Source organism: Tenggerimyces flavus (assembly GCF_016907715.1).
Taxonomy (GTDB): Bacteria; Actinomycetota; Actinomycetes; order Propionibacteriales; family Actinopolymorphaceae; genus Tenggerimyces; species Tenggerimyces flavus.
The window spans coordinates 3,979,221-4,435,786 of sequence record NZ_JAFBCM010000001.1 but is presented as its reverse complement, the minus strand read 5'-3'; the positions used below and the strand labels follow the sequence as shown (position 1 = coordinate 4,435,786).

Sequence of the window (456,566 nt, the reverse complement as noted above, 5' to 3'; positions counted from 1 at the left end):
GGTCGCGGGCGAACTCGCGGAACTCCTCCAGCGTCGGCGTGATCTGACCGAGCGGGCTCATGACGCGCTCCCCATCACGGCCGAGAGATCGTCGGCGTCGAAGCAGGTGCGGTCGCCGGTGTGGCAGGCCGGACCTTCCTGGTCGACCTTGACCAACAGCGTGTCGCCGTCGCAGTCGAGGCGAACGTCCTTCACCCATTGCCGGTTGCCCGAGGTTTCGCCCTTCACCCAGTAGTCCTGCCGGCTCCGGCTCCAGAACGTCGAGCGCCCGGTGGTCAGCGTGCGATGGAGTGCCTCGTCGTCCATCCAACCGACCATGAGGACTTCTCCGCTGTCGTACTGCTGGACCACGGCCACGACGAGGCCGTTCGCGTCGCGCTTCAGGCGCGCCGCGATGGCCGGGTCGAGCCCGCTCTTCGTGATGGGCATGTCACCCATTCTCCCCGCCGGACATGATGGTGCGGTGACGAGGGCGACCCTGGGGTCCTATATCGAGCTGGCGCGGCGGCCGTACGACGGGCTGATCGGGCTCTACCGGCGGCACGGACCCGTGGTCGAGGTGGGCGGCGGGCCGTTCCGCTACACGTACCTGCTGGGGCCGGAGGCGAACCAGTTCGTGTTCGCGAACTCCGACCTGTTCCGGTGGCGGGAGGCGTTCGAGTTCCTCGTTCCGGTCGACGGCGAGACGGCGCTGATCGTGTCCGACGGACCTGAGCACAAGCGCCGGCGGCGGCTGGTGCAGCCCGCTTTCCACGGCCGGCAGATCGCCTCGTACGTGGACACGTTCCACCGGAACGCCGACCTCACGATCTCCGCGTGGCGGCCCGGCTCGGTGATCAACGTGTACGACGAGCTCCGGCGGACCATCCGGCGCGGCACGATCGAACTGCTCTTCGGCTCCCGGCTCGCTGCCGACGAGGTCTATCTCGGGCAGCGGCTGCAGGTCGTTCTCGCGCTGCTCGACCAGTCGCCCGTGCAGCGCGCGTTCACCGAGCGCTTGGGCCTGCCGTCCTGGCGCCGGTCGCTGGCGGCGAAGGCGGAGGTGGACGCGCGGGTCTATGAGGAGATCGAGTACCGCCGTTCGCATCCCTCCTCCGCCGCATCCGACGTTCTGTCCACGCTGATCGAGGCTGTCGACGAGGACGGCTCCGGGCTGAGTGACGAGGAGATCCGGGACCAGGTGATCAGCCTGATCGCGGCGGGCTACGAGACCACGAGCGCGGCGATGGCGTGGCTCGTCGCCGAGGTCGTGCGCAACCCGGGGCTGTGGGACGACGCCGCGGGACTGCCGTACGACGTGCCGCCGATCGCGCACCTGGTCTCCGAGGCGCTGCGCCTGCATCCGCCGGCGGCGCTGTCGGCACGGTACGCGGCTGCCGACTTCGAGCTCGACGGCCAGCTCGTCCGCGCGGGGACGTTGGTGCTGATCAGCCCGTACGTGACGCACCGGCTCGCGGAGATCTGGCCAGACCCGGTGCCGTACGACCCTTCGCGGTGGGACCCCGCTGCCGCTGGGTACCGGAAGTCGGCGCCGCACGAGTTCCTGCCGTTCGGCGGCGGCCCGCATCGGTGCATCGGGGCGACGTTCGCGATGACCGAGCTGCAGGTGATTCTCGCCGCTCTGCTGCGCCGGACCGTGCTCGTTCCGGAGCCGCAGGAGGTGCGGCCGGTGTCGTACGCGGCGATGCGCCCGCGCGGCGGCGTCCGGGTCAGGGTGCAGTCCGTCGGCGGCGACTCGTAGGCCGTGTCTGCCAAAGATCGCCTGCCGCGCGACACCTCGCATCCCGCCTGGCCGCGGTCCAGTTCGTCACCCATAGGACCAACTATGAATTCCTCCTGCACCACGCCCAGCCGGGCGCGCTCTGTGAATTTCCTTGGGGCCGCGCGCCATCGCGCGGAGCGCGATGACCGGCGCTATTTGCCAGACACGGCCTAGTCTGCAGGTCGTGACGTCGGAGCCGGTGCCTCGCCGGGTGATCACGTGGCCGCGGGCTGTCTTCGTCGCGGGCGCTGTGGCGTTGGCGTACATCGGGTCGGGGCTGCCGTCGCACGACTGGACGTCGCTGGTGGCCGTGGCACTCCCGGCGGTCGGCATCCTGGTGCTGGCTCTGCTGCGGCCGGTCCCGGTGAAGCCGGTGCGCGAGCCGCGCGTCCGGCGTGCGGTGCTGGCCTGGGCGCTGCTGCTCGTCGTCGCGGTGATCTGGGAGGCGTGGGCCTTCTTCGGACAGTCGGCCTGGAACGCCGCGAACCCGGCACATCCGACGTTGTCCACCCTGATCGACCCGCTGCTGGAGTACCGCGCGGTGCGCTTCGCCGGCTGGCTCGCGTGGCTGTGGGTGGGGCGGAAGCTGGTGGGGCGATGACGTTGCGCACGCTGACCGTCGTGGTGTTCATCCTGATGGGAACGATTGCAGTCGTGCTCGTCGTCCTGCCCTACCTCCGCCGCGGCGCCCTCGCCCCCGCGGGCGAGACCTTCACCCGCCTCACCCGCACCCGCCCAGCCCGCTTGGCCTTCGTCCTCGTCTGGGCCTGGCTCGGCTGGCACTTCCTCGCCCGCTAAGCCGCGGTCTGACGTCGTTCAGTCGTTCTGATCGTTCACGACGCAGAAGTGATTGCCGTCGGGATCGGTGAGCACGACATGGGTGGCGTCCTCGGGGAGGTCCCAGTCGACCGGGCTGGCACCCAGCGCGATGAGCCGCTCGACCGCTGCGCGCTGGTCGGCGCTGTTGGTGACGTTCAGGTCGAGATGGGACCTGTCACCGTCGTCGAGGTTGAGCCGAGGGCGTCGGCCATCCTTCGACGCCAGCACAGCCAGGCCGTCGTCGAGTTGAAGCAGCTCATACCCCAACGCTTGGCCCCAGAACTCCGCAGCACGCTCACAGTCCGAGACATGCAGCACGACGTTCTGGAGCGCCACCACAGGGCTGACAGATTCGGTCATCGACTGCCTCCGAGCATTGGTCGAGCAAAACGGTTGGCCCCGACGATAAGTCGCACCACCGACAGCCCACCGAGCTCCCGTCCGGGTGCAGCCTCAGCTCGGTTCGGCAAGTCGCGCTCGAACAGGAACCCGACCGCTGACCTCGTCGTCAGGACGGTGGGTTCAGAGGTGGTGCTCGACCCAGAGGTTCTCCTCCTCGTAGACCACCGAGTCGTTCTCGCGGTCCACGCGGACCAGGTTGAGCGCCTCCGGTACGACGTAGTCGCCGCTCTCTGGGAACGGCAGGTCCGCCCAGGTCTCCCACTCGGCCACGGTCCCCGTGATCACCATCGACCGGGGCGCCGTGCCGACGATGCGCGCACCCATGCGCTGGTGGGTGCGGATCCAGGGGTCGATGCTCAACCCGTCCGTGCGCTGCCAGGTGGCGTAGCGCGCCATCGGGACCGTCGGGTACCGGCTCTTCCAGGTGGGCCGGATCGGGGCGAAGACGGCGGTCAGACCGGCGTCGCGGGCGCGGTTCGTGAGGTGCCTCAGCACCTCCTCGGCGAGTCCGCGCTTGTCGTAGTCGCGGTGGACCGCTGCCGCCATGAAGCTGAACGCCGTCGGTGGGGTGCCCGCCTCGTGGCCGTCGATCGCGCGCACCAGCGCACCGTCGTACCCGTCGGGCAGGTCGTCGGTGCGACCGTCGTACGCGAACGGCACGCCCCACCCGCCGGCCGCGACGCGGCCGTCGTCGAGGACGAGGATCTGGTACTCCGGGAAGTACTGCTCCGCCCGATCGACGTAGGCGCGCGAGATCGGGTCGTGGAAGATGAACTCCGGCCACCGCTCCCGAAAGGCCGCAGAGGCTTCCTCGTCCAGATCGGCCCGCGTGCTCGCCGTCACGCACCCCAGCGCCATGCCGAAATCCTGTCATCCGGCTGACCGAGCCAGGCAACCATGACTGAGCAAAGGTGAGCTGGCCGGAGCCGGACTTCACACTGTGAACGCTCAGCAATACTTGACGTGACCACCCCGCTGACGCTTTCGTGAGGCCGTTCGGCCCACAAGGCCGCGAGTGGGGAGGGGTTTCGACAATGAGGTCACCCGGTAAGGCAGTCTGGATCACCGCACTCGTGTCAGCCATGGCAGTCTCATCGGTCATGGCGTTCCCCACCGCTGATGCGGCCACCTCGGTCACCACGTTCGCGACCTCGTTCGAGCCCTCCGAGACTCAACCCACGTGGGTGGACAGCGTCGAGGAGCTGCCGGACGGCAGCAAGAAGGCGCTCGGCGTCGACGGCCAGTTCCGTACGGGCATCCCCGGCAACATCATGGAGCAGGTCACCGAGATCAAGGCGAGCGGCGAGTTCGCCGAGGCTGGTGAGGTCAAGGAGAACCTCGCGGACGGTGACGTCAACAGCAAGTGGCTCGTGTTCGCCAGCACCGGCTGGGTCTCGTTCAAGCTGACCGAGCCCGTTGCCGTCGTACACTACGCGCTGTCGTCGGCGAACGACGCTCCCGAGCGCGATCCGCGGGACTGGAGCCTGCAGGGCTCGCAGGACGGAACGACGTGGACCACGCTCGACTCCCAGACCGACCAGGCATTCCCCGAACGATTCCAGACCAAGGAGTACCGCTTCACCAACACCACCGCGTACCTCTACTACCGCATCGACATCACCCGGAACGGCGGCACCGACATCGTGCAGCTCGCCGAGCTGCAGTTGTCGAACGGTGACACCACTCCTCCGCCGCCGTCCGACATGCGCACCCGCGTCGGCAAGGGCCCGAAGAGCTCGCCGACCGCGAAGGGCAGCGTCGGCTACACCGGACTGCGCGCGCTGGAGTACGCCGGCAGCCACAAGACGACCGGCCGCGGCTACTCCTACAACCGGCTGTTCGACGTCGACATCGCCGTCACCCCGACGACCGAGCTGTCCTACCTGCTGTTCCCGGAGATGCCCGGCGGCGACCTCAGCTACCGCACGACGTACGCCGCGGTGGACCTGGCGTTCAGCGACGGTACGTACCTCAGCGAGCTGAACGCCGCCGACCATCATGGCGCGACGCTCAGCCCCACGGGGCAAGGGGATTCGAAGACCGTCTACGTCAACCAGTGGAACCACAAGGTCTCGAACATCGGCGCGGTCGCGGCCGGCAAGACCATCGAGCGGATCCTGCTGGCGTACGACAATCCCCAGGGCACCGGCGTCTTCCGCGGCTGGGTCGACGACCTCACCATCACCGACGCGCCCCCGACGAGGACGTTCGCGAAGAAGAGCGACTATGCCCTCACCACGCGCGGCACCCAGTCGACCGGCAGCTTCTCGCGCGGCAACAACTTCCCCGCGACCGCCGTTCCGCACGGCTTCAACTTCTGGACGCCGATGACGAACGCCGGCTCGCAGAGCTGGTTGTACGAGTACCACAAGGCCAACAACGCGGACAATCTGCCGACCCTGCAGGCGTTCGCAATCAGCCACGAGCCGAGCCCGTGGATGGGCGACCGGCAGACGTTCCAGGTGATGCCGTCCGTCGCCACCGGCGCGCCGGACCCGAGCCGGGCTGCCCGCGCACTGCCGTTCAAGCACAGCAACGAGATCGCGAAGCCGCACCACTACGGCGTGACGTTCGAGAACGGTCTCCGCACCGACATCGCGCCAACCGACCACGCGGCGCTGATGCGCTTCACGTTCCCCGGCGCCGACAGCAGCCTGATCTTCGACAACGTCAACAACAACGGCGGTCTGACGATCGACGCGGCCAACCGCGCGATCTCTGGCTACTCCGATGTCAAGAGCGGCTTGTCAACGGGCGCGACGCGCATGTTCGTGTACGCGACGTTCGACGCGCCTGTCACCGCGAGCGGCATGCTGCCCGGCAGCGGGCGGCCGAACACCGGCTACGTCCGGCTCGACGCCGGCGCCGACCGCACGGTCAACCTGCGCATCGCGACCTCGCTGCTCAGCGTCGCGCAGGCGAAGAAGAACCTCGAGCTGGAGATCGCGGCGAACGACACCTTCGAAGCCGTACGCGACCGCGCGCAGGCGCTCTGGGAGATGAAGCTCGGCATCATCGAGGTCGAGGGCGCGACGCCGGACCAGCTGACGACGCTGTACTCGAACCTCTACCGACTGTTCCTCTACCCCAACTCCGGCTTCGAGAACACCGGCACCGCGGCGAGCCCCGTCTACAAGTACGCCAGCCCGGTGTCGCCGCCGGCGGGCGCGGACACTCCGACGCAGACGGGCGCGAAGATCGTTGCTGGCAAGGTGTTCGTCAACAATGGCTTCTGGGACACGTACCGGACGACCTGGCCGGCGTACGCCTTGCTGACGCCGAAGGAAGCCGGCGAGATGGTCGACGGCTTCGTCGAGCAGTACCGCGAGGGCGGCTGGGTCGCACGCTGGTCGTCTCCGGGCTACGCGAACCTGATGACCGGCACCTCGTCCGACGTGGCGTTCGCCGACGCGTACCTCAAGGGCGTACCAGGCCTGGACGTGCCGTCGACGTACGCGGCGGCCATCCGCAACGCGACGGTCGCGCCGCCGAACGACAACGTCGGCCGGAAGGGCCTGTCGAGCTCGATCTTCCTCGGCTACACGCCGACGTCGACCGGCGAGGGCATGTCGTGGGCGCTGGAGGGCTACTTCAACGACTACGGCATCGCGAACATGGCGCAGCGGCTGTACGAGCAGGCCAAGCCGAACGACCCGAACCGTCAACGCTACAAGGAAGAAGCAGAGTACTTCCGCAACCGTTCGCAGAACTACGTGCACATGTTCGACCCGCGGATCGACTTCTTCCAGGGTCGCAACGCCGACGGCACCTGGCGGCACGCGCCGGCCGAGTTCGAGCCGCGCGACTGGGGCGGCGACTACACCGAGACCAACGCGTGGAACATGGCGTTCACCGTTCCACACGATGGCCAAGGTCTCGCGAATCTCTATGGTGGCAAGGACAAACTCGCCAAGAAGTTGGACACGTTCTTCTCGACGCCGGAGACCGGGCTGTTCCCGGGCGAGTACGGCGGCGTGATCCACGAGATGACCGAGGCGCGCGACGTCCGGATGGGCCAGTACGGGCACAGCAACCAGCCGTCGCACCACATCATCTCGATGTACAACTACGTCGGCCAACCGTGGAAGACGCAGGCGAAGACGCGCGAGGCGGTGTCGCGGCTCTATCTCGGCAGCGAGATCGGACAGGGCTACGCGGGCGACGAGGACAACGGAGAGATGTCGGCGTGGCAGCTCTTCGGAGCCCTGGGGTTCTACCCGCTGCAGATGGGCAACCCGACGTGCGCGATCGGCTCGCCGCTGTTCACCAAGGCGACCGTGCACCTGCAGAACGGCAAGAAGGTCGTCGTCAACGCGCCGAAGAACTCCGCGAAGAACGTCTACGTCCAGGGCCTCTCGGTGAACGGGAAGGCCTGGAACAAGTCGTACCTGACGCACGACCAGCTCGCCGACGGGGCGGTGCTCGACTTCGATCTGGGGCCGAAGCCGTCGACGTGGGCGTCCGCGCCTGACGCGGCGCCGCCGTCGGTGACGTCCGGCTCGCAGCCGGCGCGGCCCCTCGCCGACCTCACCGGTGTGGGGCGCGGGACGGCTTCGGGGCCGACAGGGGTGAACGTGGCGCCGCTGTTCGACAACTCCTCGGCGACGCGCGTGACGTTCCCGAACGCGACCGCGTGGGTGCAGTACTCACTGCAGGCGGCCGACTCGGCGCTGTTCTACACATTGACGTCGGGGTCGGCGGCGGGCGATCCGAAGAGTTGGGTGCTGAAGGGCTCGCACGACGGGTCGACCTGGTCGGTGCTGGACCGGCGTTCGAACGAGACGTTCCCGTGGCGGTTGCAGACGCGGGCGTTCAAGATCGACAAGCCCGGCCGCTATGCCCACTACCGACTGGACGTGACGGCGAACTCCGGCACTCCGACCACGACGCTCGCCGAGGTGGAGCTGCTGGGCAAGCCCAAGGCCGTACCGCCCCGGTAGGTTGGGGCAGGTGACGAACTACGCGCAGACCGAGCGGGCTGCCCTGTGCGACCTGCTCGGGTCCATCGGGCCGGACGCTCCGACGTTGTGTGACGGCTGGACGACGTCGGAGCTGGCCGCGCATCTGGTCGTGCGGGAGAGCACGCCGCAGGCGGCGGGGATCATGCTGCCGCGGTTCGCGGAGCAGACGAACCTCGCGATGACCAACCTGCTGACGCGGTACGGGTACGCCGAGGTGGTCAACCGGCTGCGGGGCGGTCCGCCGAAGTGGTCGCCGACACGGCTGCGGTTCGTCGACGAGGCGATCAACACCGCCGAGTTCTTCGTGCACCACGAGGACGTCCGGCGCGCGCAGGACGAGTGGGAGCCGCGGAAGCTGCCGACCGGCCTGGAGGACCTGCTCTGGAAGCGGGCCTCGCTCGCGGGCAAGTTCATGTTCCGCAAGGTGGCGGTCGGCCTGCTGCTGGCCCGCAACAACGGCCAGGTCCACCGCGTCCGCGACGGCGACCCGACCGCCGTGCTGTCGGGCAAGCCGAGCGAGATCACGTTGTACGCGTTCGGCCGCAAGAACGTCGCCCGCGTCGAGGTCACCGGCCCCGACGCCGCCGTCGAGGCCCTCGCCCAGACCCCACTCGGCGTCTGAGCGCGACTTCACCCACCAAGGGGGCGTTCCCACCCCCTCGAAGCGCGCTCGGAACGCCCCTCTCGTGGGTAAGCGCACGAAGATCAACTGTGGGGTTCTGGCCCAGCCGAGCTCCGCGGTAGCCGGGCAAGGGCGAAGTCGGTCAGGTTCGCGGCGCGCGCTGCGTGCTAGCCTCCAAGCAACAACTGAACACCGCAGACGACAGGGGAGCGCACGCTGAGAGTGCGAGCCGCCGTCGCGGCTCTGGGTAGCACATGTCCGCCAAGAACGCGGACATCGTCGCCTCTCCTGTATCACCCGGGGGGCGACCCCCGGACCCCGCGGCATCACCACTGGCTCGCAGACCCTCGAACCTGATCTGGGTAATTCCAGCGCAGGGAGTTCGATCTGGCCGACGGCAGCGACCTTGCCGTCCGGCAGAAGGCGCCAACCCCCCTCGTCCACTTCCAGGACCAGGGAGGCTCCACCATGAACCAACCCACACCGGTACGCCAAGGCTGGCGGACCGTCGACATCATCGTCGCGGCCGTCGTCGGGGTCGCGTTCGGCGTGGTCTTCGCCGGCTGGAACCTGCTGTGGGCCGCGCTCGGCCCGGCGTTCACCGCGTTCCCGCCGTTGCAGGCCTTCATGTACGGCGTCTGGCTGCTGCCGGGCGTCCTCGGCGGGCTGCTCATCCGCAAGCCCGGCGCCGCCACGTTCACCGAGCTCGTCGCCGCCACCGTCTCGGTGTTCTTCGGCGCGGCCTCACCGCTCGTCATCATCCTCTACGGACTGTTCGAGGGCCTCGGTGCCGAGGCCGTCTACGCCGGATTCCGCTATCGCAGTTGGCGATTGCCGGTCGTCCTGCTCGCCGCGTTCGGCGCCGGCCTCGTTCCCGCGGTCGCCGACAACGTGCTCTACAACGCCGCCTGGGCGCCGCTGTGGATCCTCACGTACGGCGTTCTCGTCCTCGCCAGCTCCACCGTCATCGCCGGTTTCGGCAGCCACGGTCTGGTCCGTTCGCTCGCCAAGACCGGCGTGCTCGCGCCGTTCGCGTCCGGCCGGGAGCAGACCGTCGCATGACGATCCGCGCGAACGGGTGGGGGTTTCGGCACGCGGGCCGCGGCTCGTGGGCGGTCCGCGGCCTCGACCTCGAGATTGGGCACGGCGAGCGGGTGCTGCTCGCCGGCCCGTCCGGCGCGGGCAAGTCCACGTTGCTCACCGCTCTCGCGGGACTGCTCGACCCCGATCACAGCGGCGAGACCGAGGGCACACTGACCGTGGATGGTCAAGCGGGGTTGGTGTTCCAGGATCCCGAGACGCAGTTGGTGATGGCGCGCGCCGGCGACGACGTCGCGTTCGGGCTGGAGAACCACGCCGTCTCCACCGACCAGATCTGGCCACGCGTCGACGCCGCGCTGGAGGCAGTCGGCTTCCCGTACGGGCGCGACCATCCGGTCGGCCGGCTGTCCGGCGGTGAGAAGCAACGCCTCGTGCTGGCGGGGATCCTCGCGCTGAGGCCGTCGATCCTGCTGCTCGACGAGCCGACCGCGAACCTCGACCCCGACGGCGCCCTGCTCGTGCGCGAGGCGGTGTCGAACGTGCTCGCCGAGACCGGCGCGACGCTCGTGCTGGTGGAGCATCGCGTGGACGACTGGCGCCACCTCGTCGACCGTGTGGTCGTGCTCGGCGACGAGAACGGCAGCGCGCTCTGGACACCCGGGTGGCGGCCCGAGATCAGCCGTCCCTCCCCCGCAGTCGGTGCGCCGCGGCTCGTGGGCGACGGCCTCGGATTCGCATACCCGCGGGCCGAAAGCCCGGCCGTCAACGCGGCCGACGTCGTGCTGCACGCCGGCGAGGCGGTCTCGATCAGCGGGCCGAACGGGTCGGGCAAGTCCACGCTCGCGATGCTGCTCGCCGGTCTGCTCGCACCGACCCGAGGCGCCGCACGGATCGAAGGCCACGACAAGCCGCTGCACAAATGGCGGGCCGCCAAGCTCGCCACCACGGTCGGCACCGTGTTCCAGGACCCCGAGCACCAGTTCCTCGCCGCGCGCGTCGACGACGAGCTCGCGCTCGGCCCGCGCCGCACCGGCGTGCCCGAGGCCGAGGTCGCGCGGCGCGTGAAAGAGCTGCTCGAACGACTGCGGCTCAACCACCTCGCGGCAGCGAACCCGTTCACCCTGTCCGGTGGCGAGAAACGCCGCCTCTCCGTCGCGACCGCGCTCGCCACCCAGCCCCGCGCGGTGATCCTCGACGAGCCGACGTTCGGGCAGGACCGCCGTACCTGGCTCGAGCTCGTCGACCTGCTCGCGGCCCTCCGTGACGACGGCCACGCCGTCCTCTGCGTCAGCCACGACGACCTGTTCATCGACGCCATCGCCGACCGCGAGCTCGTCATGCGCAAGGGCGCCTTGACACCCGCGCAGGTGGCGGCCTGATGACGACGATCGCCCTCCCCCTCGTCACCCGCGCGAACGCGCCACTGGCGAGGCTCAACCCGGTCACCAAGCTCGGCGCCGCGCTCGTCGTCATGGCCGCGCTCCTCGTCACCGGCGACCTGCTGACCCCGGCGCTCGTCCTCGCCGTCGAGCTCGTCGTGATCGCCGCGTCCGGCATCGGGTTGCGTACGTTCGTCCTCCGGCTCTGGCTGCTGCTCGTCGCCGCGGCCGGGCTCGGCGTCAGCACGTTCTTGCTCACCGCGGCGACCGACCGGTACACGGTCGCGGCGGCGATGGCCGTACGCATCCTCGCGATCTCGCTGCCCGGCGTCTGGGTGTTCGCGACGACCGACCCGACCGAGTTCGCCGACGCGCTCGTCCAACACCTGAAAGCCCCAGCCCGCTTCACGTTCGGCGCGCTCGCCGCGTTCCGGCTGGTGCCGTTGCTCGGCGACGAGTGGCACACGCTGCTGCTCGCTCGTCGCGCGCGAGGCATCGACGCGGGCTGGTCGCCCATCAGGCGGCTGCGGCTGTTCGGCTCCGCCACGTTCGCGCTGCTCGTCGCCGCGATCCGCCGCGGCGTCCGGCTCGCGACCGCGATGGAGGCCCGCGGCTTCGGAAGGAACCCCGACCGAACGGTCGCCCGCCCGCAACGCATCGGCCCCGGCAACTGGGCGTTCCTTGGGGGAACGGTCCTCGTCGTCGCCGGGGCGATCGCGGTCAGCCTCGCGGTCGGAAGCTGGCGGTTCCTCTTCTAGAGGGCAGACCAGAACGAGCAGTTGTGCTCGGCGGCCAGGTCGACCGACCGGATCCCGCGCCGGCCGGTCGCCAGGGCCTGCACGTGGTCGCTCGTGGCCCGGTAGCGCGGCCAGTACGGCGTGCGCGGGCCGTTCGGATCACCGTCGTGGGCGAACGCGGTCCAGTACGAGATCATCGCGTCGGACAGCTTGGTCTGCGTAGGCGACAGCGGAGCACCCGCGTACGCGCCGCCGAACAGGTACTGCAGCTCCCCCGCGTGGAACGCGCCGGTCGGGTAGACCGGAGCGGCCGTGTCGCCGAACCACGGCGCCGTACGGTCGGCGAACTCGAACGCGAACGTCTTCGTGTGCTTGGCCAGCAGCTTGTTCGTCTGCACTGTCGGGCAGGCCCACGCCCAGTCGGTCAACACGGCCGACATCGCGGCACCGGTGGAGCCGGCGTACGCGCTCAGCGGGTACTTCGCCACGACCTTCGCGAACGCGGCGTCGCCGAGCCCGGTGAACTGCCCGAGCACCGCGGGGTGGGCCCCCGGCGGGATCGCGCCGCCGGTCATGATCTCCATGCCGACCTGGAACGTCACGTGCTCGTCCCTGGTGATGCCGTGCATCACGGGCACCTTCGCGATCCGACCAGCCGCGAGCTGCTTCGCCGGGTCGTTCGGGATCACTCCGCCGCCCCAGGCAGGTCCGTGCCCGTGTTCGTTGTTGTCCGCCTTCAGCAGCTCGGCCGGAGTCTTCGAGCGCAGGCAGGCCGCCGCGGTCGCCGGGTCGTCGCAGCCGGCCTTCTTCGCAACCTCGAGCCCGATCTTCTCCGCCTCGGGCCGAGACTTCGCCCGCCACCAGTCGCCGTACGGCCAGTTCATCGTGCACGGGCCACTCTGCATGATCACCCGGTCGAACAGGCCTCGCGAGCCAGGAGCGGTCAGGTGCGTACACGACACCTGCGCACCGGCGGACTCGCCGAAGATCGTCACGTTGCGTGGGTCGCCGCCGAACGAGGCCGCGTTGCTCCGGACCCACCGCAGCAGCGCCTGCTGGTCCTCGACGCCGAGGTTGCCGGACTTGTGCTTCGCCACCCCACCGTCGAGCGCGGGGTGGGAGAGGAAGCCGAACACGTTCAGCCGGTAGTTGAACGTCACAACGACGACATCGCCCTTGCTGGCAAGGCGATCCGCGTTGTAGATCGCGCCGGATCCCCACTGGAACCCGCCGCCGTGGATCCACACCATCACCGGCTTCTTGCGCTTCGGCGAGGCGTCGAAAGGCGTGGTGACGTTGGCGTAAAGGCAGTCCTCGACGACGCTCGGCTTGTCGCCGATGAAGTCGCCGGCCTGCGCACAGGCGGGGCTGGGCTTGGTGGCGTCGCGGACGCCCTTCCAGTCGGAGGCGGGCCGGGGAGAGCCGAACCGCAGCGCACCGACGGGCGGCGCGGCGTACGGGACGCCCTGGAACACGCGCACGTCGTCGGTCACGGTGCCGCGGAGGAGACCGTTCTCGGTCCGAACAACAGAGGGGTCGGGTCGCGGGGAGGCGAGGGCTGGGCCGGCCACTGCGACGCCGGCGGTCGCCAGCGCGGTGGCGGCGACAACGAACGTCCGGAGCAGTCTGTTCTTCATGCCCTCAACCCTCACAGCGCGGGCACTACCGCGGACATGGAGCGATCCGCCGAGTCCGCCCTGGGGCTAGCCCTACCCGCCATCTTCAACATATAGCGGCGGCGGGACGGGTCCGGCCCACGCCTGAGCAGGTGCGGCAGCAGGTCGCCGAGTCCGTCGCGACCCAGTTCGAGTCCGTCGGCGTCGCAGCGCGGGACCGCGACGTCGTGGTCGGGTGCCGGGCCTTTGCAGCTCGCGGCTCGTTCGGTCGCCGAGCGGGCGGCGATCCCGTACACGCTGCCTTCTCCGCACCATCGGCCCGCTCCCGTACCCGGACGGGACCGGAGCTCGCGGCTGACGTCGAGACCCTGTGGGCAGAGGAAGCCCACCGCTGGAACGGGCTTTTCGGCGAGCCGCTCAACGCGCACGCAGGCGTACGACCGGCACTACTTCTCCGCGCGCACCGATGCCGCTTTACCTGGCGAGTGGGTGCTCTACGCGGGGTGTATCCCACGTGAAGCGGCGAATGATCATGTAAACATGATCAGTCGCCGCCACTCGGGGAGCCACACGTGCCCGGCGAACCGGGCGCAGCGGACCATGGTAAGCGGTCGAAAGGGGACAGCTCTATCCTTGTGCCCGTACCCGCGTCCACGATCGGTCATCCGGCGGGTAATCCATCGCGGCGAAGGGAATCCCGGGGGCTATGGGCGACACGGTTGTCATCACCGGCGGTGCCGGCTTTCTCGGCTCACATCTGAGCGAACGGCTGCTGGCCGATGGCTGCACGGTGATCGCCGTAGACAACTTCTGCACCGGGACGCCAGAAAACGTCGCACACCTGATCGAACACCCCGAATTCCGGCTGATCCGCTACGACGTGACGGAGTACCTGCACGTCGGCGGCCCGGTCGACGCCGTTCTGCACTTCGCGTCGCCGGCGAGCCCGATCGACTACCTCGACCTGCCGATCGAGACGCTCAAGGTCGGCTCGATCGGCACGATCCACGCGCTCGGGCTGGCCCGGCACAAGAAGGCGCGGTTCCTGCTCGCCTCCACCTCGGAGGTGTACGGCGACCCGCTGGTGCACCCACAGCCCGAGGACTACTGGGGCAACGTCAACCCGGTCGGCCCGCGCGGGGTGTACGACGAGGCGAAGCGGTTCGGCGAGGCGCTGACGATGGCGTACCGGCAGAGCCACAGCGTCGACACCAAGATCGTCCGGATCTTCAACACGTACGGTCCGCGGATGCGACCCCGCGACGGCCGGGCGATCCCCACGTTCATCAGCCAGGCGCTGAAGGGCGAGCCGCTCACCGTCGCCGGCGACGGGATGCAGACCCGTTCGGTCTGCTACGTCGACGACCTCGTCGAGGGCATCCTGCGGCTGCTGCGCTCGGAGCACTCCGGCCCGATGAACATCGGCACGCCGAACGAGATGACCATGCTCGACCTGGCGAAGCGGATCATCCGGCTGACCGATTCGACCTCGGAGATCCAGTTCGTCCCGCGTCCGCAGGACGACCCGGCCGTCCGCCGGCCGCGGATCGAGCTCGCCGAGGAGGTCCTCGGCTGGAAGCCCGAGGTCGACGTCGAAGAGGGGCTGCGGCGCACGATCGCCTGGTTCCGTACCGTGCCGGACTTGCTCTAGGGCGCAGGTCTAGCGGAAACTAACGAGTTCACCACGTCCCGCACGCTGACGAGAGAGCACATAGAGATCGTGAAGCTTTCCATCCTGATGCCGGTCTACAACGAAGTCGAGACCGTCGACACCGTGATCAAGCGGGTGTTGGACGTGCAGTACCCCTGCGAGATCGAGCTCGTCGTCGTCGACGACGCGAGCATCGACGGCACCGCGGAGGTACTCGACCGCATCACCGACCCGCGCGTGCAGCTGCTCCGCCACCCGGTCAACCGCGGCAAGGGCGCGGCGATCCGTACGGCGGCCGACGCCGCGAGCGGTGACTACGTGATCCCGTGTGACGCCGACCTGGAGTACCGGCCGGAGGAGATCCCCTCGCTGCTGCAGCCCGTTCTGGAGGGCGAGGCCGAGGTCGTCTACGGGAGCCGCACCTTCGGGAGCCATTCCGCGTACTCGTTCTGGTACGTGATGGGCAACAAGGGCGTGACGACGGTCGCGAACGTGCTGTTCAACGCGTACATCGGCGACCTCGAGACCTGCTTCAAGCTGCTGCCGCTGAAGCTGTACCGGGAGCTCGCGATCGAGTCGAACGGCTTCGGCATGGAGGCCGAGATCACCGGCAAGCTGCTGGCGCGCAAGATCCGCCCGTACGAGGTGCCGATCAGCTACAAGGCGCGCACCCGCGAGGACGGCAAGAAGATCACCTGGAAGGACGGCGTCGAGGCGGTCTGGATCCTGTCCAAGATCCGCGCCCGCGCACCACGTCGCCGCCCGGCGATCGGTCGCTAGCCGCGCCGACACTCGTGATCGCGGAGGTGGACCAGCTCGCCCGAGACACCGACTTCTCGGGCGTGGTGTGGATCGACCGTGCCGGCCAGGTCGAGCTCTCCAACGCGTACGGGTTCGCCAACCGCGCCTACCGCGTCCCCAACACCGTGGACACCAGGTTCGGCATCGCCAGTGGGAGCAAGGGTTTCACTGCTCTGGCCGTGTTCTCGCTGGTAGGCGACGGCGCACTGGCGCTGGACACGACGGCCCGTTCCCTGCTCGGCAAGGATCTTCCGCTGATCGCGGACGACGTGACCGTCGAGCATCTCCTCACGCACTCCTCCGGCATCGGCGACTATCTGGACGAGGAAGCCGACCTCGAGATCACCGACTACCTCATGGGCGCGGCACACGAGCTGACCACGACCGAGGCGTTCCTGCCGCTGCTGGACGGGCACCCCACCAAGTTCCGCGCCGGTGAGCGTTTCGGCTACTGCAACGGCGGATTCGTGGTCCTCGCCCTGCTCGCCGAACGGGCCAGCGGGGTCGGCTACCACGACCTCGTGCGCGAACGAGTGCTTCGCCCTGCCGGCATGACCAGGACCGACTTCCTCCGTTCCGACGAGCTCCCCGCCGACGCGGCCGTGGGCTACCTGCCCTTGGACGGAACGGACCGCTCCAACGTCTTCCATCTCCCCGTGCTGGCCACCGGCGACGGCGGCATCCACACCACCGCTGCGGACATGTCGACGTTCTGGCGTGCGTTCTTCGCCGGGGACATCGTGGGTCCGGTCGAGGAGGTCGTACGGCCACGCCGGGACGTGCCCGATCAGTCCAGGCGCTACGGCCTCGGCTTCTGGCTGCACCCGACCACCGACACGGTGATGCTGACCGGGTACGACGCCGGCGCTTCGTTCAAGTCGACCCACGACCCGCAGACCGGCACCACCTGGACCGTGGTCTCCAACACCTCCCCCGGCGCCTGGCCGATCGCCCGAGCACTCACCACAGGGTGAGCGACTCCCGGAACACCGCCCCGAGCACGTCGGCGTCGACCGGCATGGGTGCGATCGTCAACAGGCGTTGCTGTTTCAGGGCACCGTCGACGAAGTCGTCGATGTCGGACTCGGTGTAGCCGACGGCGGCGAGGCCGTTCGGAGAGTTCGTGTCCCTCATCAGCCGGCGGATCGCCTCGGGCAGCCGGTCCTCCTCCGGTCCGTCCACCGACGGGTCGAGCAGCTGGGCGGCGCGCAGGTGGCGGGAGGGGTTGCTGGCGTACGTGTGCCTGAACGCCGCGGGCGCGGTCAGCACGACGGCCTGGCCGTGCGGGACCATCGCCTCGTCCGCCGGGTAGTCCGCCGGGTGGTAGCCCGACGGGACGCGGCCCGCGATCGGGTAGGCGCAGGCGTGCGGGATGTGCACACCGGCGTTGCCGAAGCCCATGCCGGCGAACAGCGCGGCCTGCAGCATGTCCGTCCGCGCGGCGACGTCGTCACCCTTGCTGTACGCCGTGCGGAACGAGCGGGCGAGCATCGGGAGCGTGTTCTCGATCCAGATGTCGGAGATCGGGTTGGCGCCGCAGTAGGCGACGCGTTCCTCCGGCTTCTTCCGGTCGTAGTCGTCGTACGGCCGGGCGGTGTACGACTCGAGTGCGTGGCAGAGGATGTCGAACCCGGTCGCGGCGGTCACGCCGGGCGGCAGGGAGAGCGTCACCTGCGGGTCGACGACGGCGAGGACCGGGCGCAGCCGCGGGTGGCTGATGCCCGTCTTCACCTTGAGGTCGAGGAAGTCCATGATGCAGACGGCGGTGCACTCCGCACCCGTGCCAGCGGTCGTGGGGACGGCGACGAGGGGCTTGACCGGGCCTTGCGGGGCGAGGCCCTTGCCGATCGGCTTGTTGACGTAGTCGAGCAGGTCGGCCGGGTAGCTCGTGAGCAGGTTGACCGCCTTGGCGGTGTCGATCGACGAGCCGCCGCCGACCGCGACGAAGCCGTCCCAGTCGCTCTCCTGGGCGTACGCGATCGCGGCCTTGACGCTGACGTCGGTCGGCTCGACGTGCACGTCGGCGAAGAGGCCAGCCTCCAGCCCGGCGCTCCGCAGCGTCTCGACGACCCGCTCCGGAAGCCCGGTCGCCGCGACACCCGGGTCGGTGAGAACGAGGACGCGGCGTACACCCAGCTGCGCGACGTCGTACCCGATCTCGTCGACGGCACCCGGTCCGAACTTGATCGGCGGCGCTGCCCAGGTGAAGACCGACTCGGCTGCCATACGACCCCTCCGTCGTTCAACATGGCGGAAATAGAGCTTTGGATCCGAAGGAATCCTAGCTTCCCCTCTCAGCAGCTCTGGCTCAACGCAGCAAGCGTCAAGTCACGATCGCCCTCGGCGCCGCGGTCGGACTCGCCACGCTCGTTGGTGAACTGCTCTGGCGCGTTCCCGTGCAGCCGTCCGACCAGATCAACTACCTGGACGCGGCGCAGGCGTTCCCCGAGCCGCCGTCGAGCTTCTACCACACGATCACCATGCGGATGGGCATCGTCCTGCCGATGCGCCTGCTGCTCATGCTGTTCGGCTTCAACGAGGCGTCGTACTACCGTCGGCAACTCGGTCGTCTTCCCCGACCTCACCCAGCCGCTGGTCGACCCGCTCGCGACCGCCTTGTTCTGTTGGGCTCTCGTCCTCGCCGTCGCGCTCCGCCAGCACCGCCAGCACCGCCCGCAGACCTCGTCGACGCTGCTGCTGAGCATCGCCCGCTTCTGGCTCCCGATCATCCCGGCCGTCTGCCTGGGCGGCGTCGGCGCGCTCTACCTGCTCGCCCGCCAGGAGGCGCGCCGCTATCCGTTCCTGATCACCCGGGCCGCCGGGATCGCCGCCTGCCTGGTGCTGCTCGGCACCTTCGGCAACACACCTGTGCTGCCGCCCAGGTGGGAACGCGTCTTCGAGAGCTCTCATCGCGGCATCCAGGTCTTCCGCGTGCCCTGAGCCGGGCAACTTCAGTAGTCGCTACGGAGGACGGCCCCGCCGCGGCCCTGGTCTGCTGGGGTCAGCCGGAGCCGCCTGGCCGGCCATGACCCCCAACCGTGCGGCGGTCATGCGGCTCTCGGCCCTCCCTCGGATCACCTGGGTCACCCGGTACCGTCGTAAGACGTGACAGCCGAGCGCACCGAGTTCCACGTCGACGCCGTCCTGCTGGACCTCGACGGCACCCTGATCGACTCGACCCCGATCATCGTCCGGTCCTGGTCACGGTGGGCGGAGGAGTTCGGCGTCACCACCGCCCAGTTCGAGGCGCTCGGCTCGCTGCACGGACGGACGTCGGGCGCCATCGTCCGCGCCCTCGTCCCGCCGGACCGCGTCGCGGCGGGCGAACGGCGCATCGACGAGCTCGAGACCACCGACGTCGACGGCCTCGTACCGCTCCCCGGCGTCACCGCGTTCCTCGCCAAGATCCCGGCCGGCAGGTGGGCGATCGTCACCTCCGGCAACGACGCCATCGCGGGCGTCCGTACGAAGGCGGCCGGCCTCGAGCCCACCGTGCTCATCACCGCCGACGATGTCACGTACGGCAAGCCGCACCCCGAGCCGTTCCTGCTCGGCGCCGAGCGCCTCGGCGTCGCGCCGGAGCGCTGCCTCGTGATCGAGGACGCCCCCGCCGGCCTCGAAGCCGCCCGCAAGGCCGGCATGCGGACGATCGCCGTCACCACCTCGCACCGCGCCGCGGACCTCGACGCCGATCTCGTCGTCTCGGGCATCCACGAGCTCGACCTGCACGTATCCGGCGGGCCGCTGATCGTCCGGGCCGCCGGCGCGGCATCATCTGAGGACTGACTCGACAGTTCCAGGAGGTCGCGGTGCCCAGCAGGCTTCAGGGCGTCATCGCCACATCGATCGTCGCGCTGCTCGTGACGGCGGGGTGCTCCGCTGGCAGCGGCACGTCCAACCCTCCCGAACAGGAGGCAAAGGAGCTCACGGTCGGGCTCATCGCGGAGCCCGCCAGCCTCGACTTCACCCGCAACGACGGCGCCGCGATCCCCCAGGCACTGCTGCTCAACGTGTACGAGGGCCTGGTCAAGCTCGACGCGAACGGGAAGATCGTTCCGCTGCTCGCCAAGGGCTACACGGTGAGCGACGACCGCCGTACGTACACGTTCACGCTGCGAGAGGGCGCGAAGTTCAGCAACGACGCTCCGTTCACGGCTGAGGACGCCGCGTTCAGCATCAACCGCGTCAAGACGGACTGGACGGTCTCACTCAAGGCCGGCATGGACGTCGTCGACACCGCGGTCGCGACCAACCCGACCACGCTGCAGGTCACGCTCAAGCAGCCGAGCAACTCCTGGCTGTTCCGCATGACGACCCGCATCGGCGCGATGTTCTCGCGTACGGGCATCAACGACCTCGCGACCAAGCCCATCGGCACCGGCCCGTACACCATGAAGAGCTGGAAGCGCGGCGACGTGATGACGCTCGCCGCCAACCCGGACTACTGGGGCACGAAGCCGCCGACCGAGACGGTGTCGTTGAAGTACTTCAAGGACCCGACCGCGATGAACAACGCCCTGCTCACGGGCAGCATCGACGTGGTCAGCTCGGTGCAGGCGCCGGACAGCCTGGGCCAGTTCAAGGACACCTCGAAGTTCCAGATCATCGAGGGCACGACGAACGGCGAGGTCGTGATGTCGTTCAACGACGGGAAGGCCCCGTTCACCGACAAGCGCGTCCGCCAGGCCATCTGTTACGCGATCGACCGGCAAGCCGTGATTGACACCGCATGGGCAGGGCACGGCGAGCTGATCGGCTCGATGGTCCCGCCGACCGACCCCTGGTACGAGGACCTGTCCAAGCTCTACCCGTACGACCCGGAGAAGGCGAAGACGCTGCTCGCGCAGGCGGGCACACCGAAGCTCACGCTGCGGTTCCGGATCCCCAACCTGCCGTACGCCGTGGCGGCGGCTCAGGTGGTGAAGTCGCAGCTCGCGGACGTCGGCATCACCGCGCAGATCGATGTCCTCGAGTTCCCGGCGCGCTGGCTCAGCGAGGTCTTCACCAACGCCGACTACGACATGTCGATGATCGCGCACGTCGAGCCGCGCGACATCGCGAGCTGGGCGAACCCCAAGTACTACTGGCGCTACGACAACAAGCAGGTACAGAAGCTGCTCGCCGAGGCGGACAGCGGCACCGAGGAGGAGCAGGTCGCGAAGACCAAGCAGGCCGCCCGGATCCTCGCCGAGGACGCGGCCGCGGACTGGCTGTTCCTGTTCCCGAACCTGATCGCGGCGAAGGTCGGGGTGAAGGGGCTCCCGAAGAACGTGATCTCCGAGGCGTTCGACCTGACCGCGGTGTCGAAGAGCTAGGTCCCTCCCCATGGTCCTACGGCTGCTGAAGCGTACGGCGGTGTTCGTGGCCAGCATCGCGGCCGCGACCATCGTCGTGTTCGCGTTCATGGCCGTACTCCCGGGCGACCCGGCAGAGGTCGCGCTGGGCGTCAACGCGACTCCCGAGGCGGTCGCCGCGCTGCGGGCCGAGTTCGGCACCGACCGGCCGCCGGTCGTGCAGTACCTCGACTGGGTGGGTAGTCTGGTCACCGGCGACTTCGGGATCTCGTACGTCACCCGCGACCTGATCGGCCCGCAGGTGGTCGACCGGCTGCTGGTGACGTTGTGGCTCGTCGTCACCTCGATGGTGCTCGCGGTGCTGATCGCGGTGCCGGTCGGGACCGTGATGGCCGTACGGCATCGCGGCCTGTCCGGGCTGGCACTGTCGGCGTTGAGCCAGCTGGGCATCGCCGTGCCTGCGTTCCTGGCGGGCATCCTCGCGGTCGCGTTCTTCGCCGTTCGCCTTGGCTGGTTGCCTTCTGGCGGTTGGACGCCACCGAACCAGGACCCCGTCTCTTTCGTCCAGCACCTGATCCTGCCGGCGGCCGCGCTGGGCATCGCGCAGGCGGCGGTGCTGGCACGGTACGTCCGCACCGCCGTGCTCGACGTGCTGCGCGAGGACTATCTGCGCACGGCGCGGGCGAAGGGACTGACGCCGTACCGCGCGCTGCTGCGGCACGGGCTGCGGAACGCCGCGATCCCGGTGAGCACGGTGCTGGGGCTGCAGCTCGCGACGCTGCTCGTCGGCGCGATCGTGGTCGAGCGGGTGTTCGTGATCCCCGGGCTCGGCTCGCTGCTCCTCGACGGCGTCGCCAACCGCGACCTGCTGCTCGTGCAGGGCGTCGTGATGGTGCTGGTGGTCGCGGTGCTGCTGGTCAACTATCTGGTCGACGTGCTCTACACCGCGCTCGATCCTCGGTTGCGGACCTCATGAGCGCGCGGCTGACCTACCTGCGTCCGCGCAGCCCGAGCCTGATCGCGGGCGGCGTGCTGATCGGCGTGGTCGTGCTGATCGCGCTGGTCTCGTTCGTCTGGACGCCGCACGACCCGTACCGCGTCGAGGCGACTTCGCGGTTGCTCGGTCCAGGGTCGGAGTTCTGGCTGGGGACGGACAAGTTCGGCCGGGATCTGCTGAGCCGGTTGATGGTCGGCGCGCGGACGACGCTGTTCGTCGGCATCGTGGCGGTCGGCGTGGCAGCCGTGCTCGGCACCCCGCTGGGCATCCTGGCCGGGATGAGCCGGGGCTGGCTGGGCTCGTTCGTGATGCGCGGGAACGACCTCGTGCTCGCGTTTCCCGCACTCTTGTTGGCGATCATGTTCGGCGCGGTGTTCGGCGCGAGCACGTTGACGGCGATGGTCGCGATCGGTGTCGCGACCGTGCCGGCGTTCGCGCGGATCGTGCGAGCGGGCACGCTGCAGGTGATGTCCACGGAGTACGTCCTGGCCGCGCGCGCCGCCGGTCGGCGCCGGCTGGGGATCGCCGTACGACACGTGCTGCCGAACGTCGTCGGGCTGATCATCGTGCAGGCGTCGGTGGCCTTCGCGATCGCGATCCTCGCCGAGGCGGGGTTGTCGTTCCTCGGCTTCGGTACCGCTCCCCCGGTGCCGTCGTGGGGTCGGATGCTGCAGGAGTCGCAGGAGCTGCTCACCTCGAACCCGCTGCTCGCGGTCTGGCCGGGAACGGCAATCGCCCTTGCGGTGTTGGGTTTCAACCTGTTCGGCGACGGTCTGCGAGATGCGTACGACCCGAAGCTGGTGCAGCGATGAGTGTGCTGTCCGTCTCCGGGTTGTCCGTGCACGCGGGGTCGTCCGCGCTGGTCGACGACGTGTCGTTCGCGCTCGAGCCGGGCGAACGGGTCGGGCTGATCGGCGAGTCCGGCTCGGGCAAGTCGATGACCGCGCTCGCGGTGATGGGACTGCTACCGGAGGGGCTGCGGGCCTCCGGGTCCGTCGGGCTGGCGGGCGAGTCCGCCAACCTGCTGACTCTTCGCGAGCGTCAGCTGTCGGCGTTGCGCGGAAGCCGGCTGGGCATGGTGTTCCAGGAGCCGATGTCGGCGCTGAACCCGACCATGCGGGTCGGCGACCAGCTCGCCGAGGTGCTGCGGATCCACGGCGCGTCGCGGCAGGCGGCCGCCGCGCGTGCGGTCGAGTTGCTGACGCAGGTGCGGTTGCCGGACCCGGCGGGAGCGGTCCGCGCGTACCCGCACCAATTGTCCGGCGGGCAGCGGCAGCGCGTGATGATCGCGATGGCGTTGGCGAACGACCCGCTGGTGCTGATCTGCGACGAGCCGACGAGCGCTCTCGACGTGACCGTGCAGGCCAAGATCCTGGAGCTGGTCGTCGAGGCGACCGCGGACCTGGACACGTCGGTGCTGTTCATCACGCACGATCTGCCGGTGGTCGCGACCGTGTGCGAACGCGTGCTGGTGATGAAGGACGGCGCGATCGTCGAGTCGGGTCCGGTGGCCTCGGTGTTCACGACGCCGGAGCACCCGTACACGCGGCTGTTGCTCGACGCGGCGACGTTCGGGCGTCCGACCTCGTCGTCGCACAATGCGGTCGACCCAATCGTCGACCTGTCCGGGGTGAGCCGTACGTACCGGCGCCCGCGCCGGAGCCTGTTCGGCCCGCGCCCAGAGGTGCGGGCGTTGCGCGACGTACGCATGTCGATCGCGGCCGGGCAGCGGTTCGGGGTGGTCGGCGAGTCGGGGTCGGGCAAGTCGACACTCGTGCGCCTGATCGCTGGATTGGACAAGCCTTCCGTTGGCTCGATTCGGTTTGCTGGCAGGCGAATAGAGGCACTGCCGGAGCGGCGGCTGCGGTTCCTGCGCGAGGACCTGCAGATGGTGTTCCAGGACCCGGCCGGCTCGTTGGACCCGCGGATGCGCGTGCGGGACATCGTGGCGGAACCGCTCGTGTCCCTGCAGCGCACCACCGAACGCGACGTCGACGCCCGCGTGGCCGAGCTGTTGACGGCGGTCGGGCTGCCCACGGACTCGGCGGATCGGTATCCGCACCAGTTCTCCGGTGGGCAGCGGCAGCGGATCTCGATCGCGCGGGCGCTGGCGCCGCGGCCGCGCGTGCTGGTCGCGGACGAGCCGGTGTCGGCCCTGGACGCGCCGATCCGCGCGCAGATCCTGGAGCTGCTGGCACGGTTGGTCGACGAGTACGACCTGACGATGGTGTTCGTGTCGCACGACCTCACCGTCGTGCGGCAGGTGTGCGACATGGTCGCGGTGTTGCACGACGGCGAGCTGGTGGAGCTCGGGCCGACCGAGCAGGTGTACACCGAGCCGCAGCACCCGTACACGCGGGAGCTGCTGGCTGCCGTACCGACGCTCGAGAAGGCCCTTGCCTCGAAGGGAGTTCGGTGACTGTCGCCGTGGACGCCGAGGGCGTCGTCGCGTTCACCCAGGAGCTGGTGCGGATCCGGAGCGTGCACGACCCCGCCGCCGGCTCGGCGGAGTCCGCGGCCGCCGCGGCCGTGGTCGAGAAGATGCGGTCGTTCGGATGGTCGCCGGTCGTGACGGAAGTCGCACCGGGTCGGCCGAACGTCGTGGCCGTTGTGCCAGGTGGCGGGGGTCCGGGAGCGACTTTGTTGTTCGAAGGCCATACGGACGTCGTGACCGAGGGGGATCTTTCGGACTGGACCGTCGATCCTTTTGGCGGGTCGATCGTGGACGGGCGCCTCTTTGGTCGTGGGTCGGCGGACATGAAGTCGGGGCTGGCGGCCTGCTTGTACGCCGTTCGGGCCCTCCAGCTGGCGGGGCCGTTCCCCGGACGGATCGTCGTGTGCGCACTGGTGGACGAGGAAGGCATGATGCTCGGCGCGAAGGCGTTCGCCTCTTCGCCGTTGGCGCGCGAGGTGGACGGCGCGGTCATCGCCGAACCCGAGGCGGGCGAGATCTGCCTGGTCGCGAAGGGCGCGATCCGGCTGCGCGTCTCGTTCGCCGGGGCGATGGCGCACGGGGCGATGCCGCAGCACGGGCGGAACCCGATCCTCGCCGCCGGCCGGCTGTTGGGGTCGCTCGCCGACCTGCAGGCCGAGCTGCAGAAGGCGCATCCTTCGCACGAGCATCTGGGCGAGGTGTATCTGACACCGACTGTGCTGGCTGCCGGGTCGGTCGAGCAGATCAACGTGATCCCGTCGCACTGCACGGTGTGCGTGGACGTACGGACCATTCCCGGGGTCTCGCATGCCTCGGTGGTCTCGCTGGTCGAGTCGCTGGCCGCGTCGGCTGGTGCGCCGGAGGGTGTGCGTTCGTCGGTGTCGGTGGTCGACGACCGGCCGCCGGTGGACACGCCGTCGTCGCATCCGTTGGTAGGCGCGCTCGCCGCCGCGCACTCGTCTGTCTATGGCACGCCCGCGGAGTACGGCGGCGTGCCGGGCGCGACGGACGGGACGATCCTGACGCGCGATGCGGGGATGGTGACGATCGTGTACGGACCGGGCGGCAAGTGGATCGCGCACCAGGCCGACGAGTTCGTCGAGGTGGACGAGATCGTCAACTGCACAAGGGTTTTCGCCGAGACCGCTCGACTCTTTCTAGGGGGCTGACCCATGGACTACTCGCAGTTGTTCCGGCTCGACGGTCGTCGTGCGGTGGTGGTCGGTGCCGGCAGCGGCATCGGCCGGGAGGCCGCTCTCGCGTTGGCCGCGCACGGCGCCTCGGTGGTGTGCGCGGACCGCGACGGCGACACCGCCGCGGCGACGGCGGAGGCCTGCGGCGGGTCGGCGTCCTCGTACGTCCTGGACGTCCTCGACAGCGCTGCTGTCCTGGCCTCCGCTGCCGCTCTGGGCGACGTGGACGTGCTGGTGTTCACGGCGGCGGTGAACGTACGCAAGCGGCTGCTGGACTACACGGTCGAGGAGTACGACCGCGTCCTCAACCTGAACTTGCGCGCCTCCTTCGAGCTGGTGCGAGCGTTCGGGCGCGGGATGGTCGACCGCGGTCGGGGCAGCATCATCGGCTTCTCCTCGATCCGCGGCCAGACGGTCGAGCCCGGCCAGGGCGTCTACGCGGCGACGAAGGCGGGCCTGATCCAGCTGCTGCGGACGGCCGCGGCGGAGTTCGGCCCCGCTGGCGTCCGTGCCAACGCCATCGCCCCGGGCGTGGTCGAGACGCCGCTGACAGCGCAGATCAAGCAGCAGCCGGAGTGGTACGCCGCGTACGCCAACAAGAGCGCCCTGGCCCGCTGGGCAACCCCCTCCGAGATCGCCGGCGCCGTGGTCTTCCTGGCCTCCGACGCAGCCTCGTACGTGACCGGCTCGGTCCTGACCGTCGACGGCGGCTGGACCGCCATCGACGGCCGTTTCGACCCGCCCGCTTAGGCACTCCGTGGGTGAAGCGTCGTGGTCGCCTTACCCGGCCAGTGACCCCTCTACCTGGCGTCCACCCCACGTAAAGCGGCAAATGATCATGTAAACATGATCATTTGCCCCAGGGCGGGGTGGGGCGGGCCGGTCGAACCCACCGCCAGACGAAGGCTCGAGGCTGGCTACCTGTCGAGCGCCAGGCCGTAGCGCGCTGGCTGGTCGCCGATGCCGGTGTTCTTCGCCGTGTAGGTCTGCGAGAACTGCCCCGACAGCCCGTCGGTGGTCCCATCGAGGATCGTCACGGAGCCCTGCAGCGCGTTCTCGAAGAGCGCGCCAATCTGGAGCTCGTTCCGTCCGTCTCCGTCGAAGTCCCGGAACGCGAGGCTGCCGCCGAAGAAGTCGTGCGTCTCCGGGTCGTCCTGGACTCCGGACGAGTTCTGCGTGAACGTCTCGATCCGGGCGGTCGAGGTCACGATGCCCTTCGCGTCGCCGTAGATGACGACGACCATGCCGGCTTCCCGCTTCGACGCCACGACCTCGCCGGTGATGCCGATGGCGAGCTCGGCCCGCCCGTTGCCGTTCACGTCACCGATGGCGACGTCGAACCCGAAGTAGTCCAGCTCCTCCGGGTCGTCGGGGATGCGGGCACTGGCCTGGGTGATCTTGGTCATCCCACGGGTCGCGTTGAGGCCGGTCTTCGAGCCGTACCAGATCTTCACCTGACCGGCCTGCTCCTGACCATTGATCTCGACGCTGATGTCGCCGAACGCCACGTCGTCAAATCCGTCGTTGTCCAGGTCGCCCAACGCGGAGCTTCCTCCGCTACCCGCCAGCCGCTGAGACCGTTGCTGGGGCAAGCCACCGGAACCGCCGAGGAACAGCAGCACCTCGGACCGGGTGCCCAAGGACCGAGGCAGGACGAGGTCGTCGTACCCATCGCCGTTGACGTCACCCGCTCCCGGCTCTCCGATGCTCCCTCCGAACCGTCATCGGCGATCGGCTGGAGGACGGCATCGTTGGGCTCGCTCAGCGTCGCGTCCCCGTAGATCACGTAGCCGAGGGCTGCCTCGGTGGCGTGGTCGATGTAGATGTCGGCGAAGCCGTCCTTGTTGAAGTCGCCAACCGTCTGCTCGTACCCGAACAGCCGGCCCTCGTCGGTTTCCGGCGCTGGAACCTCGACGGACTTCGTGAAGCCGGTCGCGCTGCCGAACAGCAGGAAGACCGCTCCTTCTACGTCCCCGTGCATCTCCCCGGTCGCGCCGACGGACAGGTCTGCGAACCCGTCGCCGTCGAAGTCTCCGGACTCGATGCTGTTGGCGAAGGATTCAGTGTCGTTGGGCTCGCCCGGGATGAACGGGAGCGCCTGCTGCCACCAACCCCACCGCCGCGGCCAGACCGAGCGCGGCCACGACCGCACTGACTCTCGTTGTGCTGTTCACGATTCCCTCCCCTTGTTTGTTACTTGTTCAACCCCTCGCCGAAGGACGGGACCCTCGACTCGATGCCGGTGTTCTTCGCCGTGTACATCTGCGACCCAACCCCGGTCAGACCTCCGGCCGACGCGTTGAGGACGGTGACGGATCCGGAGAAGTCGCCCGCCTTGACGAGGAGCTCGCTCCGCCCGTCGCCGGTGTAGTCGCCGAACGCGAGCTTGCTGCCGAAGAACTTGCCGTTCGCGTAGTCGCTCTGGACACCGGGCGAGTTCTGGGTGAAGCTCTCGATCCGCGCGGTCGCGGGGACGATGCCCTTGGCGTCGCCGTAGAGGACGATCGCCCGGCCCGTGGCGGACTGGGTGCCGATGTCCTCGAACGGGACGCCGATCGCGAGCTCGGCTCGGCCGTTCCCGTTCACGTCGCCGATCGCGACGTCGTCGCCGAACCTGCTCTCGACGCCTGGTTCGCCGGGGATCCGCGCGGTCGCCGCGGTGATCTTGGTCATGCCGCGCTTCGCGTCCATACCGGTCTTCGCGCCGTACCAGACCTTCACCTGGCCGGCGTGGAACTTGCCGTTCACGCCGACGTTGGAGTCGCCGAACGCCACGTCGTCGTGGCCGTCGTTGTCCAGATCGCCCACGGCGGTACGCATTCCGCCGCCCGCGAGCCGTTGGCTGCGTCGCTCCGGCAGCCCGTTGGGCCCGCCGCGGAACAGCAGCACCTCCGAGCGGGTGCCGTTCACGCGAGGGACGACCAGGTCGTCGTAGCCGTCGCCGTCCACATCGCCGGCACCGGGATCCCAGGCCGTGAAGCCCGCCGCATCGGCATGGACAGCGGCGAAGTCCGCCTGCCCCGGTTCGCTCAGCTCGGCGTTGCCGTAGATCACGTACCCCAGCGGCAGATTGGTCCCGGACATCGAGGCGAAGATGTCCGCGAAGCCGTCGTTGTCGAAGTCCCCGACGGTCTGTCGTCTCCCGAACTTTCCCTCTCCCGGCGAGGGGAGCTCGACCGCCTCGGCCAACCCGGCCGGACTGCCGAACAGCAGGAACAGCGATCCGCTCCGAGGATAGGTGAACGACTCCTGCGAGGAGACGGACAGGTCGGCGTACCCGTCGCCGTTGAAGTCGCCGGACCCGATCGTGCGGCCGAACTCCTCCCAGATCCTCGGTTCCTCGGACATGAACTCCGAGGACTGGTTGATCACCGTGGTCTTGCGCGGGTCGAGCCGGCCTTGCGATCCGTCGATCACGACAACGGTGCCGGCCATCTCCATCCACCCGACCCAGGTACCGAATCCGCCGACCGCGAGGTCGGAATGCCCGTCCCCGTTGAAGTCCGACGCCTTCGCCGGAGTCGCCGCTGGCTCGGCCGATGCGACGCCCGTCGTCGCGGCCAACCCGAGCGCTGCAATGGCCGCGCCGACTCTCGCGGCCGTTCTCACTTGTTCAACCCTTCGCCATAGGCGTTGCGGGTGGAGGTGGTGATGCCGGTGTTCTTCGCCGTGTACATCTGCGAACCCTTGCCGGTCAGGCCACCGGTCGACGCGATGAGCACGGTGATCGATCCGCCGAAGTCGTTGGCCCGAACGAGGAGCTCGTTCCGCTTGTCTCCGGTGAAGTCGCCGAACGCCAGCTTGCTGCCGAAGCCGCCGCCGTTCGCGTAGTCGCTCTGCACCCCGGCGGAGTTCTGCGTGAAGCTCTCGATCCGCGCGGTGCTGGTGACGATGCCCTTCGCATCGCCGTAGATCACCACCGTTCTTCCGGTGTCGGCCTGCTTGCCGAGGTCCGCGCCGGGTACGCCGATCGCGAGCTCGGCGCGGCCGTTGCCGTTCACGTCGCCGATCGCGACGTCGTCGCCGAACCTGTCGTTCACTCCCGGATCGCCGGGCACCCTCGCGCTCGCCGTGGTGAGCTTGGTCATGCCGCGCTTCGCATCAAGGCCGGTCTTCGATCCGTACCAGAGCTTCACCTGGCCGGTGTGGAACGCGCCGGGCAGGCTGACGTTCGCGTCGCCGAACGCGACGTCGTCGTACCCGTCGTTGTCCAGATCGCCAACGGCGGTGCGCATTCCGCTGCCCGCGAGCCGCTGGCTTCGCTGTGCGGGGAGTCCGTTCGGTCCGCCGCGGTACAGCAGGACCTCGGACTGGGTGTCCCTGACCCGCGGGAGGATCAGGTCGTCGTAGCCGTCGCCGTCCACGTCGCCGGCGCCCGGATCCCACAGCCCGAAGGACGAGAGGTCCCCGGGGAGCTCGACGAGCTCGGCCTGGCCTGGTTCGCTCAGCTGGGCGTTCCCGTAGATCACGTAGCCCAGCGGCTGATACTCGCCGTACATCGAGGCGAAGAGGTCGGCGAACCCGTCCTTGTCGAAGTCTCCGACCGTCTGCCGGATGCCCAGGCTGCCAGGATCCGGCGAGGTGAGCTCGACCGTCTTGGCGAATCCCGTGGGGCTGCCGAACAGCAGGAAGAACGACCCGCTGCGCGGATAGCCGTGCTCTTCGCCCGCGGAGACGGACAGGTCGGCGTACCCGTCGGCGTTGAAGTCCCCCGACTTGACCGTACGGCCGAACTCCTCCCAGTCCTGCGGATCCCCGGAGATGAGCGCCGACGTCTCGTCGATCGCCCTGGTCTTCTTCGGGTCGAGCCTGCCCGCCGACCCGTAGACGACGGAGATCGCGCCGGCGTTGACGATGTCGCCGAGCTTGGTGCCGTACGCGCCGGCGGCGAGGTCGGAGTGCCCGTCCCCGTTGAAGTCCGACGGTTTGGCCGGTGTCGCTTTCGGTTCTCCTGTCGCCGTTCCCAGGATGCCGAACACGGCCACCGCGGCCATGCCCATGACAGCGATCCCCCGTGTGGTTCTCATCTCTGCTCTTCCTCTACTTGTCGAGCCCGATGCCGAAGCCAGCTTCGGTCTTGCCGATTCCGGTGTTGGCGGGTGTGTACGTCTGGGAGCCGATGCCCGTGAGGCCGCTCTTGGCGCCCTTGAGGATCGTGACCGAGCCTTCGAACCCGTTCTCGCCGGGCGCGGAAACCTGCAGCTCGGCCAGGCCGTCGCCGTTGAAGTCGCGGAACGCGAGGCCGGTGCCGAAGGTGTCGTGGTCCTCGACGGAGTCCTGGACGCCGGGCGAGTCCTGCGTGAACGTGTCGATCCGCGCCGTCGCCGGCACGATGCCCTTGGCGTCGCCGTAGATCAGGAACACCTTGCCCGCTTGGAGGATCTTGCCGATGGACTCGTTCTCGGTGCCGATCGCGAGGTCGGCCCGGCCGTTGCCGTTCACGTCGCCGATCGCGACCGCGGCGCCGAAGCCGTCGGGCTCCTCGGGGTCGTCGGGGATGCGCGGCGTCAGCTGGGTGAGCTTGAGCACGCCGCGCTTGGTGTCGAGGCCGTTCTTCGAGCCGTACCAGACCCGGACCAGCCCATTGCTGTCGCTCACGATGCGCGCCGACGGGTCGCCGAACGCGATGTCGTCGTACCCGTCGTTGTCGAGGTCCCCCGTGGCCGTGTAGTAGCCACTGCCTGGCTGGCGTTGCGGCGTCTTACCGAGCCCGGAGGCACCGCCGAAGTAGACGAGTGCCTCCGTACGCTGGCCGTACCGGCGCGGGACCACGAGGTCGTCATAGCTGTCGCCGTTGATGTCGCCCGCTGCCGGATCACCGATCGACCATGGCGGGTTCGGGGTGACGACAGGGACGAACGTGGCGGCGCCGGGCTTGCGCAGGTCCGCCTTGCCCTTGATGAGATAGGCCGGGTTGTCGATGTCGTTGAGCATCCCGACGACGAGGTCGTCGAAGCCGTCCTTGTCGTAGTCGCCGACGGTCAGCGTGCCGGCGAACCAGCCGAGGTAGTCGTCGTCCGGCGGTGGGTCGAGGCGGATCGCGGACGTGAGCCCGGTGGGGCTGCCGAACACCAGGAACAGCGCACCTGGTGGGACCTCGTCTCCCCTGTCCTCCTGCGGCGTACTCACCGCCAGGTCGGCATAGCCGTCGCCGTCGAAGTCGCCGGACCGGAGCGCCCAGCCGAACATCTCGTACTCGCCCGGCTCCCCCGGAATCGCCGCCTGCGACTGCTTGATCGTGCCGACCTTCTTGGCGTTGAGCCCCTTCGCGGAACCCCACACGAGACCGACGGCGCCAGCATCGGCCTGCTTGCTCACCGTGGCGTACGGACCGCCGACCGCGAGATCGGGATGTCCGTCGCCGTTGAAGTCTGCTTCCTTGGCCGGCTCAGCCGCCGCCGTACCCGCAGCTCCGAGTACGAGCGCCGCGACCACACCGACAGCCATGCCCCGTAGGTGTCTCATCTGTCTCCCCGATCTACCGCTCGAGTGCCGCGCCGAAGGACGAGTACGGCGCCGGAACGCCCAAGCCCTTCGGGAAGAATCCCTTGGTGGACGTCACCTTGAGGCCGGTCGTCGTGCCAGGGACGACGGCCACATAGCCGGTGTAGTTGTTGTACCGCGGCGAGCCGACGACGAGCTCGGATCGCCCATCCCTGTTGAAGTCGCGGGCCGACAGGGACTCGGCGAACGCCGAGGTGCCGTTCGCCCCGGGCAGACCGACGGTCTTCTCGCTGAACACCTGCGACTTCCCCGTCGCTGGCGAGATCCCCGACGTCGTGCCGTACAGCACGTTCACAGTGCTGTCGAAGCCATTCCGGAAGCTCCGCTGCGCGGTGATCGCAAGGTCGGCCCGCCCGTCCCCGTTGTAGTCGCCGGCGGCCAACGCCCAGCCGAAGCCGCCCATCCGCTCCACCGACCCCGGCACCCCAGGACTGTCCTGCGTAAGCGTCTGCGACCCCCGAGCGGTGTCGATCCCGTTCGCGCTGCCGTGATAGATGCGCACGGTCCCCGCACTGCCGAACGTGTTGACCGTGATCAACGGGTTCCCGATGGCGATGTCCGCATACTTGTCCCCGTTGAAGTTCCCCACCACGACGTGAGGCCCCCCGTTGGTGAGCAGCTGCCACTCCACCGGATCAAGTCCCTGCGCGCCACCGAGATGGAGCGTCGTCCGCCACAGTCCCTCGGTCTTGTGCGACAGCACGAGATCGGGATAGCTGTCCCCGTTGACATCGCCCACAGCCGGCCTCGCATAGCGCGTCAGGTCGTGGCTCACCGGGTCGAACAGTCTGGCGTCATGGCCCTTGCCCTGGGCGAACTGAGGACCGCCCGAGATCCAGAACGCGTTCCCGACCTCACCTGGTGTGGTGAGAACGAGGTCGTCGTATCCGTTGCGGTCGAAGTCAGCCGCCGCTAACCCGCTCCAGGTCAGCATGCCGCAGGTGAACCCGTCCTGCTCCTTGATCCGGAGACCCGTCGTCAACTGGGACTTGCCACCGAACATGACGGTGACCATGCCGCAGTACTTACCGCCGCTCGAAGACGGTCCGTCGGAGGCGGTGTTGATCGCCAGGTCCGCGTAGCCGTCGCCGTTGAAGTCGCCCGAGGCGACCTCGGTGCCGAACTCGTCCCATTCGCGGGAGACACCTGGAACCGCGGCCTGGTTGCGGCTCAGGTACTGCCGCTTGCTGACCTGTGGCCCAGACGCCGAAGAGAAGACCACAGACAGCGCCCCGGCGTTCCGCATCCCTCCGACGGTTGCCCAGGGCGCTCCGACAACGAGATCGGGATAGCCGTCGCCGTTGAAGTCCGACGGCCGCGCCTTCGTCGCACTCGAGGCCGTCGACGACGGTAGGCCCAGCAGCAGACCGCTCAGGAGCAGGAGGGCGGCCGCGGTGACGAGACGAGATCGCTTAGCCATCGAGCTCTCCCCACCGTGCTTCCAGCGACATCATCCGTACGGTCGTCGGCGTGATCAGCTTGGCGCCAGTCGTACTCACACCGGCAGCTGTGCCGCGGAAGACGGTGACCGTACCGACGTCCGACCGCACGAACGGTTTGCTGCCCACGTCGTCGTACGGTGCCGCCACCACGAGCTCCGCCCGGCCGTCGCTGTCGAAGTCGCGCAACAGCAGGTTTCGACCGAAGTAGTCGTTGGTCTCGGCCTCCTCAGGGACGCCGGGAGAGCCCTGGCTGAGATAGGGAGCCGGCTTGGACAGATCCCAGCCGGTCTTCGAGCCGCGGACCACGGTGACCGTTCCCGCGTCCACTTGGTTACTCACGTTCTCTCCAGCCGCGACGGCGAGGTCGGCATGGCCGTCACCATCGGTGTCGCCGAGGTCGACCGACGCGCCGAAACCGTCGCCCGCTCCCACGTCACCGGGCACTCCGGGGACATCCTGCGCGAGAACGGCCTTGGACCGGCTGGTGTCGATGCCCGACGCGGCACCCCACCAGAGGGTGACGAGTCCCGCGCCGGCCTTGCCGGCGCGGGTGGCTCCGGGCTGCGCCGCGGCCAGGTCCGCGTAGCCGTCGTCGTCGACGTCGCCGTACACCCCCGGCGGGAGGACCTGGTCGGCCTCGGCGCGTAGTCCCTCGGTCCTGCCCTTGTACAGGCGGATCGACCGGTCCCAACCTTCGGCGTTCGCGCCGGCGCCCGTCACGAGGTCGTCCATGCCGTCCCCGTTGACGTCGCCTACCGCGGGCGCACCTCTCCACAGGTAAGGCCCCAGCCGCTCGAGATCGTCGTACGACGCCTCGTTGATCCAGGCCTTCCCGTAGAGGACGGCTACCCACCTGCCAACGATGGCGAGGTCGGCATAGCTGTCACCGTTGAAGTCGCCTGCCGCCAGGGAGTTGCACTCGAGGCGCGTAAGGTCAGGGACATAGAGGTCGAGCCCACGCCACAACCCGTTGCTCCCGCCGAATCCCAGGGTGACGCGATCCTCCAGGTAGCCCGCATCCGAGCAGATGGCGATGTCGCTGTAGCCGTCGCCGTTGAAGTCCCCCGCCGTCACGGCCTTGCCGAACCACTGATTGACCGACTGCGGCCCGGGTACCCAGGACGCCCCGCGGTGCAGCAGCTGGGTCTTCGTTCCCAGAACGGACTTGCTCCCGTAGACGAGGCCTACGCCACCGGCGTCCCTCCGCAGCGTGAACGGCTTGGGGCGGGCGAACATGGCGCCGATGGCGAGGTCGGGGTAGCCGTCGCCGTTGTAGTCGGACGGCTTGGCGGGCTGGACGGCGGCCTGGGAGCTCGTGGAGCCCACCAGGACGGCGCAGAACAGCGTAGTCGCGGCTAAAAGTGCCCATATTGAACGCCTTCGCGGCATTCGGCCCCTCCCCAAAGTCAATGAGCAGGCAAACCATGGCACAAATTCGGTCAACCGCGCCCGTTTTTCGCAGCCCCGATAGGGTCCTGGGCGTGGAGCGATTTCACCTGGTGATCTGGGACAACGACGGCGTGCTCGTGGACAGCGAGCCGATCGCGAACCGCATTCTCGCCGAGCTCCTGACCGAGAGTGGTTGGCCGACGACGTACGAGGACAGCCTCCGCGAGTACATGGGCGGCAGCATGAAGCTGGTCCGCGAGGTCGTCGAGCCCAAGCTGGGCAGGCCTCTCCCGGCCGATCTCGAGGACCGCTATCACGAGCAGCTGTTCCTCCGGATGCGCACCGAGCTCCTCGCGGTGGAGGGCGTACGCGAGGCCCTCGACGAGCTCGATCTCCCCGTCTGCGTGGCCTCGAGCGGCGCGCACGCGAGGATCGAGCTGGCGCTGAAGAAGACCGGCCTCTACGAAAAGTTCGCCGGGCACATCTTCTCCGCCGACGACGTCGAGCGCGGCAAGCCGAACCCCGACCTCTTCCTCCACGCCGCAAGGGAGATGGGCGTCGCACCAGAGCACTGCGTCGTCGTCGAGGACAGCCCGCTCGGCGTCACGGCAGCGAGGGCCGCAGGCATGAAGGTCATCGGCTACGCGGGCATGACGCCAGCCGAACGACTGAAGGACGCCGACGTCGTCATCACGGCGATGTCCCAACTCACCCAGCAGATCCGGCGCCTCGACGCCAGCTAGCCTCGATCTTTCGTCCAGCGGTTGGTGCGACCGGTCCGGCCCGGCCCTTGGGGCCAATGATCATGTTTACATGATCATTTGCCGCTTTACGTGGGGTGGACGCCAGGTAGAGCGGCCACTGGCCGGGTAAGGCGACCACGACGCTTCACCCACGGAGAGCGTTCCCGCTTGGATCACTCGAGATGTCGCCGTCCCAAGTTTCCCCAGCATGACAGGCACTTCCGTCTTCCCGGGCCAAAGTCGCCCACCAACACCTGAAATCCCGAGGCTAGGTCGTGTTGCGAAAGTAGCGTCGGTCATCGCGCGTAGCGCGATGGCGCGCGGCGCTCCGCGCCCGGCTGGGTGTGGTGCAGGTCAAGGTTGTACTCGTCTGTACGTCCGCCGGCCTGCAACGCAGCCAGGCGGGATGCGGAGTGTCGCGCGCCAGGCGATCCTTTCGCAGCACGGCCTAGCGAACGGCGTGCCCCGCGGCGCGCAAGGCGCCCTTGACATCGCCGATCCGCAAGTCACCAAAGTGAAACACGCTCGCGGCGAGCACGGCGTCCGCGCCGGCGCCGATCGCCGGTGAGAAGTGCTCGAGGGCCCCCGCGCCACCGCTGGCGATCAACGGAACGTCGACGACCTTGCGTACGGCCTGGATGATCTCCAGGTCGTACCCGTCCTTGGTGCCGTCCGCGTCCATCGAGTTCAGCAGGATCTCCCCCGCCCCGAGCGAAGCCCCGCGTTCGGCCCACTCCACCGCATCGATCCCGGTCCCGCGGCGCCCGCCGTGCGTCGTCACCTCGAACCCGGACGGCGTTCCCTCGGCGCGCCGAGCGTCCACCGACAGCACGAGGACCTGCGACCCGAAGCGCTGCGCGATCTCCCCCACCAGCTCGGGTCGGGCGATCGCCGCCGTGTTGACCCCGACCTTGTCCGCCCCCGACCGCAACAGCCGGTCCACGTCGGAGACCGCCCGCACTCCCCCGCCCACGGTCAGCGGGATGAACACCTGCTCAGCGGTCCTCCGTACGACGTCGTACATCGTCTCGCGCTCTTGCAACGAGGCCGAGACATCGAGGAAAGTAAGCTCGTCGGCGCCCTCGGCGTCGTAGACCTGCGCCATCTCGACCGGGTCGCCGGCATCCTTGAGGTCGGCGAACTTGACGCCCTTCACCACCCGACCGGCGTGGACGTCCAAACACGGGATGACGCGTACGGCAATGCTCACAGCCCCAAACCCTAACGTGCGACGAACGGCGCGACCGGCGGCGGCCAGGTCCATTGAGGGTTCGGCGTCCGACCGCCAGGGTGTACGGCATGACCAAGCTCACGCGTCTCGCCCGGTCCGGCATCGCGCTCGCCTCCGTAGCCGCGACGCTCGCCGCGCCGCTCGCCGTCACGACAGCCTCCAGCCACGGGGGTGACGACGTACGCATGAACCAGATCCAGGTTATGGGTGCGCACAACGCGTTCCACCGCGAGATGCAGGGCGCGGAGCTCGCCGAGTCCATCAAGATCGACCCGGGCTACCCAACCTGGGGCTTCTACTCGCACGCCTCCGTCCCGGACCTGCTGGAACGGCAGAGCGTCCGCGCGCTGGAGTTCGACCTGCTCCCCGACCCGGCCGGCGGCCTGTACAGCAACCCGCTCGCCCGGCAGCGCGCCGGGCTCGGACCCGATCCGGACCCCGACATGGCCGCACCGGGCATGAAGGTGATCCACGTCGCCGACCAGGACTACAACTCCAGCTGCCGAACGTTGGTGCGCTGCCTGGAGCAGGTACGGACGTGGTCCCGCGCGAACCGCGGCCACGTCCCGCTCATCCTGCAGCTGGAGCTCAAGCAGACCGACGACCGCTGGGAGCAGCAGGGCGGCGCGGTGAGCCCGCCGTGGACCACGCCGCTGCTCGACGACATCGACCAGGAGATCCGCTCGGTCTTCACCGAGAAGGAGCTGATCACCGCCGACGACCTGCGCCGCCCCGGCCTGACTCTTGAGCAGTCGATCCTCAAGCAGGGTTGGCCGAAGCTGTCCTGGGCGCGCGGCAAGGTGATGTTCTTCTTCGACAACGGCGGCCCCGGCGCGATCCGGGACATGTACATCGCCGGGCGGCCGAACCTCGAGGGCCGCGCCGTCTTCACCCGCGGCAACCCGGGCAGCCCGGACGCCGCGATCACGATGGTGAACGACCCGCGCGGGGCCGCCAACACCGCCGCCATCCAGGACCTGGTGCGGCGCGGCTACATCGTCCGGACCCGTTCGGACGAGCCGCTGCGCACGATTCGTGAGAACGACTACAGCCGCGTCGGCGTCGCGCTTGACAGCGGCGCCCAGATGGTCACGACCGACTTCCCGACGATCGGCATGACCGCGCGGTACGACAGCGAGTTCGTGGCCGAGCTGCCCGGCGGCAAGGCCGTTCGCTGTAACCCGCTCGTCGCTCCCCGCGGCTGCCGAGACAGCTCCCTCGAGCACTGAGCGCTAGAGCCAGCCACGTTCGAGGGCCGTACGGGCTGCCTCCTGCCGGTTTCGCGCGGCACACTTGGCGATAGCGGACGAGAGGTAGTTCCGTACGGTCCCCTTGGACAACGACAGCCGCTCGGCGATCTCCGCCGTGGTGTGGCCGTCGGCGCTCGCGCGCAGCACGTCGCCCTCGCGCGACGTGAGCGGGTTCGGGCCGCGGGACAGGGACGCGACGGCGAGGGCGGGGTCCAGCACCACCTCGCCGTTGTGCACCCGGCGTACGGACGTCGCCAGCTCCGGCGCCCGCGCGTCCTTCACGACGAACCCCTGCACGCCGGAGTCCATCGCCCGCCGCAGGTACCCAGGCCGGCCGAACGTCGTGAGGATCAGCACCCGTGTCGACGGTGCGAGCTCGCGGATCTTCGCCGCCACGGTGATGCCGTCCATGTCCGGCATCTCGATGTCCAGCAAGGCGATGTCGGGTAGGTGCTCGGCCACCGCGGCGACGGCTGCCACGCCGTTCTCGGCCTCCGCCACGACCTCCAGGTCGGGCTCGAGCGACAGCAGCGCGGCGAGCGCGCCGCGCACCATGTGCTGGTCGTCGGCGACCACGATGCGGATCATGCGGCACTCTCCCCCGGGATCGTCGCGCGGAGCTCGAAGCGCCCACCATGCTCGGCGGTGACCAGCTCGCCGCCGTGCGGTTCGAGCCGTTCCGCCAACCCGGTAAGGCCATTCCCCCAGCCGGAGTCGGCACCGCCGCCGTCGTCCGAGACGGTCACGGTGTACGGAGACGTGCCCGTGACCGTGATCCAGCAGCGCTCGGCGTGCGCGTGCCGGGCCACGTTCGTCGCGCCCTCACGGACGACCCAGCCGGCGAGCTCGTCGACGCCCTCCGGCAGCGGCTCCGACGGCACCTTCGCGACCACGTCGACCCCGGTCGCGTTCAGCAGCACCGTCGCCGTCTCCACCTCGTCGGCCAGCGTCGTACGGCGATAGCCGGTGACCGCCTGCCGAACGTCGGCCAACGCCTCCCGTGCCAGCTCCGACGCGGCGAACGCCTCCCGCGCGGAACGTTCCGGGTCGCTCGCGGCCGTCCGACCCGCGAGCTCGGCGCGCAACGCCGCCGCGGACAGGCGCTGGCCCAGGATGTCGTGCAGGTCGCGCGCGAACCGCACCCGTTCGTCGGTCACCGCGACGAGGATCCAGGTGCCCGGTGCGAGGCGCTGGGAGTTGATCACGGTGCCGATCGCCAGCACCAGCAGCACGATCGGGATCATCACGATGGCGGCCGCGAAGACCTTCGCCGCCAGGTAGGCCGGCGACGTCAACGGGGTCACGGCGAGCTGGTCGGTCCACTTGTTCGCCCGTTCCATCGCGATCCGCGCGCCGAGGCCGGAGACGCCCGCGCCGAACGCGCCGAAGAACGCCATCGACACCATCATGTGCGTGCCGAAGTCGAGCCCGCCGACGCTCTTGGTGTCGAAGATCGTCGTGAACAGCAGGTAGAACATCACCGGGAAGGCGATGTGATACGCGAGGTAAGTGACGCTGCGCAACGTACGCAGGATCTCCAGGCGCGAGTAGGCGAGCATCTACTGGTCCCCCTCGTTGTCCGCGGTGAGCTGCAGGATCGCCTCGGCGAGCGGCGCCGCGCGGACCTCGAGGTCGCGCGCGTCCGGGAACTGGTCGAGCAGCTCGCGGACGGCTCGGTCCGCGTCCGTGCACCGCAGCGTCACGACGTGGCCGTGCACCTCGGCGGACTGCACGCCGGGCAGCAGGAGCAGGTCGTGGCTCGCGGGCGCGTCGAGCGTGGCCCGGACCATCCGGGCGCTCGCCACGGCCTTGATCTGCGTCACCGGCCCGTCGGCGACGACCCGGCCGGCCGCGATCAGCACGATCCGGTCGGCGTTCTCGTCCGCCCCTTCGAGGTAGTGGGTGGAGAACAGGACCGTCCCGCCGGTCTCGGTGTACGCGCGGACGGCGGTCCAGAACGTACGCCGGGCTGCGACGTCCATCGCCGAGGTGGGCTCGTCGAGGACGAGCAGGTCGGGGTTGGCGACGAGCGCGAGCGCGAACCGTACGCGCTGCTTCTGCCCGCCGGAGAGCTTCTCGGTGCGCCTGCCGGCCAGGTCGGCGATGCCGGCGGCCTCGAGAACGTCTTCGACAGTCCTGCTGTGGGTGTAGAGGTCGCCAACGGCGCGGACGAGCTCGGCGACGGTGACGCCGTCGAGCGGCTCGGCGTACTGCAGGACGGCGCCGACTCTCCCCGCGGAGATGGCGTGTTTGGGCGGCTTGCCGAACAGCGCCGCCGAGCCGGTCGTCGGCTGCAACAGGCCGAGCAGGATGGAGATCGTGGTGGTCTTGCCGGCCCCGTTGGGACCGAGGAGGGCGACGACCTCGCCGCGCTGGACCGACAGGTCGATGCCCTTGACCGCCTCGATCGCTCCGTAGCTCTTGCGGAGCTCGATGAGGCGGACGGCTTCGCCCACGGCCTGGTGGCGGGGAGGTGACGCGGTGGTGGTGTCTGCTCCCTCAGTCATGCCTACGAGGGTCGCTTGGCCGCTCGGCTGGCGGCAGTGTGCGGGCGCCACCTGAACGGCATGACAGGTGTCATGCCGTTCAGGTGGGGTGGGTTAGCCTCGGGATTTCAGGCGTGGGTGGGCGACAGTGGCCTGGGAAAGCCGGACGTGCCTGTCCTGCTGGGGAGCCTTGGGAGCGCGACGTCTCGAGTGATCTGAGCGAGAAGGTACTCCCTGAGGTGAGGCGTCGTGGTCGCCTTACCCGGCCAGTAGCCGCTCTACCTGGCGTCCACCCCACGTAAAGCGGCAAATGATCATGTCAACATGATCGTTGGCCCCAGGCACGGCCTAGCCCAGGTTCTCGTAGACCCCGACGAGGGTGCCGCGGGCCAGCGTGTGCTGGTAGAGGTTGAAGCCCAGGATCGCCGGCCGGGCGCCCTCGGGCAGGTCCAGCGCGGGTACGTCGACCGCGTGCACCACGAAGAAGTACCGGTGCTCACGGTGGTTCGGCGGCGGGGCGGCGCCGAGGTACTGCTTCAGGCCGGCCTCGTTCCCCAGCGTCACCGCGCCCTCGGGCAGCTGCGCGCCGTCGGGGCTGCCGGCGTTCGTGGCGAGCTCGGTCGTCGAGGCGGGCAGGTTGTAGACTGCCCAGTGCCAGAAGCCGCTCGCGGTCGGGGCGTCCGGGTCGTAGCACGTCACCGCGAAGCTCTGCGTCTCCTCGGGGAAGCCCGACCAGGACAGCTGCGGCGACACGTCCTCGCCGCCTGCGCCGAAGATGCCGGACAGCTGCGGCTTCTGCAGCGTCGCGCCCTCGGCGAAGTCCGTACTGGTCACCGTGAACGACGGCACCTCGGGCAGGAAGTCGTACGGGCTAGGCGGTTGCCCGGTCATCGTTAGCCTCCAAAGCTTGCGGAATCTCAGCCACCGGCGAGACTAGCGCCCATGGCACAGCTACTGACGCGGCGTCGCGCCCAGCCGGCCTCTTCGCCCAGCCTCCCTGCACGTTCGGGCAGCTAGCGCGGATGGCACGGCTACCGACGCAGCGCTGGAGCCTGGCGCGCCAGTTGTATCTGCTGCAGGTGCTGGTCGTCCTGTTCGTCGTGGGCGGCGGCACCGTGGTCGTCACGTACGACGCGCTCAACTCGACCACCGACGTCGCCGAGGAGCGCGTGACGGCGATCGCCCGGACGCTCGCCGAGACGCCGAGCGTCGGCGAGGCGCTGTACGCCGTCAACCCGTCGACGACGCTGCAACCGCTCGCCGAACGGGTCCGCAAGGACACCGGCGTCGACTTCATCACGATCATGAGCCCAAGTGGCACCCGCTTCACCCACCCCACCGCGAGCCTGATCGGGCAGCAGTTCATCGGGCACACCGAGCCGGCCCTGCGCGGCGAAACTTTCACCGAGACGTACACCGGAACTCTCGGCCCGTCGATCCGCGTCGTCACGCCGGTCCAGGTCGACGGCGAGATCCGCGGGCTGATCAGCGTCGGCATCACGTTGGAGACGATCGGGAACGAGCTGCGCGAGCGGGTCGCCGTGCTGGTGGGCGTCGCGACGCTCACGTTGCTGCTCGGCGGGTTCGGCACGTGGCTGATCAGCCGGCGGCTGCGGCGGCACACGCACGACCTGCGCGGCAGCGACCTGACGCGGATGTACGAGTACTACGAGGCGGTGTTGCACGGCGTACGCGAGGGGATTCTGCTGATCGACGGGGAGAAACGGCTGACGCTCGCGAACGACGGCGCGCATCGGCTGCTCGATCTTCCAACAGGGGCTGGCGGAACACCCGTCGCGTCGCTCGGACTGCCGGAGGAGCTCACGGCGACGCTGCTCGACGACGAGCCGCGGCACGACGAGCTGCACCTCACCGCCAATCGACTGCTGCTGGTCAACACGTCGCTCGTACGTTCGGGAAACCGCGTTCTCGGCACTGCCGTCACGTTGCGGGACCAGACCGAGCTGCAGACTCTCACGGGCGCGTTGGACGCCGAACGTGGCTTCACCGAGTCGTTGCGCTCGCAGGCGCACGAGTCGGCCAATCGGCTGCACACCGTGGTGTCGTTGATCGAGCTGGGGCGGCCGGAGGAGGCGGTGGCCTTCGCTACCGCGGAATTGGAGACGTCGCAGCGGCTGACGGACCAAGTTATCGGAGCTGTTTCGGAGCCCGTTCTCGCCGCGTTGTTGCTCGGTAAGGCCGCTTCGGCGAGCGAGCGCGGAGTGGAGCTCGTCGTGACTTCGGACCCGGAAGTTTCGGAGAATTTGCCGTCGGGGTTGGATTCTCGGGATCTCGTCACCGTTCTCGGAAACTTGATCGACAACGCGATCGACGCTTCCGCGGGGAGTGAGCCGGCGAAAGTTTCGGTGACCGTTCGGCGAGCTTCCGACGAGCTGTGGTTGAGCGTGGCCGACTCGGGGCCGGGCCTCGACGAGGAGGCGACGGAGAACGCGTTCCGGCGCGGATGGTCAACGAAGAAGGGCGATCCGGTGGTCGGACGTGGGCTCGGCTTGGCGCTCGTCGGGCAGGCCGTGCGGCGGGCGCGCGGGTCGATCGAGGTCGCGAACTCCGGCGGCGCGGTCTTCACGGTGCGGTTACCCGTTCCTCGGCCACTGCCGGTGGCGTTGGATCCGATGCTGTTGCCTGGTGGGTCGTCGTGATCCGCGTGCTGGTGGTCGAGGACGACCAGGTCGCGGCCGAGGCGCACCGGATGTACGTCTCGCGGGTGCAGGGTTTCGAGGTCGCCGGAGTCGTGCACTCGGGGCGAGATGCCCTTCGTACGTTGGAGAACACGCCCGTCGACCTCGTGCTGCTCGACCTCTACCTGCCGGACGGGCACGGCCTCGACGTGTGCCGGGCGTTGCGCGCCGCGGGTCACCGCGCGGACGTGATCGCGGTGACGTCGGCCCGCGACCTCGCGCTGGTGCGGGCGGCGGTGTCGGTGGGTGTGGTGCAGTATCTGCTGAAGCCGTTCACGTTCGCCGGGTTGCGGGATCGGCTGCAGGCGTACGCGCGCTACCACGCCCAGCTGGTGGAGGGTGCGGGGCCGCCGAGCCAGGACGACATCGACCAGGCGTTCGCGGTGCTCCGTTCGCCGGACACGCCGTTGCCGAAGGGGCTCAGCCAGGAGTCGCTGGACGCGGTGGCGGCCGCCGTACGTTCGTCGTCGGACGGGGCGTCGGCGAGCACGATCGCCAGCCAGGTCGGGATGTCCCGTGTGACGGCACGGCGCTACCTCGAGTACCTCGCCGATCTGGGCACGGTGGCGCGGCGGCCGTCGTACGGGCGAGTCGGCCGGCCCGAGGTGGGTTACCACTGGGTGACCGCCGAAACACAATGACCACAACCTTCCGGCGAGATGTGAGCTGAGCCACGCTCGGGCCACTCCATCCGATCCGACCCGGGAGTTCTTATGGCCGGAACGTCGCCCTCCACTACGCCGCCGAGGCGGCGGGACCGAACGCATTGGCTCTATCCCGCGGTGATCGTCGCCGTCCTGCTCGGCATCTTCGTCGGGTTGGTGTTTCCCGACGTCGGCGTTGCCCTGAAGCCGATCGGGACCGGCTTCGTCAACCTGATCAAGATGATGATCAGCCCGATCATCTTCTGCACGATCGTGCTCGGTGTGGGTTCCGTGCGCCAGGCCGCGAAGGTCGGCAAGGTCGGCGGCCTCGCGCTCGGGTACTTCATCCTGATGTCCACGGTGGCGCTGGCGATTGGTCTGGTCGTCGGCAACCTCATCCATCCAGGGTCCGGGCTCGAGCTGTCCGACAAGCTGCGTGAGGCCGGGCAGGACGCGGCCGGCGCGGAGCACGAGTCGACGTCGGACTTCATCCTCGGGATCATCCCGTCGTCGCTGCTGTCGTCGTTGACGTCCGGCGAGGTGTTGCAGACACTGTTGGTCGCTTTGCTGGTGGGCTTCGCGGTGCAGTTCATGGGGGCGACCGGCGAGAAGGTGCTGTCGGCGATCTCGGTGATCCAGCGCCTGGTGTTCCGGATCCTGACGATGGTCATGTGGCTCGCGCCGATCGGCGCGTTCGGCGCGATCGCGGCCGTGGTCGGGGCGACGGGTGTGTCGGCGTTGATCAGCCTCGGGCAGATCATGCTCGGGTTCTACGTGACGTGCATCTTGTTCGTGTTCGTCGTGCTGGGCATGCTGTTGCGGCTCGTGGCGGGGCTGTCGATCTTCTCGTTGTTCCGGTATCTGGCCCGAGAGTTTCTGCTGATCGTGTCGACGTCTTCTTCGGAGACGGCGTTGCCACGGCTGATCGCGAAGATGGAACACCTCGGGGTCTCGCGACCGGTGGTGGGCATCACGGTGCCGACGGGGTACTCGTTCAACCTCGACGGAACGGCGATCTACCTGACGATGGCCTCGCTGTTCGTGGCCGACGCGATGGGAACGCCGCTGGCGATCGGCGAGCAGATCTCGTTGCTGCTGTTCATGATCATCGCCTCGAAGGGCGCCGCCGGGGTGACCGGCGCCGGGCTGGCGACGTTGGCTGGCGGCTTGCAGTCGCACCGGCCCGATCTCGTCGATGGCGTGGGCCTGATCGTGGGCATCGACCGGTTCATGTCCGAGGCGCGAGCGTTGACGAACTTCGCCGGCAACTCGGTGGCGACGGTGCTCGTGGGGACGTGGACGGGCGAGTTCGATCGCGAACAGGCGAAGCTGGTGCTGTCGGGCGAGTATCCGTTCGACGAGACGGACATGTTGGACGACGAGGAGGACAAGCCGAAGGCTTTGCAGTCACACTGAGCGCTGTGACTGAGCGGGGGAACTCTCCGAACGTGCTGTTCGGCTTGCCGGTGGCCGTCGTCCTCGCGGGCGGCGGCCTCCTCTTCTGGTCGTCCCGGCAGCCGCCGCCGGGCGATCCGAACGTGGTGGACCCTTCGCGGGTGTATCCGGTGTCCTTACCGGCCGGGTACGCGCCACCGATCGAGCTGGACGAGAAGGGTCAGTTCGCGAGCATGCCCGGCGGTCCAGGTCGAGACCCGCTACAAGGACACCCGCGTGCTGATCACGCCGGTCGACCCGCAAGTCACCAACCTCGACGAGTGGCGGAAGGTCGCGTTCACGAGCGACTACAGCGAGATGACGTGGCTGATGTCGCAGGTTCCGCCGAAGTGACGCTCAGAGCTCGACGGTGTCGAGGAGGGTGCCGAGCTCATGGTGGGTGAGCGGGCGGAGCACGCCGGGTCTGAGATCTCCCAGGCGGACCGGGCCGATCGCCGTACGTACCAGCTTCTGGACGGGGTGGCCGACCTCGGCGAGCAGGCGGCGGACGATGTGCTTGCGGCCTTCGTGTAGGACGATCTCGACGAGGGCTTTGTCGTTGTTCTGTTGGAGAATCTTGAACGCGTCCGCCTTCGCGGGGCCGTCCTCGAGCTCGACGCCGCCGACGAGGCGGCGGCCGACGTTCTTCGCGACGGGACCGTCGACCTCGGCGACGTAGGTCTTGGAGACGCCGTAGGACGGGTGGGTCAGGCGGTGCGCGAACTCGCCGTCGTTTACCAGCAGGATCAGGCCTTCGGTGTCGGTGTCGAGTCTGCCGACGTGGTACAGGCGTTCCTCGCGGTCTTGAACGAAGTCGGCGAGCGTGCGGCGGCCTTCGGGGTCGCTCATCGTGCTGACGACGCCGCGGGGCTTGTTGAGCGCGAGGTAGACCTTGCCGACGTCGACGGGGACGCGTTCGCCGTCGACGCGGATGACGTCGCGTTCGGGATCGACGCGGGAGCCGAGCAGGGTGACGATCGCGCCGTTGACCTCGACGCGGCCGTCGGTGATCAGCTGCTCGGACGCCCGCCGGCTGGCGACGCCGGCCTGGGCGAGGACCTTCTGCAGCCGGATGCCCTCGTCGTCGGTCATGGCTGTTCGGCGCCTACGGGCTCTTGGGCGTGGTCGTGCTGTGGCTCTGGCTCGGGCTCTGGCTCGGCGTCGAGGCGGTGGGCGTGCTCGGCCTCCATCTCCTCGATCTCGGGGAGGTAGGGGGCGAGGTCGGGCAGGTCGCCGAGGGAGTCGAGGCCGAGGCGTTCGAGGAAGTACGAGGTGGTGCGGTACAGGTGGGCGCCGCTCTCGTCGTCGGTGCCGGCTTCCTGGACCAGGCCGCGGCTGAGCAACGTACGCATGACGCCGTCGCAGTTGACGCCGCGGATGGCGGAGACGCGGGTCCGGCTGACGGGCTGCTTGTAGGCGACGACGGCGAGGGTCTCGAGGGCCGCCTGAGTGAGCCGCGCCTGCTGGCCGTCGAGCACGAACCGCTCGACCACCTCGGCGTACTCCTCGCGCGTGTAGAGCCGCCACCCACCGGCGATCTCGCGCAGGTCGAAGCCGCGGCCCTCGTCGGTGTAGGACTTCGAGAGGCTGGCGAGTTCCTCAGCCACCTCGGGCTGGGGTCGGCCGAGAACCTGGGCGAGCGTGACGGTGGGGATGGGCTCGTCGGTGACGAGCAGGATGGCCTCGATCGACGGGCGGAGGGGGAGCAGATGAACGGGCTCCTCGATATCGGTGGCGTCGGTGCCATCCACGAACCCACCAGCCCCAGCCGCCACGAGCTCGTCCGCGCCGAGCAACGAACCGGTGACCTCGATGGACTCAGCCACCTCGCCCACCGTGGCAGCCCCACCCCCGCCGGACACACCCACCGGGGCGGACGAGCCATCGCCTGATTCGGCTGACTCGCCATCGGCGAGTCCATCCGGCGAGGTCTCGTCGAGGTCGAGGTCATCGACCTCGATGGAGTCGGCGGACTCATCCGCTGAGGCGGATGAGCGATCGCCGGGCGCGCTGTCCGACTCGGGTGACAGTGAGGCGCTCTCCTCGACCACGGAGCCGGCGTCAGGTGGCGATGACTCGCCATCGGCGGATGCATCCGCACGCGCGGCGTCCTCGACGTCGGAGTCGTCGATCGATTCGACCGGCTCGCTGGCGAGATCGCCCCGCGACGTCTCGTCGAGGTCGAGGTCATCGACCTCGATCGCATCAGTGGAGTCATCCGCCAAGGCGGATGCGTCATCGTCGGCCACGGGGGCATCGTCCGACGGCGACGATTCGCCCTCGGCGGTGTCCCCCACCTCGGAGCGATCGCTCGATGCGGGCGCCTCGTCGGTGGCGAGATCGTCTTGCGATGACTCGTCGAGGTCTGAGAGCTCGGCGGAGTCATCCGGCATGGCTGGGGTGTCGAGCGCGTTCGCTTCCTCGTGGTTGCTGGCGGTGAGGCCGAGATCCCGTTCGTCGTCAGGCGTTGTCACTGGGTTCTCCACTCTCATCGACCACGTCTAGCTCGTCGGGCTCAGCGCCGGAGTCAAGATCGTCCACTGGCCGCAACGTCACGTCGCCCTCGTCGAACTCGTCGCCAACGGCGACGTCGCCCTCGTCGGCGCCGGACCAGCGGATGGTGAGCTCGGACAGCGCCTCCGCTTGCTCGAAGGCCACCGCGCCCTCCCGGTACAGCTCCAGCAACGCCAGAAACCGTGCCACCGTTGTCACGAGGTTCGGCGAGTCGGCGATCAACGAACGGAACGTCGTCGACCGCACCCGGCGCAGCCGATCGACCAGCACCGCTGCCTGGTCGCGTACCGACACGCGCGGGGCATGGATGTGCGCCAGGGACAGCACTGGCTCGGGCTTGGGCCGCAGGGCGTGGGCCGCCAGCTTCGCGAACTCCTCGACGCCCAGCCCGATCAGCACCTCGGGCAGCAGCTCTCCGAACCGCGGCTCCATCCCCACCGCTCGCGGGAAACGCTTCGCCTCCGCCGCCATCGACGCGCCCAGCACAGAAGCCATCTGCTTGTACGCCCGGTACTGCAGCAGCCGCGCGAACAAAAGATCCCGCGCCTCCAACAGCGCGAGGTCCTCCTCGTCCTCGACCTCGCCCTGCGGCAGCAGCCGCGCTGCCTTCAGGTCCAGCAGGGTCGACGCGACCAGCAGGAACTCCGTCGTCTGGTCCAGATCCCACTCCGGCCCCTTGGCCCGGATGAAGTCGATGAACTCGTCCGTCACCACCGACAGCGCGATCTCCGTCACGTCCAGCTTGTGCTTGGAGATCAACCCCAGCAGCAGGTCGAACGGCCCCTCGAAGTTGTCCAGGCGCACGGTAAAGGCGTCGCCCGACGACGGGGCGACGTGCTCGAGAGACTCAGGGGCGGGAAGCGCCTCGGTGTCCAGGGTGGTCATCTGCTCCAGTTACATCCGCGCCAGCAGCTCACGGGCGAGCTGACGGTACGCGTCCGCCGCAAGGCTGGAAGGAGCGTACGTGGTGATCGGCTCGCCGGCCTTGTTGGTCTCCGGGAACCGTACGGTGCGCGAGATGATCGTGTGGAACACGGTCTCCCCGAAGTCCACCACGACCTGCTCGAGGATCTCCCGCGCGTGGGTCGTCCGCATGTCGAACATCGTCGCGAGAATGCCGTCGATCTTGAGCTTCGGGTTGATCCGCTCCTGCACGGTCCGGATGGTCTTGTCGACGAGCATCCGCAACCCCCGCAGCGCGAAGTACTCGCACTCCAGCGGGATGATCACGCCGTCGGCGGCCGTCAGAGCGTTGACGGTCAGCAGCCCCAACGAGGGCTGGCAGTCGATCAGCACCACGTCGTACTCGGGCACGATCGGTGCCAGCATCCGCGACAACGTCTGCTCGCGCGCGACCTCGGTGACCAGCTGCACCTCCGCGCCCGACAGCTCGATGTCCGACGGCAGGATGTCCATCCCGTCGACGCGGGTCTTGAGCAGCAGGTCGTGCGCCTGCACGTCGCTGTCCATGACCAGGTCGTACGTGGACAGGTCGAGCTCGTTCGGGTCGATGCCGAGACCGATCGTCAACGAGGCCTGCGGGTCGAAGTCGACGAGCAGCACCTTGCGGCCGAGCTCGGCGAGCGACGCACCGAGGTTGATCGTGGTCGTCGTCTTGCCGACGCCACCCTTCTGGTTGCAGATCGCGATGACCCGCCCCGGTCCGTGCCGTTCGATCGGCGGCGGGTCGGGGAACGCGACGGCCGGACCCGTCGGCAGCTCGTCGACGGCTCCGGGCAGGGCGGGCTGGATATCGGCCGACGTCGAGGCAGGCTCGACCCCGGAACCGCGTGTCGAATCGTTCACGGCTCGCGTGACCTCCTGCCCTCGCTCATCGGTGACGACCGCGCACCCCTTTCCACCTCGCGTTGATCAGGATCGGCGGGCCGGCGTCTCCTTGGCTTCAAAGTCCAATCGGATGACGATATCGAAACACGCTCCGCGCACCGCACGGTGGAGGCACGCGGGCGCCGAACGGGCCAGGAAGTCAACCTCAACTGAAGGTTGAGACATCGCCGAATGGCCACTTCTGCCCTCTAGCGAGTTCAGCCGAGGCCGCGTTACAACGTCGTAGAAGCGCGCCACGGGAGGCAGCCATGCGGGTAGCCAAGGCAATCCTCGTCCTCGCCCTGTCCGCCGTCCTCGCGGCGGCGGTCCTCGCCTCGCCGCCGAACGCCGAGGCCGCGCAGAGCGGTGGCAGCCTGCTGTGGAACGGCTACAGCCACTATCCGCGGGTGATCCGGCTCGAGCACAACGGCACCAACAACGGGCTGGTCGTCGCGACCGTGGTCACGAACCTCAACGGCTGGGTCGGCGCGACGTTCCACAGCAACGACGACGGGCGTACGTACACCCACGTCGGCGAGGCACGCAACGAGGCCAACGCCGGCGGCATGTGCTGCCACACGCTGTACGAGCTCCCCACCCAGGTCGGCGACCTGCCGGCCGGCACGCTGCTCTGGGCCGCCTCGTACGGCCTGAACGCGACCAACCGAAGGATGTCCGTCCGCGTGCTGAAGAGCACCGACCTCGGCCGTACCTGGTCGCTGCTGTCGATCGTCACCACGTCGACGACCACCCAGGGCCTTTGGGAGCCGGAGTTCACGGTCGCGAACGACGGTCGCCTCGTCGTCTTCTACTCCGACGAGACCGACCCCGCGCACAGCCAGAAGCTGGTCGCCGCGCGCTCAACAGACGGCGTGACCTGGACCGACTTCAAGAACGTCGTCGCGATCGGCACCGCCGAGCGGCCCGGCATGGCGGTGGTCCGCAAGCTGCAGAACGGCCAGTTCATCATGAGCTACGAGGTCTGCGGCACCGGGCACAACTGCGAGGCGTACGTCCGCCGCTCCCCCGACGGCTGGGACTGGGGCAACCCCGCCAGCATCGGCGAGGCCGTACGGACGGCCGACGGCCGCTACCCCGGTTCGACGCCGACGATCACGGTGAGCGGCAACACCGTGTTCCTCACCTCGATGCGGCTGCGGACCGCCAGCAACGGCTTCGCGCCCGGCGACGGTCGGACCATCCTCGGCAACGCGAACAACGGCTCCGGCGCCTGGTTCGACGTCGACGCGCCGATCGCCGTCAGCGACCCGGGCAGCCTCGTCGACGGCGTGCCGTGCGCGACGTACAGCAACCCGCTCCTCGCCTCGCGGGACGGCAAGTCGATCCTGCTCATCGCCACCGACTGGGACGCGGCGAACGTCTGCCGGGCGTACGTCGCGTCCGGCGCGGCGCTCCCGGCGGGCAGCAACGGCCCGTCGTACACCGCGGAGGGCAGTCAGGTCTTCACGTCCGGCGCGCAGCAACACCACTACGACCGCGCGCCGAACGGTGACCTGAGACATCGCTTCAACGACGGCGGCGTGATCCGCCGGGACACCTGGGGTTCCGGCGTCGCGGGACGGCCGGTGACGTTCACCTACAGCGCACAGCAACACGTGTTCGCCCGGCGAACGGACGGCGCGCTCGGGCACTGGTTCTGGGACCCGTCGCTCGGCGTCGGCGCCGACACGTGGGCGACCGGGATCGCCGGCGACCCGGCCGCGACCACGGTCGGGAACGCGCAGCACGTCTGGGCGGTCGACGCGAGCGGCGCGCTCAAGCACTGGTGGTGGGCGCCCGGCCAGGGCACGCAGAACGACACGTGGGGCACCGGCCTCGCCGGACGGCCCGCGCTGATGGTGGTCGGGACTGCGCAGCACACGTTCACGCGGACGACGACGGGCGAGCTCGAGCACAGCTGGTGGAACCCGTTCATGGGCATGCGCCGCGAACGCTTCGGCTGCGGCGTGACCGGCGACCCGGTCGTGGTGCAGTACGGCGACGCCCAGCACGTCTGGGTCACCGGTACGGGCGGCACACTCAAGCACTGGTGGTGGAACGCCAACCAGGGTTGGCAGAACGACACCTGGGCTAGCTCCGGTGTGACGGGCCGGCCGGCGGCGTTCGTCTACGACGGCGAGCAGCACGTGTTCGCGCGCGGCACGAACGGAACCCTCGACCACTGGTGGTGGCGCACCGGCGTCGGCGTACGCCACGACACCTGGATGACGGGCATCACGACCGACCCGGAAGCACGCGTGATCGGGACCGAGCAGCACGCCTGGGCCCAGGACAGCACCGGCACCCTCAAGCACAACTGGTGGAACCCCTCGACCGGCAGCCACGCCGACGACTGGGGCCTGTGATCATGTACGTGATCATGAAGCCCAACTGGTCGTATACGCCGGTTGGCCTTCATGATCACGCTCATGATCACGGACGGGTAGCCGTTTCGAATGAGGGCGTCCCTCTATCGAATAGCCCGGCCCATCCACCATGTCCCATCAAACTGTGGGGTTCTGGTCGCGACACGCTGGCGTGTCGCGACCAGAACCCCACACTTTCGCGAAGGGCGGAGGGGTCCCCTCGCTCGAGGAGATCGCTACAGGGACGCCCTCATGCGAAACGTCAGGCGCGGGCTCGGGGGTGGGCGGCGGCGTAGACCTCGCGGAGCTTGTCGACGGTGACCAGCGTGTACACCTGGGTCGTCGTCACCGAGGCGTGGCCGAGAAGCTCCTGCACCACCCTCACATCGGCCCCGCCATCCAGCAGATGCGTCGCGAACGAGTGCCGCATCGTGTGCGGCGACACCTCGGCCGAGATGTGCGCCTTCTCCGCCGCGCTCCGCAGCACCGTCCACGCGCTCTGCCGCGACAACCGGCCGCCGCGCGCGTTCAGGAACAGCGCCGGTGTCCCCCGCCCAGAAGCAGCAAGCCCAGGCCGCGCGCGCACCTGGTAGGCCGACACCGCTTCCCGCGCGTACGTCCCCACCGGAACGATCCGTTCCTTGCTCCCCTTGCCCCGCAGCAAAACGGCCCCGGCGGACAGGTCGACGTCGTCCACGTCCAAGCCCACCGCCTCGGAGATCCGCGCGCCCGTCCCGTACAGCAGCTCCAACAGCGCACGGTCCCGCAAGGACAACGGCGTCCCCGGAGCCGACGACGCCGCGAGCAACGCCTCGATCGAGTCCAGCGGCAACGCCTTCGGCAGCCTTCGCGGCGGCGAGGGAGGCCGAACGGCGCGCGCCGGATCCGACGGCGTCATGCCCTCCCGATGCGCGAACTTGTGAAACCCGCGCACCGCCACGACAGTCCGGGCAGCAGACGACGCCCCCAACGGCGGATGAGCCTCCGAGCCCTCCCGCAATGAGGCGAGGAACGAGGTGATGTCCTGCTCCCCCACCGCGTCTGGCCGCCGCACCCCGCGCACAGCGAGAAACGCCACGTACCGCCGGAGATCCCGCTCGTAGGACTGCAACGTGTTCGAAGCCAGCCCGCGCTCGACCGCGAGGTGGTCGAGGTAGCCCCGCACGGCGCGGTCCACCGCCGACGCGGCGGGCGCGGCCGGAGCGGGAGCCGTTGCAGTAGTCAGGCGAGCACCTCGGCGAGGTCGACGTGCGGGAGCTGGTGGGCGTCTGCGACCGGACCGTACACCACCTGGCCCTCGTGCGTGTTCAACCCGAGCGCGAGCGCCGGGTCGGACTGCAGCGCCGAGCGCCAGCCTCGGTTAGCGAGCTCGAGCGAGTACGGGATCGTCATGTTCGTCAGGGCGTACGTCGACGTGTGCGGCACCGCGCCGGGCATGTTCGCGACGCAGTAGAAGACCGAGTTGTGCACCTTGTACGTCGGATCGTCGTGCGTCGTCGGCCGCGAGTCCTCGAAGCAGCCGCCCTGGTCGATCGAGATGTCGACGAGCACCGAGCCCGGCAGCATCCGCGAGACCTGCTCGTTCGTGATCAGCGTCGGCGCCTTGGCACCCGGCACCAGAACGGCGCCGATCACCATGTCGGCGTCCATGATCGCCCGCTCGACCTCGTACGCGTTCGACGCGACGGTCTGCACGTGCCCGCGGTAGACGCGGTCCGCCGAACGCAGCCGCTCGATGTTCTTGTCCAGCAACAGCACCTCGGCCTGCATGCCGAGCGCGATCGCCGCCGCGTTCATGCCCGAGACGCCGGCGCCGATCACCACGACCTTCGCCGCGTACACACCGGAGACGCCGCCCATCAGCACGCCGCGGCCGCCGCCCTGGCGCATCAGCTGGTAGGCGCCGACCTGCGGCGCGAGCCGGCCCGCTACCTCCGACATCGGCGCGAGCAGCGGCAGCGAGCCATCGGTCAGCTGCACGGTCTCGTACGCGATGCCGGTCACGCCCGCGTCGAGCAGCGCGTCGGTGCAAGCCTTCGACGCCGCGAGGTGCAGGTACGTGAACAGCACCTGGCCCTTGCGCATCCGGTCGTACTCGACCGCGATCGGCTCCTTGACCTTGAGGATCAGGTCGCCCTCGGCCCACACGTCGTCGGCGGTCTCGAGGATCCGCGCACCGGCCTGCTCGAACTGCTCGTCGGGGATCGACGAACCCTCGCCCGCATGGCGTTCGACGAACACGTCGTGCCCGTTGCGCACCAGCTCGTGCACTCCCGCGGGAGTGATCGCGACGCGGTACTCGTGGTTCTTGATTTCTTTCGGGACGCCGATCTTCACCTGAGTCACGCCTTCCGGGCACGTTCGAACACCAGCGTCGTTGCCGGCTCGCCGAGTGTAATCCGGCGGATCGGTACGAAGCTCCTTCACGACGTGGACACTCCGCCGCTGCTTCCGCGCGTGAGTGAACAAGGTGTCCACTCCGACGGCAACTGGCTCTGCAGATCTCCTAGCGCCCCGTGCCAGGCTGGTGTCATGGAGATCGTCGACGCGCAACCACTCTGGGACCCCCGTCCCGGCTACCTCAACACGTCCAGCTACGGGCTGCCCCCGCGGCCTGCCTTCTCTGCCCTGGAGGTCGCGCTGGACGACTGGCGGCACGGGCGGACCAGTTGGGAGGGCTGGGACGAGTCGACGAAGGCGTCGCGGACGTCGTTCGCCACGATGCTCGGCGTCCCCGCGACCGACGTCGCGGTGGCCTCGACGGTGTCCGGCCTGCTCGGTCCGGTCGGCGCCGCACTCCCGGACGGCGCGCGTGTCCTCGTGCCCGACATCGAGTTCACGTCGAACGTGTTCCCCTGGGCCGTCCACGCCGACCGCGGCGTCGAGGTGGTGGCGGTGTCGCCGGACAAGCTGGCGGGCGCGATCGACGAGCGCACGACGCTGGTGGCGTTCAGCGCCGTGCAGTCCTCGACCGGTGAGGTCGCGGCGTACGACGAGATCGTCGCGGCCGCACGAGCGGTCGGCGCGATGGTCGTCGTCGACGCGACGCAGGCGATCGGGTGGCTGCACCGCGACTGGGCGGCGGCCGACGTGGTCGTGGTGGGCGCGTACAAGTGGCTGATGGCGCCGCGCGGCGTGGCGTACGCGTACCTCTCACCCGCCGTCCGGGATGGCTTCCGCCCGCTGCAGGCCGGCTGGTACGCGGGCGACGACCCGCACACCTCGTACTACGGGCTGCCGCTGCGGCTCGCGGAGGACGCGCGGCGCTTCGACGTCTCGCCGGCCTGGTTCTGCTTCGTCGGCCAGGCGCCGGCCCTGCAGATCCTGCTGGACGTCGGCGTGGACCGCGTCAACGCGCACAACGTCGGCCTGGCGAACCGGTTCCGCGCCGGGCTCGGGCTGGCGCCGAGCGACTCCGCGATCGTGTCGACCGACGTGGCGGACGCCGAGGCGAAGCTGAAGGCGGCGGGCATCCGGGCGGCCGTACGCGGCGGCAAGGTGCGCGTGTCGTTCCACCTCTACTCCACGACCGCCGACGTCGACAGCGCGTTGGCCGCACTGACCCGCTAGTTCCTACTACGGTCCCCTCATGAACAAGGACCGCTTGGCGCGGGCGTTCTTCGGGCTGACCGCGTTCGCCGTGCTGGTCGGCATGGTGGTGCAGCTGTACGTGTCGGCGGGGCTGACCGGTACGCAGTTCACCTCGCTCGGCGCGCGGATCTTCAACGTGTTCTGTTACTTCACCATCCAGTCGAACCTGCTCGTCGGCGTCACGACGTTGCTGCTGGCGATCCGGCTGGACCGGCCGTCCACCTGGTTCCGCGGCTTCCGGCTGTCCGGGCTGATCGCGATCACCGTGACGTTCCTGGTCTTCCACCTGGTCCTCGCGGGCGACGCCCAGTTCACCGGAGCGGCGGCGGTCGCGGACACGATCCTGCACACGATCGTGCCGCTGCTGGCGGTCCTCGGCTGGCTGGTCTTCGGTCCGCGCGGCCGCGTCGAGTGGCGGGTTGTCCTTGTGGCATTGGTGTTTCCGCTCTGGTGGATCGCGCTCGCGCTGATCCGCGGGCCGATCGTGGACTTCTACGCGTACCCGTTCATGGACGTCCGCGTACTCGGCTACCCGCGCGTGTTCGTCAACCTGCTGCTGGTCGCGGTCCTGTTCGTCGGCCTCGCGGCGGTGGTCAAGCTGGTCGAGTCAGTCCGGTCGCGAGGCTCTCGATCGTCAGAGCAAGAACGTCCCGATACGTCGGCCCGTACTCCTCCTGGTGCGTGACGACCAGGCCGACGGTCCGGAGGACGCCGACAACGGTGAACGGGTCCGCGCGGACGAGGTCGCCGGCCGCCTGGGCGCGGGTGACGAACTCCACCAGCGGGTCGAGCACGTACGGGCGGACCCGGTCCAGCTCGTCGGCGCCCAACCTCCGACCGACCGAGGCGAGCTCGTCCGGGTGGGTCACCAGCCGGCGGTAGAGCGGATCGTGCTCGAGCAGGTCGGCGGTCGTCCGCATCAGCTCGACCAGCGCGGCCCGAGTCGTCGGCTGGTCCAGCGCCTGGCGCATCCGGTCGGCGAGGGCGGGCGCGTGCCGGACCATCAGCTCCAGATAGAGCGACTCCTTGGCCGGGAAGAACGAGTAGAAGCTGCTCTTCGCGATGCCCAGCGGCTCGGTCAGCTCGGCGAGCGACGTCTTGCGCAGCCCTTGCGTGGTGAACAGCTTCTCGCCGAGTCGCAACAGCTCACCGGTGAGCCGTTCCCGTTCCCGCGGCTCGAACGCGACCGCCACGCGCGCCCTCCTGTGAACGACTTGGTTTGTCGTTCACAGGTTAGCGCGACCTTGTGCAACTCCACGGTTGCGTGCAACTATGCGGTAGCACGTTTCGAGACGAGGAGACCTGAAGAGATGACTAGTCCTGTACCGACCCAGATCGAGCGCGAGGTAGTCGTCGCGGCGCCCGTCGAGCGGGTCTGGGAGGTGATCACCCAGGCCGAGCACCTCGGGACCTGGTTCGGCGACGCTGGCACCGAGATCGACCTGCGGCCGGGTGGCCGGCTGACGATCCACTGGCGGGAGTACGGCACGACGTTCGGCGAGGTCGTCGCGGTCGAGCCGACGTCGCGGTTCGCCTACCGTTGGGCGCTCGCGCACGACGTGGAGATGACCGACGGCAACTCGACGCTGGTCGAGTTCCTGCTCGTTCCCGACGGCGAGTCGACCCGCGTCCGCGTGGTGGAGAGCGGCTTCACCGACCTCGCGGCCGACGTCGCGCAGCAGGCGAAGCACGCGCGGGAGAACACCGAGGGCTGGGCCGCGGAGCTCGCCGAGCTGGCCGAGTACGCGCGGACGTACGTGCCGAACCGGGTCGAGCGCGAGACCACGGTCTCGGCGCCGATCGAACGGGTCTGGGCGGTGCTCACCGAGCCGCGGCACGTAGGTGCCTGGTTCGGCGACGGCGTGAACCCGATGGAGGTCGACCTGCGGCCCGGCGGCACCATGCAGGTCGAGGACGGCACGTACCCGGCCACGTTCGAGACCATCGAGCCGCCGCGCCGGCTGGCCTACCGCTGGGCGCCGAGCTTCCCCGGCGAGGCCGTACGCGACGACAACTCGACGCTGGTGGAGTTCACGCTGACCCCGGTCGACTCGGGCACGCTGGTGCGTGTCGTCGAGACCGGTTTCGCGCGGGTGACCGCGACACTGGACACCCGGCAGCGGCAGGTCCGCGACAACGAGGAGGGCTGGACGACGATGATCGGCCGGCTCGAGAAGTACCTCGCCGCATGACGATCAACGACGACGTCGTCGACGAGGTGCTGGTCGCGCTCGCGGACTCCACGCGGCGGCGGGTGCTGGACGTGTTGGCGGCACAGGGGGAAGCCACGGCGACGACGATCGCCCAGCACGTACCGGTCTCGCGGCAGGCGATCGTCAAGCACCTCTCCGTTCTGGACCGCGCGGGGCTGGTGGCCGGCCACAAGACCGGGCGCGAGGTGCGCTACGCCGTCCAGCCGGAACGACTCGACACGGCCGCGCGCTGGCTGGCGAAGGTGGCGTCCGACTGGGACCGCCGGCTCGCGACGATCAAGCGGCTGGCCGAGGGCGCCTAGCTCGCCGGACCTTACCTGGCGTGTGGGTGCTCTACCTGGCGTCTACCCCGCGTAAGGCGGCCAATGATCATGTAAACATGATCATTGGGCCTCGGCGGCGGAGGGTCAGCTCGCTGGGGCAAGGTGTTGCTCGAGGTCGTCGAGCACCTGATTCGCCGCGGTGATCCCGATGCCGGTCATCCAGGTCTCGTCCGGGACCTCGTACGCCTTGCCGGCCTTGACCGCGCCGAGCCCGCGCCAGAGCGCGCCGCCGGTCACCTGGGTCTGCGCCTTGGCGGCCTCCGTACCGAACGCGGTCACGAAGATCACGTCGCCGTCGGCCTCGCCGATGCGTTCGGGGCTGATCGCGGTGAACCTGCGGTCCTTCGCGCCCTCGAGCCGCTGCAGCTTGGGGCGGCCGAGGCCGACGTCGCCGATCACGATCCCCACGAACGAGGTCGGGCCGTACAGCCTGATCTCGGTCGGCCGGAACCGCACGATCGACACCTCCGTCTGGCTCGGGTCGCCGAGACTCGTGCCGACCTCCTTGGCGCGAGCCTCGTACTTCGCCAGCAGGTCCTTCGCCTCCTGCTCCTTGCCGAGCGCCTGGCCGTCGAGCAGGAAGTTCTCCTTCCACGGGGTGCCGACCAGCTCGGTGTAGACGGTCGGGGCGATCGCGGCGAGCTTGTCGTAGAAGTCCTTCTGCCGGAACGCCGAGCCGAGGATGAGATCCGGGTTCAGCTTGGCGATCGCCTCGAGGTTCGGCTCCTGCAGGGTGCCGACCTGCGGGATGTCCTTGACCGCGGCGCCGAGGTACTTCGGCCAGCCGTCGGTCTCGTCGGCGTTCGCCGCGCCGACCGGGATCACGCCGAGCGTGACCGCGGTGTCGAGCTTGTCGGTGTCGAGGACGATCACGCGCTTCGGCTGGACCGGCACGTCGGTCTTGCCCATCGCGTGGACGATCGTCCTGGTCTCCGTTTCGGTGCTGCTTTGGGCGTCGGCGTCGCCGCCGTTCGAACCGCAGGCGGTGGCTGCGAGCAGGAGGGCGGCGGCTGGGGCCAGCCAGCGAAGCTTGGTCACGTCCTTAGGTTAGGCGGTCCTTACTTCTTGACCAAGAGCCGGGGGACGGCGATCAGACCGGAGCTGACGCCGTCCATCGCGTTCTCCAGGCGCTGGAGCGTGAAGCGGCGGCCGTACCGCTCTCGTGCGGCCTGCGCCCAGGCGGGCACGGTCACGTCGGCGGCGAGGCCGTTCGCGCCGGTGTTGGAGACCCTGATCGTTAGCTCGTTCGCGCCTTTTCGGAGGTATAGGCGGACGCGGTACGGCGGTGCCCAGAGCACGCCGGCTTTCTCGCCGTTGAGCGAGACCTCGGCGACGACGCCGACGGGCGGCTCGGCCGCGGCTTGGTACGCGGGGCCGGCGAGGTGCCAGAGCAGGCCGAGCTCGGCCGGCTCCCCCGGTGTCGTGTCGCCGAGGTCGAGCCAGACCTCGCCTTCTCCGTGCTCGACCGTGGTCGCGTACGTCGCGCTGCCCGAGTAGTGCTCGAGGACGGGATCGTCCTCCCAGCGGTGCGGGAGCGTGACGGGCGTCGGGTCGGCGCCGAAGCGGACCGTCCAGTCGCCGTCGAGCTCGTGCACGGCCTGCGGGGCGGTCGGCTCCGTCGGGGTCGCGTCGCCGTCGAACGCGACGAGTACGGCGGCCTCGTACGCCTCCAGCCGGAGCGGGATGGAGGTTGCGCCGCGGCTCAGCACGTCGCCGGTGTGCGGGTCCCAGCGTTCGATCCACTGGTGCGTGTCGCGCGGGGTGAGCTGGAACTCCTCGACGTTCGGGCCGGTGTTCGCGACGAGGTAGGCGTCGACATCGCCGATCTTCCTGTGCACGAAGCCCACCGCGGGGCGTGGCGGGGCGATCGTGACGTCCGGCGTCCTTGCCTGCAAGCGTTCTGCGACGTCGTTCGCCCCGGGGACGACGACGATCGGGAAGCGACCGTCGTCGAGCACCCCGATCGCGTCGTCGTCGAACAGGTCGAAGTCGAAGCCCGCTTCACGAATCGACCTGGTGAGCTCGAAGCCGATCGCGTCCCTGGTCCTGCGCCAGAGATCGATGCCCTTCGGCTGGCTCGGCTGCATCTTCGCGTAGACGTCGCGCGCGGGAACGTAGATGCCGACGTCGCTGACCCGTTCGCCCTGGCGGAGCAGCCAGCACAGGCGTTGGACGTACGCGGCGAACGGCCGCATCGCCGGCCACCACGGGTTGCGGTCGTCCAGCGCGCCGGCGGCGTAGAAGATCCAGCCGAGTCCGTTGGCGTTGGACGGCGAGTAGGGCCAGCCGTGGCCGATGACGTGGTTGACGCCGCAGAGCAGGTGTTCGTGCAGCTCTGCTTGGAGATCGAGCGGCGTGGCCCGCATCGACGGCGCGTGCACGAACGTCCAGACCTCCGACGAGACGATCTGCTTGCCGTACAACTGCGCGGCCGACGACGCCCAGCGCGTCGGAGGTAGGTCCTTCCAGCCCCAGCCTTCGCCCTCGACAATGTCGGCGAAGCGGTAGCTGCTCACCGTAGCAGGCGGTTCGCCGTAGCCTTGCAAGCGGAACTTGACACCCTTCTTGGCTGCCCAACTCTGCAACGGGGCAAGGAAGTTCTCTTCGAGCAGCTCGGTGAGCGTGCGGTAGAAGTCGGCGCGTAGTTTGGGCGCTTCGGGGTTGTCAACGTGGACTTGCCAGAGTCTCGGTCGCGGGTCGTAGCCGCGGCGTTCCTCGAACTCCGCCAGCGCGTTCGGCGTCCAGTCGGCGTCGTACACTTCGAGGCTGTCGCAGAAGACCGAGCCGAGCCGTTCGGGGCCGACGGCGTTCACCAGGGGCTCGCAGACCGCCTCGATGTGGTTGGCGGTCGCGGCTGCCGAGTAGTGGTCGAGCGCCAGGCCTTCGGCGCCGGCGGCGGCGCGCTTGACGTGCTGGCCGGTGAGCCTCGACACGGCGGTGAGGACGACGCGCGGACCTGTTCCCGCGGGGACGCGGATCGTCCCGTCGACGATGGGCAGCTGGTCGAACGACGTGGGGGTCTCCTTCGCGGTGCCCTCCCCCACGTACGCGGCGACGAGCTCGTCGTCCGGCCAGGTTTGGGGGGCAGGGAGATCGGCGGCTTCCAGGCCGACTTCCTGGCGGTCCCAGTGCAGCTTGCGCGCGGCCAGGTCAGGCGTGACGTGCGGGCCGCCGAACGGCCAACCGCTGCCGAGCGTGACGTCGAAACGGAGCCCGAGCCGCTGTGCCTCGTCGGCTGCGTGGCGCAGGTCGGCGAGGAACTCCTTGGAGAGATAGCGGTCGGTTGACTCGCTCAGCGGGTAGACGACGGCGACCTCGGCGCCGCCGAGCCCGGCGTCGTGCATGGCCTCGAGCTCGCGGGTGAGCTCGTCGCGTTCGACTGACGGGCCGAACCACCACCAGCGCATCATCGGGCGGCAGTCGGCGGGCGGGTCCTGGAACGTTTTCCGCAGCTCGTCGATCACTCTTCCAACCTAGCCGCAGTCCGGCTCGTCGAAGCAGCCCAGACTGAACGCCGGGACGTCGCGGGGCAGACGGTGGCGTGCGGCGAAACTGAGCGAGCCGGAGCTGCGACAATGAAGGTCAAGGGGGTTGAAGCTTCAAGCTCGGAGCTAGGCTGGCCAGTATGAGTCAGAACGACGAGCCTCGCTGGCTGTCCGAGGCAGAGCAGGACTCCTGGCGCCCGTTCGCCGCGGTGATGATGAAGCTGCCCGCGGCCCTCGACGCGCAGCTGTTGCGGGACTCGGGGATGACGCACTTCGAGTACCTCGTGCTGGGGCGGCTCGCGGAGGCTCCGGACGAGACCGTACGGATGAGCGAACTCGCGTCGTTCGTCGCCGCCTCGCTGTCGCGGCTGTCACATGTCGTCAAGCGGCTCGAGGACCGCGGCTGGGTGCGGCGCCGGCCGTGCCCGGAGGACGGGCGGTACACGAACGCGGTCCTCACCAAGCCCGGCCGCGCCAAGGTCGTGGCTGCGGCACCGGGTCACGTGGCCGCCGTCCGCGAGCTCGTCGTCGACGCGCTCAGTGCCACGCAGTACCGCCAGCTCGGGAGCGCCGCCAAGCGGATCCTCCACCAGATCGAGCCGACCTCGCGCTAACCGACCTATGTAGATCAAGGCGTGGGCGGGCGCGGCTTGGGTCGGGGGCACCCTCGTCCGAACCTATGGGACCAGGGTGCCCCTCACCCAAACCGCCGCCGCCGTCGCCTGGAGTTGGGTCGGGGGCACCCTCGTCCGAACCTATGGGACCAGGGTGCCCCCGACCCAGTCAGCGGCGGCGACTTGATCTACATAGGTCGATCAAGATCCGTCAGTTGAAGCTTCAACTGAAGTGGCGTATGCTCCGAGATGACTTGAAGCGTCAACTTACTTCGACTGAGGAGATTCGCCATGCGGGTAAGCATTGTCGGTGCGGGCAACATGGCCGGTGGGATCGCGACACGCGCGGCATTGGGTGGTCACAGTGTGCGGATCGTGGCTCGCGACGCGACCAAGGGGACGGCTCTGGCGGACGAGGTGCGCGGCCGCGTGGCCGGTGCGGACGTCGCGGTCGGCGAGGGTGTGGCCGGCGCGGACGTCGTCGTCCTGGCCGTTCCGTACGGCGCGCTCAAGGACGTCCTGGCCACGTACGGGGACGCGCTCAACGGCAAGACGGTGGTCGACATCTCCAACCCGGTCGACTTCTCGACGTTCGACGCGCTGGTCGTACCCGCCGACTCCTCGGCCGCCGAGGAGCTCGCCACGGTGGCGCCCGGCGTGAACGTGGTGAAGGCGTTCAACACGACGTTCGCCGGAACGTTGCTCGGCGACGAGAAGCTCGACGTGTTCATCGCCGGCGACGACGAGACCGCGCGCCAGCAGGTCGCGCAGCTCGCCAGCGACGGCGGCCTCAGGCCCGTCGACGTCGGCGCGCTCAGGCACTCCCGCGCGCTCGAGGGCTTCCAGCTCCTGCACATGAAGGCCCAGCAGAGCCTCGGCACCAACTGGCAGTCCGCCCTGCGGATCGCCTAGCTCCCCACCTGAGGTTTGGATGAAGTGCACCTTCATCCAAACCTATTGGATGAAGGTGCCCTTCATCCAAGACGGTCGCGGGCGGGCCAGGGGGCGGAGGGGTCGCGGAGGGCGTTGTAGCCGGCGCCGTTCCGCGCGGCCCAGGCGGCGAGGCAGCCCATCACCAGTGTGGGGTTGTGCAGCTCCCCCGCCAGGATCTGCTCCACCAACAAGGAAAGCGGCGCCCAGACGATTGGCATGTCGGCCTCTTCGTGCTCGCCGGCGTACCGCTCCTGCTCCGGCTCCGACAGGTCCCGCGCCAGGTAGATCCGCAGCGCCTCGGTCGTCATCCCCGGCGAGGTGAACGCGTCCACGAGCACCCGCCAGGACGAGGCGCGGACGTGGCCCTCCTCGTACAGCTCCCGCTGCGCCCCCACGAGGTAGTCCTCACCGGAGACGTCGAGCAGGCCAGCCGGCGGCTCGTACAGCCGGTGCCCGACCGGGTGCCGGTACTGCCGAACGAGCAGCACCCGCTCCTCGTCGTCGAGCGCGATCACGCCGACCGCGCCCGGGTGCACCACCACGTCCCGGACGAACCCGGGGCCGAGCGTGTCCTCGCGCACGGAGATCACCCGCCCCGTCGCCAAGGACACCGCAGACGACGAGACCGGCCACTGCTCAGGCGAGTCGCGCAACACGTCGGAGGTCACGTACGCGCCGCCTGCGCCCAGGACTCGGCGACGGCGCCGAGCTGGGCGGAGTTCTCGTCGTCCTCGACCTCAGCAACCGCCTCGACCGGCTCGTCCGCTCGCGCCAGGTGCAGCTCCCCCACCGGCAGCTGCATCTCGCGCTGCCGCGTCAACGCCGCCGCGACCAGCCCCGCGAAGAGAGGGTGCGGCCGGGTTGGGCGCGACCGGAGCTCCGGGTGCCCCTGGGTGGCGACGAAGTACGGGTGCACCGAACGGTCCAGCTCGATGAACTCCACCAGCCGCCCGTCCGGCGACGTGCCGGAGAAGACGAGCCCGGACGCCTCGAGCTGCGAGCGGAACGAGTTGTTGACCTCGTACCGGTGCCGGTGCCGTTCCTCGATGTACGGCTCGCCGTACGCCTCGCGCACCAACGACCCGTCAAGCAGCTTCGCCGGGTACAGGCCGAGCCGCATCGTGCCGCCCATGTCACCGGTGCCCGCGACGATCTCGCGCTGCTCCTCCATCGTCGCGATCACCGGCTGCGGCGACGACCCGTCGAACTCCGTCGAGTTCGCGTCCGCGAGCCCGCCGAGGTCACGCGCGACCTCGATCACCATGCACTGCAGGCCAAGGCAGAGTCCCAACGTGGGCAGCGAGTGCTCGCGGGCGTACCGGATCGCGCCGATCTTGCCCTCGATCCCGCGCACGCCGAAGCCGCCCGGGATGCAGACCGCGTCGACGTCCGCCAGGTGCTTGGCCGCGCCCTCCGGCGTGAGGCACTCGTCGGACGGCACCCAACGCAGATGCACCTTCGTGTCGTGCTCGAACCCGCCAGCACGCAAGGCCTCGGAGACCGAGAGGTACGCGTCGGGCAGGTCGACGTACTTGCCGACGAGCGCGACCGTCACCTCGTCCGCCGGGTGGTGCACGCGGCGGAGCAGCTGGTCCCACCGGGTCCAGTCGACATCGCGGAACGGCAGGTTGAGCCGGCGGACGACGTACGCGTCCAACGCCTCGCCGTGCAGCACCTTCGGGATGTCGTAGATGCTCGGCGCGTCCGGGCAGGAGACCACGGCCTCCTCGTCCACGTCGCACATCAGCGCGATCTTGCGCTTCACCGACGCCGGCAGCTGGCGGTCCGAGCGGCAGACGAGCGCGTCGGGCTGGATACCGATGTTGCGCAGCGCCGCGACCGAGTGCTGGGTCGGCTTGGTCTTGAGCTCGCCGGACGGCGCCAGGTACGGCACCAGCGAGACGTGCAGGAAGAACACGTTGTCCCGGCCGACGTCGCGGCGGACCTGACGGGCCGCCTCGATGAACGGCAGCGACTCGATGTCGCCGATCGTGCCGCCGATCTCGGTGATCACCACGTCGACCTCGGGCCCGGCCATCGCGCGGATGCGGGCCTTGATCTCGTTCGTGATGTGCGGGATCACCTGAACGGTGTCGCCGAGGTAGTCGCCGCGGCGCTCCTTGGCGATCACGCTCGAGTAGACCTGGCCGGTCGTGACGTTCGCGATCCGGTTGAGGTCGACGTCGAGGAACCGTTCGTAGTGCCCGATGTCGAGGTCGGTCTCGGCGCCGTCGTCGGTGACGAAGACCTCGCCGTGCTGGAACGGGTTCATCGTTCCGGGATCGACGTTGAGGTACGGGTCGAGCTTCTGCATCGTCACCCGTAAGCCTCGGGCCTTCAACAGGTTGCCGAGACTCGAGGCGGTGAGCCCCTTGCCTAGGGAGGAGGCGACGCCCCCGGTGACGAAAATATGCCTGGTCGGCTGCGCAGCTGCCAAGAGTTACTCCCCGTGGTGAGGGCGAGGGGCTGGCATCCGGGTTCGGACCCAGCAAGTCCACGGGCTTCAAGCTTAACAACCCCTCGCCGGGACCCGACGCACCACGCCGGTGCCTAGGGTTTTGTCCCCGATGTCAGCTCGTCGTAGAGCTCCTTCAAGGCGTCCGCCGCGTCGTCCTCGTCGGGCCAGGTGGCAGCCTGCTTCTGGCCGGAGGTACGGAGCGTGTCGGCCAGCGCCGGGTCGTCCAGCACGCGGGCGACCGCGGCCGCGAAGGCGGCGTCGTCGCCTGGGGGGACGAGCAGCGCCGCGTCGCCGACGAGCTCGGGGATGCCGCCGGCGTCGGTCGCCACCAGCGGGACGCCGGTACGGAGCGCCTCCTGCGCGACCAGCGCCCGGGCCTCCCAGCGGCTGGACAGCACGAAGACGTCGGCCGCCGCGAGCAGGTCGGGGACGTCCGTACGGTGCCCGAGCAGCGTCACCGGCAGCCCCTCCGCCTCGATGCGGGCGGTGAGACCGGCGCGTTCCGTGCCCTCACCCGCGATCACCAGCGCGGGACGCGGGGAACGGTCGGTGAGCCGGGCCACCGCGCCGAGCAGCACCTCGTACGACTTCTGCGGCGCCAGCCGCCCGACCGCGAGCAGCAGCGGGCCGTCGCCGACGCCGAGCTCGGCGCGTACGTCCGCCCGCGTGCGGGTCGCCTCCTTCAGCGCCGGGGCGGCCACCGGGGCGAGCCGTGCCGACTCCGCGCCCAGCGCCTTGGCCTCGGCGACCAGGTCGGAGGACGCGCCGAGCACCACATCCGCCCGGCGGACCACGAATCGCTGCATCGAGCTGAGCACCCCGTGCTTGAGGCCACCGGCGAGAACGTCGTTGTGCCACGTCACGACCAGCGGCACGCCGCGTGGCGCGGCGGCGGCCGCCACGACGCCGGCGGTGTGCCCGTGCGCGTGGATCAGGTCGGTCTCGGCGAAGATCGCGCGTCCCCGTCTGACCGCGGCGAGGCTGGGTACCCGCAACGGGACGAACTCGACGTCGGCATCGAAGTGGAACAAGTCGTTGGTCGCGGCCGGGCCGACGACCTGGATGGAGCAGTCCTTCGTGGACAGCCGCCTGGCGACCGACGCGACGTGCCGGCCGATGCCACCGGTGCTCGGCCCGAGGAGCAGCGTCAGGTTCATTGTTCTGGCCTCCTTCGCAGTCGAGCGAGCGCCAGGCGCGCGTCCGACCGGTCCAGCACCGCCACGATGCCAGCGAACACTGTCGTCACCACCATGGCAGAAGCGAGGGCTCCCGCACAGGCTGTGAGCAGTCCACTACCGCCGAAGAATTGCCCGATCAGCTGCCCGGCCGTCGCCGCGACGACCGCGGCGAGCAGGCCCGCGCCGAGAGCTCGGGGCAAACCATCCAAAGCGGTACGGCCGGCCTCGACGCCGACGAACGAGAGCAGAACGAGCGCGCCGACCAGCAGTCCGGCGGACATCGACCCACCGAGCGCGGCCGCGACGCCGCGCTCCCCCACGGCAGCCGTCAGCGGAACCGCGACGCCGGCCACAACGACCCAGCCGAGCACGGTGCCGATCGCCGCGAGCCCGCCCCGACCCCGCGCGTAGAGCAGCCGGCCGGCCAGGATCAACAGCCCGTACGAGGGAACGGCGACCGCGAACGCCACTAACGCGGTCGCGAGCGTGTCCGTACTGCCACCACCGGGCCCGAGCACGAACACCCGCGCCATCGGCACGGCCGTCCCCGCGAGCAGCGCGCCGCCGAGCAGGCCGAGCAGCGCGACGGCGCGGACGGCGAGGGCCGAGGTCCGTTCGAAGCCCTCGACCTGCGCCGAGACCTTCGGGAACACGGTCGTCGCGACCGGAGCGGCGAGGACGGCGTACGGGAGCATGAAGATCGCGAACGCCCAAGTGTAGAGCGTCAGCGTGCCGGAATCGCCACGGTGGTTGGCCAACCAGGTGATCACCAGCGTGACGAGCTGCTGCGCGACGAGCGCGGCGATCCCCGCCGTCGCGAGCACGCGAGCCTGCCGGCCGACCCCTTCGGGAAAGCGCAGCGACGGCCGGAACGACAGCCCCGACCGCGCCAGCGGGACCACGACGGTCAGCGCGAGCGCGACGACACCAGCCGTCGTCCCCACAGCGAGCGTCCACACCGCGGCCGGCGGGACCTGGCTCACGTCGAGCTGGCCGCCGGCGAGGACGCCGAACGCGACGTACGCACTGGCCACGATCAGGCTGCTCGCCAGTGGAGCCAGCGCGGCGGCGAGGAACCGATTCTGTGCCTGCAACGTGCCCGAGGCGACGACCGCGAGGCCGTAGAACCACAGCTGCGGCACGAAGACGAGCAACATCCGCGCCGTGACCGCCACCGTCTCGTCGGGGCAGCCGGGATGGGTACCGAGCATCAGCTGCGCGTACGGACCGGCCGCGAGCGCCGCGAGGACGGCGACCGGGGTGAGCGCCAGCAGCGTCCAGGTGAGCAGCGCGGAGAACGAACGGGACGCCTCGGCCTTGTCGTCGCGGGCGAAGGCGCGGGCGAGGACGGGGACGACGACGGACGCGAGCGCGCCGCCGGCGACGATCTCGAAGACGACGTTCGGCAGCTGGTTCGCGGTGTTGTACGCGTCGCCGAGGCAGGTGTCGCCGACGGTCTTGGAGAAGACGAGCCAGCGGCCGAAGCCCGCGGCGCGGGCGATGATCGTGACGACGCCGACGACCAGGGCAGCGCCGGCTAGGCCGGCGCCGAGCCGTCTCATGGGGTGGGGCGGCGACCGAGCTGGTCGAGCTTGTCGAGCACCTCGTTGCCGGCGATCACCTTGGTGAACGAGATCTTCTCGCTCGCCGCGGTCAGCCCGACCAGACCGGCGAGCACCGCCCACCGGACACCGCGCGGCGCGTTCGCGACGACAGCTGTACCGACGGCAGCGCCGAGCGCGTTCGCCCCGCTGTCGCCGAGCATGCCGGTCTCGCCGAGGTCCTCGTCGATCACGCCGGCGGCGGACCCTACCGGCGCGGCGAGCAGCGGACCAACGACCGCGGTGAACGGGGTCTGCGCGAGCACGACCTTGAGCGTGCGGCCCGGACGCAGGTCGAACAGGTTGGCGACGTTCGCCGCGGCGGCGATCAGCGCACCGTCGGCGACGGTCTGGATCACGTTGCCACGCTTGAGAATCGCCGCGACCGCGATGCCGGTGAGGCCGATGCCGGCGATCTTCACCAACCCGCTGGTGACCTGCCCCTCGGAGAGCGCGGTGAGGTGGCCGCGGAACCCCTTGGCCTTGGTGTCGCCGGCGAGATCGTCGTACGCGCCGAGCGCGCCGGCGCCGACCGTGGCCACGATGCCGGCGACCCGTTCGCGTGCCGTCAGGCCGGGCGCGACGGCGGTCGCGGCCGCGGCGCCCGCGACCGTGGCCGGGCCGAGCAGCAGCGTGAGCTCCTCGCCACGGTGGTTCTTGCGGTTCCAGAGCTCGGCGCCGCCGGGCGGGTTGTCACGCAGCAGCCGGTACGCGGCGCGCGCCGTTCCCGCGGCGACCGCGGCCGACACGACCGTGCCGGCGAGCCGCTTCAGCACGCTCACGACGCGTCCGAGAGCTTGGGCAGGGCGCCGTCCGTCGTTCCCACGGCGCCATACTGCCCGGCCTTCCCCTGGGTCTGTTCGAGCAGGGCCCACACGACGGCGATCTGACCGCTCGGCAGGTCGGCCACGTCGACCGACGACACCACCGAGCTCGCCTTCGCGTCCGCGCGCAGCCTGTTCAGCGCGCCGAGGTCGGAGGAGGCCGCGGACGTGTCGCCGGCGAGCACCGCGCCGAGGCTCTGGCTGTCCATCGCCTTGGCGAGCGCGACCCACGCGTCGTTCACGTCGTCGCCCTCCTGCGGCTTGGTGTCCGGCGTGATGTGCGGCGCGACGACGACCGCGAGGTCGCCCCGGCGCAGGTCGCCCGGCGCGTTCACGAGGTCGCCCTCGCCGAACGCGCCCATGATCGTCGGCGTCGCGGAGTCCGCCTGACCGACGGCCTTCGGGTCCTTCGTCACGAGCGCGCGGGCGAGCAGCGCACCGGCACGGTCGTACGTCGTGCTGTCGTTCGGCACCGTCACGTCGCCGGTGACGAGCTGCGTGGCGAGGTCCTCGAGGAACTGCCGGTTGGTCGCGTCGCCCCACTTGGCAGTGACCTGGACCGTGCCGGTGACCGTGCCGCCGGACGCCTTGACCGTGTCGGCGAGGTTCTTCACGACCCCCTTGTCGGCGCCGGGCAGCGCGACGACGACGACCTGGTGGTTGTTCAGCTTGTCGGTGAGCAGGCCCGGGGCGATCGTCGACGCGAACGTGTCGCGGTAGCGATCGGACTGCTCCAGCGCCTCCATCTGGTCGCGCAGCTGGTCCTTCTCCTTGCCGAGCTGCTCGACGTTCGCGCGGAGCTGCTGGTCGAACTCGCCCTTCAACGGCCCGGCGCCAAGGGCGACACCAACGGCCAGGGCGAGGAAGACGGCAGCGATCGAGACGAGGAAGAAGCGGAAGTCGATCACGTGAAGAGACCTCGAGCCCAGTAGATGAAGTCGTTCAGCCGGATCCCGACGACCTCGAGCCAGGCCTGGCCGGCGGGAGTGGCGGCGAGCGCGACGAAGACGGCGAGCAGGCCGGCGATCAGCAGCAGCACGATGTGCCAGGTCTGGATCCTGGCGGTGTAGAGCCGGCTCACGCCCTTGGCGTCGACGAGCTTGCCGCCGACGCGCAGCCTGGTGAGGAACGTACTCGCGGCGCCGTCGCGACCTTTGTCGAGGAACTCCACGACGGAGAATCTCGTGCCCACAGCCACGATCAGGTCGGCGCCCTTGGTGTCGGCGAGCAGCATCGCGACGTCGTCACTCATGCCGGTCGCCGGGAAGATCACGCTGTCCAGGCCGAGGCGTTCGAGCCGGTCCAGTCCGGGCGCCTTGCCGTTGCGGTACGCGTGCACGACGAGCTCGGCGCCGCTGCGGAGCGCGGTGTCGGACACGGAGTCCATGTCGCCGAGGATCAGGTCCGGCTTGTAGTGCGCCTCGAGCAGCGCGTCCGCGCCGCCGTCGACGCCGATCAGCACCGGGCGGTACTCGCGGATGTACGGGCGGAGCGCGGTGAGGTCGTCGCGGTAGTCGTACCCGCGGACGACGACGAGCACGTGCCGGCCCTCGAGCTTCGTCTCGATCTCGGGCATGCCGACGCCGTCGAGCAGCAGGTCGCGCTCGCGGCGTACGTACTCCATCGTGTTCGCCGCGAACGCCTCGAGCTGCGTGGCGAGGCCGGCGCGGGCCTCCTCCATCGCGGCCTCGATGGAGTTGACGGTCTGGTCGGCGCCGACGCAGATCTGCTCTTCGCCCTTGTAGAGGACCTTGCCGTCGACCCGGACCTTGTCGCCCTCGGCGACCTGGCTGAACACCTCGCCGCCGACGCCGTCGAGCAGCGGGATGCCGGCCTCGACGAGGATGCTCGGACCGAGGTTCGGATAGCGTCCGCTGACGCTGGGGGCGACGTTCACGACGGCGGCGACCTTGGCGGAGACGAGTGACTCGGCACTGACCCGATCGAGGTCGATGTGGTCGATGATCGCGATGTCCCCGGGACGGAGTCGCTTGGTGAGGTTCTTCGTACGCCGGTCCAGCCGCGCGACGCCAGTGACACCGGGCAGCGGGGCCGGTCGGTTACGACGCAAGGTGGGAAGTTTCATCGCGTTCGTATCTTCCCATGCGGGATGAACTACCGGAGGAACCCTGGTCGACTCCGGCGTGGCGCGATATCGGGCAAAGCACGCGTACCGCACATAGCGGCGCGCTGCGGCGATGAGAAGTACCTAACTGGGAACGGATTCGGGTCAGGTGCTGGCCGACCTAGCGTGGCTGGGCATGAGATCACTCATCGTTTCGTGCAACCTGACCGTCGACGGCTTCATGTCCGGAGCGGGCGACACCCTCGCCTCGCTGGAGTTCATCACCCCCGACCGGCAGCAGGAGAACGAGCTGGCCGCGCGGTTCCGGTCGACGGCCGACACCTGGGTCGCCGGGCGCCAGACGTTCCTCGACATGCACGCCTTCTGGTCGACCGCGGAAGGCGACATGGCGAAGTGGCTGAACGAGACACCGAAGGTCGTGCTGTCCACCGATCCCGGCTTCGACGTCTCGATCTGGGAGGGCACGACCCTGCTCGCCGGCGATGGGGTGGAGAACGTGCGGCAGCTGAAGGAGTCGTCCGGCCAGGCGCTGGTGGCGTTCGGCGGCGTGAAGACGCTGCGGTCGCTGGTGGCGGCGGAGCTCGTCGACGAGTACTGGCTGAAGGTCAGCCCGACCGTGGTCGGTCGTGGCGGGTCGATGTTCGCTGACCTCGCCGAACGCCGTCCGCTGACGCTGCGGGACGCGAAGCCGTACCCGTCCGGTCTGGTCGAGCTGTCGTACTCAGCGCCCTCAGCGACGGCGTGACTTCTTGCGCGACTTCGCTGCCGTCGCGAGCAGCTCTTCGGCGTGCGCCCGGGCGCTCGCGGAGTCCTCGAGGCCCGCGAGCATCCGGGCCAGCTCCTCGACCCGGCTCTGGTCGTCCAGCCTCACGAGCCCGCTGCGCGTGACCGAGCCGTCGTCGGCCTTGCGTACGACGTAGTGCCGGTCGGCGAACGCGGCGACCTGCGGCAGGTGCGTGACCACGACGACCTGCGCGGCCTTGGCGAGCATCGCGAGGCGGCGGCCGATCTCGACCGCGGCCTTGCCGCCGACGCCGGCGTCGACCTCGTCGAAGACGAACGTGGGAACGCCGTCCGTGCCGGCGAACACCACCTCGACCGCGAGCATCACCCGCGACAGCTCACCGCCGGACGCGCCGCGCTGGACCGGCCTCGCCGGGGCGCCGCGGTGCGGGGTGAGCAGTAGCTCGATGTCGTCGACGCCGTGCGGGCCGTAGGAGAGCTGGCGGCCGTCGACGTCCAGCCCGTTGTCGGTCGCGTCGGTCTGCGTGACCGACGCGGTCAGGACGGCGTGCGGCATCGCGAGCGCGGTGAGCTCCTCGGAGACCGCCTCGCCGAGGCGTTCGGCGGCGATCTGGCGTTCGTTGGAGATCGTGGTCGCGAGCTCGCCGAGCTCGGCGAACTGCGCGGCGCGTTCGGACCTCAGCGTGTCGATGCGGTCGTCGGAGCCGTCCAGGTCGGCGAGCCGTTCGGCGGCCTTGGCGGACCAGGCGAGGACCTCGTCGACGGTGTCGCCGTACTTCCTCGTCAGCGCCGCCAGGGCGGCGCGGCGCTCCCCCACGGCCTGCAGTCGGGCGGGGTCGGTGTCGACGCCCGCGGCGTACGACGCGAGGTCGGCGCCGGCGTCGGCGACGAGCATCGACGCCTCCGCGACCCGGTCCGACAGCGCCGCGAGCTGCGGGTCGTGCTCGCGGACGCCGTCGAGCGACTTGCGCGCAGAGGCGAGCAGGGTGAGAACGTCGGTCGCGCTCGCGCTGGGGTCCTCGTCGCCGACGAGCGCGAGGTGGGCCTCCTCGGCGCTGCGCCGCAACGCGTCGGCATGGCCGAGCCTTCCCGACTCGGTGGAGAGCTCGTCGTCCTCGCCGGGCTGCGGGTCGACGGCCTCGATCTCGCCGAGGCCGAACCTCAGCAGATCGGCCTCTTGGGCGCGGTCCCGCGCGCGGGCGACCAGGTCGGCCAGCTCGGCATCGACGGCGGCGAGGCGCTGGTACTTCTCGCGATAGATGGCCAGCGGCTTGGCGACGGGGTCGCCGGCGTAGCGGTCCAGGATCAGCCGCTGCCGCGCCGGGCGGAGCAGCTGGATCTGGTCGTTCTGGCCGTGCAGCGCGACGAGGTCCTCGGCGAGGTCGCCGAGCACGCTGTTGGGCACGCTCGTCCCGCCGGCGAACGCGCGGGAGCGGCCCTCGCGGGAAACCGTACGGACGATGATCAGCGTGTCGTCCTCGAGCGTCGCGCCGGCTTCTTGGGCGCGCTCGGCCGCGGGCGACTTCGGGTCCAGCCGTACGCGGCCCTCGACGATCGCCCGGTCGACGCTCGGTCGGACCAGCCCCGGGTCGGCGCGGCCGCCGAGCAGCAGGGACAGGCCGGTGACCACCATGGTCTTGCCCGCGCCTGTCTCCCCGGTCACGACGGTGAGTCCCGGGTCGAGCTCCAACTCGGCGTCCTCGATCACGCCGAGACCTTGGATGCGAATCTCTTCCAGCATCGCTGCCGAGCCTAGCCCCGGCGAGCGACACTGCTGCGGCCCCACGCTGCGGCTGTGGAGAACCTCCCAGTCAGCGCTGAGGCCCGTACCGCCGGTAGCACCAGGCCTCGTTCCAGTTGTGCGGGTAGACGCCGTCGAGGAAGTACGCGCGCACGTTCTTGATCGGGTACCTCGCGTGGTCGTGGTACAGCAGCCAGAACGGCAGCACGGTGGCGATCACCCAGTTCGCGGCGACGGCCGGCAGATAGAGCGGACCGAAGATGCGTGCCTGCAGGATGTGGCCGTGCTCGTGGGCGTGCACGTTCTCGCTGACGCCGGCGATCACCGGGCCGATCGTGGTGAGGTAGCCGGGGAACGTGCCCTTGCCGAGATGCACGCACCGCTTGCCTTCGGTGTAGGTCGGCTCGACCTTGTTGCCGCGGGCGAGGTTGATGGCCAGGAACATGGCGCCGGCGATCGTGTTCGGCAGGCTCCAGGTGAAGTCGACGACGTACGCGAGCAGGCCGCGCGGCGTGCGGAGGTCGTACGCCCGCGTCGAGCCGATCGCCCACCCGAACGCGGCGCCGAGCGGCAGGCCGACGAGCGCGCCGAGCACCAGGCCGACCGGCCCGGCGAGGAGGCCGATGAACGTCGTCGCCCCGGCCAGGAACACGGCGGCGATCACACCGGCGACCATGGCCAAGGAGAATAGATGTAACGCGGACTTCACACGTTCGATACAGCACTTGTCGCTCGCGTTGGCACCGTCGAGCTGGTGACTTACAAGGCTGAATACATCTGGATCGACGGCACCCAACCCACCGCGCGACTCCGGTCGAAGACCAAGGTGCTGCCCGACGGCGCCGAGCTGCCCATCTGGGGGTTCGACGGATCGAGCACCAACCAGGCGCCCGGCGACAAGTCCGACTGCGTACTGCGTCCGGTGTTCTCCTGCCCGGACCCGATCCGCGGCGGCGCCCACGTGCTGGTGCTCGCCGAGGTCGAGCTGGTGGACGGGACACCGCACCCGAGCAACACGCGCGCGGCGCTGACCCCGATCGCGACCGAGTACGCCTCTGCCGAGCCGCTGTTCGGGCTCGAGCAGGAGTACACGTTCTTCAAGGACGGCCGGCCGCTGGGCTTCCCGTCGGGTGGCTTCCCGGCGCCGCAGGGGTTCTACTACTGCGGTGTCGGCGCGGACGAGGTGTACGGGCGGGACGTCGTCGAGGCGCATCTGGACGCCTGCCTCGAGGCGGGGCTGTCGATCTCCGGCATCAACGCCGAGGTCATGCCCGGGCAGTGGGAGTTCCAGGTCGGACCGCTGTCGCCGCTGGACGTGGCGGACCAGCTGTGGGTCGCGCGCTGGCTGCTGTACCGGATCGCGGAGAACTTCGGCGTCACCGCGACGCTCGACCCGAAGCCGGTGCAGGGCGACTGGAACGGGGCGGGCTGCCACACGAACTTCTCCACGAAGGCAATGCGTTCCTCGTACGACCCGATCATCTCCGCGTGCGAGGCGCTGGGGAAGAACGCCGAGGAGCACGTCCGCAACTACGGTGCCGGGATCGAGAACCGGTTGACCGGTTCACACGAGACCGCGCCGTGGACGGAGTACTCGTACGGCGTGTCCGACCGGGGCGCGTCGGTGCGGATCCCGTGGCAGGTCGCGCAGGACCAGAAGGGCTACATCGAGGACCGGCGGCCGAACGCGAACGTGGACCCGTACGTGGTGACGCGGCTGATCACCGACACGGTCTGTAGCGCGGCTCACTAAGCCGGGCCGTGTCTGCGCCGCGACCCGGCGCGAGTTAGGGTCGCGGCGTGGACGAACAGCAGGACGTACCGTTCGACGAGCCGGTGGACACGTTCGACGACTCCGACGTCTCTGACGACGTTGTGGACGAGGTGCCTGACGAGGCTGCCGCGCCTGTGCCTGTCCCGGCAGCACAGAGCGGCGGGTTGGAGCCGACCGGCAACAGCGAGGTCGACGACGTCCTCGAGAGCGTCGGGCAGGTCGCCGACCTGGAGACCGCCGAGCACGTCGAGATCTACGAGGACGCCCACCGCCGGCTGCACGAGACGCTGGTGACCGCGGTCGACGAGCAAGAACGGCCGCACGGTAGGTGAGGCACGGTGAGCCGGGTACGGGTGGACGCTGAGCTGGTCCGCCGCGGGCTGGCGCGCTCTCGGGAGCACGCCGCCGAACTGGTGGCCGCCGGCCGCGTTCGGATCGGTCGACGTGCCGTGAGCAAGCCGGCGACGGCTGTGCCCGACGGTGCTGTGGTGTCCGTCGCCAAGAGCGGTGTCGGGAACTACGTGTCGCGCGGCGGAGACAAGCTGGTCGGCGCCTTGGCGGCGTTCCCTTCCCTGATGGTCGCGGGTCGGCGGTGTCTCGACGCTGGTGCTTCGACCGGCGGGTTCACCGAGGTGCTGTTGGATCGCGGGGCCTCGATGGTCGTCGCCGTCGACGTCGGGCACGACCAGCTCGTGCCGCAGTTGCGGGCGGATCCGCGGGTCGCTGTGTACGAGCGGATGAACGTTCGCGACCTGACCGCCGAGCAGATCGGCGGCGTTGTGGAACTCGTGGTCGCCGATCTGTCGTTCATCTCGCTGACGCTCGTACTTCCGGCGCTGCGAGCTTCCGCGACCGAGGAGGCCGACTTCGTGCTGCTCGTCAAGCCTCAGTTCGAGGTCGGTCGCGCCCGGATCAGCAAGGGCGGCGTGGTGAAGGATCCCGAGCTGCACGCCGAGTCGATCCGTACGGTCGCGTCGGCGGCCGCCTCGTTGGGGCTGGGCGTTTGCGGGCTGAGCCGGAGTCCGCTGCCCGGCCCGGCGGGCAACGTGGAGTACTTCTTGTGGCTTCGTGCCGGCGCTGGGCCGCTCGATCTCGGAGGCTTGAGTGAAGACTGATCGGCGCGTACTCCTGGTCGTCCACACCGGCCGGCCGGGCGCGGTGCATCTGGCCCGCGAGGCCGCGGCTCGGCTGGGTCGCGCCGGCGTGGGCGTGTGCGTACTGGACCCCGACTTCGCCGACCTCGCGATCGACGGCGCGGGGGCGGTTGCCGCGACCGAGTCGGCCGCGAACAAGTGCGAGATCGTCATGGTGCTCGGCGGCGACGGCACGATCCTGCGCGGCGCGGAGATGGCGCGCGGGTCCGACGTACCGCTGCTGGGCGTGAACCTCGGGCACGTCGGCTTCCTGGCCGAGTCCGAGCGGGACGACCTCGACGTGACGATCGACCACGTGGTGCACCACAAGTACACGGTCGAGGAGCGGATGACGATCGATGTCACCGTCACGCTCGACGGGTCTGTCGTGAGCCGGCAGTGGGCTTTGAACGAGGCGAGCGTGGAGAAGTCCGCGCGGGAACGGATGCTCGAGGTCGTCGTCGAGATCGACGGCCGGCCGCTGTCCTCGTGGGGTGGGGACGGGATCGTGGCCGCGACGCCGACGGGCTCGACGGCGTACGCGTTCTCGGCTGGTGGGCCGATCGTGTGGCCTTCGGTGGAGGCTTTGCTGGTCGTTCCGTTGTCGGCGCATGCCCTGTTCGCGCGGCCTCTGGTGGTGGCTCCGTCGTCGGTGATCGCGGTGGAGTTGCAGCATCGCAACCCTGGTCCTGGGGTGCTGTGGTGCGACGGTCGGCGTACGGAGGACCTGGCGCCTGGCGCGCGGATCGAGGTGCGGCGCGGGGCGAAGCCGGTGCGGTTGGCGCGGCTGCATTTGGGGCCGTTCACCGACCGGTTGGTGGCGAAGTTCGACCTGCCCGTCGAGGGGTGGCGGGGGCGGCGGAACGTCTCGGAGGCTGTGGGACGGGCTGCGGCGAACCAGCGGGTTTCTGGGTCTTAGAGGTCGCGTTCTGTCCACAGCTGCGGTGGGTGGCTGGTTGTCCACAGATGCTGCTTGGGCGCCTGCGTTGATGTTTGCTTCGCGGGAGAGTGATCGCCTTCCTAGTTTCTCGACGGATGAAGGTGACCTGCGATGAGCGCCGAGACGAGCCCTCTCGACGACAAGAACGAGGTGACGCTGGTCGGCAAGGTGTCGGCCACGCCTCAGGTACGCGAACTGCCGAGCGGCGACTCGATCGTCTCGGTACGCGTGATCGTGAAGCGCAAGGGCGCGCGACCACGACCGAACTCGCCGACCATCGACACGATCGACTGCGGCGCCTGGACCGGTCGTGCGAAGAAGACACTGGAACGCTTCCAACCCGGCGACGTCGTGGAGGTCACCGGCGCTCTGCGCCGCCGCTTCCAACGCATCGACGGCGGCGCCATCAGCCGCTACGAGGTCGAGGTGTCCGGCGCCAAGCGCCTCCTCAAAGCCGCCTAGCTGTCCGCGTCCTCGTGGAAGGCGCGCATGACGAAGCCGGTGCGGGGTTTGGGGCCGAAGGAGGTCGACTTGCGGGGCATCCGGCCACCGCTCTGGGCCACCCGCTGCACCGTCGCGACGTCCACCGGGTTCACCAGGATGGCCACGCCGCCGCCTCGGTGGGCGGCTCGGAGCGCGGAGGGTTCGTCGTGGGCGTAGCCGACCTGGGCGTCGTCCAGGCCGAGCCGCCGCTCGAGCGTGAGCCGGAGGACCTCGATGTCGAGCTCCGGTTCCGGCCCCACGTACGCGCCGCCGCGCAGCAGCACCCACGACGACCCGTCGGTGCACAGGAAGCCGGGCTCGCGACCACAACTCGCCGCCAGGGCCGAGCGGGCGGCGGAAGTGTCGGAGCCGAAGTCGACAGCAGCGAAGTCGACCGACAGCGCTGACACCGCCTTGTCCAGGGGCAGCCCCGCCACAGTGCGGTGGATCGCGCTGACCCGCAGCGGGTACGCGGTCTGGTCGACGAGCAGCGCCAGCCCGGAGTCCCACGGCCCCATGCCCGCACCAGCCTTCCGATGCTCGTCCCGCAACTTCCGATAGGTCGCGTACCTGTGGTGCCCATCGGCGATCAACGCCTGCCGAGGCAACAGATCGGCGGCGATCGCGGCCAAAGACGACGGTGAGGTCACGGGCCACAGCCGGTGCTCGATGCCGTCGTCCGTCCGCACCGTGAACAGCGGCTCGTCAGCTGCCGTCAGCTCCACCACCTCGCTCGCCGCTCCCCCGCCGTCGTAGACGAGCAGGATCGGCTCGAGGTTCGCCTCGCACGCCTGCATCAGTGCCAGCCGGTCCGCCACCGGACCCGGCTGCACGTCCTCGTGCGGCAGCACGATCCGCTCCTCCGGCTCGCGCAACCCGAGCGCGCCGATCAGCCCGCGCTGGCGGACGGCACCGGCCTGCTCGTACACGTAGAGCCCCGGCCGCGAGTCCGTCACCAGCACGCCATCGCGCCGCCATCCGCGGAAGGTCGTGCCTGCCTGGCGGTACCGACCTGTCTGATCTAGGCCAGCGCCAGGGTTGGTGTCGCGTGGGAGGATGAGACGGACCACGTTGTGCTGCGCGGTGGCTCGCAACGCCGCGACTGTCTCAGCGTCGAGCATGTCGTACGGAGGCGAGGTCACGGCAGCCAGATCGCCGACCCGGTCAGCGGCGAACCGCAGGCCGCGGAACGGGTGGAGAGCCAAGCCTCGCGGTCCGGAGTCGGCTCGAGCAGCGGCGTCGGTCGCGGAACTGGTCACGAGGGGAGCCTAGGTGGAGCAGCAGCGGACCGGCACCGGAAGCCCCAGCACCGGGCAGCCCGGCGGCGACGTCTACGACTGGTACCGACGTGGGCTGGACCTGTTGTCCCGCGGCGAGGCGGCGGCCGCCGCCCAGGTTCTCGCGCACGCGCGCGCGGCCGAGCCGGCGTCGCACTCCATCCGCGAGGCGCTCGCGCGGGCGCTGTTCAACTGCCGGCAGTTCGCCGAGTCGGCGCAGACTTTCGAGGGACTCGTCGAGGAGAACCCGGCCGACGACTACGCGCACTTCGGCCTCGGCCTCGCGCTGAGCCGGATGGGCCAGCACCAGACCGCGGTCGGCCACCTGGCCATCGCGGCCGCGATGCGCCCTGGCGCGAAGCCCTACTCGACGGCACTTCGCCAGGTACGAGCCACGCTCAAGGCCCGCGAGGCAGCCGAGTGACCTGGTTGCAGGGGGCCGACCAACCGCTGTCCGAGCTGTATGACGTCGCGCTGTTCGATCTTGACGGCGTCGTCTATCTCGGGCCGTCTGCGGTGCCGGGCGCGCCGGAGCACATGGCCGAGCTGCGGTCCCGTTCGGTGCGGATCCTGTACGTGACCAACAACGCCTCCCGCCCGCCGGAGGCCGTCGTCGAACACCTGGACCGGCTCGGCATCCCGTCGGTGGTCGAGGACGTCGTGACCTCCGCGCAGGCAGCGGCCAGCATGGTCGCCGATCGCGTGCCGAAGGGGTCGTCGGTGCTCGTCGTCGGCGGCGAGGGCCTGAACGCAGCCTTGCGTGAACGCGGGCTGGTGCCGGTGGCGAAGGCCACGGACGCGCCGGTGGCCGTGGTTCAGGGATTCCATCCGGACCTCAGCTGGAGGCAGCTCGCCGAGGGCGCGTACGCGCTCGCGACCGGCATCCCGTGGGTGGCGTCGAACGCCGACCTCACGCTGCCGACCGAGGGCGGCGTCGCACCCGGCAATGGCGCTTTGATCGAGACGCTGCGGATCGCGACCAGCCGGAGCCCGGTGGTGGCGGGCAAACCCGAGCCGCCGCTGTTCTTCGAGGCGCTCTCTCGGTCGGGTGGGTCGCGGCCGTTGGTCGTCGGCGACCGGCTGGACACCGACATCGAGGGCGCGAACGCGTCGGACATGCCGAGCCTGCTCGTGCTCACCGGCGTGACGGACCTGGCCCTGCTGGTGACAGCGCCGCCGAAGCAGCGGCCGACGTACGTCTCGGCCGATCTGGGCGGTCTGTTCGTTCCGCATCCGGCAGCTGAACTGGACGGCTCGGTGGCTCGATGCGGTGGCTGGGAGGCGTCGGTCGAGGACAAGACCGTACGGCTGTCGGGCGAGGGCGACCGGCTGGACGGCGCGCGGGCGATGCTGGCGGCCGCGTGGGCCATACCCGAGCCGGGCGACCTCGACGCCGCGGCGGCACTGGATCAGCTCGGCTAGTTCACCTTGCGCAGCAGGAAGATCCTGGGCTGCGGACCCTTCTGGTAGACGCTGAGCGAGCTCTCCTGGCGCCAGGACTTGGTGTCCTGGAGGCAGCGTTCGAGCAGCTTGATCTCGTGGGTGAGGACGGCGAACCGCGCGTTCGGCGCGGCGACGTCGGCGGCCCGGTCGAGCAGCAGCGGGTAGAGCTCGTCGTTCGTGGCGTGGTCGCCGACGAGTCCGCCCCAGGGCGGGTCGGCGAGCAGCAGGTCGAACGGACCATATTGCGCCCAGCCGTCGCCGGCGAGGTCCTCCTCGACCAGTTGGACGCGGTCGCGGAGGCCGGCGGCCCGCAGGTTCGCGGTGCAGTCGGCGACCGCCGCCGGGTCGTTGTCGACGCCGAGCGCGAACTTGGCGGGAGCGACCTGCAGACGTTCGATCAACAGCGTGCCGGAGCCGCACATGAGATTGGCGACGCGATCGCCCGGTTGCGGCTTCGTCGCGCGAACGATCGCGGCAGCGATGGTGGCATTGACGGCGCCGGGAAGGTCGCGTACCCGCCAGGTCCGTTGCGAAAGCGGACGGGTGGAGAGCCGGACGAGGACGTCCCAGCCCTCCTTGATGACGGCGGACGGACGGAACCGGAGAACGACGTCCCCATCGGTCTCGTCGTACTCGAGCCCCGTCTCGGTGGCGACCAGCTCGGCGATCCGCTGGAACGTCGGCGAATCGTGGCCGGCCGCGTCGATGCGGAACGAGGTGGGCGGGGTGGCTTGGTTGAGCTTGCCGACGATGCCCACCGTCCGGGCGATCGTGCCGAGGTGGTCCGGGCTGGTGAGCGAACGGGGCCGCGGAACGGGGAACGTGAGGACGGCGAACGGGGCAACCACCGTGCGGAGCCCGAGCAGGCGCCCCCAGGCGTCGGGGTACTCGATCCACACGGCGTCGTCTCGCCCGGGCACGACTTTGACGTCGCGGAGCGTGGGGAGGTGTTCGCGCACCTCGGCCTCGACGGTCTGTTTGAGACCAGGCAGGAAGGTGAGCTCGATCCGCCTCGTGGGAGTAGCGGCCCGCACGGACCGCTCCCCCACCCGCGTCTCAGCACGGCGGACAGGAGGAGCGGCCTTGCCCTTGCCGCTGCGTCGTCTCATGAGGATTCGGCGTCAGGTCGGAGTGGATCGGGATCAGGGTGGCTGAAGAGGGCGATCGGCGGCACCGCTCGGTCCTGCTCGTCAGTGGACGCGTCATCGGCACCGTCACCGTCGTCGACAGCGTCGGCCTTGTCGATGGACTCCGCCTCAGCGCCAGCTGAAGTGCTCGCCGCGGGGCTGCCTTCGGCAGCGCCATCGTCGGCAACGTCAGTGCGATCGTCGGCGATGGTGTCGTCTGCACTGCTCGCTGCGCTCGCGGGGTCAGCCACGTCATCGACGCTCTCGGGTGCGGGCGTCGTGGTGGTGAGGGCGGCGTGGCGGTCGGCGGCGTCGGTGAGGTCGTCCTCGTCGGCTACTGCTGCTCGAGCGAACCAGGCGGCTGCTTCTTCGGTGCGGCCCAGGGACTCGAGCGTGTCGGCGTACGTGTAGCGGAGGCGGGCAACCCACTCGGCGGTGGACTTGCTCTCCAGGTCCGGGATCGTCAGGGCGCGCAATGCTGCTTCCGGCTCTCCCAGGTCGCGGCGGGCTCCCGCTTCGACGATGCGGAGCTCGATTTGGCCGGCCTTGTCGAGCGTCTTTCCTTCCTTGCTCGACGCCAGCTCCAACGCACGCTCCGGACGACCCAGGCCTCGTTCGCAGTCGGCCAGGACGGGGAGGTACTCGTTCGAACCGTTCAGCCGGCGCGCTGCCCGCAGCTCGCCCAGGGCTTGCTCGTAGTTGCCGGCGGCATAGGCCGCGTACCCGATCGTCTCGCGCACGACAGCCAGCCGGGCCCCGTGCTTGCGGGCCGCGTTCGCGTGCGCCAGCGCTCGCTCGGGATCCTCCTCGAGGAACTCCGCCGCGGCCACCAGGTGCTTCGCCACGTGCTCCGAGGCCCGCTTGGACAACGTGGAGAGCTCGCGGCGGACGTCGGGGTCCAGCTCCTCGCCGGTGATCTCCTCGGGTACGAGCGGCTCGTCCGGCTCGAGGTGATCGCGCGTCGGTGGCCGGTCCTCGCGATCGCGGCGCGGTCCGTTGTCGCGTGGCCGGTCGCGGAACCCGCCACCACGCGGGCTGTCGCCGCGCGGGGCACCGCGGCCACGGTCGCCGCCTCGAGGCGCGTCGCGGTCGAACGAGCGGCGCGGACGGTCGGAGCCACCGGACCGGTCGTCGCGGGGAGCTCCACGGCCCTGGTCGCGCGAGCCACCCGTCGGACGGCCGCCGCTGCGAGGGGCGTCACGGTCGAAGGACCGGCGTGGACGGTCGGAGCTACCAGAACCACCAGAGCCGCCGGCGCGGTCGTCGCGTCGGGGTCCGCCGGAACGGTCGTCACGGGATCTGTCGCGGGGATTGTCTGTGGGGCGCCCGCGGAAGCCGCCGCCGCTGCGAGGCGCACCGCTGCGCGGAGCTCCGCCGCGGTCGCTGCGTGGCGCGTCGCGGTCGAAGGATCTGCGTGGACGCTCACCACCGGCACTACGGTCTCGGTCGCCACGAGGGGCACCACGAGGGGCGTCGCGATCGAAGGTACGACGCGGACGGTCGCTGCCGGCGTTACCGCCACGGTCGCTGCGAGGCGCGTCACGGTCGAAGGATCTGCGTGGACGGTCAGCACCACCCGAACCACCAGAACCACGTTGGCCACCGGCGCGGTCATCGCGTCGGGGTCCACCGGAACGGTCGTCACGGGGCTTGTCACCGCGGTAGCCACCACGATCACCGCCACGACCAGCAGAGCGGTCGTTGCCGCCTCGAGTGGGGCGGCCGCGATCGCTGCGGTCATTGCGGTCGTTACGGCGGTTGTCATTGCCGCGGTCGCGACCTCGGCCATCGTTGCGCCGGTCGTCGTCGCGGGGTCGTTCCTTGTCGTCGCCAGCTTGGCCGGCCATAGCGTCGCCCTACTCCTCGGACAGCGGCTAGTCCCATTGTCGCAGCCCCGGCACGCTCAGTTTCGCCGCCCGCTACCGCCGCCAGGCGGCTCGAGGTCCTCTGTTAGGGCTTCTTCGACGAGCCGGACTGCGAATTCTTCCACCAACAACTCTAAAGGCCACCCGAAGGTGGCCTTTAGAGGAAGATGTCCGGCGGCGTCCTACTCTCCCACAGACCCTCGTCTGCAGTACCATCGGCGCTGAAGAGCTTAACTTCCGGGTTCGGAATGGGACCGGGTGTTTCCCCTTCGCCATGACCGCCGTAACTCTATTGAGATATCGGGCCAGGATGATTCACCGACCGTATCTCGGGAACCGCATAGTGGACGCAAGCGCATAAAAAGCAAATTGTGTGTAAGGGACAAGTCCTCGGCCTATTAGTACCGGTCAGCTACATGAGTCTTTAGTCCTCACTTACACTTCCGGCCTATCAACCCAGTCGTCTACTGGGGGCCTTACCTGGTTACCCAGTGGGAGACCTCATCTTGAAGCGTGCTTCCCGCTTAGATGCCTTCAGCGGTTATCACTTCCGAACGTAGCAAATCAGCGGTGCTCTTGGCAGAACAACTGACACACCAGAGGTTCGTCCATCCCGGTCCTCTCGTACTAGGGATAGCCCTTCTCAAGTCTCCTGCGCGCACAGCGGATAGGGACCGAACTGTCTCACGACGTTCTAAACCCAGCTCGCGTACCGCTTTAATGGGCGAACAGCCCAACCCTTGGGACCTACTCCGGCCCCAGGATGCGACGAGCCGACATCGAGGTGCCAAACCATGCCGTCGATATGGACTCTTGGGCAAGATCAGCCTGTTATCCCCGGGGTACCTTTTATCCGTTGAACACCGGCGCTTCCACAAGCCACCGCTGGTTCACTAGTCCCGACTTTCGTCCCTGCTTGACCCGTCGGTCTCACAGTCAAGCTCCCTTGTGCACTTACACTCAACACCTGATTGCCAACCAGGCTGAGGGAACCTTTGGGCGCCTCCGTTACCTTTTGGGAGGCAACCGCCCCAGTTAAACTACCCACCAGGCACTGTCCCTGATCCGGATAACGGACCTAGGTTAGACATCCAATTCGACCAGAGTGGTATTTCAACGTTGACTCCACCGCCACTGGCGTGACGACTTCAAAGTCTCCCACCTATCCTACACAAGCCGAACCGAACACCAATACCAAGCTATAGTAAAGGTCCCGGGGTCTTTCCGTCCTGCTGCGCGTAACGAGCATCTTTACTCGTAGTGCAATTTCGCCGGGTCCATGGTTGAGACAGCGCCCAAGTCGTTACGCCATTCGTGCAGGTCGGAACTTACCCGACAAGGAATTTCGCTACCTTAGGATGGTTATAGTTACCACCGCCGTTTACTGGCGCTTAAGTTCTCAGCTTCGTTCCGAAGAACTAACCGGTCCCCTTAACGTTCCAGCACCGGGCAGGCGTCAGTCCATATACATCGTCTTGCGACTTAGCATGGACCTGTGTTTTTAGTAAACAGTCGCTTGGGCCTGGTCTCTGCGACCTTCATCGCTGCGGGGAGCAAGTCCCCTTACGAATCCGGTCCCCCTTCTCCCGAAGTTACGGGGGCATTTTGCCGAGTTCCTTAACCATGGTTCGCCCGATCGCCTTGGTATTCTCTACCTGACCACCTGTGTCGGTTTGGGGTACGGGCCGCCTTATCACTCACTAGAGGTTTTTCTTGGCAGCATAGGATCACTCACTTCGCCTCAATCGGCTCGGCGTCAGGTCTCAGGCTATGTGAGCTGCGGATTTGCCTACAGCTCGCCCTACACCCTTGCTCGCGGACTACCATCGCCGCGTAGAGCTACCTTCCTGCGTCACCCCATCGTTTGCCTACTACTAGTTCGGGTCGCGCGCTCCACTCAGATTGTCCCGAAGGACGCACCGAGCTTTGGGCACTTAGCATCACTAGATTCAGCATGGGCGCGATAAAGCGGGTACGGGAATATCAACCCGTTGTCCATCGACTACGCCTGTCGGCCTCGCCTTAGGTCCCGACTTACCCAGGGCGGATTAGCCTGGCCCTGGAACCCTTGGTCATTCGGCGGAGGGGTTTCTCACCCCTCTTTCGCTACTCATGCCTGCATTCTCACTCGTGTAGCATCCACGGCTAGGTTCCCCTGCCGCTTCCCGCGCCACACGACGCTCCCCTACCCATCCACACGTCTGGACCGAGCCCCGAAGGATTCGGCCGAACTAATATGTGAATGCCACAGCTTCGGCGGATTGCTTGAGCCCCGCTACATTGTCGGCGCAGAATCACTTGACCAGTGAGCTATTACGCACTCTTTCAAGGGTGGCTGCTTCTAAGCCAACCTCCTGGTTGTCTCTGCGACTCCACATCCTTTTCCACTTAGCAATCGCTTAGGGGCCTTAGCTGGTGATCTGGGCTGTTTCCCTCTCGACTATGAAGCTTATCCCCCACAGTCTCACTGCCGCGCTCTCACCTACCGGCATTCGGAGTTTGGCTGAATTCGGTAAGCTTGTAGGCCCCCTAGTCCATCCAGTGCTCTACCTCCGGCAGGAAACACGCGACGCTGCACCTATATGCATTTCGGGGAGAACCAGCTATCACGGAGTTTGATTGGCCTTTCACCCCTATCCACAGCTCATCCCCCGGCTTTTCAACGCCGGTGGGTTCGGGCCTCCACGCGGTCTTACCCGCGCTTCACCCTGGCCATGGATAGATCACTCCGCTTCGGGTCTAGAGCATGCGACTGGACGCCCTATTCGGACTCGCTTTCGCTACGGCTTCCCCACACGGGTTAACCTCGCCACATACCACTAACTCGCAGGCTCATTCTTCAAAAGGCACGCTGTCACAGTTCCGAAGAACCGCTCCAACGGTTTGTAGGCACACGGTTTCAGGTACTATTTCACTCCCCTCCCGGGGTACTTTTCACCTTTCCCTCACGGTACTGGTTCGCTATCGGTCACCAGAGAGTATTTAGGCTTAGCGGGTGGTCCCGCCAGATTCGCACGGAATTTCAGGGGTTCCGTGCTACTTGGGATGACACTCGAGAGTCATTGCGTTACGACTACGGGGGTTTCACCCTCTGTGCCGTACATTTCCAGATACTTCGTCTTCCGCAATGATTTCTTACTCTCTGTCGGGTCAGCAGCCCCAACTGAATGGTCCCACAACCCCGCGCACGCAACGCCTGCCAGCTATTACACGTACGCGGTTTGGCCTCTTCCGCTTTCGCTCGCCACTACTCACGGAATCACTGTTGTTTTCTCTTCCTGTGGGTACTGAGATGTTTCACTTCCCCACGTTCCCTCCGAACGCCCTATGTGTTCAGGCGTCGGTGACAGGGCATGACCCCTGCCGGGTTTCCCCATTCGGACATCCCCGGATCACAGCTCGGTTGCCAACTCCCCGGGGCTTTTCGCAGGCTCCTACGTCCTTCATCGGCTTCTGGTGCCAAGGCATCCACCGTGTGCCCTTAGTAACTTGTCTCGGCTTACACACAAAGATTAGATGCTCGCGTCCACTATGCAGTTCTCAAGGTACGGGCGGTATCCATTCCCGAGCTCGTCGCGTACCGCGGATTCGCGGCCGTTCGACGCGGGATGGCCCACTGAGGTTCGTCTCTGCCCTCAAAGAGGGCAAGGCCCGATCCCTCAGGACCCAACAGCGTGCCTGGGCGCCCTCTCGCTCTCCTCCGCAGGTTCCACCCTCACCGAGGTGAGGAGTACTGAGCGGGATCGATCGATCGGACGCCTACTGGTCAATGTTCCATTAGTGAGCAAGTACTGCTCCAAGACAGTCGCTTGGAAAGCAGTGCCCTGGACACCTCGAGGGTGCCAGTAATGCTCCTTAGAAAGGAGGTGATCCAGCCGCACCTTCCGGTACGGCTACCTTGTTACGACTTAGTCCTAATCGCCAGCCCCACCTTAGACAGCTCCTCCCCTTGCGGGTTAGGCCACTGGCTTCGGGTGTTGCCAACTTTCATGACTTGACGGGCGGTGTGTACAAGGCCCGGGAACGTATTCACCGCAGCGTTGCTGATCTGCGATTACTAGCGACTCCAACTTCACGGGGTCGAGTTGCAGACCCCGATCCGAACTGAGGCCGGCTTTTTGGGATTCGCTCCACCTTGCGGTTTAGCAGCCCTTTGTACCGACCATTGTAGCATGTTTGCAGCCCTGGACATAAGGGGCATGAAGACTTGACGTCGTCCCCACCTTCCTCCGAGTTGACCCCGGCAGTCTCCCATGAGTCCCCACCATTACGTGCTGGCAACATGGAACGAGGGTTGCGCTCGTTGCGGGACTTAACCCAACATCTCACGACACGAGCTGACGACAGCCATGCACCACCTGTGTGTGGCCCTTACGGACCCGACATCTCTGCCGGATTTCCACACATGTCAAACCCAGGTAAGGTTCTTCGCGTCGCATCGAATTAAGCAACATGCTCCGCCGCTTGTGCGGGCCCCCGTCAATTCCTTTGAGTTTTAGTCTTGCGACCGTACTCCCCAGGCGGGGCGCTTAATGCGTTAGCTGCGGCACGGAGGGCATGGAAAACCCCCCACACCTAGCGCCCAACGTTTACGGCGTGGACTACCAGGGTATCTAATCCTGTTCGCTCCCCACGCTTTCGCTCCTCAGCGTCAGGTAAGGCCCAGAGAACCGCCTTCGCCACCGGTGTTCCACCTGATATCTGCGCATTCCACCGCTACACCAGGTATTCCATTCTCCCCTGCCTACCTCTAGTCTGCCCGTATCGAAAGCAGGCCCGATGTTGAGCATCGGGATTTCACTTTCGACGCAACAGACCGCCTACGAGCCCTTTACGCCCAATAATTCCGGACAACGCTCGCACCCTACGTGTTACCGCGGCTGCTGGCACGTAGTTGGCCGGTGCTTCTTCTGCAGGTACCGTCTGTTTTCGTCCCTGCTGAAAGAGGTTTACAACCCGAAGGCCGTCATCCCTCACGCGGCGTTGCTGCGTCAGGCTTTCGCCCATTGCGCAATATTCCCCACTGCTGCCTCCCGTAGGAGTCTGGGCCGTGTCTCAGTCCCAGTGTGGCCGGTCGCCCTCTCAGGCCGGCTACCCGTAGAAGCCTTGGTGGGCCATTACCCCACCAACAAGCTGATAGGCCGCGAGCCCATCCTTCACCGATAAATCTTTCCACCTCAATCGATGCCGATCGAAGTCGTATCCGGTATTAGACCCAGTTTCCCGGGCTTATCCCAGAGTGAAGGGCAGGTTGCTCACGTGTTACTCACCCGTTCGCCGCTCGAGTACCCCCGAAGGGGCCTTTCCGCTCGACTTGCATGTGTTAAGCACGCCGCCAGCGTTCGTCCTGAGCCAGGATCAAACTCTCCGTAGAAGTTCATATGGACACTACACACGAGGTGCAGTTGACCGACAAACTCAGATGGAGCTTTTTGCTGGCAATTTTGGAGCTGGAAGTAATAGCTCCGTGTTACCAAAGGAATCGTTCAAGACGTCCGACGAACGGCGTGTTGCCGTCCGCCTCGCGACTTGGACGAGGCGTTAAAGTGCATTGACTTTCGGCACGCTGTTGAGTTCTCAAGGATCGGGCGCGCACCAGTCTGGATCTTACGATCCGGATCCGGGGCAACTCCTCTACGTTACCGGTTCCTCACTGAGCCGTCAAATCCGCTCGTTTTGGATCCGATCCCGCTCCCCACCTTCACTTCCCCGTGCTGAGAGCGCGAAGCACTCAACTCGAAGATCGTTCTGGAGGAGGTTCTCACCAGGCCGGCCACCCTTCGGTGTCCCGCGCTCTCGGCGAGGTTTGGAACGCTACCAGGTGATCCGCTCCCCGACCAAATCGGGGGTCTTGCTCTCCTGGCCCCTCTCTTCGCGATCCTGATCGAGGGCGTAAAACGCTCTTGATCAGGTCCGTTCGGAGTGGGTTCCTCACCGTCCGGCCATCTTGCGATGTCCTGCGTTTCGGTGAGGTTTGGAACCTTAGCGGGTGATCCGTTCCCCGATCAAATCGGGGTCTGTCTCGGCCCGCCCCCCTCTTCGCGATCCTGATCCAGGGCGCAAAACGCTCTTGATCGAGTCTCGTTCGGATGGGGTTCCTCACCGGTCCGGCCACCTTGCGGTGTCCCGCGCTCTCGGCGAGGCGTAGAGAACCATACGTACGGGGTTCGGCAGAGTCAAATCGAAAACGACACGGATGTGGCTCGCAGGCCGCCGACGAGCGAACTAGACGACGTTCGCCCAGGTCAGCGGCCTGCGGATCGCAACAGAATTTCAAAAAGACGCGCCGGCGACGTTGCGTCGCCCACAGCTCAGCACGAGCCACTTGCCGCGCAGGATGTTCACCGCGCTCTCCGTCTGGCGCGGGCTCACGCCGGTGATCCTTATTCCAGAGAGATGCCAGCGACGTTGCGTCGCCCGCGGCGCAGCACGAGCCACTTGCCGTGCAGGAGATCGTCCGACGTCGGTGTCGCATCCGGGTCCGTTACCCGTTCGTTGTTCACGTACGCACCGCCCTCGTCGATCGTTCGGCGCGCCGCGGACTTGCTGGCGACGAGCTCGGTCGCCGCGAACAGGTCCACGTACGACGCGAGCGACGGAAGTGACGCGTGTGGCGTTTCTCGCAACGCCGCGTCCAACGTCGCCGGATCGATCTCCGCCAACGTCCCGCGCCCGAACAACGCCGCCGAAGCGGCCACGACTTTCGCGGTCTCGTCAGCCCCGTGAACGAGTGTCGTGAGCTCTTCGGCCAACAGGCGTTGGGCTTCTCGGGCCTGTGGACGTTCGACGGTAGCCTTCTCCAGCTCCTCGAGCTCCTCGCGCGACCTGAACGAGAACACCCGCAGGTAGTGCGCGACGTCAGCGTCGAGAGTGTTGAACCAGAACTGGTAGAACGCGTACGGCGACATCAGCGCGGGACTCAGCCAGACGGTCAACCCGCCCTCGCTCTTGCCGAACTTCTTCCCGTCAGCACGGGTCAGAAGCGGCGTCGCCATGGCGTGTACGACATCCCCGTCCGAACGCCGGATCAGCTCGACCCCTGCGGTGATGTTGCCCCACTGGTCGCTGCCGCCGAACTGCAGCACGCAGTCGTACCGCCTGTGCAGCTCGAGGTAGTCGAACGCCTGCAGGATCTGGTAGCTGAACTCGGTGTAGCCGATCCCGATCTCGGACTCGAGCCGCGCCTTCACGGCCTCCTTCTGGATCATCTTGTTGACCCGGAAGAACTTGCCGATGTCCCGCAGCCACTCGATCGCGGTGACCGGCGCGGTCCAGTCGAGGTTGTTGACGACCGTCGCCGCGTTAGGACCGTCGAACGACACGAACCGGGAGACCTGGGTCTTGATCTTCTCGACCCATCCGGCCACGACTTCTGGCGGATGCAGCTGCCTCTCCCGGTCCGGGTTCGGGTCGCCGACCAGTCCGGTCGAACCCCCCACCAGGATCAAAGGTCGGTGGCCGGCCAGCTGGAACCGCCGCGCGGTGACGAGCTGCACGAGGTTGCCGTGGTGCAGGCTCTCCGCGGTGGGGTCGAAGCCGACGTAATAGGTGAGCGTTCCCGACGCGAGTGCGGAACGAAGCGCGGCCTCGTCGGTCGACTCCGCGACCAGGCCACGCCAGTGCAGCTCGTCCAGGATGTCGTTCACCAGATGTCCTCTCGGTTCCTACGTACGGACTGTGTAGGCCCAAGCCTGCCCGAGACCTCGGTCACATGCGAAACGGGTTCTCCCTGGTCAGTCCGCGACGCGGTTCCGGAGCAGGCAGAACAGGTTGCCGTCCGGGTCGGTGAGCACGCGCCACGGCTCCTCCCCCGTCTGGCCGACGTCCGCCGGGGCCGCGCCGAGCGCGAGCAGCCGTTCCAGCTCGGCGTCCTGGTCGCGGTCGACCGGGCTGAGGTCGGGGTGCGTCGGATCGGTACGGCTGAAGATCAACCGAAGGCCCTGGGATCCGTCGGGCGGTCCGATCACGGTGTCGCCGTCCGCCCGGCCCACGACGACGTACCCCAGGACCTCGCACCAGAACGCGGCCAGCCGCTCGGGTTCCCGGCTGCCGACGATGAGCTCGGTGATCCTGCTCGCCATGACCCCAACCTAGGCGGTAGCCGAGCGCCGCTTCGGGACGTGCGGCCGGTACGGCGAGACCGACGGTTCGCCGTCGACGTAGAACCGCCACGGCCGGTCGGCCGCGGCGGCGAGCCCGACCCGCCCAGACGTACGGATCCGCGCCTTCGGGACCCGCCGGCCAGGCAGCAACAGGAGCGGCGACGCCACGTCGCACGCGTCCAACCCGTTCTGCTCCTTCGCCACCCCGAGCGCCTGCGCCAGGCGCGCGGGACCGCGGGCCAGGTCGCGCGCCGCCTTCGCCGAGGTACGGCGGGTACGGGCGAGCGCCTCCCCCTCCACCACCTCGCCGGCGCGGACGAGTACCGCGGACGGCGTGCCGGGCGGACCGCAGACGAGGTTCATGCACCAATGCATGCCGTAGGTGAAGTAGACGTACACGAAGCCCGGCGGCCCGAACATCACCTCGTTCCGCGGTGTCTGCCCGCGGTAGGCGTGCGAGCCCGGGTCGTTCGGCCCGTCGTACGCCTCAACCTCGGTCAGCCGTACGGCGACTCTGCCCTCGGGCGTCGAGTGCTCGAGCACGCATCCCAACAACGCGGGCGCCACCCGCAGGACCGGGCGGTCCAGCACCGCGCGGTCGACGGTCACAGCTGGGCGATCCAGGTCCGTGCCTCGACCAGGTCGCCGCGCAGGTCGCCGAGCTGGCCGGCCACGCGTTCCGGCGCCGTCCCGCCCAGCGCCGACCGCGAGTGCATCGAGCCGGCGACGGTGAGCACCTCGCGTACGTCCGGTGTCAGGTGCGGCGAGATCGCCGCCAGCTCCGCGTCGGTGAGGTCGGGCAGGTCCTTGCCCTGCTTCTCGCACTCCTGCACGCACGCGCCGGCGATCTCGTGCGCGTCGCGGAACACCACGCCCTGCCGCACGAGCCACTCCGCGATGTCGGTCGCGAGCGCGAAGCCCGTCGTCGCCGCGGCGCCCATCCGTTCGGCGTCGAACGTGCTCGTCGCCACCATCCCGGTCAGCGCGGGCAGCACGAGCAGCAGCTGGTCGACGGTGTCGAAGACCGGCTCCTTGTCCTCCTGCAGGTCGCGGTTGTACGCGAACGGCAGCCCCTTGAGCATCGCCAGCACGCCGGTGAGGTGCCCGATCAGCCGGCCGGCCTTGCCGCGGGCCAGCTCCGCGATGTCCGGGTTCTTCTTCTGCGGCATGATCGACGACCCGGTGGAGTACGCGTCGTCGAGCCGTACCCAGCCGAACTCCGTCGACGCCCAGAGGCAGTACTCCTCCCCCAGCCGCGACAGGTGCACGCCGAGCATCGCGGTGCAGAACAGGAACTCCGCGACGAAGTCCCGGTCGGACACCGCGTCGATCGAGTTCGCGGCCGCGCTGTGGAAGCCGAGGTCCTTGGCGACGGACTCGGGATCGAGCGGCAGCGAGGAGCCCGCGAGCGCGCCCGAGCCGAGCGGCGAGACGGCGTTCCGTTCGACCCAGTCGTGCAGCCGGTCGACGTCGCGGGCGAGCGACTGGACGTGCTTGCCGAGCTCGTGGCCGAACGAGACCGGCTGCGCGTGCTGCAGGTGGGTGAAGCCCGGCGCGGCCGTGCTGGCGTGCCGTTCGGCCTGGTCGAGCAGCGCCTCCTGCAGCGCGACGACCTCGGTGGCGATCGCGGCCACCTGGTCGCGCAGGTAGAGCCGGAAGTCGGTCGCGACCTGGTCGTTGCGGCTCCGGCCGGCGCGCAGCTTGCCGCCGAGCGGGCCGAGCCGTTCGATCAGCTCGCGCTCGACCGCGGTGTGCACGTCCTCGTCGTCCGGCGACGGCTGGACGGCGCCGGACGCGATGCCCTCGCCGAGCTCGGCGAGGGCCGCCTCGACGCTGGCCAGCTCGTCGTCGGTGAGCAGGCCGGCGTTCCGCAGGACGCGGGCGTGCGCGCCGGTCTGGCGGAGGTCGTACGGCGCCAGCCGCCAGTCGAAGTGCACCGACCTCGACAACCTGGCCAGCGCCTCCGACGGACCGCCGGCGAACCGGCCGCCCCACAGCCTGGTCGGCTCCTGCTGCTCAGTCACGTCACTCCATGGTGTCGCCAATGATCATGTTTACACGGCCTGCGCGTACGTCACGTGGCGTCTACACCACGTAGAGCGGCCAATGACCATGTAAACATGATCATTGGCCCACCCTGGCGGCGGCTAGCTGTCGGACTGGTCGCGCTTGGCGGCGATCTTGCTCGGCAGCCCCCAGAGCTCGACGAAGCCCTTCGCCAAGGACTGGTCGAACGAGTCGCCCTCGTCGTACGTCGCGAGGTTGAAGTCGTACAGCGACTTCTCGCTGCGGCGCCCGTTGACGACCGCGTTCCCGCCGTGCAGTTCGAGGCGGATGTCGCCGGACACGTGCTGCTGCGACTCGGCGAGGAACGCGTCCAACGCGTACTTCAGCGGCGAGAACCACAGCCCGTCGTAGACCAGCTCGGTCCAGCGCTGCCCCACCTGGCGCTTGAAGCGGGCGAGGTCGCGCTCGACCGTGACGTTCTCCAGCTCGTGGTGCGCGGTGATCAGCGTCATCGCGCCCGGTGCCTCGTACACCTCGCGGCTCTTGATGCCGACGAGACGGTCCTCGACCATGTCGATCCGGCCGACGCCGTGCGCGCCGGCGCGCTTGTTCAGGAGCTGGATCGCCTGCAGCGGCGTCACCGCGTCGCCGTCGATCGCCACGGGAAGGCCGCGGTCGAACGTGACGATGACCTCGTCCGGCGCCTTCCACTGCGTCGGGTCCTCGGTGTAGTCGTAGACGTCCTTGGTCGGCGCGTTCCACAGGTCCTCGAGGAAGCCGGTCTCGACCGCGCGGCCCCACACGTTCTGGTCGACTGAGAACGGCGACTTCCTCGTCACGTCGATCGGCAGCGAACGCTTCTCGGCGTACTCGATCGCCTTCTCCCGCGTCCACGCGAAGTCGCGGACCGGGGCGATCACCTTCAGGTCGGGCGCGAGCGCGCCGACGCCGACCTCGAACCGGACCTGGTCGTTGCCCTTGCCCGTGCAGCCGTGCGCGACCGTCGACGCGCCGTGCTGGCGGGCCGCGGCCACGAGGTGCTTGACGATCAGCGGCCGCGACAGTGCCGACACGATCGGGTAACGATCCATGTAGAGCGCGTTCGCCTGCATGGCGGGCATGCAGAACTGCTCGGCGAACTCGTCCTTGGCGTCGACGACGGACACCTCGACCGCGCCGCAGGCCTTGGCCCGCGCGGCGATCGTGTCGAGGTCCTCGCCGCCCTGGCCGACGTCGACCGCGCACGCGATCACTTCGGCACCGGTCTCTTCGGCGATCCAGCCGATCGCCACGGAGGTGTCGAGCCCACCGGAATAGGCGAGCACGATGCGCTCGGTCACTTGTCTTGCTCCTTCGGTCGGTTCTTGCGCGCTAGGGACAGCAGGCGTTCGGCGACGGCCTTGCCGCCGTCGGGGTCGCGGCTGACGACGAGAACGGTGTCGTCGCCGGCGATCGTGCCGAGTACGGCGTTGACCTCGGCGTGGTCGAGCGCGGACGCGTAGAACTGCGCCGCGCCCGGCGGCGTCCGCAGCACCACGAGGTTGGCCGACGCGACCGCGGAGACCAGCAGCTCGCCGGACACTCGCGCCAGCCGGGACTCGGCCTGGTTCGGCTGGTTGGGGACGGCCCGCGGCCGCCGGTCGCCGCCCTCGCCGGGGAGGGCGTAGACGAGCACGCCGTCGGGGTTGCGCACGCGGACCGCGCCGAGCTCGTCGAGGTCGCGGGACAGCGTCGCCTGGGTCACGGCGATGCTCGCCTCCGCGAGCTTGTCGGCGAGCTCGGGCTGCGAACGGACCGAGTACCGCGACAGCACCTCGACGATGTACTGCTGCCGCGCGGTCTTCGTGGCGGGATGCGTACTCACCTGAGCAACCACGTCAGCAGGGCCTTCTGCGCGTGCAGGCGGTTCTCGGCCTCGTCCCACACGACGCTCTGCTCGCCGTCGAGGACCTCGGCGGCGATCTCCTTGCCGCGGTACGCGGGCAGACAGTGCAGCACGATCGCGTCCGGCTTCGCGCGTCCGAGCAACTTCGCGGAGAGCGAGAACGGGAGGAACGGCCGGGCGCGTTGCTCAGACTCGCCTTCCTGCCCCATCGAGACCCAGGTGTCGGTCGCGACCGCATCGGCGCCGGCGACCGCGCCGACGGGGTCGTCGGCGACCTGCACGGATCCGCCGGTCTGCTCGGCGATCTCCTTCGCCTTGGCGAAGATCGCTTTGTCGGGCTGGAACGCGCTCGGGGTGCCGATCCGCACGTGCATGCCGGCGGTCGCGCCGCCGAGCAGGTACGAGTGCGCCATGTTGTTGGCGCCGTCGCCGAGGTAGGTGAACGTGAGACCGCTCAGCGTTCCCTTGTGCTCCTTGACCGTCTGCAGGTCGGCGAGGATCTGGCACGGGTGGAACTGGTCGGTGAGCGCGTTCACCACCGGCACGCCGGCGTACTCCGCCATTTCGTCGATGCGTTCCTGCCCGTACGTACGCCACACGATCGCCGCGACCTGCGGGCCGAGCACGCGTGCGGTGTCGGCGACGGACTCCCTGACGCCGATCTGGGCGAGCCTGGAGTCGACCACCATCGGATAGCCGCCGAGCTCGGAGACGCCGACGGTGAACGAGACCTGCGTACGCAAGGTCGGCTTGTCGAAGAGGATCGCGACCGTCTTCGGGCCCTCGAGCGGGCGCTCGGCGAACCGGTCCTTCTTCAACGCCGCCGCGAGGTCGAGCACCTCGGCCTGTTGCTCCGGGGTGAGGTCGTCGTCGCGGAGGAAGTGCTTCGGCATCGCTCTCACTCCCCTGCCTGGTCGAGGATGCCCGGCAGCGCGTCGAGCAGCGCCTGGATCTGCTCCGGCGTGACGACGAAGGGCGGGGCGAGGCGGACGGCGTCGGGCTGGAGCGCGTTGACGAGGAAGCCGGCCTGCTGCGCCGCGGCCTGTACCTGCGGTGCCTTCGCGTCGGTCAGCACGATCGCGCGCCAGAGGCCGCGGCCTCGTACGCCCTTCTTCAGCGGGTGGTCGATCGCGTCGATGCCGCTGGTGAGCTGGTCGCCTCGCTCGACGACCTTCGCGAGCAGGCCTTCGTTCTCGATCGTGTCCAGCACGGCGAGCGCGGCGGCGCAGGACACCGGGTTGCCGCCGAACGTCGAGCCGTGGTCGCCCTTCGCGAACGCGTCGCCGAACGGTCCGACGCCGATGCACGCGCCGATCGGCATGCCGCCGCCGAGCCCCTTCGCGAGCGTGAGCACGTCCGGCTTGACGTTCTCGTGCTGGTGGGCGAACCACGTTCCGGTACGGCCGATGCCGCTCTGGATCTCGTCGAGCACGAGCGTGGTGCCGGTCGCGTCGCAGATCTCGCGCGACGCGGTGAGGTAGCCCGCGGGCGGCGGGACGACGCCTGCTTCGCCCTGGGTGGGTTCGAGAAAGACGCCGGCGCACTCGTCGGTGACCGCCGACTTGAGCGCGTCGGTGTCGCCGTACGGGACGAACCGCACGTCGATGCCGTACGGCCCGAACGGCTCGCGGATCGACGCCTTGCCGGTCAGTGCGAGCGCGCCCATCGTGCGGCCGTGGAAGGAGTTCTCGGTCGAGACCAGAAAGTTTCGGCCGTTCGCCTTGCCGTGCTTCCAGACCAGCTTGAACGCGGCCTCGTTCGCCTCGGTGCCGCTGCTGACGAGGAACACCTTGCCCTCGTAGCCCAACAGGGACTTGAGCTTCTCGGCGAGCTCGATCTCGCGCTCGTGCAGGAACAGGTTCGAGGTGTGCGCGATCGTCGCGACCTGCTTCGAGACTGCCTCGACGATCGCGGGATGCGCGTGGCCGAGCGACGTCACGGCGATGCCACCGATGAAGTCGAGGTACTGGTTGCCGTCGGCGTCCCACACCGTCGCGCCCTCGCCGCGGACGAGCGCGGCGGGCGGCGTGCCGTAGTTCGGCATCAGCGCCGCGTCGAAGCGCTGCGCCAGCTCGTCGTACGCGGTCACGATGCCTCCTTCTTGGATGGGTGGACCTGGGTGCCGATGCCCTCATCGGTGAAGATCTCCAGCAGCAGTGCGTGGGGTACGCGGCCGTCGATCACGGTCGCGCGCGAGACTCCCCCACGGACGGCGCGCAGGCAGGCCTCCATCTTGGGCACCATGCCCGACGCGAGTGACGGGAGCATTTCGGCGAGCTCGTTCGCCTCGATCTCGGTGATGATCTCGTCGCTCGCCGGCCAGTCGCGGTAGAGGCCCTCGACGTCGGTGAGCACGACCAACTTTTCTGCTTCCAGGGCGACCGCCAGCGCGGACGCCGCGGTGTCGGCGTTCACGTTGTGGACCAGGCCGTCCTCGTCGGGCGCGACGCTCGACACGACCGGGATGCGGCCGTTGTCGATCAGGTCGACGACGGCCTCGGGACGAACCTTGACGACATCGCCGACCAGGCCGATGTCGACGGTCTCGCCGTCGACCAGCGCGCCACGGCGCTCGGCGGTGAACAGGCCGGCGTCGTCACCGGACAGCCCGACCGCGAACGGGCCGTGCCCGTTGACCAAACCGACCAGCTCCTGCCCCACCTGGCCGACGAGCACCATACGGACGATCTCCATCGCCTCGGGCGTGGTGACGCGGAGGCCGCCGCGGAACTCGCTCTCGATGCCGAGCCGGTCGAGCATCGAGCTGATCTGCGGGCCGCCGCCGTGCACGATCACCGGGCGCAGGCCGGCGTAGCGGAGGAACACGATGTCCTCGGCGAACGCCTTCTTCAGCTTGTCGTCGGTCATCGCGTTGCCGCCGTACTTGACGACGACCGTCTTACCGTGGAAGCGCTCGAGCCACGGCAATGCCTCGGTGAGGATCGCGGCCTTGTGTAGCGCGGCTTCGTAGGCGCTCATGTGGAGTAGGCCGAGTTCTCGTGAACGTACGCGTGGGTGAGGTCGTTGGTCCAGATCGTCGCGGTCTCGTTGCCCGCTTTGAGATCGACGGTCACGGTGACCTCGCGGTCTGTCAAGTCGACCTTGTCGCGGGACTCGCCGGGCTCGCCGTTCTTGCAGATCCAGACGCCGTTGAACGCGACGTCCAACGTGGCCGGGTCGAACGCGGCGTTGGTGGTGCCGACGGCGGCGAGGATCCTGCCCCAGTTGGGGTCCTTGCCGAACACCGCACACTTGAACAGGTTGTTGCGGGCGATCGAACGGCCGACCTCGACCGCGTCGTCCTCGCTGGCGGCGTGTACGACCTCGATCGCGATGTCGTGGTCGGAACCCTCGGCGTCGGACATCAGCTGCTGGGCGAGACCGTGGCAGACTTCCTTGACAGCTTGGGCGAACGCGTCGTACGGCGGCTTGACGCCGCTGGCGCCGCTGGCCATCAGCAGGACCGTGTCGTTGGTGGACATGCAGCCGTCGGAGTCGAGCCTGTCGAACGTCTGCTTGGTGGCTGCTCTCAGCGCGAGGTCGACGGTGACCGGGTCGACGTCGGCGTCGGTCGTGATGACGACGAGCATGGTGGCCAGGGACGGCGCGAGCATGCCCGCGCCCTTGGCCATGCCGCCGATCGACCAGCCTTCGCCCACGTACGTGGACTGTTTGGAGACGGTGTCGGTGGTCATGATCGCGGTCGCCGCATCTTGCCCGCCGGTCGTCGCGAGCTTGTCGGCGGACTCGGCGATGCCGTTCAGGAGCTTCTCGGTGTGCAACTGCTCGCCGATCAGGCCGGTGGAGCAGACGACGACGTCGATCGCGCCGATGCCCAGCTTCTCGGCGACGAGCTCGGCGGAGGCGTGGGTGTTCTGGAAGCCGGCCGGGCCGGTGTAGCAGTTGGCGCCGCCGGAGTTGAGCACGACGGCCTTGACCGTTCCGTCCTTGACGGCGGTCTCGCTCCACAGCACGGGGTTGGCCTTGCAGCGGTTGAGGGTGAAGACGGCGGCGGCCGCGTACGACGGGCCGTCGTTGACGACGAGGGCGACGTCGGGCTTGCCGCTCGGCTTCAGCCCGGCGGTGACGCCGGCGGCGCGGAAACCCTTCGGATCGGTGACGCTCACGGTGGTGATTCCCTTTCGGGGTTGGTCTCTTCAGGCGGGGATGTGGTCGAGCACCGTGTGACGCCGTCGTCGCCAGGCGGTGTCGGCGGCGTCGGCTTGGCGTTCGGGGACCAGGACCCAGTCGGTGTCGAAGGTGGAGACCGTGAGGACGCTGATGCTCGCCTCGGCGAGGGGTTCGAGGAGCTCGGCGAGCACCCCGACGAGGTCGGGGTCGAGCAGGCCGGCGATCTCGTACGCGACGTACGGGCCGAGCATGCGTTCCTGGCTCGGCACGGCGTCGGCGGCACAGACGAGGGAGAGCTCGTTCGCCGTACGGACGATCGCTGAGAGCGGCGTCGGCGCATTGGCCCACTGGGGGACGTCGGCGTCGGGGGCGAGCCTGCAGACCGCGACGGGCGTGGCGTAGCGGCGGAGGGACCAGCTGCGCTCTTGGGTCATGGCGCGAGCCCGGTCGTGGGGAGGCCGGTGGTCTCGGGGAGGCCGAGTGCGAGGTTCATGCACTGGATCGCGCCGCCGGCCGTGCCCTTGGTGAGGTTGTCGATCACGGCGACGGCGACGAGTCTTTGCGCTCGCTCGTCGACGGTGACCTGTGCGTGCAGGGTGTTGGCGCCGAGGGTGGCCGCGGTGGTGGGCCAGGTGCCTTCTGGGAGCAGGTGCAGGAACGGCTCGCCGGCCCAGGCCGCGGCGTAGGCGGCTCTCGCTCTGCCTTGATCGATGCCCCTTTTCACCTTGGCCGTGCAGGTGGCGAGGATGCCTCGCGGCATGGGAGCGAGGGTGGGGGTGAAGCTCACTGTGACGGCTTCGTCGGTGAGCTTGCCGAGGTTCTGGATGATCTCGGGGGTGTGGCGGTGGGTGCCGCCGACGCCGTACGCGGACACCGCGCCCATGACCTCGCTGCCGAGCAGGTTCGGCTTGAGGCTCTTGCCGGCGCCAGACGTACCGCTCGCGGCGACGATCACCACGTCGTCGGCGTCGGCGATGCCGGCTTGGATGGCCGGGGCGAGGGCGAGTGTGGCGACGGTGGGATAGCACCCGGGGACGGCGATTCTCTTTGCCTGCTTGAGCTTCTCGCGCTGGCCTTGGAGCTCTGGGAGACCGTACGGCCAGGTGCCGGCGTGGTCGCTCTGGTACCAGTGCTGCCAGTCTTCCTCGTTCTCCAGGCGGTGGTCCGCGCCGCAGTCGATGACGATCGTGTCGTCCGGCAGCTGGGCCGCGATGGCCGCGGACTGCCCGTGCGGGAGGGCGAGGAAGACGATGTCGTGGCCCTGCAGCGTGTCCGCGGTGGTGTCTTCGAGGACCTTGTCGGCGAGCGGGAGGAGGTGCGGCTGGTGCTGACCGAGCTTGCTGCCGGCGTTGCTGCCCGCGGTGAGGGTGCCGATCTCGATCTCGGGGTGCTGGAGCAGCAGCCTCAGCAGCTCGCCTCCCGCGTAGCCGCTGGCGCCGGCGATCGCGGCCCTCATACCCATGTGCATGAGTATTCCCGATGATGGATTGTCATGCAAGGCGATATACGTGCGGTGATCATTCGTGTGCCCAGGATGAAGATCGTCTTCGACATGTGGCTGGTCGTGGACATGAGATTGACCCCGGCCTACCCTGACGCCCGGGAATGGGTTGGGAAAGTACGGCCGGATCAGGGCACTGTCCTGCTCCGGCCGTATCCGTTGTTGGGGGATGTGGTGACTGAATCGACTCACTGCGCCTCGAGGTCGCGCCCGTGTCCGCCGACTCGGGTGGCGGGTTCGAGGTGCGGGTCTATGTGAACGACGTGGAGCTGACGTCCGCGGGCGCGGGTCTCGGCATGGATCCGTACGACCTCCTCATCCCGGTGAACCGTCTGGAGGCGACGCCTGAGCCGCTCCGTTCGCCGATCGCCCGGTGTTACGTCGTGGGAGACGCCGGAGCGGACCGCGGGTCGGCTCGTTCTGGAGAACGTGGACCGGCTACACCTGCTCACCCACGGGTTCACAGTGGGCTGGGCTGGCAACAGCTTTGAAGATCCAGCGTTCCTCCGCGTGGCTCTCCACCTCGACGGCTATCAGATCTTCGTCGACACGCCGTGGCTCGGTCGCGGACCCGAGGAGCTTGCCCGCGACGTGTGTACGACCCTGGCGCGTCCGCCGGGTGAGTGGCGGGCGTCGTGGCACGCGATCAGGCCCGAGATCGACACGCCACCCGTGATCGCCGGGGCTTCGTGGGAGCGCTATCGCCCCTGACGCGCCGGGACGACCGGATGCGGGACCGTGACGCACACCTGGAGCTGAGCCTGGTCGGCACCCTCGAGGATGCCGGTGAGCTGGGCGCCTACCGCCTTGGGGTCGGCGGAGTCGACCACCGTGACCTCCAGGTACGGGGACGTGTCCTCGGGCGTCAGGACCTTCTCAAGATCGGGTTGGTCGCGGAAGAGTTCCTTGGCACGTTCGAACGCCTCCGCCCGCGACACCACGGCGACCTTCTGGACGCGTGCGTTGTTCCGAGCGACCTCGAGCGCCGGTCGCAGGTCCTCGTCGCGCGCGAACCGGATGCTCACCGTCTGCCCGCACAGCAGCTTCTCGCCGAACTCGACCAGCTGGCGTCCGCGTTCCTCGTCCTTCTGGTCACAGTCGGCCCGGCGGGCGACTCCCACGCCGCGCAGCATGGCGTTGAGTCCCTCGACACGGTCCTGGCGGCGATCCGGATCGGTCACCGCGAGGTGCACCGCGGCAGCCGTGCGACCTTGCGCGACAGGCGCCATGGCCGGGTACCAGGTGGCGAGCCGCTTCGCCGCCCGGGCGCTGGTCTCGGTGTGGAGGTCGGTGAAGCGGTCGTCGGCGCGAAGCCGCTCCACGACTCTCGGCACGTCCTCGTCCGCGCCGAGGTACGCCGACACCGCGTTCTGGCAGGTCGCGACGGTCGAGTCGGGTCCCGTGCACCCGACCAGGAGGCCGGCGACCAGGCCGAGCAGGATCGCGAGCTTCATGGGGCGAGCGGGTCGTCGGCGCCATACGGGCGGAGTCGCAGTGTGCGGGCGTCGGCGGCGGTCATCGCGTCGGCATTCGCCAACAGGGACTCGAGGTCGTCGGCGCCGGAGCGGAAGTATCGGCCGGTCAACGCGTCCGCGCGGCCCGCGGCGATCGCGTCGACGAGGTCGGTCACCGCCGCTGGTGGGGTCCACGACGTCCGGCCGTGGTGCATCGCCATCGACGTGGTCATGGACGTCTCGACGTGGCCGGGCGAGAGGTCGTACGCGGTCACGCCGTACTCCCCCGCGGCCGCGACGATCGAGCCGGTGAGCCTGACCAGCGCGGTCTTCGCCGCGGCGTACCCGCTGTAGATGTCGCTGTCGCGGATCGCGATTCCGCTGGTGAGGTTGACGATGCGGCCGCGGCGGCGTGCGACCATCCCGGGCAGGACGGCGTGGCAGCACAGGAACGGGCCGCGCAGATCCGTCTCGACCACCGCCCACCACTCGGCCGGGTCGGTCTCCCACAGCGACTGCTCGCTGGACTCGATCCGGCCCGCGTTGTTGACCAGCAGGTCGATCGGCCCGAGCACCTGCTCGACCGAGGCGACGGCGGAACGCACGGCAGCCTCGTCGGTCACGTCGGCGACCGCGACGCTCGCAGTAGGCCCGCACTCGTCGCGTACCGCCTCCAACGCCGCGACGTCCCGCCCGAGCAGCCCGACGGCGAGGCCGCGGCGGGTGAGGGAGAGCGCGATCTCGCGCCCGATCCCGCGGCTGGCTCCGGTGACGAGGGCGACCTTGCTGGCTTCGACCATGATCGAAGAGTCTGCACCCGCGCGGTCCGGGTCGTCGAAGCAGCCCACCACGCACGTCGCCCACCACGTGGCAGTGCTTGGCATTGCCGGCCCCGTGTCAGACGCAGCGAAACTGAGCGACTCGGACCGCGCCAAAGAGGGCTGTCGAAATCCAACTGGCCGCTCCGACTCTTAGGTATGAGCGATCCAGTGGTGCACTTCGAGATCATCGGCCGCGAGCCGGAGAAGCTGCGCGCGTTCTTCGGCGAGCTGTTCGGCTGGCAGTACGACACCGGCGGGCAGCCGGTGAAGGAGGTGGCGGAGAGCTACGGGTTCACCGAGGCCGGCATCTACGGCGGGGTCGGTGGCGGCGCGGCGTACGAGCCGCACGTCGTCTTCTACGTCGGCGTGCCGAACGTCGGTGACGCACTCGACGCGGCGGAACGGCTCGGCGGCACCCGCCGGTTCGGGCCGGTGACCTCGGGCAACGGGCTGGTCGTCGGCCAGTTCACCGACCCGGAGGGAAACCTGATCGGTGTCGCCGGCTCGCAGTAGCCTCTGAATCCGGACGAGTCACTTCCGGATCCGTGGAGGCTGTCGTGAGGGCCGAGACCAGCCCGACCGCGCGGGCGTTGCTGGCGCTGGAGCTGCTGCAGAGCAGCCCGGGCATCACCGCGGACCGGCTCGCGGACAAGCTCGGCGTCACCGAGCGGGCTGCGCGGCGGTACGTCGGGATCCTGCGCGAGGCGGGCATCCCGATCGAGTCGGTGCGTGGCCCGTACGGCGGCTATCGCGTCGGTCGTGGGCTGAGGCTGCCGCCGCTGATGTTCGGCGCCGCCGAGGCGTTGGGCCTGGTGATGGCCGTCCTCGACGGGCACCACGACGCGAGCGACCCTTCGACGCTGGTCGGCCGGGCGCTGGACAAGATCGTGCGGGCGCTGCCGGAGCCGGTCGCGGCCCAGGCCGAGGCCGTACGCCGGAACACCGCCGCCGCGCCCGACTACTCCGCAGCCCGACCCGATCCGGAGACGACGATCGCGCTTGTCCAGGCCTGCTCCAACCACCGCTGCGTCCGCCTGGACTACAAGTCGGAGGCCGGCTCGGAGTGGGTGATGGACGTCGAGCCGTGGGCGGTCGTCGTTCGGCACGGGCGTTGGTACGTGTTGTGCCGCAACCGCCGTTCGGACGCGACGCGGGCGTACCGGGTCGACCGGATCCGTTCGATCGACCCGCTCGACCACACGTTTCTCCCGCCGGCCGAGCTCGATCCGGTCGCGATGCTCGAGGAGCATCTGTCGGTCGGGTGGGAGTACGAGGTCGAGGTCGTGATCTCCATCCCGTTGGCGAAAGTGCGACGCTGGCTGCCGCGGACGCTCGGGACGTTGACGGCGGTCGACGAGGAGACGACGCGGCTGGTGGGGACGACGGGCAACCCGTACTACTGCGCGGAGATGCTCGCGAAGCTTCCCGCGCCGTACCGGATCCTGGGCTGCCCCGAGATCCGCGCCGCCGCCCGCGAGCTCGGCGAACGCGCGCTGGCGGCCGTGGCCGACGTCGACTAGGTCATGCGCGACTCGGCGACGTCGAGGCGGTCCTCGACGTTGGCCGGCGAGTAATGCCGGATCACCCAGTCGACGCTGCGCAGGCTCATGCTCGCCCAGTAGAGGCGGAGGACGGCGGGGTCGATGCGTTCGTCGAGGAGGCCGTCGAGCCATCGGATCACGTCTGGTGGGAACCCGGCCGGGGCGGCCTCGTAGCGCAGGTTGACCAGGCCGAACCAGCGGTCGCCGCGGCCGATGCCGTCCCAGTCGACGACGCCGGTGACCTGTCCGGCGGCGTCGACCAGCACGTTCGCCGGGTGGTAGTCCATGTGGACCAGATCGGTGCCGGTCATCGTCGATGGCGTGCCCGCGCCGACCTCGCGGACCCAGGCGAGCAGCCGGCGGGTTCGTGGACTGAACGCCTCGAGCGACTCGTGCACGCAGTAGCCCGGGCCGCTGCGCAGCAGGTAGAGCTCCGGTGCTGGGACGTCCGGCCTTTCGGCCAGCACGCCTTCGAACGAGTCGAGCGTCGCCAGCATCGCCTCGGCCAGCGTCTTGTCGCGAACGGCTGGCACCGATCCGGGCAGCCGCTGCTGCACGATCGCGACGCCACCACCGGGTACGTCGACGACCAGGTCGTACGTGGGCACGAGCACGCCTTGGTCGCGCGCGAGCTCGAGCAGCGACGCGTTCCGCCGAGTCTCGCCGGCGAGCGGTCCGCCGGGGATTCCGGTGAGCACGCCCTCCCGGCCGTCCGGCCAGCGGACGAACGCCGCGCCGACCTCTCCCTCGGCAGCGCGTCCGGTCACCTCGAGCTCCACGCCGGCGGAGTGGACCGCGGCGAGGAGCTGGTCGACGTCGAGCTTGGCAACGGGCGCGAGGGGATCGGCGTCAGGCACGAGGGACGACCTTAGTGAGCGGCCCTGGGTGAGGCCACCCAGTTACGCGCCGCGCCGGCTGCTGTCCTGGTTGGATGAAGGGCACCTTCATCCAAACCTATTGGATGAAGGTGCCCTTCATCCAAGACGTGGCGGGGTGGCTGGTGCGGGTGGTGGCCGGTGGTGCTGGTGTGGCGAGGTCTGGCTGGGTCGGGGGCACCCTGGTCCGAACCTATGGGACCAGGGTGCCCCCGACCCAAACCCCCGCCACCTGCCACCGGTCCGTGATCATGAACGTGATCATGAAGGCGAACCCGGCGTATACGACCAGTTCGGCTTCATGATCACGTTCATGATCACGGGCGTTGAGGGCGCGTGGAGGAGGCTGGCCTGTTTGGATGAAGGTGCCCTTCATCCAAACGGCGGTGGCCTCGGTTAGGCGCCGCGCTGGACGGCGCCGGTTCGGCGGGCGGCCGAGTCGACGGCGGACTGCTTCGCGGCCGAGACGTCGGTGTCGGTCAGCGTGCGGTCCGGTGCGCGGAACCGCAGTGCGAACGCCAGCGACCGCGTGCCGTCGGGGATCTGGGTGCCGACGTACACGTCGAACAGCCGCACCGACTCCAGCAGCGGGCCCGCTCCCGAGCGCAGTGCCGCTTCGACGTCCGCGACGGGAACTGACGCCGGAACGATCAGCGCCACGTCCTCCTTCGCCGGCGGGAACGTCGACACAGCGGGAGCAGGAACGGTCGAGTCCAACACCCCGAGCAGATCCGGCTGCAGCTCCATCGCGACCGTCCGAGCAGGCAACCCGTAGGCCTCGACCACCTTCGGGTGCAGCTCCCCCGCGTGCCCGACGACACGACCGTCGACGAGCAGTACGGCGCAGCGACCCGGGTGCCATGGCGCGTGGTCGTCGGCACGTACGTCGACCGTCACGCCCAACGCCGACGCGACGATCCGGCCGGCCTGGATCGCGTCGGCCCAGGTCGACGGGCGGCCGGCACCCCACCAGCCGGTGGCGTACCGCTCCCCCGCCGCCACGATCGCGACGCGGTCCGGCTGCGCGGGGAGAACGGCGTCGAGCGAAGCCAGCTCGGCGTCGGTCGGCCGCTGGTCGACGCGCAGCCGCGGCGCGACCTGCTGCGCACCCGGCGAGGGCCGGAACACCCGTCCGGTCTCGAACAACGCGACATCCGTCGCGCCTCGCCCGACGTTCCGGCGGAGCGTCGCCAGCAGGCCCGGCAGTAGTGAGGTACGCAGCAGCGGCGCCTCCTCCGACAGCGGGTTGGCCAGCCGGAGCGCGTGCCGCCGCGCGTCGTCGGCGGGGAGGCCGAGCTTGTCGAAGTCGGACTCGCCGATGAACGGGGGGTACGCGAGGATCTCCACGTACCCGGCTCCCGCGAGCCGCCGCCCGATCAGCCGGTGCTGGCGCTGCTCGGCGGTCAGCCCGCGGCCGGGAGGCGCGACCGGCAGCACGCTGGGCACGGCCTCGTACCCCTCGAGCCGGATCACCTCCTCGGCGAAGTCGTTCGGGTCGGTGAGGTCGGGCCGCCACGACGGCGGCGTCACCTGCAACGTCGAGCCCTGCTCGACGACCGTGCAGCCGACGTCGCGCAGCCGCTTGACCGAGACGTCGGTCGCGATCGGGTACCCGGCGACCTTCGCGGCGTGGTCGGCGGCGATCGGAACGGTCGGGGGTACGAGGCTGGTCCCGAACACCGACTCGGACTCGATCCGCCCGCCGCCCAGCTCGACCAACAGCGAGGCGACCCGGCGCGCGGCGTGGGCCTGGACGGAGGAGTCGACGCCTCGTTCGAACCGCTTGGACGCCTCGCTCGGCAGCCTGTGCCGGCGGGCGGTGCGGGCGATCGTGACCGGGTCCCAGTACGCCGCCTCGACCAGGATCTCGGTCGTCGACGGGTCGAGCTCGGTCGAGTCGCCGCCCATCACCCCGCCGAGCCCGATCGGGCCGGAGTCGTCGGTGACGACGAGGTCCTCGGGGTCGAGCTCGCGCGTCACGCCGTCGAGCGTGAGCAGCTTCTCCCCCGGCTGCGAGCGACGGACGACGATGCCGCCGCGCAGCTTCGAGCTGTCCCAACCGTGGATCGGCTGGCCGAACTCGTACATCACGTAGTTGGTCACGTCGACGCCGAGCGAGATCGGCCGGGTGCCGGCGAGCTGCAGCCGCCGCTGCAGCCAGCGCGGGCTGCGCACGGTCGGGTCGAAACCGGTGACGCCGACCGCCGCGAAGACCGGGCAGCCGTCGAGGTCCTCCGAGCGCACCGGGTAGCCGGCGTCGGTGGGCGCGTTGATGGCGCCGGCAGCGGGATCGCGCAGCGGCAGGTCGTACGCGGTCGCCGCCTCGCGCGCGACGCCGCGGACCGACATCGTGTAGCCGCGGTCGGGCGTGACGGCGATGTCGAGCACGTCCTCGCGCAGCAGCAGGATCGGCGCGGCCTCGGCGCCCGGATCGGCCTCGCCGGGCGGCAGCACGATGATCCCGGTGTGGTCGTCGCCGAGGCCGAGCTCGCGCTGCGAGCAGATCATGCCGTCGGAGACATGGCCGTACGTCTTGCGCGCGGTGATCGCGAAGCCGCCCGGCAGCACCGCGCCGGGAAGCGCGACGACCACGAGGTCGTCCTGAGCGAAGTTGTGCGCGCCGCAGATGATGCCGCGCGGCTCGTCCTCGCCGACGTCGATCGAGCACCAGCGGATGGTCTTGCCGTTGGAGTGCGTCTCGTCCTCGTACGACACGACGCGGCCGACCACGAGCGGCCCGGTGACGTCGGCGCCGACCTCGTCGACGCCCTCCACCTCCAGGCCGGCGCGGATCAGCCGGTCCGCCACAGCGCGGGCGGTCTCGGACTCCGGCAGCTCGACGAACTCCCGCAGCCAGGAGATCGGGACCCGCATCAGCTCTCCCATCCAAACGGCCGGGTGAACCGGACGTCACCTTCGACCATGTCGCGCATGTCCTCGACGCCGTTGCGGAACATCAGCGTCCGTTCGATCCCCATCCCGAACGCGAACCCGGAGTACCGCTCGGGGTCGATGCCGCAGGCGGTGAGTACGCGCGGGTTGACGACGCCGCAGCCGCCCCACTCGATCCAGCCCTCGCTGGAGCAGGTGCGGCAGGGGCGGTCCGGGTTGCCGACCGACTCGCCGCGGCACACGAAGCACTGCAGGTCGAGCTCGGCGCTCGGCTCGGTGAACGGGAAGTAGTACGGGCGCAGTCGGGTCGTGAGGCCGGCGCCGAACATCGCCTGCGCGAAGTGGTCGAGCGTGCCCTTGAGGTGGGCCATCGTGATGCCCTCGTCGACGACGAGGCCCTCGACCTGGTGGAAGACCGGCGTGTGCGTCGCGTCGAGCTCGTCGGTGCGGTACGTACGGCCGGGGCACACCACGTAGATCGGCGGCTGCTTGGACAGCATCGTCCGCGCCTGCCCGGGGCTCGTGTGGGTGCGGAGGACGAGACCGGCCTCGGGCGGGTCGATGAAGAACGTGTCCATCGTCGTCCGCGCGGGGTGGTCGGGCGCGATGTTGAGCGCGTCGAAGTTCAGCCACTCGGCTTCGACCTCGGGCCCGTTGAAGACTTCCCAGCCCATGGCGACGAAGACGTCGGCGATGCGTTCTTGCAGCGTGGTCAGCGGGTGTCGTGCGCCCAGCGGCTCGCCGTCCCACGGGAGCGTGACGTCGACGGACTCGTCGATGAGGATGCGCTCGTCGCGTTCGTGCTCGAGCTCTTGTTGGCGCGTGGCGAGCGCGTCGTTGACGGCGCGGCGGGCGCCGCCGAGGCGCATGCCGGCGTCCTTGCGGGCCTGCGGCGGCAGCGCGCCGATCTCCCGGTTGGCGAGGCCGAGCGGGCTCCGGTCACCGGCGTGCCCGAGGCGTACGTCGCGCAGCTCGTCGAGGTCGGCGGCCTTCGCGATCGCGGCCAGCGCCTCGTCGCGCATCCGCTCCACCTCGTCGGCATGCAGCGGCGTGACCTCGACGGGGTCGTAGTTCTTGTTCGGGCCCGACATCGATCTCCTCGGCACAGGGGGTTCCCCGGAGAGTCTAGGTAGGCGTGCCGGGAGCCCTGTCGGTGGTGGTCGCTAGCTGTGGACGAGCGTCGCCACGGAGTTACGCTGAGTGCTGTGCGGAGGGTGCTCGGTCTGGCGGTGGCCGGCTTGCTGCTGACGAGCCTGGCGGGTTGCGCCACGTCGGGAACGGTGACGAGCAAGCGGTTCGAAGAGGGTGGCTACCGGTACTCGCCCGGGACGACCACGTGGACCACGGAGTGCACGACCTCGGGTGGCTTCCCGCCGACCACGACCTGCCGCCAGGTCCCTGGCGGCACCACGTCCGACTTCCGACACGAGCCCGAGTGCTACCGCCTCACGTTCAAGAACGAGAACGGCAGAACAGGCCAGGACTGCGTGACGCAGCAGGTGTACGCCGAGCTCGAGGTCGGCGACCACTACGAGCGGGGGCGCTAGGACCTGTGGCGTAAGTCGGCAGTGCTCGCGATGCCGCTCTACCTGGCGAATGGGTGCTTGACGCGGCGTACACCCCACGTAAAGGGGCAAATGATCATGTAAACATGATCATTTGCCGTCCCTCGGGCGCGTTAGTCGGTGAGCCCCTCGGGGATGTCGTTCGGCAGCTCCACCACGAAGCGGGCACCACCGGCCGGCGACTGCTCGACGCGGACCGAGCCGCCGTGGGCTTCGACGAGGCCGCGCACGATGTACAGCCCGAGGCCCGAGCCGCCGCGGCTGCCGCCGGTGCCGCGCCAGAAGCGGCCGAACACCCGCTCCCGCTCGGACTCCGGGATCCCCCGGCCCTCGTCGTCGACCACGATCCGCACGCCGTCCTGCCAGCGGCTCAGCCGGACTGTCACCGTGCCGGCGCCGTGGCGCAAGGCGTTGTCGAGCAGGTTCGCGAGCACCTGGTCGAGCTTGTCGAGGTCGAGCCACATCGTCGGCACCGGGCCGTCGACGAGCAGGATCAGGTTGTCCTTCACCCGTTCGGCGCCCTGCATCGACGCGACGGTCTTCTCCAGGTGCTCGCCGAGGTCGATCGGCTGACGGCGCAGCGACAACCGGTTCGACTCGATCCGCGCCACGTCCAGCAGGTCGGTGATCAGCCGGGCCAGCCGGTCCGCGTCCGCCTCGACGGTCTCCAGCATCAGCCGGCGCTGCTCGTCGGTGAACCGGTCCCACTTGCGCAACAGAGTCGCGGTGAAGCCCTTGACGCTGGTGAGTGGCGACCGCAGCTCGTGCGCGACGGTGGCGATCAGGTTGGAACGTTCGCCGTCCTCGTAGATCCGCAGCCGCGCGCTCCGCAACGTGATGACGACGCGCTCGACCTTGCCGGACGGCCCGTTCGGGCGGATGAACTTGGACGCGACCAGCAGTTCCCGCCCATCGGGAAGGAACAGGCTGCACTCGGGATGGCCGGTCCGGATGTTCAGCCCGTCGTACGGCCGCGCGGACGCCCACCAGTCACGTCCGTCCCGGTCCTGCAGGGCCAGCGCGTCGGACAGGTGCTTGCCGACGAGGTCCTCGGCGGGCACGCGAAGGAGCCGGGTCGCTACCCGGTTCACGACCGTGACGCACGCACGATCGTCAGCGACGATGAGCCCATCAGGCACATCGTCGAGATCGACGACGGGCACCGCACGCCCGTCCTCGGGGTCAGCCACGGCGAAGCCCCCCTGCCGCTGCGTTGCCCATTCCCATTCCCTGAGCGCCGTGTTCTCGACGCTTCCTGCGGAGACTACCTCTGTTTGCTGGGTGTCCGGCACCCACCACGCTGGCGTTGGGCACGAGCGGAGGCATACAGACACACGGCCGCGGCGGTCGCGAGGTTCAGACTCTCGGCCCGGCCGTGGACGGGAACGCGTACGACGGCGTCCGCCAGTGCCCTGGTCTCCGGCGGCAAGCCCCATGCCTCGTTGCCGAAGATCCACGCGGTCGGGCCGCTCAGCAGGCCATCGTCGGCCGCGGTGTCGAGGTCGAGCTCGCCCGCTCCGTCGGCGGCGAGGATGCGCAGCCCGTGCTCGCGGAGGCCGGCCGCGCCGGCGGTCGCGTCCACACCGACCGCGACCGGCAGGTGGAACAGGCTTCCCGCGGAGGCACGTACGCACTTGGGGTTGTAGACGTCGACGGAGGCGTCGGTGAGCACGACCGCCTCGGCTCCGGCCGCGTCGGCGCAGCGAACGACGGTGCCGGCGTTGCCGGGATCGCGGACCTGGGCCAGCACGGCGACCAGCAGTGGGTCGGTGGCGACGACGTCGGCGAATGGGGTGTCGACGAACGCGCAGACCGCGATCAGCCCCTGCGGCGTCACGGTCTGGGAGAGCGCGGCGAAGACCTCGCCGGACACCAGCCGTACGGGGATGTCGGCGGCGTTGGCAGCGACGACCAGGTCGGCGTGCCGGTCGGCCGCCGCGCCGGTGGCGTACAGCTCGAGTACGACGCCGGGAACGCCGAGCGCCTCCTGGACGGCCTGCGGTCCCTCAGCGAGGAATCGCCGGCCCCGGACGCGAAACGCGCGCTTGGCAAGTCGGCGAGCCGCCGCGACCCTGCTGTTGCGCGGGTCGGTGAGCTCGGGACCTGCCAGGCGCGCGGACTTCGCGTTCGTGGCCTGGGCCGGGACGGTCAGGCGGCCGCCTCGGTCTCGGCGGGAACGGCCTGCTTCGCGACCTCGACGAGGGCGGCGAACGCCGGGGCGTCGGTCACGGCCAGCTCGGCGAGGATCTTGCGGTCGACCTCGACGCCGGCGGCCTTGAGGCCCTGGATGAACCGGTTGTACGTGACGCCGTTCAGACGAGCGGCGGCGTTGATCCGGGTGATCCACAGGCGGCGGAAGTCGCCCTTCTTCGCGCGGCGGTCACGGTAGGCGTAGACCAGCGAGTGGGTGACCTGCTCCTTGGCCTTGCGGTACAGGCGCGAGCGCTGGCCGCGGTAGCCCTTGGCCCGTTCGAGGACGACGCGACGCTTCTTCTGGGCGTTGACTGCCCGCTTCACGCGTGCCATGAGTGGTGACTCCTATCGGGAACGGCCTTGGCGGGATGCCCGCCTAGCCGGTGGGTTTCTGGACTAACGACCGAGCAACTTCTTGGCCCGCTTCTTGTCGGCCGGGTTGACCTCGACCTCGCCGGCGAGCCGACGGGCACGGGTGGAGGGCTTGACCTCCATCAGGTGACCGCGGTTGGTACGGCCGTGGACCAGCTTGCCGGTCCCGGTGATCTTGAAGCGCTTCTTTGCGCCGCTATGCGTCTTGTTCTTCGGCATGATTCAGCTCCTCGGTCGGCCAGTCGGTAGGTCCGGTCGGCCTGGTGCGGGGCGGTTCACTTCTTATGCTGTTTCGTTCTCGGGTACTGCGGTCACATCGTCCGCGGCCTCATCGACCGTGTCGGCCGGCTCGCCCTCGGCCTCGGCCGCCGGGGCGCTCGAGCCGTTCGAGCCGACGGGGTGGTTTCCGGAGACGCGTTCGAGGCGCTCGGCCTCGCGGTCGGCCTCACGTTCGGCCGCCTTCTTCGCCTTCTCGGCCTGCACCTCGGCTCGCGCCTCGGACTTACGCTTGTGGGGGGTCAGCACCATGATCATGTTGCGGCCGTCCTGGCGCGGGTTCGACTCGACGAAGCCGAGGTCGGCGACGTCCTCGGAGAGTCGCTGCAGCAGCCGGAAGCCGAGCTCGGGTCGGGACTGCTCCCGTCCGCGGAACATGATCGTGATCTTGACCTTGTCGCCCTGGCGAAGGAACCGTACGACGTGACCCTTCTTGGTGTCGTAGTCGTGCGGGTCGATCTTCGGCCGGAGCTTCATTTCCTTGATCACCGTCTGGGCCTGGTTGCGGCGTGCTTCCCGGGCCTTCTGAGCGGTCTCGTACTTGAACTTGCCGTAGTCCATGAGCTTGCAGACCGGCGGGCGCGCGGTGGGCGCGACCTCGACAAGGTCGAGATCAGCCTCCTGCGCCAGGCGCAACGCATCTTCGATGCGCACGATGCCGACCTGTTCACCGTTCGGTCCGACGAGCCGAACCTCGGGAACCCGGATCCGGTCGTTGACGCGAAGCTCTGTGGTTATGTCTCCTCCTGTGTAGTGCGGTGATCTGGGGCGGTGAGAACGCGAAAAAGGGCTCCCGCGTTCTCGTATGCGGAAGCCCACCTTGATCGTTCCTGCCCCAGCGCAGGTACGAAAAGCTGATCGCCATCCGCGATACCGCGCGGGTGTGGCGATCGGCCTGGACCCGACAACCCTGAGGTCGATGCGGGTGGGAGGTGGTCCTCCGCTTGTGCTGACCCAGTTGCCCGAGTCGGCCGACCGCCTAGGTTACCAGGCGGGTGGCCGCAACCGGAACCCGGAGGGGTTCACCGGCCGAAGAAGTCCAACGCCAGGCCGAGCCCGTCTGTTCCGCAGGACGCGAGCGTGGGCCAGACGTGACCGCAGTCGTGGGTGACCAGCTTGACGGTCGAGCCCTTCGCCTGCTGCTTGATCCGCTTCGGGAGGTCGCGTACGGGCGCGAACGTGGTGCCGAGCCAGTCGACCCGGCCACCCTCGAACGGCACGATGTTGTCGGCGCGGCCGTGCAGGTGGAGATAGCGAACAGGGCTGTCGCTGTGGCAGCTGGCGACCAGGTTGCCGGCGGCACCGGCGGCGGCCCGGAACACGTCGGGCCGGGCGCAGAGGGCGCGGATCGCCATCATGTCGCCGGCGGAGAAGCCGAGCAGGTAGACGTCGCCGAGTTGGACGCGCCGGTGGGCGTCGTGGGCGAGCTGGACGAGGTAGCCGACGTCGTCGAGCTTGCGTTGTTTCGCCGTACCGCAGCAGCCGCCGGCGTTCCAGGACTGGTCGACGCCCTGGGCGAACGCGACGACGTACCCCTCGGCGCGAGCGCGGGTGAGGATGCTGGCGGCCTTGTCGAGGCGTTCCCAGGTGCCCTGGTAGGAGTGCAGGACGATGAGCAACGGTCGGGGCTTGCCTGGTGCGGGGTTGGCGAGCACGTACGACCGGCCCTGCGGCAACGTGACCCGCGTGGGACCGGTGGGTACGGGCGTCGGTGTCGGCGTCGCGCTGGCGGTGGGGGTCGAGGTGAAAATCGGTGCGCTGAAGCTCGTACCGGACGAGCAGCCGGCGAGCGCGAGGATCGCGCACCCGGCCAGCAGGCGTCGAACGATCGGCACCGGGCGGTGCTCCCCTCCATGGCACACCAGCGTGGGATCCGCTCGACCTTATCGTCCGCGCTGTAGGTTGCGGCCATGGCGATGGACGGCGCCGTGACGGCGTCTCGGCGGTCCGCGGTCGTACGGCTTGCCGACGTCGCGCGCGAGGTGCTCGCCGGTCCCCCACGACTCGGCGCGGTCCGGCTCGTCTGCATCGACGGCCGCGCGGGCGCGGGCAAGAGCACGCTCGCCGGGCGGCTGGCGTCGTTCCTCGGGGACGCGCAGATCGTGCATCTGGACGACCTGTACGAGGGGTGGTCCGGGCTGCCGCGGGTCTGGGATCGGCTCGACTCCTGGGTGCTGCAGCCGTTGCGCGCGAACTTCCGCGGCCGGTACCAGCGCTACGACTGGGAGTCGGGCTCGTACGCGGAATGGCACGACGTCCCCGTCCGCCCGGCACTGATCGTGGAGGGCGTCGGGTCGGCCGACCGCGCGATCGATCACCTTTCTACGTTGAAGATGTGGGTCGATGCCCCACTGGACGTCCGCTACCGGCGCGCCATCGAGCGCGACGGCGAAGGATTCCGCCCGTACTGGGACGCGTGGGCGGCGGACGAGGACCTGCACTTCGCGCGGGAACGTACGGCCGAGCGCGCCGACGTCGTCGTGGACGGCGACTCAGCGCTGGCGTACGACGAGGAGACGGAGATCGTCATCCTCGGCTGATCGCACCCCTAGGCTGGCGGTCGTGCCTACGTTTGGACAGCTCAACTACGAGGACTCCGGCCAGGGCGACGCGCTGCTTCTCATGCCCGGCTAGGCCGGGAGCATCGTCGACCTCGACCGGCTCCGCTCCCGCCTCGTGGACGGGTTCCGCGTCATAGCCGCCGACCTCCCGGGCTCAGGGCGGTCGCTGCCGCAACCCCGCGAGTACCACGCGGACTACTACCAGGAAGACGCTCCCGTCCTCCTCGGTCTGCTCGACCACCTCGGCATCACCCAGGCGCACCTCGTCGGGTTCAGCGACGGCGGCGAGGAGGCTCTTCTCATGGCCGCGCTGTGGCCGGACCGCGCCCTGTCCGTCGCCACCTGGGGCGCGGTCGGGCAGATCTTCGCCAGCCCCGAGGAGCTCACGGCGCTCGCCACGATCGTGGACAAGCCGGTCGACCCGTTCGTTCCCCTCGTCGCGTACCTCGTCGAGGCGTACGGCGTCGACGGTGCTCGGGTGATGACGAGCAGCCTGGCGCGGGCGATGGGCGACATCGTGGCCAGAGGCGGCGACCTCAGCCGGTCCCGCGCGGCGGACATCAGCTGCCCCGTCCTCCTGGTCAATGGGACGCACGACTTCCTGGCCCCGCCCGAACCCGCCCAGGAGTTCGCGAACGCCATCCCGCGCGGAGAGTTCCGCGAGGCCGTGGGTGCCGGGCACGACGTCCACCACTCGCACGGCGACTGGCTGGAGGACACGTTGCTCGGCTGGCTGGCCGAGCACTGACGGCCCCTATGCTCGCGGGGTGACCAACGAGACCCTCGAACCGACGTTGCCCAAGACGTGGCGACCGAGGTTCATGCCGATCACCGCGGTCATCCTCGGCGCCGTGCTGGTCGGCGCCTCGCTGGGCATGTGGTTCGGCATGCCGTCCGACACCCGAGACGCGTTCACCTGGCCGCAGACCCTGACGATCGCCGCCGTCCTGCTGATCATCGTCGGAGCCCTTTACCTGCTTGGGCATTCTCGACTTCGGGCAGACGAGAACGGGCTCACGGTCGTCAACCTCGTCGGCATCCACCACCTCGCCTGGGCGCAGGTCGTCAGCGTGCGGTTCCGTTCGGGGGACCCGTGGGCGCGGCTCGACATCGACGACGGTACGTCGGTGCCGGTCATGGGCATCCAGTCGTCCGACGGTCCCCGCGCCCGGGCGGCGGCGAAGGAGCTCGCCCGCCTCATCGCCGCCCGCACCCGCACCGTTCGCAACGACTAGTCGATGTCATGGTCGCGCTGGCGCGCTCCGAGCCGGTTGCTTGAACGTGGCCCCTTCCCTCTGGCCGAAGGGCCACGTGGGCGGTCACCTGCAGACCGTCCGACCAGAGGGAAAGGACCACGGCACCCGGCTAGCCGAACTGCTGCATGCCGTACCGGGTGAACCAGCCGCGGATCGTCGCGACGTCGTTCGTCTTCGCCAACGACAGCAGCAACAACAGCCGCGCCTTCTGCGGCAGCAGGTCCTCGCCGCCGATCGCGGTGCCGCCGCCGTCGTACACCGCGCCCGAGCCGGTACGGGTCGTCGACACGAACGTGACGCCCTTCTTCGCCGCCGCGGCCAGCGCCGCGCTCTGCGCCGGTGAGATCCCGCCGGCGCCCGTTCCCGCCGTCACGATCCCCTTCACGCCGGCGTCCGCGAACGCCGTGATCGCCTCGCCGCCCGCGCCCTGGTAGCCGTACACGATCTCGGTCCGCGGCAGCTTCGCCCGGTCGACCTTGCCCAGGTCGAACGGCGTGGCCCACTTCGACGTACGGCACTCCTCCACCCGCGCCGGAGCCCGGAGCAGCCGGACCCGCTTCTCGTCGACGAAGCCCAGCGCGCCGTACTCCCGCGTCTGGAACGTGTCCATCCGCAGCCCGCTCGTCTTGGTCGCGTCGCGCGCCGGGTAGATCTCGTCGTTCAGCATCAGCACGGTGCCGAAGCACGACGTCCGCTGGCTCGCGGCCAGCGTGATCGCGTTGTAGAGGTTCGCCGGGCCGTCCGTGCCGATCACGTTCCACGGCCGCATCGCGCCGGTGAGCACGACCGGCTTCTTGCTGCGAACGGTGAGGTCGAGCCAGTACGCGAACTCCTCCATCGTGTCCGTGCCCGTCGTCACCACCACCGCGTCCGCGCGGGCGAGCTGCTGGTCGACGACCTTGGTGAGGTCGTAGTACTCCGGGATCGTGTAGCTGCCCGAGCCCTTGTTGCCGAACTGCACCGTCGAGACGTCCGCGACAGAAGCCAGCTCGGGCTGCAGGAACTTCACCAGGTCGGCGATCGAGATCTGGCCGGAGCGGTACGTCTGCAGCGCGACCCGGCTGTCCGCGACGCCGGCGATCGTGCCGCCCGTACCGATCACCACGACCTTCGGCACGCGCGTCTTCGGCGGAGCGGCGGCCGCGACGCTCCCTCCGAACAGGACGACGAGCGAGAGCAGCGCGACGAGCCAACGGCTTCGTTTCCAGAGCATGGCGGACCTCCAACTTCGACAAGTGGTCGACAACCTGGCCGAGCCGTGTGTCGATCTCGTATCGCCCGGTAACGGCGGACCGCATCGTGGCACGGTTGGCCGAACTCGGCCGGGAGCCGCGCCAGGCCGTCTATAGGCTGACAAGACTGTTCGCCCACCGAAGGGAAACCGTGGCCGGCCCGCTTTCCGACGTCCTCGTCATCGACCTGTCCCGAGCGCTCGCCGGTCCACATGCCGCGATGCTGCTCGGCGACCTCGGCGCCCGGGTGATCAAGATCGAGCACCCCGAGGGCGGTGACGACTCGCGCGGGTGGGGGCCGCCGTTCGTCGGTCCGGAGGGCGCGAAGGAGGCGACGTACTTCCTGTCCTGCAACCGGAACAAGGAGTCCGTCGTCCTCGACCTGAAGAGCGAGGCGGGAAAGCGCGACCTCGGGCGGCTGCTGGCGCGGGCGGACGTGCTGGTGGAGAACTTCCGGCCAGGCGTGCTGGACCGTCTGGGTTTCAGCATGGCCGCGCTGCGTGAGCTCAACCCGCGGCTCGTCGTGCTGTCGATCACCGGCTTCGGACACGACGGCCCCGAGGGCGACCGGGCGGGGTACGACCAGATCGCGCAGGGCGAGGGCGGGCTGATGTCGATCACCGGGCCGTCGCCGGGTGTGCCGATCCGGGTGGGCGTGCCGATCGCCGACCTGCTGGCGGGGATGTATGGGGCGTACGGCGCGGTGGCGGCGCTGCACGAGCGCGCCGTGACCGGGGTCGGGCGGGTCGTCCGTACGTCGCTGCTGGCCGCGATCGTCGGTGTGCACGCGTACCAGGGCACGCGGTACACGGTGGCCGGCGAGGTGCCGCAGGCGTTGGGCAACCACCATCCGTCGATCTGTCCGTACGGGTTGTTCGCCTGCCAGGACGGGCTGGTGCAGATCTCGGTCGGCTCGGAGGGCCTCTGGCGGCGCTTCGCCCCCGCGTTCGCCCTGCCTGTCGATGCGGCGGGCTTCTCGACGAACGCCGAACGCGTCGGCCAGCGCGACGTCGTGATCACGGCCGTGGAGGAGGCGTTCTCGTCCTGGCCGGTCGCCGACCTGCTGCCGAAGCTGGCGGAGCTGGGCATCCCGGCGGGTGAGGTGAAGGACCTCGAGCAGGTCTACACGTGGGAGCAGACCCTGTCGCAGGGGCTGCTGGTGGACGTGGAGCACGCGACGTTGGGGAAGATCCAGATCCCGGGTCCGGTGATCCGGCTGGACGACAACCCGTTCGCCGGCGGTCAGGAGACGAACGCCGCACCGCCGACGCTGGGCCAGCACACCGAGGACGTGCTCGCCTGGTTGGACGCCACGGACCGTTGACAACTATCTCTATCTAGGTAGAGATGAGGATCGTGAAGCGGAGGGACGTCGCCCGGCGCCTTCTCGAGGCCGCCGGCGGTGCTGGCGGATGGGCGCCGATGCCGCTTTACCTGGCGAGTGGGTGCTCTACGCGGGGTGTATCCCACGTAGAGCGGCCAATGATCATGTAAACATGATCATTGGCCCTCACTGCGGAGTCACTCGGGAGCCTCCGCAGAGCCGCCACTGTGTCGCTCCAGCCACGTTCGTCAGAGGCGCTAGCGGCTGAGCGCGAGCGGGCGGCCGTACGACTCGGTCTCGTGCGCCTGCGCGAGTGGACGGGTGCGCACGGGTTCGGGCCAGGCCAGGGGGACGCCGAAGCGGTCGGTGAGCAGGCGTTGGTAGTCCGCGAGCGCCACCGCGTCGGCCCGCACGCTTCTCGGCGTGTGGTTGCCAGCCAGGCAGAAGGCGATCAGGGCGCCCACGGCTTCGCCGATAGCCCATTCGACGGGGTGCAGGCGGTAGCAGCCGTTGGTGATGTGGGTCGTGCCGATGTTCTTGTTCGCCGGCAGCAGGTTGTCGACCCGTTGGGGAAGGAGCGCGCCCAGAGGGATCTGGAACGGATGGCTGTCGACGTCCACGAACGTCCGGCCCGCCGTGCTCGGGTGCAGGTCGATCCGGTAGGCCCCGATGCCGACGCTGTCGGGGAACTGCACAGGCCCATCGAGGCCCGCCCGGGCGTCGACGCCGATGTGCTGCTCGGTCACCGTCAGGTCCGCCAGAATGCGGCGACTTTCGCGTACGTACACGTACTTGGCGAGCCCATCCGCGGTGCCCATCACCTCGGGGCACAACCGCAGGGACGGATCGCCCGTGCCGCCGTCGGGGCGCGGGAGCTCGGTCTGTAGCCAGTAGAGGTACGACAGGCTGAGCTCGCGGCTGCCGTCAAGCGCACGTTGACGGGTCGCCGCGTCGACGCCGAGCAGGGGTTCGAGCCAGTAGTCGGTCTGCGGCCAGTTCACGAGCGTGACATCGGTCGCGATCGGGTCGGTGAACTGGTCCGCGCTGCGGATGCGGCGATAGCACCACCGGCTGCGCGGAATCGCTTCGCCGACAGGGTCGACGAACAACGGCAGCTCCCGCCGGACCAATGTCGCGGGGTCGACGTCGGCCAGACTGAGCTGCGGATCGGGCAGGAAGTCGGCCTGGTAGCCCCGCCAGAAGTCGTAGCTGGCGGGCCGGTCGATGGTGTGGTCCTCCCCCGGACGGTGCTCGAGCGCTAAGCACCAGGTGATGGCCTGCTGGTCGAGCGGGTTCGGCGCGCCGGGAAGCGCGTGCAGCTCACCGGTGTCGTCCTGGGACTCCGCGCCGACGATGTGCTCCACCGCGCCGAGCTCCAGCAGGTCGCCGAGCTCGGTCGCGTCCACGACGTACGCGCCCAGCAGCGTCGTCGCCACGCCGGTGCCGAGACCGCGTACCTCCACACCCGAAACCCGGTCGCCGTCGCTGTGCACGGCGACCGGTTCGTGCCGTAGGAACAGGCGAATCCGGCCACTGGACAGGTACGGCGCGAGCAGCTCGGTGAGGACCGCGACCGCGACTGTCGGCTCGTGGCAGAGCCTGCTGACCAGTCCGCGCCCGGGATTCAGCAGTTCCTCGGCCCGAGCCGTTGCCGTGAGCGGATAGGCGCGCCGGTAGTAGTCGCGGATCCCGTTCCGCAGCCGCCGGTAGCTGTCGGAGCTCCACGGGCCCTCGATCCAGGCGTGCTCGTCCGGCGGCACGCCCTGCGCGGTGAGCTGCCCGCCGAGCCAGTCGGTCTCCTCGGTGAGCGCGACGGACCGGCCCAGGCTCGCGGCCGCGAGCGCGGCAGCGACACCTCCCAGCCCGCCGCCCACGATGACGACGTCGGTACGTAGCTCGGGCATCGTTTTCGCATCCTCTACTGCTAGTCCGTGTCTCTTAACTATCGCCTGGCGCGCGACACCTCGCATCCCGCCTGGCCGCGGTCCAGTTCGTCACCCAGAGGACAAACTATGAATTCCTCCTGCACCACGCCCAGCCGGGCGCGAGGCGCCGCGCGCCATCGCGCGGAGCGCGATGACCGACGCTACTTAAGAGACACGGCCTAGTTGGTCGGTCCGGACTGGGTACTCGTCCGCACGGCGTTGGACGTCGTGTCGGTCGTCCGGAAGTAGTACGAGTGGTTTCCCTTGGCCAGCAAGGTCGTGTACGCGTAGGTCTTGCCGTCGGTGTACGTGACGTCCGCTGGGTTCGTCCCCGTCAGGTGGTGAACGACGCCGTCGACCACGACGTCGACGACGTGCGGCGCCTGGTTGTCCACGTCGGTGTAGGTCACCGAGAACGTGAACGGCGTCGTCGACGTCCCGCTCGCCGGGCTCACCGCGCCGGCGGTCAGCGTCGGCGCCGTGCCGGTCGCGTCGACGGTCGTCTTGATCTCGTCGATCAGCAGCTCGCCGTATGTTCCGCCGGTCTGTTGTAACCACAGCGAGAGGTGGACGTGGCTCTTGTCGACGAGCGGGCACAGGTTCAGGTCGTACCGGTACTCCGTCCAGTTCGTCGCCACGGGCACGGAGACACCGTTGGTCAGGCTGCAGTTGTCGGTTCCGTCGCCGATGCTGACCCGGTAGCGGGCGTTCGGGTAGCCAGGGTTCTTCATCGTGAGGCTGAGGTACCGGAAGCCGGCGAAGTCGCCATAGTCGTGCCAGGGCTCGAACTTCGCCAACGAGCTCGCCGAGCTCGGCGTCTGGGTGAACTTGCCGATGTCGCGACCGTCGACGACGGCCGCCGCGTACGTCCCGGTCCCACCGGACTGGTTGAACCAGTTGACCCAGCCGAACGCGGTCGACCCGAACGTGCCGCCCTTGGAGAAGTTGTCGTACAGCAAGGGATGTGCGGGATCCGGCAGCGGCGGCGCCACCTGGACGTGGGTGGTGCTGTAGGTGTACTTGCCGGCCGACTGCGTGCCGCGGACGTTGAGCTGGCGGTTGGCGTACGGCGCGAACGAGTCGACGTTCACCGATCCGCTCCAGATGCCGTTCTGGAGCGTCATCGGCGTGGTCCCGAGCTCCACGGCGGACAGCGCAGAGCCCGGCTGGACCAGGACCGTCACGTCACCGGTGACGACGTCGCCGATGAGCGGCGTCGTGACCGGCAGCTTGAACGGCAGCACTCCCCCGCTGCTCGAGGCGTCGTTGAGGTCGCTCAACGCCATCACCGTGTAGAGCAGCCCAGCCTGGATGCTGATGCTGTACTCGTTGTATCTCCACTGCTGGATGTCGTCCTGCCACAGCGGACGGTCCTCGTACCAGGGGCTCACGCTGTTGGCGTCGGTCGGACTCTTGATGTTGGGACCGCTGACCAGTGCGCCGGGGATGACGATCCCGGTGTTGGCATGGTCGTAGGACTGCTCGTCCAGTCGCGTGTGCAGGAAGTCGACGTGGTCGGCACCGATGCCCGAGACCCAGCTGAGGTTCCACGGGTTGTCGCCGAAGATCCAGTTGACTCCCCGCAGCGCCCCACGCAAGGCGATCGGATCGCCGAACAGCTCGTAGTAGCGGATCAGGTCGCCGACGTACGACATGTGCGGCTCGTTGACCCCGAACCCGCTGAACACGTCGAGGACGCCGTACGGCGTGTCGTCGGAGCTCGACAGGAAGTACTCGACCTGCTGCCGAAGCAGGGTGCGGATCTGCGTCTGCGTCGCCGCGTTCGCCACCGGGTAGAACTCGGCCATCGAGATCGGCCGCTGGTCCCAGTAGTTGGTGGACCTGAGGTCGGCGAACGTCAGCCCGTTGATCTTCGACGTGGCAGCGGTCGCGTAGCTGGTGGTGCCGGTCAACAGGTACAGCTGCACCTCGGCCCACAGCATGGAGTTGGGGATCCCGCCGAGCGCGGGATACGAACCGACCGGGCCGGCCGGGTTCGCTGCCGCGTAGGTGTAGAACGTGACCGCCGCGGTCTCGCAGGCGGCGGCGAACGAGGTGAGCTCCGCGACCGCCGCGGGCGCGATGTTCCCGCCGGCGATCGCCGCCTCGATCGCCCTCGCGGTCGCGGCGAGCGAACCCGCGGCCTTGGCCGATCCACCCACGCTGAGGTTGCGGATCCGCCGGTCGTCCGCCGTGCCGACGACGTTGTCGGTCGCGAACTCCGGATGCTGGAAGCCGGAGTCGTTCGCGAGGTCGTAGAGGGCGCCACCGAACTGGTTCGCGGACTTGATCAGGTAGGAGCTTCCGACCCGGGCCTCGTCGAGGAGGTCGGGAACGCCGTTCGCGTCGTTGTCGTACTGGACGTTCGGAGAGTCTGCGTGCCGTACGTACGCCAGCGCGATCTCGCCGGTCACCCACTGGTTGCCGGCGAACTTGCCGTAGTCGCCGGCGTCGTACCAGCCGCCGGTGAGGTCGTGGTGCTGGGTCCCGTCCGCGGACGCGGCGTCATCGAGATGCCCGGCGGCGTGGAAGACCTTCGCTGACGGGGCGACGCTGCTGTAGCCGGTCGGATAGCCCGCGCTGGTGGCGACGTTCGCGCGTTGGAGGCGGTAGAACGCCGTCATCTCGTCCTTGTAGGAGTCCCAGATGTTGGCGCTGATCCTGAACGGGTACGAGGAGACGCCGTTCGACCGGACCGTGAACGCGGTCCCCGTCTGGGTGACGGTACTGAAGTCGAGGTCGTAGACGCGCGCGCCCCAGGTCGAGCCTCGGTCGACGAGGCTGCCGGACGCGATCACCGTTGCCCCGTTGAGGATCTGGTACGTGGTGTCGGTGAGGACGCCGGTGGCGAGAACGTGGGCGGACTTGTGGGCACCCGCGCTGAAACCGGCCTGGTTGACCACCACCTCGGTCACGGTGCCGGCCGCCTTCGCGGGCGTTCCGTACATGAGCGACGAGACCAACAGCGCTGCGACGACTGCGATGCGCATGACCGTGCTCCCTCCCTTGGGGGATTAGCCCTTGAGGCCGGTGAAGCCGATGCCGCGGACGATGTGCCGTTGATAGATGACGAAGATCAGGAGCGGTGGAACGATCGCCATGAACATGCCGGCCAGGAGCAAAGCCTGGTCAGCGGAGTTGGCCAGTCGCGGAAGCGCGACGCCGATGGGTTGCTTCGTCGGGTCGGTGAGAACGATGAGCGGCCAGAGGAAGTCCTTCCACGCCGTCATGATCGTCAGCAACGAGACGACCGCGACGAGTGGTTTCGACAACGGCAGGACGATGCGACGGAACACCGTCCACGGTCCGGCTCCGTCGACCTGAGCGGCTTCGAAGAGCTCCCGAGGGATGGCGTCGAAGAACTGCTTGGCCAGCAGGACGTTGAACGCGTGCGCGCCGGCGGGAAGCCAGACCGCCCAGGGTGAGTCGGTTAGGGAGATGCCGAGCCCGGGCAGGTCCACGACGGTGACGTACAGCGCGACCATAGACACCGTGCCGGGCACGAACAACGTCGCGAGGATCGCGCCGTAGACGTACCGGCCGAACCTCGGCCGCAGCACCGACAGGGCGAAGCCCGCCGTGGTCGCCACGACGAGCTGGGTCAGCCACGAGCCGGCCACCAGGACGACGGTGTTGAGCAGGTACCTGTCGATCTCCAGGATCGTCCAGGCGTCGACGAGGTTGTGCCACTCCACCGGAGACGGCCACAGGGCCAACGGGTTGCGGAGCAGGTCCTGGGTGGAGGAGACCGCGCTCTTCGCCGCCCAGTAGAGCGGTCCCGCGCCGGCGAGCAAAACCAGTCCCATCAGAACGGTCTGGGCACCGCCCCACCCCAGCCGTACCGGGGTTCTGCGCCGGTCGGCGTGGGAGAGCAGCCCGCGACCGCGCACGGTGTCGATGCTCACTGGCTCCCCCATCGCTTGGTCAGGCGCAGATAGATCGCGGACAGGACGGCGAGGACCAGCGCGAGAAGCACACTCAGCGCCGCCGCCGTGCCGTAGTCGCCGAAGAGGAAGGCGTACCGGTAGATCAGCAGCAGGACCGTGACGGTGGCGTTGCTGGGACCGCCGTCGGTCATGACGAACGGTTCGGTGAAGACCTGGAACACGCCGATGACCTGCAACAGCAGCATCAGCAACAGCACGCCGCGGATCTGCGGCAGCATCACGTGCCAGACCCGGCGCCAGACCGAGGCGCCGTCGATCTCGGCAGCCTCGTACAACTCCGTCGACACCCCGGAAAGTGCTGCCAGGTAGATGAGAACGGCACCGCCGGCACCCGCCCAGGTGGCCTCGAGGACGAGGCTCGGCATCGCCCACCCGCTGTCCTGGAGCCAGGGGAACGGGCCGAGTCCGACGAGGCCGAGCACCTGGTTGAACAGGCCTGCGTCGGGGTTGTAGAACCACTTCCACAACAGCACCGACACGACCGGCGGCACCACGACGGGCAGGTAGACCAGAACCCTGAACAGGCCGCCGAAGCGCCGGACCTCCGACATGAAGACCGCCAGCAGCACGGGCACCGGGAAGCCGATCGCGAGCGACAGTGCCGCGAACCAGAGGGTGTTGCGTACGGCGATGGGCAGCACGGGATCGGCGAACAGGCGTTGGAAGTTCTCCCAACCCACCCAGATCGCGGGCTCGACGAGGTTGGTCTGCTGGAAGCCGAGGATGACGCTGCTGAGGATCGGCCACCACGAGAAGTAGCCGAACAACACCAACGCTGGAAGGAGGAACACCAGAGCGGCGAGGTTCGTCTGCCACCCACCGATCCCGCGCCTCGGTCCGCGGGGAGCCTTCGCCCCGCCGGTGCGGTCGGCCGTGACGTCCCGGCCGGCGGGCATGACGTCGCCGGCCGGGACGGTGCTCGTGGTGGTCCGCACTACTGTCGCCGCAGGATCGCGTTGACCTGGTCTTCGGCGGCGGCGAGGAGCGCCGCGGGATCGGCGTCCTTGTTCGTCAGGACCGCTTGCACGACGGGATCCAGTGCGGCGTACAGGTCCTGCGCCGCGATGGCCGGTTCCGGTACGAAGGCGAGGTCCTTGGTGCGTTCGACGTACGGCGCGAACTGCTCGGTCGGCACGTTGACGTACGGCTTGATGGCGGCGTCGACCTTGTCGACGGTCGCCTGGTCGAAGACCGGGAGCACCGGCACGCCGACCGGGAGCTTGTCCGCGGCTCGCGCCTTCGCGACCGTGACGGCTGCTGCCGTGTCGTACGACGGCAGGATCGACGAGTACTCGATCCACTTGACCGCGGCGGCGCGCTCCGCGTCGGACGCCTTGGCGGTCACCATCAACACGGTGCCGCCCGCGAGGGTCCCGTCGCCGCCTCCCTGCGGCAGGCTCGCGGCCCCGAAGTCGGCGGGATCGCCCTTGAACAAGGTGATGTAGCTGTTGTACGCCTGCGGCGCGTTGATCCACATCCCGATCTCGCCGGCAGCGAACGCGGGAGACGCGTCCTCGCCCTTGCGGAGCTGCTGGGTGCCCATCGAGTCGTCCACGAACCGCATGTCATGAAGGAGCTTGAGCGCCTCGAGGGTCGGGGCGTTGTTGAACGTGGCGGTCGGCTTGCCGTCGACCAGATCCTGCATCGTTCCGCCGTTGGCGTACGTCATCGCGGTGAGGTGCCATCCGCCGCTGTTGTTCGTGGTCAGCGCGCCGTACCCGATCTTGCCGGTCTTCTCCGCGATCTGGTCGGCCGCGTGCCGGAACTCCTCCCAGGTGTCCGGCGGATCGTCAGGATCCAAGCCCGCTTGGGTGAACAGCTTCCGGTTGTAGACCAGGCCGAGCGCGTAGATCGACTCCGGAAGGCCGTACACCTTGCCTTCGCTGCTGAGGATCTCCATCACCTTGGGGTCGAACGACGCGAACTCCGGAAGCTTCTTCGCCTCCACGGTGATGTCCGCGACCTGCTTGCGCTCGATCAGGCCGGGCGGCTCGGTGAGCGGGATCTTGAGAACGGTCTCCGCCCGACCGCCGGCCATCTTCGCGGCGAACGTCTTCACGTCCCACGGCGCGTCCGACGGCTTGATCTTGATGTCGGGGTTGGCCTTCTCGAAGGCTGCCACCTGGTCGAGGAACGCCTGGCGGGACTCGGCGTTCGTGGCTGGCGGCAGGCCCATCACGCTGATCGTGACCTGCCCGTCGGTCTGGTCCGACGTGCTCGGCGGATCGCCGTTCGACCCGCAAGCCGCGGTTGACACGCCCAGCGCAAGGGCCAGTCCGCAGGCGATCAGCCCACGACGGAGAACAGTCATCGCTACCTCCATGGAAGATGTGAGCTTGCCGGCGGGCCGGTCGACTCGCTGTACACGAGCTCGCAGGGAATCGTCAGTTGGCGGGGCTGGTCGGGATCGTCGCCGTCCAGCAGGTCGACGAGCAGGCCGACGGCCATGCCGCCGAGCTCGCGCTGCGGAATCCGCAACCCGGTCACCGCCACGCCGGGTTGCCCTTCGGGCGGCACGATCTGCGTGACCACGGAGAAGTCCCGAGGCGCTCGCAGGCCGAGGGAGTCGGTGATCGCCAGGAACCGCCGCAGGATCCGGTCGTCCTCGGTCACGAACGCGGTGGCTCCGGCGTCGAACAGGTCGCGGACGTCGTCGGCCCGCAGCGCCGCGGCGGAGGTGATCAGCCGGAGGCGAGGATCGGAGTCCAGCCCGTACCTCTCCCGCCCGCGCAGGAAGCCGTCGACACGATCGACGCACGGCTCGAAGCTGGAGCCGGAGCCGACGTGCGCGACCTTGCGGTGCCCGAGCTCGGCCAGGTGGGCGACCGCCTCGACGGTGGGAGCGACGTAGTCGGGCGAGACGTACGCGATCTGGCGGCCGGGCACCTCGCGCCGACCGATGAACACGAACGGGAAGTCCTCCTGGGCGAGCCGGTCGAGCTCGGAGCGGTCGGTGTCGTTGCCCAGCAGGACGCACCCGTCGGCCATCCGCAGCCGGTTGACGTTGTCGCGGAAGATCCGGCGGCTCCCGTCCGAGCCCGTCGAGCTCGTGAACAGCACGAGGTCGTACCCCCGGACCTCGGCCTCGCGTTCCACCCCGACGAGGAACGGGTGGTAGAAGTCGGCGCTCTCGGCCGGGAAGATCGACTCGAAGGTGTAGACGCCGAGCAGCTGGTTGCGGCCGCCGGCGAGGCTCCGCGCGGCGGGGTTGCCCGCGTAGCCCAGCTCGGCCGCCGCCCGCAGCACCCGGTCCCTGGTGTCCGGACTGATCGCGGCGCCCTTGCCGGTCCGGCCGTTGAGCACCATCGACACGGTCGCCTGCGACACGCCCGCCGTCCGGGCGATGTCGCTCTGCCGCCGCCGCGCGGGGATCCGGCTGTCTGCCATCGTGCTGGTGCTCCTGTGCTTATGCGCATCAGTAGGTGATGCTTCGCGAAGGTACTGATGCGCATAAGCGCCGTCAATGCTTTGTTGCGAACGTGTTTACGGCGCGCTCGTACTCCACGATGTGTTGCAGAGACTTTCCGGCGGCTATGCGGCGCGGTTCGTTCCCGCTACAGGCGGCAGGCGTGGATGTCGGTGACGAGGATGGCGCGGGCGCCGATCTCCCAGAGGTCGTCCATCAGGCGCTGGGCCTCGCGGCGGGGCACCATGACCCGGACCGCGACCCAGTTCGCTCGATGAAGGGGCGACACGGTCAGCCCCTCCAGGCCTGAGTTGATCTTCGCGGCATCGTCGACCTTGTCCTCTGGCAGGTCGTAGTCCATCAGCACGTAGTTGCGCGCGACGAGCACGCCCTGGAGGCGACGCATCATCAGGTCGAGGCCCTCCACCGGCGCCGCGGTCGAACGGCGGACGAGCACGGCCTCGGACTCGAGCAGCGGCTCGCCGAACAGCTCCAGCCCCGCCTGCCGCAGCGTCGCGCCGGTCTCCACGACGTCCGCGATCACGTCGGCGACGCCGAGCCGGATCGCGGTCTCCACGGCGCCGTCGAGGCGGATCACCTGGGCGGAGATCCCCTGCTCGGCGAGGTACTTCCCGACCAGGCCCGCGTATGAGGTCGCGACCCGGAGGTTGGCGATCTCCGACAACGACGTGGCCGTGCCGGGCTTGGCGGCCAGCCAGAACGTGGACTTGCCGAAGCCGAGCGACAGGATCTCGTCCGCGGGCGACCCCGAGTCGAGCAGCATGTCCCGGCCGGTGATGCCGAGGTCGAGCGTCCCTTCGCCCACGTACACGGCGATGTCCTTGGGGCGCAGGTAGTAGAACTCGATCCCGTTGTCCGGGTCGAGCGTGACCAGCTCCTTGGAGTCGGAGCGTTGGCGATAGCCGGCCTCGCGGAGCATCGCCGCAGCCGGTTCGGACAGAACTCCCTTGTTGGGAAGGGCAACACGAAGCATGAGAGTGAACCTTCGTCCTCAGAGGTGGGCGTAGACGTCTTTGAGCTCGAGCCCGCAGGCGAGCATCAGGACCTGCGCGTGGTACAGCAGCTGCGAGATCTCCTCGGCGGCACGTTCCGGCGTCTCATGCTCGGCGGCCATCCAGGACTCCGCTGCCTCCTCTACGAGCTTCTTGCCGATCGTATGGACGCCCGCGTCGAGGGCAGCGACAGTGCCCGAGCCCTCGGGCCGGTCGACGGCTTTGGCGGACAGCTCGGCGAAGAGTTCGTCGAAGGTCTTCATCCCACTGGGTTCTCTTAGGCGACAGATGGTCGCCCCCAGCGTACGGGCTGCGCTAGACGACCAGCACCAGCTTTCCCCGCACGCGGCCGGTCTGGCTGTGCGCGTGCGCCTTCGCGGCGTCGGCCAGGGCGTACGCGGTGTCGATCTCCACGCGTAGCTTGCCGGCGTCGACCAGCGCGTTCAGCTGGTCCAGGCCGTGCCCGTCCGGCTCGGCCAACACCAGGTGAACGTTCACTCCCTTCGCTTTCGCGGCCTCCACCGACTCCGGTGAGGCGCCGCCGCCGATCGGGATGAAGTGGCCGCCCGGCTTCATCGCGGGAACGAGCCCGAGCGTGTAGTCCGGCCCGACCATGTCGAGCACCACGTCCGCGTCCTTGACGGTCTGGCCGACATCGGTCGTCGTGTAGTCGATCACCTCGTCGGCGCCGAGGCTCCTGACGAAGTCGAGCTTGCCGGTGCTCGCGGTGCCGATCACGTACGCGCCTCGCGCCTTCGCGACCTGGACGGCGACGTGACCCACTCCCCCGGCGGCCGCGGTGACGAGAACTCGCTGCCCTGGTTGAAGATTCGCGGTGTCAACGAGCGCTTGCCAGGCAGTGAGCCCGACGAGAGCGAGGGATCCGGCCTCCTCGTGGCTGAGCGAGGCGGGCTTACGCGCGAACTGCCGCGAGGGCGCCGCGACGTACTCCGCGTACGCTCCGGCCTCCTTCGGGAACCACACCAGCCCGTAGACCTCGTCACCGGGCGCGAACCTCGTCACGCCGACGCCGAGCTCCTCGACCACGCCGGACAGCTCCCAGCCGACCGTGTACGGCAGCGGCGTGTCCGGGTCGTAGCCGGAACGGATCTTCCAGTCGACCGGGTTGACGCCGGCCGCGCGGACGCGGACCAGCACGTGGGTCCCGTCGGGTACCGGGCGGTCGACCTCGACCAGCTCCAGGACCTCGGGTCCGCCGAACGACTGCTGCTTGATCGCCTTCATGCGCTCGCTCACGCTGAGCCCAACCACCCGATCGGCGAATCCCTTCCCGGCTGGTCAGGGCAGGAGCAGGTTGAGGTCGCCGAACTCGTGCCAGAGGTAGCGGCGTTCCAGGGCCGCCTCGTACGAGCGCCGCACCAGGTCTGGGCCGGCGATCGCCTCGAGCATCAGCAGGTGGGAGGCCTTCGGCTCGTGGAAACCGGTCAGCAGCCCGGACGCCACGCAGACGCCGCGCTCCGGGGTGATCACCAGGTCGGTCCAGCCCGAGGCCGGCTCGACCCAGCAGCCCGAGGTCGTCGTCGACTCCAGCGCCCGGACGGCGGTCGTCCCCACCGCGACGACGCGCGCGCCGCGGAGCTTGGCGTCGTTCACGACCCGCGCCGTCACCTCGGGTACCGAGAACCACTCCGCGTACGGCGGCTCGTGGAACTCCGGCGACGCCACGCCCGTATGCAGCGTCAGCGGCACGATCAGCACGCCGCGCGAGACCAGCCGGGTCACCAGCTCGGGCGTGAACGGACGGCCCGCGCTCGGCATCTCCGCGCTGCCGGGCGCCGTCGCGAAGGCCGTCTGGTACGACTCGATCGGCCACCGCTCCGCCACGTAGCCGTAGCGAATCGGCCGCCCGAACCGCGCGAGGTACGAGGGAACGTCGGGTGAAGACAGCGACGCGTGCCACAGCCGCCGCGACGCGTGCCGCCGAAGCAAGACCAGGTTGACACGACCCGGCAGCGCGATCCGCTCCCCTTCCACACCAGCGGAATCCGGCGACGCCCCGCGGCGGAGCTCGACGATCCAGGTCCCGTCCGGCGCGAGCGTCGAGAAGTGCACCGTCCGATCGCCATCGTCCAGGTCCACCGCGGCCGGCATCGTCGCCGACGTGTTCACCACGAGAACGTCGCCGGGCTCGAGCTGCTCGGGCAGGTCGGTGAACCGACCGTGGTCGAGGCTGGAGGGCCGGCTCGTCAACAACCGTACGCCGTCGCGCGCGAGGCCGCGCGCCTCGGGCGGCTCGTGGGCCTCCAGCTCCGGCGGCAGCTCGAAGTCGAGCGACGGTTCCGTCGCCATCGTCATGCCACGGCTCCGGTCGGCAGCTCGGCGGCCTTGTAGCGGCCGCTCGGGGGCCGCGTCTCGACGAGCGACACGAACGCGGGCACCACGGTGTCGGGCAGCGGCCGGTCCGAGATGTCCTCACCGGGGAAGGCGTCCTGGTGCATCTGGGTGCGCAGGTCGCCGGGGTCGACCCACCAGACCCGAACGGCCTTCTCCTCCTCGGCGAGCACGTGCGACCACTGCTCGAGCGCGGCCTTCGCCGAGCCGTACCCGCCCCAGCCCTCGTACGCCTCGACCGCCGCGTCACTGGTGATGTTGAGCACCGCGCCGCCGTTCTCGCGCAGGATCGGCAGCGCCTGTTGGGTGAGGGCGAGTGGCGCGACCGTGCCGACCTCGAGGATGTCGCGGTACGCCGAAACGTTCAGCGCGCCGAGCGCCGGCAGCGGGCTCGGGCCCAGCGTGCCCGCGTTGTTGACGAGCAGATCGAGCCCGCCGAGCGAGCGCGCCGCCTCGAGCAGGTCGGCGCGGTGTTGCGGGTCGGCGACCGAGCCGGTCAGCGGGATCACGTTCGTACATCCCTTCAGCTCGCGCGCGGCGTCGGTGAGCGGCCCGGCGTTGCGGGCGTCGACGACCAGCGACCAGCCGCGTTCGGCCAGTCCGTGGGCGAGGGCGAGGCCGAGGCCCCGGGACGCGCCGGTGACGATGGCGACAGGCATCGGTGTCTCCTTCGAACGGGAAGAGTGCCTCTGCCGCCGACGCTAGGCGCGTTCGCCGCGCGTTCCATCGGGCCGCGGGTGCGACCGGGGTCGGCCGTTGGACCTAGGACCTCAGGAGTGGCAGTCGAACGCCACGGCCAGGCAGTCGCCGTGCTCGGCCAGCAACGCGTGCGCCGTGTCGTTCCAGGTGTCGTCGGCCCACTCGTGCCAGGCGCCGTCCGGCGTCACGATGGCGCCGACGCGCATGTCCTCGACCGGGACGAGTTGGCCGACGGGTCGGATGTTGTCGTCGTCGGTGACCACGTCGAAGCCGTACCTCGCCTGGAACTCGTGCGGCGCGAGGTCGTAGTTCTGCGGCTTGCCCCAGATGATCCCGTCGTACCGGCCGCCGATCGTGAAGCCGTCGCACGTCGCCTCGGGGTTGAGGTCGTACTTGTCGGCGAGGTCGCTGATCCAGTACCGCTTCAGCATCGCCGTCGCCCGGCCGGCCGGATCGGGCTCGCCGGCGGGAACGAGGACGAGCGCGAGAGTGTGCGACACGGCTCCGGACGATACCGGGAGGTACGGTTTCGGCGTGGGAAGGTCAGCCGAGGTGAGCCGCGACGACCTCGACGCCTTGTCGCGGGCGGTGCTCGCCGTGACCGAGCAGACGTCGACGCGCGAGGTGTTGCAGATGATCGTCGAGTCGGCACGTTCGCTCGTCGGCTCGGACTACGCGGCGCTGGGTGTGCCGGACGAGGTCGGCCGGTTCGCGGAGTTCTACACCGCGGGCGTGTCGGACGAGGAATGGCAGGCGATCGGGCCGGTGCCGCGGGCGCACGGGCTGCTGGGCGCGATGATGAGCGAGGCGACGACGCACCGGGCGGTCGACGTTCAGGACGATCCGCGCTTCTCGGGGTGGCCGTCGGCGCATCCGGACATGCGGGCGTTCGTCGGCGTACCCGTCGTCGACCAGGGCGAGATCCTCGGCGCGGTCTGGGTCGCGAACAAGGGCCGCGATCGGGAGTTCACCTCCGATGACGAACGGCTGTTGGGGATTCTCGCCGCGCACGCGGCGATCGCGCTGACCCGCGCGCGGATGTTCGAACGGGATCGCGAGCTCACGCTGATCGAGGAACGCGCTCGCATCGCGCGAGACCTGCACGACGCCGTGGCGCAGAAGCTGTTCTCGTTGCGGCTCACCGTGGGTGCGGCGGAAGCCCTTGTGCACAAGGCGAATCCGGAACGTGTCGGCGAGGAGCTGCGGCGGGCGAAGGAGCTGGCGGGCTCGGCGTTGGACGAGCTGCGCGCCGTGGTCACCGAGCTCCGGCCGCCGGCGTTGGAGGAGGACGGGCTCGTTCCCGCGCTCCGCAAGCACATCGCGGTGACCAGCCGAGCGCAGCAGGTGCCGGTCACGTTCACCTCCGACTGCGACGGGCAGTGCGCGTTGCCGGCGTCGGTGGAAGACGTGATCTTCCGGGTGGCGCAGGAGGCGTTGCACAACGCGCTGCGGCACGGGAAGCCGTCGAAGGTGAGCGTGGACCTGGACACGTCCTCGCCATTCGTGGTGCTCACGGTGTCCGACGACGGGACCGGTTTCCAGTCGGATCCGGTGCTCGCGGGCAGCCACCACCTGGGCCTCGCGTCGATGCGCGAACGCGCGCGCCGCGCCGGCGGGCGGTTGCGGGTCACTTCGGAGCTCGGACAGGGAACGATCGTGCGCCTGGAGGTGCCGAATGACTGAAGGCCCGATTCGGGTCGTGGTGGTGGACGACCACCAGGTCGTCCGGCACGGGCTGCGGACGTTCCTCGACATCCAGGACGACATCGAGGTGATCGGCGAGGCCGGCGACGGCAACGAGGCGGTCGAACAGATCTGCGCGCTGTCGCCCGACGTCGTGCTGCTGGATCTGAAGCTGCCGACGGTCGACGGGGTCGAGACGTTGCGGATGCTGCGTGATCGCGGGAACACGGCGAAGGTGCTGATCCTGACGTCGTTCACCGAGCCGACGTCGGTCGTGCCGGCGTTGCGGGCGGGGGCTTCGGGGTATCTGTTCAAGGACGTCGATCCGGAGGCGTTGGCGCAGGCCGTTCGCGCGGTGCACGCGGGCCAGGTGTTGCTGGAGCCGGAGGTCGCGGCGGCCCTGGTGTCCGGTGACGGGAGGAGCGACCGTTCGACCTCGTTGACCGAACGGGAGCGCGAGGTGCTGGCGGAGATCGCTCGCGGGCGGTCGAACCGAGAGATCGCGAGGGCGTTGGTGTTGTCGGAGAAGACGGTGAAGACGCACGTGTCGTCGATCCTGGCGAAGCTGGGGTTGGCCGACCGTACGCAGGCCGCCCTCTACGCCGTCCGGTCGGGGATCGTCTAGTGGCGGGGCAGATCGTCATCCTGAACGGTCCGCCGCGGGCGGGGAAGTCCTCGATCGTCGCGGCGATCCAGGAGTCGTTCGACGGGGTGTGGCTGAACCTCGGGGTGGACGGGTTCATGGCGATGACGCCGGCCCGGTTCATGCCGGGGATCGGGTTGCGGCCTGGCGGTGAGCGGCCGGATCTGGAGCCTGTGGTCGCCGTGCTGTATCGCGGGCTGTACGAGTCGATCGCGGCGCACAGCCGGCTCGGGGTGAACGTGGTGGTGGACGTCGGACACCACGACCGGTACTCCTCGCCGCTGGGCATCCTGCGTTCCTGCGCTGCCGTGTTGGCCGGGCTGCCGGTGCTCTTCGTCGGCGTGGACTGCCCGGTCTCCGTGGCGTTGGAGCGCCGCCGCGCGACCTGGGGTGGCGAGGGCTTCGCGACGAGCACCCAGCTGGCCGACCCCGTGGCGCTGTGGCACGAGGCCGTGCACGACGGGGTGACGTACGACCTGAAGGTGGACACCTCGGTGGTGACCCCCGAGGAGAGCGCGGCTCTGATCCGTTCCCGCCTCGCCACCGATCCCCCGCCGTCCGCCTTCCATGCGCTCGCTATTGGATGAAGGGCACCTTCATCCAAACGGCCCGCCCCTGCCCATCCGCCAGGCCTCCTCAACGCCCGTGATCATGATGGTGATCGTGAAGCCGAACTGGTCATTTACGAAGGGTTTGCCTTCATGATCACGCTCATGATCATGGGCAGGTGGCGGCGAGCCCCCGGCGCGTTTGTATGAAGGGCACCTTCATCCCATAGGTTTGTATGAAGGTGCCCTTCATCCAAACCAGGAGGGTCAGTGGCGCGCTACAAGCGGGTCTTGATCAAGCTCAGCGGGCAGGCGGTGGCTGGGGCGCAGAGCTCGGGGTTCAGCGCGGCGGCGCTCGACCATCTGGCGCGCGAGGTGCTCGCCGCGCGTGAGCTCGGCGTCGAAGTCGGCATCGTGATCGGCGGCGGGAACGTGTTCCGCGGGCGGTCTGCCGACGACTGGGGCATCGACCGGGTCGAGGCGGACAACATCGGCATGCTCGGCACGGTGATCAACGCGATCCTGCTGCGCGGGAGGCTGACCGCCTTGAGCGAGTACGACATCCGCGTGATGACCGCGTTCCCGATCACGTCGATCGCCGAGCCGTTCATCCGGCTGCGGGCGACGCACCACCTCGAGAAGGGCAAGATCGTCATCCTCGCCGGCGGCATCGGCCAGCCGTTCGTCACGACGGACTACCCGTCGGTGCAGCGGGCCGCCGAGATCGACGCCGAGGCGATCCTCGTGGCCAAGCACGGGGCGGACGGCGTCTTCGACAGCGACCCGAACGTCAATCCGGACGCCCGGCGCTTCCGGACGATCAGCTACGACGAGGTCCTCAGCCGCGGCCTGCGCGTGATGGACCAGGCCGCGTTCATCCTCGCCCGCGACGAGAAGCTCCCGCTGCACGTGTTCGACATCGACGCCACGGGCACGATCGCCGCGCTCTGCAACGGCGAGGAGCACGGCACGCTGATCGCCGCGAACGTCGAGACGGTGTACGCGGACTGACGTAGCCGAAGTCGGCACGCTGGACGTACGCGCGACCGTGACAGGTCCGCGAGGCTCAGCCACATGCCGATTCGAGCACTCGCCGTCGCCGCAGCCGCGGCCATCGCCCTCACGACGCTCGCCGCCAGCCCCGCCTCCGCCACGACCGACCCCGGAGTCGTCAAGGTCGGAGACGGCTGGCTCCGCGGCAGCGTCGCCGCCGACCACGTGACCTACTCCTCCATCCCGTACGCCGCGCCACCCGTCGGCGAACGACGCTGGAAACCGCCCGCCGCGGCGAAATCCTGGCGCGGCATCCGCGACGCCACCCAGCCGAGCCCGCTCTGTCCACAGGGCTCGATGACGGGGGCGACCGGAACGGAGGACTGCCTCTACCTCGACGTCACCGTTCCCCGGAAGGCGGGCAAGCGCCTCCCCGTGGTGGTCTGGCTGTACGGAGGCGGCTTCACCTCCGGTGGCGCGCAGCAGTACGACGCCACCCGGTTCGCCACCGCGGGCGAGCTGATCGTCGTCACGCCGAACTACCGGCTCGGCGCGCTCGGCTTCCTTGCCGCGCCGGCGCTCGGCGGTGGCGGGAACTACGGCCTGATGGACCAGACCGCCGCGCTCCGCTGGGTGCGCGAGAACGTCGCGCGCTTCGGCGGCGACCCGCGCAACGTCACGCTGGCTGGCCAGTCGGCGGGTGCCCGTTCGGTCTGCGCCCACCTCGCGGCGCCAAGCTCCCGCGGCCTGTTCCAACGGGCGATCACGCAGAGCGGCGCCTGCGAGAACAAGGTTTTGACGCCGGCCAAGGCTCAGGACTTCGGCGCACGGGCGACCGCGGACCTCGGCTGCACCACCGCGGCCTGTCTGCGGTCGGTCGCTCCCGAGCGGCTGCTCCCCCTGCTGAACGGCGGTCGGGTGCCAGTGCACAGCCGGGCCGACGACCGCCCGTGGGGACCGGTCGCCGGGACGACGTTCCTGCCGCGCCAGCCGGGCGAGGCGATCCGCATCGGCCGCGCCGCCCGCGTGCCGCTGCTGCTGGGCGGGACCCGCGACGAGATGCGCGGGTTCGTCTCGAACGACGCCGCGCTGACCGAAGCGGGCTACCGCACGATGATGGTCGAGACGTTCGGCGCCCAGGCGGACGTGGTGCTGGCGAAGTACCCGGCGGCCGCGTACGACTCCCCCGCCCTCGCGCTGGCGACCGTGCTCGGCGACTGGGGCGGCTTCGTCGGCGCCTGCCCGGTCCTGCGCACGGCTCAGGCGGCGGCGAGGCACCAGCGGGTGTACGCGTACGAGTTCGCCGAGGACAGCCGCCAGACCGAGCCCTATCCGCTGGGCGCGTACCACAGCCTGGACCTGCCGTACCTGTGGGACGTCAGCTTCCCGAACAACTTCCCACCGCTCACCGCCGAGCAGCAGGAACTGTCCGCGCAGATCATCGACAGGTGGGCGGCGTTCGCCCACACCGGCAGCCCGAACTGGCCGTCGTTCAACCGGACCAGCACGGTAACCGGCCTGTCCGCCGAAGGTCTGACCCCGACCCCCTACGGACGGACCCACCACTGCGACTTCTGGGCGGGTCTCCCCCGCTAGAAGTCGCCGGAAGTACTAGGCCCCCATCGCGTGGTAGCCACCATCGACGTGGACGATCTCGCCGGTCGTCTTGGGGAAGAAGTCCGAAAGGAGTGCGACGACCGCGAGGCCGGTGGCCTCGCGGTCCTCCACGTCCCAGCCCAACGGCGCGCGCTCGCCCCAGATCGTGCCCATCACGTCGGCGCCCGGGATCGCGCCGGCAGCGAGCGTCTTGGTGTAGCCGGCCGACACCAGGTTGACCCGGATGCCCTTCGGCCCGAGGTCGCGGGCCAGGTAGCGCGCGCACGACTCGAGGCCGGCCTTCGCCACGCCCATCCAGTCGTACGACGGCCACGCCACCGAGGCGTCGAACGTCAGCCCGACGATCGACGCGCCCTCCTTCAGCAGCGGCATCGCGGCCATCGACAGGCCCTTGAGCGAGTACGCCGACACGTGCACGGCCGTCGCGACGTCTGGCCACTGGGTGTTGAGGAAGTTGCCGCCGAGCGCATCCTGCGGCGCGAACGCGATCGAGTGCACGACGCCGTCGAGGCCGTCGACGTGCTCGCGTACCGCCGACTCGAGCCCGGCGAGGTGCTCCTCGTTCGTCACGTCCAGCTCGAGCACGGGAGGCTCGACCGGGAGGCGCTTCGCGATGCGCTTGGTGATGTTGAGTGCCCGGCCGAAGTTCGTGATCAGGACGGTCGCGCCCTGCTCCTGCGCGACCTTCGCCGCGGCGAAGCCGAGCGAGTTGTCCATGGTCACGCCCGCGACGAGGATCCGCTTGCCCTCGAGGATGCCGCCCATCGTCAGTACCCCATTCCGAGTCCGCCGTCGATCGGGATGACGGCACCGGTGATGTACGAAGCCTCGTCGCTCGCCACCCAACGGATCACCTTCGCGACCTCTTCGGTCGTGGTGAAGCGTCCCAGCGGGATCGACTCGAGGTACTGCTTCTGCTGCGCCTCCGGCAGCACGTCGGTCAGCCGCGTCTCCACGAAGCCCGGGGTGACGACGTTCGCCGTGATCGAACGCGAGCCCAGCTCGCGAGCGATCGAACGGGCCATGCCGATCATCCCGGCCTTGCTCGCCGCGTAGTTGACCTGTCCGGCGGAGCCCATCGTCCCGACGACCGAGGACACGAACACGATCCGCCCGCGCCGCAGCCGCAGCATGCCCTTGGCGGCGCGTTTCGCGACCCGGAACGCTCCGGTGAGATTGGTCTCGATCACGTCGGCCCAGTCCTCCTCGGACATCCGGAGCAGCAACGTGTCGCGGGTGATGCCGGCGTTCGCGACCAGGACCTCGACCGGGCCCTGCTTCTCCTCGATGTCCTTGAACGCCTGCTCGACCTGTTCGGGGTTGGTGACGTCGCACTGCACGCCGAGGAGTCCCTCCGGCGGGTCTCCGGAACGGTAGGTCACCGCGACGTCGTCGCCGGCCTCGGCGAACGCCTTCGCGGTCGCCAGACCGATGCCACGGTTGCCTCCGGTCACGAGCACGGAACGGCCCACGAACCCTCCCTCACTGTCGGTTCAGCCTGCGACGCTACCAATCGCGCCTGGTCAGAGCGCCCCGCCCCGGTGACAATCTTCCGGCGCGCCCCCTAGAGGAACCGGCCAACTGGTCTACCCGACTTTCTGGGCTCCCAGGCGCCCCGGTGGACATAGTGGTGCCCCCGCCGCCCTGTGAAGGAGCCGCCATGCGTCGCGCGTTGGTTCTGTCGCTGCTCGCCTCGGCCCTCGCCGTGATCGTCCCCAGCGGACCGACTCAGGCGGCCATCGGGCAGCCCACCGACTATTGGACCGAGCCGTCCTCGACGAACGTCTTCAAGGACACCCTCCCAACGAGGGAGTCGGGCCGGTCGATCGGACTGGACACCGCGACGAACGAATGGGAGGGCGCGCAGATCGTCGTCCGTTCGGCGGTGGCGTTCCGAGTCGACGGAGTCACCTTCTCCGCCCTGGCCCGGTCCAGCGGCGGCTCGATCGCGGCGAGCAACCTCGAGTACAAGTTCGTCACGTACCAGACCTTGAACGCGAACTCGATGTTCGACAGCTGCTGCAGCAAGCAGCCCGTCTACCCGGTGACCCGGACCGCGCCGGGCGAGTTCCCCGACAACCTGTCCAACGCGCTCGCGTACGACGTCCCAGCCCGGACCACGCAGTCGATCTGGGTGAATCTCTATGTACCGAAGGGCACTGCCGCCGGCATCTACACCGGGACAGCCACGGTCCGGACCAGCCGCGGCGATCTCGCGGTGCCGGTCTCGGTCGACGTCCGCGCGGTGGAGCTGCCGGACTCCAAGGACGGGACGTTCGACAACTCGCTGTGGAACACGTTCAACGGCGAGCTGTCCTGGGATCCGGGCGGCGACAACATGGCGGCGTCGTACGGGCTCACCCGGTTCTCGCCGAAGTGGTGGGAGCTGATGGAGAACGTCGTCGAGCAGATGAAGCGGCACCGGCACAACCAGCTCACGATCCCGCTCGTCGGGCAGCTGATGGACGCCGGTTCGACGCGGAACGCCAACGGGACCTACACGTTCAACTGGTCGCGGTTCGACGAGGTCGTGCAGTTCTTCCTCGATCGCGATGCGGTGAAGCGGATCGAGGGCTTCTGGGTCGCGGCGGACACGTACAACTACCGCGTCAACCACCAGGACGGCGTCCGCGAGGTCGAGCTGATCAACCGGCGGGCGAACGGTACCCAGTTCCGCGACTACGCGCCGTGGAACACCGCGGAGGCGGACAGCTACATCGACCAGTTCGTCACCTCGTTGCGTGGGCATCTGGAGGCGAAGGGCTGGGACGACCTGTTCTGGATGCACATCGGCGACGAGCCACACTCCGACGCGGAGGAGACGGCGTACCGGCACATCCTCGGCCGGGTGAAGCAGAACTGGCCGAGCGTGAAGGTTGGCGACGCGATGTTCGCCGAGCCATGGGCGACGCGGCTGTCGCCGCTCGTCGACGTGGTCGTGCCGAACCTGCTGAACTACGGCCCGAACGCCGCGCACTACGACCAGCTGCGCCAGGACGGCAAGGACGTGTGGATCTACAACTGCAACATCCCGGTCGGGAACTACCTCAACCGCTTCATCGACCAACCGCAATGGCATCAGCGGATGACGATCTGGTACGCGTACTCGCGCGGGCTGAACGGCTACCTGCACTATTCGATGTCGGGCTGGCTGGCTCCGTTGGCGCAGGACGAGGTCAAGGGCGACCACTACATCGTGTGGCCGGACAAGCCGAACAACACGATCGAGTCGTCGATCCGATGGGAGTCGTTGCGGGACGGGATCGAGGACTACGAGGCTTTGGCTCTGCTGGGGCGTACCAATCCGGGGCTGGCGCACGATCTGGCTTACGCGCTGGTGCAGTCGGGTGAGAAGTACTCGCCGGACACCGGGTATCAGGCACGGATCCGGCGGCTGATGCTGGACGCGGCGGGTGGGCGGCCGGTGGTCGCTTCGGACCTGGCGCTGGGTCGGTCCGCTTCAGCGTCCAGTGCCGTGGCGGGGTCGGAGGCTTCGAAGGCGTTCGACGGTTCTGCTTCGACCGCGTGGCAGCCCTCGTCGACTGGCGCGCAGTGGCTGCAGGTGGATCTCGGTCGTCAAGTCCAGCTTGACGGGGTGCGGCTGGCTTGGGCCGGGGCCGGCGCTTCGTCGTACAAGCTGCAGATCTCGTACGACGGCGTGCGCTGGACGGACGCGTTCTCCACGTCGTCGGGCGGCGGGGGCGACGACTTCGTCGGGGTCAACGGGAAGGCGCGGTACCTGCGGCTGGAAGTGGGCGCGGCGGGCGCCGCGTACGGGCTGAGCTCGTTCGAGGTCGCGGGCTTCGCGCTGGCGAAGGTGAACCTGGCCGGCGGACGGGACTACAGCAAACCGGCGCCGGTGTCGGACCATCTCGACAGCGGCTTCGAGTCGTCGGACGGGTTGCTGGCGGACGACTGGGGCGACAAGCGGCAGTACGGGTACCGCAGCTCGCCGGTGTCGGTGACGTTCGACCTCGGTTCTGCGCAGACGGTGGACAGCGCTCGGGTGCACGCGTACGAGGAGTACCCGGCGTACCGGCCGGACACGGTGGTGGTCTCGACGAGTACGGACGGCTCGACGTTCACGCAGAAGGGCTGGCTGCCGCGGACGAACGACCGGTCGGGGCTCTGGTACGACTTCGAGTTCCCGCCAACGTCCGCGCGATGGGTGCGGGTGACGTTCACCAAGACGTACGGCGGCAACGCGTCGGCCCTGTTCGTGGACGAGATCGAGATCTACCAGAGCCTGCGTTCGGTCGCGTCGAACCTCGCCGCTGGGGTGTCGTACGCGAAGACGCCCGCGCCGAGCGGCGCCTACCAGGACACGCTGAACGGTGGGCGCGAGTCGACCGACGGGGTGATCGCGGGGCACCACCAGGACGCGATCGGGTGGGGCGTGAACATCCCGGTGGGCACGACCGGCGTGGTGAAGGTCGACCTCGACCTGGGCGCGTCGAAGAGGTTCGAGCTGGTGTCGGTGCGGGAGAACTTCGACCTGTCCGCGAAGTACTTCCCGGACACGGTGCGCGTCCTGACCGGCGACTCGCTGGGTGCGTTGACCCTGCGAGCCTCGGCGGACGTGTCGTCGGGCTCGCAGTGGTACCACCTGCCGACCGGGGCGGTGACGGCCCGGTTCGTGCGGGTGGAAATGGAGAAGTTCTCGGTCGGCTCCCTGCAGGACTGGATCTTCGTCGACGACATCGCGATCTACCCCTCCGGCTAGCCCTCCCCCTGACCGCGCAGCCCGCGGATCGCCCGTGATCATGAACGTGATCATGAAGCCGAACTGGTCGTATACGCCGGGTTTACCTTCATGATCACGTTCATGATCACGAGGGTTGGCGCCGAACGGTGGTGCACGAACTCGCGTGCGGCCGGGGCTCGAGCCGGGGCAGACTGCGGGACGTGATCTCCCATCTCGATCTCGTCGAGGAGGCCCGCGCGATCCTGCCGGAGGGCGTCTTCCAGTACGTGGCCACCGGCGCGGGCGTCGAGGAGACGCTGACCGCGGCCGCGCCCGCCTGGCAGCAGTACTACCTCCGCCCGCGGCTCCCGCGCGACGTCACCGCTGTCGACACCTCGACGACGCTGCTCGGCACGAAGGTCAGCGGACCCGTGCACGTCGCCCCCACCGGCTTCCAGCGCATCGTCCACCCCGACGGCGAGACAGCGACGGCGAAGGCGGCGAACGAGACAGGCTCGCTGCTCGTTCTCTCCAGCCGCTCCACCTCGTCGCTCGAGGAGGTCAGCGCCGTCGCCGGGCCGTGGTGGCTGCAGGCGTACGTTCTCCGCGACCGCGACCTGACCGCCGAGATCGTCCGCCGCGCCGCCGCGGCCGGCGCCCAAGCGGTCGTCCTCACCGTCCACACCCCGCACGTCGCGCGCAAGGCCAGGTCGTACGAGTTCGACACCAGCGTCGGTTCGCCGATCATCCCCGAGCTCGCGACCCGCGACGACCTCGGCGTCTGGCAAGCGCCCGACGTCACGCTCGAGGACATCCAGTGGCTCGCCGGCCTGTCCGGCGGCGTCCCCGTCGTTGTCAAGGGCATCCTGCGCGGCGACGACGCCCGCGCCTGCATCGATGCCGGCGCGCAGGCCGTCTGGGTGTCGAACCACGGCGGCAGACAGCTCGACGGCGCCATCCCCAGCGCGATCGCCCTCTCCGAGGTCGTCGAGGCCATAGACGAAGAGGTGTACGTGGACGGCGGCATCCGTACCGGCCGCGACGTCGTGAGAGCGCTCGCCCTCGGTGCGCGCGCCGCGTTCGTCGGCAGACCGGTCGTCTGGGCCCTCGCGGTCGGCGGCGCCGACGGCGTCCGCGACCTGCTGAACGGCTTCCGCGAGGACGTCGAGGAGACGATGGCCTTAACCGGCTGCACCAGCATCGACGAGATCGGTCCGGACCTCGTCACCAGGTCGTAGGGTCGCAGCATGACCGCGCCGAAGATCGTCGTCAACGACACCGTTGTCACCACGCCGGACGGCGTGGAGCTCGCGACCGATGTGACGGTCGCCGACGATGGCGAGCGCCATCCCGTTCTGCTCATCCGCACGCCGTACAGCCGCGCCGCCGTGCGCGGGATGTACGACGCGATCGGCCTCGCGCGGATCGGCTGGGCCGTCGTCACCCAGGACGTTCGCGGCCGGTGGGACTCGACCGGCGACTTCGTCCCGTTCGCGAACGAGCGGGCCGACGGCTTCCACACCGTCGAGTGGTGCGCGGACCAGCCGTGGTCGAACGGTTCGGTCGCGATGACCGGCGGCTCGTACATGGGCGGCACCCAGTGGCTCGCCGCGGCCGACAGCCCGCGCGGGCTCAAGGCGATCTCGCCGGCGGTCATCGGCCCGAGCATCCGCGACGACGTGACGTACGAGAACGGTGTCGCCCAGCTCGGCCTCTACACCTCGTGGGCGCTCGGCGTGACCTCGGCGGGATCGAGGCTCGACGCGGACATCGTCAAGGCCGCGACCGCCGAGCTCGACGCGTGGCCCGCGATGGTCGGCCAGCCCATCGACGAGTCCGTCCTCACCCAGGCGACCCCGCTCGGTCTGCGCTGGCTGACGCACGCCGACGACGACGGGTTCTGGTCCGGGCAGGACGTCTCCAAGGTGATCGACTCGGTGAACGTCGCCGGCTACCACCTCGCCGGCTGGCACGACATCTTCTGCGAGGGCAACCTCCGCGCGTACCAGGCGATGACCGCGCCCTCGAAGCCCGAAGCGGTCCGTGCGTCGCAGCGGCTCGTGGTCGGACCGTGGGCACACGCGACGATGCTCCGGCGGCTCACCGGCGAGCTCGACTTCGGCGTCGCCGCCGACGGGATCGTGAGCGGGTTGGTCGAGGAGCAGGTGCGCTTCCTGATGGCCGCCGTCGCCGGGCAGCCCGTGCCGAGCGGCGCGCGGGTGTACGTGATGGGCCGGAACGAGTGGATCGACCTGCCCTCCTGGCCACCGGCCGCGACCTCCACCGCGCTGCATCTCGGTGCCGACGGCGCGCTCAGCTTCGACGGGCCCGGCGAGGGCGGCGCGGACTCGTACGTGCACGACCCCGCCTCGCCGGTGCCCACCAGCGGCGGGCGGACGCTGCACCCCGTGCTGCCCGAGCCCGGGCCGCGGGACCAGCGCGAGGTCGAGGAACGTGCCGACCTGCTCGTCTACACGAGCGACGTCCTGGCGTCCGACCTCACCGTGATGGGCGCGGTGCGCGCGCACCTCACGTTCGCCTCGACCGCGGACGAGGCCGACGTGACGGTGAAGCTCGTCGACGTCCACCCCGACGGTCGCGCGATGCTCGTCGTGGACTCGATCCAGCACGTGTCCTCGACGCCCGGCACGCCGTCGGAGGTCACGATCGAGGTTGGCTCGACGGCCCTGACGTTCCTCGCGGGGCACCGGGTCCGGATCGAGGTCGCCTCGTCGAACTACCCGCGCTTCGGCCTCAGCCCCGCCGGCACGCAGACCGTCCACCACGGCGGGCGGACCGAGTCGCGCGTGGAGCTGCCGGTCTACGCGGGCTGAGCGTTCTCGACGTACGCCTTGAGCTCGTCGCCGAGCTCGCTCAACCGCCGGCGCATGATCGCCGGCGTGAACGGGCTCATCAGCAGACCGACGAGATTCGGCTCGACGACCGTGATCTCCTGGGTGAGCCTGGTGTGGTCGCCGGCGGGTTCGAACATGAACGTGTGGACCACGCGGCCCACGCTCGTCGCGGCGTCGTGCTGGAAGCGGCGCGGCGGGTCGTACTCGGCGACGATGTAGTCGATCACGCCGAACCGCCTCCAGGTGCCGCGGTAGCGCGAGCCCCGCGCCAGCGGACCGGCGGAGAGCTTCTCGACGCCGACCATGGCCGCCTCGTCCCAGCGCGGCTGGTTCTCCGGATCCGCGGCCACCGCGAACACCTCCGCCGGAGCACGGTCGATCTCCGTCAGATGCGTTGCCCTCGCCATGGCTACTCCCCAGCGGACTCCCACCCGGCGCCCTCAGTGTCGCGGAACGCCCGCCGGCTCGCGGTGGAATGCGAGGCCGTGTCTGGCAAATAGCGCCGGTCATCGCGCGTAGCGCGATGGCGCGCGGCGCCCCGCGCCCGGCTGGGCGTGGTGCAGGAGGAACTCATATTGGTTATATGGGTGACGAGGTGCACCGCGGCCAGGCGGGATGTGGGGTGTCGCGCGCCAGGCGATCTTTGGCAGACACGGCCTAGAGCCAGCCGTTGGACTCCGCTATGCGGACGGCCTCGGCCCGGGTCCGGGCGCCGGTCTTGCCGATCGCCGCCGACAGGTGGTTGCGTACTGTGCCCTCCGACAGCACCAGCGCCCGCGCGATGTCCGCCACGGTCCCGCCGGTCCTGGCCTCCTCGAGAACGTCCCGCTCCCGCGGCGTCAACGGGGACGAGCCCGCGGCCAGCGACTCGATCGCCAACGACGGATCCACGACGCGCAGCCCCTGGTACACACGGCGGATGCTGTCGGCCAGCTCCGAGGCCGGGGTGTCCTTGACCACGAACCCACTCGCCCCGGCGTCCAGCGCTCGCCGGACGTAGCCCGGTCGCCCGAACGTCGTCACCACCAGCACCCGACAGGACGGCAGGGCGCGGCGCAGCTCGCGCGTCGCCGCGATCCCGTCCAGGCCGGGCATCTCCACGTCGAGCAACGCGACGTCGGGACGTTCCGCCAAGGCCGCCTTGACAACCTCGTCGCCGCGCTCGACCTCGGCCACCACCGACAGGTCGTTCTCCAACGACAGCAGGGCAGCGAGCGCTCCGCGGACCAGGGCCTGATCGTCGGCCAGCAGGATCCGGATCACGCCGGCACCTCCGCGAACAACCGGAAGCCGCCGCCCGAAGCAGGTCCGGCGACGAGCGTGCCGCCGGCCGCGACGACGCGTTCTCTCAACCCCGCAAGGCCACTTCCCTCAGCGACCGATGCCGCGAGCGAGCCGTCGTCCACGACCTCGACGCTGGACGGCGTGATCCGCACCGTGCAGGTCCGGGCGTGGCTGTGGCGCACCACGTTCGTCACACCCTCACGGACGATCCAGCCGAACAACTCCCGCTGCGGTCCCGTCACCCCGTCGACCGCGTGCGGAAGGACGGCGTCGATCCCCGCGGCCTCCAGCGAACGCCGCGCCTGGGTGATCTCCGCCGCCAGGCTGGTTCCCCGGTAGCCCGCGACCGTCGAACGGACGTCCGCCAACGCCTCCCGCGCGAGCCGCTCGACGTCGGCGATCTCCGCGCCGGCCTGCTCCGGAGCGCGCGAGACGAGCTTGCCCGCCAGCTCCGCCTTCACCGTGATCACGGTGAGACTGTGCCCGAGGATGTCGTGCAGGTCGCGGGAGAACCGCAGGCGTTCCTCGTTCACCGCGAGCCGCGCGATCTCCTCCTGCGCCGCGACCAGCTCCCAGTTGCGCCGGAGCAGCTGCATGAAGCCGAACGAGGCCAGCGCGCTCATCCCCACCGCGAACGGGATCGACGGCTCGAACTCCCAGCTCGGGATCGCCAGTGGGATGGCCGAGGCGACCGCGATGAGCCCCGTCGTCCAGAGCAGCGCGACGTACGGCGTCAACATCATCGCGCCACCGGCCGCCAGATAGACGAACGTGAACATCCCGCCCTCGCCCGCGACGACGCAGAAGACGACGGCCATCGCGACCATCCCGGCGAAGGCGAGCCAGCCGAGCCGCTTGTCCTCCTTGCTGGCGTTCCCCAGCACGGCGAGATAGCTGAACGCGAACGCCACCGTCACCGCAGCGGTCAGGACCGCGCCCCACGGACCGGGGTGCTTGTGCAGCGCCTCGGTGACGGGACTGACCAGGAACAGCAGCCACAGGCCGCCGATGATCAGCCCACGTCCCCGGCGGCTGGTGCCGGGGACGAGTGGACTGCTCGCGATAACCATCAATGAGAAGTTACTAGGCGCGGGCGGTGTCGACGCGGTACCGACGCGACACGATCAGGCCGAGGACGAGGGTCCAGCCGAGCAGGACGGGGATCGCCACCCAGTCGAACCCGTGGCTGGTCAACGGGCCGCGGGCGATCAGGCCGAGCCAGTACGACGGCAACACCTGAGCGATCTCCCCCATCACTTTCGGCATCACCTCGACCGGCACCCAGATCCCGCCGAACAGCGAGAGCGCCATGAAGCACAGCGAGAAGATCGCCTGCGCGGACTCGGGATTCGCGACGTACCCGATCACCAGCCCGATCGCGGCGAACGGCAGGATCGCGACCCACGTACCCAGGCCGGACTCCAGCCACTGCGCCGCGGTCAGGTGCACGTGCGACACGATGCCGCCGGCCGCGTAGACGATGAGGATGCCCGGTGCGGCGATCAGCATCGCGACCGCGCCCTTGCCGAGCAGGTACGCCAGCGGCGTCAACGGGGTGAGCCGGAGCTGGCGGTTCCAGCCGGTCTGCCGTTCGACCGCGATGCGGGTGCCAGCCGACATCGCGCCGACCATGGCACCGAACGCGGCCATGCTCGTCATCAGGTACGCGGTGGTGGAGACACCGCCGAGGCCGCCGCTCTTGCCGTACAGCTGTACGTACACGAGGAACAGCAGCACCGGCATCCCGACCGTGAAGATCAGGAAGCGCTTGTTGCGGAAGGCCCGCCGCGCCTCGAGCAGAAGGTACTTGCCGATCATGACGTGCTCCCTACGGAGGTCAGGGCGAGGAACGCCTCCTCGAGATCGACGCTCTCGACCTCGATGTCGACGGCGTCCGGATAGGTGGCGAGCAGCGCGCGCAGCGCGAGGTCGGAGTCGGCGCAGCGCAGTACGACGCGGCCCTGCCGTCCGTGTCGCGCTTCGTCGACGCCCGGAAGCTCGGCGAGCCGGCGCAGGTCCGCGTGCTCGAGCGTCATGCTGATCGAACGGCCGGCGACGCGACTCTTGATCTGCGCGGCGGTGCCGTCGGCGACGATCTCGCCCTCGCGCATGAGCACGACGCGGTCGGCATACTCGTCCGCCTCGGCGAGGTAGTGCGTCGCGAACAGCACGGTCCGCCCGGTGGCGGTGAGCTCGTGCATCGTGGTCCAGAACGACCGCCTGGCTTCGACGTCCATCGCGACCGTGGGCTCGTCGAGCACGAGCAGCTCGGGGTCGGTGACGACCGCGAGCGCGAACCTTACGCGCTGGATCTGGCCACCGGACAGCTTGTTCGTCGGGCGCTTGGCGAGGTCGGCGATGCCGGCCCGTTCCAACGCCTCCTCGACCGGGATCGGCTTCTTGTGCAACGAGCCAAAGAGGTCAACCAGTTCACCAACGGTCACGTCGGGGAGGATCGTGCCCGCCTGCAGCATCGCGCCGACGAGGCCCTCGGCCACCGCCGCCTGGGGCTCGCGCCCGAAGATCCGCGCGCTGCCGTGGTCGGGTCGGGCGAGCCCGAGCAGCATGTCGATGGTCGTGGACTTGCCGGCTCCGTTGGGACCCAGCAGCGCCACGACCTCGCCGGGCGCGATGTCGAGATCGACGCCGCGCACGGCACGTACGGCTCCAAAGCTCTTGGTCAGGCCGTCGAGCCGCACGGCCATACCGGAGGTGTTCGTCATGGCGTCGAGACTGCCGCCTGGACCCGGCTGGGAACGATGTCGTGAGTCCTGGTCTGGGGGTGACATCCGTCATGCCGGCCGGATGTCACATCGAGGCGCCCTGCGGCGTCAGCTCAGGTAAAGACGCGGCGTACGGTGGAGTGCAGGACGAGGGAGGGCCCGATGCAGGTCAAGCCGAAGAGGCAGGTGTTCCGGATCACCGGGGCGCCGCGCGCTCTCAAGGAAGACGTGCGCTCCCGCGAGGTGCGTTATCTGCTGTCGATGGGCTTCCGGACCGCATGTTTCGTCGCGGCGATTGTTACTCACGGCATTCTTCGTTGGCTGCTCGTCGTAGCCGCTTTCGTCCTTCCGTACGTCGCTGTCGTTCTCGCGAATGCCGGTCGAGAGCGTCGAGAAGCCGGTCCGGCGGCCTTCGTTCCCCCAACGGGACGGGAACTTCCGGCGGGTCCGGAAAGCCCGCCCGACACGCCGAAACAAAATCCCGGGCATGCCGTCTAGACCTGAAACAGCGTTCGTGCCAAACTTTTCGTGCGCGCTCCGCTTCCCCCGTCGGAGTGCGACGTGATGCGGTGCCGGGCGGCTTCCCCCGTGGCTGCCCGGCACCGCTTCTCGTTGTTTTCACATCGCGGGATGCATTCACTCTTCGCGGTCACAACTCGGCCCCTTCCACGTTTACCGGCTACTCTTCGTGAAATGTCACGCCTTGCAGCCGACTTCCCTATCAGCCGAGTAGGTCATGGACGAGCCTGAAGAGCCCCTCTGTTCCGCCCGCGGCTGCTCGTCTCCTGCATTGTGGAAAGTGCTGTGGAACAACCCGCGCATCCACACTCCCGAGCGGCGCAAGACGTGGTTGGCGTGCTCGGAGCACCGTTCCTCGTTGGCCAGTTTTCTCGAAGCGCGGGGCTTTCTGCGCGAGATCGAGCCGTTCGAAGATCACGACTTGAACTAAGTGGCTTGGCTTTCCGCCGTTTTCCCAACGGCGGAAACAGGACAGACCCACCCCAGCCACACCTCCTTGCGACTTCACCCACCCAACCGGGGCGCGGAAGGCCGTTACCACGTGGCAGAACCCCGGCCCAGTGGGTGAAGTCGCTCAGGTTGTGGGCAAGTGGCGGTTCGGTGGGTGAAGTCGCGCGGCGCAACGCGATGCGTGCGGGCGCGGCATGCGCGGGCGCGGGGCCTGGTTGGGTGGGTGACGTGGTGGCTGAGCACGCGCGACGCGATACGTGGCTGCGCACGACGCGGCGCGATGGGGCTGAGCGCGGGGCGCGGTCCGCGGTCCGCGGATGAGCACACACCGCGCCCATCCACTCAGCGCTGTCCACAGTCCTTGCCACTTTGCCCACCGAAGTGGGGTACGGACGGCCGTTGCCACGTGGCAGAACCCCAGCTGAGTGGGTGAAGTCGCACCAGGCTGTGGGGAAGTCGCTGTTCAGTGGGTGAAGGTGCAGCGCGCGGGTGAGCGCGCGAGCGGGGCGCGGTCCGCAGCTGAGCACGCACCGCACGCTCAGCCACTCGCCGCTGTCCACAATCCTTGCCACTTTGCCCACCGAAGTGGGGTACGGACGGCCGTTGCCACGTGGCAGAACCCCGGTTCCGTGGGTGAAGTCGCGGGTCAGCCGCCGATGGCGGACATGGGGCGGGTGGGTTGCAGGAACGTTGGGTCGTCGATTCCGTGCCCTGCTTGCTTTCCCGCCACCGCGGCGCGCCAGCGGACGGCTAGTTCAGCGTCGGATGCGCCAGCCCGCAAGGCCGTTCGCAGGTCCGACTCGTCCCGGGCGAACAGGCAGTTGCGCACCTGGCCGTCCGCCGTGAGCCGCACCCGGTCGCAGTCGCCGCAGAACGGGCGGGTCACTGACGCGATGATCCCCACCGTTCCGGGACCGCCGTTCACCACGAACCGTTCGGCCGGCGCACTCCCCCGCGAAGACGAAGGCTCCGGCGTCAAAGAGAACTTCTCGCTCAACCGCTCCAGGATCTCGTCCGCGGTGATCATCGTGTCGCGCCGCCAGCCGTGCTGGGCGTCCAGCGGCATCTGCTCGATGAAGCGCAGCTCGTAACCACGCTCCAGGCACCACGACAACAGCGACGCCGCCTCGTCCTCGTTGACCCCGCGCATCAGCACCGCGTTCACCTTCACCGGCGTCAGCCCCGCCGAAGCCGCGGCGGCCATGCCTGCGAGAACGTCGGGCAGCCGGTCGCGACGCGCCAGCGTGACGAAGCGATCCGGGCGCAACGTGTCCAACGACACATTGATCCGGTCCAACCCAGCCGAGCGCAACGGGCCAGCCAGCCGGGCCAGCCCGATCCCGTTCGTCGTCATCGCGATCTTCGGCCGCGGCTCCAGGGCCGCGACGCCCGCGACGATCTCGACCAGTCCGCGCCGGACGATCGGCTCGCCACCGGTGAAGCGGACGCCGTCCACGCCGAGCAGCCGGACCGCGACCGAGACCAGGCGCACGATCTCGTCGTTGGTCAACAGCTCCTCGGACGGCAGCCAGTCCAGACCTTCCGCGGGCATGCAGTACGTGCAGCGCAGGTTGCACCGATCGGTCAGTGAAACCCGCAGGTCGGTCGCGACCCGGCCGTAGCGGTCGGCGAGCTTTCCGTTCTCCTGCACTCCACCACCCTACGGGGCCCCTGTAGCGTCGTCGGCGTGTATCGGGTCCTGCTTCGGCCGCGCTGGCTGCTCATGCTCCTGGTCGTCGCACTGCTCGTCACCTTGTTCATCGGGCTCGGCAACTGGCAGCTGAGCCGGTTGGAGACCCGGCGGGCGCACAACGCGATCATCGAGGCCAACATCGACGGCCCGCCGCGTCCGGTCGCCGACGCCCTCACGCCGGACCAGCCGGTCGAGGCCAAGGCCGAGTGGCAGCCGATCACGGCCACTGGCCAGTACGACACCGAGCACCAGCTGCTGGTGCGCTACCGCCCGCTCGAGGGCGAGCCCGGGTTCGAGATCCTCACGCCCCTGGTCACGACCGACGGCTCGACGCTGCTCGTCGACCGCGGCTGGGTGCCGTCCGGCGGCAGCGCGAACGAGCCGTCCGACGTTCCCGAGCCGCCCGCCGGCGACGTCACGGTCACCGGGCGGCTCCGGCTGAGCGAACGCGGCTCCGCCAACCAGGTCCACCCGGAGACCGGGCAGGTGCGGTTCATCGTCGTACCGCGAATCGCCGGCTGGCTGGGGACGCCCACGTACGGCGGCTTCCTCGAGCTCACCGAGCAGGTGCCCGCGGCGGGCGACAGCCCGCACCTGCTGCCGGCGCCCGAGCTCGACGAGGGACCGCACATGGGGTACGCGCTCCAGTGGTTCCTGTTCGCGCTGATCGCGGCCGTCGGGGTGGTCCTGCTCGCGTTCGACGAGGCGAACGGCGGCAAGCTCCGGGAGCGCATCCGGCACAACCGGTAGGTCGCAGTCCGACTCGTCGAAGAAGCCCCAACGGCACATCCGGATGACTCCGACGGGCGGTGGCGTGCGGCGAGACTGAGCGAGGCGGGGCTGCGACAATCGGGGCTAGCGTCAGTAACACTGGGCTGATGGGAGAGCGCATCGCCCGCCGGATCGAGGACTACGCCCTCATCGGCGACCTGCAGACCGCGGCACTGGTGAGCAACGTCGGTTCGATCGACTGGCTGTGCCTGCCGCGGTTCGACTCCGGCGCCTGCTTCGCCGCGCTGCTCGGCACGACGGACAACGGGCACTGGCAGCTCGCGCCGGTCGACGCGACCGGTCCGGCGACGCGGCGCGAGTACCGGGGCGACACGCTTATCCTGCACACCGAGTGGGACACGCCCACGGGCTCGGTGCGGGTCATAGACCTGATGCCGCCGCGCGACGAGGCGCCGGACGTCGTCCGGATCGTCGAGGGCGTGTCCGGTCGCGTCGAGATGCGGAGCTGCCTGCGGCTGCGGTTCGACTACGGCGAGATCGTGCCGTGGGTGCGGCGCATCGACGGCCAGGTCGCGGGCGTCGCGGGGCCGGACTCGGCGTGGCTGCGTTCGGACGTTCCGACGTACGGGCGGGACTTCACGACGTACTCCGACTTCGCCGTGTCGGAGGGCGAACGCGTCGGCTTCGTGCTCACCTGGCACCCGTCGCACCTCCCGCCGCCGGCGCCGGTCTCGGCCGAGGAGGAACTCGCGGCGACCGAGAAGCTCTGGGCGGAGTGGGCCTCGCGCGGGACGTACACCGGCGAGTGGCGCGAGGCCGTTGTCAGGTCGCTGTTGACACTGAAGGCGCTGACGTACGAGCCGACCGGCGGCATCGTCGCGGCGGCGACGACCTCGCTGCCGGAGTCGTTGGGCGGCGAACGCAACTGGGACTACCGCTACTGCTGGCTGCGCGACGCCACGATGACGCTGTCGGCCTTGCTGCGCGGCGGATTCACCGAGGAGGCGGCCGCGTGGCGGCAGTGGCTGCTGCGCGCGATCGCCGGCTCGCCGGACGACCTGCAGATCATGTACGGCGTCGCCGGCGAGCGGCGGCTGCTCGAGTACGAGGTGAAGTGGCTCGACGGGTACGAGGACTCGAGGCCGGTCCGGGTCGGGAACGCCGCGGTCGACCAGCTGCAGCTCGACGTCTACGGCGAGGTGATGGACGCGCTGAGCCTGGTCCGCGCCCACGGGATACCGCCGGACGCCGAGAGCTGGTCGCTGCAGTCCTTGCTGATCGACCACCTGGAGACAATCTGGCGCGAGCCCGACATGGGCATCTGGGAGGTCCGCGGCGGCCGGCGCCACTTCACGCACTCCAAGGTGATGGCGTGGGTGGCTTTCGACCGCGCGATCGAGGGCGTCGAGCGGTACGGCCTGGCAGGGCCGGTCGAGAGCTGGCGAACGATCCGCGACGAGATCCACGCCGAGGTCTGCGCGAAGGGCTTCGACGCCGCGCGGAACACGTTCACCCAGTCGTACGGCTCGCCCGCACTCGACGCGTCGCTGCTCCTGATCCCGCAGGTCGGCTTCCTGCCGCCTTCGGATCCGCGGGTGGTGGGGACGATCGAGGCTGTCCAGCGTGAGTTGACGCACGACGGGATGGTCCTGCGGTACCTCGACGACGGGTCGGACGTCGACGGGCTCGCGGGGCAGGAGGGCACGTTCCTCGCCTGCTCGTTCTGGCTCGCCGACGGCCTGCATCTGATCGGCCGTCAGGACGAGGCGCGGGCTTTGTTCGAGCGGTTGCTGTCGCGGCGGAACGCTGTCGGGCTGCTCGCGGAGGAGTACTCGCCTGCGCAGGAGCGGATGCTGGGCAACTTCCCGCAGGCGTACAGCCACATCTCGTTAGTCAACACCGCGTTCCGGCTGTCCGCCGACTCCTAGGGTCGGCGGTTCGGCACCAGGTTGGCGAGGACGTCGTCCAGCGCGACGATGCCGCGCGGGGTGGCGTCGGCGTCGAGCACCTGGGCGATGTGCGTTCCCGTACGTCGCAACGTCGACAGCACCGCGACCAGCGTGGTGTCGAGGCTGACCTCGGGGAGATCGCGGATCAGCTCCCGCCGCACCGGCGCCGCGCGGACGCCCTGGTCGTCGAGCAGCACGTCCTTGAGGTGCACGTACCCATGGAACGCCGACCCGTCCCACACCGGGAAGCGCGTGTAGCCGGACGCCCCGGCGTGCTGCTCGATCTGTTCCGGCGTGACTTCCGGGGCGACCACGACGACCTGGTCGACGTCGATCAGCACGGTCTCGACGCGACGGTCGCTGAACGCGAGCGCCTCCTGCACGATCTCGTGCTCGTCGGGGTCCATCAGTCCCTCGCGGTGGGACTCCGCGACGAGTCCCTCCACGTCGTCTTCGCCGATCGTGCTCTCGACGTCGTCGCGCGGCTCGACCCGCAGCAGCCGCAAGGTGCCGTTGGCGATCGCGTTCAGAACGACCACGAGCGGGTTGAGGATCCGCGCCAACCCGATCAGCGGCGGACCGAGAATGAGCGCGGCACGTTCGGGGCCGGCGAGGGTGAGGTTCTTCGGCACCATCTCGCCGAGGACGACGTGCAGCCACGTCACCACGAGCAGGGCGAGCGCGAACGAGACGAAGCCCGTCGCCTCGTCGGGGAGGTGCGCGGCCTCGAACGGCTTCTCCAACAGGTGCGCGATCGTCGGCTCGCCCACGACGCCGAGCGCGACCGAGCAGACCGTGACGCCGAGCTGTGCCGCGGCGATCAGCAGCGAGACGCGCTTGAGCGCCCACAGGACCATCCGGGCCGAGCCGTACCCCTCCTCGGCGAGCGACTGGATCCGTTCGCGGCGTACGGACACCAGCGCGAACTCGGCGCCGACGAAGAACGCGTTCGCCAACAGCAGCAGGCCGATCAGCAGCAGGCCGGTTCCGAGGCTCATGCGTCGTCGCTCTCGTCGTCGGCGCCGTCGTCGTCCTGGAAGAGGCGTACCCACTCGACCCGGTGGCGGTCCATCTTCTCCACGACGAGGTGGACGCCGTCGATCACGACCTCGTCTCCGACGGCCGGGATGCGGCCGAGCTGTTCGAGCAGCAGGCCGGCGATCGTCTCGTGGCCGAGGCGCGACTCGCGCAGCCGGATCCCGGTGGCGTCGGCGATCTCGTCCGGGCGGAGCAGGCCGGACACCTGCCAGCCGCCGTCCTCGGTGCGTCGTACGTCGACGGTCCGCTGGTCGTGCTCGTCCTCGATGCTGCCGACGATCTCCTCGACGAGGTCCTCGAACGTGACGAGCCCGGCCGTGCCGCCGTACTCGTCCACAACGACGGCGAGCTCGGTGTTCTCTTCGCGCAACCGCCAGAGCAGCTCGTCGAGCGGGAGGCTGGCCGGAACGAGCACGGGGTCGCCCATGATCTCGCGGATCCGTACCCGGCCGCGGTCGTCGTACGGTGCCTTCATCGCCTGCGCGAGCTCGACCATGCCGACGACGTCGTCGACGCTGTCGGCGACGACCGGGAAGCGCGAGAAGCCATGCTGGCGGGACATCTCGACGATGTGCTGCAGGCTGGCGCGCGCGGGGACGGTGACCATCTTGGTGCGCGGGGTGAGGACGTCGGAGGCGAACTTGTCGTCGAACCGCAGCGTGCGTTCGACGAGCGTGGCGGTGCGTTCGGGGAGCGTGCCGGACTCGGCGGACCGCCTGACCAGGCTGGCGAGTTCTTCAGGCAGGCGGGCGGTCTTGAGCTCCTCCTGCGGTTCGATGCCGAACAGCCGGACGATCGCGTTCGCGACCGCGTTGCAGGAGACGGTGAGCGGCCTGGTGATGCTGGTGAACATGCGCTGCGGGCGTTGGACGAACTTCGCGACGTCGAACGGTCTGGCGATCGCGAGGTTCTTCGGCACGAGCTCGCCGAACACCATCGTGACGCCGTTCGCCACCACGAGGGCGATGGCGAACGCTACCGTCCTGGTGGTGCCCTCGCTGAGCCCCGTTGCTTCTAGAGGGCCGTCGATGAGCTGGGCGACGGAGGGCTCGGCGAGGTAGCCGATGGTGATGTTCGTGACCGTGATACCGACCTGGGCGCCGGAGAGCTGGGTGGACAGGCTCTGCAGCGCTTTGAGCACCCCCTGCGCCTGCCGATCCCCTTGGCTGGCGGCCCGTTCGACCGTGGCCCGGTTGACCGTGACCATCGCGAACTCCGCCGCCACGAAGAGGGCGCAGGCCAACACCATCGCGAGGCCGAGGAGAACGAGGAGCCACTGGGTCACCCGGACAATCTAGGGCTTAGCCGCCGCTCGACCTTCGCTGCGCATGCTCGCGGATCCGCCCGCTTCAGGAACGGGGCAAACGCCCGGCCCAGATCGCGGCCTGAGCGAGCAGACCGGACGTCCGTCCTGGCGCGGTGGCTCGCCTTCCCCGCCTGGTCATCCGGCGCGGCTCACCTCCGTGCTCGCCTCCAGCCGGCGACGGGATGGTCGGCGGTGGACCGCCGCCGTCGAATCGGGTGGTGGCGCGTAGCAGGAGGCACGGCCAGACGAGGGCACTCATGGCGATCAGAGGGCGTCGAGCAACGTCTGGCAGGCGTCCCGGATCGCATCCGGCTGGACCACGACGCGGCGGTTACCGTCCTGGCTGACCAACTGCGCTTTCCGCAACGCACCGACCTGCCGGGAGATCGTCGTCTGGTGGACGCGGAGCACGTCGGTCAGCTCCTGCATGGTCATCGGCCCCTGGTCGAGCAGCTGCAGCACGATCGCCAGCCGAGTCTGGTCGCCGAGCGCTTGCAGGACCGGCGTGAGCCGCGCCCCGACCGGGAGCCCGGCACGCTTCCGGGGGCCTGACTGCGGCGAGAACAGTACGTACGCCGTCTCGCCGCCGTCGACGCCGAACATCGTCAGGCTGCGCTCCAACCCCGGGCACGGCACCAGCGTCAGGCGTGGTGCGCGGTCCGCCGCTGCCGCGTACACCGGATCCGGCAAGAGCCCCGACACCGCCTTGATCCATTGCGTGCCGGTCGCCGCCGTGTACGGCGGGGGCGCCGCGGCGACCGCGGCATCCATGGCGGGCAGCTGCTCCGTCCAGGCCAGCCCAAGCCAGCGTTCCCAGATCTCGTCCAACAGGGCGAGCAGGGTCGACCGGATCGGCTCGGAGGCGAGCACCTCGTCCACCCTCGCCGCAGGATCGGGCACGCCCCAGATCCCAAGCACGGTGGTGGCGTCTCGGCGAAGCTCGTCGAGGGTGCCCAGCAGACCGGCGACCTCACTGTCCAGAACCCGCGGTGGGTCGGCAGTGTCGAGCACGAGCACCTGATTGACCCCGGACTCGACCAGTCCGAGCATCCAGTCGTCGGCGCGCTCGTCGAGCCAGGCACGGAGTGCCGGCCAGTCCCGGTGGCCGGGGTGATCAGCGGGAAGTTGCCCGAGCAGTACCGCGCGCAGATGGGAGCCGTGGGCGAGCGCGGCGCGGAGCGGATGGCTCGCCTCGACCAGGTCGCGGGGCAGCTCCTGGGCGAGTTGCTGAAACTCGAACGTCGGCGTGGTGAGCCCGCCGAGCGCGTAGTCGACGAACAGCATCGTGGTCGGCACGACGGCCGCGAGGCTCGCCGGTGCGGCGACGAACTCGGGCGCGACACTTGCCGGCGCGAACGGCGGGATCGAGTCGGTCATGCATGCAGTATGCGCGTTGCGCATGTCGCATGCAAGGGTCGGTGGATGGACGACGTGCTGGAGCTCAAACGGACAGACCCCTTCCATCCTGGACGTGACGATTGCCTCGCCGTCGTGACGGCAAATGATCATGTTTACATGATCATTTGCCGCTCTACGTGGGATACACCCCGCGTAGAGCACCCACACGCCAGGTAAAGCGGCATCGATGCCCATCCGTCGGCACCGCCGACTTACGCACCAGGTCCTAGGCCTTCACGATCACGTACATGATCACGGGGCGGGGGTCACCGCGGCGGTGAGGCGTGGGAGTACGTCGCCGATCGGGTCTCTCAGTACGGCGTCCGCTACCTCGTCGTACGGGGTCGGCTGGGCGTTCACCACCACCAGCCGCGCTCCCTTCGCCAGGGCCACGTCGCACAGCCCGGCCGCGGGGAAGACCTGCAGCGTCGTCCCGATCGCGAAGAAGAGGTCACACGACGCCGCGGCGAGTTCCGCCGCGCGGAGCACCGAGACGTCCAGGGACTGGCCGAACGAGATCGTCGCCGACTTCTGAATCCCGCCGCACTGCAGGCACGCGGGATCGGCCTCGCCCAGAGCGACGCGTTCGAGCACCTCAGGCATCGGCGTGCGCACTCCACACGACAGGCATACCGCCCACCAGACCGTGCCGTGGATCTCGATCACGTCGGACGAGCCCGCCGACTGGTGCAGGCCGTCGATGTTCTGCGTGACGATCGTGCCCAGCCTCCCCGCCTGCTCCAGCGAGGCGAGCGCGCGGTGGCCGGAGTTCGGCTTGGCGGTCCAGGCGGGGTGGGTACGGCGGCCCTGCCACGCACGTTCGCGGACCGACGGGTCGGCCAGGTTGTCCTGCAGGCTCGACAGCCGCTCGGCGCCCGGGTTCTTCGTCCACACCCCGTTCGGGCCGCGGAAGTCGGGGATGCCGGAGTCGGTCGAGATGCCCGCTCCGGTCAGCGCGGCGGTCTTCCGGGAGGCCCGGAGCCACTCCGCGACCGTCGCTTCGTCGCTCACGGAGTCGACGGTACCCGGGGCGATCGCACGTCGCGGAGGCACGTCCTTTACGCTTCGTCGTCGGTGACGTTCGGTCCGTAAGGAACCGACTGATCTGCCCGTGATGCCTGAAATGCCAGATTCGGTAGCGCCCTGTGATCGATTTTCGGGATCTGGGGTAGGGGATGCCCGATATTTCCGTAAGTTTTTCTGTCTCGCGCATGCACAGCGTGACCATGATGCGGCAGGATGAGGAACCGTGGATCTTGGAGTGCGGGACCGAGTGTTCCTACTCAGCGGCGCGAGTCGTGGGCTGGGCCGAGCGACGGCCGAAGTGCTCGTCGCTGAGGGTGCCTATGTCGTGATCTCGGCCCGAGGCGAGGAAGGCGTGCAGCGCGCTGCCAGCAGTCTCGGCACCGCGCGCGCCGTCGGTGTCGCCGCGGACAATGCCGACCCGGCGTCGGCCGAACGGCTGGTCGCCACCGCGATGGCGAAGTGGGGACGGCTCGACGGCGCGCTGGTGAGCGTGGGCGGTCCGCGGCCGGGTACGGCACTCGACTCCGAGGAAGCGGACTGGCGCTCGGCGTTCGAGTCGGTCTTCCTCGGCGGCATCCGCCTCGCCCGCGCGGTCGCGGCGGCCTGCCGCGACGGCGGCTCGATCGCGTTCGTGCTGTCCAGCTCGGTGCGGTCGCCGATCGCGGGCCTCGCGATCTCGAACGGACTCCGCCCCGGCCTCGCCGGTGTGGCCAAGACCCTGGCCGACGAGCTCGGCCCGGCGGGCGTACGGGTCAACGGCCTCATGCCCGGCTCGTTCGACACCGAACGGCAGCGCGAGATCGCCGCGGCGTCCGGTGACCCCGATGCCGCGAGGCGGCGCACCGAGGCGACGATCCCCTTGCGCAGGTACGGTTCGCCGCCGGAGTTCGGCCGCGTCGCCGCGTTCCTGCTGTCACCGGTCTCCTCGTACATCACCGGCAGCATGATCGCCGTCGACGGTGGTTCGCTCCGTACGATCTAGGTCGTGTTGCGGGGCTTGGCAGCTGCCGATCCGGGGTAGCTCACCGCCACAGGCGTCCTTCTGACGGGAGCCACGATGGCTGTGACGATCCGCGCCGAGCCACTGGGCGGCCGGGCGGTCGTGATCCACCTCGAAGGCGACGTCGACATCGTCACCGCGCGCGAGGTCCGCGACTGGGTGTTCGACCTGCTCGACAACAGTCCCGGCGAGGTCGAGCTGATCGTGGTCGACCTGTCGGAGTCCGACTTCCTGGACTCGTCCGGTCTCGGCGCGCTCGTCGCGGTCTACCGCCGCGTGCACGCGCAGGAACGCAGCTTCTGTGTGGCCAGTCCCGCGCCGATGGTCGCGCGCATCCTCGAGGTCTCGGGGCTCGACCAGGCGTGGCGGGTCTACCCGTCCGCGGCGGAAGCCATCGCCGCCCTCCCGCCGCAGGAGCAGAACTGACTAGCGCGGCTTGCGGAACTCGCGCTTGTTCGCCTTGACCTGGGTGAGGTCGACGACGTGCGTCGCGGTCGCCTTCGCGCCGCTGACCGTGGCCCGCACGCCGACGCTGTCGCCGACCTTGACCGCGTCGATGCCGTCGCGTTCGGCGCGCACCATCGTCGTGGCGGTGACGGCGTACGTACGACTGAAGCCGTCGTCGCTCTTCACCGTGATCGAGCTCGTGGAGACCGCGGTGACCTTGCCGCGCTGGGTGGCGAGCGTCTCGTAGCCGCCGCCTTGCTTGGGCACGGTGAACTCGCCGTGCAGGGCGCCGAACGGAGCGCCGACGCGGTGCTTGCCGGGCCAGCCCCGGTGCCCCTTCCGGACCTCGTCGGGCGCCTTCGGCTGCGCGGAGGGCGAGCTGGTCGTGTCGGCTGCGGGAGCGGCGAGCGGGCCGGCGTTCGGCGTGTTCGACGCGGCCGTCGCCACGCCGACGCCCGCGGTGACGACGAGGGCTGCCGCGCCCAGGATCACCAGCGGTCGACGCAGGCGCGATCGGATGCGGTCATCGGAGTCGAGGACATCAGGCATGCCGACAGCATGGGCGCGAAGCCTGAGACAGCCCTGAACGCAGGCTGAGAATCCTCAGTCCGCAAGAGCGTCGGCGGCGGCGTTGCTATCTCGGCCCCGGTGCACCGACGGCTCTTCCCCCGGCGGAAACTCGACTGACCAGGTGTCGCCGTCGGTGCCACCCGCCGAGATGGCGACGCCTCATGCCGCCGACCGGTGCGGAGTCCAGGGGGCTAGTCGGCGGCGACGACTTGAAGGTAACCCGGGGCGCCGTCGCGGGTACGGACCTGGATCGGCAGCACCACGTGCTGAACGTCGCGGTACGGCTCGCCGCTCGTCATCCGGCGCCGCAGCAGCTCCCCCGCCTGCTCGCCGAGCTCCCGCGACGGGAGGCGCGCGGCCACCGCGGTGAGCGGCAGGATGTCGAACGGTCCGGCGTCGTCCATCCCCGCCACGTCGATGTCGCCGGGAACGTGCAGACCCAGTGCCACCAGGTCCTCGATCGCCTGCGCCAGCGCGTACCCGTTCCCACACAGCAACACCGTCGGCGGCTCGGTCAGCCCGAGCAGCCGCTCCACCACACCGGCCTCGTAGCGGCGCAGCACGTTGAGCTCCGGCCGCACCGGGATCTGGTGGTCCCGCAACGCCTTGAGATGTCCGGCCAACCGATCCCGCACGCTCGTGGCGTCGGTCTCGTGCCACAGCGTCGCGATCCGCGTGTGCCCGAGCGCGATCAGCCGTTCGGTCACCTCGTAGCCGATCGCGAGGTTGTCCGGCATCACCACGTCGGTGGGAACGTCGGGGCGGTAGCGGTCGACCAGAACGATCGGCACCCCCTGCCGGCGGACCTCGTCGAACACCGCGGGGTCGGTCGCACCCTCGGCGGAGTAGAGCACGATGCCGCTCACGTTCGCGGCGAGAGCCTCCCGGATCGCGCGGGCCTCGCGCTCGGCGGAGTTGTCGGAGTACTTCAGGTACATCCGGTAACCGTGCTCGGACAGTGCCGCCTCGAGCCCGGCGAGCAGCTTCCCGACGTGTCCACCGCCTCCGGTCTGCAGGATGCACGCCACGGTGTGGTCGCGCGGCGGAACGGGAGGCGAGGCCGAAACCCCCACAGGTACGGGCGAATCGGCGACGAACGTGCCACTCCCCTGCCGTCGGACGAGCAGCCTCTCGGCGACGAGCTCGTTCAACGCGCGGACCGCCGTCGTGGTGCTGACGCCGAAGCGTTCACACACTTCCCGTTCGGTGACAAACCGTGCGCCAGGGGCGTAACCGTCCTGCCCCACCAGCTCGGCAAGCGCTTGCTTCACCTGCAGGTAGAGCGGACCTCGGCCCACACCACGTTCCACGGACATGGAGCCTGCACCACCTCGCTCTCGCGGCAATCAATACATCAACTCTGCCAGGCTCGGCGACGGACCTGGCCAAGTTTGGTCGGATTAATTGACATGTTGACACATTAAATTTACGTTGCGGTCACCCCGTCAGCCCCGCAGTCGCGAGGGAGTGACCCATGGTTAGTCGGCGTTCGTTCCTCACTGGCGCTCTGGCCGCCACCACGTCCTTGGCCCTCGCCAGCTGCAGTAGCGGCGGAGGCAACGGCGGTGGCAGCAGCGGCAGTGGGCCCTACAAGTTCAGCTACCTGCGCCCCACCTGGGGCCCCGCCACGTTCACCAAGGCCGGTCCTTACCAACAGGCGTTGGAGAAGGGCGGCAACGTCGCGATCGACGTGCAGATCATCCCGGTGATCGACTACGACACGAAGGTCAACACGATCCTCGCCTCCGGCGACATCCCGGACGTGATCTGGGGCTCCGGCCCGGCGAACTCGATCTGGCGCGACGCCCAGGACCAGGGCGCGTTTCTCCCGATCGACGAGTACCTGGAGAAGTACGAGGCCGTCCGCAAGGCCGTTCCGGACAACATCTGGAACATGCTGAAGTCCAAGGACGGCGAGTCGTTCTTCATCCCGAACCTGATCTGGCCGCAGGTCCCGTTCATGATGTTCTACCGCAAGGACCTGTTCGACCAAGCCAAGTTGGAAGAACCGAAGACCGTCGACGACTTCGTCGAGACGTTGCGCGCGGCGAAGAAGGCGTTCCCGAAACACGTGCCGCTGTCGCTCGGGTACGAGTGGAGCACGAAGGATCTCGCGACCTCGTTCGACTTCTGCCTGTCCGGTTGGGAACCGACGCCGGACGACCCGAACAAGATCGTGCCGTGGCACGTCAAGGAGTCCGAGATCGACTTCTACTTCTGGCTGCAGTCGCTGCACAAGGAAGGGCTGATCGACCCGGAGTTCAAGGTGAACAAGGAGCCGAACTTCTCCGGCGACAAGTTCATCGCGGGCAAGGTCGCGATGATCCCCAGCCACTGGGGCGGATTCGCCGACACGATCACCAAGCTGCGGCAGGTCGAGCCGAAGGCCGAGGTACGGATCATGGATCCGTTCAACGCGACCGGCGGCAACCGCATGGTGATCCCGATCGACCGCGGCTTCTACGTCTCGTCGAAGATGAAGGACCCCGACCGGTTCTTCGAGTTCCTCAACTGGAGCCTCACCGACGGTGGCACGCTGCGCCGGTACGGCGTCGAGGGCAAGATGTTCAAGAAGGTCAGCGGCGCGAACATCCCGATCCCCGACACCGAGCGCGAGGAGAAGTTCAAGGGACCGCAGGTCGAGCCCGTGCAGTTCTTCGGCCCGTTCAGCGAGAAGCTCGACTGGGACGGCATGAAGATCGGGTACGAGGCGAACAAGCTGCCCGAGGAGTTCGCCTACATCGAGCAGAAGTTCGCCACGTACACGGCGAAGTACCACACGGACTACCGCGACATCACCGCGCTCTCCGAGACCGAGAACAAGCTGGGCGCGCAGATCTACGAGGACTACATGAAGCAGGTCGTGGACGCGTCCATCATCGACCACAAGACCACCAAGCAGAACTGGCTGAACGCCGCCGACAAGTGGCGCAAGGCCGGCGGTGACGCGATCATCGACGAGGTCAACGCGGCCCAGAAGGACAAGTCCAAGCCCAACTACGTCGAGAGCTGACGGCCCTCGTCGTGGGTCTGCTCGAGGAGAACCGGCGGCGGCAGCGGCAGCGGTTCGTCGAACCGCAGGCCGCTGTCGTCGGCGGCAAACGGTCGCTCGGTGCCGAGATCTGGCGGCACCGCTGGATCTACGTGCTGATCCTGCCGACGATCGCGTACTTCATCGTGTTCGCGTACCTGCCGTTGGTCGGACTGCAGATCGCGTTCAAGGACTTCCAGGTCTTCCGCGGGATGTGGGAGAGCCCGTGGGTCGGCTTCGAGCACTTCCAGACCGTGTTCTCCTCGGAGAAGTTCCCGCAGCTGATCCGGAACACGGTCGTGATCAGCCTGTACCGGTTGGTGTTCGGCTTCCCCGTTCCGGTGCTGTTCGCCCTGCTGCTGAACGAGGTTCGGCACCTGATGTTCAAGCGGGGCGTGCAGACCGTCACGTACTTCCCGCACTTCCTGTCCTGGGTGATCTTCGCCGGCATCGTGATCAACATCCTCGGCCCGTCCGGCATCGTGAACACGCTGATCATGGGCGCCGGCGGCGACCGGGTGAACTTCCTCACCAACCCCGACACGTTCCAGGCAGTGGTGGTCGGGACCGGCATCCTGAAGGAGTTCGGCTGGGCCGCGATCATCTACCTGGCAGCGCTTTCCAGCATCGACCCGCAGCTGTACGAGGCGGCGCGCGTGGACGGCGCCCGCAAGCTGCGACAGATCTGGCACGTCACGCTGCCCGGGCTGCGTCCAGTGATGGCGGTGCTGCTCGTATTGTCGCTGGGCACGATCCTGGACGCCGGCTTCGACCAGATCTTCCAACTACAGAACGGCGCGGTGCTCGAGGTCGGCGACATCATCGACACCTACGTCTATCGGATCGGCCTGCTGGAAGCGCAGTACGAGGTGGCGACCGCGGTCGGTTTGTTCAAGGGCATCGTGGGGTTGGTCCTCATCGTGACGGCGAACTACATCCTCCGCAGGTTGGGGCAGCGATCGATATGGTGATGCGAACCGGTGACGCGGGCTCGGACTTCGTCGAGGCCGCGGAGGTGACGAAGCGGCGCAGCCGGCTCGACCGCAATCCCCTGTACGCCGACATCGTCATCTACGTCATCCTCGTGCTGCTTGGGCTGATCACGTTGCTGCCAATGGTGAACGTGCTCGCGAAGTCGTTGAGCGAGAGCGGAGCGATCTCGGCGAACCCGTTGATGCTGATCCCCTCCTCGTTCACCCTCGACGCGTACCAGTACATCTTCGAGACGCCGGTGCTGATGCGCTCGTTCGGCGTCACGGTGTTCGCGACCGTGGTCGGTACGGGGCTGAACCTGCTGCTCACGACGACGGCGGCGTACGGGCTGTCGAAGACGTCGATCCCCGGCTACCGGTTGCTGATGTGGATCGTGATCCTGCCGATGCTGATCGGCGCGGGGCTGATTCCCACGTACCTGTTGCTGAAGAGCCTCGGGCTGATCAACAGCATATGGGTGCTGGTGTTCATGGGGCTGGTGTCACCGTTCAACCTGATCCTGATGCGGAACTTCTTCTGGAGCATCCCGAACGAGCTCGAGGAGTCGGCGCGCATCGACGGGGCGTCGGACCTGAAGATCCTGTGGCACGTGGTGCTTCCGCTGTCCAAGCCGGTGATCGCGACGATCGGGCTGTTCTACGGCGTCGGGCACTGGAACGACTTCTTCACCGGGCTTTTCTTCATCAACGACAACTCGAAGTGGCCGTTGCAGGTGGTCCTGCGTTCGATCATCATCGACCAGTCGATGCTCGGCATGGGCGGTCAGGGCGCGGCACCGACCGTCGACCTGCAACGGCTCGTCGTCTCGGCCGACAACATCCGCGCCGCGACGATCATCTTCGCGACGATCCCGATCCTGCTCGCGTACCCGTTCCTCCAACGCTACTTCGTGAAGGGCATCATCCTCGGCGCCGTCAAGGGCTAGCCTCGAGCTTTCGTCCGTCCGTTGGTTCGACCGGCCCGACCCCGCCCTGGGGCCAACGATCATGTTTACATGATCATTTGCCCCTTTACGTGGGGTGGACGCCAGGTAGAGGGGTCACTGGCCGGGTAAGGCGACCGCGACGCTTCACCTACGGAGTGCCTTCCCTTACCGGGAAGTCAACAGAGGTTGGAGAAACCGCGAGTCGACTGTCGTCTTCGCGGGGCCGTTTGCGCGCTCCTCGTCTGGTGCGGCGTCCGGAGGGGACCCCATTTGGGCAAACCTTTACTGGCCCGAGTAAGAGAGTTTACGGTCAAACAATTCGTCGACGAACTTTCTCGGAATCGCACGCACGTCGTTATCCGGTACGGGTTACCGTCAGCTGGTCGAGCTTGGGAAGGCTTTCCTGGAGGGGACCCGTCATGAGGCGTCGTGCCCACGTGGTGCTGGCGGTCGTCGCAGTTCTGGTTGGCCTGTGCGGGCCGGCGGCCGTGGCCGCGCCCGCGAGCTGCGTTCCCTCGGGCACGCAGGCGGCTATCAACAAGGCGTTGGTCGGCGCAGGGAAGAAAGTCTTCCTCTGCGCGGGCGCGGTGTTCAAGCTGAGCGCGCCGGTGAAGTTCACGGCGCCGCGGCAGGAGCTCGCGACCAAGGGGTTGCCGACCGGGTCGACGCGGGCGACGTTGCGTCTCAACGCCGCGGGGATCACGACGGCCGTGGACGGCAACGGGCAGAGCGGGATCGTGCTGCAGAACGTCCAAGTGGACGGCAACCGCGCGGCGCTCGGCCGGAAGGCTGGCAACGCCCTCGTTCAGCTGGGCGGAAACGTCGCCGACCAGGTCGTACGCAAGAGCCTGATCCGGGAGCCACGGAGCTGGTCGGCGCTGCACCTGTTCGAGGGCACGGTGACCTCGTCGGTGCCGGGCTGCCAGCGCGCGCAGGTGGTCGACAACGAGATCGGGCCCGCGGGTCTGGACTCGCCGAGCGGCCAGTGGGCGGACGGAATCTCGTTGGCCTGCGGGTCGTCGACCGTACGCGGCAACACGATCACGGACGCGACGGACGGCGGCATCGTCGTATTCGGTGCGCCGGGCTCGGTGATCGAGCAGAACACGATCGTCGCGGTGTCGCGGGTGCTGCTCGGCGGGATCAGCATGGTCGACGTCGCGCCGGTGAACGGCAACTACACCGGAACAATCGTGCGGAACAACGTGATCGAGGCGCGGAGCGCGTTCGTCAAGGTCGGCTTGGCGCAGGGCTGGCAGGTGTGGACGTGCGGCACCGGGACCGTCTACGGCGGAACGGTGACGGGCAACACGCTGCGCGGGCAACACCTGGGCTACGGGTACGCGGTCAACGGTGTGCGGGACTGGACCGTGTCGGGGAACGTCGACCAGGCGCGGCACGTGGGCGTTCCGTCCGCCGGCTGCGGCGGCCTGCCTTCCGCGCCGGCCGGGTATCAGGTGGCGGCCGCGACTTCGAGCACGTTGCAGTCGGAGTTCCAGCCGGCGTCGTTGACGTACGTCCTCGGCGTCACCGAGCCGACGCCACCGCCCACCGGCACGCCACCTGCCCTGTGTCGGTGGATCCGGCCGGGCGAGGCCGTGTTCACCGGCGCGACCGCGCGGTCCTGCGATGGGCGTACGCATTTGACGCTGCAGAACGACGGCAACCTGGTGTTGACGTTCGGTCCCAGCAACCAGGTCCTCTGGTCCGCGAACACCGCCGGCCAGCCCAGCGCCCTGGCGTTGATGCAGGCGGACGGCAACTTCGTGCTCTACGGCACCTCCGGCCAAGTGCTGTGGTCGACCAACACCGCCGGCAACCCGGGCGCGATCCTGGTCATCCAGGACGACGGCAACCTCGTCCTCTTTGCCAGCAACGGCGTCACCAAGCTCTGGTCCACCAACACCGGCGGCCACTGACCGCGGGGACGTTTCGAATGAGGGCGTCCCTGTAGCGAAGAGGCCATCCCGCATCGTGACTTTACCCACCGAGGGGGCGTTCCGAGCTCCCGCGAGACCCTTCCGAACGCCCCCTTCGTAGGCAAAGTGACGGCCACTTCCGCCGGCTGAGAATTGCAGGCCTTCCCGGGTGGCGACTACTCAGTTCCTCTTGGCGAAGCTCCCCTGCCAGGTCGCTCTCTTGGTGCGGTGTTGCGATGAGAGCGGGTCTGGGGTTGGTGCTCTTCGGGGCTGTCGCGGCGGTCGATTGTGGTGGCCAGTTTCAAAGCCGCCGCCCCACCCCCGGAACCGTTGCCCGGGCCAGGCCCCCCTTCGGTGCCGGTCTGCTGCCGTGCTGAGGTCGCTTGTCGGTTTGGGTCGGGGGCACCCTGGTCCGAACCTATGGGACCAGGGTGCCCCCGACCCAACCAGACCACGCCACACCAGCACCACCGGCCACCTCGACCCCCTCCACCCCGCCACCGTTTGTATGAAGGGCACCTTCATTCAATAGCCCAGCCCATCCTCCATGTCCCATCAAACAGTGGGGTTCTGGTCGCGACACGCCGGCGTGTCGCGACCAGAACCCCACACTTTCGCGAAGGGCGGAGGGTCCCCTCGCTCGAGGAGGTTCATATGAAGGTGCCCTTCATCCAATAGATCGCTACGGGGACGCCCTCATTCGAAACGGTCAGGGGTGGGCGGCCTCGGCGGCGTAGGAGAGGACCCGCTCGGCGTCGAGGCGGATCCAGACGTCGACCCACTTCCACACGTACGCGAACGCCTCGTCGACCAGCGTGCGCACCTCATCGGGCAGGTCGTCCCGCCCGACGACGGTGGCCGGGCCTTCGGTGATGACGGCGATGTGGGTGTCGTCGTCGTTCTCCGCGATCACCAACGTCAACCAGGGTTGCTCGCCCAGGTTGCGGACCCGGATCGAGCCGCTGACGGTCGGCAGCCAGAACGTGGTGCCGCTCCGCAGATACAGCGACATCGACGCGTGCGGCCGACCGTCCGGCCGCGCCGTCCCCACCACCGCATACTCGCGGCGGCCGAGGTACGCCGTCAGCTGCTCGGCGGTCAGCCGGCGCTCCGGCGGATACGACTTGTTCGTCGCCGCCGTCGCGTGCTCGAACGTGCGATTCTGCAGCTCCACCAGCGGATCAGCCATGGCACACAGCCTAAGGCGACGCCCCCTACGCGACCGGTGTCTCGGCCTGGGTACGGAACTGCGTGTGGTATAGCTCGGCATACAGCCCGTCGGCCGCGAGCAGCTCGTCGTGCGTGCCGCGTTCGACGATGCGCCCGCCGTCCAACACGAGGATCTGGTCGGCGTCGCGTACGGTCGACAGCCGGTGCGCGATCACCAACGACGTACGGCCCTTCAACGCGGTCGCCAACGCCTTCTGCACCGCGGCCTCGGACTCGGAGTCCAGGTGCGCGGTCGCCTCGTCCAGCACCACGAACTTCGGCGCCTTCAACAGCAGCCGCGCGATCGCCAACCGCTGCTTCTCCCCGCCCGACAGCCGGTAGCCGCGCTCCCCCACCACGGTGTCCAGACCATCCGGCAGCGACGACACCAGACCCCAGATTCGCGCGCCCTCCAAGGCAGAAGTCAGCTCGTCGTCCGTCGCGGTGGGCTTCGCGTACAGCAGGTTGGTACGGATCGTGTCGTGGAACATGTGCGGGTCCTGCGTGACCACGCCGATCTCCGAGCGCAGCGACTCGAGCGTCAGGTCGCGTACGTCGACGCTACCCACGCGCACGGCACCGCCCTGGACGTCGTACATCCGCGTCACCAGGTGCGTCGTGGTCGTCTTGCCCGCACCCGACGGTCCGACCAGCGCGACCAGCTGACCGGGCAGCGCCTTGAACGACATGCCGTGCAGCACCTCGGTCGGCGTGCTCTGGTCCAGCGTCGCCACGGTCTCCAGCGACGCGAGCGAGACCTCGTCCGCGCGCGGGTAGCGGAACTCGACGTCGTCGAACTCGATCGTCCCCGGCGCCGAAGGCGACAGCTCGCGGGCGCCCGGCTTGTCCTTCACCAGCGGCTCGAGGTCGAGCACCTCGAAGACCCGCTCGAACGACACCAGCGCGGTCATGATGTCGACGTGCACGTTGGACAGCGCGGTCAGCGGTCCGTACAGCCGGGTCAGGTACGCGGTCATCGCGACCAGCGTGCCGACGTCGAGGATCCCGTTCACCGCCTGCACGCCGCCCCAGCCGTACACGACCGCGACCGACAACGACGCGACGAGCATCAGCGCGGTGAAGAACACCCGCGCGTACATCGCCTGCGTGATGCCGATGTCGCGCACCCGCGCCGCCCGGTCCTGATAGGCGCGGTCCTCGAGCTCGTGCCGGCCGAACAGCTTCACCAGCAGGGCGCCGGCGACGCCGAGGCGCTCGGTCACCATCGCGTTCATCTGCGCGTCGAGGTTGTACGACTCGCGCGTGATCGCCTGCAGCTTGCGGCCCAACCACCGCGCCGGCAGCAGGAACAACGGCAGCATGACCAGCGCGACGAGCGTGATCTGCCAGGACAGGATGAACATCGCGGTCAGCGTGATCGCGGCGGTGAGGATGTTGCTGACGACGTTCGACAGCGTCGAGGTGAACGCCTGCTGCGCTCCCATCACGTCGTTGTTCAGCCGGGAGACGAGCGCGCCGGTCTGCGTACGGGTGAAGAACGCGATCGGCTGCCGCTGGACGTGCGCGAACACCTTCGAGCGCATGTCGAAGATCAGGCCCTCGCCGATCCGCGCGCCGAAGTAGCGCTGGATCAGTCCGAGCCCGGCACCGACGACCGCGATCGCCGCGATGACGAGCGCGAGCGTGACGATCAGGCCCGAGTCCTTCCCGAGCACGCCCTTGTTGATGATCTCGCGGAAGATCAGCGGGTTGGCGGCGGACAGCGCGGCGTCGATCGCGAGCAGGATCATCAGGCCGACGATGAACTTGGAGTACGGCTGCGCGAAGCGCACGATCCGCTTGAACGTCCCGGGCGCGAGCTTCCGCCGGGCCATGTCGGGGTCGTTCTTGCGGAACGACCGCATCATCGCCCAGGGTCCGCCCCCGCCACCACCGCCGCCCATCATTGACACGAGGCGCCGCCCTCCTGGCTGATTACACGATTACATCCAGACGTGACAACACGTCGGATGTCCACCATCTTCCCGCTAGCGGGTATCGGTTGCGGAAAGAAGCGCGCGCAGCCGGCCGAGCTGGGCGGTCCGTTCGGCGAGCAGCTGGTCCTCGTACGTACGACTTTCGGCGCTGGCCAGCAGTGCTTTCGTCGCGGCAGCCGCGCCGGACGGCACGGCCAAAAGTGCGGCCACCAGGTCGGAAGTAGCACTGTCGAGCTCGGCCCGCGGCACCACGACGTTCCCCAGCCCGAGCGCGTACGCCTCCTCGGCGCCGATCCAGCGCCCGGTCAGGCAGATCTCGAGCGCGCGCGAGTAGCCGACGGCCTGAACCAGCGGCTGGGTGCCGCCGAGGTCGGGTACGAGCCCGAGGCTCGGCTCGCGCATCGCGAACTGGACGTCGTCGGCGAGCACGCGCAGGTCCGTCGCGAGCGCGAGCTGGAAGCCCGCGCCCACCGCGTGGCCCTGGACGACGGCGATCGACACCAGGGACGGGCGCCGCCACCAGCTGAACGCGCGCTGGAAGTCGGCGATGATCGCGAGCGCGGTCTCGTCAGCCGCGGTCGCGATCGTCGGGAACAGGTCGTCCGGCGACTGGGGTGCGAGCAACGCACGATCGAGGCCGGCGGAGAACGACGGCCCTTCCGCGCGCAGCACGACCACCCGGATGTCGGCGGGAAGCGTCTCGCCGATCGTGGCCAGCGCGGCCCACAGCTCTGGCGTCTGGGCGTTTCGCTTGTCGAAACGGATCAGGGTCACCGTCGCGACAGCGCCGTCCAGCTCCAAGCGCAACCCTGCCGCCTCGTAGGCGGCATGGTCGGGCGGTGTGGTGTGCTCCGTCAGGAGGCGACCTTCTTCTTCGAACGGGTAGCGCCACCGCGGCTGCGGAGACTCACCCCCGACTCGCTGAGCAGACGATGCACGAACCCGTACGAGCGACCGGTCTCTTCCGCGATCGACCGGATGCTCCTGCCGCCGTCGTACTTCTTCCTCAAGTCCGCGGCGAGCTTGTTGCGCTGCGGCCCAGTGACTCGGGCGCCCTTCTTGAGCGGCTCTGCCACGCCTACCTCCCGCTGACGAGACCGGAAGCGATCTGAAGATCACCTACTCAATGCCCCATGATCCGCCAGCCCAAGCATTCTGAGAAGCCATCTGATCAAGAAACCCGTGGACACCAACCTGCCAAGGCGGTTATGCGAGGGAAATGAGGTCCGCGTAGTCGGGATTCCAGAGGTCTTCGACCCCATCGGGCAACAGGAGCACGCGTTCTGGCTCCAGCGCCTCGACCGCGCCCTCGTCGTGGGTGACGAGGACGATTGCTCCCTTATAGCTCCGGATTGCCCCGAGAATCTCCTGTCTGGACACCGGATCCAGGTTGTTCGTCGGCTCGTCGAGCAGCAACACGTTCGCGCTCGAGCACACCAGCATCGCCAACGCGAGCCGCGTCTTCTCACCGCCGGACAGCACGCGCGCCGGCTTGTCGACGTCGTCGCCGGTGAACAGGAACGAGCCGAGTACCTTGCGGGCATCGGTGTCGGTGAGGTGCGGCGCGCTCGTCAGCATGTTCTCGCGCACGGTGCGGGTGACGTCGAGCGTCTCGTGTTCCTGCGCGTAGTAGCCGAGTTGCAGCCCATGGCCGGGCTCGACCGCGCCGGTGTCGGCCTTGTCTGCGCCGCCGAGGATGCGAAGCAAGGTGGTCTTGCCAGCACCGTTCAGCCCGAGAACGACGACCCGGCTGCCCTTGTCGATGGCGAGATCGACGTCGGTGAAGACCTCGAGCGAGCCGTACGACTTGGACAATCCCGTCGCCCGCAACGGAGTCTTGCCGGCGGGAGCGGGGTCGGGCAGCCGAATCTTCGCGACCCGGTCGGAACGGCGTTCCGGCTCGAGGTCGGCGAGCATGCGCTCGGCACGGCGTGCCATGTTCTTCGCGGCGACGGCCTTCGTGGCCTTCGCGCGCATCTTGTCGGCCTGGGTGAGGAGCGCGCCCGCCTTGCGCTCGGCGTTGGCTCGTTCACGTTTGCGGCGACGTTCGTCGGTCTCGCGCTGGTTGAGGTACGCCTTCCAGCCGACGTTGTAGATGTCGATCTCGGCACGGTTGGCGTCCAGGTGAAAGACGCGGTTGACGGTGTTGTCGAGCAGCGCCACGTCGTGGCTGATCACGACGAGTCCGCCATTGAACGAGCGGAGGAAGTCGCGCAGCCACACGATGGAGTCGGCGTCGAGGTGGTTGGTCGGCTCGTCGAGCAGCAGCGTGCTCGCGTCGGAGAACAGGATGCGCGCGAGCTCGATGCGCCTGCGTTGACCGCCGGAGAGCGTACGCAGGGGTTGGCTGAGCACGCGGTCGGGCAGGCCCAGGCTCGCGGTGACCTGCGCGGCCTCCGCCTCGGCGGCGTACCCGCCGCGCGCGAGGAACTCGGTCTCAGCGTTCGCGTACCGCCGCATCGCCCGGTCGCGCTGGGTGCCACCTACGCCGGACATCTCGAGCTCGGCGCTTCGGAGCGTACGGACGACGCTGTCCAGGCCGCGCGCGGACAGCACGCGGTCGCGGGCGGTGACGTCGAGGTCGCCGGTGCGCGGGTCCTGGGGCAGGTAGCCGACACTGCCGGACTTGGTGATGGTGCCCGCGGCGGGCAGTGCCTCGCCGGCGAGCATCGTCGTCAACGTGGTCTTGCCGGCGCCGTTGCGGCCGACCAGGCCGACCTTGTCGCCGGGGTTGACGCGGAAGGAGACGTCGGACAGAAGGAGCCGGGCGCCGACTCGTACCTCGACGTGGCTGGCGGTGATCATTTGGTTACTCTCCGGATCTCAGCGTGGACGGACTCATCGTGCGAGGACGAGGTCCGCAGCTAAGAGGTCCGGATATCCATGGCCCCATCGTACGTGAGAGGGCTCCAAGGGTGGCTACGGGTTATTTGTCTGCGCACTCTCTCGCCGCCGCGCTCGGCCCGCTCTTACGCTCGCTCGCATGTCCTCTCGCCGCCTGGTGTCCCGTGACCTCGCCCTCATCGCCCTGTTCGCCGCCCTGATCGCGGCACTCGGCCTGCCCGGGACCCTGTACCTGTTCGGCGGCGGCGTCCCGATCACGGCGCAGGCGCTGGGCGTGATGCTCGCCGGCTCCATCCTCGGCGCCCGCCGCGGCGCGCTGGCCGTGCTGGTTCTGCTGGCGCTGGTCGCCGCCGGCCTGCCGTTGCTGGCGGGCGGTCGGGGCGGCCTGGGGGTCTTCGCCGGGCTGTCCGCGGGCTACCTGATCGGCTGGCCGCTGGGGGCGTTCGTGACCGGCTGGCTGACCGAACGGACGGCTCTGCGTGGCCGTACGTACTCCCTGCCGCTCGGCCTGGTCGCCAACCTCCTGGGCGGCATCGGCGTCGTGTACGCGATCGGCATCCCCGTGCAGGCCTGGCTCGGCAACACGACCGGCCTCGTCGCCACCGCCATCGCCGCGGCCGTCTTCCTGCCCGGCGACCTGATCAAGGCCACCATCGCCACCGTCGTCGCGAAGGGTGTCCACACCGGCTACCCCACCCTGGGCAAGCGCGAACCGACCCACAGCCTTGACGACGCTCCTCCTTCGGGATCCTGACCAGGTAAGTTCGGCGCGATGGCCATCTCACGGGACGTGTACCGCCGGGCTGCAGCCGAGCCGCATCGGGTCGCGGTGGTGGGGGCTCATGGGCCGGTGACGTTCGCCGAGCTCGCCGGCCGGGCCGAACGGAAGGCCGCCGAGCTCACCGACGCGGGCATCGGCGCGGGCGGGCGGGTCGACGTCACGAACGAGGATCCGGTCGAGCTGCTCGTCGGCCTCATCGCCGCGGACCAGCTCGATGCCGCCGCGATCGTCGGCGAGGCCACGTGGCCGCAGGACCTCCGAGCCAGGGCGATCGACGCGGCCAAGCAGGCAGCCGAGCCGCACGGGTCCAACGCGTGCCTGATCGTCTTCACCTCGGGCAGCTCCGGCACCCCACACCCCGTCGTCCGCACCCGACGCTCGTGGATCTTCAGCTTCCCCACGTTCTCCGTCTTCGCCGGCGTCGGCCCGAACGACACCGTGCTCATCCCCGGCCGCCTGTCCGGCAGCCTCTTTCTCTACGGAACGCTGCACGCCCTCACGATGGGGGCCGCCGTCCACCTGCTCCCCAAGTGGTCGCCGCAGGCGGCAGTCGAGGCGGCCGCCAGGTGCACCGCCGTGCACGTCGTCCCGCCGATGCTGGCCGCGATCGTCGAACGGCTCGACGAGCAGACGAGCCTCAAACTCGCCGTCTGTGCCGGCGCCGCGCTGGACCACGACGTCGAGGAACGGGCGGGCAAGCTCGGCATCGAGGTCGTCGAGTACTACGGCGCCGCCGAGCTCTCCCTCGTCGCCATCAGAAGACCAGGCGCCACACCAGGCACGTTCAAGCCGTTCCCCGGCGTCGAGATCCGGGTCGAGGACGGCGTGCTCTGGGCCAAGAGCAAGTACCTAGCCTCCGGCCTCGCCAAGAGCGAGGACGGCTACGCCACCGTGAACGACCGCGTGGAGCTGCAGGCCGACGGCTCGCTGCAGGTCCTCGGCAGGGACAGCGGGGCGATCAGCACCGGCGGCTCGACGGTCCTGCCCGAGGGCGTCGAACGCGTCCTCCGCCAGCTCGACGGCGTCGTCGACGCCGCGGTCGTCGGCCGCGAGCACGAAGAGCTCGGCCAGGTCGTCGTCGCCGTTCTCGAGGTCGACGGCAAGGCGCCCACAGCCAGCGACCTACGCCAGTACGCGAACGACCAGCTCGTCGAAGCCGAACGCCCACGCATCTGGTACGCCACCGACGCACTCCCCCGGACCGCCTCGGGCAAGGTCGCCCGCAGCCAGGTCCAGGACGGGCTGGCGGACGGCTCGCTCGACGTCCGCACACTGTGACCGCACCGGTCATCGTCGCCGCGCGGCGCACGCCGATCGGAACCAAGGGCCACGCGCTGGCGGACGTTCCGGTCGAACGCCTCGCCGCCCCCGTTCTCCGCGCCCTGCTCGACGACCTCGGCACCGACGACGTCGCGGACGTCATCCTCGGCAACTGCATGGGTCCCGGCGGCAACGTCGCCCGCGTCGCCGCCCTCGCCGCGGGCCTCCGCCAGGAGGTCCCCGGCCTCACCGTCGACCGGCAGTGCGGCAGCGGGCTCGAGGCGATCCAGCTCGCCGCGGCCCTCGTCCAGGCCGGCCGCGGCGACCTCTACCTCGCGGGCGGTGCGGAGAGCGCTTCGACCGCACCGACCCGCACCTGGCCGAACGGCGACGCCTACGAGCGCGCCCCGTTCGCCCCACCCCCGTACGCCGACCCCGACATGGGCCAGGCCGCCGACGCGCTCGCCACCCGCGCAGGCGTCAGCAGGGAACGCCAGGACGCGTACGCCGCCCGCAGCCACGCCCTCGCGAGCGCAGCGGCCGCCGCGGGAAGATTCGACCGCGAGCTCGTCCCGCTCGCCGGGCTGGACCGCGACCAGCGCCCGCGCGCCGACCTCACCGTCGAACGGCTCGCCCGCCTCCGCCCCGCCTTCACGACAGCCGGAACGGTGACCGCCGGCAACTCCTGCGGCGTCAACGACGGCGCCGCCGCGGTCGCCGTCGTCTCCGAGGAACGCCGCCAGGAACGACCCGGCCTCCAGGTGCTCGACTGGGAGTGCGTCGGCGTCGACCCCGCGCTGCCCGGTCTCGGACCGGTCGAGGCGATCCGCCGCGTGCTGGACCGCCGGTCGCTGAAGATCGAGGAGGTCGACAGTGTCGAGCTCGTCGAGGCGTTCGCCGGCCAGGTCCTCGCCTGCGCCGACGCGCTGGGCCTCGATCCCGACCGGCTCTGCCCCGACGGCGGCGCGCTCGCCCTCGGCCACCCCTGGGGCGCGTCCGGCGCGGTGACGGTCGTCCGGCTGTTCACCCGCCTCGTCCGCGAACGCCGCGGCGAGCTCGGCATCGCGTCGGCGGCCGTCGGCGGCGGCATGGGCCTGGCGCTGCTGGTCGCGCGGGTGGACGGGTGATCGAGCTCGACGGCGTCAGCCACCGGTTCGGGTCCCGCGTCGTCCTGCGCGACCTCGACCTCCGGCTCGCGGAGCAGCGCATCGGCGTCGTCGGCGCGAACGGGTCGGGCAAGTCCACGTTCGCGCGGCTGCTGAACGGCCTCGTCATCCCCACCGAGGGACGCGTCACCGTCGACGGCCTGTCGACGCGCACGAACGGCCGCGAGGTCCGCAAGAAGGTCGGTTTCGTCTTCACCGACCCCGACGCCCAGGTCGTGATGCCGACGGTCGCCGAGGACGTGGCGTTCGGCCTCCGCCGTACCGGCCTGTCGAAGCCAGAGATCGCCGACCGCGTCGCGAGCGTGCTCGAGAGATTCGGCCTCCACGACCACGCCGACCATCCCGCGCACCTGCTGTCCGGCGGGCAGAAACAGCTGCTGGCGTTGGCCGGAGTCATGGTGACCGAGCCGGAGACGCTGGTGTGCGACGAGCCGACGACGCTGCTCGACCTGCGGAACGCGCGGCTGGTCATGGGCATGCTCGCGGCGCTGCCCCAACAGGTCGTCCTGGTCACCCACCACCTCGACCTGCTCGACGGCTACGAGCGCGTGCTCGTCTTCCACGAGGGCCGGCTCGCCTTCGACGGCCCACCAGCCAAAGCGATCGCGGCGTACGAGGACCTGCTCGCGTGATCGGGCTCTACCTCCCCGGCACGTCCCCGCTGCACCGGCTGCCGGCCGGCGGGAAGCTCGCCGGACTCCTCGTGGCGGCGATCGTCGTGCTGCGGCTGGACTCCCTGCAGGCCCTCGGCATCGCTGCCGCCGTCGTCCTGCTCCTCGCGGCGACCGCCCGGGTCCCCTGGCGCGAGGGACTCAGGCAACTGCGGCCGATCGGCTGGCTCGCCGTACCCCTGTTCGTCCTGCAATGGCTCACCGCCGGCCCGGTCCGAGCTGGCGTCGTCGTCGGTCAGCTCGTCGTGCTCGTCGCCCTGGCGGCGCTGGTGACGTTGACGACGCGCGTGACCGCGATGCTGGACGCGTTCGAGTACGTCCTCCGCCCGCTCCGCCGGGTCGGCGTCGATCCCGAACGGGTCGGCCTGGTGCTCGCGCTGGCCGTCCGGTGCGTTCCGCTGGTCGCGCAGGCGTACCAGGAGGCCCGCGACGCCCGCCGCGCGAGGGGCCTCGAGCACAGCCCCGTGGCGCTCGCCGTACCGCTGGTGATTCGCCTGCTGAAACGGGCCGACGCGATGGGCGAGGCACTCGCCGCCCGCGGCGTGGACGACTAGGACCTGTTGCGCAAGTCGGCGGTGCTGGCGGATCGGCACCGATGCCGCTCTCTACCTGGCGAGTGGGTGCCTTACGCGGGGTGTATCCCAGGTAGAGCGGCAGTTGATCATGTAAACATGATCAACTGCCGTCACTGGCGCTAGCTCCCGGAGCGCTGGCCGTCGATCAGCCAGCGATCCCCCTGCAGCACCAACGTGTAGATGTGGCGCTCGTTCACCTTCCGGCCGCTCCTGTAGGTGTACGTGACGCGGGCCGAGACCGTGCCGTCCTCGCGCAGGCGCACGTTGGAGGTCGACACCGCCCGGAACTCACCGAAGAAGTTCGAGTAGCCGCGGAACGACGGCGACCGCGTCCGCTTGAACCGATCGGTGAGCCGGTCGTAGCCGGCCTCCAGATCGTCGGGCAGCAAGGCGTAGTAGTCCGTCAGGCCTTGCGCCGCGTCTGTGGCGGGCGCCGAGGTCGGCGGCGGGCTGTTCGTCGGCGGCGCGGACTTCGTGGGCGGGGCCGGCTGCCGCGACGAGGTGGGACCGGGTCCGGCGAGGCCACCGGGATCGCGATCGAGCAGCGCGATGACCCCGACCGTTCCCACGCCCAGGAGCGCGGCCGCGGCCAGCAGCAGGAGCAGCACCCGACGCCGCCCACCGCGGTCGGGACGCGGCGCCATGGGCACAGGCACAGAAACCGGAGCGAACGACGTCGGCTCGGCCGGCGCAGGTGGTGGCGTAGGAGGCGGAGGGGGCGGCTGCTCGATCCGTACGGTGACCGGCTCGAGCGGCGGGACCGGCGTGGGAGTACCGCTCAGCGTCGCGAGCATCCGGGCCGCCTCGACCATCGTCGGCCGCCGCGCCGGGTCGACCTCCATCAGCCGCACCAGCAGCGGCCCGAGCGGCCCGGCGTTCTCCGGCGGCCGGATCTCGCCGTTCGCCACCCGGTGCATCAGCGCCATCGGGTTGTCTCCGCGGCCGAACGGCGGCACGCCCTCGACCGCGGTGTAGAGCGTGGAGCCGAACGAGAACACGTCCGAACGGAAGTCGGCGGGCTGCCCGCGCGCGACCTCCGGCGCCAGGTACGCCGGCGTGCCGGCCAGCATCCCGGTCGCGGTCACCGTGGCCTCGCCGGACCCGCGCGAGATGCCGAAGTCGGTGATCTTCGCGACCCGTTCGCCCAACAGGACGTTGCCCGGCTTGACGTCGCGATGCACGATGCCGACCGCGTGCGCGGCGGCCAGCGCGGACGCGATCTGCGTCCCGATCCGCGCCACCTCCTCGGGCGGCAGCGGACCACGCGCGGCCACCGCCGCCGACAGGCTCTCCGAGGCGAGGTACTCCATCACCAGCACGGGCCGGCCGCCGTCCTCGACGACGTCGAACACCGGGATCGCGTGCGGATGCTGCAACCGCGCGGCCAGCCGGCCCTCCCGCATGGCGCGCCGCTTGGCGTCGCCCGCGTCGGCCTCGGACAGCCCGTACGGCAGCAGCAGCTCCTTGACCGCGACCGTACGGTTCAGCCGCTCGTCATGCCCCAGCCAGACGACGCCCATCGCGCCGCTGCCGATCCGTCCCGTCAGTCGATAGCGACCGGAGATCGTTCGGTCTTGCTCCTCCACGGGGCAGGCCCCCTCTCTTGGAGAGCGTCGGATTTAGCGCGCGGCGCTAGGCGCCCGTATGGCAAGGCGCAGGCCAAGGCCCTATCCGTCATAAGGACGCCGGTCTGCAACACTGCCAGACGGGATGCATAGCGTCGCGCGCCCGGCGATATCCAAGAGAGGGGGCCTAGCTCACACCCCGGGAGGCGGTTGCGCCATCAACATCCGGCGATTCACACCATCCCGGGTCGCTCCGAGCGCCTCCGAGATCACCCAAGAGGTCGCCGCGACGACCGGGCCGAGCTCCTGCATCCGCTCGTCCGGCATCCGCACCGCCGGCGCCGAGATGCTCAGCGACGCCACGCACGAGTACGAGCCGTCGAAGATCGCCGACGCGATCGTCCGGATCCCGGCCGTGCGCTCGGCGTACGACAACGCGTAGTTGCGCGTCCGGATCTCCGCGAGCTGCCGCCGCATCACCTCGGGGTCCGTGGGCGTCGTGGGCGTCACCTGCGGGATCGGCCGGGCCAGCAGCGCGTCCTGCAGGTCCCAGGGCAGGTGCGCCAGCATCACCTTCCCGGGCGCTCCGAGGGCCAGCGGGATCGGTACGCCGAACTCGGTGTACGTACGCCGCAGCGGCTGCCGGCTCTCCACCTGCTCGATCACGGCCCGCTCGTGGGATGGCAACAAGGCATGCAAGCCGACCGTTTCGTCCACATTGTCCCGCAATGAGGTCATCGCCGGGAGGGCCGCATCCCGCAATGTGGTAGGCACTGCCCCACTGCGGGCAAGCTGCACGAGTAGCGGCCCGAGGGCGTACCGGCGGTCCGACGTCTGCCGCACCAACCGGTTGTCGTGCATCGCGCCGAGCAGCCTATGTGTCGTACTCGTGGACAAACCGGTCATCCGTGCGATGTCACTGATGCCCAACTCCACGTGTCTTTCATCGAAACAGCGCAAGATCGAGACAGCACGGTCGATGGACTGCACGCCGCGGCGACCTCCACCGGTTCCGGCGCTGGTGTCCGACTCGTGCCCATTCATGGTGGTCACACCCGTTCCCCTTCAAGGTCTGAATCCGGGCAAAACATTGACCTGTGACCCTTTGAGTACCTAGGGTTCCTGAATTACGAGATGCTATCCCATGTTGCGGGAACGACAACGGAAGGACGCGGGGAAACTCAGATGTTGCCCCTCGACGGATTCCGGGTCTTGGACCTGACCAGGTTCCTCTCCGGGCCGTACTGCACGATGGTCCTCGCCGAGTTCGGCGCGGACGTCGTCAAGGTCGAACAGCCCATCAGCGGCGATGACTCGCGGCGCCTCGCGCCGAAGGTCAACGGCGAGAGCTACCCGTTCGCGATGCCCAACAGGAGCAAGCGGAGCGTGTCGCTCGATCTCAAGGCCGACCGCGGACGCGACGCGTTCCTCAAGCTCGCGGCCGAGGCCGACCTGGTGATCGAGAACTTCCGGCCGGGTGTGGTCAAGCGGCTCGGGATCGACTACGAGACGCTGAAGCGCGACAACGACGACCTCATCTACTGCTCGATCAGCGGCTTCGGCCAGACCGGGCCGTACCGGGACCGCCCGGGCTTCGACATCATGGCCCAGGGCACCGGCGGCTTCCTCCGGATGACCGGCCACCCCGACGGCCGCCCGACCAAGGTCGGCATCGCGATCAACGACATCGCCGCCGGCGTCACCGCCGTCTACTCGATCATGGCGGCCGAGCTGCTGCGGGCCAGAACCGGACAGGGTCAGTACCTCGACATCTCCCTCGTCGACGCCGGCCTGGCGTGGACGGTGTGGGAGTCCGGCGCGTACTTCGGCGACGGCGAGACGCCCGAGCCGACCGGCACCCGGCACCGCCGCTCCACCCCGTACCAGGCGTACCGGACGATCGACGGGTACGTCACGATCGGCGCCAACAACGACCGGCTCTGGGAACGTCTCGTCACCCAGGTCGTCGACCGGCCGGAGTGGCTGACCGACGAACGGTTCGCGACGCTGCCCGCGCGGATGGAGCACATCGACCTGCTCGAGGCCGAGCTCGAGGCGATCACCGGCACCAAGACCACGAACGAGTGGGTCGAGATCCTCGACAAGGCGGGCGTGCCCGGCGGCCATGTCCTCACGTACGAAGAGGCGCTCGCCGATCCGCACATCCAGGCCCGCGGCATGGTCGTGGACCTGGACCACCCGATCATCGGCCCGATGAAGACGATCGCCCCGCCGACGAAGTTCTCCGGACTCGATGTGCAGGTGAAGGGCCCCGCGCCCTGGCTCGGCCAGCACACCAGCGAGATCCTCGGCGAAGCGGGCTTGAGCAAGCACGAGATCGACGCGTTGTACGCGGACGGCATCGCGTTCGACGCGCACCCCGAGCTGCACCCCGGCAAGCGCCGGCAGGAACGACCCGACCGCCCCGCGACACCGTCCGCGTCCGGCCGCTCGGCCGGCACCGCCGGCGGGCACAACGTCGGTCGCGGCATCGGCAACGGTGGCGGGTCGCACGATCGCGCTCGCGCGGCGAACGCGCCCTACTTCGACCTCTACCGGAGCTGAGCGGGGATGTCCGACGATCTTCTCGTAGAACGCGACGGAGCTGTCGCGACGGTGGTGCTCAACCGTCCGGACAGTCACAACGCGATCACTCTCGAGATGTACAAGGCGATTCCGGCCTTGTTCGCCTCGCTCGACACCGACGAGTCCGTCAAGGTCATCGTCGTGCGGGGCGCTGGCACGAAGGCGTTCGCTTCCGGCGCCGACATCAGTGAGTTCGAAGAGGTACGCGGCAACGCCGACAGCGCGAAGTCGTACAACCAGCGCGTCGCCGCGGCGGAAAAGGCGATCGAGAACGTCAACACACCGACGATCGCGTTGATCCACGGCTACTGCATCGGCGGTGGCTGCGGACTCGCGCTCTCGTGCGACCTGCGCTTCGGCGACGACCGGACGCGCATGGCGATCACGCCGGCCAAGTTGGGCCTGGTCTACAGCCTCGAGTCGACCAAGAGGCTCGTCGACCTGGTGGGTCCGGCACGTACCAAATGGATCCTCATGTCAGGCCAGCAAATCGGCGCTGAGCAGGCACAACGCCTCGGCTTGCTGGATGAACTGTCCACGGTGGACGACCTGGACAAGGTCACGTACGACTTCGCCCAGCTGCTCACCACACGCGCTCAGTTCAGTGTGCGTGCAGCGAAGTCGATCGTGGGTCGTATTCTCTCGGGTCAGGTCGAGGACGACGAGAAGACGACCGAGATCCGCAACTCCTCCTTCGACACAGAGGACTACGCCGAAGGAGTTCGTGCCTTCCTCGAGAAGCGCACACCCAGGTTCCGCTAGGGCCGAAGCAGTTGACCTGGCAAGGAGGCCAGAAGTGAAAGTGGGAAAGTACGCAAAAGCCGTACTAGGGGTCGCTCTCACATTGGTTCTCGCCGCGACCGCCGCGGCGTGCAACCAAGGTAACGGTAGCACTACGAGTACGGATGGTTACCCAAACGAGGATATGGACTGGACGGTCGCGTTCGGTCCCGGCGGCGGCAACGACATCATGGCCCGCACGCTGGTCGACATCCTCAAGAAGCAGAAGCTGTACCCGAAGAACATCGCCGTGGAGAACCGCGAGGGCGGTAGCGGCACCACTGGCTGGGGCTACCTCAAGAAGAAGAAGGGTGACGGCTATGCCATTTCTACGACGTCCGGCTCCTTCATCACGACGCCCCTCGAGTCCAAGACCGGCTTCACCTACCGCGACTTCACCCATGTCGGCCTACTGGCCAGTGACGCTCTCTTCTTCATCGTCACCGCGGACAGCGGGGTCACGTCGTGGGCCCAGTGGGTGGAAAAGGCGAAACAGAAGGGCTCGGTAAGCGTCGGGGGAATCGGCGAGGTCAACGTCGACTTCATCGTCTTGGACATCCTCGCCGAGAAGGCCGGCTTCGAGCTCGAGTACGTTCCGTTCGACGAGCAGGGCCAGCTCCTCACCGCGTTGACGTCGAAGTCGCTCGACGGCGCCGTGTCGAACCCCGCTGAGGTCACCGGTCAGATCGACGGTAAGGCGCTGAAGGCGCTGATGTTCACCGGTGCGAAGCCGCTGACGAAGTACCCGGACATCCCCACCGCAGAGTCGCTCGGCTTCAAGGACCTGCCGACGATGCCGCGTGGTCTGATCCTCCCGCCGGACGCGCCGAAGGAGGCGACCGACTGGTGGATCGCCACCATGAAGACGGTCGCCGCGACGCCTGAGTGGAAGGAATACATCGAGAAGAACTCCCTCACCGAGGATCTGCGTTGGGGCGAGGACTTCACGAACTATCTCAACGACACCAACACGCAGTTCGAAACCATCCTCAAGGAACGCGGGAAGCTCCCGGGATGACGTTCCCCCAAACCGCGGGCCGGTCGTTGAAGGCCGCGCGACCGGCCCGCGCACCAAGACCTTGGGCGGATCCACAGACGCTGTTCCTGGTCGCACTCACCGTGCTGTTCGGCGTGTACACGTCGTTGGCCATGGGCATGGACTGGAAGTCGTCGCACGGCCGTCTGGCCGCCGGCTTCTTCCCTCGCATCATTGGGTTCGCAGCCCTGCTGTTGTGTGTGATCGCTCTCGTCAAGACCGTTCGCCAAAGTCTCCGGAGATCTGCGGTGGGGGAAGCACCGCGGGTTCCGGAAGCTGCGGAGGGCGACGGCGTTGAGGGTCAATACCCCCGGGCCCTGCTCGCTGTCGTCCTCTGCAGCGTGGTGTTCTTCTTCTTGTTCGAACCACTCGGCGCGACGTTGTCGTCGGTCGTGTTCCTCGGGGCGACGCTCTCGGTTCTCAACCGGGGCAAGCATCTGGTGAACGCGGCGGTCGCGATCCTGCTGCCGGTGTTCTTGTATCTGCTCTTCACCGTGCTCCTCGACGCCGGAATGCCCGGAGGTTTCCTCAACCTGGGCTGACGGTTTGGCCAGCTTGTGCAAGTACTCGCTCTACTCATAGCGGAGCAACGCACGTGGATATCTTCGGAAACCTCGCCACCGGCATCGCCAATGTCCTGACCCCCATGAACCTTCTGCTGCTCCTGGCAGGGGTCATGGTCGGCATGATCGTCGGCGTCATGCCCGGACTCGGTCCGTCGGCGGCACTCGCGATCCTGCTGCCGTTGACGTTCACGCTCGACCCGGCCGGCGCGATCGTCATGCTCGCGGCCGTCTACTACGGCGCGATGTACGGCGGCACGATCACGTCAGTGCTCATCAACACACCGGGCGAGTCTGCGACGGTGGCGAGTACGTTCGACGGCTATCCACTCGCCAAAAAGGGACGTGCCGGCCCCGCACTGGTGATGGCGGCGATCGCCTCGTTCGTCGCGGGAACGATCGGCGCGATCCTGATCAGCGTCGCGGCCCCCGGGCTGGCGGACGTGGCGTCGAACTTCGGGCCGCCGGAGCTGTTCCTGCTCGTGATCGCCGGCCTGATCGCGCTGGTAGTGATCATCGGCAAGAACCGCCTGCTGGGTGCGTTGTCGGCACTGCTCGGCTTCGCCTTGGCGACGGTCGGTCCGGCCGTGGGCACCGGTGAGCAGCGGTACACGTTCGGCTCGGTCGACCTCATCGACGGCATCGACTTCGTGCCGGTCGCGATCGGGCTGTTCGGTCTCGGCGAGATCTTCTACACGCTCTACAAGGGCGGGCACCTGGAGAAGCTCGGCTACTTCTCGGTCAGCGTGCGGGACAAGGGTTTCTGGCCGACAAAGAAGGACTTCCGCGAGACGAAGTGGTCGATGCTGCGTGGCTCGATCCTCGGCTTCTTCGTGGGGACGGCGCCGGGTGCTGGCGCGACCGTCGCCTCGCTGATGTCGTACAGCGTCGAGAAGTCGGTGTCGAAGACGCCGCAGAAGTTCGGCAAGGGCATGATGGCCGGTCTGGTCGGGCCGGAGGCGGCGAACAACGCAGCGTCGGCTGGCGCGATGATTCCCCTTCTGGTGTTGGGGATTCCGGGATCAGCGGCGACGGCCGTACTTCTCGGCGGCTTCCTGATGTGGGACCTCGAGCCGGGTCCGTTGCTGATGACGGACAACCCGGAGTTCGCCTGGAGCCTGATCGGCAGCATGTACCTCGGCAACGTGATGTTGCTGGTGGTCAACATCTTCTTCATCCCGGCGTTCGCGAGCATCGCGCGGGTGCCGTTCAAGATCCTGGCGCCGATCGTCATCGTGCTGTGCGTGCTCGGTACGTACGCGGTGAACAGCAGCTTCATCGAGGTCGGCATCATGCTCGCCTGCGGCATCCTCGGTTTCTTCATGCGGCGCTTCGGATTATCGCCGGCGGCGCTGGTCGTGGCGCTGGTGCTCGGGCAGATCGCCGAGCAGACTTTGCGGCAGACGATGATCATCTCGCGCGGTTCGTTCGAGATCTTCGTGACGCGTTCGCAGTCGCTCGTGCTGATCGGCGTGATCGTGCTGCTGATCCTCGTACCGATCTTCGCGACGCGCATCGGGCGGACGATCATGGCGACGATCGCGCGGAACCGTACCGCGCGCGCCGAGGACGAGGAGTCTCGCAAGAGTCGCGACAGCGACAAGACGGGCGTCTGAGCGTGCGGGTAGCCGTCATCGGCGGTGGGATCATCGGAACGGCCGTCGCGCGGCAGGTGCTGCGCTCGCAGCCGTCGGCCTCGGTGACGTTGCTGGAGAAGGAGTCCACGCTCGCCGCTCATCAGACCGGGCACAACAGCGGGGTCGTGCACGCGGGGCTCTACTACACGCCGGGGTCGCTGAAGGCGCGGCTGTGCCGGCGCGGGGTCGGGCTGTTGAAGGCGTTCTGCGCTGCTCATGGGGTGGCGTACACCGAGTGCGGGAAGGTCTTGGTCGCGTTGGACGCGGCTGAGGCATCTCGGCTTGGTGGGATTCACGAGCGCGCGTTGGCGAACGGCGTGCCTGGCGTGCGGATGCTCTCCGCCGGCGAGGTCTCGGAGATCGAGCCGCACGCGCAGGGCGTGGCCGGGCTGCACTCGCCGACGACGGCGATCGCGGACTTCGTGGGTGTGACGCTCGCTCTGGCCGCCGATGCCGCTGCGTTGGGCGCTACATTGCGGCTCGGCGTGGAGGTCACGGGGTTCGTCGAGCGCGGGACGACGGTGATCGTGCAGGGATCGGGCGGGTTCGCGGAGGCGTTCGACCTGGTGATCGTGTGCGCGGGGTTGTTCGCCGACCGGGTCTCGCGGCTGGCTGGCGACGAGGCGGATCCGATGATCGTGCCGTTCCGCGGTGAGTATCACCTGCTGCGGCCGGAGCGGCGGTATCTCGTTCGTGGGTTGATCTATCCGGTGCCGGATCCGCGCTATCCGTTCCTGGGCGTACATCTGACGCTGCGGACCGACGGCGAGGTGATGGTCGGGCCGAACGCGGTGCTGGCTCTCGCGCGCGAGGGCTATCGGTGGCGGCGGATGTCGCCTGGCGATCTGCGCCAAGCCGTCGCTTGGCCGGGCTTCCGGCGTTTCGCGCGGCAGCACTGGCGCACTGGGGTTGCGGAGATGGCGGGGTCGTTGAGCAAGCGCCGCTTCGTCGCGGCGGCGCGCCGCTACGTTCCCGCGCTGACCGCTGCCGACGTGGTGCGTGGTCCGTCGGGGATCCGCGCCCAGGCACTGGGCCGGGACGGGCAGCTGGTGGACGACTTCCGCATCACCCGCCGCGGCCACGTGGTGTGCGTCCGCAACGCCCCCTCCCCCGGCGCCACCTCCTCCCTGGCGATCGCCGAGCACATCGTCGACCTCGCCCTCACCTCCTGACCTTCTCCACAACCGGCTGCGACTTCCCTCACCAGACTGGGGTTTACATCGTGGCAAGGAAGCCCCGCAACCCCGTTCTGGCTAGGGAAGTGGGCATGAGCTGTGGACAACCTCCGATGACGAGGCCGGCCGCTGGGCCAGGTGTCCTCGACTGAGTGCTGGCGTGACTTGTTGGACAGATCTCGGCTTCTATCCCGACATCTGTCCAACAACTCGTCCGGCTGCGTGGGCTCGGGTTCTTGGCGAAGCTCCCCTGGCTGTTGGTGCTGGCTTGGTGCGGTACGGCCCTCTGCCTCAGCGGGGGTTTGAATGAAGGTGCCCTTCATTCAACTGGTCCGCGGAGTGGCTCCGTCTTGTGCGGCGGACGCTGCTTGTGATCTTGGCGAAGCTCGCTGGCTTTGGTGCTGTCTTGGCGCGGTCTCCGCTGAGAGCTCTCCGGGCGTTGGTGCTGTCCGTGGGCTGTTGCGGCGGTCGAGTGTGGTGGCCGGTCCGGGGCGCGTCAAGGGCGCCGTTTGTGCGGCGCTTCGCGCAGGATGCAAACGACGTCGCTTCGCGATCTTCGACCCTTGACCCGACCCGGCCCGGCCCGGCCACCTGTTTTTCACGCGCCGCCCCTCCCCCGGGAACGGGTGCCCGGGCCAGGTTCCTTCTTGCTCGGGTTTGTTGCCGTGCTGAGGTCGCCTGTTGGCCCCCGGCCTCTTGTCGTGCAGATGAAGCCGGGTGGTTCCGTCCCCGCTGTTTTGAATGAAGGGCACCTTCATTCAATAGGTTCGAATGAAGGTGCCCTTCATACAAACGGCAGCACCCCGGCTACTGGACGGGGAAGTCCTTTGGGTCCACTTCGCTCGTGGTCGCGTTGCCGCCGATCACCGGCTGCAGGGTGAGGGAGAAGCGCGAATAGTAGATGAAGTTGCCGCGCCGATCGGTCGTGAAGTTCAGCGTCTCGTCGAACTTCTTGAACCCGCACTGCCGCGTGAACGACCGCGAGGCGCTGTCCCAGTCCTGACCGGTCGCGTAGAACACCGTGTACTTCGCGTTCCGCACGCCCTTGATCTCGAAGCTGCCGTTCGCGCGCACGTACACCACCGACGATGGGCTCTTGCCCTTCGCCAGCGTGATCACCGTGTCGGTGTCGGTGCCGTTCTGGATCGTCAGCGAGCCGCGCCCCGACGTGCTCCCTCGGCGGAGGTAGTCGCCGTTCGGGAGGCGGCGGGTTTGGACGGGCGGGGTCTTCGGGAGTACGACGTTCACCGCGAAGCCCTTGGTGGACAGCGCCTTGGTGGCCGCCGGCACGGAGGTCATGCCGCGCGCTTTGCCGAGCTGGCTGAGTACGGACGACGGCGCGCACAGTTCTTTGCCCGACACCGCGTCGCTCACGCCGCCGAGGTCGGCGCTCAGCTCCGACAGGGCCAGTGCGAGCTTGGAGTGCTCCGCCGCCGCGGCGTCCGGCGGCTCCAGCGCCTCGAGGTCCTGGGCGGCCTTGCCGAGCGCGGTCTGGGCCTTGCCGATTGTCGCGGACAACGCGGGCAGGCCGCGGGCGTTCGCCACCGCGACCAGGGACTGGTTGACCGGCCGCACCGTCTGGGCGAGCGACTTCTTGTACACCGCTGGGTCGACGGTCGGCTCGGGCGGCGCGGAGGGCGACGGCGACGAGCCGTTCGAGGACTCCACGTCGCCGTTCGGCGTGGAACCTTCGCCCGCGCAACCGGAGAGCGCGAGAACGGCGCCGAGCACGAGCGCGGCACTACGGAGCGTTGCAGCTGCGCGCAACGTGTCCCCCTAGAGTCTGGGCCCCCGACCTCGCCAATTCAGTCTAGGGACGAGCACGTGACCCGCCCTGGCGTTCCGTGAGACCTTGTGGACAACCCGCCCCATACCCCGCATTCCCAGCTGTCATTCTCCGCGCACCGCCTGTAAGCGCGTGCACCGACCCCGCCGGAGAGGTCAGAACATCGAAACACCGTGCCGCTCGCCGAGCTCTCGCGCGCTCTCCATCCGCAGCTCCATCCCGTACGAACGGGCCAGCTCGACGATCTCGTCCGGCCCGTTCGTCGCGGGCAAGCCGCGGAAGTAGCCGTCCAGATTCCCCGGCGTTATGGCGATGATCAGCCGGGCGGGCACGTCGCCGCTGTTCCAGAACGAGTGCGCCACGTCGCGGGGCAGGAACGCCGTACCGCCAGGCCCGACCTCGAGCTCCTCCTTGCCGAGCAGCGCGCCGACGACGCCCTCGTACACGTACATCGTCTCGTCCTCGAGCGTGTGCACATGGACCGGCGCCACCAGCCCGCCCGGCTGCACGACGATCTCCAGGATCGACAGCGTCCCGCCCGTCGCGTCCGCCGGCATCGCCATGCGCTCCACCACCTTCGGGCGCGGCAACTCGAAGGTGTCCCCTGGATGGAAGACGAAGGTCATCGGCGCTCCTCGGCTAGGGTCGAAGACGTGATCGAGGTCGAACGGCTCCTCGCCTTCGTTGCAGCAGCAGCGGTACTCGCCGCCATTCCCGGGCCCGGCATGTTGTACGTCGCCGCCCGGACGCTGAGCGGCGGGCGCCGCGCCGGGCTGCTCTCCACGGCGGGCACCGCGGTGGGTGGCCTCGTGCACGTCGTGGCCGCCGCGGCCGGGCTCTCGGCGCTGCTCGCGACGTCGTCGGTGGCGTTCAGCGTGGTGAAGTACGCGGGCGCCGCGTACTTGATCTACCTCGGCGTCCGTACGTTGCTGCGCCGCGAGGCCGACCGCGAGCTGCTCGCCGCGGACCAGCCCGCGAACACGCGGGGCGCGTTCCGCCAGGGCGTACTCACCGAGGCGCTGAACCCGAAGACCGCGCTGTTCTTCCTCGCGTTCGTGCCCCAGTTCCTGAACACCGAGGCGGGCTCGGTCTGGTGGCAGGCGCTGCTGCTCGGCCTGATCTCGGTGACGCTGAACACGCTCGCCGACGTCGTGGCCGTGGCGCTCACCAGCACGGTGCGCGCGAAAATGCCCCGCCGAGGCGAGCGGCCGGTGCGGTGGCCGCGGTTCGCCTCAGGCGGGGCACTGATCGCGCTCGGCGGCTATGCCGCCGTCGAGAGCTAGCGTTTGTCCAGTTTGTTGACGATCGAACGGATCTTGGCCTGGGTCCGCGGGTTGCTCGCGGCCTTCTGCAGGCGGTCCTGAGCCTTCTTGACCGTCTGCTGGGTGCGCGGGTCGTTCGCGAGCTGGTTCGCCTTGGCCTTGGCCTTGCGGACGTACTCCTGCGTACGCGGGTCGCGGGCGAGCTGCTGCGCCTTGGCAACGACCTTCTTGCCCTGCGGGCCGCGGAAGTACTGCAAGATGCGGTCGAGCAGCGATGCCACGATGCCTCCTCGTAGTGGGTACGACCAGTGAACGGATGGCGCACCGACCGTTGTTCCGTACCCAGGGTCCAGCCAGGGCAGACCCTGGATCAACCCCGACTGCCGGGCGTGACGGAACGTGTGCGGCGGTCCGGCGCGTTGTACGACTCATGACCACCAGCCCGACCCGCGACTATCGCGGGTCTCTCGTCGAGGAAATCAGCTTCCCCAGGGCGTCCGTCGTCCTGCTCGCAGGCGTCCCCGGGGCCGGAAAGAGCACGCTCTTGCAGCGGTTGTACGGAGTGCCCGGATCGTCGGTTCTGCCCACCCGGACCGACGACGGGGTGACCGTGCTGGACTCGGCGCAGGTCCGCGGCAAGCTGCAGCCGTTCCTCGGCCGCCTGCCGTACCGCCGCTGGCGGCCGCTGGTGCACCTCGGTCACTACGTCCGGATCTTCGGCGCGCTCGACAAGGGCGGGCCGATCGTGATCCACGACTGCGGGACGCGTCCCTGGATGCGTCGCATGATCGGCGAACGGGCGGCGCGCCGCGGCCTCGAGTCGCACCTGCTGCTGCTCGACACGACGGCGGAGGAGGCACGCGCCGGCCAGGTGGCGCGCGGCCGGGTCGTCGACGCGGGCCGCTTCGCTACGCACGTGATGCGGTGGAAGAAGCTGCTGGCGAAGGCTGAGGCCGGCCCGGAGCTGCTGATGCCGGGCGCCACGTCGGCGGCGGTACTCGACCGCCCGGCGGCGAACGCTTTGCGCCGGATCCGCTTCACCGGCGCCGGCGAGGTCATCCGCCTCGGCCGCCTGCCCCGCCAGGTTCGGGAGTCCCGCATGGGCACCTCCGTGGCCGCGCGCTCGGCGGGCTGACCCGTCCTTTCATGAAGGGCACCTTCATTCGAACCTATGGAATGAAGGTGCCCTTCATTCAAACGCCGGTCAGGACTCCAGCCAGGTGCGGCAGGCGAGGCGCTCGCCCAGGCGGTCGAGCTGGGCCTTGATCCCCCGGCGGGTCGTCTCGCGGAAGCCGACGAAGCCCTTGTTCGCCAGCGGCACGGCCCAGCGCATCCACGAGGCGACGTTGTAGACGCGGTGGGTGAAGCGGGTCCCGCCCTGGTCGTCGGGCTCGATCGTGTACTCGCCGCGGTACCACCAGCCGCCCTGGATCGCGTACGTCGTCCGTGCGCCGTCCACCTCGACCGTCGGCGTGTACCGACCGCCCGTCGCGGCTGAAAGGTCGGTCAGCACCAGCTCCGACACCGCCGCCGCGGGTGCGTCGAGTCCGCCGATCACCGCGACCATGAGCTTCTTCATGACGAACATCGTTCCATGAACGAACAACGTTCGCAACAAGGTACGATGTTCGCCCATGACCGACGCAGCGATCCCACCCTGGCGTGAACGCAAGGCCAAGCGCCGCGCGCACAAGGCGCCGCTCTCGCAGGAGCTGATCGTCGCCACCGCGCTCGCGATCCTCGGCGAAGAGGGCATCGACAACGTCACCATGCGCCGCGTCGCCGAGGCGCTCGAGACCGGACCCGCGTCGCTGTACGTGCACGTCGCGCACAAGGAGGAGCTGCACGAGCTGATGTACGACCGCGTCCTCGGCGAGGTCACGCTCCCCCAGCCCGACGCCGCGAGGTGGAAGGACCAGCTCAAGCAGCTTCTGCGCGACCAGCTCGGAGCGATGCTCCAGCACCAGGGCATCGCGAGGGTCGCCTGGACGACGATGGTCCCAGTCGGTCCGAACGCGCTCCGGCACGGCGAGGCGATCCTCGCCCTCCTGCACGCCGGCGGGTACGACGAGGGGCCCGCGGCGTACGCGTTCGACGCGCTCTCGCTCTACACCAAGGCTGTCGCGTACGAGGGCAGCAGCTGGCAGGCCGGCGACCTCGACCAGGCCGAGGCGGCACGGCGCGGACAGCAGGTCCAGGACTACATCGCGAGCCTGCCGGCGGAGTCGTTCCGTTACCTGCGCGATGCCGGAAAGTACTTCAACGCCGAGACCGCCCAAGCTAGGTTCGAGTTCGGCCTCGACATGCTGTTGGGAAGGGACTGAAATGCGGATTGGCCTCATTCTTCCGATGGGCGACGAGCTGGAGCCCGGCGTACCTCTGCCGTACGCCGAGATTCGCGCGCTCACGCTGCACGCGGAAGCGGCCGGACTCGACGCGGTCTGGACGTACGACCACCTCGTCGGCGACAAGCCGGAGAGCTCCGCCGACTCACCCTGGGAGGCCTGGAGCGTCCTCACTGCACTGGCCGAGGCGACCGAACGCATCTCGCTCGGCGTGCTCGTGCTCGCGACGCCGTTCCGCAACCCCGGCGTGCTGGCCCGGATGGCCGACACTGTGCAGGACATCAGCAACAACCGCCTCGTGCTCGGCCTCGGCGCCGGCTGGCACCTGCCCGAGTTCACCGCGTTCGGCATCCCGTTCAAGCAGCGTGTGTCCTCGTTCGCCGAGGCGCTGGAGATCACCACGACGATGCTGCGCGACGGGCGCGCCACGCTGAACGGCCAGCACAACCAGGCCGACGAGGCGCCGATCCGCGACCGTCCCGGCCGCAAGGCGCCGGAGATCCTCGTCGCGTCGAAGGGCCCGCGCATGCTCGAGCTCACGGCGAAGTACGCGGACACCTGGAACCTCGCCTGGTTCGGCCAGCCCACGGAGCGCTACCTCGATGTCAACAACGCGTTGACGCAGGCCTGCGAGAAGATCGGCCGCGACCCCGCGACCCTCCGGCGTACGGTCGGCCTGCTCGTCGGCGAGCCCAAGTCGGACGCCGACGAGAACGACCGCACCCTCCGCGGCGACGCGGCGTTCCTCGCCGAGACGTTCGCCAAGTGGGAGGCCGAGGGCATCTCCGAGATCGTCTGCTCGACCGAGCCCTCCACCACCAAGCTCGTCGACCTCGTCGCCGAGGCCACCGCCCTCCTCAAGCGCTGACCCCGGCGGTGATCATGTACGTGATCATGAAGGCGGAGTGGTGTATACGACCACTCTGGTTTCACGATCACGTACATGATCACGAGTCAGTCGGACTCGAGGATCGCGCGGATCCACAACGTCTCGCGGTCGCGATTGGCATCGCGAGCCGAGAACGAAACTCGCGGTCTTCGCTGCGCGCCCTCCGGACGCCGATGTCATAGCCAGGATTGAGCGGTCTATTGCTAAGGAGGCAGAAGGAAACAGCGGGGTATGCGAGCCGCCGATCTCGACTTGCTACCGCGGAATCTCGCCACCGCTGACCTTGGCGCCATAACGGCGGAGAACGCTGAAACCATGACGGGGTTCCGTGACCATCTTGGGACGTTGGACCTGGAACATGATGGGAGACCGGAATGATCTGCAGGCTGTGGCGGGGCTGGACGACACCGGAGAACGCGGACGCGTACGAGGCCGTCGTCCGCGGCGAGGTGATCCCCGGCATCGAGGCCCGACGGATCCCTGGCTTCCAGCACATCGACTTGCTGCGGCGCGAGGCCGGCGAGGAGGTCGAGTTCGTCACGCTGATGTGGTTCGACGACCTCGATGCGATCACATCCTTCATGGGTGAGGAGTACGACCTCGCCCACGTGCCGCAGGCGGCCCAGGCAGTCCTCGTGAGGTTCGACGAACGCTCCGCCCACTACGACGCCCTCGACCGCCGCCCCCAAGAGCCATGATCACGGGTTAGTCGGACTCGAGGATCGCGTAGAGGTCCGAGTCGCGCCAGCCGTCGCGGATCCACAGCGTCTCGCGCATCCGACCCTCGTACGTCATGCCGAGCTTCGTCAGCACCCGGCCCGACGCCTCGTTGCGGGGGTCGCAGGTGGCGAAGATGCGGTGCAACTGATGCGAACCGAAGCCGAGCTCGAGCAGCAGCCGGGCGGCCGAGGTGGCGATCCCCCGGCCCCAGCGCGCCGGGTGGACGAGGTACGCGATCTCGCCCGTTCGCCCACCCGACAGCTTCAGCTCAGCGGTCCCGATCACCTGCGAGTCCTCGAGGATCGCGTGGATGAACCGGGACTGCGACCACGCCGCGACGGCGGCCTCCACGTACGCCCGCGTCTCCTCAGGCGTGTTCGGACCCCACGCCTGGTAGCGGCACGACTCCTCCAGCTGGGCCCACGAGTGCACGGCTTCCCAGTCGGAAACGGCGAGCGGTCGAAGCGCGATCGTCATGCCGCGTGACGATAGCCCTTCCGGTCAGCAGCTCACCCGCACATCGCCAGGGTCGGTGAGGCACACGTCCTTGCCGAGCCCACCGTCGACCGAGTCCCCGCCCACGCCGTCGCGTACCGAGAGAAGGTCGTCGCCGTTCGCGCCGAGCAGCCAGTTCGGCCCAGACCCACCGGTCAACGTGTCGTTCGCGAACCCGCCGACCAGTCCCTCGACGTCGGTACGGATCGTGTCGCCCTCGCCAGCGGCACCGTCGTCGCCAGTCTCCGCGTCGAGATCGGCGGTCACCGGAACCTTGTAGAGGTTGTAGAGCGCGAGGTCGAAGCCGGGACCACCGACGATCTCGTCGGCCCCGGGATCTCCGGCCAACGAGTCGCCGCCAGGACCACCGGACAGCAGATCGGAGCCGCGGCCGCCCGACAGCGAGTCCCGTTCCCGGCCGCCGTACGCGACATCGTCACCGTCGCCGAGATCTCCGATCACACCGCGCGTCGCGGTGGCGTCGAGAACGTCGTTTCCGCCCCACAGGTTGACGATCGACGTCAGTCCCTCGCAGACGACGGTGTGCGACGCGCCATCGGTGGCCACACAGCCCTCACCGGGCACGATCGACGTCAGCGGATCGTGGAGCGTGATCACGCCGTTCCCCTCCACTACCGTCAGCTCGTTGGCGGCGGGGCCGTACGAGTCGAACCGCACGGTGAGGAAGTCCTCGGAGAAGACGTACGACAGAGGAGGCGATGCGGCAGCCGGACCTGTCAGCGAGACGGCGATGCCAGCGGTGATCGAGCACAGAGCGACGAGCCGAGCGAGAAACGGACGTGCCATGGACGCTCCCAAGGTGAGCAGAAAGCCCTCGCCCAGGTCCCACCCGTTGACACGCTCGGCTCGACGCGATGGTTCAGCAGCTCACCCGGATGTCGCCGGGATCGGTGAGGCAGACGTCGACTCCGAGCGAGCCGTCGGTCACGTCACCGCCGCGGTTGTCGCGAGCGTTGAGGACGTCGTTGCCCGCGCCGCCGTTCAGGTCGTCGTCGCCTGGGCCGCCGGTCAGGGTGTCGAAGCCCGCGCCGCCGACCGCTTCGTCGTTGCCGAACCCGAGGTCGGCGATGACCTGACGCGTCGTCGCGGCGGCGTCCAACACGTCGTCGCCGTCCCACAGGTGCAGCGACACCGCCTGCGCACCTTCGCAGCGAGCCCGGTGGGCGTCCAGCGGCACGCAACCCTCGCCGACGACCAGCGGAGCGGCAGAGTCGGTGACCACGACGGTGAACCCGTTCTGTACGACGGTGACCGCACTGCCCACCGCCCGCGCGCCGTCGAAGCGGACGAGGTCCTCGTCGACCCAGACCGACGAGGTGCTGGCGGCGTACGACGGACTGGCGAGGCCGAGCGCCAAAAGCAGGCCGCCCGCGACAGCGAGGGCCTTGGTGGATCGAAGCATCTGTTGTCCTCCAGGGGACGTTGGCTGGTTGCCTACGACGCCCTGATCCCGATGCGGACACGGGTGGGAAGCCGCGCCGGTTCAATCCCCCGGCTCGGTCAGCCGGATTCGGACAACGCGGAAGTCGTCCGGCGTGCGTTGCAGCACGGCGTGCCGAGGGTCCGGAACGTTCAGATGCGGCGGCACCACGAGCGCCTTCAGCGGCGCCAGCCGCGGCGTGTCGAGTACGGCCGCCACCGACGGCCGGTCACCACCGACGATCACGGCGTCCAACGAACGCACCTCGGGCAGCAGCACCCGGGCCACCACGTCGGCCGCGGACTCCATCGCCTCGCGAGCCTGCTTCTCCCGGCGCCGCGCGAACCGCTGCTGCGACCACCCGCCGGCCGCCGTACGTCCCTGCACGTGCCGCGACCCCACCTTGGAGACCAGCAGCTTCGACCCCTCGAAGACGCCGGCCGCATAGCCACCGCGCCGCACGAGCAGCACACCCACCCGCCGGTCCCGCGTCGCGTGCTCGACCAGCCCGCCGTACGGCGAATCAGCAACCGACAAAGGCGCGAACGGCACCTCGAACACGGCGACGGCGCCGTCGGCGGCCGTCACCACGACCTCCAACGGCGCCGCCTCGAACGAAACCTCGCCGTGCCGTTCGCCGAACCCGGCAAGCCAACGCGACAGGCGCGCGACGCCGACCGTCAGCTCTCTCACACGTTGAAGCCGAGCGCCCGCAACTGCTCGCGACCCTCATCGGTGATCTTGTCCGGACCCCACGGCGGCATCCAGACCCAGTTGATCCGGAACGACTCGACCAGGCCGTCCAGCGCGATCTGCGTCTGATCCTCGATCACATCGGTCAACGGGCACGCCGCCGACGTCAGCGTCATGTCGATCGTCACCGAGTTGTCCTCGAGCGCGACGCCATAGATCAGCCCGAGGTCCACGACGTTGATGCCCAACTCGGGGTCGACCACGTCCTTCAGGGCTTCGAGAACGTCGTCGTCGGTGGTCTTCACAGCATCGCTCATGACTTGCCTCCCTCGGCTGCACCAACAGCCTGCAGCGTCGCATCCTTCCACGCCATCCAGGCGAGCAGCGCGCACTTGATCCGCGCCGGGTACTTCGACACGCCGGCGAACGCGATCCCGTCCTCCAGCACGTCCTCGTTCGGCTCGATCTGGCCCTTGGACTGCATCAGCGTGAGGAACTCGTCGTGCAGCTTCATCGCCACGTCGACGCTCTTGCCGCTGATCAGGTCGTACATGACCGACGCCGAAGCCTGGCTGATCGAGCAGCCCTGGCCCTCGTACGACACGTCCGCCACGACGCCGTTCGCGACGTGCACGCGCAGCGTCACCTCGTCGCCGCAGGTCGGGTTGACATGGTAGACCTCGGCCTCGAACGGCTCCCGCAAGCCCTTGCCGTGCGGGTGCTTGTAGTGGTCCAGAATGATGTCCTGGTAGAGCTGTTCGACCTGCATCAGCCCTCACCGACTCGGAAGAACTTCTTCACCTGGTCCAGCCCGTCGACCAGCGCGTCGATCTCCCCGGTCGAGGTGTACAGGTAGAACGACGCGCGCGTGGACGCCTGCACGCCGAGCCGGCGGTGCGCGGGCCACGCGCAGTGGTGCCCGGCTCGTACGGCGATCCCCAGCTCGTCCAGCACCTGGGCGATGTCGTGCGGGTGCACGCCGTCGAGCTCGAAGCTGATCGCGCCGCCCCGGTCGACCGGCTCGTTCGGCCCGAGAATCGTCAAGCCACCCACGGACTTGAGCCCCTCGAGCGCGTACGCCGTGACCTCGCGCTCGTGCGCGGCGACGTTCTCCATGCCGATCGTGGACAGGTAGTCGACGGCCGCACCGAGCCCGATCGCCTGCGCGATGGGGGGCGTGCCCGCCTCGAACTTGTGCGGCGGAGGCGAGTACGTCGAACGCTCCATGCGTACGACCTCGATCATCTCCCCGCCACCGAGGAACGGCGGCAGCTGCTCCAGCAGCTCGCGCCGGCCCCAGAGCACGCCGATGCCGGTCGGGCCGCACATCTTGTGCCCGGTGAACGCGAGGAAGTCGACGCCGAGCGTCGAGACGTCGACGGGCAGCTGCGGCACCGCCTGCGACGCGTCCGCGACCACCAGCGCGCCGACCTCGTGCGCGCGGCGGGCGATCTCCGTGACCGGGTTGATGGTCCCGAGCATGTTGGAGACGTACGCCAGCGACACGACCTTCGTGCGCTCGTTGATCAGCTCGTCGATCGTGGACAGGTCGAGCCGGCCCTCGTCGGTGAAGCCGAACCACCGCAGCTTCGCGCCCGTACGCTCACACAGCAGCTGCCACGGGACGATGTTGGAGTGGTGCTCCATCTCGGTGACGACGATCTCGTCGCCGGCCTTGACGCCGTACGGCTCCCCCGCCCACGCCAGCACGTTCGCGACCAGGTTGAGCGCCTCGGAGGCGTTCTTGGTGAACACCACCTCGTCCCGGCTGGGCGCGCCGATGAACTGCGCGAGCTTCGTCCGAGCACCCTCGAAGGCGGCCGTCGCCTCCTCGCCGAGCGTGTGCATCGCCCTTGCCACGTTGGCGTTGTGGCGTTCGTAGTGCTCGGCGATCGTGTCGAGCACCGCGCGCGGCTTCTGCGAGGTGTTGGCACTGTCGAGGTAGACCAGCGGCTTGCCGTTCGGCAGCATGCGTTCCAGGATCGGGAAGTCCTTGCGGATCCGATCCAGCTCCAGTGGGTCCAACCCGGTCGTCGCGGTCATCGCGCTATGCGCCTGCCTTCGCCGTGGCGACGTACGCCGCGTAGCCCTCGGCCTCGAGCTTCTCGGCGAGCTCCGGGCCACCCTCTTCGGCCACGCGCCCGTCGACGAACACGTGCACGTAGTCGGGCTTGATGTAGCGCAGGATCCGCGTGTAGTGCGTGATCAGCAGAACGCCCTTGCCACCCTTGTCGTGGAAGCGGTTGACGCCGTCGGACACGACCTTCAGCGCGTCGATGTCGAGGCCGGAGTCGGTCTCGTCGAGGATCGCGAACTTCGGGTCGAGCACCTCCAGCTGCACGATCTCGTGCCGCTTCTTCTCGCCACCGGAGAAGCCCTCGTTGACGCTGCGGCTGCCGAAGTCGGTGCCCATGCCGAGGCGTTCCATCGCGCCGTTGACGTCCTTGACCCACGTACGCAGGGCGGGCGCCTTGCCGTCGATCGCGGTCTTCGCCGTGCGGAGGAAGTTCGACACCGAGACGCCGGCGACCTCGACGGGGTACTGCATCGCGAGGAACAGCCCGGCGCGGGCGCGCTCGTCGACGGTCATCGCGAGGATGTCCTGGCCGTCGAGCGTCACGGTGCCCTTGGTGATCTGGTACTTCGGGTGGCCGGCGATCGAGTACGCGAGCGTGGACTTGCCCGAGCCGTTCGGGCCCATGATCGCGTGCGTCTCACCCGACTTCACGGCGAGGTCGACTCCGCGCAGGATCTCTTTCGGACCCGACTCGGTGTCGACGGAGACGTGCAGGTCGCGGATCTCGAGCGTGCTCAACGGTCAGGCTCCAAACGGGGTTGCGTTGTTCAACGGGTGGTGGACGTCGACGAGCACGTCGCCGCCCTCGATCTGGACCGGGTAGACCGGTACGGGCTCGGTCGCGGGCAGTCCGGTCGGCTTGCCCGTACGCAGGTCGAAGCGCGAGCCGTGCAACCAGCACTCGACCTCGCCGTCCTCGACGTCGCCCTCGGACAGCTGGACCTCCGCGTGCGAGCACACGTCGTGGATCGCGTAGACGTTGCCCTCGCTGCGGACGACGGCGACCGGGGTGTCGCCGACCGTCACGCCGACCGCCCCGGTCTCGGGGATGTCGTCGAGGGCGCAAGCCTTGGTGAACTCACTCATGCACCCACTCCGGAGGAGGCGACGGGGAGTCCGACGTTCTTCTCCAACTCGGCCTCGACCGAGGCGAGCAGGCGGTCCTGCAGCTCGGGAACGCCAATCCGGCGGATCAGGTCGGCGAAGTAGCCGTGCACGACCAGCCGGCGCGCCTCGTCGTCGGAGATTCCCCGCGACTGCAGGTAGAACAGCTGCTCGTCGTCGAACCGGCCAGTGGCGCTCGCGTGCCCGGCACCCTCGATCTCACCGGTCTCGATCTCGAGGTTGGGGACCGAGTGGGCGCGGCAGCCGTCCGTCAACATCAGGTTGCGGTTGTGCTCGTACGTCGAGATGTTCTCGGCCGCCTTGCGGATCAGCACGTCGCCGATCCACACGATGACGGCCTTCTCGCCCTGCAGCGCACCCTTGTACTCGACGTTGCTCTTGGTGTGCGGCTGGTTGTGGTCGACGAACAGCCGGTGCTCCAGGTGCTGGCCTGCGTCGGCGAAGTAGAGGCCGAGCATCTCGACGTTGCCGCCGGTGCTGGCGTAGTCCACCGAGGCGTTCAGCCGGACCAGGTCACCGCCGAACGAGACCGCGACGTGCTTGAGCGTGGCGTCGCGTCCGACCCGCGCGTGGTGGCTGGTGTGGTGCACCGCGTCGTCGGCCCAGTCCTGCACGGTGACGACGGTGAGCTTGGCGCCGTCGCCGACCACGATCTCGACGTTGTCGGCGAACACCGCCGAGCCCTCGTGTTGGAGCACAACGGTCGACTGGCTGAACGGCTCGGCCTCGATCACCAGGTGACCGGCCGCCGCGGTGGCGGTGCTCGAGCCGCGCAGCGTCACGACCGTCGGCGTCTCGACCACGGCCTCCTTGGGGATCGTGATCAGGAAGACCTTGTCGGCCGCCTCCCACGCCCGCGCGCTGACCCGGTCGCTCGGCACGTACCCCGAGGAGCCGCGCGCCGGGTGGTCCACGGACACCGACGCCGCGTGCACGACCTCGTCCGCGGTGACGTCGACGGAGTAGTCGTGCCCGTCGAGCGGCGCGGAGTCGTGCAGACCCCGCAACCGCTTGATCGGGGTGAACCGCCACACTTCCTCGCGACCGTTCGGCACCGGGTGGTCGGCGAGGTCGAACGACCCCTCCGGGTGCAGGTGCGACGCCGGCTTCCCGGCCGCGGGCGTAGTCAGCTGGTCAGGCATTCCCTCGTTGCTCTCTATCGTCTCGTTCCCCAACAGGTCGTCGGCGGTGACTAGCCGACGGCCCCCTCCATCTGCAGCTCGATCAGGCGGTTCATCTCCAGCGCGTACTCCATCGGCAGCTCGCGCGCGATCGGCTCGACGAAGCCGCGGACGATCATCGCCATGGCCTCGTCCTCGTTCATGCCGCGGCTCATCAGGTAGAACAGCTGGTCGTCGGTGACCTTCGAGACCGTGGCCTCGTGCGCCATCTCCACGTCGTCCTCGCGGACGTCGACGTAGGGGTAGGTGTCGGAGCGGCTCACCGTGTCGATCAGTAGGGCGTCGCACTTGACCGAGCTCTTGGAGTGGTCGGCGCCTTCCTGGATCTCGATCAGACCGCGGTACGACGTACGGCCACCGCCGCGCGCCACCGACTTGGAGACGATCGACGAGGACGTACGCGGCGCGCAGTGCACCATCTTCGCGCCGGCGTCCTGGTGCTGGCCCTCGCCGGCGAACGCGATCGACAGCGTCTCGCCCTTGGCGTGCTCGCCCATCAGGTAGATCGCGGGGTACTTCATCGTGATCTTGGAGCCGATGTTGCCGTCGACCCACTCCATCGTCGCGCCCTCGGCCGCGGTCGCCCGCTTGGTCACGAGGTTGTAGACGTTGTTCGACCAGTTCTGGATCGTCGTGTAGCGGGCCCGGCCGCCCTTCTTCACGATGATCTCGACGACCGCCGAGTGCAGCGAGTCGCTGGAGTAGATCGGCGCGGTGCAGCCCTCGACGTAGTGCACGTACGCGTCCTCGTCGACGATGATCAGCGTCCGCTCGAACTGGCCCATGTTCTCGGTGTTGATCCGGAAGTAGGCCTGCAGCGGGATGTCGACATGCACGCCCTTCGGCACGTAGATGAAGCTTCCGCCGGACCAGACCGCGGTGTTGAGCGCGGCGAACTTGTTGTCGCCCGCCGGGATCACCGTGCCGAAGTACTCCTGGAAGAGCTCCGGGTGCTCGCGGACCGCCGTGTCGGTGTCGAGGAAGAGGACGCCCTTCTCCTCGAGGTCCTCGCGGATCGCGTGGTAGACGACCTCGGACTCGTACTGCGCCGCGACGCCGGCGACGAGGCGCTGCTTCTCCGCCTCGGGGATGCCGAGCTTGTCGTAGGTGTTCTTGATGTCCTCGGGCAGGTCTTCCCAGCTGGTGGCCTGCTTCTCCGTCGACCGGACGAAGTACTTGATGTTGTCGAAGTCGATCGTCGACAGGTCGGCGCCCCAGGTCGGCATCGGCTTGCGGTAGAAGTACTTCAGACCCCGCAGCCGCATGTCGAGCATCCAGTCGGGCTCGTTCTTGAGTGCGGAGATCTCTCGGACGACCTGCTCCGACAGCCCGCGTTTGGCGATGGCGCCGGCGGCGTCGGAGTCTGCCCAACCGAACTTGTAACGGCCAATCCCGTCGAGCTCGGGATGCGCGGTCGTGGTCATGAAGAAGTCCTCCCAGTCCGGGATGTCCCGGTCGTGGCTGTGTCTTCGCTATCTGTTCCTGCGGTGCTGTCGTTGCTGTTCACGTGCGGTACGTGGGTCGTGCAGACCCCGTCGCCGTGCGCGATCGTGGCGAGGCGCTGGACGTGTCGTCCCAGGATTCGGGAGAACACCTCCGTCTCGGCCTCGCACAGCTGGGGGAACTGCTCGGCGACGTGCGCCACCGGGCAGTGGTGTTGGCAGAGCTGTTCGCCGTTCAGGACGGGCTCGACACTCGCGGCGTAACCGTCTTGCGTCAGCGCATCGGCGAGCGCGGTTGTTCCCTCTTGGCCGTTCGCCGCGAGCTCGCGGTAGCGATTCTCGACCCGTCCGACCAGCCTGCGCGCGAACTCGTGCACGGCGGGCTCGCCGCCGGTGTCGCGGATGAACGTGAGCGCCCTGACCGCGAGGTCGTCGTACGACTGATAGAACGCGTCGCGTCCGGCATCGGTCAGCACGAACACCTTGGCCGGCCGGCCTCGGCCGCGCGGGCCCCTGAGGCGCTCGGCGCGGGACTCGACGACGCCCTCGGCGAGCATCGCGTCGAGGTGCCGCCGGATCGCGGCGGGCGTGACGTTCAGGCGCTCGGCGAGCGCGGCGGCGGTCTGCGGACCGTGCTCGAGGATGAGCCTCGCGACCCGCGCCCGCGTGGGCTCAGCGTCCTCGGGCGCGCCGTTCTGACCCAGGGCAGCCTGGGCGTCGACCGGGCGCGCGTATTTCACAACTTCATTGTGCTGTTAATGCCACTCCCAGACAAATGAGGTGACCCTTACCTCACCTGGGAGGCGGTCGACTGTTGGTGAGTCTCCACAAGCCGCTGACCTGCCATGATCCATGATACGGCCCGCGGAGTCCCACAACGGGGTCCCGATCATGTGGCACGGATCACCTCCGCCGGACTCCTCGCGACCCGCAGTTTTCGCATGAGGGCGTCCCTGTATCGAATAGGCCGGTACGTCGCGCGGGGGCCATGAACGCCCACCCCGACCAAACTCACGAGCGCCCTCCGCCACCGGTTGGATGAAGGGCACCTTCATCCAATCGGCCATCCAATCGGCCGGCGTATCCCTGGTGGGCCGTGAACGTGGCTGATCGGTTGGGTCGGGGGCACCCTGGTCCCATAGGTTCGGACGAGGGTGCCCCCGACCCAACCAGACCTCGCCTCCGAACGCCCCGTTCATGGGCAAAGTGGCGGGGTGGAGGGAGGTGCCCCGTGAGCGGTGGGCGGCGCGCGTTCCTAGACTTCAGGGGTGGGTGAGGCGCCGGTAGTCGAGGTCGAAGATCTCGGCATGCGCTACGGGCGCGGTCAGAACGCGGTCACGGCGGTCGACCACCTGTCGCTCACGGTGGCGAAGGCCACCGTCACCGCAGTCCTCGGCCCGAACGGCGCCGGCAAGACGACGACGATCGAGACGTGCGAGGGCTACCGGCGCGCGCAGCAGGGGCTGGTGAGCGTGCTCGGCCTCGACCCGATCGCCGACCGGCACCGGCTGGCGCCGCGGGTGGGCGTGATGCTGCAGGAGGGCGGCGCCTGGTCCGGGATCCGGCCGCTGGAGATGCTTCGCCACCTCGCCGAACTGCACAAGGACCCGTTGGACGTCGGCATGCTGGTCGAACGGCTCGGCCTCGGCCAGAGCGCGCGGACGACGTACCGGCGGCTGTCCGGCGGCGAACGGCAACGGCTCGGGCTCGCGATGTCCATCATCGGGCGGCCGGAGCTGGTGTTCCTCGACGAGCCCACCGCCGGCCTCGACCCGCAGGCAAGGCACGCGACCTGGGAGCTGGTCGAGGACCTGCGCCGCGACGGCGTGACGGTCGTGCTCACCACGCACCACATGGACGAGGCGGAACGGCTCGCCGACCAGGTGTACGTGGTCGACCGCGGCCGGGTGATCGCGTCCGGGACACCCAAGGAGCTCACCGCGCGCGGGGCCGAGAACACGCTGCGGTTCCGCGGACCGTCCGGGCTCGACGTACGTTCGCTGCACGCCGCGCTGCCCGAGGGCTGCAAGGTGTCGGAGGCCGCGCCGGGCAACTACCTGATCGAGGGCAAGGTCGACCCGCAGCTGCTCGCGACGGTCACCGCCTGGTGCGCGGCGAACGGCGTGCTGCCGGACGGGCTCTCGGTCGAACGGCACACGCTCGAGGACGTGTTCCTCGAGCTGACCGGACGGGAGCTCCGGACATGACCGCCACCGTGCCCGGAACGTTCACTCCTCGCCCCGGCGGAGCACCGCTGGTCCGGATGGTGCTCGCGCAGGGACTGCTCGAGGCGAAGCTCCTGCTCCGCAACGGCGAGCAACTCCTGCTGGCGTTGGTGATTCCGCTCCTCCTGCTCGTGGCCGGGGTGCTCGCGCCGGGAATCGATCTCGGGGACGCGCGCAAGATCGACGTGCTCGCACCCGGGGTGATGGCGCTGGCGGTGATGTCGACGTCGTTCACGGGGCTGGCGATCGCGACGGCGTTCGAACGGCGGTACGGCGTGATCAAGCGGCTCGGGGTGTCGCCACTCCCCCGCGTCGGGCTGCTCGCGGGGAAGACGATCGCGGTGCTCCTTGTCGAGTGCCTGCAGCTGCTGGTGCTGACGCTGGCCGCGTTCGCCCTCGGCTGGCACCCGCAGGGCGGCCCCGGCGCGATCGGCGGCGCCATCGTGCTCGTGCTGGCCGGCACCGCGGCGTTCAGCTCGCTCGGCCTGCTGATGGCCGGCCTCCTGCGCGCCGAGGCCACGCTCGCGGCGGCGAACCTCTGCTACCTGCTGCTCCTGCTGGCCGGCGCGACCGTGGTCCCGATCGCGGAGTACCCGACGGCGCTGCAGGCCGTCGTCAGCTGGGTCCCCTCGGGCGCCCTGGCCGAAGGCCTCCGCGGCCTGTTCACCGGCGCCGCCACCGCGGCGACGGTGGCCGGCTCCGCCGGCGTCCTCCTCCTCTGGGCCCTCGCCAGCGGCATCGCCACCGCCCGCACGTTCAAGTGGGAGTGACCGCGGCCGTGTCTGGCAAATAGCGCCGGTCATCGCGCGTAGCGCGATGGCGCGCGGCGCCCCGCGCCCGGCTGGGCGTGGTGCAGGAGGAACTCATATTGTTTATATGGGTGACGATGTGCACCGCGTCCAGACGGGATGTGGGGTGTCGCGCGCCAGGCGATCTTTGACAGACACGGCCTAGCCGGGCTGGCCCAGCACGTCGCGCCACTCGTACGCCTCGGCCGGCGGCGGCTCGGCAACCGACCGCGGCTGGATCGCCGGTGCGCAGGCGGGGTCGAGGTTGATGCGCGCCAGCTCGAGGTCCTTCAACGCCCAGGCGTGGTCGCTGTCCGCCTCGAACGCGAGCTGCGGCGCGTTGTAGAAGCCGTCGCCGAGGTTCGTCGCCACGACGCGAGGCTGCGCCAGGTCCGGACCGAGCTGCAGGATCTCGCCGGGCAGCGGCGGGATGCCGTACTGCGTCGCGTAGACCTTGCCGCGGTGCTTGTACACCTCGCCGTACGTCTGCAGCGGCCCGCTCCGCAACACCGTCCGCGTCGCCGGGTCGAACACCATCCACTGCTGCCCCGGCAGCCGGTAGACGCCGTAGATCAGCCCATCCAGGTACGTGATGTGCACCAACCGCGACGCGTTCGGGATCGGCTCTGCCTCCCACAGCACCTGCCGCGTCTTCAGGTCGAACGCCGCGATCGCCGCCGTCCGCCGCACCATCGGCGTGCCGCCACCGCCGGCGCAGTCGCCGGACAGGTACGCGATGTCGCCGTCGATCGCGATCGACGTCACCGACTGGTACGGGATCACGCCCTTCAGCACCTCGACGTTGCCGCGCCGCGGCTCGACGAACACCAATGCGCCGTCGAGCTTGCCGTTGATCGCCGCCATGCCGACCAGCAGCTGGTTCGACTCCTCGTGGTACCGCATGTCGAGTGGCCTGGTGAGGTCGTTGCGCATCAGCCCGAGCGAACGGTGCCGCCCGCCGCGCACCTCGATCTCGTACACCTCGGCGCGTGGGTACATCGCCGCGTACAGACGGTCCTTGACCCACAGCAGCTTCTTCGGCTCGCCCTGGATCTTGATCCGGCGCCGGAAACCCAACGCGGGCTGGTGAATCATGATGCAGGACTGCCCGCCGACATAGACGGTCTCGTCCGGCCCGGTCGTGATCGACTGCACGGACTCCGGTCCTGCCAAGCCGGTGTTGACGAGGTCGAGCGTGGTCGACTCGCGGGTGTCCATGTCGAGCCACCACAGCTCGCCGTTGCCCGCGCCGCCGAGCGCGGTGCGGCCCTCGTCCACGAAGAACAGGCCGCGGTGCTCGTCGAGCGGCGCCGGGGTCGCGATCGGGATCAGCTGGTCGCCGACCCGCTTGAGCACCGAGCCGGACGAGCGGCCGGTCGCGTACAGCGTGTCGTCGCGCGGGTTGACCGCGAGCATGTCGACGAGCCGGTCCTGCATGCGGACCAGGTGCGCGTCGCTGCCGTCCGGACGTACGTCGAACACGGTCGGCCCCGCGCCGGCGAGCACGCGGTCGCCGGCCTTGAGGCAGACGCCGATGCCGGCGGGGTTGGGAACGGGCGCGATGTTGACCTTCTCGCCGGTGACCCGGTCGATCCGGGTGAGGTAGCCGATCGCGAGCGAGCCCGCGTACACGTACTTGTCGTCGGCCGCGATGCCGCGCACGATCTGCTGGCCGGGCACGATGTTGCGGAAGTTGCGGACCTGCTTCGTCGCGGGGTTGTACTCCCACACCTCGCCGCGCGGCGGTCCCGTTCCCGCGTACACCACGCCGTCGGGCGCGGTCGTGAGACACCAGATCAGCGTGCCGAACGGACCCATCGTCGTGATCCGGGTGAGCTCGGCGGTCTCGGGGTCGAACTCGTAGAAGTCGGCGTCGGGGTAGCTGCCGATGTAGAGCTTGCCGCCGGACTCGGTGGTCGCCCACGCGCCCTCGCCGCGCTGCAGCGTGAACTTGCGCAGCAGCGCCCTGGTGTTGATGTCGATCTCGCCGATGAGCGGCGGCGTCTGACCGCGCGACGCGGTGTAGACCTTGTCGCCGATCACGCACATGCCCGCGATCGAGGCGGTGATGCTCGCGTACCCGAACTGCTCGATCTGCACGCAGTCGGCCTCGGTGAGGCCCTCCGCCCGCGCCGCGCTCGGGAGAGCTCCCGCACCCACGAACGACGCTGCCGCGAGCGCAGAGCCCGAGAGGAACGTGCGTCGTCTCAACTCAGCCATTGGGATCGCCCCCTGCGCATGAGATACCCGACCTCCGCTGTCACCGTACGAGTCCTTAGGCTTCCGTTGTGCGATTCGAGCTGCCGCAGGCCACTTTCGGACAGGTCCGCAGGCTAGCGATCGCGACACTTGTCGCAAACGTCGGCATCGTGGTCACCGGCGGAGCCGTCCGGCTCACCGGTTCGGGACTCGGCTGCCCGACCTGGCCGCGGTGTACGACGAACTCGTTCGTCCCGCACGGCGAGCTCGGGATCCACGCCGCGATCGAGTTCGGCAACCGGATGCTGACGTTCGTCCTGATCATCGTCGCGGCCCTGACCTGGCTCGCAGTCATGCGCTCGCCCGTCCGCGTACGTGGCGCTCGGCTGATCGCCACCGCAGTGCTGCTGGGCATTCCGATGCAGGGAGTGGTCGGCGGCATCACGGTGCTGACCAATCTGAACCCGTGGGTCGTCTCACTGCACTTCCTGCTGTCGATGGTGCTCGTCGGTCTGTCCGTCCTGCTCATCGACCGGGTGCGGGGGCGGTCCGCGACGGGTCCGCCGCTGCCCAGGCCGGTGCGCGTGCTCGCGTACATGATCTTCGCAGTCGCGGCCGCCGTGATCTATCTCGGCACGGTCGTCACGGGGAGTGGTCCCCATGCCGGCGACGTCTACGCGCCGCGGAACGGGCTCGACCCAGCCGTGATGGCGCAGGCGCACGCCGACCTGGTGTTCCTGCTGATCGGTCTCACGGTCGGCATGATCGTCGTACTGCTCGCGACACGTGCGGGTGCGCGCGCCCGGCGGGCCGCCTGGACGCTACTGGGCGTCGAGCTCGCTCAGGGCGTGGTCGGGATCGTGCAGTACGTCACCGACCTGCCGATCGTTCTCGTCGGGCTGCACATGCTCGGCGCGGCCGTGCTGCTGGCCACCGTGGTCTGGCTGGTCGTGGCGGTCTCACCGCGTCGTGACCCGGACGTCGTGGGTGTCGGCGGCCGGCTCGGCGAACCGGAGCAGCTCCCCGGCCCGTCGCAGGAGCGCGTCCCGCTCTGACTTCTCGATCTGGACCCACAGCTCGATCGTGAGCGTCGCCGTCTTGGCCTTGGCGGCGAGGTCCCAGACGCCGGCGAAGCGGCCGTCGACGAGGACGGTGCCGCGGGCGACGGCCCTCGTTCTGACCTGTTCCTTGAGGTGTTCGACCGAGACGACGCGGGTGCGGTCGGCGTAGGAGAGCAGGAGCTGCTCGAAGCCGCCGAGCAGGTTCGGGGGCGCCGGCGTGTCCGGGTCGGGGCGCGGGGCGTCGGGCAGGTCGAAGAGCTCGCGGCCGTCCTCGTTCCGGAACGTGCGCAGGTCCTTGCGGATCCGTTCGACGACCTCGCCGAGCTTGGTGAGGCCGGACCAGGCCTGGACGTCCAGCACGCTCGCGGGACCGTACGCGGCGAGGAAGCGACGCACCATCTCCTCCGGCTTCGAGTCCTGCTCGAGCGGCTCGCCGAGCCAGTGCTCGGCGGTCGCGTACGTCGGCTGGCCGCTCTTGCCCCAGATCCCGCGCGGCGGCACCTGGACGAGCGGGACCTTGTCGCGCGCCGCGTAGGCGAGCGAGCCCGGGTCGCGGTCGGTGTAGTGCTCGGCGAGGGCGGCGCCGAGCTCGGCGTTCGTCCGCGGGCGTTCGGCGAGGATCGCGCGGGTGTGCCGATCGAGCTCGTCGAAGTCGATGCCGGCGAGCTTGGGCGCGTGGATGGTGTTCTGGAGGAGGTCGCGGTTGAGGAGCGGCTGGGTGAGCGGCCTGAGCGCTCGCGCGTCGTCGGCGGTGACGAGGTGAACGGTGCCGCGCATGAGCACGATGCGGACGACCTGCTTGTCGACGATGAGCTTCGAGAGGTCGTCGGGCTCGAAGGTTCGGAGACGTGCCCAGAGCGCGAAGTACGGCGGCGTGGGCGCTTGGGCCTGCAACCCGTACAGGTGCCGCACGGCCTCGAGCGCCGTCAAGTCGGCCTTGTCGAGCAGGAACTGGCGCGCCAAGGTGGCGCGGTTGAGCGCTCGGTTGGTCAGGACCTCGGTCACGGCGCCAATCTAGAGGCCGTGTCGAAGCCCGGGGAGAGTTTGGTCTTCGTGACGGCGAAGGAGATTCCGCGCGTCGGATCCGCCCACGCCATGCTGCCTCCGCCGCCGCCCATGCCGAAGGTGGTCGGTCCGGCCAGAGCCAGCGCGTAGCCGAGGCCGGACCGCGAGGGGACGCCGTGGATCCGGTCGACGCCCTCGATGGACACAGCGGTGGCCTTCCGCAGGGTCTCCTCGGTGAGCAACCGGACCCCGTCGACCTCGTCCAGCAGCGCCGCGAGCATCCTCGCGATCGCCCGGGCCGAGGTCGTACACACCGAGGGGATCTCGGCGGCAAGGAAGTCTGGGTCGTTGCCGAGTTCCGCCGAGGGCAACGTGCTCCGCGGCGTTCCGTCGGGCGGCTGTTGGTCGGTGAAGCCGTCGGTGTTCTCCAGGTTGGCCAGTCTTCCTTGCTCGCTTGGAGGAACGGCGAAGAAGAGCTCGTTCGCGATGCCGAGCGGCTCGGTGATCTCGGTGCGCAGGATGTCGGACATCGTTCGGCCGGTGGCGCGGCGGACGACCTCGCCGAGCAGGTAGCCGAACGTGTACGCGTGATAGCCGAACGCCGTACCCGGCTCCCACCAGGGCTCGGCCTCGGCCAGGATCCCGCAAATCCTGTCGTGATCGCAGAGGTCGTCGACGGTGGTGTCGAGTGGGAGGCCGGGCAGGCCCGCGGAGTGGTCGAGAACGTGCCGTACGGTCACTTTCTCCTTGCCCTGCTGGGCGAACTCCGGCCACAGCTCGTCGAGGCGCGTGTCGTACGCGAACATCCCACGCTCGACCAGTCGGTGCACGAGCGTCGCCGTGACGGCCTTGCCGAGGGAGAAGCTGAAGATCGGCGTGTCCGGCGGGATCGTCGAGACTTCGGCGACCTGCTTGCCGTTCTGGTAGATCGCGACCTGCAAGCCGCGCTCGGCGCCGGACGCGACCAGGCTGTCAACCTCTGCTTGCAGGTCGGTCATGCGCCGTCCTCGGGTCCGTACTCGTCGTGGAACCGCATCTCCGCGCTGCCCGCGCCCGGGCCGACGCGGCCGAACGGGGTGAGGTCGAGGTAGTAGGTGGCGTTGCCGGCGTACTCGATGCCGCGGGCGAACGTCTGGTACGTGTGGAAGACCTCGTCGCCGTCGCGGACGAACGTGCTGATCGCCGGATAGTCGCCACGCATGCGCGGCTGCCAGTCGATCTCGGTCTCGTCGCGGAAGTTCATCAGCACCGGGCCGACCCGGTCGTCCACCGTCACGTGGAAGTCGTAGTTGAAGTCGCTGCCCGCGGACGAGTACCAGGGGAAGATCCAGCCCATCCGCTTCTTGAAGGCGTCGAGCTTCGCGAACGGACCGCGCGAGACCGCGGCCAGCGTGATGCCGCGCACGTTGAGCTGCACGAGATCGCCGATCTGGTCGGCGGTCGAGGAGCAGCTCGTACAGCCGACGTCCTTGGGGTGCTCGTCGCCGTTGTCGTCGAGGTCGAAGTTCCACATGAAGTGGTGCAGCACGAGCTGCTGCCGGCCCTCGAACAGGTCCAGCAGTCCGACCTTCCCGTTCTCGCCCTCGAGCACGTAGTCCTTGTCGATCCGCACCATCGGCAGCTCCCGCCGCTCGGCGTTGACCCGATCGTGCGCCCTGGTGAGCTCCTTCTCCTTGACCAGCAGCTCCTTTCGAGCCGCCAGCCACTCGTCCCGCGTCACCACTGCCGGAAAGTCTTTGTTAAGCATGCCCTTGACTATGCCGATCGCTCGACCAATAGTCAAGCAATTACTTCAGCATTGTGTCGGGTACCGTCCCACCCCATGGATCCTCGGCTGAGCGGGTGGCGGGAGCGGGCGGCGAGCCGGTCCCGCGAGGCGATCGAGGCGCTGGCGGCGGTACCGGGCGTGACCGGGCTGGTGCTCGGCGGCAGCTTCGGGCGCGGTCTGCACTGGCCGTTGTCCGACCTCGACGTGATGGCGATCTGTTCCGGCCGGCCAGTCCCCGAGGTGGCGCAGGACGTCGACCGGTGCGCGTACCAACTCAGCGAGATGTGGGGCTCCAGCGGCATCTACACCGCGGTCGACGCCGGCCGGCTCACGTACGGCGAGGACGAGATCCGCCAGCTCGACGGGACGCTCGACCGGCTGGCGGACCCACGGTGGCTGCACGGGATGGACAAGATCTACGACGGCGTCGCGGCGCACGATCCACACGGAGCGGCGCAGGCGTTCCTCGACTGGTCGGCTCGGTATCGCTTCGAGCCGGCGGTCGTCGAACGGCGCATCGCGACCTGGTTCGGCCTCGCCGACACCGCGCTCGCGCGAGCCCAGACCCTCGATCCGACCGGCGCCTGGATCGCACTTCGGCAGGTCGGCGGCGCGCTCGCGGAGGTCGCGACCGAACGCTGGGGCGAACGCACCGGCTCGTTCGGACGTGCCTGGTCGCTGTTCGAGGACCGAGCCGAACGGCTCGGCGGTACAGCGCTGGCCGACCGCATCCTCACCGCGGCTCGCGCGCGAGCGGCGGACGTCGACACCGCGACAGTCCCGGAGTGGCTGGCGGACCGGATCGCCTTGTCGTACGAGGCACGCCAACTCGTCGGCGAGAACGTCACCGAAGCGCAGAGCGCGCGGGACAACGTGCTTGCCTACGCGTCCCTGTACCGCGGCCGGTTTCCCCAAGCCCAGCAGGCATGGATGCGCTCCGACACCGACCCAACGGAAGCCGCACGAGAGCTCGGCGACCTCGTCGAGGAACTGCGCTAGCGCGGAACCGGCTGCTGGAAGCGCAGCAGGTAGCCGTCGGGGTCGGTGACGAGGAACTGGCGCACGCCGTGGTCTTCGTCGCCGACCCGGTAGTACCTCGTCTCCGGTGCCATGAACGGTTTGTGCTTGGCGGCTTTGAGGTTGGCGAGGATCGGGTCCAGGTCGTCGACGGCGATCTGGAAGTTGACGCCGCGGCCGCGCGGGTGGTCGAGCGCGCCGGTGAGCCAGTTCCGCCCGACGCCCGCCTGCTCGAGCATCACGTGCGCCGCTCCCCTGGTCAGGTAGGCGAAGCCCTCGTCCCGCCGTTCGTACGCGACGGTGAACCCACACAGGCCGCACCAGAACGCCAAGCTGGCTTCGAGATCGGTGACGAGCAGCTCGGGAACGAGGCTCATCCCGTGCTCGCGCCGGAGCCGGTGGGGACGCGGGTGCAGGGGTCCTGGCAGCCGTGGTTGAGCGACGGCAGCGTGTGCTGCTGGACGCGGGTGGCGTTCCGTACGGTCAGAAACGCGATCACGCCGCCGATCACGCACAGCCCGGCGGAGATGAGCATCGCGCGGTCGAAGCCCGGCCCGAGGTCGCCGTCCCCCGACGACTGGATGCCCGCGATCGACGGCAGCACCGCGACCGTGATCAGCCCGGCCACGCGCGAGATCGCGTTGTTCGCACCCGATCCCGCACCCACGTGCGCTTCGTCCAAGCCCGCCAGCACCGTCGACGTCAACGGCGCCACGGTGATCGACAGGCCCAGACCGAAGACCAGCACCGCCGGCAGGACGTTCACCAGGAACGAGCCACCCGGCCCGATCGTCGACATCAACGCCAACCCGACGCCGGCGACGATCGGCCCCACCGTCATCGGCAACCGCGGCCCGGTCCGCTGCGCCAGCGCGCCGATCCGCGACGACAGCAACAGCATCACGATCGTGATCGGCAACGTCGACAGCCCAGCCTGCAAGGCTCCGTACCCCACGCCCTGCTGAAGTTGCAACGTCAGAAGGAAGAACGCGCCACCCAACGCCCCGTACACCGCGATCGTCACGATGTTCGTCCCCGTGAACTGCGCGTTGCGGAACAGGCTCATCGGTAGCAACGGATTGGGCGACCGCAGCTCCACCAGAGGAAACGCGACCAGACACACCACACCCACGACGGCCGCGACCACCACGAGCGGACTCCAGCCGTGCGCCGGCATCTCGATCAGCGCGTACGTCACGCCGGTGAGTCCCAGCGTCACCGCCACCGCACCGACCCAGTCGAGCGAACCCGACGTCGCCGGCCGACTCTCCGGGACGTGCCGGACGACCACCCAGACCGCGACGATCGCTAACGGGATGTTCAACAGGAACACCCAGCGCCACGACACCGCGTCGACCAGCCAGCCACCGACGAACGGCCCCGCCGCCGACGCCACACCGGTCAGCCCGGCCCACGACCCCACTGCCTTGCCGCGGTCCGAGGACTGGATGACCGCGTTGATCAGCGCCAGGCTCCCCGGCACCAGCAGCGCGCCGCCGATCCCCTGCAGCAGCCGCGCGCCGATCAGCGCGCCGCCGGTCGGCGCCAGACCGCAGACCACGGACGCGACCGTGAACGCGATCAGCCCGATGAGGAAGATGATCCGCCGCCCGTACCGGTCCCCCAGCGCCCCGCCCAGCAACAGCAGCGCGCTCAGCGTCAGCAGGTAGCCGTCGAGCACCCACTGCTGGGTCACCAGGCCGCCGCCGAGCTCGCGGGCGATCGCCGGGAGTGCGACATTCACCACAGTGCCGTCGAGGAACGCCATCCCCGACCCGAGCACGGTCGCCGCGAGGACCCACCGCCCGGGTCCGGAGGCGAGAGCCAGCTGAGAACCACCGTTCGTGACCATCGCCACTCCGTCCCCAAAACCCACGCGCAAGATCGTTCCGGTACACTAACTCTCGCGACGGCCTCCTGCCGTCCCTCTTGCGAGCGAGCCGCTCGCGTGGTCGCCACTCGATGAAGTAGCTCTCTCGTGCTGTCGCGGCCAGTGAAACGCCACAGTACGGAGCATTCAGAACTTCATGCCGTCCACAGAACGCCGCTCTCGCGCGGCCAACTTCCGCACGCCCAGAAAGCGTCACCAACACAAGCGTCCCAACGCCCGTCCCGCTGTCAGCGCGGCGCCGCCCTCCGCGGGCAGCGAGCTCGACGCGAAGCTCGACGCGGCGGCTCAGCTCGACCCCGACACGCTGCCCAAGGGCTTCGCCGGCCTCGGCCTGCCCGAGAAGCTGGTCACCACGCTGAACCGGCGCGGCATCGACGCGCCGTTCGCCATCCAGGCCCGCACGCTCCCCGACGCGCTCGCCGGGCGCGACGTCCTCGGCCGCGCCCAGACGGGCTCGGGCAAGACGCTCGCGTTCGGGCTGCCGATGCTCACCCGCCTCGCGGTGGAGGAGGGACGTCGCCTGCCGGGCAAGCCGCGCGGCCTCGTCCTCGTTCCCACCCGCGAGCTCGCCCAGCAGGTCACCGACGCGATCGCGCCGCTCGGCCACGCGCTCGGGCTCAAGACCACCGCGGTGTACGGCGGGGCCTCGATGTCCCGCCAGATCAGCGCGCTCCGCAACGCCGCCGACATCGTCGTCGCGACGCCGGGCCGCCTGATCGACCTGATCGAGCAGCGCGAGTGCGACCTCGGCCAGATCAGCATCGCCGTTCTCGACGAGGCCGACTACATGGCCGACCTCGGGTTCATGCCGGCCGTCACCCGGATCCTCGACCTCACGCCGGACGGCGGGCAGCGGCTGCTGTTCTCCGCCACGCTGGACCGTGGTGTCGACAAGCTCGTTCGCCGGTACCTCGTCGACCCGGCCTTCCACGCGGTCGCCGCGGCCGCCGCGCCGGTCGAGTCGGTCGAGCACCGCGTGTTCACGCTGCGCACCGAGGACAAGGTCGTCGTCGCGGCGGAGATCGCCGCGCGCCCGGGCCGGACGCTGTACTTCGTCCGCACCAAGCACGGCGCCGACCGGCTCGCCAAGCAGTTCAGCCGGATCGGCGTCGACGCCGTCGCGATCCACGGCAACCTCACCCAGGGTGCCCGGCGGCGCGCGCTCGAGTCGTTCGCGAACGGCTCCCCGCGCGTGCTGATCGCCACCGACGTCGCGGCCCGCGGCATCCACGTGGACGACGTCGACCTGGTCGTGCACTTCGACCCGAGCGGTGACCACAAGGACTACCTGCACCGGTCCGGTCGTACGGCTCGCGCCGGCGCCACCGGCACCGTCGTGTCGCTCGTCCAGTACGACCAGCGGCGCGAGGTCGCGCGGCTGCACGAGAAGGCTCAGGTCTCCCCGAGCCAGGACGACGTCGTGCCCGGGCACGCCGCCGTCCGCCAGATCGCCACGTCCGGTACGCCGATCGTGGTGAAGGAAACGCCGCAGCGCAGCACGTCCGACCGACCGCGCCGTGAGCACAGCCCGCGTCGGTACGGCAACGGTCCGCGCACGCGGAGCCCTCGTAACCGGCCCCGCGCTGCCCGGACTGCGTAACTCCGTCACAATCGACCATCCAATTCCGGCTTGGCAGGTTTCGCACGGCTCTGGGTGGGAGAAGTAGCGGCGGTGACACAGCGAACGCTGAACGATCGGTACGAGCTCGAGACGGTCGTCGGACACGGGGGAATGGCCGAGGTTTGGCGGGGATACGACCGCCGCCTCGGCCGCGCGGTCGCGGTGAAGGTCCTGCGATCGGACCTCGCGTCCGACGACGTTTTCGTCGAACGGCTCCGGCGCGAGGCCCGTTCGGTGGCTCGGCTCAACCACCCGTCGATCGTCGCGATCTACGACGCCGGCGGTGACCAGGTCGACGGCGTACTCCTCCCCTATCTGGTGATGGAGTACGTCGATGGCCGCCCGCTCAGCCACGTGCTGGGCGACGGGCAGCGGCTCACGACCGAGCGGGCGCTGCAGGTGACGATGGCGATCCTCGAGGCGCTGGAGTTCAGCCACCGCGCCGGGTTCGTGCACCGGGACATCAAGCCGGCCAACATCATGCTCACCGCCGACGACGGCGTGAAGGTGATGGACTTCGGCATCGCCCGGGCACTGGCCGAGGCTTCGGCGGAGCTCACCAAGACCGCGCAGGTGCTCGGCACCGCGCGCTACCTGTCGCCGGAGCAGGCGACCGGTGGCGCGGTGGACGGGCGCAGCGACGTGTACTCGACCGGCTGCCTGCTGTACGAGCTGCTCGCCGGGCGGCCTCCGTACACCGCGGAGACCGCGATGGGCGTGATCGGGCTGCACGTCCAGGCGGACGTGCCGTTGGCGCGGGACGCCGACTGGGACGTTCCGGCGGCACTGTCGGCGATCGCGGCTCGGGCGATGGCGAAGGATCCGGCGGACCGGTTCCAGAGCGCCGCGGAGATGCGCGAGGCGCTTGCCGCGTACGTCGACCCTGCCGCTCCGGTCGTTGCCGCTCCTGCCGCCGCTGTGGCGCGGCGCCGTGGTCCGGCAGTGCTGTACGGGCTCGCCGCTGCTGGCGTGGTGCTGGCGATCGCCGGTGGCTCGTACCTGCTCACCGACCGTACGGCGCCCGTCTCCGACCCGCGGCCCGCGAACACCTCCGGCGCCGACCCCGCCGATGGTGCGGCCCCGGCCGACCCCGGCACGCAGGGCGACGAGGTCAGTCAGAGCGGGGACACCGAGGGTTCGGGCAACAACCGGCCGCCCGGTCCGCGACCGGACGCCAGCACGAGCGTGACGCCGGGCAGCACGCCGGCACCCGGCCCCACCCCGACCGCCGCCGTACCGCCGCCTCCGGGCGAGACGTCGGAACCGGAGCCCTCGACGTCGCCGGATCCCAGCCCGTCCCCGACCGACAGCGACTCGCCGTCGCCGTCGCCCGAACCGTCGGAGTCACCGGAGCCGTCGGACTCCCCCAGCCCGTCCGTGGAGCCCAGCCCGACGCCCACGGAGACGGACCCACCGGAGCCGACCAATCCGACGCCGACCGAGCCGTCCACCTCCACCAGCCCCGACGCGACACCCACGGGCGAGTCCGACCGGCAAGCGTGACGTTCCCGGGGCAAACCGGGGAGACTGCACGACTATGCGCTGGTGGAATCGGGAGTTCCCACGACAGAGCCTGGCCTCGGTCCTCGCGTCGCCCGGACTGCTCATTCCGGGCGCCGGGCTGGTCAAGCTCCTCGCGGTCTGGGGCCTGTACGCCGTGGCCTACCTGCTGCTCACCTGGCTCACCTTCCGCGGGCACGAACCCGTGAAGCTGCGCACGGTCGCGCTCGCGACGCGGGCGAAGCATCCGGTCCACAGATGGATCGGGACCAGTCCGGAGCAGGTGTCCCAGGTCGCCGCGGGCATCGCGATGTTGGCGACCGTCCAGGCGTTGCCGCGAGCTCAGACGCTGGACGCACCGCCGACGCTGGTCCTCGGCATCTGTGTGCTGGCCATCGTCGGTTCCTGGGTGACCCTGCAGACCGGATTCGTCGTCACCTACCTCCGCCTGTACGCCGAGACCGGCGGGCTGGAGTTTCCCGGCGAGGACGAGCCGAACCTGATCGACTTCGCCTACTTCGCCGTCTCGGTCGGCACCACGTTCGGCACCACCGACGTCACGGTCACGCAGAGCCGGGTGCGGCGCCAGGTACTCGCCCACGGCGTTCTCGCCTTCTTCTTCAACACCCTGATCCTCGCCGCCGCCGTCACGTTCGTCGCCTCCTACCTCACCGGATAGGAAACTTCGGCCCGGATGTCGAATCCGGCATGCTCCCGTACGTCGGTGGGCAAAACCAGCGACGATACGCATGGAGGCGATCATGACCGACCACACTTCCGACCCGGCTCTCCCGCCTGTGGTGGACCGCGAGACCTGGCTCGCCGCCCGTAGGGCGCTGTTGGAGCGCGAGAAGGCGCACACCCACGAGGGGGACGCGATCGCGGCGGAGCGGCGCCGGCTGCCGATGGCGGAGGTGGACGCCAGCATCGAGGTCGTCGGGCCGAACGGTCCGACGACGCTCCTCGAGACGTTCGAGGGCCGCAAGCAGCTGATCGCGTACTACCACGCCTGGTGGCCCGGCAAGCCCGCCCCGGAGCAGTGCGAGGGCTGCACGTTCTTCAACAGCCAGGTGCGCGAGCTGTCGTACATCCACTCCCGTGACATCACGTACGCGGTGTTCTGCAAGGGGCCGTACGAGGAGAGCCGCCGCTACCGCGACTTCCTCGGCCTGGAGATGCCGTGGTACTCCGCCGAGAAGACCGCGCCGCAGCTGCTCGAGGGGCGCGACTGGCAGAGCCACCACCTCGTCTTCTACGTCCGCGACGGCGAGAAGGTGTACGAGACGTACTACACCGGCGGCCGCGGCGTGGAGATCATGACGGGCACCCACGGCATGTGGGACATGTCGGTCTACGGACGCCAGGAGACGTGGGAGGACTCCCCCGAGGGTTGGCCGCAGCCCTGGGGCACCGAGGAGCACCCGGATGGCTGGCGGCGGGACGGCCGCCCGCTCGTCCAGTGGGCCAGCATCGAGGCCGGCCGGGACGACACGCTCAGCTAACCGAGAATCAGCGGGTCCAGCGCGACGGCGACGAACAGCAGCGCGAGGTACAGGTTGCTCCAGTGGAAGAAGCGCATCGGCTTCAACGCTGGACCAGCCTGGCCTCGCGCGACCCGCCGCCGCAGGGCGTACGCCTCGAAGAGCATCGCCCCGCCCAGCACGGCGGCGGCCACGGGGTAGATCCACCCGGTCCCCGCCATCGGCCAAAGCGCGAGCGAGGCGGCCACCGTCGCCCAGCAGTACGCGCTCACCTGGAACGCCACGGTCCGGTCCGACGCCACCACCGGCAGCATCGGCACGCCCGCGGCCGCGTAGTCCTCCCGGTAGCGCATCGCCAGCGTCCACGTGTGCGGCGGCGTCCAGAAGAACACCACCAGCACCAAAGCCAGCGGTGCCCAGTCCAGCGTTCCGCGGACGGCCGTCCAGCCGATCACCACGGGGAAGCAGCCAGCGAGGCCGCCCCACACGATGTTCTGCGAGGTCCGCCGCTTCAGGACCAGCGTGTAGACGAGGATGTAGAACGCGTTCGCCGCCAGCGCCAGACCGGCCGACAGCCAGTTGACGAAGAACCCGAGCCACAGCGTCGCGACGACGCCGAGCAGCAGCCCGAAGACCAGCGCCGACCGAGGCGACACCGCGTGCCGCGGCAACGGCCGCCGGCGGGTGCGACGCATCTGCTCGTCGATGTCGCGGTCGAAGACGCAGTTCAACGTGTTCGCGCTGCCCGCGGCCAGGATGCCGCCGACGACGGTCAGCGCCACGAGTCCGAGCGGCGGGACCGCGCGGGCCGCGAGGAACATCACCGGGACGGTCGTGACGAGCAGCAGCTCGATGATCCGAGGCTTGGTCAGGCCGACGTACGCGGCGATCACATCACGGAAGCGAGCGATCGCTCCGCGTCCGGCATCGTCGACCGGTGCTGCTTCACCCACACGGGGATCGGAGTCGACTGCCGTCACGAACACCTCGGAGAGATTGCTGATTCGGCCACGGACAGCCGAACGACCCGCGTCAGTCTAGGAGCCCCCGCTGGAGGATCCGACGCGCCCCCGCCCTCGGTAGAAGAGTGTGGGCCGGCTCACACCCCACAGTTGATCTTCACACCAGCCTGTCTGCGCGATCGAGGCGCACCGTCCACGGGTAGGCTCCGAACCGGTGACGTTCCGTACGTTCGACAGGAGCCGATGACCAGCATGACGACCTCCCTCGAGTGGACCGACATAGACCGGCGCGCGGTGGACACCATCCGGGTCCTCGCCATGGACGCCGTCGAGAACAAGGGCAACGGCCACCCTGGCACCGCGATGAGCCTCGCGCCCGCGGCGTACCTCCTCTTCCAGCGGCTGATGCGGTACGACGCCGCCGACCCCGACTGGGTGGGCCGGGACCGGTTCGTGCTGTCCTGCGGGCACTCCAGCCTCACGCTGTACATCCAGCTCTACTTCCTGGGGTTGCTCGAGCTCGACGACCTCAAGCGGTTCCGCCAATGGGGCAGCCGGACGCCGGGCCACCCCGAGCACGGGCACACCGCCGGTGTCGAGACGACCACCGGCCCGCTCGGCCAGGGCATCGCGAACGCCGTGGGCATGGCGATGGCCGCCCGCCGCGAGCGCGGTCTGCTCGACCCGGACGCAGGCCCCGGCGCCAGCGCGTTCGACCACCGGATCTACACGATCGTCAGCGACGGTGACATCGAGGAGGGCATCGCCCACGAGGCCTCCGCGATCGCCGGGCACCAGCAGCTCGGCAACCTGATCGCGCTGTACGACGCCAACCAGATCTCGATCGAGGACGACACGAACATCGCCCTCTCCGAGGACGTCGCCAAGCGGTACGAGGCGTACGGCTGGCACGTCCAGACCGTCGCGTGGCGGACCGAGAACGACTACCACGAGGACGTCCAGGCGCTCTACGACGCGTACCTGACCGCGCAGTCCGTCACCGACAAGCCGTCGCTGATCGTGCTCAAGACGATCATCGCCTGGCCGGCGCCGAACGCGCAGAACACCGGCAAGGCGCACGGTTCCGCACTCGGCAAGGACGAGGTCGCGGCGACTAAGGAGGTGCTGAGCTTCGACCCCGCGCAGATGTTCCAGGTCGAGGACGAGGTGCTCGCGCACGTCCGTACGGCCCGCGAGCGCGGCACCGAGGCGCACAAGGCCTGGGACGAGACGTACCAGGCCTGGCGGAGCGCCAACGCCGAGCGCGCCGCATTGCTCGACCGGCTGCGCGAGCGACGCCTTCCGGACGGCTGGGCGAGCAAGCTCCCGACGTTCGAGGCGGGCAAGGCCGTCGCGACCCGGGTCGCGTCTGGCGCCGTCCTCACCGCGATCGCTCCCGGGCTGCCCGAGCTGTGGGGCGGCTCGGCCGACCTCGCCGGCTCGAACAACTCCACGCCCGACGGCCAGCCCTCGTTCATCCCGCCGGAGCACGCGACGAAGGAGTTCAGCGGCGACTGGTACGGCCGGGTGCTGCACTTCGGCATCCGCGAGCACGCGATGGGCGCGATCCTCAACGGCATCGCGCTGCACGGCGGCACTCGCCCGTACGGCGCGACGTTCCTCGTCTTCTCCGACTACATGCGGCCCTCGGTCCGGCTCGCCGCGCTGATGCAGCTGCCGGTGACCTACATCTGGACGCACGACTCGATCGGCCTCGGCGAGGACGGTCCGACGCACCAGCCGATCGAGCACCTCGCCGCGTTGCGCGCGATCCCCGGACTGAACGTGGTCCGGCCGGGCGACGCGAACGAGACCGCCGCCGCCTGGCAGCACATCCTGGAGAACCCGACCGCGCCCGCTGGTCTCGCGCTCTCCCGGCAGAACCTGCCGACGTACGACCGCTCCGAGGGATCGGGTTTCGCGGCCGCGAGTGAGGTCGCCAAGGGTGGGTACGTGCTCGTCGACGCGCCCGAAGGCAAGGACCCCGACGTGATCGTCATCGCCACCGGCTCCGAGGTGCAGCTCGCCGTCGCCGCGAGGGAGAAGCTCGCCGAGGCCGGAGTCGGTGCCCGGGTGGTGTCGATGCCGTGCGTGGAGTGGTTCGACGCGCAGCCGCAGGCGTACCGCGACACCGTGCTGCCGCAGCGGATCAAGGCGCGCGTGGCGGTCGAGGCCGCGGTCCCGCTGACGTGGTACCGGTTCGTGGGTGACGCGGGTCGCATCGTCGGAATCGACCACTACGGCGCGTCGGCGGATTACCAGACCCTGTATCGGGAGTTCGGTATTACTGACGACGCGGTGGTCCAGGCCGCTCGGGAGAGCATCTCCGCCGCGTCCGTGTGACCTTCCCCGCTTGTACTGGTTGGCTGAGGAGCAAGAGATGACTGACCGACTGAAGGCGCTCGCCGACGCGGGTGTCTCCATCTGGATCGACGACGTGTCGCGGCAACGACTGAGCACCGGCAACCTCGCCGAGCTCGTGAGCGACAAGCACGTGGTCGGCGTGACGAGCAACCCGACGATCTTCGCGAAGGCGCTGTCCGATGCGGAGGTGTACGCCGAGCAGACCAAGGACCTCGCGATCCGCGGCGTGGACGTCGAGGAGGCGATCCGCGCGATCACCACGTACGACATCCGCTGGGCCTGCGACGTGCTGCGGCCCGCGTACGACGCCTCCGGTGGCGTCGACGGGCGGGTGTCGATCGAGGTCGACCCGCGGCTCGCGCACGAGACCGACAAGACGATCGCCGAGGCCCGCGCGCTGTGGTGGCTCGTCGACCGGGAGAACCTGTTCATCAAGATCCCGGCGACGTCCGCCGGCCTGCCGGCGATCACCGCGACGCTCGCCCAGGGCATCTCGGTGAACGTGACGCTGATCTTCGCGATCGACCGCTACCGCGAGGTGATGGACGCGTTCTTCGCCGGCCTGGAGCAGGCGAAGGCCAACGGGCACGACCTGTCGAAGCTCGAGAGCGTCGCGTCGTTCTTCGTCAGCCGGGTGGACACCGAGGTGGACAAGCGGCTGGAGAAGCTCGGCTCGGAGGAGGCGAAGGCCCTGCGCAGCAAGGCCGCGATCGCCAACGCGCGGCTGGCGTTCGAGGCGTACGAGCAGGCGTTCTCGACCGACCGCTGGAAGGCGCTCGAGGCCGCCGGCGCGCGGCCGCAGCGGCCGCTGTGGGCGTCGACGTCGACGAAGGACCCGAGCCTGCCGGACACGCTGTACGTCACCGAGCTGGCCACCCAGGGCGTCGTCAACACGATGCCCGAGGCGACGCTGAAGGCGTTCGAGGACCACGGCGAGCTCACTGGCGACTCCGTGCGGGGGACGTACGACGAGGCCCGCAAGGTGATCGCCGACCTCGAGGCGCTCGGCATCAGCTACGACGATGTCGTGCAGGTGCTCGAGGACGAGGGCGTGGAGAAGTTCGCGGTGTCGTGGAAGGAACTCATCGACTCCGTCCGTACGGCCCTGGAAGGTGCCCGTTCATGACGCAAGGCTTGACCGTCGACGGCGCCGGTCACGAGGACGTTCTCGCTGCTTTGGTCTCGGACCAGGTGGCGTCGAAGCTGGCGGCGAAGGACCCCACGCTGTGGGGTCCGGCCGCTGAGCCCGAGGCGTCGATCCGGCTCGGCTGGGTCGACCTGCCGCGGACGTCGCGGCCACTGCTCGCCGAGATCGAGGCGCTGCGGGCCGAGCTGCTCGCGGACGGCGTCGACCACGTCGTGCTCGCGGGCATGGGCGGCTCGTCGCTCGCGCCCGAGGTGATCACCCGTACGGCCGGCGTCTCGCTGACCGTGCTGGACTCGACCGACCCGGGGGTGATCCAGCGTTCGCTCGGCGACAGCTTGGAACGCTCGGTGCTGGTCGTGTCGAGCAAGTCCGGTACGACTGTGGAGACCGACAGCCAGCGGCGCGCGTACCTCGCCGCGTTCTCCGACGCAGGCATCGACGGGCCGTCGCGGATCGTCATCGTCACCGACCCGGGCTCGCCGCTCGCCTCGCTGGGCGAGAAGGAGGGCTACCGGCGCGTGTTCCTCGCCGACCCCAACGTGGGTGGGCGGTACTCGGCGCTGACCGCGTTCGGGCTGGTGCCGTCCGGCCTCGCCGGCGCGGACATCGCCGAGCTGCTCGACGACGCCGAGGCGGTCATGGACTCGTTCGCCGCCGACTCTCCTGACAACCCGGCGCTGCGGCTCGGCGCGATCCTCGGCGGCGCGCACAACGCCGGCCGGGACAAGGTCGTGCTCGGGGACGGCCCGGGTGCGATCGTCGGCTTCGCCGCGTGGGCGGAGCAGCTGATCGCTGAGTCGACCGGCAAGGAGGGCAAGGGTCTGCTGCCCGTGGACGTGGGCGGCTCGTCCGCGTCGACGCCGGGCTGGGCGGACGCTTCTTCGGACGCCACGCTGGCGGCGATCGGCGCTCCCGAGCACGCAGTCGACGGGCAGGTCGTCACCGACGGCACCCTCGGCGCGTTGATGCTGCTGTGGGAGAACGCCGTCGCGATCGCCGGCCGGGTCATCGGGATCGACCCGTTCAACCAGCCGGACGTCGAGGAGGCGAAGAAGCAGGCACGCGCGCTGCTCGACAATCCGAACGCCGGCGACGGGCTCGCGCAGTCGTTCGTCGAGGGCGCGGTCGAGGTGTACGGCTCCGCCGCTTCGTCGCTGGAGGAGCTGTTCGGGTCGCTGGGCTCGCTCGTTCCGGAGCATGGCTACCTCGCGCTGCAGGCGTACCTGGACCGGGACGCCGACGTGGACGCCGCCTCACTGCGCGACCTGGTCGCGCGGACGGCGAAGCTGCAGACGACGTTCGGCTGGGGTCCGCGCTTCCTGCACTCGACCGGCCAGTACCACAAGGGCGGTCACCCGAACGGCGGCTTCGTCCAGCTCACCGGGGACGTCGCCTCGGATCTCGCGATCCCGGACCGGCCGTACACGTTCGGCTCGCTCCAGAAGGCGCAGGCCGCCGGCGACGCTCGCGTGCTCGCCGAAGGGCGGGGGCGACCGGTCGTACGACTGCACCTCGCCGACCGCAAGGGCGGCTTGACACAGCTACTCGCTGCCGCTGAATCAGCAACGCAGAAAGGGTAATCGTGACCACGGAACCGATGGTTGCGGTCCGTCCTGAGCTCGGGCTGCCGTACGGCGGCCTGCAGACGGCCAGCCCCGATGGATTCGTCAATCCGCTCCGAGATCCCAACGACCGTCGGCTCCCCCGCATCGCCGGGCCCTGTGGCCTCGTCATCTTCGGAGTGACTGGCGACCTGGCCCGCAAGAAGCTCATGCCCGCGGTCTACGACCTCGCCAACCGCGGGCTGCTGCCGCCGGGGTTCGCGCTGGTCGGGTTCGCGCGGCGCGAGTGGGGCCAGCAGGACTTCGAGAAGATCGTGCACGACGCGGTCAAGGAGCACGCGCGGACGCCGTTCCGCGAAGAGGTGTGGAAGCAGCTGTCCGAGGGCTGCCGGTTCGTGCAGGGCGAGCTCGGTGACGACGCCTCGTTCGAACGTCTGAAGGAGACGATCGACGAGCTCGACCGCGAGCGCGGGACGAACGGCAACCACGCGTTCTACCTGTCCGTTCCGCCGTCGCTCTTCCCGGTCGCGGTGGAGCAGCTGAAGGAGCACGGCCTCGCCGAGCAGGGCGCGAACAACTGGCGCCGGATCGTCGTGGAGAAGCCGTTCGGCCACGATCTGGCGAGCGCGCAGGAGCTCAACCGCATCACGTCGGACGTGTTCCCGCAGCACTCGGTGTTCCGGATCGACCACTATCTCGGCAAGGAGACGGTGCAGAACATCCTGGCGATGCGGTTCGCCAACCAGATGTTCGAGCCGGTGTGGAACGCCAACTACGTCGACTCGGTGCAGATCACGATGGCCGAGGACATCGGCATCGGCGGGCGGGCCGGGTATTACGACGGCATCGGCGCCGCGCGCGACGTGATCCAGAACCACCTACTGCAGCTGCTCGCGCTGACCGCGCTCGAGGAGCCGGTGTCGTTCGACGCGCGCAGCATGCGGATCGAGAAGCAGAAGATCCTCGCCGCCGTCCAGATCCCGCGCCGGCTCGACCTCTACACGGCGCGCGGCCAGTACGCGCCGGGCTGGGCGGGCGGCATCAAGGCGGGCGGCTACCTGCAGGAGGAGGGCATCCCCAAGTCCTCCAGCACCGAGACTTTCGCCGCGATCCGTTTGGAGGTGGACACCCGTCGTTGGGCGGGGGTCCCGTTCTACCTTCGTACGGGCAAGCGGCTCGCTCGGCGGGTGACGGAGATCGCGGTGGTGTTCAAGAAGGCGCCGCACCTGCCGTTCACCTCGACCGCGACCGAGGAGCTCGGCAACAACACTTTGGTGATGCGGATCCAGCCCGACGAGGGCATCACGATGCGGTTCGGCTCGAAGGTGCCGGGCACCGCGATGGAGATCCGCGACGTGACGATGGACTTCGCGTACGGCGGCGCGTTCACCGAGTCGTCGCCCGAGGCGTACGAACGGCTGATCCTCGACGTTCTGCTCGGCGACCCGCCGCTCTTTCCCCAGCACGAGGAGGTCGAGCTGTCCTGGCGGATCCTCGACCCGATCATCGACTACTGGGAGTCCAAGGGTCGGGAAGGGCTGGACGAGTACGAGTCCGGCTCGTGGGGCCCGGCGACCGCCGACCAGATGCTCGCTCGCGAGGGACGTACCTGGAGGCGGCCATGATCGTCGATCTCACCGAGACCAACGCGTCCGAGATCGCCTCGACGCTGATCCGGGTCCGCCGGCAGGCGGGTTCGCCGGCGATGGGCATGGTGCTGACGTTCATCTTCGTCGCCGACGAGTCGACCTACTACGACGCGCTCAAGTCGGCGATGCAGGCCGGCAAGGAGCACCCGTCCCGGATCCTCGGCATCATCCTGCGCGGCGGCCGGTCGGCCCCGCACCTGGACGCCGAGGTGCGCATCGGCGAGGGCGGGCCGGGCGAGTCGGTGCTGCTGCGCATGTACGGTGACCTGGCCAAGCACCCGGAGTCGGTCGTGACGCCGCTGCTGCTGCCGGAGTCGCCGGTGGTCGTGTGGTGGCCGGGCAAGGCGCCGGACTCGCCTTCTTCGGACCCGATCGGGGCCTTGGCGCGGCGCCGGGTGACCGACGCGGCGGCCGTGCGCAAGCCGATGGTGGCGCTGGACTCGTACTGCGGCTCGTACGCCCCCGGCGACACCGATCTGGCCTGGACCCGGCTGACGCCGTGGCGGGCACTGCTCGCGGCGGCTTTGGACCAGCACGGGGGCAAGGTCGGCGGCGCTGTCATCGAGGCGGAGAAGGGCAACGCGTCGGCGGAGCTGCTCGCCGCCTGGTTGTCGAAGCGGCTGAAGATCGACGCCGAGGTCCGGTCGAACCGGGGGCCGGGGATCACGGCCGTACGCCTGCAGACGGCAGCCGGCGAGATCGCGATCACCCGTCCGGACGGGCGGTTGGCGCGGTACTCGCTGCCGGGGCAGCCGGAGCGCTCGGTGGCGCTGAAGCGGCGGGAGACGTCGGAGCTGTTGGCCGAGGAGCTGCGGCGGCTGGACCCGGACGACATCTACGCGCAGGCGGTGGAGGAGCGGCTGAAGCGTTCGGCGCGGGCTGCTGCCAACGGCAAGGCCGCTGCCCCGGCTGCGGAGAAGCCGGCCGCGGTCAAGAAGCCTGCCGCCAAGAAGCCTGTGGCCAAGAAGGCGCCGGCGAAGAAGGCCGCCACGAAGAAGGCCGCCACGAAGAAGGCCGCCACGAAGAAGAAGCCGGCGAAGTGAGCACGCCGGAGGTCATCGTCCACCCGACCGCGGAGCTGCTCGCGCAGGCCGCGGCGGCGCGGCTGGTGACCCGGCTGGTGGACGTCCAGGCGGCGCGAGGCTCCGCCTCGGTGGTGCTGACCGGCGGCGGGGTCGGAACCGCGACTTTGGCCGCACTGGCAGCACTTCCGGCGCGGGACGCGATCGACTGGGCGCGACTTTCGGTGTGGTGGGGCGACGAACGGTTCCTCCCTTCGGGTCACCCGGACCGCAATGAGACGGGGGCTCGCGCCGCCCTGCTCGACCAGGTGCCGGTGTCCGCGACGTCCGTCCATGCGATGCCCCCTTCGGATGGCGTGGACGGCGACCAGCCGGAGGTCGCGGCCGAGCGCTATGCGGCGGAGCTGGCGGCCGCGAGCCGGTCGGAGGACCACGGGCCGGTGCCGACGTTCGACGTGCTGATGCTGGGCGTCGGGCCGGACGGGCACATCGCCTCGCTGTTCCCGGAGCAGCCGGCTCTGTACGAGGAGGAGCGCTCCGTCGTCGCTGTGCGAGGGGCGCCCAAGCCCCCGCCGACCCGCATCTCGTTGACGTTCGCTGCGATCAACGCGGCACGCGAGGTGTGGTTCCTCGCCGGTGGGGCGGAGAAGGCCTCGGCCGTACGCATGGCGCTCTCGGGCGCCGGGCCGACCCAGATCCCCGCTGCGGGCGCCCACGGACGCCAGCGCACGCTGTGGCTGCTGGACCGGGCGGCGGCGAAGGAGCTGCCACCGGGGCTGCAGCGGATCGCCTCTCCCTGATCTTGAACGCGAGAACGGGCCCGACTTTCGTCGGGCCCGTTCTGCTGGTGCGTCTCTAGAGGATGACCTCGCCGCGGCTGACCCGCTCGCGGAGGGTGCTGAGCGCCTCCTCGAGGATCTGCTTGGCCTCCTCGTCGGTGCGGCGCTCCTTCACGTACGCGAGGTGCGTCTTGTACGGCTCGTTGCGCGGCGCGGGCGGCGGGTTGCCCGAGTCCAGGCTCGCCGGTAGGCCGCAGCGTGGGCAGTCCCACGACTCCGGGATCGGGGCGTCGAGCGCGAAGCTCGGCTTGGTCTCGTGCCGGTTTGCACACCAGTACGTCACACGCTGCCGGGGCGCGGAATCCCCACGCTCGGCCTCTCCCATCGGGCCGGCGCCTACTCGGCTCCCACGGATGGCGCTGCCACTAGCCACGAACGATCTCCCTCTTCAACATCTCGTCGGACGTACTCAAAGGAATCATGGGCCGATCCACTGCCTGCGAGGGGGTCATCCCGTCTTCAGCAGCAGGCCGAGGCCGATGATGCACGCGAACCAGATGATGCCGACGCCGACCGTGATGCGGTCGAGGTTGCGCTCGGCAATGGAGGAACCACCAAGGCTTGAGGTGACCCCGCCACCGAACAGGTCGGACAGTCCGCCGCCCCGTCCCTTGTGCAGCAGCACCAGCATCATGAGCACGACGCTCGCGAGAATCAGCAAGACTGAGAAGACAATCTGCACTGTCACGGTCTGATGAACCCCTCGCCTGGAAACCTGGAAGCTGCCTGAGAACTGTCTGGACGCCGACGGGGTCGGCAATGTCGATGTCCAAGCGTACGACACACCGCAACCAGGGGTGCTTGGCTACCCTGGCGACATGGCGATCTTCGCACTCCAGCTTCAGTTCAAGAACAACGACCGGCGTCTTGAGGTGCGGCCGAAGCACCGTGAGTACCTCACCACCCTACGTGAGCAGGGCAAGATCGTGACCTCTGGCCCGTGGGCCGACGAGACCGGGGCCCTCCTGCTGTACGACGTGGCGTCGGAGGAGGAGCTGCGCGGGATCCTGGCCGCGGACCCGTACACGGAGGCGGACGTGTACGACATCGTGCTGCTGCAGGAGTGGAAGCCCCTCTTCCCCTGGCCCGCCACCTGACGCCCGACCCACGACTTTCGGCTGGTCCACCTACCCGTTCGGCTGGTCCGACCGGCCCCCACCCATCCCTTAGGCGGAGGCCCGTTCCTCGGCGGCGCGGGCCTCCCGGAACTCCCGTTCCCGGACGGCGTGCTCGTCGGTGCTGGCGTCGTACCGCCAGAAGTCCCGCAGCCACACAGCGACCGCGGCGACACCGATGACGCACAGCAGCCCACCGCTGGCGATGCTCGTCCGCACCGAGGTCGCATCCGCCACCAGACCAGCTCGAGCCTCGCCACCCAGCGGCCCGATCGAGTACGACAGCATCTCGATCCCCGCGAGCCTCCCCCGGCGCTCGTCCGGGATGGTCTGGTTCCAGATGATGCTCCGGAACACCCCGCTGATCATGTCCGCGGCTCCCGCCACCACGAGCGCCGCGAGCACGAGCCAGACGTTCGGCGAGACGCCCGCCACCAGCATGGCCGCACCCCAACCGGCGGCCGCGAACACCACCGCCCGGCCGTGATGACGCACCCGCGACGTCCAGCCGCTCGTCGCGGTCGCCAGGAGCGAGCCCACCGTCCCCGCCGTGTACAGCAGCCCCAGCAGCTCCGGCTGCCGCAGCACATCCGAGGCGAACGCGGGGAACAGCACGGTCGGCATCGCGAGGAACATCGCGGTGAGGTCGACGACGTACGTGCCCAGGAGGTCCTTGCGGCGGACCGCGTACGTCAGCCCGTCGGCGATGCCCTTGACGGTGTTCTTCAGGCCGGCTTGGACGGTGGCCTGGGCCTGCTTGTACGGGCGGAGGAACGCGAAGATCACCGACGCGACCACCATGCCGACGAGCGTGATGCCGAACGCCCACGCCGGACCCTTGCTCGCAAGGACCAGTCCGCCGACGGCCGGGCCGATGAGCATGCCGCCCTGGATGCCGAAACTGGACAGCGTGATCGCTGCGGGGAGCTCGTCGTGCTTGACGGTCTGCTGTGTCAACGCCTCCTTGCTGGGGCGCTGGAGGGCCTGCGCGACGGTCATCAGGACGCCGATGACGTAGATGGCGGTGACGGAGGGCTCGGCCAGCAGGGCGTTCGCCATCATCAGCCCGACGCAGGCCGCCTGGGCGAGGCCGGTGTAGACGATGACCTTGCGGCGGTCGAGCCGGTCCGCGAGGGCGCCGCCGTACAGGCCGCAGAGGATCAGCGGGAGGAGCTGGGCGAGGCCGTACGCGCCGACGGCGAAGTTGGAGCCGGTGAGGTGGTAGAGCTGGTACGGGACGGCGACGTACCCGACCATGCCGAGCAGGTAGAAGACCGTGCCGCCGGCGAGCAGGAGCCGGAAGTCGCGCGAGGTCTTGATCGGGGTGACGTCGAGGCGGAGGGCTGCGAGTCTGCGTCGCCAGCTCTTGCGCCGCTGTGGTGGTGAACTGGTCATCGTTCGCCATTCTTGCCGGCCGGGTGGGCTGGGCACCAACGGGTTTGCTACTACGGTGGTCGGCATGAACGACGTCCACGCCAGGGCGGGGCAGCCCGCGGAGCCGGCCGATCTCGTCGATCTCGCGAAGCTGGTGACGGCCTACTACTCGTTGCATCCCTCGCCGGACGAGCCTTCGCAGCAGGTGGCGTTCGGGACGTCGGGGCATCGTGGGTCGAGCCTGACGGCGTCGTTCAACGAGGACCACATCGTGGCTACGTCGTCCGCGATCTGTGAGTACCGTTCGTCGGCCGGCATCGACGGACCGCTGTTCCTGGGGCGGGACACGCACGCGCTGTCCGAGCCGGCCTGGGTCTCGGCCTTGGAGGTCTTCGCCGCGTACGGCGTCCGGGTCCTGGTGGACGCGCGGGATCGCTACACCCCAACGCCGGCTGTGTCGCTGGCCATCCTCACCTACAACCGGGACCGGTCTTCGGGTCTGGCCGACGGCGTCGTCGTGACGCCGTCGCACAACCCGCCGTCGGATGGGGGCTTCAAGTACAACCCGCCGAATGGTGGTCCGGCCGACACCGACATCACTCGGGTGATCCAGGACCGGGCGAACGAACTGCTCCGCTCCGGCCTGTCCGCCATCCGCCGCGTGCCGCTCGCCGCGGCCTTGGCCGCTGACACGACGGGGAAGCACGACTACCTCGCCGAGTACGTGGGCGCCCTGCCCACCGTCGTCGACCTCGGCGCCATCCGTTCCGCCGGCGTGCGCATCGGAGCGGACCCGCTGGGTGGGGCGAGCGTGGACTACTGGGGTGAGATCGCGTCGCACCACCGGCTCGAGCTCGGCGTGGTGAACCCGTTGGTCGACGCGACGTGGCGCTTCATGACGCTGGACTGGGACGGCAAGATCCGCATGGACTGCTCCTCCCCGTACGCGATGGCCTCGCTGATCTCGAAGGCGTCGTCGTACGACCTCGCGACGGGCAACGACGCCGACGCCGACCGGCACGGCATCGTGACGCCAGACGGCGGGTTGATGAACCCGAACCACTACCTGGCGGTGGCAATCGCCTATCTGTATGGCCACCGCGACTGGCCCACCGCGGCGATCGGCAAGACGCTCGTGTCGTCCTCGATGATCGACCTCGTGGCGACCGACCTGGGTCGCACGCTGGTCGAAGTACCGGTGGGCTTCAAATGGTTCGTGCCGGGTCTGTTGGACGGCTCGATCGCCTTCGGCGGCGAAGAAAGCGCGGGGGCCTCGTTCCTCCGCCGAGATGGCTCGGTCTGGACCACGGACAAGGACGGCCTGCTGCTCTGCCTTCTGGCGGCGGAGATCCAAGCCGTGACAGGCAAGTCGCCGTCGTCGCACTACGCCGAGTTGGAGTCCCGCTTCGGCTCCCCGTCGTACGCACGCATCGATGCGCCGGCGACGCGCGAGCAGAAAGCAGTGTTGGCGAAACTCACGCCCTCCCAGGTGTCCGCCACGTCCCTCGCTGGCGACCCCATCACCGCGAAGCTGACGTCAGCCCCTGGGAACGATGCCCCCATCGGTGGCCTCAAGGTGACGACCGAGTCGGCCTGGTTCGCCGCCCGGCCGTCGGGCACCGAGGACGTGTACAAGATCTACGCGGAGTCCTTCAAGGGCCCCGACCACCTGGCGGAAGTCCAAGCCGAAGCCCGGACGGTCGTGTCGGCTGCTCTTCAGCCCTAGCGCTCCCCCAAGACCTGCTTGGCCTCAGTGATGGCGATCTGGGCATTGGATTGCAGGTCCAGCTCGATCTCGCCGTTGATGCCGACGTTGGAAGTCCACTCGACGACCCAATGCGAAGTAGCCGTGATGTCGTACCCCTCAGACGGCTGCTCGTACTCGTAGGAGCAGTCGGACTCCACCCCACGGCGGTACGGAGTCCCAGCATCACACTCGATGCTGTCCCCGTTGCCGAGATCCCAGTCAATAGTGGCGACATTCGCCGTAGCCGTCACGGTCACCGCCCCTGCACTGACGGTCCGCTCAATCGGTCCCCACGTGTGGTCGTTGATGCTGTTCCAGAACCACACCTCCATCCCCACCAGCCCCTTGCTGCCAGAGGGCGGGGCCATGCCGATATCGGGAGCCTTCAGAACCATCTCCTCCACAGCCCGCCTCGCCATCTCCCGCGGATCGGGCGCTGTGGGAGGAGGATCCCGCCGCCAAATGCGACAGTCATCGTTGGAGCCACCAATATCGAGACAGCGATTCTGGTGCATATTCCGCCGAGGGAAGCAAGTAAAAGTGTAGATAGCCCCATCCGGAAAATGCCCCAACCACACCGGATCCGTCCCCGGCGGCTGCGGACTCTCGGCCTGGTAGTAGCAGCTGGTCTCATTCTCCCACCAGCCATACCGCGGGTCATAACAAACAATAGGAGCCCCCACCCGCGTAACACACTGCGGCGTCCCCCCATCACCGCCACCACCCTCACCATCATTGTCGCCACCCCCATCGTCACCCGGATCCTCATCCGGCACAGGATCCCCCGGATCCTCAGCGACGATCTGGCACAGGCCGGTGTTGGGGTTAATGACGTTCGGCGGAGGACAATCCGCTCCACCTTCTGCCAGGACCGAGGTGACTTTCAATCCCCCGATGGCCGCGACCACGAGCATCGCCACGGCGATTCGCCGAAACATCAGCATGGCTTCCCCACTTTGCCGTCACCGACCCTCACGACGTGCCATGAACCTTCATAGAGCCAGAGCACCACTGGAACAAGAAACTTCGGCGGCCCGACCCGACTCCCCGCCGGCTTGCCCGTAGCGACGAAGATCGAGCTGACCTTCGAAGCATCGTTGCAAGCCGTGAGCTTCACCTCTGGGTACTCGCCTCGGCCCACCTGCAACTTGACCGATTCGGGCTGCATGCTGACGATCCGAACGGTCCCACGCTGGGCGGTGCCGGCCGCAGCGCTGCCATACAGAAGCCTCACCGCGTCGCGAGCCGCCGGATCTCCACCGATCCGGTAGAGCTGCGTCCGCTCCTCCTCACCGAACTCCTTCGGCGAAGCCCCGAACTGGTCAGTCACTTGCACCCATTGGGCATAGACATCCTTCGCCTCCGCGACGGCCCTCTGCTCGCTCGCCCCGAACGACGGGGTGGGCGAGGCGCTCGGGGTTGGGGACGGCGGGGAGGAGGTCTCCGACACCGTCGGCGTGGGCGACGGACCGATGGCATCGGGTTGGCAGGCGGTGGTGGCGGCTAACACGGAGGCAGCCGTGAGGGATGCTGCGACCAGCTGGCGGACCTTCATTCCAAACCGCTCCCCTGCGTCCGACGACACCCAAACCGACCGCGAGCCCCCGTCGAGCCGCCCGCAGGTACCAAACGTCCGGCCATCGTACGAAATCCGGCGACCCCTCCGGTAGCTCTTCCCACAGGCCTGTGGACAGAGAGTGAAGCCAACCACCCGTAACCGTCTACTCTCGCCCCATGGCCAACCTCACCCCCCTCGCGCACCTCAGCGACGGCAAAGCAGCTCGCATCGTCGAGCTGCCGCGCCCGCCTGTGCATGCGCAGGAGAACGGGCAGGCCAACGACCCGTTCACCCATCTACGCCAAGCCGCGATCTCGGCCGCCTATCACGACGGAACGCCAACGACTTGGCTCTGGCACCGCCCCACCAAGAACGCGCCAGCCCGCCTCATCACCGCAGGCGCCAGCACCGCACCACCAGGCTCAAGGACCACACCAGACACAGCAATCCACCTCGAGCTCAGCAGCATCAAGGCCTGGATCGAGCTCGCCATCACCCACGACGCGCTCGGCACGAAACAGAACAAATCAGCACAAGAAGGCCCAACCGTAGAGACCACGATCCTCCCCCTCTGGGAGGACGCGTTCACCATCCTCATCACCGCCGAGCCGGCCACCGACAAGGCCAGGCACGAAGAGCAACAACGCCTAGCCGACCAGCTCCGCCAAACGCAAGACCGCGCCAAGACCTCGCCCCACCACAAGGTCCAGGCCGAACGACTGAAGGCCCACTACCGCGAGCTCAAGCAAGCCGAATCGACCGGCCTCTGGCACCTCACCATCAGGATCGGCGCAGACACCAACGCAGCAGCGCGCACCGTGGCCGCGTTAGCAGTCGCCGCGTTCGACCTGGAAGCACTCCCCTACGCCCTGGCCCCGAGCCAAGCGAGCAACCAGAACGCCCTAGCCACGACCAAGCTCCTCACAGCAATCACCAAGCCACCCACCAAAGAAGTCCAAGGCATCCGCCTCACCCAACCGCCCGACTTCGACATCGCCCCCGAACAAAGGGCAGGCAACAAAAAACTCACCATCGGCACCGTCCTCGATCACCAACGGCGCCCCACCGAACGCCTCGCGCTCAGCAGAGACAGCCTCAACCGCCACACGTTCGTCTGCGGCGCCACCGGAGCCGGCAAGTCCCAGACCGTACGGGCAATGCTCGAAAGCGCAACTTCACAAGGGATTCCGTGGCTCGTCGTCGAGCCCGCCAAGGCCGAGTACCGCCTCATGAGCGCCCGCCTCCAACAGGACGTCGTCGTGATCAGACCCGGCGACCTCGACCAGGTGCCCGCGGGCATCGACCCGCTGAGGCCTGCCGAGGGCTTCCCGCTGCAGACGCACCTCGACCTCGTCAGAGCCCTCTTCCTCGCCGCCTTCGAAGCCGAGGAGCCCTTCCCCCAGGTCCTCGCCAAAGCCCTCGAACGCGCCTACAAGGACCAAGGCTGGGACATCACCCTCAGCGCCCCCATCCACACCAAGCACCGCCCGCGCTACCCCACCCTCAAGGACCTTCAGAAGGCCGCCGAGACCGTCGTCGACGAGATCGGGTACGGCCGCGAGATCGCCGACAACGTACGAGGATTCATCCGCGTACGCCTCGCCAGCCTCAGACTCGGCACCACGGGACGGTTCCTCGAGTCCGGCCACCCGATCGACGTCGGCAAGCTCCTCCAGACCAACACCGTCCTCGAGATCGAAGACGTCGCCGACGACCGCGACAAGGCCTTCCTCATGGGCGCCGTCCTCATCGCGCTCACCGAGCACCTCCGCGTCCAGGAGCGCAAGGGTGAGTTGACACCCGGCAACCTCAGGCATCTCACCGTCTTCGAGGAAGCCCACCGCCTCCTCCGCAACACCCAACACACGCACGGCCCCGCTGCCCACGCCGTCGAGATGTTCGCCGCGATGCTCGCCGAGATCCGTGCGTACGGCGAGGGCCTCATCGTCGCCGAGCAGATCCCGGCGAAGCTCATCCCCGACGTCATCAAGAACACAGCCGTCAAGATCGTCCACCGCCTGCCCGCCCAGGACGACCGCGACGCCGTCGGCGCGACGATGAACCTCAGCCCGAGCCAGTCCAAACACCTCGTCACCCTCGAGCCCGGCACGGCCGCCGTCTTCACCGACGGCATGGACCACCCCATTCTCGCCACCATGCCGGACGGAACGCACCGCGAGCTCACCAGCGAGCTGCATACCAAAGGTCCCGAACGAGTCATCGACCCCATCTCCGGACGGTGCGCTTCGCCGTACGCGTTGGACATCTGCACCCTCAGTGAGTTCCTCCGCGGCCGACGACTCGCCGACGCCAACGCCCCGATGCGCCTGTACACCGAGCTCACCGTGGTCGGCTATCTCACCGGCATGGACCTGCCACTCATCCCGCCCGTGCTCGCGGATTCCCTACAGGGACAGGAGGATCTCGTCATAGCCTGCGCCCTCGCCGCCTGCATCGACGACTCGGTGGCGACGCGATCGGGGGCGATCTGCGACAAGCTGAGTCCGGACGAGTTCGCCGCGTACATCGCCGAATCCCTCTACTCGACCGTCTGCGGGCACCGCCCTGTCGAGGTCCGCCGCGACCGCTGGCTCGCCGCGCCGTTCCGCAAGACCTCGCGCCGGAAGCAGGACGAGCTGTTGCGAGGGCGAGCGATGATCCATGCGCTGTTCGGGAACGAATCCCCTTCACAGCTTGAAGATCTGATCGGACTGAACCGGTACCACGACGACTGGGACGAAGCGGTACGCCACCAGACCGCACCGTACGAAGTCGACTGGGCGGTGCCGTTCTTCGCCACACCACGACGACGACTCGACGGGGAGGCCTGACCGATGGCAAGGGTGGACCAACCGATGATCGACCAGGCACGGTTGAAGGAGTTCGAAGCGCTCGCCGACCTGAGGGCGGCAGATCGGAGTCGACCGATCTACGACCCGATCGCGCATCTCGGCAAGGCCGACGAGCCGCGCCGGCGGGCTGCCGCGGACAGCCCCGATCGCGTGACGATCGACCGTCCGGAGCTTCCGGAGCACCGCACCCTCATGTACGGGCAGCCGACGCTCTTCGACGCGCAAGGGAGGATCGAGACGCCACCGCTGTTCTATGGTCGGCCGATCCGCGATCAGGTACGGCAAGGAAGTCTGAACGACGGTTGGCTGATCGCCGCCCTCGGCGCGGTCGCCGGACATCGGCCGCACGCGCTGCGCGACGTCGTACGCGAAAGGCCGGACGGCTGTTTCGAGGTGCGCCTCCACGACGCCTCGTGGGACAGCGGGTCGGGCGACTGGGTCCCGACCGGACGCCGGATCGAGCTGGAGGTCACGCCCGAGGTCCCCGTCGACCCCGCCGATCCTTGGGCCGCCGCGTTCGCGGACACGCGGACGTCCGGCGTGTCCTGGGTCGCGGTGTTGGAGAAGGCGTTCGCCGGACTCGACCAGACGTACACGCCGGGACACCCGCGGCGGGTGGAGTCCGGATACAACCGCCTCGACGAGGGCGGCACGCCGTCGGACACCGCACAGGCCCTCGCCCTCCTCACCGGCCACCGCGCCGGCGTGATCTGCATCCCGAACCACGCCGCCTACGCGGGCGACTTCGAGTCGGCGATCCGCGACGTGCACTGCGCCAACAAGCCGGTGATCGTGCAGGCCACGCTGGACAGGCCGAATCAGACGTACGAGATCACCGGCTACGCAAACGGCCTGATCGCGCTCCGCAACCCCACCGGCGAGACCCACCCAGAACGCCTCACCGCCCGCCAACTCCTCCCCCACACCAGCGGCCACCTCATCACCCTCCGATGATCGACCGCCCGAACAAGGCGCCCGACGAGCCTGCCGACGCTGGCCGCCGAGGCAAGGCCGAGTTCGCGGCCAGAGACGCCGATCGGAGCTACGATCCGCTCGATCACGTCGCACCCACCGACAAGGTTCGGGCCCCGGCGCCGCACGTGGACGGTTCAGAGCGCCAGCTGGGTGGGCTCGTCAAGCGCATCCGGCAGACCGTGCAGGAACGCTTCGGCGAGTACGACCTGCCCGACAAGGAGGTGCCTCCCGACGCACCCGGCCGGGTGCAGGTCGACCGTCCGGATGTTCCTCGCCACCCGGCAACCGTCTATGGACAACCGACGATCATCGACCGCAGTGGACGACCGCGGGTACCACCGCTGTTCGACGGTGATCCGCGGCGCGACCAAGTACGGCAAGGCGAGCTCAACGACTGTTGGGCGATCGCCGCGATCAGCGCCGCCGTGGGACACCGGCCAGAAGCGATCCGCGAACTGGTGTGGGAGAGACCGGACGGCAGTTACGAGGTCCGCTGCATCACGCACTCCGCCACCGATCCACCGGCGACTGGGTGCCGACGGGCAAGCGGATCGAGCTGGAGATCAGTCCGGAGTTCCCCGTCGACCCACAAGAACCCACCGTCGCCGCCTTCGCCAACACCCACAGGACCGGCGTGTCCTGGGTCGCGGTCCTGGAGAAGGCGCTGGCCGGCCTCGACGACACGTCGTCGCGCGGGCATCCCCGCCGGATCGAGAACGGGTACGACCGACTCGACGGAGGCGGCACTGCCTCAGACACAGCTCAGGTTCTCGCCCAGCTGACGGGCGAACGTGCCGGAGTGGTGCGGATCACGGCGAGCCCGGGATGGGCCACCGATCTGGATCAGCTCGTCGAGGACCTGCTGGGCGCGAACAAGCCAGTCGTCGTCGGTATGGTGCGAAACAACGATCGATACAGCGTCCTGCCCTATGGTCTTCGAGGACCGCACGCATACGACGTCACGGAGATCACCGACGAGGGTATGACGCTTCGGAATCCGACCGGGACATTCCATCCGCAGCGAGTGAGCTCGTCGCAGCTCATCCAGTACCTCGATGGCCAGCTGTCAGTCGTTCGATAGGAGATGTCGATGTCCGAACCGCTTGATGTGGTGGTGCTCCGGCCGGATCGGGTCGTGAACCGGAAGGTCGCGATCATGACCGTCAACCGCCTGCTGCCGCCGGCGCCCGGTGGGAGCGGCTCGAGCGGTGCCGAGGTTGCGTACAACGTCGATGGGGTCGACTACGCGGTCGAGGTGAACGTGTGTGACACGTTCGCCATTGCCGATCAGGTTTGGCGGTTGGACTCGGTGCGGGATGAGGAGGATTTCGCGGCGACCGTTACGCGGGTCGGGTGACCGGGCTGCAATAGGGTGGCGGGCATGGTGGAGAACGGTGGGCACGAGGCTGATGTGATCGTCGTCGGCGCCGGGTTGGCGGGGCTGGTGGCGGCCGCGGAGGTGGCTGAGGCGGGCAAGACGGTCATCGTTCTCGAGCAGGAGAACGAGGCCAATCTCGGTGGCCAGGCCTTCTGGTCGTTCGGCGGCCTCTTCCTCGTCGACTCTCCCGAGCAACGCAGGCTCGGCGTCAAGGACTCCCGCGATCTCGCGCTCGCCGACTGGCTGGGCTCGGCGCAGTTCGACCGGCCCGAGGACTACTGGCCACGCAGGTGGGCCGAGGCGTACGTCGACTTCGCCGCTGGTGAGAAGCGGCAGTGGCTCCACAACCAAGGTGTGCGCTGGTTTCCCCTTGTCCAGTGGGCCGAACGAGGCGGCGGCCTCGCTAGTGGGCATGGCAACTCGGTCCCGCGGTTCCACCTCACCTGGGGCACCGGTCCCGCCGTCGTCGAGCCGTTCGCGCAACGGGTACGCGGCGCTCAGGCCAGTGGCAACCTGCACCTCAGGTTCCGCCACCAGGTCACCGGCCTGACCAAGGAAGCCGGCAAGATCACCGGCGTCGAGGGCAACATTCTCGAACCCAGCAACGAAGAACGCGGCAAGAAGAGCTCCCGCACCAAGGTCGGCGACTTCCAGCTCAAGGCCCAAGCCGTCATCGTCACCTCCGGCGGCATCGGCGCCAACCACGACGAGGTCCGCAAGAACTGGCCCAAGAACAAGGGCAAAGCCCCCGACTACATGCTCTCCGGCGTCCCCGACCACGTCGACGGCGCGATGCTGAAAGCCACCCACAAGGCCGGCGGGCGGCTCATCAACGAAGACCGCATGTGGCACTACGCCGAAGGCATCCACAACTACGACCCGATCTGGAGCCGACACGGCATCCGCATCCTGTCCGGACCGTCCCCGCTCTGGCTCGACGCCAACGGACAAAGACTGCCCATTCCGCTCTTCCCCGGCTTCGACTCCCTCGGCGCCGTCGAGCACATCGTCCATACCGGCTTCCAGCACTCCTGGTTCGTCCTCAACCAGCGCATCATGGGCCGCGAGTTCGCCCTCTCCGGCTCCGAGCAGAACCCCGACTTCACCGACAAGAACACCCAAGAGGTTGTCAAGCGCGCCTTGCCCGGCGCCGTCAAGCCGGTCGAGGAGTTCGGCAAACGCTGCCCCGACTTCATCTTCGCCCGTACGGTGCCCGAGCTCGTCCGCGGCATGAACGACCTCGTCGGCGACCCCCTCGTCGACGCCGTCGACCTCGAGGAGCTCATCCGTACCCGCGACCTCGAGGTCGCCTCCGGGCTCGGCAAGGACGCCCAGCTGAACGCGATCTACGCCGCGCGCAGGTTCACCACCGACAAGCTCATGCGTGCCACGAAGCCGCACGCGCTGCTCGACCCGACTGCCGGCCCGCTCGTTGCCGTACGGCTGACGATCCTCACTCGCAAGACGCTCGGCGGACTCGAGACCGACCTGTCCAGCCGCGTCCTCGGCGACGACGGCGAGCCGCTCCCCGGCCTCTACGCGGCGGGCGAGGCGGCCGGCTTCGGCGGTGGAGGCGTGCACGGCTACCGCGCGCTGGAAGGTACGTTCCTCGGCGGCTGCCTGTTCTCCGGCCGCACCGCCGGACGCGCCGCCGCCGCGGACGTCAGCTAGGCCGGCGTACGACGCGACCCGCGCCGATCCCGGTCGGCACCCCGTCGTCCAACACAGGTGTGCCGGCGAGCAAGGTGTACTTGACACCGCTCGCCAGCTGCCACGGATCGCCGAACGTCGCATTGTCAACCACCGTTGACGGATCGAACACCGCGACGTCCGCAACCGCGCCTTGACGGAGCATCCCACGATCGGACCAGCCCAACCGTGCGGCCGGCAACGACGTCATCTTCCGAACGGCATCCGGCAATGAAAGTACGCCGAACTCCCGCACATATCGGCCCAGCACCCGTACGAAAGTCCCCAGACTCCGTGGGTGCGGCATGCCCTCACCCGGGCACGAAAGTACTCCGCCGTCGCTGGCGATCGAGACGAAAGGATCGGCCATCACCCGCCGAACGTCGTCCTCGGCCATCCCATGGTGGATGATGCTGACCCGCCCCTGCTGCTTGGCCAACAGTTCGACGACGCCATGGCCGAGGTCGAGTCCCAGCTCGGCGGCGACCGCGGCGACGTTCTGCCCGACGTACCGCGCGTACGGACCGTCCGGCGTCCGCGCGATCACGATCCGCTCCGGCCAGAACGAGACTCCCGTACGGGCATTGAGCTCCGCGGCCAGTCGGTCGACCGTCCCGGGCGACGCGAGCCGCTGCAGCAACGCCGGCACGCCGCCGTCCATCGCCCAGCCGGGCAGGAACGAGGTCAGCGTCGTACTCGACGCCGTGTACGGGTACTGGTCGGCCTGCACGTCCACGCCAGAACGTCTAGCGTTGGTTATAGCCTCTAACGCCGGTGAGACCTTGCCCCAGTTCGCCACGCCGGACGACTTGAGGTGCGAGATCTCCAACCGGATGCCGGCCGAACGCGCGATCGTCAACGCCTCCTCGATCGCCGCGAGCAGCTCCTCGCCCTCGTCCCGCATGTGCGTCGAGTAGATCAGCCCGCCAGCGGCAGCCTCGGTAGCCAATGCCACCAGCTCCGACGTCGCAGCGAACATCCCCGGCGCGTAGATCAGCCCGGACGTGAACCCGACCACCCCGTCAAGCGCACATTGACGAACCAGCGCACGCATCCGGTCCAGCTCGACGGGGGTAGGCGGTCGGTCCTCGAGCCCCATGCCGCCGATGCGGATCGCGCCGTGCCCGACCTGCACGGCGAAGTTGACACCGAGCGGCAGCGCCTCGACCCGTGCCGCGAACTCGCCTGCCGTCGACCAGTCCCACGCGAACCCGCCACCGATGAAGCTGCCATGCGTACGCAACTCATCGGCGTGCTCCGGCACGATCGGGAACGGCGAGAACCCGCAGTTGCCCGTCACCAGCGTCGTTACGCCCTGCGTCACCTGCGTGACGGCCTCGGGCGCACCCAACACGGAGAAGTCCGCGTGCGAGTGCAGGTCGATGAACCCCGGGCAGACGACCGCGCCCGACACGTCGATGGTCCGCCGAGCAGAGCCGTCGGTACGGCCGACAGCGACGATCCGCCCGTCGGTGATCGCGACATCGGCTGTCTGTGCTGGCGATCCGGTTCCGTCGAGTACCGATCCGCCGCGCAGCACCAGGTCGTAGCTCACGTAGGCAATCCTCCCGAGACGACAGCGCCGCGGGCGATCACCGCGGCGACGTGGAGACCGGCGTCGAGGACGACGAGGTCGGCGTCCTTGCCCGGCACGATGCTGCCGGTCCGTTGGCTGAGACCGAGGACCTGCGCGGGCGTCATAGCCGCGGCGGCCGCGGCGTCGGGCAGCGTGAGGCCGACGCAGCGGACGGCGTGGCGTACGGTCGCGTCCATCGTCAGCGTGCTGCCGGCGAACGTTCCGTCCGTCAACGTGACCTTGCCCTCGCGTGCGAAGACGGGCACAGGACCGAGCCGGAACTCGCCGTTCGTCATGCCAGCGGCCGGTGTGGCGTCGGTGATGAACGCGACGCGGTCGATGCCGGCGGCCTGGACGGCGATGCGTACCGCGTCGTCGTGCACGTGGAAGCCGTCGTTGATCAGCTCGCAGGTGACGGTGTCGTCGGCGAGCGCCGCGCCCGCGGGACCGGGGTCGCGGTGGTGGAACGGGCGCATCGCGTTGAACAGGTGCGTGGCGATGCGGGCCCCGGCAGCGAACGCGGCCCGTGCCTCGTCGAACGTCGCCTCGGTGTGCCCGACGGCGGGAATCGCGCCGGCGCGGCGTACCTCCCGGAGCAGGTCCATGCCGCCATCGAGCTCGGGCGCCAGCGTGACGACGCGAACGAGCCCGTCACCGGCGTCGGTCAGCGCGCGCAGTGCGGGGATGCTGGGTGCGAGCAGGTACTCGCTGTGGTGCGAGCCGCGCTTGGCCGGGTTGAGGAACGGCCCCTCGAGGTGGATACCGGCAACGGCGCCGGCGAGATCGGACCGGATGAGCCCGGCGATCGTCCGGACGGACGCGACCATGCGGTCGAGCTCGTCGGTGACGAGACTGGCGAGCGTCGTGGTCGTGCCGTGCCGGCGATGGAACGCGATCGCGGTACGGATCTCGTCCGGGTCATCGGTGGTGATCTGCGCTCCCCCGCCGCCGTGCATGTGCAGGTCGACGAAGCCGGGCAGGACGAACGCACCGTCGAGGTCGTGCATCACCCCGTCGAAAGGAGGTGGGTCACCCCCGCCGACACCGTCGATCAGCCCATCCGAAAGTGTCACCCACCCCGGCGAAAGGACTCGCCGGGGTGTGACGACGCGAGCGTTGGCGAGGACGAGCACCTCAGCACCCTAGCGAGTGTGACTAGAGGACATCGTCCACCCGATAGCGGAGCTCGGCACCGTCCTCGAGCACGAACGGTGTCGCGAACGGATCGTCGAGCGACTGCTGAGGTGGCGTGGGAGCGGTCGCGATCCACGCGGAGCGTTTGAGCAGCTCGAGTCCGTCGACGGAGTCGAGGGCCGTCCAGCCGCCGTCGTGCGCGATCTCGTGGAGCGCGTGCGCCAGATCGACGATGCCGTCATCGCCCTCGTGAGTGCGTGCCGAAGCCTGCCGACCGGCCTCGATGACGTCGCGCTCGCGCCTCAGGCCATAGACGACGCGAGTGAGGATCATGACCGAGTTGGACGGCGCCTCGCTCTCGTCGGCCGCAGTGTTGTCGTCGCTCTCGTCCTCCTCGTCCTCCTCCTCGTCCTCCTCGTCGTCCAGGTCGTCGACCTCGAACGCCGGAAAGCTACCGGTCAGGACGAACTGAGCCTCGGAGTAGGCGGAGGCGGCGACGTCGAGGGCGTCGTTGGCGGCGAGGACGGCGGCGAGGTCGCCGTCGTCTCGGGCCGCGGAGACGGTGGAGATCTGGGCGGCCAGCGCAGCCTGCAACGCCGCCGACGCGTCGAGGTAGCTCTCGCGCGCGTCGTCGCTCCACTGCTCGAAGTCATCGTCTTCCGTCATGACAAGCACGCTAGAGGATCCAGGTCCGGAAGCTGCGATCATTTTACCCCGTGAGCATCGAGCCGGTCTTCGTCGGGGCCAATCCGGGGTGTGTCCTCAGCACCGGAGTACGGGCGAGCGTGTGGATCGCGGACTGGTCGATCCACGGCCCCGGGCGGGTCGGCATCGTCGCCTCCGAGAACGAGACCGTGGTCGTCAGCAGCCAGCCGGTGCTGGCGCGCTGGTTGGCGAACGAGCTCACCGCGTACTTCCCCGAGTTCGAGGGCGTCGACTTCGGGACAGCCGAGTACCAAGACGCGGACGTCGCGCTCCAGGTGCTCACTCCGACGGACTTGCGGGCGACGTTCGGCGGGTACGAGGTCGCCATCGGTGACAGCAAGGAGGTACGACCCGTCACCGTCGAAGCGTGGGAGATGGGCGGCACCACCATGCGGCTCACCAACCTGCTCTCCCCCTCCCGTTCGGCCGCCGTTAGTAGGGACAAAAAGCCGTTCGAAGGGGAGCCGACCACGGCTTTCGTCGCCACCAGCGAACGATGGGATCGGGTCAGGCGGGACTAGGCGCCGGCGCGATGCGACGAACGTAGATCAGCTGCCACACAACGGCGGCGGCCAACACCCAAATGGACCAGGCGATCCCTACCAACGAACCCAACGAAGCGAGCACGACCGGGGCCAGAACGCAGGGTAGGGCGAAGGCCAGCAGCCACGAAAGTCGTGCCTTGGTGAGCACTCCGGCTATCAGGCTGGTCAGAAAGTAGAGGGCGGCCCCTCCGTACAGCAGCCAACGGACGGTGGCAGGGGGTTCGGAATGCGGGTGCGCTGCCACGATCCCCAGACCTGCGGCCAACCCGGCCAACGCGCACGTCGTCACGCAGTGGAAGGCCATCGCGATCCGTACCGGCAGCACGTTGATCCGCAGCAGCGGCACGCCCGCGTACCCGTAGATCAACGACAACGCCCACAGGCCGACGAGAACGGCGAACGAGCCCACCGCCCACAGGCCAAGTGCGCGGTCCCACTCCACGCCCGACGCCGCCGCGATCACCTGAATCACGCCCTCGCCAAGCACGATGATGACGAACAGGCCGAGCCGCTCCCCCAAATGGACCGGGTCGGACCGTACGGCCTGCAACGAGGGTAGGTACGCCTCGGGGAACTGCCGCCCCGAACGTTGCACCCGCTCCACCACACGATCCAGCCGCTCCTGCGCGGACGCCATCATTCGGCTCTCCTGCGCCATCAACAGGCCGAACAGATCGATCGCCACGCCCAGCGCCCACAACCAAGGTCGCACCTCCGCCGACACCCAGAGCGACACGATCCACGGCATCACTCCGCCGAACAGCTGTGCCGCCGGCCAGTCCACGACGATCTGTGTACGCCGCCACACCCGCGAGGCGAGCACGCGCACGAGGATGTACCCGACCGCGAACGCCTTCCAGTGCTCGTCGAGCTGCGCGACCGACGCCATCATCACGGCGAGTCCGAACATCGCGACGAGCACCACGCTGAGGTGCGTGCGCTCGCCCGCGATGTTGCCGTACATCGTGATGCTGCCCCAGGCCGTCCAGAACGCCAGGAACAGCAACGCGTACAAGGCAATCGACGACGCCGACTCACCGTCGTGCAGCAGATGCGTCAGCTGCGTGACGCCTGCGACCACCACGAGGTCGAAGAACAGTTCGACCCACGAGGCATGGCGTTCGGAGCCGGTGTCTTCGGCCGGAGTGGCTTCTGTCATGCGGAAAGTATGACAACCCGGCCTTGACAGCCGTCAGTAGACGCTCGGGTCGCTCCCGACCACGTGCCCGCCCTCGACAGCGACGAACTTCTCCGGCCGCACCTTCACGACCACGCGGACCTTCGGGTCACGAACCCGGCCGAGCGTTCCATACCGCTCGGCGAGGAAGTCGTAGAACGCACCGGTCTCGTCGTCCTCGACGCTCTCGACCGAACCCCGCACCTCGAGGAAGCGGTAGCCGTCGTCGGGGTCGACGATCGACAGCGCGACCTGCCCGTTCTCACCGAGGTTTCGGAACTTCTGCCGCAGCTTGGTGTGGGTGAACTTGACGAACTCCCCGTCCCAGGCGAACCACATCACGCTGCTCTGCGGCGATCCGTCGGGGCGGACCGTCGCGAGATGCGCGAACAGCGGTCGGTCGAGCAGGTAGGCATGCGTTTCAGGTGGCTTGGTCTCCGTCACAAAGACGTACAACCCAGCACCGGCGCCGGTTATGCCCGGAACCGTACGACCCGGTCAGCCCGGCAGCACCGGCATGTCGTGGAAGCGGCAGATCCCGCCGAACTCCTCCGGATCCAGGCTCGCGCCACCGACCAGACAACCGTCCACGTCGGCCTGTTTCATGATGCCGCCGACGTTGTTCGTCTTGACCGAGCCGCCGTACAGCACGCGCACCGAAGCGGCGACGTCCGCGTCGTACGCGTCCAGCACCGCACCACGGATCGCCGCGCAGACCTCCTGCGCGTCGGCCGGTGTCGCGACCTCGCCGGTGCCGATCGCCCACACCGGTTCGTACGCGAGCACGAGCTCGGCGACCTGCTCGGCCTTCAGCCCTTCGATGCCCGCGGCGACCTGCGCCACCGTGTGCTCGACCTGCCGGCCTTCCTGCCGAACGTCCAATCCCTCACCCACACAGAGGATCGGGACCAGTCCGTGCCGGAACGCCGCCTTCGCCTTGGCGTTGACGAGCTCGTCCGATTCCGCGTGGTACTGCCGCCGCTCGGAGTGCCCGACGGTGACGTACGAGCACCCCAGCTTCGCGAGCATCGCGCCCGACACGTCACCGGTGTACGCGCCGCCGTCGTTCGGCGACAGGTCCTGAGCGCCGTACTTCAGGTCCAGCCGGTCGCCGTCGATCAGCGTCTGCACCGAACGGATTCCGGTGAACGCCGGCAGCACGACGACCTCGACCGCGCCGAAGTCGTGCTTCTTGTCCTGCAGCGTCCAGGCCAGCTTCTGGACCAGATGAACGGCCTCGCGGTGATCGAGGTTCATCTTCCAGTTGCCGGCCATCAGGACCGTACGGTCGCTCTTCTTCGCCACGGCGGTCAGTCCTCCAACACGGCAAGGCCGGGAAGCGTCTTGCCCTCCAGGTACTCCAACGACGCGCCGCCGCCGGTCGAGATGTGGCCGAACGCGTCCTCGTCGAACCCGAGCGCCCGAACGGCAGCCGCGGAGTCCCCACCGCCGACGACCGTGAAACCGTTCCCACCGGTCATCGCCTCGGCGACGCCGCGCGTCCCGCCCGCGAACTCCGGAATCTCCGCAACGCCCATTGGGCCGTTCCAGAACACCGTCTTCGCCGCGGTGACATGCGAGGCGAACGCCTTCGTGGACTCCGGCCCGATGTCCGCGCCGATCCGATCGGACGGGATCTCCGAAGCGCCGACGACGGCATGCTCAGCGCCGGCCTCGAGCGCCGCGGTCGCGACGATGTCGGTCGGCAGCACGATGCGGTCGCCGTACTTGTCGAGATAGCCGCGCACGGTGTCGACCTGGTCCGCCTCGAGCAGGCTGCGACCGATCTCGTGCCCCTGCGCCTTGAAGAACGTGAACACCATGCCGCCGCCGATCAGCAGCTGATCGGCCTTCTCCAGCAGGTTGTCGATCACGCCGAGCTTGTCGGAGACCTTCGCGCCGCCGAGCACGACGACGTACGGACGCTCCGGCGACTCGGTGAGACGCCGCAGCACCTCGACCTCGGTGAGCACCAGCCCACCGGCCGCGTGCGGCAGCCGCTGCGCGACGTCGTACACGCTCGCGTGCTTGCGGTGCACCGCGCCGAAACCGTCGGAGACGTACGCGTCCGCGAACGAAGCCAGCTCGTCGGCGAGCTCGCCGCGCTCGGCGTCGGACTTGCTCGTCTCGCGCGGGTCGAAGCGCACGTTCTCCAGCAGCGCGACCTCCCCGTCGCCGAGCCCAGCGACAGTCGAACGAGCGCTGTCGCCGACGAGGTCGGACGCGAACGCCACCTCGGCGCCGAGCAGCTCACCGAGCCGTACGGCCACCGGGGCCAGCGAGAACTCCGGGTCGGGTCCGCCCTTCGGCCGGCCGAGGTGCGCGGTCACGATAACCCGCGCACCCTTCCCGGCCAGCGCGCGCAGCGTCGGAACGCTGGCCCGGATCCGCCCGTCGTCGGTGATCTTGTCGCCGTCGAGCGGAACGTTCAGGTCGGACCGTACGAGGACGCGCTTGCCACGCAGGTCCCCCAGGTCGTCGAGTCCCTTCACCGGCCGACGAGACGGGCGAGGTCGACGAGCCGGTTGGAGTAGCCCCACTCGTTGTCGTACCAGCCGACGACCTTGACCTGGTTGCCCTGCACCATCGTCATGTCGCCGTCGATCGTGCAGCTCGCCGCGGTGTTGACGATGTCGGAGGAGACGATCTCGTCCTCGGTGTAGACCAGCAGGTCCTTGAGCGGGCCTTCGGCCGCGGCCTTGAACGCGGCGTTGACCTCTTCCTTGGTCGTCTCGCGAGAGAGCTCGACCACGAGGTCGGTCACCGAGCCGGTCGGGACCGGCACGCGGAACGCCATGCCGTCGACCTTGCCCTTGAGCTCCGGGATCACCAGGCTGACGGCCTTCGCGGCGCCGGTCGTCGTCGGGATGATGTTGATCGCGGCGGCGCGGGCGCGGCGCAAGTTGACCGAACCTTTACGCGTGACCGCGATCTGGTCGAGCAGCTGCTGCTCGGTCGTGTACGCGTGGATCGTCGTCATCATGCCGCGGTCGATGCCGAAGTTGTCGAGCAGCACCTTGGCCATCGGCGCGACGCAGTTCGTCGTGCACGACGCGTTGGAGATGATGTGGTGCTTCTCGGCGTCGTACTTGTCCTCGTTGACGCCGAGGACGATCGTGATGTCCTCGTCGGTCGCGGGCGCGGAGATGATCACCTTGCGGGCGCCGGCCTCGATGTGCTTGCGGGCGTCCTCGGCCTTGGTGAAGCGGCCGGTCGACTCGATCACGACGTCCGCGCCGAGGTCCTTCCACGGCAGCTTGGCCGGGTCGGTCTCGGAGATGGCGCCGAACGACTTCCCGTTCACGGTGAGGCTGACGTCGTCGTGGCTGACCTCGGCGTTGAGCCGGCCGAGCACCGAGTCGTACTTGAGCATATGGGCTAGCACGTCGTTGCTCGCGAGGTCGTTGACGCCGACGATCTCGACGTCAGAGCCGCCCTGCGCGAGAACTGCGCGGAAGAAGTTGCGGCCAATCCGGCCGAAGCCGTTGATGCCAACACGGATGGTCACGGGACGCCCCCTCGTGTGGGTCGTTGCGGTCGATCAGCGCCGGCATCCTTGCCCGCGCATGCACGACTCGACCTTACCGGGGACACGGAACGAGGCCTGAACCGGTCAGGCATCAGCGGATCGCTCGACCGGCCGCCTTACCTGCCTTGCGGGTACGTTGCCTGGCGTCTACCCCACGTAAAGCGGCGAATGATCATGTAAACAGGCTCTTCTTAGCCAAGGGTGGTGGTGGGGCTGGTAGCAGACCTGTCGGCGTGTCTCCTCGTGAGGGGGGTCCTGTGCCGGTCAGTCTCGGTTGGTTGCGAATCAGCCGGGGCTGGAAGGAGCACAGGACCCGTGGATGACGTTACTGGGTGGACGGCCGCGTTGGGCCTTGAGGGGTTCGAGGTGACTCGGGCGGTGGAACTGCTCGGGGAGTGGAACCTGCTGATTCAGACCACGGCCGGGTCGCAGGCGTGTCGGGAGGCGTGTCGGGGGTGTGGGGCGGTCGCGTCGCCGCATGGTCGGCGGCCGGTGGTGGTGCGGGATCTGCCGATTGCGGGTAAGCCGGTGCTGCTGGTGTGGCATAAGCGGTTGTGGCGATGCCGCGAACCTCGTTGCCTGCAAGGAAGAACGACCACGGCGACGGCCACGGCCACGACGACGACGACGACCACGGCGACGGCGGTGACGTGGTCTGAGACGAGTGAGCTGATTCGGCCGCGGCGGTGTATGACCGAGCGGGCGGTGGCCGAGGCGGTGCGCCGGGTCGGTCAGGACCAGTCCGCGGTGGCGACGGTGGCCGCGGAGTTCGGTGTGTCGTGGGGCACGGTCAACACCGCCGTCGTGGCCGCCGCGAAGGCGCTGCGCCGGCCACCGGAGGCGCGTGCGGTGACCGCGGTCGGCGTCGATGAGCACGTGTTCGGGGCCCGTGGGCCGGTGCAGTGGATGCGGTTCTGCACCACCATCGTCGACGTCGGCCGCGGGAAGCTGCTCGATGTGCTGCCGGGCCGCACCGGCCGGATCGTGTCCGACTGGTTCGCCCACCGGGACCCGGCCTGGCGGGCCGGTATCCAGGCCGCGGTGTGTGATCCGCTGCGCTCCTACCGGTCCGGGCTACGGACCGGGCTGCCGCAGGCCAGCGTGGTGCTCGACGCCTTCCACCTGGTCAAACTCGGCACCGACACGACCGAACTGGTCCGCCGCCGGGTCCAGTTCGACCAACTCGGCCGCCGCGGCCGCAAGGGCGACCCCCTGCACGACACACTGCGGCTGCTGCGCAGCAAACCCGAGGCCTTCACCCCCGACGGACACCGCGCCACCCGACTGCGCACCGTCCTACTCGACCACGACCCCACCGGCCAGGTCGGCGCCACCTGGGAGATCGCCCACCGCCTCCGCCACCTCTACCAACGCGTCGACACCACGGCGAGGCAGCGTTTCCCCAACAAAACAAGGGTCACCGCACGCCTTGACCGGCTCATCGCCGACGCCCGCTACTACGCCCACCACGACGACATCCCCGAACTAGCGACCCTGGCGAACACCCTCACCGAGTGGCGCGACCCCATCCTCGCCCGAGCCGACCACCCCTACGCCAGCAACGGCCCCACCGAAGGCACCAACACCATCATCAAGAAGATCAAACGCATCGGCTTCGGCTTCCGCAGCTTCACCAACTACCGCGCCCGCATCCTCCTCGCCTGCGCCGACATAGACTGGCCACCCAAACCCGCAGCCACCCACATCAGACACCGCACACCACGCTTGGCTGCGTAGAGCCTGTAAACATGATCGTTGGCCCACCGCTGCGGCCGGGTCAGGCGTTGAGCATGTCGGCGGTCAGATTCGCCTCGGTGCCGGGGATGCCCTGGTCGGACGCCTTCTTGTCCGCCATCGCGAGCAGGCGGCGGATCCGGCCGGCGATGGCGTCCTTCGTCAGCGGCGGTACGTGGATCTGGCCGAGCTCTTCGAGGCTGGCCTGCTTGTGCTCCAGCCGCAGCGCGCCGGCGAGCTTCAGGTGGTCGGGCACGTCCTCGCCGAGGATCTCCAGCGCTCGTTCGACGCGCGCGCCGGCGGCGACCGCGGCACGGGCGGAACGGCGGAGGTTGGCGTCGTCGAAGTTCGCCAGCCGGTTCGCGGTCGCGCGCACCTCGCGGCGCATCCGGCGCTCTTCCCAGGCGAGCAGGCTCTCGTGCGCGCCGAGCCGGGTCAGCAGCTGCCCGATCGCGTCACCGTCGCGGATCACCACGCGGTCGACGCCGCGGACCTCGCGCGCCTTCGCGGAGATGCCGATGCGGCGAGCGGCACCGACCAGAGCCAACGCGGCCTCGGGTCCGGGGCAGGTCACCTCCAACGCCGACGACCGGCCGGGCTCTGTCAGGGAGCCGTGGGCGAGGAACGCACCGCGCCAAGCGGCGACCGCGTCGCACGACGAACCGTTGACGACCTGTGGCGGCAGACCCCGAACGGGGCGACCTCGCATGTCGAGCAAACCGGTTTGCCTGGCGAGCGCCTCACCTTCCTTGACCACCCGCACGACGTACCGGTTGCTCTTGCGCAGCCCGCCCGGAGCGACCACCAAAACGTCGCTGACGTGGCCAAACACCTCGGCGATGTCCTTGCGCAACCGGCGGGCCGAAGCACCGGTATCGAGCTCTGCCTCGATCACGATGCGGCCACTCACAATGTGTAACCCTCCGGCGAACCGGAGGGTCGCGGAAACCTCGGCCTTTCGACAGCAGGGCTTCGTCACCGTCGTGCTCGTGAGCTCTGCTTTAACCTGCGCCGTCATCGCCATGGGGACGATACTGCCACGTCCTAAAGATCGTTTCTCAGTGTGGGTTGGGAATTCGTTCAGCAGACGGTCACATAGTGGGAACGGAACGTACTTCACCCTGGTGACAAACGGTGCTAGTCGTCCAGAACCTTGGCGTAGACCTGAGCCAGCCGTTCGGGATCGTGACGTGGTGACCCATCGTTACGAGCGACGTCGGCGACCACGAGCTCCGCGCCCAAAGTCGCTGCCGCGGCAGCGAGTGCGGGCTGGTCGGCGACGAACGCATCGTCGGCGATGACCACGTCGATACGAAGATCTGGTGCGTGTGCCGCGAGAACCTCGAGATGTTTCTCCGGCGAGAAGTCGCGCGTCTCCCCCACCTGCGGCGCGAGGTTGAGGGTGAGAACGCGGCGTGCCTCGGTCTCGTGCAGGGCCGCGGCCAGCTCCGGAACCATCAGATGCGGCAGCACGCTGGTGAACCACGAGCCCGGTCCGAGCACGATGCCGTCGGCGGAGCGAACCGCTTCGACGGCTTCCGCACAGGCGGGCGGATCGTTCGGTACGAGCGCGACGTTCAGCACCTCGCCGGTCGTGATCGCGACCTCGGCCTGACCGCGCACGATCGACACCGCTGCGGGGTCGGCCGGGTCGAGCCCGATCACCTCGGCCTGGATCTGCAACGGCACCGCGCACATCGGCAGCACCCGGCCGCGCGCCCCGAGCAGCCGCGCGACCCAGTCCAGGCCGTCGACATGCTGGCCGAGTCGTTCCCACAACGCGACGATCAGCAGGTTGCCGACCGCGTGCCCGGACAGCGGGCCCTTGCCGTCGAACCTGTGCTGCAGCACCTCGGCCCACGTACGGCCCCACTCGTCGTCGCCGCACAACGCGGCGAGGGCCTGGCGCAGGTCGCCCGGCGGGAGCACGCCGAACTCCTCGCGCAGCCGGCCGGACGAGCCGCCGTCGTCGGCGACGGTGACGACGGCGGTGAGCTGTTCGGTGACCTTGCGCAGCGCTGACAGCGACGCGGCGAGCCCGTGCCCGCCGCCGAGTGCGACGACCTTCGGGTCCGAGCCCGCGACGAACACGCTGGCGTCACTCATTCGCGACCCAGGTCACGGTGGACGACGAGGTTGTCGATGCCGCGCGAACGCAGCCGGCCACCGAGCTCCTCGGCCATCGCGACACTGCGGTGCTTGCCGCCGGTGCAGCCGACGGCGATCGTCACGAACCGCTTGCCCTCACGCAGGTAGCCGGTCGCGAGCAGCTGGACGAGCCGTTCGTACTGGTCGAGGAACGGCAACGCGTCGTCCTGCTTCATCACGTACTCGCGGACCTCCTCGTCGAGGCCGGTCTGGCCGCGCAGCTCGGCGACCCAGTACGGGTTGGGCAGGAACCGGCAGTCGACCACGAGGTCGGCGTCGACGGGGATGCCGTACTTGAAGCCGAACGAGACCAGCGTCGCCTGCAGCGCCTGGTCGTCCTCGGCGCCGAACGCGCTCACGATCTTCGCCGCGAGCTGGTGGATGTTCAGGTTGGACGTGTCGATCACGAGGTCGGCGTCGCCGCGCAGGTCGGCGAGGATCTCGCGTTCGCGCGCGATGCCGTCCAGGACCCGGCCGTCGCCCTGCAGCGGGTGCGGACGGCGGACACTCTCGTACCGGCGGACCAGCACCTCGTCGCTGGCCTCGAGGAACAGCAACGTCGGGCGTACGCCGCGAGCGCGCAGCGCCTCCAAGCCGCTCTGCAACGCGGCGAAGAACGAGCCGGAACGTACGTCGACCGCGACGGCGATCTTGGACACCGGACCGTCGCCGCCGCCGAGCAGCTTGACGATCGTCGGCAGCAACTCGGGCGGCAGGTTGTCCACGACGAACCAGCCGAGGTCCTCCAGGACATCGGCTGCCGAGCTCCGCCCGGCGCCGGACATGCCGGAGACCAGGATGAGCTCCGGAGGCGGGCTTTCGGTCATAACCCTCTTACTCCCCGTTCGATCGGCTTCCTGCCCGCATGATGCCTTCGCTGGGTGCGGAGAGGTCGGCCGGGTCCGTACTCACTTCGCTGTCGTCGTCCAGAATCTCGCCGGTCGCCGTGTTGATCGCCGGGGCGGAAGGCGCACCCGCGAGCAGCGCCGCGACCACCGCCTCGGCGGTCCTGCGCCCGATGCCGGGCACCTCGGCCACCTCCTCGATGGTGGCGGACCGGAGGCGTTTGAGCGAGCCGAACCGCCGAAGAAGTGCCTTCCGCCGGGTCTCCCCCAGACCCGCCACGCCGTCGAGAATGCTCTCGATCATCGACTTCGAGCGCTTCTGCCGGTGGAACGTGATCGCGAACCGGTGCGCCTCGTCCCGGATCCGCTGCAGCAGATAGAGCCCCTCGCTCGTCCGCGGCATGATCACCGGGTCTTCCTCGCCCGCCTTCCAGACCTCCTCGAGCCGCTTGGCGAGGCCGGCGACCGGGATGTCGTCGATGCCGAGCTCGTCGAGCGCGCGTTGCGCGGCGGCGACCTGCGGCGGTCCGCCGTCGACGACGATCAGGCCCGGCGCGTACGCGAACTTCTTCGGCCGTCCGGTGTCGGGGTCGATCGCGCTCGGCCCGCCGGGGGTGGCGCTCTCGTCCGGCTCGTTGTCGAGCTCGCCGGTCTCGGCGCGTTCGTCGAGGAAGCGCGCGAACCGCCGGCTGAGCACCTCGTGGATCGCGCCGACGTCGTTGGCGCTCTCGTTCGTGCCGCGGATCTTGACGATGAACCTGCGGTAGTCGCTCTTGCGCGGCAGGCCGTCCTCGAAGACGACCATGGACGCGACGACGTCGGTGCCCTGCAGGTTGGAGACGTCGTAGCACTCGATCCGCAGCGGCGCCTCGTCGAGCTCGAGCGCGTCCTGGATCTCCTGTAGGGCAACGCTTCTGGTGGTGAGGTCGCTCGCGCGTTTGGTCTTGTGCAGCGCGAGGGACTGGGTGGCGTTGCGTTCGACGGTCTCGATCAGCGAACGCTTGTCGCCGCGCTGCGGGACGCGCAGGCTGACGTTGCTGCCGCGCTTCTCGGTGAGCCAGTCCTGCAGGGCATCGGAGTCCTGCGGGAGCACGGGAACGAGGACTTCGCGCGGCACGCCGTCGCTGGTCTCGGAGTCGTACAGCTGGATGATCAGCCGCTCGACGAGCTCGCCGGTGTCGGCGTCGTCGGTCTTGTCGGCGACCCAGCCGCGTTGGCCGCGGATCCTTCCGCCGCGTACGTGGAACACCTGGACGGCGGCCTCGAGCTGGTCCTCGGCGAGCGCGATCACGTCGGCGTCGGTGCCGTCGGGGAGGACGACCGCGACCTTCTCGAGTGCTCGTTCCATCGCCTTGAGGTCGTCGCGGAGTCTTGCGGCTCGTTCGAACTCGAGCTGGCTGGAGGCCTCGCGCATCTCACGTTCGATCCGCTTCATGTACGCGGCGGTGTGGCCGGCCATGAAGTCGCAGAAGTCCTCGACGATGTCGTGGTGCTCCTCCTGGGTCACGCGGCCGACGCAGGGGGCGGAGCACTTGCCGATGTAGCCGAGCAGGCACGGTCTTCCGACCTGGCCTGCTCTTTTGAAGACGCCGCTGGAGCAGGTGCGCGCGGGGAAGACGCGGAGCAGGATGTCGAGCGTCTCGCGGATCGCCCAGGCGTGGGAGTACGGGCCGAAGTAGCGGACGCCCTTCTTCTTGGCGCCGCGCATCACCTGCAGGCGCGGGTAGTCGTCGGAGATCGTGACGGCGAGCCAGGGATAGCTCTTGTCGTCGCGGTACTTGACGTTGAAGCGGGGGTCGAACTCCTTGATCCAGGTGTACTCGAGCTGGAGCGACTCGACCTCGGTCTTGACCGTGGTCCACTCGACCTTGGCGGCGCTCTGCACCATGGCCTGCGTACGCGGGAGGAGCGCGGACAGATCCTGGAAGTACGAGCCCAGCCTCGAGCGCAGGCTCTTCGCCTTGCCGACGTAGATGACCCGGCCCTTGGCGTCGAGGAAGCGGTAGACGCCGGGTTGGTCGGGCACCGAGCCGGGGGCGGGTCGATAGGTTGCTGGATCTGCCACGGTTCGAGCTTAGGCACCACCACGGACAACCGACCTTGGTGGTGCGCTGCGTGGGGTGCGAACGTGGGCGGGGTGGTTGGTGTCGGCAGGCGGGTTCATGGTCTCCGGCGGCACCGGGGTTTGGATGAAGGTGCCCTTCATCCAATTGCCCATCCGCCGGGTGCGCTCAGCGACCGTGATCATGATGGTGATCATGAAGCTGGACTGGTCGTATACGCAGGGTTTGGCTTCATGATCACGGTCATGATCACGGACGGGGGCCGAGGCTTGGGTGAGGGGCGCCCTGGTCCCATAGGTTCGGACCAGGGTGCCCCCGACCCAGCCGAACCCTCGCCACACCAGCATCACCGGCCACCACCCGCACCAGCTACCCCGCCACGTATTGAATGAAGGGCACCTTCATTCAATAGGTTGAGATGAAGGTGCCCTTCATTAGAACGGTCTGCGGAGTGTCGCTGTTGGGCGGCGGGTGCGGCTCGGGGTTCTTGGCGAAGCTCGCTGGCTTTGGTGCTGTCTTGGCGCGGTCTCCGCTGAGAGCTCTCCGGGCGTTGGTGCTGTCCGTGGGCTGTTGCGGCGGTCGATTTTGGTGGCCGGTCCGGGGCGCGTCAAGGGCGCCGTTCGAGGGCGCTTCGCGGACGGCGAACGACGTCGCTTCGCGACCGCGGAGCGGCCCTTGACTCGCCCCGGACCGGCCACCTGTTTTCACGCGCCGCCCCCTCCCCCGGGAACGGGTGCCCGGGCCAGGTTCCTTCTTGCTCGGGTTTGTTGCCGTGCTCGCGTCGCTTGCTTGCCCCCGGTCTCTTGTTGTGCAGATGAAGCCGGGTGGTTCCGTCCCCGCTGTTTGAATGAAGGGCACCTTCATTCAATAGGTTCGTATGAAGGTGCCCTTCATACGAACGGCTACGCCTTGACGACGTCGGCGCCGCTGACTGTTACGGCGATCGCGTCGAGGGGTGCGGTGGCCGGGCCGTTCGCGACCGAGCCGTCCTCGATCTTGAACTTGCTGCCGTGGCACTCGCAGTTGATCGTTCCGCCGTCGACCTTGCTGACGTCGCAACCGCGGTGGGTGCAGATGCTGGTGTACGCCTTGTACTCGCCGGCTGCCGGTTGGACGACGACGACGTGCGCCTGCTTGTTGACGGTCCCCCCTCCGACCGGGACGTCAGCCGTCTTCGCGACCGCCTCGCCGCCGGTGCCGGCGCTCTCCTCGGCGGACGGGCTGTCGTCGGGCGCGGGGGGCTCCGACGACGCGCTGTCGCTGGGCGCGGGCGCCGGGTCGCTGGCGGCGGCGGTCGGGTCGGCGCTGGTGGTCGGCGCGGACTCGGGGTCCTCGCCACTGCCACAGGCAGCGAGAATAGGCGCCGCCGCTCCGGCGACGACCACACCGCTCAGAATGCGGCGTCGGGTCATCGGGTTCTGCGGGTCGAGCGTCATGGATCCTCCAGTCGTGGGGTACGGCTCACCCGGTCACAACGGAGCCGAGCCCGAACTGGTTCACCATAGATCGATCGGCTTTCGCCCGATTTTCGGCGCGCCGGGCGGTCAGAACCTCGGCAGCGTCGGGTCGTAGTCGGGCTGGACGCGGCGCATGTACACGGTGTCCTGCCGGGACCGGCGGCCGGAGTCGACGTACTGCCGGTGCAGCCGATCCAGCGCGTCCGGATCGAGCTCGACGCCGAGTCCGGGCCCGGTCGGCACGGGCACCGCGCCGTCGACGAACCGCAGAACGCCGGGCTGGACCACGTCGTCGTGCCGGTTCCACGGGTAGTGCGTGTCGCACGCGTACGCCAGGTTCGGCGTCGCCGCCGCCACGTGCGTCATCGCGGCCAGCGAGATGCCCAGGTGCGAGTTGGAATGCATCGACATCGCCAGCCCGAACGTGTCGCAGAGCGCACCGAGCTCACGAGTGTGCCGCAGCCCACCCCAGTAGTGATGGTCGGACAGCACCACACCGACGGGATACTTGGTCACCGCCTCGGCGAACGTCTCGACGCTGACCACGCACATGTTCGTCGCCAACGGCATCGACGCCCGCGCGGCCACCTCGGCCATCGCGTCCATCCCGAGCACCGGATCCTCCAGGTACTCCAGGACGCCGGAAAGCTCGCTCGCGACCCGGTGCGAGGTCTCGACCGACCACGCGCCGTTCGGGTCGATCCGCAGCGGCAGGCCGGGGAACGCGTCGGCGAGCGCGCGGATCGCGGCGATCTCCTCGTCGGGCGGGAAGACGCCGCCCTTCAGCTTCAATGACCCGAAGCCGAAGAGCTCGACCATCCGCCGAGCTTGGGCGACCAGTCCGGCAGGATCCAGCGCCGCGCCCCACTCGTCCGGTTCGGCGTCGGGATGCCCGGCCCACTTGTAGAACAGATAGGCGCTGTACGGGATCCACGAACGGACCGCGCCACCGAGCAGATCCACGACCGGAACGCCGAGCAGCTTGCCCTGAGCGTCGAGGCAGGCCACCTCGAGGATCGAGAACACGCGACGCTTCCGCATCGCCGAGACGTCCGGACCGAGCTTCGAGAAGACAATCGACTCGATCAGGCCGGTCTCGAACACGCTCCGGCCGACGATCGCCGTACGCACGGCTTCCAGGTGATCGAGCACGTCACGTTCGCCAGAACCCTCACCCAGCCCGACGACGCCACCGTCGACGACCAGCTGCACGACAGTGCGCAACGCCAGCGGCTCGTGCACGCCGGTGGAGTTGAGCAACGGCGGGTCGGCGAACGCGATCGGCGTGACGACGACGTCGGTGATCCTCACACCGACGGCCTAGATCGGGGCGAGTTCGTCGGGCCAGGCCGGCAGCACGCCGCCCTCGGCCCAGGTGGGCTTGACCGGGTCGCCGACGATCGACAGGTTCGGGTGCGCCTCGACCTCGGCGCGCATCCCCTCCGCGACCAGCAGGTTGACCGTGTCCAACGTGTCGCGCATCCGTACGAGCCGGACGTTCTCCGGGTCCGGCCGCCCGCACATCAGCACCGCCGCCGCGATCGTGTCGCGGTCCGTCGGCAGCGCCATCGGCAGCTTCGTCCGCCGGATGCCACCGGTGCCGGACGTCAGCGAGTTCACGTACAGCGCGTACATGTCGATCTCTTCCAGCACCCGGAACGGCACGTAGTCCGCGAGCCCGATGCCAGCCGCGTTGCCGTACGAAGCCTTCGAGATCGCGTGCACGGTGATGCACGTGATCGACGGCCGCTCGGGCTCGCCCGCGCCGGGAACCCACATCCGCCCGATCACGTTCGTGTCCATGCCCGCGCCGGACTTGTCCTTGCCCATCTCGTCGATGCACAGCACGTCGAGCTGCTCGAACGGCAACCGCCCCAGCAGCTCCCCCGCCTCGCGCAGCAACGCCGTCTCGGCCGGCCCGCCGATGCCGGCAGCGGGAACGTACGCGATCTTCGCGGTGTGCTCGTGCGCGTTCTCCAGGATCGCCAGCCCACCGAGCACCTTGCCGGTCTCGATGATCCGCCGAGCCACCGCGGGCAGCCATTCGGCCAGCGCCGCCGAGCCGTACGCGTGGATGCCCTCGGCACCCTTCTGCTTGCCGAGGCCGATCGCCGCGATCTTCGCGAGGCCGCTCTCGATCTCACCATGGAAGTCGGTGTGCAGCTTGATCCGGTTGACGAGCAGGATGCCGTCGGCCTCGTGCGCGTTCCGGTCCAGATGCACCTCGGGCCCACCAGGCAGCCGGTCGAGGACGACGGTCTCCATCGTCGCGAGCACCGGAACGCCCAACGCCTGTTCGGTAATCCCGTACGAAGCCAGCACCGCCAACTGCCCCTCGGCGGTCGCGCCGCCGTGCGAGCCCATAGCCGGAACGACGAACGGCGACGCGCCCAACTCCTTGAGCCAGGCGCACGCCGCGCCGACCACCGTCGCGGCGTCGTGGATGCCACGACTGCCCGCGGTCACGGCGATGCGCGCACCGGCCGCGATCGCACCGCGCAACGGCTCGAGCTCCCGGCGCGTCGCCGCGACCACGTCGGGCTCCACCTGCGTGGCGTACGACTGCCGCACCGGCAGCAGGGTCGGGAACGGCGCCTCGGGCTTGATCTCCCGTACGCGCTCGAACGGACCGAGATTCGTGGTGCTCACATCACTGCGCCCAGCTGCCATGGCACGAACTCCTCGTCCCCATATCCGAGCTCTTCACTACGAGTCTTCTTCCCCGACGCGACGTCGAGAACCAGCCGGAAGATCTGCTCGCCGACCTCTTCGATGCTCGCGCCACCGTCGGCGATCACACCGCAGTTGATGTCCATGTCGTCGGTCATGCGGTCGTACATCGGCGTGTTCGTCGCCAGCTTGATGCTCGGCGTCGGCTTGCACCCGAACGCCGAGCCGCGCCCGGTCGTGAAGCACAGCACCTGCGCGCCGCCGGCGACCATGCCGGTCGCGTTCACCGGGTCGTACCCCGGCGTGTCCATGAACGTGAGGCCCTTCGCCGTTACCTGCTCGGCGAACTCCACGACGTCGTTGAGGTTGCTCTGTCCACCCTTCGCGGCGGCGCCGAGCGACTTCTCCAGGATCGTGGTGAGGCCGCCCTCCTTGTTGCCGGGCGACGGGTTGTTGTCCATCGAGCCGCCGTGCTTCTCGGTGTACGCCTCCCACCAACGGATCCGCTCGACGAGTTTCTCCCCGACCTCCGTGCTGATCGCGCGTCGCGCGAGCAGGTGCTCGGCACCGTAGATCTCCGGCGTCTCACCGAAGACCGCGGCACCGCCGTGGCGGCCGAGCAGGTCGGCGGCGGCGCCGAGCGCGGGGTTCGCGGTGATGCCGGAGTAGCCGTCGGAACCGCCGCACTCCATCGCGAGCACGAGCTCGCTCGCGGAGACCGGAGTCCGTTCGACCTTGTCGACGACGTCGAGCATCTGCTCGATCTGGCGGATGCCCTCGGCGACGGTCTTCCGCGTCCCGCCGAGCTCCTGGATCGTCATCGGCACGGTCAGCTTGTGGTCGGGGATGTTCCAGTCGGCGACGAGGGTCGAGACCTGGTTCACCTCGCAGCCGAGGCCGAGGACGAGGAAGCCGGCGAAGTTGGGGTGATTGGCGTAGCCGGTGAGCGTACGTCGCAGCACCTCGAAGCCCTCGCTCCCCTCGCCCGCCATGCCACAGCCTGTGTCGTGGGTGAGCGCGACGACGCCGTCGACGTTCTCGAAGTCCTCCAGGCCGCTCCACTTGAACCGTTCGGCGATGAGCTTCGCGGCGGTGGCACTGCAGTTGACCGTGGTGAGGATGCCGAGATAGTTGCGCGTCGCCACGCGGCCGTCCTCGCGGACGATGCCCTGGAACGTGGCGCGCTCGGGCTCGGGGATGTACACGGTCGGCCGGACGTCGACGCCGAACTCGTACTCGCGCTCGAACATGTGGAACGCGGTGTTGTGCGTGTGCACGTGCCGCCCGGGCGTGATCGGCGTGCTTGCGAAGCCGATCACCTGACCGTACTTGCGCACCGGCTCGCCCTCGGCGATGTCGTGCGTCGACAGCTTGTGCCCGCGCGGAACGGGATCCCGCACCATGAGCTCGCCGGAACCGGTCGCGTACGTCCCGGGCTCGATGTCGCGCATCGCGATGACCACGTTGTCGTCGGCGTGCAGCCGGAGGATTGACTCGGAGAGCTGCGGGTGTGTCATGCGGGTGCGCCGTCCTTCCGGGGCCTGCCGGAGCGAAACATCTGATGTTTCGTCGCTCGATCGTACCCCGCCGCTCCGGGGGTGTTCCACCATCGGCGGAAGACCCTCGCCTACTCTGTGGGCGATGACCGACCAGAAGACGACCCGATCGGCTGCCGCTTCAGGTGCGGCGCCGGCGAGCCGGCTCGCGGCCGTTCGCCGATCTGGACTGGCGGAACAGGTTGCCGAGCAGCTCCTCGAGGACGTGGTGGCCGGCGTCTATCCGCCGGAGAGCCGCCTTCCTCCGGAGCCGGTTCTGGCCGAACGCGCCGGCGTCAGTCGACTGACGTTGCGCGAGGCGATCAAGGAACTGCGGCAGCGCGGGGTCGTCCGCGTGCAGCAGGGGCGCGGAACGTTCGTCAACCCGCCGGAGACGTGGGCGCAGTTCGACTCGACGTTGTTGAACGCGCGCGCCGCGACCGAGCAGGGGTACGAGCTCGCACACGAGCTGACCGAGCTGCGCCGGATCGTGGAGCGCGGCATCGCCGACCTGGCGGCGATCCGTCGGTCGGACGAGGACCTGGGACGGATGGAGGACGCGGTCTCGCGGATGAAGGCCGCGTGGGCCTCGCGCGATCTGGACGAGTTCTCCTCCGCGGACGTGGACTTTCACGACGCGCTACTGCGAGCCGCGGGCAACACGTTCGCGATGACGCTCTTCCACTCGGTCGATCCGGCGTTGCGTCGCGTACGCCGGCGTACGGTCGAGGACTCGGCGGAGCTGTCCGAGCGCGCCATCGACTACCACACGAAGATCATGAACGCGGTGCGCCGCAAGTCGCGCAAGTCGGCCGCGCAGCTGATGGACGATCACCTGCGGGAGACCGAGGAGTTCACCGCGCAGCTCGCCGCCGGCGCCAACCCGGCTGGCTGAGCCGTCCCGATTCTGCCCCCGCGCGGATCAAGGTCACCGGCGTGTCGCACTACCCCTTCGATCGAACACCTGTTCTACGATGTCCGCTCGTGGACACGAACCCGAAGGGAACGAGATGACGGCTGAGGCCATCGAGGAAACAGCTGCGCCCGCTGAATCCGCCGAGCCCACGGAGCCCGCCGAGGCCGCGGAGCCCACCGAGGGGCAGGCCGACAAGCCCAAGCGTGGGCGGCCGAAGAACACCGCGAAGAAGACCCGGACCGTCGAGCTCATCCTCACCGTGACCGGCACGTTGGACGGCAGCTGGCAGGCCGACCTCGTACACGGCACGACCCGCGTCGTCAGCGGCCTGTCGATCCCCGCGGCCGCCGTGTCGCGGGCCGCGCAGGAGCTCCACCCGGACGTCGCCAAGGCAATCGACACCGTGATCAGCGACGCGCGCGAGCAGCACGAAGCGCGCCTGGCTGAGCTCGAGGCCGAGGTGGCCAAGGTGAAGCAAGCCCTGGCCGACCTCGGCGAGACGCCGGAGTAGTAGACGCCTCAGACTCGGGCTGGTCGGCGCTGTCGGTGGGCGACGGTGACGACCAGTCCGGAGGCCAGCAGGACCGCGCCGGCCACGAGATAGACCGTTCCGACGCTCGCGCCAGTAGGGCCGACGAACGCCAGACCGAGCACCGCGACGCCCACTGCCTGGCCGAGCTGGCGGAACGTCGCCATCACGCCGGACGCCAGTCCGGCCCGTTCCGCGGGCACCGCGTCGAACAGAGCCGAGCTCACCGCCGGACCACTGATTCCGATGCCGACTCCCATGAGCATCAGGCCGGGGATGAGTCCCGGCCAGCCGTCATGCACGAGCACCCTGACCATCCCGCACCCGATCGCAGCCACGACCAGCGCGGTCGTGATCAGCGGCACCTTGGGGAGCTGGTGCAATCGACGGCCGACGACCATCGAGGTCACGAACGCGACCGCGGCCATCGGCACCAGCACCAGCCCGGCGCCGACCGGGCTCAGCCCGAGTCCGGACTGCAGCCACACCGACGCGTACAACGGGGCGGCGAACAGCAGGCTCGGCGCGGCCACCGCGACCAGCAGGCCGAGGAACGCGGGCCGCCGCAGCAGCGTGGCCACACCACGGAGGTCGAGCCCTGCTCTGCCTGCGGGCGCGTCGGCCTCGAAGCAGCGGACCGCGAGCCAGCCGGTGACGAGGCAGAGCGGAACGTTCACCAGGAAGATCGCCCGCCAGCCGAGGAACTGGGTGAGCAGTCCCCCGGCGAGCAGGCCGAGCGCGGCGGCCATGCCGAGCACGGCGGTGAGCGTGCCGAGCGCCGTACCGCGGTCGCGGCCCTCGTACCGCGACGCGAGCAACGCCATCCCGGTCGCGAACACCGCGGCCGCACCGACGCCCTGGACACCACGCATCGCGATCAGCATCCCGGCCGACGTCGCCAGCCCGCTGCCGAGCGAGCCAGCGGCGAAGATCGTGAGCGCGACGAGGTAGACGCGGCGCCGGCCGACCAGGTCGGCGAGCGAGCCGGCGACGAGCGTGAGCGCGGCGAGGACGAGCGTGTAGAGGTTCAGCACCCACTGCATCGCGGGCAGCGAGGCGGTCAGGTCGCGGGCGATGTCCGGGATCGCCACGGTGACGACCGTGGTGTCGAGGATGAGCATGAACGAGCCGAGGCAGATCGCCAGCAACGGCAGCCACTTGCGCATCGAAGGGTTCCTTCCCACAGAGGTTCTCGCTGAGAAGGGTGCGGTGGGGCGAGCGTGATCCGCCGACCTCGGCGAGAGATGCGGCGGTATCCGTCACCGAGCTACGCTGAACTGGTGGAATCCATCGACGACACCGACCGCGGGCTGGTCCACGCGCTGCAGCTCGACGGCCGCGCCCCGTTCAGCGCTATCGCCGCCGCACTGAACGTCTCCGAACACACGGTCGCCCGGCGCTACCGGCGGCTGCGCGAGGCCGGACTCCTCCGCGTCGTCAGCGCGGTGAACGGGATGCGACTCGGCTACACGTCGTGGACCGTACGGATCCGCTGCACCCCCGACGCAGCGGTCCCGATCGCCGCAGCGCTCACGCGGCGGGACGACACGTTCTGGGTGCACATCCTGTCCGGCGGCACCGAGCTGTCCTGCAACCTGCAGCCGCGCAGTGCCGAGGATCGCGACGCGCTGCTGCTGACGAAGCTGCCGCGGACCACGCGGGTGCTCGGCATCACCGCGCACGCCGTGCTCGGCTCGTACGCCGACCCGATGGGCTGGCCCGGGCTCGCGTTCCTGCCGGAGTCCGCGGCGAAGCGGCTCCGGCCGGCACCGCCGGCGCCGTCCTCGGACATCGTCGAGCTCGCCGACGGGGACCGGGCGCTGCTCGACCGGTTGGCGGTCGACGGCCGTTCGTCGTACCCCGAGCTCGCGGCGGCGTCGGGCTGGTCGGAGTCGACCGTACGGCGCCGGCTGGAGCAGCTCCGGCGCGAGGGCGTGCTGAGGTACGACGTGGACATCGCCCCGGCGACGCTGGGCTTCACCGCCGAGGCTCGGCTGTGGATGTCGGTCCGGCCGTCAGCGCTCGCCGACACCGCGCGGGCGCTGGCCGAGCATCCCGAGATCTCGTTCGCCGCGATCACCACCGGACCGACCAACCTGATGACGACCGTGACCTGCCGGAGCTCCGACGAGCTCGCCCGCTACCTGACCGAGCGAGTCGCGTCGCTCGACGCGATCGCGACGCTGGAGTCGGCCCCGGTGATGCGGACGCTCAAGCGCAACGGCGCCGTCTCGAGTGATCCGAGCGGGAAGGCACTCCGTAGGTGAAGCGTGTCGTGGTCGCCTTACCCGCCCAGTGGCCGCTCTACCTGGCGTCCACCCCACGTAAAGGGGCCAATGACCATGTAAACATGATCATTGGCCCAGGGCGGGGCCGGACCGGGCGAACCACCGCCGGACGAAAGATCGAGGTGGATGTGGGGTGTCGCGCGTCAGGCGATCTTTGCCCGACGCGGCCTAGGCGCTGGTGCCCCAGCCGTTCCAGTACGTGATGTCCTCGATCGGCGGGCGCTCGGCGGGCTTGAAGTCGGTGCCCTTGGTGTACGCGATCGGCAGCATCGCCGCCTGCGTCACGTTCGCCGGGATGCCCAGGATCTCGGCCGCTTCCTGCTCGAACGCCAGGTGGAACGTGGTGAACGTCGAGCCCAGGCCGCGCGAACGCAGCGCGAGCTGGAGGTTCCAGACCGCCGGGTGGATCGACCCGTAGAAGCCCGGGGCGTCCTCGACGTTCTTGATCCGGCCCTCGATGCACGGGATGACGAGAACGGGGACGCGGTCGATGATGTCGACCAGGTACTCCGACGACGTGCGCACGCGGTTCGCCTGCTGGTTGGCGTCGGTGGTCGGCTCGAAGCCGGCCGCCCTGATCCGCTCGTAGTACTGCGCGCCGCCGCGGCGGTACAGGTCCCCGAGCTTGGCCCGCCGTTCCTCGTCGGTGATGACGATCCAGCGCCAGCCCTGCCTGTTGCCGCCGGTCGGCGCCTGCACGGCGAGCCGCAGGCAGTCGAGGATCACCTCGCGCTCGACGGGGCGGTCCAGGTCGAGCCGCTTGCGGACCGAACGGGTCGTGGACAGCAGCTCATCGGTGACTGCGGTGTCGAAAGGCGTCGTCATGCTCCCGACCCTACGGGGAACGCACCACTCCGGGCCGCGATGAGTTCGGCCGGTTCCTTGGGTCTTGATCCTGTCCGCTGTCCCTGAGGAGAGGACCTTCCATGACCCACCGCCGGCTCGTGGTGACCGAGAACATCACCGCCAACGGAGTCGTCGAGTTCGTCGACGACTGGTTCGACCCGGGCGACCAGGACGGCGTGGACGATGTCTTCGCCGTGATGCGCGACCAGATGGCGCGCGAGGAAGCCCTGCTGTTGGGGCGGAGGACGTTCGAGGACTTCCGCGGCTACTGGCCGCTCCAGACCGACGACGCGTCGGGTAGTACCGAACACCTGAACCGGGTACGGAAGTACGTCGCGTCCTCGACGATGACCGATCCGGACTGGTCGAACAGCACCGTACTCTCGGGCCGGCTCGAGGACGAGGTCGCGGCCCTCAAGGCGCAGGGGGACGGTGGAGATCTGGGGATCACCGGCAGCATCAGCGTGGTGCACGCCCTCATGCGCGCCGACCTCGTCGATGAGTACCGGCTGTTCGTGTTCCCCGTCCTCAGCAGCCGCGGCCGCAACCTGATGCCCGACGGCCTGTCGCCGCACGGGCTGACCCTGGCCGAGTCCACCTCGTTCCGCTCCGGGGTGGTGCTGCAGATCTACACCAGGCGATAGCGTCCAACGCGTGGCACTTGGAGCGATGAGCCAGGACGAGATCCACCGCCTCTACGGACCCTGGCGGAACCGGACACCGGCGGACGCCGCGGAACGGTTCGCCGGGTATCCCGGGCGTTGGTGGATCGCGGGCGGATGGGCCATCCAGGCGTTCACCGGGGTCGAACGGAAGCACGGCGACCTGGACCCGAGCATCCCCAGGCAGGAGCTCCCCCTGCTCCGCCGCCACCTGGCCGGACGGATCGACCTGTGGGCGGCGGATCAGGAGGTCCTGCGCGTCCTCCTCCCCGGCGCCCTCGACGAGGACCCGCTGCCGGACAGCTGCGAGAACGTGTGGGCGCGCACAAGCGGAGCGGATCCGTGGGAGTACGACATCGTCCTGATGTCCGTCGTCGAGGACAGGTGGGTGTTCAAGCGCGACGCTCGGATCTCCCGGCCGATCGACGAGATCGTCTGGACGCGGGACGGGATCCCCTACCTGCGGCCGGAGATCCAGCTGCTGCACAAGGCGCGGGGTCTCCGTCCGAAGGACCAGTCGGACTTCGACGCCGCCTGGCCGATGCTGGCTGCCGAGGACCGGCGTTGGCTGCGGGAGGCGATCACGATGACGCAGCCGGACCACCCCTGGCTCGCTCGGATCTGACCTCTAAGGCCTTGTCTCCCACTTATCGCCTGACGCGCGATGCCCGACGCTCGTTGGAGACACGGCCTGGCCGCGATCTTTCCTCCGGCCGTTGGTTCGCCCGGTCCAGCCCGCCCTGGGCGCCAATGATCATGTTCACATGATCATTGGCCCTTTACGTGGGGTGGACGCCAGGTAATGGGGCCACTGGCCGGGTAAGGCGACCCCCAGTAGGAAAGGCACTTCGGTCTTTCGCAGGTCAATGTCGCCCACCAACACCTGAAATCCCGAGGCTGGTCCGCATGGCGAGACATCCGCCCTGGTCGACCGGCGGGAATGCGGGCCTCTCACATACCGTTGTCAAGGGTCCTTCTCTGCCGCCGACGGGACTTGTCGGTGGCCCCGGTTAGCATCGTGAACCCTGGAGTCTCCGGGTCCAAACCGGCGTGTCCAGGAAGCCCTGACCCGCACCGCACAGCCCAGGACGGAACTGCCGACGTGGCCGACCAGCTCATCATCCGAGGTGCCCGAGAGCACAATCTCAAGGACGTGTCTCTCGAGCTGCCGCGCGACGCCCTGATCGTCTTCACCGGCCTCAGTGGCTCCGGGAAGTCGAGTCTGGCCTTCGACACGATCTTCGCCGAGGGTCAGCGCAGGTACGTGGAGTCGTTGTCGGCGTACGCGCGCCAGTTCCTCGGCCAGATGGACAAGCCCGACGTCGACTTCATCGAGGGCCTCTCACCCGCGGTGTCGATCGACCAGAAGTCCACCTCGCGCAACCCCCGGTCGACGGTCGGCACGATCACCGAGGTCTACGACTACCTCCGGCTGCTGTACGCGCGGATCGGCCACCCGCACTGCCCCGAGTGCGGCCGTCCTATCGCCCGGCAGACCCCGCAGGCGATCGTCGACAGCATCCTCGAGCTGGAGGAGGGCGCGCGGTTCCAGGTGCTGGCGCCGGTCGTGCGCGGGCGCAAGGGCGAGTACGTCGAGCTGTTCCGCCAGCTGAGCACGCAGGGTTACTCCCGGGCGCGGGTCGACGGCGAGGTCTACCCGATCGGCGAGGTGCCGAAGCTCGACAAGCAGAAGAAGCACACGATCGAGGTCGTCGTCGACCGGCTGCAGGTCAAGAGCACCGCGAAGCAGCGGCTGACCGACTCGATCGAGACCGCGCTGCACCTGGGCGGCGGCCTGGTCACGCTCGACTTCGTCGACCTGCCCGAGAAGGATCCGCAGCGGGAGCGGGTCTGGTCGGAGCACCTGTACTGCCCGTACGACGAGCTCTCGTTCGAGGAGCTCGAGCCGCGCTCGTTCTCGTTCAACTCGCCGTACGGAGCCTGCCCGGCCTGCACCGGGCTCGGCACGAAGATGGAGGTCGACCCCGACCTGATCGTGCCCGACCCGAGCAAGTCGCTGGACGAGGGCGCGCTCACGCCGTGGTCGGGGCCGCAGTTCTCCGACTACTTCGGGCGGCTGATCACCGCGCTCGCGGAGACGCTCGGGTTCCGCACCGACACCCCGTTCGAGAAGCTGCCGGCGAAGGCGAAGAAGGCCTTGCTGTTCGGGCATCCCGACCAGGTGCACGTGCGGTACAAGAACAGGTACGGCCGGGTGCGCTCGTACTACACGGCGTACGAGGGCGTGATCTCGTACGTACAGCGCCGGCACGCCGAGGCGGAGTCGGACACCAGCCGGGAGCGCTTCGAGGGCTACATGCGCGAGGTGGACTGCCCGACGTGTGACGGCACCCGGCTGAAGCCGATCTCGCTCTCGGTCACGCTGGGCGGGAAGTCGATCGCCGCGTGGACGTCGCTGCCGATCTCCGACATCGCGGCGCAGCTGATCGAGCTGGACCTGTCCGCGCGGGAGAAGCAGATCGCCGAGCGGGTGCTGAAGGAGATCGGCGAGCGGCTGCGGTTCCTGCTCGACGTCGGCCTCGACTACCTGACGTTGGACCGTCCGTCCGGCTCGCTGTCGGGCGGCGAGGCGCAGCGGATCCGGCTGGCGACGCAGATCGGGTCGGGGCTGGTGGGCGTGTTGTACGTCCTCGACGAGCCGTCGATCGGCCTGCACCAGCGGGACAACCACCGGCTGATCGAGACGCTGATCCGGCTGCGCAACATTGGCAACACGTTGATCGTGGTCGAGCACGACGAGGACACGATCAAGACCGCGGACTGGGTGGTCGACATCGGCCCGGGCGCGGGCGAGCACGGCGGCCAGGTGGTGCACTCGGGCACGTTGGACGGGCTGCTGAAGCACCCCGACTCGATCACCGGCGCGTACCTGTCCGGCCGGCGCGAGATCCCGCTGCCCGCGATCCGCCGCCCACCGACGCCGTCGCGCAAGGTCACCGTGCACAAGGCGTACGAGCACAACCTCAAGGACGTCACGGTCGAGTTCCCGCTCGGCTGCTTCGTCGCTGTCACCGGGGTGTCCGGGTCGGGCAAGTCGACGCTGGTCAACGACATCCTCTACAAGTCGCTGGCCAAGCAGATCTACGGCGCCAAGGACGTGCCGGGACACCACCAGAAGCTCACCGGCACCGACCAGGTCGACAAGATCATCCACGTCGACCAGTCGCCGATCGGCCGGACGCCGCGGTCCAACCCGGCGACGTACACAGGCGTGTTCGACCACATGCGCAAGCTGTTCGCGGACACGCCCGAGGCGAAGGTGCGCGGCTACCTGCAGGGGCGGTTCTCGTTCAACGTCAAGGGCGGCCGCTGCGAAGCGTGCTCCGGCGACGGCACGATCAAGATCGAGATGAACTTCCTGCCGGACGTCTACGTGCCGTGCGAGGTGTGCCACGGGGCGCGGTACAACCGCGAGACGCTCGAGGTGCACTACAAGGGCAAGTCGATCTCGGAGATCCTCGACATGCCGATCGAGGAGGCGAACGAGTTCTTCGCGGCGATCCCGGCGATCTCGCGGCACCTCAAGACGCTGGTCGAGGTCGGGCTGGGGTACGTCCGACTGGGCCAGCCCGCGCCGACGCTGTCCGGGGGCGAGGCGCAGCGGGTGAAGCTGGCGTCTGAGCTGCAGAAGCGTTCGACCGGCCGGACCCTGTACGTGCTGGACGAGCCGACGACCGGCCTGCACTTCGAGGACATCCGCAAGCTCCTCGGCGTCCTGTCGGCGTTGGTCGATCAGGGCAACACGGTGATCGTGATCGAGCACAACCTCGACGTGATCAAGACCGCCGACTGGATCATCGACCTCGGCCCCGAGGGCGGCAACCGCGGCGGCATGATGGTCGCGGAGGGCACCCCGGAGTCCGTGGCGGCGAACGAGGGCAGCTACACCGGCCAGTTCCTCCGCCAAGTCCTCCCCGCCGAGGGCGTCCCCCACGGCCGGCGCGCGGCGGTGAAGAAGGTGGCGGCGAGCAAGTCGGCGGCGAAGAAGGCGACCACGACGACGGCCAAGAAGACGACCGCGAAGAAGGCGGTGGCCAAGAAGGCCGCGGCAAAGAAGACGCCGGCGAAGCGGACCGCCAAGAAGGCAACCGCCCGCTGAGCTGCCGGCCTACGCGACGACGCGCCTCTCCATCCAGGGGGTGGAGGGCGCGCGTGCCTGTGGGGAGCCGCGTCCCGCATCGTGACTTTACCCACGAGGAGGGCGTTCCCGGGCCAACGATCGGCCCCAGAACGCCCCCTTCGTGGGTAAAGTGCGCCGCCCGGCCGCCCCGGCTAGATCTACCTATGTCGGCCAGCGTCAATACGGCCGGTTGCGGACCCCGGCGGCACGGTTTCGGCAGGGCCGTAGAAAGAATGGGAACGTAACCACATCAGATGTTTCCACCCCGACCCGAGGGACCGCGCTCGATGATCCGCGTCGCCATGCTCAGCTTCTGGCACGTCCATGCCCGCGACTACGCACGTCAGGCCACCCAACATCCCGAAGTGGAGATCGTCGCCGCCTGGGATGAGGACCCCGAGCGCGGCCGGGCTCAGGCCGAGGAGCTCGGCGTCGAGTTCCACGAGGAGCTCAAGGACGTTCTCGCCCGCGAGGACGTCGACGGCGTCATCGTGGACACGCCGACGAACGTGCACCGCGAGGTCATGGTCGCCGCCGCCAACGCGGGCAAGCACATCTTCACCGAGAAGGTGCTCGCCCTCACCCTGCACGAGGCGAACGAGATCCTCGCAGCGGTCGAGACCGCCGGCGTCAAGCTGACCGTCTCCCTCCCCCGCGTGTACGACCCGTACACGCTCGCGATCAACGAGGTCCTCGCCAGCGGCCAGCTCGGCGACGTCACCCTCACGCGGACGCGCCTCTCGCACAACGGGGCGATCGGCGAAGGCTGGCTGCCCGGTCACTTCTACAACGCGGAGCAGACCGGCGGCGGCGCGCTCGTCGACCTCGGCTGCCACCCGATGTACCTCGCCCGGATCTTCCAGGGCGGACTGCCGGAGACCGTGAGCGCGACGTACGGCCACGTCACCGGCCGCGAAGTCGACGACAACGCCGTCGCCGTCCTGCAGTACCCGAACGGCGCGATCAGCGTCGTCGAAGCGGGTTTCGTCAACCGGTACTCGCCGTTCAGCGTCGAGGTGCACGGAACGGAGGGCAGCCTGCTGTTCGGCACCCCCGACGCCAAGCTGCTGGTAAGGAGCCCTCAGCAGAAGGATGGCGAGACCTTCGTCGAGGTCCCGCTCCCCGACCGCGCGCCGATGGCGTTCGACCAGTGGGTCGGACACATCAACGACGGCACCACCGCGACCGAGAACATCGCGCTCGCCGTCGACCTCACCCGGCTGATGGAAGCCGCCAACCTGTCTGTCCAGAACGGCGCGCCGGTGCGCCTCGACAGTCTGGCTCAGTAAGTCACGAAGGCAGTAACGAAGGAAGGACAAGTTCCATGACCGTGAACGTCGGGCTCATCGGCTGCGGCGGTATCGCCAACCCCCACGTGAAGGGCTATCTGCAGATCCCCGACAAGGCGAAGGTCACCGCCGTCGCCGACGTCGTCGAGGACAACGCCAAGCGGCGTGCGGACCAGCTCGGTGGGGCGCAGATCTTCTCCGACTACAAGGAGATGATCGCGAACGCCGACATCCAGGCGGTCGACATCTGTCTCCCGCACCACCTGCACGCCGACGCGATCATCGCGGCGGCCAACGCGGGCAAGCACATCCTCTGCGAGAAGCCGCTCTGCATCACGACCGCCGAGGCGGAGGCCGTCACCAAGGCCATCAAGGACAACGGCGTCACGCTGATGTGCGCGCACAACCAGCTGTTCAGCCCGCCGATCGCCAAGGCGCGCGAGCTGATCCAGTCCGGCGCGCTCGGCAAGGTGTTCGAGCTCCGGACGACGGACTCGTTCTTCAACGGCGGCCTGAACAAGGACATGGGCTGGCGCGGCAGCCTCGACACGGCGGGCGGTGGCGAGCTGATCGACACCGGCTACCACCCGACCTACATGCTGCTGCACCTCGCGACCGACGTTCCGACCGAGGTCGTGGCGATGACGTCGCGGCACCGGCTGGAGATGCAGGGCGAGGACTCGGCGCAGGTGCTGATCCGGTTCGCCGACGGTTCGGTCGGCAACATCGTGACCAGCTGGGCGTACGTGCCCGCGTCGACGACCGAGCGGTTCTCGGTCGTCGCGGAGAAGGGCAACCTGTGGAGCGACGGCAAGTCGCTCACGACGTTCATCGACAAGGAGACCACGACGCACGACTTCGACCCGGTGGACGGGTTCGCGGCCGAGATCGAGGACTTCATCGGCTGCGTCACCGAGGGCCGCCGGCCGATCAACACCGAGGTCGAGGGCATCAACGTGCTGAAGGTCATCCTTGGCGCGTACGCCTCGGTCAAGGACGGCAAGATCGTCAAGCTCGCCGACCTGTAAGCACCACGTGAACGAACGCCCCGGCCGGGATCCGGCCGGGGCGTCGTCATGCTCAGCCGTTCAGCCGACCGGCACCTGCACCGAACCCGACGAAGGCACCGGGTACGACGTCCCGTTGACCACCAGCGTGCTGATCCCCGGCGGCGCGTAGACCAGCACCTTCGTCGGCGCCAGCCGCCACGTGCCCCGCCAGGTCAGCGTGAGCTGGGTGGCCCCCGTCTTCCGGAACGTCAGGTCCACCGGCCCGTGCACCGTCGGCATCTTCAGGAACCGCGTGTCCCGCGACGTCGACACCCAAGCCAGCGGACACAACCGCAGCAGGTGCAGCTCGCCCTCGACGATCGAGTCGTCCACCACCGCGTGCCGCACCAGCCACGCCCCGGTCGCCGCCACCGACGGCAGCGAGCACATGCCGGTCCGGTGCTCGAACGGGACGTACGTCTGCGGCGAGATCGCCCCGGCCAGCTGCGAGTACATCCCCTCGAGGAAGCGCGCCCGGTCGCCCAGCTGCCAGGAGTGGAACACGTTCCAGCTGTAGATCGGCTCGCACGTCGACAGCTCGTGGATCAGCGCCGGCCGGTCCAGCGCGTTCTTCCGGCTGCCGTCCCCGTACGCCGCGACGTTCGGGCCGAGGCGGAAGTAGTCGCAGAACTTGACCATCCGCTGGTCGTTCGCGTTCATCAGCCCCGCCCACACCAGCACCATCGCCCCGACGTCGAGCAGCGTGATCTCGCCGAAGCCGCCCTGCCCGGCCGCCGTGAGGTTCGCCGAGTAGATCGGGTACAGGTTGCCGTCCGGGTGCCGCCACTTCGGCCGGTTCGCGTTGAAGCTGTCGAACGCCGCCAGGAAGCGGGTCTTGAACGTGGCAGCCAGGCTGGCGAACTCGGCCGCTCGCGGGTGATTCTCCCTACTGAGCAGGCGAATCGTGGTCATGAGCCCCTTGTAGAGCCACGCCATGTTCCACACCGACACGACCGGGTCGCCCTCGTCGGTCGAGACCGCCGGCGGCGGCAGCCCTGCGACACCGTTGTGCCCGGTGATCGCGCACGCGGTCTTGATGAAGTCGCAGGCTTTCACCAACGAGGGCAGCCAGTTCGTGATGAACGTACGGTCCCCGGTCATCAGCGCGTGCGTGGAGGCGGCGACCATGACCGCGCCGTGGTCGGTGAGCCAGTTCACCGCCTTGAGGTGGTCCGGTGTGCCGTAGTAGCCGGGGTTGGTAGCGGGGTACGCGGGTCCCGGCGGCGGCGTCGTTCCCTGGCCGCTGCGGTACAGCTCGAGGTGCCGCGCGACGCTCTCGTGCTGGCCGAGCAGGTCCATGAACATGTGGCTGGACATCGAGGTCGGCGTCGTCCAGAGCACGTCGTAGCCGTACGAGCCGGTGAGGTACGTGTACTGGTTCGATGCGGGGATCTTCTCGGCCACCAGGTCGGTGAACTGCACGTTCCGCCGCAGCGCCTCGTTGACGTAGGTCTCTGGCGTGTCCACCACCGCCGCGGTGGCCGGCTGCCGCGTCCAGTACGCGTCGGCCTGCGCGAGCGCGGCCTCGTAGCCGAGCTCGCACTCCTCGGTCAGCACGGCCTCGTTCTGGGACACGCACGCCAGCACGATGTCGGTATGGGCGCCGACGACGGTGTCGAGCTCGACGCCGATGTGGAAGATGGACTTCGAGGTATCCGGCTGCACCCAGGTGGGCTGCGGACCGGTGCCGAAGATCGCGCCGTACGGTCCCGTCGGCTGCCAGATCTTGAACCCGCGCCGGCCACCGCTGAGCGTCATCGCGGCCGACCAACCACCGTTGAGGTTGTCGGCAAGGTCGGGGAAGCCGGTCAGCACGACACCGTCCTGGAACGTGTACGGGTACTGGTGGCTGATGTAGGGCCGGGCGACCCTGATCGCGACGCCCACCCGCGCGGCGGTGGGCCGGTCCGCGGCGACGACCGACAGCCGGATCCAGGCGAACAAAGGCTCCTGCCCCGTGGCCACGTCGCCGCCTCCGCGCAGGTGTGCGAACACCGTCTGCCGAATCGTGACGCCGTTGCGCTGCGCCCAGTCCGTCTGCAGGACCGGCGTGGGGTTGGCGGCCCAGCTCTGCTGGCCGTAGCCGTAGTGGCCGTAGTCCTCGCGGTAGAGGTAGAAGTTGCCGTTCATCGGCTGGTGGTAGCGGAACGTGGGCGGCTCGAACCAGCCGCCGTACGGCGTGATGTCGAGCTGCATGCCCTGGCCCTGGAACGGAAGCACGCCCTGGGTGACCCGGCCGAGCGGGCACGGCGCGGCGATCACGGTGCCGTTGTAGAGCACGTTGAACCGGAACAGGTGGTCCTTCCACCCGATCGGGGCGGTGACGTTGCGGGGGTTCGGCCACCAGGCCTTGGCCACGTCGATATCGGTCTCACCCGACGGGCCGGCGATGGCGAGGGGCTCGGCCGGAGCCGCCGCGACCGGAGGCGCGGTGACGACGCCTCCTGCCAGTGCGGCGGTTCCCCCGAGGGCGACGAAGCTACGTCGGGACAGACGGTCCATGCATGCTCCCAGCGCAGAGAGAAACGGCTCGGACTCTTCGAAATGATGAAGATGTTTCTCTGTATTCGCAAGGATGAAGTGAGGACATAATCCGGGCGAATGGGTGGGAACATGGGCGAACTGCCCGCCGTACGGCACCTTGACGCCAGGCCTGAACCACCATGCCCCACAAGCCGACCGCGCCCGATTCGTCACCTCAGGTACGGCAGGAAGTGGTCCGCGGTCGCTAGCCTCATACCGTGACGGACCTGCCCTACCCGGCGCACTGGGAGGCCGACGTCGTTCTGCGCGACGGTGGCACCGCGGTCCTCCGACCCATCCGCTCCGACGACGACGACCGGCTGGTCGCCTTCTACAGCCGCGTCTCCGAGCAGTCCAAGTACCTGCGCTTCTTCGCCCCCTACCCCAAGCTCTCCCGCCGCGACGTCGACCGGTTCACCCAGGTCGACCACATCGACCGGGTCGGCATGATCCTCACGGTCGCCGACGAGATGATCGCGGTCGGGCGCTACGACCGGGTCGCCGAGGACGAGGCGGAGGTCGCGTTCCTGGTCGAGGACTCCCACCAGGGTCGCGGCGTGGGGAGCGTGCTGCTCGAGCATCTCGCCCAGGCTGCGCGGGAGAACGGCGTGCGCAAGTTCATCGCCGAGGTCCTGCCCGAGAACCGCAAGATGGTCACGGTCTTCAAGGACGCCGGCTACAATGTGTCCGGCGGGTTCGAGGACGGCGTCGTCCAGTTCGAGCTGGAGATCGAGCCGACCGACACCAGCATCCGCGTCATGACCGCTCGCGAGCACCGCGCGGAGGCACGTTCTGTCGAACGGATCCTCACGCCCAGCTCGGTCGCGGTCGTCGGCGCCAGCCGGTCGCGGGACAAGGTCGGGGCGGCGTTCGTACGCAACCTCGTGCTCGGCGGCTTCACCGGTCCCGTCTACGCGGTCAACCCGACGGCGCGGGCGGTCGCGGGCGTGCCGGCGTACGGGAGCCTGCTCGACGTCCCCGGCGAGATCGACCTGGCCGTCGTCGCGGTTCCCGCCGAGTCCGTCAACGAGGTTGTGCTCGAGGCCGCGGCCAAGAACGTCCATGCCCTGTTGGTCGTCTCCAGCGGGTTCGCCGAGACCGGGCGCGAAGGCAAGAAGCGGCAGCACGAGCTGGTGCGCGTCGCGCACGCGCACGGACTCCGCGTGGTCGGCCCGGCGGCGCTCGGCGTGATCAACACCGATCCCGCGTACGCACTCAACGCCTCGCTCTCCCCCGTCGTTCCGGCGCGCGGCAAGGTCGGCTTCTTCTGCCAGTCGGGCGCGCTCGGCACGGTGATCCTGCAGACCGTCGCGAGCCGCGGGCTGGGGCTGTCGACGTTCGTGTCGGCCGGCAACCGGGCGGACGTTTCTGGGAACGATCTCATGCAGTACTGGGAGGAGGACGCCGCCACCGATGTCGTCCTGCTCTACCTCGAGTCCGTCGGCAACCCGCGCAAGTTCAACCGCATCGCGCGGAGGCTGTCCGTCGCCAAGCCGGTCGTCGCCGTACGATCCGGGCGGTTCACGCAAGGCGTGCCGCTCGGGCACTCCGTGCACGCCGCGTCCGTACCGCAAGCCGCGGTTGACGCGATGTTCGCGCAGGCCGGCGTCATGCTGGTCGACACGCTCGACCAGATGCTCGACGTCGCGCAGGTGCTCGCGTACCAACCGTTGCCGGACGGCTCCCGCCTCGGCATCGTCGGCAACTCCGACGCGCTCGGCATGCTCGCCGCCGATGCCGCGGTCGAGACCGGCATGGCCGTGGCCCGCCAGCCCGCGGCGTTCCTCAGCGACGTGAGCGCCGAGGACTTGGAACGTGCCGTCGCGGAGATGGTCGGCGACGACGGCGTGGACGCGGTGGTGGTCGTGTACGTGTCGCCGCTCGACGTCGACGGCACCGAAGTCGCGCACGCGATCGCGCGAGCCACCGCGGACTCGGTGAAGCCCGTCGTGACGACGTTCCTCGGCACCCAGGGCGTTCCCGAGCCGCTCCGCCGCGTCGACGAGCAGGGCGTCGCGGTGCACGGCTCGGTGCCGTCGTACGCCTCGCCCGACGTCGCCGTCCGCGCGCTCGCGAAGGTCACTCGCTACGCCGAGTGGCGGGCGCGGCCGCGCGGGCGGATCCCGGTTTATGAGGACGTCGACACCGAACGCGCGCGGGCGATCATCGAGAACGTGCTCACCGACCATCCGAAGGGCACCGTCCTCTCCGAGTCGTGCATGCGCGAACTCCTTGCCTGCTACGGGATCGACGTGTGGCAGACCCATCCGGTGTCATCGGTCGACGAGGCGGTGGTGGTCGCGGAGAAGCTCGGCTGGGACGTCGTGCTGAAGGGCGCGGCGCCGCACCTGCGGCAGCGTCCCGACCTCGCCGACGTGTGGCGGAACATCGCGGCGGAGGACGAGATGCGCTCCGCGTGGACGACCCTGTCGGCGACGATCGGCGACCCGTCGGAGGCGCGATTCGTCGTACAGAAGATGGCCGGGCAGGGCGTGCCGGTCGTGGTGGCGTGCGCGGAGGACCCGATGTTCGGGCCGATCGTCTGGTTCGGGCTGGCGGGTGTGGCGACCGAGCTGCTCGGCGACCAGGCGTTCCGGATCCCGCCGTTGACCGACGTGGACGCGTCGAACATGGTCCGCGAGGTCCGCGCCGCGCCGCTGCTGTTCGGGCACTCGGGTGGCGACCACGTGGACGTCGGCCGGATCGAGGACCTGCTGCACCGGATCTCGCGGCTGGCGTACGACATCCCCGAGGTGCTCTCGGCGGAGCTGACGCCGGTCCTCGCCGGCCCGACCGAAGCCGCCGTCCTCGGCGCCGCGGTCCGCGTCGGCCCGGCAGACCTGGGTTCGCGAACGGACTGGTTCGTCCGTCGCCTCGACCACCACTGACGTCGCGATGATTCCGGCCGCCTTCGGCTGGTCATTCAGGCCGTGTCTCATGACTATCGCCTGGCGCGCGACACCTCGCATCGTGGTCGCCTTACCCGGCCAGTGGCCGCTCCACCTGGCGTCCACCCCACGTAAAGGGGCCAATGATCATGTAAACAGGCTCTTCTTAGCCAAGGGTGGTGGTGGGGCTGGTAGCAGACCTGTCGGCGTGTCTCCTCGTGAGGGGGGTCCTGTGCCGGTCAGTCTCGGTTGGTTGCGAATCAGCCGGGGCTGGAAGGAGCACAGGACCCGTGGATGACGTTACTGGGTGGACGGCCGCGTTGGGCCTTGAGGGGTTCGAGGTGACTCGGGCGGTGGAACTGCTCGGGGAGTGGAACCTGCTGATTCAGACCACGGCCGGGTCGCAGGCGTGTCGGGAGGCGTGTCGGGAGGCGTGTCGGGAGGCGTGTCGGGAGGCGTGTCGGGAGGCGTGTCGGGAGGCGTGTCGGGAGGCGTGTCGGGGGTGTGGGGTGGTCGCGTCGCCGCATGGTCGGCGGCCGGTGGTGGTGCGGGATCTGCCGATTGCGGGTAAGCCGGTGCTGCTGGTGTGGCATAAGCGGTTGTGGCGATGCCGCGAACCTCGTTGCCTGCAAGGAAGAACGACCACGGCGACGGCCACGGCCACGACGACGACGACGACCACGGCGACGGCGGTGACGTGGTCTGAGACGAGTGAGCTGATTCGGCCGCGGCGGTGTATGACCGAGCGGGCGGTGGCCGAGGCGGTGCGCCGGGTCGGTCAGGACCAGTCCGCGGTGGCGACGGTGGCCGCGGAGTTCGGTGTGTCGTGGGGCACGGTCAACACCGCCGTCGTGGCCGCCGCGAAGGCGCTGCGCCGGCCACCGGAGGCGCGTGCGGTGACCGCGGTCGGCGTCGATGAGCACGTGTTCGGGGCCCGTGGGCCGGTGCAGTGGATGCGGTTCTGCACCACCATCGTCGACGTCGGCCGCGGGAAGCTGCTCGATGTGCTGCCGGGCCGCACCGGCCGGATCGTGTCCGACTGGTTCGCCCACCGGGACCCGGCCTGGCGGGCCGGTATCCAGGCCGCGGTGTGTGATCCGCTGCGCTCCTACCGGTCCGGGCTACGGACCGGGCTGCCGCAGGCCAGCGTGGTGCTCGACGCCTTCCACCTGGTCAAACTCGGCACCGACACGACCGAACTGGTCCGCCGCCGGGTCCAGTTCGACCAACTCGGCCGCCGCGGCCGCAAGGGCGACCCCCTGCACGACACACTGCGGCTGCTGCGCAGCAAACCCGAGGCCTTCACCCCCGACGGACACCGCGCCACCCGACTGCGCACCGTCCTACTCGACCACGACCCCACCGGCCAGGTCGGCGCCACCTGGGAGATCGCCCACCGCCTCCGCCACCTCTACCAACGCGTCGACACCACGGCGAGGCAGCGTTTCCCCAACAAAACAAGGGTCACCGCACGCCTTGACCGGCTCATCGCCGACGCCCGCTACTACGCCCACCACGACGACATCCCCGAACTAGCGACCCTGGCGAACACCCTCACCGAGTGGCGCGACCCCATCCTCGCCCGAGCCGACCACCCCTACGCCAGCAACGGCCCCACCGAAGGCACCAACACCATCATCAAGAAGATCAAACGCATCGGCTTCGGCTTCCGCAGCTTCACCAACTACCGCGCCCGCATCCTCCTCGCCTGCGCCGACATAGACTGGCCACCCAAACCCGCAGCCACCCACATCAGACACCGCACACCACGCTTGGCTGCGTAGAGCCTGTAAACCTGATCATTGGCCCGAGGGCGGGGCCGGACCCGAGCACGGTCGACAGGCTGCGGCTGGAGGCGACGGACGGCCCGTTCGCGACCGGAGCGGGTCCGCTCGTCCGCGGCTCCACCCTGGCGCTCACGATGGCGATGGCCGGTCGGGTCGCGGTCTGCGCCGACCTCACGGGCGCCGGCGCGTCAACCTTGGTTGACAGGACGACGTCGTCAACGTAGGTTGACACGCATGACAGACGTTCTGGTCGAGTCGCTGCGAGCCCAGGACCCGCTGCCCGCACTGGTGGAGATCGCGCGGGCGCGGAACGCGCTGGAGGCGGAGACGGAGATCCAGGTCCGCCGGGCTCGGAACCTCGGCGTGTCCTGGCACCTGATCGCCGCGGCGCTCGGCGTGAGCAAGCAGGCCGTGCACAAGAAGTTCGGCCGCGGCCTCCTCCGACGAAAGTAGGGACGATGCCTTCTCGTTCGCCCCGGCGCCCACCGCCCAACCGGCGGCGCCGGAGCATGTTCTCCCGGCTCCGACAGCGCGTGTTCGCCGGCGCGCCCAAGAAGCGCGGCGGCCAGCCACCGCATCCGAGCGAGGGTGGCGACTTCGGCGGCGTCCGCGAGCCTCGCCGCCCCAAGCGCGGCCCCTCCGGCGCGGCCGCCGAGCGCGACGAGCCCCGCGACCAGTTCCTCGAGCTGACCTCGATCCCGCACTGACACACGGTTACCGCACGGTTGTTGACCGTGCACGCGGCCGGTGGAATCGTGCGATCCATGACCGCGTCGACCGAGTCCTTCCGCGCCGCCCGCGACTTCCTGCTCGACCACCGGGACGACTACGCGACGGCGTATCGCGACTTCACCTGGCCCGAGCTCGCCACGTTCAACTGGGCCCTGGACTGGTTCGACGTCCTCGGCGCCGAGCGGCCGGACGAGCGAGCGCTCTGGCTCGTCGGTACGGACGGAGCCGACGGCTCGCTCACGTTCGCGGAGATGTCGAGTCGCTCCAACCAGGTGGCGAACTTCCTTCGTACACAGGGCGTTCGGCGCGGCGACCGCGTCCTCCTCGTGCTCGCGAACATCGTCCCGCTCTGGGAGACCATGCTCGCCGCCTGCAAGCTCGGTGCGGTCGTCATCCCCGCGACGACCCTCCTGGGTCCGAACGACCTCGTCGACCGGATCGACCGCGGCGCCGTTCGGCACGTCGTGACGTCGAAGGACCAGGTCCAGAAGTTCGACGGCATCACCGGCGACTGGACCCGAACGGTCATCGGCCAAGCCGAAGGTTGGACGTCGTACAGCCAAGCGGACCAGGCCGACACGACTTTCGTCGCAGACGGCACGACGAACGCGAACGACGAACTCCTGCTCTACTTCACCTCCGGCACGACAGCGCTCCCGAAGCTCGTCGAGCACACCCACCAGAGCTATCCGGTCGGCCACCTGTCCACGATGTACTGGATCGGGCTGCGCCCCGGCGACATCCACCTGAACGTCTCCTCACCGGGCTGGGCGAAGCACGCCTGGAGCTCGTTGTTCGCGCCGTGGAACGCGGGCGCGTGCATCCTCGTCTTCGACTCGCCGCGGTTCGACGCCCAAGCACTGCTGGACGTGATGCGGCGCTGCGAGGTGACGACGTTCTGCGCGCCGCCCACGGTCTGGCGGATGCTCATCCAGCAGGACCTTTCCGCGTACCAGTTGAACGTCCGCGAGCTCGCCAGCGCCGGCGAGCCGCTCAACCCGGAGGTCATCGAGCAGGTTCGTGCCAAGTGGGGGTTGACGATCCGCGACGGGTACGGGCAGACCGAGACGACCGCGCAGATCGGCAACCCACCCGGGCAGGAGCTGCGGCTCGGCTCGATGGGCCGCCCGCTGCCCGGCTACCCGATCGCGCTGGTCGATCCGATCAGCGGCGAGGTGGGGCCGGAGGGCGAGATCTGCATCGACCTGTCCCGCCGCCCGACCGGTCTGATGACGGGCTACCGCGACGACGCCTCGCGTACGTCGGAGGCGATGGCCGGCGGTTTCTACCACACCGGCGACGTCGCCTCGGTCGACGCGGACGGCTTCGTCACGTACGTGGGCCGTTCGGACGACGTGTTCAAGGCGAGCGACTACCGGATCTCGCCGTTCGAGCTGGAGAGCGTGCTGATCGAGCATCCGTACGTCGCCGAGGCCGCGGTGGTGCCGGCGCCTGACCCCCTACGTTTGGCGGTCCCCAAGGCGTACGTCGTGCTAGCCGGCAACGCCGAACCGACCGCCGAGCTGGCGTTCGACATCCTCCGGCACGCCCGAGAGCAGCTGGCTCCGTACAAGCGGGTCAGGCGATTGGAGTTCGGCGACCTACCAAAGACGATCTCCGGCAAAATCCGCCGCGTCGAACTGCGGACCGCCGAGGCCGAAAGGACTGCGCGAAACCCCCATGAGTACTGGGAAGAGGACTTTCCCGACCTGAAGGCCTAGTACATAGGGACTATGGCCCAATCCCTTGGTTGCGACGACACTCCCCCAGAAGGAGAGGGGTTGGAACCATGGGTAGATCGCGCATTCAGCTGCGCAGGTTCGTGGCGGTTTCCACCGGACTGGCTACCGCGGCCGCGATGGTCGCGTTGACGCCAGCCGTGGCGACGGCCGGAGGAAAGGGGGGCGTACGCGTCGTCGCGTCGGGGTTGGACAACCCGCGTGGACTGACTTTCGCCAACAATGGAACGCTTTACGTCGCTGAGGCAGGCAAGGGCGGCGCGGGTCCGTGCTTCGAGGGCCCAGAGGGCAACGTCTGCTTCGGTACGTCCGGCGCGATCACGAAGGTGAGCCACGGCAAGCAGAAGCGCATCGTCACCGGCATGCCGTCCACCGCCGCGCCCGACGGCTCGGGGGCGATCGGACCGTCCGATGTCGATGCCCGATGGGGCGATCTCTACTTCACGATCGGGCTCGGTGCCGACCCGGCACTTCGCAACCAGGTGCCGGCCGCGGGCAAGAAGCTGGCGACACTGCAGAAGGTGAACGGCAAGGGCAAGGTCAAGCAGATCGCGGACCTCGGCACGTTCGAGGCAACCGTCAACCCGGACGGCGATCTGCCGGACTCCAACCCGAACGGCCTCCTGGTCCGTGGTGACGGCGTCTACGTCGCCGACGCGGGCGGGAACTCCATCGTTCGGGTACGCAACGGCAAGTCCAAGGCGGTCGCGGTGTTCCCGGAGCGGACCGTTCCGGTGCCGTTCCCGCCGGGGACGTTCTCGATGGACCCGGTACCGACCAGCGTGGTCAAGGGTCCGGACGGCGCGTTCTACGTGTCCGAGCTCACCGGCTTCCCGTTCCCGGTCGACGGCGCCCAGGTCTGGCGGGTGAAGAACGGCAAGGCGAAGGTGTTCGCGAAGGGCTTCACGAACATCATCGACCTCGCGTTCGACAACAGGGGCCGGCTCTACGTGCTGGAGATCAACTCCAACGGTCTCCAGGACCCGGCCGGTGCCGGCTCGCTGATCCGCGTCGGCAAGAACGGCAAGCAGACGGTCGTCCACACCGGCCTGATCATGCCGGGTGGCGTGGCGCTGCGCGGTGGCGCCGCGTACGTGACCAACTGCGGCGTCTGCGCGGGTGGCGGAACGGTTCTGCGGATTCCGTTGTAACCGACCGATGAGTTTTGCCGCGGCGTCCCGTCTCTACTGCTGACGACACACTTCGCCAGCACGGAGACGGGACGCCGCACATGACCAGCCAGACCGAAACCCCCACGCAGGACCGAGCCGCACGCTGGCTCCGTGGGCCGCTGCGCCCGTTCCGCAACGGCCAGTACCGCCTGCTGAACGGCTCGGTCGTCTTCGCGCTCGTCGCCGGCGGCACCTGGATCATCGCCCTGGTCTGGCAGGTCATCGCCTGGGGCGGCGGCGCCGCTGAGCTGTCCCTCGTGTCGACCTCCGGCGCGGTCGGCATGATCGCCGCGAGCCTGCTCGGCGGCGTGATCGCCGACCGGATCCCGCAGCGCCGGATCCTCCTCGTGGTGACCGCGGTCCGGCTCGTCGCGATCGGTACGGTCGCCGCGCTGGCCCTCACCGGGTTCCTGCAGGTGTGGATGCTCGCCATCGTGGCGTTCGTCATCGGCGTAGGGAACGGGTTCACGTTCCCCGCCTACTCCGCGCTGCTGCCGATGATCGTTCCGGAAGAGGACCTGCTGGCGGTCAACGGCCTCGAGGGCGCGATGCGTCCGGTCATCGGCCAGGTGGCCGGTCCGGCCCTGGCAAGCGCCGTGGTCGCCGCCGCGTCGCCCGCCGCCGCGATCGCCTTGGTCGCGCTGTTCGAGCTTGCCGGACTGCTCTGCCTGATCGCGATGAAGCCGGTCGCACTCCGCCGCGAGTCCGAGGGCCACTCCGCGGGCGCGCTGCTGACCGACCTGCGCGAGGGTGTGCAGTACATGACCCGTACGGCCTGGCTGGCGGCGACGATCCTGTTCGCGGCCGTGCTGATCCTGCTCATCATGGGCCCGATCGAGGTGCTGATCCCGTTCCTGCTCAAGGATCGCGCCGGTGGCGGCCCCGGCGACCACGCGATCGTGCTGGCCGCGTTCGGCATCGGCGGCACCCTCGGCTCCCTGGGCATGGCGACGAGGAAGCTGCCGCGCCGCTACCTGACCGTGATGGTGAGCCTGTGGGGTCTCGGCTGCCTCCCGCTGGTCGTCGTGGGTGTCGCGACGAACGTCTGGGTGATCGCCGGTGCGGTCTTCGTGGTCGGTGCGCTGTTCTCCGCGCCGATGGTGATCTGGGGAACGCTGCTCCAGCGCCGCGTCCCGCCCGCGCTACTCGGCCGCGTCTCCAGCCTCGACTTCTTCGTGTCGCTCGTCTTCATGCCGGTGTCGATCGCGATGGCCGGCCCGGTGAGCAAGGCGATCGGCCTCTCGACGGTGTTCCTGATCGCCGGCGTCGTCCCGCTCCTGCTCGCGGTCGTCGCGATCGTGGTGGCGAAGCTGCCGCAGGACGAGATCGCGCACCCGCTGGACACCGAGCCCGTCGCGGAGCCGAAGCTCGCTTCGGTGACCGAGCTGCCGGTCCGCGACGACTGCGACGGGGTGCCCTGCGCGCAGGCTGCCTGACCTGCAGCCCCGGAGAACTGCCACGCCAGGGAGGCGCCATTGTCCCGCCATGACCGTGCTGCCAAGGTACGCGCATGACCACGCACGAGCACCACGCGCAGCACGCGCAGCACGCACATCATGGCGGCGACGGCTTCCCTGGCGGCCTCCGCATCTCGCAGGACGGCTACACCCTGGCGTTCGAGGAGACGCTCCTCAAGCCGGGCGAACAGCAGCTCCGCTTCCAGATCCTCGGCCCCGACGGCAAGCCGGTCACGGAGTTCACCTCGATCCACGACCGCGAGTTGCACCTGATCATCGCGCGACGCGAGCTGACCCACTTCTGGCACGTTCATCCCGAGCTCGCTCCCGACGGGACCTGGTCCATTTCCATCGAACTCCCTTACGCAGGGGCGTATCGGGCGTTCACCGACATCCAGCCCACCGCGTTGGGTTCGACGATCACGCTCGGCTCCGACCTCGCTCTCGCGGGCGACTACCAGCCCGAGCCGGTGCCAGCGATCGTGCCGACCTACGAGGTCGACGAGTACGAGGTCTCGCTCGCCGGAGAGCTGGCGACGGGCGACGGCGGGCATGTCGTGTTGACCGTTCGGCGGTCCGGCGAGCTGGTGTCCGACCTCGAGCCGTACCTCGGCGCGTACGGTCACCTGGTCCTGCTGCGGTTGGGCGATCTGGCGTACGTCCACGTGCATCCGCACGGCGAGCCCGGTGACGGCGTCACCGCGTCGGGGCCGGAGATCGCCTTCCACGCGGTCGCTCCGGGGCCGGGGACCTACCGCGCGTTCCTCGACTTCCAGCACGGTGGCGTGGTGCGTACGGCCGCTTTCACCCTGCTGGCAACGGGATGAAGGTTGTCGTTCTGCTGTACCAGGGCGTGACGGCACTGGATGCGGTCGGGCCCTACGAGGTGCTGTCGCGGCTGCCCGACACCGAGGTGCGGTTCGTGGCCAAGGAGGCCGGTCCGGTGACGACCGAGGGCGAGTCGTTGCTGCTCGGCGCTCCGTACTCGATCGACGAGACGCCGGCGGCGGATGTGCTGATCGTGCCGGGCGGCATGCGGACGCCTTCGCAGATGGTCGACGACGAGACGCTCGCGTGGATCCGTGCGGTGCACGAGACGACGACGTGGACGGCTTCGGTGTGTACGGGCGCGCTGATCCTCGGCGCCGCCGGGTTGTTGAAGGGCGTACCGGCGACGACGCACTGGTACAAAATGGGCGTGCTCAAGGTCATGGGCGCGAAGCCGCAGCCGGAAGCGCGGATGGTGCGGTCCGGGAAGATCGTGACCGCGGCGGGAGTGTCGGCGGGCATCGACATGGCGCTGTGGCTGGCCGGCGAGATCGGTGGGCAGGAACGGGCCGAGGCGATTCAGCTGACGATCGAGTACGACCCGCAGCCGCCGTTCTCCGCCGGGCATTTCAGCAAGGCTTCGGAGCCCGTACGGAAGCTCGGCAAGCAGTTCATGGACGACATCATGCCGGCGGATCAGAAGCGGCTCGTGCCGAAGATCGCGTGGCGGCGGTTCATCGATCTGGTGCGGACTCGGCGGTGAGGATCGCCTCGGAGCCGACGGGCTGAAAGCCGGCCGCGAGAACGGCCCGGAGCGAGGCGGCATTGCCGGGCGAGACCTGGCACCACAGGCTCGCGCCCTCGGGAACGAGGTGGCGGGCGGCCTCGATCACGCGGCGGCCCAGTCCCCTGCCCCGGTAGGTCGGATCGACCTCGAACGCGGCCTCCCACCTCCCGGCGAGGCCGCGTCCGACTGTCAGCACGGCGCCGTCGGTGACGTAGGTCCGTACGTCGTCGCGGTGCTCGAGGCTGCGTTCGACCCTGGCGTGGTTGCTGGTGTCGGCCTGCTCCAGGTGCAGGTCGGGCGTGCCTTCGAGCCGTGGCGCGAGCAGGGCGACGTCGATGCAGCCGACCTGCCTGCCGAGCTTCTGCTCGAGTGCGTACAGGAACGGCGGATTCAGCGGCGCGGTGAAGTCGCCGTCCGGAACATACGGCCGTGCCCATTGCTCGTCGACATCGGCGGCGACGACGAAGTGCGCGGTGAACGCGACCACCACGGAGTCCCGCTCCGAAGGCGGCGGCACGAACCGCACGGCACCGTCCGCCGGCGGAAACACCCCGCGCTCCACGTCCGCGTAGATCTCGCCCAGCTCGCTCATGCGCCCATCTTGCCTGCTGGCGCTGACCCACCGGCGCCGCTAGCGGCTGAGCGGCTGGTGCAGCTCCCACAGGTCGTACTCGTACAGCGAGTCGCACGTCGGCCCGGCGCAGGAGTCGGTGAAGACGACCTTCGTATGGTCCGAACGTGGCAGCCACCCGTCTTTCGTCCGTACCAACCCGGCGTTGTGGTTGCGCGCGAAGCCTGTTCGTTCCGGGGAGATCACACCTTCGACGTGCCACGTACCCTCGCCCCGCAGCAACGTGCGCGCGTCGATGGTCGCGACCTGCACGGCGCGGCCGATCCACCACGGGTTGTCGCCCTCGGGAGGGTACGGATGCTGCTCGCGCACCACGACGAACCGCCGCGACCTGGGCTCGTACGCGATGTCGTAGTTGTTCAGCCAGTCCGTTCCCCCGTCGGTCCCCGTCAGCCCGGCCGTGGTCAGCTCGACCGGCTCGCCGACGCGCATCCTGTCGACGTTCGACAGGTCCACGGAACGATGGAACGCCCGCGTCGACGTGTCGCCCTGCGTGTAGAACAGCTCGACCCGCCCGGTCCCCGGCGACAACGTGAGTGCGGACGGCTGCCCCGCGCCCCACTGCGACACGTTCTGGAACCGCACCACCGGCTCGGGGTACTTCCGCCACGGCCCATCGAGCGAGTCCGCGAACGCGACGCCGACCTGGTTGTGCGCGGAGGCGTCGAGATCGTTGCCCAGATAGAACATCGCGTACGAGTACCGATGCCCGCCGTACCGGAACACCCCCGCGACTACGCTCGGATCGCAGGTGTGGAACGAGTCCCAGCCGGTAAGACTCGCCTGCAGGACAGAGCGATCGGTCACGATCGAGCCACCCACGAACTTCGTGTAGTAGACGTGGTCGCGGATCACCCGCGGGTCCTGGTTGTGGCACGTCCACATCCAGCGCGTCGAGCCCTCGTCGATCACGCTCGGCCCGTACGCGTAGATGCCCACGGGCGCGTCGTACACCAGCTTCGGCTCCGGCACGGCGGCCCCGGAGGGACCGAACGCACCGATCAGGGCACCTGCCACGAGCAACCGTCCTAGCATGACCGTTCTCCCTTGGCTAGAGGTGGGCGAGGACTCGTTCGGCGAACAGTGCTTGGAACTTCTCCAGATCGACATCGACCGCGACATCGGCGTTCGTGGCGTCGCTCGGCCGGGTCCAGGCGCTGTTGGCGCCGGGCAGGTACGCGACGCTCGTTCCCGCGGTGAGGTCGCCGGCCGTCTCCACCGCGACCCGGGCGGGTACGGTCCGCAGCAGCTCCGGCTGGATCGCGGCCGCCACCGCGAGCGAGTCGAACAGGTGCAGGCCGACGTCACCGGCACCCTCGAGGTCGTGGAACCAGGAGGCGCACGAAGCCTCGACGAACTTGCCGAACTCGGTGTCGTGCTCGTCCCCCACGTCCGCCCTCGTCAGCCTCGTGCGATGGCAGACGTCCAGTCCGACGAGCGTCGGGTGCAGGCCGGCGTCAAGCACGGCTTGCGCTGCCTCCGGGTCCATCCAGAAGTTGAACTCGGCGGTCGGCGTGATGTTGCCCGGCACCTCGTACGCGCCGCCCATCACGACCAGCCGCCCGATCCGACCGGCGATCTCGGGCCGCATCGACAACGCGTTCGCGACGTTCGTCAGGGGACCGATCGCCACCAGGGTCACCGGGTCGGGCGACGTCTCGATGCTTGCCACCAGCGCCGCGGCGGCGTCGGTCGGCACCTCGTCCAGGTCGGCAGCTGGGATCAGCCGGTCGGCGGCACCCCGTTCGGCCAACCAGGCAAGGGGTCCCGGCCTCCGCCCTGGTACGAGCGGCTGGCGCGCGCCGGCCTTGACGGGCACGTCCGCGCGTCCGACCAGCTGCAGCATGTGCACGGCGTTCGCGTACCCGTGGTGAACGGGAACGTTGCCCTGCACAACCGTGACGAGGCGGAGCTCGACCTCGGGCGAGTACGCGGCGAGGGCGAGCGCGAGGCTGTCCTCGGGATCGGTGTCGATCGTGCCCATCCCCGGGTCGGTGTCAATGATGAGTTGCATCCCCGTCAGTCCTTCAGGCCGGTCGTCGTCATGGATTGGGTGAAGTGGCGTTGGAATCGCAGCATGAGGATCATCGGAACGAGCGTGAGTACCAGCGATCCGGCGAAGATCTGGCCGAAGTCGACCGTGAACTGTCCCTGCAGGTTCGCGAGCGCGATCGGCGCGAGCTGCTTCGCGGGCTCGGTTCCGATCAGCAGCGGCCACATGTACGCCTGCCACTGGAAGAGGAACAAGGTCAGCCCGGCCCCAACCAGTGCTGGCCTCGACAGCGGTAGGTAGATCCGCGTGAACACGCCCCACCAGCCCATCCCGTCGACGCGCGCCGCCTCCACGAGCTCGCGCGGGATGGCGAGGAAGAACTGCCTCAGGAGGAAGATCGTGAACCCGTTGCCGATACCCGGCAGGATGAGCCCGGTGTAGGTGTTCTGCAGGCCCCAGTCGCGGAACAGGTTCGCGAGCGGGATCGCGATCGCGTCGAACGGGATGAGGAAGCTCAGCACCACAACGCCGAACACGATGCCCGCACCACGAAATCGCAACGCCGACAGGCCGAACGCCGTCGAAGCGCAGATCGCCAGGCCGACCACCACGGTGACGAAGCAGACCCACAGCGAGTTGAGGATCGCGCGGCCGAAGTCGCCCTGCACGAGGTTGGCGTAGTTGGCGAAGTTCGGACGCAGCGGGACGAAGCTCTCCACCGACAGCGGCGACAGGTAGCGCAGAAAGTCGTTGCCGGGGTTGAGCGAACTGGTCAGCACCCACAGCAGCGGCAGGATGAACAGGATCGCAATGATGGCTGCAGCTGCCGTACGCAACCTGAGCTTGACAGTGTGCATCTAGTCGACTCCTCGACGGTTGAGGAGCCAGAACTGGACGCTGACGATCGCGGCCATCACCAGGACGAGCAGCACGACCTCGGCCTGAGCGAGGTTCACATCGCCTACCTGGTAAGCCTTGTTGTAGATGTCGAACATCACCAGCCGCGTGGTGTTCTCAGGCCCGCCGTTGGTGAGGATCTGGATCGGCGCGAAGACCAGGAAGTTCGAGACGGTGTCGGCGACGAGCACGAAGGCGAGCGGGCGCCGGAGCAGGGGCAAGGTGATGTTGACGAACGTCCGCCACGTTCCGGCGCCGTCGACCTTGGCCGCCTCGTAGTAGGACGCGGGGATGTCCTGCAGGCCGGCAATCAGGAAGATCATCCAGTAGCCCACGCCGATCCAGGACAGCATCACGAGCACCGACCACATCGCCTGCTGCGGCGAGGTGAGGAACGGTTGCCTGCCGATGCCGATGACGTCGAGGAAGGCGTTGATGAGACCGTTCGGCTGGAACGCGATGCCCCAGATGATCGTCGACACCGCCGCGGGGACGGCGACGGGGATGAACACGAACGCGCGCCAGACTCGCCCGCCTGGAAGGACTTTGTGCAGGAGGAGGGCGATGAGCAGCGCTGTGAGGATCTGGATCGGGTTGACGATCAGGCTGAAGATCGCGGTGACCTTGACGGTCTGCCGGAAGCCAGGGTCTTGGAGGAGGTCGACGTAGTTCTGCAGGCCGACCCAGCTCGTGGTCTGCCGGAGGACGCTGGTGCGTTGCAGGCTGTCAAGGAACGCGTCGACGGCGGGGACGACCCGCAGCAGGACCAGCGCGATCGCGCCGGGTGCGACGAACGCGAGCGCCACGAGCCACTGTTGGTCGCGCAACCTCTTGCGCGTCCTCGATGGCGTTTGCGCTGGCACGTTCGCGTCTTGGCGTGGCGCGGTCTCCGTTCGGGTCACTTGAGCCGATCCCACGCGGCCTGCAGCTCGGTCGACGCGGTCTCGAGGCGTGGCTTCGGGTCGGCGCCGTTGCGGATGTCGGCGAACGCCTTGAGCATGATGTCCTCGAACTGCACGTACCCGACCGACCGCGGCCGGTGCACGACGGTGTTGTTGAGCTCGTACAGCATGAGCGCGCCGGCGCCGTCGGTCACGGGCGGGTCGAACGCGTCGAGCTGCTTGGCGTAGTTGTCGAACGCCGTCTTGTTGGCGGGCGCGATGAAGACCTTGGCGATCGTGGCCTCGTTGCCCTTGGCGTTGACGCTGGCGAAGCGGAGGAACTCCAACGCCGCTTGCTGATTCTTCGACGCCGGGTTGATGCCCCAGGACCACGAGTCGGTCGGGGTGGCGACCTTGCCGCCGTCGAAGTATGGGTGGGGTGCGATGCCGTAGTCGAGCTTCTTCTCCTTGCGGGCTTGCTTGAACGCGGTGAGCGCCCAGGGGCCGCCGACGAAGAACGCGGCCTTGCCGGCGGCGAACAGCGGGTTCATCTGCGCCGTGTCGACGCCGCGCGGCGAGATGCCGTCCTTGAACAGGCCGCCGTACCAGGTCATCGCGCTAACCCAGCCGTCGTTGGTGAGGTCGGGCTGGAGGAGGTCGTCGCCTTGGATGCCGTTGCCGGCTCCTTTGGACTCCGGGAGGGGCTGGAGCTGGTAGTAGCGGTCGGTCTGGTCGAACAGCAGTCCCCAGGTCGCGCCTGTTTGCTTGGCCTTCTTGGCGGCGTCGGTGACCTGCTCCCAGGTCCACCTGTCCTTCTCGGTGCTCTTGGGTGGCGTGACGCCGGCCTTGGCGAGGAGTGCCTTGTTGTAGAAGAGGTACTGCTCGGAGGTCCAGATCGGCATCCCCCAGAGCTTGTCGTTCCAGGTGCTCGCGTCGTACTGCGGCGGCAGGGCGCTGTCCTTGACGTCTTGGGCGTGCTCGGTGAGGTCGACGAGGAACCCGCGGGCGGCGTACGAGGCGACGCGCGACTGGTCGACCGTGTAGACGTCGATGCCCGCGTCTTTGGCGCCGAGCCGTTGCTGGAGCACGCTGTTGAGCTGGTCGAACGGGACCGACGTGTACTTGACCTTGATCGTCGGATGGTCCTTCTCGAACGCGGCGATGACCGGCTGGAACGTCGCGGGCACCTCTGGCCCGACGAAGTTCAACGTCGTGTTGCCACCGCTGTTGCTGTTGCCGTTCCCGCTCCCGCTCCCACCGCAGGCCGCGGTGAGCGCGACCGCCAGAACGGCGACCGCAAGCGCTCGTAGACGCATCGCACACTCCCACGCAACTCGAATTGCATCGGAGTCTACTCGTGTAGATAGCCCGGTCAAGACCCCTCCGTTTCGAATGAGGGCGTCCCTCTATCGAATAGATCGCTACAGGGACGCCCTCATTCGAAACCACCCCCGCGCTCCACTCCCCGCATCGCGACTCTGGGTGCGCTCAACGCCCGTGATCATGAACGTGATCATGAAGCCGAACTGGTCGTATACGCCGGGTTTGCCTTCATGATCACGCTCATGATCACGGACCGGTGGCCGAGGGTTTGGGTGAGGGGCGCCCTGGTCCCATAGGTTCGGACCGGGGTGCCCCCGACCCAACCAGACCCCGCCACCTTTGGATGAAGGGCACCTTCATCCAATAGGTTTGGATGAAGGTGCCCTTCATCCAACCTGGGCAGGTTCGGTATGGGACGCGAGCTCCAGATCGTCATCGACGCGCACGATCCGGTCCGACTGGCCGAGTTCTGGGCAACGGCTCTCGGCTACGTGGTGGAGCCAGCGCCGCGCGGGTTCGAGTCGTGGCGGGAGTTCGCTCGGGTGAACGACATCCCGAAGGATCGCTGGGCTGTCGGGCTGATCGACCCCGACGGACGCGGGCCGCGAGTCTTCCTCCCTACGGTGACGGATACCAAGCGGGGCAAGAACCGCGTCCATCTCGACATCTTCGTCGGTGGCGGCCGCGAGCAGATCGCTGTGGAGGTGGCCCGTCTAGTCGGCATCGGCGCCACCCACGTCGCCGATCGCGCAGAGCGCGGCACCTCTTGGACCGTCCTGCAAGACCCCGAGGGCAACGAGTTCTGCGTGCAGTGACTGGCCGAACTGGCCTCGCGGGGGCGATGGCCGTCCTAGGCTGGGATTCCGTCCACGACGCGGGCGGCCTGAACTGCCTGGACGTGACGGATGCGACCTCCCCCCGACGCCGACGCCGAGCCCGCGAGGCTGGCTGGCCGGATGGCCGAGCGGGCGCTGCTCATCGACGCGATGGAGCGGGCAGCCAAGGGCACGCCGGCGGCTGTGTTCGTGCACGGCGAGGCTGGGGTCGGCAAGACCCATCTCGTCACCTCGATCAGGACGCTGGCCGAGCAAAGAGGCTTCGCCATGTTGTGGGGTGCGTGCGTACGGTTCGGCGCCGCCACTGTTCCCTACGCCCCGATTGTCGGCGCGCTCGAGCACTGGCTGAACCGAGCCGGCAACGAGATGCAGACCGACGACCTCGGCAAGCTGCTGGCGGGCGACGCGCCAGCCGAAGCGCCCAGGCTGATTCCCGTCATCGACAAGCTCATCGAGAGGATCAGCTCGAACCAGCCAGTCATGCTGGTCATCGACGACATCCACTGGGCCGATGTGACCTCGCTCGACGTCCTCGCCTACCTCGTCACCGGCTTCCGCCACCAACGGCTGCTGGTCGTCGCCACCGCCCGCGAGGAAGGCGTCGGCCTCCCGTTGCGCGGCTGGCTGGCCGACCTCCGGCGCCTCCCCGCCGTCGAAGAGCTCAGGCTGGAACGGCTCAGCCGCGACGACACCGAAGCCCAGCTGGCGCAAGCCCTCGGGCAGGCCCCTGACCCCGGCCTGGTCAACGACGTGTACGAACGCTCAGAAGGCAACGCCTACCTCACCGAGCTCCTCGTCCGCGACGTCGTACCCACCGCCGCCAGCCTCCCCCAAGGCCTACCGAAAGCCCTAAGCGAAGCCCTCCTCGCCACCTGGCACCGGCTCGAGCCGACCGCCCGCACAGTGGTCCAGCTCATCGCCACAGGCGGCCGCCCGATCCGCCACCATGACCTCGAGGCGGTGACCACAGCGTTCGGCATCACCCCAGAGGCGCTCGAAAGGGCAGTCACCGAGGCCGTCGACGCCGGCGTCCTCGTCACCGACACAGAAGCACGCACCTGGTTCGGCCACCCGCTGACCGCCGAGGTCGTCGACGACACCCTCCTGCCCGGCGAGGCCGAACGAGCCCACCGTGCGTTCATCGCCAGACTGAACGAGTCGCCACGTATGGGCCAAGCAGCCGAGCTCGCGCTCCACCACGAGCTCGTCGGAGACCTCACCGAAGCGTTCCAGTACGCGCTCAAAGCCGCCAACAGCGCCGCTCAGGTCCAGGGCTACGCCGAGCAGACCAGCCAGCTCAGCCACGCCATCGAGCTCTGGCCGCAGGTAGCAGAGCACGGCGATCTCCTTGCCCTGCTCAGACACGCGGTCGACGCCGCCAACCGAGCAGGCGACGAACAGGCAGGGTTCGCGCACGCCGACCACGCGTTGCGCATCGTCGACCGCACGGAGAATCCCTTACTGGCAGCGCGATTGCTCTGCGAATGGTGCGGCCTCGTCTTCCGCACCGGCCGCGTCGCCCAGCACCCGTTGCGCGAAGCACGCGAGGCGCTAGCGCTGAGCACAACAGACCCAGACAGCGTCGAGTACGTCCTAGCGCTCGCGACCGTCGCCGAAGCCGAAGCCTGGGACGACGACTGGACAGCCGCCAATCTCCATGCCACACAGGCGATCGAGGCCGCCAACCAACCGGAAGGCAGAGCCTGGGCACTCGCCGCGAGGGCACGCGTCGACGAGGGCAAACCGAAAGCGGTGGAAGAAGGCGAGCAGGCCTACCGCTACGCCAGCGCGGAAGGATTCCACCAGGTCGCCGCCCGCGCCGCCGTCTGGTGGTCGAACGCGCTCTGGGACGTCGGTCGGTTCCAGGACTCCGCCGACGTCACCACCAGAGCGTTCGCCGAGGCCAGCGCCACGTTCCCAGCGGCCGCCACGACAGCGTTCCTGGCCGGTACGGCCGCGGACCGACGGCTGGCGCTCGGCGACCTCCCCGCCGCGGCAGAACTGGTCCGCGAGGGCCTCGCGATAAGGGCAGGCGGCATCGGCGGAGCGAACGTCCTCCTCCGAGCGGCCCGCCTCGCCACCATGCGCGGCCGAACAGACCAGGCCGCCCAGCACCTGCGCCGCGCCGAGGAGCTCGTCCCGTCGCTCCCCCACCACTACGGCCTGATCCCCCAGCCGGTCTACGCGTTCCACCACCTCGCGAGCGGTCGGGCCGACCAGGCACTCGACCTCCTCTGCGAGGCGATGCCGAACCAGGCAATGGATCGGTGGCTGTGCGACGAGATGTTGATGTGGGGTGCCCGAGCCGCCGCCGACCTCGCCCAACGTGCCCGCGACCGCGAGGACAGGGCCGGCATCGAAGCCGCACGCGACCGGCTGGACACCCTCGCCGATCTCCGCGCGGCGCACGGCACGACCCCGTTCGGCGAGGGTGTCGAGGGACGCGCGCAAGGCGCGATCTTCACCGCCGAGTCAGCAAGATGTCGACCCGAGAACGACACCGCGGAGCTCTGGCACCAGGCCGTCGACAGCTGTCGGGCCGCCGGCTTCCGCTGGGACGAGGCGCTCGCCTGTCAGCGGTTGGCCGAGGCGATGTTGCGAGAGGGCGGACGCCGTACGGAGATCGCCGCAGCATTGAGGCGAGCCCACCAGCTCGCCACCGACATCGGCGCCGAGCCACTGCAGCAGGATGCGGCCGCGTTCGCCACCCTCGCCCGTGTCTCTCTCGACGTCCCCCGCGGCCCCACGCCCACGGACGACGAACGGTTCCGCGGCATCACCAAACGCGAACGGGAGATCCTCGCCCACCTGGTCGCCGGCCGCTCCTACCGCGAGATCGGCACTGCGCTGTTCATCAGCGAGAAGACGGTCAGCGTGCACATCTCCAACCTGCTGCGCAAGACCGACACCACGAACCGGCACGAGCTCGCCGCCCTGGCCCGCCGGTTGACCAGCTGAGGAGAACGAGGCCCGATCTGAGGGTTGCTCCCCGATCTCCCACCGCCCCCTTAGCTCGCAGAGTCCTTGGTGTCAGCACCCACCACGAACCAAGGAGCACTGCGATGTCCACGAAGACCGTCCTCGGCTTGGCGTTCGCCGCCGTCCTGGCCAGCGTGACCTTCGCCACCCCGGCGATGGCCGTCCCGGACGAGCCGACCGAACTCCGCGACTACGCGCCGACCAACGAACGCTGTCTCCGACCGGGAGACGCCCTGTACGACCACCCGGAGGTCGTCGTCGAGCCCTGTCGCCCGGAAGCGAAGCCGACGCCCGTTGTCACACCACCCAAGACCCCGCAGAAGGCAGCGGCCGTCGAGCAGGACTGGACCAAGGTGCAGGTCGCCGGCGGCGCCCTCGCCGGAATCACCTTGCTGGGTGCGGGATTCGTCGGCCTGCGCCGACGCAACCGAGCGGAGAACTGAGTGATCGGAGGGTCCACGAGCGTGGGCCCTCCGAGCGTTTCTAACGTTCGGGGCAGCCGCAGGTCCCACGGGACACCAGCGTGAGCGGGAACACCTCGTGCACCTGGTCGCCTCCGTTCTCCCGGAACAGCAACTCGACCGCCCGTCGCCCCATCAGCCCCACCGGCTGGCGCACGGTCGCGAGCCTCGGCACGGTGTACTCGGCCTCCGCGATTCCGTCGAAGCCGACGATGGCGAGCCCGTCGGGTACGGAGACGCCCGCATCCGCGGTCCCGCGCAGCGCACCGATCGCCTGCAGGTCGGTGGCCGCGAAGACCGCCTCCGGAGCAGGCGAAGAATCCAGCAGCTCCCGCACAGCCTCGGCACCACCGCGCAGGCTGAACTCCGCCCAGCGCACCAGCGAGTCCGGTGCCGCCAACCCGGCAGCGCGCAGGGCCGTCTGCCACCCTTCGTACCGCTCCCTGCCGGGCGCACTGTCGCGCGGACCGGCGATGCAGGCAATTCGGGTGAAGCCATGCGACACAAGGTGCTCGGTCGCGAGCCGTGCCCCCTCCTTGTTGTCCACCTTCACCGTCGAAGCGGCTAGTCCGCGGACCGGTTGATCCACGACGATCACCAGCGGCACCCGACCTTCGTAGGTGCGCGCCAGGTCTTCCGTCGGTCCGTTCGTCACCACGATCAGACCATCGACCTGCCGGTCCTGGAACGTTCGTAGGTAGCTCTCCACCCGCGCCGCGTCGCCGGACGCGTTGCCGACCAGAAGCGAGTACCCGCGGGCGAACGTCTCGTCCTCGATCGCGTGCGCGAGCTGGGCGAAGAACGGGTTGGAGTTGTCCGGCACGACCAGGCCGATCGACCACGTACGCCGGGACCGCAGGGCCCGGGCGACACCGTTCGGGCGGTAGCCGAGCTCCTCCACCGCGGCCAGCACGCGCTGCCGGGTGGCGTCCGCGACCGGGCGTGGCCCGTTGTTCATCACGTAGCTGACCACCGCGGCCGACACCCCCGCGCGCCGTGCCACCTCGTCCCGCTTGACCACGAGCCCTCCTGACCAGATGCGTCTACACGAATAGACTACGGGACCGGGCTATGCTGGCGTCGTGCTCGAGCTGTTGGCCACTCCGACCGGCCTGCTCGCCCTCTCGGCGGCGGTCCTGGTCGGCGTGCTCGTACTCGGCGCCGTCCGCGGCGCAGCGCGGGCCACCGTAGTCGTCAGCCGCACCCAACGAGTCGTCACGCTCGACCGTCGCCACATCGAGTCGACCGTGCTCGTTCCGCAGACCGATCCCGACGCCGCCGGAAGGCCGCGTCCGAGAGCACCGTCCGGGCGTTCCTGCTTCTGAAGCAGCCCTGACCACCCCAGCTCTCGAAAGGCACCACCGTGCTCACCTTCCTCGACCCTGCCGTCGATGTCGCCTCCCGTGTGGTCGCGGCCGTCGGCGATGTGCTGCACCCCATCCTCGGCGACGCCTCGACCGCCGGCGCGATCGTGCTGGTCACGATTGCCGTACGACTTCTCCTCCTCCCCCTCAGCTACCGCGCGGCGCGCGCCACCAAGGCTCGCCTGGCGATGCGACCGAGAGAGCTCGAGCTCCGCAAGCAGTTCAAGAGCTCCCCCGCGAGGCTGAAGAAGGAGCTGAACGACCTCCGCCAGCACCACCAGACCTCGCAGTTCGCCGGCTTCCTCCCCCTGCTCGCGCAGGCGCCGATCTTCATGGTGATGTACCGGCTCTTCCTCACCCCGACCGTGAACGGGCAGGCCAACCTGCTGCTCACCCACACCCTGCTCGGCGTCCCGCTCGGCGACAGGTGGCTCGCCGACCTCGCGACCGGACTGCTGCCGCCCGACCTGCTCGTGTTCGGCGCGCTGTTCGTCCTACTCGCGGCGGTCGCGTGGTGGTCGTCGAAGCAGGCCAAGCAGGCCATGGCGCTCACCCCGACCGCGATGCCCGACAACGTGTCGCCGGAGCTGGCGCGGTCCATGCAGGGCATGATGGGGACGTTGTCCCGGCTGGCTCCGTTCGGCACGGTCGTGGCCGCCGCGTTCGTTCCGCTCGCCGCCGCGCTCTATCTGCTGACGACCACCGCGTGGTCGGTCGCCGAGCGGCACGTGTTCGGGACATATCGGGCACCCGTACTCGCCCGATGACCCACGACACAGCGTTTCGTACCGTGGTCCCCGGCGCTGGCCGGGGACAATAGGCAGGCCGCTGACCGCAAGGAGTGTTGGACTACAGATGCCGCGCCGAACCAAGACCGCCGAGCTCCCCGAGGACTTCGAGGAGCAGATCGTCGACACCGACGTCGGCGAGGAGATGCGCAAGAGCTTCCTCGAGTACGCGTACTCGGTGATCTATGCCCGCGCGCTGCCGGACGCGCGGGACGGGCTCAAGCCGGTCCAGCGGCGCATCCTCTACACGATGTCCGACATGGGGCTGCGCCCCGATCGTGCGCATGTGAAGAGCGCGCGGGTCGTCGGTGAGGTCATGGGTAAGTTGCACCCGCACGGCGACGGCGCGATCTACGACGCGCTGGTGCGGATGGTGCAGCACTGGGTGATGCGCGTTCCGTACATCGACGGCCACGGCAACTTCGGATCGCCGGACGACGGCCCGGCCGCGATGCGGTACTCCGAGTGCCGGCTGGCGCCGCCGGCACTCGCGATGGTCGGCTCCCTCGAAGAGAACACCGTCGACTGGAAGCCCAACTACGACGCGAAGGAGAGCGAGCCGGTCGTCCTGCCGGCCGCGATCCCCAACCTACTGGTGAACGGCGCCGCGGGCATCGCGGTCGGCATGGCCACGAACATGGCGCCGCACAACCTGATCGAGGTCGTGCAGGCCCTGCGGCACCTGATCAAGCGGCCGGACGCGACGCTCGACGACCTGATGCGCTTCATCCCCGGCCCCGACCTGCCGACCGGCGGCAAGATCGTCGGGCTGGACGGGATCCGCGACGCGTACGAGACCGGGCGGGGCGCGTTCAAGATGCGCGCGACCACGCGGATCGACGCGGTCACTCCACGTCGCAAGGGCATCGTGGTCACCGAGCTGCCCTATAACGTCGGCCCGGAACGTGTCATCGAACGGATCAAGACGCTCGTCCAGAGCAAGAAGCTGCAGGGCATCGCCGACCTCAAGGACCTCACCGACCGCGAGCGCGGCATGCAACTGGTCATCGAGATCAAGAACGGCTTCCACCCTGAGGCATTGCTCGAACAGCTCTTCAAGGTCACGCCAATGGAAGAGTCGTTCAACATCAACAACGTCGCTCTCGTGGACGGGCAGCCGCGGACGCTCGGGTTGAAGGAACTGCTCGAGGTCTATCTCGGGCACCGGTACGACGTCGTGCGGCGGCGGACCGAGTTCCGGCTCACCAAGGCCTCCGACCGGCTGCATCTCGTCGACGGCCTGTTGATCGCGATCATCGACATCGACGAGGTCATCCAGATCGTCCGTTCCAGCGACGACGCGTCGATCGCGAAGGAACGCCTGATGGGCGTCTTCGACCTGTCCGACGTGCAGGCGCAGTACATCCTGGACATGCAGCTGCGGCGGCTGACGAAGTTCTCCCGGATCGAGCTGGAGAAGGAGAAGGACGAGCTGCAGCGGACGATCGACGAGCTGCGCGGCATCCTCGCCGACGAGAACCTTCTCAAGGGCATCGTGTCCGACGAGCTCGCCGACGTGGCGAAGGCGTACGGCACGCCCCGCAAGACGATTCTGCTCGAGTCCGCCGGCCAGGTGGTGAAGAGCGCGGTGCCGCTCGAGGTCGCGGACGACCCGTGCTGGGTGCTGCTGTCGTCGACCGGGCTGCTGGCGCGGACGACCGACGCGGAGCCGTTGGGCGTCGAGGGCGAGCGGGCGAAGCACGACGTCGTGCTGTCGGCCGTACGCGGGACCGCGCGCGGTCAGGTCGGTGTCGTGACCAGCCAGGGTCGGCTGATTCGCCTTGGTGTGTTGGACATGCCGGCGTTGCCGCCGACCGCGAACGCGCCCAACCTGCAGGGCGGCGCGCCGATCTCGGAGTTCGTGTCGCTGGAGAGCGGCGAACGTCCGTTGTGCCTCACCACCCTCGAGCCGGACTCCCCCGGCCTCGCGGTGGGCACGGCGCAGGGCGTGGTGAAGCGGGTCGTGCCGGACCACCTGTCCAACCGCGACTCGTGGGAGATCATCGGGCTCAAGGACGGCGACACGGTGGTCGGCGCGACGGAGCTGCGGACCGGCGAGGAAGACCTCGTGTTCATCACTAACGACGGGCAGCTGCTGCGGTTCTCGGCGTCGGCGGTGCGGCCGCAGGGTCGAACGGCCGGCGGCATGGCGGGGATTCGCCTTACTGGCAAGGCACTCGTGGTGTTCTTCGGTGCCGTCGACGGCGGACGGGACGGGGTCGTGGTGACCGTCGCTGGGTCGGACTCGGCGCTGCCGGGGACGGACGCGGGCTCGGTCAAGGTGGCCCCGTACGCGGAGTATCCGCCGAAGGGCCGCGCCACCGGTGGCGTACGGTGCCACCGCTTCCTGCGCGGCGAGGACCTGCTGCAGCTCGCCTGGGCCGGCCCCGCGCCAGCCAAGGCCGCGGCGGCAAGTGGCGCGGCGGTGGAGCTGCCCGAGCCGACTGGCAAGCGGGACGGCTCCGGCGTACCCGCCAGCCAACCGATCGCGGCCGTGTCCGGCCCGCTCGACCTCGCCTGATCCACCGGCTCCACGCCACCCACCCGGCCGTGATCATGTTCGTGATCATGAAGGGAAACTAGTCGTATACGACGGGTACGCCTTCATGATCACGTTCATGATCACTAGATGTTGGCGCGGACGAACTTCCGGCCCGAGTAGTTCTCGACCTCGACGCCGGCGACCTGGTCGGGCGCGATGAGCGCCTGGCCGGAGAGCACGGTGCCCTTGGCGGCGCCGGTCTCGGAGACGAGCCAGCTGCCCACCAGCTCGCGCTTGCCGTCGCGGGCGACGACGTAGATCCGGCACCGTTCGCCCTGCGGGATGCCGGCGACGTCCGCGGTGATGCGCACCCAGCCGGCAGCGGGCACGACCGTCAGGTCCATGCTCGCGCCCGTCGCGGCGTCGGTGGCCTCGACCTGCCTCGTCCCCGGCACCGGTGTCGGTGTCGGTGTCGGTGCCGGCTGCGTGATCACCTTGTCCGGCGCGGTGACCCGTCCCACCACGGCGCCTCCCCCGACGCCGATGACCACCACCGCGGCGGCCGCGAGCGCGATGGCCAGCGTCCGCCGCTTCACGGTCGCGCCGCGTTCGGTCCGAACGGTCCGCAGCGTCCGCTGCAGCAGCAGGTCGCCGCCCTCCGGCGGACCGTCGAGGAGCGCCTCCGGCGGCAGCTCGTGCAGCGCCATCCGTCCCTCCTGCATGGCCGCGTACTCGCCCTGGCACTGCGGGCAGGTCGCCAGGTGCCGCTCCAGCGCGGGAACGTCCTCCGCATCGAGCGCTCCGAGGACATATGCCCCGATCGCCTCTGGGTCGTGCTGAGTCATCTGGCCACCTCCTCCGCGGTGACGGGACGCCCCGCGAGTGCTCTGTCACGGAGCACCCGAAGGGCGTAGTACGTGCGGGACTTCACGGTTCCTGGCGGTACGCCCAGCGCCTGGGCCGCCTCGGTGACGGTGGCGCCGCGGTAGTAGATCTCGGTGAGAACTTCGCGATGTTCTGGTGACAGCTTCTCGAGGGCGTCTCCGACGACGACCTGGTCGACCACCTGGTCGGCGTGGTCTGCTTCGACCGCCGGGACGTTCTCGTGACCCTCCACCTCCTGCGGGCGGGCCGCCCGCCGGCGGTGGCGATCGGTGATGATGTTGCGGGCCACGGTCAGCAGCCACCCGCGTACGGAACCCTTGCCGTTCGTCAGCGACTCGGGATGCTTCCAGGCCCGGACGAGCGTCTCCTGGACGACGTCCTCGGCGGCTGCCCGATCGCCGGTGAGGCGGGTGGCGTACGCGAGCACTGCTCGACCGTGCTCCTCGTAGAGCGACCTGATGAGCGCTTCGTCGGCCGCCGCGTCACGCTTGCGGCTCAGGAAGGCCATCGGGGGTCGGCTCCTTCAACAGATGGGTCCGGACCGTCGGCAGTCTAGCGACGCCTCAGTACGTGTACCCACCGCTGCCGTCGGTCGACTCGTCGTCGCTGCTGTTGTTGGTCGGGCTCTTCTTCTCGCTGACCTTGCAGCCGTTCGGCTCGATGGTGAACCAGACTCCGCCGACACCGTGTCCGGTCGCGTCACCGGGCGCCTTGTCCTTGGTGTAGCGGTACACCGGCCAGCCGCCGATCGTGACCTGCTTGCTGCCGTCGGACCGCTCGGCCGTACCCAGCAGCTTCTCGTCCACACCGTCGAGCTCGACGTCGCCCTCGGCCAGCAGCGCCGGCCACAGTTCCGCGCAGTCGCCGTCGCAGACGGACGTTCCGGCGTTCTTCTTGTCCTTGGTGAACAGGTAGAGCGTCCTGCCGTCCTGGTCGGTAAGGACCTTGCCGAGACCGTCGATCGTCGTGACGTTCACCTGGGTGTCGGTCGGCGGCTCGGGCCGAGCCTGCTCCTGGGGCTGCTCCTGCTCGGGCTGCTCTTGCTCCGGCTCGGGCTGGGGCTGGGGCTGCTCCTGCTCGGGCTGCTCTTCCGGCTGCTGCTCCTGCTGCTCGCCGGGCACCTCGAGGTCGGGCAGCTCGCCCATTGCCTCACCGGCCTTGCCCAGCGCGAACCAGACTCCGCCGACACCGTGGCCCTTGGCGTCACCCGGCGCCTTGTCCTGGTTGTAGCGGTACGCGGGCCAGCCACCGACCGTGACCTGGGTGCTGCCGTCGGCGCGCTTCGCGGTTCCGAGCAGCTTGTCGTCGACGCCTTCGAGCTGCACCCCGCCCTCGACCAGCAGCGGCGGCCACTGCTCGGCGCAGTCGCCCTCGCACGCGGAGGTCCCGGCGTTCCGCTTGTCGTTAGTGAACAGGTACAGGGTTCTCCCGTTCTGGTCGGCCAGCACGTCACCCAGACCGACGACCGCGGCGGTCACGACCTTGGTGCCTGTGGCCGGCGCCGCGGGGGCGGCCTGCGCGGCCGGAGGCTGCTGTCCCTGGGCGGACAGAGCGTTCGGAAGGTTCAGGCCGCAACCGGAGAGCAGGCCAACGCTCACGGCGGCGGCGACAACGGCGGCGATGCGAGTACGTGTCATGGTGCTTCTCCTCTTCGGTTCCTGGCGTTCGGCACCAGGCACACGCACCCACCCCGCCAACCGGTTCAAAGAATTTCCTAAGCAGTTTCGACCAGCGCCTTCGGGCGCGGCTCCGCGACGGCCAAGACGCGGGACAGCGGGCGGAGCAACACGATCGACACCGTGAGGGAGGCGACCGCGCAGATCGTCATGATCAGGCCGGGGTTCGCGACGTCCGCGGCCGCACCGGCGACGACCGCGCAGACACCGAACGTCGTCATCCGAAGCGCGGACTCGAGTCCCAGGACCTGGCCGCGCAGTTCTGGCGGCGTCACGCTCACGAGAACCTCCTGCTGCGCAAGGGATGCCGCGTACCCCACGCTCCCGATCGCCACCAGCGCGGCGGCCAGCCAGACCGGAAGTGTCAACAGGAACGGGAGAAACGGCACCGCGAGCAGCATCCGCATCGCCGGGTTCCACCGCTTGCGCCTGCGCTGGCCGAGCAGCCGACCGGCGGCGAGGTCGCCGAACATCATCCCGGCCGCACCTGTCGCGAACAGGATGCCCGCGGCGTCGCCGGCGTACGGAACGAACAGCGCCTCGCAACCGACGATCAGCCCGTTCGGCACGCAGAGCGCGACGACGAGCAGGCGGGTGTCGCGGTGCGCGAGCAGCTTCCGGTTGCCGCGCCACGTCTCGCGCAGGCTCGTCGCGGCGGCGCGCCTCGGCGGCCGCTTGGAGAGGCCGTACCGCAGGACGGGAACGGCGGCGAACGACAGCACGGCGGCGAGCCAGAACACCTGCGTCGGCTGCAGTACCTGCAACAGGATCCCGGCGACGCCGAAGCCGACGATCTGCATGGCGCCGACGGAGAGGTTCATCACCGAACGTCCGAGCACGAAGTCCTCGTGCGGCAGCACGTCGTTCAGCAAGCCCCAACGAACTCCCGCGCCGATCGACAGGCAGTACGCGACCGCGAGCGTGACCAGCAGCCGCATCATCGGCGGCATGTCAACCGCGGCTTGCACCACGGCCGAAGCGGTCGTGACGAGGGCCAGCAACACCAGAATCGGCCGCGGGCTGGCGGTGTCGGCGGCGGACATCAAGGTCGTCGCGCCGAGCATCTGCGCGAGCAACGGGCCGAACATGATCAGCGCGCTCAGCAGCGCGGAACCGGTCTGCTCGTGCACCAGCGTGGCGAGGGTCAGGCTCGTCATCGTCGCCGCCGCGTTGCCGAGCGCGCTGCTGATCCAGAGGTTGCGGAACTCGGTCCGCCGGAAGACATCGCCGTAAGTGCTCACGACGGAGAGCCTGACGGTCGTCATCGCCGCGGACCAGAGTTTCGGCTGGAGACGAAACGTCAGGACGTCGCCCCGGTGTAGCGGCGGAGGCCGAGGCGCCAGCACCCGACGGCGAGGCAGCAGGCGATCGCGGCCCCGATCACGCAGGGCACCAGGAGCACGAGGCGTGGTCCGCCGAGGAGCGTGGTGGTGGGGACGGTGGCGATGAGGGCGAGCGGGAACACGTAGGTGAGGACGAAGCGCAGGGGCCGGCGGTAGATGTCGGTGGGATAGCGGCCGAGCTCCCATGCGGAGCCGTAGAAGACGTCGAGCTGGAGACGAGGCGCCCAGAACGCGAGGCAGGCGAGGAGGACGCCCATCGCCCAGGTGACCGCGAGCGCGGCGGCGAGGGTCACGATCCAGGCCAGGATCGCGCCGGGCGTGGGAAGTCGTCCCTGGCCGCTGACTCCGAGGACGATGACGACCGTGCCGAGGACGAACCGGATGAGGGCCAGTGGGGTGGACCTGGCCAGGCTGGCGAGGAAGAGCGTGGGCGCGGGTTGCAGCAGGTACGCGTCGAGCTTGCCTTGGCGGATGCCGTTCTCCGGAAACCAGGAGAGGTTCGGGTCGATGAACGTGCTCTTCAGACTGCTGAGCAGTTGGAACGTGCCGATCAGCACGTAGGCCTCGGCTTCGGTCCAGCCGGCCAACGAGTCGGTGCGCGCGTACACCACGAACACGGTCGCGAGGCTGGCGAGAAGGCCGATGACCGACTGCACGATGTCGAAGAGCAGGTTGATCCGGAACGTGAGCGTGGCTTGCGCGGATCTGCTGAACCCGGCGGCGAAGAGCCTGAGCAGTTTCATGCGCCCACCACCGTGTAGCGACGGACCCCGGCGCGCCACAGGAGGACGGCGGCGACGACGAACACCGTGATCCAGGCGGCCTGGTAGCCGAGGCCGGTGAGCAGCGGGGCCAGGCCGTGCACGCGGCCCGCGGCGACGTCGGCCGGCAGACCCAGCATTCCGTAGAACGGGAGCACCTGACCGACCTCGCGCAGCGGCCCCGGCAGGAACGCCAATGGTGCGATCGTGCCGCCCAGCAAGGTGTTCAGCGCCCAGCCGAAGCCCACGATCGCGTGCACGCGTTCGGTCCAGAACGCGGTGAGGGAAAGCAGGAAGATCCAGCAGAAGCTGAGCGTCGCTGCCAGCACGAAGACCGGAACCGCTGCCAGGACAGCGGTCCAGGTCAACGAGACGCCGAACGCGAGCCCTGTCAACAGTGCAAGGGGAATCCCCATGATCATCAGCCAGAGACGGATCGCGAGATTGGTGCCGATCACGTTGACGACGACTGGCTGCGGCCGCAGCAGGTCGTGGCTGATCGTTCCGTCGTACACCTTCTCGGAGAACGTGAACTGCTCGAACGACTCCGTCATCACGGTGACCAGCAACAGCGCGACGTAGTAGGTCGCGACATAGGGGTCGTCGGGATAGACCGCCGACCAGACGAACATGCCGATCAGCGGGCCGAGGATCGCCTGGACGACCAACGTGAGCAGGAACCACCAGCTGCCGGACCACTCGAGCACCTCCATGCGGATCCGCAGGGCGATCAGGAGCGGTAGGCGGCCTGCCATCGAGCGGGTGGCGGCGGTCATCCGACGCCCTCCCGGTACGCGCGATCGATGACCACGTCGAGGGAGGCCTCCTCGACGGCGAGATCCGCGACGTCGAGCTCGGTGAGGAGCCGGGCGGTGGTTCGGGCGACGTCCTCGCGCGGCACCCGGAGGACCCACGTCCCGTTCGACGCCTCGATGACGTCGCCTGCCTGCCGGAGCCGTTCCTCGTCGGCGTTCGGCGCGGTCAGTCGGACGAGCTTGTACGGCGACAGCTTCGCCGCCAGGTCGTCGAGCCGTCCGTCGTACTGCACGCTGCCCTTGTCGATGAGAACGAGCCGCGGGCACAGCGTGGCGACGTCGGCCAGGTAGTGGCTGGTCAGCAGGACGGTCGCGCCGGTCTGCTGGGCGTACTCGGCGACGAACCGGCGCATCGTGGTCGCGCCGGTGACGTCCAGCCCCAGCGTCGGCTCGTCGAGGAACATCACCTGCGGCCTGTACACCAGCGAGAGGGCCAGGCCGGCACGCATCTTCTCGCCCAGGCTCAAGGCTCGGAGCTGGCGCGCCAGCAGCTCCTCGAGGTCGAGCAGGTCGGTGAGCTCGTCGAGGCTACGTTGGTACTCGGCCGGCGGAACCTCGTAGAGCAACCGCTGGTACCGCAGGGTGTCCAGAACGGTGAGCTCCTGGGGTCCACCCACTGGCTGGCTCCCGCGGATGAAGGCGATCCGGCGGAGGAAGTCCGCCCGGCGCTGCCACGGCGAATGTCCCAGCACCCGTACCTGCCCGGACGTGGCGTGCAGCAGCCCGGAGAGGATCTTCATCGTCGTCGTCTTGCCGGCCCCGTTCGGACCGATGAAGCCGACGACCTCACCGGGGGCGAGGACGAACGAGGCGTTCCGTACGGCCGGCACCTCTCGATAGCGCCGGTGGAAGACCGATCCCAGCGTCTCCTTCCACCCCGACCCCCGGATCGGCGCCCGGTACGTCATGCACAGGTCCTCCACGACCACAGCTGCTCCAGCAACGCTCATGGGTCGACCGTAGGAAGAAAAGGCGCCACCTGATGTCTTATTTTTCTGCGAGAGTGGATCCGTGCGTGCCGAACGGCTCCTCCGACTCCTGCTGCACCTGCAGACCCGCGGTCAGTCGACCGTGGTCCAGCTCGCGCGGCTGCTGGAGGTCTCGCCGCGTACCGTCCAACGCGACCTGGACGCCCTGAGCCTCGCCGGCGTCCCGGTCTATTCGGTGCGCGGCCGGGGTGGCGGCTGGGCGCTCCTCCCCGACTACCGGACCCGCCTCACCGGCCTCACGCCGGCCGAGGTGATGTCGGTATTCGTCGGCGCGACCGCGCATGTCCTCGCCGATCTGGGCATCGACGCGTCCAGCGACCAGGCCATGGCCAAGCTCATCGCCACGCTGCCCGAGCCGGCCCGGCGCGACGCCGAGTTCGCTCGCCAACGGCTCCTGATCGACCACGCGGGCTGGGACGACCACCGGGAGGCGCCGCGCTGGCTGAACCATTGCCGGCAGGCGATCTGGGCGGAGCGGCGTCTCTCGATCACCTATCGCGATCCGGCGGAACCCTTCACTGTCGCGCCGCTCGGCCTCGTCGCCAAGGCACGCACGTGGTATCTGGTCGCGACCCGACCGGATGGTGCGGTGCGTACGTATCGACTGAGCCGGGTGACGTCGGCGTCGTTGACCGACGAGGCGTTCACGAGGCCTCGCGACTTCGATCTGGCCCGGCATTGGGACGAGGCTCAACGGCTGTTCCAGGCGTCCCTTCCGTCGTACCGGATCGTGCTGCGGGTACGTGGCCATGCCGTCCGGCGGTTCAAGGCCATCGGACCCGTGGTGTCGGACGTCGACGGTTGGTCCGTGGTCGAGGCGGACCTCGAGAACGCCGACGAGGCCTGCGCCGCCGTGCTTGCCCAGGCCGGTGACGCCGTGGTCGTCGCACCGCCGGAGCTGTCGACGATGGTGCGTCAGGCCGCAAGCAGGATTGCCGAATCCCACTCCTGAGCTGGTGCGGTGTCAGGCTACGACGAGCTGCTGCTGGACACGTACCTCGCGCAGCTCCGGTGCGGTGTGGGTGGCGCTGACGCCCTGGGAGAGCGGTGTCTGCCAGATCCTCTCCAGCAGCGCGACGAACCCCGTGGCGTCCTCGCGGGTGGCGAAGTCGAGCTCGATGTAGACGAGGTGCTCGTCGTCGACTGGCTGGGTGATCCGGTACGCGAGCACCCCGTGGTCGCGGCGCGCCTTGTCGTAGCGGTCGAAGGCGTTCGTCCAAGCGGAGAAGGACGCGATCTCGTTCTGTATGTGGAGGGTGAACATGTCTCGCAGCATGCTCCCGCTGGCGACCCGGGACCATCCCGAATGCTGGGGATCCCGATACAGGTGATACCTCACCAGCCCGAACGGACGTTCCAGGTCCCCTAGGCTGCGCTGTGTGCTCGAGCGAGTCGAACGGCTCTGTGCAGGCACGCTCGACGCGAAGTCGTTGCGCGAGCGGGTGCTCGCCGAGGTGCGGCGCGCGGTGCCGTTCGACGCGCAGGTGTGGGTGTTGACCGATCCCGTCACCCGAGTGGGAACGTCTCCGTTGGCCGACGTTCCCGGGTTGTCGTGGCCCGACCTGCCCGACCTGATCCGGTGGCGTTATCTCGCGGAGTCGACGCGCTGGACCACGGTGATGGACGCCGGGGCGTCGGTGCGGTTCCTGCACGAGACCGATGGGACGTGGCACGACCCGGCGATCGTCGACGTGGCGACAGTGGTGTTCCACGACCGGTTCGGCTGCTGGGCTTGGCTGGACCTGTGGCGGACGACGCCCTTCGCGTCGGCCGAACGGGCACTGCTCGACTCGTTCGTTCGGCCGGTGACTGAGGGGCTCCGGCGCGCGCAGGCGAGGACGTTCCTTCCCGGTTCGATGACCCCGCACGACGGGCCGTCGGTGCTCGTGCTCGGCCCCGATCTGCACGTGCGCCAGCAGACGTCTGCCGCGGTGGAGACGCTGCACCGGCTGAACCCGCCGGACGACCCGATCCCGGCAATCCCCGCCGCCGCGTACAACGTCGCGGCGGCGTTGGTCAGCGCGAGCATGCCGGCGTGGTCGCGGGTGCACCTCGGCGGCGGGCGGTGGGCGACGTTGCGAGCATCGCGGCTGTCCGAGGGCGGCGACCTCGCGGTGAGCATCGAGACCTGCACGCCGGCGGAACGGCTGGAGGTGTTCGCGCTGGCGCACGGGCTCAGCGGCCGCGAACGAGAGGTGCTTGCCGAGCTCTGCACTGGCGCCGACACGCGGCAGCTCGCGCGCACGTTCGTGCTGTCGGAGCACACCGTGAACGACCACGTGAAGGCGATCCTCGCCAAGACCGGTTCGGCGACGCGGGGTGTGCTGCTCTCCCGCATCGCCGGTACGGGCTAGGCGATCGTCCGGATCGTGCCGCCCTCGGCGTGCACGGCGGCGCCGTTCGTCGACACGGCGAGCGGGCTGCTCAGGTAGACGACGAGGCTCGCCAGCTCCTCCGGCGTCGCGGGACGCCGCAGCAGCGAGGTCGGGCGGAACTCGTCGAAGTACGCTGCCTCGACCTCCTCCGCCGAACGCCCTTGTTCCTCGGCGGATTCGCGGATGAACTCGAGCGCGCCCTCGGTGGCCACCGGCCCTGCCAACACGGAGTTGACAGTGACCTCCGTACCCTTCGTCAGCTCGGCGATGCCGCGGGCCACCGTGAGCAGCGCGCTCTTCGTCATCGCGTACGGCAGCATGTCCGCGTCGCTGGTGACGGCCGAGTCCGCGGAGACGAAAAGCATTCGACCTTGCTTTCGAGCAAGCATTCCCGGGAGGTAATGGCGGGTGAGGCGGATCGTGCTCAGCACGTTCGTGTCGAAGTAGCGCGTCCATTCCTCGTCGGTCACGTCGGGGAACGCGGCGAAGGCGGAGATCGCGACGTTGTTGACGAGGATGTCGACGTCCGGCTCGGCGGCCGTCAACGCCTGGCTGCCCTCGACGGTCGTGACGTCGGCGGCGACCGTACGGACGTCAGCACCAGGAACGAGGTCGAGCAGCCGCTTGTGCGCGTCGGCGAGCCGGGTCTCGTCGCGGCCGTTCAGGATGACGGTCGCGCCCTCCCGGGCGAGGCCGGTGGCGACGGCGAAGCCGATGCCCTGGGTCGATCCGGTGACCAGCGCGGTCTTGTCGGTGAGGTGGAGGTCCATGCGCTCCAGCGTGCTGGGCAGGCCGTACGGCAACCAGCACTCGTCGTTCGTACCACTGGCAGGGTCAGGCTCGCCGCGTCGACTCGGGCGATACTGGGTGGGTGGAGACGAGCACCTCGCTGGGCGACTTCCTGCGGACGCGGCGCGCCCAGCTGCGCCCGTCCGACGTCGGGCTCGCCGACATAGGGCGGCGGCGGGTGCCGGGACTGCGCCGCGAGGAGCTCGCCCAACTGGCCGGGGTGAGCCCGGCGTACTACACCCGGCTCGAGCAGGGCCTGAGCCAGAACGCGTCGAACGCGGTGCTGGACGCGATCGCGCGGGCGTTGCGGCTGGACGAGCACGAACGGGAGCACCTGCTCGACCTGGCCCGCCCCGCGACCCCAGCGAGACGCCGCCCGCGTCTGGAGCGGCTGCGACCCAGCGTCGCCCAGCTCGTGTCGGCGTTGAACGTCCCGGCGCTCGTGATCGGCCGCCGGATGGACGTGCTGGCGTGGAACCGTCGCGCGCACCTGCTGCTCGCCGCGCACCTCCCGTACGGCGAGCGGCCGAACCTCGCGCGGATCACATTCTTCGACCCGCACATCCGCGAGCTGTTCGTCGACTGGGGACGGCAGGCCCGCGAAACCGTTGCCTGCTTGCGCCTTCTCGCCGGCCAGCACGCCGACGACCCCGCCCTCGCCGAGCTGATCGGCGACCTGTCGATGCGCAGCGACGAGTTCGCGACGCTGTGGTCCAAGCACCAGGTCCGCAGCTGCGCGTTCGGCCGGCACGACCTCCACCACCCGACCGTGGGCGTGCTCACCGTCGATGAGGAGTCGATGGAACTGCCAGACGACCCCGGCCAGCGGATGTTGCTCTACTCCGCCGAACCGGGGTCGCCTTCAGAAGCCGCGTTGCAACTGCTCTAGCGCCGCATCTCCGGGGGAAGCTCGGGCTCCTCCGACAGTTGCGTCGGGTCGATCGTCGACGTCTTCCGGCCGTGGAAGATCCACGTCACCAGCCACAGGATCAGCCCGATCCCCAACAGGACGCCGGCGACGATGTACTGGATCGCCGGACGGCCCGACAACCCGGGGATGACCAGGTAGACGCAGCAGATGATGCCGAGGATCGGGAAGACCGTCGGCGCCTTGAAGTGGTAATGCGACACCGGGTCGCGCCGCAGGATCAGCACGGCGCCGTTGACGATCGCGAACACCGCGAGCAGCAGCAGCGCGGTCGTTCCACCGAGCACCGAGATCTGGCTCGACGTCGTCAGCCCCATCGCCAACAGGGTGGTGAAGATGATGGCGACCCAGGGCGTACGCCGGAACGGGTGCACGTTGCCCAGCCAGCGCGGGATGACCTTCTGGTTCGCCATCCCGTAGATCAGCCGCGAGGCCATCATCAGGTTGATCAAGGCGGAGTTCGTCACGGCGAACAAGGCGATCAGCGCGAACAGCCAGAGCGGGAAACCGACCGCAGCGATCTTGACGATCTCGAGCAGCGGGCCGGTCGACTCGCCGAGCACGTTCAGCGGCACGATCGCGGTCGCGAAGAACGCCACCAGCATGTAGATGACACCGGTGATGAGGATGCCGGCGAACAACGCGCGCGGGAACGTCCGCGGCGGATCGTTCGTCTCCTCGGCCATGTTGACCGAGTCCTCGAACCCGACCATCGCGAAGAACGCGAGCGCCGCGCCACCGATGACGAGGTTGAACGTGTTGCCCTCGTTGAACTCGAACGCCCGGCTCGCGTCGGCGACGCCTTCGCCGAACGCCATGAAGCCCAGCACGATGATGATGAGCAGACCGGACAGCTCGACGCAGGTGAGGATCACGTTCAGGTAGACCGACTCCGCGACGCCGCGGAAGTTGATCCCGGCGAGCACGGCCAGGAAGGCGATGGCGACGAGGATCGTCGTTCCGTTGCTGAACTCTCCGACCAGCTCCTGCAGATAGGTCCCGCCGAACGCGCGTGACGCCGCTGCGGCCGAGGTGAGGCCGGACGACATCACCGTGAACGCGACCATGAACGTCAGCAGGTGGATGCCGAACGCCTTGTGCGTATAGAGCGCCGCGCCCGCTGCCTTCGGATACTTGCCAACGAGCTCCAGGTACGAGGTGGCGGTGAACAAGGCGACGATGAAAGCGAGACCGAACGACAGCCAAGCCGCGCCTCCCACCTTGCCGGCGACCGTGCCGGTCAAGGCGTAGATGCCGGTGCCCAGGATGTCCCCGACGACGAAGAACAGCAGGAGCTTGGGACCGATGACGCGCTTGAGCTCCGGCTGCGAGCCGGGCTGCGACGGTGCAGTGACGGACTCGGACATATGGCCTCCCTACGAGTTGAGCTGAGAGTGCCCGATCGGCGCCTTGGCGTAAACCCCTGAACCTGATCTTGATGAGACTTGTTACTCGACCCCAAATAGGACTCCCTCCTCAACCCCCGCCAGACGGAGAGCGCGGTGAACGTCCGGCGGGGAGTCAAGATCAGTAGAGTCGTCCTTCGAGATGAGCACTTCTTTCCTTCACGACCTCGTCAGCTGCCTCTCCGCGCCCGCCGTCGCCCTCTCAGAGGCCGATGGCCAGATAAGGACGGGCGGGATCCAAGGGCTGCTCCTCCACGACATCCGCATGCTGTCCAAGCTGGTCGTCCTTGTCGACGAGGCGGAGCCGGTCCACATCGGCGGGTCCGCGCCCGCAGCGGCCTCGGCGACGTTCGTCGGGCTGCTCCCCGAGGCGGGTCCGGACCACGCACTCGCCGTCGAGCGGAGCCGGGTCGTCCACGGCGACGGACTGACCGAACGCCTGACCGTGCGCAGCATCGCCACCGAGCCGACGACCGTCGTGCTCGGCGTACGGGCCGCGAGCGACCTGGCGAGCATGTCCGACATCCGGCAGGGCGTCGACGTACCGATGGTCTCCCCTTCGCTCGCGGGGACCGTCGTCGAGTGGACCAACGGCGAGAGCCGGGTCTCACTGTCGTTCCCGGCCGCTGCCGAGGTCACGCTGCAGGGCAACGAGGCGCGACTGGTCTGGCAGCTCGAGGTGCCCGCCGGCGGTGCGGTCAGCATCGAGCTCGACGTCGCCGGGACCGCTGGGGTCTCGGCCGGCTTCGAGCCTGCCGAAGCACCGTGGAGTCGAGCGACTGTCACGGCTGCCGACCGCGACCTCGGCCGGCTCGTCGACCGCAGCCTCGCCGACCTCGAGGGCCTCGTGCTCGCGGACGCCGGCGACCCGTTTCTCGCCGCCGGCAGCCCATGGTTCTTCACGCTGTTCGGCCGCGACTCCATCTGGGCCGCGCGGATGCTCCTTCCTCTCGGCACCGAGCTGGCACGCGGAACGTTGGCCACCCTCGCCCGCCGGCAGGGCACCCGCGACGACGAGACGACCGGCGAGCAGCCGGGCAAGATCCTGCACGAGGTCCGCGGCACTCCCGTTCGCCTCGGCGAGGGGAACGTCCTGCCGCCGGTCTACTACGGCACGATCGACGCCACCCCGCTCTGGGTGTCGCTGCTGTACGACGCGTGGCGTTGGGGCATGCCTGCCGACGAGTCCGTGCCCGCGCTGCGGGGTGCGCTGGACTGGATCACCGGTCCGGCGGACACCGACGGCGACGGGTTCCTCGAGTACATCGACAGCACGGGCAAGGGGTTGTCCAACCAGGGTTGGAAAGACTCGCACGACGGCGTCCAAGGGCCGACCGGCGAGCTGGCCAAGGCGCCGATCGCTTTGTGTGAGGCACAGGCGTACGCGTACGAAGCAGTGATCAAGGGTGCGGCGCTGCTCGAGGTGCTGGGGCAACCTGGGGTTGGCAGCCTGCGCGAGTGGGCAGCGGGGATGCAGGACAGGTTCCGGTCGGCGTTCTGGGTGAGCGACGAGCACGGCCCGTTCCCCGCGATCGCACTCGACGGCGACAAGCGTCCCGTTCCGACCGTGACCTCCAACCTCGGCCACCTGCTCGGCACCGGCCTGCTCGACGACGCCGAGATCGCGCACGTGGCCGAACGGTTGCGCGGCCGGGACATGGACACCGGCCGCGGGCTTCGTACGATGTCCAGTACGGCAACGGGATTCAACCCGCTCGGCTACCACACCGGCTCGATCTGGCCGCACGACACGGCGATCGCCGTGACCGGTCTCGTCCGTGACAAGCACGCCTTGACAGCGGCTGGCTTGGCGAACGGAATCGTCTCCGTGGCAAGGGCGTTCGACGACCGGATCCCCGAGCTGTATGGCGGAACGAGCGCGTTCGACGGCGAACCGCTGCTCGTCTATCCGCCCTCGTGTCGTCCGCAGGCCTGGTCCGCCGCTGGCACGATCGCGATCGTCGCCGCCGCTCTCGGTCTCGACCCGGACGTACCGAACGGGGTGCTGCGGATCAGCCCGAGCCCGGCGTTCTCGTCCTGGTGGCCGTTGCGCGTCGTCGGCCTGCAGGTCGCAGGGCATCGGCTCGACGTGACCGTCGACGCACATGCGAACGTCGACGTCTCCACGGACGCCGACGTTCGCATCGAGGTGAGCTGACGGTCACCGCCCTGCCGTGACCTCCTCGCGGGTGGGGGCACCCGGAACCTGGTCGACCATCGCGGCCGGCAACTCCCACAGCTCAGGCGGGATCGTCACCTTGGCCGAGACCTGCGCCAGGAGGTCCTCACACAGACTGACATCGAGGTCGATGTCGACCAGCCCGTAGATGAGGTTCATCAGGAACGTGATCGCGCCGCCCAGCGAGAGCCCCGGCGCCTCGACCTGGTCCCAACCCTGCGTGTCGTCGGTCTTGTTCAGCAATCGCGTGACCACCGGCGCACCAACGACGTCCGCGCCCAGGATCGGGCTCAGGGCCTTGTCGTTCGCCTTGTTGACGAGCGAACCGGTCGCGTCGTCGTACGTCCACTGCTGCCCAGTTCCCTTACGACATGGGAGAACCAGCACCGGCGTCTCGGCCGGCAGCTCCACCGGCACCAGGTCCGCCGCGGTGTCGAGGCAAGCGCCGGTCGGCAGCGGATCGAGCAGGCCGTCGGTCAGGCTGACCTGCAGCTGACCGTCGGCGGTGAGCGTCCACTCCTGCAGCATCGAGATCGGCGACGGCACGCAAGGAGCCATCACCGCAGTTGGAATCTTGTCCGCGACGACAAACGTCAAGCACAGGTTGTCATCGGAGCGAAGGGCCAGCAGCCCAGGTTCGTCCTTGGGTAGCGCGGACTTCGTCTCTGCCTGCGCGACGCCGGTCGTCAGGGCTCCGGCCATCGCGAGCGCCACCATTGCGGCGCCAGTTCGCTTCCACCACGTACGAGGCATCTCTACCTACCTCCCGGTCACGTTGAGTGCCTTCCCGTGTTCTGAAAGTAACCACGTGGAGATAGTTAAAACACCTATGTCGGGATTTCTGGGTAAAGAACGGTTATGCGTCGATGCGAGAATCGTCGAGTTCGTACGCGCCCGCGACAATGAATTCCTTGCGCGGCGCGACGTCGTTGCCCATCAGCAGCTCGAAGACGCGTTCGGCCTCCTCGGCACCGGAGGCGGTGAGTCGCCGGAGCGTACGGTGCCGCGGGTCGACCGTGGTCTCGGCCAACTGATCGGCGTCCATCTCGCCAAGACCCTTGTACCGTTGCGGATTGTCCTTGGTCTTGATGTTGCGCTTCTCGTACTGGACGAGCGTGCGCTGCAGCTCAGCGTCGGTGTAGGTGTAGACGTACTTGTCCTGACCCTTCTTCGGGTTGGACAGCTCGATCCGGTGCAGCGGCGGCACGGCGGAGAAGACGCGGCCGGCCTCAACCAGCGGGCGCATGTACCGCCAGAACAAAGTCGCAAGCAGGCAACGGATGTGAGCGCCGTCGGAGTCGGCGTCGGCCATGAAGATGATCTTGCCGTAGCGCGCGGCGTCGAGGTCGAACGTACGTCCCGAGCCCGCTCCGACGACCTGGATGATCGACGCGCACTCGGCGTTCTTGAGCATGTCGGAGACCGAGGCCTTCTGCACGTTCAGGATCTTGCCGCGAATCGGCAACAGGGCTTGGAACTCCGAGTTGCGGGCGAGCTTCGCGGTGCCGAGTGCGGAGTCACCCTCCACGATGAACAGCTCGGTGCGGTCGACGTCGGTCGATCGGCAGTCGGCTAGTTTCGCCGGCAGGGCTGAGGACTCGAGCGCGCTCTTGCGCCGCTGCGCGTCCCGGTGCTGCCGTGCGGCGATGCGCGCGCGGGCGGCTGAGACGATCTTGTCCATCACCGCGCGGGCGAACGGCTTCTCGCCACGCTTGTTCGAGGCCAGGTAGGTGCCGAGCTCCTTGCGGACGATGTTGCCGACGATCCTGGTGGCGGCGGGGGTGCCGAGGATCTCCTTGGTCTGGCCCTCGAACTGCGGCTCCGCGAGTCGTACGGTCACGACCGCGGTGAGGCCTTCCTGGATGTCGTCCTTGGTGACGTCGTCCTCGTTGGCGCGGAGCACGCGCAGGCTCTTCATCGTCTCGTTGAACGTGCGGGTCAGCGCTCGTTCGAAACCCTGGACGTGCGTACCGCCCTTCGACGTGGAGATCACGTTGACGAACGAGCGGACCTCGGTCTCGTACCCGGTCCCCCACCGCGCCGCGATGTCGACCTCGAGGTCGCGTTCGACGTCCTGCGTCGACATGTGCCCCTTGTCGTCGAGCACCGGCACCGTCTCGGTGAACTTGGCCGAGCCCTGCATGCGGATCACGTTCGTCACGGCCTCGTCGGGGGCGAGGAACTCGATGTACTCCGCGATGCCGCCGTCGTGCTTGAACGTCTCCTCCTTGGGCTCTTCGCCGCGGAGGTCTCGGACCACGACCTCCAAGCCTGGAACGAGGAACGAGGTCTGCCGAGCGCGGGTGACGAGCTCGTCGTAGACGAACGTCGCGTCCTTGGTGAAGATCTGCCGGTCGGGCCAGAACCGGACGCGCGTACCGGTGGCACCCTTCTTGGCGCGGCCGATCTTCTCCAAGCCGGACTTCTTGCTGAAGCTCGCGCTCGGACCGGCTTCGTCGAAGACGCCGGGCACGCCGCGGCGGAAGCTCATCGCCCACGTCGCCGGGGACCGGTCGACCTCGACGTCGAGCCTGGTGGACAGCGCGTTGATCACGCTCGCACCGACGCCGTGCAGGCCACCGGACGCGGTGTAGGAGATGCCGCCGAACTTCCCGCCGGCGTGCAGCCTGGTGAACACGACCTCGACTCCGGACAGTTTGGTGCGCGGCTCGATGTCGACCGGGATGCCGCGGCCGTCGTCACGTACCTCGGCGGACCCGTCGTCGTGCAAGATCACGTCGATGCGCTTGCAGGCGCCCGCGAGAGCCTCGTCGACCGCGTTGTCGATCGGCTCCCACAGGCACTGCATCAGGCCGCGGGTGTCGGTGGAGCCGATGTACATGCCGGGTCGCTTCCGGACAGCCTCGAGCCCCTCGAGCACCGTGAGGTGCCGAGCGGTGTAGCCAGAGTGGTCGAGGTCTGCGGACCGGGTTGCCAACGCGGTTCCTTTCCGTGGTCGCGCCGTGACGCAAGGTGAGTCGCGTTCTGCGTACCTCTCAGGCTACCTAGCGCGTGTCGGCGGCTCGCGGTCCCACGCCGACTGTGTGTTCGAGGTGTCTGGGGGTGTGATGTCCCACACGTTACGCCGTTGGCGAAATGTCTCTCTCTGGTTACGAGTCGGTCAAACCTCAGCGCAGCAAGGCGCATGTGGAAACCGTGAGGAGGGCACATACGTCATGAGAGCAAGTACAGAGCAAGCGCACAGCAAGAAAGTTGTCCACAGACGCCGTGGGCGGGATTAGGTCGTACCTGGTTTGATGTTGTTGTGGTCGTGACACTGACGATCGGAGAGAAGACGACGTGAACACCGCAGTTGCTACACCGCTCTCGGCCGCGGACAGGTGCGACCGCTGTGGGGCCCAGGCCTACATTCGGGTAAGCCTCCCCACCGGCGGTGAGCTGCTGTTCTGCGCGCATCATGGGCGCGAGCACGAGTCCAAGCTCCGCGAGGTAGCCATCGAGATCCAGGACGAGACCGATCGCCTGGGCCGGATCAAGGCTGCCGAAGACAACTAACCCCCGACATCTGCTGACCCTCTGACCAGTCTGACCAGCACCACCGAACGCCGGTCCCTCCAACGACGGAGCGACCGGCGTTTTGCTGCCCTCCCCTACGTTGATCTACATAGGTCGGTTAGCGGGTGGAGGGGTTAGCGCGAAGACTTTTGGTCGCTATAGCGCGCATAGTCTTCGCGCTAATCGACGGTGAGGCTGGACGAGCTCGCCGCCGCGAGGCGAGCTGGCCGTGGCGAGCGGTCGAGGCTGAGGGGTGAGGGTTGAGGGTTGAGCAGGATTAGCGCGGAAGGTTTGGGGTGCTATAGCGCTCATAGTTTCCGCGCTGATCTCGCTGTCGTCGATCGGCGACCTGATCGACGGCGCGCAGCTGGTGGAGTGGTCGAGGGGACGGTGGGACGCTGCGCGTGGTCTGCGCCCTGGAGGTTCCCCACTCATCGAGGCGCCCGCCACTGGTCGTGGCCGGGCTGTGGCCCGAGCAGGTGGGTGGGCCGGAGCTGTGCTGGGCATGGGCTCTCAGCGCCGCTCCAGGAGCCGGGTCGCCACGGGGCACGGGTGGGCAGGCGGAGCCTGCCCTTAACGACCTGCGTCGGGCCGCCGAGAGGCTCAATGTCAAGGGTCAGGTCGCTCCGCGACCTGATCTCGCACAAACTCGCCCACCGACCGCGCCAGCCATGCACTGCCGCGAGTTTGGTCGAGACGCGAAGCGCCCTTGACATTGAGGGCGGCCCATAAACTCCCGAGGCGACCCATCAGTAGGCGAACTCGACCCCGCACACGGACAGCACCCCGCACACAGTGCAGCTGCGCGGACGACAGCCGAGTCGATGACTGCACACCTCATCGCGCGGGCGTGCTGCGCGGACGACAGCCGAGCGGGTGGCCGCTCCTCTCGTCGCGCGGAGTTGCTGCTCGGGACCGTCCGAGCCGATGACCGGACGCCTCATCACCCGGAGGTGCTGCGCGGACCCCAGCCGAGTCGATCTCCGCGCACTTCATCGCGCGGACGTGCGCGCCGGTGTGGCGAGAGCTCTTCTTTGGTCAGCTCTTCACTGTTGCGATTGGCGCTCTCCGGGAGTTTGGAGCTCTCGGGGACTGTGGCGGCGGTCGATGGTGGTGGCCGGTCCGGGGCGCGTCAAGGGCGCCTCCCAGGGGCGCTTCGCGCGCGGTGAGAGGCGTCGCTTCGCGATCTTCGACCCTTGACTCGCCCCGGCCCGGCCACCTGCTTTCACGCGCAGCCCCGCCCCCGGAACAGGTGTCCCGGGACAGGCCTGCTTGCCCCCAGGTCTGCTGCCGGGCTCGCGTCGCTTGTGGGGCTTCCCCCGGTCTCTTGTCGTGCAGATGAAGCCGGGTGTGGGCGTGGCCGCTTCCTCTTGTTGCGAGTAGGTTGCAATAAACACAATCTCGCATCACAGGAGACGAAGGTGTCGAACCCATACGCCCTGCCGGACCTGCCCTACGACTATGCCGCTCTGCAGCCGCATATCTCGGGCGAGATCATGGAGCTCCACCACTCCAAGCATCACGCCACGTACGTCAAGGGCGCGAACGACGCTCTCGAGCAGCTCGCTGAGGCGCGGGACAAGGAGCAGCTCGGTGGCGTCAATCTCATGCAGAAGAATCTCGCGTTCAACCTCGCCGGCCATGTCAACCACTCCGTCTTCTGGCCCAACCTCTCCCCCGACGGCGGCGACAAGCCTGGCAGCAACGACGAGCTCGCGGCCGCGATCGACGAGCACTTCGGCAGCTTCGACGGCTTCAAGGCCCACTTCACCGCCGCCGCGCTCGGGATCCAGGGCTCCGGCTGGGCCATCCTCGCCTGGGACGCCCTCGGGCAGAAGCTGATCATCGAGCAGCTCTACGACCACCAGGGCAACCTCGCGGCCGGCAGCTACCCGCTGCTCATGCTCGACATGTGGGAGCACGCCTTCTACCTGCAGTACCGCAACGTCAAGGCCGACTACGTCAAGGCGTGGTGGAACGTCGCCAACTGGGCCGACGTCACCCGCCGGTTCGACGCTGCCCAGGCCGTCAAGATCCTCTAGGCGGAGACCAGAATCTCGTCGCCATGTGGCGTCTGCGCCAGATGGGTGGCGAGGAGGCCGCGCAACGCATCAGGCAGTGGCTTCGCCGGCGCCCGTACGGTGGCGCCGGCGAGGACGCCGCGCAACCGAAGGCTCTCCTTGCGGATCGCCAGCGCGATCCCCTGCTGGAACTCGAAGTTCACCAGCGGCAGGTAGGGCAACCAAGCTGCCCGTGCCGCCTCGTAGCCGCCCGAACGGAAGGCGGCGACGACCTCGACCAACCCCTCCGGCACCGAGAAGCCCGTCATCGCACCAGCAGCGCCCAAGGACAGCTCGTCCAGCAGGCACGTTCCACCGAGCCCGCCGAAGACCGGCACCTGCAACCCGGAAGCCAGCACGGCCATCGCGGCCGGCGAAGGCGAGGACTCGGACTTCACCGCGACCACCGAGGACAGCCACTCGACCGCCATCACCAGGTCGGCCGGCGTGATCCGCACCCCGGAGATCGCCGGGTAGTCCTGTAGCACGATCGACACACCGGTCGAGCGGTTGATGCCCTCGAGATGCGGAACGAGCTCGCCCGGGTTCGACGAGTTGATCTGCACCATCGCGGCGGCCAACCCATCGCCCGCGACGTCGGCGAAGTTCCGGATCTCGGCGATCGCACCCGCAGTGTCGAGCGACGTCACACCGATCACGACCGGGAGCGACCCACGGGCCGCGGCGACGATCTCGACGACCCGCCGCCGCTCGGCTGCGGTCAGCGAGGCGGCCTCGCCGAACACCCCGAGCGCGGTGAGACCGGTGACGCCGCGTTCGACGTACCATCGCACCTCGCGGTCCAGCGACTCCTCGTCCAGCGCGGAGCCGTCACGCGAGAACGGAGTGGCCAGCACGCCCCATACTCCGGGCTGCACGGCAGTTGCCCCCACGTCACTCCTTCTGCCAGCCGGACCCAGACCCTCTGCGGGTAGCATCAACTCGGCGCCCTTGCATGTCAATAGTTGATTGTTGACAATCACAAGGGTCGCATGGGGCGACGGAGCGACATGGAGGAGGGCAACGGATTGAGCGCGCCGTTTTCGGAGACGCCGTTGGTGCCCGCCTCGACTCCGGCCCTCGCCGAGACCGTGGCCGACCGGCTCCGCGAGACCATCGCCCAAGGCCAGTTCGCTCCCGGCCAGCACCTGCGCGAAGCCGAGCTCGCCGACGCCCTCCAGGTGAGTCGCGGTCCCGTACGTGAGGCGCTCGCCCAGCTCGAACGCGAAGGCCTCGTCGTCCTCCGAAGGCACCGCGGCGCCCAGGTCGCGGAGCTGTCGCGCGCCGACATCGAAGAGGTCTACACACTCCGCCTCGCCCTCGAGCAGCTGGCCGTCAAACGTGCCGCCGAACGCGCGAGGCCGGAGCACTTCGCCGTCCTGGACTCGGTGCTCGAGCAGATGAGCCAGCTCCGCGACGACTACACCGCCCGCGACGCGGCGGCGCTGGACGTCGCGTTCCACGACGTCGTCTACCAGGCCGCCGACCACCGCCGGCTGCTGCGCTCGTGGGAGCAGATCCGCAGCCAGGTCTACGCGTTTCTCTACACGCGGAACGTCGCACGACACGACTTCAACGAGATCGCGTTCCGCGAGCACACCGAGCTCCGCGACCTGCTCGCGGCCGGCGATGCCGTGGCGGCGCAAGCGGCGATCGAGACGCATCTCGAGGGCGCGTACCTGCGACTCGTCGAGGCCACGGGCGAGTGACGGCCCGCCGCGGTACGAACTTCTTCGCCGAGCCCGGCGTGTCCGGGTTCATCCACCGGGCCTTCACGAAGTCGATGGGGCTGGGAGACGACGAGCTCGAGCGGCCGATCATCGGCATCTGCAACACGTTCTCCGAGCTCAACAACTGCCATCGGCACTTCCGTGAGCTCGCCGAGGCCGTCAAGCGCGGCGTGCTGCAGGCCGGCGGTACGCCACTGGAGTTCCCGACGATCTCGCTCGGCGAGATCTACCTCTCGCCGACGTCGATGCTGCATCGCAACCTCGCGGCCATGGACACCGAGGAGATGATCCGCGCGCAGCCGCTCGACGGCGTGGTGCTGCTGTCCGGCTGCGACAAGTCGACGCCCGCCGCGTTGATGGGGCTCGCCAGCGCCGACGTCCCCGCGATCATGGTCAGCGGTGGGCCGATGCTCGACGGGCACTACAACGGCGAGCGCCTCGGCGCGTGTACGGACTGCCGCCGCCTCACCGCGGAGAACCGCGCGGGCACGTTGGACGACGCGACGTACAAGGCGATCGAGGACGGCATCGTCCGCTCCGCCGGGCACTGCATGGTGATGGGTACGGCGTCGACGATGAACTCGCTGACCGAGGCCCTCGGCATGGCGTTGCCGGGCAACGGCGCGATCCCTGCCGTCGACTCGCGACGCCTCCGGTTGGCGCAGGCCTCGGGGCGGCGGATCGTGGCCATGGTCGCCGAGGACCTGCGGCCGTCGAAGATCCTCGACCGGAAAGCTTTCGAGAATGCTTTGACGGTGTTCTCCGCGCTCGGCGGGAGTACGAACGCGGTCGTGCACCTCCCCGCGATCGCCGGACGCTGCGATGTCGAGCTGCCGCTGGACCTGTTCGACGAGATCAGCGAGCGGACCCCGTTGCTCGCCAACCTGCGGCCGATCGGCGCGCACCAGATGGAGGCCTTCTTCCACGCCGGCGGCGTTCCCGCGCTGATGCGCGAGCTGTTGCCGTTGCTGGACGGCACCGCGCTGACGGTGACCGGCAGGACCGTCGCGGAGAACGCGGCCGAGGCCCCGCCGCCGGATGGCGACGTGATCCGCCGGAGGAACGAGCCGGTCAGGCCGCACGGCGGTACGGCGATCGTGCGTGGCTCGCTGGCGCCGGACGGTGCCGTGATCAAGCACGCTGCCGCCTCCCCCGAGCTGCTCCAGCATCGCGCACGGGCCGTGGTCTTCGAGGACCTCGACGATCTGCGCGCGAAGATCGACAGCGATGACCTCGACGTCGAGCCTTCCGACATCCTCGTGCTCCGATCGGTGGGTCCGATCGGCGGTCCCGGCATGCCGGAAGTCGGTAACTTCCCCATACCAAAGAAGCTGCTGGCCCAGGGCGTACGCGACATGGTGCGCATCTCCGACGCGCGGATGAGCGGGACCGCGTACGGAACGATCGTGCTGCACGTCGCGCCGGAGTCCGCCGTCGGCGGCCCGCTCGCGTTCGTCCAGACCGGCGACGAGATCGAGCTCGACCTGGAGAACCGCCGCCTCGACCTGCACGTCGACGACGCGGAGCTCGAAGCCCGACGCGCCGCCTGGCAACCACCGCGGCGCCCGTACGCCCGCGGCTACGGCCGGCTGTTCCTCGACACCGTCGGCCAGGCGCCCGACGGCTGCGACTTCGACTTCCTGCGCGGCCGGACGCCGGTCGAGATCGAGGACCAGGCCAAGTTCTGACAGCGGGGTTTCGCCGCCCCGCCTCTGGCGCATACTCTCGGTCGACGATGAAAGCGCTTACAGGCACCGCCACGATCTACGCCGTCGCCGAACGGGCGGGGGTGTCGATCGCCACGGTCTCGCGCGCGCTGCGGGGCTCCGACCTGGTGACGCCCGCCACCAAGGAACGGGTCCAGCAGGCCGCCCGCGAGCTGAACTTCCGCCCCAGCAGAACGGCCCGCAGCCTCGCCGAGGGACGGAACGCCGCGAACGGGATCGTGTTCCCCGACCTGTCCGGTCCGTACTATGCCGAGGTCGTGCTCGGGTACGAGGAGGCGGCCGCCGAGCTCGGCCGGTCCGTGCTCATCCTCGCCACCCGCGGTCGCGACAACGTCGAGCACCAGGTCAGCGACCTCGCCAGCCGCGTGGACGGGCTGGTCGTCATGGGCCAGACGATCGACGACGACGCCGTACGCGGGCTCGCCGCCACCGGCCTTCCGATCGTCCTGCTCGCGCGGCCGCGGATCGAGGACCTCGCGACCGTCGCCGCCGAGAACCAGCAGGCCGCGCACGAGCTCACCCACCACCTGATCGCCCACGGACACAGGCGATTCGCGTTCCTCGGCGACCCGGACGCCTCGTACGACGTCGCCGAACGTTGGAACGGCATGTGCGAAACCCTTACCAGCAACGGAATCGAGGCACCCAAGAACCCGATCCGCTGCGGGTTCGACGAGACCGAGGGCGAGGCTGCGGCCGAGAAAGCCCTCGGCACGGGGACAAGCCCCGACGTCCTCGTCTGCGCGAACGACGAGGTCGCGCTCGGCGCGCTGCTGGTCGCCGAACGCAGGGGCATCGCCGTACCCGACGAGCTCGCCGTCACCGGCTGGGACGACATCATGGCCGCACGCCACGTCCGTCCCGCGCTCACCACGATGCGGCAGCCCATGCGCGAGCTCGGAGCGTACGCCGCTCGCGCGCTCGACGCCCAGATCGAGGGCGGTTCGGCGCCGCGCCTCGACGTACTGCCCACCGCACTCACCGTTCGGTCGAGCTGCGGACCCCACCACGAGGAGACGAACCATGCGTTGGACACGCTACGCGGCGGCTCTGCTCGTACTACCCCTCCTGCTCGTCGGCGCGCCGGCGGTCGCTGACTCGAAGGGCGGCGATACCGACCGCACGTTGCACCGCTGGGCCAAGGACACCTGGAAGTCGTTCGTCGCGATGGTCGATCCGGCGACCGGACTGCCGGCCGACAACATCGGCGGCGACCTGTCCGCCGCGAGCCGCAGCGAGTACACCTCGCCGACCAACGTCGGCGGCTACCTGTGGAGCGCGGTCGTCGCGCGCGACCTCGGCATCATCGGCAAGAAGGAGACCGAACGCCGCATCGACCAGACGCTCGACACGCTCGCGACCCTGGAGCACCACACGGCGTCGGGCATGTTCTACAACTGGTACGACCCGCACACCGGCGCTCTGCTGCACGAATGGCCGGAGACCGGCGATCCCGTCTACCCGTTCCTGTCCAGCGTCGACAACGGCTGGCTCGCGGCGTCGTTCATGGTCGTCCGGAACGCCGTGCCCGGCAAGGTGGGACGCAAAGCCCAAGCCCTGTTGGAGAAAATGGACTTCGGGCTCTACTACAACGCGAACCCGACCGGCCACCACAACGTCGGCGGCGGACTCCTGCGTGGCGGCGCGTACGCCGCGGAGCCGCCGAACCAGTGCGTGGAGAAGGGTACGTACGAAGGCGCCGACATCTACCGGACCTGCTTCAACTACGACACGTTCAACACCGAGCCGCGGATCGCGACGTACATCGGGATCTCGCAGGGCCAGATGCCGCCCGTCGCGTACTTCGGGCCGAACCGCACGTTCCCCTCGAACTGCGACTGGGGCTGGGTCGAGCAGAAGCCGGTCGGCGGCAACGCGACGTACCTCGGCGTGTCCGTGTACGAGGGCGCCTACCGCTACCGCGGGCTGCAGTTCGTCCCGACCTGGGGCGGCGACATGTTCGAGGCGCTGATGCCGGCGATGTTCGTGCCAGAGGAGAAGTGGGGGCCGAAGAGCTGGGGCCTCAACCACCCGATCTACGTGCAGGGACAGATCGAGCACGGGCTGGCCGAGGCGAAGTACGGCTACTGGGGCTTCTCCCCCGCGAGTGACCCGTTCGGCGGCTACAGCGTGTACGGCGTCGAGGAGATGGGCATGGATCCGGGCGGTTACCCGTCCGACCGGGAGAAGACCGACGTCGATCGCGGGTTCGAGGGCTGCCGGGAGGCGAAGCCGTTCCCGACGTTCGGCGACGGCGTGGTGACGCCGCACGCGTCGTTCCTCTCGCTGCCGTACGCGCCGCGCCAGGCCGTCGACAACCTGCGGATGCTGGAGCGGAACCTCGACGCGTACGGGCCGGGCGGGTTCTACGACTCGATCGCCGTACGCAGCAACACGCCGGCGAAGCGGTATCTCGCGCTGGACCAGGCGATGGTGCTGGGACCGATCGGCAACGAGCTGCTGAACGACCGAGTCCGGAAGTACTTCAGCAAGGGCGAGGTCGAACGCCACCTCCGCCCGGTAATGTCGTTGGAGCGCTTCAACGCCAAGTGGCGTTGACAGAACTCCTACTCGTGAGGTGAGCACGCGACGTGGTCGAACTGCATCGGCGTAGCACGAGACGGCAACCGAACATCGTCTTCATCATGTCCGACGACCACGCCGCGCACGCGATCGGCGCCTACGGGAGTGTGATCAACGAGACGCCGCACATCGACCGGCTCGGTGCCGAGGGAATGCGTTTCGACAACGCCTTCTGCACGAACGCGATCTGCGCACCGAGCCGGGCGGCGATCCTCACCGGCACGTACAACCACGTCAACGCGGTCACGACGCTCTCGGCTCCGTTCGACGCCACGCAGGTGTCGTTCCCCGCGCTGCTGCGGGAAGCCGGCTACCAGACGGGCCTGTTCGGGAAGTGGCATCTGGGGCACGGCGGCGTCCACGACCCGGTGGGCTTCGACGCGTGGGAGGTGCTGCCGGACCAGGGTGAGTACCACGATCCGACGTTCCTCTCCCCCGCCGGGTCTCGGGTCCGGCGCGGGTACGCGACCGACCTGATCACCGACCTGGCGCTGGACTGGTTGGACGACCGCGACGACACCCGGCCGTTCTGCCTGCTGGTGCACCACAAGGCACCGCACCGGCCGTGGGAGCCGGACGCCCGGCACGCGAATCTCTATGCGGACAAGGACATTCCGCTGCCTGCGACGTATTTCGACGACTACTCGCATCGGGCGTCCGCGGCGGAGAACGCGCGGATGCGGGTGTCGCGCGACCTGACGCCGACCGACCTGAAGGAGTCGCCGCCGCCGGGACTGTCGGACGAGGAGCACGCACGGTGGGCGTACCAGCGCTACCTGAAGGACTACCTGCGTTGCGTCGCGTCGGTGGACGACAACGTGGGGCGGCTGCTCGACTACCTGTCCGGCGAGGGGTTGGCGGACGACACGCTCGTCGTCTACACGTCCGATCAGGGCTTCTTCCTCGGCGACCATGGCTGGTACGACAAACGGTTCATGTACGAGGAGTCGCTGCGGATGCCTTTCCTCGTTCGGTATCCGGGCGTGGTGGCCGCCGGGTCGGTGTGCGACGACCTGGTGGTGAACGTGGACTTCGCGCAGACGTTCCTCGCCCTCGCCGGCGTTCCCGCTCCCGCGCGGATGCAGGGGCACAGCCTGCTGCCGCTGTTGCACGGCGAACGGCCGGACGACTGGCGGACGTCGGTGTACTACCGCTACTGGGAGCATCTCGACACGTCCCACCACGTCTGCTCGCACTATGGCGTACGGACCAAGGAGCACAAGCTCGTCTACTACTACGGCTCTGGCTTCGGCCAGGCCGGAGCGTCGTCGGAGTCGCGTACGCCGGAGTGGGAGCTGTTCGACCTCGTTCGGGATCCGCGCGAACTCCACAGCAGGTATGACGATCCGGCGTACGCGACTGTGGTGAAGGAGCTCACCGAGGAACTCGCCCGCGTCCAGGCCGAGGTGGGCGACGTACCCGCCTAGGACGCGAGATCGACGCGCATCAACGGTACTTCGCGCCCGGGGATGGAGCCCGACGGCGCGCTGCCGACCCTGGTCGCACCCATCGCCTTGTAGAACGGCTCGGCGTTGGGGTCGGCGTCGATCGACAGGCTCGCGAAGCCCATCGCGCGAGCGAGCGCGGTGACGTGCCGGTACAGGCGTTTGCCCAAGCCCTGACCGATGAACGCGGGATCGACGAACAGCGTGCCGAGCTCGCCGTCGGGCGGCGCGCCGTCGAGCGTGGCGACGGCCGCGAGCTCGTCGCCGGCGGTGGCGACGAACATCCGGCGCTGCTCGATGTCCTCCGGACGCAGGGTGAGCTCTTCCCGGCAGGCGGCCATGAACGCGTCGTCGTAGCCCCAGTAGGCCTTCGACCTCATGACCAGCTCGGTCAGCTCCCCTGCCTCGTCCGGTCGGGCGGGGCGGAGGGTGATCCACTCGTCGCGGCGCAGGCGGTACTCGACCTCGCCGTGCTCGGTGCCGGGAAGGGGGTCCGGCCAGTCGATGTGGATCGTCCGGTCGTGGTGTAGGCCGATCTTCTCCATGACGTTGCGGGATCCCTTGTTGACCGCCATCGTCGACGCGACGACCTCGGTGGCGCGCAGGGAGAGGAATGCCCAACGGAGCAAGGCCTTCGCGCCTTCGGTCGCGTAGCCCTTGCCCCACGCGGCTCGGCTGAGGCGGTAGCCGATCGACACGACGGTGGGGTCGTCCGAGCTGGCCCAGAACTCCATCGGGCCGTCGTCGGGCGTCCTGGCGTGCGTCGAGAACCAGCCGACGAACGTTCCGTCCACGGTCTCCGCCGCCCACCGGCCGAGGCCGTTCTCGTTCTGGTCGGCGATCAGCTCTGGCAGCACCCGTTCCTCGATCTCGGCCCGCGGCTGCGGACCGCCGTCGAGGAAGCGCATGACTTCGGCGTCACCGTTGAGCTGCTCGACGTTGTCGAGATCGGCATTGGTGAACCGCCGGAACGTCAGCCGCTCGGTGTCGGGGAGCCTGCTCATGCGCCCGAGCCTGTCGCATCGCGGCTGGGCGCCGCAAACGGATTCAGCGTCGCCGGATGGTCGCGATCGTGAACGGGGACGTGATCAGGAAGGCGGCCGGATCCTCGTTCACCGTCTCGAGCACCTCCGTCATCCGGCGTCGGATCCGTCCGGCGACCTCGGTCCGCTTCGCGTCGGGGACCGCCTGCAGACCGGTGATCGCGGACGGATGCTTCTCCAGGCGTTCGAGGTGGGCCTGGACCGAAGTCGCTCGCATCGGCAGCTGGTGCCTGGTCACGGTCACCTCGAACCCGCGGGGCTCGAACGCCGTACGGACGTCGGCCTCGTCGTGCCAGCCGAACGGCTTCTCGGCCCGATCGTTGGAGGCGGGCGGCGGCGGGAGGACGCGGGAGAGCTCCTCGATCGCGGCGCCCATCACCTTCATCATCGGGCCTTCGGGCGGGAACGACGTGACGAGGATCCGCCCACCCGTCGCGGTGATCCGGTCGAGCTCCGCGACGGCAGCCGGGACGTCGGGTGAGAACATCACGCCGAACGAGGAGACCACCACGTTCGCAACCCCGTCGTCGAGCGGGATCGCTTCGCCCGTTCCCTCGACGAACGTGACGTCCAGGCCCTCGTCCTTTGCTCTTGCTCTGGCCACCTCGAGGAGGCGGCGCGCCGGGTCGACGCCGGTCACCTTCGCGCCGGTGACCGCGGCGAGGAGCGCTGCGTTGCCCGTTCCGCAGCCGACGTCCACGACGACCTCGCCGGGTTTGGGTGCTGCCAGGTCCACGAGGATCTTCGCCGCGGGCAGCAGCTGCGCCGCGGTGAGCTCGTACTCCCCCACGCTCCAGTCCATGCCGCCCATCGTGCCGTACCGGGCGCGTTCCTCGCCATTACAGTGTTCCGTGTGAACACACTGGGGCTCGTACTCGTGGGCATCGCCATGGCGGTCGGGCTCGCTGGCATCGTCGTTCCGATCCTGCCCGGCATCATCCTGGTCTGGCTGGCGATCCTCGTCTGGGCGTTGGAGGAACAGAGCGCCGTCGGCTGGTGGATCCTCGCGATCACGGGCGTGCTGCTGATCGTGAGTCAGGTCGTCAAGTACGTCTTGCCTGGGCGTGATCTCTCGAAGGCTGGGGTGCCGAACAGCACCCTGTGGATCGGTGGCCTCGCCGCGCTGGTGGGCTTCTTCGTGATCCCGGTCGTGGGTGTGTTCGTGGGCTTCATCGCGGGGATCTACCTCGCGGAGCGGGTGCGCCTCAAGACCCACGACGCGGCCTGGCCCTCGACAGTGGCGGCCCTGAAGGCCGCAGGAATCTCGATCCTGGTGGAACTCGCCTTCGGCGTGGCGATGTTCCTCACCTGGCTGATCACCGTGATCGTCACCTAGCCGCCCAGGGGTTTGAATGAAGGGCACCTTCATTCGAACCTATTGAATGAAGGTGCCCTTCATTCAAAGAGGAGCGGAGACGGACGGCCCGGCTTCATCTGCACCACAAGAAGCCCGGGGGCCAACTGGCGACGCGAGCACGGCAGCAGACCGGCACCTGAAGCGGGCCTGGCCCGGGGAACTGTTCCGGGGGTGGGGCGGCGGCATTGAAACTGGTGGCCGGTCCGGGGCGGGTCAAGGGTCGAAGATCGCGAAGCGACGCCGCCCCACTGCGAAGCCGCCGCGGCGCCCTTGACGCGCCCCGGACCGGCCACCACAATCGACCGCCGCGACAGCCCACGCCAGCACCAAACGCGCGAACAACTCGCCAACGCACATTCGAGCTCCCACGTGAGAAGCGCCGTAGCCCAGAGACTTGTCAGTCGAACAAGCGAGCGCTGCGATGGCAACTCTTGGCAACCGCTTGCCCAGGTGTATAGATCGCTCTGACACTGGCTCCATCCATGTCGTGTTTGGCGAATGCCTGCGAGGTGTCGATGGCGCACTCGATGAGTCGAAGGCGGCTCTTGGCGGCAAGTGGAGTGGTGGCCGGAGGGTTCGCATTGTCAACTCTTGAAGCCAATTCGGCGCACGCGATCGGCCGGTGGCAGTCAAGGCTCGCGCGCGTCAACTCGCGCGGTCGGCTCGTCTATCAGGCCGACGCGTCCGGGAACCAGATCCCCGACTTCAGCCACGCCGGCTACCGGGGCGGCGGGCAGGAGCCGCCCGAACTCCCCACGGTGGCGACGATCCGGCCGGTCGACGGCGACAACACCGCTCACCTCCAGGCGGCGCTTGACGCCGTCGGCGTGCGGCCCAAAGACGCGAACGGGCACCGCGGGGCGCTGCTGCTCGAGGCCGGCACGTACCGCGTCGCCGGCACTGTACGGCTGAGGCACAGCGGCGTCGTCATCCGCGGCGTCGGCGACGACGAGGATCCCGCGACCAACACGGTGATCCGCGCGACCGGCGACACTCCGACGCACCGCGATGTGCTCGTGGTCGGAAGCGGCGCGAATACCCAATGGCGCGGGGAGAAACCCAACACCCGCACCAACGTCACAAGTGACCTCGTCAACGTCGGCCAACGCGAGTTCGACGTCGCCGACGGCAGCAAGTTCCGCCAGGGCGACAACGTCATCCTCGTCCACCCCTGCACCGCCGAGTGGCTCCAAGCCGTCGACGGCGGCGCGACCGGTATCGACGAGCCGTGGAGCGTCGGCAGCCAGCCGATCACGTACAACCGGTTCGTCACCGACGTCGACGGCAACCACGTCACGGTCGACGCTCCGGTCTTCAACCACCTCGACCGGTCACTCGCCCAGACCACCATCCACACCTGGGATCGTGCCAGCCTGGTGACCGAGTCGGGCGTGGAGAACCTCCGCATCCACATCGAGTTCGCCGGCGATCCGGACGTCGACGAGGCACACGCCTGGGTCGCGGTGAGGCTGCGCGGGCTCGAGGACGGATGGGTACGCGGCTGCACGTTCCGGCACTTCGCCAAGGCCGGCGTCGAGACGAACGAGACCACCCGCGTGACCGTGTCGGACTGCCGGGCGCTCGATCCGGCGTCGATCATCACCGGCGGCCTGCGCTACAACTTCAACACCGAGGGCTTCTCCCAGCACATTCTCTTCCAAGACTGCTACGCGACCAAGGCGCGGCACGCGTTCATCTCCAACGGCACGAGCGGCGCGTCCGGCATCGTGTTCCTGCGCGGCACGTCCGCCGGCAGCCTCGCGTCGTCGGAGGGACACCGGCGCTGGAGCCAGGGGATGCTGTTCGACAACCACCGCGAGGTCGCGCCGGCCGTCCAGATCACGCTCGGCCTGTACAACCGGGGCGACTACGGCACCGGGCACGGCTGGGCGACGGTCCACTCCGTCGCTTGGAACTGCGACCTGGCCGGCAGAACGCTGGTCGTGCAGCGCCCGCCTACCGGGCAGAACTATGCGATCGGCTGCCGCGGCATCGTCACCGGCGACGGCCCGTTCGACCACCCCACCGGCCACATCGAGGGCGCCAACCGCCCGGGTCTCACACCGGGATCGCTGTACGAGGCACAGCTGGCAGCACGGCTCAGAGGTTGAACGCCGCGCAGCGCACCATCGACGTGAACGTGAGCTCGCCGCCCTGGTGGGTCGCCGTGACACCCTGACCGACCTTGCCACGCACCGCCGCGAACTGCGCCGGCGTCGCCGACCAAACCTGCGCCACCAGGCAGGTGTCGAGGCGGTCGGCAGCCTGGCTGACGTTCGACCGCAGGTACGTCATGCCCGGCACCTTCGCCACCGCCTGCTGCCGCAGCTCTGCCGCGTGCGGCCCGAGCACGTCGGGACGCGCCGCGGCGGGCCGCACCTCGGTGCGGACGTCGAGCTCGACGCGCACGTCACCGTCCGGCTCGGTGGACACCCAGACAGTCAGATCGCTCGCCGCCGTCCAGCGAAGTCCGATCGCGCCATCGGGCCGCTTCACCTCGACCGGAGCCGTGCCGAACCGGCCCGGATCGGCGGTGGCCCGGTATGCCGCGAGCACGTGCTCGGGCTCGAGCTCTTCCCAGGCGTCCTCGACCTCGCCGAGGAGGTACTCCAGGTGCCAGGCGAACGTCGTCGCTCCCTTGCTCGCGCTGGCGGACTGCCAAGCCTGGTCGTCGAAGTCGGCCTCGGCAAGGATCGGGAGGGATCCGGGCAGGCCCAGCCGCTCGAGCTGTTCGACCCGCGCTGTGGACAGGTCGGTCCAGGTCAGGGGGTTGTCCTCAGGAAGGCAGTCCATCAGGAACACCTCTTCAGGAGGCCCGGCGCATTCGCCGGGCTCCGTCCGAAGGTCCTCGGTCCAGTCCGAGTCCGTGGCGAAGAAGGCGACCGCAGTGACGCCGCCGAGCATGACCACCGCGCAGATCGCCACGATCGCGGCGACCACGCCAGTGTTCTTCTTGCGCGGCGGTGGCGGGAACGCGTTCTGGCCAGGCACGTGGGCGTACGCGTACGGCTGCTGCGGTGGCACGAACGGCGGCGGCTGGTGCAAGCCCTGCAGATCGTCGACGAGTCCGGCGAGCTCGCCCACCGTCTTGGCGCTCACCGCGAGCCGCAGCCGCCGATCGAACTCCTCCGCGCTGAGCTGACCGTCCGCGGAACCGCGCCGCAGTAGCCCCATCGCGAACTCGCGGTCGGCGTCCCCGGCGCGCATCGTCGGCCACCTGTGCCACTCGCTGACCATCCCGGGCCCCCCTCAGAGCTGGAACGTCGTACAGTCGCGGAGCACCGCCTGGAAGACCAGCCGCGTACCGCCCTCGGGTTTGGCCTCGATCGTCGCGTCCAGATCCTTGGCCTGCTTGGCGATCTGGTCGAACTGGTCCGGCGTCGCCGACCAGACCTGCTCCAGCCGGCAGCTCGTGGCGCCGGTCCAGGTGACCTTCGAGCTCTCGTACATCATGCCGGGCACGGTCGCCGTGCGCAGGACTTTCAGCTGCTGCCGGAACTCACCGGAGACGTCCGGGCGCATGATCGAGGTCGAGGTGTCGACCGAGACGTCGAGCCGCACCCGCCAGCGCTCGCCGTCCGGCGTGATCGAGACCGTCAATGGGTACGGGCCGCCGGTCCAGTGGAGCTCGTTCGGGGTCTTCTGGCTCAGCGTCCCGTACGTCACCGGCGCCACGGTCGACCGGTAGACCTCCGCGAGGTGCTCCGCGATGACCGGCTCGCCCGGCTTTGACGCGAGGAGGTACTCCAGGTGCCAGCGGCGGGTGAGCTGCTGCCGTCCGTCCTCGTTGTACGTGGCGGAAACCCAACCGGGCTGAACGAACGTCGCGCGCGCCGGCACCGGCAGGTTGCCGGGGAGATCGAGATCCTTCTGCCGTTCGGCCGCCCGCGCCGACAGGCCCTCGTTGATCAGCGGGTTGCCGGCCGCGACGCAGCGCGCCAGGTCGACCTCGGCCGCGGGCACGCCGAAGCAGGGGTCGAGCGGGGCCACCGCCGCGGCCTCGGGCACCGGCGCGGCGGTCGGGGCCGTCATCGAGCTGTACGCGGTGGCGAGCGATCCGACGACCACCAAGGCCATGGCGCCGGCGACCAGCGCCGCGATCCCCCGCCTCCGGGAGCGGGTCCGGTCCGCGCGAGCCGGCGCGTAGACGTACGGGTACGGAGCCACCGGCACCACCGGAACCGGCGGCGGGTCCTCCAGGTCGTCGACCAGCGAGGCGAGCTCACCGAGCGTCCGGGCGCGCATCGCGATCGCGAGCCGCTGCTCGAACTCCTCGTAGCTGAGCTTCCCGTCCGCGGAAGCGTGCCGGAGCAGGCCCATCGCGTACTCGCGGTCGACGTCGCGAGCCCGGATCCGCGGACGCGACGCCCAGTCGCTGGTCATACGCCGGGCAGCTTGCAGTCGTTCTTGGTGGCCTTGAACCGGAGACGGAACACCTCGCCAGCCTTGGTCAGCTCCGCGCCCAGGTCCTGGGCGGCCGCCTGGATCCGCTGGTACTGACCCGCATCGGCCTCCCACTCCTGCCACAGCACGCACGTCGCGGGATCCGTCTGCTGGCTGACGGTCGACCCGACGTACTTCATCCCGTCCACGGTCTCGGTCTTCACCTTCTTGACCTCGTCCGCGTAGGCCCCGGCGACGTCCGGTCGGGCGACGGTGCCGTCGGTCGTCCGCGCGACGTCCAGCTCGACGCGCGCGCCGTCCGGCGAGTCGGTCGCCCGCATCGTGAGCGTGTACTGGCTGGCCGGCTGCCCCTGCTCGGGCGGCTCGTTCGCGTCGTCCCAGGTCAGCTCCGTGACGCCGACGTTCGGCGACGATTCGTCATAGTTGATGCCGAAGTCGTCCTGCTTGACCATGTAGCGATAGAGGTCGGCGACCGAGAACGCGTCGACGTTGGGGACGCTGTACGCGAGGTGCCAGCGGTACGTGGTCTTGGACTTGTCCATGCTGGCCGACAGTGTGGTGCCGCCCTCGAACTCCGCCAGGTTGGGGATCGGCAGGCTCGTCGGCAGGCCGAGGTCACGTTGGTAGAGGGTGGACAGGCCTCCCTGCGCGGCCGCGTTGTCGACCAGGCACTGCGAGGTCAGAGAAGGGTTGTCGAAGCAGGAGTTGTCGACCGGCTCGGCGCCGGCGCTGTCGTCGACGGACATCGACGGCGCTCGGTCCAGCACGCCGGTGAACAGCACCGCCACCATGCCGACGACCACTCCGGCGAGCACGATCCCGGCGACCGGGGTCAGGCTGCGACGCTGCCGCGACGGAACGGACTCCGGCGCGACGGGCACGGGTCTCGGCGGCGGCAGCGGTGGCGGCGGAACGCGCGGCGCCTGCAGATCGACGACCAGGCCGGCCAGCTCGCCGAGCGTGTCGGCCTCCATGGCCTTGCGGAGTCGATGGTCGAACTCCTCCGGTCTCAGCTGCCCGGCGACGGAGGCGTCGCGGAGTACGCCCATCGCGTAGTCGCGGTCGACGTCGCGGGCACGGACATGGGGACGGGAGGTCCAGTCGCTGATCAAGGCGAGTCCCTAGAAGGCGAGTGCGGCACAGTCGGCCGACGCACTGTACGTGAGCTGCTTGCCGTTGGAAAGCTCGGCGAGCTGGACGTTCGCTCCGTCCAGCTGGGTGCGGATCTTCGCATACTGCTCCGGCGTCGCCGACCAGACCTGTTCGAGCGCGCACCGGGTCGGGTTGGACTCGAGCTGGGTGACCCGCGACTGCAGGTAGATCATGCCGACCGTCGTCACGAACATGGTCTTGCGGAGCTCGTCGCCGAGCTCGCCGGCGACATCGGCCCTGGCCTGGGCCGGTCCGACAGTGGTCAGATCGATGAGCACACGGACGGAGCCCTTCGCCGTGTAGCTCGTCCGGACGGCGAGCTGATCGCCGGTCCCCTCCCCGGGCCAGACCAGCTCGATCCCTTCGCCCTCGGGGAGCTCGCGCTCGTCGTAGCCTCTGCCGCCGAGTCTGTTGAGCTGGACGCCGTCGCGGTAGAAGTCCGCGACGTGGCGTGGCTCGATCGGCTGGTCGGCGTCGGGAACGAGGTACTCCAGGTGCCAGCGGTGCGTGATCTCGCCGGTCGCCTGGTCGGTGCTCGCGGACTGCCAGTTGTGGCCGTCGAAGGCGGCGCCGGTCGGGATCGGAAGGGCGTTGGGCATGCCGAGGCGCTCGAGGTAGCTGGCTGCCTTCGGATCGGCGCCGGCCAGGTCCAGCGGGTTGACGAAGACGGTGCCGACGCACTCCGGTGAGTTCTCGCCGTTCGGATCCTCGAAGCAGTTCGTGGCGTACTCGTCGAAGGCAGGCCCACTGTCGCCGCCGTCCCTCAGCTCGCTGACGCCGCCCAGGAACAGCATGAGCACGAGACCACCGACCAGAACCCTGCCGAGACCGCCCCTGCGGCGGGGTGGCGCCGGTACGTACGCGACGGGTGCGGGCGCCTGCCGTACAGGAACGGGAACGGGAGCTGGCTGCTCCTGCAGGTCGCCGATGAGGCTCGCGAGCTCGCCGAGCGTCGTCGCGCGCATCGCCTGGCCGAGCCGCTGCTCGAACTCCGCGGTGGTCAGCTGACCGTCGACGGAGGCGTTGCGCAGCAGGCCCATCGCGTACTCGCGATCGACGTCGCGCGCGCGGATGGTCGGACGTGCGGCCCAGTCCCCCAGCATCGGATCCCCTCCCTAGAACGCCAGCGCCTCGCAGTCGGATCTCACTTCGGAGTACGTGATGTACTGCCGGTCGTCCAGCTCGACGACACGCGCGCCGACGTCCCGCACTGCTTTCTCGATCGCGTGGAACTCGGACGCGGTGGCGGACCATTCCTGTTCCACCGTGCACGTCGGGCCGCCGCCGATGGGCTGGACGATCCTCGACGACTCATACCTCATCTGCCCCGCCGAGACCCTGTTCTGGCGTTCCAGCAGCGGGGCCAGCGCGCCCGGGACGTCCGGTGCCCTCCGCATCGGCTGGATCGCGGTGGTGACGTCGAGCTCGACGCGGACGGCGCCTTGGTCAGGCAGGTCGGTCGCCCGCAGCTGGAGGGTGTAGTCGGCGGCGCCCCGCGAGGCGAGCGCGTCGGCCCAGCGCAGCTCGGTCGTCGCACGCGTCGGCTGTTGCTGGTCGACGGTCTCGCCGAACTGCTGCGGGTGAGCGGTGTCGCGGTAGAACTGCGCGACGGCGCTCGCGTCCACCGGGGTCTCGGCTTGGCTCAGGCGGTATTCGAGGTGCCAGCGGTACGTGGTCCGCGCGCCGTCGTTGCCGGCGGAGATCGTGGTGCCGCCGTCGAACTCAGCTCCGGCGGGGATCGGCAGCGTGCTGGGCAGCCCGAGGTCGGCGAGGTTGCTGTCGTACGCGCTCGTGCCGGCGAGCTGGAAGCGGTCGGGAACGTACACCGTGGTGCTGCCGCTGTCCTGCGGGCCCCCGTCGGCGGCGTCGAGGACCGCGCCGGCGGCCAGGAGCGCGGCAACTACGGCGACGAACGCGGCGATCCTGCGGCCGCGGCTGTGGGTGTAGCGCCTGGGCGCCGCCGCGAGTGGCCGGACCTGCGTCGCTGGGGCGGTCGGATGGCGGGGCTGGGTCGGGGTCTGCAGGTCGCCGACGAGGCCGGCCAGCTCGCCGAGCGTCTTGGCCCGCATGGCCTGGTCGAGCCGCTGCTCGAACTCCTCGGCGGTGAGCTGGCCGTCGACGGAGGCGTTCCGGAGCAGGCCGGCCGCATACTCGCGGTCGACGTCGGCGGCGCGAATCGTCGGCCGAGCTGACCACTCCCCCACCATGGCGGTCAGCGTACGGCCAACGGAGGCTTAACGCAGTGCGGCCCGACCAGGGGTTGGCCGGGGCCGCACTTGCGGCGTACGTACGCCGTGTCAGTCCAGGTAGTCGCGCAACACCTGCGAACGACTCGGGTGCCGCAGCTTGCTCATCGTCTTCGACTCGATCTGCCGGATCCGCTCTCGCGTCACCCCGTAGACCTTGCCGATCTCGTCGAGCGTCTTCGGCTGACCGTCGGTCAGCCCGAACCGCATCGACACCACACCGGCCTCGCGCTCGGACAACGTGTCCAAGATGCCCGACAGCTGGTCCTGCATCATCAGGAAGCCGACAGCCTCGGACGGCACGATGGCCTCGGAGTCCTCGATCAGGTCACCGAACTCCGAGTCGCCCTCCTCGCCGAGCGGCGTCGAGAGGGAGATCGGCTCGCGGCCGTACTTCTGCACCTCGACGACCTTCTCCGGCGTCATGTCGAGCTCCTTCGCGAGCTCTTCAGGCGTCGGCTCACGACCCAGGTCCTGCAGCATCTGCCGCTGCATCCGGGCGAGCTTGTTGATCACCTCGACCATGTGGACCGGGATCCGGATCGTACGAGCCTGGTCGGCCATCGCACGCGTGATCGCCTGCCGGATCCACCACGTCGCGTACGTGGAGAACTTGAAGCCCTTGGTGTAGTCGAACTTCTCCACCGCACGGATCAGGCCCAGGTTGCCCTCCTGGATCAGGTCCAGGAAGCCCATGCCGCGACCGGTGTAGCGCTTGGCCAGCGACACGACCAACCGCAGGTTGGCCTCGAGCAGATGGTCCTTGGCCTTGCGGCCGTCCTCGGCCACCCACTCCAGCTCGCCGACGTTGCCCTTGGCGTTGCCGTACTGGATCTCGTCCAGGCGCTCCTGGGAGAACAGGCCGGCCTCGATCCGCTTGGCGAGCTCGACCTCCTGCTCGGCACCGAGCAGCCGGACCTTGCCGATCTGCTTCAGGTAGTCCTTGACCGCGTCTGCCGTCGCACCAGCGACCAGCACCTGCTGCTCAGGCTCATCGGTGTCGTCCCCCTCCGAGAGCACGAAGCCTTCGTCCTCGACCTCGAGCTCTTTGGCGTCGGGTTCTGCGACCGCCGGTGTCTCGACCTCGGCTTCTTCAACGTCCACGCGGGTCTCCTCTAACGAGAAACCCCGTACCCCAGCGGAGGCGGGAGTACGGGGCCTTGAGGCCTTCTGACTTGCTGCCTCTCATTGTAACGGCCCTGCACAATCGCCACTCAGTCCAGATAGTCGCGCAGCACCTGCGACCTACTCGGATGGCGGAGCTTGCTCATAGTCTTCGACTCGATCTGGCGGATCCGCTCCCGGGTCACGCCGTAGACCTTGCCGATCTCATCCAACGTCTTCGGCTGACCGTCGGTCAGCCCGAACCGCATCGAGACCACCCCGGCCTCACGTTCGGACAGCGTGTCGAGCACCGCGTGCAGCTGCTCCTGGAGCAGCGTGAAGCTCACGGCGTCGGCCGGAACGATCGCCTCGGAGTCCTCGATCAGGTCACCGAACTCCGAGTCGCCGTCCTCGCCCAATGGAGTGTGCAGCGAGATCGGCTCACGGCCGTACTTCTGCACCTCGACGACCTTCTCCGGCGTCATGTCGAGCTCTCTGGCGAGCTCTTCAGGCGTCGGTTCGCGCCCGAGGTCCTGCAGCATCTGCCGCTGGACGCGGGCGAGCTTGTTGATCACCTCGACCATGTGGACGGGGATCCGGATCGTGCGGGCCTGGTCGGCCATCGCGCGGGTGATCGCCTGCCGGATCCACCAGGTGGCGTAGGTGGAGAACTTGTAGCCCTTGGTGTAGTCGAACTTCTCGACCGCGCGGATCAGGCCCAGGTTGCCTTCCTGGATGAGATCCAGGAACAGCATGCCGCGGCCGGTGTAGCGCTTCGCGAGGCTCACGACGAGTCGCAGGTTGGCCTCGAGCAGGTGGTTCTTTGCCCGGTGCCCGTCCTCGGCGATCCACTCGAACTCGGTGAGGTCGTCGCCGGTCGGCGGGGCGTCCTCGGCGTGCAGCTTCTCCTCGGCGAACAGGCCCGCCTCGATCCGCTTCGCGAGCTCGACCTCGAGCGCGGCGTTCAGCAGCGGGACCTTGCCGATCTGCTTCAGGTAGTCCTTGACCGGGTCGGCGGTCGCGCCGGCGACCATGACCTGCTGGACGGGCTCGTCGGCCTCGTCCGCTTCGGAGATGACGAAGCCCTCTTCCTCGGCCAGCTCGCCTTCGGCTGGTTCGAGCTCGGCTTCGGCGTCCTCGGAGTCGCCGTCACCGGCGCCGGCGGGCTTCGGCTCGGCGGTCTTCGCGGCCTTCTTGGCTTCGGTCTTGGCTTCGGTCTTGGCTTCGGTCTTGGCTTCGGTCTTGGCTTCGGCCTTCTTGGGCGCGGCCTTCGCGGTGGTCTTCTTCGCGTTCGGCTGGGCCGTCGGCTCGGTTGCCTCCGGGGCGGCGGCCAGCTTGGCCTTCGCCGACAGCTCGGGTTCGGTGGGTTCGCTCGCGGTCGTGGCCTTCGCGGCCGGGCGCTTCGCCGGAACGGTGGCGTCCTGCGTCACCGCGGCGGCAGCACGCTTCGAGGCGGCAGCTGCGACGCGCTTGCGTTCGTTGCGGGATGGGGTCGAGTCAACGGACACGGTCACACCCTCCTCGCCGAGATAGCGCAAGAGATCGACCCACTGAGTCTTTTCGATGCCGTTCTCCTCGCAGGCCCCACGCACCTCCTCCGCGGTGACGTGCCCGCGCTGCCGTCCAGATGCGACAAGCCGTTGGACCTCAGGGTGCTCGAGAAGCTGAGTCTTCCGGGAGGTGCGGGACGACACGAACTTCCTCTCGTCAGATCTGCGGTGGTGAGGATGGCCGGGAGATCGGCACTAGCACAAGAGACCATTCTGACACGCCGCGTCACCCATGTGCGCTCAGCGTCGGTTTGCAGCTGTTGTCGCGACATGAGGAAGCGCCTCACGTGAGGGGCCGGACTGGCTCAGGCTCCAAGGGTACCCGCTCGGTGTGGGTAGTGGGCGGACGTCGGCTCTAGCCGGCGGCGGCTGCCTTGGCGGCGGCCTTCTGGTCCTTCTTGTATGCCCGAACCTTGAGCAGCGAAGCCTGATCCACGACATCGGCGACGGACCGGAAGCCGGCGTTGCCGTACGGCGCGGTCGCGGCCTTCCAGCCGGTGGGCTTCACGTCGAGCTGCTTGGCGAGCAGCGCGAGGAAGATCTTCGCCTTGGCCTCGCCGAAGCCAGGCAGCTTCTGCAGCCGCTTCAGCGCCTCCTTGGCGGTCTTGGCCTCGGTCCACACCCGGGCGGCGTCGCCGTCGTACTCCTCGACGAGCAGCCGGGCGAGCGACTGCACGCGGGCCGCCATCGCGCCGGGGAACCGGTGGATCGCGGGCGGCTTGCTGCAGATCGCGGCGAACTCCTCCGGGTCGTACTCGGCGATCATCGCGGCGTCGATGGGACCGCCGAGGCGTTGCACGAGGACGTACGGACCGGAGAACGCCTTCTCCATCGGGACCTGCTGGTCGAGCAACATGCCGGTCAGCAACGAGAACGCGCTGCGGTCGAGCTCGGCGTCGGCTTCCGGACTACCGGCGAGGTGAAAACCCATGGGCGCAACCTTAATGACGTGGGGACGGCTCTATGTCGCTTTGACGGCGAGGACCGGGCAGGTGGCGTCGAGGAGGACGCGTTGGGAGTTGCTGCCGAGGATGAGCTTGCCGACGGGTGAGCGGCGACGGAGGCCGATGACGATGAGCTCGGCCTGCTCGCGTTCGGCCGTCTCGATCAGCTCCTCGGCGGCCTCGTGCCCGCTGGCGGGAACCCGTACCTCGGGCTCGATGCCGGTGCCGTCGAGCTCCCGGCGGACGACGGCCAGCGTCTCCTCGTCGACGGCATCGAGGTCGCGCTGGACGATGACGATCAGCAGCCGGTCAGCTTTCCGGATCCGTACCTCGCTGGCCGCCCTGCGTGCGGCGGCTTTGCCTTCCGGCTTGTCCACGTATCCGACGACGATGACGGCCATGGCCGGAGGGTACCGAAGCAACGGGGTGCCTGTGGACAGCCGTCGGCGTTCACCGGCCCGACGCGGCATTGTTGGTCGGCATGGTCGTGTCCCCCGTTTCTCCCGTCTCCCCGGTCCTTGCCCACCGGCTCGCCGGCTTCGTCCACGAGCTGCGGCAGCGCACTCGGCGTCGGTTGTTCCCGACGGTCGCCTTCCTGCAGCCGTTGGATGGTGCGGGTGTGCCGAACGGGAGCCGCGGCCCGAATCTGCTGACGCACGTGGCCGGGAGCGGGATCCTCGTGCCGGATCACGCGCTGCGGGTGGACCTGCTGTTGTTGAGCTTGGGCCGGGCTTCGAATCCGTCGAACGCGCTGGTGGTGACGCGCTCAGGAGTGGCGGAGTCCAACCCGTCCGACCTCGCCTGGTGGCGCGCTTGGAGAGCGGCGTGCGGGATCGCCGAACGCGAAGTCGGCCCGCTGCTCGTAGTGGTGCGCGAGGGGTGGCTGGACGTGCCGAACGACACGAGCGTCACCGTTCCCCGCCTCCGGAACCGCCGCAAAGCCGCCTAGCCGCGCCCGCCTCACGGCTGTGGGTGGTGTCGAGGACAAGGGCAGAGGTGGCGCCTGGTGCCCGGAGCAGGGGTGCGCCCGACACCGCGGGCACGAGCAACCCCGGCGCCGATGGCACAGGTGACGAGGCCTGGTGCCGAGGGCGCGGGTGACGCCCGGCGCCGAGGGCAGGGTGGTGGCGTGGCGAGGCTCGGGTAGCTGCGGCGCGTTGGGGCATCGCGGGGGCGACGGCCACTCCGAGGGCTGACGGCGCGAGCACGGGGTGGCGCACGACGCCGCGAGCAAGGGCGGCGCGAGGGACCGAGTGGCGCTGCGAGGCCCCGGTGACTGCAGCGCGTTGCCGCATCGCGAGCCGATGGCCGCCGGGCAATGGCGGCCTGTGGATATCGAAGAGCGTGGAGACTTTTGGTCGCTATAGCGACCAAAAGTCTCCGCGCTAATTGTTTGGGGAGCAGCCCTGCGCCACCGCCCGCCCTGCGCCATCGCCCGGGTCCGCAGCCGCCGCGGCAGCCGCTCGGCCAACGGCAACGCCGCCCACCAGCTGCCCCGCACTACCGCCCGCCCCCGCGGCCAGGCCGAGGGGTTGCCTGGGCCGCTGGTGGGTGGCCTGACCAGTGGGTGACCGCTAGTGGACAATGTCCACGGTCAGTTGCAGCGCGTCCTCGCTGCGTAACTGACCGTTTCGGCAGAATCCTCCCTACTTCTGGGTAGCAACGCGAGCATCCGATCGGCGGAAGGGCCTTGGCGAACGGGTGTGATCGATGCGACCCTCCCAACAGGGCCGAGGGACAAGGCGGGCGCGATGGGGAAAGACGTCGAGCACCGGGTATTTACTCGTGAGGACCGAACGCGCTTCCGGCACAAGGTTCGGCGATGTCTGGATGCCGTGGCGCGGATGCTGCAGGAGTCGATGTTCGACGTCGACCAGCCGTACATGGGCCTCGAGATCGAGTTCAACCTGATCGATGAGCGAGCAGACCCGGCTCTACGCAACGCGGAGGTGCTCGACGCGATCGCCGATCCGGCGTTCCAGACCGAGCTCGCGCAGTTCAACATCGAGATCAACATCGATCCGCGCCGGCTGTGGGGCGTCGCGTTCAAGGAGTTCGAGGACGACCTGCGCGACCACCTGAACGGCGCGGACGCGAAGGCACGCTCGGCGGGCGCTCGGCTCGTCATGGTCGGCATCCTGCCCACGCTCACGACCGAGCACATGACGCTCGAAGCGTTGTCGGCGAACCCGCGGTACGAGCTCCTCAACGAGCAGATCTTCACCCAGCGCGGCGAGGACGTACGCATCTCGATCGACGGCATCGAGCGGCTCAGCATGACCTCGGACTCGATCACGCCCGAGGCCTGCTGCACGAGCACGCAGTTGCACGTCCAGGTGAGCCCCGAGACGTTCCCCGCGTACTGGAACGCCGCCCAGTCGATCGCCGGCGTGCAGGCCGCGACCAGCGCGAACTCCCCGTTCCTGTTCGGCAAGGAGCTCTGGCGCGAGACCCGGATCACCCTGTTCCAGCAGGCGATCGACACCCGGACCGACGAGCTCAAGGCCCAGGGCGTACGACCGCGCGTATGGTTCGGCGAACGGTGGATCTCCTCGATCTTCGACCTGTTCGAGGAGAACGCGCGCTACTTCCCCGCGCTGCTCCCCGTCTGCGAGGACGAGGACCCGATCGAGATGCTCGACCGCGGCCGCGCCCCCGCGCTGCACGAGCTCAGGCTGCACAACGGGACGATCTACCGCTGGAACCGTCCTGTGTACGACGTCGTGCACGGCAAGCCGCACCTGCGCGTGGAGAACCGCGTGCTGCCCGCCGGTCCCACCGTCGTCGACACGCTGGCGAACGCGGCGTTCTACTTCGGCCTGGTCCGCCAGCTCGCCGAGGAAGAGCGCCCGGTGTGGACGCGGATGTCGTTCGGCGCGGCGGAGGAGAACTTCGTCGCCGGCTCTCGCGACGGCATGGACGCCCAGCTGTACTGGCCTGGCATCGGCACGATCGCCGCGCCCGAGCTGGTGCTGCGCAAGCTGCTGCCGCTCGCCCACCAGGGCTTGGACCGGTGGGGCGTCGACGCGACCCAGCGTGACTGGCTGCTCGGCCTGATCGAGCAGCGCTGCCTGTCCGGCCAGAACGGCGCGTCCTGGATGGCACAGACGTTCCACCGGCTGTTCGACGACGGCCGGATGGATCGGATGGACGCGCTGCGAGAGATGACCCGGCGGTACGCCGACAACATGTCGGAGAACGTGCCCGTCCACACCTGGGCCATCGACTAGGTCGACGAGGCCCTGACGCTCGTATCACAACTTCTCACTGTCCGTACCGATTCCGTTTCGATGACGGTCGCGTGTTCGGGAACCGGACAGAAAGTCGCGGAGTTTTCTCCTTCGAGGGGCAACCGAGGTCCCAAAAGAGGCGTCTCTTACTGCGACGAGAGGAGGTCGTACGGATGTCTACACCGCGACGTCGTGCCCCCCGCATGGACCGGCGCACCATCATGACCGAGCGTTCGTGGACCTGGCAGGAGCAGGCCGCGTGCAGGCGGAAGTCGAACGACCTTTTCTACGGACCGGAGGGCGAGAAGCCCCTCCAGCGCGAGTCCCGCGAGTCGCGAGCGGTGGAGATCTGCGCGGAGTGCCCGGTGCGTGAAGCCTGCCTGACCCACGCTCTGTCCGTGCCCGAGGCCTACGGGGTGTGGGGCGGAACGACCGAGTCGGCGCGGCTCGCCTTGCGACGCCGCCGCGCCTCCGCGGCCTGACACTTTCGGGAGGATAGGGACATATCGAGGACGCTTGCCTGGCGAGGTGGGTCGGTGGCTGACCTGCCTCCTTGTGGAGGCCAAACCCCCGACTCGACTGTCGGCATCGCCAGGCCGGTACCGGATGTTCACCGCGCTCCTGCTCTGGCGTGACGTCCGCGCGAGTCCTTCTTTAGCGGGGATTTAGCGGACGCCGTACGTCACAGCGTGCATGGGCGTGAGCTCGAACCAGCCGAGCTCGCGGAACCCGTGCCGCCCCAACAGGTCGTCGTACGTCGCCCGCGGCAGCAGCTGGTCGTCGATCTGTGCCTCGAAGTACTGGATGCCCGACATGATCCGTCCGGGCACGGTACGCAGGCCCGCGTCGGTGTCCGGGAACGGGAAGTCCGAGATCACGAACCAGCCGCCGTCCTTCAGCGCGCGGTGAACGTTCGCCGTGACCTTGTCCAGGTCGCGGCATTCGTGCATGGAAATGTTGTTCGTGACGAGGTCGAACTCCGCCTCGAACGTCACATCCTCCAGCGGGCTGTGCACCAGCGAGACGCGGTCGTCGATGCCGTGCTCCTTGATCCGTTCGGCCGCCAGCTCCAGCGAGTGCGCGTCGCCGTCGGTGCCGACGATCGTGGCGTTCGGGTACGTCTGGGCGAGCAGGACGAGTCCGACGCCCGCGCCGCAGGAGGTGTCGAGGATGCGGGCCGGTAGTTCGAGCCGCTCCGCGAGCCCCGGGACCTTCGCCAGGCCGGCGGGGACGAGACGGCGATAGAACGGGGTGCCGGTGCCGCTCACCGCGGCGATGAACTCGGGGCTGCAGCCGTCCCACCAGAGCCGTTCGCCGGTCTCGAGGTTCTGCTCGAGGCGGGTGAGCAGCTCGTGCTGTTCGAGGACGATGAACACACCGCCCACGTACGTGGGGGATTCCTTGTCCAGCAGCAGCGTCGCCATGTGCGGCGCGAGTCGTACGCCGCCGGTGTCGGTGCGGTCGAGAACGCCGGCGCCGATGGCGGCGCGGCCCCAAACCGCGAGGTAGAACGCGTCGAACCCGTGCTTGGCCGCGAGGTCGTCGATGCTGATCCCGTCCGGTTCGTGCGCGAGTGTCTGGAACAACCCGTTGCGTAAGCCGATCGCGATCGTGCGGTGTCCTACGTAACCTGCGAGCTGCTGCATGAGCGTGCCGGCCTGGTCCTTGACGGTGAGTACGTCGGTCATGGTGTCTCCTTCAGCTGTCATGTCAGAGACTTTGCGGCCGAACCAAGCCCGGAACTAGTCCAGTTTCTGTACCGTCGCTTTCGGGGTCGGCGGCCCAAGGAGTAGGCCATGGATCGATATGGGCAGTTCTGCCCGGTAGCGAAGGCGACCGAGCTCTTGACCGAACGCTGGACGTTGCTGGTGTTGCGCGAACTGCTCGCCGGCAGCAGCCAGTTCAACCAGCTTCGCCGGGGCGTACCGCGGATGTCCCCTACGTTGTTGGCGAAACGGCTCCGCATGCTGGAGAAGGCGGGCATCGTCGTACGTCGCGACGGCGCGTACTTCCTCTCCGAGGCAGGCCGCGAGCTCGAGCCGATCGTAATGGCCTTGGGGCGTTGGGGAATCCGGTGGGTGCCGCAGCTCGGTGAGCTCGACTACGACCCACATCTGCTGTTGTGGGACATGCATCGTCGGGTGGACGTCTCGCGCGTCCCCGCTCGGCGAACGGTGTTGGAGTTCGCGTTCTCCGACGCCGCTTCTGCCGCGCGGTGGTGGATCGTGCTGTCGCGGTCCGGCGCCGACCTGTGCGACTTCGACCCCGGGTACGGGACGGCCGTCGTGGTGACCGGCAGCCTGCGCGCCCTGGTCCGCGTCTGGCGCGGCGACCTGGCCTGGTCCGCGGCCGTGCGGTCGGGCCAGCTCACCCTCACCGGCAGCGAGTCCGCCCGCCGCGCGTTCCCGCACTGGTTCCTGCTGAGCGACTTCGCCCCAGTAGAGCGCCCCGCTCCACTCGTCGCCGCCGGCTAACCAGACCCTGGCGACCTCCTCGCGGGTAGGTCGGAGGGACGGATGCCGTGGGCGAGGGCCAGGGCGAGCAGGCTGGCCAGCGCGTAGTCGGGGTCGAGGGCGAGAGCACGCTGGACGGCCAGTCGGGCGAGGGCACCGTCGCCGGACTGCCAGGCGGCGAAGCCGAACAGGGACAGCGGAGCGACCGTGTACGGCGGTTGAGCCCGCCGAGCGACATCGCGCCAGAAGTCCTGGTGTCGGGACGGCATCTCGTGCCGCATCAGCGACCAGGCGGCGTCCCGGACCTCGCGGTTCGCGCAGTACACCGACAGGCGCGCCACCTCGTCGTCGCTCAGCAACCGCGGCGCGCGGAGCCAGCCGAGCAGCAACGGCGCCGCGTACGCGACCCCGCACTCGACCAGCTCGTCGGGCGACCGAGAACCCAACTCGGCAAGGAACTCCCGCGTCGCCGAAGCGACACCAGCACCGCCCACAGGATCGAGCGAAGCGCCGACCGCCTCGGCCGAGGAAAACGCCACCGCTCCCTCGACGACAGCCGCCGCGGTCAGCGCACTGACCGCGAGGTCGTACGGCGTCCCCTCCGGCGGACAGCACCACGGATCCCGACACAGCTCCGACCAGTACCGCCGCCCGTCCGTCCGCAGCAGCTCGACGACCGTCACCGACGCCTGATCGCACGCCTCCCGCACGCGAACGAGCAGCCGCCGCGCCGGCCGCGCGTCGTCGGAGTACGCGACGAGCAGCACCGCACCCGCCCCGTACCGCTGCGCCAGTGCCACGACCTCACCTGCCCCGGCCGCCAGCACGGCGTCGGGACAGTCCGGCGGCGGTAAGTCGAGCCGGCAGCAGAACACCAGCCGTTGGGCACCGTCGATCGCGAGCCCGACGAGGCTCTGGCTCGGGTGAAATCCAATGAGGAAAGGGATCTGTGCGAGCACATCTTCGGGCGTGCGGAGTCGCAGCAGCGTGACATCGGAGCGTTCGGTCGTGTTCATAGGCCCAAGCCTGCGTCCCGCAGGAGCCCAATGCAGGCCGAGATGGCGGCGCTGTGGACAAGTCGGCGAAGAGGCGACCTGTGGAGGAATTGGCGCCCCACGGCAAGATGCAGAAGTGCGGAGTGAAGCGAGCGTGCTGCACCTCGACCTGGACGCGTTCTACGCGGCGGTCGAGCAGCGCGACAAGCCGTCGCTGCGCGGCAAGCCGGTCATCGTGGGCGGGCTGGGGCCGCGCGGCGTGGTGTCGACGGCTTCGTACGAGGCCCGTACGTTCGGCGTCCGCTCCGCGATGCGGATGGCCGAGGCCCGCGCGAGGTGCCCGCACGCCGCGTACCTCTACCCGCGGTTCCACGCCTACCGGATCAGCAGCCGCCGCGTCATGGCCGTGCTCCGCGCGCTGTCACCTCTCGTCGAGCCACTGTCGCTGGACGAGGCGTTCGTCGACCTGACCGCATCCCAGCACACGGATCTCTCGGTGAAGGGAGTCGAGCGGATAGCCCGCGACCTCAAGGCCGAGGTCACGCAGGTGACCGGCGGCCTCACCGGCTCGGTCGGAGCCGGAACGTCGAAGTTCATGGCCAAGGTCGCCAGCGACCTGCGCAAACCGGACGGCCTCGTCGTGATCGAGCCCGGAACCGAGCGCGAACTGCTCGCCCCCATGTCGGTCACGACCATCCCCGGTGTCGGCCCCGCGACGGCCGACCGGCTCAGGCGCGTCGGCGTCCACACGGTCGGCGAGCTGGACCGGCTCGGCGAGGCGGAGATCGTGGCGGCAGTCGGGCAGGCGGCCGGACGTTCCCTCGCGCAGCTGGCCAGGGCTCAGGACGACCGGCCGGTCGTGGCGGAACGGGAGACGAAGTCGGTCAGCGTCGAGGACACGTTCGACCACGACATCGCCGACCCGACGACGCTGACGCTGATCGTCGAACGGATCGCCGCCCGCGTCGCCGAACGCCTCACCGGCGAGCGGCTGTCCGGCCGTACGGTCACGGTGAAGATCAGGCTGTTCGACTTCACCACGCACACCCGCTCGACCACGCTCCCGGGACCGACCGACGACGGCCGCGTGATCACCCGGCTCGCCAAGCGGCTCCTCACCGAGGTCGACACCTCAGCCGGCGTACGGCTGCTCGGCGTCGGCGTGTCCGGGCTCGCGGACTGGGTGCAGGGCGACCTGTTCGAGGAGGCCGAGGACGGCGAGGAACGGACCGAGGAGCCCGCGAAGGAGCCGGTGGAGCAGCCGGTGGCCGCGCACCACTGGTACCCGGGCAACGACGTCGTGCACGACACGTACGGCAGGGGCTGGGTCTGGGGCGCCGGCCTGGGCCGGGTCACGATCCGCTTCGAGACCGCGGAAACAGGACCGGGGCCGGTCCGCACCCTCCATGCGGCCGACCCCGATCTCGCCCCATACTCACCGCTGACCTGAGCGCAACCGGTCAGCGCCTACCGAGGAACTGCTCCTTCTCCAGCACCGTCACCGGCTCGGACGGGGTGCCGTTGAGCGTGATGGTGAGCGGAGGCTGCGCGGCGCCGTTGATCCAGAAGTCCGCCGTCCAGGTGACCGCCACGCCGACGGTGTACTGGCCCAGGTCCACGTAGTTGTGCGTGACGTAGCTGTCCTTCGGCGTGCCCCGCGAGTACGCCACCCCAGGCGTCGACGTGCTGTCCGACGCACCGTCGCCCCAGGTCCAGGCGAAGTTCGTCGCCCGAGCCTCGACGCGAACGCTGCCGCCCGGCACCTGGTGAGTCTGGTCGTACGTCGTCGCGCCGCCCGCGTAGAAGATCGTCGGGAAGTTGATCAAGGTGCGACCGTTGCCCGGGTTGACCGCGACCGCCGCCGTCGGCAGCCAGCCGTTCTCGAGCCAGCCACGCACCTGGTCCGGCGTGATCACCGGAACGGGCTGCTCGTCACCACCCACGCAGCGAGTGTCCTGGAGCTCCCACGGCCCGTTCTCCTCCCACTGGTAGTAGATCCGCATCATGATCTCGCCCTCTTCGCCATTGACCTGGCAGGCCATCGTGGCGTTCATGCACATCGCGTTGGGGTCGTTCGGGGGCGGACCGTTCGCCATGCAGGCAGGCGTGTAGTAAACGTCGTGGGGCTGCCGGCCCGGGTTGCCGGGGCCACCGGGGTCACCCGGGTCACCGGGGTCGCTCGGGTCGCCCTCGCAGACGTACTCACCGCTCGGGTTGAACCAGCAGCGGTCGGCGTAGGCCGGACCCACGGCGGGGCTGCTCAGCAGAACGACGCCGAACGCGAGCACCAGCGCCAGGACGAAGACGCCTACCCGCTGTTGATGACGAGGTCTCTGACCTTCCACCGTCCGTCCTCCTTGCCGAGAGTCAGATCGATCAGGAACACGCGTTCCTGGCTGGGCTTCGGTGCCGCGCCCTTCTTGGCGACCACCTGATGCGGCTTCACCTGGACGTACATCGACACCGTCGCCGGGTCGGTGCCAGTCGGCTTGCTGACCTCGGTGATGTGCCAGCTGGGATCGCCCTGGTACGAGCCGCCGTTGGAGTGGAACGTCTCCATCGCGTCGGCGTTCCGCGCGCACGACTCACAGCTCGGCACCGACAGGTCGCGCAGCTGCTTGACGTCACCCTTGGTGAGTGCGGTGTTGGTGGCACGGATGTACTGACGCGCGAACTCGTCCGCCGGCTCCGCCGAACTCGTGGGAGCGGCGGTCGGTGACTTGGAGGCCGCAGGCGTGTCGCCGGTCTCGACCACGGGTGGTTCGGGGGTTCCCGTGCAGGCTGTCGCCAGCACGAGCACAGCCGCGGTCACGAATGCCCGCCACATCCGCATACGTCCCTACTCGTCGTGGTCTGCCATAGAACGAGGCACACCTTACCATCTGTAACCGCAGCCAGAATCCACAGCTGTGGATAACTACTGTGCGAAACCGTCAGGTCCGCGCAGGACGGTTTGCCCAGTTCGGCGCGATTCTACACCTCGATACGCTCCCGGAATGGCCGAGCAACGGGTCCGGGTCGTCATCCACGGCCGGGTACAGGGCGTGTTCTTCCGCGACACCTGCCGGCGGACGGCGGCCCAGCGCGGTGTGGCCGGCTGGGTCCGCAACCGCCCGGACGGCGCGGTGGAGGCGGTCTTCGAGGGCTCGGCGACCGCCGTGGACGCGATGCTCACCTGGTGTCGCTCCGGTCCGCCGATGGCGAAGGTCGACTCGGTCGAGTACGAGGACGAGCCGGTCGAGGGGCTCGCCGGCTTCGCCATCACCCGCTATACGCCCTAGCCAAGCGGGAACGCGACCTCGCAGACGATCTCCTCCGGCCGCGCCGTCGCGTAGCCCAGTCCGGCCACGTAGATCTCCCGCGGCGGCCCCGCGCACGGCCGGTCGTTCGAGGACATCCAGCGCTCGACGGCCTCGTACGCGGACAGGATCTGTGGGAACTCGAACCGCGCCCGGCTCACCCGTACGTACGCCTCCCGCCGCGCCGGCTCGACCCGCAGGCCCTCACCCGGCGAAGCGACCGGCACGCACAGCTCGACCGGGCCGTCGCAGTCCTCGCTCACCGCGCCGTGGAAGATCCGGTACGGCGCCCCAACCAGACCTCCGAACGTCGCGGCCCGCCGCATCAGCGCCGGGTGAGCTTCGTTGAACCAGGGCTCCATCTCCTGGATCCGAAGGTGCCGCAGAGCCGTCAGCACCAGCTGCTCGGGCACCTCTCGTTCGAACACCTCGTGCTCCGCCTGCCGGCCGCCGAGGTACGCGGCCAGCTCCCGCTGGTCGGCCACGCGCCGCTCCACGCCGTCCCAGTACGACGCGATCAGCTCGGACGCCTCCGAGCTGGAAGGAGCGGACACCACGGACTTCACCACGTCCAGCGGCATGTCGAGGCGCCGGAGCAGCGCGACCATCCGCGCGGTCTCGAGCTGGCTCTCCCGGTAGATGCGGTAGCCGTTCGACGCGACCTCCGACGGCTTGAGCAGCCCGAGCTGGTCGTACAGCCGGAGCGCCTTCAACGACAGCCGCGTCCGCCGCGCGAACTCGCTGATCGACAGTGGGGTGTCGGGTGCCACCGGACCATCATCGCGCGGCGTTAAGCATCGCCTCAGGTGGAGCGTGCACACTGACGGCGTGCGCATTCTTGTCGTCGACGACGATCAGGCGGTCCGGGACTCCCTCCGCCGGTCGCTCGTGTTCAACGGCTACGAGGTCGACGTCGCCGAGAACGGCGAGGAGGCCCTTCGTCACGTGGCGAGCCGGCACCCCGATGCGGTCGTGCTGGACGTCATGATGCCCAGGCTGGACGGGATCGCGACCTGCCGCGCGCTCCGCGCGTCGGGGAACGACGTGCCGATCCTCGTGCTCACCGCGCGCGACGCGGTCGCAGACCGGGTCGCCGGGCTCGACGCGGGTGCGGACGACTACCTGGCGAAGCCGTTCGCGTTGGAGGAACTGCTCGCCCGCGTACGCGCGTTGCTGCGGCGTACCGGGCCGTCGGCCGACGGCGTGAAGCTGGAGTACGCCGACCTCGTGCTCGACCCCGCGACCCGTGAGGTGACGCGGGCGGGGCGGTACATCAGCCTGACGCGTACGGAGTTCACGTTGCTCGAGCTGTTCCTGCGCCACCCGCGGCAGGTGCTGGAGCGGACGCAGATCCTCGAAGAGGTGTGGGGCTTCGACTTCCCGACGTCGGCGAACTCGCTCGAGGTGTACGTCGGATACCTGCGCCGCAAGACCGAAGCCGAGAGCGAGCCGCGGCTGCTGCACACGGTGCGGGGGGTCGGGTACGTCTTGAGGGACACCCCACCGTGAGCTCGATGGACGAGTGGACGGCGACAGCGAGGAATCGGCTGCAGAACCTTCCGCTGCGCAAGCGGGTCAGTATCTTCGCCGCGATCGGCGTCGGCCTGCTGGTGGTCTTGATCTCGGTCTCGGCATACGTCACGGTGCGGATGTCGCTGCTGCACCAAGTGGACTCGAACCTGCTCGCGCGGGCTCACGCCGCCTCAGGCGGACCGCTGACGAACGTCCGGGTGCTGCGCGAGATCCCGGCCGAAGCGTTGGGCGCTGGCGACCTCAAGATCGCGCTGGTCAACGCGCTCGGTGAGGCTGTGTCATCGCCGGATCGTGGCGCACCGCCCTACGGCGTCCCGGAGATCGAGGTCGCCGGCGGTTTCGCGCCCGACAGCATCCGGACCACGCGCGACCCGGCCACGGGCAAGGAGTACCGCGTCGTCGCTGTTCCCGTCCAGGACGGTCAAGCACTCGTGATGGCCCAATGGACCGGTGACAGCAACCGCATCCTCGGGGCACTCGGTTTCGTCCTCTTCCTCGTCGGCGGCATCGGGGTCGGTCTCGCCGCCTGGGGTGGGTGGGGTATCTCACGTACCGCCCTCCAACCCGTCCGCCGCCTCACCGCGGCTGCTGAGCACGTCGCTCGTACCGAGGATCTCCGGCCGATTCCCGTGCAGGGCAACGACGAACTCGCCCGGCTCGCGCACAGCTTCAACGCGATGCTCGGCGCGCTCGGCGAGGCGCGCAACCGGCAACGCCGCTTGGTGGCCGACGCCGGGCACGAGCTGAGGACCCCTCTCACCAGCCTCCGCACCAACCTCGACCTGCTCGCCCAGAGCGAGGGCACGAACGGCCTCCCGCCCGAGGAACGCGTCGCCCTGCTCCGCGATGTCCGCGCCCAGGTGCTCGAGCTCACCACGCTCGTCGGCGACCTCGTCGAGCTCTCCCGCGAGGATCCCGCCGCCTCGGCCCGTGGCGCGGTCAACCTGGCCGATGTGACACGCCGTTCCATCGAACGGGTACGGCTCCGCGCGCCGAGTGTCGCGTTCAAGGTCGACCTCGCCCCGTGGAACACGATCGGCGACGTCCAGCTCCTCGAACGCGCGATCACCAACCTGCTCGACAACGCGGCCAAGTGGAGCCCGCCCGGCGGCGTCGTCACCGTCGACCTGCGCGGCGGGCTACTCACGGTCACCGACCAGGGTCCAGGCATCAACGAGGCCGACCTGCCGCATGTGTTCGAACGGTTCTACCGCTCCACCGAGGCGCGGATGATGCCCGGCTCGGGGCTCGGCCTCGCGATCGTCAAACAGGCCGCGGACCGGCACGGCGGCATGGTGCAGGCGGGCCGCGCACCCAGCGGCGGCGCGCTGATGTCGCTGCGCATCCCCGGTACGCCGGGCCCGATTCACCCGAGGTAAACAGCCTTCTTGGCGACCTCTCGGGAACCTCTCAGTGTCATCTCAGCATCACCGGGAAGGCTCATTGTCATGACAGAGACGCCGACGATCCCCCTCGGGCCGCAGCCGCCGTACGGGCAGTCGCAGCCGGGACCGTACCGGCCGTTCCCCTACGGGCAGCCGCCGCAGCCACCCCATCCGCCGCAGCAACCGCCACACCAGCCACCGCCTGGCCGCGGGCCTTCGAAGCCCCGGCGCGGGATCGCGGCACTGGTCGTCGCGGCGGTCGCCGCCGGCCTGATCGGTGGCGGCGCCGGAGCCGCGGCCACGTACGCGTTCGCACCGCGGCAGGAGGCGCCGGCCAACACGGCGCTCCAGCAGCCGCCCGCGCAGAACCAGCCGAGCGGCAACACTCCCGCCGCCGGCAGCGTCCAGCAGGTCGCCGCCAAGGTGCTGCCGAGCGTCGTGTCGATCACGATGCGCAGCGCACAAGGCCAGACCGGCGGCGGCAGTGGCGTCGTCCTCTCCGCCGACGGCCAGATCCTCACCAACAACCACGTGGCGCAGGTCGGCGCGAACGGCGGCGAGCTGTCCGTCACGTTCTCCAACGGCAAGACCGCCAAGGCCGAGGTCGTGGGGCTCGACCCGACGACCGACCTCGCGGTGATCAAGGCCCAGGGCGTCTCCGGCCTGACGCCGGTCCAGCTCGGCAGCTCCTCCACGCTCGCGGTCGGCCAGCAGGTCGTCGCGATCGGGTCGCCGCTCGGGCTGTCCGGCACGGTGACGTCGGGCATCGTGAGCTCGCTGAACCGCCCGGTGCGTACGGGCGACCCCGAGGACACCAGTACGAACACGGTGATCGACGCGATCCAGACCGACGCGGCGATCAACCCCGGCAACTCGGGCGGCGCGCTGGTCAACATGGCCGGCCAGCTGGTGGGCGTGAACTCCGCGATCGCGACCGTCGGAGGGTCGCAAGGCGGACAGAGCGGCAACATCGGCGTCGGCTTCGCGATCCCGGTCGACCAGGCCCGGCCGATCGCGCAGGAGCTGCTGAAGGACGGTACGGCCGAGCACGCCCAGCTCGGGGTGTCGCTGACCCAGTCGACCGGTACGGAGACGTCCGGCGCCCAGGTCGGTGAGATCACCACGGGCAGCGCGGCCGAGGCGGCCGGGCTGAAGGTCGGCGACGTCGTCACCAAGCTCGGTGACCGGTCGATCGCGGACGCGGACAGCCTGATCGCGGCCGTACGTTCGCACCGGCCGGGCGAGAAGGTCACGGTCACGTTCGTCCGCGACGGAAAGAGCCAGACCGTCGACGCGACGCTCGGCAGCGACGGCGGGAAGCAGCCGCAGTCGCAGCAGGAGGACCCGAACCAGCAGGAGGACCCGAACGGCGAGCAGGACCCCAACGATCCCGGTCAGTTGCCTCCGAACTGGCCACGTTGAGTCAACCCTCACGGGTTGGTTCCCGAGAAGAGAAGCCGCTTGCCGCGGGCGGACTGACGGTGCTGAGGCTGCGGTGAGCGGTGGCAACACACGAAGGGCGGCGCTACTCCCCGGGCGCCGCCCTTCGTACTGCCCGGATGTCGGTGCGGGCAGGCAGAATGCGTCGCATGCTGTTCGCCGACCTGGTCCGTACGTCCGCCGCCGTGGCGGGCACGTCGTCGCGCCTGGCGAAGATCGGGCACCTCGCCTCGGCCCTCGGAGCGGCAGACACGCCGGCCGAGGTGGAGCTGGTGGTCAGATACCTCGCCGGTGAGCTCCGGCAACGCCGTACGGGCGTGGGCTACGCCTCGCTGCGCGCGATGCCCGAGCCGGCGTCGACCGAGTCGATCACGGTCAGCGAGGTCGACACGGCCTTCGAACAGCTCTCCCACGTCTCCGGCGCCGGCTCGCAGGCCGAGCGCAAGCGGCTGCTCGGCTCGCTGACCGAGCGGGCGACGGCCGCGGAGCAGCGGTTCCTGATGGGCCTGGTGGCGGGCGAGCTGCGGCAGGGCGCGCTGGACGGGATCATGCTCGACGCGGTGATCCGGACCAGTGGCCAGCCGGTCGCGGCGGTCCGCCACGCCGTGATGGTCGCCGGGGCGATCCCGCCGGTGGCGGCGGCCGTCCTGGGCGGTGGCGGTTTGGACCAGTTCGCGCTGACCGTCGGCAGCCCGTTGAAGCCGATGCTCGCCTCGCCGGCGCCGTCGATGGCCGACGCGCTGGAGAAGATCGGCGGGCCGGCCGCGGTGGAGTGGAAGCTGGACGGGATCCGCGTGCAGGTGCATCGCCACGGCGACGACGTACGGATCTTCACCCGCACGCTCGACGAGATCACTCCCCGGCTGCCCGAGGTGGTCGAGGCGGTGCTCGCGCTGCCGGTCAAGACGGTGATCCTCGACGGCGAGGTGATCGCGCTCGACGCGGCGGGGCGGGCGAAGCCGTTCCAGGTCACCGCCTCGCGGACCGGGTCGCGTACGGACGTCGCCAAGCTGCGCGAGACGACCCCGTTGTCCACGTTCTTCTTCGACATCCTGCACGCCGACGGTACTGACCTGCTGGCCGAGCCGGGGACTTCCCGTTGGGAGGTGCTCGCGCGGCTGGTGCCGGAGGGTCTGCGGGTGCCCCGGATCGTCACCGAGGACGTCGACGAGGCGCAGGCGTACTTCGCCGACGCCGTCCAGCGCGGCCACGAGGGCGTGGTGGTGAAGTCGCTGGACGCGACGTACGACGCCGGCCGGCGCGGCGCCGCCTGGATCAAGGTCAAGCCGCGGCACACGCTCGACCTGGTCGTGCTGGCCGTCGAGTGGGGGCACGGCCGGCGTACCGGCCTGCTGTCCAACCTGCACCTCGGCGCGCGGGACGAGACGACGGGCGAGTTCGTGATGCTCGGCAAGACGTTCAAGGGGCTGACCGACGAGCTGCTGCGGTGGCAGACCGAGCGGTTCCAGGAGCTGGAGACGCGCCGGGACGACTGGACGGTGTACGTACGGCCGGAACAGGTCGTGGAGATCGCGTTCGACGGCGTCCAGGGCTCGACCCGCTACCCCGGGGGAATGGCGCTGCGGTTCGCGCGCGTTCTCAGGTATCGAGACGACAAGGCCGCGGCCGAAGCGGACACCGTTCAGACCGTTCGGATGATCCACGCGGCCGGAGACGGACAGGCCGATCATGAGCCGGCGAACGATCTGTGACGGGCGCCACATTTTCGGTACGGCTGTTCGGGCCTGAAGTGGGAATTGACCAGGTGCGTAGCACGTTGGGAACGACGAGCGCTCCTCCTTCAAGGGGGCGCGTAGATCGACCCGGGAGGAGCCACGTTGGCTATTCGTCGCACACGAGCTAGTGATCACGCCGAAGACCGCGACCTAGTCGGCCGGTACCTCGACGAGATCTCGCGTACACCGCTGCTCGATGCGGCTCAGGAGGTCGAACTTTCTCTGGCCATCGAGGCCGGCCTGTACGCCGAGCAACTGCTCGACGAGGGCACGGCAGGTCTGAAGAAGGCGCCCGCCAACGCCACGTACGAGGAGCTGGTCTGGCTCGCGGAAGCCGGGCATCGGGCCAAGCGTCACTTCCTGGAGGCCAACCTGCGTTTGGTGGTCTCCGTCGCACGGAAGTACGGCCGGTCCGGGATGCCGTTGCTGGACCTCGTTCAGGAGGGTAATACCGGCCTGATTCGAGCCATCGAGAAGTTCGACTACACCAAGGGTTTCAAGTTCTCCACGTACGCCACGTGGTGGATCCGGCAGGCCATCACCCGCGGCATCGCGCAGCAGGCGCGTGTCGTACGGCTGCCGGTGCACGTGGTGGAAGACCTGAACGCGCTGGGTTCGGCCCGCCGGTCGCTGGAGCGGCAGCTGGGACGCGACCCGGAGACCGCGGAGCTCGCGGCCCAGCTCGGGGTGCCCGAGCAGCGGGTCGAGGAGCTGGTGAGCTGGGGACGCGACCACGTGTCGCTCGACGTCACCGTCGACGAGGACGGCGAGACGTCGCTGGGCGACCTGGTGGCCCGTGACGTGATGCCCGGACCGGACGAGACCGTTGTGGCGGCCGAGTCCAGCTCGCGGCTCTCGTCGCTGATCGAGACCTTGGACGACCGCTCGGCGCAGATCGTCCGCCTGCGGTACGGCCTGGAAGACGGCCGGCCGTGGAAGCTCGCCGAGATCGCGGACCGGTTCGGACTGTCGCGCGAACGCGTGCGCCAGCTCGAGCGGGACGCGTTGCACCGCCTACGCAAGATCGCCGACGCGGACTTGGTCGGCCCCAACGCGGCCTGAGGCCAGTACACCCAGGCAGCTGTCACGATATGGACGGTGGCGCGGAGGATCTCCTCCGCGCCACTCGTCGTTTCTTGGCTTCCCGCATCTGCGGTGGGCTGGAACGCCCAAGTGCTCTGAAGCCGGGACTCGCCTGCGCCGGCGGTGATCATGTACGTGATCATGAAAGGGAACCCGTCGCATACGGCTGTCTGGCTTCATGATCACGTTCATGATCACCCGGGCCGGGGCGAGCCTGCGGACACTCACTCAGACTTGTCGGGACCGCGCCGCTTGTCGATTGTGGGCTTCCCGCATCGTGACTTTACCCATCAAGGGGGCGTTTCCTACCCGTCTGTGTGACCCCGGAACGCCCCCTTCGTGGGCAAAGTGCTCGGGAGGTCTCGTGGGCCACGCTGCTCGTCGTTTCTGGGCTCTGCTCCTGCTCGGCCACTCCTGCTCGGCCCACCCCTGCTCGGCCCACCCCTGCTCGGCCCACCCCTGCTCGGCCAGCGGCTGGCCGGTGTTCGAGCCGTGTCTGTTTCGCGTTCCATTGGCGCGACGGTGGGGATGTGGTGATGGCCCGTCGCCATCCTCTTCGCCGCTGCTGTTGGGTCGCGGGGAGGTCTCGGGCGCGGTGTTCGATCGGCGCTGCTCTGGGTTTGGTGCTCTCGGGTCTGTGGCGGCGTCCGAGTGTGGTGGCCGGTCCGGGGCGCGTCGAGGCCGCCGCGGCGGCTTCGCAGAGGGGCGACGTCGCTTCGCGACCGCGGAGCGGCCCTTGACTCGCCCCGGCCCGGCCACCTGTTTTTCACGCGCCGCCCCTGCCCCCGGAACAGGTGTCCCGGGGGAGGTTCCTTCTTGCTGGGGTTTGCTGCCGTGCTGAGGTCGCTTGTGGGGATTCCCCAGGTCTCTTGTGGTGCGGATGAAGCCGGGCGTTCGCTGCCTCTTCATCTGTTTGTCCACTCCTCTCTCCGGCTCGCTGCCAGACTCCTTACTGGCGTGCTCACAGGCTTCAACGCCGCGTGCGCAAGACAGGCAGGCGGCTGCAGCCATATGGGCGATGGCGCGGAGATCTCTCCGCGCCATTTGTCGTATGCGGCTACCGTTGCCGGATAGCAGGGCGCTGGACGCTGGGGCACGGGGACGGACGAGGGAGGCCAGCAATCGTGGCCGACGGGCAGGAGTCGAACAAGAGCACGCCGTGGGAGATCGGCGGCATCGTCGGTCGAGGCCCGGCGCACGATCCGCTCGTCGCGAGACGCACCGCGGACGATCCGCCGTTCGATGTCTTCCTGTCCGGCAAGGTCTTCCTCGACATCATCTTCACTGGGCTCGCCTCCCCACCCGCCGCGGGGACCGAGATCTATACCTCCGGCATGGGCTCGAGCCCCGGTGGCATCGCCAATCTGGCCATCGCGCTAGCCAGGCTGGGCCTCAGGACGAGCCTCGCCGCGGCGTTCGGGGCGGACGTGTACGGCGACTTCTGCTGGCGCACGCTCGCCGAGCAGGAGGGCGTCGACCTGTCCACCTCGCGCCGCTTCCCGCAGTGGCACTCCCCCGTCACGATCAGCCTCGCGTACGAGTCCGACCGCAGCATGGTCACGCACGCGCACGAGCCGCCGGTCCCCGCCGACGACATGATCGCGAGCAGCCAGCCGGGTACGCCGAAGACGAGGGCGTGCTTCGTCGACCTCGACCACGAGACCGAGAACTGGGCCGCCAAAGCCCACTCCGAAGGCGCCCTGGTCTTCGCCGACATCGGCTGGGACCCGACCGAGCAGTGGCGACCCGAGGTCCTCGACCGGCTGCAGGTCTGCGACGTCTTCCTTCCGAACGCGACCGAGGCCATGCACTACACCCGTACGGACTCACCGCAGGATGCCCTGCACGAGCTCGCCAAGCACGTCCCCGTCGCCGTCATCACCCGGGGCAGCGAGGGCGCGGTGGCGATCGACACCACGACGGGTGAGGAGGTCGACGTCCCGGCCCTCCCGGTCGAGGCGCTCGACGTCACCGGCGCCGGCGACGTGTTCGCCGCCGGGTTCGTCACCTCGACGCTCGCCGGGTGGCCGCTGCTACACCGCCTGAGGTTCGCCAACCTCTGCGCCGCGCTGTCGGTGCAGCACTTCGGCGGCTCGCTGTCGGCGCCGGGCTGGGCCGACATCGCCGCGTGGTGGCAGGTGGCCAAGCGGGTGCCCGGTCTCGGGCACGTGGCGAGGCAGTACGCGTTCCTCGACGACGTCGTCCCGCAGACCCCCGTCGGTGCCGTACGCAGGGCCACCGCCACGATCGGCTTCCAGACCGGCGAGATCGCGCCCTAGCCTCGTTCTTTCGTCCGACCGTCGGCCCGGACCGCCCCCGCCTGGGGCTAATGATCATGTTTACATGGTCATTGGCCGCTTTACGTGGGGTGGACGCCAGGTAGGGCGGCCACTGGCCGGGTAAGGCGACCACGACACGCTTCACCTACGGAGCGCCTTCCCGCTCAGCTCACTCCAGGCGTCGCCACCCCAAGCCTCCCCAGCAGGACAGACATGCCCGGCTTTCACGCGCCGAAGTCGTCCACCAACACCCGAAATCCCGAGGCTAGGGCTTGCAGACCACGTAGCCCGGCTGCTGCTTGGAGTTGTCCCCCGGCCACGAGCACGTGTCCGAGATCGCCTTGGACGGCGACGGGTACTTCAGCCGCGCGACGTCGCCGGGCTTGGCGTTGTTCCAGATGTGCCAGCCGGAGTTCCAGTACAGGTGTCCCGGCCGGTTCGTGCCCTTGCCCGTGTGCAGCGTGACGGCGCGCTTGCTGGCGACGACGAACGACGGGAAAACGTACGTGTGCCCCACCGCGTCCGCGACTCGCATGCCCTTCAGGTTGATCGCGTAGCTGCCGGTGTTCTTGATGACGACGTACTCGCCGTTCAGGTTCTTCGTGTTGTCGGTGCCGGGCGAGTTGTACTGGATGTGCCCGAACTGCAACGGGTTGCCCGCACTGGCCTCGGTCGCGGTGAGCACGCTGAAGCCGAGGGCTGCGACAAGGGCCGCGGCGAACGAGATTTTGGACACACGTCGGTAAGGCATAGGTGGGATTTCCCCCTCAGGAATGGGTCGGGAAGTTCCGCGACCCGACAGAGGCTAGGGAAGGCCCATCGTCGAACGCAGTCGAACGTAAAAGATCGGCCGCGACACTTTGTCGCGGCCGATCGTCAATGCTGAAAGATGTTTACGCGTTGCGCTTGACCCACGCCCACGCGCTGGTGGCACCGAACAGGATCAGGGCGATGACCCCGAGTACGAGCGCTCCCTTGATGAGGAAGCCCAGCACAGCGAAGACCAGCCAGATGGCGGCAATGATCAGCAGGATCTTGAGCAGCATGTCGACCTCCTCCCGTTCCTTGGGTGCGTACCAACTCTACGACCGGCACCGTCCGACGGGTTCCGGGACGATCCCTGACTCTTCCCCTAGAACGCCGGCAGCACGCCGCCCGCGTACTTCTCCTCGATGAACTTCTTCACCTCGGGAGACTGCAGCAGCGACACGAGCTTGGTGATCCGCGGGTCCTTCTCGTCGCCGGTACGGACGACCAGCCCGTTCGCGTACGGGTTGTCCTTGCCGTCCTCCAGCACCAACGAGTCGGAAGCCGGCTTCAGGCCCGCCTCGATCGCGTAGTTGCCGTTCACGACCGCGGCGCCGACGTCCTCCAGCGAACGGGGCAGCTGCGCGGCCTCGAGCTCGTGGATCTTCAGGTCCTTCGGGTTCGCGGTGATGTCGCGCTGCGTCGCGGCGGTTCCCGCGCCGTCCTTCAACGTCAGCAGGCCGTTCTTCGCCAGCAGGTTGAGCGCGCGCCCACCGTTCGTCGCGTCGTTCGGGATCGCGACCTCGGCACCAGCCGGCAGAGCGCCCACGTCCTTGACCGAACGGGAGTACAGGCCGAGCGGCTCGATGTGCACGGGAGCGACGAACGTGAACTCGTACCCCTTCTGCTTGATCTCCTCCTCGAGGTACGGGACGTGCTGGAAGTAGTTCGCGTCGAGCTTGGCTTCCTTCAACGCGACGTTGGGCTGCACGTAGTCGTTGAACTCGACGATCTCGATCTCCAGCCCGGCCTTCTCCGCGAGGTTGTCCTTGACGTACTTGAGGATCTCGGCGTGCGGCACCGGGTTCACTCCGACCTTCAACGGGGCCTCGGGATCTGCCGCCTCCCCGCCGTTGCTGCCGCACGCGGCCAGGCCGACCGCGAGAACGAGGGCAGACAGTGTCAACCAGAGCTTGCGCATCTGAGGGATTTCCTTCCTTGCTGTTTCAGCGATGGTCCAGCCGGCGGGCGATCGTGTCGCCGGCCATCTGTACGAGCTGGACCATCACGATGAGGAGGACCACGGTGGCCACCATGACGTCGGTCTCGAACCGCTGGTAGCCGTACCGGATCGCCAGGTCGCCCAGTCCCCCGCCACCGACGACGCCCGCCATCGCGCTGTAGCCGATGAGCGCGACGATCGTGATCGTGAGTCCGGACACAAGACTTGGCAACGTCTCACGCAAATAGACTGTTCCCACGACGTCGCGCGTCCGCGCACCCATCGCGAGCGCCGCCTCGACCAGGCCGCGGTCGACGTCGCGCAGCGAGGTCTCCACGAGACGGGCGAAGAACGGGATCGCGCCCAGCGACAGCGGAACGATCGCCGCCGTGCTGCCGATCGTGGTGCCGACGACCAAGCGGGTGAACGGGATCACCGCGACGAGCAGCACGATGAACGGCAGCGAACGCCCCACGTTCACGACCGCGCCGAGCACGCGCTGCGCTTTGGGCGCGGCGAGCAGCCCGCCCTTGTCGGTCAGCAGCAGGAGAACGCCGAGCGGCAGCCCGCCGACGATCGTGACGACCGACGCGAGGCCGACCATGTAGAGGGTGTCGACGGTCGCGTCGAGGAGCTCGGGAACGAGGCTCTGCCAGTCGTTCATACCCGGTGCACCTCCGGCGCGAGCTCGAGCTCGCCGAATCGCTTGAGCGCGCCATCGCAGGCCTCGGCGGCGCCGAGCAGCTCGACCCGCAGCCGCCCGACGCGCAGGCCGGCGAGCGACTCGAGAGCGCCGGCGACCACGCTGATGTCGATGTCGAACGTGCGCGCGGTCTCGGTGATCACCGGCCGGTTCGCGGCCTCGCCGAGGAACGTGAGGTCGGCGATCACTCCCCCGTTCGTCGCGGGCTCGGCGACCGGGAGGCGTGGCAGCAGGGCGTGCGCCAGTACGGAGTTCGGCGTCGAGAGCAGCGACGCGATCGGGCCCTTCTCGACGACCTTGCCGTCCTTGAGCAGCGCGACGGAGTCGCAGACGCTCTTGACGACCTCGTACTCGTGCGTGATCAACAACACAGTGACGCCGAGGCGGCTGGTGATGTCGCGGAGCAGCCCGAGGATCGAACGGGTCGTGTCGGGGTCGAGCGCGCTGGTCGCCTCGTCGCACAGCATGACCGCGGGACCGGCGGCGAGCGCGCGGGCGATGCCGACGCGCTGCTTCTGGCCGCCGGAGAGCTGAGCGGGATACGCCGCGGCCTTGTCCGCGAGGCCGACGAGGTCGAGCAGCTCGTCGACGCGCAGGTCGCGCTTGCGTCGCTTCACGCCGGCGAGCTCGAGCGGGAGCGCGACGTTCGCGGCGACCGTACGCTGGGCGAGCAGCTCGAAGTGCTGGAAGATCATGCCGATCTGCTGGCGGGCTTTGCGAAGCTCCTCACCGCGCAGCGACGTGAGCTCCTGTCCGGCGACGGTGACCGTGCCGGTGTCGGGGCGCTCGAGCAGGTTGACGCAGCGGAGCAACGTGGACTTGCCGGCACCGCTCTCGCCGACGACGCCGTACACCTCGCCCGGCGCGACCTCGAGATCGACGCCGGCGAGCGCGACCACGTCCCTCCCGGGGAGGTGGTACGTCTTGCGAAGATCGTCCAGCTCGATCACCGAGGTAGTGAACCAGCCTGTCCGGAAGCAGCCAAACGCGGGTCTCGCTATCCAGACGCGGTTCTCGTCAGGTGGGACGATCGCGGCGCGAGGCCGGTCGCGATCGCGACGGCCACCAGCGCGAGCTTCAGGCCGAGAACGAGGGCCAGCTGAGCCGCCGTTCCGGTGGGCGCGGCGACCCAGAGGTTGATGGAGGCGTGCAGGACGATGGCGACCGGCACGCTCTCCCGGCTGCGCAGGAACAGCCAGGTGTAGAGGATCGAGGTCGCTGGGAGGTCGACGAGGTGGAACAGCCAGGGGCTGCCATCCAGCGCCGACCCCGCGGTGATCCACAACGGCAGGTGCCAGACGGCCCAGAACACGCCCAGGATCAGGCTCGCGACCAGCGCCCAGTGGCGTTCCAGCAGCGCCGGCAGCGCGTACCCCCGCCAGCCGGTCTCCTCACCGAGGCCGTCGGTCAGCAGCAGAACAGCGAAGAAGCCGATCGCCGCCACACCACTGTCGAGCGCGCGGGGCCACAGGTCACCGAGCCCGAGGGCGGCCGCGATCCCGCCGACGAGCAGGGCGAACGCGGCAGGCCCGAGCAGCGCGATGGCGTACCACTGCGGTCCGACCCGCCACCTACCCAGCCGACCGAGCCACGCCCGCACCTCGGCACGCCCACCCACCAACGCCGCGGTGAGCAGTGCCGCGATGGCGGGCATCCAGGACCAGTACAGACCGAGGGCGGTCGCCAGGTCGGCGACCGCCCCTCGAACGATCCCGTGCGAAGCCAGCGCTCGCGGCACCCAGACGACCCAGGTGAGCGCCAGCGCCAAGCTGAAGAAGACGACGAGCCGTCTCACGTTCATTCTCGGACTCTGCACCCGAAGGCGTCCCACCGTCCCCAGTTTCCACAGGTCCCGCGACTTCCCTTGCCAGGATGGGGTTTGGGGTGGCTTTGCCACGTGGTAAACCCCGGTTGGGTTAGGGAAGTCGTGGTGCTTGGGGACGGTCAGCCGTGGCTGGACTTCTTCCAGATGTTGATGCCCGCCTCGACCGCGTGCTGGTCGATCTCCTCCAGCTCGGAGTCGGTGAACGCCGGACCGTCCAGCGCCGCGACGTTGTCCTGCAGCTGCTCCACGCTGCTCGCGCCGATCAGCACCGAGGTCACGCGCGAGTCGCGCAGTGCCCAGGACAGCGCCAGCTGCGCCAGCGTCTGGCCGCGCCGCTCGGCGATCCCGTTCAGCGCCCGGATGTGCGCGAGGTTCTTCTCGTTCAGCTGGTCCGGGTTGAGCGACTTGCCCTGCGCCGCACGCGAGTCGTCGGGGATGCCGTTCAGGTACTTCGAGGTCAGCATCCCCTGTGCCAGCGGGGAGAACGCGATGCAACCCACGCCCTCGTCACCGAGCACGTCGAGCAGCGCCTCCTCGATCCAGCGGTTCAGCATCGAGTACGACGGCTGGTGGATGAGCAACGGCGTACCCAGCTCGCGCAGGATCGCCACAGCCTGCCTGGTGGCCTCGGGCGAGTACGACGAAATGCCGGCATAAAGCGCTTTCCCGGAGCGAACGGCCGTATCCAGCGCGCCCATCGTCTCCTCGAGCGGCGTGTCCGGGTCGAACCGGTGCGAGTAGAAGATGTCGACGTAGTCCACGCCCATCCGCTTCAGACTCTGGTCGAGGCTGCCGAGCACGTACTTCCGCGAGCCCCACTCGCCGTACGGGCCGGGCCACATGTAGTAGCCCGCCTTGGTCGAGATCACCAGTTCGTCCCGGTAGGGAACGAAGTCCTCGCGGAACAGCTTGCCGAAGTTCAGCTCGGCCGAGCCCGCCGGAGGGCCGTAGTTGTTGGCGAGGTCGAAGTGCGTGATGCCGAGGTCGAAAGCCCGGCGGAGGATCGAGCGCTGCCGCTCCAACGGGAAGTCGTCGCCGAAGTTGTGCCACAGTCCGAGGGAAACGGCCGGCAGGTTCAGGCCGCTACGTCCCGAGCGGCGGTACTGAATCCGGTCATAGCGGTCGTCCGCAGCGAGATATGCCATGCCCGTGAGTCTTCCACGCCAGCGCGACGGTCCACTGGCGGCGCCCTATCCTGGACACATGATCATCGCCGAAGACCTGCTGTTGCTCCTGTACGCCGACGCCACCGGCAAGGCGGTCGTCGAGCGCACGAAGGTCGACCACGCGCTCGCGGGTGCGGTGCTCATCGAGCTCGCAATGGCCGGCCGCGTCGACATCGCCGGCGAGAACGACACGGAGCGCAAGGGCCGCCTGGTCGTCCGGGACAGGTCGCCGTTCGGCGACGACGTTCTGGACGGAGCCCTCGAGATCATCGACGACAAGGAAGGCCGCAAGCCGCAGAACGTCCTTGGCGCGTTGGCCAAGAACCTCCGCGACCGGCTGCTCGACCGGCTGGCCGACCGCGGCGTGCTCGAACGCCGCGAGGAGAAGGTGCTCGGGCTGTTCCCGACCACGCGGTGGCCGGCGGCCGACGCCGCAGCCGAAGCGGAGGTCCGTTCCAAGCTGGACGCCGCGCTGCTGCTCGGCAAGGAGCCCGACCCGCGGACGGCCGCGCTCATCGCGATGCTCTCCGCGATCGACTCGGTGCAGAAGGTCGTCGACGCGCCGGACCGCCGCGCGGTTCGCAAACGGGCCAAGGAGATCGCAGAGAGCGCCTGGGCTGCCGAAGCGGTCCGCAAGGCCGTCGAAGCCGTCCAGGCCGCGACCACCGCGGTGATCGTCAGCGTCGCGGTCGCCGGCGGAGCAAGCAGCAGCTGAGCACGTGGCACCGTTGCGGGCCGGTCCGGTCGACATCCCCGAGGACGAGCTCACCTGGCGGTTCTCCCGGTCGAGCGGCCCGGGCGGTCAGTCGGTCAACACCACCGACTCGCGGGCGACCGTGTCGTTCGACCTGGCCGGTTCGCCTTCCGTACCGGACAACCTGCGCGAACGGGCCGTCCAGCGGCTCGGCGACCGGCTCGTCGACGGCGTGCTGTCGATCGCCGCGTCCGAGCACCGATCCCAGCTCGCCAACCGGCGCGCTGCCCTCGTCCGGCTCACGACGACGCTCGAACAGGCCTTCGCTCCCCCACCCCGGCCGAGGCGTCGTACCCGCCCTACGAAGGGCTCGGTCCAACGCCGGCGGCAGAACAAGCAGCAACGCAGCCAACTCAAACGCCTTCGCGAACGTCCTGCGGACTAGCCCGAATCCGCATAAGCGGAGGGTGATCGAGGATCGGCATTTTCCGGACCCCGCTGGTTGCTGACTGTTAACCTGGCAGGGCCGAGACCACCTGGGGGGTGTGTATGCGGTTTCGGATTCTCGGGCCTCTCGAGGTCCTCGAAGACGGTCGTTCGGTCAACGTGGGCGGGCCGCAGCAGCAAGCCCTGCTGGCGATCCTGCTGCTCCACGCCAACCGGGTCGTGTCCACCGATCGCCTGGTCGAGCACCTGTGGGGCGACCGCGCTCCGTCCTCCGCGCGCGGCCTGCTGCAGGGCTGCGTCGCCCAGCTCCGCCGCGCCCTCCAGACCGACCGGCAGCCGCTGCAGACCCGTCCGCCTGGCTACCTCCTCGAGGTACGGCCGGGCGAGCTCGACCGCGACCGGTTCGAGGAGCTCGTCGGCGCCGCGCACGCGCTGGACGGCGACGAGTCCGCCGCGGCGCTGGAGCAACGTTCCGGCCTGCTGACCGAGGCCCTCGCGCTCTGGCACGGTCCCGTGCTGGAGGGCATCTCCCAGGAGACCGGCCGCGTCGAGGCCATGCATCTGGAGGAGCGCCGGCTCACCGTTCTGGAGGAACGGATCGAGTTCGACCTGCGCCGCGGCCGACACGCCGCTGTCGCCGCCGAGCTGCGGTCGTACGTACGTTCCCACCCGCTCCGCGAACGTCTCTGGGCGCTGCTGATGATGGCGCTCGCGCGCTCGGACCGGCAGGCCGACGCGCTCGCCGCCTACCGCGAGCTCCGCGGCACCCTCGTGGACCAGCTCGGCGTCGAGCCCTCCGCCTCCGTTCAGGACCTGCATCGGCAGATCCTCAGCGGCGGCATGCCGATCGAGGAGGAGCCGGCCGCCGTTCCGCTGGAGGCGAGGCCGCAGCCGTTCGACATCACCGTGCCCGCCCAGCTGCCCGCCGGCACCGCGGTCTTCACCGGTCGCGCCCGCGCGTTGAAGCGGCTGGACGAGCTGCTCGCCGACGCCGCCGACGGGGTCGCGCTCGGCGTGATCTCCGGCACCGCCGGCGTCGGCAAGACGACGGTCGCCGTGCAGTGGGCGCACCAGGTACGCGAACGCTTCGCCGACGGCCAGCTGTACGTCAACCTGCGCGGCTACTCCTCGTCGCCGCCGATGCGCCCGATCGACGCGCTCGCGGGCTTCCTCCGCGCGCTCGGCGTTCCCGCCGACCAGGTGCCGGTCGACCCCGACCAGGCCGCCGCGCTCTACCGCACGCTGCTCGCGGGCAAGCGGGTGCTGGTCGTCCTCGACAACGCCAAGACCGCCGAGCAGGTCCGCCCGCTGCTGCCGGGGACGCCCGGCTGCCTCGTGCTCGTCACCAGCCGGGAACGCCTCGGCGGGCTGATCGCCCGCGAAGGCGGCCAGCACGTCACGCTCGACGTCCTCGACCCCGAGGACGCGAACGCCTTGCTGGCCAGGCTTCTCGGCCCCGAACGGATCGCCGCCGAGCCGCAGGCCGCCGAGAAGCTGGCCAGGCTCTGCGCGCTGCTGCCGCTCGCGCTGCGGATCGCGGCCGCCAACCTCACGTTCCACCAGCAGGGCAGCATCGCCGACCAGGTCGCGGACCTGGTCGCGGGCGGGCGGCTCGACGCGTTGCAGATCGGCGACGACGAGCCGTCGGCCGTCCGTTCCGCGTTCGACCTCTCGTACGAGGCGCTCGACCGAGACGCCCGCCGGCTGTTCCGGCGGCTCGGGCTGATCCCCGGGCCGAACGTCAGCGCCGGTGCCGCCGCGGCGCTCGCCGACCTGCCCGTTCCGCACGCGGTCGCGCTGCTGAACAGGCTCGCCGGCGCGCATCTGGTCGACCAGCCCGAGCCCGGCCGGTACGTGTTCCACGACCTGCTCCGGCTGTACGCGGCCGAGCGCGCCGAGTCCGAGGACAGCGACGACGACCGTTCCGAGGCGACCGCGCGGCTGAACGACTGGTACCTCGACCAGGTCGCCGCCGCGGCCACGTTGCTCTATCCGCAGGTGCTGCGCCTGTACGTTCCCACGTCGGTCCACGCCGAGTATCCCGACCCCGCCGCCGCGCTGGCCTGGCTGGACGCCGAGCTGCCCAACCTGATCGCCGCGATCGAGCACACCGCCGCCCACGGCCCGCCGCACTACGCGTGGCTGCTGGCCGACGCGCTCCGCGGCTACTTCTGGCTGCGCCGCAACGCGGTCGACTGGCTCGCCGCCGCCGGGGCCGGGCTGGCCGCGGCCGAGCGAGCGGACGACCTCCGCGCGCGGGCTGCCGGACACTTCGGCCTGGGCATGGCGCACCTGTGCCTGAACAAGTACCCGCAGGTCATCGAGCACCAGGAGGCCGCGCAGGAGCTGAGCGAGCGCGCCGGTTGGCGCGAGGGCGAGGCGAACGCGTACGGCAACCTCGGCGTCGTCTACTCCGAGCTCGGCGAGCTCGGCCTGTCCGCCGCCCTGCACCTGCGGGGGCTCGCGGTCAACCGCGCGATCGGCTCGCGGCGCGGCGAGGCGATCAACCTGTGCAACCTCGGCGTGCTCTACCTCGCCCAGGGGCGGCTGCGGCTCGCGGGCGACTACCTGTCCCAGTCGATGCGCTACTACCGCGAGCTGGGCGAACGGCACGGGCTCGCGATCGCCACCCACTATCTCGGCGAGCTCTACCACCGGCTCGGCCGCTTCGACGACGCGCTGTCGACGCTCGCCGAGGCGCTGTCGCTGTATCGGAAGGTCGGGAGCGTGAACGGCGAGGGCATGGCGCTCGGCGCGCTGGCGGCGGTGCACTCCGACGCCGGTCGGCAGGCGACCGCGGCGGAGCACGCCCAGCGCGCGTTCGAGCTCGTCCAGGGAACGAGCGACCGGTTCACCGAGGCGTACACGCGCAACCGGCTCGGCGTGGTCCGGCGCCGGCTCGGCGAGTACGAGGCCGCGATCGACCAGCACACGCGGGCGTTGCAGCTCGCGCGGGAGACGTCGGCGCGGCATCCGGAGACCGAGGCGCTGATCGGGATGGCGGTCGCGCTCGGCCGGCTCGGTCGGACGGAGCCGGCGCTCGTCCACGCCCAGCACGCGGTCGAGGCCGCCCGGAGCATCGGCTATCAGATCCTGCACGGCCAGGCCCTGGTGGCGCACGCGGTGCTGCTGGTCGAGCTCGACCTGGACGGCGCCACGGCGCACGCCCACGAGGCGTTGGAGCTGCACCGCGACACCGGCTACCGGCTTGGGATCGCGCGGACGCTCGCGGTGCTGGCCGACGCCCTCGAACGTTCCGGCGACCCCGAGACGGCCGCCGCCCACCGACGCGAGGCCAACGCGCTGTTCGCCGACATCGGCACGCCTGAAATCGCCGGCTAGCCAGGTGGCCCCCCGCACCGCGCGGATTGGATGAAGGTGCCCTTCATCCAACGCCAAGCTCGGCCCGCTCGCGACGTGCCCTCCACCGCGATGATCATGTACGTGATCATGAAGGCTGAGCGGCGTATGGGACGGCTCCGGCTTCATGATCACGTTCATGATCACGGGGCAGTAGCCGGACCGAGGTCGACGGCAGCTTTGGATGGGGGTGCCCTTCATCCAAACCGCCGCGGCGGGCCTGATCCAGCGAAGGGCGGCGCGCGGATCGGATCCCGGGAAGAATCTCTTGCGGATCGCTGTCCCCTCGGCGGTCTGCCGTTCGTAGCCAGGACGACAGCACTTCCTAGCAAGGAAAGGCACCGACCATGCGGTACGCACTGTTGATCCAGGACAACCCGGCCATCTACCCCACGCTGACGCCGTCGGAGCTCGAGCAGATCTCCAAGGAGTACCTCGCGATCCGCGACGTTCCGGGTGTCGTCGACGGCGGGCAGCTGCAGGGGCCCGAGACCGCGACCACCGTTCGGGTGCAGGACGGCGACGCGCTGCTGACCGACGGCCCGTTCGCGGACACCAAGGAGGTGTTCGCCGGCTACTACATCGTCGAGGCGGACAACATCGACGTCGCGCTCCAGGTCGCCGCGCGCATCCCGGCCGCCCGGCTCGGCGGCGCGGTGGAGGTCCGGCCGCTGGTGGAGAAGCCGGGAATGTGATCGAGCGGGTCTTCCGCGAGGAGTGGGGGCGAGTCCTCGCCAGCCTGATCGGCTTCCTCGGCGACTTCGACGTCGCCGAGGAGGCCGCTCAGGAAGCGTTCGCCATCGCCGCCGAGCGCTGGCCGCGGGACGGCGTCCCGCCCAACCCCGGCGGCTGGCTCGTCACGACGGCGCGGAACAAGGCGCTCGACCGGCTCCGGCGGGAGCGTACGTTCGCCGTCAAGGCGAGGTTGCTTCAGGAGCCGAATGTGTACGAAGACCCCTACGACGTTGACGAAACGGCGATCCCGGACGAACGACTCGAGCTGATCTTCACCTGCTGCCACCCCGCCCTCGCCCGCGAAGCCCAAGTGGCGTTGACCCTTCGTACGCTCGGCGGTCTCAGCACCGAGGACATCGCCGCCGCGTTCCTCGTCACGCCGGACACGATGAAGCGCCGGCTCACCCGCGCGAAGGTCAAGATCAAGGGCGCCGGCATCCCGTTCAGCGTGCCGCCGGACCACACGCTGCCGGAACGGCTGGCCGCCGTCCTCGCGGTGCTCTACCTGATCTTCAACCAGGGCTACAGCGGACCTGTCGACCTGTCCGACGAGGCGATCCGGCTCGGCCGAGTCCTGTACGACCTGATGCCGGACGAGCCCGAGGTCGCCGCGCTGCTCGCGCTCATGCTCTGCCACCACGCCCGGCGGGCGGCCCGCTTCGCTGGCGAGGATCTCGTCCGGCTCGCGGACCAGGACCGCTCACTGTGGGACGGCACGCTGATCGACGAGGGCCGCGAGCTCGTCGACCGCGCGGTGGCCCGCGGCGGCAACGGACCGTACGTCCTGCAGGCCGCGATCGCTTCCCTGCAAGCGGATTCGGACATCGACTGGCCGCAGGTCGCCGCGCTCTACGGCGAGCTGTCCCGGCTGACCCGGTCGCCCGTCGTCGAGCTCAACCGGGCCGTCGCGGTCGCCGAGGCCGGCGCGCCCGACCAGGCGCTGCGCATCGTCGACGGCCTCGACCTCGACTCCTACCCGTACCTGCACTCGACCCGCGCGGAGTTGCTGTGCCGGCTGGACCGGCCGGACGACGCGCGGCAGGCGTACGTACGTGCCCTCGAGCTCGCCCGCACCGAACCCGAGCGCCGCTTCCTCGCGCAGCGGCTCGCGGAGCTGCCAAGGACGTACAGTTCTCAGGGATGACCGACACGACCTTGCTCACGGCCGCGCGAGGCGGCGACGAGGACGCGTACCGCGAGCTCGTCGACACGTACCGGCACGAGCTGCACGCCCACAGCTACCGCATGCTCGGGTCGGTCCACGACGCCGAGGACGCGTTGCAGGAAGCGCTGCTGCGCGCGTGGCGTGGGCTGGGGCGGTTCGAGGGGCGCAGCTCGGTGCGGGCATGGCTGTACAAGATCGTGACGAACGTCTGCCTGTCCTTTATCGAACGCCGTCCGAGCCGGGTGCTCCCCACGGGGCTCGAGGCCCACGCCGGTGAGGCCCTCTGGCTGGAGCCCTACCCCATCGACGATGCCGAAGCGGCTTACGAGCAACGCGAAAGCCTCGAGCTGGCGTTCGTCGTCGCCCTCCAACAGCTGCCCGCGCTGCAACGCGCCGTGCTGCTGCTCCGCGAGGTACTCGGCTACACCGCACGGGAGGTGGCGGAGACGCTCGACACCACCGTTCCCGCTGTCAACAGTGCCTTGCAGCGAGCCCGCAAGGCGGTCGACGAGGCGCTCCCGGAGCCCAGCCAGCAGGTCACGCTGCGTGCGCTCGACGACGCCGAGCTGCGTGGCCTCGTCACGCAGTACGTCGACGCGTGGGAGGCCGGCGACATCGAACGGATCGTCTCGATGCTCACCGAGGACGCGAAGTTCTCGATGCCGCCCGAGCCCGAGTGGTACGACGGCCTGGCCGCGATCCGCGCGTTCATGCCGATCGGCCCGCTCACGGTCCGCTGGCGGTTCGTCCCGACCTGGTCGAACGGGCAGCTCGCGTTCGGGACCTACGGCTACGATCCCGAGCGCGACGCGTACGTGCCGCACGCGATCGACGTTCTCACGCTGCGCGGCACGAAGGTCTCCGCGATCACCGCGTTCATCGATGCCGACATCTTCCCCGCCTACGGCCTGCCGATGGAGCTTCCCGCCGACGCGCGATGAGTTCGCGGCCCTGCCCGGGTCCTTCTAGGGCATGGACACCACAACGAAACCGACGACTCGCCGCGGCTGGGTGCTGGGGGTCACGTCGGTGGCTTCGCTCATGGTCGCGCTCGACCTGCTCGTCGTCTCGACCGCGCTGAACACGATCCGGGTCGACCTCGGCACGTCGACCGAGCTGCTGCAGTGGACGGTCACGGCGTACGGGCTGACGTTCGCCGCGCTGCTCATGACCGGTGCCGCGCTCGGCGACAGGTTCGGGCGGCGGCGCGTGGTCATCCTCGGGCTCGCTGTCTTCGCGGCGGCCTCGGCGTCCTGCGCGCTCGCACCCTCGATCGGTTGGCTGATCGGTGCCCGCGCGGTGCAAGGCGCTGGCGCGGCGCTCGTGATGCCGCTCGCGGTCGCGTTGCTCAGCGCGGCGTTCCCGGCCGCGGACCGCGGCCGTGCGCTCGGCATCTTCGAGGGACGCACTGGCCTCGCCACGATCGCCGGGCCACCGGTCGGCGGCGTCGTCGCGCAGATGTTCGGCTGGGAGTGGATCTTCTGGATCAACGTGCCGATCGCGCTGGTGACCATCGTGCTCGTCCGTTCGCGCATCGACGAGAGCCACGGCCCGGACGCCGCGCTGGATCTGCGGGGTCTGGTGCTGGTCACCGCGGGTGCGATCGGCCTGGTCTGGGGACTGGTGAACGGGAACGCGCTCGGCTGGTCGAGCCCGGCCGTTCTCGTACCGCTGGCCGCGGGTGTGGCGTTGCTGATCGCCTTCGTGCGTTGGGAGAACCGTAGCCCCGCGCCGATGCTGCCGCTGCGGCTGTTCCGTTCGCGCGCGTTCACCGCCGGCACTTTGGCGAGCTTCCTCGTGTTCGGCGCGTTGTATGGGACGGTGTTCTTCCTCGGCCAGTTCCTGCAATCAGGGTTGGGACATTCGCCCATGGAGGCAGGGATCCGGCTGATCCCCTGGACCGCTTGCCTGCTCGTGGTCGCGCCGCTGGCGGGCAGCATCGCCGACCGGCTCGGGGACCGTCCGGTGCTCGTCGCCGGGCTCGCCCTGGACGCCGTCGGCTATGCCGTGATCGCGTTCGTCGCGTCGACGACGTCGTCGTACGGCTGGCTGCTCCTCGGGCTGATCGTCAACGGTGTAGGGGCATCCATGACGATCCCGGTGATTCAGAACGTCGTCATGAAGGCGGTCGACGACGGGCTTCTCAGCAAGGCCGCGGGCGCCAACAGCACCACGCAGGAGGTTGGCGGCGTGTTCGGCGTCGCCGTGCTGGTCGCGGTGTTCACCGCGGTCGGGAGCTTCGCGTCGCCGGCGTTGGTGGTCGACGGTGTGGTCGTCGCCCTCGCGTCGTGTGCGGCACTCGCGGCCCTGGCTTTCGTCGCGGTCCTGTTCGTTCCGAAGGCGGCTCAGAACGCGTCGGCGTGAGCCCGGAAGAAGTCGCCGACCGTGCGCGGCTCGCGTCCGGTGAGCACGCGGACCACGTCGGTCGGTGCCGACGCGACGCCGCGGCGGAGCTCGCGGAAAACGTTCAGCAACTCGTCGGCGAACCACGGCGGCATGCCTGACTCCAGCATGCCCATCCGCGCGCCTTCCTCGGGAACGGGGACGTACTCGATCTCCCGCCCCAGCACCGCGGACAGCTCGGCCGCCACCTCGTGGAACGTCACAGCCGATGGCCCGGTGAGCAGGTAGTTCCGGCCGGTGTGCCCGTCCTCGGTCAGCGCGACGACCGCGACCTCGGCGACGTCGTACGGATCGATCAGCGTCACCTTCGCGTCCTCCGCCGGCAGGAACAGCTTGCCGGTCTGGCGGACGGCCTCCGCCGACGCGAGCAGGTTGGTGAGGTACGTGGTCGGACGCAGCACGACCGCGGGCAGCCCGGTCACGAGCAGGTCCGCCTCGAGCCGGCCCTGCGCGTCCCAGAACGCCACCGGCGAACCGATCGCCGCGCCGTTCGCACTGAGCTTGACCACCCGTTCGACCCGGGCGGCCGCCGCCGCATCGATCAGGTTGCGCTCCCAAGTGACCTGATGGGGGTGGTTCGGGGTGCTGACAAAGACGCGGTCGACCCCGTCGAAAGCCTTGCGTACAGCTTCGCGGTCGGTCAGTTCGCGGGTGAACTCCCGTACTTCGTGACCTCGTTCGCGCAGCAGACGCACGACGTTCGACCCGACATTGCCGGTGGCCCCAGTAACAAGGATCATGACAACCCTCCAGAAGGTTCGACTGTGCATATTGATCGCGCCGGCTCGCTCAGTTTCACTCCGGGTGACGGCCGTTGGCCGCCCGACTTTGACCGCTGCCTCGACGAGCCGGCGCGATATTGGCGTTGAAACGGAAGACGTTGTGGGGGTCGTAGCGGTCCTTGAGTAGGGTCAGCCGGTCCATTCGGCCCTGGTACGCGAGCCGTACCCCGTCCGCCCCCTCGTCGGACAGGAAGTGCGACCACAGACCGAAGACGCGGGGCCTCAGACTTTCGGACTGGGCTCGTACCCACTTTCGATGCGGCTCCGGGTCCTCGCCCGGCTGCCAGGCCGCGACGACGTTCGCCTCGAACCCGGGCTCGCGCGGACCGACCGCCGTCGCCTCGGCGTCGACGCGCGACACCGCGCCGCCGACCGCGAGGCCGACGACGTGCGACATCGGCGAGGTCGACGACTCGATCGCCGCGACGAACGTGTCGATGTCGTCGATCGTCAAGGTGGGAAGGCGATGCGCGCGCCAGTAGTAGTGCGCGCCGTGGGGGCTGCTGGCGTCGAGCATGGACTGGATCGCCGTGTACGGCTGCGGGCGGACGCCGTCGCCGACGGGCGTGCCGAAGTGTCGGAGCGGCGCCATCGCGGCCTCCCCCGCCGCGGGGTCTCCGGTCCAGACCAGCAGCAACCCGACGACCGCCTTGCCGTGGTGCTCCGGTGCGAGGAACGGCGCCGGCGGCGCGTACCGCACCGTGAAGCCCAGGCTGAGCTCGTCCGGCGCTACCTGCGCGTACTCGACAAGAGCGGCGAGCACCTTCGGCGCGTCGGTCAACGGCCAGAACACCGGCCCGCCGAGGACGGTCGGCCCGACCTCGTGCAGCCGGTACGTGAACTTCGTGACCACGCCGAAGTTGCCACCGCCACCGCGAAGTCCCCAGAACAGCTCGGGTTCGCGTTCGGCGTCGACGTCGAGGCGGTCGCCGTTCGCGGTGACGAGCTCCGCGGCCAGCAGGTTGTCGACGGTGAGGCCGAAGCGGCGCATCAGATGGCCGATGCCGCCGCCGAGCGTGAGGCCGCCGACGCCGGTGTGGCTGACCACGCCGCCCGTCGTCGCGAGCCCGTACTCCTGGGTCGCGCGGTCGAGATCGCTGAGCAGCGCTCCCCCGCCGACGGTCGCCGTCTTGGCTTGGGGATCGACGTGGACGTGGCGCATGGCGGACAGGTCGATCATCATGGCGTCGTCCTGGACGGCGAGGCCGGCGACGGAGTGGCCGCCGCCTCGTACGGTGACCTCGAGGCCTTGGTCCCGCGCGAACCGGAGCGCTTGGGCGACGTCGGCGGCACTGGTGACGCGGGCGATGGCGGCCGGGCGGCGGTCGATCGCGCCGTTCCAGACCTTTCGCGCTTCGTCGTAGCCGTCGTCTCCGGAACGCAGCAGGATGCTCATGCCGACGAGCGTGCCGGGCGGTGCGTTCCGCGAGCGTTCCTCAGCCCTGGCGAGCGCGGAACGCTGCCGGCTCGAACACGCACGCGGCGCCGCCCAGTGCGAGCAGTCGGTCGGCGGCCTCTCCGACTCCCCTGCCGGCGGCTTCGGCGCTGGCAAGCCGGATCCGCGCGAGCACCGCTGCCAGCCCGGGTGCCGACTCGTGTCCCGCCGCCTCCTCGGCCGCCGAACGGACAGCCGCGAGGCCGTCGTCGACGGCGCCATCGATCACCGCGAGGTACCCGCGGTAGGCCTCGACCGCGAGCCGTACCGGCGCCTGCTCGTAGCCCTCGGGGAACGACGCGACCAACGCGCGAAGCGTCGGCAGGTCTCCCTGGTCCAGCGCGAGCAGCGCGCCGAACACCAGCCCCAGCTGCCTGGTCAGCGGATGTCCCAGCTCGTCCGCCCAGGCGAGCGCCTCTTCGCGTGCTTCTCGTGCGGCATCCGGCTCGCCGAGAAAGGACAGCGTGTTTCCCAAGCGGGCAAGGCAAACGACCTTCGGATCCTGGCCGTAGCGGATCAGGTGCGCGCGGTACTGCTCGGGCCGGTACAGCTCGACGACACGTTCGAACGCGGTCTTCGCCGTGGCGAAGTCGGCCCGCCAGAAGGCGGCGATGCCCAACACGTACGAGGCTTCCACCACGTCGACCTCGTCGCCCGTCTCCGCCAGCCGTTTCCCGGCGCTCACCGCGGTGTCGAAGTCCGACGCGCTCAGGGCGCTGAGCGCGATCGAGCGGAGCAGCGCGGGGCTGGGTGTCTCGGACAGCTCGGTCACGCGTTCCTGCTGGGCCTGGATGCGCGGCGAGGCGAACCCGTCCAAGACTGCCAGCGGGGCAAGTAGCGCGGTGCGGATCGTCAGCTCTGTCTGAGCATCCAGGGTTTGCGTGAGGGCGCGGTCGAGCTGCTCGACGGCCTGCTCGTACGCGTGCAGGCTCAGCGACTCGACTGCTGCCTTGCGGAGGAACGCGACGGCCTGGTCGGAGGCTCCGGCCTGCTCGTAGTGCGTGGCGATCGACGCGCTCGGTGCGCCGGATCGTTCGAGGGCGTTGGCGATTCTCCCGTGCAGCATTCTTCGGCGGGCGGGCGTGACCCGGGCGGCGGCGACCTCGCGGATGCGGTGGTGGGCGAAGTCGTACCGGTTGCCGCTCTCGCGCACGAGCCGCCTGCGCCACAGCTCGTCGAGGCCGCCGACCAGCGCGTCCTGGTCGAGGTCGGCGGCTTCGGCCAGGACGTCCGGCGCGAACTCGCGGCCGATCGTGGCCGCCACCTCGATCAGGTCGCGGACCTCGTTCGGAAGCTGGTCGAGCCGTGCCTCGATCACGGCCTGCACGCGGGGGCTGGGTGGGCTGCCCGGCCGCCAGCCGGCGCGGACCGCCTCGACGACGAACAGCGGATTGCCCTCGGTCTCCTCGAAGAGCTCGTCATCGGCGAAGTCCGTACCAGCGATTCTGCTTGCCAGCAAGGCCGTTTCGGCACGGTCGAGGCTGGCGAGCTCGAGCTCGACGAGGTCGCCGCGGGCTTGCAGGCTGGCGACCAGCTCGCGGTGGCCGGCCGTCAGCTCCTCGCGTCGGGCGGTCGCGAGGATGAGGAGACGGGCAGCCGGGTTGGCGCGGAGCAGGTAGTGCACGAGCGCGCAGGTCTCGCCGTCGGCGTACTGCAGGTCGTCGAGCGAGAGCAGCGTCGGCGCCGTGGGCGCGAGCACGCTGGCGACGGCGTCGAACAGGCGCTGCCGCTGTTCCGCCTGGGGCAGTTCGGCAGGGCGTTCGAGGCTTGGGTCGTCGGTGAGGAGCTTGGGGAGGATGCGGGCGAGCTCGGTGCGGCGGTGGCTGTCGGTGCGCGCTATCCGTTCGCGAACGGGAGGTGACCGCAGCCAGCCGACCACGGCGCCGTACGCGAGCGGACCCTCGGCGGCGTAGCAGCTGGCCGCCGCGACGACGGCGCCGCGGCGGGCGCACCAGGCGCGGAACTCCTCGGCCAGCCTGGTCTTGCCGACGCCGGCGTCGCCACCTACCACGACGAGGCGGGCGCTGCCGGCTTCGGCCTGTTTCCAGGTCGCGACCAGCTGTTCTCGTTCGGCGGCGCGGGCGACGAACGGGGCGATGGGTGCCTCCGTTGTCGTGCGTTCGCTCGCCATGACTGCTTCGTAGGCGGCCCTTGTCGGTGGCGAGGGTGGGATGCCGAGCTCGCGTTCGAGGATCGAGGCGCACTCGTGGTACGCGGCGACCGCGCGGGCCTTGTCGCCGGCGCTGTCGTACAGGCGAATCAGCCTGCGGTGCGCGTCCTCGCGGAGTGGGTCTTCGCGCAGAAGCCGTTCGGTCGCCGCTGCGGCGGCGGTGTGGTCGCCGTCGGCTTCGGCCCGCTCGGCTTGGGTGTCGAGCGCTTCGAGGTAGGTGCGGCGGAGCCTGGTGCGGTCTGCTTCGAGCCAGTCGTCGTCGGCTTCTTCGAGCAGGTCGCCGCCGTACAGCTCGAGGTCCCGCGTCTCCTCGAACCCGTCGACGTCCAGCCAGAGCGGGGCGTCCGGGCGCCAGCGCAGCGTACGGGCGGTGATCTCGACGTACTCCTCGACCGTCGGCAGCCTGGCGCGGAGGGTGTGGAGGACGTGGCGGAGGTTGGTGCGTGCCTGGGCCTCGGTGGAGTCGGGCCAGAACGCGGCGGCGAGTCGCTGCCTCGAGATGGTGCTGCCGCGATGGAGGAGGAGGTAGGCGAGGAGTGCTTCGGCGCGGGCGGAGTCGAGCTGGACCACGTCGTCGTTCAGGCTGAGCTCGAAGCGGCCGAGCAGCCTGACGGACGGGATGGGCAGCACGTTCGTCAGTGTGGCATTGGCGGTGACCGTTCTGTTCAAGAACACGTCCGGTGTGCGGGCCTAGCTTGGCGAGCAGCTTGTTACTGCGAGGAAGGGATGCTGAGATGCCTGCGAAGTTCGACGCTGTGGGAGTCGTTGTCGACGACCTGGCGAAGACGTTGGAGTTCTACCGCAAGGTCGGGCTGGAGTTTCCACCCGAGTCCGAGTCGGAGGGTGGCCATGTCGAGGCCGGGAACACCGACGGGGTGCGGATCATGTTCGACACGGTCGAGGAAATCCAGAAGTTCGCGCCGGACTGGAAGGCGTCGTCGGGGAGCGCTCGCTTCTCGCTCGCGTTCCTGTGCGCGAGCCCGGCGGAGGTCGACTCGATCTACGCGGAGCTGACGGGGCTCGGGTACCACGGGGAGAAGGAGCCTTGGGACGCGTTCTGGGGGCAGCGGTACGCGATCCTGCACGACCCGAGCGGCAACGAGGTGGATCTGTTCGCGGCGTTGTGATCCCGTAGGGTCGGGTGTCATGGCGACCCGTGTGTATCGGAATGTCCCGCGTACGTTGACCCCTGAGCTCCTGCGCGGCTGGGCGGCCGTGCCGACGACGATCGCGGCCGACGTGTTGGGGGCGTCGTACGTGGCGTCCTCTTCGCTGCGCCCGCTGCGTCCGTTCGGGTCTGCGGAACGGTTGGCGGGGCCGGCCGTGACGGCGTGGTGCGCGCCCGGAGACTTCGGCGCGGTGGCGCACGCGATCGAGGTGGCCGAGGCGGGCGACGTGCTCCTGGTCGATGCGAGCACGGGGGTGGACGCGGCCGTGACCGGCGAGATCCTCACCGGCGTCGCGCGCCGCAAGGGGGTGGCCGGGTTGGCAGTGGATGGTGCGGTGCGCGACACGGCAGCGCTGGCGTCGTGGTCGGACTTCCCGGTGTTCGCCCGCTCCGTCTGCGCCCGCCGGCCGCCAGGCCTGGCCGGCGGAACGGTAAACGCGCCCCTCTCCTTCGCCGGCGTCCTTGCCTCGCCCGGCGACCTCGTGCTGGGCGACGACGACGGCCTCCTGGTGCTGCCCGCCTCCGTGGCGGTGTCCGGCCTCGCCGCCGCGCTGGCCCACGTGGAAGCCGAACAGAGCTGGGTCACCCAGCTCGAAGCCGGCCGCACCCTGCTCGAGGTCTTCCACCTCGACCCACCCGAGCTCGCCGACTAGCCGCCCAACGGAGCCTCGAAGACGTACAGCTCGGTGCCAGCAGCGGCGTCACCGTCGTCCGGCGCCGCGAACAGCCGGAGCTTGCCGTCCGCCACCTCCAACGCGACCGGGTTGCGGGTGATCACGTGCCCTGCCGAGGATAACGCGGTGAACGGCAGCTGGTGCAGGATCCGCCCGTCGCGCAGGTCGCGCAGCACGAGCCCACCGAGCTCGAACGTTCCGCCCTTGCCGTCCGGCAGCCCGGTAACGCCGGTGCAGAGCTGCTTGCGGTACCCGACGTACGCGCAGTCCTGGTAGTCGAGCAGGTGGTCCTCGTTCGCCACCTTGGTCAGGCGCTTGCCGTGCGAGGTCCACGAGTACAACGTCCGCGAGCCCCACGACACGCCGTGCACGACACCCGTCTCGCGATCGCGGACGACCCCGCCGACGTGGTCACGGACGCGGAACTCCTCCGTCACCCGGTAGGTCCGAGGGTCCAGCCGGTAGACGATCGCGTTGCTGTTCGGGCGATACTCCGCGACCGGCACCCACACCGACTTGCCGTCGAAGTCGATGCCGCCCGGGTGGTAGACGATTCCCTCGCCCAGCTTGATGTCCTTCAGCAGCTTGCCCTGCCGGGTGAGAACGAGGACGTGCCCGATGCCCTTGCCTGGCGTACGGTCGTAGCCGTCGATCGGCTCCGGGTAACGCACCGGCCACTCGAGCACCTCGACCGTCGACATGAAGATCTTGTCGCCCACCAAGGCGAAACCCTGCGGGTGATGGGTCGGGAAGCCCAACGGGATCTTCGCCACCTGCTGCCACGGCGTCGACCTCGTCGTGTCGCGGAACGCCTTCGCCACCGGGTCGTCGCGATGCCGCTCCCCTGCCTGCGCCGTGCTTCCCATCACCAGTACCGCCGCGGCACATACGACCGCGGCAACGAGCCTGCGTCCCATACGAGCTGCTCCTCGGGGAGTTGGATCAACGAGGTCCCCACGTGTAAAGGTCGATCGTGCAGTGCTCACGGAAACCGATGCGCTCGTACACCTTGCGCCCAAGTGGCGAGGAGGTGAGCACGCCGATCTCGTAGCCCGCCTCCCGCGCCTGCTGGAGTCCGGCGATCGTCACTGCCGCGCCGATGCCGCGACCGCGCGCCTCCGGCACGGTCATCACGAAGTACACGCCGGCCACGCCCGCGCCGAGGAACACCGACGTCGTGCCGACCGGCTCGCCGTCGAGGGTCGCGAGGTACAGCACCCAGTCGCCCGTACCGAGGCCGAGCCGGCCGTACATGTCCGCGACCCAGGTCGCCTCGCGTTCGCCCTCGCCGAAGCCGCGCGCCAGCGTCGTCGCCCAGGTCACCAGGTCGGCCTCGTTCTCGACCGGTGCGACCACGAGCCCGTCCGGCGAACGCTCGTCCTCGACGAGGTCGCTCAGGCGTACGGCCATGCCCGGCTCCGCTCCGTCGTACGCGAACCCGGCCGCGAGCAGTCGCGCGCCGAGGTCGGCCGGCAGCATCGACGGTCCGACGTGCCAGGTCCCGGGTACGTCGTGCCGGCGCAGCAGCTCGAGCGACTCCCGTACCGCCGAGTCCGCGGACGCCTCGTCGAGGTCGGCCCCGACGACCGCGTTGTGGTAGTCGAGCGGCGAGCCGCCGATCGTCCAGCGCACCGTGTCGTCGCGGGTCTCGCCACCGCCGGCGTCACCGAGCGCGAGCAGGAACTCGGCCGTGTTGCCCTCGATCGCCGCGGCCAGGATCGCTCCGTCGGGCTCGGTTTCCTTGCGTCCCAGCATCGGCAACCTCGGGAGACTGGGCAGCTGGAGGTGCGGCAGCTGAACGTTGGGGAACCTGAAGTTCGGCAGCTTCGGCCCGCCTGGCTTTGCGGCGTTGACCGTGATCCGTTGGCTGAGGTCGGCGTGCTGCAGGACGGTGCCGAGCGGCGCCTCGACGGGCGGGTACGTCGTGATCGGTATGTCGGCGCTGAACACGACCCAGATCGGCTCGCCGTTGTGGAACACACGCAGGATCGCGCCCCCGACCACCGTGCCCGCGTGCTGCAGGGCCTTGCGCCGGTCGACCTGGCGCGCGAACGCCTTCTGCAGCGCGCGCTGCGCCGGCTCGCGGCCGTGCTTCACGGCCTCGTAGAGCAGTGGCCCGTACTTGACGCCGTACGAGATCACGGTCTTGGCCAGCCGACCCTTTCCCGGCACGCGCACCTCCCAGTTCGAACGCGCCCCTAGCTTCGCACGCTGAGGGCGTCCACCAGAGTGTCCGTCAGCCGGCGCCCGATCAAGCCATCCGGATCCAGATCGGGGTCGTAGATCGTGAAGTTCACGCCTACGCACCGCTCCGAGGCGAACAGCGGCCGCAGCACCTCGACCAACTCCGGATAGTCCAGGCCACCCGGGTCCGGCGCGTCGGCCGCCGGCATCACCGACGGGTCCAGAACGTCGGCGTCCAGATGCACCCAGAACCCGTCCAACCCCTCGAACCGCTCCAGCACCTTCGCCGCGACCGCGGTCCCGCCCTCGGCCTGGATCGCCGGCGAGGTGTGGACGGGGATCTCGAGCCGGGCGAGCTCGTCCAGGTAGAAGTCGTTGTCCCGCACGCCGAGCACAACGATGTCGGAGTCGCGAACGTACGGCTCCAGCCCCTCCAGGTCGGTGATCTCGTCGTCGCCACGCCCGGTCACGATCGCGAGGCCCTCCCCCGCGGTCGCGCCGACGTACTCCTCGATCCCGACGTGCCGCAGGTCCGAGCTGCCGTCGAAGTAGGCGAGCCCGTACCGTCCGCGCCGCTTGAGCGCCAAAGCCGGCCCGAACAGGATGCTGCAGTCGCCGCCGAGCAGCACGACGAAGTCGCCGTCGTCGAACAAGGCCGTGAGCCGGTCCGCGAGCTTGGTCGTGTAGACGGGCAGCTCATGCTTGTGGAAGATGCCGTCACCGAGCTGCCAGCCGTACGTGTTGTACCGCGGCGGCACGACGACGCCGGCGTCGTGCGCGCCGAGGCGGTCGAGCAGCCGGTTGTCGCGGATCGCGCCGGCGAGCTTGTAGCAGCCCGGGATGACCCCTGGCTCGGGCATCCGCAGACCGAGGTTGGAGGGCGCGTCGAGGACGGAGATCTTCGGGGGGATCTTGGACACGCGGGTGAGCCTACGAGAGCATGCGGGGATGCCAGACCGTCGCCCGCCGAGCCGTACCAGACCGGCCACCAAGTCCAAGGTGGCGGGACCGGCGGCGTACGCGGGCACGCACGAGACGGCGACCGGCTTCATCGAGCTGACCTCCGACCGGGACGACCCGGACGGCTGGATGGTCGTCGTCAACGGCGCCCCGAGCTCGTACGTCCATCTCGGCGACCCGACTCGGCTGGAGTTCGAGTACGTGCGCTGGATCGGCGACCTGCTCGACGTGTGCGCGCCGGAGGGCGAACCGCTGCGGGTCGCGCACCTCGGCGGCGCCGGCTGCACGCTCGCGCGGTACGTGGCCGCGACCCGGCCGCGCTCGCCTCAGGTCGTCTTCGAGCTGGACCCGGTGATCGTGGACCTGATGCGCGAGGCGTTCGCCCCCGGGCGGAAGGGGTTCAAGCTCCGCGCCGGCGACGCGCGCGAGGGCGTCGCCCACCTCCAGCCGGACTCGTACGACGTGATGATCCGCGACGCGTTCGACGGCGACCAGGTGCCGCCGCACCTGACCACGCTCGAGTTCGCGCAGGACGTCGCCCGCGTCCTCGGGCGGGACGGCATCTATGTCGCGAACGTCGCCGACCGCAGTACTCAGCTGATCGCCCGCGCCGAGGCGGCGACGATGCGCGCCGCGTTCACCGACGTCGCCCTGGTCGCCGAGCCCGGTCAGCTGCGGGGCCGCCGGTACGGCAACGTGCTACTGCTCGCGTCGAACGGCACCCTCCCCCTCGACCCGCTGACCAGGCGCCTCGCCTCCGGCGCCGTCCGCGCGCGGCTGGTGCCGCCCGACCGTGTCGTCGAGCTCTCCGCCGGCCTGCCGCCGCTCACCGACGCCGGCTTCTGACCCGGCTCGGCGCAGCGGGACCCGCTGCCACCAGGTCAGGCAGCGCCACGCCCACTCCGCCGGGCCGTACCGGTGGTCGCGCAGCCAGAGCCGGCTGAGCACCGCCTGCACGAGACCGATCGAGACCCCGAGCGCGAGGATCGCTCCGTACGCGCCGGCCCGCTGGTCGAAGCGGATCAGCAGGTCGGCGAGCACGATCAGCACGGTGGCGAGCAGGTAGTTCGTCAACGCCATCCGGCCGAGCGGCTCGAACACCCAGCCGAGTGGACGGCCGAGCGGCGTCCTGAGCAGGAGGACATAGCCGACCGCGTACACGAACGCGAACGCCAGGCCGGCGATCTCGACGCGGTTGAGGTTGCGCGGCCCCCCGGCGTACTCCCACCAGCCCGCGCCGACCGCGACCACCACGCCGACGCCGAACGCGACCAGCAGCTGCCGGGTCCTCCGTTCGATCGAGTGGGCGAGGCCGTAGTGGAACGCCGCCATGCCGAGCAGGAACAGCCCGGGGATCAGGGTCGGCCCGAGGATGAAGAACCCGCGCGCGGCCAGGACGGTCGGCACGGCGACGAGCACGATCCCGAGGACGAGCATCCACCGGCGGCGCAGGTACGACGCCGGCAGCAGGACGAGCAGCCCGAACACCGCGTACCAGCGCAGCACCTCGCCGGGCTGGAGCAGGGCATGCGCAAGCCCGAGCAGCGCGAGCACGACGAGGCGCCGGACCAGCAGGAGCCGCGGCTTGTCGTGCCGCTCCTTCGCGCTGTCGAGGAACAGCGCGAAGCTCAGCCCGAACAGGAACGCGAAGATCGGCAGGAACCTGTTCGTGAACGCCATGCCGAACGCGGTGGCCGCCGGCAGCTCCGCGCTCGTGCCGGTGAGCTGCGGCATCCCGGTGATCTGCAGGATGTTCATGAACACGATCCCGCACATGGCGAAGCCGCGGAGGGCGTCCAGCTGGTGGACTCTCGGTCGGGTCTTCGTCTGTGTCATGGCCCTATCCGACCAGCCTGCGCGCGTGCCGGACAGCTGCAGAGGTCGTGCCCACCCCCGTCGAAAGTCGTGGTCCACCCGTTCTGACCAGGACGTTCTGCGGAGGTCTTGCCCGCTCGCAGTGGGTACGGTTTGGCCCATGAAGCGATCGACGGCCCTCGACCTGGTGCTGGTTGCCGTCGTGGCCGCGATCGGGGTCACGCGGGAGCTGGTGCTGCCCTCCCAACCCTCGCGACTCGTCCATGGCCCGCTGGCGTTCTACGTCGCCGTGCACCTGCTGTCGGCCGCCGCGTTGTCTTGGCGCCGCACCCGCCCGCTCGCCTCGGCCGCGGTGGTCGCGGCGTTGAGCGTGCTGACACCGTCGTACGCGTCGATGGCCTCGGCGTACGCGGTCTGCGCGCACTCTGAGCGCAAGGCGAAGTGGGTCGCGTTCGCCGTCCTGGCGCAGGCGTGGGCCGTCGGCGCGGGCGTGTGGGCGATCGCACTGCCCGAGGACCGGGTCCTGGGGGTCGCACTGATCGTCGGTAGCGGCCTGCTCGGTCTCTACTTCGGCGCGCGGCGGCGGCTGCTCGCGGTGCTCGTCAAGCAGGCGCGGGCGGAGGAACGGGTCCGGCTCGCCGGCGAGATGCATGACGTCGTCACTCATCGGATCAACCTGATGGTGTTGCAGGCCGGGGCACTGCGGGTGAGCTCGTCCGACCCGTCGGTGCGGACGGCGGCCGAGGAACTGCGGACCGCCGGGACGCACGCGCTGGAAGAGCTGCGCGACCTGGTGGGGGTGCTGCGGTCCGGGCCGTCCGCTCCGATCGAGGCCCAGCCGAGCGAGGAGTCGCTCTCCGACCTGGTCGCGGCATCCGTCGCTGCCGGCGTCAAGGTGTCATTGACAGAGCATGGTTCTGCTTCGCGGGTGGCGCCGACGGTGTGGCGGACACTGTTCCGCGTGGTTCAGGAGTCGTTGACGAACGCGGCCAAGCACGCTCCCGGTGGGTCCGTCTCGGTAGAGGTGCGGTACGCGCCGGACAACGTCGACCTGGTCGTCCGCAACTCACCCGCGACGCGGCCGCGCGACGCCGACGTGGTCGGTGCGGGGAGCGGGCTCGACGGACTGCGCGAGCGCGTCGAGCTGGTGGGCGGGACGTTCTCCGCCGAGCCGACTCCGGACGGTGGCTTCGAGGTGCGGGCGTCGTTGTCGCCGTACGTTCCGACCACTTCCACGGCGGGAGCTCGCCCATGATCCGGGTTCTGATCGTCGACGACGAACGCATCGTGTGCACGCACCTGCGGACGATCCTGACCGCCGCTGACGATCTGATCGTGGTCGACGAGGCGTACGACGGCGCCGCGGCGGTCGAGGCGACGGTGCGGCACAAGCCGGACGTGGTGTTGATGGACCTGCGGATGCCGGACGTCGACGGGATCGTCGCGACCCAGCGGATCGTCGCGTTGCGGCACGCACCGAAGGTGGTGGTGCTGACGACGTTCGACGCCGACGAGTACGTGCTGCGCGCCCTGCGCGCCGGTGCGGCTGGCTTCCTGCTGAAGTCGACGGCGCCGGACGAGCTGGTCAACCTCGTGCGCGTGGCGGCCGGTGGTCACGCGGTGCTGTCGCCAGCTGCGGCGCAGCGGCTCATCCGGGCTGGCGAGTCGGAGAACTCCCAAGCCCAGCAGGCGAAAAGGGTGATCGCTCAGCTGACGATCCGGGAGACCGACGTCCTCGAGGGCCTGGCGGCCGGCATGTCGAACGCGCAGATCGCGGAGCGCACCCGACTCTCCGAAGCCACCGTGAAGGGACACGTGTCGCGGATCCTGGTGAAGCTCGACTGCGACAACCGCACCCAGGCCGGCCTGCTCGCCCACACCGCCGGCCTCACACCCGGCTAGCCCGCGAGCGCGGCGACTCTGGCCAGGTACTTCCGTGGGACCTCGGCCCTGGTCCGGAGCTCGAGCGCGTCCGCGTGCGGAATGAGGCGCACCCACGCGACGAGCCGGTGTACCCAGACCAACACCTCGGCGGCGGCGAGCTCCTCCCGCAGCCGTTGTGGGTCGGCGTCGAGCTGGTCTTGCCAGACGGCGAGGTAGGCGTCGCACAGCGCCTCGGGTTCCGGGCGCGGCAGCGGCGCCCGGGTCCATTCCTCCACCGAGTCGAGGAAGCCGTGCAGCGAGACGAACGGGTGGCCCCACATCGCGTTGCCGAAGTCGAAGAACCGCAGCCTGAGCGTGCCGGTCGAGCGGTCGGCGAAGACGTTCGCGGCGTAGACGTCGTTGAGCTCGAGGTCGAGGGGAACGGTGTCGCTGAGGGATGCCGTACGCCGATCCAGCACGTCGGCGGCGAGCTCCGCCCGTTCCAGCACGTCGGGCTCGGGAAGGAGCGGATGCCCGTCCGGAAGCGCCGCCGACTCGCGGGCGATCGCGCGCACGCGCTCGCCCGCCGCGGTGGGTTCGAGCACGACCATCCCGTCGTGCTCAGTCCGGTCGAGGCGGCCGAGGAGAGCGCACTGCAAGCGGGCGAGCGCGCGGACCACGGCGCATCGGGTCGGCTGGTCGGCGACGTCGGGATGGGTGAGCGTCGCTCCGCAGTCGTCGGTGAGCAGCCAGCCGCGTTCACGATCCACCGCGACCGGCACGACCACAGCGTCCGGCGAGCCGCGCCATCGCCGTGACCAGCCCGGCTTCGAAGAGGTGCCCGGGGTTGTTCTCCTTGAACCACACCAGACCTTCGGCGGTCGGATAGCAGCGGACGACCGACCAGAAGCGCGCGCGGTACGTGACCGGCTCGCCACAGACGCGCCGCTCTCGCTCGGCGAGCCGAGCACCCACCCAGGCGTCCACGGCGCTGTTCCACGACGGCGACCGCCACCGTCGGACCCACTGCCCCTCGGCATCCGGACCCAAAGGTCTCGCCTCCGGCGGCTGCTGCGGCATGGACCGGAACGCTAGCGCCGGGGTCCGACAACCCTCAGCTGCTCCGCGGCGCGTACATGATTACCGCGACGCCGACCAGGCAGATCGCGGCGCCGATCAGGTCGTAACGATCGGGGCGGAACTTGTCGACGACGACGCCCCAGGCGAGGGAGCCCGCGACGAAGATGCCGCAGTACGCGGCGAGGATGCGGCCGAAGTTCGGGTCGGACTGGAACGTGGCGACGAAGCCGTACGCGCCGAGGGCGATGACGCCGGCAGCGATCCACCACAGGCCGCGGTGTTCGCGCCAGCCCTGCCAGATCAGCCACGCGCCACCGATCTCGGCGAGCGCGGCGAGGACGAACAGCACGATCGACTTCGCGATGGTCATGAACGGAGTCTGGCCGAGGCCCGTACGGCGAGCGCGTCCAGCACAGCGGAATGAGCTGCCGGGACGCTCGCCTCCAACCGCACCTGGCCGTCGCCGGCCGGGGTGAACTTGAACGTGAAGAACGAGCAGCAGCTCGTCTCCCGGTCGGTCAGCTCCCTCGCGACGTCCTCGGCCGCGGCGTCCAGCAGCAGCCGCAAGCGGGTCGGCCCGACCCGTTCGACACCACGCACCGCGGTCGCGAACAGCTGGTCGAACTCCGCGACTCGCAACGGCTGCTCCACCGTCGGCAACGTGCACGAGGAAGGCACCCAGTCTGTACTCATGCCTCGACGGTAAGTCCGTACCCGGGTACCGAATGCAAGCCCCAGCTCACGCACCGAGAAGCAGGCCCACGAGCTCGCGTCGGCTGCGGACTCCGACCTTGTCGAACACCGCCTTGAGATGGTCCTGCACCGTGTACTCCGACAGGTGGAGCGCCGCGGAGATCTCCTTCGTCGACTCGCCGCGGATGACAGCGGTGGCGACGTCGCGTTCGCGTCGACTGAGCCCGTACGCCGACAGCAACAGCGCAGCGGTGGCGTGGGGCGTCGCGCGCTCGACCACGACGGCGATGCGGTCGGCCGTGAGGCGGGAGGCATACACGTGCAGCCAGCCGCCATCCGCGGCCCGAACGCGGGCCGTGGGCAGCTGTCCGCCGCGCAACGCGGCCGCGGCAGCGTACACCGCGACCGGTAGCCCCGCCGCGCACGGCAACAGAGACAGCAGGTCGGACGCTTCGGGGGTGGTCGCGACGACCTCCAGCCGATCGTCGAGCAGCAGGACGCCGGGAGGTGGCGCCGTCGTCGACACCGAGCCCAGCAACGCGCCCTGGCGAAGGCCGTGCGCGACGTGCGGCCCGATCCGCGCGATGAGGGCGGCCTCGGTACGGGAGAAGCCGGCCGAGGCGTCCTCGCGGTGTAGGCACAGATAGCCCCAGCAGTCGGCGCCTGCGACGAACGCCGCCCGCAGCTCGTCACCCAACCCGAGCGGTCGCATGATCTCGCTGTAGCGCTTGCTGGCGAACCGATCGCGCCGGGTCGAGGCATCGAGCGAGGCGACGTGGGAACGAGCCGTCGCGAGGGCCGCGAACCGGTTGTGGTCGGTGCCGCCGTACTCGTTCGCGAGGAATCGGTCGGTCGCGCTGCCCAAGGGTTCGTCGGCGTACGCGCTGGTGAACAGCAACGTCTCGGGATCGGCCGTGGCGAAGAACGCGGCGTCGATCGACATCGCCCGGCGCAGCGTCCGCAGCAGGCGTTCGCGCAACGCTTCCGGGTCGAGACCGCTGTGACAGAGGCGGACCACCTCCCGTTCCGCCCGCGCCAGCACCGCCGAGGTCACGCGTTCGAGTATGCCCCCGAAAGTTCCCACCTTTCTGGGATACGGGCGAACGCTCGACTCGCCGACGCTACGCACATGTCGAACACCGAACAGAACAAGCAGCTCGTGGACAGGTTCATCCAGGAGCTCTTCAGCCAAGGCGATCTCGGCGCGATCGACCGCTACCTCGCACCGACGTTCGTCGACCACGACCCGCCGATCCCCGACGCGCCGAACGGGCAGGAGGGGCTGCGCCGCGCGGCCGCGATGTTCCGCGAGGCGTTGCCGGACTGGACGTCGACGGTCGTGCGGTTCGTCGCCGAGGGCGACCTCGTCGTCGAGCAGTTCACCGCCACGGGCACGCACAAGGGCACGCTGATGGGCGTACCGGGGACGGGCGAGAAACTGACGTTGCGCGGCATGAACGTCTTCCGCATCGAGGGTGACCGGATCGTCGAACGGTGGGGCCAGCTGGACGACCTCGGCCTGCTGCGCCAGCTCGGGCTCGCTTAGCCGCCGACCCACTCGAGCGGCTTGCGGACCGCCTTCTTCAGCACGCGGAGCTCGTCGCGGATGTACGTCGCCAGGCGATCGGCGTCGGGGACGAGCTCGCGGCAGGCGGTGATGCCGAAGTACAGGCGGTCGCGAAGCCGGATCACGGCGATCGTGAGGCCGTGTCCGTCCGCGATCGCCGACACCGGGTAGGACCCGGTGAGCTCGGCGCCGGCGAGGTAGAGCGGCACGTTCGGGCCGGCGGTGGTGGAGAGCACGAGGTTGAACGCGTTGATCCGGTCCGTCGTCCGCAGCCGCGCGGGAATCGGCCGAACGGCGGCGCCACCGCGGAGGGCGTGCAGCCGTTCCTTCGGGTCGGCGTGCTGGGTCGGCAGCCGCGCGAACAGCCCGTCGGCAGGGACCGCCGCGACGAGCGGCGCGGCGGGCAGCGACTCGTGCTCGATCAGCCAGCGCCGCAGCCCGCCGGCGGCGAGCGCGCGGACGACGGCGTCGCCGGAGAGCTGCGCGGCACGTTCGATGCGTTCGACGTCCGTCCGCGGCACCGAGCAGAACGCCCACCGCCGGCGTTGGGTGATCGCCGCGTTGAACGGAGTCCGCGGCGCACGCCGACCGACCTCCTCGACCGCCGGCTCCTCCACCGACCGCGTCACCGTACGGGCGACGGCCGACACGATGCTCGGCGCGAGCCGCAGGACGTTCGCGGTCTGCTGGGCGACCCGCAACGACTGGCTGGCGACCGAGATCGCGCTCTTGAACAGCTGCCCCAGTCCGCTCGACCGCGGCTGCGACCGCCGGCGCGGCAACTCGCGCCGTTCCGGCGTCAGGTCGAGCACGGCGGTGAGCAGGTCGCGGTCGCTGCCCTCGAGCACCGTGTGGTCGACCTTGCTGTAGATCGCGAGCCGGTCGCCGGACAGGCCGCTGACCAGGTACACCTCCCAGAGCGGGCGGCTCCGGTCGAGCGGCCGGGCATGCAGCCGCGACACCTGCTCGGCGAGCTGCTTGTCGTCGCCCGGTCGCGGCAGCGTGAGCTCACGTACGTGGAACTCGATGTCGAACTCGTCGTCGTCGACGAAGTACGCCGGCTCGAGCGACAACGGCAGTTCGACGAGGCGCTTCTTGAAGTTCGGGAGGAGGAACAGACGGGGCTCGATGGCCTGCGTGAAGCGATCGAGGGTGAGGGGTTCCTTCGCCGTACTGGGATCGAGGAGGCACACCGTGCCGACATGCCCGCTCCGTGTTCGGGCACCGTTCGACAGGAACGATGCGTCCAGTCCGGTCAGCTGCTGCAAATCCCCTCCTCGCGCCGACCCCGCGCGGGTCCCACCGTAGGCGCAATTGGCTCCGAGCGTTAGAGGGCGGCAGGGTGGGGTTCATGATCGTGGCATTCAGCATCAGTCCGGCCGGCGGCGACTCGACCGGCGGCGTCAGCGAAGCAGTGGCGGAGGCCGTACGGATCGTGCGCGAGTCCGGCCTCCCGAACGAGACGAACGCGATGTTCACCAACATCGAGGGCGAGTGGGACGAAGTGATGGCGGTCGTGAAGGCCGCCGTCGACGCCGTGGCCGCGCACTCGCCGCGGGTGGGGTTGGTCTTGAAGGCCGACATCCGCCCCGGCCACACCGGCGAGCTCACCGCGAAGGTCGAACGCGTCGAGCGCATCCTCGGCGGCTGAGGTCAGCGCTGGTACGTCAGGCGGCGGAGCAGGACTTCGAACGGGCCGCGGCGGTCGCGGCGGCGCATGAGGTCGGCGATCACCACGGTGGCCAGCCACGTCGCGAGGGCGATGCCTGCCACCGCGGTCACCGACAACGTCCCGCTCAGGTCGAGCGCGTACCCGGCGAACACCACTGTCCACACCACCGACTGGCTCAGGTAGCACGTCATCGACCGCTGGCCCACGGCCGCGATCGCCTGCGTCACCACACCGCGCCGCGCGCTGAGGCGTACGGCCAGCAGGGCGATCGCGGCCGCGTAGCCGAAGCCGCCGAAGTAGCCGGTGCTGTCGTGCAGCGTGCCGAACAGGTTCAGCGTCGCGTCGGCCGGCTGCGCGATGACCCCCGATACCATCAGCCCCGTCGGCAGCCCGCCCAGCAGCCCGACGGCGATCCCGACCACCGCCATCCAGCGCAGCAAAGTCAGATGCCGCGCGGGTTCGTCGAGCACCCGATGCCGCGCCGCGAGGATGCCGACCAGGAATGGGAACGCGAGCGCGACCGGCTCCCACGGCACGACGAGCGGCAGCGCCAGTGCGCGGTCGACGAGCTGCGACACGATCGTCTCGGGCACCATCGTCGTGTCGACCTTGTCGGCCGACGAGATCGCCAGCGAGCCGCTGTCCCCGTACGGCACCGCCAACACCACGAAGAACAGCGCCGCGAGGCCCGCCACCCACCGGTCCTTCCAGCGCAGCACCGGCACCAGCAGGAACGCGAGGATCCCGTAGGCCGCGATGATGTCGCCGACGTACAGCAACAGCCCGTGCAGCAGGCCGATCGCGATCATCCACAGGCTGCGGCGCCGGAGCAGCTTCCGCGTCGGCTTCCACTCCCGCCCCGCGGCCTGCTGGCGCGCGTAGATGTGTGCGACTCCGTACCCGAACAAAGTCGCGAACATCGGGTACGAACGACCGTCCACCGCCGACGAAAGGACCCCCGCCACCACCCCGTCGACCCCCGTCAACCCGCGCGGGAACCCTCCTAAAGTCGGCCCGCCCTGCAGGAAGTAGTGGGAGTTCGCGAGCGCGATGCACAGCAGCATGAACCCGCGAGCGAGGTCGGGCGCGAGCACCCGTTCGCCCAACCTGGTCGGTCCGGGCGCGGGAGCGGTCACGGCAGTCATACCGTCGAGTCAAGCCCGAACGAAGGTCACGGGCGATTCATCGAAGGTCTCGGTCAGTCACGACTTTGGTCGCAGCTGCCGGATCAGCCCTTCCTGCACGACGGAAGCGACGAGGCGGCCGTCGAGGTCGAACAGGTTGCCGGTCGCGAGCCCGCGCGCGTCCGAAGCCGACGGCGAGACCTGGTCGTACAGCAGCCACCGGTCGGCGCGGAAGGGCCGATGGAACCACATGGCGTGGTCGAGCGACGCGGTCTGCACGTCACCCGCACCGATATGCGTACGGTGCGGCACCAAAGTCGCGCCGAGCAACGTGAGGTCGCTGGCGTACGCGAGTACGCAGCTGTGCTGCGCGGTCTCGTCGGACAGCTCCCCCGCCGCCCGGATCCACACCCGCGCCCGCGCCGGGTGGGCCGGATCGCGCAGCGACTCGTCGCCGCGCAGCGAGTCGCCGACGTACCGAACGTCGAGCGCCGCCCACTCCGCCGCCCACGCGTCGCTCGAACGCCCGGTGGCGCGTTCCATCACCTCGGCGAGCGTCGGGCAGTCCTCCGGCTTCGGCACGTCCTCCGGCGCCGCGTCCTGGTGGTCGAACCCCGGCTCGGGCGTGTGGAACGACGCCGACATGAAGAAGATCGTCTGCCCGTGCTGCCGCGCCACGACGCGCCGCGTACTGAACGACCCGCCGTCCCGCAGCCGCTCGACGTCGTAGACGATCGGCACCCGCGTGTCGCCGGGGCGCAGGAAGTACGCGTGCAGCGAGTGCACGATCCGCTCGGGGTCGATCGTCCGGCTGGCCGCCATCAACGCCTGGCCGGCGACCTGCCCTCCGAACACCCGCTGCAGCGCGGTCTCCGGCTGCCGCCCGCGGAACAGGTTGTCCTCGATCGTCTCGAGGTCCAGCAGGTCGACGAGCTCATCCAATGAACGTGGCACGCGCACATCGTGCCATTGCCTCGCACCGCCAGCGTGAACGTGGGTGAATGGCGGCGATGACGAGGTCCACTGTGTCGGGCTCGCCGGCGGAGCGACGGTCTACGTACGGATCCGCGAACCGGGCGAGTCCGGGCTGCGCGCGGAAGCTCGCGCGACGGACCTGGCCCGTGGCGGAGTAGGCACCCCGCGACCTCGCCACCTCTTGATCCGTCAGGCGAACAGGATGCAGGACACCGCGGTGAAGTCGAGCGACCCCACCTGGGCGCCGAGCAGACCGGTCGAGACGTCCCGTGGGAACCACACGACCTGGTCGGACTCGGACTGCTGGTTCCCGACGTACAGCCACCGCCCGGACGGGTCCAGCGCGATGCTGCGCGGCCACACCCCACCGCACGACGGCGTCGCCACCAGCTCCAGCTGCCCGGTCGCGAGCACCGCGAACACCGCGATGCTGTTGTCGCCGCGGTTGGACAGGTACACGAAGCGCCCATCCGGCGAGACGACCACCGCCGCCGGATAGTTGCGGGTCGGCGGCTCGTCGAGCAACGTGCTGATCGTCTGGATCGGCGTCAGCACGCCGCCCGACGCGTCCCACCGGCAGGTCGTGATCGTCGAGTCCTGCTCGTTCGCCACGTACGCGAACGACCCGGTCGGCGCGAACGCCAGATGCCGCGGCCCCGCACCAGCGGCCAGCTGGGTCCGACGCTGCGAGCCGAGGCGGCCCGTGTGCAGGTCGACCTGGTATGCGAACACCGAGTCGAGCCCGAGGTCACACGCCAGAACCCAACCACCGCTGGGATCTGAGACCACCTGATGCACGATCGGCTTACCCAGCTCGGGATCCGTCGGATGCTGTACGGAGTCGACCACCGGCCCGACCCGACGATCCGCGCCGATCGAGTGCACGACGACCTGCCCGGTCGTGTACAAGGCCGACAGCAGGAACCGCCCGCTTGGATGGACGTGGACGTGCACCGGACCCTGCCCGGCCGGCTCCTGGTTCAGCTGCGAAGGCCGGCCGGACCCGTCGACAGTGAGCGCGGTGACGAGCCCGTCTGGGACCAGCTCGTTGTTCGCGTACAAGGCTCGTCGACCCGGCGCGAGAGCGAGGAACGAAGGGTCCACGCCACCGTCTGCCGTGCCTGTCAACTTCAGCTTGCCGGTGGTGCCGTCGACGGTCCCGTACCCGATGCCCGGACCACCGCCCGAGGTGTAGCTGGACAGATAGACCCGCCTGGGCGAACCGGCAGCCTCGGTGGGGAACAGCATCGCTCCCGCCGCGGAACCGGCGATGCCGAGGAATTCGCGACGTCTCATCACTAAACCAACTCTATCGACTGCGTGTGGCGGAAGACGTTGCGCGGGTCGTACTTCTTCTTCACCTGCTGCAACCGCGCGTAGTTGCCCTTCCAGTACAGCGTCGACCAGCGCACGCCGGACGTGTTCCACTGGCTGCTGTTCAGGTCGACGTCCGGGTAGTTGACGTACGCACCGTCCGTCACAGCGTTCGGTACGGGCACGCCGCCGGTGTCGCGGAAGACGTCCTGGTAGAACTCGCGAATGAACTGCAGGTGCGTCGCGTCGGCCTGGTCCGGCGCCCAATAGACCTGGAACTGCGACTTGAGGATCGAGTCGCGCTGCGGACGCGCGGTCGCGTCGGCCGCGACCGCATTGATCTGCCCGCCGTACGAGTCCACCTGGACCAGCATGTCGCCGTTGACGTAGTCCGTTCGGGTCAACTGCCGGTACAGACCGGCGATCTGTGAGTCGCTGTACCCCCTCCGATGGTAGGAGGACTTGTTCTTGAAGCGCAGATTGGGATTCGCGCCGGACAGCCAGTCCGTCGCGAGGAACCAGGGCATCGGCGTCGGAATCGCGAACTGGGGCAGCGCGCGATGCTCCCCCATCGGCCCAGCCTGCGGCACCATTTGTGCTGGCAAGCCGGCGTTGACAGCGGTCAGGTAGTCGTCGAGCAGCTGTGCCGCGTCCGAACGCGTCGCGTCCATCTGCGTGGTGAGCGCGATGCGCGAGTTCGCGTCGTTTCGCTTGAACAGCTTGAGCAAACCGAACAGACCCTTGTACGGCGAGCTCGCCCCGCTGTTCGCCTCGTGCCACGTACCCCAGTTCTTCAGCAGGCGCGTGAAGCCTGCCTCGCCGAGGTCGTCCCACAGCCACGACGTCGCGTGCACGATCACGTTCGGCGGCGCCTTCGGCAGCACCTTCTCCGGCGGCGAGCCCTTCGGCACCTTCGGGTCGCGGAACCAGAACCTGGTCACGACACCGAGGCTGCCGCCACCGCCACCGGTGTGCGCCCACCACAGCTCGCGATGGGTGTCGAACGTCTCGCGCGTCGCCACGATGCGCTGCGCCGTACCGTTCGCGTCGACCGTGACGACCTCGACCGCGTGGAGGTAGTCGACGGTGAGGCCGAGCAACCTGGACAGCAGCCCGTACCCGCCGCCGGTGAAGTGCCCGCCGCCGGCGACCGCGTAGCAGGATCCGCCAGGCAGCGTGACGCCCCAGGTCTTGTAGAGCGTCTCGTAGACCGTACGGAGCTCCGCGCCGGCCTCGACCGCGATCGCGTTGTGGTCGGGGTCGTAGTAGGTCGCGTTCATCACCGACAGGTCGATGACGACCTGGATGGCGCTGTTGTAGACGAAGTCCTCATAGCAGTGGCCGCCGCTGCGGACCTGGATCCGCTTGCCTGCTTGGACAGCTTGCTGAACGGCGTTGACGACCTGCTCGGTCGTCGCGACCAGCCGCACCTGCTCCGGACGGCCGACGAACCGCTGGTTGGTGCCGCGAACGACGTCGGGATACCGCGCGTCCGTCGGAACGATCGTCACCGGGCCGAGCGTGGTCGAGCACGGCGCGACGCTCTCGGCGCCGGTGGTGGTAGCGGTGGCCGGACTCGCCGCCAGGGCGGTCCCTCCCACCGCGGCGGCGGCCGCTGCCGCCCCCGTCAACAGCCCTCGTCGAGACAGCTCAGTCATGTGACCCTCCCCGTGATGCTGCACATTGATGAGTGAGCGGCACACGTTAGCTGCACATTTGGTCAATCCGGCTTTGGCTGTCTCGGCTGTCAAGAAGCCCGCTCTCGCCCTGATTCCGGCCCGTATGAGGCGTACTCCGCGAACCGCCGTCACTGGCGGCGTTTGCCCGCCTTCGCCAGGTCAGGCCCTGAACGCAACGCCGTTCAGGATGCTCGGCGGACGAACGTGCGGTGAATCATGCCGCGTCGAATCCGTTCGACGCGGGAATCCCTGTCCCTGTTGAGTATCAAGACCCGTCCGCATCCGGCCACGCTCCGATCGCGATAGAGCGATTTCTTGAAGTCAAGCAGTGAATGCGAGACTCCGTTGTCGTGAACGTGGTCCGTGCGTCGAAGTTCCTCGCGAAGTACCTGCGGCACGATCCGGCGGCCATCGGCCTCACGCTCGACAGCGGCGGCTGGGTCGGCGTACGCGAGCTGCTCGCGGCGTGCAAGCGCGCCGGTATGCCGATGACGCGCGCCGAGCTCGAGCAGGTGGTCGCGACGAACGACAAGCAGCGCTTCGTCCTCGACGGCGACCGGATCCGCGCGAGCCAGGGCCATTCCGTCTCGGTCGATCTCGGGCTACCCGCCGTCGAACCGCCCGCACTGCTCTACCACGGGACGGTCGCGCGGTTCCTGCCGCAGATCCGGCGGGAGGGGCTGCGACCGATGCGGCGGCACGACGTTCACCTCTCCCCCGACGAGGAGACGGCCCGCCGCGTCGGCGCGCGCCGCGGCAAGCCGGTCGTTCTCGTCGTTCGCGCCGGCGACATGCACGGAACCGGGCACGAGTTTCGCCTTAGTACGAACGGCGTCTGGCTCACGCAGTCCGTTCCCGCCGAGTTTCTAGGAGTTCCCGACTGACCGCGGCCCACGTCGGTACGTGGGTGACCCAGCCGGGGATGGGCCTGCGTTGTGGGCCGAACAAGTAGAGGTTCGGCACCAGGCCGCGCAGGTGGGAGAGGACGTCGACGCGGTCGTCGATGAAGTACGTGATGCCGAGTTCCCTGCAGTGCAAGGCTTTCTCGGGCCGTTGCCGGCAGAATCGTACGTTGCCGCGCGGAACTCCCGTGGTCTCGTAGAGGTGGTGATGGTCCAGCCAGTCCAGCGTGCGGCGCTGGATGCGATCGCCGCACTTCGAGACGATCCACACCTTGCCGTCGAACCGCTCGACGAGGTCGGTGAGGACCTCCATCGCACCCGGCACCTCCGGCGTACGCATCGCTTCGGCATGCCCGCCGGACAGGAACACGGTGTCGTCGCCGCCGGGATGCGACGCACCATCGTTGATGACTCGGCCGAAGTCGACCCCCAGTCTTTGCTCGTTCATGTCCACCAGGATCAGTGCGTTGCCTCTCGTACGGAACTATTCGATATCTCGGACCTATAGTCTGGGGTTATGTTCCCGGTCGAGTCGCTGTCCGCGTTCCGGGTGTTCGCGGATCACCTCAACTTCACGCGCGCGGCGGAGGAGCTGCACATTTCCCAACCGGCGTTGCATGTCAAGGTGCGCAAGCTGGCGGAGGCGGTTGGTCGGCCGCTGTATCTGCGTACCGGCAACCACCTCGTCCTCACAGCGGACGGCGAACGGTTGGCGCGATTCGCCCGCGACCGCGAACGTCAGTTGACCGAGTTCCTCGGCGAGCTCACCGGCACCCATGCAGCCGAGCCACTCGTGCTCGCTGCCGGGCAGGGCGCCTACCTCTACCTGCTCGGCGACGTGATCGCCGCCGAACGGCAGGACCTGCGACTCGTCACCGCCTCCCGGCCGGAGACGCTCGCCCGGGTACGCGACGGGCGTGCGCACGTCGGCGTCGCGGTGCTGGACGCGGTCCCCACCGATCTCGAGTGCGTGCTGCTCGCCGCGTACCCGCAGACGCTGGTCGTACGCGCGGACCATCGGCTCGCGCGCCGGCGGCGACTGCGGGTGCGCGATCTCGACGGGCTGGAGCTGATCGTTCCGCCGGCGCCTCGCCCGTTGCGCGTACTGCTCGAACGATGGCTGCACGGCGTCGACTGGCGGGTCGCGGTGGAGGCGGAGGGGTGGCCGTTGCTGCTGCACTTCGTCGGGCTCGGCGTCGGCGCCGCGGTCGTGAACGGCTGCGTCCGTACCAAGCACGTCCAGCTCCCGATCGTCGACCTGCCGGACGTTCCGTACTACGCGATCCACCGCCGCCCCGACGACCCGCGGGTGGCGCGGCTCGTCGGGGCGATGGTCGCGGCGGTTCCTCAGACCACGTGACAGAACGACGCATAGTGGTCGCGGGTGTAGTAGAGGTCTTCCGGCTCGGTCGGCTCGAACCCGCCGCCAACGAGCCGGCGAGCCCCGCGCGTGTCGGATCCGGGCGTGGGAACGGTGTACTCGCGGTAGTAGCCCGTCGACTCGATCGGCAACAGGCGTTCGCGATTCTGGAAGACCGTCCCGTCCTGGCGGTACGGGAACGGGCCGCCGTCGTAGATCAGGTCGACGGTCTCGGCGGCTTCGGGCGGCAACGACTCGAGCGCGCAGTCCGGCAGTGCTGCCGGCGCGATCGTTGCCGCGTTGGCGGGGGCTCCGCCCAGGAAGACGGAGAGCAGGATGGCCAGCGCGATGCCCAGGAGTACTCGCGGCCGACCAACTTGGCGACGATGGTGCTCGTTTGGGTCGTGGTCCATGTTTGCCACGGTAGAGCGCTCGGCGTCCTTTTCGCGACCTTCTGTCCGGCGGGTTCTCCTGTCAGGCGGGTGGAGTTCGCGCCAGCTCCACGAGTCGTTCAACCGCGCCGACGATCAGCTCGGGCTGGTCGTGCTGGACCAGATGTCCGCTCGTCGGCGCGAGGAGCTGCTCGGTGTGCGAGGTGAGCTGCTCGAAGGCCGCGCGTTGCCGCTTGGTGTGGAAGTCCGCGAACTCCGTTGCTGACATGGCGAAAGTCGACTTTGTCAGCTTCTCCCCGTACCCGGTTGCTGTGATGTACACGAGGGGAACGTCGGGGAGCACCGCTCCCTGAACGTGGTCACGGAACGTCGCGTACGCCCGCAACTCGGCGCGGTTCGCGAGCCAGTAGGGCGGGCTGGCCTGGTCTTCGACAATGGCCTCGAGCTGGGCCGGCGCGAAGTTCGGGTAGTCGGCTGTCACTCGGCGCCGAACCGATGGCAGCCGGCCGAGACCGAGCCCGGCGACCACGGCGTTGACGGCCATCAGCTGGGGACCGAGCGCGTCCCGCTTGACGATGCGCTCGGGTAGGCCGTCCAACTCGTTCTCGGTCGCGCTGTCGACGAACACCATCCCTTGGACCTGTTCGGGCCAGGCGGCGGCAATCGTTCGGATGAGGAACCCGCCGAACGAATGGCCGACCAAGACCATCGGCCCGTCCGGAAGGACCGTCGCCACGTCGGCGAGGTACGACTTTATGGTGAGGTCCCCGCGACGTTGGGGGGTGCGGCCGAGACCGCGGCGGTCGTAGCACACCGCCTGGGTGAACGCCGCGATCCGATCGGGGACGGCACCCCAGTAGGACGAGTGGTGTCCGACGCCGCACTCCAGGAGGACGCTGGGGCTGCCTCGTCCGATGGCGCGGGCGTACAAATCCGACATCACGTCACTCTAGCGGCGTCACCGGCGGCGGCACGGATCTCGTCGGCGGCACGCTCGCCGGAGCGGATCGCACCCTCGACGAACCCGGCCCACTCGGTCGCGGTCTCGGTGCCGGCCCAGTGGATCCTTCCGATGGGTCGTCTCAGCTGGTCGCCGACGCTGGTGAGGACGCCGGGCGGGAAGTACGCCGCATACCCGCCGCGGCAGAACTCGTCGTCCGCCCAGAACTTCTCGCGCCAGTCGATCGGCTTGGCTGCTCGGTTGCCGAAGGCGCGGACGTGGCTGGCGAGGATCGCCGCGCGGCGCTCGTTGCTTGGCAAGTCGGCGAGTCGTTGTGCTGCGCGGCCGGGGATCAGGGAGCACAGCACTCCTGGGCCGCCAGGTCTGGTGACGTCGGCGGTGACCGGCGCTGCGCCTGCCGTGTTGATGGCCTGGCCGGAGAGGCCGTCGTCGCGCCAGAACGGTCGGTCGTACACGGCGAACGTCTTCAGCACCGAGCCCATCGGCATCCGCTGGGTGAGCTGATCGCGGGCTGCTGACAGGGGCGGGTCGTAGTCGATCCTTGCCGCGAGGGGTGGCGGGACGGCGACGATGGCGCGGTGGGCTTCGATCGTTCCGAACTGTCCGCTGACCTGGAGGTGGTCTCGTGCGTGGCGGATGGTCGCGACACGTGCTTGCAGCTGGACGGGATCGTTGAGCTCGGCGGCGATCGCTTCTGCCGGGCCGGTGGCGCCGTCGACGAACAGCCTGGCGACGGCCTCCGCTGTCAGGCCCGCCTTCACGCCGCCGGCCGTCCTTGTCGCGACGAGGAGAGCGAGCAGGGAGACGCTGCCGGCCTCGACCGAGAGCTCGTCGCCGAGGAGGAGCTCGAGGATCCTGCGCGCTTGCTTGAGGGGGACGTTGCGGCGGAGCCAGGTGTCGACGGTCGTGGCGTCCAGGCGGTCCGCGTCCTTGGCTGCCCACGGACGTTCGACGTCGATCGATGCGGCTTGCCGGTCGAGGCGCCACAGGGCGAACCCGAGGGCGGCGGCGACGTGTGGTGCAACGGGAAGGGAGTCGCCGGTGAACGCGCGGCGGGCTCGGTGGGTGAGGAACAGGTTCGCGCCCGTCGATGGGGCGTCGAACGTGGCGGCACCGTACTCCTCCGCCAGCGAGGCGAACCTCGTGTGCGCCGCTGCCATCCACTGCCCGCCGAGGTCGACGACTCCGCCGGAGGCGAGCCGTTCGGTCTGCGTTCGTCCACCCACGCGGTCGCCGGCCTCGAGCACCACCACGTCCAGCCCGGCCCGGCTCAGCCTCCGCGCCGCCGCCAGCCCCGCGTACCCGGCACCCACCACCACGACGTCGACTCGCCGCATGACTCCCCCTTGGTGCAACACATGTTTTACAACACGCGTTTTAAAACGGGTGTTTTAAAACAAACGTTGCACGATCGTCCGTAGTTTGCAACAGTGAGCACGTGCCACGCGAAGTCGATCACGCCACCCGTCGGGACATGATCCATGCCGCCGTGCTGAGCATGGCCGCGGAGAACGGGTTCAAGGAGGTGACGGTCCGGGCGGTGGCTGCGCGGATCGGCACGTCGACGTCGACCGTGACGTACTACACGAATGGGCGGGACGAGCTGATCGGCCAAGCGGTACGCGGCGAGATCGAGCGCCAGCGGGCGCACCTGATCACGCTGCTGGCCAACAAGGACCGCCGAGCCGCCCTGCGCGCCGTGGTGGAGTGGGCGGTGATCGGGACGACCACGGAGGAGTACCGGGTCTGGCTCGCGATCATCCTGGGGGCGCGGACCGAGCCCACGGTGAACTACTGGCTGCAGGCGTTCAACACCTGGTGGGACGACCAGCTCGTCCGCCTCGTCCGAGCCATGAGGCCTCGCCCGAACGCCCGACCCAGCACCGTGATCGACACCGTGAACGTCCTGATCAACGGCCTCGTCCTCGCCGACCTCGACAACCCGACCAGCTGGACGAAGGCGCGCCGCCTCAAGGTCGTGGACACGATCCTCATTCCACTTGGCCTCTAGGCGGTTGCCAGGTCTCGGGCGGCACGCATCAACTCGGTGCAGATTTCGGGGCGGACGTCGTCTCCCCAGACCGAGATCACCACGGCCCAGTACGGGTCGTCGGGCTCGGACCGCGTCACCAAACCCGCCGCGCACGACACGTTGTCGCGGAACTCGCCGTGCTCGATCACCGGCGCGTCCGCCCGCAGCGAGGACAGCTCGGACTCGATCGCGACCAGGTCTGTCAGCGTGTTCGCCGTGAACGGGCGCAACCCCTGGTCGGCCAGGTACGCGCGGCGCGCGGGGCGTGGCATCGAGGCCAGCAGCGCCTTGCCCACTGCCGTCGCGTGAGCGGAGATCTCCAAGCCCACTTCGAAGTCCTCCAGGTACGGCGACCCGCCACCCTCCACAACCTCCGCGATCACCACCCGTCCGTCCCGGAACCGCCCGAGGTACGCGCTCAACCCCGTCACCGCCTGCAAGTGCCGCAGCACCTCCGAGGACCGACGCGGCCGTGCCAGCGAGCCCACCAGCTCATGGAACCGCCGCGGCAGCTCCTGCCCGAGCTCGTAACACCCGTTCGGCAGCCGCACCACATAGCCCTCGTACGCCAACGTCCGAATCAGGTGATAGGTCGTCGAGATGTTCAGCTGCACCCGCCGCGCGACCGCCTTCACCGGCAGACCCGGCTCGCGCCCCACCACCTCGAGGATGCGCAGCGCCCGGGACACGCTCCGCACGAAGTCCTCGGGGATCTCGTCGCTCATCGCACCAGCCTCCCCTCTCACGCGGCCGATTCGATGGTAATCACCAAGTCCGCCCGTTTCACCATCTGAAAACCCAGGGACTACCGGACCGCCGACCCCGAGCCGAGACTCGGAGAGTGGAAGTCGACCAATCCATCGAAAGCGCCCTGCGCACCGTCTACGACCCGTGTTGCCGGGACAAGGGCATCTCCGTCGTCGACATGGGCCTCCTTCACAAGGCCACCGTGTCCACCGACGGCGTCGCCGAGGTCGACCTCCTGCTCACCTCGGGCTGGTGCCCGTTCGCCGCCAACGTGCTGACCGACATCGAGGACGCCGTGGCCGCCCTCCCCGGCGTGCACAAGGCCGAGGTACGCATCGTCTGGGACCACGTCTGGAGCCCCGACCGGCTCTCCACAGAAGCACAGACCAAGCTCCGCTTCCTGCCCCCACCCGTCGCCGCCGGATCTCCAGCGGCCTACCTCGCCACCCTGAACGCAGCGAAGGAGGAACCGTGATCGGCGATGCGTTCGTGTTCGACGGTGTCGCGCACCCGTTCAACTTCGAAAGCGACAACGCGTACGGCTCGGCCGGCCAGATGTTCTCCAACCACCTCTACGCCTTCCACGCCACCCTCACCCCCGAGGGCCAGAAGGTCATGCCGCCGGAAGAGTTCCTGCACAAGTGGACCATCGACGAGATCAGCGAGATGGTCTACCAGAAGTCCGACACCGACATGCTCGTCGCGATGCCCCTCCCGCTGACCGACCTCTACAAGGACGGCCTGTCGCCCTGGGAGGACTGCGCCAAGCTCGCCCAGCGTGATCCCGACCGCACCATCTTCTGGGGCACGGTCAACCCGCTCGAGGGCAAGAAGGCGCTCGACGACGTCACCCGGCAGGTCGAGGAGTACAACGCCAAGGCGTTCAAGTTCTACAACGTCCGGTACGAGGACGCCGGCCCCGTGCCCTGGCGGATGGACGACGCGAAGGTCGCGTTCCCCGTGTTCGAACGGATCCAGGAGCTCGGCATCAACCTCATCGGCGTCCACAAGGGCGTGCCGCTCGGCCCACAGCCGATCGAGCACACGCAGACCTGGGACATGGACGGCGCGGCCGCCAACTTCCCCGACATCAACTTCGTGATCTTCCATGTCGGCTTGCCGTTCATCGACGAGACCTGCTGGCAGCTGATCCGCTACCCCAACCTGCACGCCTCCCTCGCCGCCTCGATCAACTTCGTCGTCCGCGCGCCGCGACTGTTCGCCGAGCTCCTCGGCAAGCTGCTGTTCTGGTGCGGCGAGGACAAGATCGTGTACGGCTCGGAGGCACCGATCTGGCAACCCCAGTGGGCCCTCGAGGCGTTCTGGAACTTCGAGATCCCGCAGGACCTGTGCGACGGGTACGGCTATCCGCAGCTCACCGAGCAGGCCAAGCGCAAGATCCTCGGCGAGAACCTGCTCCGTCTGCACGGCATGGATGTCGAAGCCACCAAGGCGAAACTCGCCAGCTAGCCGCATGGTCGCGCTGGCGCGCTCTGAGCCGGGTGCTTGAACGTGGCCCCTTCCCCCTGGCCGAAGGGCCACGTCACCGGTCGGGTGCGGACCGTCCGGCCAGAGGGAAAGGACCACGGCACCCGGCTAGTCGCATGGTCGCGCTGGCGCGCTCTGAGCCGGGTGCTTGAACGTGGCCCCTTTCCTCTGGCCGAAGGGCCACGTCACCGGTTGGGTGCGGACCGTCCGGCCAGAGGAAAAGGACCACGGCACCCGACTAGATAGCCAGCTCCACGAACGCGATCCGCTCGTAGGGACCGTCCCCTCCGGTCTCGAAGAGCAGTCCGACGCGGCCGGTCGCGAGGACCACCAGGTCCGAGTACGCGGCCGGCGCGTCGGACACCTCGACCTCCGTACGCCACGTCGCGCCACGATCCGCACTGGAACGGACCGCCATCCCCCGGCGCGCCTCCGGGTCACTCGGCAGCGACAGCAACAGCCGAGACTCGTGGACCAGCACCGAACCCTGCACGACCGGACCAACAACAGCGGGAAGCGGTGCGTACGGCCGGTCGAACGACTCGCCACCGTCGCTGCTCGTCGCCTGCGCCCGCGTGCCAGCAGCAGACCCGTGCTGGTTGCGCGTGTTGAAGTAGAGCGTCCCGTCGGGCAGCTCCGCGACCGTAGTCTCGTTGGCGTTCACACCATCGTTGGAGGAATCCACCGCGCCGATCCGCCAGGTGTGCCCGCCGTCGTCGCTGAGCAGGACGTGCCCGCCGTACGCGGTCCCCACCGAGTGGTTCGCCGGAACGAGCAATCGCCCACTGTGCAAGGCGATTCCATGACAGGGACCGGTCGCGTACCAGCACCACTCCGGACGCTTCACGCTCTCCGTGAGGTCGCGAGGTGATGTCCAGGAAGCACCGTCGTCAAGGCTGCGTTGCACCAGCACCCGCCGGCTGTCAGCAGCCGACACCGAGCCCCGGAGCAGAGCCGACTCGGTCGCCGAACCAGCGTTGCGCGTCGACAGCAGCACGATGTCGCCGGTGGCCGGATCCACCACAGGAGCAGGGTTTCCGACCGTGTCCTCACCCTGCCGGCTGACGACGAGCAGCGGTCCCCACGTACGACCGCCGTCGAACGAACGCCGCAGCACGAGGTCGATATCGCCCGCGTCCCCAGCGCCACCGCGCCGCCCCTCGGCGAACGCGAGCAGCGTGCCAAGAGACGATCGAACGACGGCCGGGATCCGAAACGTGTGGTAGCCCTCAGCACCGGCGACGAAGACGTCGACGCTCACACCAGTCCAGCCTCGACGAGGTAGTCGCGCACGGCGGCGTGCTCCGCATCGTTCAACGGAATCATCGGCAGGCTTGTCGTTCCGGACGCGATCACCCCGCGATGCACGAGACCCGCCTTGAACGCACCGATGGCCGACGAGTACCGGCCCATCCGCGCCGCGTCGCCCACGTCGATCAGGCCGAACAACCGCGTCAACCGGCGCTGCTCGGCGGTAGCGGCAGCCCAGTCCCCCGCAAGAGCGAGCGAGTAGAGCCGCACGTACCCATGCGGATCGACGTTGCCGAGCCCCGGGACGATGCCGTGAACGCCAGCCAGCAAAGCAAGATCGGCGAGCGTCTCCGATCCCGTGAACACCCTGAAGTCCGGCCGGTCGACAGCGGCGAGCACCGCACGCATGCCGTCGATCGACCCGCTGGAGTCCTTGACCCCGTCGAGCGTCCCGTCCGCGGCGAGCGACGCCACGACCGCGGTCGGAAGCTTCGTATGCACGGCGGTAGGGATGTCGTACGCGAGCAACGGCAGGTCGACGGCGGCCCGGAGCTCGCGGAAGTGGACGGCGATCTCGGCCGGATGCGTCGGCGCGTAGAACGGCGCGGTGGCGACCAACGCCGACGCGCGCAGCTTCTCCGCCACCCGGGCGTGCTCCACGACACGCGGCGTCGTCATGTCGATGACGCCCGCGAACACCGGCACCTGACCCGCAGCGACACCGACCACGACCTCGAGCGCCCGCGCACGCAGTTCGTCGGGCAGGTAGGCCGTCTCCCCCGTCGAGCCGCCGACGAACAGCCCGGCGACGTCCGCCGACAGCAGGAACGCGCAGAGCCGCTCCAACGAGGCGACATCGAGCTCGCGGTCAGCGGTGAGGGGGGTGCAGACGGGCGGGATCACTCCCGCGGGGACGACCGGCAGCGCCGGAACGGGCATGCCGCTCCTCCTCCAAACATTGGACGTGGGATGTCCGTTCCTGGACGGTACGCTGAGACCGGCGCCAGTGACAAGCGGGCAAGATCCTGAGGGCGGTGGAATGGCAAGTTCCGGTCGGCAGCTCGAGGGCCGCATCATCGATCTGATCTTCGAGCACGGCCTCTCCACGGGCGCGGCGATGCCGCCGGAGCCGCAGCTGGTGGCGACGCTGGGCGCCAGCCGCAACTCCGTCCGCGAGGCGCTGCGCGCGCTGCACACGTTGGGGATCGTGGAGATCCGGCACGGGTACGGAACGTTCGTCGGCCAGGCACCGCTGACCGCGGTCGCGCCGGGCCTGTTGTTCCGTACGCGGCTCTCGGTCCGCGACGACCCGGCCGCGCTGGCCGACCTGGTGCAGACGAGGGAGCTGCTGGAGCTCGGCCTCCTCGACGACGTGGTCAAGGCCGTCGACGACGCGCTGCTCACCGACCTCGAGACCGCCGCCGCGGCGATGCGTACGGGCTCGGTGAGCACGCTTGCCGACGCCGACCGCCGCTTCCACCAGACGCTCTACCGGTCGGCGGGGAATGAGCTCGCGGCACAGCTGATCGACCTGTTCTGGGACATCTACCACCAGGTCGAGGCCGAGCTCGAACCACCGTATGTCGACCGCGAACGCATCGCCGCCGACCACCTCCGCATCGTCGACGCCCTCCGCTCTGGCGACGTCGACACCGTGCGCGCGGCGGTCCGCGAGCATTTCAAGGACCTCGGCGCCCGGGTTGAGCACGTTCGTCGCTAGGTAGGCAGGTTGCCTGGCCAGACAACGCGGCACTGAGCGGGCTCCGGCCTTACGCTCCTGACAACACGGGGAGGTAAGGGAGGGCAGAGATGAGTCCTTGGGAGATCTACCTAGCTCTACTGGCGGTGCCGGTCGTCGTCTGCGTCGGATGGATCGCCGTCGCGTACCTGCCGAAGCGACAGCCGGTCGACCTCGAGCGGCCGCTGAACGTCCACGAAGTCGCCTACCTGGCCGGCGGCGACATCCGCGTGGTCGAGACCGCGATCGCCGGGCTGGTCGAACGCGGAGTCCTGCGGCCGAGCAGCGACGGGAAGGTTCTCGCCACCGGCGAGAAGCCGTCCGACCCGCTGGAGGCGGCCGTGGTCGCCGCGGCGACGGGCAAGTCGACATGGTCGATCGTCCGGCGGGTCAGGCTCTCGGCGCACGTCCAGGCCTTGGCCGTCGAGCTCGAACGCCGCGGCCTGGTCGCACCGAGGAGCAGGGCGCGCCACGTCTTCCGCACGGTGTTTCGGATGTACGTGGCGCTGCTCGCGGCCGGCTTCACGATGCTGGTCACGCTGCTCGTCCAGGGCCGCCCGATCGGGATGACGCCGTTGCTGATCGTGCTCAACGTGGTCGCCTGCCTGGTCAGCCTCAAGGCGACGAAGCGGTACCTACCCGCACAGAACACGAACGAAGGACGAGTCGCCCTGAGCCAAGCGCGCCGACAGCAGACGGCGCTGCTCTTCGGCGCCACCGGCGCGGTGGCGTTCGCTGGGCTCGGCGCGTACCCGGACCAGACCATCGGGCATGCACTCGAGTTCCCGTCCAACGCCGGCGGCGGTGGCTTCTTCGGCTCAGGCGGCGACGGTGGTCACGGTGGCGGCCACGACGGTGGTGGGTCCGGCTGCGCTGGCGGAGGCGGCTGCGGCGGTGGGGGTGGCTGTGGTGGCGGCGGGGGCTGACCTCGGCGTCGGCATCGGCTGGCGGCCCGAGCTCGACCTGTCCATCCCCCGGCTGCCGGGGGTGGACTGGGTCGAGGTCGTCGCCGAGAACCTGCACGTCGGACAGCTGCCCGAGTCGCTCACCGGGCTCGGGTTGCCCGTCCTCCCGCACGCGGTCTCACTCTCGCTGGGCGGAGCCGAGCCGGTCGACACCCGGCGCGTCGAGCACCTCGCCACCGTCGCCGAGGAGCTTGGCGCGCCGGTCGCCAGCGACCACGTGTGCTTCGTGCGCGCGGACGGCCTCGACTCCGGGCATCTGATGCCGTTGCCCCGTACCCGCGATGCCCTGAACGTCCTTGTGGACAATGTCAAACTGACCCAGTCCATCGTAGGCGTCCCGTTCGCACTGGAGAACGTCGCCGCGGTGCTGGAGTGGCCGGACAACGAGCTGACCGAGGCCCAGTTCCTGCACGAGCTGACCGAACGTACCGGCTGCCTGCTGATCATCGACGTCGCCAACCTGTATGCGAACGCGCGCAACCTCGGCACGGATCCGACCGAGTTCCTGGACGAGATCCCGTGGGAGCGGCTCGCGTACGTCCACGTCGGCGGCGGCATCGAACGGGACGGCTTCTACCACGACACGCACGCGCATCCGATCGTCCCGCAGGTGCTCGACCTGCTCGCGGAGCTGCGGTCCAGGACGAATCCGCCCGGGGTACTGCTCGAACGCGACGACGACTACCCGCCCGACGCCGAGCTCACCGCCGAGCTGGCGGCCATCCGCACGGCGGTGAAGCGGTGACCACCGCTCGCGAGCGGCTCGCCGCACAGCAGGCCCAGCTCCTCCGTGCCCTGCTCGCGGGCGGCACTGCACCCCCAGGCTTCGATCCACGGCACCTCGATACCGCGGCGACCACGCTGCGGAACAAGCGCAGGAGGATCGTCGGCCGCCTCCGCCCGGACCTGTTCGAGCAGGTGGGCGACCGCTTCGCCGAGCTGTTCGACCGCTACGCCGCCGAGCACCCGAAGGACCAGCACACGCGCGCCCGCCCGGACGCCGACCGCTTCGGCAGCTGGCTGGCCGAGCACAAAGAGCTGCCGCGACGAAGAATCTGGGACCGACTCAGGCCAGCGCGGCGGTGATCTCGTCGCGCGTCGGCATCGAGGTGCTGGCCCCTTCGCGTTCGACCGACAGGGCCGCCGCGGCGGTGGCCCATTCGAGAGCCTCGCGCATCGGCTTGCCCTCTCCCAGCGCGACAGCCAGGGCGCCGACGAACGTGTCGCCGGCGGCGGTGGTGTCGACAGCCTTCGTCGAACGGGCGGGAACGTGTTCGCGCGCGCCGGACCGGGACAGCCACAACGAGCCGCGCGATCCCATCGTCACGACCACGTCGGGCACCTTCTCCAACAGCTCGATGCCGGCCGACATCACGTCGTGCTGCGCGGCCAGCACGCGAGCCTCGTGCTCGTTCGGCACCAGGATGTCCACCGCGTCCAGCAACGAAGCGGGCAGGTCCTGCGCCGGCGCCGGCGTCAACACAACCTTGACACCGCGAGAACGTGCCGTCACCGCGGCCTTCTCCACCGCGGCCAGCGGCAGCTCCAGCTGGAGCAGCACGTACTGCGCCCCGTTCAGCCCCGCGAGCTGATGAGAAGTCGGCTCCACGGAGGCGTTCGCCCCCGGCACCACCACGATCGAGTTGTCGCCGCTGGCCTCCACCAGGATGTGCGCCGTGCCGGTCGACACGTCCAACTCGCGGGACACGCCCGTCGTCTCGACCCCGGCGGACTCCATGACCTCGACGATCTGGTCGCCGTGGGTGTCGTCGCCGACCGCGCCGACCATCCGGACCGAGCCGCCGGCGCGCGCCGCGGCGATCGCCTGGTTCGCGCCCTTGCCACCGGGGATCGTCACGAACCGCGACCCCGAGACGGTCTCCCCCAGCGAAGGTGAACGTTCGGCGAACACGACGAGGTCCATGTTCGCACTGCCCACCACACAAATCCGCGCACGCGCCATGCCGCACAACCTACCTACGGAACACACCTGCCGCAGCGGCCGCGAGCACCGTTGAGACGGCCACCTCCGCCATCCGCGCGTCCAGCGGCTCGCGCGTGATCACCAACCGGTAGAAGAACGGCGCCGAGAACGTGCGGATCACCTCCACCACGTCGGTGTCCTCCGGCAGCTCGCCTCGCGTGACGGCGCGCGAGACGATCACCGCGGCCTGCTCGTGCCGTGCCTGGTAGAACGCGGTCAGCGCCTCGGCGGCACGCGGCGACTGGCCAGCCGCGAAGATCACCGCCTCACTCGGCCGCAGCGTCTCCGGGTGCGTGAACGCGTCGAGCAGCACCGCGCCGAGGTGGCGCAGGTCGCCGTCCAACGTCCCCGTGTCCGGTACGTCCCACGGCTCGACGCTCGACCACGCGAGCGCGTCGGCCAGCAACCCGTCGACGCCGCCCCACCGCCGGTAGAGCGTCGTCTTGTGCACGCCGGACCGCTGCGCGACGCGCTCGACAGTGAGCTCGGCGTACCCGCGCGCGGCCAGTTCGTCGTACGTCGCCGCGATCACCGCCTCGCGCACCCGGGCGGTCCGCCCACCCGGCCGACGCCCCACCGACTTGCCTTCGTCCGCCATGCGTGAGATGCTAACGCTACTTGAGTAGCATTAGCGAGCTCCCGGAGGTGCGTGATGGGCAAGGTCTTCGACCGCTGACCAGCGGCCCGAGTCCTGTCCCTGCACGCCTCGCGGGAGTTCTCCGTATGCGATCCCAACTCACCTTGCGACACGTCTCGAAGTCCTACGCCGATCGGCTCGTTCTGGACGACGTGTCCCTCACCATCACCCCCGGCGAGCACGTCGGCATCGTCGGCGAGAACGGTGCCGGCAAGTCCACCCTGCTCCGGCTGATCGCCGGGCAGGAACCACCGGACGACGGCGAGCTGCTCGTCGCCGCCGACGGCGTCGGCCACCTCGCGCAGATCATCGACCTGCCACCCGAGACCACGGTTCTAGGCGCGATCGACAGCGCCCTCGCCGACCTGCGGGCGATCGAACGTCGCCTCCAGGAGGTCGGCGAGGACCAGGTCGACGAGTACGCCGAGCTGCTCGCCGCGTTCGAGCTGCGCGGCGGGTACGACGCCGACGCTCGCGTCGCCGCGGCCATGCACGGCCTCGGTATCGGCGACCTCCCCCACGAGCGAAGCATGGACACGCTCTCCGGCGGCGAGCAGTCCCGCCTCGCGCTCGCCTGCCTGATCGCCGCCGCGTCGGAGCTGATGCTGCTCGACGAGCCCACCAACCATCTCGACGACGCTGCCCTCGACTGGCTCGAGACCCACCTGCGCGCACATCGTGGAACGGTCGTGGCGGTCTCGCACGACCGGACGTTCCTCGAACGCGTCGCGACCGCGTTGCTCGAGATCGACGCCGACCGCCATGTGGTCCAGCGCTACGGCAACGGATACGAGGGATTCCTCAAGGAGAAGGCCGCCGAGCGGCAACGCTGGGAGCAGTCGTACGCGGTCTGGTGCGCCGACCTTTCGCAGCAGGAGCTCCGTGCTGCGACCACCGCCCGGCGGGTGGGCCACAATCATCCGATCAAGGACCGCAACAAGATGGACCACTTCGGCATGGGACAGCGCGTACAGCACCAGGTCTCCAGCCGTGTCCGCAATGCCGAGGAACGGATCCGCCGGCTGCGCGCCGATCCCGTACCCAGGCCACCGGAGCCGCTCGCGTTCACCGCGAAGCTGACCGCCGAGAAGACGGACCGCCAACTGCTGCAGGCGAACGGGCTCCGCATCGCCGGACGGCTCGAGGTCGACGACCTTGCGCTGGAAGCCGGCGATCGGCTGCTGATCCACGGACCGAACGGCGCGGGCAAGACGACCTTGCTTCGGGTGCTCGCGGGCACGCTTGTCCCGGAGGACGGCGAGGTCGAGCGGAATGCGTCGATCGGCGTCCTCGGCCAGCAGATCGAGTTCACCGACGACCGCAGGTCGGCGTTGGCGACGTTCGCCGGCGGCAGGCCGGGAACGCGGGAGGAGTTCGCCGAACGCCTGTTGAGATTCGGCCTGTTCCGTACGGCAGACCTGCGCAAACCGGTCGGCACGCTCTCGGTCGGCCAACGCCGGCGGCTCGCGCTCGCGCGGGTCCTCGACGAGAACGTCGACCTGCTGCTGCTCGACGAACCGACCAACCACCTCTCCCCCGCCCTGGTCGAGGAACTGGAGGCCGCCCTGCAGACGTACGAAGGCGCGGTCGTGGTCGTGACCCACGACCGGCTGCTCCGTCGCCGCTTCCCCGGCCCACAACGAGAGATGCGCGCCGGCCGCCTCGCCGCCGCCGCTTGAGAGGACGACACCGAATGGCCAACATCCCCAGCCCCGACCAGCTGCATCCGATGGCGGGCGTCGACCGCGTCGCATTCCTCAAGCCGCAGATCACGTCGGAGAAGATCCTCGTCGGCGACTACTCGTACTACGACGATCCCGACGCCTCGACGGACTTCGAGAGCAGCAACGTGCTCTACGCGTACGGGCCGGAGAAGCTCGTCATCGGCAAGTACTGCGCGATCGCGTCCGGCACACGGTTCATCATGGCCGGCGCGAACCACTTCACCGGTGGCGTCTCGACGTTCCCCTTCGGGATCTTCGGCGGTACCTGGCAGGACGACACGATGGACATCGTGATGTCCGCTCCGAGTCGCGGCGACACCGTGGTGGGCAACGACGTCTGGCTCGGCTACCAGTGCCTGGTCATGCCCGGCGTCACCATCGGCGACGGCGCGATCGTGGCCGCCGGCTCGGTCGTGGTCAGCGATCTCCCGCCGTACACGGTCGCCGGCGGCAACCCCGCCAAGCCGATCAGGCAGCGCTTCGACGACGCCGACGTCGAGCGCCTACTCGACGCCGCCTGGTGGGACTGGCCGGTCGAGCTCGTCACCCAGCACGCCCGCACGATCATGGCCGGCACACCCGCCGAGATCGAGCGGATCGCCAACGAGCACAGGAAGAGTTAGAGCACGACTACCAGCCTCCTCCCACCGAGGTCGGTCCGCTGCCACGCGGCCTCGATGTCGCTGAGCGGCACGCGTTCGACCGAGAACGTGAGCGAGCCCGACCGCGACCACTCGACGATCTGCGCGAAAGCCTCGCCCATCGACTCCGCGGTGAAGCCCTTGGCCGCGCCGCAGATCTCCACGCCGGACGTACGCAACGCCTCGCCGGACAAGGCGATCGTCGACCCGGCCAGCTCGCCGACCTGGATCAGCCGGGTCGGCTTGGCGAGCGCGAACGAGTCAGGCGTCAACGCACGAAGGAGAATCTCCGTGGGCCGTCCCCAGAGATAGTCCAGCACCACGTCGTACCCGTCGCCACACGCGGCCGCGTACGCCTTCGCCAGCTCGTCGTCGGGCAAGGACGTGTCGATCACCGCGTCCGCACCGAGGGCGAGCACCTCCTCCAACTGCGCAGCGTTGCGGCCGGTCGCGACGACCCGCCCGGCCCCGAGCAGCTTCGCGACCTGGACCGCGAGCCGGCCGGCGACGCCCGTACCGCCCTGCACCAGCACGGTCTCGCCCGGAACGAACCCGCCAGCTGACCGGATAGACATGCCCGTCATCGCCGAGCTCAGCACGGTCGCGGCGACCGGATCGAGCCCTTCGGCCATCGGCACGGTCGCCTCCCGCGACACCACCGTCTTCTCCGCGAGCGCTCCGTACGGCAGCCGCGGGCCGCCGAACCCCACGAGCGTCCCGTCCGGCAACGCCCCGATGCCATCGAACACCGGGATCACCGGCAGCTTCTCGACGTACCGCGAACTCGCGTAGTGCGTACCCGCCGCGATCGCCTTGTCGACGTTCTCGACAGCGACCGCGCGCACGTCGATGACCACCTCGCCCTCGCCCGCCACCGGGTCCGGGAAGTCCTCGTACCGAGGCACCCCGCCCACCTCGTGCAACACCGCAGCCTTCATGACAAGCCTCCCTATCAGCGATAGGGAGAATCTATCACCGATAGACTGCAACGATGGCCATGGATGTGGAAAAGATCGTCACCGAAGCGGTCGCGCTGCTGGACGCCGACGGCCTGGAGGGCGTGACGCTGCGCAAGCTCGCCGCGCGGCTGGAGGTCAAGCAGCCGTCCCTCTACTGGCACCTGCCGAACAAGGCGGCGCTCGTCAACGCGATCGCCGAGCGCATCCTCGACGACGAGTTCCCCAAGCTCCCAGCACAGGCCGCGGACCAGCCGTGGCAGGACTGGCTGACCGACCTCGCCGTACGCCTGCGCCGCGCGCTCCTCGCCCACCAGGACGGCGCGCGCATCATCTCCGCCGCGCACTTCTCGAGGAAGATGGCGGCGCTGTCCGAGCTCGCCATCGGCACCCTCACGGCCCGCGGCATCGCCCTGCACCAGGCCCGCCTGATCGTCCTGACCGTGGAGCACTTCACCGTCGGTCACACCCTCGCCGAGCAGTCCCCCCGGCCGGAGAGCAACGAGGTGACCGGCTTCGACCTCGACGCGTTCACCGAGCAGCACCCGATGACGGTGGCCAGCATCACCGAGTACTTCGGCCCGGCGCGCACCGTCGACGACCTGTTCCGCGACTGCCTGGACATCGTCGTCGCAGGCGCAATGGCGCGGTCAGCCGGCTAGCTCGGGGTTCTTCGGGAACTGCTCGCGCGCCTTCCGAGCGATCCGCCGGATCAGCAACACGTCGAGCACGCCGCCGATCAGGCCGCCGATGATCGGGACCGCGCGCCCGAAGCGGGCCAGGCCCTTCTGGCCGAGCTTCACCACGATCCGGAACGCCACGCCCTTGTTCACGACCATCAGCAACGACGGCGGCACGCGGCGCAGCGCGATCGCGGTGACGCGGCCGGATACAGGGGCCACGCCCGCCTTGGCGAGCAGGTCGGTCGCGTCCGAGCCCGTCAGCGTGAGCAGGATCGCCGTCCGCACGTCCGCCGCCGTCGTGTCGTACCCGCGCGCCGCGGCGATCGAGCCGACCATTCGGGTGGCCAGGACGTAGAAGCTGAGGACGTTCGCCGGCAGCGCGACCGGGAGCGTCACGAAGCCGCCCAGCCCGGTGACGAAGCCGCCGCCGGCGGCCATCCGGGAGTGGTTGGAGACGATCCGGTCGATCGACGCCTCGGTCTCGCCCGTCTTCGCGTACGCACGCCGCGCCACCTCGGCCGCGGACGGCAGCTTGCCGGCGCCGTCCACGCCTACCCGCAGCAGGTGCTGGACGAGGGCATCGACGACGCGGTTGGCCTGGGAGTCCTTTTCGCTCACGAAGATCGAGTATGCCCCGTCGAGCGCCTTAGAACCGCCACTCACGGTCAGCACCGTTGACCAGCAGTGTGGTCCGCATTACGTTCTGGCCCAATCGGCCGGCTCGGGGTGGGACGGCTGCCACGGGGGCGAACGCTGTCCGGAGGGGACAGTGTCACGGCCCGAGGGGGGATCGCCTCGCATGCGCATACCCAAGTTCCGCCTGCTCGCGGGCGGCGCCATCGCCGCGCTGGTGGGCGCGACGTTGCTGCCGTCCACCGCGGCCGGCGCGCCACCGCCGCTGGGTGACCAGCTGGCCATCCCAGGCGGGAAGGTGACGGCGACGTTCGGCAAGTCCGCCGACCTCGACCCGAGCCTGCGTACCGCCAAGGGAACGGTCAACGTCACCGTCGGTCTCGCCGACGCCTCGCTCGCCGAGCAGGTCGTCGCGAGCGGCAACACGTTGTCGAAGTCGCAACAGCAGCAGTACGTCAACGGCCTGAAGGCCAAGCAGTCCACGGTCGGCTCGGCCATCAAGGGACTCGGCGGTAGAGAACGCGCAAGGCTGCAGAAATCGCTCAACTCGGTCGTCGTCGCCATCGACGCGTCCAAAGTGGACGAGGTCGCCGCGATCCCCGGGGTCGAGTCCGTACGAAGGCTGTACAACTACCAGCTCGACCTCTCCGAGACCGTTCCGTACATCGGCGCGACCGCCCTGCACGAGCGCAACCCCACCTTGACAGGCAAGGGGATCCGCGTCGCCGTACTCGACAGCGGCATCGACTACACCCACGTTCGGTTCGGCGGAGCAGGCACGGCTCAGGCGTATGCGGACGCGTACGGCACGTCCGTCACCGACCCCAAGACCACGACACCCGACGGGTTGTTCCCGACCAGCAAGGTGATCGGCGGCTTCGACTTCGTCGGCGAGAAGTGGCCGAACGGGCCGATCGAGCCCGACCCCGACCCGATCGACTGCGGCACGTCCGCGATCGCCGCGCCCTGTGCCGGCGGGCACGGCAGCCATGTCGCCTCGATCATCGCCGGCAACAACGGCGTCGCGCCGGACGCGAAGCTGTACATGGCGAAGGTCTGCAGCGCGGTCTCCAGCTCCTGCGACGGACCCGCGATCCTGCAGGGCATCGAGTTCGCGCTCGACCCGAACGGCGACGGCGACGTCAGCGACGCCGCGGACGTGGTCAACCTGTCGCTCGGCTCGCCGTACGGGCAGCCCGAGGACGACTCCTCCGCCGCACTCGCCAACGCCATCGAGCTGGGCGTGGTGGTCGTCACCTCGTCCGGCAACTCCGGCGACAAGCCGTACATCACCGGCTCCCCCGGCTCGACGCCCGGCATCATCGCCACCGCGCAGACGAACGTCCCGAGCGCGCGGCACTTCGTCCTGCGGATCGGCAGTGACGTGCACAAGAACACGAACGTCGTCGACTGGGCGCCGATCACGACCGGCTTCACCGGCGACGTCAAGTACGGCGCCACGGCGGCCGACCAGCTCGGCTGCGAGGCGTACCCGTCCGGCTTCTTCGCCGGCAAGGTGGCGCTGCTCGACCGCGGCACCTGCTCGATCAGCATCAAGGTCGACAACGCCGCCGACGCGGGCGCGATCGGCGTGCTGGTCGCGAACAACGCGCCCGGCGCGGCGCCGTCGTTCTCCTTCGGCGGACCCGCGACGTTCGACCCGCAGCAGACGCTGATCATCGGCCAGGAGCACGGCACGACGATCAAGGCAGCGCTGGCGTCCGGACCGGTGACCGCCGCGGTCGACCCGGCCGACGCCGTGTCGCTGAAGGGCTCGATGGTCGCGACGTCGTCGCGCGGGCCGAACTACGCCACGGAGATCAAGCCGGACATCGGTGCGCCCGGTGCGTCGGTCTCGGCCGAAGCGGGAACGGGTACGGGCGAAACCGCGTTCGGCGGCACGTCCGGGGCGGCTCCGATGGTGGCCGGCTCGGCCGCACTGCTCCGGCAGGCCTATCCGAAGCGCGATCCGCTCGAGATCAAGGCGGCCCTGCAGAACAACGCGGACACCGACATCCTCATCAACCCGGTCACCCAACCGGGTGTGCTCGCGGAGATCAGCCGCGTCGGTGCCGGCGAGGTCCGGGTCGACGCGGCGGCCGACGCCAAGGTCGCGGCCTGGGACGACGACGAGCCCACCGCCGGTCTGTCGTTCGGCTTCCAGCCGGCGAACGACGATGTCGTTGTACGCAAGACCGTTCGGGTACGGAACTACTCCTCGCAGTCGCGAACGTTCCAGCTCGGTTCGTCGTTCCGGTACGCGAACGACGAGGCGAACGGTGCCGTCGAGCTCGACACGCCGGCCTCGGTGACCGTTCCCGGCAACCGCACCAAGACGTTCCGCGTGACGATGCGGATCGACGCCGACAAGCTGCCGGACTGGGGTCTCGACAGCGGTCCGAACGGTGCGACGGGCAGCCTGCTCGCCGGCAACGAGTACGACGGCTATCTCACGCTGTCCCACCAGGGTGAGCAGATCAGCCTGCCGTGGCACGTTCTCCCGCACCGCAACGCCGACATCGAAGCCGACGAGGTCGTGCGGCTGCGGAACGGCGCTGCCTCGGTGCAGATCCGGAACGTCACCCGCAGCGGGCAGCCCGGCGAGCTCGCGGTGTTCGGTCTCATGGGCCAGAGCCCGCGGATTCCGAAGGCCGAACTGCCCAAGCCCGGTGGGAACCGCGCGGTGGTCGACCTGCGCTCGACCGGCGTCCGCGCCGGTGGGGACGTGATGCAGTTCGCTGTCAACACGTTCAACGAACACGAACACGCCAGCGCACCTGGCCAGTTCCGCATCCAGCTCGACACGAACCGGGACGGAACCGCCGACTGGACGGTGTTCAACGCCGACCTGACGGTGGGCTCGACCGGCCAGTACGACGGCAGGAACGTCGTGTGGATCCAGCAGGTCGGATCGACGACCGCGAACGCGTTCTTCTTCACCGACGCGGATCTGAACTCTGCCAACACGATCTTGACAGTGCCGTTGGCAGCGGTTGGCCTCACCCCGACGACGACGTTCGACTACACCGTGCAGGGTGTCGACTCGTACTTCACGAACGCGGTCACCGACCAGATCGCGGGGCTGACGTTCACCCCCAGCACGCCAAGGTTCGTTCCGTCGCTGTACGACTTCACGGTCGCGGCAGGCGCACGGACGACGCTCGGCGTGTCGGCACCGGCCGGCGGCGCGGCGGCCTCGCCTTCGCAAACCGGTCTGTTGCTGATGAAGCGGGACGCTCCCGACGGCGCTGAGGCCGATGTGGTCAAGGTGGTGGCGCAATCAGTGTCGTAGATATGTTCCGTCTACTACTCTGAGGCGGCCAAGCGTTGACGAGAAGGGACCCAGCCATGCCCAATCCGCGTGGATTTCTGCCGAAGGCGCTGTGCGTGCTCGCGGCAGCCGGACTGGCTGGGGCCCTTCTCGCCGCACCCGCCCAAGCGGTGAGAACGGAACAGATGACCAGCAGTTGCGCGGCGGCGGATCCGGACGTGCCCAAGGAGCAGTTCCGGGCGATGTGGATCGCGACCGTCGTCAACATCGACTGGCCGTCCAGGCCGGGGCTCCCGGTCGCCGACCAGAAGGCGGCGTACACGCGCTGGCTGGACGAGGCGGTGGCGCGCAAGTTCAACGCGGTGATCGTCCAGGTGCGGCCGACGGCGGACGCGTTCTGGCCGTCGCCGTACGAGCCGTGGTCGCAGTGGATCACCGGCGCCCAGGGGCAGAACCCGGGCTACGACCCGCTCGCGTTCTTCGTCGCCGAGGCGCACAAGCGCAACCTGGAGTTCCACGCCTGGTTCAACCCGTACCGGGTGAGCATGCAGACCGACCCAGCGCAGCTGGTGCCGACGCACCCGGGCCGCGTGCACCCGGAGTGGATCCTCCCGTACGGCGGGAAGCTCTACTACAACCCGGGCATTCCGGCGGTGCGCGCGTTCGTCGAGGACGCGATCATGGACGCGGTCAAGCGGTACGACATCGACGGCGTGCACTTCGACGACTACTTCTACCCGTATCCCGTTGCCGGACAGGTGTTCGCCGACGACGCGACGTACGCGCAGTACGGCGCGGGCTTCGCCACCAAGCTGGACTGGCGGCGGAACAACATCGACCTGCTCATGCAGGAGCTCGACCAGAAGATCCACGCGGCGAAGCCGTGGGTGAAGTTCGGCGTGAGCCCCTTCGCTATCTGGCGGAACAAGTCGACGGACCCGACCGGCTCGGACACCCAGGGCGGCGTGCAGACCTACGACGACCTCGGCGCGGACACCAAGAAGTGGGTGCGCGAGGGCTGGCTCGACTACATCACCCCGCAGATCTACTGGAACATCGGCTTCACGGTCGCCGACTACCAGAAGCTCGTGCCGTGGTGGTCGGACGTGGTCGCCGGGACCGATGTGCAGCTGATCATCGGGCAGGCGACGTACAAGGCCGGAACGACGACGCAGGTGCCCGGCTGGGGTGACCCGGCGGAGATGTCGAAGCACCTGTTCCTGAACCGCTCGTACCCGGCCGTGGTCGGCGACATCTTCTTCTCGGCGAAGGACGTCCGGGCGAACCGGCTCGGCGGCATGGACGTCGTGGTGGCGGACCACTACAGCCGGCCGGCGTTCACTCCGGTGGCCGAGCAGCTCGGTGGCGCGGCGCCGCGCCAGCCCGCGCTGATCGCGCCGCGCCGTTCCGCGGACGGTGTCGAGCTGCGCTGGATCGACGCGCAGCAGTCGAGCAAGCGGGCGACGTCGTACGCGATCTACCGGTTCGAGGGCAAGCGGGACCTGTCGTCGTGCGACTTCCAGGACGCCTCCGGGCTGCTGGCGCACGTACGGTCGGACGGGTCGGCGACGCAAGAGTGGGTTGACACGACGGCCGAAACCGGCAAGTTCTACACCTACGCCGTGAGCGGCCTGGACCGCCTCTCGAACGAGAGCGCGCCGTCGCACGAGCGGGTGGTCGGCCGGTAGGTCGTCGCCGCTCGCTCGCGCGAGTCGGTAGGTTGACCCGCGTGGGTGAAGGCACACTGACCGGGCTCGACGAGGCGACGTTCGAACAACTCGTCGACGCGCATCGACACGAGCTGCGGGTGCACTGCTACCGGATGCTCGGGTCGTTCGAGGAGGCCGAGGACCTCGTCCAGGAGACGTTCCTGCGCGCCTGGCGGGGTCGCGCGGACTTCGAGGGGCGGGCGTCGCTGCGTACGTGGCTGTACCGGATCGCCACGAACGCCTGCCTCGACGCGCTCGACCGGCTGAAGCGCCGGGCGCTCCCCTCGCAGCTGATGCCGGCCTCCGGTCCCGAGGCGGACCTGCCGCTCAACACCGACGTCGCCTGGCTGCAGCCCTACCCGGACGAGCTGCTCGACCTGGCTGCGCCTGGCGACGCGCCGGACGCGATGGTGGTCGCGCGGGAGACGATCGAGATCGCGTACATCGCGGCACTCCAGCTGCTGCCCCCGAAGCAGCGCGCGACGTTGATCCTGCGGGACGTGCTCGCCTGGTCCGCGAAGGACACCGCGGCGCTGCTCGAGCTGTCCGTCCCGTCGGCGAACAGCGCCCTACAACGTGCGCGGGCGACGCTGAAGGAGCAGCTGCCCGCGCAGCGGTCCGACTGGTCGGTCACGTCCGAGCTCACGGCCGGACAGCGCGAGGCGGTGCGCAAGTTCATGGATGCGCACCAACGTTCCGACATCAACGCGCTGGCGGAGCTGCTCGCCGACGACGTCCGCGCGACGATGCCGCCGCTGTCGATGTGGTACGACAACAAGGCCGACGTCGTCGGCGTCACGTCGGGCAGCTACGACCCGAACTCGCCGCACTACATGGGCGAATGGCGTTCGCACCTGACGTTCGCCAACCGTCAGCCCGCGTTCGTGAGCTACCGGCGCGCGCCCGGCGACACGGTGTTCCGCGCGTTCGGCGTCGGTCTGCTCCGCTTCGACGGTGATCTCATCGTGGAGATGACGTCGTTCATCGACACCAGCATGTTCCCCGTTTTCGGACTACCCATGGAGCTCGACGAGTGAACGTTCGCCGCTTCCCCGACCGCGCGGTCCTCGGCCGCGAGGCCGCCGCCGACATCGCCGCGTTCCTGCGGGAGCGCCTTGCCAGCAAGGCGAACGTCCGGGTCGTCTTCGCCGCCGCGCCGAGCCAGCAGGAGACGCTGTCGGCACTCGTCGAGGCGCCGGATCTCGACTGGTCGCGGATCACCGCGTTCCACATGGACGACTACCTCGGCCTGCCCGCGGACGCGCCCCAGGGGTTCGGCAACTGGCTGCGGCGCGTGATCTTCGACCACGTGCCGGTCGGATCTGTTCACCTGATGCGGACCGACGGCGACCCGGTCGCGCGGTCGAAGGAGTACGCGGACCTGCTCGCCGAGGCGCCCGTTGACGCTGTCTGCTTGGGGATCGGCGTGAACGGGCACATCGCGTTCAACGATCCGCCGTACGTCGACTTCGCGGATCCGCTTGCGGTGAAGGTCGTCACACTCGACTCGGTGTCGCGTCAACAGCAGCTTGACGAGGGTCACTTCCCGACGTTCGACGCGGTGCCCTCGCAGGCGATCACGCTGACGGTGCCGCGACTGCTCGACGCGGATCGGCTGTTCTGCATGGTGCCTGGTGTCGCGAAGGCCCCGGCGGTGCGGCGTACGTTGCACGACGAGATCACCACGGACTGCGCGTCGACCATCCTTCGTACGCACGCCGACTGCACTCTCTATCTCGATGCGGACTCCGCGAGTGAGCTCGACTGAGCTGACCGGGCGCGACCCTTCGACGGGCCGCCCGGTCGCCGTCCTGGTCACCGACGGGATGATCGCGTCCATCGGCCCGGGGCCTGCGGCCGAGGAGGTGTGGCTGGCGCCGGGGCTGATCGACTTGCAGGTCAACGGGTTCTGCGGGCACGACGTGAACGGCGCGCCCGACCCTGCCGCGGTGGTCGCGATGGTGCACGCGCTGTTCTCCATCGGTGTGACGACGGTCGTTCCGACGGTGATCACCGCGTCAGAGGAACAGATCGTGCTGGCGTTGCGGGCGATCGCCGCGGCGCGCGCGGCGGACCCGTTGGTCGCGCACGCCGTTCCGTACGCGCACGTGGAGGGTCCGTACCTGTCCGGTGAGGACGGGCCGCGCGGCGTCCATCCTTCGGAGCATATCCGGGCACCGTCGGTCGCGGAGTTCGTCCGGTGGCAGCGTACGAGCGGCGATCTCGTGGGCGTGGTCACGCTCTCGCCGCACTTCGCCGAATCGTCTTCCTACATTGCCGATCTGGCCTCGCGTGGCGTGCACGTGGCGATCGGTCACACACACGCCACGCCGGAGCAGATCCTCGCCGCGGGCGACGCGGGGGCGACCCTGTCGACGCACCTGGGCAACGGCTCGCACACCGTACTTCCCCGCCATCCGAACTACCTGTGGGCTCAGCTGGCGGACGACCGACTGAACGCCGGCTTCATCGCGGACGGACATCACCTCTCGCGCGAGACGTTGATCGCGATGCTGCGGGCGAAGTCGCTGGACCGCTCGTTCCTCGTGTCGGACGCTGTCGCGTTGGCAGGTTCGCCACCCGGCTCGTACTCGACTCCGGTCGGCGGGACGGTCGAGCTGACGGCCGATGGCCGGCTGGAGCATGGCACCACGGGGATGCTCGCCGGCGCGGCTCGTTCGCTCGCCGACGGGGTGGCGAACGTGGCGAGGCTCGGCCCGTTCTCGCTCGGCCAGGCCGTCCGGCTCGCGACCTCGTCGCCGGGGCGGTTCTGCGGCGGGCGGGGCGTGCTGCGCGTCGGCGCGCCCGCGGACCTGGTGACGTTCCGGTGGCAGCCAGGCGACCCGACGCTGGCCGTCGAGCAGGTGCTCGTCGGTGGTCAGTCGCCGATCTCGCGCGCGTAGGTCTGCAAGGTGTCCACGAACAGCTGACGCTGCTCCGCCGTGAGCGGGTCGAACGCCACCCGCCACGCGTGCGCGAACCCCGCGAGCCACTCCTCGATCGCCTCCCGATGCGCTGGCGCGATCGAGACGATCGCGCGGCGCCGGTCGTTCGGGTCCTCCTGCCGCTCGAGCACACCCTGGCGGCTGAGGTCGCTCACCATCAGGCTCACCGTCGCGGGCGCCACCTCGAGGCGCTGGGCCAGCTCGTTCACGCCGAGCGGGCCGTCGAACACCAGGTACGACAGCAGCGACCGATGCCGGGGCGCGAGCGCGAAGTCGTCCAGCGCCTGAGGTTGGGACACCCGCTTGAGCCGGCCCATCATGCGCGGCAGGAGCAGCAGCATCGCCCGGATCGCGTCGTCGGTACTCACACCGCTTGACATACCTTTGTCTCCAAAATAGCTTTGCGGACAAAGCTAACCTCGCGGAGTTGACGATGACTGAATACCACCAGAGCACGGCGATCACCGACCATCTCAAGCAGATCCACGACGGGTTGCGGGCCGAGCTCGCGACGCTTCACTCGAGCGTCTCCGACTATCTCGCCGGACATGCGGAGGGGGTTGAGGTCCCGCGGCCGGAGCTGGGCGAGCAGCTGCGGCGGCATTGCCTCACGTTCTGCTCGCACCTGCACGGGCATCACGACCGGGAGGAGCTCACGTTCGACGAGCTCGAGCCTCAGCGGCCCGAGCTGGGGCCGATGCTCGACCGGCTGCGGGCCGAGCACCAGGTCGTGCTGGAGCTGAACGAACGGATCGCTCGACTGGTCTCGGACCTGTCCGCCGACGACCTGGCCGCCGAGCTCGCCACGTTGACGTCGCGGCTGGAGGCGCACTTCTCCTATGAGGAGACCGAGCTCGGTCCCGCGCTGGACGCGGCAGCCTAGCCGGGTGCCGTGGTCCTTTCCCTCTGGCCGGACGGTCCGCACCCCACCGGCGACGTGGCCCCTCGGCCAGAGGGAAGGGGCCACGTTCCAGCACCCGGCTCGGAGCGCGCCAGCGCGACCATGCAACTAGACGACCGGGTCGGGGTCGGGGGCCAGGTCGCCGTTCGCCTCCGCCTCCGACTCCGGCGCGGTGCCGCGGACGTGGGCGCGGATCGGCTCGAGGTTGGCGAGCGGAGCGAAGTAGCCCGTGATGCCGTGGTCGAACGTCAGGGCGTGGATGCCCTCGTTCGCCCACGCGGCAGACTGGGCGACGGCGTCGTCCGGCGTCATCGCGAGCACGAACGCACTGCCGTCGGCGGTCGCGTAGCCGTTGGAGACCGCGAAGTTCCTGGCCCGCTTGGCGGAGGTGAACCCGAGTAGGAACGGCTTGTCGTCGAACACGCCGACGAACGGGTGCGGGTTGTCCGGCTCGCCGCGCTGCACGAACCACCAGCGCTCGAGCTCGAACGTCGCCGACCAGAGCGCGGTCAGGTGGTCCTGGCTGGCGTCGTTCTTCGCCACGTACGCCAACTGGTCGATCCGCGCCTGCGCGTCCAGCTCATCCGTCACCTTGCTACTCCCCTCGTACCGGCGACGGGTAAGCCTAGCGCCGTGGTCCTTTCGCTCTGGCCGTGCTACCAGCACCCGACTGACCACGTGGCCCTTCGGCCAGAGGGAAGGGGCCACGTTCAAGCGCTAGGCACGTCGCGCGGAGCGCGACCATGACACCCCCTACTTAGGTCCGTCGCCAGACGGTGCCGCGGCGGTCGTGACCGATGCGCTGCTCGATCCACACGGCGGCCTCCCTCGCGTCCCAGCGCTCGGCCAACAGGTAGAGCGCGAGGTCGAGGCCGGCGAGCCAGCCGCTGCCGGAGGTGACGATATCGCCGTCGTCGACGATCCGCGCCTCGACGACGTCGGTCCACTTGGCGAGGTAATCATAGTCGTGCTTGAACGTCGTCGCTGGCCTGCCTTCGAGCAGGCCCGCCGCGCCGAAGATCAGCGCGCCGGAGTCGACGCCGGCGAGGATCAGCCGGTCGCCGGCTTGCTCCTTGAACGCCTTGACCTGCGCCGGCAGCTCGCTCGCCTCGATCACCTCGACGTCCCAGCCGCCGGCGACGATCAGTGCGTCGGCGTTGTCGGGATCCCAGGCCGTGAGTCCGCCGAACCTCGTGCCGTAGCAGCCGGCAATCTCCTGCTGGCCGTCGACCGTGACCATGGTGGGCTCGACGTCCACGCCCATCGCCTTCGCTCTCGCGAGGATGTCGAACGGGAGGAGGGCGTCCATCTCGGCGATGCCGTCGTACATCAAGACCTGTGCGCGCATTCGGCCACCCTCCCCTTCGCCGGCGGTCGCGGCCAATGGCGTTATTGACACACTTCGATAGATTCTCGCCATGCATCGGGTCGCCGTTCTCGCCCTGCCGGGGGTGGTCGCGTTCGAGCTCGCGATCCCCTGCCAGGTCTTCGCTTCGGCGCGCTCTGCCCGTCCCCTTTATGAGGTGCTGGTCTGCGCCGAACGCCGGCGCGTCGCCGCGATGGCCTCCTTCGACACGGTCTTCGAGGTCGTCGCGCCGTACGGGCTGGACACCGTCGCGTCGGCGGACACCGTGATCGTTCCGGCCTCCCTGGCGGAGACACCGTCGCCCGCCGTCCTCGCCGCCCTGCGTGCCGCCCGGGCGCGGGGTGCGCGGATCGCCTCGATCTGCACCGGCGCGTACGTTCTCGCTTCCGCGGGGCTGCTCGACGGCTTGCGCGCGACGACGCACTGGGCGCACTGCGAGCGGCTCGCCGCGCTGCATCCTTCGGTCAGCGTGGACCCGGCGGTGCTGTTCGTGGACGAGGGCCACGTGCTCACCGCGGCGGGGTTGGCGGCCGGCCTCGACCTGTGCCTGCACCTCGTCCGCCGCGACCACGGCGCCGCCGAGGCCGCGTACGTCGCGCGCCGGATCGTGATGCCGCCGCATCGAGACGGCGGCCAGGCGCAGTACCTGACGTACGCCGACGCGGGCACCTCCGCCGACGGGTCGCTCGAACCCACCCTCACCTGGCTGCGCACCCGCCTCGGCGAGGAGGTCTCGCTCGCGGAGATCGCCCAGCACGCGATGGTCAGCCCGCGGACGCTGCTACGCCGCTTCCGCTCAGAGACGGGCACCACGCCCTTGCGCTGGCTCATCCACCAGCGACTGGACCGGGCGCGTCAGCTGCTGGAGACGACGGACCTGACCGTGGACGAGGTCGCGAAGGCCAGCGGCCTCACCACGGCGCTGTCCCTCCGCCAACACTTCGCCCGCCACCTCGCGACGACCCCCACCCAGTACCGCCGGACCTTCCAGTCGACAGGCAGCTAGCCGCTCCACGCCACCACTCGCAGGCACGTCTCCGCCGCGCATCGCAGCTGGCGGGCCGGTCGCCATCACACCGTCGCGATGGCGATCCGGTGGCCATCCATCTCAACGGTCTCGATGAGCTTGCGCAGATCACCCGGATCGCTCGTCACAACACCGGCGCGGCGCTTCCACGCGGTGGCCACGACGATCGCGTCGATCGCATCGCGGGTCCTGCTTCGACCGAGGAGAACGCCTGCCTGCTTGGCGATCTCCTCGTCGCTCGGATCGATCTGGCAGCCTCGCAGCACCCACGCGAGGCGCGCTTGACGCGAGTCCCCACGCCAGACCTGCGCGAGCACCGGCGAAGGCACGGTGATCTCCCGCCCGCTGGCGAGCGCCTCGGTGTGCAGGAGGAGCAACCGGCGGCTGCCCTTCTCCGCGGCCACGAGCGCACCGGCGTCGTACACGAGTGGCGATGTCGTATCGATCGGAACGCTCATCCTGCTTGGCGCTCCGGCTCCAGCGCTCCCCGCATCTCGGCGTCCACCCGAGCCAGCTCCGCGCGCGCCCACGCGCGTTCCTCAGGTGTGATCGGCCCTTCCTCGCGCTCGATTTCGGCAACCGCGGCGAGCCCGTCTTCGGTCCGAGCACGATGCTCTGCCGCACCGGCGATCCACGTAGACAGCGGCATGCCAGCACGTTTCGCCAGCTCCTTGGCGTGCTTCAGCAACTCTTCGGAGATCGTGATCGTGACCTTCCTGGATGCCATACCGTCACCATACCACGATATGGCGCCGCGTTCGCCGCTGGCGAACGAGCATGCGAATACACGTTCGAATCGGTATGGTCGCCATCAAGCGCCTGACGCTACGCACCTTGACAACTGCACAGAGAGAGCACCATCACCCCGCCTCGGCTAGGACGCGCGCAGGTCCATGCCGAGGTCGAGGACGGGGGCGGAATGGGTGAGCGCGCCGACGGCGAGGTAGTCGACGCCGGTCTCGGCGTAGGCGCGGGCGACGTCGAGGGTGAGGCCGCCGGACGCCTCGAGGCGGGTCTTCACGCCGGCGGCGCGGACGCGGCGGACGGCCTCCGCGCAGTCGGCGGGGGTGAAGTTGTCGAGCAGCACGAGCTCGGCACGTTCGGCGAGCATCGCGTCGAGCTCGTCGAGCGTCGTCACCTCGACCTCGCACGGGAGCTCCGGCGCCCGCGCGCGGACGGCGGCGAGCGCGGCGCCGACCGAGCCCGCCGCGACGACGTGGTTGTCCTTCACCAGCACGGCATCCCCGAGGCCGAGCCGGTGGTTGACGCCACCGCCGCAGCGGACCGCGTACTTCTCCAGCAGGCGCAGCCCGGGCAGCGTCTTGCGGGTGTCGCGGATCGCGCAGCCCGTCCCCTCCACCGCGGCGACCCATGCGGCGGTCGCGGTGGCGACGCCGGACAGGTGGGTGAGCAGGTTGAGCGCCGTCCGTTCCGCGGTCAGCAGCGCGCGGACCGGCCCGCGGACGGTCAGCGCGGGCTGGTACGCGGTGAGGTGGGTGCCGTCGTCGAGCCGCGACACCACCTCGATCCGGCCGTCGCCGACCAGGTCGAACACCGCGAGCGCGACCGGTCCTCCGGCCAGTACGCCCGGAGCGCGCGGCGTCAGATCGGCAACGGCGACTGCGTCTTCGGGCACCGTCGCCGCGGTCGTGGCGTCCGGCCCGTAGCGGAGGTCTTCCGTCAAGGCGGTGTTGACGACGCGGAGGACGTCGTCGACATCGAGGCCGGACTTGTCCAGCGCGGCGCGCGTGGCGGGCGAGATCATGCGACACCCGCCAGCTCGTACCGGGAGACCATGTGCGGCGCGCCGGAGTCGTCCGCCCGGTAGGCGATCGTCGTGCGCCAACGCGCGTCGTCCCGCGACGGGAAGTCGTGGCGAACGTGGCAGCCACGCGACTCCTCGCGCTCCGACGCGGCCAACGCCAGCACCCGCGCGGTCATCGCGAGCGCGGCATCCTCGACGTCCCGGCGGGACCGCAGGGCGCCGACCGCGGAGGTCTTGTCGAGCACCGCGGCCACCTCGGCGAGGCCGACGGCGTCGCGGCCGATCCCGGCATACCGGCTCATCGCCTGCTGCAGGGCCGCGCGGTCCGCGATCGGTACGACGGGCCACCGTTGCGCCTCGGCCCGGCGTACGTGGGCGATCGCCCCGGTCGCGAGATCGGACGCCACCGCGCGGGCAGCTCGACCGCCGACCACGAGGCCTTCGAGAAGGCTGTTCGAGGCCAGCCGGTTGGCGCCGTGCAGACCGGTCCGCGCGACCTCGCCTGCGGCGTACAGGCCCGACACCGTCGTACGTCCGTCCACCGAGGCCACCACGCCGCCACAGCCGAAGTGCGCGGCCGGGGCAACCGGGATCGGCTCCACCGACGGGTCGATGCCCGCCGCCGCGCAGGCGGCGAACACGGTCGGGAAGCGCGCCTGGAAGTGCGGTCGCGTCAGGTGGGTGGAGTCGAGGAACACGTGGTCGTCGATGCCGCCGGGCGCGTCCAGCAGCCGGCGGGTGATCGCCGCCGACACCACGTCGCGCGGGGCCAGGTCGGCGAGCGGGTGCACGCCTTCCATCACCCGCGCGCCGGCGCCGTCGACGAGGAACGCGCCCTCGCCGCGGACGGCCTCGGTCACCAGCGGGCGGCGGCCGTACGCACCCGCGCCGGTGTAGAGAACGGTGGGGTGGAACTGGACGAACTCCAGGTCCGCAACCTCCGCCCCCGCCCGCAGCGCGAGCGCGATGCCGTCGGCGGTCGCGACGTCGGGGTTCGAGGTCGCCTGGTAGAGCTGCCCGAGGCCGCCCGTCGCGAGCAGTACGGCAGGCGCCTGCAGCATCCCGATCCCGGACTCGTCCAGCACGACGAGACCCGCGCAGGCGCCGGCTGAGGTGAGCATGAGCTGGAGCGCGACGGTCTGCTCGAGCACCGCCACCTCGTGCGTCCGGGCGGTCGCGAGCAGGGCTCGTTCGACCTCCGCGCCGGTCGCGTCACCGCCGGCGTGGATCACGCGGAACGCGGTGTGCCCGCCCTCGCGGGTACGGGCGAGCCGCCCGTCCGGGCCGGGGTCGAAGACCGCGCCCTCGTGCCGGAGCTGCGCCACCGCACCGGGCCCGTCGACGAGGATCGTCGTCACCGCGTCCTCGTCGCACAGCCCGGCACCGGCGACGAGCGTGTCGTCGATGTGCTGGCGGATCGAGTCGTGCTGGCTCGCCTCGCCCGGCATCGCGACCGCGATGCCGCCCTGAGCCCAGCGCGTGTTGCCGTCGTCCGCGACACCCTTGGTCACGACCAGCACGTTCAGGCCGAGGCGCTTGGCCTCGGTCGCGGCGGTCAGGCCCGCCACGCCGGTGCCGACCACGACGAGGTCGGCGGTCGCCTCCCAGGTCATTCGCCGCCTCCAGGCTGACCGATCTCCACCATCCGTTGCACGGCGCCGCGAGCCCGTGCCGCGATCGCCGGGTCGACGTGCACCTCGTCCGCGCCGTCGCGCAGGCAGCGCAGCAGGGCGGCGGGCGTGATCATCTTCATGTAGCGGCAGGAGGCGCGCTCGTTCACCGCGCGGAAGTCGACGCCCGGCGCGGCCTTGCGGAGCTGGTGCAGCATCCCGATCTCGGTCGCGACCAGCACCGAACGGGACTTGGTCTCGCGGGCCTCGTCGAGCATGCCGCCGGTGGACAAGATCTTCACCCGGTCGGCCGGCACGGCACCCGCGCCCGCGAGATAGAGCGCCGACGTGGCGCAGCCGCACTCCGGGTGGATGAAGAGGTCGGCGTCGGGGTTCTCCGCGGCCCGCTCGGCGAGCTCGGCGCCGTTGATGCCGGCGTGGACGTGGCACTCCCCCGCCCAGATGTGCAGGTTCTCGCGTCCGGTCACCCGGCGAACGTGCGCGCCGAGGAACATGTCCGGGAGGAACAGCACCTCCTGGTCGGCGGGGATCGACTGGACGACCTCGACCGCGTTCGACGAGGTGCAGCAGATGTCGGTCTCGGCCTTCACCTCGGCCGTCGTGTTGACGTACGACACCACGACCGCGCCCGGGTGCTCGGCCTTCCACGCGCGCAGCTGGTCGGCGTCGATCGAGTCGGCGAGCGAACAGCCGGCCCGCGCGTCCGGGATCAGTACGGTCTTGTCCGGGCTGAGGATCTTGGCGGTCTCGGCCATGAAGTGCACGCCGCAGAACACGATCGTGGACGCGTCGCTCGTCGCCGCGATCCGGCTCAGCGCGAGCGAGTCGCCGGTGAAGTCGGCGATGTCCTGGATCTCGGGGATCTGGTAGTTGTGCGCGAGCAGCACCGCGTCGCGTTCGCGGGCGAGCCGGCGTACCTCCTCCCGCCATGCCTCGTCCGGCACCACCCCGACGTAGCCGCCAGAGGTACGTTCGATCACCGCGGTCATCGACTGCTCTCCCTCACCCGAAGGGGTTTGGCAGGGCTCCCCGTCGAGCCCCCTCCTCACCCCTAACCCCGTGCGATCGCGGGCTCTTCCCGCCACGCCGAGGTTTTCGTCTATGAATCGAAAACTGCCATGGATACTATCACCGCGTGAGCGAATTGGGGCATGAGGTTCTCGCCGCCGTGCTCCAAGTCCGGTCCCGGTCACTGCAGGTCCTGCTTTGGCGGCGGGCGCGAGAACCGCAGGTCGGCCGCTGGTCCCTCCCCGGCGGACAGCTCGGCGCGACCGAGGACATCGAGGCGTCCGTACGCCGCCAGCTCGCCGAGAAGGTCGACGTCAGACAGCTCTCCCACGTCGAGCAGCTGGCCGTGTTCAGCGCCCCGGACCGGGTGCCCGGCGACCGGGTGATCGCGAGCACGTTCCTCGCGCTGGTGCGCTCCGACAACGACCCGGTGATCCCGGACGACACCTCGTGGTTCCCGATCGACGCGCTGCCGGACACCGCGTTCGACCACCAGGCGGTCGTGCTGCGCGCCCGGGACCGGCTCCGGTCGAAGCTGTCGTACACGAACGTCGGGTTCGCGCTCGCGGCGCCGGAGTTCACCGTGTCGGCGCTGCGCGACGTCTACTCGGCGGCGCTCGGCTACCGGGTGTCGGCGACCAACCTGCAGCGCGTCCTCTCCCGGCGCGGGCAGCTCGAGCCGACCGGCGAGACCGTGCCACCGGGTCCGAGCGGCGGCCGTCCGGCAGCGCTGTTCCGCTTCGCCCGCGCGAGCATCCAGATCACCGACCCGTTCGCGGTGTTCCGTCCGCCCGCGACCACTCCTCCCCCGGCTCCGCCTTCCCCGCCTACGGAGTCTGCTTCGCGAGCTTGAACAGCTTGTCGAGCACGTCGCTCACCCGGATGCCGTCGTGCTCGTACTCGTTGGTGATCCACGGCGTCACCCGCTTGACCGCCTTGGCGGTCTCGAGGGAGAGCTCGCGGGGTACGTAGAGGTCGTTGTAGTACACCGCGGCGAACACCGGCACCTCGTTGCGCGCGAGCTGCTCGACGTCGTACAGGGCGGGCCAGTCTTCCTTGTGCGCAAGGAGGTTCGCGGTCTCGCGCAGCGGAACGAGCGCCGGATCCTCGTCGAAGAAGAACGGGTAGATCACCTCGCCGGTGAACAGGAACGGCCGCTCGTCGTCGAGGTGGAACTCCTTGCGTTCGGTGTAGACCCGTTCGGCGGCCCAGCGGCTGGCCGCTCCGTGCTGGTAGATGGACTCGTGCAGCACCGCGTAGAGCGGGCCCTCGGCGAAGCTCAGCCCCGAGCCGACCGCGTGCAGGAACGTGTCGGACAGCTCGTCGCCGGCGCTGCCCGGGAGGAACGCCTCCTCCAGCACGTAGTGCAGGCCGTCGAAGACCCCGCGCATGCCGAGTCCGTGGCCGGCGGTCTGGAAGCGGCGCGGTGAGAAGCGCTCGCCGGTGGGCAGCCGGACGTCGTTCTCGGTGAGGTGCCGGACGATCCGCGCGCACAGCTCGCGGTCGTCGGGGTGCAGGGCGAAGTAGGCCTCGTTCTTCTCCACCATGTGGTCGTACGTCGTCTCGTACACCACGTCGGCCGTGCCCTGGAGCGACGGCAGCCCGCCGGTGACGAACGCCTCCTTCACCCCGGCCGGCGCGAACGAGAGGTAGGTGAGGATGCAGAAGCCGCCGTAGCTCTGGCCGAGCAGGGTCCACGGGGTGTCGCCGCCGAGCGCTTTGCGCAGCGCCTCGGAGTCGTGCACGATCGCGTCGGCGCGGAAGTGCTGGAGGTACTCCGCCTGCTCCTCGGGACCGCCGCGGCGGGCGAGCGTCTGCCGGTTCGCATGCGTCGACAGGCCGGTGCCGCGCTGGTCGAGCAGGACGACGCGGTAGTCCCGCAGCGCCCGTTCGACCCACGCGTCGGAGCCCGGCCGCGGGCTCTTGCCGCCGGGGCCGCCCTGCAGGAACAGCAGCCGCGGCTGGTTGTCGTCCGCCTTGTCCACCTTGACGAGCTCGCGGGCGAAGACCTCGAGCTGCTCCCCGTCCGGCGCGTGGTGGTCGAGCGGGACATCGAGCCGGTGCTCGATCGTGACGAGGTCCTGATGCCGATACGTACGGCTGCGCAGCGCGTTCACTCTCGACGTTCTACTCCACCCTCAGGCAGGCGCGCCACGATTTAGCTCAGCCGCATGGCGAGTGCCAGGGCGAGAAACGCGGTGGCCCGCGCGGTGGCGATGTGTCCACGGTCGATCACGCAAGGATTCCCAGCAGAATTCGTGTCGACCATGTCGAGGACCTGGCAACGGCTCCGTCTGACTCACGAATGGCGCCCACGAGGGGTGCCGAGCACGAGAGGCAAGAACTGAGATGACGAAGACGATGTCGCAGCAGGAGATCTCCGAGGTCATGAACAAGCCGTACGCGCAGCAACTGCTGAACGGGGTGGCCATCGCGCGGTTCGCGTACAACAACGTCGACGGGGAGCCGCGGGTCGTGCCGATCGGGTACGCCTGGGACGGTGCGCGGGTGCTGATCGCCACGGTGCCGAAGGCCGCCAAGGTCGCCGCGCTGCGGAAGGACCCGAAGGTCGCGCTCACCATCGACACCACCGGGTACCCGCCGAAGGTCCTGCTGCTGCGCGGCACCGCGTCCGTCGAGGTCGTCGACGGCGTTCCCGACTTCTACATCGAGGCCGGCCGACACGTCGGGGAAGAGGCCTTCCCCGAGTGGGAGGCCGGGGTTCGGGCGCTCTACGACGAGATGGCCGTGATCAGCATCGAGCTGCACTGGGCCAAACTGCTCGACTTCGAGACCACCATCCCCAAGGCGGTCGAGGACCTGATCCGCGAGAAGGCCGAAGCCCAGCAGGGCTGAAAGGACGAACGACGATGACCCGTTTCCTGATCCTGACGAAGTACGACGAGAACCTCGACGCCCCGCCGCTCGCCGAGTGGGACCCGAACGACCTCGATGCCCACATGGAGTACCTGCGTGCGCTGAACCAGGAGCTGATCGAGAACGGCGAGCTGGTCGAGATGCAGGCGCTCACCGGACCTGAGCTCGCGAAGGTCGTCCAGTCCGACGGGCAGAACGCGCCCGTCGTCACCGACGGCCCGTTCCCCGAGGCCAAGGAACTGCTCGCCGGCTACCAGCTGGTCGACGTCGAGACCGAGGACCGCGCGGTCGAGATCGCGGCGCTGGTGTCCGCGGCGCCGGGGCCGAACGGGGTGCCGTTGGGGCAGCCGATCGAGGTCCGGCAGGTGATGTTCCGCATTCCCGGGACGGACGTGTGAGCGCCGAAGCGCCGATCGAGGACCTGCTGCGTGAGCTCGGGCCGCAGGTCCTCGGCGCCGTCGTCCGGCGGTACGGCGACTTCGACGCCGCCGAGGACGCGGTGCAGGAGGCGTTGCTCGCCGCCGTTCTGCACTGGCCGAAGGACGGGCGACCGGACAACCCGCGCGGCTGGCTGATCCAGACCGCTGTCCGCAAGCTCACCGACCACTACCGCAGCAACCAGGCGCGGCGACGGCGCGAGGTGAACGAGGCGTGGCGGGAGGTGCCGCAGGGCAGGACCGAGCAGCGCGACGACGCCCTCGAGCTGCTGTTCATGTGCTGCCACCCGTCGCTGTCGCCGGCGTCGGCGGTCGCGCTGACGTTGCGGGCGGTCGGCGGGCTGACGACGGCGGAGATCGCGAACGCGTTCCTCGTCCCGGAGACCACGCTCGCGCAGCGGGTGAGCCGGGCGAAGCAGCGGATCAAGTCGTCGGGAACGTCGTTCGGGACGCCGGACTCGACAGAGTTCGCCGCACGGTTGGAGTCGGTGCTGCGGGTGCTGTACCTGATCTTCAACGAGGGGTATGCGACCAGCATCGGGTCCGCCCTGCACCGGACCGACCTGTCGGGTGAGGCGATCCGGCTGACGCGGAACGTGCACGCGTTGCTGCAGGACGATCCCGAGGTGACCGGACTGCTCGCGCTGATGTTGCTCACCGACGCGCGCCGGCTCGCCCGGACCGACGAGGTCGGGCGGCTCGTTCCGCTCGAGGAGCAGGACCGCTCGCTGTGGGACCGGGCGAAGATCGCCGAGGGCGTGCGCCTCACTGCCACCGCGATGGCCGGCGGCCGGGTCGGCGAGTACCAGCTCCAGGCCGCGATCGCGGCCCAACACGACACCGCCGCGCGGACCGAGGACACCGACTGGGCGCAGATTCTCGCCTTGTATGGCTTGTTGGCGAAGCTCACCGGCAACCCGATGGTCGAGCTCAACCGCGCGATCGCCACAGCGATGGCCAACGGTCCGCAGGCCGGCCTCGACCTGCTCGCCCCGGTCGACGCCCAGCTGGGGGCGCACTACCGGCTGGACGCGGTACGCGGCCACCTGTACGAGCTGCTCGGCGACTCCGACGCCGCGGTCAGCCACTACCGGGCGGCAGCCGGGCGGACCACGAACCTGCCCGAGCGCGACTACCTCGTCCTGCGCGCCGCCCGCCTCAACCGCGGACCGGCCCCGTCCTGATCACCTCTTCGAGCTGATCCGGCTCATTCGGCGACACCCAGCGACCACACCAAGTCGCCCCGGCCGCCCGGTAATCCTCCAGCTCATCCAGATCGGTGACGCCGCCGATCTTGACGTCGAACCCCGGCGGCGCGTCGGCCACCAGGTCGCGTACCGCGTCGACGCTGAGCCCGTACGCGGCGCTGCCGTCCCAGCGCAGGATTCGCCGCCGGACGGCTGGTACGCGCAGGTCGCCGCCCACCCACAACGGGATCCGCGGCCGCTGCACCGGGCGGGCCGCGAGCCGCGCCCCGTTCACCATGTCCCCCGCCAGCAGCGTGGCGAGCGTGGCCACGCCCTCGTCGAGCCGCTTGGCGAGCTCCGCCGGCGAGGTCGACTCCATCGCCAGGAACGGGTCCGACGGGTCGCCCGCACCGACGCCGAGGATCAGCCGGCCGCCGGACAGCCGGTCCACCGAGATCGCCTCGAGCGCGAGCTGCCACGGCCGGCGCCGCGGCACCGGCGTGACCGTGGTGCCGAGCCGGATCCGCTTCGTGGCCGCCGCCATCGCGGCGAGGCAGATCCACGGATCCCAGGTGGGAGTGTCGAGCTGGCCCTGGTAGACGACGTAGTCCTCCAGGAAGAACGCGTCCCAGCCCGCCTCCTCCGCCCGCACGGCGAGCGCCGCCAGTCCGGCCGGGTCGAGCCTCGATCCGGCCGCGCCGGTCGTCACGGAGTACTTCACGCACCCGAGGTTAGGACCGACCACCGACAGGTCCACACCTCTAGGCTGTGCCGGATGCTGAGGTTCGAGGGGAAGGCGGCGCTCGTCACCGGGGCCGCTCATGGGATCGGGCGGGCGATCGCGGAACGGTTGGCCGGTGAGGGCGCCAGGGTCGCGCTCGCCGACCTCGACCTCGCGGCCGCCGAAGCGCTGGCGAGCGAGCTGGGCGGGGGCGCACAAGCGGTCCGCTGCGACGTCACCGACGACGAGGACGTCCGTACGGCGATCGGCACCGCCGTCGAGCAGCTCGGCGGACTCGACGTGCTCGTCAACAACGCCGGGCAGGGCAGCGGCGTCCCGTTCGACGAGGGCGACGACGCGCACTGGCAACAGCAGCTCGACCTGAACCTGTTCGGCGCCGTCCGCTGCACCCGCGCCGCGCTCCCGCAGCTGCTGCGCGGCAAGGGCAACGTCGTCTCGATCGGCTCGGTCAACGGCATCGCGGCGTTCGGCGACATCGCGTACTCCACCGCGAAGGCAGGCCTGCAGAACCTCGTCAAGAACCTCACCAAGCAGTACGGTCCGCGCGGACTCCGCTTCAACGTCGTCGCGCCCGGCACGATCCGTACCCGCAACTGGGACGGCCGCGAGGACATGCTGCGTCACCTCGCCCAGCGGCTCTACCCACTCCGCAGGGTCGGGGAGCCCGCGGACATCGCGGCCGCGGTCGCGTTCCTCGCCTCCGACGACGCGAGCTGGATCAGCGGGATCACCCTCCCGGTCGAGGGCGGCGCGCTCTCCGGCCCTGCCAGCTCCTGGTCCGAGGAGGACAGCGATGACTAGCGTGATGCAGCTGCTCGACCTGACGACTCCGTGGTGCGTGCACGTCGCGATCACGCTGCGGATCGCCGACCGCGTCCAGGCCGGCACGTCGAACGTCACGGAGCTCGCCCGGGAAGCCGAGTGCGACCCGACGTTCCTGCGCCGCGTGCTGCGGCACCTCGTCGCGAAGGGCGTGTTCGACGAGCCCGCGCCAGGCGAGTTCGCGTTGAACGACACCGCCGAGCAACTCCTCGACGAGGGCCTCAAGCTGAGCAGCGATCTGGACGGGCTCGGCGGCCGGTTCGCGCACTCCTGGGGCACCCTGCTCGAGGCCGTCCGCACCGGAAAACCCGCGTACGCCGAACGTTTCGGCCGCCCGTTCTGGGAGGACCTCGACGCGAACCCCAAGCTCCGGCACGCCTTCGACGCGCTGATGGGCACCGTCGGGCACGGCACGCCCGACCCACGCCTCACCGACTGGGAGACCGTACGCACCGTGGTCGACGTCGGCGGCGGGACCGGCGGACTGCTCGCCGAGATCCTCAAGGCCGCTCCGCACCTGCACGGCACGCTCGTCGACCTTCCGCAGACCGTCGCGGAGTCGGAAGCGCTGTTCGAAGCAGCCGGCGTCGCCGACCGCGTCACCGCCGTCGCGCAGAGCTTCTTCGACGAGCTGCCAGCGGGTTCCGACTGCTACGTGCTCGCGAGCATTCTCAACGACTGGCCGGACGAGGAGGTCGTCGCGATCCTGCGGCGGTGCGCCGCCGCGATGAACGACGACGGCCGCGTCCTCATCAGAGGAGGCGTGTCCCCGGACGAGCACGCGGCCGACCAGCTCACCCTCGAGGCCGTCCTCCTCGGCGGCCGCAACCGGTCGCTCGACGAGTTCCGTCAATTCGCCCTTGACGCCGGCCTCGAGGTCGCGAAGACGCGCGAGAGCCCTTACGTGGTTGAGCTCAGGAAGCCGACGACCTGAACCGTCGCAGGCGCAGGCTGTTCGTCACCACGAACACCGAGCTGAACGCCATCGCCGCGCCGGCGAGCAACGGGTTCAACAGGCCGGCGGCCGCGAGAGGCAGCGCGGCGACGTTGTACGCGAACGCCCAGAACAGGTTGCCCTTGATGATCCGCAACGTGTGCCTGGACAGGCGAATCGCGTCGACCGCGGCCATCAGGTCACCGCGAACGAGCGTGAGGTCGCTCGCCTCGATCGCGACGTCCGTGCCCGTGCCCATGCTGAGTCCGAGGTCCGCCTGAGCCAGCGCGGCGGCGTCGTTCACCCCGTCACCGACCATCGCGACGACCCGGCCCTCGGTCTGCAGCCGCTTGATCACGTCGACCTTGTCGGCAGGCAGCACCCCCGCGACGACCTCGTCAATCCCGACTTGCGCCGCGACCGCGCGCGCCAAAGCTTCGTTATCCCCGGTCAGCAGGATCGGGCGCAAGCCCAGCTTGCGCAGCTCTGCGACCGCCCGCGCGGACGTCGGCTTGACCGTGTCCGAGACGACGAGCACCGCGCGGGCCTGACCGTCCCAACCGACCGCGATCGCCGTACGACCGGACGCCTCGATCTCCGCGTGCGCGGCCGCGAGCTCGGCCGGCAGCCGCTGGCTCCACTCCTCCAACAACCGCACCCGGCCGACGATCACGGCGTGACCGTCAACCACACCTTGCACACCGAGACCCTCGACGTTCTGAAAGCCCTCGACGTCCGGCAACGTGCCGGCCTCCGAAAGCGCGGCCGAAGCGACCGCCCGCGCGATCGGGTGCTCACTCGCGTGCTCGAGCGCCCCGGCCAGCCGCAGCACCTCCGCGCGCGACTCCCCCGGCGCGACCAGCACCTCGACCAGCGACATCCGCCCGCTCGTCACCGTTCCGGTCTTGTCCAGCACGACGGTGTCCACACGCCGCGTCGACTCCAGCACCTCCGGACCCTTGATCAGCACGCCGAGCTGCGCGCCACGTCCCGTACCGACCAGCAACGCGGTCGGCGTCGCGAGTCCCAACGCACACGGGCAGGCGATGATCAGTGCCGCGACGGCAGCGGTCAACGCGACCTGCGGGGAAGCGCCACTGCCGAGCCAGAAGCCGAGCGTCGCCACGGCAATGGTGATCACGATCGGTACGAACACCGCCGAGATCCGGTCCGCGAGCCGCTGCACGGCGGCCTTGCCGTTCTGCGCGTCCTCGACCAGGCGCGCCAGCTGCGCGAGCTGTGTGTCCGCGCCGACCCGGGTCGCTCGTACGACCAATCGCCCACCAGCGTTGACGGTCGCGCCCACGACGGCATCGTCGACGCCGACCTCGACCGGCACCGACTCCCCTGTCAACATGGACAGGTCGACCGCGCTGTTGCCGGAGACGACGATGCCGTCGGTCGCGATCTTCTCGCCCGGACGGACGACGAACTCGTCCCCCACCACCAGCGACGAGATCGACACCCGCTTCTCGTCGCCGTTCCGCAGCAGCGCGACGTCCTTCGCGCCGAGGTCCAGCAACGTTCGCAACGCCGTGCCGGAACGCCGCTTCGCCCGTGCCTCCAGGTAGCGCCCGAGCAGGATGAACATGGTGACCCCGGCAGCGACCTCGAGATAGATCTCGGCCTCGCCCGTACCGCGCGAAGGGATCAGCGTGAACGGCATCTTCATGCCCGGCTCGCCCGCACCGCCCCAGAACAGCGCGTACACCGACCACGCCGTCGCGGCCACCACGCCGAGCGAGATCAGCGTGTCCATCGTCGCGGCGCCGTGGCGGAGATTCGTCAACGTGGCTTTGTGGAACGGCCACGCGGCCCAGGTCACGACCGGCGCTGCGAGCGTCAACGACAGCCACTGCCAGAACGTGAACTGCAGCGCGGGAATCATGCCGAGCGCGATCACCGGAACGGTGAGCACGATCGACGCGATCAAACGGTCGCGCAGCGGCCGCAGCTCGTCGACCTCTTCGGCGACAGGCTCGGCTTCCGGCGGCTTGGGCAGCTCGGCGGTGTAGCCGGTCGCCTCGACCGTGGCGATCAGCTGGTCAGTGCCGACCTTGTCGTCGTAGGTCACCTTCGCCTTCTCCGTGGCGTAGTTGACGGTCGCGACGACGCCGTCCAGCTTGTTCAGCTTCTTCTCGATCCGCGCGGCGCACGACGCGCAGGTCATGCCGCCGATCGAGAGTTCGACGGACGTACTCACTTGGTCACCTCCACGGTGAACTCCGCGGTGTGGACCTGGCCGGCGTGCTGGAAGTCCAGGAACAGCCGGTACGTACCGGGCGTGGGGAACGTCGTCGCGAACTCGATCGCCGGCCCGCCCGTGTCCCCGGCGTGCGCCTCTTCGGCGGGGTGCGTGTGCAGGTAGGCGAGGTCGCTCGCGCGGAGCGAGACGAGGTGGCCGAACGCGCCGAGGTAGGGCTGCAGGTCGGCGAGCTGCTTGCCGTTCTTGGCGAGCGTGAACGTCAACGTGGACTCCTCGCCGGCGACGGCGTGGCCGGCGATCGACACGTCGTAGCCCTCGAGGGTGCTCTTCGGCGTGACGGCCGGGAGCGGCACTGGGCGGAAGTCGCCGGCGACCGTGACATCGGTGCCGAGCGTGGTCGTCTCGCCGGTCGCGGTTGGCTTGAAGTCGGCGAACACGCGCCAGCTCCCGGCGGTCCTCAGGTCGAGGTCGACCGACCAGGATCCGTCGGCGGCGCGGGTCGGGTGGACGTGCTGGAAGCCGGACAGGTCGCGGCGGACGACGATGAGGTGCAGGTCCTTCTCGTGCGACTTGGTGTACTCGGTGACGGGCTTGCCGGTCGGGCCGGTCACGGTGAACGTGAACGGCACCGCAGGCCCGCGCGTCAGGGTCGTCTGGGCCGGGACCAGCGTGAAGCCGGCCTCGGTCGCGGCCAGGCCGGAGACGTACGTCGCGGCCTCGGCCGCTCCGCCGTGCCCATCGTCGCCGTGGCCCTCGCCTTCGGCTTCGGCTTCGCCCGCCGGCTCGGTCTCGCCGTGCCCCGCCATCCCGTCCGAGGTCGGCGTCACCGTGGGCTTCGGCGCGGCAGTCTTGCTGTCCGGAGGCGCCGCCGCGGAACCCACCGCGAACGCGACCCCGAACATAGCCGCGAGCCCGACCACGAACCCGCCGATCTTGACGCCGGCCTGCATGCGGTTCACCATCCCGTCTCGAATCTACCCCCGAGGGGTATCACAACTTCCGATCCAGACCATACCCCCCTATGGTATCTGAGGCAACAGCGGGCAGCGTCACGCTAGGGTGGGCTGGCATGGAGCTGTCGCTCGCCGAGGCCCGTCGGGTCGCCCTGGTGGCGCAGGGCTTCGGGCGCGAGCCGGTGAAGAAGGCCACGCTGGCTCAGGTCCGGAAGGTCGCGTTGCGGATCCTCGCCCTCCAGCTCGACTCGATCAACGTGCTGGTCCGCTCCCACTACCTCCCGGTCTACTCCCGTCTCGGGCCGTATCCGATGGCGGCGATCGACGAGCTCACCCACGTACGCCGCGAGCTGTTCGAGACCTGGGGCCACGCCGCCTGCCTGATGCCCATGCGGCTGTACCCGTTGCAGCGCTACCGCACCTGGCCGCTCCGCGAGGTGGACTGGGTCGCGTGGCCGAGGGGAACGAAGCGATCGACCAACGCCCTGATCGCCGCCCTCTACGACGAGGTCGTCGAACGAGGCCCGCTGACCGCCGCCGAACTGTCGACCGCGCGTCCCCGCAAGGGCCAGTGGTGGAACTGGGACGACGGCAAGGTCATGCTGGAGAACCTGCTGGACTGCGGCATCGTCGCCGTCGCCGGACGGCGCGGGTTCACCAGGCTCTACGACCTCGCCGAGCGCGTCATCCCCCGCGAGATCCTGGACGCACCCGAGGTCGAGGCGGAGGAGGCGCAGCGCGAGCAGCTCGCCCTGGCGGCCGCGGCGGTCGGTGTCGGCACGGCGAAGATGGTCGCCGCGTACCTCGGTCTCTGGGCCCCCAGCCACCGCACGCTGACCGTCGCACCGAACGGCAGGTGGAGGCGGCCGAACTGGAAGCTGCGGATCGCCGAGCTCGTCGAGGAAGGCCGGCTGGAGAAGATCGCGGTCGAGGGCTGGAAGGAGCCCGGCTACGTCGTCCCCGGCACGCGGGTGCCGCGCGAGGTGAACGCGCGGGCGCTGCTCACCCCGTTCGACTCGTTCATCCGCGTCTCCGCCGAGGCGCTCTGCGGCTTCACCAACCCGCTCTCGCAGCAGCTGTACGTGCCCGCCGAACGGCGGCAGTACGGCTACTACGTGCTGCCGTTCCTGCTCGGCGACACCCTCGTCGGCCGGACCGACCTCAAGGCCGACCGCCAACGCGGCACGCTGATGGTGCAGAGCGCGTACGCCGAGCCGGGACAGAACGCGAAGCATGTCGCCAAGGAGCTCGCCGAGGAGCTCCGCCGCCTGCAGGGCTGGCTGGAGCTGGACGACCTCGAGGTCGCGGACCGAGGCAACCTCGCGAGCGACCTGCGCCGCGCGGTCTAGAAGCTCAGGACTGCGGACCGTGGGCGCGAGCCCGCAGCGCACATAGCGCGGCGGCCTCGCCGGAGTCGGTGAGCGCGTACCGCAGATCCCTCGGCAGGTCCTCGACGAAGCCGAGCGCCAGGCCGCGGCGGATCCAGCTCCACACCACCGACTCGGTGTCGGAGAACCGCACCGGCTCGCCGTCGTGGTCGCGGAACGAGGGCGCCACCGCTTCGTACGCCACCGCGCACAGGGTCCGGCTGTCCGCGGGGTGGCCGAGCAGCATGGCCGTCGGGATCTCGTTGGTCATGACCTCGAACAGCTGGCTCCCCAGCCACGCCACCGACGCCGTCTCGAACAGCCGCGGCGACTCCAGCAGCTGAGCCCGGCCGCGCGCCGACAGGCGCAGGTCCGTGCGGCGCTTGGTCACCAGCCGTTGCGAACGGGCCAGCTCGTGCAATTCCCGCAACGGCTGCAGATTGGCCTCGGTGCTCGCGCGCATCCCCGGTGGGCTCCAGCCGAACTTCTCGTCCGCCGCCCGCACCAGCTCGGTCGGCAGGTAGCCGCGCTGAGTCAGGCGTACGCCGTCGCCGAGACGCCCGAGCAGCCAGCGCAACGTCGCCGGCTCGTCCTCCGGCACCTCCGGCGCCTCGACCAACAGCTCCGCGATCGGCCCGAGCAGCGCGATCCGCGTCGGCTCGCCGGTCTCCGACCAGGTCTCCCGGCGCTCGGTGTGGATCACCTCCAGGGGCAACATGCCCTCGAACAGCTGGCTCGGCGACGTCAGCCACCGCTCGGTCAGCGCGCGCTGCTTCTGCCGCCAAGCACTCCCACCCGGCGTGTACTCCCCCGCGATCACCGCCGCCTCGAGCACCCGCTGCAGCTCGTCGTACGCATTGCCCTCGGCCGCCGACAGCCGCCGGCCCCAGGTCAACAGCTCGGTGTCGGGCGGGTTGGTCCCCGTCCGCGCGTACGCGGCGTTCGCGGCCAGCAGGCCGTCCTCGACAGACCGCGCGTACGCCGCCAGGATCTCCGCGGTCTCGTCAGACCGCGCGAGCTCGGCCAGCCCAGGCCGCCCAGCCAGCTGGAACACCCAGGCGGTCGCCTCCGCCACCCGCAGCCACTGCGTCGACGGCGTCGGCCAGCGCGACGGCAGGTCGATCCAGAGCAACCGCTGCACGTCGGCCTGGCCGACCTCGGTGAACTCGATGACGTCGCCGACCATCCAGTCGATCACCGCGCGGGCGTGCTCGGCCAGCTCCTCCGGTACCCGGGCCAGCAGCACGTCATGGCGTCCCATGGCCCCAGCATCACATGGTTCACCGACACCACGCCCATAGCTCCTGGCGTGTCTCCGAGGGGTACGGGGAGCGCCAAGGCGCCGCGTCGTTCAAGATGGGCGTCATGCCCAGAACCCGCCACGAGATCGATCCCAGCAAGCTGACGACGACCGAGATCGCGTCGGGGCGGCCGAAGGGGTACCAGCTGCGCAAGATCCTCGAGGAGCTGGCCGACCGCAGCGGTCCCGGCGCGCTGATGCCGTCCGAGCGCGTGCTGGCGGACCACTTCGGGATCTCGCGGACGACCGTTCGGCAGGAGATCGAACGGATGGTGACCGACGGCGTGCTGTTCCGCCGGCACGGCCACGGCACGGTGGTGGCGGAGCCGACGCCCGCGCACACCGACCTGCTGACGTCGTTCAGCCGCGACATGCGGGCGCGCGGGATGACGCCGGGCTCGCGGGTGCTGTCGGCGACGGTGGAGCCGGCGACCTCCCGTACGGCCGCCCGGATGGAGGTCGACGAGGGCGAGCCCGTCCTCCACCTGGTCCGGCTGCGGCTGGCGGACGGCGTACCGATGGCGTTGGAACGTACGGACGTCTCCGCCTCCCGTTTCCCGGGCCTGGAACTGCTCGACTGGGCGGACCGGTCCCTGTTCGACACGATCGAGGAGCAGTGGTCGGTGCGACCGGCGACGAGCGACGCGAACATCCAGGCGGTGATCGCCGACCCGCACGACGCCGAACTGCTGGAGATCGAGCCGGGCCAACCCTGCCTGCTGATCGCGGGCGTCACCCGCGACGCCGCGGGCGCGGTGCTCGAGTCGGACCGGTCGCTCTACCGCGGCGATCGGTACGAGGTCCTCGCCCGCGCCCGCAGGACGAACCCCTGATGGAACCCTCCGTACTCCGGCGCGCCGTCGACGCCGCCGCGACGACCGCCGCCGAGCTCGGCCTCGACGTCAGCGACGCCGTCGCCGTGCACAACTCCGACCGCATCGCCGTGCGGCTGGATCCGTGCGACGTGCTCGCCCGCGTGGCACCGGGCGCTTGGCACGACGGCATGGCGTACGAGGCGGAGGTCGCCCGCCGCCTGGCCGCGACCGACAGCCCGATCGGCGGCCTCGACCCCCGCGCGCCGGACGTCTACGACCGCGACGGCTTCGCGATCACGTTCTGGACGTACTACGAGCCCGTCGTCGCCGACCATGACGGCCCGGCGCCCGAGCAGCTCGGCTGGACCTCGGGCCTGGCGCCGGCGGAGTACGTCGACGCGCTCGTCCGCCTCCACACCGGCCTGCGCCAGATCGAGCTGGACGCGCCGCATGTCACCGAACGCGTCGACGGCTGGACCGCGCTGGTGGACGACCGGGAACGTACGCCGGACCTCCCCGAGCGCGACCGCGCGCTGCTCAAGGACACCCTGACCGCGGGGATCGCGAAGGCGGGAACGGCCGAGCAGCTGCTCCACGGCGAGCCGCACCCGGGGAATGTGCTGAACACCAGCACCGGCCCGCGCTTCATCGACCTCGGGACCTGCCAACGCGGGCCGATCGAGTACGACCTCGCGTACCTCCCCGAGGAGGTCGCCGAGCTCTATCCCGGCGCCGACCTCGACCTCGTGCACCAGTTCCGGATCCTCACGTGGGCGGGCGTCGCGGCGATGCGCTGGAACCGCGACGACCAGTACCCCGACCGGGACCGCTGGCGAGTAGACCTGCTCGACCAGCTTCGAGCGGGGCTCGCACGCTAGCGCACCCGTCGTCTGACTGGGTCGGGGGCACCCTCGTCCGAACCTATGGGACCAGGGTGCCCCTCACCCCAACCATCGCCACCACCTTTGACTGGGTCGGGGGCACCCTCGTCCGAACCTATGGGACCAGGGGCCCCCTCACCCCAACCATCGCCACCACCTTTGCTTGGGTCGGGGGCACCCTCGTCCGAACCTCCTCGAGCGAGGGGACCCTCCGCCCTTGGCGAAAGTGTGGGGTTCTGGTCGCGACACGCCGGCGTGTTGCGACCAGAACCCCACAGTTTGATCGGACATGGTGGATGGGCCGGGCTATGGGACCAGGGTGCCCCTCACCCAAACGGTCCCCCGGCAGCTCAGGTGCGGCCGAGCGCCTTGTAGTCCCAGCCGGCCTCGCGCCAGGCGAACTGGTCGAGCGCGTGCCGGCCATCGACGATCGCCTTCTTCGCGACCAGTTCCCCCAGCCAGACCGGGTCGATCTCGCGGAAGTGGTCCCACTCCGTCAGCAGCGCCACGACCTGCGCACCCGCGGCGGCTTCGGCGACCGAGGACGCGTAGTGCAGGTCCGGGTAAACGCGCCGCGCGTTGTCCATCGCCTGCGGGTCGTACACGCGGACGATCGCGCCCTCCTCCTGCAGCAGCCGCGCCACGTCCAACGCCGGGGCGTCGCGGATGTCGTCGGAGTTCGGCTTGAACGCCGCGCCGAGCGCGCAGACGGTCACGCCGGCCAGCGAGCCCCCAGCCTGCGCGCGGATCAGGTCGACCGTACGGGCCCGGCGGCGCAGGTTGATCGCGTCCACCTCGCGCAGGAACGAGACGGCCTGGCCGACGCCGAGCTCCTCGGCGCGGTGGATGTACGCGCGGATGTCCTTCGGCAGGCAGCCGCCGCCGAAGCCGAGGCCCGGCCGCAGGAAGCGCCCGCCGATGCGGTTGTCGTACGCCAGCGCCGCCGCCAGATCCTGCACGTCCGCGCCGGTCGCCTCACACACCTCGGCCATCGCGTTGATGAACGAGATCTTCGTGGCGAGGAACGAGTTCGCCGACACCTTCACGAGCTCCGCCGTCGGCAGATCCGTCACCACCAGCGGAACGTCCGCGGCGAGCATCGGCGCGAACGCGGCGGACAGCCGCTCCCGCGCCCAGTCCGACGCCACGCCGAACACCAGCCGGTCAGGACGCATCGTGTCCTCGACCGCGAAGCCCTCGCGGAGGAACTCCGGGTTCCACGCCAGCTCGATGTCCGTCCCCGCCGGCGCGAGCGACTGCACCAGCGAGGTCAACCGCGCCGCCGTACCGACCGGGACCGTCGACTTGCCGACGATGAGCGCGCGCCGGTCCAGGTGCGGCGCGAGCCCGGACACCACCGCGTCCACGTACGACATGTCCGCCGCCGTCGAGCCCTTCCTCTGCGGCGTTCCCACGCAGACGAAGTGCACGTCGCCGAACTCCGCGACCTCCTCGTACGACGTGGTGAACCGCAGCCGCCCCGACTCCAGCGCCTTCTGCAGCATCTCCGGAAGCCCGGGCTCGTAGAACGGGACGCGGCCGGACCGGAGCGTCTCGATCTTCGCCTCGTCGACATCCATCCCGAGGACCTCGAAGCCCAACACGGCCATGCAGATCGCGTGCGTGGCACCGAGATACCCGGTGCCGAGAACGGTGAGACGGGGCTTCGCGCCCTCGGTGGTCGACATCCAATCCTCCAGCAAACGGCTCGTTCATCGACTTGCGGTTACAGGGAGTTACAGTTCAGGCTGCAAAGGTCGCCTACCGTATCGCTCGACCGAGCGGGACGGTTCACTGACAGGGTTCGTTGCTGACGCCCTCGGCGGCATTGGAGACCTGGTTGTCGCACTTCACGACATTCGACTCGGCCGGCCGGAGGGCGAACCCGTGGCCGGGACCGTTCACCGTCGCGACGTTCTGGGTGAACACGTTGTGATCGCCCCAGCCCTTGAGGATCTGGTGCGTCTGGAAGCCGTCCAGGGGCGAGTTCGTCCCGGTGTTGCCCCTGACCAGCCAGTTGTTGCCCTTCATGTCCAACCAGGAGTCCGCGCCGGTGATGGACTTGCCGTCGAACGTGTTGCCCTCGACGAGCCCGCCGGTGGTCGCCTCCTTGATGTCGATCGCCTCGGAGGAGACCTCGCGGATGTCGTTGCCCTTGACGACGTTGCGGTCGCTGCGGTCCGGCTTGCAGTCGGTGTTCGTGCACCAGTTGCTGACCGCCGTACCGATGTACACGCCCTCGCCGAACTTGTCGCGGCGGAGGCCGGTCTTGCTGATCTTGTTCTGCAGAACGACATTGTCGGTACTGAAGTTGCGTAGGTGGATCGCCTCGTCACCGATGGTGTGAACGGTCAACCCCTGGATGACCGAGCCCACGGTGCCGTCGGCCATCACACCCTTCTGCCCGTTGGTGACGGTGAACCCGACCAGGCGCCAATGCTTCGCCTGGTTGAGGTGGAAGACGTAACCGCCCTTGATGTTCTCGCCGTCGAGAACGGCGCCTGCCCCACCACACAAGTAGATCGGCTGCTCCGGCGTTCCCGACGCCGACGTCACGAACTTGCCGCCGTACGTCCCGTCCGCCAGCCCGATGACTGCTCCGGGCTGCGCCTCCTCGAGGGCCTTCGCCAGGCCGTTCGCGTCGGACACCTCGACGGTCGCCTGCGGACAGGTCACCGGCTGCGAGTCGGGCAGCTGCCCCTCGCCGGCGGCCGGCGCGTCCGCGAGCAGCGCCGCGTCCTCGGGCCGCTTCTTCTCCTTGTCCTTCTCGTCTTCCTCTTTCTCTTCTTCCTTCTTTTCGTCGTCGGGCTTCGCCGCGGGGTCGGTGACCTCAGGCTCGGGGTCGGCCGACGTCGTGAGCAACGGGTTCGGCAGCGGCGACTCCGGCACGGTCGAGGTCGTGCTGCCGGCCGCGCGCGGATCCGGCGAATCCGGCCACACCATGGCGGCGATCACGAGCGCGAGGACCGCGACCACCGCGGCGGAGATTCCAGCGATCGTCCAGTCTCGTCGCGTCACGACCGAGCCCCGGCCTGGGTCACCGACCGCGGGATGCCGTTGGTGACCGCGGCCTTGTCGGCGTACGGGTGGATGAACCTGCGCACTCGGCGCGCACCGCGCGCGGCCGTGAACAGCAACAGCGTGGCGAGGATGATCCACATCGCCGTCAGCGGCTGCAGGAACCGCTTCAGGGTCACGAAGAACGGCGTGGTGTCGTTCCAGCTGTTCTCGTTGTCCCAGCGTCGCATGTTGAGGTCCTCGGCCCGCTTGGCGTCGATCGCGCTCGGCCCACGGCCGCTGATCGTGTTACCGGTCACCTCTGTCGAGCCTACGTCGCCGACCAGTGTCACCGCATGCATGGTCGCGTCGGTCAGCGTGTTGCGCTTGACCGTCGCCACCGCGTTCCGCAGGTACACGCTGGTGTTGCCGCCGTCGATGATGTTGCCCGACACGACCGCGCCGGTGACGCCGTCGCGGAGCGCGATGCCCTGGCGGGCGGGGAGGCTGACCCGGTTGCCGACCACGGAGACGTCCTTGGCGCCGCCGCGGACGACGACGCCCATGTCGCCTCCGTTCAGGTCGTTGGCGCTGACACCGACGTTCTGCCCGCCGATGACCTCGACGCCGTACCGCGCGTTCTCCTCGAACGTGCTGTTGGAGACGTTGTTGTTGCCGTAGCTCCCGAGGCTCGAACCCGTCGCGCTCGGCCCGTCGGCGAGCGGCAGGCCGGACATCGTGAGCCCGTTGCGGTGGTTGCGGCTCGCCTGGATCTCCGACATCACGATGCCGGTCGTCGCCCGCGAGAGGACGAACCCGTCGCCGGCGTTGCCGCTCGCGGACACCGACTCGACGACCGCGTTCTGCACGTACCGGTGCATGACCAGCCCGTCGACCAGGCTGTTGTCGAAGCGGCTGTCCTTCACCTCGAGGCCGTTCGCGCTCGCGACGAACAGGCCGAACGCGTTGCCCTTGATCGTGGTGCTCAGCACCGACGCCGACACGTAGCTGTACTCCGGGTCGGCGATGTCGACGTCGAGCGGGAGGTCGCCGGACGGCAGGACCTCGCTGAGCGAGGACTTGCCGGCGGTGCCGAGGGACGGCTCGTCCTTCTCGTCCTTCTTCTTCGCCGCTTCCTCGGCCTCGCGTTCGCGCTTCGCCCGCTTGCCGACGTCCATGGTCTTGCCGAGCTTGTCGAGCTGGCCGCTGTTGGGGCGGTCCGTTCCGGTCAGTGACAGACCACCGGTCCGGCCGCTCCAGAAGCCGAGGTCGGTCAGCTGAGCGTGCCGCAGCAGCACCTGGCCGCCGATGGAACGGACGTACGCACGCCCGTCGTCGGTGAGCAGGTCAGCGCTGTCGCTCTCCCGGTCCCAGCTGACGATCTGCGTGGGTTTGCCCTGTGCACCTTGGATGTTCAGCGTGCCGCCGTAGTTGACGATCGAGACGAAACCGTCCGGGTCGCTCGCGAGTCGCAGCTTCAGGCCGC

423 protein-coding genes, 3 rRNA genes and 6 pseudogenes (2 of these 432 cut by a window edge) are annotated in these 456,566 nt (G+C 69.2%); 196 read left to right on the top strand and 236 right to left on the bottom strand.

Going from position 1 to position 456,566, the window contains the following annotated elements:
- Positions 1–61, bottom strand: the 5' portion of a protein-coding gene (locus JOD67_RS20715) for an anthranilate synthase component I (RefSeq protein WP_205119245.1). 1,442 nt of this gene lie to the left of the window's left edge; the window shows 61 of its 1,503 coding nt (coding positions 1–61); its start codon is at positions 59–61; its stop codon lies off the left edge, out of view.
- A complete protein-coding gene (gene hisI / locus JOD67_RS20710; protein WP_205119244.1) occupies positions 58–429 on the bottom strand; it encodes a phosphoribosyl-AMP cyclohydrolase in 372 nt (123 codons plus the stop codon). The genes JOD67_RS20715 and hisI overlap by 4 nt, the downstream gene beginning before the upstream one ends.
- A gap of 34 nt (positions 430–463) precedes the next feature.
- Here hisI and JOD67_RS20705 point away from each other — a divergent pair, with 34 nt between their 5' ends.
- From JOD67_RS20705 to JOD67_RS20695, 3 genes are all read left to right on the top strand, one after another.
- The gene (locus JOD67_RS20705; protein WP_205119243.1) at positions 464–1,741 is read left to right on the top strand and encodes a cytochrome P450; all 1,278 of its coding nucleotides are present in this window, start codon (positions 464–466) and stop codon (positions 1,739–1,741) included.
- Between the two features lie 205 nt (positions 1,742–1,946).
- On the top strand, positions 1,947–2,363 hold the full coding sequence (locus tag JOD67_RS20700; protein ID WP_205119242.1) for a hypothetical protein: 417 nt from the start codon (positions 1,947–1,949) through the stop codon (positions 2,361–2,363).
- Complete coding sequence (locus JOD67_RS20695) at positions 2,360–2,560, top strand: DUF6186 family protein (RefSeq protein ID WP_205119241.1); 201 nt, start codon at positions 2,360–2,362, stop codon at positions 2,558–2,560. Before JOD67_RS20700 ends, JOD67_RS20695 begins: the two co-directional genes overlap by 4 nt.
- Before the next feature lie 18 nt (positions 2,561–2,578).
- Here the strand turns inward: JOD67_RS20695 and JOD67_RS20690 are convergent, their stop codons facing one another.
- Both JOD67_RS20690 and JOD67_RS20685 read right to left on the bottom strand, forming a co-directional pair.
- A complete protein-coding gene (locus JOD67_RS20690) occupies positions 2,579–2,941 on the bottom strand; it encodes a VOC family protein (protein WP_239553946.1) in 363 nt (120 codons plus the stop codon).
- 162 nt (positions 2,942–3,103) lie between these two features.
- Positions 3,104–3,841 carry a GNAT family N-acetyltransferase gene (locus tag JOD67_RS20685; RefSeq protein WP_205119240.1) on the bottom strand — a complete coding sequence of 246 codons (738 nt, stop codon included), beginning with the start codon at positions 3,839–3,841 and terminating at the stop codon, positions 3,104–3,106.
- Between the two features lie 242 nt (positions 3,842–4,083).
- Here JOD67_RS20685 and JOD67_RS20680 point away from each other — a divergent pair, with 242 nt between their 5' ends.
- The 5 genes from JOD67_RS20680 to JOD67_RS20660 all read left to right on the top strand — a co-directional run bounded on the left by JOD67_RS20680 (position 4,084) and on the right by JOD67_RS20660 (position 11,744).
- Entirely contained in the window at positions 4,084–7,923 is a 3,840-nt protein-coding gene (locus tag JOD67_RS20680; RefSeq protein ID WP_205119239.1) for a GH92 family glycosyl hydrolase, read from the top strand.
- A 10-nt stretch (positions 7,924–7,933) separates the two neighbouring features.
- Positions 7,934–8,566, top strand: a complete 633-nt coding sequence (locus JOD67_RS20675; protein ID WP_205119238.1) for a TIGR03085 family metal-binding protein — start codon at positions 7,934–7,936, stop codon at positions 8,564–8,566.
- Between the two features lie 468 nt (positions 8,567–9,034).
- Positions 9,035–9,628, top strand: coding sequence for an ECF transporter S component (locus tag JOD67_RS20670; RefSeq protein WP_205119237.1), 594 nt, complete (start codon positions 9,035–9,037; stop codon positions 9,626–9,628).
- Positions 9,625–10,986 carry an ABC transporter ATP-binding protein gene (locus tag JOD67_RS20665; protein ID WP_205119236.1) on the top strand — a complete coding sequence of 454 codons (1,362 nt, stop codon included), beginning with the start codon at positions 9,625–9,627 and terminating at the stop codon, positions 10,984–10,986. Before JOD67_RS20670 ends, JOD67_RS20665 begins: the two co-directional genes overlap by 4 nt.
- A complete protein-coding gene (locus JOD67_RS20660; RefSeq protein ID WP_205119235.1) occupies positions 10,986–11,744 on the top strand; it encodes an energy-coupling factor transporter transmembrane component T family protein in 759 nt (252 codons plus the stop codon). The genes JOD67_RS20665 and JOD67_RS20660 overlap by 1 nt, the downstream gene beginning before the upstream one ends.
- Here the strand turns inward: JOD67_RS20660 and JOD67_RS20655 are convergent.
- On the bottom strand, positions 11,741–13,360 hold the full coding sequence (locus tag JOD67_RS20655) for a carboxylesterase/lipase family protein (protein ID WP_205119234.1): 1,620 nt from the start codon (positions 13,358–13,360) through the stop codon (positions 11,741–11,743). The two genes, JOD67_RS20660 and JOD67_RS20655, sit on opposite strands and share 4 nt — an antisense overlap.
- 11 nt (positions 13,361–13,371) lie before the next feature.
- Positions 13,372–13,767 carry a hypothetical protein gene (locus tag JOD67_RS20650; RefSeq protein ID WP_205119233.1) on the bottom strand — a complete coding sequence of 132 codons (396 nt, stop codon included), beginning with the start codon at positions 13,765–13,767 and terminating at the stop codon, positions 13,372–13,374.
- Positions 13,768–14,045: 278 nt separating this feature from the next.
- Here JOD67_RS20650 and JOD67_RS20645 point away from each other — a divergent pair, with 278 nt between their 5' ends.
- The 3 genes from JOD67_RS20645 (at position 14,046) to JOD67_RS20635 (ending at position 16,765) form a co-directional block, all read left to right on the top strand.
- Positions 14,046–14,990 (top strand): UDP-glucuronic acid decarboxylase family protein, encoded by a 945-nt coding sequence (locus tag JOD67_RS20645; protein WP_205119232.1) that lies wholly within the window; start codon positions 14,046–14,048, stop codon positions 14,988–14,990.
- A 69-nt stretch (positions 14,991–15,059) separates the two neighbouring features.
- The gene (locus JOD67_RS20640; protein ID WP_307782477.1) at positions 15,060–15,770 is read left to right on the top strand and encodes a glycosyltransferase family 2 protein; all 711 of its coding nucleotides are present in this window, start codon (positions 15,060–15,062) and stop codon (positions 15,768–15,770) included.
- Positions 15,771–15,784: 14 nt separating this feature from the next.
- The gene (locus tag JOD67_RS20635) at positions 15,785–16,765 is read left to right on the top strand and encodes a serine hydrolase domain-containing protein (protein ID WP_205119231.1); all 981 of its coding nucleotides are present in this window, start codon (positions 15,785–15,787) and stop codon (positions 16,763–16,765) included.
- Here the strand turns inward: JOD67_RS20635 and JOD67_RS20630 are convergent.
- The gene (locus JOD67_RS20630; RefSeq protein WP_205119230.1) at positions 16,752–18,017 is read right to left on the bottom strand and encodes a hydroxyacid-oxoacid transhydrogenase; all 1,266 of its coding nucleotides are present in this window, start codon (positions 18,015–18,017) and stop codon (positions 16,752–16,754) included. The genes JOD67_RS20635 and JOD67_RS20630 overlap by 14 nt on opposite strands.
- Before the next feature lie 390 nt (positions 18,018–18,407).
- On the opposite strand from JOD67_RS20630, the gene JOD67_RS20625 reads away from it, so the two are divergent.
- The 8 genes from JOD67_RS20625 to JOD67_RS20590 all read left to right on the top strand — a co-directional run bounded on the left by JOD67_RS20625 (position 18,408) and on the right by JOD67_RS20590 (position 26,459).
- Complete coding sequence (locus JOD67_RS20625) at positions 18,408–18,731, top strand: hypothetical protein (protein WP_205119229.1); 324 nt, start codon at positions 18,408–18,410, stop codon at positions 18,729–18,731.
- A gap of 165 nt (positions 18,732–18,896) precedes the next feature.
- Entirely contained in the window at positions 18,897–19,577 is a 681-nt protein-coding gene (locus JOD67_RS20620; RefSeq protein WP_205119228.1) for an HAD-IA family hydrolase, read from the top strand.
- A gap of 23 nt (positions 19,578–19,600) precedes the next feature.
- Complete coding sequence (locus JOD67_RS20615; RefSeq protein WP_205119227.1) at positions 19,601–21,106, top strand: ABC transporter substrate-binding protein; 1,506 nt, start codon at positions 19,601–19,603, stop codon at positions 21,104–21,106.
- A 10-nt stretch (positions 21,107–21,116) separates the two neighbouring features.
- The gene (locus JOD67_RS20610) at positions 21,117–22,061 is read left to right on the top strand and encodes an ABC transporter permease (protein WP_205119226.1); all 945 of its coding nucleotides are present in this window, start codon (positions 21,117–21,119) and stop codon (positions 22,059–22,061) included.
- Entirely contained in the window at positions 22,058–22,894 is an 837-nt protein-coding gene (locus JOD67_RS20605; RefSeq protein WP_205119225.1) for an ABC transporter permease, read from the top strand. Before JOD67_RS20610 ends, JOD67_RS20605 begins: the two co-directional genes overlap by 4 nt.
- Positions 22,891–24,501 carry a dipeptide ABC transporter ATP-binding protein gene (locus JOD67_RS20600; RefSeq protein ID WP_205119224.1) on the top strand — a complete coding sequence of 537 codons (1,611 nt, stop codon included), beginning with the start codon at positions 22,891–22,893 and terminating at the stop codon, positions 24,499–24,501. Before JOD67_RS20605 ends, JOD67_RS20600 begins: the two co-directional genes overlap by 4 nt.
- Positions 24,498–25,685 carry a M20 family metallopeptidase gene (locus tag JOD67_RS20595; RefSeq protein WP_205119223.1) on the top strand — a complete coding sequence of 396 codons (1,188 nt, stop codon included), beginning with the start codon at positions 24,498–24,500 and terminating at the stop codon, positions 25,683–25,685. The genes JOD67_RS20600 and JOD67_RS20595 overlap by 4 nt, the downstream gene beginning before the upstream one ends.
- A gap of 3 nt (positions 25,686–25,688) precedes the next feature.
- Positions 25,689–26,459 (top strand): SDR family NAD(P)-dependent oxidoreductase, encoded by a 771-nt coding sequence (locus tag JOD67_RS20590; protein ID WP_205119222.1) that lies wholly within the window; start codon positions 25,689–25,691, stop codon positions 26,457–26,459.
- Positions 26,460–26,626: 167 nt separating this feature from the next.
- Here JOD67_RS20590 and JOD67_RS20585 read toward each other — a convergent pair whose 3' ends face one another.
- The 8 genes and pseudogenes from JOD67_RS20585 to JOD67_RS20555 all read right to left on the bottom strand — a co-directional run bounded on the left by JOD67_RS20585 (position 26,627) and on the right by JOD67_RS20555 (position 34,981).
- Positions 26,627–27,217, bottom strand: coding sequence for an FG-GAP repeat protein (locus tag JOD67_RS20585; protein WP_205119221.1), 591 nt, complete (start codon positions 27,215–27,217; stop codon positions 26,627–26,629).
- Between the two features lie 54 nt (positions 27,218–27,271).
- Positions 27,272–27,415 (bottom strand): annotated as a pseudogene (locus JOD67_RS42425) (FG-GAP repeat protein); the annotation flags it as partial.
- Positions 27,416–27,666: 251 nt separating this feature from the next.
- Positions 27,667–27,861, bottom strand: a pseudogene (locus JOD67_RS42420) (FG-GAP repeat protein); the annotation flags it as partial.
- A 41-nt stretch (positions 27,862–27,902) separates the two neighbouring features.
- The gene (locus JOD67_RS20575) at positions 27,903–29,318 is read right to left on the bottom strand and encodes an FG-GAP repeat domain-containing protein (protein WP_205119219.1); all 1,416 of its coding nucleotides are present in this window, start codon (positions 29,316–29,318) and stop codon (positions 27,903–27,905) included.
- The gene (locus JOD67_RS20570) at positions 29,315–30,736 is read right to left on the bottom strand and encodes an FG-GAP repeat domain-containing protein (protein WP_205119218.1); all 1,422 of its coding nucleotides are present in this window, start codon (positions 30,734–30,736) and stop codon (positions 29,315–29,317) included. The genes JOD67_RS20575 and JOD67_RS20570 overlap by 4 nt, the downstream gene beginning before the upstream one ends.
- Before the next feature lie 13 nt (positions 30,737–30,749).
- Positions 30,750–32,156: an FG-GAP-like repeat-containing protein gene (locus tag JOD67_RS20565; RefSeq protein ID WP_205119217.1), complete on the bottom strand. Its 1,407-nt coding sequence runs from the start codon at positions 32,154–32,156 to the stop codon at positions 30,750–30,752.
- A gap of 31 nt (positions 32,157–32,187) precedes the next feature.
- Positions 32,188–33,633 carry an FG-GAP-like repeat-containing protein gene (locus JOD67_RS20560; protein WP_205119216.1) on the bottom strand — a complete coding sequence of 482 codons (1,446 nt, stop codon included), beginning with the start codon at positions 33,631–33,633 and terminating at the stop codon, positions 32,188–32,190.
- Entirely contained in the window at positions 33,626–34,981 is a 1,356-nt protein-coding gene (locus JOD67_RS20555) for an FG-GAP and VCBS repeat-containing protein (RefSeq protein WP_205119215.1), read from the bottom strand. The genes JOD67_RS20560 and JOD67_RS20555 overlap by 8 nt, the downstream gene beginning before the upstream one ends.
- Before the next feature lie 155 nt (positions 34,982–35,136).
- Here JOD67_RS20555 and JOD67_RS20550 point away from each other — a divergent pair, with 155 nt between their 5' ends.
- Positions 35,137–35,787 carry an HAD family hydrolase gene (locus tag JOD67_RS20550; protein WP_307782476.1) on the top strand — a complete coding sequence of 217 codons (651 nt, stop codon included), beginning with the start codon at positions 35,137–35,139 and terminating at the stop codon, positions 35,785–35,787.
- Between the two features lie 448 nt (positions 35,788–36,235).
- Here JOD67_RS20550 and hisF read toward each other — a convergent pair whose 3' ends face one another.
- Positions 36,236–36,997 carry an imidazole glycerol phosphate synthase subunit HisF gene (gene hisF, locus JOD67_RS20545; RefSeq protein WP_205119213.1) on the bottom strand — a complete coding sequence of 254 codons (762 nt, stop codon included), beginning with the start codon at positions 36,995–36,997 and terminating at the stop codon, positions 36,236–36,238.
- 89 nt (positions 36,998–37,086) lie between these two features.
- Here hisF and JOD67_RS20540 point away from each other — a divergent pair, with 89 nt between their 5' ends.
- Entirely contained in the window at positions 37,087–38,247 is a 1,161-nt protein-coding gene (locus JOD67_RS20540; RefSeq protein WP_205119212.1) for a phosphatidylinositol-specific phospholipase C1-like protein, read from the top strand.
- A gap of 3 nt (positions 38,248–38,250) precedes the next feature.
- Here JOD67_RS20540 and JOD67_RS20535 read toward each other — a convergent pair whose 3' ends face one another.
- The 4 genes from JOD67_RS20535 to JOD67_RS20520 all read right to left on the bottom strand — a co-directional run bounded on the left by JOD67_RS20535 (position 38,251) and on the right by JOD67_RS20520 (position 41,645).
- Positions 38,251–38,856 carry a response regulator transcription factor gene (locus JOD67_RS20535; protein ID WP_205119211.1) on the bottom strand — a complete coding sequence of 202 codons (606 nt, stop codon included), beginning with the start codon at positions 38,854–38,856 and terminating at the stop codon, positions 38,251–38,253.
- Complete coding sequence (locus JOD67_RS20530) at positions 38,853–39,827, bottom strand: histidine kinase (protein WP_205119210.1); 975 nt, start codon at positions 39,825–39,827, stop codon at positions 38,853–38,855. The genes JOD67_RS20535 and JOD67_RS20530 overlap by 4 nt, the downstream gene beginning before the upstream one ends.
- Positions 39,828–40,775, bottom strand: coding sequence for an ABC transporter ATP-binding protein (locus JOD67_RS20525; protein ID WP_205119209.1), 948 nt, complete (start codon positions 40,773–40,775; stop codon positions 39,828–39,830). It abuts the gene before it with no gap.
- A 327-nt stretch (positions 40,776–41,102) separates the two neighbouring features.
- Positions 41,103–41,645 (bottom strand): YbhB/YbcL family Raf kinase inhibitor-like protein, encoded by a 543-nt coding sequence (locus tag JOD67_RS20520; protein WP_205119208.1) that lies wholly within the window; start codon positions 41,643–41,645, stop codon positions 41,103–41,105.
- A 131-nt stretch (positions 41,646–41,776) separates the two neighbouring features.
- Here JOD67_RS20520 and JOD67_RS20515 point away from each other — a divergent pair, with 131 nt between their 5' ends.
- The 3 genes from JOD67_RS20515 to JOD67_RS20505 all read left to right on the top strand — a co-directional run bounded on the left by JOD67_RS20515 (position 41,777) and on the right by JOD67_RS20505 (position 45,513).
- The gene (locus tag JOD67_RS20515; protein ID WP_205119207.1) at positions 41,777–43,414 is read left to right on the top strand and encodes a sensor histidine kinase; all 1,638 of its coding nucleotides are present in this window, start codon (positions 41,777–41,779) and stop codon (positions 43,412–43,414) included.
- A complete protein-coding gene (locus tag JOD67_RS20510; protein WP_205119206.1) occupies positions 43,411–44,094 on the top strand; it encodes a response regulator in 684 nt (227 codons plus the stop codon). The genes JOD67_RS20515 and JOD67_RS20510 overlap by 4 nt, the downstream gene beginning before the upstream one ends.
- Positions 44,095–44,235: 141 nt before the next feature.
- Positions 44,236–45,513, top strand: coding sequence for a cation:dicarboxylate symporter family transporter (locus tag JOD67_RS20505; protein WP_307782475.1), 1,278 nt, complete (start codon positions 44,236–44,238; stop codon positions 45,511–45,513).
- Positions 45,514–45,888: 375 nt separating this feature from the next.
- Here the strand turns inward: JOD67_RS20505 and JOD67_RS20500 are convergent, their stop codons facing one another.
- From JOD67_RS20500 to JOD67_RS20485, 4 genes are read right to left on the bottom strand one after another with little or no spacing between them, the layout of a single operon-like run.
- Positions 45,889–46,623 carry a pseudouridine synthase gene (locus JOD67_RS20500; RefSeq protein WP_205119204.1) on the bottom strand — a complete coding sequence of 245 codons (735 nt, stop codon included), beginning with the start codon at positions 46,621–46,623 and terminating at the stop codon, positions 45,889–45,891.
- On the bottom strand, positions 46,620–48,005 hold the full coding sequence (scpB, locus tag JOD67_RS41990) for an SMC-Scp complex subunit ScpB (protein ID WP_307782474.1): 1,386 nt from the start codon (positions 48,003–48,005) through the stop codon (positions 46,620–46,622). Before scpB ends, JOD67_RS20500 begins: the two co-directional genes overlap by 4 nt.
- A complete protein-coding gene (locus tag JOD67_RS20490; RefSeq protein ID WP_205119203.1) occupies positions 47,992–48,930 on the bottom strand; it encodes a segregation and condensation protein A in 939 nt (312 codons plus the stop codon). The genes scpB and JOD67_RS20490 overlap by 14 nt, the downstream gene beginning before the upstream one ends.
- A 9-nt stretch (positions 48,931–48,939) precedes the next feature.
- The gene (locus JOD67_RS20485; protein ID WP_307782747.1) at positions 48,940–49,797 is read right to left on the bottom strand and encodes a ParA family protein; all 858 of its coding nucleotides are present in this window, start codon (positions 49,795–49,797) and stop codon (positions 48,940–48,942) included.
- A gap of 344 nt (positions 49,798–50,141) precedes the next feature.
- Here JOD67_RS20485 and JOD67_RS20480 point away from each other — a divergent pair, with 344 nt between their 5' ends.
- Positions 50,142–52,238 (top strand): exo-alpha-sialidase, encoded by a 2,097-nt coding sequence (locus tag JOD67_RS20480; protein WP_205119201.1) that lies wholly within the window; start codon positions 50,142–50,144, stop codon positions 52,236–52,238.
- Between the two features lie 262 nt (positions 52,239–52,500).
- Here the strand turns inward: JOD67_RS20480 and xerD are convergent, their stop codons facing one another.
- Both xerD and ald read right to left on the bottom strand, forming a co-directional pair.
- On the bottom strand, positions 52,501–53,463 hold the full coding sequence (xerD, locus tag JOD67_RS20475; RefSeq protein WP_239555100.1) for a site-specific tyrosine recombinase XerD: 963 nt from the start codon (positions 53,461–53,463) through the stop codon (positions 52,501–52,503).
- Complete coding sequence (gene ald / locus JOD67_RS20470) at positions 53,460–54,575, bottom strand: alanine dehydrogenase (protein WP_205119199.1); 1,116 nt, start codon at positions 54,573–54,575, stop codon at positions 53,460–53,462. The genes xerD and ald overlap by 4 nt, the downstream gene beginning before the upstream one ends.
- A 195-nt stretch (positions 54,576–54,770) precedes the next feature.
- Here ald and JOD67_RS20465 point away from each other — a divergent pair, with 195 nt between their 5' ends.
- The gene (locus JOD67_RS20465; protein WP_205119198.1) at positions 54,771–55,808 is read left to right on the top strand and encodes an aminotransferase class V-fold PLP-dependent enzyme; all 1,038 of its coding nucleotides are present in this window, start codon (positions 54,771–54,773) and stop codon (positions 55,806–55,808) included.
- Positions 55,809–55,827: 19 nt separating this feature from the next.
- Positions 55,828–56,514 carry a Pr6Pr family membrane protein gene (locus JOD67_RS20460; protein ID WP_205119197.1) on the top strand — a complete coding sequence of 229 codons (687 nt, stop codon included), beginning with the start codon at positions 55,828–55,830 and terminating at the stop codon, positions 56,512–56,514.
- On the opposite strand, the gene JOD67_RS20455 is transcribed toward JOD67_RS20460, so the two are convergent.
- Positions 56,423–57,022, bottom strand: a complete 600-nt coding sequence (locus JOD67_RS20455; RefSeq protein ID WP_205119196.1) for a TetR/AcrR family transcriptional regulator — start codon at positions 57,020–57,022, stop codon at positions 56,423–56,425. The two genes, JOD67_RS20460 and JOD67_RS20455, sit on opposite strands and share 92 nt — an antisense overlap.
- Positions 57,023–57,139: 117 nt before the next feature.
- Here JOD67_RS20455 and JOD67_RS20450 point away from each other — a divergent pair, with 117 nt between their 5' ends.
- Positions 57,140–58,021 carry an SRPBCC domain-containing protein gene (locus JOD67_RS20450; RefSeq protein WP_205119195.1) on the top strand — a complete coding sequence of 294 codons (882 nt, stop codon included), beginning with the start codon at positions 57,140–57,142 and terminating at the stop codon, positions 58,019–58,021.
- Positions 58,018–58,344: an ArsR/SmtB family transcription factor gene (locus JOD67_RS20445; RefSeq protein ID WP_205119194.1), complete on the top strand. Its 327-nt coding sequence runs from the start codon at positions 58,018–58,020 to the stop codon at positions 58,342–58,344. The genes JOD67_RS20450 and JOD67_RS20445 overlap by 4 nt, the downstream gene beginning before the upstream one ends.
- Before the next feature lie 105 nt (positions 58,345–58,449).
- Here the strand turns inward: JOD67_RS20445 and JOD67_RS20440 are convergent, their stop codons facing one another.
- A complete protein-coding gene (locus JOD67_RS20440; protein ID WP_205119193.1) occupies positions 58,450–59,403 on the bottom strand; it encodes an ABC transporter substrate-binding protein in 954 nt (317 codons plus the stop codon).
- Between the two features lie 20 nt (positions 59,404–59,423).
- On the bottom strand, positions 59,424–61,829 hold the full coding sequence (locus JOD67_RS20435) for a glycosyl hydrolase (RefSeq protein ID WP_205119192.1): 2,406 nt from the start codon (positions 61,827–61,829) through the stop codon (positions 59,424–59,426).
- Positions 61,830–61,990: 161 nt separating this feature from the next.
- Here JOD67_RS20435 and JOD67_RS20430 point away from each other — a divergent pair, with 161 nt between their 5' ends.
- Positions 61,991–62,464, top strand: coding sequence for a MarR family winged helix-turn-helix transcriptional regulator (locus JOD67_RS20430; protein ID WP_205119191.1), 474 nt, complete (start codon positions 61,991–61,993; stop codon positions 62,462–62,464).
- 291 nt (positions 62,465–62,755) lie between these two features.
- A complete protein-coding gene (locus tag JOD67_RS20425) occupies positions 62,756–63,376 on the top strand; it encodes an NADPH-dependent F420 reductase (protein ID WP_205119190.1) in 621 nt (206 codons plus the stop codon).
- 62 nt (positions 63,377–63,438) lie between these two features.
- On the opposite strand, the gene JOD67_RS20420 is transcribed toward JOD67_RS20425, so the two are convergent.
- The 7 genes from JOD67_RS20420 to steA form a co-directional block, all read right to left on the bottom strand.
- Entirely contained in the window at positions 63,439–64,065 is a 627-nt protein-coding gene (locus JOD67_RS20420; protein WP_205119189.1) for an NUDIX domain-containing protein, read from the bottom strand.
- Positions 64,062–65,834 carry a CTP synthase gene (pyrG, locus tag JOD67_RS20415; RefSeq protein ID WP_205119188.1) on the bottom strand — a complete coding sequence of 591 codons (1,773 nt, stop codon included), beginning with the start codon at positions 65,832–65,834 and terminating at the stop codon, positions 64,062–64,064. The genes JOD67_RS20420 and pyrG overlap by 4 nt, the downstream gene beginning before the upstream one ends.
- A gap of 113 nt (positions 65,835–65,947) precedes the next feature.
- Positions 65,948–67,012 carry a glycosyltransferase family 4 protein gene (locus tag JOD67_RS20410; RefSeq protein ID WP_205119187.1) on the bottom strand — a complete coding sequence of 355 codons (1,065 nt, stop codon included), beginning with the start codon at positions 67,010–67,012 and terminating at the stop codon, positions 65,948–65,950.
- Positions 67,009–68,595: a murein biosynthesis integral membrane protein MurJ gene (gene murJ, locus JOD67_RS20405; protein WP_205119186.1), complete on the bottom strand. Its 1,587-nt coding sequence runs from the start codon at positions 68,593–68,595 to the stop codon at positions 67,009–67,011. Before murJ ends, JOD67_RS20410 begins: the two co-directional genes overlap by 4 nt.
- On the bottom strand, positions 68,592–69,416 hold the full coding sequence (locus JOD67_RS20400; protein ID WP_307782472.1) for a hypothetical protein: 825 nt from the start codon (positions 69,414–69,416) through the stop codon (positions 68,592–68,594). Before JOD67_RS20400 ends, murJ begins: the two co-directional genes overlap by 4 nt.
- Positions 69,413–70,366, bottom strand: coding sequence for a copper transporter (locus tag JOD67_RS20395; RefSeq protein WP_205119185.1), 954 nt, complete (start codon positions 70,364–70,366; stop codon positions 69,413–69,415). The genes JOD67_RS20400 and JOD67_RS20395 overlap by 4 nt, the downstream gene beginning before the upstream one ends.
- Positions 70,363–71,529 carry a putative cytokinetic ring protein SteA gene (gene steA, locus JOD67_RS20390; protein ID WP_239553937.1) on the bottom strand — a complete coding sequence of 389 codons (1,167 nt, stop codon included), beginning with the start codon at positions 71,527–71,529 and terminating at the stop codon, positions 70,363–70,365. Before steA ends, JOD67_RS20395 begins: the two co-directional genes overlap by 4 nt.
- 190 nt (positions 71,530–71,719) lie before the next feature.
- On the opposite strand from steA, the gene JOD67_RS20385 reads away from it, so the two are divergent.
- Positions 71,720–72,289, top strand: coding sequence for a dihydrofolate reductase family protein (locus JOD67_RS20385; RefSeq protein ID WP_205119183.1), 570 nt, complete (start codon positions 71,720–71,722; stop codon positions 72,287–72,289).
- On the opposite strand, the gene recN is transcribed toward JOD67_RS20385, so the two are convergent.
- Together recN and JOD67_RS20375 are read right to left on the bottom strand one after the other, a co-directional pair.
- Positions 72,275–74,029: a DNA repair protein RecN gene (recN, locus tag JOD67_RS20380; protein ID WP_205119182.1), complete on the bottom strand. Its 1,755-nt coding sequence runs from the start codon at positions 74,027–74,029 to the stop codon at positions 72,275–72,277. The genes JOD67_RS20385 and recN overlap by 15 nt on opposite strands.
- Before the next feature lie 70 nt (positions 74,030–74,099).
- On the bottom strand, positions 74,100–74,705 hold the full coding sequence (locus tag JOD67_RS20375) for a hypothetical protein (RefSeq protein ID WP_205119181.1): 606 nt from the start codon (positions 74,703–74,705) through the stop codon (positions 74,100–74,102).
- Positions 74,706–74,783: 78 nt separating this feature from the next.
- Here JOD67_RS20375 and glnII point away from each other — a divergent pair, with 78 nt between their 5' ends.
- The 5 genes from glnII to JOD67_RS20350 all read left to right on the top strand — a co-directional run bounded on the left by glnII (position 74,784) and on the right by JOD67_RS20350 (position 78,338).
- Positions 74,784–75,782, top strand: a complete 999-nt coding sequence (glnII, locus tag JOD67_RS20370) for a glutamine synthetase (RefSeq protein WP_205119180.1) — start codon at positions 74,784–74,786, stop codon at positions 75,780–75,782.
- Between the two features lie 47 nt (positions 75,783–75,829).
- The gene (locus JOD67_RS20365) at positions 75,830–76,135 is read left to right on the top strand and encodes a hypothetical protein (RefSeq protein ID WP_205119179.1); all 306 of its coding nucleotides are present in this window, start codon (positions 75,830–75,832) and stop codon (positions 76,133–76,135) included.
- Between the two features lie 6 nt (positions 76,136–76,141).
- A complete protein-coding gene (locus JOD67_RS20360; protein ID WP_205119178.1) occupies positions 76,142–76,918 on the top strand; it encodes a TlyA family RNA methyltransferase in 777 nt (258 codons plus the stop codon).
- Entirely contained in the window at positions 76,908–77,855 is a 948-nt protein-coding gene (locus JOD67_RS20355) for an NAD kinase (protein WP_205119177.1), read from the top strand. Before JOD67_RS20360 ends, JOD67_RS20355 begins: the two co-directional genes overlap by 11 nt.
- Before the next feature lie 132 nt (positions 77,856–77,987).
- Complete coding sequence (locus JOD67_RS20350) at positions 77,988–78,338, top strand: single-stranded DNA-binding protein (protein ID WP_205119176.1); 351 nt, start codon at positions 77,988–77,990, stop codon at positions 78,336–78,338.
- On the opposite strand, the gene JOD67_RS20345 is transcribed toward JOD67_RS20350, so the two are convergent.
- A complete protein-coding gene (locus JOD67_RS20345; RefSeq protein WP_205119175.1) occupies positions 78,335–79,618 on the bottom strand; it encodes a DUF1015 family protein in 1,284 nt (427 codons plus the stop codon). The two genes, JOD67_RS20350 and JOD67_RS20345, sit on opposite strands and share 4 nt — an antisense overlap.
- Positions 79,619–79,631: 13 nt before the next feature.
- Here JOD67_RS20345 and JOD67_RS20340 point away from each other — a divergent pair, with 13 nt between their 5' ends.
- Together JOD67_RS20340 and JOD67_RS20335 are read left to right on the top strand one after the other, a co-directional pair.
- Positions 79,632–80,060, top strand: coding sequence for a tetratricopeptide repeat protein (locus JOD67_RS20340; protein WP_205119174.1), 429 nt, complete (start codon positions 79,632–79,634; stop codon positions 80,058–80,060).
- On the top strand, positions 80,057–81,058 hold the full coding sequence (locus JOD67_RS20335; protein WP_205119173.1) for an HAD-IIA family hydrolase: 1,002 nt from the start codon (positions 80,057–80,059) through the stop codon (positions 81,056–81,058). The genes JOD67_RS20340 and JOD67_RS20335 overlap by 4 nt, the downstream gene beginning before the upstream one ends.
- On the opposite strand, the gene JOD67_RS20330 is transcribed toward JOD67_RS20335, so the two are convergent.
- The 17 genes from JOD67_RS20330 to argC all read right to left on the bottom strand — a co-directional run bounded on the left by JOD67_RS20330 (position 81,055) and on the right by argC (position 101,658).
- Complete coding sequence (locus JOD67_RS20330; protein ID WP_205119172.1) at positions 81,055–82,188, bottom strand: methyltransferase; 1,134 nt, start codon at positions 82,186–82,188, stop codon at positions 81,055–81,057. The genes JOD67_RS20335 and JOD67_RS20330 overlap by 4 nt on opposite strands.
- On the bottom strand, positions 82,185–83,075 hold the full coding sequence (locus tag JOD67_RS20325) for a tetratricopeptide repeat protein (RefSeq protein WP_205119171.1): 891 nt from the start codon (positions 83,073–83,075) through the stop codon (positions 82,185–82,187). The genes JOD67_RS20330 and JOD67_RS20325 overlap by 4 nt, the downstream gene beginning before the upstream one ends.
- 1,165 nt (positions 83,076–84,240) lie before the next feature.
- Positions 84,241–84,357 (bottom strand): 5S ribosomal RNA (rrf, locus tag JOD67_RS20320).
- A gap of 92 nt (positions 84,358–84,449) precedes the next feature.
- Positions 84,450–87,566 (bottom strand): 23S ribosomal RNA (locus tag JOD67_RS20315).
- A 364-nt stretch (positions 87,567–87,930) separates the two neighbouring features.
- Positions 87,931–89,445: ribosomal RNA gene (locus tag JOD67_RS20310) — 16S ribosomal RNA — on the bottom strand.
- Together the 16S, 23S and 5S rRNA genes form the textbook arrangement of a ribosomal RNA operon.
- 1,009 nt (positions 89,446–90,454) lie before the next feature.
- Positions 90,455–91,717: a tyrosine--tRNA ligase gene (gene tyrS / locus JOD67_RS20305; protein WP_205119170.1), complete on the bottom strand. Its 1,263-nt coding sequence runs from the start codon at positions 91,715–91,717 to the stop codon at positions 90,455–90,457.
- Between the two features lie 87 nt (positions 91,718–91,804).
- Complete coding sequence (locus JOD67_RS20300; protein ID WP_239553935.1) at positions 91,805–92,152, bottom strand: VOC family protein; 348 nt, start codon at positions 92,150–92,152, stop codon at positions 91,805–91,807.
- A 9-nt stretch (positions 92,153–92,161) separates the two neighbouring features.
- Positions 92,162–92,782 carry a DNA-3-methyladenine glycosylase gene (locus JOD67_RS20295; protein WP_205119169.1) on the bottom strand — a complete coding sequence of 207 codons (621 nt, stop codon included), beginning with the start codon at positions 92,780–92,782 and terminating at the stop codon, positions 92,162–92,164.
- Positions 92,779–94,197: an argininosuccinate lyase gene (gene argH / locus JOD67_RS20290; protein ID WP_205119168.1), complete on the bottom strand. Its 1,419-nt coding sequence runs from the start codon at positions 94,195–94,197 to the stop codon at positions 92,779–92,781. Before argH ends, JOD67_RS20295 begins: the two co-directional genes overlap by 4 nt.
- A 123-nt stretch (positions 94,198–94,320) precedes the next feature.
- The gene (locus tag JOD67_RS20285) at positions 94,321–95,520 is read right to left on the bottom strand and encodes an argininosuccinate synthase (protein WP_205119167.1); all 1,200 of its coding nucleotides are present in this window, start codon (positions 95,518–95,520) and stop codon (positions 94,321–94,323) included.
- A complete protein-coding gene (locus JOD67_RS20280) occupies positions 95,517–96,044 on the bottom strand; it encodes an arginine repressor (RefSeq protein ID WP_307782471.1) in 528 nt (175 codons plus the stop codon). The genes JOD67_RS20285 and JOD67_RS20280 overlap by 4 nt, the downstream gene beginning before the upstream one ends.
- Positions 96,041–96,958, bottom strand: coding sequence for an ornithine carbamoyltransferase (argF, locus tag JOD67_RS20275; protein ID WP_205119165.1), 918 nt, complete (start codon positions 96,956–96,958; stop codon positions 96,041–96,043). Before argF ends, JOD67_RS20280 begins: the two co-directional genes overlap by 4 nt.
- 5 nt (positions 96,959–96,963) lie before the next feature.
- A complete protein-coding gene (locus tag JOD67_RS20270) occupies positions 96,964–98,154 on the bottom strand; it encodes an acetylornithine transaminase (RefSeq protein WP_307782470.1) in 1,191 nt (396 codons plus the stop codon).
- Positions 98,151–99,044 carry an acetylglutamate kinase gene (gene argB / locus JOD67_RS20265; RefSeq protein ID WP_205119164.1) on the bottom strand — a complete coding sequence of 298 codons (894 nt, stop codon included), beginning with the start codon at positions 99,042–99,044 and terminating at the stop codon, positions 98,151–98,153. Before argB ends, JOD67_RS20270 begins: the two co-directional genes overlap by 4 nt.
- Positions 99,041–100,192, bottom strand: a complete 1,152-nt coding sequence (gene argJ, locus JOD67_RS20260; protein ID WP_205119163.1) for a bifunctional glutamate N-acetyltransferase/amino-acid acetyltransferase ArgJ — start codon at positions 100,190–100,192, stop codon at positions 99,041–99,043. Before argJ ends, argB begins: the two co-directional genes overlap by 4 nt.
- Positions 100,193–100,222: 30 nt before the next feature.
- Complete coding sequence (locus JOD67_RS20255; protein WP_205119162.1) at positions 100,223–100,630, bottom strand: ACT domain-containing protein; 408 nt, start codon at positions 100,628–100,630, stop codon at positions 100,223–100,225.
- On the bottom strand, positions 100,627–101,658 hold the full coding sequence (gene argC, locus JOD67_RS20250) for an N-acetyl-gamma-glutamyl-phosphate reductase (protein WP_205119161.1): 1,032 nt from the start codon (positions 101,656–101,658) through the stop codon (positions 100,627–100,629). The genes JOD67_RS20255 and argC overlap by 4 nt, the downstream gene beginning before the upstream one ends.
- Before the next feature lie 549 nt (positions 101,659–102,207).
- Here argC and JOD67_RS20245 point away from each other — a divergent pair.
- Complete coding sequence (locus JOD67_RS20245) at positions 102,208–102,408, top strand: hypothetical protein (protein ID WP_205119160.1); 201 nt, start codon at positions 102,208–102,210, stop codon at positions 102,406–102,408.
- Here the strand turns inward: JOD67_RS20245 and JOD67_RS20240 are convergent.
- The gene (locus tag JOD67_RS20240) at positions 102,396–103,151 is read right to left on the bottom strand and encodes a permease-like cell division protein FtsX (protein ID WP_205119159.1); all 756 of its coding nucleotides are present in this window, start codon (positions 103,149–103,151) and stop codon (positions 102,396–102,398) included. The genes JOD67_RS20245 and JOD67_RS20240 overlap by 13 nt on opposite strands.
- Complete coding sequence (locus JOD67_RS20235) at positions 103,148–104,035, bottom strand: SDR family NAD(P)-dependent oxidoreductase (protein ID WP_205119158.1); 888 nt, start codon at positions 104,033–104,035, stop codon at positions 103,148–103,150. Before JOD67_RS20235 ends, JOD67_RS20240 begins: the two co-directional genes overlap by 4 nt.
- Positions 104,036–104,128: 93 nt before the next feature.
- Here JOD67_RS20235 and JOD67_RS20230 point away from each other — a divergent pair, with 93 nt between their 5' ends.
- Both JOD67_RS20230 and JOD67_RS20225 read left to right on the top strand, forming a co-directional pair.
- A complete protein-coding gene (locus JOD67_RS20230) occupies positions 104,129–104,485 on the top strand; it encodes a VOC family protein (protein ID WP_205119157.1) in 357 nt (118 codons plus the stop codon).
- 44 nt (positions 104,486–104,529) lie between these two features.
- Positions 104,530–105,492 (top strand): helix-turn-helix transcriptional regulator, encoded by a 963-nt coding sequence (locus JOD67_RS20225; RefSeq protein WP_205119156.1) that lies wholly within the window; start codon positions 104,530–104,532, stop codon positions 105,490–105,492.
- On the opposite strand, the gene JOD67_RS20220 is transcribed toward JOD67_RS20225, so the two are convergent.
- From JOD67_RS20220 to pheS, 3 genes are all read right to left on the bottom strand, one after another.
- Positions 105,489–106,370, bottom strand: coding sequence for an aminoglycoside phosphotransferase family protein (locus tag JOD67_RS20220; RefSeq protein ID WP_205119155.1), 882 nt, complete (start codon positions 106,368–106,370; stop codon positions 105,489–105,491). The two genes, JOD67_RS20225 and JOD67_RS20220, sit on opposite strands and share 4 nt — an antisense overlap.
- 414 nt (positions 106,371–106,784) lie before the next feature.
- Positions 106,785–109,262 (bottom strand): phenylalanine--tRNA ligase subunit beta, encoded by a 2,478-nt coding sequence (gene pheT, locus JOD67_RS20215; protein WP_205119154.1) that lies wholly within the window; start codon positions 109,260–109,262, stop codon positions 106,785–106,787.
- Positions 109,262–110,371: a phenylalanine--tRNA ligase subunit alpha gene (gene pheS, locus JOD67_RS20210; protein ID WP_205119153.1), complete on the bottom strand. Its 1,110-nt coding sequence runs from the start codon at positions 110,369–110,371 to the stop codon at positions 109,262–109,264. The genes pheT and pheS overlap by 1 nt, the downstream gene beginning before the upstream one ends.
- Positions 110,372–110,485: 114 nt before the next feature.
- Between pheS and JOD67_RS20205 the strand changes: the two genes are divergently transcribed.
- Positions 110,486–110,827 carry a hypothetical protein gene (locus JOD67_RS20205; RefSeq protein WP_205119152.1) on the top strand — a complete coding sequence of 114 codons (342 nt, stop codon included), beginning with the start codon at positions 110,486–110,488 and terminating at the stop codon, positions 110,825–110,827.
- Positions 110,828–110,958: 131 nt separating this feature from the next.
- On the opposite strand, the gene JOD67_RS41985 is transcribed toward JOD67_RS20205, so the two are convergent.
- The 6 genes from JOD67_RS41985 to JOD67_RS20175 form a co-directional block, all read right to left on the bottom strand.
- Positions 110,959–112,035: a sensor histidine kinase gene (locus JOD67_RS41985; RefSeq protein WP_307782469.1), complete on the bottom strand. Its 1,077-nt coding sequence runs from the start codon at positions 112,033–112,035 to the stop codon at positions 110,959–110,961.
- A 74-nt stretch (positions 112,036–112,109) separates the two neighbouring features.
- A complete protein-coding gene (locus JOD67_RS20195) occupies positions 112,110–112,955 on the bottom strand; it encodes a TrmH family RNA methyltransferase (protein WP_205123092.1) in 846 nt (281 codons plus the stop codon).
- 38 nt (positions 112,956–112,993) lie between these two features.
- The gene (gene rplT, locus JOD67_RS20190) at positions 112,994–113,371 is read right to left on the bottom strand and encodes a 50S ribosomal protein L20 (protein ID WP_205119151.1); all 378 of its coding nucleotides are present in this window, start codon (positions 113,369–113,371) and stop codon (positions 112,994–112,996) included.
- 63 nt (positions 113,372–113,434) lie between these two features.
- The gene (gene rpmI, locus JOD67_RS20185; protein ID WP_205119150.1) at positions 113,435–113,629 is read right to left on the bottom strand and encodes a 50S ribosomal protein L35; all 195 of its coding nucleotides are present in this window, start codon (positions 113,627–113,629) and stop codon (positions 113,435–113,437) included.
- A gap of 63 nt (positions 113,630–113,692) precedes the next feature.
- Positions 113,693–114,505, bottom strand: coding sequence for a translation initiation factor IF-3 (gene infC, locus JOD67_RS20180; protein WP_372442338.1), 813 nt, complete (start codon positions 114,503–114,505; stop codon positions 113,693–113,695).
- A gap of 203 nt (positions 114,506–114,708) precedes the next feature.
- Positions 114,709–115,521: a CE1 family esterase gene (locus JOD67_RS20175; RefSeq protein WP_205119149.1), complete on the bottom strand. Its 813-nt coding sequence runs from the start codon at positions 115,519–115,521 to the stop codon at positions 114,709–114,711.
- Positions 115,522–115,596: 75 nt separating this feature from the next.
- Here JOD67_RS20175 and JOD67_RS20170 point away from each other — a divergent pair, with 75 nt between their 5' ends.
- The 3 genes from JOD67_RS20170 (at position 115,597) to JOD67_RS20160 (ending at position 117,482) form a co-directional block, all read left to right on the top strand.
- Positions 115,597–116,226 carry a nucleoside/nucleotide kinase family protein gene (locus JOD67_RS20170; RefSeq protein ID WP_239553933.1) on the top strand — a complete coding sequence of 210 codons (630 nt, stop codon included), beginning with the start codon at positions 115,597–115,599 and terminating at the stop codon, positions 116,224–116,226.
- 103 nt (positions 116,227–116,329) lie between these two features.
- Complete coding sequence (locus JOD67_RS20165; RefSeq protein ID WP_307782745.1) at positions 116,330–116,995, top strand: alpha/beta fold hydrolase; 666 nt, start codon at positions 116,330–116,332, stop codon at positions 116,993–116,995.
- Between the two features lie 19 nt (positions 116,996–117,014).
- Positions 117,015–117,482, top strand: coding sequence for a PH domain-containing protein (locus JOD67_RS20160; protein WP_205119147.1), 468 nt, complete (start codon positions 117,015–117,017; stop codon positions 117,480–117,482).
- Between the two features lie 130 nt (positions 117,483–117,612).
- Here the strand turns inward: JOD67_RS20160 and JOD67_RS20155 are convergent, their stop codons facing one another.
- Positions 117,613–118,716 carry an asparaginase gene (locus JOD67_RS20155; RefSeq protein WP_205119146.1) on the bottom strand — a complete coding sequence of 368 codons (1,104 nt, stop codon included), beginning with the start codon at positions 118,714–118,716 and terminating at the stop codon, positions 117,613–117,615.
- A gap of 170 nt (positions 118,717–118,886) precedes the next feature.
- Between JOD67_RS20155 and JOD67_RS20150 the strand changes: the two genes are divergently transcribed.
- Positions 118,887–120,059: a CaiB/BaiF CoA transferase family protein gene (locus tag JOD67_RS20150; RefSeq protein WP_205119145.1), complete on the top strand. Its 1,173-nt coding sequence runs from the start codon at positions 118,887–118,889 to the stop codon at positions 120,057–120,059.
- A 257-nt stretch (positions 120,060–120,316) separates the two neighbouring features.
- Here JOD67_RS20150 and JOD67_RS20145 read toward each other — a convergent pair whose 3' ends face one another.
- The 12 genes from JOD67_RS20145 to JOD67_RS20090 form a co-directional block, all read right to left on the bottom strand.
- Positions 120,317–121,963: an FAD-dependent oxidoreductase gene (locus JOD67_RS20145; protein ID WP_205119144.1), complete on the bottom strand. Its 1,647-nt coding sequence runs from the start codon at positions 121,961–121,963 to the stop codon at positions 120,317–120,319.
- Between the two features lie 200 nt (positions 121,964–122,163).
- Positions 122,164–124,974, bottom strand: a complete 2,811-nt coding sequence (locus JOD67_RS20140) for a glycoside hydrolase family 9 protein (RefSeq protein WP_205119143.1) — start codon at positions 124,972–124,974, stop codon at positions 122,164–122,166.
- 24 nt (positions 124,975–124,998) lie between these two features.
- Positions 124,999–125,889, bottom strand: coding sequence for a carbohydrate ABC transporter permease (locus JOD67_RS20135; protein WP_307782468.1), 891 nt, complete (start codon positions 125,887–125,889; stop codon positions 124,999–125,001).
- Positions 125,886–126,866 (bottom strand): carbohydrate ABC transporter permease, encoded by a 981-nt coding sequence (locus JOD67_RS20130; RefSeq protein ID WP_307782467.1) that lies wholly within the window; start codon positions 126,864–126,866, stop codon positions 125,886–125,888. The genes JOD67_RS20135 and JOD67_RS20130 overlap by 4 nt, the downstream gene beginning before the upstream one ends.
- Positions 126,866–128,242 (bottom strand): ABC transporter substrate-binding protein, encoded by a 1,377-nt coding sequence (locus tag JOD67_RS20125; RefSeq protein WP_205119141.1) that lies wholly within the window; start codon positions 128,240–128,242, stop codon positions 126,866–126,868. Before JOD67_RS20125 ends, JOD67_RS20130 begins: the two co-directional genes overlap by 1 nt.
- 2 nt (positions 128,243–128,244) lie before the next feature.
- A complete protein-coding gene (locus JOD67_RS20120) occupies positions 128,245–129,318 on the bottom strand; it encodes a LacI family DNA-binding transcriptional regulator (protein ID WP_205119140.1) in 1,074 nt (357 codons plus the stop codon).
- A 167-nt stretch (positions 129,319–129,485) separates the two neighbouring features.
- Positions 129,486–130,331, bottom strand: a complete 846-nt coding sequence (gene hisG / locus JOD67_RS20115; RefSeq protein ID WP_205119139.1) for an ATP phosphoribosyltransferase — start codon at positions 130,329–130,331, stop codon at positions 129,486–129,488.
- A gap of 18 nt (positions 130,332–130,349) precedes the next feature.
- Positions 130,350–130,613, bottom strand: a complete 264-nt coding sequence (locus JOD67_RS20110) for a phosphoribosyl-ATP diphosphatase (protein WP_205119138.1) — start codon at positions 130,611–130,613, stop codon at positions 130,350–130,352.
- Between the two features lie 52 nt (positions 130,614–130,665).
- The gene (locus JOD67_RS20105; protein ID WP_307782466.1) at positions 130,666–131,607 is read right to left on the bottom strand and encodes an NADP-dependent oxidoreductase; all 942 of its coding nucleotides are present in this window, start codon (positions 131,605–131,607) and stop codon (positions 130,666–130,668) included.
- 42 nt (positions 131,608–131,649) lie between these two features.
- Entirely contained in the window at positions 131,650–132,666 is a 1,017-nt protein-coding gene (locus JOD67_RS20100) for an S-adenosylmethionine:tRNA ribosyltransferase-isomerase (RefSeq protein ID WP_239553931.1), read from the bottom strand.
- Positions 132,663–133,361 (bottom strand): SDR family NAD(P)-dependent oxidoreductase, encoded by a 699-nt coding sequence (locus JOD67_RS20095; RefSeq protein WP_205119137.1) that lies wholly within the window; start codon positions 133,359–133,361, stop codon positions 132,663–132,665. Before JOD67_RS20095 ends, JOD67_RS20100 begins: the two co-directional genes overlap by 4 nt.
- Before the next feature lie 111 nt (positions 133,362–133,472).
- Positions 133,473–133,901 carry a hypothetical protein gene (locus tag JOD67_RS20090; RefSeq protein ID WP_239553930.1) on the bottom strand — a complete coding sequence of 143 codons (429 nt, stop codon included), beginning with the start codon at positions 133,899–133,901 and terminating at the stop codon, positions 133,473–133,475.
- Positions 133,902–133,935: 34 nt separating this feature from the next.
- On the opposite strand from JOD67_RS20090, the gene JOD67_RS20085 reads away from it, so the two are divergent.
- From JOD67_RS20085 to JOD67_RS20065, 5 genes are all read left to right on the top strand, one after another.
- Positions 133,936–135,084 carry a GAF domain-containing sensor histidine kinase gene (locus tag JOD67_RS20085; RefSeq protein WP_307782465.1) on the top strand — a complete coding sequence of 383 codons (1,149 nt, stop codon included), beginning with the start codon at positions 133,936–133,938 and terminating at the stop codon, positions 135,082–135,084.
- On the top strand, positions 135,077–135,709 hold the full coding sequence (locus JOD67_RS20080) for a response regulator (RefSeq protein ID WP_205119134.1): 633 nt from the start codon (positions 135,077–135,079) through the stop codon (positions 135,707–135,709). The genes JOD67_RS20085 and JOD67_RS20080 overlap by 8 nt, the downstream gene beginning before the upstream one ends.
- On the top strand, positions 135,709–136,314 hold the full coding sequence (locus tag JOD67_RS20075) for a chloramphenicol phosphotransferase CPT family protein (protein ID WP_205119133.1): 606 nt from the start codon (positions 135,709–135,711) through the stop codon (positions 136,312–136,314). The genes JOD67_RS20080 and JOD67_RS20075 overlap by 1 nt, the downstream gene beginning before the upstream one ends.
- 231 nt (positions 136,315–136,545) lie before the next feature.
- Positions 136,546–137,286: a UMP kinase gene (gene pyrH, locus JOD67_RS20070; protein ID WP_205119132.1), complete on the top strand. Its 741-nt coding sequence runs from the start codon at positions 136,546–136,548 to the stop codon at positions 137,284–137,286.
- 63 nt (positions 137,287–137,349) lie between these two features.
- On the top strand, positions 137,350–138,864 hold the full coding sequence (locus JOD67_RS20065; protein ID WP_205119131.1) for a carboxylesterase/lipase family protein: 1,515 nt from the start codon (positions 137,350–137,352) through the stop codon (positions 138,862–138,864).
- 15 nt (positions 138,865–138,879) lie between these two features.
- Here the strand turns inward: JOD67_RS20065 and fabI are convergent, their stop codons facing one another.
- The gene (gene fabI / locus JOD67_RS20060; protein ID WP_205119130.1) at positions 138,880–139,650 is read right to left on the bottom strand and encodes an enoyl-ACP reductase FabI; all 771 of its coding nucleotides are present in this window, start codon (positions 139,648–139,650) and stop codon (positions 138,880–138,882) included.
- 2 nt (positions 139,651–139,652) lie between these two features.
- Positions 139,653–140,357, bottom strand: a complete 705-nt coding sequence (gene fabG, locus JOD67_RS20055) for a 3-oxoacyl-[acyl-carrier-protein] reductase (RefSeq protein WP_205119129.1) — start codon at positions 140,355–140,357, stop codon at positions 139,653–139,655.
- 188 nt (positions 140,358–140,545) lie between these two features.
- On the opposite strand from fabG, the gene JOD67_RS20050 reads away from it, so the two are divergent.
- The 3 genes from JOD67_RS20050 to JOD67_RS20040 all read left to right on the top strand — a co-directional run bounded on the left by JOD67_RS20050 (position 140,546) and on the right by JOD67_RS20040 (position 146,403).
- Positions 140,546–143,608 carry a glycoside hydrolase domain-containing protein gene (locus JOD67_RS20050; RefSeq protein ID WP_205119128.1) on the top strand — a complete coding sequence of 1,021 codons (3,063 nt, stop codon included), beginning with the start codon at positions 140,546–140,548 and terminating at the stop codon, positions 143,606–143,608.
- Positions 143,609–143,790: 182 nt separating this feature from the next.
- Positions 143,791–144,807 carry an alpha-hydroxy acid oxidase gene (locus JOD67_RS20045; protein ID WP_307782464.1) on the top strand — a complete coding sequence of 339 codons (1,017 nt, stop codon included), beginning with the start codon at positions 143,791–143,793 and terminating at the stop codon, positions 144,805–144,807.
- A 9-nt stretch (positions 144,808–144,816) separates the two neighbouring features.
- Entirely contained in the window at positions 144,817–146,403 is a 1,587-nt protein-coding gene (locus tag JOD67_RS20040; protein WP_205119127.1) for a CocE/NonD family hydrolase, read from the top strand.
- Here JOD67_RS20040 and JOD67_RS20035 read toward each other — a convergent pair.
- The 5 genes from JOD67_RS20035 to JOD67_RS20015 all read right to left on the bottom strand — a co-directional run bounded on the left by JOD67_RS20035 (position 146,391) and on the right by JOD67_RS20015 (position 150,431).
- On the bottom strand, positions 146,391–146,831 hold the full coding sequence (locus JOD67_RS20035; protein WP_205119126.1) for an SRPBCC family protein: 441 nt from the start codon (positions 146,829–146,831) through the stop codon (positions 146,391–146,393). The two genes, JOD67_RS20040 and JOD67_RS20035, sit on opposite strands and share 13 nt — an antisense overlap.
- Positions 146,832–147,081: 250 nt before the next feature.
- The gene (locus tag JOD67_RS20030; RefSeq protein ID WP_205119125.1) at positions 147,082–147,687 is read right to left on the bottom strand and encodes a response regulator transcription factor; all 606 of its coding nucleotides are present in this window, start codon (positions 147,685–147,687) and stop codon (positions 147,082–147,084) included.
- Complete coding sequence (locus JOD67_RS20025) at positions 147,684–148,778, bottom strand: sensor histidine kinase (protein WP_205119124.1); 1,095 nt, start codon at positions 148,776–148,778, stop codon at positions 147,684–147,686. Before JOD67_RS20025 ends, JOD67_RS20030 begins: the two co-directional genes overlap by 4 nt.
- Before the next feature lie 13 nt (positions 148,779–148,791).
- Positions 148,792–149,526, bottom strand: a complete 735-nt coding sequence (locus tag JOD67_RS20020) for an ABC transporter permease (RefSeq protein ID WP_205119123.1) — start codon at positions 149,524–149,526, stop codon at positions 148,792–148,794.
- On the bottom strand, positions 149,523–150,431 hold the full coding sequence (locus JOD67_RS20015) for an ABC transporter ATP-binding protein (RefSeq protein WP_205119122.1): 909 nt from the start codon (positions 150,429–150,431) through the stop codon (positions 149,523–149,525). Before JOD67_RS20015 ends, JOD67_RS20020 begins: the two co-directional genes overlap by 4 nt.
- A gap of 162 nt (positions 150,432–150,593) precedes the next feature.
- Between JOD67_RS20015 and JOD67_RS20010 the strand changes: the two genes are divergently transcribed.
- Together JOD67_RS20010 and JOD67_RS20005 are read left to right on the top strand one after the other, a co-directional pair.
- Positions 150,594–150,929: a DUF3099 domain-containing protein gene (locus tag JOD67_RS20010; protein WP_205119121.1), complete on the top strand. Its 336-nt coding sequence runs from the start codon at positions 150,594–150,596 to the stop codon at positions 150,927–150,929.
- A 238-nt stretch (positions 150,930–151,167) separates the two neighbouring features.
- Positions 151,168–151,380: a hypothetical protein gene (locus JOD67_RS20005; protein WP_205119120.1), complete on the top strand. Its 213-nt coding sequence runs from the start codon at positions 151,168–151,170 to the stop codon at positions 151,378–151,380.
- Between the two features lie 666 nt (positions 151,381–152,046).
- On the opposite strand, the gene moaA is transcribed toward JOD67_RS20005, so the two are convergent.
- Positions 152,047–153,051 (bottom strand): GTP 3',8-cyclase MoaA, encoded by a 1,005-nt coding sequence (gene moaA / locus JOD67_RS20000; RefSeq protein WP_205119119.1) that lies wholly within the window; start codon positions 153,049–153,051, stop codon positions 152,047–152,049.
- Positions 153,052–153,087: 36 nt separating this feature from the next.
- Here moaA and JOD67_RS19995 point away from each other — a divergent pair, with 36 nt between their 5' ends.
- Positions 153,088–153,843 carry an SURF1 family cytochrome oxidase biogenesis protein gene (locus JOD67_RS19995; RefSeq protein ID WP_205119118.1) on the top strand — a complete coding sequence of 252 codons (756 nt, stop codon included), beginning with the start codon at positions 153,088–153,090 and terminating at the stop codon, positions 153,841–153,843.
- Positions 153,844–153,971: 128 nt separating this feature from the next.
- Entirely contained in the window at positions 153,972–155,753 is a 1,782-nt protein-coding gene (locus JOD67_RS19990; protein ID WP_239553927.1) for a glycoside hydrolase family 15 protein, read from the top strand.
- Here the strand turns inward: JOD67_RS19990 and JOD67_RS19985 are convergent.
- The 4 genes from JOD67_RS19985 to JOD67_RS19970 all read right to left on the bottom strand — a co-directional run bounded on the left by JOD67_RS19985 (position 155,750) and on the right by JOD67_RS19970 (position 160,527).
- The gene (locus JOD67_RS19985) at positions 155,750–156,772 is read right to left on the bottom strand and encodes a hemolysin family protein (RefSeq protein ID WP_205119117.1); all 1,023 of its coding nucleotides are present in this window, start codon (positions 156,770–156,772) and stop codon (positions 155,750–155,752) included. The genes JOD67_RS19990 and JOD67_RS19985 overlap by 4 nt on opposite strands.
- Positions 156,769–158,097 carry a hemolysin family protein gene (locus JOD67_RS19980; protein ID WP_205119116.1) on the bottom strand — a complete coding sequence of 443 codons (1,329 nt, stop codon included), beginning with the start codon at positions 158,095–158,097 and terminating at the stop codon, positions 156,769–156,771. Before JOD67_RS19980 ends, JOD67_RS19985 begins: the two co-directional genes overlap by 4 nt.
- A 285-nt stretch (positions 158,098–158,382) precedes the next feature.
- Entirely contained in the window at positions 158,383–159,495 is a 1,113-nt protein-coding gene (locus tag JOD67_RS19975) for an ArsR family transcriptional regulator (RefSeq protein WP_205119115.1), read from the bottom strand.
- A 273-nt stretch (positions 159,496–159,768) separates the two neighbouring features.
- Complete coding sequence (locus tag JOD67_RS19970) at positions 159,769–160,527, bottom strand: SIR2 family NAD-dependent protein deacylase (protein ID WP_205119114.1); 759 nt, start codon at positions 160,525–160,527, stop codon at positions 159,769–159,771.
- A gap of 238 nt (positions 160,528–160,765) precedes the next feature.
- Here JOD67_RS19970 and JOD67_RS19965 point away from each other — a divergent pair, with 238 nt between their 5' ends.
- Entirely contained in the window at positions 160,766–161,524 is a 759-nt protein-coding gene (locus JOD67_RS19965) for an SDR family oxidoreductase (protein ID WP_205119113.1), read from the top strand.
- A gap of 75 nt (positions 161,525–161,599) precedes the next feature.
- Positions 161,600–161,968 carry an STAS domain-containing protein gene (locus tag JOD67_RS19960; RefSeq protein ID WP_205119112.1) on the top strand — a complete coding sequence of 123 codons (369 nt, stop codon included), beginning with the start codon at positions 161,600–161,602 and terminating at the stop codon, positions 161,966–161,968.
- Here JOD67_RS19960 and JOD67_RS19955 read toward each other — a convergent pair whose 3' ends face one another.
- Together JOD67_RS19955 and JOD67_RS19950 are read right to left on the bottom strand one after the other, a co-directional pair.
- Positions 161,969–162,538 (bottom strand): hypothetical protein, encoded by a 570-nt coding sequence (locus JOD67_RS19955; protein ID WP_239553926.1) that lies wholly within the window; start codon positions 162,536–162,538, stop codon positions 161,969–161,971.
- A gap of 212 nt (positions 162,539–162,750) precedes the next feature.
- Entirely contained in the window at positions 162,751–163,875 is a 1,125-nt protein-coding gene (locus tag JOD67_RS19950; RefSeq protein ID WP_205119111.1) for a GntR family transcriptional regulator, read from the bottom strand.
- A 158-nt stretch (positions 163,876–164,033) separates the two neighbouring features.
- Here JOD67_RS19950 and JOD67_RS19945 point away from each other — a divergent pair, with 158 nt between their 5' ends.
- The 4 genes from JOD67_RS19945 (at position 164,034) to JOD67_RS19930 (ending at position 169,427) form a co-directional block, all read left to right on the top strand.
- Positions 164,034–165,572 carry an extracellular solute-binding protein gene (locus JOD67_RS19945; protein ID WP_205119110.1) on the top strand — a complete coding sequence of 513 codons (1,539 nt, stop codon included), beginning with the start codon at positions 164,034–164,036 and terminating at the stop codon, positions 165,570–165,572.
- 11 nt (positions 165,573–165,583) lie between these two features.
- Positions 165,584–166,561, top strand: a complete 978-nt coding sequence (locus JOD67_RS19940) for an ABC transporter permease (RefSeq protein ID WP_307782463.1) — start codon at positions 165,584–165,586, stop codon at positions 166,559–166,561.
- On the top strand, positions 166,561–167,508 hold the full coding sequence (locus JOD67_RS19935; protein ID WP_239553924.1) for a carbohydrate ABC transporter permease: 948 nt from the start codon (positions 166,561–166,563) through the stop codon (positions 167,506–167,508). The genes JOD67_RS19940 and JOD67_RS19935 overlap by 1 nt, the downstream gene beginning before the upstream one ends.
- Positions 167,509–167,927: 419 nt before the next feature.
- A complete protein-coding gene (locus JOD67_RS19930) occupies positions 167,928–169,427 on the top strand; it encodes a right-handed parallel beta-helix repeat-containing protein (RefSeq protein ID WP_205119108.1) in 1,500 nt (499 codons plus the stop codon).
- A 709-nt stretch (positions 169,428–170,136) separates the two neighbouring features.
- Here JOD67_RS19930 and JOD67_RS19925 read toward each other — a convergent pair.
- The 5 genes from JOD67_RS19925 to abc-f (JOD67_RS19905) form a co-directional block, all read right to left on the bottom strand.
- A complete protein-coding gene (locus JOD67_RS19925; protein ID WP_205119107.1) occupies positions 170,137–170,616 on the bottom strand; it encodes a pyridoxamine 5'-phosphate oxidase family protein in 480 nt (159 codons plus the stop codon).
- Positions 170,617–170,641: 25 nt separating this feature from the next.
- Positions 170,642–172,501: an ABC transporter ATP-binding protein gene (locus JOD67_RS19920; protein ID WP_239553922.1), complete on the bottom strand. Its 1,860-nt coding sequence runs from the start codon at positions 172,499–172,501 to the stop codon at positions 170,642–170,644.
- Between the two features lie 123 nt (positions 172,502–172,624).
- Positions 172,625–173,380: an enoyl-CoA hydratase/isomerase family protein gene (locus JOD67_RS19915; protein ID WP_239553921.1), complete on the bottom strand. Its 756-nt coding sequence runs from the start codon at positions 173,378–173,380 to the stop codon at positions 172,625–172,627.
- Positions 173,381–173,427: 47 nt separating this feature from the next.
- A complete protein-coding gene (locus tag JOD67_RS19910) occupies positions 173,428–173,649 on the bottom strand; it encodes a helix-turn-helix domain-containing protein (protein ID WP_205123080.1) in 222 nt (73 codons plus the stop codon).
- 130 nt (positions 173,650–173,779) lie between these two features.
- Positions 173,780–175,378 carry a ribosomal protection-like ABC-F family protein gene (gene abc-f, locus JOD67_RS19905; RefSeq protein WP_205119106.1) on the bottom strand — a complete coding sequence of 533 codons (1,599 nt, stop codon included), beginning with the start codon at positions 175,376–175,378 and terminating at the stop codon, positions 173,780–173,782.
- A gap of 178 nt (positions 175,379–175,556) precedes the next feature.
- Between abc-f (JOD67_RS19905) and JOD67_RS19900 the strand changes: the two genes are divergently transcribed.
- The 5 genes from JOD67_RS19900 to JOD67_RS19880 are packed head-to-tail and all read left to right on the top strand — an operon-like array spanning position 175,557 to position 179,849.
- Positions 175,557–176,171, top strand: coding sequence for a biotin transporter BioY (locus JOD67_RS19900; RefSeq protein WP_205119105.1), 615 nt, complete (start codon positions 175,557–175,559; stop codon positions 176,169–176,171).
- An 18-nt stretch (positions 176,172–176,189) separates the two neighbouring features.
- Positions 176,190–177,476 carry a class I adenylate-forming enzyme family protein gene (locus tag JOD67_RS19895; protein WP_205119104.1) on the top strand — a complete coding sequence of 429 codons (1,287 nt, stop codon included), beginning with the start codon at positions 176,190–176,192 and terminating at the stop codon, positions 177,474–177,476.
- Entirely contained in the window at positions 177,473–178,585 is a 1,113-nt protein-coding gene (locus JOD67_RS19890; RefSeq protein WP_205119103.1) for a thiolase family protein, read from the top strand. Before JOD67_RS19895 ends, JOD67_RS19890 begins: the two co-directional genes overlap by 4 nt.
- Complete coding sequence (locus JOD67_RS19885) at positions 178,582–179,256, top strand: energy-coupling factor ABC transporter ATP-binding protein (protein ID WP_205119102.1); 675 nt, start codon at positions 178,582–178,584, stop codon at positions 179,254–179,256. The genes JOD67_RS19890 and JOD67_RS19885 overlap by 4 nt, the downstream gene beginning before the upstream one ends.
- Positions 179,253–179,849 (top strand): energy-coupling factor transporter transmembrane component T family protein, encoded by a 597-nt coding sequence (locus JOD67_RS19880; RefSeq protein ID WP_205119101.1) that lies wholly within the window; start codon positions 179,253–179,255, stop codon positions 179,847–179,849. The genes JOD67_RS19885 and JOD67_RS19880 overlap by 4 nt, the downstream gene beginning before the upstream one ends.
- Positions 179,850–179,989: 140 nt before the next feature.
- Here the strand turns inward: JOD67_RS19880 and JOD67_RS19875 are convergent, their stop codons facing one another.
- Positions 179,990–181,456, bottom strand: coding sequence for a serine/threonine-protein kinase (locus tag JOD67_RS19875; RefSeq protein WP_205119100.1), 1,467 nt, complete (start codon positions 181,454–181,456; stop codon positions 179,990–179,992).
- Between the two features lie 171 nt (positions 181,457–181,627).
- Positions 181,628–182,479 carry an IclR family transcriptional regulator gene (locus tag JOD67_RS19870; protein ID WP_205123079.1) on the bottom strand — a complete coding sequence of 284 codons (852 nt, stop codon included), beginning with the start codon at positions 182,477–182,479 and terminating at the stop codon, positions 181,628–181,630.
- 141 nt (positions 182,480–182,620) lie between these two features.
- Between JOD67_RS19870 and JOD67_RS19865 the strand changes: the two genes are divergently transcribed.
- The 6 genes from JOD67_RS19865 (at position 182,621) to lhgD (ending at position 189,209) form a co-directional block, all read left to right on the top strand.
- Positions 182,621–184,000, top strand: coding sequence for a CaiB/BaiF CoA transferase family protein (locus JOD67_RS19865; RefSeq protein WP_205119099.1), 1,380 nt, complete (start codon positions 182,621–182,623; stop codon positions 183,998–184,000).
- Between the two features lie 6 nt (positions 184,001–184,006).
- Positions 184,007–184,783 carry an enoyl-CoA hydratase-related protein gene (locus JOD67_RS19860; protein ID WP_205119098.1) on the top strand — a complete coding sequence of 259 codons (777 nt, stop codon included), beginning with the start codon at positions 184,007–184,009 and terminating at the stop codon, positions 184,781–184,783.
- A 163-nt stretch (positions 184,784–184,946) separates the two neighbouring features.
- Entirely contained in the window at positions 184,947–185,819 is an 873-nt protein-coding gene (locus JOD67_RS19855; protein ID WP_239553920.1) for a Bug family tripartite tricarboxylate transporter substrate binding protein, read from the top strand.
- On the top strand, positions 185,816–186,379 hold the full coding sequence (locus JOD67_RS19850) for a tripartite tricarboxylate transporter TctB family protein (protein ID WP_205119097.1): 564 nt from the start codon (positions 185,816–185,818) through the stop codon (positions 186,377–186,379). Before JOD67_RS19855 ends, JOD67_RS19850 begins: the two co-directional genes overlap by 4 nt.
- A 104-nt stretch (positions 186,380–186,483) precedes the next feature.
- A complete protein-coding gene (locus JOD67_RS19845; RefSeq protein ID WP_205119096.1) occupies positions 186,484–188,016 on the top strand; it encodes a tripartite tricarboxylate transporter permease in 1,533 nt (510 codons plus the stop codon).
- A 2-nt stretch (positions 188,017–188,018) separates the two neighbouring features.
- Positions 188,019–189,209 carry an L-2-hydroxyglutarate dehydrogenase gene (lhgD, locus tag JOD67_RS19840; RefSeq protein WP_205119095.1) on the top strand — a complete coding sequence of 397 codons (1,191 nt, stop codon included), beginning with the start codon at positions 188,019–188,021 and terminating at the stop codon, positions 189,207–189,209.
- Positions 189,210–190,019: 810 nt separating this feature from the next.
- Here the strand turns inward: lhgD and JOD67_RS19835 are convergent.
- Together JOD67_RS19835 and JOD67_RS19830 are read right to left on the bottom strand one after the other, a co-directional pair.
- Positions 190,020–190,979 carry a hypothetical protein gene (locus JOD67_RS19835; RefSeq protein ID WP_205119094.1) on the bottom strand — a complete coding sequence of 320 codons (960 nt, stop codon included), beginning with the start codon at positions 190,977–190,979 and terminating at the stop codon, positions 190,020–190,022.
- A 174-nt stretch (positions 190,980–191,153) separates the two neighbouring features.
- The gene (locus JOD67_RS19830; protein WP_205119093.1) at positions 191,154–191,624 is read right to left on the bottom strand and encodes a cupin domain-containing protein; all 471 of its coding nucleotides are present in this window, start codon (positions 191,622–191,624) and stop codon (positions 191,154–191,156) included.
- A 27-nt stretch (positions 191,625–191,651) separates the two neighbouring features.
- Between JOD67_RS19830 and JOD67_RS19825 the strand changes: the two genes are divergently transcribed.
- Positions 191,652–192,281: a LysE family translocator gene (locus JOD67_RS19825; RefSeq protein WP_205119092.1), complete on the top strand. Its 630-nt coding sequence runs from the start codon at positions 191,652–191,654 to the stop codon at positions 192,279–192,281.
- On the opposite strand, the gene JOD67_RS19820 is transcribed toward JOD67_RS19825, so the two are convergent.
- A complete protein-coding gene (locus JOD67_RS19820) occupies positions 192,278–192,541 on the bottom strand; it encodes a hypothetical protein (protein WP_205119091.1) in 264 nt (87 codons plus the stop codon). The two genes, JOD67_RS19825 and JOD67_RS19820, sit on opposite strands and share 4 nt — an antisense overlap.
- 149 nt (positions 192,542–192,690) lie before the next feature.
- Here JOD67_RS19820 and JOD67_RS19815 point away from each other — a divergent pair, with 149 nt between their 5' ends.
- Positions 192,691–193,395 (top strand): AAA family ATPase, encoded by a 705-nt coding sequence (locus JOD67_RS19815; RefSeq protein WP_205119090.1) that lies wholly within the window; start codon positions 192,691–192,693, stop codon positions 193,393–193,395.
- Positions 193,396–193,464: 69 nt separating this feature from the next.
- Here the strand turns inward: JOD67_RS19815 and JOD67_RS19810 are convergent, their stop codons facing one another.
- Positions 193,465–193,839, bottom strand: coding sequence for a hypothetical protein (locus JOD67_RS19810; protein ID WP_205119089.1), 375 nt, complete (start codon positions 193,837–193,839; stop codon positions 193,465–193,467).
- 55 nt (positions 193,840–193,894) lie between these two features.
- On the opposite strand from JOD67_RS19810, the gene JOD67_RS19805 reads away from it, so the two are divergent.
- From JOD67_RS19805 to JOD67_RS19795, 3 genes are all read left to right on the top strand, one after another.
- Positions 193,895–194,584 (top strand): TetR/AcrR family transcriptional regulator, encoded by a 690-nt coding sequence (locus JOD67_RS19805; RefSeq protein WP_205119088.1) that lies wholly within the window; start codon positions 193,895–193,897, stop codon positions 194,582–194,584.
- Entirely contained in the window at positions 194,505–195,473 is a 969-nt protein-coding gene (locus tag JOD67_RS19800; RefSeq protein ID WP_307782462.1) for an LLM class flavin-dependent oxidoreductase, read from the top strand. Before JOD67_RS19805 ends, JOD67_RS19800 begins: the two co-directional genes overlap by 80 nt.
- Before the next feature lie 395 nt (positions 195,474–195,868).
- Complete coding sequence (locus JOD67_RS19795) at positions 195,869–196,192, top strand: hypothetical protein (protein WP_205119086.1); 324 nt, start codon at positions 195,869–195,871, stop codon at positions 196,190–196,192.
- Between the two features lie 7 nt (positions 196,193–196,199).
- Here JOD67_RS19795 and JOD67_RS19790 read toward each other — a convergent pair whose 3' ends face one another.
- The 12 genes from JOD67_RS19790 to JOD67_RS19735 all read right to left on the bottom strand — a co-directional run bounded on the left by JOD67_RS19790 (position 196,200) and on the right by JOD67_RS19735 (position 205,372).
- Complete coding sequence (locus tag JOD67_RS19790) at positions 196,200–196,691, bottom strand: GNAT family N-acetyltransferase (RefSeq protein WP_205119085.1); 492 nt, start codon at positions 196,689–196,691, stop codon at positions 196,200–196,202.
- A gap of 24 nt (positions 196,692–196,715) precedes the next feature.
- The gene (locus JOD67_RS19785) at positions 196,716–197,516 is read right to left on the bottom strand and encodes a calcium-binding protein (RefSeq protein WP_205119084.1); all 801 of its coding nucleotides are present in this window, start codon (positions 197,514–197,516) and stop codon (positions 196,716–196,718) included.
- Between the two features lie 73 nt (positions 197,517–197,589).
- Positions 197,590–198,132, bottom strand: coding sequence for a hypothetical protein (locus JOD67_RS41255; protein ID WP_205119083.1), 543 nt, complete (start codon positions 198,130–198,132; stop codon positions 197,590–197,592).
- A gap of 81 nt (positions 198,133–198,213) precedes the next feature.
- Positions 198,214–198,843: an acVLRF1 family peptidyl-tRNA hydrolase gene (locus tag JOD67_RS19775; protein WP_205119082.1), complete on the bottom strand. Its 630-nt coding sequence runs from the start codon at positions 198,841–198,843 to the stop codon at positions 198,214–198,216.
- Entirely contained in the window at positions 198,840–199,160 is a 321-nt protein-coding gene (locus JOD67_RS19770; RefSeq protein ID WP_205119081.1) for a metal-sulfur cluster assembly factor, read from the bottom strand. Before JOD67_RS19770 ends, JOD67_RS19775 begins: the two co-directional genes overlap by 4 nt.
- The gene (gene sufU, locus JOD67_RS19765; protein ID WP_205119080.1) at positions 199,157–199,612 is read right to left on the bottom strand and encodes a Fe-S cluster assembly sulfur transfer protein SufU; all 456 of its coding nucleotides are present in this window, start codon (positions 199,610–199,612) and stop codon (positions 199,157–199,159) included. Before sufU ends, JOD67_RS19770 begins: the two co-directional genes overlap by 4 nt.
- On the bottom strand, positions 199,612–200,886 hold the full coding sequence (locus JOD67_RS19760) for a cysteine desulfurase (protein ID WP_275577085.1): 1,275 nt from the start codon (positions 200,884–200,886) through the stop codon (positions 199,612–199,614). The genes sufU and JOD67_RS19760 overlap by 1 nt, the downstream gene beginning before the upstream one ends.
- 4 nt (positions 200,887–200,890) lie before the next feature.
- Complete coding sequence (sufC, locus tag JOD67_RS19755) at positions 200,891–201,658, bottom strand: Fe-S cluster assembly ATPase SufC (RefSeq protein ID WP_205119079.1); 768 nt, start codon at positions 201,656–201,658, stop codon at positions 200,891–200,893.
- A 3-nt stretch (positions 201,659–201,661) separates the two neighbouring features.
- Positions 201,662–202,006 (bottom strand): non-heme iron oxygenase ferredoxin subunit, encoded by a 345-nt coding sequence (locus JOD67_RS19750; protein ID WP_205119078.1) that lies wholly within the window; start codon positions 202,004–202,006, stop codon positions 201,662–201,664.
- Positions 202,003–203,187 carry a Fe-S cluster assembly protein SufD gene (gene sufD, locus JOD67_RS19745; RefSeq protein ID WP_205119077.1) on the bottom strand — a complete coding sequence of 395 codons (1,185 nt, stop codon included), beginning with the start codon at positions 203,185–203,187 and terminating at the stop codon, positions 202,003–202,005. Before sufD ends, JOD67_RS19750 begins: the two co-directional genes overlap by 4 nt.
- 50 nt (positions 203,188–203,237) lie before the next feature.
- Entirely contained in the window at positions 203,238–204,650 is a 1,413-nt protein-coding gene (gene sufB, locus JOD67_RS19740) for a Fe-S cluster assembly protein SufB (RefSeq protein ID WP_205119076.1), read from the bottom strand.
- Positions 204,647–205,372 carry a helix-turn-helix transcriptional regulator gene (locus JOD67_RS19735; RefSeq protein ID WP_205123076.1) on the bottom strand — a complete coding sequence of 242 codons (726 nt, stop codon included), beginning with the start codon at positions 205,370–205,372 and terminating at the stop codon, positions 204,647–204,649. Before JOD67_RS19735 ends, sufB begins: the two co-directional genes overlap by 4 nt.
- 564 nt (positions 205,373–205,936) lie before the next feature.
- On the opposite strand from JOD67_RS19735, the gene JOD67_RS19730 reads away from it, so the two are divergent.
- On the top strand, positions 205,937–206,875 hold the full coding sequence (locus JOD67_RS19730) for an ABC transporter ATP-binding protein (protein WP_307782461.1): 939 nt from the start codon (positions 205,937–205,939) through the stop codon (positions 206,873–206,875).
- Positions 206,872–207,663 carry an ABC transporter permease gene (locus JOD67_RS19725; RefSeq protein WP_205119075.1) on the top strand — a complete coding sequence of 264 codons (792 nt, stop codon included), beginning with the start codon at positions 206,872–206,874 and terminating at the stop codon, positions 207,661–207,663. The genes JOD67_RS19730 and JOD67_RS19725 overlap by 4 nt, the downstream gene beginning before the upstream one ends.
- Before the next feature lie 180 nt (positions 207,664–207,843).
- On the opposite strand, the gene JOD67_RS19720 is transcribed toward JOD67_RS19725, so the two are convergent.
- Positions 207,844–209,901, bottom strand: coding sequence for a YncE family protein (locus JOD67_RS19720; RefSeq protein ID WP_205119074.1), 2,058 nt, complete (start codon positions 209,899–209,901; stop codon positions 207,844–207,846).
- Positions 209,902–209,969: 68 nt separating this feature from the next.
- On the opposite strand from JOD67_RS19720, the gene JOD67_RS19715 reads away from it, so the two are divergent.
- On the top strand, positions 209,970–210,935 hold the full coding sequence (locus JOD67_RS19715; RefSeq protein WP_307782460.1) for a COX15/CtaA family protein: 966 nt from the start codon (positions 209,970–209,972) through the stop codon (positions 210,933–210,935).
- Here the strand turns inward: JOD67_RS19715 and JOD67_RS19710 are convergent.
- From JOD67_RS19710 to JOD67_RS19700, 3 genes are read right to left on the bottom strand one after another with little or no spacing between them, the layout of a single operon-like run.
- On the bottom strand, positions 210,840–211,946 hold the full coding sequence (locus tag JOD67_RS19710) for a winged helix DNA-binding domain-containing protein (RefSeq protein WP_307782459.1): 1,107 nt from the start codon (positions 211,944–211,946) through the stop codon (positions 210,840–210,842). The genes JOD67_RS19715 and JOD67_RS19710 overlap by 96 nt on opposite strands.
- A complete protein-coding gene (locus JOD67_RS19705) occupies positions 211,943–212,944 on the bottom strand; it encodes a serine hydrolase domain-containing protein (RefSeq protein WP_205119073.1) in 1,002 nt (333 codons plus the stop codon). The genes JOD67_RS19710 and JOD67_RS19705 overlap by 4 nt, the downstream gene beginning before the upstream one ends.
- Complete coding sequence (locus JOD67_RS19700) at positions 212,941–213,693, bottom strand: DUF899 domain-containing protein (protein ID WP_205119072.1); 753 nt, start codon at positions 213,691–213,693, stop codon at positions 212,941–212,943. The genes JOD67_RS19705 and JOD67_RS19700 overlap by 4 nt, the downstream gene beginning before the upstream one ends.
- A gap of 75 nt (positions 213,694–213,768) precedes the next feature.
- Here JOD67_RS19700 and JOD67_RS19695 point away from each other — a divergent pair, with 75 nt between their 5' ends.
- Positions 213,769–214,713, top strand: coding sequence for a nucleotidyltransferase family protein (locus tag JOD67_RS19695; RefSeq protein WP_205119071.1), 945 nt, complete (start codon positions 213,769–213,771; stop codon positions 214,711–214,713).
- Here the strand turns inward: JOD67_RS19695 and JOD67_RS19690 are convergent.
- Complete coding sequence (locus JOD67_RS19690; RefSeq protein ID WP_205119070.1) at positions 214,710–215,108, bottom strand: bleomycin resistance protein; 399 nt, start codon at positions 215,106–215,108, stop codon at positions 214,710–214,712. The two genes, JOD67_RS19695 and JOD67_RS19690, sit on opposite strands and share 4 nt — an antisense overlap.
- Positions 215,105–216,607 (bottom strand): DHA2 family efflux MFS transporter permease subunit, encoded by a 1,503-nt coding sequence (locus tag JOD67_RS19685; protein ID WP_307782458.1) that lies wholly within the window; start codon positions 216,605–216,607, stop codon positions 215,105–215,107. Before JOD67_RS19685 ends, JOD67_RS19690 begins: the two co-directional genes overlap by 4 nt.
- Positions 216,608–216,758: 151 nt before the next feature.
- Between JOD67_RS19685 and JOD67_RS19680 the strand changes: the two genes are divergently transcribed.
- The 4 genes from JOD67_RS19680 (at position 216,759) to JOD67_RS19665 (ending at position 221,245) form a co-directional block, all read left to right on the top strand.
- Entirely contained in the window at positions 216,759–218,222 is a 1,464-nt protein-coding gene (locus JOD67_RS19680) for a DEAD/DEAH box helicase (RefSeq protein WP_205119069.1), read from the top strand.
- A 72-nt stretch (positions 218,223–218,294) separates the two neighbouring features.
- Complete coding sequence (locus JOD67_RS19675; protein ID WP_205119068.1) at positions 218,295–219,746, top strand: protein kinase domain-containing protein; 1,452 nt, start codon at positions 218,295–218,297, stop codon at positions 219,744–219,746.
- 34 nt (positions 219,747–219,780) lie between these two features.
- Entirely contained in the window at positions 219,781–220,422 is a 642-nt protein-coding gene (locus JOD67_RS19670) for a DUF1345 domain-containing protein (protein ID WP_205119067.1), read from the top strand.
- Positions 220,423–220,504: 82 nt separating this feature from the next.
- On the top strand, positions 220,505–221,245 hold the full coding sequence (locus tag JOD67_RS19665) for a DUF899 family protein (protein WP_205119066.1): 741 nt from the start codon (positions 220,505–220,507) through the stop codon (positions 221,243–221,245).
- On the opposite strand, the gene JOD67_RS19660 is transcribed toward JOD67_RS19665, so the two are convergent.
- Positions 221,242–222,210, bottom strand: coding sequence for a heme o synthase (locus JOD67_RS19660; protein WP_372442337.1), 969 nt, complete (start codon positions 222,208–222,210; stop codon positions 221,242–221,244). The genes JOD67_RS19665 and JOD67_RS19660 overlap by 4 nt on opposite strands.
- 228 nt (positions 222,211–222,438) lie before the next feature.
- Here JOD67_RS19660 and tkt point away from each other — a divergent pair, with 228 nt between their 5' ends.
- Genes tkt through pgl form a run of 6 tightly spaced genes read left to right on the top strand, consistent with a single transcriptional unit; the run spans position 222,439 to position 230,730 of the window.
- On the top strand, positions 222,439–224,529 hold the full coding sequence (tkt, locus tag JOD67_RS19655) for a transketolase (protein ID WP_275577083.1): 2,091 nt from the start codon (positions 222,439–222,441) through the stop codon (positions 224,527–224,529).
- A 37-nt stretch (positions 224,530–224,566) separates the two neighbouring features.
- A complete protein-coding gene (gene tal / locus JOD67_RS19650; protein ID WP_205119064.1) occupies positions 224,567–225,676 on the top strand; it encodes a transaldolase in 1,110 nt (369 codons plus the stop codon).
- On the top strand, positions 225,673–227,277 hold the full coding sequence (locus JOD67_RS19645; protein ID WP_205119063.1) for a phosphoglucose isomerase-related protein: 1,605 nt from the start codon (positions 225,673–225,675) through the stop codon (positions 227,275–227,277). The genes tal and JOD67_RS19645 overlap by 4 nt, the downstream gene beginning before the upstream one ends.
- Positions 227,278–227,294: 17 nt before the next feature.
- Entirely contained in the window at positions 227,295–228,884 is a 1,590-nt protein-coding gene (gene zwf / locus JOD67_RS19640) for a glucose-6-phosphate dehydrogenase (protein WP_205123070.1), read from the top strand.
- Positions 228,881–229,951: a glucose-6-phosphate dehydrogenase assembly protein OpcA gene (locus tag JOD67_RS19635; RefSeq protein ID WP_205119062.1), complete on the top strand. Its 1,071-nt coding sequence runs from the start codon at positions 228,881–228,883 to the stop codon at positions 229,949–229,951. The genes zwf and JOD67_RS19635 overlap by 4 nt, the downstream gene beginning before the upstream one ends.
- Entirely contained in the window at positions 229,948–230,730 is a 783-nt protein-coding gene (gene pgl / locus JOD67_RS19630; RefSeq protein ID WP_205119061.1) for a 6-phosphogluconolactonase, read from the top strand. The genes JOD67_RS19635 and pgl overlap by 4 nt, the downstream gene beginning before the upstream one ends.
- A gap of 55 nt (positions 230,731–230,785) precedes the next feature.
- Here pgl and JOD67_RS19625 read toward each other — a convergent pair whose 3' ends face one another.
- Together JOD67_RS19625 and secG are read right to left on the bottom strand one after the other, a co-directional pair.
- Positions 230,786–231,142, bottom strand: coding sequence for an RNA polymerase-binding protein RbpA (locus tag JOD67_RS19625; protein WP_205119060.1), 357 nt, complete (start codon positions 231,140–231,142; stop codon positions 230,786–230,788).
- Positions 231,143–231,217: 75 nt separating this feature from the next.
- Positions 231,218–231,451 (bottom strand): preprotein translocase subunit SecG, encoded by a 234-nt coding sequence (secG, locus tag JOD67_RS19620; protein WP_205123069.1) that lies wholly within the window; start codon positions 231,449–231,451, stop codon positions 231,218–231,220.
- A 136-nt stretch (positions 231,452–231,587) separates the two neighbouring features.
- Here secG and JOD67_RS19615 point away from each other — a divergent pair, with 136 nt between their 5' ends.
- The gene (locus JOD67_RS19615; protein ID WP_205119059.1) at positions 231,588–231,866 is read left to right on the top strand and encodes a YciI family protein; all 279 of its coding nucleotides are present in this window, start codon (positions 231,588–231,590) and stop codon (positions 231,864–231,866) included.
- Between the two features lie 69 nt (positions 231,867–231,935).
- Here JOD67_RS19615 and JOD67_RS19610 read toward each other — a convergent pair whose 3' ends face one another.
- A complete protein-coding gene (locus JOD67_RS19610; RefSeq protein WP_205119058.1) occupies positions 231,936–233,279 on the bottom strand; it encodes an MFS transporter in 1,344 nt (447 codons plus the stop codon).
- A gap of 64 nt (positions 233,280–233,343) precedes the next feature.
- Here JOD67_RS19610 and pgm point away from each other — a divergent pair, with 64 nt between their 5' ends.
- On the top strand, positions 233,344–234,984 hold the full coding sequence (pgm, locus tag JOD67_RS19605) for a phosphoglucomutase (alpha-D-glucose-1,6-bisphosphate-dependent) (RefSeq protein WP_205119057.1): 1,641 nt from the start codon (positions 233,344–233,346) through the stop codon (positions 234,982–234,984).
- On the opposite strand, the gene JOD67_RS19600 is transcribed toward pgm, so the two are convergent.
- Positions 234,981–235,949 carry a hypothetical protein gene (locus tag JOD67_RS19600; protein ID WP_205119056.1) on the bottom strand — a complete coding sequence of 323 codons (969 nt, stop codon included), beginning with the start codon at positions 235,947–235,949 and terminating at the stop codon, positions 234,981–234,983. The genes pgm and JOD67_RS19600 overlap by 4 nt on opposite strands.
- Positions 235,943–236,560, bottom strand: coding sequence for a hypothetical protein (locus tag JOD67_RS19595; protein ID WP_205119055.1), 618 nt, complete (start codon positions 236,558–236,560; stop codon positions 235,943–235,945). Before JOD67_RS19595 ends, JOD67_RS19600 begins: the two co-directional genes overlap by 7 nt.
- A gap of 179 nt (positions 236,561–236,739) precedes the next feature.
- Here JOD67_RS19595 and JOD67_RS19590 point away from each other — a divergent pair, with 179 nt between their 5' ends.
- Both JOD67_RS19590 and JOD67_RS19585 read left to right on the top strand, forming a co-directional pair.
- Positions 236,740–239,394 (top strand): ATP-binding protein, encoded by a 2,655-nt coding sequence (locus tag JOD67_RS19590; protein ID WP_205119054.1) that lies wholly within the window; start codon positions 236,740–236,742, stop codon positions 239,392–239,394.
- A gap of 3 nt (positions 239,395–239,397) precedes the next feature.
- Positions 239,398–240,369 carry a C2 family cysteine protease gene (locus JOD67_RS19585; protein WP_205119053.1) on the top strand — a complete coding sequence of 324 codons (972 nt, stop codon included), beginning with the start codon at positions 239,398–239,400 and terminating at the stop codon, positions 240,367–240,369.
- 155 nt (positions 240,370–240,524) lie between these two features.
- On the opposite strand, the gene JOD67_RS19580 is transcribed toward JOD67_RS19585, so the two are convergent.
- A complete protein-coding gene (locus tag JOD67_RS19580; RefSeq protein WP_205119052.1) occupies positions 240,525–240,668 on the bottom strand; it encodes a hypothetical protein in 144 nt (47 codons plus the stop codon).
- 254 nt (positions 240,669–240,922) lie between these two features.
- Here JOD67_RS19580 and JOD67_RS19575 point away from each other — a divergent pair, with 254 nt between their 5' ends.
- Genes JOD67_RS19575 through JOD67_RS19565 form a run of 3 tightly spaced genes read left to right on the top strand, consistent with a single transcriptional unit; the run spans position 240,923 to position 243,439 of the window.
- On the top strand, positions 240,923–241,471 hold the full coding sequence (locus JOD67_RS19575) for a calpain family cysteine peptidase (protein ID WP_205119051.1): 549 nt from the start codon (positions 240,923–240,925) through the stop codon (positions 241,469–241,471).
- Between the two features lie 9 nt (positions 241,472–241,480).
- A complete protein-coding gene (locus JOD67_RS19570; protein ID WP_205119050.1) occupies positions 241,481–241,747 on the top strand; it encodes a DUF6406 domain-containing protein in 267 nt (88 codons plus the stop codon).
- Positions 241,748–241,771: 24 nt separating this feature from the next.
- A complete protein-coding gene (locus tag JOD67_RS19565; protein ID WP_205119049.1) occupies positions 241,772–243,439 on the top strand; it encodes an FAD-binding dehydrogenase in 1,668 nt (555 codons plus the stop codon).
- Here JOD67_RS19565 and JOD67_RS19560 read toward each other — a convergent pair.
- The 3 genes from JOD67_RS19560 to JOD67_RS19550 are packed head-to-tail and all read right to left on the bottom strand — an operon-like array spanning position 243,432 to position 246,833.
- On the bottom strand, positions 243,432–245,012 hold the full coding sequence (locus JOD67_RS19560) for an N-acyl-D-amino-acid deacylase family protein (RefSeq protein WP_205119048.1): 1,581 nt from the start codon (positions 245,010–245,012) through the stop codon (positions 243,432–243,434). The genes JOD67_RS19565 and JOD67_RS19560 overlap by 8 nt on opposite strands.
- Positions 245,009–246,166, bottom strand: a complete 1,158-nt coding sequence (nagA, locus tag JOD67_RS19555; RefSeq protein WP_205119047.1) for an N-acetylglucosamine-6-phosphate deacetylase — start codon at positions 246,164–246,166, stop codon at positions 245,009–245,011. Before nagA ends, JOD67_RS19560 begins: the two co-directional genes overlap by 4 nt.
- Positions 246,167–246,188: 22 nt before the next feature.
- Positions 246,189–246,833, bottom strand: a complete 645-nt coding sequence (locus JOD67_RS19550; RefSeq protein ID WP_205119046.1) for a hypothetical protein — start codon at positions 246,831–246,833, stop codon at positions 246,189–246,191.
- 50 nt (positions 246,834–246,883) lie between these two features.
- On the opposite strand from JOD67_RS19550, the gene JOD67_RS19545 reads away from it, so the two are divergent.
- Positions 246,884–247,393, top strand: coding sequence for a hypothetical protein (locus JOD67_RS19545; protein WP_205119045.1), 510 nt, complete (start codon positions 246,884–246,886; stop codon positions 247,391–247,393).
- Here the strand turns inward: JOD67_RS19545 and JOD67_RS19540 are convergent.
- Genes JOD67_RS19540 through gap form a run of 5 tightly spaced genes read right to left on the bottom strand, consistent with a single transcriptional unit; the run spans position 247,380 to position 252,102 of the window.
- On the bottom strand, positions 247,380–248,576 hold the full coding sequence (locus tag JOD67_RS19540) for a low temperature requirement protein A (RefSeq protein ID WP_205119044.1): 1,197 nt from the start codon (positions 248,574–248,576) through the stop codon (positions 247,380–247,382). The genes JOD67_RS19545 and JOD67_RS19540 overlap by 14 nt on opposite strands.
- A gap of 33 nt (positions 248,577–248,609) precedes the next feature.
- Entirely contained in the window at positions 248,610–249,038 is a 429-nt protein-coding gene (locus tag JOD67_RS19535; protein ID WP_205119043.1) for a PPOX class F420-dependent oxidoreductase, read from the bottom strand.
- Between the two features lie 54 nt (positions 249,039–249,092).
- The gene (gene tpiA / locus JOD67_RS19530; protein ID WP_205123068.1) at positions 249,093–249,869 is read right to left on the bottom strand and encodes a triose-phosphate isomerase; all 777 of its coding nucleotides are present in this window, start codon (positions 249,867–249,869) and stop codon (positions 249,093–249,095) included.
- Between the two features lie 35 nt (positions 249,870–249,904).
- Positions 249,905–251,086, bottom strand: coding sequence for a phosphoglycerate kinase (locus JOD67_RS19525; RefSeq protein ID WP_205119042.1), 1,182 nt, complete (start codon positions 251,084–251,086; stop codon positions 249,905–249,907).
- Positions 251,083–252,102 (bottom strand): type I glyceraldehyde-3-phosphate dehydrogenase, encoded by a 1,020-nt coding sequence (gap, locus tag JOD67_RS19520; protein ID WP_205119041.1) that lies wholly within the window; start codon positions 252,100–252,102, stop codon positions 251,083–251,085. Before gap ends, JOD67_RS19525 begins: the two co-directional genes overlap by 4 nt.
- A 222-nt stretch (positions 252,103–252,324) precedes the next feature.
- Here gap and JOD67_RS41980 point away from each other — a divergent pair.
- Together JOD67_RS41980 and JOD67_RS19515 are read left to right on the top strand one after the other, a co-directional pair.
- Positions 252,325–252,642 (top strand): annotated as a pseudogene (locus tag JOD67_RS41980) (hypothetical protein); the annotation flags it as partial.
- A gap of 126 nt (positions 252,643–252,768) precedes the next feature.
- Complete coding sequence (locus JOD67_RS19515; RefSeq protein ID WP_307782728.1) at positions 252,769–253,860, top strand: ISL3 family transposase; 1,092 nt, start codon at positions 252,769–252,771, stop codon at positions 253,858–253,860.
- Positions 253,861–253,900: 40 nt separating this feature from the next.
- On the opposite strand, the gene whiA is transcribed toward JOD67_RS19515, so the two are convergent.
- From whiA to JOD67_RS19475, 8 genes are all read right to left on the bottom strand, one after another.
- On the bottom strand, positions 253,901–254,881 hold the full coding sequence (whiA, locus tag JOD67_RS19510; RefSeq protein WP_205119040.1) for a DNA-binding protein WhiA: 981 nt from the start codon (positions 254,879–254,881) through the stop codon (positions 253,901–253,903).
- Positions 254,882–254,994: 113 nt separating this feature from the next.
- Positions 254,995–255,963 carry a gluconeogenesis factor YvcK family protein gene (locus tag JOD67_RS19505; RefSeq protein ID WP_205119039.1) on the bottom strand — a complete coding sequence of 323 codons (969 nt, stop codon included), beginning with the start codon at positions 255,961–255,963 and terminating at the stop codon, positions 254,995–254,997.
- Positions 255,960–256,832 carry an RNase adapter RapZ gene (rapZ, locus tag JOD67_RS19500; protein ID WP_205119038.1) on the bottom strand — a complete coding sequence of 291 codons (873 nt, stop codon included), beginning with the start codon at positions 256,830–256,832 and terminating at the stop codon, positions 255,960–255,962. The genes JOD67_RS19505 and rapZ overlap by 4 nt, the downstream gene beginning before the upstream one ends.
- A gap of 7 nt (positions 256,833–256,839) precedes the next feature.
- On the bottom strand, positions 256,840–258,915 hold the full coding sequence (uvrC, locus tag JOD67_RS19495) for an excinuclease ABC subunit UvrC (RefSeq protein ID WP_205119037.1): 2,076 nt from the start codon (positions 258,913–258,915) through the stop codon (positions 256,840–256,842).
- A 900-nt stretch (positions 258,916–259,815) separates the two neighbouring features.
- Positions 259,816–260,349 (bottom strand): Rieske (2Fe-2S) protein, encoded by a 534-nt coding sequence (locus JOD67_RS19490; RefSeq protein WP_239553917.1) that lies wholly within the window; start codon positions 260,347–260,349, stop codon positions 259,816–259,818.
- A gap of 108 nt (positions 260,350–260,457) precedes the next feature.
- Positions 260,458–261,681 (bottom strand): enolase C-terminal domain-like protein, encoded by a 1,224-nt coding sequence (locus JOD67_RS19485; protein ID WP_205119036.1) that lies wholly within the window; start codon positions 261,679–261,681, stop codon positions 260,458–260,460.
- Positions 261,682–261,690: 9 nt separating this feature from the next.
- Positions 261,691–263,019 (bottom strand): nickel pincer cofactor-dependent isomerase, group 22, encoded by a 1,329-nt coding sequence (locus JOD67_RS19480; RefSeq protein WP_205119035.1) that lies wholly within the window; start codon positions 263,017–263,019, stop codon positions 261,691–261,693.
- Positions 263,016–264,557 carry a UxaA family hydrolase gene (locus JOD67_RS19475; protein WP_205119034.1) on the bottom strand — a complete coding sequence of 514 codons (1,542 nt, stop codon included), beginning with the start codon at positions 264,555–264,557 and terminating at the stop codon, positions 263,016–263,018. Before JOD67_RS19475 ends, JOD67_RS19480 begins: the two co-directional genes overlap by 4 nt.
- 124 nt (positions 264,558–264,681) lie before the next feature.
- Here JOD67_RS19475 and JOD67_RS19470 point away from each other — a divergent pair, with 124 nt between their 5' ends.
- Together JOD67_RS19470 and JOD67_RS19465 are read left to right on the top strand one after the other, a co-directional pair.
- Complete coding sequence (locus JOD67_RS19470; protein ID WP_205119033.1) at positions 264,682–265,470, top strand: FadR/GntR family transcriptional regulator; 789 nt, start codon at positions 264,682–264,684, stop codon at positions 265,468–265,470.
- 115 nt (positions 265,471–265,585) lie between these two features.
- Positions 265,586–266,002, top strand: coding sequence for a DUF6319 family protein (locus JOD67_RS19465; protein WP_205119032.1), 417 nt, complete (start codon positions 265,586–265,588; stop codon positions 266,000–266,002).
- Between the two features lie 8 nt (positions 266,003–266,010).
- Here the strand turns inward: JOD67_RS19465 and JOD67_RS19460 are convergent, their stop codons facing one another.
- Positions 266,011–267,186 (bottom strand): MFS transporter, encoded by a 1,176-nt coding sequence (locus tag JOD67_RS19460; RefSeq protein ID WP_205119031.1) that lies wholly within the window; start codon positions 267,184–267,186, stop codon positions 266,011–266,013.
- A 114-nt stretch (positions 267,187–267,300) separates the two neighbouring features.
- On the opposite strand from JOD67_RS19460, the gene JOD67_RS19455 reads away from it, so the two are divergent.
- The gene (locus JOD67_RS19455; protein WP_205119030.1) at positions 267,301–268,287 is read left to right on the top strand and encodes an Lrp/AsnC family transcriptional regulator; all 987 of its coding nucleotides are present in this window, start codon (positions 267,301–267,303) and stop codon (positions 268,285–268,287) included.
- Between the two features lie 189 nt (positions 268,288–268,476).
- On the opposite strand, the gene JOD67_RS19450 is transcribed toward JOD67_RS19455, so the two are convergent.
- Complete coding sequence (locus JOD67_RS19450; protein ID WP_205119029.1) at positions 268,477–269,133, bottom strand: nitroreductase family protein; 657 nt, start codon at positions 269,131–269,133, stop codon at positions 268,477–268,479.
- A 101-nt stretch (positions 269,134–269,234) separates the two neighbouring features.
- Between JOD67_RS19450 and JOD67_RS19445 the strand changes: the two genes are divergently transcribed.
- The 5 genes from JOD67_RS19445 to JOD67_RS19425 all read left to right on the top strand — a co-directional run bounded on the left by JOD67_RS19445 (position 269,235) and on the right by JOD67_RS19425 (position 276,274).
- A complete protein-coding gene (locus JOD67_RS19445; RefSeq protein ID WP_205119028.1) occupies positions 269,235–269,798 on the top strand; it encodes a dihydrofolate reductase family protein in 564 nt (187 codons plus the stop codon).
- Positions 269,799–269,808: 10 nt separating this feature from the next.
- Positions 269,809–270,441 carry a hypothetical protein gene (locus JOD67_RS19440; RefSeq protein ID WP_307782456.1) on the top strand — a complete coding sequence of 211 codons (633 nt, stop codon included), beginning with the start codon at positions 269,809–269,811 and terminating at the stop codon, positions 270,439–270,441.
- A gap of 477 nt (positions 270,442–270,918) precedes the next feature.
- A complete protein-coding gene (gene uvrA, locus JOD67_RS19435) occupies positions 270,919–273,936 on the top strand; it encodes an excinuclease ABC subunit UvrA (protein WP_205119027.1) in 3,018 nt (1,005 codons plus the stop codon).
- A 308-nt stretch (positions 273,937–274,244) separates the two neighbouring features.
- A complete protein-coding gene (locus JOD67_RS19430; protein ID WP_239553916.1) occupies positions 274,245–275,246 on the top strand; it encodes a Gfo/Idh/MocA family protein in 1,002 nt (333 codons plus the stop codon).
- A 35-nt stretch (positions 275,247–275,281) separates the two neighbouring features.
- The gene (locus JOD67_RS19425) at positions 275,282–276,274 is read left to right on the top strand and encodes a Gfo/Idh/MocA family protein (RefSeq protein WP_205119026.1); all 993 of its coding nucleotides are present in this window, start codon (positions 275,282–275,284) and stop codon (positions 276,272–276,274) included.
- A 60-nt stretch (positions 276,275–276,334) separates the two neighbouring features.
- On the opposite strand, the gene JOD67_RS19420 is transcribed toward JOD67_RS19425, so the two are convergent.
- Positions 276,335–278,797, bottom strand: a complete 2,463-nt coding sequence (locus JOD67_RS19420; protein ID WP_205119025.1) for a hypothetical protein — start codon at positions 278,795–278,797, stop codon at positions 276,335–276,337.
- 239 nt (positions 278,798–279,036) lie between these two features.
- On the opposite strand from JOD67_RS19420, the gene JOD67_RS19415 reads away from it, so the two are divergent.
- The 10 genes and pseudogenes from JOD67_RS19415 to JOD67_RS19375 all read left to right on the top strand — a co-directional run bounded on the left by JOD67_RS19415 (position 279,037) and on the right by JOD67_RS19375 (position 290,124).
- Positions 279,037–281,706, top strand: coding sequence for a bifunctional acetate--CoA ligase family protein/GNAT family N-acetyltransferase (locus tag JOD67_RS19415; protein WP_205119024.1), 2,670 nt, complete (start codon positions 279,037–279,039; stop codon positions 281,704–281,706).
- A gap of 176 nt (positions 281,707–281,882) precedes the next feature.
- Positions 281,883–282,272, top strand: a pseudogene (locus JOD67_RS41975) (hypothetical protein); the annotation flags it as partial.
- 126 nt (positions 282,273–282,398) lie between these two features.
- Positions 282,399–283,490, top strand: a complete 1,092-nt coding sequence (locus tag JOD67_RS19410) for an ISL3 family transposase (RefSeq protein ID WP_307782728.1) — start codon at positions 282,399–282,401, stop codon at positions 283,488–283,490.
- 237 nt (positions 283,491–283,727) lie between these two features.
- Positions 283,728–283,946, top strand: coding sequence for a hypothetical protein (locus tag JOD67_RS19405; RefSeq protein ID WP_205119022.1), 219 nt, complete (start codon positions 283,728–283,730; stop codon positions 283,944–283,946).
- Between the two features lie 56 nt (positions 283,947–284,002).
- Positions 284,003–284,200 carry a hypothetical protein gene (locus JOD67_RS19400; RefSeq protein WP_205119021.1) on the top strand — a complete coding sequence of 66 codons (198 nt, stop codon included), beginning with the start codon at positions 284,003–284,005 and terminating at the stop codon, positions 284,198–284,200.
- A gap of 57 nt (positions 284,201–284,257) precedes the next feature.
- On the top strand, positions 284,258–285,946 hold the full coding sequence (locus JOD67_RS19395; RefSeq protein WP_205119020.1) for an AMP-binding protein: 1,689 nt from the start codon (positions 284,258–284,260) through the stop codon (positions 285,944–285,946).
- 68 nt (positions 285,947–286,014) lie between these two features.
- Positions 286,015–287,115 carry a ScyD/ScyE family protein gene (locus JOD67_RS19390; protein WP_205119019.1) on the top strand — a complete coding sequence of 367 codons (1,101 nt, stop codon included), beginning with the start codon at positions 286,015–286,017 and terminating at the stop codon, positions 287,113–287,115.
- An 80-nt stretch (positions 287,116–287,195) separates the two neighbouring features.
- Positions 287,196–288,572: an MFS transporter gene (locus JOD67_RS19385; RefSeq protein ID WP_205119018.1), complete on the top strand. Its 1,377-nt coding sequence runs from the start codon at positions 287,196–287,198 to the stop codon at positions 288,570–288,572.
- A gap of 74 nt (positions 288,573–288,646) precedes the next feature.
- Complete coding sequence (locus tag JOD67_RS19380; protein ID WP_205119017.1) at positions 288,647–289,420, top strand: DUF8832 domain-containing protein; 774 nt, start codon at positions 288,647–288,649, stop codon at positions 289,418–289,420.
- A complete protein-coding gene (locus JOD67_RS19375) occupies positions 289,417–290,124 on the top strand; it encodes a DJ-1/PfpI family protein (protein WP_205119016.1) in 708 nt (235 codons plus the stop codon). Before JOD67_RS19380 ends, JOD67_RS19375 begins: the two co-directional genes overlap by 4 nt.
- Here JOD67_RS19375 and JOD67_RS19370 read toward each other — a convergent pair.
- The 6 genes from JOD67_RS19370 to JOD67_RS19345 form a co-directional block, all read right to left on the bottom strand.
- A complete protein-coding gene (locus JOD67_RS19370; RefSeq protein ID WP_205119015.1) occupies positions 290,096–290,740 on the bottom strand; it encodes a GNAT family N-acetyltransferase in 645 nt (214 codons plus the stop codon). The genes JOD67_RS19375 and JOD67_RS19370 overlap by 29 nt on opposite strands.
- A gap of 39 nt (positions 290,741–290,779) precedes the next feature.
- On the bottom strand, positions 290,780–291,796 hold the full coding sequence (locus JOD67_RS19365) for a glycoside hydrolase family protein (RefSeq protein WP_205119014.1): 1,017 nt from the start codon (positions 291,794–291,796) through the stop codon (positions 290,780–290,782).
- Between the two features lie 34 nt (positions 291,797–291,830).
- Positions 291,831–292,793, bottom strand: coding sequence for a nucleoside hydrolase (locus tag JOD67_RS19360; protein WP_205119013.1), 963 nt, complete (start codon positions 292,791–292,793; stop codon positions 291,831–291,833).
- Between the two features lie 5 nt (positions 292,794–292,798).
- Positions 292,799–293,629, bottom strand: coding sequence for a carbohydrate ABC transporter permease (locus JOD67_RS19355; RefSeq protein ID WP_205119012.1), 831 nt, complete (start codon positions 293,627–293,629; stop codon positions 292,799–292,801).
- Entirely contained in the window at positions 293,630–294,496 is an 867-nt protein-coding gene (locus tag JOD67_RS19350) for a carbohydrate ABC transporter permease (protein ID WP_205119011.1), read from the bottom strand.
- 71 nt (positions 294,497–294,567) lie between these two features.
- On the bottom strand, positions 294,568–295,866 hold the full coding sequence (locus tag JOD67_RS19345) for an ABC transporter substrate-binding protein (protein WP_205119010.1): 1,299 nt from the start codon (positions 295,864–295,866) through the stop codon (positions 294,568–294,570).
- A gap of 417 nt (positions 295,867–296,283) precedes the next feature.
- Between JOD67_RS19345 and JOD67_RS19340 the strand changes: the two genes are divergently transcribed.
- From JOD67_RS19340 to JOD67_RS19330, 3 genes are all read left to right on the top strand, one after another.
- On the top strand, positions 296,284–296,688 hold the full coding sequence (locus tag JOD67_RS19340; RefSeq protein WP_205119009.1) for a VOC family protein: 405 nt from the start codon (positions 296,284–296,286) through the stop codon (positions 296,686–296,688).
- Between the two features lie 90 nt (positions 296,689–296,778).
- On the top strand, positions 296,779–299,667 hold the full coding sequence (locus JOD67_RS19335; protein WP_205119008.1) for a helix-turn-helix transcriptional regulator: 2,889 nt from the start codon (positions 296,779–296,781) through the stop codon (positions 299,665–299,667).
- Between the two features lie 104 nt (positions 299,668–299,771).
- Complete coding sequence (locus tag JOD67_RS19330) at positions 299,772–300,131, top strand: hypothetical protein (protein ID WP_205119007.1); 360 nt, start codon at positions 299,772–299,774, stop codon at positions 300,129–300,131.
- 40 nt (positions 300,132–300,171) lie between these two features.
- Here JOD67_RS19330 and JOD67_RS19325 read toward each other — a convergent pair whose 3' ends face one another.
- Positions 300,172–301,170, bottom strand: a complete 999-nt coding sequence (locus tag JOD67_RS19325; protein ID WP_205119006.1) for a LacI family DNA-binding transcriptional regulator — start codon at positions 301,168–301,170, stop codon at positions 300,172–300,174.
- 61 nt (positions 301,171–301,231) lie between these two features.
- Here JOD67_RS19325 and JOD67_RS19320 point away from each other — a divergent pair, with 61 nt between their 5' ends.
- The 3 genes from JOD67_RS19320 to JOD67_RS19310 all read left to right on the top strand — a co-directional run bounded on the left by JOD67_RS19320 (position 301,232) and on the right by JOD67_RS19310 (position 304,822).
- On the top strand, positions 301,232–301,474 hold the full coding sequence (locus JOD67_RS19320) for a DUF6412 domain-containing protein (RefSeq protein ID WP_205119005.1): 243 nt from the start codon (positions 301,232–301,234) through the stop codon (positions 301,472–301,474).
- 38 nt (positions 301,475–301,512) lie between these two features.
- Positions 301,513–302,280, top strand: a complete 768-nt coding sequence (locus JOD67_RS19315) for a YidC/Oxa1 family membrane protein insertase (RefSeq protein WP_205119004.1) — start codon at positions 301,513–301,515, stop codon at positions 302,278–302,280.
- 88 nt (positions 302,281–302,368) lie between these two features.
- On the top strand, positions 302,369–304,822 hold the full coding sequence (locus JOD67_RS19310) for a DNA gyrase/topoisomerase IV subunit A (RefSeq protein WP_205119003.1): 2,454 nt from the start codon (positions 302,369–302,371) through the stop codon (positions 304,820–304,822).
- A gap of 104 nt (positions 304,823–304,926) precedes the next feature.
- Here JOD67_RS19310 and JOD67_RS19305 read toward each other — a convergent pair whose 3' ends face one another.
- The 7 genes from JOD67_RS19305 to JOD67_RS19275 form a co-directional block, all read right to left on the bottom strand.
- On the bottom strand, positions 304,927–305,628 hold the full coding sequence (locus JOD67_RS19305) for an anti-sigma factor family protein (protein ID WP_205119002.1): 702 nt from the start codon (positions 305,626–305,628) through the stop codon (positions 304,927–304,929).
- Positions 305,625–306,176, bottom strand: coding sequence for a sigma-70 family RNA polymerase sigma factor (locus JOD67_RS19300; protein ID WP_205119001.1), 552 nt, complete (start codon positions 306,174–306,176; stop codon positions 305,625–305,627). Before JOD67_RS19300 ends, JOD67_RS19305 begins: the two co-directional genes overlap by 4 nt.
- Before the next feature lie 55 nt (positions 306,177–306,231).
- Complete coding sequence (locus JOD67_RS19295; RefSeq protein ID WP_205119000.1) at positions 306,232–307,305, bottom strand: hypothetical protein; 1,074 nt, start codon at positions 307,303–307,305, stop codon at positions 306,232–306,234.
- A gap of 77 nt (positions 307,306–307,382) precedes the next feature.
- Entirely contained in the window at positions 307,383–308,585 is a 1,203-nt protein-coding gene (locus tag JOD67_RS19290) for an MFS transporter (RefSeq protein WP_205118999.1), read from the bottom strand.
- A 59-nt stretch (positions 308,586–308,644) separates the two neighbouring features.
- Entirely contained in the window at positions 308,645–309,430 is a 786-nt protein-coding gene (locus tag JOD67_RS19285; RefSeq protein WP_205118998.1) for an ABC transporter permease, read from the bottom strand.
- Positions 309,427–310,224 (bottom strand): ABC transporter permease, encoded by a 798-nt coding sequence (locus JOD67_RS19280; RefSeq protein WP_205118997.1) that lies wholly within the window; start codon positions 310,222–310,224, stop codon positions 309,427–309,429. The genes JOD67_RS19285 and JOD67_RS19280 overlap by 4 nt, the downstream gene beginning before the upstream one ends.
- Positions 310,221–311,213, bottom strand: coding sequence for an ABC transporter ATP-binding protein (locus tag JOD67_RS19275; protein WP_239553915.1), 993 nt, complete (start codon positions 311,211–311,213; stop codon positions 310,221–310,223). The genes JOD67_RS19280 and JOD67_RS19275 overlap by 4 nt, the downstream gene beginning before the upstream one ends.
- A gap of 61 nt (positions 311,214–311,274) precedes the next feature.
- On the opposite strand from JOD67_RS19275, the gene JOD67_RS19270 reads away from it, so the two are divergent.
- Positions 311,275–312,204 carry a helix-turn-helix transcriptional regulator gene (locus JOD67_RS19270; protein ID WP_205118996.1) on the top strand — a complete coding sequence of 310 codons (930 nt, stop codon included), beginning with the start codon at positions 311,275–311,277 and terminating at the stop codon, positions 312,202–312,204.
- 12 nt (positions 312,205–312,216) lie between these two features.
- Here JOD67_RS19270 and JOD67_RS19265 read toward each other — a convergent pair whose 3' ends face one another.
- Positions 312,217–312,516 (bottom strand): hypothetical protein, encoded by a 300-nt coding sequence (locus tag JOD67_RS19265; RefSeq protein ID WP_205118995.1) that lies wholly within the window; start codon positions 312,514–312,516, stop codon positions 312,217–312,219.
- Between the two features lie 115 nt (positions 312,517–312,631).
- Between JOD67_RS19265 and JOD67_RS41970 the strand changes: the two genes are divergently transcribed.
- Positions 312,632–313,606 carry a helix-turn-helix transcriptional regulator gene (locus JOD67_RS41970; RefSeq protein WP_205118994.1) on the top strand — a complete coding sequence of 325 codons (975 nt, stop codon included), beginning with the start codon at positions 312,632–312,634 and terminating at the stop codon, positions 313,604–313,606.
- Here the strand turns inward: JOD67_RS41970 and JOD67_RS19255 are convergent.
- Positions 313,603–314,397: an SDR family NAD(P)-dependent oxidoreductase gene (locus JOD67_RS19255; protein ID WP_205118993.1), complete on the bottom strand. Its 795-nt coding sequence runs from the start codon at positions 314,395–314,397 to the stop codon at positions 313,603–313,605. The genes JOD67_RS41970 and JOD67_RS19255 overlap by 4 nt on opposite strands.
- 101 nt (positions 314,398–314,498) lie before the next feature.
- On the opposite strand from JOD67_RS19255, the gene JOD67_RS19250 reads away from it, so the two are divergent.
- Positions 314,499–315,305, top strand: coding sequence for a helix-turn-helix transcriptional regulator (locus JOD67_RS19250; protein WP_205118992.1), 807 nt, complete (start codon positions 314,499–314,501; stop codon positions 315,303–315,305).
- Here JOD67_RS19250 and JOD67_RS19245 read toward each other — a convergent pair.
- Entirely contained in the window at positions 315,302–316,711 is a 1,410-nt protein-coding gene (locus tag JOD67_RS19245) for an APC family permease (RefSeq protein ID WP_205118991.1), read from the bottom strand. The genes JOD67_RS19250 and JOD67_RS19245 overlap by 4 nt on opposite strands.
- A 181-nt stretch (positions 316,712–316,892) precedes the next feature.
- Here JOD67_RS19245 and JOD67_RS19240 point away from each other — a divergent pair, with 181 nt between their 5' ends.
- Complete coding sequence (locus JOD67_RS19240) at positions 316,893–318,908, top strand: glycogen debranching N-terminal domain-containing protein (RefSeq protein ID WP_205118990.1); 2,016 nt, start codon at positions 316,893–316,895, stop codon at positions 318,906–318,908.
- Positions 318,909–318,911: 3 nt separating this feature from the next.
- Here JOD67_RS19240 and JOD67_RS19235 read toward each other — a convergent pair whose 3' ends face one another.
- Together JOD67_RS19235 and JOD67_RS19230 are read right to left on the bottom strand one after the other, a co-directional pair.
- Positions 318,912–319,682, bottom strand: coding sequence for a ricin-type beta-trefoil lectin domain protein (locus JOD67_RS19235; RefSeq protein ID WP_205118989.1), 771 nt, complete (start codon positions 319,680–319,682; stop codon positions 318,912–318,914).
- A 103-nt stretch (positions 319,683–319,785) separates the two neighbouring features.
- Entirely contained in the window at positions 319,786–321,867 is a 2,082-nt protein-coding gene (locus JOD67_RS19230; protein ID WP_205118988.1) for a DNA gyrase/topoisomerase IV subunit B, read from the bottom strand.
- A 362-nt stretch (positions 321,868–322,229) separates the two neighbouring features.
- Between JOD67_RS19230 and JOD67_RS19225 the strand changes: the two genes are divergently transcribed.
- Together JOD67_RS19225 and JOD67_RS19220 are read left to right on the top strand one after the other, a co-directional pair.
- Positions 322,230–322,445, top strand: a complete 216-nt coding sequence (locus JOD67_RS19225) for a DUF7455 domain-containing protein (protein ID WP_205118987.1) — start codon at positions 322,230–322,232, stop codon at positions 322,443–322,445.
- 1,421 nt (positions 322,446–323,866) lie between these two features.
- Positions 323,867–324,487: a superoxide dismutase gene (locus JOD67_RS19220; RefSeq protein WP_205118986.1), complete on the top strand. Its 621-nt coding sequence runs from the start codon at positions 323,867–323,869 to the stop codon at positions 324,485–324,487.
- Here JOD67_RS19220 and JOD67_RS19215 read toward each other — a convergent pair.
- On the bottom strand, positions 324,484–325,398 hold the full coding sequence (locus JOD67_RS19215) for a dihydrodipicolinate synthase family protein (RefSeq protein WP_205118985.1): 915 nt from the start codon (positions 325,396–325,398) through the stop codon (positions 324,484–324,486). The two genes, JOD67_RS19220 and JOD67_RS19215, sit on opposite strands and share 4 nt — an antisense overlap.
- 99 nt (positions 325,399–325,497) lie before the next feature.
- On the opposite strand from JOD67_RS19215, the gene JOD67_RS19210 reads away from it, so the two are divergent.
- The 5 genes from JOD67_RS19210 to JOD67_RS19190 are packed head-to-tail and all read left to right on the top strand — an operon-like array spanning position 325,498 to position 331,972.
- Entirely contained in the window at positions 325,498–326,214 is a 717-nt protein-coding gene (locus tag JOD67_RS19210) for a GntR family transcriptional regulator (RefSeq protein WP_205118984.1), read from the top strand.
- A complete protein-coding gene (locus JOD67_RS19205) occupies positions 326,211–327,923 on the top strand; it encodes an IlvD/Edd family dehydratase (protein ID WP_205118983.1) in 1,713 nt (570 codons plus the stop codon). The genes JOD67_RS19210 and JOD67_RS19205 overlap by 4 nt, the downstream gene beginning before the upstream one ends.
- A gap of 47 nt (positions 327,924–327,970) precedes the next feature.
- Positions 327,971–329,059 carry a LacI family DNA-binding transcriptional regulator gene (locus tag JOD67_RS19200; protein WP_205118982.1) on the top strand — a complete coding sequence of 363 codons (1,089 nt, stop codon included), beginning with the start codon at positions 327,971–327,973 and terminating at the stop codon, positions 329,057–329,059.
- Positions 328,986–330,521, top strand: coding sequence for a glucoamylase family protein (locus JOD67_RS19195; RefSeq protein ID WP_205118981.1), 1,536 nt, complete (start codon positions 328,986–328,988; stop codon positions 330,519–330,521). The genes JOD67_RS19200 and JOD67_RS19195 overlap by 74 nt, the downstream gene beginning before the upstream one ends.
- 32 nt (positions 330,522–330,553) lie before the next feature.
- Positions 330,554–331,972: a sulfatase family protein gene (locus JOD67_RS19190; protein WP_307782455.1), complete on the top strand. Its 1,419-nt coding sequence runs from the start codon at positions 330,554–330,556 to the stop codon at positions 331,970–331,972.
- On the opposite strand, the gene JOD67_RS40260 is transcribed toward JOD67_RS19190, so the two are convergent.
- Together JOD67_RS40260 and JOD67_RS19180 are read right to left on the bottom strand one after the other, a co-directional pair.
- Positions 331,969–332,994, bottom strand: coding sequence for a GNAT family N-acetyltransferase (locus JOD67_RS40260; protein WP_239553913.1), 1,026 nt, complete (start codon positions 332,992–332,994; stop codon positions 331,969–331,971). The genes JOD67_RS19190 and JOD67_RS40260 overlap by 4 nt on opposite strands.
- 43 nt (positions 332,995–333,037) lie before the next feature.
- Positions 333,038–333,835: a class I SAM-dependent methyltransferase gene (locus tag JOD67_RS19180; protein ID WP_205118979.1), complete on the bottom strand. Its 798-nt coding sequence runs from the start codon at positions 333,833–333,835 to the stop codon at positions 333,038–333,040.
- Positions 333,836–333,886: 51 nt separating this feature from the next.
- Between JOD67_RS19180 and JOD67_RS19175 the strand changes: the two genes are divergently transcribed.
- Together JOD67_RS19175 and JOD67_RS19170 are read left to right on the top strand one after the other, a co-directional pair.
- A complete protein-coding gene (locus tag JOD67_RS19175) occupies positions 333,887–334,369 on the top strand; it encodes a DUF456 domain-containing protein (RefSeq protein ID WP_205118978.1) in 483 nt (160 codons plus the stop codon).
- A gap of 602 nt (positions 334,370–334,971) precedes the next feature.
- Positions 334,972–336,501: a pectate lyase family protein gene (locus JOD67_RS19170; RefSeq protein ID WP_205118977.1), complete on the top strand. Its 1,530-nt coding sequence runs from the start codon at positions 334,972–334,974 to the stop codon at positions 336,499–336,501.
- On the opposite strand, the gene JOD67_RS19165 is transcribed toward JOD67_RS19170, so the two are convergent.
- From JOD67_RS19165 to JOD67_RS19125, 9 genes and pseudogenes are all read right to left on the bottom strand, one after another.
- Positions 336,491–337,597 carry a DUF1707 SHOCT-like domain-containing protein gene (locus tag JOD67_RS19165; RefSeq protein WP_205118976.1) on the bottom strand — a complete coding sequence of 369 codons (1,107 nt, stop codon included), beginning with the start codon at positions 337,595–337,597 and terminating at the stop codon, positions 336,491–336,493. The genes JOD67_RS19170 and JOD67_RS19165 overlap by 11 nt on opposite strands.
- A 42-nt stretch (positions 337,598–337,639) precedes the next feature.
- Positions 337,640–338,773, bottom strand: coding sequence for a DUF1707 SHOCT-like domain-containing protein (locus tag JOD67_RS19160; protein WP_205118975.1), 1,134 nt, complete (start codon positions 338,771–338,773; stop codon positions 337,640–337,642).
- The gene (locus JOD67_RS19155) at positions 338,770–339,906 is read right to left on the bottom strand and encodes a DUF1707 SHOCT-like domain-containing protein (protein WP_205118974.1); all 1,137 of its coding nucleotides are present in this window, start codon (positions 339,904–339,906) and stop codon (positions 338,770–338,772) included. Before JOD67_RS19155 ends, JOD67_RS19160 begins: the two co-directional genes overlap by 4 nt.
- 9 nt (positions 339,907–339,915) lie before the next feature.
- Positions 339,916–341,049: a DUF1707 SHOCT-like domain-containing protein gene (locus tag JOD67_RS19150; protein WP_205118973.1), complete on the bottom strand. Its 1,134-nt coding sequence runs from the start codon at positions 341,047–341,049 to the stop codon at positions 339,916–339,918.
- A gap of 12 nt (positions 341,050–341,061) precedes the next feature.
- Positions 341,062–342,153 (bottom strand): DUF1707 SHOCT-like domain-containing protein, encoded by a 1,092-nt coding sequence (locus tag JOD67_RS19145; protein WP_205118972.1) that lies wholly within the window; start codon positions 342,151–342,153, stop codon positions 341,062–341,064.
- Positions 342,154–342,243: 90 nt separating this feature from the next.
- Positions 342,244–343,293 (bottom strand): annotated as a pseudogene (locus JOD67_RS19140) (RNA polymerase sigma factor); the annotation flags it as partial.
- Between the two features lie 113 nt (positions 343,294–343,406).
- Positions 343,407–344,990 carry an RNA polymerase sigma factor gene (locus tag JOD67_RS41965; RefSeq protein WP_205118970.1) on the bottom strand — a complete coding sequence of 528 codons (1,584 nt, stop codon included), beginning with the start codon at positions 344,988–344,990 and terminating at the stop codon, positions 343,407–343,409.
- A gap of 211 nt (positions 344,991–345,201) precedes the next feature.
- Positions 345,202–345,777: an HhH-GPD-type base excision DNA repair protein gene (locus JOD67_RS19130; RefSeq protein WP_205118969.1), complete on the bottom strand. Its 576-nt coding sequence runs from the start codon at positions 345,775–345,777 to the stop codon at positions 345,202–345,204.
- A 30-nt stretch (positions 345,778–345,807) separates the two neighbouring features.
- Positions 345,808–346,191, bottom strand: coding sequence for a universal stress protein (locus JOD67_RS19125; RefSeq protein WP_205118968.1), 384 nt, complete (start codon positions 346,189–346,191; stop codon positions 345,808–345,810).
- Positions 346,192–346,271: 80 nt separating this feature from the next.
- On the opposite strand from JOD67_RS19125, the gene JOD67_RS19120 reads away from it, so the two are divergent.
- The 3 genes from JOD67_RS19120 to JOD67_RS19110 all read left to right on the top strand — a co-directional run bounded on the left by JOD67_RS19120 (position 346,272) and on the right by JOD67_RS19110 (position 349,502).
- Positions 346,272–346,739: a hypothetical protein gene (locus JOD67_RS19120; RefSeq protein ID WP_205118967.1), complete on the top strand. Its 468-nt coding sequence runs from the start codon at positions 346,272–346,274 to the stop codon at positions 346,737–346,739.
- Between the two features lie 895 nt (positions 346,740–347,634).
- Positions 347,635–349,020, top strand: a complete 1,386-nt coding sequence (locus JOD67_RS19115; protein WP_307782454.1) for a glutamate-cysteine ligase family protein — start codon at positions 347,635–347,637, stop codon at positions 349,018–349,020.
- A gap of 221 nt (positions 349,021–349,241) precedes the next feature.
- The gene (locus tag JOD67_RS19110) at positions 349,242–349,502 is read left to right on the top strand and encodes a WhiB family transcriptional regulator (RefSeq protein WP_239553912.1); all 261 of its coding nucleotides are present in this window, start codon (positions 349,242–349,244) and stop codon (positions 349,500–349,502) included.
- Between the two features lie 183 nt (positions 349,503–349,685).
- Here JOD67_RS19110 and JOD67_RS19105 read toward each other — a convergent pair whose 3' ends face one another.
- Positions 349,686–350,708 (bottom strand): class I SAM-dependent methyltransferase, encoded by a 1,023-nt coding sequence (locus JOD67_RS19105; RefSeq protein ID WP_205118964.1) that lies wholly within the window; start codon positions 350,706–350,708, stop codon positions 349,686–349,688.
- Positions 350,709–350,816: 108 nt separating this feature from the next.
- On the opposite strand from JOD67_RS19105, the gene JOD67_RS19100 reads away from it, so the two are divergent.
- A complete protein-coding gene (locus JOD67_RS19100; RefSeq protein ID WP_205118963.1) occupies positions 350,817–351,494 on the top strand; it encodes a winged helix-turn-helix transcriptional regulator in 678 nt (225 codons plus the stop codon).
- Here JOD67_RS19100 and JOD67_RS19095 read toward each other — a convergent pair.
- Positions 351,491–352,489, bottom strand: coding sequence for a DUF4192 domain-containing protein (locus JOD67_RS19095; RefSeq protein WP_205118962.1), 999 nt, complete (start codon positions 352,487–352,489; stop codon positions 351,491–351,493). The genes JOD67_RS19100 and JOD67_RS19095 overlap by 4 nt on opposite strands.
- A 115-nt stretch (positions 352,490–352,604) precedes the next feature.
- Between JOD67_RS19095 and JOD67_RS19090 the strand changes: the two genes are divergently transcribed.
- Positions 352,605–353,918, top strand: coding sequence for a DNA polymerase IV (locus JOD67_RS19090; RefSeq protein ID WP_205118961.1), 1,314 nt, complete (start codon positions 352,605–352,607; stop codon positions 353,916–353,918).
- A gap of 10 nt (positions 353,919–353,928) precedes the next feature.
- Here the strand turns inward: JOD67_RS19090 and JOD67_RS19085 are convergent, their stop codons facing one another.
- Entirely contained in the window at positions 353,929–354,813 is an 885-nt protein-coding gene (locus tag JOD67_RS19085) for a hypothetical protein (RefSeq protein ID WP_205118960.1), read from the bottom strand.
- The gene (locus tag JOD67_RS19080) at positions 354,777–355,280 is read right to left on the bottom strand and encodes a DUF6318 family protein (protein ID WP_205118959.1); all 504 of its coding nucleotides are present in this window, start codon (positions 355,278–355,280) and stop codon (positions 354,777–354,779) included. The genes JOD67_RS19085 and JOD67_RS19080 overlap by 37 nt, the downstream gene beginning before the upstream one ends.
- 184 nt (positions 355,281–355,464) lie before the next feature.
- Here JOD67_RS19080 and JOD67_RS19075 point away from each other — a divergent pair, with 184 nt between their 5' ends.
- Positions 355,465–355,749, top strand: coding sequence for an acylphosphatase (locus tag JOD67_RS19075; RefSeq protein ID WP_205118958.1), 285 nt, complete (start codon positions 355,465–355,467; stop codon positions 355,747–355,749).
- Here JOD67_RS19075 and JOD67_RS19070 read toward each other — a convergent pair.
- On the bottom strand, positions 355,746–356,537 hold the full coding sequence (locus JOD67_RS19070) for a MerR family transcriptional regulator (protein ID WP_205118957.1): 792 nt from the start codon (positions 356,535–356,537) through the stop codon (positions 355,746–355,748). The genes JOD67_RS19075 and JOD67_RS19070 overlap by 4 nt on opposite strands.
- 58 nt (positions 356,538–356,595) lie before the next feature.
- Between JOD67_RS19070 and JOD67_RS19065 the strand changes: the two genes are divergently transcribed.
- The 6 genes from JOD67_RS19065 (at position 356,596) to JOD67_RS19040 (ending at position 365,223) form a co-directional block, all read left to right on the top strand.
- Entirely contained in the window at positions 356,596–357,276 is a 681-nt protein-coding gene (locus JOD67_RS19065) for a response regulator transcription factor (RefSeq protein ID WP_205118956.1), read from the top strand.
- 5 nt (positions 357,277–357,281) lie between these two features.
- Positions 357,282–358,679, top strand: coding sequence for a sensor histidine kinase (locus JOD67_RS19060; RefSeq protein WP_205118955.1), 1,398 nt, complete (start codon positions 357,282–357,284; stop codon positions 358,677–358,679).
- A gap of 69 nt (positions 358,680–358,748) precedes the next feature.
- Positions 358,749–360,107 carry a S1C family serine protease gene (locus tag JOD67_RS19055; protein WP_205118954.1) on the top strand — a complete coding sequence of 453 codons (1,359 nt, stop codon included), beginning with the start codon at positions 358,749–358,751 and terminating at the stop codon, positions 360,105–360,107.
- Between the two features lie 167 nt (positions 360,108–360,274).
- Entirely contained in the window at positions 360,275–361,837 is a 1,563-nt protein-coding gene (locus tag JOD67_RS19050; protein WP_205118953.1) for an ATP-dependent DNA ligase, read from the top strand.
- Positions 361,838–361,963: 126 nt separating this feature from the next.
- Positions 361,964–362,923 (top strand): sigma-70 family RNA polymerase sigma factor, encoded by a 960-nt coding sequence (locus JOD67_RS19045; protein ID WP_239553910.1) that lies wholly within the window; start codon positions 361,964–361,966, stop codon positions 362,921–362,923.
- Between the two features lie 1,145 nt (positions 362,924–364,068).
- Positions 364,069–365,223 carry a carbohydrate kinase family protein gene (locus JOD67_RS19040; RefSeq protein WP_307782453.1) on the top strand — a complete coding sequence of 385 codons (1,155 nt, stop codon included), beginning with the start codon at positions 364,069–364,071 and terminating at the stop codon, positions 365,221–365,223.
- Positions 365,224–365,488: 265 nt separating this feature from the next.
- Here the strand turns inward: JOD67_RS19040 and JOD67_RS19035 are convergent, their stop codons facing one another.
- From JOD67_RS19035 to mgrA, 7 genes are all read right to left on the bottom strand, one after another.
- Positions 365,489–365,959, bottom strand: a complete 471-nt coding sequence (locus JOD67_RS19035; protein WP_205118952.1) for a lamin tail domain-containing protein — start codon at positions 365,957–365,959, stop codon at positions 365,489–365,491.
- Positions 365,960–366,116: 157 nt separating this feature from the next.
- On the bottom strand, positions 366,117–366,269 hold the full coding sequence (locus tag JOD67_RS19030; protein ID WP_205123376.1) for a hypothetical protein: 153 nt from the start codon (positions 366,267–366,269) through the stop codon (positions 366,117–366,119).
- Positions 366,270–366,355: 86 nt separating this feature from the next.
- Positions 366,356–367,171, bottom strand: a complete 816-nt coding sequence (locus JOD67_RS19025; protein WP_205118951.1) for a MetQ/NlpA family ABC transporter substrate-binding protein — start codon at positions 367,169–367,171, stop codon at positions 366,356–366,358.
- A gap of 25 nt (positions 367,172–367,196) precedes the next feature.
- Positions 367,197–367,856 (bottom strand): methionine ABC transporter permease, encoded by a 660-nt coding sequence (locus JOD67_RS19020; RefSeq protein ID WP_205118950.1) that lies wholly within the window; start codon positions 367,854–367,856, stop codon positions 367,197–367,199.
- Entirely contained in the window at positions 367,853–368,845 is a 993-nt protein-coding gene (locus JOD67_RS19015; RefSeq protein ID WP_205118949.1) for a methionine ABC transporter ATP-binding protein, read from the bottom strand. Before JOD67_RS19015 ends, JOD67_RS19020 begins: the two co-directional genes overlap by 4 nt.
- Before the next feature lie 47 nt (positions 368,846–368,892).
- Positions 368,893–369,696 carry a CPBP family intramembrane glutamic endopeptidase gene (locus tag JOD67_RS19010; protein ID WP_205118948.1) on the bottom strand — a complete coding sequence of 268 codons (804 nt, stop codon included), beginning with the start codon at positions 369,694–369,696 and terminating at the stop codon, positions 368,893–368,895.
- Between the two features lie 143 nt (positions 369,697–369,839).
- Complete coding sequence (gene mgrA / locus JOD67_RS19005; RefSeq protein ID WP_205118947.1) at positions 369,840–370,865, bottom strand: L-glyceraldehyde 3-phosphate reductase; 1,026 nt, start codon at positions 370,863–370,865, stop codon at positions 369,840–369,842.
- 58 nt (positions 370,866–370,923) lie between these two features.
- Here mgrA and JOD67_RS19000 point away from each other — a divergent pair, with 58 nt between their 5' ends.
- From JOD67_RS19000 to JOD67_RS18970, 7 genes are all read left to right on the top strand, one after another.
- Complete coding sequence (locus tag JOD67_RS19000) at positions 370,924–371,601, top strand: GOLPH3/VPS74 family protein (RefSeq protein WP_205118946.1); 678 nt, start codon at positions 370,924–370,926, stop codon at positions 371,599–371,601.
- 13 nt (positions 371,602–371,614) lie between these two features.
- Positions 371,615–372,025 carry an alternative ribosome rescue aminoacyl-tRNA hydrolase ArfB gene (arfB, locus tag JOD67_RS18995; protein ID WP_239555036.1) on the top strand — a complete coding sequence of 137 codons (411 nt, stop codon included), beginning with the start codon at positions 371,615–371,617 and terminating at the stop codon, positions 372,023–372,025.
- A gap of 104 nt (positions 372,026–372,129) precedes the next feature.
- On the top strand, positions 372,130–375,369 hold the full coding sequence (locus JOD67_RS18990; RefSeq protein WP_205118944.1) for an AfsR/SARP family transcriptional regulator: 3,240 nt from the start codon (positions 372,130–372,132) through the stop codon (positions 375,367–375,369).
- A gap of 365 nt (positions 375,370–375,734) precedes the next feature.
- Positions 375,735–376,082 carry a YciI family protein gene (locus JOD67_RS18985; protein WP_205118943.1) on the top strand — a complete coding sequence of 116 codons (348 nt, stop codon included), beginning with the start codon at positions 375,735–375,737 and terminating at the stop codon, positions 376,080–376,082.
- Positions 376,079–377,266, top strand: a complete 1,188-nt coding sequence (locus tag JOD67_RS18980) for an RNA polymerase sigma factor (RefSeq protein WP_205118942.1) — start codon at positions 376,079–376,081, stop codon at positions 377,264–377,266. The genes JOD67_RS18985 and JOD67_RS18980 overlap by 4 nt, the downstream gene beginning before the upstream one ends.
- Positions 377,263–378,228: a sigma-70 family RNA polymerase sigma factor gene (locus JOD67_RS18975; protein WP_205118941.1), complete on the top strand. Its 966-nt coding sequence runs from the start codon at positions 377,263–377,265 to the stop codon at positions 378,226–378,228. Before JOD67_RS18980 ends, JOD67_RS18975 begins: the two co-directional genes overlap by 4 nt.
- Positions 378,229–378,259: 31 nt before the next feature.
- Positions 378,260–379,651, top strand: a complete 1,392-nt coding sequence (locus JOD67_RS18970; protein ID WP_205118940.1) for an MFS transporter — start codon at positions 378,260–378,262, stop codon at positions 379,649–379,651.
- On the opposite strand, the gene JOD67_RS18965 is transcribed toward JOD67_RS18970, so the two are convergent.
- Genes JOD67_RS18965 through JOD67_RS18955 form a run of 3 tightly spaced genes read right to left on the bottom strand, consistent with a single transcriptional unit; the run spans position 379,633 to position 384,707 of the window.
- Positions 379,633–380,430, bottom strand: a complete 798-nt coding sequence (locus tag JOD67_RS18965) for an NmrA family NAD(P)-binding protein (protein WP_205118939.1) — start codon at positions 380,428–380,430, stop codon at positions 379,633–379,635. The genes JOD67_RS18970 and JOD67_RS18965 overlap by 19 nt on opposite strands.
- Before the next feature lie 55 nt (positions 380,431–380,485).
- Positions 380,486–381,868, bottom strand: coding sequence for an FAD-binding oxidoreductase (locus JOD67_RS18960; protein WP_205118938.1), 1,383 nt, complete (start codon positions 381,866–381,868; stop codon positions 380,486–380,488).
- 40 nt (positions 381,869–381,908) lie between these two features.
- The gene (locus JOD67_RS18955) at positions 381,909–384,707 is read right to left on the bottom strand and encodes an ATP-binding protein (RefSeq protein ID WP_205118937.1); all 2,799 of its coding nucleotides are present in this window, start codon (positions 384,705–384,707) and stop codon (positions 381,909–381,911) included.
- A gap of 104 nt (positions 384,708–384,811) precedes the next feature.
- Here JOD67_RS18955 and JOD67_RS18950 point away from each other — a divergent pair, with 104 nt between their 5' ends.
- Together JOD67_RS18950 and JOD67_RS18945 are read left to right on the top strand one after the other, a co-directional pair.
- Positions 384,812–385,204, top strand: coding sequence for a VOC family protein (locus JOD67_RS18950; protein WP_205118936.1), 393 nt, complete (start codon positions 384,812–384,814; stop codon positions 385,202–385,204).
- A 19-nt stretch (positions 385,205–385,223) separates the two neighbouring features.
- Positions 385,224–385,898, top strand: coding sequence for an RraA family protein (locus JOD67_RS18945; RefSeq protein WP_205118935.1), 675 nt, complete (start codon positions 385,224–385,226; stop codon positions 385,896–385,898).
- Here JOD67_RS18945 and JOD67_RS18940 read toward each other — a convergent pair.
- The 3 genes from JOD67_RS18940 to JOD67_RS18930 are packed head-to-tail and all read right to left on the bottom strand — an operon-like array spanning position 385,895 to position 389,023.
- A complete protein-coding gene (locus JOD67_RS18940; protein WP_205118934.1) occupies positions 385,895–386,836 on the bottom strand; it encodes a DUF6454 family protein in 942 nt (313 codons plus the stop codon). The two genes, JOD67_RS18945 and JOD67_RS18940, sit on opposite strands and share 4 nt — an antisense overlap.
- A gap of 25 nt (positions 386,837–386,861) precedes the next feature.
- Positions 386,862–388,091, bottom strand: a complete 1,230-nt coding sequence (locus tag JOD67_RS41960) for a GNAT family N-acetyltransferase (RefSeq protein WP_307782452.1) — start codon at positions 388,089–388,091, stop codon at positions 386,862–386,864.
- A 26-nt stretch (positions 388,092–388,117) separates the two neighbouring features.
- On the bottom strand, positions 388,118–389,023 hold the full coding sequence (locus JOD67_RS18930) for an arginase family protein (protein WP_307782451.1): 906 nt from the start codon (positions 389,021–389,023) through the stop codon (positions 388,118–388,120).
- Positions 389,024–389,051: 28 nt separating this feature from the next.
- Here JOD67_RS18930 and JOD67_RS18925 point away from each other — a divergent pair, with 28 nt between their 5' ends.
- Positions 389,052–389,909 carry a spermidine synthase gene (locus tag JOD67_RS18925; protein WP_205118933.1) on the top strand — a complete coding sequence of 286 codons (858 nt, stop codon included), beginning with the start codon at positions 389,052–389,054 and terminating at the stop codon, positions 389,907–389,909.
- Positions 389,910–389,945: 36 nt separating this feature from the next.
- Here the strand turns inward: JOD67_RS18925 and JOD67_RS40240 are convergent.
- Positions 389,946–390,395 (bottom strand): annotated as a pseudogene (locus JOD67_RS40240) (DUF418 domain-containing protein); the annotation flags it as partial.
- Between the two features lie 643 nt (positions 390,396–391,038).
- Here JOD67_RS40240 and JOD67_RS18920 point away from each other — a divergent pair.
- Together JOD67_RS18920 and JOD67_RS18915 are read left to right on the top strand one after the other, a co-directional pair.
- Positions 391,039–392,133, top strand: a complete 1,095-nt coding sequence (locus JOD67_RS18920; RefSeq protein WP_205118932.1) for a sensor histidine kinase — start codon at positions 391,039–391,041, stop codon at positions 392,131–392,133.
- Positions 392,130–392,780: a response regulator gene (locus JOD67_RS18915; RefSeq protein ID WP_205118931.1), complete on the top strand. Its 651-nt coding sequence runs from the start codon at positions 392,130–392,132 to the stop codon at positions 392,778–392,780. The genes JOD67_RS18920 and JOD67_RS18915 overlap by 4 nt, the downstream gene beginning before the upstream one ends.
- Here JOD67_RS18915 and JOD67_RS18910 read toward each other — a convergent pair.
- The 5 genes from JOD67_RS18910 to JOD67_RS18890 are packed head-to-tail and all read right to left on the bottom strand — an operon-like array spanning position 392,777 to position 395,568.
- On the bottom strand, positions 392,777–393,523 hold the full coding sequence (locus tag JOD67_RS18910) for a hypothetical protein (RefSeq protein WP_205118930.1): 747 nt from the start codon (positions 393,521–393,523) through the stop codon (positions 392,777–392,779). The genes JOD67_RS18915 and JOD67_RS18910 overlap by 4 nt on opposite strands.
- On the bottom strand, positions 393,501–393,821 hold the full coding sequence (locus JOD67_RS18905; RefSeq protein WP_205118929.1) for a hypothetical protein: 321 nt from the start codon (positions 393,819–393,821) through the stop codon (positions 393,501–393,503). The genes JOD67_RS18910 and JOD67_RS18905 overlap by 23 nt, the downstream gene beginning before the upstream one ends.
- A 34-nt stretch (positions 393,822–393,855) precedes the next feature.
- Positions 393,856–394,191 (bottom strand): YnfA family protein, encoded by a 336-nt coding sequence (locus JOD67_RS18900; protein ID WP_205118928.1) that lies wholly within the window; start codon positions 394,189–394,191, stop codon positions 393,856–393,858.
- Positions 394,188–394,514 (bottom strand): hypothetical protein, encoded by a 327-nt coding sequence (locus JOD67_RS18895; protein ID WP_205118927.1) that lies wholly within the window; start codon positions 394,512–394,514, stop codon positions 394,188–394,190. The genes JOD67_RS18900 and JOD67_RS18895 overlap by 4 nt, the downstream gene beginning before the upstream one ends.
- A gap of 46 nt (positions 394,515–394,560) precedes the next feature.
- Positions 394,561–395,568, bottom strand: coding sequence for a helix-turn-helix transcriptional regulator (locus JOD67_RS18890; RefSeq protein ID WP_205118926.1), 1,008 nt, complete (start codon positions 395,566–395,568; stop codon positions 394,561–394,563).
- A gap of 75 nt (positions 395,569–395,643) precedes the next feature.
- Here JOD67_RS18890 and JOD67_RS18885 point away from each other — a divergent pair, with 75 nt between their 5' ends.
- Complete coding sequence (locus JOD67_RS18885) at positions 395,644–396,060, top strand: ester cyclase (protein WP_205118925.1); 417 nt, start codon at positions 395,644–395,646, stop codon at positions 396,058–396,060.
- On the opposite strand, the gene JOD67_RS18880 is transcribed toward JOD67_RS18885, so the two are convergent.
- Positions 396,057–397,349 carry a wax ester/triacylglycerol synthase domain-containing protein gene (locus tag JOD67_RS18880; RefSeq protein WP_205118924.1) on the bottom strand — a complete coding sequence of 431 codons (1,293 nt, stop codon included), beginning with the start codon at positions 397,347–397,349 and terminating at the stop codon, positions 396,057–396,059. The two genes, JOD67_RS18885 and JOD67_RS18880, sit on opposite strands and share 4 nt — an antisense overlap.
- An 83-nt stretch (positions 397,350–397,432) precedes the next feature.
- Here JOD67_RS18880 and JOD67_RS18875 point away from each other — a divergent pair, with 83 nt between their 5' ends.
- A complete protein-coding gene (locus JOD67_RS18875; protein ID WP_205118923.1) occupies positions 397,433–397,732 on the top strand; it encodes an MTH1187 family thiamine-binding protein in 300 nt (99 codons plus the stop codon).
- A 2-nt stretch (positions 397,733–397,734) separates the two neighbouring features.
- On the opposite strand, the gene JOD67_RS18870 is transcribed toward JOD67_RS18875, so the two are convergent.
- The 4 genes from JOD67_RS18870 to JOD67_RS18855 all read right to left on the bottom strand — a co-directional run bounded on the left by JOD67_RS18870 (position 397,735) and on the right by JOD67_RS18855 (position 402,824).
- Positions 397,735–398,898: a DUF418 domain-containing protein gene (locus tag JOD67_RS18870; protein ID WP_205118922.1), complete on the bottom strand. Its 1,164-nt coding sequence runs from the start codon at positions 398,896–398,898 to the stop codon at positions 397,735–397,737.
- 57 nt (positions 398,899–398,955) lie between these two features.
- Positions 398,956–399,831, bottom strand: coding sequence for an acyl-CoA thioesterase (locus JOD67_RS18865; protein ID WP_205118921.1), 876 nt, complete (start codon positions 399,829–399,831; stop codon positions 398,956–398,958).
- Between the two features lie 210 nt (positions 399,832–400,041).
- Positions 400,042–401,148, bottom strand: a complete 1,107-nt coding sequence (locus JOD67_RS18860) for a lactonase family protein (RefSeq protein ID WP_205118920.1) — start codon at positions 401,146–401,148, stop codon at positions 400,042–400,044.
- Positions 401,149–401,150: 2 nt separating this feature from the next.
- Positions 401,151–402,824: an FAD-binding oxidoreductase gene (locus JOD67_RS18855; protein WP_205118919.1), complete on the bottom strand. Its 1,674-nt coding sequence runs from the start codon at positions 402,822–402,824 to the stop codon at positions 401,151–401,153.
- Between the two features lie 371 nt (positions 402,825–403,195).
- Here JOD67_RS18855 and JOD67_RS18850 point away from each other — a divergent pair, with 371 nt between their 5' ends.
- The gene (locus tag JOD67_RS18850; protein ID WP_307782450.1) at positions 403,196–403,729 is read left to right on the top strand and encodes an RNA 2'-phosphotransferase; all 534 of its coding nucleotides are present in this window, start codon (positions 403,196–403,198) and stop codon (positions 403,727–403,729) included.
- Here JOD67_RS18850 and JOD67_RS18845 read toward each other — a convergent pair.
- Complete coding sequence (locus tag JOD67_RS18845; protein WP_205118917.1) at positions 403,686–404,195, bottom strand: hypothetical protein; 510 nt, start codon at positions 404,193–404,195, stop codon at positions 403,686–403,688. The two genes, JOD67_RS18850 and JOD67_RS18845, sit on opposite strands and share 44 nt — an antisense overlap.
- A gap of 69 nt (positions 404,196–404,264) precedes the next feature.
- Here JOD67_RS18845 and JOD67_RS18840 point away from each other — a divergent pair, with 69 nt between their 5' ends.
- Complete coding sequence (locus tag JOD67_RS18840; RefSeq protein WP_205118916.1) at positions 404,265–405,107, top strand: LysR family transcriptional regulator; 843 nt, start codon at positions 404,265–404,267, stop codon at positions 405,105–405,107.
- Here JOD67_RS18840 and JOD67_RS18835 read toward each other — a convergent pair.
- The 3 genes from JOD67_RS18835 to JOD67_RS18825 form a co-directional block, all read right to left on the bottom strand.
- Positions 405,095–405,520, bottom strand: a complete 426-nt coding sequence (locus JOD67_RS18835; RefSeq protein ID WP_205118915.1) for a guanyl-specific ribonuclease — start codon at positions 405,518–405,520, stop codon at positions 405,095–405,097. The genes JOD67_RS18840 and JOD67_RS18835 overlap by 13 nt on opposite strands.
- A gap of 61 nt (positions 405,521–405,581) precedes the next feature.
- Positions 405,582–406,439 carry an alpha/beta fold hydrolase gene (locus JOD67_RS18830; RefSeq protein WP_205118914.1) on the bottom strand — a complete coding sequence of 286 codons (858 nt, stop codon included), beginning with the start codon at positions 406,437–406,439 and terminating at the stop codon, positions 405,582–405,584.
- Complete coding sequence (locus JOD67_RS18825; RefSeq protein ID WP_205118913.1) at positions 406,439–407,797, bottom strand: flavin monoamine oxidase family protein; 1,359 nt, start codon at positions 407,795–407,797, stop codon at positions 406,439–406,441. The genes JOD67_RS18830 and JOD67_RS18825 overlap by 1 nt, the downstream gene beginning before the upstream one ends.
- Before the next feature lie 101 nt (positions 407,798–407,898).
- On the opposite strand from JOD67_RS18825, the gene JOD67_RS18820 reads away from it, so the two are divergent.
- Positions 407,899–408,471 carry a TetR family transcriptional regulator C-terminal domain-containing protein gene (locus JOD67_RS18820; protein WP_205118912.1) on the top strand — a complete coding sequence of 191 codons (573 nt, stop codon included), beginning with the start codon at positions 407,899–407,901 and terminating at the stop codon, positions 408,469–408,471.
- On the opposite strand, the gene JOD67_RS18815 is transcribed toward JOD67_RS18820, so the two are convergent.
- Positions 408,468–409,217: an IclR family transcriptional regulator gene (locus JOD67_RS18815; RefSeq protein ID WP_205118911.1), complete on the bottom strand. Its 750-nt coding sequence runs from the start codon at positions 409,215–409,217 to the stop codon at positions 408,468–408,470. The genes JOD67_RS18820 and JOD67_RS18815 overlap by 4 nt on opposite strands.
- Before the next feature lie 116 nt (positions 409,218–409,333).
- Between JOD67_RS18815 and JOD67_RS18810 the strand changes: the two genes are divergently transcribed.
- Positions 409,334–409,714 carry a metal-sulfur cluster assembly factor gene (locus JOD67_RS18810; RefSeq protein WP_205118910.1) on the top strand — a complete coding sequence of 127 codons (381 nt, stop codon included), beginning with the start codon at positions 409,334–409,336 and terminating at the stop codon, positions 409,712–409,714.
- On the top strand, positions 409,711–410,709 hold the full coding sequence (locus JOD67_RS18805) for an amidohydrolase family protein (RefSeq protein ID WP_205118909.1): 999 nt from the start codon (positions 409,711–409,713) through the stop codon (positions 410,707–410,709). The genes JOD67_RS18810 and JOD67_RS18805 overlap by 4 nt, the downstream gene beginning before the upstream one ends.
- A 256-nt stretch (positions 410,710–410,965) precedes the next feature.
- Here the strand turns inward: JOD67_RS18805 and JOD67_RS18800 are convergent, their stop codons facing one another.
- Positions 410,966–411,988: a sialidase family protein gene (locus JOD67_RS18800; protein ID WP_205118908.1), complete on the bottom strand. Its 1,023-nt coding sequence runs from the start codon at positions 411,986–411,988 to the stop codon at positions 410,966–410,968.
- The gene (locus tag JOD67_RS18795) at positions 411,985–412,917 is read right to left on the bottom strand and encodes a dihydrodipicolinate synthase family protein (protein ID WP_205118907.1); all 933 of its coding nucleotides are present in this window, start codon (positions 412,915–412,917) and stop codon (positions 411,985–411,987) included. Before JOD67_RS18795 ends, JOD67_RS18800 begins: the two co-directional genes overlap by 4 nt.
- Before the next feature lie 100 nt (positions 412,918–413,017).
- Here JOD67_RS18795 and JOD67_RS18790 point away from each other — a divergent pair, with 100 nt between their 5' ends.
- The 4 genes from JOD67_RS18790 (at position 413,018) to JOD67_RS18775 (ending at position 415,767) form a co-directional block, all read left to right on the top strand.
- The gene (locus JOD67_RS18790) at positions 413,018–413,698 is read left to right on the top strand and encodes a FadR/GntR family transcriptional regulator (protein ID WP_205118906.1); all 681 of its coding nucleotides are present in this window, start codon (positions 413,018–413,020) and stop codon (positions 413,696–413,698) included.
- Between the two features lie 89 nt (positions 413,699–413,787).
- Positions 413,788–414,642 (top strand): TIGR04222 domain-containing membrane protein, encoded by an 855-nt coding sequence (locus JOD67_RS18785; protein WP_205118905.1) that lies wholly within the window; start codon positions 413,788–413,790, stop codon positions 414,640–414,642.
- Positions 414,557–415,426, top strand: coding sequence for an MbnB/TglH/ChrH family RiPP precursor modification enzyme (locus JOD67_RS18780; RefSeq protein WP_205118904.1), 870 nt, complete (start codon positions 414,557–414,559; stop codon positions 415,424–415,426). Before JOD67_RS18785 ends, JOD67_RS18780 begins: the two co-directional genes overlap by 86 nt.
- Positions 415,423–415,767 (top strand): SCO6045 C-terminal-like domain-containing protein, encoded by a 345-nt coding sequence (locus JOD67_RS18775; RefSeq protein WP_205118903.1) that lies wholly within the window; start codon positions 415,423–415,425, stop codon positions 415,765–415,767. The genes JOD67_RS18780 and JOD67_RS18775 overlap by 4 nt, the downstream gene beginning before the upstream one ends.
- Here JOD67_RS18775 and rbsK read toward each other — a convergent pair.
- Positions 415,748–416,644 carry a ribokinase gene (gene rbsK / locus JOD67_RS18770; protein WP_205118902.1) on the bottom strand — a complete coding sequence of 299 codons (897 nt, stop codon included), beginning with the start codon at positions 416,642–416,644 and terminating at the stop codon, positions 415,748–415,750. The genes JOD67_RS18775 and rbsK overlap by 20 nt on opposite strands.
- A 10-nt stretch (positions 416,645–416,654) precedes the next feature.
- Positions 416,655–417,263 carry a TetR/AcrR family transcriptional regulator gene (locus tag JOD67_RS18765; RefSeq protein ID WP_239553908.1) on the bottom strand — a complete coding sequence of 203 codons (609 nt, stop codon included), beginning with the start codon at positions 417,261–417,263 and terminating at the stop codon, positions 416,655–416,657.
- 125 nt (positions 417,264–417,388) lie between these two features.
- Here JOD67_RS18765 and abc-f (JOD67_RS18760) point away from each other — a divergent pair, with 125 nt between their 5' ends.
- Together abc-f (JOD67_RS18760) and JOD67_RS18755 are read left to right on the top strand one after the other, a co-directional pair.
- On the top strand, positions 417,389–418,981 hold the full coding sequence (gene abc-f / locus JOD67_RS18760) for a ribosomal protection-like ABC-F family protein (RefSeq protein ID WP_239553907.1): 1,593 nt from the start codon (positions 417,389–417,391) through the stop codon (positions 418,979–418,981).
- A gap of 14 nt (positions 418,982–418,995) precedes the next feature.
- Positions 418,996–419,649 (top strand): CatB-related O-acetyltransferase, encoded by a 654-nt coding sequence (locus tag JOD67_RS18755; protein ID WP_205118901.1) that lies wholly within the window; start codon positions 418,996–418,998, stop codon positions 419,647–419,649.
- On the opposite strand, the gene JOD67_RS18750 is transcribed toward JOD67_RS18755, so the two are convergent.
- The gene (locus JOD67_RS18750) at positions 419,646–420,605 is read right to left on the bottom strand and encodes a quinone oxidoreductase family protein (RefSeq protein WP_205118900.1); all 960 of its coding nucleotides are present in this window, start codon (positions 420,603–420,605) and stop codon (positions 419,646–419,648) included. The genes JOD67_RS18755 and JOD67_RS18750 overlap by 4 nt on opposite strands.
- A gap of 53 nt (positions 420,606–420,658) precedes the next feature.
- On the opposite strand from JOD67_RS18750, the gene JOD67_RS18745 reads away from it, so the two are divergent.
- Positions 420,659–421,285 carry a TetR/AcrR family transcriptional regulator C-terminal domain-containing protein gene (locus tag JOD67_RS18745; protein WP_205118899.1) on the top strand — a complete coding sequence of 209 codons (627 nt, stop codon included), beginning with the start codon at positions 420,659–420,661 and terminating at the stop codon, positions 421,283–421,285.
- Here JOD67_RS18745 and JOD67_RS18740 read toward each other — a convergent pair.
- On the bottom strand, positions 421,274–421,924 hold the full coding sequence (locus JOD67_RS18740; protein WP_205118898.1) for an EcsC family protein: 651 nt from the start codon (positions 421,922–421,924) through the stop codon (positions 421,274–421,276). The two genes, JOD67_RS18745 and JOD67_RS18740, sit on opposite strands and share 12 nt — an antisense overlap.
- Before the next feature lie 181 nt (positions 421,925–422,105).
- Between JOD67_RS18740 and JOD67_RS18735 the strand changes: the two genes are divergently transcribed.
- Genes JOD67_RS18735 through JOD67_RS18715 form a run of 5 tightly spaced genes read left to right on the top strand, consistent with a single transcriptional unit; the run spans position 422,106 to position 429,822 of the window.
- A complete protein-coding gene (locus tag JOD67_RS18735; RefSeq protein ID WP_205118897.1) occupies positions 422,106–425,231 on the top strand; it encodes a S8 family peptidase in 3,126 nt (1,041 codons plus the stop codon).
- Positions 425,232–425,287: 56 nt separating this feature from the next.
- Positions 425,288–426,898, top strand: a complete 1,611-nt coding sequence (locus JOD67_RS18730) for a glycoside hydrolase family 10-like protein (RefSeq protein WP_205118896.1) — start codon at positions 425,288–425,290, stop codon at positions 426,896–426,898.
- Positions 426,899–426,939: 41 nt separating this feature from the next.
- On the top strand, positions 426,940–427,956 hold the full coding sequence (locus JOD67_RS18725; protein WP_307782449.1) for a sigma-70 family RNA polymerase sigma factor: 1,017 nt from the start codon (positions 426,940–426,942) through the stop codon (positions 427,954–427,956).
- On the top strand, positions 427,953–428,687 hold the full coding sequence (locus JOD67_RS18720) for a glucosamine-6-phosphate deaminase (RefSeq protein WP_205118895.1): 735 nt from the start codon (positions 427,953–427,955) through the stop codon (positions 428,685–428,687). Before JOD67_RS18725 ends, JOD67_RS18720 begins: the two co-directional genes overlap by 4 nt.
- Positions 428,674–429,822: an N-acetylglucosamine-6-phosphate deacetylase gene (locus tag JOD67_RS18715; RefSeq protein ID WP_205118894.1), complete on the top strand. Its 1,149-nt coding sequence runs from the start codon at positions 428,674–428,676 to the stop codon at positions 429,820–429,822. The genes JOD67_RS18720 and JOD67_RS18715 overlap by 14 nt, the downstream gene beginning before the upstream one ends.
- On the opposite strand, the gene JOD67_RS18710 is transcribed toward JOD67_RS18715, so the two are convergent.
- Positions 429,798–430,232, bottom strand: a complete 435-nt coding sequence (locus tag JOD67_RS18710; protein ID WP_307782448.1) for a MarR family winged helix-turn-helix transcriptional regulator — start codon at positions 430,230–430,232, stop codon at positions 429,798–429,800. The two genes, JOD67_RS18715 and JOD67_RS18710, sit on opposite strands and share 25 nt — an antisense overlap.
- Before the next feature lie 65 nt (positions 430,233–430,297).
- On the opposite strand from JOD67_RS18710, the gene JOD67_RS18705 reads away from it, so the two are divergent.
- On the top strand, positions 430,298–430,747 hold the full coding sequence (locus tag JOD67_RS18705; protein ID WP_205118892.1) for a hemerythrin domain-containing protein: 450 nt from the start codon (positions 430,298–430,300) through the stop codon (positions 430,745–430,747).
- A 126-nt stretch (positions 430,748–430,873) separates the two neighbouring features.
- Here JOD67_RS18705 and JOD67_RS18700 read toward each other — a convergent pair whose 3' ends face one another.
- Positions 430,874–431,356, bottom strand: a complete 483-nt coding sequence (locus JOD67_RS18700) for a hypothetical protein (RefSeq protein WP_205118891.1) — start codon at positions 431,354–431,356, stop codon at positions 430,874–430,876.
- A gap of 166 nt (positions 431,357–431,522) precedes the next feature.
- Positions 431,523–432,113, bottom strand: coding sequence for a DJ-1/PfpI family protein (locus JOD67_RS18695; protein ID WP_205118890.1), 591 nt, complete (start codon positions 432,111–432,113; stop codon positions 431,523–431,525).
- Between the two features lie 70 nt (positions 432,114–432,183).
- On the opposite strand from JOD67_RS18695, the gene JOD67_RS18690 reads away from it, so the two are divergent.
- Positions 432,184–433,137: a GlxA family transcriptional regulator gene (locus JOD67_RS18690; protein WP_205118889.1), complete on the top strand. Its 954-nt coding sequence runs from the start codon at positions 432,184–432,186 to the stop codon at positions 433,135–433,137.
- Positions 433,138–433,202: 65 nt separating this feature from the next.
- Here the strand turns inward: JOD67_RS18690 and JOD67_RS18685 are convergent, their stop codons facing one another.
- The 5 genes from JOD67_RS18685 to nadA all read right to left on the bottom strand — a co-directional run bounded on the left by JOD67_RS18685 (position 433,203) and on the right by nadA (position 437,543).
- On the bottom strand, positions 433,203–433,616 hold the full coding sequence (locus JOD67_RS18685; RefSeq protein WP_205118888.1) for a PIN domain-containing protein: 414 nt from the start codon (positions 433,614–433,616) through the stop codon (positions 433,203–433,205).
- Positions 433,613–433,885: a hypothetical protein gene (locus tag JOD67_RS18680; protein WP_205118887.1), complete on the bottom strand. Its 273-nt coding sequence runs from the start codon at positions 433,883–433,885 to the stop codon at positions 433,613–433,615. Before JOD67_RS18680 ends, JOD67_RS18685 begins: the two co-directional genes overlap by 4 nt.
- A gap of 147 nt (positions 433,886–434,032) precedes the next feature.
- A complete protein-coding gene (gene nadC, locus JOD67_RS18675; protein WP_205118886.1) occupies positions 434,033–434,923 on the bottom strand; it encodes a carboxylating nicotinate-nucleotide diphosphorylase in 891 nt (296 codons plus the stop codon).
- Entirely contained in the window at positions 434,920–436,536 is a 1,617-nt protein-coding gene (locus JOD67_RS18670) for an L-aspartate oxidase (protein ID WP_205118885.1), read from the bottom strand. Before JOD67_RS18670 ends, nadC begins: the two co-directional genes overlap by 4 nt.
- On the bottom strand, positions 436,533–437,543 hold the full coding sequence (nadA, locus tag JOD67_RS18665) for a quinolinate synthase NadA (protein ID WP_205118884.1): 1,011 nt from the start codon (positions 437,541–437,543) through the stop codon (positions 436,533–436,535). The genes JOD67_RS18670 and nadA overlap by 4 nt, the downstream gene beginning before the upstream one ends.
- A gap of 146 nt (positions 437,544–437,689) precedes the next feature.
- On the opposite strand from nadA, the gene JOD67_RS18660 reads away from it, so the two are divergent.
- Positions 437,690–438,415 (top strand): NUDIX hydrolase, encoded by a 726-nt coding sequence (locus tag JOD67_RS18660; protein WP_307782447.1) that lies wholly within the window; start codon positions 437,690–437,692, stop codon positions 438,413–438,415.
- Here JOD67_RS18660 and JOD67_RS18655 read toward each other — a convergent pair.
- The gene (locus JOD67_RS18655) at positions 438,390–439,679 is read right to left on the bottom strand and encodes an alpha/beta fold hydrolase (RefSeq protein ID WP_307782446.1); all 1,290 of its coding nucleotides are present in this window, start codon (positions 439,677–439,679) and stop codon (positions 438,390–438,392) included. The two genes, JOD67_RS18660 and JOD67_RS18655, sit on opposite strands and share 26 nt — an antisense overlap.
- Before the next feature lie 232 nt (positions 439,680–439,911).
- Here JOD67_RS18655 and JOD67_RS18650 point away from each other — a divergent pair, with 232 nt between their 5' ends.
- The 3 genes from JOD67_RS18650 to JOD67_RS18640 are packed head-to-tail and all read left to right on the top strand — an operon-like array spanning position 439,912 to position 442,060.
- On the top strand, positions 439,912–440,418 hold the full coding sequence (locus JOD67_RS18650) for a pyridoxamine 5'-phosphate oxidase family protein (RefSeq protein ID WP_239553906.1): 507 nt from the start codon (positions 439,912–439,914) through the stop codon (positions 440,416–440,418).
- A gap of 14 nt (positions 440,419–440,432) precedes the next feature.
- On the top strand, positions 440,433–440,837 hold the full coding sequence (locus tag JOD67_RS18645; protein WP_205118883.1) for a YciI family protein: 405 nt from the start codon (positions 440,433–440,435) through the stop codon (positions 440,835–440,837).
- On the top strand, positions 440,834–442,060 hold the full coding sequence (locus tag JOD67_RS18640) for an RNA polymerase sigma factor (RefSeq protein ID WP_205118882.1): 1,227 nt from the start codon (positions 440,834–440,836) through the stop codon (positions 442,058–442,060). Before JOD67_RS18645 ends, JOD67_RS18640 begins: the two co-directional genes overlap by 4 nt.
- Here the strand turns inward: JOD67_RS18640 and JOD67_RS18635 are convergent.
- Entirely contained in the window at positions 442,035–442,784 is a 750-nt protein-coding gene (locus tag JOD67_RS18635) for an LLM class flavin-dependent oxidoreductase (RefSeq protein WP_307782445.1), read from the bottom strand. The two genes, JOD67_RS18640 and JOD67_RS18635, sit on opposite strands and share 26 nt — an antisense overlap.
- 54 nt (positions 442,785–442,838) lie before the next feature.
- Between JOD67_RS18635 and JOD67_RS18630 the strand changes: the two genes are divergently transcribed.
- The gene (locus JOD67_RS18630; protein ID WP_205118880.1) at positions 442,839–443,606 is read left to right on the top strand and encodes an SDR family NAD(P)-dependent oxidoreductase; all 768 of its coding nucleotides are present in this window, start codon (positions 442,839–442,841) and stop codon (positions 443,604–443,606) included.
- Positions 443,599–444,561 (top strand): methyltransferase, encoded by a 963-nt coding sequence (locus tag JOD67_RS18625; RefSeq protein ID WP_205118879.1) that lies wholly within the window; start codon positions 443,599–443,601, stop codon positions 444,559–444,561. Before JOD67_RS18630 ends, JOD67_RS18625 begins: the two co-directional genes overlap by 8 nt.
- On the opposite strand, the gene JOD67_RS18620 is transcribed toward JOD67_RS18625, so the two are convergent.
- Together JOD67_RS18620 and JOD67_RS18615 are read right to left on the bottom strand one after the other, a co-directional pair.
- On the bottom strand, positions 444,542–446,764 hold the full coding sequence (locus JOD67_RS18620; protein WP_307782444.1) for a heavy metal translocating P-type ATPase: 2,223 nt from the start codon (positions 446,762–446,764) through the stop codon (positions 444,542–444,544). The genes JOD67_RS18625 and JOD67_RS18620 overlap by 20 nt on opposite strands.
- Positions 446,761–447,717 (bottom strand): DUF8832 domain-containing protein, encoded by a 957-nt coding sequence (locus JOD67_RS18615; RefSeq protein ID WP_205118878.1) that lies wholly within the window; start codon positions 447,715–447,717, stop codon positions 446,761–446,763. The genes JOD67_RS18620 and JOD67_RS18615 overlap by 4 nt, the downstream gene beginning before the upstream one ends.
- Positions 447,718–447,836: 119 nt before the next feature.
- Between JOD67_RS18615 and JOD67_RS18610 the strand changes: the two genes are divergently transcribed.
- Positions 447,837–449,069, top strand: coding sequence for a winged helix-turn-helix domain-containing protein (locus JOD67_RS18610; protein WP_205118877.1), 1,233 nt, complete (start codon positions 447,837–447,839; stop codon positions 449,067–449,069).
- Positions 449,070–449,073: 4 nt separating this feature from the next.
- On the opposite strand, the gene JOD67_RS18605 is transcribed toward JOD67_RS18610, so the two are convergent.
- Positions 449,074–450,348 (bottom strand): hypothetical protein, encoded by a 1,275-nt coding sequence (locus JOD67_RS18605; protein ID WP_205118876.1) that lies wholly within the window; start codon positions 450,346–450,348, stop codon positions 449,074–449,076.
- A 104-nt stretch (positions 450,349–450,452) separates the two neighbouring features.
- Between JOD67_RS18605 and JOD67_RS18600 the strand changes: the two genes are divergently transcribed.
- Together JOD67_RS18600 and JOD67_RS18595 are read left to right on the top strand one after the other, a co-directional pair.
- The gene (locus JOD67_RS18600; protein ID WP_205118875.1) at positions 450,453–451,220 is read left to right on the top strand and encodes a GntR family transcriptional regulator; all 768 of its coding nucleotides are present in this window, start codon (positions 450,453–450,455) and stop codon (positions 451,218–451,220) included.
- Positions 451,220–452,080 carry a phosphotransferase gene (locus JOD67_RS18595; protein ID WP_205118874.1) on the top strand — a complete coding sequence of 287 codons (861 nt, stop codon included), beginning with the start codon at positions 451,220–451,222 and terminating at the stop codon, positions 452,078–452,080. Before JOD67_RS18600 ends, JOD67_RS18595 begins: the two co-directional genes overlap by 1 nt.
- A gap of 353 nt (positions 452,081–452,433) precedes the next feature.
- Here JOD67_RS18595 and JOD67_RS18590 read toward each other — a convergent pair whose 3' ends face one another.
- From JOD67_RS18590 to JOD67_RS41950, 3 genes are all read right to left on the bottom strand, one after another.
- The gene (locus tag JOD67_RS18590) at positions 452,434–453,771 is read right to left on the bottom strand and encodes a UDP-glucose dehydrogenase family protein (RefSeq protein WP_205118873.1); all 1,338 of its coding nucleotides are present in this window, start codon (positions 453,769–453,771) and stop codon (positions 452,434–452,436) included.
- 103 nt (positions 453,772–453,874) lie between these two features.
- On the bottom strand, positions 453,875–455,101 hold the full coding sequence (locus JOD67_RS41955) for a right-handed parallel beta-helix repeat-containing protein (protein WP_307782443.1): 1,227 nt from the start codon (positions 455,099–455,101) through the stop codon (positions 453,875–453,877).
- Positions 455,098–456,566: the 3' portion of a right-handed parallel beta-helix repeat-containing protein gene (locus tag JOD67_RS41950; RefSeq protein WP_205118872.1), read on the bottom strand. Its footprint extends 574 nt past the window's final position; only the last 1,469 of its 2,043 coding nucleotides appear in the window; its start codon lies beyond the right edge, outside the window — the gene reads right to left on this strand; its stop codon occupies positions 455,098–455,100. The genes JOD67_RS41955 and JOD67_RS41950 overlap by 4 nt, the downstream gene beginning before the upstream one ends.

What these genes read in the sequence shown, in the direction of transcription:
- hisI (WP_205119244.1), bottom strand. Translation starts at nt 429, where the DNA reads ATGCCCATCACGAAGAGCGGGCTCGACCCGGCCATCGCGGCGCGCCTG.
- JOD67_RS20695 (WP_205119241.1), top strand. Translation starts at nt 2,360, where the DNA reads ATGACGTTGCGCACGCTGACCGTCGTGGTGTTCATCCTGATGGGAACG.
- JOD67_RS20690 (WP_239553946.1), bottom strand. Translation starts at nt 2,941, where the DNA reads ATGACCGAATCTGTCAGCCCTGTGGTGGCGCTCCAGAACGTCGTGCTG.
- JOD67_RS20685 (WP_205119240.1), bottom strand. Translation starts at nt 3,841, where the DNA reads ATGGCGCTGGGGTGCGTGACGGCGAGCACGCGGGCCGATCTGGACGAG.
- JOD67_RS20680 (WP_205119239.1), top strand. Translation starts at nt 4,084, where the DNA reads ATGGCGTTCCCCACCGCTGATGCGGCCACCTCGGTCACCACGTTCGCG.
- JOD67_RS20670 (WP_205119237.1), top strand. Translation starts at nt 9,035, where the DNA reads ATGAACCAACCCACACCGGTACGCCAAGGCTGGCGGACCGTCGACATC.
- JOD67_RS20665 (WP_205119236.1), top strand. Translation starts at nt 9,625, where the DNA reads ATGACGATCCGCGCGAACGGGTGGGGGTTTCGGCACGCGGGCCGCGGC.
- JOD67_RS20660 (WP_205119235.1), top strand. Translation starts at nt 10,986, where the DNA reads ATGACGACGATCGCCCTCCCCCTCGTCACCCGCGCGAACGCGCCACTG.
- JOD67_RS20655 (WP_205119234.1), bottom strand. Translation starts at nt 13,360, where the DNA reads ATGAAGAACAGACTGCTCCGGACGTTCGTTGTCGCCGCCACCGCGCTG.
- JOD67_RS20645 (WP_205119232.1), top strand. Translation starts at nt 14,046, where the DNA reads ATGGGCGACACGGTTGTCATCACCGGCGGTGCCGGCTTTCTCGGCTCA.
- JOD67_RS20630 (WP_205119230.1), bottom strand. Translation starts at nt 18,017, where the DNA reads ATGGCAGCCGAGTCGGTCTTCACCTGGGCAGCGCCGCCGATCAAGTTC.
- JOD67_RS20610 (WP_205119226.1), top strand. Translation starts at nt 21,117, where the DNA reads ATGGTCCTACGGCTGCTGAAGCGTACGGCGGTGTTCGTGGCCAGCATC.
- JOD67_RS20605 (WP_205119225.1), top strand. Translation starts at nt 22,058, where the DNA reads ATGAGCGCGCGGCTGACCTACCTGCGTCCGCGCAGCCCGAGCCTGATC.
- JOD67_RS20600 (WP_205119224.1), top strand. Translation starts at nt 22,891, where the DNA reads ATGAGTGTGCTGTCCGTCTCCGGGTTGTCCGTGCACGCGGGGTCGTCC.
- JOD67_RS20590 (WP_205119222.1), top strand. Translation starts at nt 25,689, where the DNA reads ATGGACTACTCGCAGTTGTTCCGGCTCGACGGTCGTCGTGCGGTGGTG.
- JOD67_RS20570 (WP_205119218.1), bottom strand. Translation starts at nt 30,736, where the DNA reads ATGAGAACCACACGGGGGATCGCTGTCATGGGCATGGCCGCGGTGGCC.
- JOD67_RS20565 (WP_205119217.1), bottom strand. Translation starts at nt 32,156, where the DNA reads ATGGCTGTCGGTGTGGTCGCGGCGCTCGTACTCGGAGCTGCGGGTACG.
- JOD67_RS20560 (WP_205119216.1), bottom strand. Translation starts at nt 33,633, where the DNA reads ATGGCTAAGCGATCTCGTCTCGTCACCGCGGCCGCCCTCCTGCTCCTG.
- JOD67_RS20540 (WP_205119212.1), top strand. Translation starts at nt 37,087, where the DNA reads ATGACCAAGCTCACGCGTCTCGCCCGGTCCGGCATCGCGCTCGCCTCC.
- JOD67_RS20535 (WP_205119211.1), bottom strand. Translation starts at nt 38,856, where the DNA reads ATGATCCGCATCGTGGTCGCCGACGACCAGCACATGGTGCGCGGCGCG.
- JOD67_RS20530 (WP_205119210.1), bottom strand. Translation starts at nt 39,827, where the DNA reads ATGCTCGCCTACTCGCGCCTGGAGATCCTGCGTACGTTGCGCAGCGTC.
- JOD67_RS20525 (WP_205119209.1), bottom strand. Translation starts at nt 40,775, where the DNA reads ATGACTGAGGGAGCAGACACCACCACCGCGTCACCTCCCCGCCACCAG.
- JOD67_RS20520 (WP_205119208.1), bottom strand. Translation starts at nt 41,645, where the DNA reads ATGACCGGGCAACCGCCTAGCCCGTACGACTTCCTGCCCGAGGTGCCG.
- JOD67_RS20515 (WP_205119207.1), top strand. Translation starts at nt 41,777, where the DNA reads ATGGCACGGCTACCGACGCAGCGCTGGAGCCTGGCGCGCCAGTTGTAT.
- JOD67_RS20500 (WP_205119204.1), bottom strand. Translation starts at nt 46,623, where the DNA reads ATGACCGACGACGAGGGCATCCGGCTGCAGAAGGTCCTCGCCCAGGCC.
- JOD67_RS20490 (WP_205119203.1), bottom strand. Translation starts at nt 48,930, where the DNA reads ATGACCACCCTGGACACCGAGGCGCTTCCCGCCCCTGAGTCTCTCGAG.
- JOD67_RS20480 (WP_205119201.1), top strand. Translation starts at nt 50,142, where the DNA reads ATGCGGGTAGCCAAGGCAATCCTCGTCCTCGCCCTGTCCGCCGTCCTC.
- JOD67_RS20465 (WP_205119198.1), top strand. Translation starts at nt 54,771, where the DNA reads ATGGAGATCGTCGACGCGCAACCACTCTGGGACCCCCGTCCCGGCTAC.
- JOD67_RS20460 (WP_205119197.1), top strand. Translation starts at nt 55,828, where the DNA reads ATGAACAAGGACCGCTTGGCGCGGGCGTTCTTCGGGCTGACCGCGTTC.
- JOD67_RS20450 (WP_205119195.1), top strand. Translation starts at nt 57,140, where the DNA reads ATGACTAGTCCTGTACCGACCCAGATCGAGCGCGAGGTAGTCGTCGCG.
- JOD67_RS20445 (WP_205119194.1), top strand. Translation starts at nt 58,018, where the DNA reads ATGACGATCAACGACGACGTCGTCGACGAGGTGCTGGTCGCGCTCGCG.
- JOD67_RS20430 (WP_205119191.1), top strand. Translation starts at nt 61,991, where the DNA reads ATGAGTCAGAACGACGAGCCTCGCTGGCTGTCCGAGGCAGAGCAGGAC.
- JOD67_RS20425 (WP_205119190.1), top strand. Translation starts at nt 62,756, where the DNA reads ATGCGGGTAAGCATTGTCGGTGCGGGCAACATGGCCGGTGGGATCGCG.
- JOD67_RS20410 (WP_205119187.1), bottom strand. Translation starts at nt 67,012, where the DNA reads ATGAACCTGACGCTGCTCCTCGGGCCGAGCACCGGTGGCATCGGCCGG.
- murJ (WP_205119186.1), bottom strand. Translation starts at nt 68,595, where the DNA reads ATGAGACGGCTCGGCGCCGGCCTAGCCGGCGCTGCCCTGGTCGTCGGC.
- JOD67_RS20385 (WP_205119183.1), top strand. Translation starts at nt 71,720, where the DNA reads ATGAGATCACTCATCGTTTCGTGCAACCTGACCGTCGACGGCTTCATG.
- recN (WP_205119182.1), bottom strand. Translation starts at nt 74,029, where the DNA reads ATGCTGGAAGAGATTCGCATCCAAGGTCTCGGCGTGATCGAGGACGCC.
- JOD67_RS20375 (WP_205119181.1), bottom strand. Translation starts at nt 74,705, where the DNA reads ATGGTCGCCGGTGTGATCGCCGCCGTGTTCCTGGCCGGGGCGACGACG.
- JOD67_RS20350 (WP_205119176.1), top strand. Translation starts at nt 77,988, where the DNA reads ATGAGCGCCGAGACGAGCCCTCTCGACGACAAGAACGAGGTGACGCTG.
- JOD67_RS20330 (WP_205119172.1), bottom strand. Translation starts at nt 82,188, where the DNA reads ATGAGACGACGCAGCGGCAAGGGCAAGGCCGCTCCTCCTGTCCGCCGT.
- JOD67_RS20300 (WP_239553935.1), bottom strand. Translation starts at nt 92,152, where the DNA reads ATGGCGAGCAGGATCACCGAGCTCATCGTCGGCAGCCGGGAACCCGAG.
- argF (WP_205119165.1), bottom strand. Translation starts at nt 96,958, where the DNA reads ATGCCGAAGCACTTCCTCCGCGACGACGACCTCACCCCGGAGCAACAG.
- argB (WP_205119164.1), bottom strand. Translation starts at nt 99,044, where the DNA reads ATGAGCGCCTACGAAGCCGCGCTACACAAGGCCGCGATCCTCACCGAG.
- JOD67_RS20255 (WP_205119162.1), bottom strand. Translation starts at nt 100,630, where the DNA reads ATGACCCAAGAGCGCAGCTGGTCCCTCCGCCGCTACGCCACGCCCGTC.
- argC (WP_205119161.1), bottom strand. Translation starts at nt 101,658, where the DNA reads ATGGGTATGAGGGCCGCGATCGCCGGCGCCAGCGGCTACGCGGGAGGC.
- JOD67_RS20240 (WP_205119159.1), bottom strand. Translation starts at nt 103,151, where the DNA reads ATGAAGCTCGCGATCCTGCTCGGCCTGGTCGCCGGCCTCCTGGTCGGG.
- JOD67_RS20235 (WP_205119158.1), bottom strand. Translation starts at nt 104,035, where the DNA reads ATGCCAAGCACTGCCACGTGGTGGGCGACGTGCGTGGTGGGCTGCTTC.
- JOD67_RS20230 (WP_205119157.1), top strand. Translation starts at nt 104,129, where the DNA reads ATGAGCGATCCAGTGGTGCACTTCGAGATCATCGGCCGCGAGCCGGAG.
- pheT (WP_205119154.1), bottom strand. Translation starts at nt 109,262, where the DNA reads ATGCGGGTCCCGATCTCCTGGCTGCGGGAGTTCGTCGAGCTGCCGGAG.
- pheS (WP_205119153.1), bottom strand. Translation starts at nt 110,371, where the DNA reads ATGTCGGGCCCGAACAAGAACTACGACCCCGTCGAGGTCACGCCGCTG.
- rplT (WP_205119151.1), bottom strand. Translation starts at nt 113,371, where the DNA reads ATGGCACGCGTGAAGCGGGCAGTCAACGCCCAGAAGAAGCGTCGCGTC.
- rpmI (WP_205119150.1), bottom strand. Translation starts at nt 113,629, where the DNA reads ATGCCGAAGAACAAGACGCATAGCGGCGCAAAGAAGCGCTTCAAGATC.
- JOD67_RS20170 (WP_239553933.1), top strand. Translation starts at nt 115,597, where the DNA reads ATGGCGATGGACGGCGCCGTGACGGCGTCTCGGCGGTCCGCGGTCGTA.
- JOD67_RS20155 (WP_205119146.1), bottom strand. Translation starts at nt 118,716, where the DNA reads ATGCTCTGGAAACGAAGCCGTTGGCTCGTCGCGCTGCTCTCGCTCGTC.
- JOD67_RS20145 (WP_205119144.1), bottom strand. Translation starts at nt 121,963, where the DNA reads ATGCCCGAGCTACGTACCGACGTCGTCATCGTGGGCGGCGGGCTGGGA.
- JOD67_RS20140 (WP_205119143.1), bottom strand. Translation starts at nt 124,974, where the DNA reads ATGCGCATCGCAGTCGTCGCAGCGCTGTTGGTCTCGTCGCTCATGTAC.
- JOD67_RS20125 (WP_205119141.1), bottom strand. Translation starts at nt 128,242, where the DNA reads ATGACTGTTCTCCGTCGTGGGCTGATCGCCTGCGGACTGGCCCTTGCG.
- JOD67_RS20120 (WP_205119140.1), bottom strand. Translation starts at nt 129,318, where the DNA reads ATGGCAGACAGCCGGATCCCCGCGCGGCGGCGGCAGAGCGACATCGCC.
- hisG (WP_205119139.1), bottom strand. Translation starts at nt 130,331, where the DNA reads ATGCTTCGTGTTGCCCTTCCCAACAAGGGAGTTCTGTCCGAACCGGCT.
- JOD67_RS20110 (WP_205119138.1), bottom strand. Translation starts at nt 130,613, where the DNA reads ATGAAGACCTTCGACGAACTCTTCGCCGAGCTGTCCGCCAAAGCCGTC.
- JOD67_RS20100 (WP_239553931.1), bottom strand. Translation starts at nt 132,666, where the DNA reads ATGACGATGGCGACGGAACCGTCGCTCGACTTCGAGCTGCCGCCGGAG.
- JOD67_RS20095 (WP_205119137.1), bottom strand. Translation starts at nt 133,361, where the DNA reads ATGCCTGTCGCCATCGTCACCGGCGCGTCCCGGGGCCTCGGCCTCGCC.
- JOD67_RS20080 (WP_205119134.1), top strand. Translation starts at nt 135,077, where the DNA reads ATGACTGAAGGCCCGATTCGGGTCGTGGTGGTGGACGACCACCAGGTC.
- JOD67_RS20065 (WP_205119131.1), top strand. Translation starts at nt 137,350, where the DNA reads ATGCCGATTCGAGCACTCGCCGTCGCCGCAGCCGCGGCCATCGCCCTC.
- fabI (WP_205119130.1), bottom strand. Translation starts at nt 139,650, where the DNA reads ATGGGCGGCATCCTCGAGGGCAAGCGGATCCTCGTCGCGGGCGTGACC.
- JOD67_RS20050 (WP_205119128.1), top strand. Translation starts at nt 140,546, where the DNA reads ATGCGTCGCGCGTTGGTTCTGTCGCTGCTCGCCTCGGCCCTCGCCGTG.
- JOD67_RS20040 (WP_205119127.1), top strand. Translation starts at nt 144,817, where the DNA reads ATGACCGCGCCGAAGATCGTCGTCAACGACACCGTTGTCACCACGCCG.
- JOD67_RS20035 (WP_205119126.1), bottom strand. Translation starts at nt 146,831, where the DNA reads ATGGCGAGGGCAACGCATCTGACGGAGATCGACCGTGCTCCGGCGGAG.
- JOD67_RS20025 (WP_205119124.1), bottom strand. Translation starts at nt 148,778, where the DNA reads ATGGTTATCGCGAGCAGTCCACTCGTCCCCGGCACCAGCCGCCGGGGA.
- JOD67_RS20020 (WP_205119123.1), bottom strand. Translation starts at nt 149,526, where the DNA reads ATGATCGGCAAGTACCTTCTGCTCGAGGCGCGGCGGGCCTTCCGCAAC.
- JOD67_RS20015 (WP_205119122.1), bottom strand. Translation starts at nt 150,431, where the DNA reads ATGACGAACACCTCCGGTATGGCCGTGCGGCTCGACGGCCTGACCAAG.
- JOD67_RS20010 (WP_205119121.1), top strand. Translation starts at nt 150,594, where the DNA reads ATGCAGGTCAAGCCGAAGAGGCAGGTGTTCCGGATCACCGGGGCGCCG.
- JOD67_RS20005 (WP_205119120.1), top strand. Translation starts at nt 151,168, where the DNA reads ATGGACGAGCCTGAAGAGCCCCTCTGTTCCGCCCGCGGCTGCTCGTCT.
- JOD67_RS19990 (WP_239553927.1), top strand. Translation starts at nt 153,972, where the DNA reads ATGGGAGAGCGCATCGCCCGCCGGATCGAGGACTACGCCCTCATCGGC.
- JOD67_RS19985 (WP_205119117.1), bottom strand. Translation starts at nt 156,772, where the DNA reads ATGAGCCTCGGAACCGGCCTGCTGCTGATCGGCCTGCTGCTGTTGGCG.
- JOD67_RS19975 (WP_205119115.1), bottom strand. Translation starts at nt 159,495, where the DNA reads ATGACCGACTCGATCCCGCCGTTCGCGCCGGCAAGTGTCGCGCCCGAG.
- JOD67_RS19960 (WP_205119112.1), top strand. Translation starts at nt 161,600, where the DNA reads ATGGCTGTGACGATCCGCGCCGAGCCACTGGGCGGCCGGGCGGTCGTG.
- JOD67_RS19955 (WP_239553926.1), bottom strand. Translation starts at nt 162,538, where the DNA reads ATGCCTGATGTCCTCGACTCCGATGACCGCATCCGATCGCGCCTGCGT.
- JOD67_RS19950 (WP_205119111.1), bottom strand. Translation starts at nt 163,875, where the DNA reads ATGTCCGTGGAACGTGGTGTGGGCCGAGGTCCGCTCTACCTGCAGGTG.
- JOD67_RS19945 (WP_205119110.1), top strand. Translation starts at nt 164,034, where the DNA reads ATGGTTAGTCGGCGTTCGTTCCTCACTGGCGCTCTGGCCGCCACCACG.
- JOD67_RS19935 (WP_239553924.1), top strand. Translation starts at nt 166,561, where the DNA reads ATGCGAACCGGTGACGCGGGCTCGGACTTCGTCGAGGCCGCGGAGGTG.
- JOD67_RS19930 (WP_205119108.1), top strand. Translation starts at nt 167,928, where the DNA reads ATGAGGCGTCGTGCCCACGTGGTGCTGGCGGTCGTCGCAGTTCTGGTT.
- JOD67_RS19925 (WP_205119107.1), bottom strand. Translation starts at nt 170,616, where the DNA reads ATGGCTGATCCGCTGGTGGAGCTGCAGAATCGCACGTTCGAGCACGCG.
- JOD67_RS19920 (WP_239553922.1), bottom strand. Translation starts at nt 172,501, where the DNA reads ATGCGGTCGTTCCGCAAGAACGACCCCGACATGGCCCGGCGGAAGCTC.
- abc-f (WP_205119106.1), bottom strand. Translation starts at nt 175,378, where the DNA reads ATGATCACCGCCAGCCACGTCGAGGTACGAGTCGGCGCCCGGCTCCTT.
- JOD67_RS19900 (WP_205119105.1), top strand. Translation starts at nt 175,557, where the DNA reads ATGTCCTCTCGCCGCCTGGTGTCCCGTGACCTCGCCCTCATCGCCCTG.
- JOD67_RS19895 (WP_205119104.1), top strand. Translation starts at nt 176,190, where the DNA reads ATGGCCATCTCACGGGACGTGTACCGCCGGGCTGCAGCCGAGCCGCAT.
- JOD67_RS19870 (WP_205123079.1), bottom strand. Translation starts at nt 182,479, where the DNA reads ATGAATGGGCACGAGTCGGACACCAGCGCCGGAACCGGTGGAGGTCGC.
- JOD67_RS19865 (WP_205119099.1), top strand. Translation starts at nt 182,621, where the DNA reads ATGTTGCCCCTCGACGGATTCCGGGTCTTGGACCTGACCAGGTTCCTC.
- JOD67_RS19860 (WP_205119098.1), top strand. Translation starts at nt 184,007, where the DNA reads ATGTCCGACGATCTTCTCGTAGAACGCGACGGAGCTGTCGCGACGGTG.
- JOD67_RS19855 (WP_239553920.1), top strand. Translation starts at nt 184,947, where the DNA reads ATGGACTGGACGGTCGCGTTCGGTCCCGGCGGCGGCAACGACATCATG.
- JOD67_RS19850 (WP_205119097.1), top strand. Translation starts at nt 185,816, where the DNA reads ATGACGTTCCCCCAAACCGCGGGCCGGTCGTTGAAGGCCGCGCGACCG.
- JOD67_RS19845 (WP_205119096.1), top strand. Translation starts at nt 186,484, where the DNA reads ATGAACCTTCTGCTGCTCCTGGCAGGGGTCATGGTCGGCATGATCGTC.
- JOD67_RS19830 (WP_205119093.1), bottom strand. Translation starts at nt 191,624, where the DNA reads ATGACCTTCGTCTTCCATCCAGGGGACACCTTCGAGTTGCCGCGCCCG.
- JOD67_RS19815 (WP_205119090.1), top strand. Translation starts at nt 192,691, where the DNA reads ATGACCACCAGCCCGACCCGCGACTATCGCGGGTCTCTCGTCGAGGAA.
- JOD67_RS19810 (WP_205119089.1), bottom strand. Translation starts at nt 193,839, where the DNA reads ATGAAGAAGCTCATGGTCGCGGTGATCGGCGGACTCGACGCACCCGCG.
- JOD67_RS19805 (WP_205119088.1), top strand. Translation starts at nt 193,895, where the DNA reads ATGACCGACGCAGCGATCCCACCCTGGCGTGAACGCAAGGCCAAGCGC.
- JOD67_RS19800 (WP_307782462.1), top strand. Translation starts at nt 194,505, where the DNA reads ATGCCGGAAAGTACTTCAACGCCGAGACCGCCCAAGCTAGGTTCGAGT.
- JOD67_RS19795 (WP_205119086.1), top strand. Translation starts at nt 195,869, where the DNA reads ATGATCTGCAGGCTGTGGCGGGGCTGGACGACACCGGAGAACGCGGAC.
- JOD67_RS19790 (WP_205119085.1), bottom strand. Translation starts at nt 196,691, where the DNA reads ATGACGATCGCGCTTCGACCGCTCGCCGTTTCCGACTGGGAAGCCGTG.
- JOD67_RS19785 (WP_205119084.1), bottom strand. Translation starts at nt 197,516, where the DNA reads ATGGCACGTCCGTTTCTCGCTCGGCTCGTCGCTCTGTGCTCGATCACC.
- JOD67_RS41255 (WP_205119083.1), bottom strand. Translation starts at nt 198,132, where the DNA reads ATGCTTCGATCCACCAAGGCCCTCGCTGTCGCGGGCGGCCTGCTTTTG.
- JOD67_RS19770 (WP_205119081.1), bottom strand. Translation starts at nt 199,160, where the DNA reads ATGAGCGATGCTGTGAAGACCACCGACGACGACGTTCTCGAAGCCCTG.
- sufU (WP_205119080.1), bottom strand. Translation starts at nt 199,612, where the DNA reads ATGCAGGTCGAACAGCTCTACCAGGACATCATTCTGGACCACTACAAG.
- JOD67_RS19760 (WP_275577085.1), bottom strand. Translation starts at nt 200,886, where the DNA reads ATGACCGCGACGACCGGGTTGGACCCACTGGAGCTGGATCGGATCCGC.
- JOD67_RS19750 (WP_205119078.1), bottom strand. Translation starts at nt 202,006, where the DNA reads ATGAGTGAGTTCACCAAGGCTTGCGCCCTCGACGACATCCCCGAGACC.
- sufD (WP_205119077.1), bottom strand. Translation starts at nt 203,187, where the DNA reads ATGCCTGACCAGCTGACTACGCCCGCGGCCGGGAAGCCGGCGTCGCAC.
- sufB (WP_205119076.1), bottom strand. Translation starts at nt 204,650, where the DNA reads ATGACCACGACCGCGCATCCCGAGCTCGACGGGATTGGCCGTTACAAG.
- JOD67_RS19725 (WP_205119075.1), top strand. Translation starts at nt 206,872, where the DNA reads ATGACCGCCACCGTGCCCGGAACGTTCACTCCTCGCCCCGGCGGAGCA.
- JOD67_RS19720 (WP_205119074.1), bottom strand. Translation starts at nt 209,901, where the DNA reads ATGGCTGAGTTGAGACGACGCACGTTCCTCTCGGGCTCTGCGCTCGCG.
- JOD67_RS19705 (WP_205119073.1), bottom strand. Translation starts at nt 212,944, where the DNA reads ATGACCGACCTGCAAGCAGAGGTTGACAGCCTGGTCGCGTCCGGCGCC.
- JOD67_RS19700 (WP_205119072.1), bottom strand. Translation starts at nt 213,693, where the DNA reads ATGCTTAACAAAGACTTTCCGGCAGTGGTGACGCGGGACGAGTGGCTG.
- JOD67_RS19695 (WP_205119071.1), top strand. Translation starts at nt 213,769, where the DNA reads ATGGATCCTCGGCTGAGCGGGTGGCGGGAGCGGGCGGCGAGCCGGTCC.
- JOD67_RS19690 (WP_205119070.1), bottom strand. Translation starts at nt 215,108, where the DNA reads ATGAGCCTCGTTCCCGAGCTGCTCGTCACCGATCTCGAAGCCAGCTTG.
- JOD67_RS19680 (WP_205119069.1), top strand. Translation starts at nt 216,759, where the DNA reads ATGCCGTCCACAGAACGCCGCTCTCGCGCGGCCAACTTCCGCACGCCC.
- JOD67_RS19670 (WP_205119067.1), top strand. Translation starts at nt 219,781, where the DNA reads ATGCGCTGGTGGAATCGGGAGTTCCCACGACAGAGCCTGGCCTCGGTC.
- JOD67_RS19665 (WP_205119066.1), top strand. Translation starts at nt 220,505, where the DNA reads ATGACCGACCACACTTCCGACCCGGCTCTCCCGCCTGTGGTGGACCGC.
- tkt (WP_275577083.1), top strand. Translation starts at nt 222,439, where the DNA reads ATGACGACCTCCCTCGAGTGGACCGACATAGACCGGCGCGCGGTGGAC.
- tal (WP_205119064.1), top strand. Translation starts at nt 224,567, where the DNA reads ATGACTGACCGACTGAAGGCGCTCGCCGACGCGGGTGTCTCCATCTGG.
- JOD67_RS19645 (WP_205119063.1), top strand. Translation starts at nt 225,673, where the DNA reads ATGACGCAAGGCTTGACCGTCGACGGCGCCGGTCACGAGGACGTTCTC.
- zwf (WP_205123070.1), top strand. Translation starts at nt 227,295, where the DNA reads ATGGTTGCGGTCCGTCCTGAGCTCGGGCTGCCGTACGGCGGCCTGCAG.
- JOD67_RS19635 (WP_205119062.1), top strand. Translation starts at nt 228,881, where the DNA reads ATGATCGTCGATCTCACCGAGACCAACGCGTCCGAGATCGCCTCGACG.
- JOD67_RS19615 (WP_205119059.1), top strand. Translation starts at nt 231,588, where the DNA reads ATGGCGATCTTCGCACTCCAGCTTCAGTTCAAGAACAACGACCGGCGT.
- JOD67_RS19610 (WP_205119058.1), bottom strand. Translation starts at nt 233,279, where the DNA reads ATGACCAGTTCACCACCACAGCGGCGCAAGAGCTGGCGACGCAGACTC.
- pgm (WP_205119057.1), top strand. Translation starts at nt 233,344, where the DNA reads ATGAACGACGTCCACGCCAGGGCGGGGCAGCCCGCGGAGCCGGCCGAT.
- JOD67_RS19600 (WP_205119056.1), bottom strand. Translation starts at nt 235,949, where the DNA reads ATGCTGATGTTTCGGCGAATCGCCGTGGCGATGCTCGTGGTCGCGGCC.
- JOD67_RS19595 (WP_205119055.1), bottom strand. Translation starts at nt 236,560, where the DNA reads ATGAAGGTCCGCCAGCTGGTCGCAGCATCCCTCACGGCTGCCTCCGTG.
- JOD67_RS19590 (WP_205119054.1), top strand. Translation starts at nt 236,740, where the DNA reads ATGGCCAACCTCACCCCCCTCGCGCACCTCAGCGACGGCAAAGCAGCT.
- JOD67_RS19585 (WP_205119053.1), top strand. Translation starts at nt 239,398, where the DNA reads ATGGCAAGGGTGGACCAACCGATGATCGACCAGGCACGGTTGAAGGAG.
- JOD67_RS19570 (WP_205119050.1), top strand. Translation starts at nt 241,481, where the DNA reads ATGTCCGAACCGCTTGATGTGGTGGTGCTCCGGCCGGATCGGGTCGTG.
- JOD67_RS19565 (WP_205119049.1), top strand. Translation starts at nt 241,772, where the DNA reads ATGGTGGAGAACGGTGGGCACGAGGCTGATGTGATCGTCGTCGGCGCC.
- JOD67_RS19550 (WP_205119046.1), bottom strand. Translation starts at nt 246,833, where the DNA reads ATGACGGAAGACGATGACTTCGAGCAGTGGAGCGACGACGCGCGCGAG.
- JOD67_RS19540 (WP_205119044.1), bottom strand. Translation starts at nt 248,576, where the DNA reads ATGACAGAAGCCACTCCGGCCGAAGACACCGGCTCCGAACGCCATGCC.
- tpiA (WP_205123068.1), bottom strand. Translation starts at nt 249,869, where the DNA reads ATGGCCGGCAACTGGAAGATGAACCTCGATCACCGCGAGGCCGTTCAT.
- whiA (WP_205119040.1), bottom strand. Translation starts at nt 254,881, where the DNA reads ATGGCGATGACGGCGCAGGTTAAAGCAGAGCTCACGAGCACGACGGTG.
- JOD67_RS19505 (WP_205119039.1), bottom strand. Translation starts at nt 255,963, where the DNA reads ATGAGTGACGCCAGCGTGTTCGTCGCGGGCTCGGACCCGAAGGTCGTC.
- rapZ (WP_205119038.1), bottom strand. Translation starts at nt 256,832, where the DNA reads ATGACCGAAAGCCCGCCTCCGGAGCTCATCCTGGTCTCCGGCATGTCC.
- JOD67_RS19490 (WP_239553917.1), bottom strand. Translation starts at nt 260,349, where the DNA reads ATGACGCTCGACCCGCAGAACCCGATGACCCGACGCCGCATTCTGAGC.
- JOD67_RS19475 (WP_205119034.1), bottom strand. Translation starts at nt 264,557, where the DNA reads ATGACACACCCGCAGCTCTCCGAGTCAATCCTCCGGCTGCACGCCGAC.
- JOD67_RS19470 (WP_205119033.1), top strand. Translation starts at nt 264,682, where the DNA reads ATGACCGACCAGAAGACGACCCGATCGGCTGCCGCTTCAGGTGCGGCG.
- JOD67_RS19465 (WP_205119032.1), top strand. Translation starts at nt 265,586, where the DNA reads ATGACGGCTGAGGCCATCGAGGAAACAGCTGCGCCCGCTGAATCCGCC.
- JOD67_RS19460 (WP_205119031.1), bottom strand. Translation starts at nt 267,186, where the DNA reads ATGCGCAAGTGGCTGCCGTTGCTGGCGATCTGCCTCGGCTCGTTCATG.
- JOD67_RS19450 (WP_205119029.1), bottom strand. Translation starts at nt 269,133, where the DNA reads ATGACGACGCCTTTCGACACCGCAGTCACCGATGAGCTGCTGTCCACG.
- JOD67_RS19445 (WP_205119028.1), top strand. Translation starts at nt 269,235, where the DNA reads ATGACCCACCGCCGGCTCGTGGTGACCGAGAACATCACCGCCAACGGA.
- JOD67_RS19430 (WP_239553916.1), top strand. Translation starts at nt 274,245, where the DNA reads ATGATCCGCGTCGCCATGCTCAGCTTCTGGCACGTCCATGCCCGCGAC.
- JOD67_RS19425 (WP_205119026.1), top strand. Translation starts at nt 275,282, where the DNA reads ATGACCGTGAACGTCGGGCTCATCGGCTGCGGCGGTATCGCCAACCCC.
- JOD67_RS19420 (WP_205119025.1), bottom strand. Translation starts at nt 278,797, where the DNA reads ATGGACCGTCTGTCCCGACGTAGCTTCGTCGCCCTCGGGGGAACCGCC.
- JOD67_RS19405 (WP_205119022.1), top strand. Translation starts at nt 283,728, where the DNA reads ATGACAGACGTTCTGGTCGAGTCGCTGCGAGCCCAGGACCCGCTGCCC.
- JOD67_RS19400 (WP_205119021.1), top strand. Translation starts at nt 284,003, where the DNA reads ATGTTCTCCCGGCTCCGACAGCGCGTGTTCGCCGGCGCGCCCAAGAAG.
- JOD67_RS19395 (WP_205119020.1), top strand. Translation starts at nt 284,258, where the DNA reads ATGACCGCGTCGACCGAGTCCTTCCGCGCCGCCCGCGACTTCCTGCTC.
- JOD67_RS19390 (WP_205119019.1), top strand. Translation starts at nt 286,015, where the DNA reads ATGGGTAGATCGCGCATTCAGCTGCGCAGGTTCGTGGCGGTTTCCACC.
- JOD67_RS19385 (WP_205119018.1), top strand. Translation starts at nt 287,196, where the DNA reads ATGACCAGCCAGACCGAAACCCCCACGCAGGACCGAGCCGCACGCTGG.
- JOD67_RS19380 (WP_205119017.1), top strand. Translation starts at nt 288,647, where the DNA reads ATGACCACGCACGAGCACCACGCGCAGCACGCGCAGCACGCACATCAT.
- JOD67_RS19375 (WP_205119016.1), top strand. Translation starts at nt 289,417, where the DNA reads ATGAAGGTTGTCGTTCTGCTGTACCAGGGCGTGACGGCACTGGATGCG.
- JOD67_RS19370 (WP_205119015.1), bottom strand. Translation starts at nt 290,740, where the DNA reads ATGAGCGAGCTGGGCGAGATCTACGCGGACGTGGAGCGCGGGGTGTTT.
- JOD67_RS19360 (WP_205119013.1), bottom strand. Translation starts at nt 292,793, where the DNA reads ATGCAACTCATCATTGACACCGACCCGGGGATGGGCACGATCGACACC.
- JOD67_RS19355 (WP_205119012.1), bottom strand. Translation starts at nt 293,629, where the DNA reads ATGCACACTGTCAAGCTCAGGTTGCGTACGGCAGCTGCAGCCATCATT.
- JOD67_RS19345 (WP_205119010.1), bottom strand. Translation starts at nt 295,866, where the DNA reads ATGCGTCTACGAGCGCTTGCGGTCGCCGTTCTGGCGGTCGCGCTCACC.
- JOD67_RS19340 (WP_205119009.1), top strand. Translation starts at nt 296,284, where the DNA reads ATGGGACGCGAGCTCCAGATCGTCATCGACGCGCACGATCCGGTCCGA.
- JOD67_RS19335 (WP_205119008.1), top strand. Translation starts at nt 296,779, where the DNA reads ATGCGACCTCCCCCCGACGCCGACGCCGAGCCCGCGAGGCTGGCTGGC.
- JOD67_RS19330 (WP_205119007.1), top strand. Translation starts at nt 299,772, where the DNA reads ATGTCCACGAAGACCGTCCTCGGCTTGGCGTTCGCCGCCGTCCTGGCC.
- JOD67_RS19310 (WP_205119003.1), top strand. Translation starts at nt 302,369, where the DNA reads ATGCCGCGCCGAACCAAGACCGCCGAGCTCCCCGAGGACTTCGAGGAG.
- JOD67_RS19305 (WP_205119002.1), bottom strand. Translation starts at nt 305,628, where the DNA reads ATGACTCAGCACGACCCAGAGGCGATCGGGGCATATGTCCTCGGAGCG.
- JOD67_RS19300 (WP_205119001.1), bottom strand. Translation starts at nt 306,176, where the DNA reads ATGGCCTTCCTGAGCCGCAAGCGTGACGCGGCGGCCGACGAAGCGCTC.
- JOD67_RS19295 (WP_205119000.1), bottom strand. Translation starts at nt 307,305, where the DNA reads ATGACACGTACTCGCATCGCCGCCGTTGTCGCCGCCGCCGTGAGCGTT.
- JOD67_RS19285 (WP_205118998.1), bottom strand. Translation starts at nt 309,430, where the DNA reads ATGAAACTGCTCAGGCTCTTCGCCGCCGGGTTCAGCAGATCCGCGCAA.
- JOD67_RS19280 (WP_205118997.1), bottom strand. Translation starts at nt 310,224, where the DNA reads ATGACCGCCGCCACCCGCTCGATGGCAGGCCGCCTACCGCTCCTGATC.
- JOD67_RS19275 (WP_239553915.1), bottom strand. Translation starts at nt 311,213, where the DNA reads ATGAGCGTTGCTGGAGCAGCTGTGGTCGTGGAGGACCTGTGCATGACG.
- JOD67_RS19265 (WP_205118995.1), bottom strand. Translation starts at nt 312,516, where the DNA reads ATGTTCACCCTCCACATACAGAACGAGATCGCGTCCTTCTCCGCTTGG.
- JOD67_RS19255 (WP_205118993.1), bottom strand. Translation starts at nt 314,397, where the DNA reads ATGGACCTCCACCTCACCGACAAGACCGCGCTGGTCACCGGATCGACC.
- JOD67_RS19245 (WP_205118991.1), bottom strand. Translation starts at nt 316,711, where the DNA reads ATGTCCGAGTCCGTCACTGCACCGTCGCAGCCCGGCTCGCAGCCGGAG.
- JOD67_RS19240 (WP_205118990.1), top strand. Translation starts at nt 316,893, where the DNA reads ATGAGCACTTCTTTCCTTCACGACCTCGTCAGCTGCCTCTCCGCGCCC.
- JOD67_RS19235 (WP_205118989.1), bottom strand. Translation starts at nt 319,682, where the DNA reads ATGCCTCGTACGTGGTGGAAGCGAACTGGCGCCGCAATGGTGGCGCTC.
- JOD67_RS19210 (WP_205118984.1), top strand. Translation starts at nt 325,498, where the DNA reads ATGGGGCGACGGAGCGACATGGAGGAGGGCAACGGATTGAGCGCGCCG.
- JOD67_RS19200 (WP_205118982.1), top strand. Translation starts at nt 327,971, where the DNA reads ATGAAAGCGCTTACAGGCACCGCCACGATCTACGCCGTCGCCGAACGG.
- JOD67_RS19195 (WP_205118981.1), top strand. Translation starts at nt 328,986, where the DNA reads ATGCGTTGGACACGCTACGCGGCGGCTCTGCTCGTACTACCCCTCCTG.
- JOD67_RS40260 (WP_239553913.1), bottom strand. Translation starts at nt 332,994, where the DNA reads ATGAGCAGGCTCCCCGACACCGAGCGGCTGACGTTCCGGCGGTTCACC.
- JOD67_RS19180 (WP_205118979.1), bottom strand. Translation starts at nt 333,835, where the DNA reads ATGGACTGGAGCGTGGGGGAGTACGAGCTCACCGCGGCGCAGCTGCTG.
- JOD67_RS19165 (WP_205118976.1), bottom strand. Translation starts at nt 337,597, where the DNA reads ATGCGCGCCGGGGACGCCGACCGCGAGTTCGCGATGGGGCTACTGCGG.
- JOD67_RS19160 (WP_205118975.1), bottom strand. Translation starts at nt 338,773, where the DNA reads ATGACCAGCGACTGGGCGTCGCGTCCGCGGATCCGGGCTCGCGACGTC.
- JOD67_RS19150 (WP_205118973.1), bottom strand. Translation starts at nt 341,049, where the DNA reads ATGCTGGGGGACTGGGCCGCACGTCCGACCATCCGCGCGCGCGACGTC.
- JOD67_RS19145 (WP_205118972.1), bottom strand. Translation starts at nt 342,153, where the DNA reads ATGGTGGGGGAGTGGTCAGCTCGGCCGACGATTCGCGCCGCCGACGTC.
- JOD67_RS19130 (WP_205118969.1), bottom strand. Translation starts at nt 345,777, where the DNA reads ATGGGTTTTCACCTCGCCGGTAGTCCGGAAGCCGACGCCGAGCTCGAC.
- JOD67_RS19125 (WP_205118968.1), bottom strand. Translation starts at nt 346,191, where the DNA reads ATGGCCGTCATCGTCGTCGGATACGTGGACAAGCCGGAAGGCAAAGCC.
- JOD67_RS19120 (WP_205118967.1), top strand. Translation starts at nt 346,272, where the DNA reads ATGGTCGTGTCCCCCGTTTCTCCCGTCTCCCCGGTCCTTGCCCACCGG.
- JOD67_RS19115 (WP_307782454.1), top strand. Translation starts at nt 347,635, where the DNA reads ATGCTGCAGGAGTCGATGTTCGACGTCGACCAGCCGTACATGGGCCTC.
- JOD67_RS19110 (WP_239553912.1), top strand. Translation starts at nt 349,242, where the DNA reads ATGACCGAGCGTTCGTGGACCTGGCAGGAGCAGGCCGCGTGCAGGCGG.
- JOD67_RS19105 (WP_205118964.1), bottom strand. Translation starts at nt 350,708, where the DNA reads ATGACCGACGTACTCACCGTCAAGGACCAGGCCGGCACGCTCATGCAG.
- JOD67_RS19100 (WP_205118963.1), top strand. Translation starts at nt 350,817, where the DNA reads ATGGATCGATATGGGCAGTTCTGCCCGGTAGCGAAGGCGACCGAGCTC.
- JOD67_RS19095 (WP_205118962.1), bottom strand. Translation starts at nt 352,489, where the DNA reads ATGAACACGACCGAACGCTCCGATGTCACGCTGCTGCGACTCCGCACG.
- JOD67_RS19075 (WP_205118958.1), top strand. Translation starts at nt 355,465, where the DNA reads ATGGCCGAGCAACGGGTCCGGGTCGTCATCCACGGCCGGGTACAGGGC.
- JOD67_RS19060 (WP_205118955.1), top strand. Translation starts at nt 357,282, where the DNA reads ATGGACGAGTGGACGGCGACAGCGAGGAATCGGCTGCAGAACCTTCCG.
- JOD67_RS19055 (WP_205118954.1), top strand. Translation starts at nt 358,749, where the DNA reads ATGACAGAGACGCCGACGATCCCCCTCGGGCCGCAGCCGCCGTACGGG.
- JOD67_RS19050 (WP_205118953.1), top strand. Translation starts at nt 360,275, where the DNA reads ATGCTGTTCGCCGACCTGGTCCGTACGTCCGCCGCCGTGGCGGGCACG.
- JOD67_RS19030 (WP_205123376.1), bottom strand. Translation starts at nt 366,269, where the DNA reads ATGCTGCTCAAGATCCTGCTGATCATTGCCGCCATCTGGCTGGTCTTC.
- JOD67_RS19025 (WP_205118951.1), bottom strand. Translation starts at nt 367,171, where the DNA reads ATGCGCAAGCTCTGGTTGACACTGTCTGCCCTCGTTCTCGCGGTCGGC.
- JOD67_RS19020 (WP_205118950.1), bottom strand. Translation starts at nt 367,856, where the DNA reads ATGAACGACTGGCAGAGCCTCGTTCCCGAGCTCCTCGACGCGACCGTC.
- JOD67_RS19010 (WP_205118948.1), bottom strand. Translation starts at nt 369,696, where the DNA reads ATGAACGTGAGACGGCTCGTCGTCTTCTTCAGCTTGGCGCTGGCGCTC.
- mgrA (WP_205118947.1), bottom strand. Translation starts at nt 370,865, where the DNA reads ATGGCATATCTCGCTGCGGACGACCGCTATGACCGGATTCAGTACCGC.
- JOD67_RS19000 (WP_205118946.1), top strand. Translation starts at nt 370,924, where the DNA reads ATGATCATCGCCGAAGACCTGCTGTTGCTCCTGTACGCCGACGCCACC.
- JOD67_RS18990 (WP_205118944.1), top strand. Translation starts at nt 372,130, where the DNA reads ATGCGGTTTCGGATTCTCGGGCCTCTCGAGGTCCTCGAAGACGGTCGT.
- JOD67_RS18985 (WP_205118943.1), top strand. Translation starts at nt 375,735, where the DNA reads ATGCGGTACGCACTGTTGATCCAGGACAACCCGGCCATCTACCCCACG.
- JOD67_RS18975 (WP_205118941.1), top strand. Translation starts at nt 377,263, where the DNA reads ATGACCGACACGACCTTGCTCACGGCCGCGCGAGGCGGCGACGAGGAC.
- JOD67_RS18970 (WP_205118940.1), top strand. Translation starts at nt 378,260, where the DNA reads ATGGACACCACAACGAAACCGACGACTCGCCGCGGCTGGGTGCTGGGG.
- JOD67_RS18965 (WP_205118939.1), bottom strand. Translation starts at nt 380,430, where the DNA reads ATGATCCTTGTTACTGGGGCCACCGGCAATGTCGGGTCGAACGTCGTG.
- JOD67_RS18960 (WP_205118938.1), bottom strand. Translation starts at nt 381,868, where the DNA reads ATGAGCATCCTGCTGCGTTCCGGAGACGACGGCTACGACGAAGCGCGA.
- JOD67_RS18950 (WP_205118936.1), top strand. Translation starts at nt 384,812, where the DNA reads ATGCCTGCGAAGTTCGACGCTGTGGGAGTCGTTGTCGACGACCTGGCG.
- JOD67_RS18945 (WP_205118935.1), top strand. Translation starts at nt 385,224, where the DNA reads ATGGCGACCCGTGTGTATCGGAATGTCCCGCGTACGTTGACCCCTGAG.
- JOD67_RS18940 (WP_205118934.1), bottom strand. Translation starts at nt 386,836, where the DNA reads ATGGGACGCAGGCTCGTTGCCGCGGTCGTATGTGCCGCGGCGGTACTG.
- JOD67_RS18925 (WP_205118933.1), top strand. Translation starts at nt 389,052, where the DNA reads ATGCCAGACCGTCGCCCGCCGAGCCGTACCAGACCGGCCACCAAGTCC.
- JOD67_RS18920 (WP_205118932.1), top strand. Translation starts at nt 391,039, where the DNA reads ATGAAGCGATCGACGGCCCTCGACCTGGTGCTGGTTGCCGTCGTGGCC.
- JOD67_RS18915 (WP_205118931.1), top strand. Translation starts at nt 392,130, where the DNA reads ATGATCCGGGTTCTGATCGTCGACGACGAACGCATCGTGTGCACGCAC.
- JOD67_RS18905 (WP_205118929.1), bottom strand. Translation starts at nt 393,821, where the DNA reads ATGCCGCAGCAGCCGCCGGAGGCGAGACCTTTGGGTCCGGATGCCGAG.
- JOD67_RS18900 (WP_205118928.1), bottom strand. Translation starts at nt 394,191, where the DNA reads ATGACCATCGCGAAGTCGATCGTGCTGTTCGTCCTCGCCGCGCTCGCC.
- JOD67_RS18895 (WP_205118927.1), bottom strand. Translation starts at nt 394,514, where the DNA reads ATGAGTACAGACTGGGTGCCTTCCTCGTGCACGTTGCCGACGGTGGAG.
- JOD67_RS18885 (WP_205118925.1), top strand. Translation starts at nt 395,644, where the DNA reads ATGTCGAACACCGAACAGAACAAGCAGCTCGTGGACAGGTTCATCCAG.
- JOD67_RS18875 (WP_205118923.1), top strand. Translation starts at nt 397,433, where the DNA reads ATGATCGTGGCATTCAGCATCAGTCCGGCCGGCGGCGACTCGACCGGC.
- JOD67_RS18870 (WP_205118922.1), bottom strand. Translation starts at nt 398,898, where the DNA reads ATGACTGCCGTGACCGCTCCCGCGCCCGGACCGACCAGGTTGGGCGAA.
- JOD67_RS18860 (WP_205118920.1), bottom strand. Translation starts at nt 401,148, where the DNA reads ATGAGACGTCGCGAATTCCTCGGCATCGCCGGTTCCGCGGCGGGAGCG.
- JOD67_RS18855 (WP_205118919.1), bottom strand. Translation starts at nt 402,824, where the DNA reads ATGACTGAGCTGTCTCGACGAGGGCTGTTGACGGGGGCGGCAGCGGCC.
- JOD67_RS18845 (WP_205118917.1), bottom strand. Translation starts at nt 404,195, where the DNA reads ATGAACGAGCAAAGACTGGGGGTCGACTTCGGCCGAGTCATCAACGAT.
- JOD67_RS18840 (WP_205118916.1), top strand. Translation starts at nt 404,265, where the DNA reads ATGTTCCCGGTCGAGTCGCTGTCCGCGTTCCGGGTGTTCGCGGATCAC.
- JOD67_RS18835 (WP_205118915.1), bottom strand. Translation starts at nt 405,520, where the DNA reads ATGGACCACGACCCAAACGAGCACCATCGTCGCCAAGTTGGTCGGCCG.
- JOD67_RS18830 (WP_205118914.1), bottom strand. Translation starts at nt 406,439, where the DNA reads ATGTCGGATTTGTACGCCCGCGCCATCGGACGAGGCAGCCCCAGCGTC.
- JOD67_RS18825 (WP_205118913.1), bottom strand. Translation starts at nt 407,797, where the DNA reads ATGCGGCGAGTCGACGTCGTGGTGGTGGGTGCCGGGTACGCGGGGCTG.
- JOD67_RS18815 (WP_205118911.1), bottom strand. Translation starts at nt 409,217, where the DNA reads ATGAGCGACGAGATCCCCGAGGACTTCGTGCGGAGCGTGTCCCGGGCG.
- JOD67_RS18795 (WP_205118907.1), bottom strand. Translation starts at nt 412,917, where the DNA reads ATGCCCGTTCCGGCGCTGCCGGTCGTCCCCGCGGGAGTGATCCCGCCC.
- JOD67_RS18790 (WP_205118906.1), top strand. Translation starts at nt 413,018, where the DNA reads ATGGCAAGTTCCGGTCGGCAGCTCGAGGGCCGCATCATCGATCTGATC.
- JOD67_RS18785 (WP_205118905.1), top strand. Translation starts at nt 413,788, where the DNA reads ATGAGTCCTTGGGAGATCTACCTAGCTCTACTGGCGGTGCCGGTCGTC.
- rbsK (WP_205118902.1), bottom strand. Translation starts at nt 416,644, where the DNA reads ATGGCGCGTGCGCGGATTTGTGTGGTGGGCAGTGCGAACATGGACCTC.
- JOD67_RS18765 (WP_239553908.1), bottom strand. Translation starts at nt 417,263, where the DNA reads ATGGCGGACGAAGGCAAGTCGGTGGGGCGTCGGCCGGGTGGGCGGACC.
- abc-f (WP_239553907.1), top strand. Translation starts at nt 417,389, where the DNA reads ATGCGATCCCAACTCACCTTGCGACACGTCTCGAAGTCCTACGCCGAT.
- JOD67_RS18755 (WP_205118901.1), top strand. Translation starts at nt 418,996, where the DNA reads ATGGCCAACATCCCCAGCCCCGACCAGCTGCATCCGATGGCGGGCGTC.
- JOD67_RS18750 (WP_205118900.1), bottom strand. Translation starts at nt 420,605, where the DNA reads ATGAAGGCTGCGGTGTTGCACGAGGTGGGCGGGGTGCCTCGGTACGAG.
- JOD67_RS18745 (WP_205118899.1), top strand. Translation starts at nt 420,659, where the DNA reads ATGGCCATGGATGTGGAAAAGATCGTCACCGAAGCGGTCGCGCTGCTG.
- JOD67_RS18735 (WP_205118897.1), top strand. Translation starts at nt 422,106, where the DNA reads ATGCGCATACCCAAGTTCCGCCTGCTCGCGGGCGGCGCCATCGCCGCG.
- JOD67_RS18730 (WP_205118896.1), top strand. Translation starts at nt 425,288, where the DNA reads ATGCCCAATCCGCGTGGATTTCTGCCGAAGGCGCTGTGCGTGCTCGCG.
- JOD67_RS18705 (WP_205118892.1), top strand. Translation starts at nt 430,298, where the DNA reads ATGACTGAATACCACCAGAGCACGGCGATCACCGACCATCTCAAGCAG.
- JOD67_RS18695 (WP_205118890.1), bottom strand. Translation starts at nt 432,113, where the DNA reads ATGCGCGCACAGGTCTTGATGTACGACGGCATCGCCGAGATGGACGCC.
- JOD67_RS18690 (WP_205118889.1), top strand. Translation starts at nt 432,184, where the DNA reads ATGCATCGGGTCGCCGTTCTCGCCCTGCCGGGGGTGGTCGCGTTCGAG.
- JOD67_RS18685 (WP_205118888.1), bottom strand. Translation starts at nt 433,616, where the DNA reads ATGAGCGTTCCGATCGATACGACATCGCCACTCGTGTACGACGCCGGT.
- JOD67_RS18680 (WP_205118887.1), bottom strand. Translation starts at nt 433,885, where the DNA reads ATGGCATCCAGGAAGGTCACGATCACGATCTCCGAAGAGTTGCTGAAG.
- nadC (WP_205118886.1), bottom strand. Translation starts at nt 434,923, where the DNA reads ATGATCTCGCCCGCCACGCGCGCCGCGCTGGACAAGTCCGGCCTCGAT.
- JOD67_RS18670 (WP_205118885.1), bottom strand. Translation starts at nt 436,536, where the DNA reads ATGACCTGGGAGGCGACCGCCGACCTCGTCGTGGTCGGCACCGGCGTG.
- nadA (WP_205118884.1), bottom strand. Translation starts at nt 437,543, where the DNA reads ATGACCGCGGTGATCGAACGTACCTCTGGCGGCTACGTCGGGGTGGTG.
- JOD67_RS18650 (WP_239553906.1), top strand. Translation starts at nt 439,912, where the DNA reads ATGACGAAGACGATGTCGCAGCAGGAGATCTCCGAGGTCATGAACAAG.
- JOD67_RS18645 (WP_205118883.1), top strand. Translation starts at nt 440,433, where the DNA reads ATGACCCGTTTCCTGATCCTGACGAAGTACGACGAGAACCTCGACGCC.
- JOD67_RS18630 (WP_205118880.1), top strand. Translation starts at nt 442,839, where the DNA reads ATGCTGAGGTTCGAGGGGAAGGCGGCGCTCGTCACCGGGGCCGCTCAT.
- JOD67_RS18625 (WP_205118879.1), top strand. Translation starts at nt 443,599, where the DNA reads ATGACTAGCGTGATGCAGCTGCTCGACCTGACGACTCCGTGGTGCGTG.
- JOD67_RS18615 (WP_205118878.1), bottom strand. Translation starts at nt 447,717, where the DNA reads ATGCAGGCCGGCGTCAAGATCGGCGGGTTCGTGGTCGGGCTCGCGGCT.
- JOD67_RS18610 (WP_205118877.1), top strand. Translation starts at nt 447,837, where the DNA reads ATGGAGCTGTCGCTCGCCGAGGCCCGTCGGGTCGCCCTGGTGGCGCAG.
- JOD67_RS18605 (WP_205118876.1), bottom strand. Translation starts at nt 450,348, where the DNA reads ATGGGACGCCATGACGTGCTGCTGGCCCGGGTACCGGAGGAGCTGGCC.
- JOD67_RS18600 (WP_205118875.1), top strand. Translation starts at nt 450,453, where the DNA reads ATGCCCAGAACCCGCCACGAGATCGATCCCAGCAAGCTGACGACGACC.
- JOD67_RS18595 (WP_205118874.1), top strand. Translation starts at nt 451,220, where the DNA reads ATGGAACCCTCCGTACTCCGGCGCGCCGTCGACGCCGCCGCGACGACC.
- JOD67_RS18590 (WP_205118873.1), bottom strand. Translation starts at nt 453,771, where the DNA reads ATGTCGACCACCGAGGGCGCGAAGCCCCGTCTCACCGTTCTCGGCACC.